Source organism: Streptomyces sp. NBC_00104, from assembly GCF_045160825.1.
GTDB lineage: Bacteria > Actinomycetota > Actinomycetes > Streptomycetales > Streptomycetaceae > Streptomyces.
In genome coordinates, this window is sequence record NZ_CP108215.1 from 3852137 (window position 1) to 4313509 (window position 461373).

The 461373-nt window shown below is 70.7% G+C and carries 375 protein-coding genes, 7 tRNA genes and 6 pseudogenes (1 of these 388 running past the window's edge); 194 read left to right on the forward strand and 194 right to left on the reverse strand.

The annotated features are described in order from the left end of the window. Positions 1–123: 123 nt before the first annotated feature. The 5 genes from OG272_RS16945 to proB form a co-directional block, all read right to left on the reverse strand. On the reverse strand, positions 124–1194 hold the full coding sequence (locus tag OG272_RS16945; RefSeq protein ID WP_327729729.1) for a hypothetical protein: 1071 nt from the start codon (positions 1192–1194) through the stop codon (positions 124–126). A gap of 122 nt (positions 1195–1316) precedes the next feature. Further along, positions 1317–1913, reverse strand: coding sequence for a hypothetical protein (locus tag OG272_RS16950; protein WP_327729728.1), 597 nt, complete (start codon positions 1911–1913; stop codon positions 1317–1319). Positions 1914–2035: 122 nt separating this feature from the next. Continuing rightward, positions 2036–3322, reverse strand: coding sequence for a glutamate-5-semialdehyde dehydrogenase (locus OG272_RS16955; RefSeq protein ID WP_326582826.1), 1287 nt, complete (start codon positions 3320–3322; stop codon positions 2036–2038). Between the two features lie 85 nt (positions 3323–3407). Continuing rightward, entirely contained in the window at positions 3408–3875 is a 468-nt protein-coding gene (locus OG272_RS16960) for a hypothetical protein (protein WP_326585828.1), read from the reverse strand. Between the two features lie 160 nt (positions 3876–4035). Beyond that, positions 4036–5163 (reverse strand): glutamate 5-kinase, encoded by a 1128-nt coding sequence (gene proB, locus OG272_RS16965; protein ID WP_326582825.1) that lies wholly within the window; start codon positions 5161–5163, stop codon positions 4036–4038. A gap of 323 nt (positions 5164–5486) precedes the next feature. Here proB and OG272_RS16970 point away from each other — a divergent pair, with 323 nt between their 5' ends. Further along, positions 5487–7547, forward strand: coding sequence for a hypothetical protein (locus tag OG272_RS16970; RefSeq protein ID WP_327729727.1), 2061 nt, complete (start codon positions 5487–5489; stop codon positions 7545–7547). 195 nt (positions 7548–7742) lie between these two features. On the opposite strand, the gene obgE is transcribed toward OG272_RS16970, so the two are convergent. The 8 genes from obgE to OG272_RS17010 all read right to left on the reverse strand — a co-directional run bounded on the left by obgE (position 7743) and on the right by OG272_RS17010 (position 19523). Continuing rightward, positions 7743–9179, reverse strand: coding sequence for a GTPase ObgE (gene obgE, locus OG272_RS16975; RefSeq protein ID WP_326582823.1), 1437 nt, complete (start codon positions 9177–9179; stop codon positions 7743–7745). 167 nt (positions 9180–9346) lie between these two features. Continuing rightward, positions 9347–9601 (reverse strand): 50S ribosomal protein L27, encoded by a 255-nt coding sequence (gene rpmA / locus OG272_RS16980; protein ID WP_020115438.1) that lies wholly within the window; start codon positions 9599–9601, stop codon positions 9347–9349. A gap of 14 nt (positions 9602–9615) precedes the next feature. Further along, on the reverse strand, positions 9616–9936 hold the full coding sequence (rplU, locus tag OG272_RS16985; protein WP_200303235.1) for a 50S ribosomal protein L21: 321 nt from the start codon (positions 9934–9936) through the stop codon (positions 9616–9618). Positions 9937–10131: 195 nt separating this feature from the next. Continuing rightward, positions 10132–11433: a phospholipase D-like domain-containing protein gene (locus OG272_RS16990; protein WP_328223063.1), complete on the reverse strand. Its 1302-nt coding sequence runs from the start codon at positions 11431–11433 to the stop codon at positions 10132–10134. Between the two features lie 242 nt (positions 11434–11675). After that, the gene (locus tag OG272_RS16995; RefSeq protein WP_405893933.1) at positions 11676–15821 is read right to left on the reverse strand and encodes a ribonuclease E/G; all 4146 of its coding nucleotides are present in this window, start codon (positions 15819–15821) and stop codon (positions 11676–11678) included. A 246-nt stretch (positions 15822–16067) separates the two neighbouring features. Further along, a complete protein-coding gene (locus OG272_RS17000) occupies positions 16068–16937 on the reverse strand; it encodes a TIGR03936 family radical SAM-associated protein (RefSeq protein ID WP_328223067.1) in 870 nt (289 codons plus the stop codon). A 48-nt stretch (positions 16938–16985) separates the two neighbouring features. After that, positions 16986–18269, reverse strand: coding sequence for a hypothetical protein (locus tag OG272_RS17005; protein WP_327729723.1), 1284 nt, complete (start codon positions 18267–18269; stop codon positions 16986–16988). Between the two features lie 117 nt (positions 18270–18386). Further along, positions 18387–19523 carry a glycosyltransferase gene (locus OG272_RS17010; protein WP_405893935.1) on the reverse strand — a complete coding sequence of 379 codons (1137 nt, stop codon included), beginning with the start codon at positions 19521–19523 and terminating at the stop codon, positions 18387–18389. Between the two features lie 266 nt (positions 19524–19789). Between OG272_RS17010 and OG272_RS17015 the strand changes: the two genes are divergently transcribed. Next, positions 19790–21310, forward strand: coding sequence for a collagen-like protein (locus OG272_RS17015; RefSeq protein ID WP_405893937.1), 1521 nt, complete (start codon positions 19790–19792; stop codon positions 21308–21310). A gap of 271 nt (positions 21311–21581) precedes the next feature. Here the strand turns inward: OG272_RS17015 and OG272_RS17020 are convergent. From OG272_RS17020 to OG272_RS17090, 15 genes and pseudogenes are all read right to left on the reverse strand, one after another. Continuing rightward, a pseudogene (locus tag OG272_RS17020) lies at positions 21582–21839 on the reverse strand (hypothetical protein); the annotation flags it as partial. Between the two features lie 48 nt (positions 21840–21887). After that, complete coding sequence (locus OG272_RS17025) at positions 21888–22331, reverse strand: RICIN domain-containing protein (protein ID WP_327729720.1); 444 nt, start codon at positions 22329–22331, stop codon at positions 21888–21890. Positions 22332–23448: 1117 nt separating this feature from the next. Continuing rightward, positions 23449–24039, reverse strand: coding sequence for an SMI1/KNR4 family protein (locus tag OG272_RS17030; RefSeq protein ID WP_327729719.1), 591 nt, complete (start codon positions 24037–24039; stop codon positions 23449–23451). Between the two features lie 118 nt (positions 24040–24157). After that, the gene (locus OG272_RS17035) at positions 24158–24979 is read right to left on the reverse strand and encodes a S1 RNA-binding domain-containing protein (protein ID WP_405893940.1); all 822 of its coding nucleotides are present in this window, start codon (positions 24977–24979) and stop codon (positions 24158–24160) included. A gap of 219 nt (positions 24980–25198) precedes the next feature. After that, positions 25199–27151, reverse strand: coding sequence for a TIGR03960 family B12-binding radical SAM protein (locus OG272_RS17040; protein ID WP_405893941.1), 1953 nt, complete (start codon positions 27149–27151; stop codon positions 25199–25201). 208 nt (positions 27152–27359) lie between these two features. Next, complete coding sequence (locus OG272_RS17045; RefSeq protein WP_327729716.1) at positions 27360–28889, reverse strand: CYTH and CHAD domain-containing protein; 1530 nt, start codon at positions 28887–28889, stop codon at positions 27360–27362. A gap of 67 nt (positions 28890–28956) precedes the next feature. Beyond that, entirely contained in the window at positions 28957–30153 is a 1197-nt protein-coding gene (gene rodA / locus OG272_RS17050; protein ID WP_326582812.1) for a rod shape-determining protein RodA, read from the reverse strand. Next, entirely contained in the window at positions 30150–32474 is a 2325-nt protein-coding gene (gene mrdA / locus OG272_RS17055; RefSeq protein WP_405893943.1) for a penicillin-binding protein 2, read from the reverse strand. Before mrdA ends, rodA begins: the two co-directional genes overlap by 4 nt. A 182-nt stretch (positions 32475–32656) precedes the next feature. Then, on the reverse strand, positions 32657–33328 hold the full coding sequence (mreD, locus tag OG272_RS17060; protein WP_327729714.1) for a rod shape-determining protein MreD: 672 nt from the start codon (positions 33326–33328) through the stop codon (positions 32657–32659). A 29-nt stretch (positions 33329–33357) separates the two neighbouring features. Beyond that, complete coding sequence (gene mreC / locus OG272_RS17065) at positions 33358–34311, reverse strand: rod shape-determining protein MreC (RefSeq protein WP_326582809.1); 954 nt, start codon at positions 34309–34311, stop codon at positions 33358–33360. 174 nt (positions 34312–34485) lie between these two features. Further along, positions 34486–35505 carry a rod shape-determining protein gene (locus OG272_RS17070; protein ID WP_004931372.1) on the reverse strand — a complete coding sequence of 340 codons (1020 nt, stop codon included), beginning with the start codon at positions 35503–35505 and terminating at the stop codon, positions 34486–34488. Between the two features lie 371 nt (positions 35506–35876). Then, the gene (ndk, locus tag OG272_RS17075) at positions 35877–36290 is read right to left on the reverse strand and encodes a nucleoside-diphosphate kinase (protein ID WP_319064820.1); all 414 of its coding nucleotides are present in this window, start codon (positions 36288–36290) and stop codon (positions 35877–35879) included. Between the two features lie 133 nt (positions 36291–36423). Continuing rightward, positions 36424–36783 (reverse strand): DUF4233 domain-containing protein, encoded by a 360-nt coding sequence (locus OG272_RS17080; RefSeq protein ID WP_327729712.1) that lies wholly within the window; start codon positions 36781–36783, stop codon positions 36424–36426. A 10-nt stretch (positions 36784–36793) separates the two neighbouring features. Further along, positions 36794–38311 carry a folylpolyglutamate synthase/dihydrofolate synthase family protein gene (locus OG272_RS17085; protein WP_327729711.1) on the reverse strand — a complete coding sequence of 506 codons (1518 nt, stop codon included), beginning with the start codon at positions 38309–38311 and terminating at the stop codon, positions 36794–36796. Positions 38312–38517: 206 nt separating this feature from the next. Further along, a complete protein-coding gene (locus OG272_RS17090; protein WP_327729710.1) occupies positions 38518–41148 on the reverse strand; it encodes a valine--tRNA ligase in 2631 nt (876 codons plus the stop codon). Between the two features lie 137 nt (positions 41149–41285). Here OG272_RS17090 and OG272_RS17095 point away from each other — a divergent pair, with 137 nt between their 5' ends. Further along, positions 41286–42236 (forward strand): hypothetical protein, encoded by a 951-nt coding sequence (locus OG272_RS17095; protein WP_327729709.1) that lies wholly within the window; start codon positions 41286–41288, stop codon positions 42234–42236. Positions 42237–42401: 165 nt separating this feature from the next. Here the strand turns inward: OG272_RS17095 and clpX are convergent, their stop codons facing one another. The 5 genes from clpX to OG272_RS17120 all read right to left on the reverse strand — a co-directional run bounded on the left by clpX (position 42402) and on the right by OG272_RS17120 (position 47394). Beyond that, complete coding sequence (gene clpX, locus OG272_RS17100) at positions 42402–43688, reverse strand: ATP-dependent Clp protease ATP-binding subunit ClpX (RefSeq protein ID WP_005479362.1); 1287 nt, start codon at positions 43686–43688, stop codon at positions 42402–42404. Between the two features lie 203 nt (positions 43689–43891). Further along, on the reverse strand, positions 43892–44572 hold the full coding sequence (locus tag OG272_RS17105) for an ATP-dependent Clp protease proteolytic subunit (protein ID WP_326582804.1): 681 nt from the start codon (positions 44570–44572) through the stop codon (positions 43892–43894). 142 nt (positions 44573–44714) lie between these two features. After that, complete coding sequence (locus OG272_RS17110) at positions 44715–45323, reverse strand: ATP-dependent Clp protease proteolytic subunit (protein WP_189709844.1); 609 nt, start codon at positions 45321–45323, stop codon at positions 44715–44717. A 404-nt stretch (positions 45324–45727) separates the two neighbouring features. Beyond that, on the reverse strand, positions 45728–47119 hold the full coding sequence (gene tig, locus OG272_RS17115) for a trigger factor (RefSeq protein WP_326582803.1): 1392 nt from the start codon (positions 47117–47119) through the stop codon (positions 45728–45730). 198 nt (positions 47120–47317) lie between these two features. Beyond that, positions 47318–47394, reverse strand: a tRNA-Pro gene (locus tag OG272_RS17120). A gap of 177 nt (positions 47395–47571) precedes the next feature. Here OG272_RS17120 and OG272_RS17125 point away from each other — a divergent pair. Then, positions 47572–47645 (forward strand) — tRNA-Gly (locus tag OG272_RS17125). Positions 47646–47746: 101 nt separating this feature from the next. Here the strand turns inward: OG272_RS17125 and OG272_RS17130 are convergent. After that, entirely contained in the window at positions 47747–47941 is a 195-nt protein-coding gene (locus tag OG272_RS17130; RefSeq protein ID WP_033526477.1) for a hypothetical protein, read from the reverse strand. Between the two features lie 579 nt (positions 47942–48520). Between OG272_RS17130 and OG272_RS17135 the strand changes: the two genes are divergently transcribed. After that, positions 48521–49723, forward strand: coding sequence for an acyltransferase family protein (locus tag OG272_RS17135; RefSeq protein ID WP_326582802.1), 1203 nt, complete (start codon positions 48521–48523; stop codon positions 49721–49723). 18 nt (positions 49724–49741) lie between these two features. Here the strand turns inward: OG272_RS17135 and OG272_RS17140 are convergent, their stop codons facing one another. Both OG272_RS17140 and OG272_RS17145 read right to left on the reverse strand, forming a co-directional pair. After that, on the reverse strand, positions 49742–50227 hold the full coding sequence (locus tag OG272_RS17140; protein ID WP_405893945.1) for an HD domain-containing protein: 486 nt from the start codon (positions 50225–50227) through the stop codon (positions 49742–49744). Between the two features lie 196 nt (positions 50228–50423). Further along, positions 50424–51596, reverse strand: coding sequence for a PP2C family protein-serine/threonine phosphatase (locus OG272_RS17145; RefSeq protein ID WP_326582800.1), 1173 nt, complete (start codon positions 51594–51596; stop codon positions 50424–50426). A gap of 224 nt (positions 51597–51820) precedes the next feature. On the opposite strand from OG272_RS17145, the gene OG272_RS17150 reads away from it, so the two are divergent. Then, complete coding sequence (locus tag OG272_RS17150) at positions 51821–53068, forward strand: GNAT family N-acetyltransferase (protein WP_327729707.1); 1248 nt, start codon at positions 51821–51823, stop codon at positions 53066–53068. A 16-nt stretch (positions 53069–53084) separates the two neighbouring features. Here OG272_RS17150 and OG272_RS17155 read toward each other — a convergent pair whose 3' ends face one another. Together OG272_RS17155 and OG272_RS17160 are read right to left on the reverse strand one after the other, a co-directional pair. Beyond that, a complete protein-coding gene (locus OG272_RS17155) occupies positions 53085–53957 on the reverse strand; it encodes an Fpg/Nei family DNA glycosylase (RefSeq protein WP_405893947.1) in 873 nt (290 codons plus the stop codon). 197 nt (positions 53958–54154) lie between these two features. Continuing rightward, positions 54155–54640: a ribose-5-phosphate isomerase gene (locus OG272_RS17160; RefSeq protein ID WP_326582797.1), complete on the reverse strand. Its 486-nt coding sequence runs from the start codon at positions 54638–54640 to the stop codon at positions 54155–54157. A gap of 275 nt (positions 54641–54915) precedes the next feature. On the opposite strand from OG272_RS17160, the gene OG272_RS17165 reads away from it, so the two are divergent. Beyond that, the gene (locus OG272_RS17165) at positions 54916–56373 is read left to right on the forward strand and encodes an amino acid permease (protein ID WP_405893949.1); all 1458 of its coding nucleotides are present in this window, start codon (positions 54916–54918) and stop codon (positions 56371–56373) included. 88 nt (positions 56374–56461) lie between these two features. On the opposite strand, the gene OG272_RS17170 is transcribed toward OG272_RS17165, so the two are convergent. Then, entirely contained in the window at positions 56462–56740 is a 279-nt protein-coding gene (locus OG272_RS17170; protein ID WP_328223076.1) for a hypothetical protein, read from the reverse strand. A 1093-nt stretch (positions 56741–57833) separates the two neighbouring features. Then, on the reverse strand, positions 57834–58418 hold the full coding sequence (locus OG272_RS17175) for a biotin transporter BioY (RefSeq protein ID WP_327729703.1): 585 nt from the start codon (positions 58416–58418) through the stop codon (positions 57834–57836). A 307-nt stretch (positions 58419–58725) separates the two neighbouring features. Here OG272_RS17175 and OG272_RS17180 point away from each other — a divergent pair, with 307 nt between their 5' ends. The 9 genes from OG272_RS17180 to OG272_RS17220 all read left to right on the forward strand — a co-directional run bounded on the left by OG272_RS17180 (position 58726) and on the right by OG272_RS17220 (position 67747). Continuing rightward, positions 58726–58812, forward strand: a complete 87-nt coding sequence (locus OG272_RS17180; protein ID WP_405896029.1) for a putative leader peptide — start codon at positions 58726–58728, stop codon at positions 58810–58812. A gap of 67 nt (positions 58813–58879) precedes the next feature. After that, positions 58880–60121, forward strand: a complete 1242-nt coding sequence (locus tag OG272_RS17185; RefSeq protein WP_327729702.1) for an ROK family protein — start codon at positions 58880–58882, stop codon at positions 60119–60121. 320 nt (positions 60122–60441) lie between these two features. Next, on the forward strand, positions 60442–61506 hold the full coding sequence (locus OG272_RS17190; RefSeq protein WP_327729701.1) for an ABC transporter substrate-binding protein: 1065 nt from the start codon (positions 60442–60444) through the stop codon (positions 61504–61506). Continuing rightward, positions 61503–62426: an ABC transporter permease gene (locus tag OG272_RS17195; RefSeq protein WP_405893952.1), complete on the forward strand. Its 924-nt coding sequence runs from the start codon at positions 61503–61505 to the stop codon at positions 62424–62426. Before OG272_RS17190 ends, OG272_RS17195 begins: the two co-directional genes overlap by 4 nt. Beyond that, the gene (locus tag OG272_RS17200; protein ID WP_327729699.1) at positions 62402–63157 is read left to right on the forward strand and encodes an ABC transporter ATP-binding protein; all 756 of its coding nucleotides are present in this window, start codon (positions 62402–62404) and stop codon (positions 63155–63157) included. Before OG272_RS17195 ends, OG272_RS17200 begins: the two co-directional genes overlap by 25 nt. A gap of 101 nt (positions 63158–63258) precedes the next feature. Next, a complete protein-coding gene (locus tag OG272_RS17205) occupies positions 63259–64605 on the forward strand; it encodes an LLM class flavin-dependent oxidoreductase (RefSeq protein ID WP_327729698.1) in 1347 nt (448 codons plus the stop codon). Positions 64606–64682: 77 nt separating this feature from the next. After that, on the forward strand, positions 64683–65615 hold the full coding sequence (locus OG272_RS17210) for a TauD/TfdA family dioxygenase (RefSeq protein ID WP_327729697.1): 933 nt from the start codon (positions 64683–64685) through the stop codon (positions 65613–65615). Between the two features lie 138 nt (positions 65616–65753). Continuing rightward, positions 65754–67139 (forward strand): amino acid permease, encoded by a 1386-nt coding sequence (locus OG272_RS17215; RefSeq protein WP_326582787.1) that lies wholly within the window; start codon positions 65754–65756, stop codon positions 67137–67139. Between the two features lie 392 nt (positions 67140–67531). Next, positions 67532–67747: a hypothetical protein gene (locus tag OG272_RS17220; protein WP_327729696.1), complete on the forward strand. Its 216-nt coding sequence runs from the start codon at positions 67532–67534 to the stop codon at positions 67745–67747. Between the two features lie 10 nt (positions 67748–67757). On the opposite strand, the gene OG272_RS17225 is transcribed toward OG272_RS17220, so the two are convergent. Next, the gene (locus OG272_RS17225) at positions 67758–68411 is read right to left on the reverse strand and encodes a DsbA family protein (RefSeq protein WP_326582785.1); all 654 of its coding nucleotides are present in this window, start codon (positions 68409–68411) and stop codon (positions 67758–67760) included. Positions 68412–68560: 149 nt separating this feature from the next. On the opposite strand from OG272_RS17225, the gene pepN (OG272_RS17230) reads away from it, so the two are divergent. Further along, the gene (pepN, locus tag OG272_RS17230; protein ID WP_327729695.1) at positions 68561–71158 is read left to right on the forward strand and encodes an aminopeptidase N; all 2598 of its coding nucleotides are present in this window, start codon (positions 68561–68563) and stop codon (positions 71156–71158) included. A gap of 282 nt (positions 71159–71440) precedes the next feature. After that, entirely contained in the window at positions 71441–72511 is a 1071-nt protein-coding gene (locus tag OG272_RS17235) for a hypothetical protein (protein ID WP_405893954.1), read from the forward strand. A gap of 98 nt (positions 72512–72609) precedes the next feature. Here the strand turns inward: OG272_RS17235 and OG272_RS17240 are convergent, their stop codons facing one another. The 3 genes from OG272_RS17240 to OG272_RS17250 all read right to left on the reverse strand — a co-directional run bounded on the left by OG272_RS17240 (position 72610) and on the right by OG272_RS17250 (position 76498). Next, complete coding sequence (locus tag OG272_RS17240; protein ID WP_405893956.1) at positions 72610–73788, reverse strand: serine hydrolase domain-containing protein; 1179 nt, start codon at positions 73786–73788, stop codon at positions 72610–72612. Positions 73789–73901: 113 nt separating this feature from the next. Then, entirely contained in the window at positions 73902–75683 is a 1782-nt protein-coding gene (locus OG272_RS17245; protein ID WP_405893958.1) for a TIGR03767 family metallophosphoesterase, read from the reverse strand. Between the two features lie 353 nt (positions 75684–76036). After that, positions 76037–76498, reverse strand: coding sequence for an NUDIX hydrolase (locus tag OG272_RS17250; RefSeq protein WP_326582781.1), 462 nt, complete (start codon positions 76496–76498; stop codon positions 76037–76039). 231 nt (positions 76499–76729) lie between these two features. Between OG272_RS17250 and OG272_RS17255 the strand changes: the two genes are divergently transcribed. Then, entirely contained in the window at positions 76730–80044 is a 3315-nt protein-coding gene (locus OG272_RS17255; protein WP_405893960.1) for a S8 family serine peptidase, read from the forward strand. Between the two features lie 152 nt (positions 80045–80196). Here OG272_RS17255 and OG272_RS17260 read toward each other — a convergent pair whose 3' ends face one another. Further along, the gene (locus OG272_RS17260) at positions 80197–81231 is read right to left on the reverse strand and encodes a hypothetical protein (RefSeq protein WP_405893962.1); all 1035 of its coding nucleotides are present in this window, start codon (positions 81229–81231) and stop codon (positions 80197–80199) included. Between the two features lie 24 nt (positions 81232–81255). Between OG272_RS17260 and OG272_RS17265 the strand changes: the two genes are divergently transcribed. Further along, positions 81256–81798, forward strand: coding sequence for a hypothetical protein (locus tag OG272_RS17265; protein ID WP_405893964.1), 543 nt, complete (start codon positions 81256–81258; stop codon positions 81796–81798). On the opposite strand, the gene OG272_RS17270 is transcribed toward OG272_RS17265, so the two are convergent. Next, positions 81731–82261 carry an RNA polymerase sigma factor gene (locus OG272_RS17270; protein ID WP_405893965.1) on the reverse strand — a complete coding sequence of 177 codons (531 nt, stop codon included), beginning with the start codon at positions 82259–82261 and terminating at the stop codon, positions 81731–81733. The genes OG272_RS17265 and OG272_RS17270 overlap by 68 nt on opposite strands. Positions 82262–82617: 356 nt before the next feature. Here OG272_RS17270 and OG272_RS17275 point away from each other — a divergent pair, with 356 nt between their 5' ends. Continuing rightward, a complete protein-coding gene (locus OG272_RS17275; RefSeq protein WP_326582777.1) occupies positions 82618–83634 on the forward strand; it encodes an aspartate-semialdehyde dehydrogenase in 1017 nt (338 codons plus the stop codon). Between the two features lie 58 nt (positions 83635–83692). Here the strand turns inward: OG272_RS17275 and OG272_RS17280 are convergent, their stop codons facing one another. Both OG272_RS17280 and OG272_RS17285 read right to left on the reverse strand, forming a co-directional pair. After that, positions 83693–84040, reverse strand: a complete 348-nt coding sequence (locus tag OG272_RS17280; RefSeq protein ID WP_327750246.1) for a type II toxin-antitoxin system PemK/MazF family toxin — start codon at positions 84038–84040, stop codon at positions 83693–83695. After that, on the reverse strand, positions 84027–84257 hold the full coding sequence (locus tag OG272_RS17285; protein ID WP_326582775.1) for a ribbon-helix-helix protein, CopG family: 231 nt from the start codon (positions 84255–84257) through the stop codon (positions 84027–84029). The genes OG272_RS17280 and OG272_RS17285 overlap by 14 nt, the downstream gene beginning before the upstream one ends. Positions 84258–84357: 100 nt before the next feature. Between OG272_RS17285 and pepN (OG272_RS17290) the strand changes: the two genes are divergently transcribed. Further along, on the forward strand, positions 84358–86973 hold the full coding sequence (pepN, locus tag OG272_RS17290; protein WP_326582774.1) for an aminopeptidase N: 2616 nt from the start codon (positions 84358–84360) through the stop codon (positions 86971–86973). A 167-nt stretch (positions 86974–87140) separates the two neighbouring features. Here pepN (OG272_RS17290) and OG272_RS17295 read toward each other — a convergent pair whose 3' ends face one another. Beyond that, positions 87141–88085, reverse strand: coding sequence for an EamA family transporter (locus OG272_RS17295; RefSeq protein ID WP_327729689.1), 945 nt, complete (start codon positions 88083–88085; stop codon positions 87141–87143). A gap of 160 nt (positions 88086–88245) precedes the next feature. Here OG272_RS17295 and OG272_RS17300 point away from each other — a divergent pair, with 160 nt between their 5' ends. Beyond that, positions 88246–88764, forward strand: coding sequence for a MarR family transcriptional regulator (locus OG272_RS17300; RefSeq protein ID WP_327729688.1), 519 nt, complete (start codon positions 88246–88248; stop codon positions 88762–88764). A gap of 115 nt (positions 88765–88879) precedes the next feature. Here the strand turns inward: OG272_RS17300 and OG272_RS17305 are convergent, their stop codons facing one another. Then, the gene (locus tag OG272_RS17305; RefSeq protein ID WP_405893968.1) at positions 88880–90571 is read right to left on the reverse strand and encodes an FAD-dependent monooxygenase; all 1692 of its coding nucleotides are present in this window, start codon (positions 90569–90571) and stop codon (positions 88880–88882) included. 109 nt (positions 90572–90680) lie between these two features. On the opposite strand from OG272_RS17305, the gene OG272_RS17310 reads away from it, so the two are divergent. Continuing rightward, entirely contained in the window at positions 90681–91280 is a 600-nt protein-coding gene (locus OG272_RS17310; protein ID WP_405893969.1) for a TetR family transcriptional regulator, read from the forward strand. Positions 91281–91399: 119 nt separating this feature from the next. On the opposite strand, the gene OG272_RS17315 is transcribed toward OG272_RS17310, so the two are convergent. From OG272_RS17315 to OG272_RS17325, 3 genes are all read right to left on the reverse strand, one after another. Then, complete coding sequence (locus tag OG272_RS17315) at positions 91400–91651, reverse strand: hypothetical protein (RefSeq protein WP_326585825.1); 252 nt, start codon at positions 91649–91651, stop codon at positions 91400–91402. Positions 91652–91852: 201 nt separating this feature from the next. Further along, positions 91853–93967, reverse strand: a complete 2115-nt coding sequence (gene malQ / locus OG272_RS17320) for a 4-alpha-glucanotransferase (RefSeq protein ID WP_326582769.1) — start codon at positions 93965–93967, stop codon at positions 91853–91855. Then, positions 93968–94204, reverse strand: a complete 237-nt coding sequence (locus tag OG272_RS17325; protein WP_326582768.1) for a hypothetical protein — start codon at positions 94202–94204, stop codon at positions 93968–93970. 208 nt (positions 94205–94412) lie between these two features. Here OG272_RS17325 and OG272_RS17330 point away from each other — a divergent pair, with 208 nt between their 5' ends. Genes OG272_RS17330 through OG272_RS17340 form a run of 3 tightly spaced genes read left to right on the forward strand, consistent with a single transcriptional unit; the run spans position 94413 to position 97011 of the window. Continuing rightward, positions 94413–94946 carry a PadR family transcriptional regulator gene (locus tag OG272_RS17330; protein ID WP_326582767.1) on the forward strand — a complete coding sequence of 178 codons (534 nt, stop codon included), beginning with the start codon at positions 94413–94415 and terminating at the stop codon, positions 94944–94946. After that, positions 94943–95656 (forward strand): ABC transporter ATP-binding protein, encoded by a 714-nt coding sequence (locus tag OG272_RS17335; RefSeq protein WP_326582766.1) that lies wholly within the window; start codon positions 94943–94945, stop codon positions 95654–95656. The genes OG272_RS17330 and OG272_RS17335 overlap by 4 nt, the downstream gene beginning before the upstream one ends. Then, positions 95653–97011 carry an ABC transporter permease gene (locus tag OG272_RS17340; protein ID WP_405893972.1) on the forward strand — a complete coding sequence of 453 codons (1359 nt, stop codon included), beginning with the start codon at positions 95653–95655 and terminating at the stop codon, positions 97009–97011. The genes OG272_RS17335 and OG272_RS17340 overlap by 4 nt, the downstream gene beginning before the upstream one ends. A gap of 134 nt (positions 97012–97145) precedes the next feature. On the opposite strand, the gene OG272_RS17345 is transcribed toward OG272_RS17340, so the two are convergent. After that, entirely contained in the window at positions 97146–98249 is a 1104-nt protein-coding gene (locus tag OG272_RS17345; RefSeq protein ID WP_326582764.1) for a mechanosensitive ion channel family protein, read from the reverse strand. A 315-nt stretch (positions 98250–98564) separates the two neighbouring features. Here OG272_RS17345 and OG272_RS17350 point away from each other — a divergent pair, with 315 nt between their 5' ends. The 15 genes from OG272_RS17350 to OG272_RS17420 all read left to right on the forward strand — a co-directional run bounded on the left by OG272_RS17350 (position 98565) and on the right by OG272_RS17420 (position 118909). Continuing rightward, positions 98565–99101, forward strand: a complete 537-nt coding sequence (locus OG272_RS17350; protein ID WP_037703166.1) for an HNH endonuclease — start codon at positions 98565–98567, stop codon at positions 99099–99101. A 199-nt stretch (positions 99102–99300) separates the two neighbouring features. Next, a complete protein-coding gene (locus OG272_RS17355) occupies positions 99301–100137 on the forward strand; it encodes a hypothetical protein (RefSeq protein WP_327729685.1) in 837 nt (278 codons plus the stop codon). Between the two features lie 155 nt (positions 100138–100292). Continuing rightward, positions 100293–101531 carry an ROK family transcriptional regulator gene (locus OG272_RS17360; protein WP_326582762.1) on the forward strand — a complete coding sequence of 413 codons (1239 nt, stop codon included), beginning with the start codon at positions 100293–100295 and terminating at the stop codon, positions 101529–101531. Positions 101532–101691: 160 nt separating this feature from the next. Then, positions 101692–103029 (forward strand): ABC transporter substrate-binding protein, encoded by a 1338-nt coding sequence (locus OG272_RS17365; RefSeq protein ID WP_327729683.1) that lies wholly within the window; start codon positions 101692–101694, stop codon positions 103027–103029. 25 nt (positions 103030–103054) lie between these two features. Further along, positions 103055–104026, forward strand: a complete 972-nt coding sequence (locus tag OG272_RS17370; protein WP_327729682.1) for a sugar ABC transporter permease — start codon at positions 103055–103057, stop codon at positions 104024–104026. Continuing rightward, positions 104026–104925, forward strand: a complete 900-nt coding sequence (locus OG272_RS17375; RefSeq protein ID WP_326582759.1) for a carbohydrate ABC transporter permease — start codon at positions 104026–104028, stop codon at positions 104923–104925. The genes OG272_RS17370 and OG272_RS17375 overlap by 1 nt, the downstream gene beginning before the upstream one ends. Positions 104926–104932: 7 nt before the next feature. Beyond that, on the forward strand, positions 104933–106198 hold the full coding sequence (locus tag OG272_RS17380) for a 6-phospho-beta-glucosidase (protein ID WP_326582758.1): 1266 nt from the start codon (positions 104933–104935) through the stop codon (positions 106196–106198). Positions 106199–106302: 104 nt separating this feature from the next. Next, a complete protein-coding gene (locus OG272_RS17385) occupies positions 106303–107259 on the forward strand; it encodes a BadF/BadG/BcrA/BcrD ATPase family protein (protein WP_327732255.1) in 957 nt (318 codons plus the stop codon). Positions 107260–107549: 290 nt separating this feature from the next. Then, the gene (locus OG272_RS17390) at positions 107550–109034 is read left to right on the forward strand and encodes a hypothetical protein (RefSeq protein ID WP_327729681.1); all 1485 of its coding nucleotides are present in this window, start codon (positions 107550–107552) and stop codon (positions 109032–109034) included. Between the two features lie 35 nt (positions 109035–109069). Beyond that, entirely contained in the window at positions 109070–110101 is a 1032-nt protein-coding gene (locus tag OG272_RS17395) for a glutamate ABC transporter substrate-binding protein (protein WP_405893974.1), read from the forward strand. Between the two features lie 66 nt (positions 110102–110167). Next, a complete protein-coding gene (locus OG272_RS17400) occupies positions 110168–111493 on the forward strand; it encodes a hypothetical protein (protein WP_328223098.1) in 1326 nt (441 codons plus the stop codon). Next, on the forward strand, positions 111490–114108 hold the full coding sequence (locus tag OG272_RS17405; RefSeq protein WP_405893976.1) for a tetratricopeptide repeat protein: 2619 nt from the start codon (positions 111490–111492) through the stop codon (positions 114106–114108). Before OG272_RS17400 ends, OG272_RS17405 begins: the two co-directional genes overlap by 4 nt. Then, positions 114109–115428: a protein phosphatase 2C domain-containing protein gene (locus OG272_RS17410; protein ID WP_328507179.1), complete on the forward strand. Its 1320-nt coding sequence runs from the start codon at positions 114109–114111 to the stop codon at positions 115426–115428. A 142-nt stretch (positions 115429–115570) separates the two neighbouring features. After that, positions 115571–116917: a vWA domain-containing protein gene (locus OG272_RS17415; RefSeq protein WP_405893978.1), complete on the forward strand. Its 1347-nt coding sequence runs from the start codon at positions 115571–115573 to the stop codon at positions 116915–116917. Between the two features lie 141 nt (positions 116918–117058). Further along, positions 117059–118909: an FHA domain-containing protein gene (locus OG272_RS17420; RefSeq protein ID WP_405893979.1), complete on the forward strand. Its 1851-nt coding sequence runs from the start codon at positions 117059–117061 to the stop codon at positions 118907–118909. A gap of 194 nt (positions 118910–119103) precedes the next feature. Here OG272_RS17420 and OG272_RS17425 read toward each other — a convergent pair whose 3' ends face one another. Further along, positions 119104–120087 (reverse strand): methyltransferase domain-containing protein, encoded by a 984-nt coding sequence (locus OG272_RS17425; RefSeq protein WP_327729675.1) that lies wholly within the window; start codon positions 120085–120087, stop codon positions 119104–119106. A 185-nt stretch (positions 120088–120272) separates the two neighbouring features. Here OG272_RS17425 and OG272_RS17430 point away from each other — a divergent pair, with 185 nt between their 5' ends. Further along, complete coding sequence (locus OG272_RS17430; protein WP_326582749.1) at positions 120273–120686, forward strand: globin; 414 nt, start codon at positions 120273–120275, stop codon at positions 120684–120686. A 145-nt stretch (positions 120687–120831) separates the two neighbouring features. On the opposite strand, the gene OG272_RS17435 is transcribed toward OG272_RS17430, so the two are convergent. The 7 genes from OG272_RS17435 to OG272_RS17465 all read right to left on the reverse strand — a co-directional run bounded on the left by OG272_RS17435 (position 120832) and on the right by OG272_RS17465 (position 130042). After that, positions 120832–121524, reverse strand: a complete 693-nt coding sequence (locus OG272_RS17435; protein ID WP_326582748.1) for a hypothetical protein — start codon at positions 121522–121524, stop codon at positions 120832–120834. After that, the gene (locus OG272_RS17440) at positions 121521–121931 is read right to left on the reverse strand and encodes a thioesterase family protein (RefSeq protein WP_326582747.1); all 411 of its coding nucleotides are present in this window, start codon (positions 121929–121931) and stop codon (positions 121521–121523) included. Before OG272_RS17440 ends, OG272_RS17435 begins: the two co-directional genes overlap by 4 nt. A gap of 2 nt (positions 121932–121933) precedes the next feature. Further along, the gene (gene ettA, locus OG272_RS17445; RefSeq protein WP_326582746.1) at positions 121934–123598 is read right to left on the reverse strand and encodes an energy-dependent translational throttle protein EttA; all 1665 of its coding nucleotides are present in this window, start codon (positions 123596–123598) and stop codon (positions 121934–121936) included. Positions 123599–123851: 253 nt separating this feature from the next. Continuing rightward, positions 123852–125267, reverse strand: a complete 1416-nt coding sequence (locus OG272_RS17450; protein ID WP_405896030.1) for a TQXA domain-containing protein — start codon at positions 125265–125267, stop codon at positions 123852–123854. 293 nt (positions 125268–125560) lie between these two features. After that, the gene (locus tag OG272_RS17455; protein ID WP_326582745.1) at positions 125561–126040 is read right to left on the reverse strand and encodes a single-stranded DNA-binding protein; all 480 of its coding nucleotides are present in this window, start codon (positions 126038–126040) and stop codon (positions 125561–125563) included. Between the two features lie 238 nt (positions 126041–126278). Beyond that, positions 126279–128366, reverse strand: coding sequence for a GTPase (locus OG272_RS17460; protein ID WP_405893981.1), 2088 nt, complete (start codon positions 128364–128366; stop codon positions 126279–126281). Between the two features lie 5 nt (positions 128367–128371). Further along, positions 128372–130042, reverse strand: a complete 1671-nt coding sequence (locus tag OG272_RS17465) for a dynamin family protein (protein WP_326582743.1) — start codon at positions 130040–130042, stop codon at positions 128372–128374. 271 nt (positions 130043–130313) lie between these two features. On the opposite strand from OG272_RS17465, the gene OG272_RS17470 reads away from it, so the two are divergent. The 4 genes from OG272_RS17470 to OG272_RS17485 all read left to right on the forward strand — a co-directional run bounded on the left by OG272_RS17470 (position 130314) and on the right by OG272_RS17485 (position 134926). Then, positions 130314–130386 (forward strand) — tRNA-Arg (locus tag OG272_RS17470). A 213-nt stretch (positions 130387–130599) separates the two neighbouring features. Then, entirely contained in the window at positions 130600–132519 is a 1920-nt protein-coding gene (locus tag OG272_RS17475; RefSeq protein ID WP_327729673.1) for a DEDDh family exonuclease, read from the forward strand. A gap of 149 nt (positions 132520–132668) precedes the next feature. Further along, positions 132669–132902: a hypothetical protein gene (locus OG272_RS17480; protein ID WP_405893983.1), complete on the forward strand. Its 234-nt coding sequence runs from the start codon at positions 132669–132671 to the stop codon at positions 132900–132902. Between the two features lie 512 nt (positions 132903–133414). Then, positions 133415–134926 carry an RICIN domain-containing protein gene (locus OG272_RS17485; RefSeq protein WP_405893984.1) on the forward strand — a complete coding sequence of 504 codons (1512 nt, stop codon included), beginning with the start codon at positions 133415–133417 and terminating at the stop codon, positions 134924–134926. Positions 134927–135195: 269 nt separating this feature from the next. On the opposite strand, the gene OG272_RS17490 is transcribed toward OG272_RS17485, so the two are convergent. Then, on the reverse strand, positions 135196–135663 hold the full coding sequence (locus OG272_RS17490; RefSeq protein WP_405893985.1) for a DUF2087 domain-containing protein: 468 nt from the start codon (positions 135661–135663) through the stop codon (positions 135196–135198). Between the two features lie 247 nt (positions 135664–135910). On the opposite strand from OG272_RS17490, the gene OG272_RS17495 reads away from it, so the two are divergent. Further along, a complete protein-coding gene (locus OG272_RS17495; RefSeq protein ID WP_326582737.1) occupies positions 135911–136198 on the forward strand; it encodes a chaplin in 288 nt (95 codons plus the stop codon). Positions 136199–136373: 175 nt separating this feature from the next. Here OG272_RS17495 and OG272_RS17500 read toward each other — a convergent pair whose 3' ends face one another. From OG272_RS17500 to OG272_RS17535, 8 genes are all read right to left on the reverse strand, one after another. Further along, the gene (locus OG272_RS17500; protein WP_327729670.1) at positions 136374–137240 is read right to left on the reverse strand and encodes a tyrosinase family protein; all 867 of its coding nucleotides are present in this window, start codon (positions 137238–137240) and stop codon (positions 136374–136376) included. Next, positions 137224–137682, reverse strand: a complete 459-nt coding sequence (locus tag OG272_RS17505) for a tyrosinase cofactor (RefSeq protein WP_405893986.1) — start codon at positions 137680–137682, stop codon at positions 137224–137226. Before OG272_RS17505 ends, OG272_RS17500 begins: the two co-directional genes overlap by 17 nt. Before the next feature lie 91 nt (positions 137683–137773). Continuing rightward, positions 137774–138280, reverse strand: a complete 507-nt coding sequence (locus OG272_RS17510; RefSeq protein ID WP_326582735.1) for a hypothetical protein — start codon at positions 138278–138280, stop codon at positions 137774–137776. A 242-nt stretch (positions 138281–138522) separates the two neighbouring features. Next, a complete protein-coding gene (locus OG272_RS17515) occupies positions 138523–139128 on the reverse strand; it encodes a vitamin K epoxide reductase family protein (protein ID WP_327729669.1) in 606 nt (201 codons plus the stop codon). Further along, positions 139128–139625, reverse strand: a complete 498-nt coding sequence (locus tag OG272_RS17520) for a DUF5949 family protein (protein ID WP_327729668.1) — start codon at positions 139623–139625, stop codon at positions 139128–139130. The genes OG272_RS17515 and OG272_RS17520 overlap by 1 nt, the downstream gene beginning before the upstream one ends. Positions 139626–139820: 195 nt before the next feature. Next, a complete protein-coding gene (locus OG272_RS17525; RefSeq protein WP_326582732.1) occupies positions 139821–140111 on the reverse strand; it encodes a hypothetical protein in 291 nt (96 codons plus the stop codon). Between the two features lie 210 nt (positions 140112–140321). Next, positions 140322–141125 carry a hypothetical protein gene (locus OG272_RS17530; RefSeq protein ID WP_328223107.1) on the reverse strand — a complete coding sequence of 268 codons (804 nt, stop codon included), beginning with the start codon at positions 141123–141125 and terminating at the stop codon, positions 140322–140324. Between the two features lie 180 nt (positions 141126–141305). Continuing rightward, positions 141306–141545, reverse strand: coding sequence for a chaplin (locus tag OG272_RS17535; protein WP_326582730.1), 240 nt, complete (start codon positions 141543–141545; stop codon positions 141306–141308). A 297-nt stretch (positions 141546–141842) separates the two neighbouring features. On the opposite strand from OG272_RS17535, the gene OG272_RS17540 reads away from it, so the two are divergent. From OG272_RS17540 to OG272_RS17580, 9 genes are read left to right on the forward strand one after another with little or no spacing between them, the layout of a single operon-like run. After that, on the forward strand, positions 141843–142988 hold the full coding sequence (locus OG272_RS17540; protein ID WP_327729666.1) for a DUF3344 domain-containing protein: 1146 nt from the start codon (positions 141843–141845) through the stop codon (positions 142986–142988). 39 nt (positions 142989–143027) lie between these two features. Then, on the forward strand, positions 143028–144200 hold the full coding sequence (locus tag OG272_RS17545) for a glycosyltransferase (protein WP_405893989.1): 1173 nt from the start codon (positions 143028–143030) through the stop codon (positions 144198–144200). Continuing rightward, positions 144197–145651 (forward strand): exopolysaccharide biosynthesis polyprenyl glycosylphosphotransferase, encoded by a 1455-nt coding sequence (locus OG272_RS17550; RefSeq protein WP_405893990.1) that lies wholly within the window; start codon positions 144197–144199, stop codon positions 145649–145651. The genes OG272_RS17545 and OG272_RS17550 overlap by 4 nt, the downstream gene beginning before the upstream one ends. 11 nt (positions 145652–145662) lie before the next feature. Beyond that, complete coding sequence (locus OG272_RS17555) at positions 145663–146991, forward strand: O-antigen ligase family protein (RefSeq protein WP_327732252.1); 1329 nt, start codon at positions 145663–145665, stop codon at positions 146989–146991. Beyond that, the gene (murJ, locus tag OG272_RS17560) at positions 146988–148781 is read left to right on the forward strand and encodes a murein biosynthesis integral membrane protein MurJ (protein ID WP_405893991.1); all 1794 of its coding nucleotides are present in this window, start codon (positions 146988–146990) and stop codon (positions 148779–148781) included. The genes OG272_RS17555 and murJ overlap by 4 nt, the downstream gene beginning before the upstream one ends. Positions 148782–148827: 46 nt before the next feature. After that, positions 148828–149520, forward strand: coding sequence for a polysaccharide deacetylase family protein (locus OG272_RS17565; protein ID WP_326585820.1), 693 nt, complete (start codon positions 148828–148830; stop codon positions 149518–149520). A gap of 7 nt (positions 149521–149527) precedes the next feature. Continuing rightward, the gene (locus OG272_RS17570) at positions 149528–150676 is read left to right on the forward strand and encodes a glycosyltransferase (protein WP_327729662.1); all 1149 of its coding nucleotides are present in this window, start codon (positions 149528–149530) and stop codon (positions 150674–150676) included. A gap of 20 nt (positions 150677–150696) precedes the next feature. Next, positions 150697–151341 (forward strand): lipopolysaccharide biosynthesis protein, encoded by a 645-nt coding sequence (locus tag OG272_RS17575; protein ID WP_405893993.1) that lies wholly within the window; start codon positions 150697–150699, stop codon positions 151339–151341. Next, the gene (locus tag OG272_RS17580; RefSeq protein WP_405893995.1) at positions 151338–152549 is read left to right on the forward strand and encodes a GNAT family N-acetyltransferase; all 1212 of its coding nucleotides are present in this window, start codon (positions 151338–151340) and stop codon (positions 152547–152549) included. The genes OG272_RS17575 and OG272_RS17580 overlap by 4 nt, the downstream gene beginning before the upstream one ends. 22 nt (positions 152550–152571) lie before the next feature. Here OG272_RS17580 and OG272_RS17585 read toward each other — a convergent pair whose 3' ends face one another. Next, positions 152572–154032 (reverse strand): glycoside hydrolase family 26 protein, encoded by a 1461-nt coding sequence (locus OG272_RS17585; protein ID WP_405893996.1) that lies wholly within the window; start codon positions 154030–154032, stop codon positions 152572–152574. Positions 154033–154211: 179 nt separating this feature from the next. Here OG272_RS17585 and OG272_RS17590 point away from each other — a divergent pair, with 179 nt between their 5' ends. Together OG272_RS17590 and OG272_RS17595 are read left to right on the forward strand one after the other, a co-directional pair. Continuing rightward, complete coding sequence (locus tag OG272_RS17590; protein ID WP_327732251.1) at positions 154212–155477, forward strand: ATP-grasp domain-containing protein; 1266 nt, start codon at positions 154212–154214, stop codon at positions 155475–155477. Further along, on the forward strand, positions 155477–156736 hold the full coding sequence (locus OG272_RS17595) for an NAD(P)-binding domain-containing protein (RefSeq protein ID WP_327729658.1): 1260 nt from the start codon (positions 155477–155479) through the stop codon (positions 156734–156736). Before OG272_RS17590 ends, OG272_RS17595 begins: the two co-directional genes overlap by 1 nt. A 48-nt stretch (positions 156737–156784) precedes the next feature. On the opposite strand, the gene OG272_RS17600 is transcribed toward OG272_RS17595, so the two are convergent. The 3 genes from OG272_RS17600 to OG272_RS17610 all read right to left on the reverse strand — a co-directional run bounded on the left by OG272_RS17600 (position 156785) and on the right by OG272_RS17610 (position 158762). Further along, positions 156785–157735 (reverse strand): chaplin family protein, encoded by a 951-nt coding sequence (locus OG272_RS17600; RefSeq protein WP_405893997.1) that lies wholly within the window; start codon positions 157733–157735, stop codon positions 156785–156787. 111 nt (positions 157736–157846) lie between these two features. Then, positions 157847–158104, reverse strand: a complete 258-nt coding sequence (locus tag OG272_RS17605) for a chaplin (protein ID WP_326582719.1) — start codon at positions 158102–158104, stop codon at positions 157847–157849. Positions 158105–158354: 250 nt separating this feature from the next. Next, positions 158355–158762, reverse strand: coding sequence for a rodlin (locus OG272_RS17610; RefSeq protein WP_328223111.1), 408 nt, complete (start codon positions 158760–158762; stop codon positions 158355–158357). A gap of 253 nt (positions 158763–159015) precedes the next feature. Between OG272_RS17610 and OG272_RS17615 the strand changes: the two genes are divergently transcribed. Together OG272_RS17615 and OG272_RS17620 are read left to right on the forward strand one after the other, a co-directional pair. Next, a complete protein-coding gene (locus tag OG272_RS17615; protein WP_326582717.1) occupies positions 159016–159435 on the forward strand; it encodes a rodlin in 420 nt (139 codons plus the stop codon). Positions 159436–159613: 178 nt separating this feature from the next. Next, a complete protein-coding gene (locus tag OG272_RS17620; RefSeq protein WP_328223112.1) occupies positions 159614–160015 on the forward strand; it encodes a rodlin in 402 nt (133 codons plus the stop codon). Between the two features lie 90 nt (positions 160016–160105). On the opposite strand, the gene OG272_RS17625 is transcribed toward OG272_RS17620, so the two are convergent. The 9 genes from OG272_RS17625 to iolC form a co-directional block, all read right to left on the reverse strand. Further along, entirely contained in the window at positions 160106–162031 is a 1926-nt protein-coding gene (locus OG272_RS17625) for an AMP-dependent synthetase/ligase (RefSeq protein WP_327729654.1), read from the reverse strand. Positions 162032–162152: 121 nt separating this feature from the next. Beyond that, positions 162153–163736, reverse strand: a complete 1584-nt coding sequence (locus OG272_RS17630) for a von Willebrand factor type A domain-containing protein (RefSeq protein WP_405893999.1) — start codon at positions 163734–163736, stop codon at positions 162153–162155. 199 nt (positions 163737–163935) lie between these two features. Continuing rightward, entirely contained in the window at positions 163936–164832 is an 897-nt protein-coding gene (locus OG272_RS17635) for an ABC transporter permease (protein ID WP_327729652.1), read from the reverse strand. Next, positions 164829–167486 (reverse strand): alpha/beta fold hydrolase, encoded by a 2658-nt coding sequence (locus OG272_RS17640; RefSeq protein WP_327729651.1) that lies wholly within the window; start codon positions 167484–167486, stop codon positions 164829–164831. Before OG272_RS17640 ends, OG272_RS17635 begins: the two co-directional genes overlap by 4 nt. A 532-nt stretch (positions 167487–168018) precedes the next feature. Further along, positions 168019–169521 carry a CoA-acylating methylmalonate-semialdehyde dehydrogenase gene (gene mmsA / locus OG272_RS17645; RefSeq protein WP_326582711.1) on the reverse strand — a complete coding sequence of 501 codons (1503 nt, stop codon included), beginning with the start codon at positions 169519–169521 and terminating at the stop codon, positions 168019–168021. 16 nt (positions 169522–169537) lie between these two features. After that, the gene (gene iolD / locus OG272_RS17650) at positions 169538–171421 is read right to left on the reverse strand and encodes a 3D-(3,5/4)-trihydroxycyclohexane-1,2-dione acylhydrolase (decyclizing) (protein WP_327729650.1); all 1884 of its coding nucleotides are present in this window, start codon (positions 171419–171421) and stop codon (positions 169538–169540) included. Then, on the reverse strand, positions 171418–172266 hold the full coding sequence (gene iolB / locus OG272_RS17655; protein ID WP_327729649.1) for a 5-deoxy-glucuronate isomerase: 849 nt from the start codon (positions 172264–172266) through the stop codon (positions 171418–171420). Before iolB ends, iolD begins: the two co-directional genes overlap by 4 nt. Positions 172267–172273: 7 nt before the next feature. Beyond that, the gene (locus tag OG272_RS17660) at positions 172274–173158 is read right to left on the reverse strand and encodes a deoxyribose-phosphate aldolase (RefSeq protein WP_326582708.1); all 885 of its coding nucleotides are present in this window, start codon (positions 173156–173158) and stop codon (positions 172274–172276) included. Continuing rightward, positions 173155–174105, reverse strand: coding sequence for a 5-dehydro-2-deoxygluconokinase (gene iolC, locus OG272_RS17665; RefSeq protein WP_327729648.1), 951 nt, complete (start codon positions 174103–174105; stop codon positions 173155–173157). Before iolC ends, OG272_RS17660 begins: the two co-directional genes overlap by 4 nt. Before the next feature lie 124 nt (positions 174106–174229). Between iolC and OG272_RS17670 the strand changes: the two genes are divergently transcribed. The 3 genes from OG272_RS17670 to OG272_RS17680 all read left to right on the forward strand — a co-directional run bounded on the left by OG272_RS17670 (position 174230) and on the right by OG272_RS17680 (position 176374). Next, entirely contained in the window at positions 174230–175147 is a 918-nt protein-coding gene (locus OG272_RS17670) for a sugar phosphate isomerase/epimerase family protein (RefSeq protein WP_405894000.1), read from the forward strand. A gap of 334 nt (positions 175148–175481) precedes the next feature. Beyond that, positions 175482–175682: a MarR family transcriptional regulator gene (locus OG272_RS17675; protein ID WP_326582705.1), complete on the forward strand. Its 201-nt coding sequence runs from the start codon at positions 175482–175484 to the stop codon at positions 175680–175682. A gap of 74 nt (positions 175683–175756) precedes the next feature. Continuing rightward, positions 175757–176374 carry a GNAT family N-acetyltransferase gene (locus tag OG272_RS17680; protein WP_405894001.1) on the forward strand — a complete coding sequence of 206 codons (618 nt, stop codon included), beginning with the start codon at positions 175757–175759 and terminating at the stop codon, positions 176372–176374. Here the strand turns inward: OG272_RS17680 and OG272_RS17685 are convergent. Then, positions 176355–177398 carry a zinc-dependent alcohol dehydrogenase family protein gene (locus OG272_RS17685; RefSeq protein ID WP_405894002.1) on the reverse strand — a complete coding sequence of 348 codons (1044 nt, stop codon included), beginning with the start codon at positions 177396–177398 and terminating at the stop codon, positions 176355–176357. The two genes, OG272_RS17680 and OG272_RS17685, sit on opposite strands and share 20 nt — an antisense overlap. 54 nt (positions 177399–177452) lie before the next feature. After that, a complete protein-coding gene (locus tag OG272_RS17690; RefSeq protein WP_405894003.1) occupies positions 177453–179738 on the reverse strand; it encodes an MMPL family transporter in 2286 nt (761 codons plus the stop codon). Between the two features lie 173 nt (positions 179739–179911). On the opposite strand from OG272_RS17690, the gene OG272_RS17695 reads away from it, so the two are divergent. The 3 genes from OG272_RS17695 to OG272_RS17705 all read left to right on the forward strand — a co-directional run bounded on the left by OG272_RS17695 (position 179912) and on the right by OG272_RS17705 (position 183375). Beyond that, positions 179912–180595, forward strand: coding sequence for a TetR/AcrR family transcriptional regulator (locus tag OG272_RS17695; protein ID WP_405894004.1), 684 nt, complete (start codon positions 179912–179914; stop codon positions 180593–180595). Positions 180596–180793: 198 nt separating this feature from the next. Further along, positions 180794–181033 carry a heavy-metal-associated domain-containing protein gene (locus OG272_RS17700; RefSeq protein ID WP_326582700.1) on the forward strand — a complete coding sequence of 80 codons (240 nt, stop codon included), beginning with the start codon at positions 180794–180796 and terminating at the stop codon, positions 181031–181033. Between the two features lie 35 nt (positions 181034–181068). Then, complete coding sequence (locus OG272_RS17705) at positions 181069–183375, forward strand: heavy metal translocating P-type ATPase (RefSeq protein WP_405894006.1); 2307 nt, start codon at positions 181069–181071, stop codon at positions 183373–183375. A gap of 776 nt (positions 183376–184151) precedes the next feature. Here the strand turns inward: OG272_RS17705 and OG272_RS17710 are convergent. Continuing rightward, positions 184152–185441: a citrate synthase gene (locus OG272_RS17710; protein ID WP_326582698.1), complete on the reverse strand. Its 1290-nt coding sequence runs from the start codon at positions 185439–185441 to the stop codon at positions 184152–184154. Positions 185442–185738: 297 nt separating this feature from the next. Beyond that, positions 185739–188003, reverse strand: coding sequence for an ATP-dependent RecD-like DNA helicase (locus OG272_RS17715; RefSeq protein ID WP_405894007.1), 2265 nt, complete (start codon positions 188001–188003; stop codon positions 185739–185741). Positions 188004–188190: 187 nt separating this feature from the next. Here OG272_RS17715 and OG272_RS17720 point away from each other — a divergent pair, with 187 nt between their 5' ends. Beyond that, positions 188191–191217 carry an MGH1-like glycoside hydrolase domain-containing protein gene (locus OG272_RS17720; protein ID WP_327729640.1) on the forward strand — a complete coding sequence of 1009 codons (3027 nt, stop codon included), beginning with the start codon at positions 188191–188193 and terminating at the stop codon, positions 191215–191217. Positions 191218–191469: 252 nt separating this feature from the next. Here the strand turns inward: OG272_RS17720 and OG272_RS17725 are convergent, their stop codons facing one another. Next, positions 191470–191664 carry a DUF397 domain-containing protein gene (locus tag OG272_RS17725; RefSeq protein ID WP_327729639.1) on the reverse strand — a complete coding sequence of 65 codons (195 nt, stop codon included), beginning with the start codon at positions 191662–191664 and terminating at the stop codon, positions 191470–191472. A gap of 8 nt (positions 191665–191672) precedes the next feature. Beyond that, entirely contained in the window at positions 191673–192524 is an 852-nt protein-coding gene (locus OG272_RS17730; RefSeq protein ID WP_405894008.1) for a helix-turn-helix domain-containing protein, read from the reverse strand. 204 nt (positions 192525–192728) lie between these two features. Between OG272_RS17730 and OG272_RS17735 the strand changes: the two genes are divergently transcribed. After that, positions 192729–193133, forward strand: a complete 405-nt coding sequence (locus OG272_RS17735) for an ATP-binding protein (RefSeq protein ID WP_327729637.1) — start codon at positions 192729–192731, stop codon at positions 193131–193133. A 34-nt stretch (positions 193134–193167) separates the two neighbouring features. On the opposite strand, the gene OG272_RS17740 is transcribed toward OG272_RS17735, so the two are convergent. Further along, positions 193168–193731: a dihydrofolate reductase family protein gene (locus tag OG272_RS17740; protein WP_327729636.1), complete on the reverse strand. Its 564-nt coding sequence runs from the start codon at positions 193729–193731 to the stop codon at positions 193168–193170. 205 nt (positions 193732–193936) lie between these two features. Here OG272_RS17740 and OG272_RS17745 point away from each other — a divergent pair, with 205 nt between their 5' ends. The 7 genes from OG272_RS17745 (at position 193937) to OG272_RS17775 (ending at position 200824) form a co-directional block, all read left to right on the forward strand. Next, positions 193937–194989: a LacI family DNA-binding transcriptional regulator gene (locus OG272_RS17745; RefSeq protein ID WP_405894010.1), complete on the forward strand. Its 1053-nt coding sequence runs from the start codon at positions 193937–193939 to the stop codon at positions 194987–194989. Further along, positions 194986–196521, forward strand: a complete 1536-nt coding sequence (locus tag OG272_RS17750; protein WP_405894012.1) for a sugar ABC transporter ATP-binding protein — start codon at positions 194986–194988, stop codon at positions 196519–196521. The genes OG272_RS17745 and OG272_RS17750 overlap by 4 nt, the downstream gene beginning before the upstream one ends. Next, positions 196511–198472, forward strand: a complete 1962-nt coding sequence (locus tag OG272_RS17755) for a substrate-binding domain-containing protein (RefSeq protein WP_405894013.1) — start codon at positions 196511–196513, stop codon at positions 198470–198472. The genes OG272_RS17750 and OG272_RS17755 overlap by 11 nt, the downstream gene beginning before the upstream one ends. A 13-nt stretch (positions 198473–198485) precedes the next feature. Beyond that, entirely contained in the window at positions 198486–199385 is a 900-nt protein-coding gene (locus OG272_RS17760; protein ID WP_328507161.1) for a ribokinase, read from the forward strand. After that, entirely contained in the window at positions 199382–199771 is a 390-nt protein-coding gene (gene rbsD, locus OG272_RS17765; protein ID WP_327729631.1) for a D-ribose pyranase, read from the forward strand. Before OG272_RS17760 ends, rbsD begins: the two co-directional genes overlap by 4 nt. Positions 199772–200147: 376 nt before the next feature. Then, positions 200148–200480 (forward strand): hypothetical protein, encoded by a 333-nt coding sequence (locus OG272_RS17770; protein WP_326582685.1) that lies wholly within the window; start codon positions 200148–200150, stop codon positions 200478–200480. A 32-nt stretch (positions 200481–200512) separates the two neighbouring features. Then, positions 200513–200824, forward strand: coding sequence for a pore-forming ESAT-6 family protein (locus OG272_RS17775; protein WP_045557645.1), 312 nt, complete (start codon positions 200513–200515; stop codon positions 200822–200824). 58 nt (positions 200825–200882) lie between these two features. Here OG272_RS17775 and OG272_RS17780 read toward each other — a convergent pair whose 3' ends face one another. Beyond that, positions 200883–201158, reverse strand: coding sequence for a hypothetical protein (locus OG272_RS17780; RefSeq protein ID WP_326582684.1), 276 nt, complete (start codon positions 201156–201158; stop codon positions 200883–200885). A gap of 56 nt (positions 201159–201214) precedes the next feature. Between OG272_RS17780 and eccD the strand changes: the two genes are divergently transcribed. The 7 genes from eccD to OG272_RS17815 all read left to right on the forward strand — a co-directional run bounded on the left by eccD (position 201215) and on the right by OG272_RS17815 (position 214381). Beyond that, positions 201215–202603 carry a type VII secretion integral membrane protein EccD gene (eccD, locus tag OG272_RS17785; RefSeq protein ID WP_327729630.1) on the forward strand — a complete coding sequence of 463 codons (1389 nt, stop codon included), beginning with the start codon at positions 201215–201217 and terminating at the stop codon, positions 202601–202603. 934 nt (positions 202604–203537) lie between these two features. After that, a complete protein-coding gene (locus tag OG272_RS17790) occupies positions 203538–204476 on the forward strand; it encodes a type VII secretion protein (protein WP_328223123.1) in 939 nt (312 codons plus the stop codon). Between the two features lie 91 nt (positions 204477–204567). After that, the gene (gene eccCa, locus OG272_RS17795; RefSeq protein ID WP_405894017.1) at positions 204568–208593 is read left to right on the forward strand and encodes a type VII secretion protein EccCa; all 4026 of its coding nucleotides are present in this window, start codon (positions 204568–204570) and stop codon (positions 208591–208593) included. 46 nt (positions 208594–208639) lie between these two features. Continuing rightward, entirely contained in the window at positions 208640–210124 is a 1485-nt protein-coding gene (locus OG272_RS17800; protein WP_405894019.1) for a DUF6177 family protein, read from the forward strand. Positions 210125–210252: 128 nt separating this feature from the next. After that, positions 210253–211461, forward strand: a complete 1209-nt coding sequence (locus tag OG272_RS17805; RefSeq protein WP_326582679.1) for an extracellular solute-binding protein — start codon at positions 210253–210255, stop codon at positions 211459–211461. Between the two features lie 30 nt (positions 211462–211491). Continuing rightward, a complete protein-coding gene (locus OG272_RS17810) occupies positions 211492–213264 on the forward strand; it encodes an iron ABC transporter permease (RefSeq protein ID WP_326582678.1) in 1773 nt (590 codons plus the stop codon). Then, positions 213257–214381 carry an ABC transporter ATP-binding protein gene (locus tag OG272_RS17815; RefSeq protein WP_326582677.1) on the forward strand — a complete coding sequence of 375 codons (1125 nt, stop codon included), beginning with the start codon at positions 213257–213259 and terminating at the stop codon, positions 214379–214381. Before OG272_RS17810 ends, OG272_RS17815 begins: the two co-directional genes overlap by 8 nt. Positions 214382–214728: 347 nt before the next feature. On the opposite strand, the gene OG272_RS17820 is transcribed toward OG272_RS17815, so the two are convergent. Both OG272_RS17820 and OG272_RS17825 read right to left on the reverse strand, forming a co-directional pair. Continuing rightward, the gene (locus tag OG272_RS17820; RefSeq protein WP_326582676.1) at positions 214729–215679 is read right to left on the reverse strand and encodes a hypothetical protein; all 951 of its coding nucleotides are present in this window, start codon (positions 215677–215679) and stop codon (positions 214729–214731) included. A gap of 182 nt (positions 215680–215861) precedes the next feature. Then, entirely contained in the window at positions 215862–216338 is a 477-nt protein-coding gene (locus OG272_RS17825; protein ID WP_328223126.1) for an ATP-binding protein, read from the reverse strand. A 156-nt stretch (positions 216339–216494) separates the two neighbouring features. On the opposite strand from OG272_RS17825, the gene OG272_RS17830 reads away from it, so the two are divergent. From OG272_RS17830 to OG272_RS17840, 3 genes are read left to right on the forward strand one after another with little or no spacing between them, the layout of a single operon-like run. Beyond that, positions 216495–217349 carry a Scr1 family TA system antitoxin-like transcriptional regulator gene (locus tag OG272_RS17830; protein ID WP_405894022.1) on the forward strand — a complete coding sequence of 285 codons (855 nt, stop codon included), beginning with the start codon at positions 216495–216497 and terminating at the stop codon, positions 217347–217349. Further along, positions 217346–217534, forward strand: a complete 189-nt coding sequence (locus tag OG272_RS17835; RefSeq protein ID WP_327729623.1) for a DUF397 domain-containing protein — start codon at positions 217346–217348, stop codon at positions 217532–217534. Before OG272_RS17830 ends, OG272_RS17835 begins: the two co-directional genes overlap by 4 nt. Positions 217535–217541: 7 nt before the next feature. Then, positions 217542–218537, forward strand: coding sequence for a helix-turn-helix domain-containing protein (locus OG272_RS17840; protein WP_328223128.1), 996 nt, complete (start codon positions 217542–217544; stop codon positions 218535–218537). A gap of 63 nt (positions 218538–218600) precedes the next feature. Here OG272_RS17840 and OG272_RS17845 read toward each other — a convergent pair. Further along, positions 218601–218919, reverse strand: a pseudogene (locus tag OG272_RS17845) (hypothetical protein). Between the two features lie 66 nt (positions 218920–218985). On the opposite strand from OG272_RS17845, the gene OG272_RS17850 reads away from it, so the two are divergent. Next, positions 218986–221115, forward strand: a complete 2130-nt coding sequence (locus OG272_RS17850; RefSeq protein ID WP_405894024.1) for a DUF4157 domain-containing protein — start codon at positions 218986–218988, stop codon at positions 221113–221115. A 52-nt stretch (positions 221116–221167) separates the two neighbouring features. Here OG272_RS17850 and OG272_RS17855 read toward each other — a convergent pair whose 3' ends face one another. Genes OG272_RS17855 through OG272_RS17865 form a run of 3 tightly spaced genes read right to left on the reverse strand, consistent with a single transcriptional unit; the run spans position 221168 to position 224300 of the window. After that, complete coding sequence (locus OG272_RS17855; protein ID WP_326585818.1) at positions 221168–221965, reverse strand: sugar phosphate isomerase/epimerase family protein; 798 nt, start codon at positions 221963–221965, stop codon at positions 221168–221170. A 32-nt stretch (positions 221966–221997) separates the two neighbouring features. Next, positions 221998–223152 (reverse strand): dihydrodipicolinate synthase family protein, encoded by a 1155-nt coding sequence (locus tag OG272_RS17860; RefSeq protein ID WP_328223129.1) that lies wholly within the window; start codon positions 223150–223152, stop codon positions 221998–222000. Beyond that, positions 223149–224300, reverse strand: coding sequence for a Gfo/Idh/MocA family oxidoreductase (locus OG272_RS17865; protein WP_326582669.1), 1152 nt, complete (start codon positions 224298–224300; stop codon positions 223149–223151). Before OG272_RS17865 ends, OG272_RS17860 begins: the two co-directional genes overlap by 4 nt. Positions 224301–224535: 235 nt before the next feature. Here OG272_RS17865 and OG272_RS17870 point away from each other — a divergent pair, with 235 nt between their 5' ends. The 11 genes from OG272_RS17870 (at position 224536) to OG272_RS17920 (ending at position 238239) form a co-directional block, all read left to right on the forward strand. Further along, positions 224536–225579 (forward strand): LacI family DNA-binding transcriptional regulator, encoded by a 1044-nt coding sequence (locus OG272_RS17870; protein ID WP_326582668.1) that lies wholly within the window; start codon positions 224536–224538, stop codon positions 225577–225579. Between the two features lie 338 nt (positions 225580–225917). Further along, positions 225918–226121, forward strand: a complete 204-nt coding sequence (locus OG272_RS17875; protein ID WP_405894027.1) for a CsbD family protein — start codon at positions 225918–225920, stop codon at positions 226119–226121. Between the two features lie 264 nt (positions 226122–226385). Next, positions 226386–227384 (forward strand): iron-containing redox enzyme family protein, encoded by a 999-nt coding sequence (locus tag OG272_RS17880; protein WP_328223131.1) that lies wholly within the window; start codon positions 226386–226388, stop codon positions 227382–227384. A 350-nt stretch (positions 227385–227734) separates the two neighbouring features. Then, entirely contained in the window at positions 227735–228529 is a 795-nt protein-coding gene (locus OG272_RS17885; protein ID WP_405894029.1) for a methyltransferase, read from the forward strand. Next, a complete protein-coding gene (locus OG272_RS17890; protein ID WP_405894031.1) occupies positions 228510–228782 on the forward strand; it encodes a CDGSH iron-sulfur domain-containing protein in 273 nt (90 codons plus the stop codon). The genes OG272_RS17885 and OG272_RS17890 overlap by 20 nt, the downstream gene beginning before the upstream one ends. Positions 228783–228863: 81 nt before the next feature. After that, positions 228864–230402, forward strand: coding sequence for an FAD-dependent oxidoreductase (locus OG272_RS17895; RefSeq protein ID WP_405894032.1), 1539 nt, complete (start codon positions 228864–228866; stop codon positions 230400–230402). Positions 230403–230575: 173 nt separating this feature from the next. After that, positions 230576–231382, forward strand: coding sequence for a sugar phosphate isomerase/epimerase family protein (locus tag OG272_RS17900; protein WP_327729616.1), 807 nt, complete (start codon positions 230576–230578; stop codon positions 231380–231382). Positions 231383–231594: 212 nt separating this feature from the next. After that, positions 231595–232521: an MHYT domain-containing protein gene (locus OG272_RS17905; RefSeq protein ID WP_327729615.1), complete on the forward strand. Its 927-nt coding sequence runs from the start codon at positions 231595–231597 to the stop codon at positions 232519–232521. Between the two features lie 455 nt (positions 232522–232976). After that, complete coding sequence (locus tag OG272_RS17910; RefSeq protein WP_327729614.1) at positions 232977–234779, forward strand: glycoside hydrolase family 3 protein; 1803 nt, start codon at positions 232977–232979, stop codon at positions 234777–234779. Between the two features lie 204 nt (positions 234780–234983). Further along, complete coding sequence (locus OG272_RS17915; protein ID WP_405894035.1) at positions 234984–235715, forward strand: hypothetical protein; 732 nt, start codon at positions 234984–234986, stop codon at positions 235713–235715. Between the two features lie 94 nt (positions 235716–235809). Next, on the forward strand, positions 235810–238239 hold the full coding sequence (locus tag OG272_RS17920) for a protein kinase domain-containing protein (RefSeq protein WP_405894037.1): 2430 nt from the start codon (positions 235810–235812) through the stop codon (positions 238237–238239). Positions 238240–238302: 63 nt separating this feature from the next. Here the strand turns inward: OG272_RS17920 and OG272_RS17925 are convergent, their stop codons facing one another. The 17 genes from OG272_RS17925 to OG272_RS18005 all read right to left on the reverse strand — a co-directional run bounded on the left by OG272_RS17925 (position 238303) and on the right by OG272_RS18005 (position 258185). Beyond that, positions 238303–239733, reverse strand: a complete 1431-nt coding sequence (locus tag OG272_RS17925) for a S28 family serine protease (RefSeq protein ID WP_326582649.1) — start codon at positions 239731–239733, stop codon at positions 238303–238305. 141 nt (positions 239734–239874) lie between these two features. Further along, positions 239875–240240, reverse strand: coding sequence for a hypothetical protein (locus OG272_RS17930; protein ID WP_327729612.1), 366 nt, complete (start codon positions 240238–240240; stop codon positions 239875–239877). A 121-nt stretch (positions 240241–240361) separates the two neighbouring features. Next, a complete protein-coding gene (locus OG272_RS17935; protein WP_328223134.1) occupies positions 240362–244111 on the reverse strand; it encodes an ABC transporter ATP-binding protein in 3750 nt (1249 codons plus the stop codon). 133 nt (positions 244112–244244) lie between these two features. Then, positions 244245–244466 (reverse strand): helix-turn-helix transcriptional regulator, encoded by a 222-nt coding sequence (locus OG272_RS17940; RefSeq protein ID WP_326582643.1) that lies wholly within the window; start codon positions 244464–244466, stop codon positions 244245–244247. Next, complete coding sequence (locus OG272_RS17945; RefSeq protein ID WP_326582642.1) at positions 244466–244951, reverse strand: DUF2975 domain-containing protein; 486 nt, start codon at positions 244949–244951, stop codon at positions 244466–244468. Before OG272_RS17945 ends, OG272_RS17940 begins: the two co-directional genes overlap by 1 nt. A gap of 108 nt (positions 244952–245059) precedes the next feature. After that, the gene (locus tag OG272_RS17950; protein ID WP_326582641.1) at positions 245060–246286 is read right to left on the reverse strand and encodes an MFS transporter; all 1227 of its coding nucleotides are present in this window, start codon (positions 246284–246286) and stop codon (positions 245060–245062) included. Then, a complete protein-coding gene (locus tag OG272_RS17955; RefSeq protein ID WP_328223135.1) occupies positions 246283–247626 on the reverse strand; it encodes a hydrolase in 1344 nt (447 codons plus the stop codon). Before OG272_RS17955 ends, OG272_RS17950 begins: the two co-directional genes overlap by 4 nt. Then, a complete protein-coding gene (locus OG272_RS17960; RefSeq protein ID WP_326582639.1) occupies positions 247623–248876 on the reverse strand; it encodes an ATP-grasp domain-containing protein in 1254 nt (417 codons plus the stop codon). Before OG272_RS17960 ends, OG272_RS17955 begins: the two co-directional genes overlap by 4 nt. Positions 248877–248917: 41 nt before the next feature. Continuing rightward, positions 248918–250120 carry a transketolase family protein gene (locus OG272_RS17965; protein WP_405894038.1) on the reverse strand — a complete coding sequence of 401 codons (1203 nt, stop codon included), beginning with the start codon at positions 250118–250120 and terminating at the stop codon, positions 248918–248920. Then, on the reverse strand, positions 250117–250950 hold the full coding sequence (locus tag OG272_RS17970) for a thiamine pyrophosphate-dependent enzyme (protein ID WP_326582637.1): 834 nt from the start codon (positions 250948–250950) through the stop codon (positions 250117–250119). The genes OG272_RS17965 and OG272_RS17970 overlap by 4 nt, the downstream gene beginning before the upstream one ends. Continuing rightward, entirely contained in the window at positions 250947–253301 is a 2355-nt protein-coding gene (locus tag OG272_RS17975; protein ID WP_405894039.1) for a M20/M25/M40 family metallo-hydrolase, read from the reverse strand. Before OG272_RS17975 ends, OG272_RS17970 begins: the two co-directional genes overlap by 4 nt. Continuing rightward, positions 253298–254380, reverse strand: coding sequence for an N-acetyl-gamma-glutamyl-phosphate reductase (gene argC, locus OG272_RS17980; RefSeq protein WP_328507145.1), 1083 nt, complete (start codon positions 254378–254380; stop codon positions 253298–253300). Before argC ends, OG272_RS17975 begins: the two co-directional genes overlap by 4 nt. After that, complete coding sequence (locus tag OG272_RS17985; RefSeq protein ID WP_326582634.1) at positions 254373–255692, reverse strand: DegT/DnrJ/EryC1/StrS family aminotransferase; 1320 nt, start codon at positions 255690–255692, stop codon at positions 254373–254375. The genes argC and OG272_RS17985 overlap by 8 nt, the downstream gene beginning before the upstream one ends. After that, on the reverse strand, positions 255689–256345 hold the full coding sequence (locus tag OG272_RS17990) for a degT/DnrJ/EryC1/StrS aminotransferase (RefSeq protein ID WP_405894040.1): 657 nt from the start codon (positions 256343–256345) through the stop codon (positions 255689–255691). The genes OG272_RS17985 and OG272_RS17990 overlap by 4 nt, the downstream gene beginning before the upstream one ends. A 243-nt stretch (positions 256346–256588) precedes the next feature. Continuing rightward, on the reverse strand, positions 256589–257464 hold the full coding sequence (locus tag OG272_RS17995) for a RimK family alpha-L-glutamate ligase (RefSeq protein WP_326582632.1): 876 nt from the start codon (positions 257462–257464) through the stop codon (positions 256589–256591). Then, entirely contained in the window at positions 257461–257649 is a 189-nt protein-coding gene (locus tag OG272_RS18000) for a lysine biosynthesis protein LysW (protein WP_326582631.1), read from the reverse strand. Before OG272_RS18000 ends, OG272_RS17995 begins: the two co-directional genes overlap by 4 nt. 335 nt (positions 257650–257984) lie before the next feature. After that, the gene (locus OG272_RS18005) at positions 257985–258185 is read right to left on the reverse strand and encodes a hypothetical protein (RefSeq protein WP_327750245.1); all 201 of its coding nucleotides are present in this window, start codon (positions 258183–258185) and stop codon (positions 257985–257987) included. Between the two features lie 50 nt (positions 258186–258235). Here OG272_RS18005 and OG272_RS18010 point away from each other — a divergent pair, with 50 nt between their 5' ends. Beyond that, entirely contained in the window at positions 258236–259288 is a 1053-nt protein-coding gene (locus OG272_RS18010; RefSeq protein ID WP_405894041.1) for a LuxR C-terminal-related transcriptional regulator, read from the forward strand. Positions 259289–259338: 50 nt separating this feature from the next. On the opposite strand, the gene OG272_RS18015 is transcribed toward OG272_RS18010, so the two are convergent. From OG272_RS18015 to OG272_RS18025, 3 genes are all read right to left on the reverse strand, one after another. Further along, positions 259339–260385: an esterase-like activity of phytase family protein gene (locus OG272_RS18015; RefSeq protein ID WP_405894042.1), complete on the reverse strand. Its 1047-nt coding sequence runs from the start codon at positions 260383–260385 to the stop codon at positions 259339–259341. 60 nt (positions 260386–260445) lie between these two features. Further along, on the reverse strand, positions 260446–261351 hold the full coding sequence (locus OG272_RS18020; RefSeq protein WP_327729600.1) for a serine hydrolase: 906 nt from the start codon (positions 261349–261351) through the stop codon (positions 260446–260448). A 429-nt stretch (positions 261352–261780) separates the two neighbouring features. Beyond that, positions 261781–262911, reverse strand: coding sequence for a transposase (locus tag OG272_RS18025; protein ID WP_327732211.1), 1131 nt, complete (start codon positions 262909–262911; stop codon positions 261781–261783). Positions 262912–262961: 50 nt separating this feature from the next. Here OG272_RS18025 and tnpA point away from each other — a divergent pair, with 50 nt between their 5' ends. Further along, positions 262962–263390: an IS200/IS605 family transposase gene (gene tnpA / locus OG272_RS18030; protein ID WP_405894043.1), complete on the forward strand. Its 429-nt coding sequence runs from the start codon at positions 262962–262964 to the stop codon at positions 263388–263390. A gap of 468 nt (positions 263391–263858) precedes the next feature. Continuing rightward, a complete protein-coding gene (locus OG272_RS18035) occupies positions 263859–264224 on the forward strand; it encodes a DUF4180 domain-containing protein (RefSeq protein WP_326582624.1) in 366 nt (121 codons plus the stop codon). Here the strand turns inward: OG272_RS18035 and OG272_RS18040 are convergent. Next, a complete protein-coding gene (locus tag OG272_RS18040; RefSeq protein WP_327732249.1) occupies positions 264170–265528 on the reverse strand; it encodes a phosphatase PAP2 family protein in 1359 nt (452 codons plus the stop codon). The two genes, OG272_RS18035 and OG272_RS18040, sit on opposite strands and share 55 nt — an antisense overlap. Before the next feature lie 1017 nt (positions 265529–266545). Here OG272_RS18040 and OG272_RS18045 point away from each other — a divergent pair. The 3 genes from OG272_RS18045 (at position 266546) to OG272_RS18055 (ending at position 271534) form a co-directional block, all read left to right on the forward strand. Then, positions 266546–267349, forward strand: coding sequence for an endonuclease (locus OG272_RS18045; RefSeq protein WP_326582623.1), 804 nt, complete (start codon positions 266546–266548; stop codon positions 267347–267349). A gap of 187 nt (positions 267350–267536) precedes the next feature. After that, on the forward strand, positions 267537–269858 hold the full coding sequence (locus OG272_RS18050; RefSeq protein ID WP_405894044.1) for an ArnT family glycosyltransferase: 2322 nt from the start codon (positions 267537–267539) through the stop codon (positions 269856–269858). A gap of 185 nt (positions 269859–270043) precedes the next feature. Next, on the forward strand, positions 270044–271534 hold the full coding sequence (locus OG272_RS18055; protein WP_405894046.1) for an FG-GAP-like repeat-containing protein: 1491 nt from the start codon (positions 270044–270046) through the stop codon (positions 271532–271534). A gap of 107 nt (positions 271535–271641) precedes the next feature. Here the strand turns inward: OG272_RS18055 and OG272_RS18060 are convergent, their stop codons facing one another. From OG272_RS18060 to OG272_RS18070, 3 genes are all read right to left on the reverse strand, one after another. Continuing rightward, the gene (locus OG272_RS18060; RefSeq protein WP_326582620.1) at positions 271642–273576 is read right to left on the reverse strand and encodes a hypothetical protein; all 1935 of its coding nucleotides are present in this window, start codon (positions 273574–273576) and stop codon (positions 271642–271644) included. Between the two features lie 74 nt (positions 273577–273650). After that, positions 273651–274802, reverse strand: coding sequence for a tryptophan 7-halogenase (locus OG272_RS18065; protein WP_405894047.1), 1152 nt, complete (start codon positions 274800–274802; stop codon positions 273651–273653). Positions 274803–274932: 130 nt separating this feature from the next. Further along, positions 274933–277980: a LodA/GoxA family CTQ-dependent oxidase gene (locus OG272_RS18070; protein WP_328223145.1), complete on the reverse strand. Its 3048-nt coding sequence runs from the start codon at positions 277978–277980 to the stop codon at positions 274933–274935. Positions 277981–278369: 389 nt separating this feature from the next. On the opposite strand from OG272_RS18070, the gene OG272_RS18075 reads away from it, so the two are divergent. Continuing rightward, positions 278370–279251, forward strand: coding sequence for a YncE family protein (locus tag OG272_RS18075; RefSeq protein ID WP_328223146.1), 882 nt, complete (start codon positions 278370–278372; stop codon positions 279249–279251). 41 nt (positions 279252–279292) lie between these two features. Here OG272_RS18075 and OG272_RS18080 read toward each other — a convergent pair whose 3' ends face one another. Together OG272_RS18080 and speB are read right to left on the reverse strand one after the other, a co-directional pair. After that, positions 279293–280984 carry a thiamine pyrophosphate-binding protein gene (locus tag OG272_RS18080; protein WP_328223147.1) on the reverse strand — a complete coding sequence of 564 codons (1692 nt, stop codon included), beginning with the start codon at positions 280982–280984 and terminating at the stop codon, positions 279293–279295. Next, positions 280981–281991: an agmatinase gene (speB, locus tag OG272_RS18085; RefSeq protein ID WP_328223148.1), complete on the reverse strand. Its 1011-nt coding sequence runs from the start codon at positions 281989–281991 to the stop codon at positions 280981–280983. The genes OG272_RS18080 and speB overlap by 4 nt, the downstream gene beginning before the upstream one ends. A gap of 196 nt (positions 281992–282187) precedes the next feature. Between speB and OG272_RS18090 the strand changes: the two genes are divergently transcribed. From OG272_RS18090 to OG272_RS18100, 3 genes are all read left to right on the forward strand, one after another. Further along, positions 282188–283771 (forward strand): helix-turn-helix domain-containing protein, encoded by a 1584-nt coding sequence (locus OG272_RS18090; protein ID WP_405894049.1) that lies wholly within the window; start codon positions 282188–282190, stop codon positions 283769–283771. A gap of 20 nt (positions 283772–283791) precedes the next feature. Further along, positions 283792–284340 (forward strand): AAA family ATPase, encoded by a 549-nt coding sequence (locus tag OG272_RS18095; protein WP_328223150.1) that lies wholly within the window; start codon positions 283792–283794, stop codon positions 284338–284340. A 61-nt stretch (positions 284341–284401) separates the two neighbouring features. Next, a complete protein-coding gene (locus OG272_RS18100) occupies positions 284402–285196 on the forward strand; it encodes a phosphatase (RefSeq protein WP_326582612.1) in 795 nt (264 codons plus the stop codon). 190 nt (positions 285197–285386) lie between these two features. On the opposite strand, the gene OG272_RS18105 is transcribed toward OG272_RS18100, so the two are convergent. The 3 genes from OG272_RS18105 to OG272_RS18115 all read right to left on the reverse strand — a co-directional run bounded on the left by OG272_RS18105 (position 285387) and on the right by OG272_RS18115 (position 288391). Further along, a complete protein-coding gene (locus OG272_RS18105; protein ID WP_327729589.1) occupies positions 285387–286265 on the reverse strand; it encodes an acyl-CoA thioesterase II in 879 nt (292 codons plus the stop codon). A gap of 48 nt (positions 286266–286313) precedes the next feature. Further along, complete coding sequence (locus tag OG272_RS18110; protein WP_326582610.1) at positions 286314–287471, reverse strand: acyl-CoA dehydrogenase family protein; 1158 nt, start codon at positions 287469–287471, stop codon at positions 286314–286316. A gap of 323 nt (positions 287472–287794) precedes the next feature. Further along, complete coding sequence (locus OG272_RS18115; protein WP_327729588.1) at positions 287795–288391, reverse strand: TetR/AcrR family transcriptional regulator; 597 nt, start codon at positions 288389–288391, stop codon at positions 287795–287797. Positions 288392–288497: 106 nt separating this feature from the next. Here OG272_RS18115 and OG272_RS18120 point away from each other — a divergent pair, with 106 nt between their 5' ends. From OG272_RS18120 to OG272_RS18165, 10 genes are all read left to right on the forward strand, one after another. Continuing rightward, positions 288498–290114 (forward strand): carboxyl transferase domain-containing protein, encoded by a 1617-nt coding sequence (locus OG272_RS18120; protein WP_328223151.1) that lies wholly within the window; start codon positions 288498–288500, stop codon positions 290112–290114. A gap of 22 nt (positions 290115–290136) precedes the next feature. Then, entirely contained in the window at positions 290137–292080 is a 1944-nt protein-coding gene (locus OG272_RS18125; RefSeq protein ID WP_405896031.1) for an acetyl/propionyl/methylcrotonyl-CoA carboxylase subunit alpha, read from the forward strand. Continuing rightward, positions 292077–293042 (forward strand): hydroxymethylglutaryl-CoA lyase, encoded by a 966-nt coding sequence (locus OG272_RS18130; RefSeq protein WP_328223152.1) that lies wholly within the window; start codon positions 292077–292079, stop codon positions 293040–293042. Before OG272_RS18125 ends, OG272_RS18130 begins: the two co-directional genes overlap by 4 nt. Continuing rightward, complete coding sequence (locus OG272_RS18135) at positions 293039–294199, forward strand: acyl-CoA dehydrogenase family protein (RefSeq protein WP_327729586.1); 1161 nt, start codon at positions 293039–293041, stop codon at positions 294197–294199. Before OG272_RS18130 ends, OG272_RS18135 begins: the two co-directional genes overlap by 4 nt. A 444-nt stretch (positions 294200–294643) precedes the next feature. Then, the gene (locus OG272_RS18140) at positions 294644–295696 is read left to right on the forward strand and encodes an ABC transporter substrate-binding protein (RefSeq protein ID WP_326582605.1); all 1053 of its coding nucleotides are present in this window, start codon (positions 294644–294646) and stop codon (positions 295694–295696) included. Between the two features lie 117 nt (positions 295697–295813). Then, entirely contained in the window at positions 295814–296671 is an 858-nt protein-coding gene (locus OG272_RS18145) for a siderophore-interacting protein (protein WP_405894050.1), read from the forward strand. Between the two features lie 188 nt (positions 296672–296859). Continuing rightward, entirely contained in the window at positions 296860–298305 is a 1446-nt protein-coding gene (desA, locus tag OG272_RS18150; RefSeq protein ID WP_328507130.1) for a lysine decarboxylase DesA, read from the forward strand. Then, complete coding sequence (locus OG272_RS18155; protein WP_327729584.1) at positions 298259–299590, forward strand: lysine N(6)-hydroxylase/L-ornithine N(5)-oxygenase family protein; 1332 nt, start codon at positions 298259–298261, stop codon at positions 299588–299590. Before desA ends, OG272_RS18155 begins: the two co-directional genes overlap by 47 nt. Continuing rightward, positions 299587–300150, forward strand: coding sequence for a GNAT family N-acetyltransferase (locus OG272_RS18160; protein WP_328223155.1), 564 nt, complete (start codon positions 299587–299589; stop codon positions 300148–300150). Before OG272_RS18155 ends, OG272_RS18160 begins: the two co-directional genes overlap by 4 nt. Continuing rightward, the gene (locus OG272_RS18165) at positions 300147–301919 is read left to right on the forward strand and encodes an IucA/IucC family siderophore biosynthesis protein (protein WP_328223157.1); all 1773 of its coding nucleotides are present in this window, start codon (positions 300147–300149) and stop codon (positions 301917–301919) included. The genes OG272_RS18160 and OG272_RS18165 overlap by 4 nt, the downstream gene beginning before the upstream one ends. A 327-nt stretch (positions 301920–302246) precedes the next feature. Here the strand turns inward: OG272_RS18165 and OG272_RS18170 are convergent, their stop codons facing one another. Next, complete coding sequence (locus OG272_RS18170; RefSeq protein WP_326582599.1) at positions 302247–303848, reverse strand: beta-N-acetylhexosaminidase; 1602 nt, start codon at positions 303846–303848, stop codon at positions 302247–302249. Positions 303849–303952: 104 nt separating this feature from the next. Here OG272_RS18170 and OG272_RS18175 point away from each other — a divergent pair, with 104 nt between their 5' ends. Next, positions 303953–304828, forward strand: coding sequence for a DUF4429 domain-containing protein (locus tag OG272_RS18175; RefSeq protein ID WP_405894051.1), 876 nt, complete (start codon positions 303953–303955; stop codon positions 304826–304828). Positions 304829–304878: 50 nt separating this feature from the next. On the opposite strand, the pseudogene OG272_RS18180 reads toward OG272_RS18175, so the two are convergent. Then, positions 304879–305078: pseudogene (locus OG272_RS18180) on the reverse strand (phosphoesterase); the annotation flags it as partial. Between the two features lie 171 nt (positions 305079–305249). Here OG272_RS18180 and OG272_RS18185 point away from each other — a divergent pair. Both OG272_RS18185 and glmS read left to right on the forward strand, forming a co-directional pair. Then, the gene (locus tag OG272_RS18185; protein ID WP_326582597.1) at positions 305250–305507 is read left to right on the forward strand and encodes a hypothetical protein; all 258 of its coding nucleotides are present in this window, start codon (positions 305250–305252) and stop codon (positions 305505–305507) included. Between the two features lie 27 nt (positions 305508–305534). Continuing rightward, a complete protein-coding gene (glmS, locus tag OG272_RS18190) occupies positions 305535–307352 on the forward strand; it encodes a glutamine--fructose-6-phosphate transaminase (isomerizing) (RefSeq protein ID WP_326582596.1) in 1818 nt (605 codons plus the stop codon). 278 nt (positions 307353–307630) lie between these two features. Here glmS and OG272_RS18195 read toward each other — a convergent pair whose 3' ends face one another. Continuing rightward, complete coding sequence (locus OG272_RS18195) at positions 307631–308161, reverse strand: universal stress protein (RefSeq protein ID WP_326582595.1); 531 nt, start codon at positions 308159–308161, stop codon at positions 307631–307633. A 432-nt stretch (positions 308162–308593) separates the two neighbouring features. Here OG272_RS18195 and OG272_RS18200 point away from each other — a divergent pair, with 432 nt between their 5' ends. From OG272_RS18200 to OG272_RS18215, 4 genes are all read left to right on the forward strand, one after another. Next, positions 308594–308953 carry a hypothetical protein gene (locus tag OG272_RS18200; protein ID WP_405894052.1) on the forward strand — a complete coding sequence of 120 codons (360 nt, stop codon included), beginning with the start codon at positions 308594–308596 and terminating at the stop codon, positions 308951–308953. Positions 308954–309331: 378 nt separating this feature from the next. Further along, positions 309332–310558, forward strand: coding sequence for a helix-turn-helix domain-containing protein (locus tag OG272_RS18205; protein ID WP_326582594.1), 1227 nt, complete (start codon positions 309332–309334; stop codon positions 310556–310558). 92 nt (positions 310559–310650) lie between these two features. Next, the gene (orn, locus tag OG272_RS18210; protein ID WP_326582593.1) at positions 310651–311253 is read left to right on the forward strand and encodes an oligoribonuclease; all 603 of its coding nucleotides are present in this window, start codon (positions 310651–310653) and stop codon (positions 311251–311253) included. Positions 311254–311380: 127 nt separating this feature from the next. Further along, a tRNA-His gene (locus tag OG272_RS18215) sits at positions 311381–311453 on the forward strand. Between the two features lie 51 nt (positions 311454–311504). Here the strand turns inward: OG272_RS18215 and OG272_RS18220 are convergent. Then, positions 311505–311765, reverse strand: a complete 261-nt coding sequence (locus OG272_RS18220) for a hypothetical protein (RefSeq protein ID WP_326582591.1) — start codon at positions 311763–311765, stop codon at positions 311505–311507. Between the two features lie 115 nt (positions 311766–311880). Here OG272_RS18220 and OG272_RS18225 point away from each other — a divergent pair, with 115 nt between their 5' ends. After that, positions 311881–313659: a tetratricopeptide repeat-containing protein gene (locus OG272_RS18225; protein ID WP_326582590.1), complete on the forward strand. Its 1779-nt coding sequence runs from the start codon at positions 311881–311883 to the stop codon at positions 313657–313659. A gap of 31 nt (positions 313660–313690) precedes the next feature. On the opposite strand, the gene OG272_RS18230 is transcribed toward OG272_RS18225, so the two are convergent. Both OG272_RS18230 and OG272_RS18235 read right to left on the reverse strand, forming a co-directional pair. Next, complete coding sequence (locus tag OG272_RS18230) at positions 313691–314548, reverse strand: serine/threonine protein kinase (RefSeq protein ID WP_327729577.1); 858 nt, start codon at positions 314546–314548, stop codon at positions 313691–313693. 328 nt (positions 314549–314876) lie between these two features. Then, complete coding sequence (locus tag OG272_RS18235; protein WP_327729576.1) at positions 314877–315113, reverse strand: hypothetical protein; 237 nt, start codon at positions 315111–315113, stop codon at positions 314877–314879. 264 nt (positions 315114–315377) lie between these two features. Here OG272_RS18235 and OG272_RS18240 point away from each other — a divergent pair, with 264 nt between their 5' ends. Beyond that, positions 315378–315650, forward strand: coding sequence for a GntR family transcriptional regulator (locus OG272_RS18240; RefSeq protein ID WP_327729575.1), 273 nt, complete (start codon positions 315378–315380; stop codon positions 315648–315650). Positions 315651–315787: 137 nt separating this feature from the next. Beyond that, positions 315788–316108: pseudogene (locus OG272_RS18245) on the forward strand (metallophosphoesterase); the annotation flags it as partial. A gap of 58 nt (positions 316109–316166) precedes the next feature. Here OG272_RS18245 and OG272_RS18250 read toward each other — a convergent pair. Further along, positions 316167–317222 carry a LacI family DNA-binding transcriptional regulator gene (locus OG272_RS18250; protein WP_326585813.1) on the reverse strand — a complete coding sequence of 352 codons (1056 nt, stop codon included), beginning with the start codon at positions 317220–317222 and terminating at the stop codon, positions 316167–316169. A gap of 585 nt (positions 317223–317807) precedes the next feature. On the opposite strand from OG272_RS18250, the gene OG272_RS18255 reads away from it, so the two are divergent. The 4 genes from OG272_RS18255 to OG272_RS18270 all read left to right on the forward strand — a co-directional run bounded on the left by OG272_RS18255 (position 317808) and on the right by OG272_RS18270 (position 322739). Continuing rightward, on the forward strand, positions 317808–319172 hold the full coding sequence (locus tag OG272_RS18255) for an extracellular solute-binding protein (protein ID WP_327729574.1): 1365 nt from the start codon (positions 317808–317810) through the stop codon (positions 319170–319172). Positions 319173–319178: 6 nt separating this feature from the next. Beyond that, complete coding sequence (locus OG272_RS18260; RefSeq protein ID WP_327729573.1) at positions 319179–320189, forward strand: sugar ABC transporter permease; 1011 nt, start codon at positions 319179–319181, stop codon at positions 320187–320189. A gap of 10 nt (positions 320190–320199) precedes the next feature. Next, the gene (locus OG272_RS18265) at positions 320200–321117 is read left to right on the forward strand and encodes a carbohydrate ABC transporter permease (protein WP_327729572.1); all 918 of its coding nucleotides are present in this window, start codon (positions 320200–320202) and stop codon (positions 321115–321117) included. 188 nt (positions 321118–321305) lie between these two features. After that, positions 321306–322739: a GH1 family beta-glucosidase gene (locus tag OG272_RS18270; protein WP_327729571.1), complete on the forward strand. Its 1434-nt coding sequence runs from the start codon at positions 321306–321308 to the stop codon at positions 322737–322739. A gap of 110 nt (positions 322740–322849) precedes the next feature. Here the strand turns inward: OG272_RS18270 and OG272_RS18275 are convergent, their stop codons facing one another. Continuing rightward, entirely contained in the window at positions 322850–323335 is a 486-nt protein-coding gene (locus tag OG272_RS18275) for a GNAT family N-acetyltransferase (protein ID WP_405894056.1), read from the reverse strand. Between the two features lie 170 nt (positions 323336–323505). On the opposite strand from OG272_RS18275, the gene OG272_RS18280 reads away from it, so the two are divergent. Continuing rightward, positions 323506–323949 carry an NUDIX domain-containing protein gene (locus OG272_RS18280; RefSeq protein ID WP_405894058.1) on the forward strand — a complete coding sequence of 148 codons (444 nt, stop codon included), beginning with the start codon at positions 323506–323508 and terminating at the stop codon, positions 323947–323949. A gap of 86 nt (positions 323950–324035) precedes the next feature. Here the strand turns inward: OG272_RS18280 and OG272_RS18285 are convergent, their stop codons facing one another. From OG272_RS18285 to OG272_RS18315, 7 genes are all read right to left on the reverse strand, one after another. Then, the gene (locus tag OG272_RS18285) at positions 324036–326060 is read right to left on the reverse strand and encodes a beta-galactosidase (RefSeq protein WP_405894060.1); all 2025 of its coding nucleotides are present in this window, start codon (positions 326058–326060) and stop codon (positions 324036–324038) included. Next, complete coding sequence (locus OG272_RS18290) at positions 326057–326230, reverse strand: hypothetical protein (protein ID WP_326585994.1); 174 nt, start codon at positions 326228–326230, stop codon at positions 326057–326059. The genes OG272_RS18285 and OG272_RS18290 overlap by 4 nt, the downstream gene beginning before the upstream one ends. A gap of 52 nt (positions 326231–326282) precedes the next feature. Continuing rightward, complete coding sequence (locus OG272_RS18295; protein WP_327729566.1) at positions 326283–327188, reverse strand: carbohydrate ABC transporter permease; 906 nt, start codon at positions 327186–327188, stop codon at positions 326283–326285. Beyond that, entirely contained in the window at positions 327185–328174 is a 990-nt protein-coding gene (locus OG272_RS18300; RefSeq protein WP_326582572.1) for a sugar ABC transporter permease, read from the reverse strand. The genes OG272_RS18295 and OG272_RS18300 overlap by 4 nt, the downstream gene beginning before the upstream one ends. Positions 328175–328226: 52 nt before the next feature. Next, positions 328227–329537 (reverse strand): extracellular solute-binding protein, encoded by a 1311-nt coding sequence (locus tag OG272_RS18305; RefSeq protein ID WP_327729565.1) that lies wholly within the window; start codon positions 329535–329537, stop codon positions 328227–328229. A 282-nt stretch (positions 329538–329819) separates the two neighbouring features. Beyond that, the gene (locus OG272_RS18310) at positions 329820–331229 is read right to left on the reverse strand and encodes a HAMP domain-containing sensor histidine kinase (RefSeq protein ID WP_327729564.1); all 1410 of its coding nucleotides are present in this window, start codon (positions 331227–331229) and stop codon (positions 329820–329822) included. Beyond that, positions 331226–331930, reverse strand: coding sequence for a response regulator transcription factor (locus OG272_RS18315; RefSeq protein WP_326582569.1), 705 nt, complete (start codon positions 331928–331930; stop codon positions 331226–331228). Before OG272_RS18315 ends, OG272_RS18310 begins: the two co-directional genes overlap by 4 nt. 98 nt (positions 331931–332028) lie before the next feature. Here OG272_RS18315 and OG272_RS18320 point away from each other — a divergent pair, with 98 nt between their 5' ends. Next, entirely contained in the window at positions 332029–332592 is a 564-nt protein-coding gene (locus tag OG272_RS18320) for a hypothetical protein (RefSeq protein WP_405894063.1), read from the forward strand. A 20-nt stretch (positions 332593–332612) separates the two neighbouring features. Here OG272_RS18320 and OG272_RS18325 read toward each other — a convergent pair whose 3' ends face one another. Both OG272_RS18325 and OG272_RS18330 read right to left on the reverse strand, forming a co-directional pair. Then, a complete protein-coding gene (locus tag OG272_RS18325) occupies positions 332613–333485 on the reverse strand; it encodes a fused MFS/spermidine synthase (protein WP_328223166.1) in 873 nt (290 codons plus the stop codon). A gap of 183 nt (positions 333486–333668) precedes the next feature. After that, positions 333669–334043, reverse strand: a complete 375-nt coding sequence (locus OG272_RS18330; protein WP_326582566.1) for a hypothetical protein — start codon at positions 334041–334043, stop codon at positions 333669–333671. Positions 334044–334301: 258 nt separating this feature from the next. On the opposite strand from OG272_RS18330, the gene OG272_RS18335 reads away from it, so the two are divergent. After that, positions 334302–335813, forward strand: a complete 1512-nt coding sequence (locus OG272_RS18335) for a hypothetical protein (RefSeq protein WP_328507116.1) — start codon at positions 334302–334304, stop codon at positions 335811–335813. Between the two features lie 151 nt (positions 335814–335964). On the opposite strand, the gene OG272_RS18340 is transcribed toward OG272_RS18335, so the two are convergent. Further along, positions 335965–336561, reverse strand: coding sequence for a histidine phosphatase family protein (locus OG272_RS18340; protein ID WP_326582564.1), 597 nt, complete (start codon positions 336559–336561; stop codon positions 335965–335967). Positions 336562–336749: 188 nt separating this feature from the next. On the opposite strand from OG272_RS18340, the gene OG272_RS18345 reads away from it, so the two are divergent. The 9 genes and pseudogenes from OG272_RS18345 to OG272_RS18385 all read left to right on the forward strand — a co-directional run bounded on the left by OG272_RS18345 (position 336750) and on the right by OG272_RS18385 (position 345698). After that, positions 336750–337778, forward strand: coding sequence for a phosphatase PAP2 family protein (locus tag OG272_RS18345; RefSeq protein WP_326582563.1), 1029 nt, complete (start codon positions 336750–336752; stop codon positions 337776–337778). Next, the gene (locus OG272_RS18350; RefSeq protein ID WP_405896032.1) at positions 337729–338892 is read left to right on the forward strand and encodes a hypothetical protein; all 1164 of its coding nucleotides are present in this window, start codon (positions 337729–337731) and stop codon (positions 338890–338892) included. Before OG272_RS18345 ends, OG272_RS18350 begins: the two co-directional genes overlap by 50 nt. After that, complete coding sequence (locus OG272_RS18355) at positions 338883–340496, forward strand: hypothetical protein (protein ID WP_326582562.1); 1614 nt, start codon at positions 338883–338885, stop codon at positions 340494–340496. The genes OG272_RS18350 and OG272_RS18355 overlap by 10 nt, the downstream gene beginning before the upstream one ends. Next, on the forward strand, positions 340493–341836 hold the full coding sequence (locus OG272_RS18360) for an AAA family ATPase (RefSeq protein ID WP_405894067.1): 1344 nt from the start codon (positions 340493–340495) through the stop codon (positions 341834–341836). The genes OG272_RS18355 and OG272_RS18360 overlap by 4 nt, the downstream gene beginning before the upstream one ends. 101 nt (positions 341837–341937) lie before the next feature. Then, positions 341938–342402: pseudogene (locus OG272_RS18365) on the forward strand (hypothetical protein); the annotation flags it as partial. Between the two features lie 333 nt (positions 342403–342735). Beyond that, complete coding sequence (locus OG272_RS18370; RefSeq protein ID WP_326582559.1) at positions 342736–343164, forward strand: VOC family protein; 429 nt, start codon at positions 342736–342738, stop codon at positions 343162–343164. 666 nt (positions 343165–343830) lie between these two features. Continuing rightward, positions 343831–344193 (forward strand): hypothetical protein, encoded by a 363-nt coding sequence (locus OG272_RS18375; RefSeq protein WP_327729560.1) that lies wholly within the window; start codon positions 343831–343833, stop codon positions 344191–344193. A 724-nt stretch (positions 344194–344917) separates the two neighbouring features. Further along, complete coding sequence (locus tag OG272_RS18380; protein WP_327729559.1) at positions 344918–345634, forward strand: bifunctional DNA primase/polymerase; 717 nt, start codon at positions 344918–344920, stop codon at positions 345632–345634. Then, positions 345625–345698, forward strand: a tRNA-Lys gene (locus OG272_RS18385). Before OG272_RS18380 ends, OG272_RS18385 begins: the two co-directional genes overlap by 10 nt. 156 nt (positions 345699–345854) lie before the next feature. On the opposite strand, the gene OG272_RS18390 is transcribed toward OG272_RS18385, so the two are convergent. Then, on the reverse strand, positions 345855–347279 hold the full coding sequence (locus OG272_RS18390) for a M6 family metalloprotease domain-containing protein (protein ID WP_326582556.1): 1425 nt from the start codon (positions 347277–347279) through the stop codon (positions 345855–345857). Positions 347280–347688: 409 nt separating this feature from the next. On the opposite strand from OG272_RS18390, the gene OG272_RS18395 reads away from it, so the two are divergent. Continuing rightward, positions 347689–349560 (forward strand): EAL domain-containing protein, encoded by a 1872-nt coding sequence (locus tag OG272_RS18395; protein WP_326582555.1) that lies wholly within the window; start codon positions 347689–347691, stop codon positions 349558–349560. Here OG272_RS18395 and OG272_RS18400 read toward each other — a convergent pair. From OG272_RS18400 to OG272_RS18410, 3 genes are all read right to left on the reverse strand, one after another. Continuing rightward, a complete protein-coding gene (locus OG272_RS18400; protein ID WP_326582554.1) occupies positions 349551–350657 on the reverse strand; it encodes an LLM class flavin-dependent oxidoreductase in 1107 nt (368 codons plus the stop codon). The genes OG272_RS18395 and OG272_RS18400 overlap by 10 nt on opposite strands. A 242-nt stretch (positions 350658–350899) precedes the next feature. Next, a complete protein-coding gene (locus OG272_RS18405) occupies positions 350900–351634 on the reverse strand; it encodes a decarboxylase (RefSeq protein WP_326582553.1) in 735 nt (244 codons plus the stop codon). Continuing rightward, positions 351631–352440 (reverse strand): decarboxylase, encoded by an 810-nt coding sequence (locus OG272_RS18410; protein ID WP_326585810.1) that lies wholly within the window; start codon positions 352438–352440, stop codon positions 351631–351633. Before OG272_RS18410 ends, OG272_RS18405 begins: the two co-directional genes overlap by 4 nt. A gap of 231 nt (positions 352441–352671) precedes the next feature. Between OG272_RS18410 and OG272_RS18415 the strand changes: the two genes are divergently transcribed. Both OG272_RS18415 and OG272_RS18420 read left to right on the forward strand, forming a co-directional pair. Next, the gene (locus tag OG272_RS18415) at positions 352672–353631 is read left to right on the forward strand and encodes a D-2-hydroxyacid dehydrogenase (RefSeq protein WP_326582552.1); all 960 of its coding nucleotides are present in this window, start codon (positions 352672–352674) and stop codon (positions 353629–353631) included. A 77-nt stretch (positions 353632–353708) separates the two neighbouring features. Continuing rightward, the gene (locus tag OG272_RS18420; protein WP_405896033.1) at positions 353709–355133 is read left to right on the forward strand and encodes an amidase; all 1425 of its coding nucleotides are present in this window, start codon (positions 353709–353711) and stop codon (positions 355131–355133) included. 186 nt (positions 355134–355319) lie between these two features. On the opposite strand, the gene OG272_RS18425 is transcribed toward OG272_RS18420, so the two are convergent. From OG272_RS18425 to OG272_RS18435, 3 genes are all read right to left on the reverse strand, one after another. Then, complete coding sequence (locus tag OG272_RS18425) at positions 355320–355841, reverse strand: hypothetical protein (protein ID WP_327729555.1); 522 nt, start codon at positions 355839–355841, stop codon at positions 355320–355322. Beyond that, positions 355831–356178, reverse strand: coding sequence for a hypothetical protein (locus OG272_RS18430; protein WP_405894070.1), 348 nt, complete (start codon positions 356176–356178; stop codon positions 355831–355833). The genes OG272_RS18425 and OG272_RS18430 overlap by 11 nt, the downstream gene beginning before the upstream one ends. 110 nt (positions 356179–356288) lie before the next feature. Continuing rightward, positions 356289–356843, reverse strand: coding sequence for a hypothetical protein (locus tag OG272_RS18435; RefSeq protein WP_326582549.1), 555 nt, complete (start codon positions 356841–356843; stop codon positions 356289–356291). Positions 356844–357210: 367 nt separating this feature from the next. Here OG272_RS18435 and OG272_RS18440 point away from each other — a divergent pair, with 367 nt between their 5' ends. From OG272_RS18440 to OG272_RS18450, 3 genes are read left to right on the forward strand one after another with little or no spacing between them, the layout of a single operon-like run. Further along, positions 357211–358254, forward strand: a complete 1044-nt coding sequence (locus OG272_RS18440; RefSeq protein WP_327729553.1) for an ATP-binding protein — start codon at positions 357211–357213, stop codon at positions 358252–358254. Further along, positions 358251–359372, forward strand: a complete 1122-nt coding sequence (locus OG272_RS18445; RefSeq protein WP_326582547.1) for a hypothetical protein — start codon at positions 358251–358253, stop codon at positions 359370–359372. Before OG272_RS18440 ends, OG272_RS18445 begins: the two co-directional genes overlap by 4 nt. Then, positions 359348–360022 (forward strand): response regulator, encoded by a 675-nt coding sequence (locus OG272_RS18450; protein ID WP_326582546.1) that lies wholly within the window; start codon positions 359348–359350, stop codon positions 360020–360022. Before OG272_RS18445 ends, OG272_RS18450 begins: the two co-directional genes overlap by 25 nt. Before the next feature lie 92 nt (positions 360023–360114). On the opposite strand, the gene OG272_RS18455 is transcribed toward OG272_RS18450, so the two are convergent. Then, complete coding sequence (locus tag OG272_RS18455) at positions 360115–360609, reverse strand: DUF3830 family protein (protein WP_326582545.1); 495 nt, start codon at positions 360607–360609, stop codon at positions 360115–360117. A 131-nt stretch (positions 360610–360740) separates the two neighbouring features. On the opposite strand from OG272_RS18455, the gene ehuB reads away from it, so the two are divergent. From ehuB to OG272_RS18485, 6 genes are all read left to right on the forward strand, one after another. Continuing rightward, the gene (ehuB, locus tag OG272_RS18460; RefSeq protein ID WP_405894071.1) at positions 360741–361664 is read left to right on the forward strand and encodes an ectoine/hydroxyectoine ABC transporter substrate-binding protein EhuB; all 924 of its coding nucleotides are present in this window, start codon (positions 360741–360743) and stop codon (positions 361662–361664) included. Next, entirely contained in the window at positions 361661–362374 is a 714-nt protein-coding gene (ehuC, locus tag OG272_RS18465) for an ectoine/hydroxyectoine ABC transporter permease subunit EhuC (protein WP_327729552.1), read from the forward strand. Before ehuB ends, ehuC begins: the two co-directional genes overlap by 4 nt. Then, the gene (gene ehuD / locus OG272_RS18470) at positions 362374–363024 is read left to right on the forward strand and encodes an ectoine/hydroxyectoine ABC transporter permease subunit EhuD (RefSeq protein ID WP_327729551.1); all 651 of its coding nucleotides are present in this window, start codon (positions 362374–362376) and stop codon (positions 363022–363024) included. The genes ehuC and ehuD overlap by 1 nt, the downstream gene beginning before the upstream one ends. A 10-nt stretch (positions 363025–363034) precedes the next feature. Then, on the forward strand, positions 363035–363829 hold the full coding sequence (gene ehuA, locus OG272_RS18475) for an ectoine/hydroxyectoine ABC transporter ATP-binding protein EhuA (protein ID WP_326585808.1): 795 nt from the start codon (positions 363035–363037) through the stop codon (positions 363827–363829). A gap of 214 nt (positions 363830–364043) precedes the next feature. Beyond that, on the forward strand, positions 364044–364802 hold the full coding sequence (locus OG272_RS18480) for an IclR family transcriptional regulator C-terminal domain-containing protein (RefSeq protein WP_326582541.1): 759 nt from the start codon (positions 364044–364046) through the stop codon (positions 364800–364802). 114 nt (positions 364803–364916) lie between these two features. Further along, a tRNA-Lys gene (locus tag OG272_RS18485) sits at positions 364917–364990 on the forward strand. A 122-nt stretch (positions 364991–365112) separates the two neighbouring features. Here the strand turns inward: OG272_RS18485 and OG272_RS18490 are convergent. The 7 genes from OG272_RS18490 to OG272_RS18520 form a co-directional block, all read right to left on the reverse strand. Continuing rightward, complete coding sequence (locus tag OG272_RS18490; protein WP_328223174.1) at positions 365113–365766, reverse strand: response regulator transcription factor; 654 nt, start codon at positions 365764–365766, stop codon at positions 365113–365115. Then, on the reverse strand, positions 365751–366992 hold the full coding sequence (locus tag OG272_RS18495) for a sensor domain-containing protein (RefSeq protein WP_405894074.1): 1242 nt from the start codon (positions 366990–366992) through the stop codon (positions 365751–365753). Before OG272_RS18495 ends, OG272_RS18490 begins: the two co-directional genes overlap by 16 nt. Before the next feature lie 71 nt (positions 366993–367063). Then, positions 367064–368710, reverse strand: coding sequence for a long-chain-fatty-acid--CoA ligase (locus OG272_RS18500; protein ID WP_405894075.1), 1647 nt, complete (start codon positions 368708–368710; stop codon positions 367064–367066). 40 nt (positions 368711–368750) lie between these two features. Further along, the gene (locus OG272_RS18505) at positions 368751–369218 is read right to left on the reverse strand and encodes a DUF3592 domain-containing protein (protein ID WP_326582537.1); all 468 of its coding nucleotides are present in this window, start codon (positions 369216–369218) and stop codon (positions 368751–368753) included. A 118-nt stretch (positions 369219–369336) separates the two neighbouring features. After that, positions 369337–369954 carry a lytic polysaccharide monooxygenase gene (locus OG272_RS18510; RefSeq protein ID WP_327729548.1) on the reverse strand — a complete coding sequence of 206 codons (618 nt, stop codon included), beginning with the start codon at positions 369952–369954 and terminating at the stop codon, positions 369337–369339. Between the two features lie 95 nt (positions 369955–370049). After that, positions 370050–371195: an SPFH domain-containing protein gene (locus OG272_RS18515; protein ID WP_327729547.1), complete on the reverse strand. Its 1146-nt coding sequence runs from the start codon at positions 371193–371195 to the stop codon at positions 370050–370052. Between the two features lie 117 nt (positions 371196–371312). Continuing rightward, positions 371313–373082 (reverse strand): peptidoglycan-binding protein, encoded by a 1770-nt coding sequence (locus tag OG272_RS18520; RefSeq protein WP_405894077.1) that lies wholly within the window; start codon positions 373080–373082, stop codon positions 371313–371315. A gap of 875 nt (positions 373083–373957) precedes the next feature. On the opposite strand from OG272_RS18520, the gene OG272_RS18525 reads away from it, so the two are divergent. From OG272_RS18525 to OG272_RS18555, 7 genes are all read left to right on the forward strand, one after another. After that, on the forward strand, positions 373958–374398 hold the full coding sequence (locus tag OG272_RS18525) for a hypothetical protein (RefSeq protein WP_326582533.1): 441 nt from the start codon (positions 373958–373960) through the stop codon (positions 374396–374398). Positions 374399–374400: 2 nt separating this feature from the next. Then, positions 374401–375036, forward strand: a complete 636-nt coding sequence (locus OG272_RS18530) for a hypothetical protein (protein WP_326582532.1) — start codon at positions 374401–374403, stop codon at positions 375034–375036. 68 nt (positions 375037–375104) lie between these two features. Further along, positions 375105–375740, forward strand: a complete 636-nt coding sequence (locus tag OG272_RS18535; RefSeq protein ID WP_327729545.1) for a hypothetical protein — start codon at positions 375105–375107, stop codon at positions 375738–375740. A gap of 69 nt (positions 375741–375809) precedes the next feature. Further along, positions 375810–376253, forward strand: a complete 444-nt coding sequence (locus tag OG272_RS18540; RefSeq protein WP_327729544.1) for a hypothetical protein — start codon at positions 375810–375812, stop codon at positions 376251–376253. Positions 376254–376316: 63 nt separating this feature from the next. Next, a tRNA-Lys gene (locus tag OG272_RS18545) sits at positions 376317–376393 on the forward strand. Positions 376394–376863: 470 nt separating this feature from the next. Then, positions 376864–378861, forward strand: coding sequence for a glycosyltransferase family 2 protein (locus tag OG272_RS18550; protein ID WP_405894079.1), 1998 nt, complete (start codon positions 376864–376866; stop codon positions 378859–378861). After that, positions 378858–380795 carry a kelch motif-containing protein gene (locus OG272_RS18555; protein ID WP_327729543.1) on the forward strand — a complete coding sequence of 646 codons (1938 nt, stop codon included), beginning with the start codon at positions 378858–378860 and terminating at the stop codon, positions 380793–380795. The genes OG272_RS18550 and OG272_RS18555 overlap by 4 nt, the downstream gene beginning before the upstream one ends. A 362-nt stretch (positions 380796–381157) precedes the next feature. Here the strand turns inward: OG272_RS18555 and OG272_RS18560 are convergent, their stop codons facing one another. From OG272_RS18560 to OG272_RS18620, 13 genes are all read right to left on the reverse strand, one after another. Beyond that, positions 381158–381793, reverse strand: a complete 636-nt coding sequence (locus tag OG272_RS18560; RefSeq protein ID WP_327729542.1) for a LysE family translocator — start codon at positions 381791–381793, stop codon at positions 381158–381160. 2 nt (positions 381794–381795) lie between these two features. Further along, positions 381796–382725, reverse strand: coding sequence for a homoserine O-succinyltransferase (locus OG272_RS18565; protein ID WP_327729541.1), 930 nt, complete (start codon positions 382723–382725; stop codon positions 381796–381798). Beyond that, a complete protein-coding gene (locus OG272_RS18570; RefSeq protein WP_405894082.1) occupies positions 382722–384632 on the reverse strand; it encodes an FAD/NAD(P)-binding protein in 1911 nt (636 codons plus the stop codon). The genes OG272_RS18565 and OG272_RS18570 overlap by 4 nt, the downstream gene beginning before the upstream one ends. Further along, entirely contained in the window at positions 384629–385636 is a 1008-nt protein-coding gene (gene sbnB, locus OG272_RS18575) for a 2,3-diaminopropionate biosynthesis protein SbnB (RefSeq protein WP_405894084.1), read from the reverse strand. The genes OG272_RS18570 and sbnB overlap by 4 nt, the downstream gene beginning before the upstream one ends. 62 nt (positions 385637–385698) lie before the next feature. Next, on the reverse strand, positions 385699–386646 hold the full coding sequence (gene sbnA / locus OG272_RS18580; protein ID WP_405894085.1) for a 2,3-diaminopropionate biosynthesis protein SbnA: 948 nt from the start codon (positions 386644–386646) through the stop codon (positions 385699–385701). Between the two features lie 749 nt (positions 386647–387395). Beyond that, a complete protein-coding gene (locus tag OG272_RS18585) occupies positions 387396–388418 on the reverse strand; it encodes a glycoside hydrolase family 6 protein (RefSeq protein WP_405894086.1) in 1023 nt (340 codons plus the stop codon). A 774-nt stretch (positions 388419–389192) separates the two neighbouring features. Further along, positions 389193–389897: a class F sortase gene (locus OG272_RS18590; protein WP_405894087.1), complete on the reverse strand. Its 705-nt coding sequence runs from the start codon at positions 389895–389897 to the stop codon at positions 389193–389195. Between the two features lie 9 nt (positions 389898–389906). Further along, positions 389907–390605 carry a hypothetical protein gene (locus OG272_RS18595; RefSeq protein WP_326582520.1) on the reverse strand — a complete coding sequence of 233 codons (699 nt, stop codon included), beginning with the start codon at positions 390603–390605 and terminating at the stop codon, positions 389907–389909. Positions 390606–390753: 148 nt separating this feature from the next. Beyond that, positions 390754–391533, reverse strand: coding sequence for an HAD-IIA family hydrolase (locus OG272_RS18600; protein WP_326582519.1), 780 nt, complete (start codon positions 391531–391533; stop codon positions 390754–390756). Between the two features lie 170 nt (positions 391534–391703). Beyond that, positions 391704–392591 carry a cell wall protein gene (locus OG272_RS18605; protein WP_405894088.1) on the reverse strand — a complete coding sequence of 296 codons (888 nt, stop codon included), beginning with the start codon at positions 392589–392591 and terminating at the stop codon, positions 391704–391706. Between the two features lie 341 nt (positions 392592–392932). Continuing rightward, positions 392933–394279, reverse strand: a complete 1347-nt coding sequence (locus tag OG272_RS18610) for a PQQ-binding-like beta-propeller repeat protein (protein WP_405894089.1) — start codon at positions 394277–394279, stop codon at positions 392933–392935. Continuing rightward, positions 394276–394827, reverse strand: coding sequence for a SigE family RNA polymerase sigma factor (locus tag OG272_RS18615; protein WP_326582516.1), 552 nt, complete (start codon positions 394825–394827; stop codon positions 394276–394278). The genes OG272_RS18610 and OG272_RS18615 overlap by 4 nt, the downstream gene beginning before the upstream one ends. A 294-nt stretch (positions 394828–395121) precedes the next feature. Next, positions 395122–396321, reverse strand: a complete 1200-nt coding sequence (locus OG272_RS18620; RefSeq protein ID WP_327729535.1) for an ROK family transcriptional regulator — start codon at positions 396319–396321, stop codon at positions 395122–395124. A 56-nt stretch (positions 396322–396377) separates the two neighbouring features. On the opposite strand from OG272_RS18620, the gene OG272_RS18625 reads away from it, so the two are divergent. Further along, entirely contained in the window at positions 396378–397475 is a 1098-nt protein-coding gene (locus OG272_RS18625; protein WP_405894091.1) for a Gfo/Idh/MocA family oxidoreductase, read from the forward strand. Beyond that, the gene (locus tag OG272_RS18630; protein ID WP_327729533.1) at positions 397472–397981 is read left to right on the forward strand and encodes a heme-degrading domain-containing protein; all 510 of its coding nucleotides are present in this window, start codon (positions 397472–397474) and stop codon (positions 397979–397981) included. Before OG272_RS18625 ends, OG272_RS18630 begins: the two co-directional genes overlap by 4 nt. 334 nt (positions 397982–398315) lie before the next feature. On the opposite strand, the gene OG272_RS18635 is transcribed toward OG272_RS18630, so the two are convergent. From OG272_RS18635 to OG272_RS18645, 3 genes are all read right to left on the reverse strand, one after another. Then, positions 398316–399173 carry a fumarylacetoacetate hydrolase family protein gene (locus tag OG272_RS18635; RefSeq protein WP_326582513.1) on the reverse strand — a complete coding sequence of 286 codons (858 nt, stop codon included), beginning with the start codon at positions 399171–399173 and terminating at the stop codon, positions 398316–398318. 139 nt (positions 399174–399312) lie between these two features. After that, the gene (locus OG272_RS18640) at positions 399313–400092 is read right to left on the reverse strand and encodes a YidC/Oxa1 family membrane protein insertase (RefSeq protein WP_405894093.1); all 780 of its coding nucleotides are present in this window, start codon (positions 400090–400092) and stop codon (positions 399313–399315) included. A gap of 179 nt (positions 400093–400271) precedes the next feature. Beyond that, entirely contained in the window at positions 400272–400580 is a 309-nt protein-coding gene (locus OG272_RS18645) for a DUF6412 domain-containing protein (RefSeq protein ID WP_405894094.1), read from the reverse strand. 311 nt (positions 400581–400891) lie between these two features. On the opposite strand from OG272_RS18645, the gene OG272_RS18650 reads away from it, so the two are divergent. From OG272_RS18650 to OG272_RS18670, 5 genes are all read left to right on the forward strand, one after another. Beyond that, positions 400892–402448: a beta-1,6-galactanase gene (locus OG272_RS18650; RefSeq protein WP_326582510.1), complete on the forward strand. Its 1557-nt coding sequence runs from the start codon at positions 400892–400894 to the stop codon at positions 402446–402448. Positions 402449–402703: 255 nt separating this feature from the next. After that, positions 402704–403714, forward strand: coding sequence for a hypothetical protein (locus tag OG272_RS18655; protein WP_405894095.1), 1011 nt, complete (start codon positions 402704–402706; stop codon positions 403712–403714). 604 nt (positions 403715–404318) lie between these two features. Further along, positions 404319–404717 (forward strand): very short patch repair endonuclease, encoded by a 399-nt coding sequence (locus tag OG272_RS18660; protein ID WP_405896034.1) that lies wholly within the window; start codon positions 404319–404321, stop codon positions 404715–404717. Next, positions 404717–405688, forward strand: coding sequence for a DNA cytosine methyltransferase (locus OG272_RS18665; RefSeq protein WP_405894096.1), 972 nt, complete (start codon positions 404717–404719; stop codon positions 405686–405688). Before OG272_RS18660 ends, OG272_RS18665 begins: the two co-directional genes overlap by 1 nt. 138 nt (positions 405689–405826) lie before the next feature. Continuing rightward, the gene (locus OG272_RS18670; RefSeq protein ID WP_405894097.1) at positions 405827–407008 is read left to right on the forward strand and encodes a DNA cytosine methyltransferase; all 1182 of its coding nucleotides are present in this window, start codon (positions 405827–405829) and stop codon (positions 407006–407008) included. Positions 407009–407361: 353 nt separating this feature from the next. Here the strand turns inward: OG272_RS18670 and OG272_RS18675 are convergent, their stop codons facing one another. Genes OG272_RS18675 through OG272_RS18685 form a run of 3 tightly spaced genes read right to left on the reverse strand, consistent with a single transcriptional unit; the run spans position 407362 to position 411322 of the window. Further along, the gene (locus OG272_RS18675; RefSeq protein ID WP_405894098.1) at positions 407362–408267 is read right to left on the reverse strand and encodes a DUF6339 family protein; all 906 of its coding nucleotides are present in this window, start codon (positions 408265–408267) and stop codon (positions 407362–407364) included. Next, positions 408264–409238: a hypothetical protein gene (locus OG272_RS18680; RefSeq protein WP_405894099.1), complete on the reverse strand. Its 975-nt coding sequence runs from the start codon at positions 409236–409238 to the stop codon at positions 408264–408266. The genes OG272_RS18675 and OG272_RS18680 overlap by 4 nt, the downstream gene beginning before the upstream one ends. Beyond that, the gene (locus OG272_RS18685) at positions 409235–411322 is read right to left on the reverse strand and encodes a helix-turn-helix domain-containing protein (RefSeq protein ID WP_405894100.1); all 2088 of its coding nucleotides are present in this window, start codon (positions 411320–411322) and stop codon (positions 409235–409237) included. The genes OG272_RS18680 and OG272_RS18685 overlap by 4 nt, the downstream gene beginning before the upstream one ends. A gap of 320 nt (positions 411323–411642) precedes the next feature. Between OG272_RS18685 and OG272_RS18690 the strand changes: the two genes are divergently transcribed. The 5 genes from OG272_RS18690 (at position 411643) to drmB (ending at position 423980) form a co-directional block, all read left to right on the forward strand. Then, a complete protein-coding gene (locus OG272_RS18690; RefSeq protein ID WP_405894101.1) occupies positions 411643–412029 on the forward strand; it encodes a hypothetical protein in 387 nt (128 codons plus the stop codon). Positions 412030–412156: 127 nt separating this feature from the next. Further along, positions 412157–416956, forward strand: coding sequence for a DEAD/DEAH box helicase (locus OG272_RS18695; RefSeq protein ID WP_405894102.1), 4800 nt, complete (start codon positions 412157–412159; stop codon positions 416954–416956). Next, the gene (locus tag OG272_RS18700; protein WP_405894103.1) at positions 416953–418863 is read left to right on the forward strand and encodes a UvrD-helicase domain-containing protein; all 1911 of its coding nucleotides are present in this window, start codon (positions 416953–416955) and stop codon (positions 418861–418863) included. Before OG272_RS18695 ends, OG272_RS18700 begins: the two co-directional genes overlap by 4 nt. A gap of 2 nt (positions 418864–418865) precedes the next feature. Then, positions 418866–422120 carry a helicase-related protein gene (locus OG272_RS18705; protein WP_405894104.1) on the forward strand — a complete coding sequence of 1085 codons (3255 nt, stop codon included), beginning with the start codon at positions 418866–418868 and terminating at the stop codon, positions 422118–422120. A 3-nt stretch (positions 422121–422123) separates the two neighbouring features. Next, positions 422124–423980, forward strand: coding sequence for a DrmB family protein (gene drmB, locus OG272_RS18710; RefSeq protein WP_405894106.1), 1857 nt, complete (start codon positions 422124–422126; stop codon positions 423978–423980). Between the two features lie 87 nt (positions 423981–424067). Here drmB and OG272_RS18715 read toward each other — a convergent pair. Beyond that, positions 424068–424511 (reverse strand): annotated as a pseudogene (locus OG272_RS18715) (ATP-binding protein); the annotation flags it as partial. A 225-nt stretch (positions 424512–424736) separates the two neighbouring features. On the opposite strand from OG272_RS18715, the gene OG272_RS18720 reads away from it, so the two are divergent. After that, entirely contained in the window at positions 424737–425585 is an 849-nt protein-coding gene (locus OG272_RS18720) for a helix-turn-helix domain-containing protein (protein ID WP_405894107.1), read from the forward strand. Further along, positions 425582–425794, forward strand: a complete 213-nt coding sequence (locus tag OG272_RS18725; protein WP_405894108.1) for a DUF397 domain-containing protein — start codon at positions 425582–425584, stop codon at positions 425792–425794. The genes OG272_RS18720 and OG272_RS18725 overlap by 4 nt, the downstream gene beginning before the upstream one ends. Positions 425795–425901: 107 nt before the next feature. Here OG272_RS18725 and OG272_RS18730 read toward each other — a convergent pair whose 3' ends face one another. Further along, positions 425902–426885, reverse strand: a complete 984-nt coding sequence (locus tag OG272_RS18730) for an HNH endonuclease (protein WP_405894110.1) — start codon at positions 426883–426885, stop codon at positions 425902–425904. 459 nt (positions 426886–427344) lie between these two features. Between OG272_RS18730 and OG272_RS18735 the strand changes: the two genes are divergently transcribed. Then, positions 427345–429984: a valine--tRNA ligase gene (locus OG272_RS18735; protein ID WP_405894112.1), complete on the forward strand. Its 2640-nt coding sequence runs from the start codon at positions 427345–427347 to the stop codon at positions 429982–429984. Between the two features lie 63 nt (positions 429985–430047). Here the strand turns inward: OG272_RS18735 and OG272_RS18740 are convergent, their stop codons facing one another. The 5 genes from OG272_RS18740 to OG272_RS18760 all read right to left on the reverse strand — a co-directional run bounded on the left by OG272_RS18740 (position 430048) and on the right by OG272_RS18760 (position 435142). After that, complete coding sequence (locus OG272_RS18740; protein ID WP_405894114.1) at positions 430048–430971, reverse strand: glycosyltransferase family 2 protein; 924 nt, start codon at positions 430969–430971, stop codon at positions 430048–430050. A 20-nt stretch (positions 430972–430991) separates the two neighbouring features. Continuing rightward, positions 430992–431666, reverse strand: coding sequence for a class I SAM-dependent methyltransferase (locus OG272_RS18745; RefSeq protein WP_405894116.1), 675 nt, complete (start codon positions 431664–431666; stop codon positions 430992–430994). Between the two features lie 42 nt (positions 431667–431708). After that, positions 431709–433067 carry a hypothetical protein gene (locus OG272_RS18750; RefSeq protein ID WP_405894118.1) on the reverse strand — a complete coding sequence of 453 codons (1359 nt, stop codon included), beginning with the start codon at positions 433065–433067 and terminating at the stop codon, positions 431709–431711. A gap of 279 nt (positions 433068–433346) precedes the next feature. After that, positions 433347–433910 (reverse strand): flavoprotein, encoded by a 564-nt coding sequence (locus OG272_RS18755; RefSeq protein ID WP_405894120.1) that lies wholly within the window; start codon positions 433908–433910, stop codon positions 433347–433349. Continuing rightward, entirely contained in the window at positions 433907–435142 is a 1236-nt protein-coding gene (locus tag OG272_RS18760) for a helix-turn-helix domain-containing protein (protein WP_405894122.1), read from the reverse strand. The genes OG272_RS18755 and OG272_RS18760 overlap by 4 nt, the downstream gene beginning before the upstream one ends. Before the next feature lie 106 nt (positions 435143–435248). Here OG272_RS18760 and OG272_RS18765 point away from each other — a divergent pair, with 106 nt between their 5' ends. Beyond that, positions 435249–435695: a WD40 repeat domain-containing protein gene (locus tag OG272_RS18765; RefSeq protein ID WP_405896035.1), complete on the forward strand. Its 447-nt coding sequence runs from the start codon at positions 435249–435251 to the stop codon at positions 435693–435695. Between the two features lie 991 nt (positions 435696–436686). On the opposite strand, the gene OG272_RS18770 is transcribed toward OG272_RS18765, so the two are convergent. From OG272_RS18770 to OG272_RS18780, 3 genes are all read right to left on the reverse strand, one after another. Then, positions 436687–437919: a winged helix DNA-binding domain-containing protein gene (locus tag OG272_RS18770; RefSeq protein ID WP_405894123.1), complete on the reverse strand. Its 1233-nt coding sequence runs from the start codon at positions 437917–437919 to the stop codon at positions 436687–436689. 234 nt (positions 437920–438153) lie between these two features. Beyond that, positions 438154–439713: a hypothetical protein gene (locus OG272_RS18775; protein WP_405894125.1), complete on the reverse strand. Its 1560-nt coding sequence runs from the start codon at positions 439711–439713 to the stop codon at positions 438154–438156. 260 nt (positions 439714–439973) lie between these two features. Beyond that, positions 439974–440861, reverse strand: coding sequence for an alpha/beta fold hydrolase (locus OG272_RS18780; RefSeq protein ID WP_405894127.1), 888 nt, complete (start codon positions 440859–440861; stop codon positions 439974–439976). An 839-nt stretch (positions 440862–441700) separates the two neighbouring features. Between OG272_RS18780 and OG272_RS18785 the strand changes: the two genes are divergently transcribed. The 10 genes from OG272_RS18785 (at position 441701) to thpD (ending at position 451758) form a co-directional block, all read left to right on the forward strand. Further along, positions 441701–442546, forward strand: a complete 846-nt coding sequence (locus tag OG272_RS18785) for a helix-turn-helix transcriptional regulator (RefSeq protein WP_405894129.1) — start codon at positions 441701–441703, stop codon at positions 442544–442546. Between the two features lie 288 nt (positions 442547–442834). Next, positions 442835–443164, forward strand: coding sequence for a hypothetical protein (locus OG272_RS18790; protein WP_405894130.1), 330 nt, complete (start codon positions 442835–442837; stop codon positions 443162–443164). A 214-nt stretch (positions 443165–443378) separates the two neighbouring features. Beyond that, positions 443379–445031: a diaminopimelate decarboxylase gene (locus OG272_RS18795; RefSeq protein ID WP_405894132.1), complete on the forward strand. Its 1653-nt coding sequence runs from the start codon at positions 443379–443381 to the stop codon at positions 445029–445031. After that, positions 445028–446203 (forward strand): holo-ACP synthase, encoded by a 1176-nt coding sequence (locus tag OG272_RS18800; RefSeq protein ID WP_405894134.1) that lies wholly within the window; start codon positions 445028–445030, stop codon positions 446201–446203. The genes OG272_RS18795 and OG272_RS18800 overlap by 4 nt, the downstream gene beginning before the upstream one ends. Then, entirely contained in the window at positions 446203–447888 is a 1686-nt protein-coding gene (locus OG272_RS18805) for a class I adenylate-forming enzyme family protein (RefSeq protein ID WP_405894136.1), read from the forward strand. Before OG272_RS18800 ends, OG272_RS18805 begins: the two co-directional genes overlap by 1 nt. Before the next feature lie 200 nt (positions 447889–448088). Beyond that, entirely contained in the window at positions 448089–448364 is a 276-nt protein-coding gene (locus tag OG272_RS18810) for a phosphopantetheine-binding protein (protein WP_405894138.1), read from the forward strand. Further along, on the forward strand, positions 448361–449674 hold the full coding sequence (gene ectB, locus OG272_RS18815; RefSeq protein ID WP_405894139.1) for a diaminobutyrate--2-oxoglutarate transaminase: 1314 nt from the start codon (positions 448361–448363) through the stop codon (positions 449672–449674). The genes OG272_RS18810 and ectB overlap by 4 nt, the downstream gene beginning before the upstream one ends. Positions 449675–449780: 106 nt before the next feature. Then, the gene (locus OG272_RS18820) at positions 449781–450218 is read left to right on the forward strand and encodes an ectoine synthase (protein WP_405894140.1); all 438 of its coding nucleotides are present in this window, start codon (positions 449781–449783) and stop codon (positions 450216–450218) included. Next, entirely contained in the window at positions 450215–450862 is a 648-nt protein-coding gene (ectA, locus tag OG272_RS18825; protein WP_405894141.1) for a diaminobutyrate acetyltransferase, read from the forward strand. Before OG272_RS18820 ends, ectA begins: the two co-directional genes overlap by 4 nt. After that, complete coding sequence (gene thpD, locus OG272_RS18830) at positions 450859–451758, forward strand: ectoine hydroxylase (RefSeq protein ID WP_405894142.1); 900 nt, start codon at positions 450859–450861, stop codon at positions 451756–451758. Before ectA ends, thpD begins: the two co-directional genes overlap by 4 nt. Before the next feature lie 136 nt (positions 451759–451894). On the opposite strand, the gene OG272_RS18835 is transcribed toward thpD, so the two are convergent. Further along, on the reverse strand, positions 451895–452884 hold the full coding sequence (locus OG272_RS18835; protein ID WP_405894143.1) for a GlxA family transcriptional regulator: 990 nt from the start codon (positions 452882–452884) through the stop codon (positions 451895–451897). A 70-nt stretch (positions 452885–452954) separates the two neighbouring features. On the opposite strand from OG272_RS18835, the gene OG272_RS18840 reads away from it, so the two are divergent. Next, complete coding sequence (locus tag OG272_RS18840; protein WP_405894144.1) at positions 452955–454412, forward strand: MFS transporter; 1458 nt, start codon at positions 452955–452957, stop codon at positions 454410–454412. Positions 454413–454450: 38 nt separating this feature from the next. After that, complete coding sequence (locus OG272_RS18845) at positions 454451–454753, forward strand: hypothetical protein (RefSeq protein WP_405894145.1); 303 nt, start codon at positions 454451–454453, stop codon at positions 454751–454753. Positions 454754–454951: 198 nt separating this feature from the next. Here OG272_RS18845 and OG272_RS18850 read toward each other — a convergent pair whose 3' ends face one another. After that, entirely contained in the window at positions 454952–455923 is a 972-nt protein-coding gene (locus OG272_RS18850) for a helix-turn-helix domain-containing protein (RefSeq protein WP_328223188.1), read from the reverse strand. 161 nt (positions 455924–456084) lie between these two features. On the opposite strand from OG272_RS18850, the gene OG272_RS18855 reads away from it, so the two are divergent. Together OG272_RS18855 and OG272_RS18860 are read left to right on the forward strand one after the other, a co-directional pair. Continuing rightward, positions 456085–456588, forward strand: a complete 504-nt coding sequence (locus tag OG272_RS18855; protein WP_328223189.1) for a protease — start codon at positions 456085–456087, stop codon at positions 456586–456588. 37 nt (positions 456589–456625) lie between these two features. After that, complete coding sequence (locus OG272_RS18860; protein ID WP_328223190.1) at positions 456626–457126, forward strand: levansucrase; 501 nt, start codon at positions 456626–456628, stop codon at positions 457124–457126. 41 nt (positions 457127–457167) lie between these two features. Here OG272_RS18860 and OG272_RS18865 read toward each other — a convergent pair whose 3' ends face one another. From OG272_RS18865 to OG272_RS18875, 3 genes are all read right to left on the reverse strand, one after another. After that, positions 457168–457626 (reverse strand): hypothetical protein, encoded by a 459-nt coding sequence (locus OG272_RS18865; protein ID WP_405894147.1) that lies wholly within the window; start codon positions 457624–457626, stop codon positions 457168–457170. 189 nt (positions 457627–457815) lie between these two features. Further along, the gene (locus OG272_RS18870) at positions 457816–459270 is read right to left on the reverse strand and encodes an MFS transporter (RefSeq protein WP_327729500.1); all 1455 of its coding nucleotides are present in this window, start codon (positions 459268–459270) and stop codon (positions 457816–457818) included. Positions 459271–459419: 149 nt separating this feature from the next. After that, positions 459420–460745: a DUF445 domain-containing protein gene (locus tag OG272_RS18875; RefSeq protein ID WP_405894149.1), complete on the reverse strand. Its 1326-nt coding sequence runs from the start codon at positions 460743–460745 to the stop codon at positions 459420–459422. A 338-nt stretch (positions 460746–461083) separates the two neighbouring features. Between OG272_RS18875 and OG272_RS18880 the strand changes: the two genes are divergently transcribed. Then, a protein-coding gene (locus OG272_RS18880) for an SGNH/GDSL hydrolase family protein (protein ID WP_327729498.1) crosses the window boundary here: on the forward strand, positions 461084–461373 show its 5' end (the start). The gene runs 1036 nt beyond the window's last position; 290 of the gene's 1326 nt are visible here — the first part of the coding sequence; it begins with the start codon at positions 461084–461086; its stop codon lies beyond the right edge, outside the window.

Sequence of the window (461373 nt, forward strand, 5' to 3'; positions counted from 1 at the left end):
CCGCATGCGCGGCGGCGAGTGACCGGCGGCGACATCGACGTGGGTCATCACCATGGCCAGGGCAGCTCCACAGGGCAGTGGTGCGGTGTATCACCGGCCCAGGGGCCCGACACCGCGCCTCCCTCACACCTTCGGCTGCGCACTCTCCGCGAGGGAGCCGCACAGGGCCGTGGCGGCGCCGGTGCCGTACGGGTCGGTGCCGGCGGACGGGCCGCCCGCCTTGGCGGTCTGGCCGGCGAGCAGCGGGCGCAGATGGTTGGTGGCGTCGTCGGCGCAGGCCAGCGGCCCGGCCTGGACGTAGGAGACGACGACCTCGACCTGGTGGGTGCGCAGGTCGTCCTGGTCGAAGCGGAAGTGCAGTTCGCGCCGGACGGTGAACAGCGAGGCCTCGGCGTCGGCCCTGTCACCCGGCGGTCGCAGCGCGTACACGAGGGTGTGGGCGGCGACGACCTCCAGGGTGCCGGAGTCGAACTCGGCGGCCTGGAGGGTGCCCTGGACGCGGATCTTGCGGTCGGCGAGTTCCGCGCGGGACGGGTCGAAGCGGACCAGCCAGCCGGTGGGGGCGTGCCGCCCGTCCGCCGCCGGATGATCGAAACTCTGCTGGAACTGGTCGAGCTGCTCCGAGTCGAGCAGCCGGCGCACGGGCTGGACGGTGGTGCCGCCGAGCACCTCCGGGTCGAGCGCGGAGGCGACCAGGTACTCCTTGGCGATGGTCAGCGCGGAGACGACCTGGCTGTCGGTGAAGTGCTCGGTGCGCCGGGTGGCCGGCATCGTGATGCCCTCGGCGCCGATCCGGAACTGGGCGGCCGGACTGTGCGCGTACAGCGTCTCCGGCTCCTCGGCGCCGGGCACCGCGGACTGCGGGGACAGCGGGATCACCGTCATCCGGAGCGGTTCGGTGGGCTTCGCGGCCGGGCTGTCGTACGGATGGCGGACGCCCATGTAGATCGCGGTGCCGAAGGCGAGGGCGATCAGCAGGACGAGGACCAGGGCCTGCCGGGAGAAGCCGCGGCGCGTGGGCGGGCGGCGGCGCACGGCCGGGGCGTGGTCGGAGAGGCGCTCCTGGGCGGAGAATTCCTGGAGACGGGCAGCGCGGACGAACGATTCGTCGAAGACGACGGATCGGTATTCGTCCTCTCCACCGCCGGGGGCGCCCTCGGGAGTCCCCTCAGGTGGGTTTCCTGGCCCGCCCATACAATGAGAGTAGGTCTCCCAGGGCCTCGGTAAACGCGGCGGTACACGACAAGTTCTGACAGGTCCTCACCAGGTTCGCGAAGAGCTGTCGAACCGCCCGCCGGGGGCCGCGCGCGGCCGTTTCAGGGGGTGCGGGGGTCCGCCGACACCGCCGGCTGGGAGTAGTCCGCGGAGGCGGAGGGGCCCGTCCGGGTGCCCTGTTCGACGCCGCTGGTGGTCGGCGGGAGCGGGAGTTCGTCGCGGCCGGAGGAGGCACCCCGGTAGACCGCGGTGAAGGCCAGCGCGACCATGCCGATGCCCATCACGAGGGCGAGGATCCAGGCGACGGGCCGGTGCCAGCGGGTCTGCTTGCCGTACGGCCTGCCGTAGGCCCCGTCGGCGCCGTAGCGGCCCTCCAGGATCTCGGTGTCGTCCAGGTCGTCATCGCGACCGCGGCCGAAATCGAGACCGTCCGTGCCGAAGCCGTCGTCGTAACGGTCGTCGTCGCCGCGTGCGCCTCTGGAATGCGCCCGGCGGGCTTCGGCCTCCTGGGCCGCGGCACGGGCCTCCGCCGCTGCGAGCAGACGTTCGATCGCGGTCGGCTCGTGGACCACGGCCGCCCGTACGAAGTCCTCGTCGAAGACCACGGAGGCGAACTCTTCGTCCATACCCCCGCGGTCGCGGTCGTCGTCGGGCTCCCAGCCGTCAGGGAACGGCGTGCCCCCCACGTCCTCCGGCACGGATCCAGAGTAGACCGGGGTGGTCAATTTGGGCAGACGGTAAGGAAATTCATCCGTTGTGCCAGCTGGTCGCCGGCCTGTTCGCGGGAACGGGCCGGCGCCCCACCGAAAGACCCGCCCGGTCAGCGGCGGATGTGTCCGTCGCCCGTGACGATGTACTTCGTGCTGGTCAGCTCGGGCAGGCCCATCGGGCCCCGGGCGTGCAGCTTCTGGGTGGAGATGCCGATCTCGGCGCCGAAACCGAACTGACCGCCGTCGGTGAAGCGGGTCGAGGCGTTGACGGCGACCGTCGTGGAGTCGACCAGCTGGGTGAAGCGGCGGGCGGCCTGCTGGGAGGTCGTCACGATCGCCTCGGTGTGGCCGGAGCTCCAGAGCCGGATGTGCTCCACGGCCCGGTCGAGCGAGTCCACGACGGCCGCGGCGATGTCGTACGACAGGTACTCGGTCTCCCAGTCCTCCGTGGTGGCCTCCACGACCGTGGCCCGGCTCTCCTTGGCGAACGCGAGGACACGCTCGTCGGCGTGGACCGTGACCCCGGCGTCGGCGAGCGCGTCGAGGGCGCGGGGCAGGAACTCGGGGGCGATGTCCTGGTGGACGAGGAGGGTCTCGGCGGCGTTGCAGACGCTGACGCGGTGGGCCTTGGAGTTGATCAGGATCTCGACCGCCGTGTCGAGGTCGGCGTTGGCGTCGACGTAGACGTGACAGTTGCCCGTGCCGGTCTCGATCACCGGGACGATGGACTCCTCGACGACCGTGCGGATCAGGGAGGCGCCGCCGCGCGGGATGAGCACGTCGACCAGGCCCCGGGCGCGCATCAGCTCGCGTACGGACTCGCGGCCCTCGCCGGGGACGAGCTGGATGGAGTCGGCGGGCAGGCCCGCGCCGCCGACGGCGTCCCGCAGGACCCGTACGAGGGCGGTGTTGGACTCGTGGGCGGAGGACGAGCCGCGCAGCAGGACCGCGTTGCCGGACTTCAGGCAGAGGGCGGCGGCGTCCACGGTCACGTTCGGGCGGGCCTCGTAGATGATGCCGACGACGCCGAGCGGGACGCGGACCTGGCGCAGGTCGATGCCGTTCGGGAGGGTGGAGCCGCGCACGACCTCGCCGACCGGGTCGGGCAGCGCGGCCACGTCGCGGACGTCGGCGGCGATCGCGCGGACCCGCTCCGGGGTCAGCGTCAGCCGGTCGACGATCGACTCGCTGGTGCCGGCCTCACGGGCCCGCTCGATGTCCTTGGCGTTGGCCTCGACGATTTCGCTCGTACGGACTTCCAGCGCGTCGGCGATGGCGAGCAGCGCGTCGTCCTTGTCGGCGCGCGGGAGCGGCGCGAGGTCGGCTGCGGCGGCCTTGGCACGGTAGGCGGCCCGAGCGACCGGCGTCATGGAGTCGTACGGCGAGAGCGAGGTCATGGAGAAAGGGTAGTGCGCCCGGTGGCGGCGTTCACCGGCTGTTCCACAGCGCGAGACACACCCCGCGGGGCTCCCGGCGGGACGGTCAGAAGGGGTGGACTCCCACAGGCGTGGCCGGGGGCGGCCCGAATCCCTCGGCGAGGCGCAGGTGGTACGTCTGGCGGTCGATGACCTCCAGGCCGACGATCTCCCAGGGCGGCAGCCCGGCCGTCCGGCGGTGCTCGCCCCACAGGCGCAGGGCGACGGCGGCGGCGTCGTGGAGGTCGCGGGCCTCTTCCCAGTAGCGGATCTCGGCGTGGTCGTGGGCATAGCGGCTGGTCAGCAGAAAGGGGTGGTCGTGGGCGAGCTGTTCGAGGCCGCGCCGCACCTCCTTGAGGGGGGCCTCGGGGCCGGAGACGCTCAGCGTGACGTGCCACAGCCGGGGCAGGTCCTGTGGCTTCTCGGCGCTGTCGCTCTCGTACGTGTCCGAGGCGGCGACGCTGGTGAGCGTCCGCTCCTCGCCGGCCGCACGGGAGGTACCACCACCACGGGACGCCGCGGCCCCGGGGCGCACTCGTCTCACGACGGCCTCCTTCGCAACGATTCGTGCTTCGCAATAGGTCGTGCGGAATCTCCCTGGGACAAAGTTGAGCAGGCTCAGGGGCTTCGCGTGGCGGTTTTACGGAACGTGCACCGCCGGGGCCCGTGCTCCGGCCCCTCCATGGGGCCGCTGGTCAGGGGTGCAGGAGGACGAGGTCGTCCCTGTGTACGACCTCTCGTTCGTACGCGGGACCCAGCTCGCGCGCCAGTTCCCGGGTCGAGCGGCCGAGCAGCTGGGGGATCTCCTTGGCGTCGAAGTTCACCAGCCCGCGCGCGACCGCACGCCCCGCGCCGTCGCGCAGTTCCACGGGGTCGCCGGCGGTGAAGTCGCCCTCGACGGCCGCGATGCCGGCCGGCAGCAACGACTTGCGGCGCTCTACGACCGCACGCACGGCCCCGTCGTCGAGGGTGAGGGCGCCCTGCGGGGTGGAGGCGTGCTGGAGCCACAGCAGCCGGTCGGCGGTCCGCTTGCCGGTGGGGTGGAAGTACGTGCCCGTGTCACGGCCGCCGAGCGCGTCCGCCGCGTGGACGGCGCTGGTCAGGACCACGGGGATGCCCGCTCCGGTGGCGATCGCGGCCGCCTCGACCTTGGTGACCATGCCCCCGGTGCCGACGCCCGCCTTGCCGGCGCTGCCGATCTCCACGTGCGCGAGGTCCGCGGGGCCCCGTACCTCCGCTATCCGCGACGTGCCGGGTTTGCTGGGGTCGCCGTCATACACGCCGTCCACGTCCGAGAGCAGGATCAGCAGATCCGCCCGTACGAGGTGGGCGACGAGGGCGGCGAGGCGGTCGTTGTCGCCGAAGCGGATCTCGTCCGTGGCTACGGTGTCGTTCTCGTTGACGACCGGCAGCGCGCCCATCGCGAGGAGCTTGTCGAGGGTGCGGGAGGCGTTGCGGTGGTGGGCGCGGCGGCTCATGTCGTCGGAGGTGAGGAGCACCTGGCCGACCCGGATGCCGTGGCGGGCGCAGGAGGCCGTGTAGCGGGCCACCAGCAGGCCCTGGCCGACGCTGGCGGCCGCCTGCTGCCGGGCGAGGTCCTTGGGACGGCGGCGCAGGCCCAGCGGCGCGAGCCCGGCGGCGATGGCGCCGGACGAGACCAGCACGACCTCCCGCTCGCCCCCGCTGCGGGCCTTGGCGAGGACGTCCACCAGGGCGTCCACCCGGTCCGCGTCGAGGCCGCCGGACGCCGTCGTCAGCGACGAGGAGCCCACCTTGACGACGATCCGGTGCGCTTCCGCCACGCCCTGTCTTGCCGCTGACACGCCTATCCCCAATGCTCCGAACAGCCCGGTGTGTGCACTCCGCAATCTACGGGAGCGGGCGGACGGGACGCGTGCTCATTTCGAGGGGCGGACGGCGCCGGATCCGGGGCGGACGACCGCGGTCCGCCTCCGAGCCCTTTATGAAGAGATGGTGAGACACCTCTCAAGGTTCCATGCGTTATGTCCGACTACCGGTGATTGTTCCCGCCGGAGATTGCTCCCCGGCCGCCCTAGGTCATACGGTCAGGGATCGGCCGTCCTCAGGCCACCCCCCTGACTCACTTCCCCCTCCGTCCGTCGCACCCTCCGCAGGAGCCCAGCCCGTGCCCTCCGCAGGCCTCGCACCACGCCGCATCGCGCAGCTGTCAGCGCTGTTCGCGATGTTCGCGCTCTTCACGGCCCAGATCGTCTCCGCACTGCTGCCGAACATCCCCGTGTTCGTCGCCGCCAGTGCGGCGGGTCTCCTCCTGGACACCTATCTGCAGTACCGGGATCCCGGACTCCTCGCACTGCTGGGCAAGGTCCGCTTCGACGCGCTGGTACGCCAGCTGCTGCGCGACATGCTGATCCTGGTGGGGCTGCTGCGCATCGACGGCATCGACCCGCTGCGCGAGCAGGCCCCGCTCCTGGTCGGCCTCATCGTCTTCTACGCGGTGCACTTCGCCTGCCAGGCCGTCTCGGTACTGGTCCGCCGCACCCGGACGCTGCCGATCGTCACCCGCAACATCGACGCCTCCGAGCTGCGCCTGACCGCCGCCCCGCCGCGCATCCTGGCCCGCCGCCAGGCCCACCGGCTGCTGACCTTCTCCCTGCCGATCACGGCCGGCCTGGTCCTCACCGCGGCCACACAGGACGCCACCTGGGGCGGCGCCGGCCTCGGCATCGGTCTGACCCTCCTCGTCGCGGGCACCGCGTACCTCTCGACCTGGCTGCTGCCGAAGAAGCGCGCCAAGAGCGAGCAGCAGGTCATGGAGTGGCTGGACAGGTGGCTCGCCCGGTACCGGCCGACCACCGCGATGTACTTCTCCGGCGGTACGACGTCGGCGTACCAGGCGAACATGTGGCTCTCCACGCTCTCCCAGCTGGAGAAGCCGCTGATCGTGCTGCGTGAGCGCTTCATGGTGCAGAAGATCGACGCGACGGACGTGCCGGTCATCTGCTTCCCGAAGGTCTCGACGATGTTCTCCCTGGAGAACTCGACGCTGAAGATGATGCTGCACCCGGCCAACGCCGCGAAGACCTCCCAGGTGCTGCGCATCCCCACCGTCAAGCACGCCTTCATCAACCACGGCGAGAGCGACAAGCTGTCCTCCTGCAACCCGTACGCGAAGGCGTACGACGAGGTGTGGGTCGCCGGTCCCGCCGCGCGCGAGCGGTACGCCCTCGCCGAGGTCGGTGTCGAGGACAAGGACATCGTCGAGGTCGGCCGCCCGCAGCTGGCACCGATCCGCCCGTACGCGGGCCCGCCGACCGGCACGTACACGACCGTCCTCTACGCCCCCACCTGGGAGGGCTGGGACGGCAACCCCGGCAACACGTCCGTGGTCCTGGCCGGGGAGAACATCGTCCGGGGGCTCCTCGCCGACGACAAGGTCCGGCTGCTCTACAAGCCGCACCCGATGACCGGCTCGGTCGACCCGCGCGCGGGGGCCGCGAACGAGCGCATCAAGGCGATGATCCGGGAGGCCAACACGAAGCGCTCGGGCGCGCGTCCCGGTGCGGAAGCGGCGGCCGAACTCGCTCGCCGTACGGCCGCGTTGGACCAGCTGACCTCGACGTCCTTCCGTGCCAGCGCGGACGAGATGGAGCGGATGCTGCTGCAGAGCACGCCCAGCGGGGACCGTGAGGCGGCGATCTCCGAGGCGACGCTGGCCTGGGAGAAGGCGTACTGGGCGTCGTTCCCGGAGTGGGAGCACCGGATCATCACCGAGGCGCGGCCCGCGATCTTCGCCTGCTTCAACGCGTCCGACCTGCTGATCAGCGATGTCTCGTCGGTGGTCTCCGACTGGCTGTCCAGCGAGAAGCCGTACTCGGTGGCCAACACGTCCGGGCTGCCGGAGGCGGCGTTCCGGGCGGCCTTCCCGACGGTCTCCGCGGGTGTCGTCCTGACCCCCAAGGCGGGCGGTGTCCCGGCCCTGCTCGATGCGGTCCGCAACCCCGAGAAGGACGTCTTCGTGAAGGCTCGCGCCGACCTCAAGGAGCAGCTCCTCGGGCCGTCCGACCCGCCCTCCCTCGTCCGCTTCGACCGCGCGGTGAAGGCGCTCTGCGCCAAGGCCGACGACCGCCGCGTCCGTATGGAGTCCCGTCTCGCCACCGAGATCCCCTCGCCCCGGGACGCGGGGGACGAGCTCACGGACGGCGAACCGAGCGAGGCGCTCGCCTAGCGACAGGCGCTCGCCCAGCGACAGACGAAGGGCCCCGGAGGTGAGCACCTCCGGGGCCCTTCTTGTCTTCTGGTCCTGTCTTCCGGTCCTGCTCTTCCGGCCACCTCGTAGTGCCGAGTCGCGCGGCCCACCCCCGCCGAGCGCCTACGGCGGGGCGTCCGGGAAACCCCGGGCGCCCGAGGAACCCGGTGCCCCTTAGAACGGCTCGAAGTCTTCGTACTCCTGCTGGAGCTCGTCGCGCTCCGCCTGGCGGTCGCGGCGGCGCTGGACGGCGGGGCGGGGCTCTTCGAAGCGGTGGTCCTCGCCGCGGCGGCCGAGCATCTCCGCGCCGGCCATGACGGTCGGCTCCCAGTCGAAGACGACCGCGTTGTCCTCGGGCCCGATGGCGACGCCGTCGCCGGAGCGGGCGCCCGCCTTCATCAGCTCGTCCTCGACGCCCAGGCGGTTGAGGCGGTCGGCGAGATAACCCACCGCCTCGTCGTTGCTGAAGTCGGTCTGGCGTACCCAGCGCTCCGGCTTCTCGCCCCGCACGCGGAAGAGTCCGTCCTCCTCCTGCACGACCGTGAAGCCCGCGTCGTCGACGGCCTTGGGCCGGATGACGATCCGGGTCGCCTCCTCCTTCGGCTTGGCGGCCCGCGCCTGGCCGACGAGGTCGGCGAGCGCGAAGGACAGCTCCTTCAGCCCGGTGTGGGCGACGGCGGACACCTCGAAGACCCGGTAACCACGGGCCTCCAGGTCCGGCCGCACCATCTCGGCGAGATCCTTGCCGTCGGGCACGTCGATCTTGTTGAGGACGACGATCCGGGGCCGCTTGTCGAGCCCGCCGTACTGCGCCAGCTCCTCCTCGATGATGTCGAGGTCGGAGACGGGGTCGCGGTCCGACTCCAGCGTCGCCGTGTCGAGGACGTGGACGAGGACGCTGCAGCGCTCGACGTGGCGGAGGAATTCGAGGCCCAGGCCCTTGCCCTGGCTGGCACCCGGGATCAGGCCCGGCACGTCGGCGATCGTGTAGACCGTGTCGCCGGCCGTCACCACGCCCAGGTTCGGGACGAGGGTCGTGAACGGGTAGTCCGCGATCTTCGGCTTGGCGGCGGACAGGACCGAGATCAGCGAGGACTTGCCCGCGCTGGGGTAGCCGACGAGCGCCACATCGGCGACCGTCTTGAGCTCCAGGACGATGTCGCCCATGCCCCCGGGCACGCCGAGCAGCGCGAAGCCGGGCGCCTTGCGGCGGGCGGAGGCGAGGGCCGCGTTGCCGAGACCGCCCCGGCCGCCCTGTGCGGCGACGAAGGACGTGCCGTGGCCGACGAGGTCGGCGAGGACGTTGCCGTGCTTGTCGAGCACGACCGTGCCGTCCGGGACCGGCAGGACCAGGTCCTGGCCGTCCTTGCCGGAGCGGTTGCCGCCCTCGCCCGGCTTGCCGTTGGTGGCCTTGCGGTGCGGGGAGTGGTGGTAGTCGAGGAGAGTCGTCACGGACTGGTCGACGGTCAGGATGACGTCGCCGCCCCGGCCGCCGTTGCCGCCGTCGGGGCCGCCGAGCGGCTTGAACTTCTCCCGGTGGACGGAGGCACAGCCGTGGCCTCCGTTACCCGCGGCGACATGCAGCTCGACGCGGTCCACGAAGGTGGTCATGGTGGGTGCCTCCAGATACGCGCTATGCGTGGTGTTCGGAAATGTCTTACCTGTAACACGTCAAAGGCGGACCCACTTCCCGTACGGAAACCGTACGGGAAGTGAGGTCCGCCTCGACGAATCGCTCTACGGAAGCCTTGGTCGAAAGACCGGGCGAGTCAGAAGACTCAGGCGGCCGGAACGATGTTGACGACCTTGCGACCACGGCTGGTGCCGAACTCGACCGCACCGGCGTTCAGCGCGAACAGCGTGTCGTCCTTGCCGCGACCGACACCCGAGCCCGGGTGGAAGTGCGTGCCGCGCTGGCGGACCAGGATCTCACCGGCGTTGACGACCTGACCGCCGAAGCGCTTCACGCCGAGCCGCTGAGCGTTGGAGTCGCGACCGTTCCGGGTGGACGATGCGCCCTTCTTGTGTGCCATGTCTCCTCAGTCCCTTACTTCGCAGCCGCGGGGATCTCAGTGACCTTGATCGCCGTGTACTGCTGGCGGTGGCCCTGACGACGGCGGTAGCCGGTCTTGTTCTTGTAGCGAAGGATGTCGATCTTCACACCCTTGTGGTGGTCCACGACCTCGGCCTGGACCTTGATGCCGGCCAGCACCCACGGGTCGCTGGTCACAGCGTCGCCGTCGACGACGAGCAGGGTCGAGAGCTCGACCGTGTCGCCAACATTGGCAGTGGAAATCTTGTCAACCTCAACGATGTCGCCGACAGCAACCTTGTGCTGGCGACCACCGCTGCGCACGATGGCGTACAAGCGGATCTCACTCTCTCGCTCGGGAACGGCACCCCCGCAGTCCAGCCGCCCGACATGCGAACGGCCTCTCCCACGGCGCCCGGCGCGCGGAAGGAATGAGGTTTACGGGGATGTGACGCATCGCTACCTACGGACACGCCGACGGTCAAGGTTACGGGGCCATGCCCGAAGGGGTCAAACCGAGCCCCTCCCGCGTCATGGGGTCGGCTTCTCGCCGTCCGCCGGCAGCGGCTTCACGCCCTCGCACAGGTCCGTGGTGTCGGCCTTGCCCGGGTGGGCGACGGCGATGACCTTGTTGAAGTGGGTTCGGTACATGTCGTGCACGGCGTCGTCGTCGACCTTGACGATCGACTCGTCGTTCTCGCGCAGCGCGGGCCCGGTGTAGTTGCCCGACCCGGTGAAGCTGATCTTGTTGCGTACCCCGTCGTACTGGCCGTCCACGAGGATGTACTTGGTGTGGATGATGTACGGCGTGGTCAGCTTCTGACCGGGGTTGAGCGGGTCCCTGTCGTCGTTGTAGCACCGCACCGTCGGCCCGCCGGACGTGTGCATCATCTCCCACGTCCCCTTGGTCCCGCCGCTGCTCTTGGCGCTGTCGGACTCGGCGTACACGATGCTGACGTCGCAGCCGGCCTTCTTCAGCGCGACCAGCTTCTCGGCGATCGCCATCCGTGTGATCTTGAAGATCGCCACCCGTACCCATGTCCGCCGCGTGACCCCGGCGGTGTCCTTGTAGGAGCACTGCACGTTGTTGAGCACCGAGTACACGCTGTCGGTGGCCCGGCTGCTCCCCGCCCGGGGGAAGAAGTACGCCTTGTAGAGACCGTTGCTGACGGTCCGGTACTCCCAGCTCGCCCAGTCCTGGGCGACCTGGGTGTCGAAGTAGTCCGCGTACGCGTCGTACATCGTCGGGTTGTTCGGCAGCAGCAGCGCGTCGTTGAAGAACTTGGTGTGCGCGGAGGGCGTCGAGTTCGACGTCGTCTGCACGACCACGTTCGTGGCGCCCTCGACCGCCGAGAACAGCCAGAACTTGTTGTGCATGATCGACTGCCCGTACTTCGGATCACCGAGGCAGGACCTGTCGACGGGACAGGTCACCACGTACGAGCCCTTCGTACGGTCGGTGCCGAGCGCGGCGGCGAGAGTGCCGTGGGCGGTGTTGGTCGGACGGTCGCTGACGCTCGACTCGTCCAGCAGGACCTGGACGTGCACGCCCCGTTCCTCGGCGGCGACGAGCGCGTTGACGACGGACGCCTCCCAGACGTGGTAGACGGCGACCTTGATGGTGGAGCCGGGCAGCGCGGCGGCCGTCAGCTCGATGAGCCGCGTGCGTATCGCCAGTTGCTCGCTCTCCTCGCCCAACGGGTCGTTGAAGAGAGGGCCTTCGGTCCAGTTCGGGGTGGCCTGCGCGGTCCCCGCGAACATCACCGCCTGCACACCGGCCGCCGCCAGCACGGTGGCCGCCGCCACCGCCCCACGCACGCGCACACGCGCCATGCGATCCCCTCCCCGTTCCCGCCCCGATCCAGATACCTACGACTACGTGAGTGTTACAGGCGCCTGAAAGTGCTCCAAGTGGGGGGTGGTGTTCACGATGTGACAGAGATGACCAAACCTCTCCAAAGCTCTCCAGCTCGTGTGAAGTTACTCTCCCCGAACACGCCGGTGCCCCCACCCGGTGGTGAAACCACCCGGCAGGGGCACCAGTTGGAGCGGACCGCGCGTCAGCCCCGTGGGGCTCAGCTCTCGTCGGCCGAAGCGGTGACCGTGGCCGACGACTGCTCGGCGGCCACCGTGGACTTCTTCGCGGCCGTCTTCTTCGTCGCCGCCTTCTTGGCCGTGACCTTCTTCGCGACCGTCTTCTTGGCGGCCGCCGTCTTCTTCGTGGCGGCCTTCTTCGCCGTGGCCTTCTTGGCCGTCTTGCGCGCCGCCGTCTTCTTGGCGGGCGCCTCGGCCTCGGTCTCCTCGGCGACCGAAGCGGACTCCTCGACCGGAGCCTCGGCCACGTCCACGGCGGAAGCCGACGGGACCACGACCACGGCCGCCTCCGCGGACGCGGTGGGCGCCGTCGCCTTGCGCACGGCACGCCGACGCGGACGGGCCGGAGCGGCGCTCTCGGCGACGACCGCCTCGGGCTGCGCGGCCCGCTCGGCCACGGGCTCGGCAACCGGCTCCACGACCGTCTCGACCACGGGCTCCGCGACCGGCTCGGTCACCGTCACCACGGCCTCGTCAGCCGCCGTCCCGGCCGGCGCGCCCGCCGGGGCGGACACCTTCCGGGTCGCACGGCGACGCGTACGGCCCTGGGGCGCGGCGTCCTCGGCGCTCGGCGCGGCGGCCGGCATCTCGACGACCGGATCCTCCACCGCGACGGGCTCCGCCTCGGCGGCCTCCCGCGACTTCGGGGCACGGTCCTCGGAGACGGTGGTGGCCACGGCCTCGCGGGACTTCGGCGCACCCGAGGGCGCGGACGCCCGCCGGGTCGCACGACGGCGCGAACGGCCACGTCCGACTGCCGCCTCGGCCTCGGCGACGCTGCTGTACAACTCCTCGTCCGGCTCGTACTCGGGCGCGGGCAGCGCCACGGGCTCGGCGACCTCGGCGGCCACCTCGGCCTCGACCAGCTCGGCCGACTCCACCGGCTCGGCGACCTCGGTCACGAGCTCGTGGTCGTGCTCGGCACCGCCACGCCCGCGCTTACGGCGTTTGCCGCCACCGCCCGCGGCGGTCGGCTGGTCCATGTGCACGATCACGCCGCGCCCGTTGCAGTGGACACAGGTCTCGGAGAAGGACTCCAGCAGGCCCTGGCCGACCCGCTTCCGGGTCATCTGCACCAGGCCCAGCGAGGTGACCTCGGCGACCTGGTGCTTCGTACGGTCGCGGCCCAGGCACTCCAGGAGGCGCCGCAGCACCAGGTCCCGGTTGGACTCCAGGACCATGTCGATGAAGTCGATGACGACGATGCCGCCGAGGTCGCGCAGCCGCAGCTGGCGCACGATCTCCTCGGCCGCCTCCAGGTTGTTCCTGGTGACCGTCTCCTCCAGGTTGCCGCCCTGGCCGGTGAACTTTCCGGTGTTGACGTCGACCACGATCATGGCCTCGGTCTTGTCGATCACCAGCGAACCACCGCTGGGCAGCCACACCTTGCGGTCCAGCGCCTTCATCAGCTGCTCGTCGATGCGGTACGTCGCGAAGACGTCGACCTCGGAGGTCCACTTCTGCAGGCGGTCCGCCAGGTCGGGCGCGACGTGCGCGACGTATCCGTGGATGGTCTCCCACGCGTCCTCGCCGCTGACGATGACCTTGGTGAAGTCCTCGTTGAAGATGTCGCGGACGACGCGGACGGTCATGTCCGGCTCGCCGTACAGCAGCGAAGGCGCACTAGAGCTGCCGCCGTTCTTGGCCTTCTTCTGGATGTCCCCCCACTGCGCCTGCAGTCGCTCGACGTCACGGCGCAGCTCGTCCTCGCTCGCGCCCTCGGCGGCGGTGCGCACGATGACGCCCGCGTCCTCGGGGACGATCTTCTTGAGGATGGTCTTCAGGCGCGCCCGCTCGGTGTCGGGCAGCTTGCGGCTGATACCGGTCATCGACCCCTCGGGGACGTAGACCAGGTAGCGGCCCGGCAGCGAGACCTGGCTGGTCAGACGCGCGCCCTTGTGCCCGATCGGGTCCTTGGTGACCTGGACGAGCACGGACTGCCCGGACTTCAGGGCCGACTCGATACGGCGCGGCCCGTGGGCCATGCCGAGCGCCTCGAAGTTGACCTCACCGGCGTAGAGGACCGCGTTGCGCCCCTTGCCGATGTCGATGAAGGCGGCCTCCATCGACGGCAGCACGTTCTGCACCTTGCCGAGGTAGACGTTGCCGACGTACGAGGTCGACTGCTCCTTGTTGACGTAGTGCTCGACGAGCACGTTGTCTTCCAGGACGCCGATCTGGGTGCGCTCGCCGCTCTGGCGGACGACCATGACGCGCTCGACGGCCTCGCGGCGGGCGAGGAACTCGGCCTCGGTGATGATCGGGACGCGACGGCGCCCCTGCTCACGGCCTTCCCGGCGGCGCTGCTTCTTGGCCTCCAGACGGGTCGAGCCCTTGATGGACTGCACCTCGTCGGACGGCTCGGTGTCCTTGGCGCGCCGCTCGCGCGGCTCACGGACCTTGACGACCGTGCGCTCGGGGTCGTCGGAGGCGGCCGGGGCCTCGGTCTCGGGGCCGGAGTCTCCGGCGCGACGACGACGGCGACGGCGACGACGGCTGCTGCTGGAGCCCGAACCGGAGTCCTCGCGGTCGTCGGCCTCGTCCTCGGCGTCCTCGTCCGCCTGCTCGGCGGTGTCCTCGGTGTCCTGAGCGGCCCGCTCGGCGGTGAGGTCGTCACCCTCGGCGGCGTCGTCGGCGTCGGCCGACTCGCCCCGGCGACGGCGGCGGCCACCCCGGCGACGGCGACGCCGCGACCCGGTGGACTCCTCCTCGCCGAACTCGTCACCCTCGGTGTCCTCGGTGCCCTCCTCGGGCTCCTCGGGCTCCTCCGGCTCGTCGGTCACCACGGCGGCGGCCACGGGCTGCTCCGTCTCGGCGGGCTCACCCCGACGACGACGGCGACGCCGCGACCCGCCGGTGTTCTCCTCCTCGGCGGACCCGACGAAGTCGGGGGTCTCGGGGGTCACGACCTCCTCGACCTCCTCGACCTCCTCGGTCTCGGCCACCGCATCGGCGGCGGCCTGCGCGGCCCGCTCCGGCGTCTGGAACATCGGCTCGGTGAACACCGGCGCCTGGAACACGGCCACGGCGGGCCGCGACGGCCGCGACGGCGCGTCCTCCGCGACCGGCGCGGCAGGCGCCGAGAACCCGACGGCGGCCTTGCGCGTGGCCCGGCGACGGGTCCGACGGGGTCCGGCGTCCTCCGCCTCGGCCTCGTCCCCGGCAGCCGCGGTCGCCTGAGCGGCCTCGGCGGACGTGGCCTCGGCGTCGGCGTCGGGTGCCTGAACGGCCGGCGCCGCCACGGTCTCGGCGACGACGGACTCGGCCGCGCGCTCCTCGGCGGCCTCGCCCTCGGGCGCGCCGGCGGGCGCGGCCGCCCGGCGCGTGGCACGACGACGCGTCCGACGCGGTGCGGCCTCCTCGGCCGCCTCCTCGACGGGCGCGGTCTCCTGGACCGCGGCGGGCGCGGTCTCCACGACCTCCGCCGGAGCCTCCACGACCTCGGCGGCCTCCGCCTCACCGGCGGGGGCGGCGGCCCTGCGCGTGGCACGGCGACGCGTACGCCCGGCGGGCGCGGCCTCCTCGACAGCGGCGGGCGCTGCGGCGACGGCGGTGGACTCGGCGGCGGCCTCGGGCGCGGCCACGGCGGAACTCTCGGCGGCGACATCCTCGGCGGCCTTGGGCGCACCGGTAGGAGCGGACGCCCTACGGGTCGCGCGACGGCGTGTACGAGCGGCGGGCGCCGGCTCCTCGACGGCGGCGGGCACTTCGGCGGCGACGGCGGGGGGCTCGGCGACCGGTGCCACGGTCTCCACGACCTCGACGGCTTCCGCGTCCTTGGGCGCACCGGCGGGCGCGGAGGCCCGGCGGGTCGCGCGACGGCGCGTACGCCCGGCGGGTGCGGCATCCTCGACGGCAGTGGAGGTCTCAGCCTCTTCGGCAGCCGGTGCGACCTCACCGATCACACCGGTCTCGACGGCCTCGTCCGGCTCGGCGGCCGCGAGGTCCTCGAACTCGGCGGCCGGTATGGCCGGCGCGGTGGTCTCCGCGGCCTCTTCGGAGGCGGCGGACGGCGGTCCCGCGGGGCGGGACGCGGCACGGCGACGACGGCGCGGCGGCAGGGTGTCGCTCGGCGTGTTGTGTTCGGAGCCCTGCGCGGGCTCTGCGGATTCGATCGATTCGGGCATGCGGGCGTTTCTCCCGTCAGGCTCCCGGGCGCCGCACCCGGTCCGGCGTGGCCGGTGACGTCCGCGGCTCGCGTCGTACGCGACTGCCGCCGTCCGGGGCGCGGGCGCCACACGGGAGCTCTCTGTGTCCTGTCTCGCCGGTTCCGTACGCCATGTGTGCGTACGGCCTGGCGAAAGTCTTGTGGTCGGTGCGCTGCCCGACCCAGGTGGCTCCCGGATCAAAGGGCTGCGCTACGACGTCCGTCCCTACGCGGGGCCTACCGGCGCCGACGCCTTCGCGGCGGTAGCGGGTTCGGCCGTTGAGAGGGCCGGCGCTGCCTCGCGGTCGGGCGCGAGCGGGTCGGTCACCGTGCCGGTCGCTGCATCGAAAAGCCCCTGCGCCAGCCTGGTCACCGCTGCGGGGACCGGCGGCGCCAGGTCGGCCACGGCGCGGAGACCGGACAGGACGTCGTCGGGTCGAACGGCAGGCGTCACGTGCCGAACAACCAGCCGCAGTATCGCACAGGGCTGGTCCGTCGGCCCAGCAAGGGGCGCGGCGCCAGCCGCTCCGGTGGAGCCGACGCTTGCGGCGGGCTGTGGACCGGGCGTCTCAGAACCGTCAGGTCCGTGGCTTGCGTCACGTCCGTCACGGCTGTCGAGGTCGACGACGGCGGCCCGGGCGTCGAAGGTCCGCAGACCGTTCTTGGTCCTGCGCTGGACCTCGACGAGGTCCGCCGCCTTGAAGGCCTCGACCGCGCGCGCGGCGTCCGCGGGGTCCACGCCGTCCAGGCGCAGCTCCCACACGGAGGCCGTGAGCCGGTCGGCGAGCCCGGAGGTCCGGGCCTCGACCGCGTCGACGATGTCGAGCCCGGTGGGCAGCGACTCGTCGAGCAGGATCCTGAGCTTCTCCGGGTCGCGCGCGTCGGTGAGCGCGATCTCCAGGTATTCCGCCTCACTGCCCGTGCCGGTGGGTGCGGCATTGGCGTACGACACCTTCGGATGCGGCGTGAACCCCGCCGAGTACGCCATCGGCACCTCGGCACGGCGCAGCGCACGCTCGAAGGCGCGCTGGAAGTCACGGTGGCTGGTGAACCGGAGGCGGCCGCGCTTGGTGTAGCGCAGTCGGATGCGCTGCACCGCGGGTGCGGGCGGCGGGCCTTCGGGCTGTCGCTTGCCCAGTGTCGTTCAGTCCTTCGTGAGTGCGGTCTTACTACTACCAAGAGTACGTGTCTCGGCGGCCCTCGGTTCCCGACCGTGGACGGACGGCGGCCGCGTCGGCTGCCCGAAGAGCGCCGACCGCACGCCGGCACGGGCCTGGCGGACGGACTCGCGGGCGGTGGCCAGGGCCTGCCGAGTGGTACGGCCCACAGCGCGCCCGGCCGCCGCGACCGGCTTCCACACGGCATCGCGTACGAAGTGGCCGGCGGGTGTGAGGACGGTCCGGTACACCCACCGGGTCGGCTCGACGAAGATCCACCGGAAGAGGTTCGCCAGAAAGCGCCCGACGACGAGCGAGATCCGCCCGGCCACGCGCCACGCGTGTCCGAGGGCGTCCCGGATCTCCCGTCCGACGACGACGAGGAGCCGTCCGACCGGGGTGAGCACCCACCGCCACACGGCGATCGCGGGCAGGACGAGCAGCACACGCAGTGTCCAGTACACGCCGAGCCAGAGCCCGGCGAAGATCATCCGTACGAGCCGTACGACACCTCGGGCCACCCATGCGACGGCGTGTCCCACGGGCGTCAGCGCATACCGGTACAGCCACACGACCGGGACGACGAGGAGGTGGCGCACCAGCCAGGCCACGGCCGTGAACAGCGCGACCGCGACGGCGGCGATCCCGACCCCGACACCCCTGGCCAGCCAGGCGACGCCCCGCCCGAGCGGCGCCAACGTCCACCGGTACAGCCACCCGAGCCCGGCCCAGACGCCTCGGGCGACCCAGACGACTCCGGCCCAGAGCCCGGTGGCCACCCAGACGACTCCGCCCCAGATCCCGGCGGCCACCCACGCGATCGCATGCCCCACGGGCGTCAGCGCATACCGGTACACCCACACCACCGGCACGACGAGCAGTCGGTACCCGAGCCACCCGAGCCCCAGGGCGACGGGCACGACGACGTACCGCCACAGCGCCACCCACGGCCACACGAAGACGGCCCTGCCGACCCACAGCAACGCCCGCCCCACGGGCCGCAGCACGGCATCCGTCAGGAACCGCCCGACCACCACGAGCACGTCCCACGCCATCCGCACCGGCACGACGAGCACAAGCACGACGATCCGCACGGGAATCCGGATCACGACGGCGAGACACCCCTCAGGCGTCTGCTGCCCCTCATGCGTCTGCTGCCGCACGGGGGCCTGTTGCCGCACGGGCGTCTGCTGCCGCCCCGCCGTCTGCCCCGCCGTCGGCTCGGCAGACGGCTCGACAGGCTGCCGGGCAGTCCTCTTCTCCAGGTCCATGACGACGTAGACGCCTCAGCAGCCTGTCCGGATCCAGCCACACGTCTGCACATTCCCGCCCCGTTGAATTCCCGTAGATTCCCGCTCCGTTCGTCCTTGTGTCCCGGCCTCCGGCCCCTACCTCTTGCGTCCCGAAGTCCGCGCGGACCTGGCCGGCTTGCCGGTCCGGGCGGCCTTGGGGCGGCGCACCACGGCGGACAGGTTCGGTCCTGCGGCGTGCGGGGCGGAGAACTCCCGGTTGATCTCGACCTGGCGGCGGACGCGCTCGGGCAGGTCCCGCATGGCCAGCAGCCTGTCGCACGCCCCCAGGGCCGCGGCGTGGTCACCCACCCAGTGCGCGGTGATGGAGAACTCGAACAGCAGGCCCCACCGATAGACCCAGGGCCTGGTGAAGAGCAGGTCGTCCGGCGCGGGCCGGTCGACGACGTCCACGAGGAGGGCGTGCGCGGTGTGAAAGCGGCGTCGGAGACGGAGACGGGAGGCCAACTCGTAGCAGGCTTCGAGCCTGGTGGGACGCGACTCCCAGGCCCGGGAGAAGGTGTCCATGGCTCCCGGCCAGTCCTCCTCCTTCTCCGCTCTGAGGATCCCCGCTTCGAGGAGCGAGCAGTAGACCTCCTCACCCCAGCCGCCCATCGCCGCACGTCGCTCGTACAGGGCGATCGCCTCGCGCGCGTGGCCCAGGTCGCGTTCGGTGTTGGCCAGGTAGAAGACGGTGCGGGGGTTGGTGGGGTCGCGTTCGAGTTCCCGCCTGAGCAGACGTGCGTCGCGCTCGAACTTGTCGCCGCGGCAGCCGCCGTCGGCGTGGTCCTCGATGACGATCGCGTCCAGGTTCTCCTGGACGTCGGATCCGTCGGTGCACGGGTACTCGTGGGTGACGCCTTCGTAGCGCCAGAGCCGGTCCCCCCGCATCAGGTGCTTGAAGCGGTGCTGGGTGCCCGGGGCGTCATAGCGCAGCATGTACGAGGTGGCCGTCAGCCGGGGCAGCGGCGCGTCCTGGCGCAGTACGTGGTCGGCGTCGACGGTGAGCAGGAAGTCGGCCTTTCCCCGGGCGTGTTGGATGTTCCGCGTCCGGTTGTGCCCGAAGTCGACCCAGGTCTCCTCGTGCAGCTCGCCCGGGATGCCGTCCAGCGCCTTGCGGATCAGGTCCTGCGTCCCGTCCGTCGAGCCGGTGTCGGAGATGACCCAGGTGTCGATCAGAGGCCGGACGGAGGCGAGACAGCGCTCGATGACCCGCGCCTCGTTCTTGACGATCATGCAGAGACAGATGGTCTGCGGCTTCACGGCCTCACCGGTCCCGGGGGTTGGAACGCTGCCCGAGCGGCCGCGTGACATACCCCCTCATATCTCACAAATGGCCGCCGACGGCGCTGAATTAGCCCACCCGTGACCCCTGGTTAGGCCGACTTGATGATCTACCTCCCCGTCCGGGCCAGCGCGCTGGTCGGCTCGGCGAACAGGGGTGAGGCTCACGATCGAGTGCGGGGAAAAACCCCAAACCGGTTGAAACAAGGAGCATATAGATGAGTCCTGAGCGCAGGACGATCTCGCTGATAGGCCCGCTGGCCCGACACAGGATCGCCAAGGTCAGCACGTTTGCCTCACTCGCGCTGGTAGTGACAGCCGGACTGGCCGGCCCCGCCGCCGCGGCAACGCGAAGCGTGTCCGAGCACGCCACCACGACGAGGGCCGGGGGCGACGGCTGCCCTCCCTCCGCGGAGCACGACCAGCAGCAGCACGACGGGCAGGCCCACAACGAGCAGGCCGGACAGCAGCAGGGCGAGCAGGCCGCACAGCAGCAGGCCGGACAGCAGCAGAGCGAGCAGCAGGCCGGGCAGGAGCAGGGCCAGTACGACGGATCGTCGTCCTACTGGTACGACGAGGAGGACCACAACCGCACCGCGACCCTCGGTGACAACGGCGGCCACTGCGAGGAAGGTCCGAGCGGTCCGACCGGCCCGCCGGGAGAGACCGGCGCCACGGGCGCGACGGGTGACACCGGCCCCCGGGGTGACACCGGTCCCCAGGGCGACATCGGACCTCAGGGCGACACCGGCGAGGTCGGCCCCACAGGCCCGGCCGGGCCCACCGGAGCGGACGGTCCAGTCGGACCTACCGGACCCGCAGGAGCGGACGGAGACACGGGGGCCACCGGAGCCACTGGTTCGACCGGCGCCACGGGCCCCGCCGGCCCCTGCTCCGACATCGACGCGGTGCAGGATTCGAAGAAGCTCGAGTTCCGGGTCGTACTGACCGACGGACGGGTCTTCGCGGGCATCCGCGACCTGCGGGGCGCGGTCGCCCACCCGTTCCTGTGGACCGACCTCACCACCCACCCCAACTTCCCCGCTGGTGGCCGTGATTCACAGGACCGGCCCGTTGGCTTCGCCTGCGGCGTCTCCGTCAACACCCCCGCCAACAGCCATGGCTACACGCACAAGGAAACGGGCAAGGAGCACGGCCAGAACACGGGCCAGAACCAGAGCCAGAGCCAGGGCACGAGCCAGAGCCCGACCCAGGACGCCGGCCAGAGCCACAGCCAAGGCACGAGCCAGAGCACCGGCCAGAGCCAGAACCAGAACCAGAACACGGCCCAGAGCCAAGGCCAAGGCCAGAGCCAGAACCAGAGCCAGGACACCGCCAAGGACTACGCCCAGGATTCAGGCGAGGGCTACTCCAAGGACACCGGCCAGGAGCAGGGCTCGGCCACGGGCCAGGCCCACGCCACGAGCACCGGCACGGACCACGCCACGAACGCGGGCACGGGCACGGGCACGGGCACGGGCCACGGTGAGGGCAAGGGTCAGTACAAGGGCGAGCACGCGAGTGCCGACAAGGGCCTCGTCAAGTTCAACGTCGTCACCACCGTGGGCCAGATCTGGGAGACCACCTGCGTGGCGGTCGACACGGAGCCTCGCGCCACCCTGAACTGCGACGACGCCCAGGGCAACCCGCGGCCCTGGCTCAGGGTCGATCTCCAGCCCTCGGACAACATCACCAACGGCGGCGCAGCCGTCACACCCCGCGTGACCAACCGGCGGTAGCACGCGAGAAGGGGTGTCCGGATACCGGCCGACCGGCCTCCGGACACCCCTCCGACCATGCGCCTCACGGTTTGTGCCCCTCACGGCCACGACCGTTCCACGCTCATGACCGTGGACGGTCAGTGGCCGTGCTGCCCACTGCCCACCGACTGCTTCACCGACAACGGCAGCAGCTTCTTGCCGGGCGTATACGGCTCTACGGGATTGAGGAAGCAGCGTAGAAACCGACGCTTGCGCATTCCGTGATGAACTACCTCAGATGGCGGCGGGGTCATCGCTTGACGCGGTTGCGGATAGCGAGGACGGCGAAGCCCAGGAGGACGGGTTCGGTCAGGCGGGAGGTCATCTCGATGTGGGTGCCGGCGGTGGTCAGGTCCTGGCCGGAGGAGCGGAACACCACCGAGTTGAGCGTGACGTTCAGGGCCTTCTCGAAGCGCTCGCCGGTGAACCGGTTGCCGGTGGGGTTCTTCGGATCGTCCTAGTCGATCTCGAAGGTGACCTTGCCTCCGCCAGCGGGGACGGTGCCTTTCGGGCGGTGCCCGGGTCGGCCACCGACCCGGGCACCCGGTTCACTCCTCTACTCCATGAACTGGAAGGTCCACGCCTGACGCTGGTTGCTGACGTCGAGGGGCCTCAGGGCGATGCGAGGCGGGAAGATCCGCAGCAGGCTGAGATCCAGGGCCAACTCCGTGCCGCTGACGGGGCCTCCAGGAACGACGACGTGGAAGGTGTGCGGCTGCGCGCTCTGGTAGAGCGCCCACTCGCGGGGCTCGGGGAATCCAACGACCGGCTTGTTCTGCTCCGGGTCACCGTCGAAGGACAGGTACGTCCCGCTGCGGAGATTGCGGATCGTGCAGTTGCCGTTGCTGAGTTCTTCCAGCTGCCATTCCTGCTCACCGGGGTTGCCGGTGGGCGGCAGCAGCACAACGGGCGTCTTGGGCTCCGACGACCCACCCTCCATCGTGAGCAGTTGCTCACCGGGACGGGTGATCATGTAGGCGCCGTTCGGTACGGGTGCCAAGGCCGACTCCACTTCTGACGTGCGGTGCCCGCGAGGGGCCCCGCCGATCTTCTGGGCCGACGCATCCCTTCCCTGCCGACGCCCAATGGAGGTCGGAAAAGCTCTGTGTCACCCATCAGGAGTACAGCGGATTCATCCCGGTGTTCGACTAGCTCATCGAAGGGGCCTCCGGCGCCATCTTGGCGTATCCGGTGACAGTTGCCCTGCCGATCCCATGCGGGTGACAAGTAGCGTGCCGATCTGGTGACGACTGCGCCGCCTCACCAGCGCGAAAGCGCAGGATGACGGCTGCTGCTGGTGACAGCTACCGTGCGTCGGCACATCGATCTTTCGTGATGGTCCGGCGACGGAGTCGGTGGGCCAAGCCACGGCGCGACTGCTGCTCTCACGGCGTGATGTGGTCCCCCCAGCCGAACGTAGCCACGTACGCGCGCCGCACGGCGTTCCAACCACGCCAAGCGCGCAGATGCACAACCAACAGCGCCATGGAGTACCAGGCACCGAAACAGCCCGCGACTATCCCTGCCCGTCCGAGGCTTCCAAGGGTGGCGACGACAACCACCGCAAGGGCGGTCACCATCAAGCCGATGTGAGCTCCCCGCACATCTACCCTCATCGCACGGCGCACCGACCGGCGGTCCGCAGGTACATCCCGCGCGGGACGACGCCCCGCAGCCGCACCATCACCCTCGACGTCATCACCGCCCGTCACGGGCGCCTCCGCAGGGCTCCAGTCACCGGCACCGTCTCAGACCCACTCCACCTCGGACCGAACCCGCGCAGAGCCCACAGGAGGCGGCAGCGGCGTCCTAGGCGCTTCCCGCGAGGACCGCTGCCACACCCCGCGAGCACCCAGCCCGCGCAGCACAGCGGCAGCCTCCTCCTCCGTCACGTCCGCCAACGCATCCGTGATGCGTCGCAACGCCTCACCACTCACCCCGGAGACCGTCTCAGCTGGTCGGAGCCGGCTGCTTCACCGACAACGGCAGCAGCTTCTTGCCCGTGGGGCCGATCTGGATGTGGGTGTCCATCTGGGGGCACACCCCGGATACAACTCCGAGCGCAGCAGCCGCAGAGGAGACTCAAGTTTTTAAGAACAGGTCAGCAGTTGAGCGTTCTACTCGGAGCTCCACCAACCGCTTCCAGCGTGCCAGTCCTTCACCCAGTGCGCGAAGCCGTGTTCCGACTGCCCAGCGAGAGAACCGGTGTAAGGCGTGGCGCAGCCGTCACAGAGCCGCCACACGCGCCCACGCTGCGGCCCGGCCACCTCCAACGTCCAATACTCACCTACTCCGTCGGCCCCCAGCAGCACTGAACCGTCCTGGTACGTCCGGTGCAACAGGGACGAGTGGAGCGCGTGATCGTAGTAGTCGTACTCCCACTGCCACTCCTCCTCCAGGGGGAAGGGCCGGCCGGGCAAGCGTTCGGCGGTGCCGTCGAACGGCTCCGGACTCATCCAGCAGTCCGCCTCCCAGGACACCCAGCTGATCGGCTTCTCTCCCAGGGGCAACAAACCACCCCCCTCGGGCGGACCTTCGTTCGTCCCGTTCGCGATCTCGGCCACAAAGGTGCGATACGGCTCCGGCAACACCACGCCGTGCCTGCTCTCCCAGGCCCCGAGCGCTTCCCAGCCCAGAGGACGACGGCGACACTCCGCCGGAAAGGCTTCACGCAGCAGGCCCATCACACCCGAGATCGCGTCATCCATGCGCCAACAGTTACCACCAGGCACCGACACTCCGCCCTGGCCGTCCGGCGGGCAACTGGTCAGCTGGTAGCAGCCGTCTTCTTCACCGACAGCGGCAACAGTTTCTACCCGCTCTCGCTCAGTTGTGGCCATGTGTCGACAGGGTCAGCCTGCGTCGCGCTCGATCGATGTCCGTGACGATGACCGAGAGCTCGTCGCCGATCTGCACGATGCCTTCCGGAGCGCTCACGGGCTCCACACCAAGCTCGGACAGCGGGACCAGACCCTCGACCCCGTCCGCGACCTCAACGAAGACGCCGAACGGGACCAGCTTCGTCACCCGCCCACGCAGTGTCCGGCCGACAGCGATGCCCTCGGCGAACACCGCGAAAGGATCTGGTTGCAGCGCTCGCAGGGACAGCCGCGCCTCCCCGTTCCACGTGTCGAACTGCAAGAACTCGCACGACACGCGTTGTCCGACCTCGACGACCTCGGACGCCGCCTCGAAGCGCCGCCAGGACAGCTCTGGATACGTGATGAAGCCGACGCCGGGAAAAACCGGATGGTCAGGGCCCTCGTCCAGAGCCACGAACACGCCGAACCGCTCGATCGCCGCCACCACGCCGGTCAAAATCGCACCACGCCGAAGCCGCCGGAGAAACATCCACAGCTCCGCGTGCTCAGTCGCCGCCGTCGAAAGCCGAACCCGACCCCGGTCCAGATCCACGGCAATCACCTCAGCGGTGATTCGTTGCCCGTCCATCGCGCCTTCGGCCTGGCGTCGACGCCACGAGAAGTCCAGCGTCTCCACCACCACGCCGAGCGGGCGCGCCGAGAAGCCGTCCAGCATCACCGACACCTCGGACCGAGCGGCCGCCACGACCGTCCCCGAGCACAGATCACCGACCCGGAGCCCTGCCAGAAACCTCATGACAACCTGATCGGTCGTCGCCTCCCCCATGCCGCCCACGGTCTCACGAGAAGCCGCCGGACCCGTCAGACCCACTCCACCTCGGACTGGATACCCGGACGGCCTCCAAGCCCCGGCAGAGGCGTCCTCGGAAGGTTCGGCACAACCCGCCGCGCCTTCACAACCCCGAGAGAGCCGAGCGCTGCGGCTACCTCATCCTCCGTGGCATCCGCCACAGCCTCAGCGATCCGCCGCAGCGCCTCACTCACCTTAGTGACCGTGTCCGCTGGTCGCCGCATCCTTCTTGACCGTCAGCGGCAGCAGCTTCTTGCCGCTCTCGCTCAGTTGTGGCCATGTGTCGAACTGGGGGCACACACCGCAGTCGAAGCACGGGGTCCAGCGGCAGTCCTCGACCTCGGTCTCGTCGAGGGAGTCCTGCCAGTCCTCCCAGAGCCAGTCCTTGTCGAGGCCGGAGTCCAGGTGGTCCCAGGGAAGGACCTCCTCGTAGGTGCGCTCGCGAGTGGTGTACCAGTCGACGTCGACACCGACGGCGGGGAGGGTCTTGTCGGCGCAGGCCATCCAGCGGTCGTAGGAGAAGTGCTCGCGCCAGCCGTCGAAGCGGCCGCCGTCCTCGTAGACCGCGCGGATGACGGCGCCGATGCGGCGGTCGCCGCGCGACAGCAGGCCTTCGACGATGCCGGGCTTGCCGTCGTGGTAGCGGAAGCCGATGGAGCGGCCGTACTTCTTGTCGCCGCGGATCTTGTCGCGGAGCTTCTCCAGACGCGCGTCCGTCTCCTCGGCGGAGAGCTGCGGGGCCCACTGGAACGGCGTGTGCGGCTTGGGGACGAACCCGCCGATCGACACCGTGCAGCGGATGTCGTTCGAGCCGGAGACCTCGCGGCCCTTCTGGATGACGCGGGTCGCCATGTCGGCGATCTGGAGGACGTCCTCGTCGGTCTCGGTCGGCAGGCCGCACATGAAGTACAGCTTCACCTGGCGCCAGCCGTTGCCGTACGCGGTGGAGACGGTCCGGATCAGGTCCTCCTCCGAGACCATCTTGTTGATGACCTTGCGCATGCGCTCGGAGCCGCCCTCGGGCGCGAAGGTGAGGCCCGAGCGCCGGCCGTTCCTCGTCAGCTCGTTCGCGAGGTCGACGTTGAAGGCGTCCACGCGGGTCGAGGGGAGGGACAGGCCGACCTTGTCCTCCTCGTACCTGTCCGCCAGGCCCTTGGCGATGTCGCCGATCTCGCTGTGGTCGGCGGAGGAGAGCGAGAGGAGGCCCACCTCCTCGAAGCCCGTCGCCTTCAGCCCCTTCTCGACCATCTCGCCGATGCCCGTGATGGAGCGCTCGCGGACCGGGCGGGTGATCATGCCGGCCTGGCAGAAGCGGCAGCCGCGGGTACAGCCGCGGAAGATCTCCACCGACATCCGCTCGTGCACCGTCTCGGCGAGCGGGACCAGGGGCTGCTTGGGGTACGGCCACTCGTCCAGATCCATGACCGTGTGCTTGGACACGCGCCACGGGACACCCGACCTGTTCGGGACGACGCGGCCGATGCGGCCGTCCGCGAGGTACTCGACGTCGTAGAACGCCGGGATGTAGACGGAGCCGGTCCTCGCGAGGCGGAACAGGGCCTCCTCGCGGCCACCGGGCCGGCCCTCCGCCTTCCACGCGCGGATGATCTCGGTCATGTCGAGCACGGCCTGCTCGCCGTCGCCGATGATCGCCGCGTCGATGAAGTCGGCGATCGGCTCGGGGTTGAAGGCCGCGTGGCCGCCCGCCAGCACGATCGGGTCGTCGACCGTCCGGTCCTTGGACTCCAGGGGGATCCCGGCCAGGTCCAGGGCGGTCAGCATGTTCGTGTAGCCCAGCTCCGTGGAGAAGGACAGACCGAACACGTCGAACGCCTTCACCGGGCGGTGGCTGTCGACCGTGAACTGCGGGACGCCGTGCTCGCGCATCAGCTCCTCCAGGTCCGGCCACACGCTGTAGGTGCGCTCGGCGAGGACGCCCTCGCGCTCGTTGAGCACCTCGTAGAGGATCATGACGCCCTGGTTGGGCAGACCGACCTCGTACGCGTCCGGGTACATGAGCGCCCAGTGGACGTCACACGACTCCCAGGGCTTGACGGTGGAGTTGAGCTCACCGCCCACGTACTGGATCGGCTTCTGCACATGCGGCAGCAGGGCCTCGAGCTGTGGGAAGACCGACTCGACAGACATCGCGGGGGTTACCTTCGTGAGCTGACAGGGGTGACCATCTAGCGTAACGCCCCCGGAGACACCCCTCGTACGCCCTTTTACCGACAGCCCGCTTCACCGACAGCCCGACGGCCGCCCGGCCGTCTCAGGGCCGCCCGCTCCGCCCGCCCTGCCGTCAGAGGGGTCAGAGGGGTCAGAGGGGTCAGAGGGGTCAGAGGGGTCAGAGGGGTCAGAGGGGCATGTCGCCGCTGATCTTCGACCACACCTCCGGCAGTGCCCCCTCCGCCAGCTCCGCCCGCCGCTCCTCCCTGCCGTACAGCAGCCCGTACGTGAAGGCGCTCTCCCCCGGCGCCGCGTGGGCCTGGTGGGCGAGGTCGCGCAGGGCCTCGCGGGCCATCACGCTGTCCTGGTGGTCGCCGAGGAGGCTCTGCAGGGACTTCATGTCCTTGACGAGCGCCTTGGCCGGTTTACCGAGGAGGGGGCCCGCCGCCTCGGCCGCGTACCGGGTGCGCTTGGTCTTCTTGCGGGCCTCGTGCATGGCGAGGTCACGGTCGACGCCGGGCGGCTGCGCCAGGGCCTCCTCGACCAGGGCCGCCACCTTGCCGAAGTCCTTCCTGACCACCTTGGTGATCACCTTCTCGGGGTCGCCCCCGGCGGCCTCGAGCAGCGGCGGGTCCATGATCACGGCGTCGAGGGAGTCCAGCAGCTCCAGATACCGCTGCCCGTCCAGCGCCTCGATCAGCTCGGCCCGGGGCCCGGTACCGCCGTCCTTCTCCGTCCAGGTGCGCAGCCGCGCACGGACCGGGCCCATCACCAGGCTTTCGGGGAGGTCGTCCAGCGCCTCGGTGAGACGTTCCGACAGCACCTCCTGGTCACGGTCGACGCCCAGCTCTCCCGCCAGCCACTTCAGCTCCTCGCCGATCGGGTCCGTGACGGCCCGGTCCAGCACCTTCCCGAACGACTTGAAGGTGCTGCGCAGCCGACGTGTGGCGACCCGCATGCTGTGGACGGAGTCGAAGACGTCCCGGCGGACGGCGGGATCCATCTCGACGATCGCGTCCCGCTGGGCTCGGACGTAGACGAGGACATGGTCGCCGGGCGTGACGGGCTCGCCGGGCGCCTCGGCCCCACGGCGCTTCCTGTCCTTCTTCTTGCTCTTCCTGGGCGCCGTCTCCTGCAGGGCCCTGGCCATCTTCGACGGGGACTCCGACGGCCTGACGCCCGCTTTGCGCAGCTTCTTGTCGACCTTGTCGAGGAACCCCGGGTCGCCGTCGTCGGCGAGCTCCACCTCGATCTCGGACCACTGGGCGGTCCGGCCCTCCTCGGTGAGCCGCTCGGCGACCACGGCGTCCACGCTGACCTCGGCGAGGAGAGTGCCGTCCGCGTCGAGCAGCTCGCGGACGTCACGGGTGGAGAGGAGACGGACCAGCGGGACCAGCTCGGTCTCCCGGACCCGGGAACGCACCAGCCCCGCGAGCTCCGCGGGCAGCGTGTCGGACAGCGGGGCCCGGATCTCGTCCCGTACGCCCGAGGAGACCGGGAACTTCAGATGCCAGCCCGCGTCACTGCCTCCCGTGCGGCGACGCAGGGTGATGGACGCGGCGGCGAGGCGCTCGTCGAGGGTGTCGTAGTAGACGGCGTCCAGCTCCGCCACACCCTTGTCTATGACGGTCGCGACCCCGGCCACACCGATGAGGTCCGGCAGGCCGCTCTCGTCGGACTCGTACTTCCGCTCGATCTCGCGCTTGGTGTCCGCCATACAAGGAATCTAGTCCCACTTGGAGCAAAGGGGCAGACCATCGCGCCCCTGAAGGGGCGCGGCCCCCCTACGCCGACATGGGACGCTGCACCCGGATGGACTGCAGCAGCCCCACCGCCACCCACACCGCGAACATCGACGAGCCTCCGTACGACACGAACGGCAGGGGCAGTCCCGCCACCGGCATGATGCCGAGGGTCATTCCGATGTTCTCGAAGGACTGGAAGGCGAACCAGGCGATGATGCCGCCGGCGACGATCGTGCCGTACAGCTCGGTGGTCTCGCGGGCGATCCGGCAGGCCCGCCACAGGACGACACCGAGCAGCAGGATGATCAGTCCGGCGCCCACGAAGCCCAGCTCCTCCCCCGCCACCGTGAAGACGAAGTCGGTCTGCTGCTCGGGCACGAACTGGCCGGTGGTCTGCGAGCCCTTGAACAGCCCGGTGCCGAGCAGTCCGCCGGAGCCGATGGCGATACGGGCCTGGTTGGTGTTGTAACCGACGCCGGCCGGGTCGAGCTCGGGGTTGGCGAAGGCGGCGAAGCGGTTGATCTGGTACTCGTCGAGCACCCCCAGCTGCCAGACGGCGATCGCGCCCGTCGCGCCCGCGCCGATCAGGCCGAGGATCCACCGGTTCGATGCGCCGGAGGTGAGCAGGACACCCAGCACGATGACCACCATGACCATGACCGAGCCGAGGTCGGGCATGAGCAGGACGATCAGTATCGGGACGGCGGCGAGACCGAGGGCCTGGACGACCGTGCGGTGGTCGGGGTGGGCTTTGTCGCCCGCGTCCACCCGGGCCGCCAGCAGCATCGCCATGCCCAGGATGATCGTGATCTTCACGAACTCCGAGGGCTGGAGCGAGAAGCCACCGCCGATGACGATCCACGCGTGGGCGCCGTTGATCGTCGCGCCCAGCGGAGTAAGCACCAGCAGGATCAGCAGGACCGAGATGCCGTACAGGATCGGTACGGCCGTGCGCAGGGTGCGGTGGCCGAGCCAGACCGTGCCGATCATCAGGGCGAACCCGATGCCGGTGTTGAGCAGATGCCGGAAGAGGAAGTAGTACGGGTCGCCCTGGTTGAGCTCGGTGCGGTTGCGGGTCGCCGAGAAGACGAGGGCCGCGCCGATCAGGGAGAGCGCGATGGCCGAGAACAGTATCGGCCAGTCGAGCCGCCGGGTGAGCGAGTCACGGGCGAACAGCCGGGTCCAGCCGGTGCGTTCGGGCCCGTACCCGGAGACGGAGAAGCTGTTGCCGGTCATACGGTGGCCCTCCGCCCCTTGCCGCTCCCGCGCTGGTCTCCGCCGCTGCTTGTGCACCGCCGGCCGCGGTGGCTTCGTCGGCGTGCGGCCCGGTTGCCGCTGCCGCCGCGCGTACTGACGATCGCCGCCGGGACGTCGAAGGACACCGGCTGGGCGCCCGGCCCCGCGGCGATCGCCTGGGTGCCGTCCTCCGCGGCCTCCTTGTCCGTCTTCTTCGGCGGGTAGGAGTCCAGCTTCGGAGCGTCGATCGAGCCGTCGGACTCGATCTTCGGCAGGCCCTTCTGCGGGGTGGACAGCAGCGCCTTCTTCTTGTCGATCTCGCCGTCCTCGGAGACGCCGTAGAGCGCGTTGTAGAGCTTGCGCACGGCGGGCGCCGAGGCGCCGGAGCCCGTACCACCCTGGGAGATCGTCATGACGATCGAGTAGTCCTTGGTGTACGTGGTGAACCATGAGGTCGTCTGCTTGCCATAGACCTCGGCGGTACCGGTCTTGGCGTGCATCGGGATCTTGTCCTGCGGCCAGCCCTGGAAGCGCCAGGCGGCCGTACCCCGGGTCGCGACTCCCGCGAGGGCTTCGTCTATCTCGTCCCGGGTCTTCTTCGTCATCGGCAGCTTGCCGTGCGACTTGGGTGCGATCTCCTGCACGTTCTTGCCGTCGGGGCTGATGATGGCCTTGCCGACCGTGGGGTCGTAGAGGGTGCCGCCGTTGGAGATGGCCGCGTAGATGGTGGCCATCTGAATGGGGGTGACGAGGGTGTCACCCTGGCCGATGGAGTAGTTGACGGAGTCACCGGCGCGCAGGCGGTTGCCTTCGAGGCAGTTCTCGTAGGCGATCTGCTCGGCGTACGAGCCGCCCTTCTTGCCGTACTTGCACCAGGCGTCCTTGTTGGCCTTCCAGTAGTCCTGCTTCCACTGGCGGTCGGGGATGCGGCCGGTGACCTCGTTGGGCAGGTCGATGCCGGTCTCGGCGCCGAGGCCGAACTGGTGGGCGGTCTTGTAGAACCAGTCCTTGGCGCCCTTCTTGGGCTTGATGCCGCCGTCGCGCTTCCACTCCTCGTGGGAGAGGCGGTAGAAGACGGTGTCGCAGGAGACCTCCAGTGCCTTGCCGAGGCTGATCCCGCCATGGCTCTGGGACTCGAAGTTCTTGAAGACCTGGCCGCCGATCGAGTACGAACTGGAGCATTGGTAGGGGCCGTTGAAGGAGTAGCCCGCGTTCACCGCGGCGGCCGTCGGGATCACCTTGAAGACCGAACCGGGGGCCGACTGGCCCTGGATCGCGCGGTTCAGCAGCGGGTAGTTGGACTTCTTGCCGGTGAGCCGGGCGTAGTCCTTGGCGGAGATGCCGCCGACCCAGGCGTTCGGGTCGTAGTCCGGGTTCGAGGCCATGGCGACGACGCGGCCGGTCTTGGCCTCCATCACGACGACGGCGCCGGAGTCGGCCTTGTAGTTCGTCCCCGTGTTGCGGTCCATCTGCTTGCGGGCTTCCTTCATCGCCTCGTTGAGTTCGTACTCGGCGATGCGCTGCACGCGGGCGTCGATGCTGGTGACCAGGTTGGCGCCGGGCTCGGCGGGGTCGGCCTCGGCCTCACCGATGACGCGGCCGAGGTTGTCGACCTCGTAGCGGGTGACGCCGGCCTTGCCGCGCAGCTCCTTGTCGTACTGGCGCTCCAGGCCGGAGCGGCCGACCTGGTCGGAGCGCAGATACGGCGAGTCGGTGTCCTGGGCCTTGGTGATCTCCTCGTCGGTGACCGGCGAGAGGTAGCCGAGGACCTGGGCGGTGTTGGAGCCGCCGGGGCTCGCGTAACGGCGGACGGCCTGGGGCTCGGCGGTGATGCCGGGGAAGTCCTCGGAGCGCTCGCGGATCTGCAGGGCCTGCTTGGCGGTGGCCTCGTCGGTGATGGGGATCGGCTGGTAGGGCGAGCCGTTCCAGCAGGGCTGCGGCGTCTTGGAGTCGCAGAGCCGGACCTTGGCCATGACGTCCTGGGGCTTCATGTCCAGGACGCCGGCGAGCTTGGTGAGGACGGCCTTGCCGTCGTCGTCCATCTTCAGCAGGTCCGTGCGGGAGGCGGAGACGACCAGCCGGGTCTCGTTGTCGGCGATCGGCACTCCGCGCGCGTCCAGGATCGAGCCGCGCACGGCGGGCTGCACGACCTGCTGAACGTGGTTGCCGGAGGCCTCCTTGGCGTACGCGTCGCCCTCGCGGATCTGGAGGTACCAGAGGCGGCCGCCGAGGGTCCCGAGGAGGGAGAAGACGAGGATCTGGATGATGATGAGCCGGATCTGGACCCGTGGGGTCCGCCCGGTCTCCGGGATGTTGGTCACTGTCTCCCCCTCTCAGTGCGTGGACGGGTGGTGCGCGTGGTGCCGGTACATGGGGTACACCGCTCGGCCGTGATCGGTTCCCGTGCCCGGCCGAGGAGCCGGACGGGACGCCGGCCGAAGGGCTGGTCCTTGTCCCGGTCGGGCCCTCCGGCAAGCCATCCGACAGGCCCTCTGACGTGCCGTCACAGCCGCTTGACCCCCTTGATGCGTCCCGCCCGGGCCATCCGTGATCGCGCGGCCTTGATGCGGAGTCCGCCGCGCTGGTTGCCGATGCGCAGGCCGGTGCCGGAGGAGAGCCAGCCGGAGGAGACGTCGGCCGCCTTGGCGGCGCTGTTGCTCTCGGCGAGCGGGTCGTTGTCGGCGCGCCGGGCGAGCGCCATGACGCCGGGGACGACGAAGGGCGCGAGCAGCAGGTCGTACAGCACGGCGGTGAACAGCAGGCTGGGCAGGCCGACATGGCGGGCCGCGTCGTCGCCGACGAGGGCGCCGACAGCGGCGTAGAGGAGCGTCGAGCCGAGCGCGGCGACGACGACCACGGCCATCGGCCCGGTCGCCGACTTGAGCCGGCCGGTCTCGGGTTTGGCGAGCCCCGCGAGGTAGCCGATGACGCAGAGGACCAGGGCGTACCGTCCGGCCGCGTGGTCGGCGGGTGGCGCGAGGTCGGACAGCAGGCCGGCGCCGAAGCCGATGAGGGCGCCGCCGACATGGCCGTAGACCAGGGCGAGGCCGAGCACGGTGAGGAGCACCAGGTCCGGTACGGCGCCCGGGAGATGGAGTCTGGCGAGGACACTCACCTGGATCACCAGGGCGACGATCACCAGGGTGGTGGAGAGCAGCATCCGGTTGAAGCGCATGAAGGGTTCAGCTCCTACTGTCCTACGTCCTACTGCTCTTGCGGCTGTCCGTCGGTGCCTTCGCCGGGTTCGCCCGCGCCCGGTGTGACCGTCACCGTCACGGTCGGGGTGGGGGTGGCCTTCGGCTTGTCCGGCAGGACGGTGTCGCGCGGGTCCTTGCGGGGGGCCTGGACGACGACGCCGACGATGTCGAGCTGGGTGAAGGACACGAACGGCTTGACGTAGACCGTGCGGGTGAGGTCGCCGCCGGAGGGGTCGACGCGGGAGACGACACCGACCGGGACGCCGGGTACGAACGGCTTGTCGGCCTGCGAGCCGAAGGTGACGAGGCGGTCGCCCGCCTTCACCTTGGCCTTGCCGTTGAGGAGTTCGACGCGCAGCGGGCGGTCGCCCTGGCCGGAGGCGAAGCCGAGTTCGTCGGTGGCCTCCATGCGGGTGCCGACGGTGAAGTCGGGGTCGTTGGCGAGGAGCACGGTCGCGGTGTTCGGTCCGACGGTGGTGACGCGGCCGACGAGACCGTCGCCGTTGAGGACGGTCATGTCGCGGGTGATGCCGTCGTCGGTGCCGATGTCGATGGTGACGGTCCAGGAGAAGCCCTGGGCCGCTCCTATGGCGATGACCTCGGCGCCCTTGATGCCGTACTGGCCGTTCGCGGCGGTCTTCAGCATCTTGTCGAGCTGGCCGACCCTGCTGCGGTTGCGGTCGTCGCTGCCGAGGGACGCCTTCAGTTCGGCGTTCTCCTTCTCCAGCGCGGCGAGGCGGTCATGGCGGGAGCCGGAGTCACGGACGGCGCTTATGGCGTTGCCGATCGGGTCGACGGCGGTCGACACGCCGTCCTCGATCGGGCCGAAGACCGTGGCCGCGCCACGTCGGGCACCGTCGACCGGTGAGTCCTCCCCGCCGCGGATGTCCACCGTGATCAGCGCGAACGCGACGGCGACCAGCAGCACCAGGAGCAGCCGGCTCTCTCGTGTGTCCCTCACGTGCGGCGGCCGTGCCTTCCTCATAGGAATTCGACAGGAATGGGGGAATTCGGGTAGCCCCTGGAAATCCCGAGACGGGAACGACAGGGGCGCTTTGTGGGAGCTTATGCCTCGATATCAACGATCCGCCGCACGAGAGGAGAACGTCCCGTACGGCGGAATCGACGTGTTACGTCATCTGCGGGGCTGGGCGTCGAGCACCTGCTGCAACGCCTCGAACTCCTCGACGCACTTGCCGGAGCCGAGCGCCACGCTGTCCAGCGGGTCCTCGGCGATATGGATCGGCATTCCGGTCTCACGGCGCAGCCGCTCGTCGAGACCGCGGAGCAGGGCGCCGCCGCCGGTGAGGACGATGCCACGGTCCATGATGTCGCCGGAGAGCTCCGGCGGGCACTTGTCGAGGGTCGTCTTGACGGCATCGACGATGGCGTTGACGGGTTCCTCGATCGCCTTCCGCACTTCCGCGGCGGAGATGACGACGGTCTTGGGCAGCCCGGACACCAGGTCCCGGCCGCGGATCTCGGTGTGCTCGTCAGCGTCGAGGTCGTACGCCGAACCGATCGTGATCTTGATCTGTTCGGCCGTCCGCTCACCGAGAAGGAGCGAGTACTCCTTCTTGATGTGCTGGATGATCGCGTTGTCCAACTCGTCGCCCGCGACGCGGATGGACTGGGCGGTGACGATGCCGCCGAGGGAGATGACCGCGACCTCCGTGGTGCCGCCGCCGATGTCCACCACCATGTTGCCCGTGGCCTCGTGGACCGGCAGGCCGGAGCCGATGGCCGCGGCCATGGGCTCCTCGATGATGTGCACCTGCCGGGCGCCGGCCTGGGAGGATGCCTCGATGACGGCGCGACGCTCGACACCGGTGATGCCGGACGGCACGCAGACGACGACCCGAGGACGGGCGAGATACCGCCGCTTGTGGATCTTCAGGATGAAGTAGCGGAGCATCCGCTCGGTGATCTCGAAGTCGGCGATGACACCGTCCTTCAGCGGACGTACGGCAACGATGTTGCCCGGCGTCCGCCCGATCATCTTCTTCGCCTCCGCGCCGACCGCGAGAATTCCACCGGTGTTGGTGTTGATCGCGACGACGGACGGCTCGTTCAGTACGATCCCGCGACCCCTGACGTACACCAGCGTGTTGGCGGTCCCGAGGTCGACAGCCATGTCACGGCCGATGAACGACATTGAGTTCCCCATCAGGATTCGTCTGGCCTTCCCAAGTGGAGCGCTGACGGCTTTTGAGAGCTTTTCAGGCTTTTCGGGTCGGCGAAGTGGGTGCTGTGACGTGAAGGCTTACATCGTAGTCTCGCCCGCACGAACACTGCGCGAGGGTCTTCGCCATTGTGGGCATGCGATGCGCCGCCTCGCCTGTGGAGACGATCCATCAGGGGTGCGCGTTCCCCCGATCGCCGCGCATATGCCGTTGTACGGCCGGTTTTTCGGCGGGTTGGCTGGTCAGCCGGGGTGTAGGCCGTGTGGGTGGTGGCCGAGTGTTGCAGAAGTATGCAGGCGGCGGGAGCGAGCGGAATCACCGGCCCCCGCCGTCGCGAACGGTACTACGCGCGCCCGGGGAAGAAGATCTTCACCTCGCGTTCGGCGGACTCCTCGGAGTCCGACGCGTGAATCAGGTTCTCCCGCACGATCACACCGTAGTCACCACGGATGGAACCGGGCTGCGCGGCGATCGGGTCGGTCGGGCCGGCCAGCGCCCGCACTCCCTCGATGACGCGCTCGCCCTCGACGATCAGCGCGACGACCGGTCCGGAGGCCATGAACTCGACGAGCGGCTCGTAGAACGGCTTGCCCTTGTGCTCGCCGTAGTGCTGCTCCAGCGTGTCCTGGTCCAGGGTCCGCAGCTCCAGCGCGGTGATCTGCCAGCCGGCTTTCCGCTCGATACGGCTGATGATCTCGCCGGTCAGGCCACGCCGGACGGCGTCGGGCTTGAGCAGGACGAGGGTGCGCTGGCTCACGGTGGTGACTCCTTCATCACAAGGGTGCGGAGCTCAGAGGCTACAGGGCGAGTCCGACCGTGTGTTACGCAGCGTCAGGGTGGCCCGGCGGGGGCACGGCCTCGGGTGGGCAAGGGGCTCGCTGCCCGCTGTCTCAGGAGGCTCCGGCGCCGGCCTCGGCGGAAGCCTGGGCCGCGAACCGGGCCTTCGCCTCGTCGATCTTCCGCCCGTAGTGGACCGAGGCCCACCACAGGGTGGCGAAGACCGCGCCCATGAAGAACATGGTCGGGACGAAGAAGCCGGAGGCGATCAGACCGATCTGGAGCGCCCAGCCGAACTGGACGCCGCCGGGCCGGGTGACCAGACCGCACAGCACGACGCACAGGAACATGGCGATGCCGCTGACCGTCCAGACCGTCGACATGGCCAGGTCCGGGTCCTTCATGGCGACCAGCCCGGCGAAGCCGATGACGAAGAACTCGCCGATCAGGGTCGAAGCACAGAGGGTACGCATGTCGTGGAACTCAGCCCTTCCCCAGCAACAGCCGGGCTTCGCCTACGGTGATGACGGAACCGGTGACGAGGACGCCGCCGCCCGCGAACTCGCCCTCCTCCTCGGCGAGCGTGATGGCCGCCTCCAGGGCGTCGGGCAACCGTGGCTCGACCTGCACCCGTTCCTCGCCGAACACCTCGACCGCGATCCCGGCCAACTCGTCGGCGTCCATCGCCCGGTGGCTGGAGTTCTGCGTGATCACGACCTCGGCGAAGATCGGCTCGAACGCCTCCAGGACACCCCGTACGTTCTTGTCGCCGCTCGCCCCGACCACGCCGATCAGCCGGCTGAAGTCGAACGCCTCACCGACCGCCTCGGCCGTGGCCCGCGCGCCGGCCGGATTGTGGGCGGCGTCGAGCACGACGGTCGGGGACCGCCGTACGACCTCGAGCCGTCCCGGTGACGAGACCGCCGCGAAGGCCTTGCGGACCGTGTCCAGGTCGAGCGGTTCCGGGCGCTGCGCGCCGACGCCGAAGAACGCCTCGACCGCGGCGAGGGCGACGGCCGCGTTGTGCGCCTGGTACGGGCCGTGCAGCGGGAGGTAGACCTCGGGGTACTCGCCGCCGAGGCCGCGCAGGGTGAGCATCTGTCCGCCGACGGCGACCTGCCGGGAGACGACGCCGAACTCCAGGCCCTCGCGGGCCACCGTCGCGTCGACCTCCACGGCCTTCTTCAGCATCACCTGTGCCGCGTCCACCGGCTGCTGCGCCAGGATCACGGTCGCGTCCTGCTTGACGATCCCGGCCTTCTCGACGGCGATCTCGGCGGGCGTCTCGCCCAACCGGTCGGTGTGGTCGAGGTCGATGGGGGTGACGACGGCGACGTCCCCGTCGATGACGTTGGTGGCGTCCCAGGTGCCGCCCATGCCGACCTCGACGACGGCCACGTCCACGGGCGCGTCGGCGAAGGCGGCGTACGCCATGCCGGTCAGCACCTCGAAGAAGGAGAGCCGGTACTCCTGGGCCCCGTCCACCATCTCGATGTACGGCTTGATGTCCTCGTACGTCTCGATGAACCGCTCGGCGGAGATGGGGGCGCCGTCGAGGCTGATCCGCTCGGTGATCGACTGGACGTGCGGAGAGGTGTACCGGCCGGTGCGCAGTTCGAAGGCGCCGAGGAGGGCCTCGATCATGCGGGCGGTGGAGGTCTTGCCGTTGGTGCCGGTGATGTGGATCGAGGGGTACGACCGCTGCGGATCGCCCAGCACGTCCATCAGCGCGGCGATCCGCTTGACCGAGGGCTCCAGCTTGGTCTCGCCCCAGCGGCTCGCCAACTCCGTCTCGACGTCGCGCAGCGCCTTGTCGAGGGCCGGGTCGGCGGGCCGCGACGGTACGTCGTTCTCCGGCGCGCCGCCCTGGGCACGCAGGGTGCGGCTGCCGGCCTCGATCACCGCGAGGTCCGGGTCACGGTCCGTCTCGGCCGCGACGATCTCGTCGAAGGGGTCCACTGCGTCGGGCTGCTCACTGCTGTCGTACGGAGACTCACTCACGGGGTCAGTCTACGAGTAGGACTCCGCCGAGCCGGGCGGCGCCTCATGGCTCGGGGGCGCGTTGCACGGCGACCGCGGGTGGTGTGTGGCTGGTCGCGCAGTTCCCCGCGCCCCCGAAAGGGCTTCGCCCTTTTCCCCCGGCCGGCCGAAGGCCCCCGGTGCCCAAGAAGCACCGGGGGCCTTCACCCACATCCACGCCCGAAGGCTTACGCCTTCGGCAGCCGCTCCAGCTGAGCGGCGATCCGCGCGATGTCCTCGTCCGCCTTCGCGAGCCGCCCGCGGATCTTGTCCACCACCTGGTCCGGGGCCTTCGCGAGGAACGCCTCGTTGCCGAGCTTGGCCGTGGCCTGGGCCTTCTCCTTCTCGGCCGCCGCGAGGTCCTTCGCGAGGCGCTTGCGCTCGGCGACGACGTCGATGACGCCGGAGAGGTCGAGGGCGACCTCGGCGCCCGCCACCGGCAGGGTCGCGGTGGCCGAGAAGCCCTCGCCCTCGGGCTGCAGGCGCAGGAGCTGACGGATCGCGGCCTCGTGCGGGGCCAGCGCCGTACCGTCGAGCGTGAGGCGGGCCGGGACACGCTGGCCGGGCTGGAGGCCCTGGTCGGCGCGGAACCGGCGGACCTCGGTGACGACCCGCTGGACCAGCTCGATCTCGCGTTCGGCGGCGTCGTCGCGGAAGCCACTGTCCTTGGGCCAGTCGGCGATGACGAGGGACTCGCCGCCGGTCAGCGTCGTCCACAGGGTGTCCGTGACGAACGGGATGACCGGGTGGAGGAGGCGCAGTGTGACATCCAGGACCTCGCCCAGGACGCGCTGGCTGACCTGGGCCGCCTCGCCGCCCGCCTGGAACGTCGTCTTGGACAGCTCGACGTACCAGTCGAAGACCTCGTCCCACGCGAAGTGGAACAGGGCGTCGCTGAGCTTGGCGAACTGGAAGTCCTCGTAGTACGCGTCGACCTGCTCGACCGTCTCGCCCAGGCGGGCGAGGATCCAGCGGTCGGTCGCCGAGAGCTTGGACGCCTCCGGCAGCGGACCCTGAACGGTCGCGCCGTTCATCAGCGCGAAGCGCGTCGCGTTCCAGATCTTGTTGGCGAAGTTGCGGGAGGCCTGGACCCAGTCCTCGCCGATCGGGACGTCGGTGCCCGGGTTGGCGCCGCGCGCGAGGGTGAAACGGAGCGCGTCGGAGCCGTACTTGTCCATCCAGTCGAGCGGGTCGACGACGTTGCCGAAGGACTTCGACATCTTCTTGCCGCGCTCGTCGCGGACCAGACCGGTCAGCGCGATGGTCTTGAAGGGGACCTCGCCGTCCATCGCGTACAGGCCGAACATCATCATCCGGGCGACCCAGAAGAAGATGATGTCGTGGCCGGTGAGCAGGACGTCGGTCGAGTAGAACTTCCGCAGGTCCTCGGTCTGTTCGGGCCAGCCGAGCGTGGAGAACGGCCACAGGCCGGAGGAGAACCAGGTGTCGAGGACGTCGGTGTCCTGGGTCCAGCCCTCGGCCTCCGTGCCGGGCGGCTGGTCGTCGGGGCCGACGCAGACCGTCTCGCCGTTCGGGCCGTACCAGACCGGGATGCGGTGGCCCCACCACAGCTGGCGCGAGATGCACCAGTCGTACATGTTGTCGACCCAGTCGAAGTAGCGCTTCGACATGTCCTCGGGGTGGATCTTGACCCGGCCGTCACGGACCGCGTCACCAGCGGCCTTGGCCAGGGGCGCGACCTTGACCCACCACTGCATCGACAGACGCGGCTCGACCGTGGTCTTGCAGCGGGAGCAGTGGCCGACGGAGTGGGTGTACGGGCGCTTCTCGGCGACGATCCGGCCCTGCGAGCGCAGCGCGCCGACGACGGCGTCGCGGGCCTCGAAGCGGTCCTGGCCGAGGAACGGGCCGTGGACGGTGATGACACCGTGCTCGTCCATGATCGTCATGGACGGCAGGTCGTGGCGCTGGCCGATCGCGAAGTCGTTCGGGTCGTGCGCCGGGGTCACCTTGACCGCGCCCGTACCGAACTCCGGGTCGACGTGGGTGTCCGCGACGACCGGGATGCTGCGGTCGGTCAGCGGCAGCTTGATCAGCTTGCCGATGAGGTGCCGGTACCGCTCGTCGTCCGGGTGGACGGCGACGGCGGTGTCGCCGAGCATCGTCTCGGCACGGGTGGTGGCGACGACCACGGAGTCGTCCCCTTCGCCGTAGCGGATGGAGACCAGCTCGCCCGCGTCCTCCTGGTGCTCGACCTCGATGTCGGAGATCGCGGTCAGACACCGCGGACACCAGTTGATGATGCGCTCGGCGCGGTAGATCAGCTCGTCGTCGTAGAGCCGCTTGAAGATGGTCTGGACGGCCTTGGACAGGCCCTCGTCCATGGTGAACCGCTCGCGGTCCCAGTCGACGCCGTCACCGAGGCGGCGCATCTGGCCGAGGATCTTGCCGCCGTACTCCTGCTTCCACTGCCAGACGCGCTCGACGAACTCCTCGCGCCCCAAGTCGTGGCGGGACTTGCCCTCTTCGGCGAGCTGCTGCTCGACCTTGTTCTGGGTGGCGATGCCGGCGTGGTCCATGCCGGGGAGCCACAGGGACTCGTAACCCTGCATGCGCTTACGGCGCGTGAGGGCGTCCATGAGGGTGTGCTGGAAGGCGTGCCCGAGGTGCAGGCTGCCGGTGACGTTCGGCGGCGGGATGACGATGGTGTACGCGGGCTTGTCGCTCTTGGCGTCGGCCGCGAAGTAACCGCGCTCTACCCAGCGCTCGTACAGCGCCCCCTCTACATCGGCCGGCGCGTACTGGGTCGGCAGATCGGTGGCGGGCGCTGGAGGCTGCTGCTGAGCGTTCTCGGTCACCCGCTCAGTTTAGGGGTGTCACGGGGTGGTCCCGAAACCCGATTCTTCGGTAACGGTGTGACCCCCGATGCATGGGACCCATCGAGTTTGCGCCAGGATGTCAGGAACACATAAGCATCTGGAGGGGAACCCAGACCATGAGTCACAACCAGCCGGGCCCGTACGGCGGGCAGCCCCAGCAGCCCGGACCGTACGGCCAGCCGGGCCCCTACGGCCAGCAGCAGCCGCCGCAGGCCGCCCCCCAGCCCGGCTACGGCTACCCGCAGCAGGCCCCTCCGCAGCAGCCGGGCTACGGGTACCCCCAGCAGGCTCCCCAGGGCGTCCCGCCCCAGACCCCGCCCTACGGCCAGCCGCAGGCCCCGTACGGCCAGCAGCCCTACCCGACCGTGCCCCAGCCGCCCGTCTCCGGCGGGGGCGGCGGCAAGAAGGTCGGCATCATCCTCGGCGCGGTGGCCGTTGTGGCGGCGATCGCCGTGGGCGCGTACTTCGTCCTCGGCGGGGGCGGCGGCGCGGACATCGCGGACGACGGACCGCACAAGCTGACTACGCCGGCGACGGTGCTCGGCGACTACAAGAAGAACGAGAGCGGCGGCGGCGCCCTGTCCGACAGCGACGTGAAGGACGCCGAGAAGTGGGGAGTGACCGACCCCAAGGACGTCAGCGCCCAGTACATCTCCGGCAACGAGAACAACCCGTTGGCGCAGAAGCAGATTCACTTCAGCGGCGTCTACGGCGAGATCGAGGACCCCGAGAAGGTCGTCGACGCCATGCTCGACCACATGGAGTCCGAGTCCGGGAAGAGCGATGACGACGTGAAGGTCACCATGGTCGGTGACTCCAAGTCGTACGACTCCGCCGAGGGTGCCGTCCTCAAGTGCCAGGACGCCAAGATGGAGCCCACGGACGGCAGCACGGGCGACGGGCCGAGCGTGATGAACATTTCGTTCTGCGTGTGGGGCGACTACAGCACGGTGGGCATCGTGATGCCGATGGACCTCGCCAGCATCATGGCCGAGAAGCCGACCGACCAGTCCGCCGCCGCGGAGACCACCGCGAAGTTCCGCGAAGCGGTCCGCGTCAAGGCCTGACCTGCGCCAACTCCCGGTCTGCGCCGGTGAAGCACGACGGCTCGGCACCTCGATGTGAGGGGCCGAGCCGTCTTTTCGCAGTAGCCGCGTCCAGGCGCGAAAAAGGTGCCTGGCGCATCGCTGCGCCAGGCACCTTTCACGCACTGTGCGTGGAGAGGGCGGGAGTTACGCCGTCTTCTGCTCCCCCGGCCCCCGGCCGCGGGCGTCCCGCGGAATCAGGGTCGGGTTGACGTTGGAGCGGACCACGTCGGCGTTGATGACGACTCGGGCCACGTCCTTGCGGGACGGGACCTCGTACATGACCGACATCAGGACTTCCTCCATGATGGCGCGCAGGCCGCGCGCGCCGGTCTGGCGGAGGATGGCCTGGTCGGCGATGGCTTCCAGGGCCTCGCGCTCGAAGTCCAGCTCGACGCCGTCGAGTTCGAAGAGGCGCTGGTACTGCTTCACCAGTGCGTTGCGGGGCTCGATGAGGATCTGCAGCAGCGCCTCGCGGTCCAGGTTGTGGACCGAGGTGATGACCGGCAGACGGCCGATGAACTCCGGGATCATGCCGAACTTGACCAGGTCCTCCGGCATGACGGCCTCGAACTGGTCCTTGGATTCGAGTTCGCGCTTGGAGCGGATCGTGGCGCCGAAGCCGATGCCCTTGGCTCCCGCCCTCGACTCGATGATCTTCTCCAGGCCCGAGAAGGCGCCGCCCACGATGAACAGGACGTTCGTCGTGTCGATCTGGATGAACTCCTGGTGCGGGTGCTTGCGGCCGCCCTGGGGCGGGACCGACGCCGTGGTGCCTTCCAGGATCTTCAACAGGGCCTGCTGGACGCCCTCACCCGACACGTCGCGCGTGATCGAGGGGTTCTCGCTCTTTCGGGCCACCTTGTCGATCTCGTCGATGTAGATGATGCCCGTCTCGGCCTTCTTGACGTCGTAGTCGGCCGCCTGGATGAGCTTCAGCAGGATGTTCTCGACGTCCTCGCCGACGTAGCCCGCCTCCGTGAGCGCCGTCGCGTCCGCGATCGCGAACGGGACGTTCAGCATGCGCGCGAGGGTCTGGGCGAGGAGGGTCTTGCCGGAGCCCGTGGGACCCAGCAGGAGGATGTTGGACTTCGCCAACTCGATGGCGTCCTCGCGGCTTTGACCGCCGCCGTTCTCACCGGCCTGGACCCGCTTGTAGTGGTTGTACACCGCGACGGAGAGGGCTTTCTTGGCCGCCTCCTGGCCGACCACATAGCCCTCGAGGAACTCGTAGATCTCGCGGGGCTTCGGGAGTTCCTCCCAGCGGACCTCGCTCGTCTCGGCGAGCTCCTCCTCGATGATCTCGTTGCAGAGGTCGATGCACTCGTCGCAGATGTACACACCGGGCCCTGCGATGAGCTTCTTGACCTGCTTCTGGCTCTTGCCGCAGAACGAGCACTTGAGCAGATCGCCGCCGTCACCGATGCGTGCCACGGTGTGCTTCCCCTTCGCCATGGGAGACGCCTGGACGATTGAATCCAGCGGCTCCTGGTGCTGCCTTATGTCGACGGTACCTTGCCGGGCCCCTCGTTCGGGCCCCCCTTGGCACGGTTCGCTTTGACGTGCACCTTGTCGTGCACTGGGTCAAACGGTGCCAACCATGCCAAGGGGCGGCAGACACTACAGCCTTTCCGCCGTCAGCGGACGTCCGCGTTGTTCATCTTCCGCGTCGAGATGATCTGGTCGATCAGGCCGTAGGCCAGGGCGTCCTCGGCGGTGAGGATCTTGTCGCGCTCGATGTCCTCGCGGATCTTCTCGATCGGCGTGGTGGAGTGCTTGGCCAGCATGTCCTCCAGCTGCCCACGCATCCGGAGGATCTCGTTGGCGGCGATCTCCAGGTCGGAGACCTGACCGCGGCCCGTCTCGCTGTACGGCTGGTGGATCAGGACGCGGGCGTTCGGCAGCGCCATACGCTTGCCCGGCGTACCGGCGGCCAGCAGGATCGCGGCGGCGGAGGCCGCCTGGCCCATGCAGACCGTCTGGATGTCCGGCTTCACGAACTGCATCGTGTCGTAGATCGCCGTGAGCGCCGTGAAGGAGCCACCGGGGCTGTTGATATAGACCGAGATGTCCCGGTCGGGGTCCATCGACTCCAGGCACAGCAGCTGCGCCATGACGTCGTTGGCGGAGGCGTCGTCGATCTGCACGCCGAGGAAGATCACCCGCTCCTCGAACAGCTTGGCGTACGGGTCGTACTCACGGATGCCCTGCGAGGTGCGCTCGACGAAGCGGGGGATGACATAGCGGGACTCGGCGCGGGGGCCGGTGTACTCGGCCTCGGTGCGGGCGTAGATGCCGCTGCCGGGGAAGTCGTTCACGGTGTCTCCTGGAAAGAGGGCTGGGGCGGTGGGCTGGAGGGACTGGGAAGGACGCTGACGGCCCCGGGGAGGCTCAGGGACTCCCCCGGTGGGCTCCAGGGGCTCCGGGGAGCGCCTGTGGCCCTGCTGCCGTCTTCGGCTCTCAGGCCGCCCCGGTACCGCCGCCGCCCGGCATGCCGGCGGCCGTGGGGATGACGTCGTCGATGAGGCCGTACTCCTTGGCCTCGAAGGCGTCGAACCAGCGGTCGCGGTCCGAGTCGCGGGTCACCTGCTCGACGGTCTGACCCGTGTGCTGGGAGGTGAGCTCCGCCATGCGCTTCTTGGTGTGCAGCAGCCGCTCGGCGTGGATCTTGATGTCCGAGGCCGAGCCGGCCAGACCGGCGGACGGCTGGTGGATCAGGATCTCGGCGTTCGGCAGCGCGAAGCGCTTGCCGGGGGTGCCCGCGCTGAGCAGGAACTGGCCCATCGAGGCCGCGAGGCCCATGGCGATGGTCACCACGTCGTTCTTGATGAACTGCATCGTGTCGTAGATCGCCATGCCGGCCGTGATCGAGCCGCCGGGGCTGTTGATGTAGAGGTAGATGTCCTTGTCCGGGTCCGCGGCAAGGAGCAGCAGCTGTGCGGTGATCTTGTTGGCAATGTCGTCGTCGACCGGCTGGCCGAGGAAGATGATCCGCTCGCCAAGCAGCCGGTTGTAGACCTGGTCGCCGAGGCCACCGCCGATGGAAGGCTCGCCGGCGGCGTAGGGCATCAGATTCGTCACGTATCCACCTGCTCGTCTTACGACGGCGCCGGGCCGTCTTCACGTTTCCCTGCGGGGGGCCGAGCCGTTTCGCCTCCAGCCCAGCCCTCGTATTCATGGACCCTAACGCGGAGGCTCCGCCGGTGAATCCCGCAAAGGGAACTGTTCGCTGTCAGCGCATGTGCTCCGCCGGGCTGAGCAGGGGTGCCTTGTCGCCACCTGACCGCCCCAGGGGCGCGGGGAACCGCGCGACCGGCCACGGACGAGCCGCGGACGCGTCTGCCACGCCAGGTGCGTCGGCGGGTGCGGCCCGTGGGGGCTGGTCGCGCGGTTCCCCGCGGCCCTGAAAGACGCCAGGGCCCCCGGGGCACAGAGTGTCCCGGGGGCCCATCACGGTGTCACGAGCGGAGCGATCAGGCCTCGGGGGCCTTCTCCTCGGCCTCGGCGGCCTCGGCCGGGGTCTCCTCGGCGGAGCCCTCGGCGACCTCTTCCTCGTCGTCGTCCAGGTCGACGATCTCGCCGTTGGTGTCCTTCACCGTGGAGGACTCGACGACCAGGGCCAGGGCCTTGCCGCGGGCGACCTCGCCGACGAGGAGCTGGACCTGGTTGTTCTGGACGACGGCCTGGGCGAACTGGTCCGGGGACATGCCGGAGGAGGCCGCACGGCGCATGAGGTGCTCGGTGAGCTCCTCCTGGTTGACGTTCAGCTTCTCCTTGGAGACCAGCTCGTCGAGGACGAACTGGGTCTTGATGCCCTTGACGGCCGCTTCCTTGGTCTCGGCGTCGAACTCCTCGACCGTCTTGCCCTGGATCTCGAGGTACTTCTCGAGGTCGAGGCCCATCTGGCCGAGCTGGTGGTGCTCCAGGTTGTGCTTGCGGGTGTTGATCTCGTCCTCGAGCAGCTTCTCGGGGACGGGCACCTCGACGAGCTCCAGCAGCTTCTCCAGGACGCGCTCCTGGGCCTGCGTGGCCTGGTCGTACTGCTTCATGTTCTCCAGGCGCTTGCGGCTGTCCGCCCGCAGCTCCTCGATGTTGTCGAACTCCGAGGCGAGCTGGGCGAACTCGTCGTCCAGGGCCGGGAGTTCACGGGCGGCGACCTGGGAGACCTTGACGGTGACCTCGGCCTCCTTGCCGGCCGCCGAGCCGCCCTTGAGCTCGGAGGTGAAGGTGGCCTCGCCACCGGCCTCCAGGCCCTTCACGGCGTCGTCGATGCCGTCCAGCAGCTCACCGGAGCCGATGGTGTAGGAGACGCCCTCGGCGACGCCGTCCTCCAGGACCTCGCCGTCGACCTTGGCCTCCAGGTCGAGCGTCACGACGTCGCCGTCCTCGGCGGCGCGCTCCACCGGGGAGGTGGAGGCGAAGCGCTCGCGGAGCTGCTCGACCGCCTTCTCGATGTCCTCTTCGGTGACCTCGACGGCGTCGACCTCGACCTCGATGCCGGAGTAGTCCGGGATCTCGATGGCCGGGCGGACGTCGACCTCGGCGGTGAAGTTCAGCGTCTCGCCGTCCTTCAGCTCCGTGATGTCGACCTCGGGCTGGCCCAGGACGTTGAGCTCGGCCTCGTTGACCGCATCGGTGTAGAACTTCGGAAGCGCGTCGTTGACCGCCTCCTCCAGGACCGCACCGCGGCCGAACCGCTGGTCGATGACGCGGGCCGGGATCTTGCCCTTGCGGAAGCCCTTCACCGTGACCTGCTGGTTGATCTTCTTGTACGCCGCGTCGAGGCTGTCCTTGAGCTCCTCGAAGGGCACCTCGATGCTGAGCCGAACCCGGGTCGGGTTCAGGGTCTCCACGGCGCTCTTCACGGTTCGGTCTCCTTGGGGGCTGACTTCTTGGGGTTCTGCTGACGTCCCCCGCGGGTGCGGCGGGGCTTCAACGGATTCGCGGCCCTATGAGAGACATGCGAATGCAGACACACGGGCGCGCAGCTTGCATAGTAACCGCAGGCGGTACACGCCCCAAAAGGTGATCTCGCCGGTGGCGCGTGTGCCGTACCGGCGCGGTGGTCGGGGTGGCGGGATTTGAACCCACGGCCTTCCGCTCCCAAAGCGGACGCGCTACCAAGCTGCGCCACACCCCGTCTGGTGCGACACGTAGGCTACATGGCCGCAGGCCACACGGTTGCCGTATTCACCGAGTACGCGGGCGCGCGCGACGGCGGGTGCGGGGACGCGACCGGAAGGGGTGTGCGGCGGGGCGGTCCGACCCGCTACGATGCCTTCTGTGCCGCGGTCGCCCGACCTGCGGCGCGAGCTGTGCGGGCGTAGCTCAATGGTAGAGCCCTAGTCTTCCAAACTAGCTACGCGGGTTCGATTCCCGTCGCCCGCTCCAACGGCCTCCGGCCCGGTTTCGAGGGATTCCCCGAAACCGGGCCGGAGGCTTTTTTGGTGCCTCGACGGTCTGCCGCCTCACGCTACGCGTCCGGACGGTCACTAGAACTGGATCGAGTTGATCGTGTCCGCTATCGAGTTCAGGAAGCGTTGGATGTCGTCGGCCATGCCCGTCGAGGCGAGGAAGAAGCCGAAGAGGATGGCGACGACGGCCGGTCCGGCCTTGATCGTCCCTCCTCGCATCAGAACCACCAGGATGATCCCCAGCAAGAGCACCACTGACAGCGAAATGGCCACACAGATCACACCCTCGGTCGGTCCGCACTACCGGCCCGGGGCGCCAACCCCGCGCGCACCCCGCCAGAACCATCGTGCCACCAACCGGGCCGTCATATGCAGCAGGTGAGGCAACGTCGGCCACGGCACCACACGCGTGCCACCCCCGCCCCCGGTCAACGGGAGGGCGCCGGGAGTGAATTCGCGATGATCGTTTCCGTGCACACACAACCCGTCCGCAGTTAATTCGAATTGTTGCCACAGACACATCAATGCCCCTGGCCAGGCTGGTAATTAACCGGACATTTCACCAGAGTCGCCTGCGCATGTTATGCACCATTTAGTCGGGATGAATGCGGACAGACCGACGCATGTCATGTGCAGTGCGGTGTACGCACGGTGATGCTCTGGCCGATGAAGACTTCACCGAATCCTGGGTACCCGTAGGTGACACCTACTCCTCAATACAGGATTCACGTCAGTGGTTTTACGAAATCGCACAGACAACGCTAGGGTGCCTCAGATGTTCACCGCTGCCTCGTCCCCCCCTTGCGCAGCGAGTGCTCGGACCGCCCCCCGGAGTCCCCGGCAGGAGGGTCTGTGACGAACTCGCTGCGACCGCACGGCCGGCCCGGGGCGCCGCTCCCGCCGGCTCAGTCACCACAGTCGCCGGCCGACGGAGTGCCGAGTCCGCGCTCGCTGAAGTCCTCGTCCCCCCACCCGGCGCCGAGTGGCGCCTCCCCGGAAGCCAGACCGGCCAAACAACGTGACGCGTTCTTCGACAACGCCAAGTACCTCGCCATCGTGCTCGTCGCGATGGGGCACGCGTGGGAGCCGCTGACCGACCACAGCCGTGCCGCCGAGGCGCTGTACATGTTCGTGTACACGTTCCACATGCCGGCGTTCATCATCATCTCCGGCTACTTCTCCCGCAGTTTCGACATGCGCGCCGACCGGCTCCGGCGGCTGATCACCGGCATCGCGGTGCCGTACGTCCTCTTCGAGATCGCGTACTCCGTCTTCAAGCGGTACGGCAACGACGATCCCTCGCACCCGATCAGCCTGCTCGACCCCTGGTACCTCACCTGGTTCCTGATCGCGCTGTTCGTGTGGCGCCTGACGACGCCGCTGTGGAAGGTGGTGCGCTGGCCGATCCCGCTGGCGCTCGGCATCGCGGCGCTCGCCTCGGTCTCGCCCGACATCGGTGACGACCTGGACCTGCAACGCGTGTTGCAGTTCCTGCCGTTCTTCGTCGTCGGTCTCTTCATGAAGCCCGCGCACTTCCAGTTCATGCGGCGCCGTGAGGTGCGGATCCTGTCCGTGCCGGTGGCGGCGGGCGCGCTGGCGCTGGCGTACTGGGTGGGTCCGCACATGAATTCGGCCTGGTTCTACCACCGCGACAGCGCGCAGGAGCTGGGTGCGCCGTGGTGGGCCGGGGTCGTCATGACCTTCGCGCTCTTCGGCTGCTCCCTGGTGCTCACCACCTGCTTCTTCGCCTGGGTGCCCCGGCGGAAGATGTGGTTCACCGTCCTGGGCGCGGGCACCCTGTACGGCTACCTGCTGCACGGGTTCCTCGCGAAGGGCTCGCGCTTCTGGGACTGGTACGACACCCACACGTGGGTGTACCAGCCGCTCGGTGAGCTGGTCGTCACCGTCTTCGCGGCGGCCGTCATCACCGCGCTGTGCACCCCGCCGGTGCAGCGGATGTTCCGGTTCGCCATGGAGCCCAGGATGGAGTGGGCCTTCAAGCGGGACGCCACCGAGCTGGCCCGCGAGCGTGGGAAGGTCGGGGCCAAGGCGTAGGCCCGAGTCCCTCGTCCCTCAGCGGTTGTCCGTCACCTCCTCGGCCGCCGGTTCGTCCGGCAGGCCGAGGAGGTTTCGCATGTGGGCGTACTTCCGGGTCAGCCGGATGCGTGTGTGTTCGTCCAGAACGGCGAGGCGGGCGGGGTTCGCGTTGTGCGCGAGGTCCGACCGCTTGACCAGGAGGGCGCCCGGAGTGGCGAGGATGCGGGCGGCGTACGCCTCCGGGGGTTCGCCGGGCCGCTTGGTGAGGGCCAGCACGATGGCCTTCGTACGGGCGGTCAGCGGGGCCTCGGCGAGCCACTCCTCGGTGAGGGCGTCGTCCTCCACGGCGTCGTGCAGCCAGGCGGCGGCGATTTGCTCCTCGTCGCCGCCGCGGGTGGCTACGCCGTGGGCCACCGCCTGGAGGTGCTCGGTGTAGGGGTGGCCGGCCTTGTCGGTCTGGGTGGCGTGGGCGGTACGGGCGAGGGCCTCTACGTCGGAGAGGGAGAGGCGGGTTGGGGACATCGGGGCGGGACTCCTGTCGTGTGGTGGCTTGCTGGACCGGATCGTCGCCCCCGCCGCCACCCGTCCCGTCCTCAGGGGCTGCGCCCCCGGAACCCCGCCTGAGAGCTCGGGGGATGGGGCTCGTCGGCGGGTGCGGGTTCGTCGTGGTTGATCGCGCGGTTCCCCGCGCCCCTGAAAGACGGGGCGCGCCCCCGCGCTACTTGGTGGCCGTCGGGCCCTCTCGGCAGATCAGCAGCAGGGCTCGGTCGTCGTTGACGTCCTTGGCCACGGCCTCGATGAGGTGCCAGGCGGCGCCGTGGAAGCCGCCGGCGACATAGCGGTCGGCCTCGCCGGTGAGCCGGTCGATGCCCTCGACGATGTCCCGCTCGGAGGTTTCGACGAGGCCGTCGGTGAACAGCATCAGGACGTCGCCGGGACGCAGGGAGCCCTTGACCGGGTCGAACTGGGCACCGTCGTAGACGCCCAGGAGGGGACCCTCGGCGGCCTTCTCCTCCCAGCGGCCGGTGCCGGCGCTGAGCTGGAGGCCCGGCGGGTGGCCGGCGGAGAAGAGTTCGTAGTCGCCGGAGTCGAGGTCGAGGACGAGGTGGATGGAGGTCGCGAAGCCCTCGTCCCAGTCCTGGCGGAGGAGATAGCCGTTGGCCGCCGGAAGGAACGCGTGCGGGGGGAGGGACCCCAGCAGCCCGCCGAAGGCGCCGGACAGGAGCAGGGCTCGGGAGCCCGCGTCCATGCCCTTGCCCGAGACGTCGGTGAGGACGACTTCGAGGGTGCGGCCGCCGTTCGTACGGGCGGCCACGACGAAGTCGCCGGAGAAGGACTGACCGCCCGCCGGACGCAGCGCCATCTCGCGGTGCCAACCGGCGGGCAGTTGCGGCAACTTGCTCTGCACCCGGATGCGTTCACGCAGGTCGAAGAGCATGGTGCCGCCGCGCCGCCAGGGCACGCCGACGCGGCTGCGGAACTGGGCGATGAGGAGACCGAAGAAACCGCAGGCGGCGACGACCAGCACTATGCCGGGCGTCACCCGGGCCGGGCCCTCGGTGTAGGGCCCGAGCCTCACGGACTCCACGATCAGCGCGGTCGCGGCGGCCGCGTACAGGCCGAGGAGACTGGCGGGACGGAGCAGCAGGCCGCCCGCGACGATGGGGAGAACGAGGGCGGCGGGTGAGAACCACACCTCGTCGATCATCGTGAAGCAGGCGATCAGCGGGATCATCAGCAGCAGACCGGCGAGGGCGATCCAGTCGGAGCCGTCCCCGCGGAAGTAGTCGACGGCGGATTTGCGCACGCCGGTGCGGGCCCGGTGAACCAGCTTCTTCATCCGGGCCGTGAGCGTATCGGCCGCCGAGCGCCGCTCTCGTCCTGCTGCCATTGTTCGGGACCTTATCCATCGGACCAGCCCCTGTGCACAGGAGGTCCTACTTGTCCCCCTTCCGAGGGCCGGTTCACGACGAATCTCACACAGATCTCACACCGGAACGCGTCTTCGGCCCCCGTGCGCCCTCCGTGCGGCACCCGGGAAGGATCCCACGTCGAACGGCGACGCGCGGGGCAAATTCGCTCGCTCGCACCGGATTGCCCTGCTAGGCATGGCGTATGACGACTGAGCTGCGGGCGCTGCGCAAGGAAGACTGGAACGTCTGGTACGACACCCTCCTCCGCGCCTTCGGTGGCGCCCCCGAACCGGCGGAGGAGCGCGAGTTGTGGCAGGAGCTCACGGAGGTCGACCGCTCGATCGGCGCGTGGGACGGCGACCAATGCGTGGGTTCGGCCGGAGCGTTCGACTTCCGGCTCACGGTGCCCGGGGGCGCCGTCGTCCCGGCGGCGGGCGTCACCATGGTCGGTGTCGCGGCCACGCACCGGCGGCGCGGGGTACTGACGTCCATGATGCGACGGCAGTTGGACGACATCCGCTCCTGGGGCGAGTCGCTGGCGGTGCTCACCGCGTCCGAGCCGGTGATCTACGGCCGGTTCGGGTACGGCCTCGCCACGCACCGGCTGAGCGCCGACATCGACACCACCCGCGTACGGCTGTCCGTACCGCCCGGCGCGGATGACGTACGGCTGCGGTACGCGGACCCCGCCGAGGTGCTCGACGCGTGCGAGGCGGTGTATGCCCGCCGGGTGCCGGAGCGGCCGGGGATGCTGGCGCGGCGGCCGGGCTGGGAGCGTCTGGGCCTGCTCGACACGGACCGCCACCGGGACGGGGCGTCGCCCCTGCAGTGCGTGGTGGCCGAGCGGGCCGGCGACGGGGGCGGCTCCGAGGTGGTCGGGTACACGCGGTTCCGGATCAAGTCCGACTGGGGGCCGGGCGGGGCGGAGGGCGTCGTCCGGCTGAGCGCGCTGGAGGCGGTGGATCCCGCCGCGCACGCCGCGTTGTGGCGGTTTCTCTTCGACATCGACCTGACGGGGTCCATCGTGGCCCACCGGCTGCCCGTCGACGAGCCGGCGCTGCACCTGGTGTCGGACATCCGCCGGTGCGCGCTGGGGGTCAAGGACGACCTGTACCTACGGCTCGTGGACGTCGGCGCGGCGCTGCGGGAGCGGACCTATCAGGCGCCGCTGGACGTGGTGTTCGAGGTCGATGACCCCTTCTGCCCCTGGAACGAGGGGCGTTGGCGGCTCATCGGCGATCCCAAGGGCGCGACCTGCGAACGGACCGCCGACGCCGCCGATCTCTCCCTCTCCGTAAGGGAGTTGGGGTCGGCCTATCTGGGCGGGGTGAGCCTGTCCTCGCTGGCCGCGGCCGGGCGGGTGCGGGAGCTGCGGCAGGGGGCGCTGGCGGAGGCGTCCACGGGGTTCCTCGTGTCGGGGTCGGCGCCCTGGCTGCCGCACGGGTTCTAGGGCGCGGAGCCGGAGTTCAGCTCCGGGGTTCCGGTGCCGACGGCCGTGGTCGCGGGGTTCGGCTCTGTTGGCAGGCCGGGCACCAGAAGAGGTTGCGGGCGGCGAGATCGGCGGTGCGGATCTCGCCGCCACAGAGGTGGCAGGGCAGGTGCGCCCTGCGGTACACGTACACCTCGCCGCCGTGGTCGTCGACGCGGGGCGGGCGGCCCATGGCCTCCGGGGTGTGCTCCGGGCGGACGGTGTCGATGCGGTTGTGGCGTACGCCCTCGCGCATGAGGGCGACGAGGTCGGTCCAGATCGCGTCCCACTCCGCCGGGGTGATGTCCTTGCCCGCGCGGTACGGGTCGATGCCGTGCCGGAAGAGGACCTCCGCGCGGTAGACGTTGCCGACGCCCGCGATCACCTTCTGGTCCATGAGGAGCGCGGCGATCGTCGTACGGCTGCGGGAGACGCGGGCGTACGCGCGCGCCGGTTCGGCGTCGGGGCGGAGCGGGTCCGGGCCGAGGCGGGCGTGTACGGCCTGCTTCTCGGCGTCCGTGATCAGGGCGCAGGTCGTGGGGCCCCGGAGGTCCATGTACGACGTGTCGTTGCGCAGCCGCAGGCGGACGGTGTCCGTGGGCGGGGGTGCGGGGGCCGGGCCGAAGGTGACCTTGCCGAAGAGGCCCAGGTGGATGTGGACCCATTCCTCGGCTTCCTCGGCGTCCGTGTCGCCGAAGTGCAGGAAGAGGTGCTTGCCGTGGGCCTCGGCGGTGCCGAGCGGGGTGTCCGTGAGGAGGGCCGCCGCGTCGGCGAACTTGCCCTGGGGGCTCGTGACGTGGGCGTTCCGGCCGCCGCCGAAGTGGGACAGGCAGTCTTGGGCGAGGCGGTGGATGGTGTGCCCCTCCGGCACGGGTGCCTCCGGCGGTTCGGCGGGGTGGGTGGGGGGTGTTGGGGGCGCGTTTTCGGGTGCGGGTGGGTGGGGGTTGCTCGCGCAGTTCCCCGCGCCCCTGAAAAGCAGGGCTTCGCCCGTGCTTTTCAGGGGCGCGGGGCCGTGTCTTTCGGGGCGCGGGGAACTGCGCGGGCCATCACGTACAGCCCGCGGTCGCCCTACGGCTGGGGGTGGTGCGCCGGGATGGGCGGCAGGTCGCCGGTCGTCTCGTACGTCGCCAGCATGTCGATGCGGCGGATGTGGCGCTCGTCACCGGAGAACGGGGTGTTGAGGAAGGTCTCGACGAACTTGGTCGCGTCTTCCTCGGAGTGCATGCGGGCACCGACGGCGACGACGTTCGCGTTGTTGTGCTCGCGGCCCAGCGCGGCGGTCTCGGTGCTCCACGCGAGGGCGGCGCGCACGCCGGCCACCTTGTTCGCGGCGATCTGCTCGCCGTTGCCGGAGCCGCCGATGACGATGCCCAGGGACCCGGGGTCCGCGGCCGTGCGCTCCGCCGCGCGGAGGCAGAACGGCGGGTAGTCGTCCTGGGCGTCGTAGATGTGGGGCCCGCAGTCGACGGGCTCGTGGCCGGCGGCCTTCAGCCACTCGACGAGGTGGTTCTTGAGTTCGTATCCGGCGTGATCCGAGCCGAGGTAGACGCGCATGGCCCGATTGTGACACGCGTGTTTCGCCGCGGCACGACGGGGTGCGGGCTCATGAAACCGTGAGCTGAACCACAGAACCTCAAGTAAACCTCAAGTAACGATCTGGATTCAAAGGTTCAGGAATCCTTTCACCTCCGATTCACTGGACCGATCTTTACAGCGGCTCACGCGGACCCCAGCTGTCCACTCTCGTTTCCCGCTCTTACGAGAGTCGATCCGGCGGTCGCGGGGCAGACGCACGGAAGTCCCCACAACGGCGCAAAGGAAACTCCCCCATGACCTCGCAGCCGACTCTGCCGTCCCAGGCGGACCCCTCAGGCTCGTCCTCTCCCCCCTCCCCCGGTCTGCACGCCGGCCTCAAGAACCGTCATCTGTCGATGATCGCGATCGGCGGTGTGATCGGGGCCGGGCTGTTCGTCGGGTCGAGTTCCGGTATCAGGACCGCGGGTCCCGGCATCCTCCTGTCGTACGCGCTCGTCGGCACGATGGTGGTGCTGGTGATGCGGATGCTCGGTGAGATGTCCGCCGCCAATCCGACGTCGGGGTCGTTCTCGGCCCATGCCGACCGGGCGCTCGGGCGCTGGGCCGGGTTCTCGATCGGCTGGCTGTACTGGTTCTTCTGGGTCGTCGTGCTCGCGGTCGAGGCGACCGCGGGTGCGGTGATCCTGGAGGGCTGGATGCCGGCGGTGCCGCAGTGGGGGTGGGCACTGATCGTGATGGTCGTGCTGACCGCCACGAACCTGGTGTCGGTCGGCTCCTACGGCGAGTTCGAGTTCTGGTTCGCCGGGATCAAGGTCGTCGCGATCGCCGCGTTCATCGTGGTGGGCGGTCTCGCGGTGTTCGGGCTGCTGCCGGGGGCCGACACGGACAAGGCCGGGCTGGCCAACCTGACCGATCACGGCGGTTTCCTGCCCAACGGCGCGGGCGCGATCCTCATCGGCGTGCTGCTGGTCGTCTTCTCCTTCATGGGCAGCGAGATCGCCACGCTGGCCGCCGGTGAGACGGAGGACCCGCAGAGGGCGGTAACCAAGTCCACCAACAGCATCATCTGGCGGATCGGTGTCTTCTACCTCGGCTCGATCTTCGTGGTGGTGACGCTGCTGCCGTGGAACGACCCCTCGATCAAGGAGAAGGGCTCCTACGTCGCCGCCCTGGACTCCCTCGGCATCGCGCACGCCGGTCAGATCATGAACTTCATCGTGCTGACGTCGGTGCTGTCCTGTCTGAACTCCGGTCTGTACACCGCGTCACGGATGGCCTTCTCGCTGGGTGAGCGCGGGGACGCGCCGCGCTCGTTCGGCCGTACGAACGGCCGGGGTGTGCCGATGACCGCGATCCTCGCGTCGGTCGTCTTCGGCTTCGTCGCCGTCATCTTCAACTACTTCTTTCCCGAGGGTGTCTTCCTCTTCCTGGTCAACTCCTCCGGCGCGGTCGCCCTGTTCGTGTGGCTCGTCATCTGCTTCTCGCAGCTGCGCATGCGCCGGATCATCGAGCGGGAGACGCCGGAGAAGCTGGTCGTGAAGATGTGGCTCTACCCGTATCTGACGTGGGCCACCATCGGGCTGATCCTCTTCGTCCTCGGCTACATGCTCACCGACACCGAGCACGGCAACCGCGAGATCCTGCTGCTGTCGCTGCTGGTCGCGGCGGTCGTCGTCGGTATCGCGCTCGTCAAGGAGAAGATCGGCGGCCGGAAGGCCACCGGCGCCGAGGTGTCCGACAAGGTGCACTGAGCGCGGGGCGGTCGAGCCCGCCTCTGAAACGTCCGGGGTCCGGTGGCGGTTCGTACGCCGCCGGGCCCCGTTTCGTCGTCCAGGCGGCTCACAGGGGTGTGAGCTGCTGCCGTTGGAGTGCATTCAAAGGTGTACAGGTGCGCGCGAGTGAGTGTGGGTGGGCCCGTGTCGTGTCGCGTGGTCCGGCCATGGTGGCGGCTAGGAACGGTGTGAAGGTCTTCTCGACCTTCTCGTAGACGGGGAGGGCGCGGTCCTCGATGTCGGGGTGGCACCAGGTGGTGAGCTGGTAGGACTTACCGCCGGTGTCGAAGCCCAGGGAGCGGACGTGCCAGGGCAGTTCCTGGGCCGTGACGGTGTACTCCCACACGACGGCGGGCTCACCCCGGAACTCGGTCTCCTCCGGGCGGATCCGGTCGTATCCCGGCCCCTGGCTGGTGCTCTTCTCCTTCTTCTGCCACTGCTCCAGGAGGTCGCCGCGCAGGAGGGAGGTCGGGCGGGCGGGAGGTGCCGGCGACGGTGGGGGTGGGGGACGGGCCGGAGGGGGAGGCCGAGGTGGTCGCGGACAACGCCCTGTGGTTCTTGCCGTCGGGTGAGCCGTCCATCGTCGATACGACGACCGCGGCCACGGCGGCCGTCACGGCAACGGCGGCGGCCGCGACGAGGGCGATACGCGCTTGTTCCGCCGGGGGTCCGTGGGATCCATGGGATCCATGGAGTCGGTGGGATCCGTGGGGGTGGGGTCCGTGGGAATGGCGGGTGTGGCAGGGGTTTTGGGGCCCGTGGCGTCGGCGCGCTTCGCGCGCCTTGACGGCACGGGTGGGCCCGGTGATTCGCCGGGCGGTATGGGGGCCTGGGCCGGGTCAGCAGTTCGCTGCCGTGGAGGGGCTTCGGCGCGCCCTCCGAGGGGAGTTCGGGGGTGCTCGCGGGCGGGGTTTCGGAGGAGGCGTTGGAGGAGGCGTCGGGGGCGAGGTCGGAGGGCGGGCCCTGGGGGCGGCCCGAGACGCGCTCGGGGGCCATGTAGTCGGGCGAGCGGCGGTGACGGTGACGGCGGGCGCGGCGGAGGGAAGGACGACACGCCGGACGAGCTGCCCCAGACCGGTCCGGCCGACCGCGTCCTGCCGCTCGGCATGGCCGGCGCCGCGCTCATCTCGGCCGGTGCGGCGGGCCTGTGGTGGAACCACCGGCGGGCCCGGCAGGATTCCTGACCGGCCGAGCAGGAGAGGTGCTCGCGCGGACCGGGCCGGAGGCGGCCGCGATGTGTGTCGCGCAGGTCCACCATCAGGGCCCGGGCCGTCGACTGCGCGTTCGGCGGCGGGGATCGGGGTGAGGGGCCGCACGGCGTCGGAACGCGGAAGAGGCTCGCCGTGGTGCGGTCGGCGTACGACCCGGCGAGCCTCTTCGGAGGGTGTTACGGCGTCACGGGCTGAATGGCGCCCGCTCAGCGGGGCCGAGTCGAGGCGTCACCTGTTCAGCAGCTTCCACGCCGTCGGCATCAGCCCCATGGCCAGGGCGGCCTTGATGGCGTCGCCCAGCAGGAAGGGGGTGAGGCCGACCGCGACGGCGGTGGAGAAGGGGATGCCGGCCGTGACGGCGAGGTAGGGGACGCCGACGGCGTAGATGATCGCCTCGCCGACGAGCATCGTGCCCGCCATGCGCAGCGTGGAGCGGTCGCCGCCGCGGCGGGCCAGCGCGCCCACGGCGGCGACGGCCAGGATCATGCCGAGGATGTAGCCGAAGGAGACACCGACGCCGGAGGTACCGTTCGCGAACCACGGCACCCCGGCCAGGCCGGCCAGCGCGTACAGGGCGAGCGAGGCGGCACCGCGGCCCGCGCCGAGGGTGGTACCGACGAGCAGGGCGGCGAAGGTCTGGCCGGTGACCGGGACCGGGGAGCCCGGCACGGGTACGGCGATCTGGGCGGCCAGCCCGGTGAGCGCGGCGCCGCCGACCACGAGCGCGATGTCGCGGGCGCGGACGCTGGAGACGGGCAGCAGGTCGGCGAGGACCTCGCCGGGGCGGGCTGACGAGGCGGCGGCGGTGCTCATGTTCGGGCTCACTCCGGCGGGTGAAGTCGGCGGGGACACGGTGACGCTATCCCAGGGCCCTCGCGCCGGACACCGTCAGCGCTCGACAAAGGGGGGAGCGACGCCTTGGTGGGCTTCTCACAAAGGATGCTGGTTACACCCGGTACGGCGTGATGCCGGTCACTGAGGTGACGTGGCTTGGACCATGAAGGGGCGTCACATCGGATCTGTAGGGTTTCACCAATCGGGTCGGTGGGGTGGACAGGTGCCGTCTCGCCCGTCGGTCGCCGTCTGGGCAGCGGTGGGCCGTTTTGCTAGCTTCGAGCGCATGGTTGCTCAGGCCCGGTACTTCTCGTCGCGTCGCCACGTCGACCTGCGACGCGTGGGCACGGCCATCTGTCGCCGCTCCGGGTGAGGCGGCTCCGGCACGCCTCGCCTTCCGAGACGGCGCAGTGTCGGACCCGTTCCCGAGGATGATCGCCATGCCCCGTGCCGCGACGGCACCCACCCTTGTCACCCCTGCCTCCCCTTTCTCTCCCGTGCCGCGCGCCGCCGACAGCGACCGGCGGCGGACCAGCGCGAGCGTGGTCCTGCGGTCCGTGCTGGAGCACGGTCCCGTGGCACGCAGCATCATCGCCCGGGTGACCGGGCTGTCGCCGGCCTCGGTGACCGACTACTGCGCCCGGTTCGCGGGGGTCGGTCTCATCCGTGAGGCCGCACCGCCCCGGCGGGCCAAGGCGGCGGGGCGCCCGCACGTGCCCCTCGACCTGGACGACTCGCGGTTCGTGGTGGGCGGGGTGCATGTGGCCGTGCCGTACACGACCGTCGCGCTGCTCGATCTGCGCGGACGGGTGGTCGTGGAGCGGCGGTTGAAGCACGGCTCCACCGACCCCGCCCGGGTCCTGGCGCGGGCCGCCGACGAACTCCGGGCCCTGCTGGACGCGGCGCCGGGCTGCCGCGCCCTGGCCATCGGCTTCGCGGCCGGCGGCTGGGTGGACCGGGAGACCGGAACCGTCGTCGAGCATCCGCTGCTGGGCTGGCGCGAGGTGCCGGTGCGGGAGATGCTCGGTGCCCGGACCGGGCTGCCGGTCCATGTGGACGGGCACGCACGGGCGTTGGTGGGCGCCGAGCAGTTGTTCGGGCGGGCGCGTGGCAGCCGGAGCGTGCTGCACCTGTTCGTCGGCAACGTGGTCGACGCGGCGTTCGCGACCAACGACGAGGTGCACCACGGGCCCCGCTCCCAGGCCGGGGCGATCGCCCATCTGCCGTTGCCCGGCGGTACGGAGCCCTGCGCATGCGGTCGGATCGGCTGCCTCCAGGCCGAGTTGAGCGAGCGGACACTGTGCCGGCGGGCGCGGGCGGCCGGGGTCATCGACGGGGTGAACCCGATGCGGGTGCTGGACGCGGCGGCGGGCGGCGACGCGACGGCCGTACGGCTGCTGGTGGAACGGGCGCGGATGGTGGGGCGGGCGGCGGAGCTGCTGCTCGACGTGCTGAACCCGGAGACGGTGGTGGTCACCGAGATCGGGGTCATCGGCCGGGCGGACTGCCTCGCGGCGCTGCGCGCGGCCGTGGGGCCGGACCGGGCGGCGGCCGTGGGACCGACGAGCTTCCCCGACTCCGTGCTGGCCACGGCGGGCGGGGCGGTGGCTCTGGACGTGCTCTACCGGGATCCGCTGGGGGCCGTGGCGCGACTCGACCACGGCTCGGCCGAGGCCGGTTAATTCAGAAACTCCGAATGTTGACAGGCAATGCCGAAGACCGGGAACATCGTATTCATGCTGCTCACGAGTTGTCGCACCCTCTGTTGCTGACACGTTGACGTTCCGGAGTGCCTCTCGCACTCCGGCCGACGCGGCACTTCTTCCTGCGTGAGTTCTCCTTCCGCAGCTTTCTTGTGCTTCTCCCTCTTCCGCCGCCTCGGCCTCAGCCTCGGCCTCGGCCTCAGTTTCCGTCCGCTTCTGCGGATTTCCTCCGTGCGCGATTCCGTGCGCCTCGGCGCACGTTCCGTACTGTCCCGACGTTTCCCTCAGGGGGTCCTCCCATGCCTTCCTCCGCCGCGCCCGGCTTCGACCGGCGGCTCTTCCTCACCTCTCTCCTCGGCGTCACGGCCGCGGCGGCCGGACTGAGCGGCTGCGCCGACAGCAGCGCGGCGACCGCCCGGACGGCCGCGGACGCGCCGCTGCCCACCAAGGTGCCCTCGGGTACGAGCCTGAAGATCTCCTCGTTCCAGAATCAGCAGGAGTTGCAGCTGAGGCTCGCGAAACTCGACGATCTGCCTTTCAGAGTGAGTAGTTGGGCGAACATCGGTGCCGGTCCCGATGTCATCAACGCGTTCCGGTCGGGTTCACTGGACGTGGCCAACAACGCGGGAATCCCGCCGATCCAGGCGCATTACCAGGGATACGACGCGAAAATCGTCGCCATCAACGTCACCCGGAAGCCGAACTATCTCTTCGCCACCAAACCCGGCAGTGACATCACCTCGGTCAAGGATTTCCGGGGCAAGAAGCTCGCCTTCTCCCAGGGGCAGGCGCAGGGCGTCGTCCTCCTGCGGGCGTTGAAGAAGGCGGGGGTCGCGTACGACGACGCAAAGCTCGTCCCGCTGACCAGCAACCAGTTCCTGACGGCCCTGCAGTCGGGCCAGGTGGACGTGGCGCCGCTCGGCAACCAGCAGGCGCCCGCCTATCTGCAGCAGTACGGATCCAAGGGCGCCCGCACGATCACCACCGACGTGGTGGACCTGCTCAACCTGCTGTGGGCGCCGGCCTCCGTGCTGGGCGACTCCGCGAAGGCGGCCGCCGTGGCCGCGTACATCCCGTACTGGGCGAAGGGCGCGGTCTGGCAGTACGAGAACCCGGACATCTGGAACGAGGAGTTCTACGTGAAGACCCAGAATCTGACTCCCGCCCAGGCGGAGTCGATCACCGAACTCGCCAACAAGCCGCTCTTTCCGCCGAGTTGGGACGAGGCGATCAAGTGGGAGCAGGAGACCGCCGATCTGCTGGCGGAGGGCGGCTTCGTGAAGAAGTTCGACGTCGGCACGCTCTTCGACCGGCGGTTCGAGGGGATCGCGGCGAAGGCCGTGACCGCGGAGTACCGGAGGTGAGCGCCGTGACCACGGGCGCCTCGACGACCACCGGCGCCGCGTCCGTCGCCACCGCCACCGCCACCGCCACCGCCACCGCCACCGATCCAACCTCCGCCGCTGCTGCCGCCGCCGAGGAACAGGAGGCCTTTCAGGTCCGCAGGCGCCGGCGTCTCTCCCCCGGTAAGCGGCTGCCCGCCTCCCGGCTCGTCGGGCCGCTGCTGTTCCTCGCCCTGTGGGCGGTCGCCTCCGCCGCCGGGCAGCTCGATCCGGCGGCGGTCCCCGCGCCCTGGACGGTGCTGGAGACCGGTGTCCATCTGTGGACCGACGGGACGCTGACGACGGACATCGTGACGTCGTTGCAGCGGGCCGGATCAGGGTTCGCGATCGGTCTGACCGCCGGTGTCGCGCTCGCCCTGGCCTCCGGGCTCAGCCGGACCGGCGAGGCCCTGATCGACGGGACCGTGCAGCTCAACCGGGCGATCCCGACGCTGGGCCTGATCCCGCTGTTCATCCTCTGGCTGGGCATCGGCGAGACCTTCAAGATCGCGATCATCGCCATCGTCGTCTACATCCCGATCTACCTCAACACCCATGCGGCACTGGCCGGGATCGACAGCCGTTTCGTCGAACTCGCCGAGGTGCAGGGCCTGTCGAGGTTCCAGTTCGTCCGGCAGATCGTCATTCCCGGCGCGCTGCCCGGCTTCTTCGTGGGCCTGCGCCTCGGAGTGACCGGCTCCTGGCTGGGCCTGGTCGTCCTGGAGCAGATCAACGCCACCAACGGACTCGGCTACATGATGTTCCAGGCCCAGAACTACGGCCAGAGCGACGTCATCCTCGTCGGCCTGGTCGTCTACGGGATCTTCGGCCTGGTCTCCGACAGCGCGGTCCGTCTCATCGAACGGAGGGTGCTGTCATGGCGACGCACGCTGAGCAGCTGACGGCCACCACGACGACAGCGGCCCGGCCCGCCGTACAACTCCGGGAACTCACCCGGTCGTTCGACGGGCGCAAGGTCCTCGACGGTGTCGACCTGGACATCCCCGCCGGGCAGTTCGTCGCCCTGCTCGGGCACAGCGGCTCCGGCAAGAGCACACTGCTGCGGGCGGTCGCCGGGCTCGACCACGAGGTGGTGGGCAGCGGCCGGCTCACCGCGCCGGCCAGGGTGTCCGTCGTCTTCCAGGACTCCCGGCTGCTGCCCTGGCGCAGGGTCCTCGACAACGTGCTGCTGGGCGCGGAGGGCAGAGCGGCCGCCGACAAGGGCCGCGAGGCGCTCGCCGAGGTGGGCCTGAAGGGCCGTGAGCGCGCCTGGCCGAACGAGCTGTCCGGCGGCGAGGCGCAGCGCGCGGCGCTGGCCCGCTCCCTCGTCCGCGAGCCCGAACTGCTCCTCGCCGACGAGCCGTTCGGCGCCCTGGACGCGCTCACCCGGATCCGGATGCACGCCCTGCTCAGGCAGCTGTGGGAGCGCCACCGGCCCTCCGTCCTGCTCGTCACCCACGACGTCGACGAGGCGATCGTGCTCGCCGACCGGGTTCTCGTGCTCGAACAGGGCCGCATCGGCCTCGACCTGGCCATCGACCGCCCGCACCCGCGCTCGTACCGGGACCCCCTGCTGGGCGAGTACCGCGAACGGCTGCTCGCCGCGCTCGGTGTGACGGCGGACCACCAGTGACCACCAGTGGCCGCCACTGGCCTCCGGTGAACCGCCGACGCACTCCCGCAGGACCGACCCATGGCCTCCGCTGAACCGCCCATGACCCCCGAGGACCACCAGTGACATCGAGACAGCTTCACCTCAACGCGTTCCTGATGAACACCGGCCACCACGAAGCCTCGTGGCGGCTGCCGGAGTCCGACCCGTACGCGCACGTCGAGCTGGACCACTACGTGCGGCTGGCCCGGATCGCGGAGCGCGGCACGTTCGACTCGCTCTTCCTGGCCGACGGCCCGCAGCTGTGGGGCAGCGTGGGCCAGCGTCCGGCGGGCGCCCTGGAACCGCTCACCCTGCTGACCGCGCTGGCGACGGCCACCGAGCACATCGGCCTGATCGCCACCGCCTCCACGTCCTACAACTCCCCCTACAACCTGGCCCGCAAGTTCGCCTCGCTCGACATCCTCAGCGGCGGCCGGGCCGGCTGGAACATCGTCACCACCGCCGGCGCCGAGGCGGCCCGCAACTTCGGACTCGACGCCGAGCCCGCGCACGCCCAGCGGTACGCGCGGGCCGCCGAGTTCCTCGACGTGGCCCTGAAGCTCTGGGACAGCTGGGAGGACGACGCGATCGTCGCCGACAAGGCGTCCGGTGTCTGGGCCGACGACACGAAGATCCACCCGCCCCGGCACAAGGGGACGTACTTCAGCGTCGAGGGCCCCCTCAACGTCCCCCGCACGCCCCAGGGTTACCCGCTGCTGGTACAGGCGGGATCGAGCGAGGACGGCAAGGAGTTCGCCGCGCGGTACGCGGAGGCCGTGTTCACCGCGCAGCAGACCATCGAGGACGCGCGGGCCTTCTACGCCGACCTCAAGTCCCGTACGGCGGCGGCCGGCCGGGACCCCGAGCACATCAAGGTGCTGCCCGGCATCGTCCCCGTGCTCGGCTCGACGGAAGCCGAGGCGCGGGCGGCCGAGCGGGTCCTGGAGGACCACATCGTGTACACGCACGGGGTGGGCAACCTGGAGCGGCTGCTGCAACTGGCGCCCGGCAGCCTGGAGCTGGACGCCCCACTCCCCGCCGACCTTCCGCCCGAGAGCGCCATCGAGGGCGCCAAGAGCCGCTACACGCTCGTCGTCGAACTTGCCCGGCGCGACCGGCTCACCGTGCGGCAGCTGATCGGGCGGCTGGGCGGCGGGCGCGGGCACCTCACCTTCGCCGGTACGCCCGAGCAGGTCGCCGACGAGATCGAGACCTGGTTCACGCGCGGTGCCGCCGACGGCTTCAACATCATGCCCGCGGTCCTGCCGTCCGGGCTCGACGCCTTCGTCGACCACGTCGTCCCGATCCTGCGCGCCCGCGGTCTGCTCCGCACCGAGTACGGACCGCGCCGCACGCTGCGGGACCGCTACGGCCTCCCGCGCCCCGCCAACCAGCACGTCCGCACGTCCGCGCCCGCCCTCGTCTGATCCGCGAAGTCCCGGCCCCCGCAGTCCCGCCACCGCATTCCGGCTCCCGCAGTCCGGCCCCCGAAAGGAAGCACGCCATGACCATCGAGATCCAGAAGGTCACCGCCCACATCGGCGCCCGCGTCTCCGGCGTCGACATCTCCAAGCCCCTCGACGCGGAGACGGTCGCCGCGCTCCGTGAGGCCCTCAACGTCCACAAGGCGCTCGTCTTCGACGACGTGAACCTCGACGACGAGACCCACCAGGCCTTCGTCCGCCACTTCGGCGACATCACCACCGCCCACCCCACGGTGGACGCCGTCGCGGGTGCCGCGAACGTCCTGCCCGTGGACAGCGAGCGGGGGCGCGCCAACCACTGGCACACCGACGTCACGTTCGTCCTCAACCCACCACAGGCCACCACCCTGCGCAGCATCACGATCCCGCCGTACGGCGGCGAGACCCTGATCGCGAACGCTGCGGCGGCCTACCGGGACCTGCCCGAGCCGCTGCGTCGGCTGGCCGACGGCCTGTGGGCGGAGCACACCAACGACTACGACTACGCGGTGCCCGAGGAGGAGATCGACGCGGAGCGGGCCGAACAGCGCGCCCGGTTCACCTCGATCACGTACCGCACGGCCCATCCGGTCGTGCGCGTCCACCCCCTGACGGGTGAACGCGGGCTGTTCATCGGCGGGTTCGCGCAGCGGATCGTGGGCCTGTCGCTCGGCGAGTCCCGCAAGCTCCTCGACCTGCTCCAGTCGTACGTGACCCGGCCGGAGAACGTGCTGCGCCACCGCTGGTCGGAGAACCAGCTCGCCGTCTTCGACAACCGCATCACCCAGCACTACGCCATCGACAACTACGACGGCCTGCCGCGCCGACTGCACCGGGTGACCGTCGCCGGTGACGTGCCGGCGGGCATCGAGGGCGAGGAGAGCCGCTCGATCGAGGGGGACGCCTCGCACTACACGTCCGTGGCGTCGCAGCCCACGCCCGTGGCCGCGCAGCCCACGCCCGTGGCGGCCTGATCCCGCCACCTCCGTAGCCGCTCGGGCACCCTCGGTGCCGGACGCGTCCGGATAGCGGACAGCCCCTCCGTGCGCGCGGAGGGGCTGCCCAGACTGTGGGCGTTTTTGCCCGACTCACGCATTGGACGAACCGCGCCCATGCCCAGCACCGACGTCAAGGCCCCACAAGAGCCCGACGCCTCCCTGTCCCACGGTCTCAAGCAGCGCCACCTCTCGATGATCGCCCTCGGCGGGGTGATCGGCGCGGGCCTCTTCGTCGGGTCCGGCGCGGGCATCGCCGCGGCCGGTCCGTCGATCGTCGTCGCGTACGCCCTCTCCGGGCTCCTCGTCATGCTGGTGATGCGGATGCTCGGCGAGATGTCCGCCGCGTATCCCTCGTCGGGTTCCTTCTCGGCACACGCCGAACGCGCTCTCGGCCCGTGGGCGGGCTTCGCGGCCGGCTGGTCGTTCTGGGTGCTGCTCTGTACGGCCGTCGGCCTGGAGGGCATCGGCGCCGCGAAGATCGTGACGGGGTGGCTGCCCGGGACCCCCGAGTGGGCCTGGGTGGCGCTCTTCATGCTGGTGTTCCTCGGCACGAACCTCGCCGCCGTGAAGAACTTCGGCGAGTTCGAGTTCTGGTTCGCCGCGCTGAAGGTCGGCGCGATCACCCTGTTCCTGGTGCTGGGGGTCCTGGCCGTCGCCGGCGTCCTGCCCGGCACGGACTCGCCCGGCCTCGCCCATCTCACCGGTGAGGGCGGCCTCCTGCCCAACGGCACCGACGGCCTGGTCATCGGTCTCCTGGCCTCGATCTTCGCGTACGGCGGCCTGGAGACGGTGACGATCGCGGCGGCCGAGTCCGAGAACCCCGTCAAGGGCGTCGCCACGGCCGTCCGTACGGCGATGTGGCGCATCGCCCTCTTCTACGTCGGCTCCATGGCGGTCATCGTCACCCTCGTCCCGTGGGACGCGAAGGCCGTGGTCGAGAAGGGCCCGTACGTCGCCGCCCTCGACCGCCTCGGCATCCCCGGTGCCGGCCAACTGATGAACGTGGTCGTGCTGGTGGCCCTGCTCAGCGCGATGAACGCCAACATCTACGGTTCCTCCCGCATCGCCTACTCCCTGGTGGAGCGCGGGCAGGGTCCGAAGGTGATCGGCCGGGTCTCGGGCGGGGTCCCCCGGATCGCCGTCCTCGCCTCCAGCGTCTTCGGGTTCCTCTGCGTCCTGCTCAGCTACTGGCGCCCCGACGACGTCTTCCCCTGGCTCCTCAACATGATCGGCGCGGTCATCCTCGTCGTCTGGATCTTCATCGCCGTCTCCCAACTGCTCCTGCGCCGCCGTATCGAGCGCGAGGCCCCGGAGAAGCCGGTCGTCCGGATGTGGGCGTTCCCGTGGCTGACGTGGGTGGCGCTCGCGGGGATGGCCGCCGTCTTCGTCCTGATGGCCCGGGAGCCGGGCACGCGGACGCAGTTGTACTGGACGGGCGGGATGACGCTGTTCCTGGCGGCGATCGGATACGCCTGGCAGAGGGCGCGCGCCGCCCGCTGACACACACCTCGGATGCTTCAGGGCCCTCGCGCGGAGGACGGACGGTCGGTTCGCGCGAGGGCCCTTGCACATGCCTGAGCAGGCCCTACATTCTCCTGCCGTTGCCGCGCACTTGCAAGTATGTTGCAATAAGGGTCGGACAGGGGCACCGACACACCACCCCCGAGCCCCCACCGAGATGCCCTGCTCGTGATCGTCTTCTCAACCTTCACCGGGCAGGCCGAAGAAGGGAGAACCCCCGCGAGGGCGTGACTCGCGGGGGTTCTCGCCGTTCCGTTGCCGGAAAACGCCGCGGCGGGACGCATTCCGTGCTGACGTTTTCCGGGGCTTTCGCCCTATGCTCCCGTTTTCCGGCCGGATTCCCGATCCGGCCGAGGGGACCGGGAGGTCGTATGCCGAGCTACAAGCACTGCCCCCCTTGCGGGGGACGCAAGCCCTTGGCGTTCTACGAGGCCGACAAGGAGGTCCAGCACTACCTCAGGTCCCAGGGGAAGAACCCGGCCGGCTGGTGGCGCTGCGGCAACCACGGTGAGAAGGGCCGCTGCCTGTGGGTCCAGCCGTACGCGGTCCAGAGCGAGGGGCTGACCCTCCCCGAGTCCTTCCGGTGACCCGGGGCAGTCAGAGCAGGTTGCTGAAGTCCGGGCCCTTGGTGCGGGTGCGCTTGATCTCGTAGAAGCCGGGGACCGAGGCCACGAGGAGGGTGCCGTCCCAGAGTTTGGCGGCCTCCTCGCCCTGGGGGGCCGGGGTGACGACGGGGCCGAAGAAGGCGATCTGCTCACCGTCGGCGCCGGGGACGGCGATGACGGGGGTGCCGACGTCCTGGCCGACCTTGTCGATGCCCTCCTTGTGGGAGGCGCGCAGTTCGGCGTCGTACGGGGTGGAGTCCCAGTGGTCCATCAGGGACTCGGGCAGCCCGACCTCGGCCACCGCGGCGGCGACGACGTCCTTCTCGATGCCCAGGCCCTGGTTGTGGGCGCGCGTGCCGATCGCGGTGTAGAGGTCACCGAGGACCTCGGCGCCGTGCTCCTGCTGGGCGGCTATGACGATCCGCACCGGGCCCCAGGCCTTGGTCTCCAGCAGCTCGCGGTACTCCTCGGGCAGCTCGTCGATCTTGGGCTCGTTCAGCACGGCGAGGCTCATCACGTGCCAGCGGACCTCGATGTCCCGGACCTTCTCCACCTCAAGGACCCACCGCGAGGTCATCCAGGCCCAGGGGCACAGCGGGTCGAACCAGAAGTCGACAGGGGTCTTGCCGGAGGTCTGCTGGGACATGGTTCTCCTCGGACGGAAGTCGTTTCAGCTGGCAACACCGACGGCCCGGCGTCGCATTCCCACCTGCCCGCCGCCAGGTGCGCATGACAGGATCGGGCCTGTCCGCATACTGAACACCACCTGAACACCACCCTGAGGGAGTGCCGCCCGTGCCCGGTGAGAATCTGTCCCGCGACGAGGCCCGGGAGCGGGCCGCACTGCTGTCCGTCGATGGTTACGAGGTCTCCCTCGATCTGCGGTCCGCCGTCGGCGACTCAGGTGACCTCGGCGGCGAGCCGCGCACCTTCCGTTCGGTGACGACGATCCGCTTCCGCTGCGCCGACCCCGGCGCCGGCAGCTTCGCCGATCTGATCGCGCCGAGCGTGACGGCCGTCTCCCTCAACGGCAAGGACCTCGACCCGAGCGAGGTCTTCGACGGCTCCCGGATCGCCCTCGACGACCTGGCCGCCGAGAACGAGCTGGTGGTCGACGCCCAGTGCGCCTACTCCCGCACCGGCGAGGGCATGCACCGCTTCGTCGACCCCGAGGACGGCGAGGTCTACCTCTACACCCAGTACGAACCGGCCGACTCCCGCCGTGTCTTCGCGAACTTCGAGCAGCCGGACCTCAAGGCCCCCTTCCGCTTCGAGGTGCGCGCGCCCGAGGGGTGGGTCGTGTGGAGCAACGGGGCCGGCGAACAGGCGGACGGGGTGTGGCGGTTCGCGGAGACCAAGCCGATCTCGACGTACATCACGGCCTTCGCCGCGGGCCCGTACCACTACGTGACGGACACCTACGAGCGGACCTTCGAGGACGGTACGCGGCTGGAGATCCCCCTCGGCGCGATGTGCCGCAAGGGTCTCGCCCCCTACTTCGACTCCGACGACGTCTTCCTCATCACCAAGCAGGGCCTGGACTTCTTCCACGACCACTTCGACTACCCGTATCCCTTCGGGAAGTACGACCAGGCGTTCGTGCCCGAGTACAACCTCGGCGCGATGGAGAACCCGGGACTCGTCACCTTCCGCGAGGAGTTCATCTTCCGGGGCAAGGTCACACGGGCGTCGTACGAGCGGCGGGCCAACGTCATCCTGCACGAGATGGCGCACATGTGGTTCGGCGACCTGGTGACCATGGTGTGGTGGGACGACCTGTGGCTGAAGGAGTCCTTCGCCGACTTCATGGGCTCCTTCTCGATGGTCGAGGCGACCCGCTTCACCAACGGCTGGGTCACCTTCGCCAACAACCGCAAGTCCTGGGCGTACCGCGCCGACCAGCTGCCCTCCACCCACCCCGTCACGGCCGACATCCGTGACCTGGAGGACGCCAAGCTCAACTTCGACGGCATCACGTACGCCAAGGGCGCGTCCGTGCTGAAGCAGCTGGTGGCGTACGTGGGGCGCGAGGCCTTCCTGGAGGGCGCCCGGCGCTACTTCAAGCGGAACGCGTACGGCAACACGAAGCTGGGCGACCTGCTGTCGGTCCTGGAGGAGACCAGCGGGCGGGACATGGCGTCCTGGTCGCGGGCCTGGCTCCAGACGGCGGGGGTCAACTCCCTCACTCCGCAGGTGCTTCTCGACTCCGAGGGCCGGATCGACGAGCTGGCGGTGGTGCAGGAGGCCGCCGAATCGCATCCCGAACTGCGGCCGCACCGGGTCGCGATCGGCCTGTACCGACGTACGGACGGGGGCGCGTTGGAGCGGTACGCGCGCGCCGAGGTGGATGTCGAGGGGCCGCGTACGGTCGTGGGGGAGCTGGCCGGGGCCGAGGCGCCCGCGCTGGTGCTGGTCAACGACGACGACCTGACGTACTGCAAGATCCGGTTCGACGCGGAGTCGCTGGACACGCTGCGGGCCGGGCTCGGGGACATCTCCGACCCGCTGGCGCGGGCGCTGTGCTGGTCGGCGCTGTGGAACCTGACCCGGGACGCGCTGCTGCCGGCGCGGGACTTCGTCGACCTCGTGCTGCGGTTCGCCGGGCGGGAGTCCGACATCGGCGTGCTCCAGATGCTGCACGCGTGGGCCAACTCGGCGCTCACGCACTACGCGGCGCCCACGTGGCGGCGGACCGGGGGCCGGCTGCTGGCGGAGGGTGCGTTGCGGGAGCTGCGGGCGGCCGAGGCGGGCAGTCAGCATCAGCTGACGTGGGCCCGTTTCTTCGCCTCGGTGGCGTCGGGCGAGGGCGATCTGGCGGTGCTGCAGGGGCTGTTGGCCGGGACCGAGAAGGTCGACGGACTGGAGGTCGACCAGGAGCTGCGGTGGGCGTTCCTGGAGCCGCTGGCGACGCACGGGGTGGCCGACGAGGGCGCGCTGGCCGCCGAGTTGGCCCGTGACGATACCGCTTCCGGGAAGCGGCATCAGGTGCGGTGCCTGGCGGCGCGGCCGTCCGCGGCGGTCAAGGCGCAGGCGTGGGCGTCGGTCGTGGAGTCGGACACGCTCTCCAACGCGCTGGTCGAGGCGACGATCGCGGGGTTCGCCCGGCCGTCCCAGCGGGAGTTGGTGGCGCCGTACGCGGGCAAGTACTTCGAGGTGATCGAGCGGGTGTGGGCCGAGCGGTCCATCCAGATCGGGATGGATGTGGTGCGCGGGCTGTTCCCGTCGCTCCAGGACTCCCAGGGGACGTTGGACACGACGGACGCGTGGCTGGCCTCGCACGCGGGGGCGGCGCCGGCGTTGCGGAGGCTGGTGCTGGAGGCCCGGGACGATCTGGCTCGGGGGTTGCGGGGGCAGGCGTGCGACGCGGCGGCGGAGGCGGGAGCCGCGGGGTAACTGCCGCCGGGCCTTGGTGTGTTGCGCACCCGGCGGCTGCCGCTGAGCGAGGGCGGGCTTCGCTCACCGGCGCTTGCCGGGTGCCGCTGGGCCGGCCGGGGTGGGCTGCCGGGTTGAGGGTTACCGAATTCGGGTAATCGGACCCGTAACTTTTTCTGATCGCGTCCGGACCAGCGGGTATCGGCAGTCGAACGCACGTACTTTAGTGCGGTCTTGTCCCGATTTGTCGACGGGCGTGTAACAGCGGTTAATCCGCGGCCCCGGAGCGGGAACCTCCGGGGCATGACCCACAACACCCCGCTCTCCCCCCGCCCCCTCCGTCGCCTCTCGGACGTCACGCGCCGGGTGCTGACGGCCGCGCAGTTGCGCGCGCAGGGTGTCACCGCCGCCGAGACGAACGAGCAGTGCCGGCCCGGTGGTTCCTGGCAGCAGATCCTGCCGGGTGTGTTCCTGCTGCACCCGGGCCCGCCCACCTCCGAGGAGCGGCTGCACGCGGTGCTGTCGTACGCGGCCCGCTCCCCGTTCCGCGAGACGGCCACCGGGATGGCGGGGGCCGTCGGCGTACCCGCGCAGCCGAACGCCGACGAGCCCCGCCCGGCGCCCCGTTACCCGGACGTGGTGATCACGGGCCTGGCCGCCCTGACGCTGCACGGATTCTCGTCCGCTCCCCCGCTGCCCTCCCTCGACGCGATCGACATCCTGGTCCCGCGCCTGCGCCGGCTGCGGACCGTGGGATGCGCGCGGATCGTCCGCACCCCGGCCATGCCGACCCCGTCGTATGTGACCGGCCTGCCCGTCGCCCCCGTCCCGCGCGCGCTGGCCGACGCGGTCGCGGAACTCGCGGACGCGGCCGCCGTACGCCAGCTGTTCACGGAGGCGGTACGCGGCGGTCACACCGAACCCGCCGCCGTCGTAAGGGAGTTGACCGAGGCGCGGCTGCTGAACCGTCCGCATGTCGTCGACGCGGTGGAATCGCTGCTCGCCGAGGGCCGGGCGATCGCGGAGGACCAGCTGTACCGGATGGTCCGCGAGTACGCCCTGCCCGACCCGGTCTGGAACGTCGACCTCCGGCTGCCCGGCGGCCCTCACCTCGGCGGCCTCGACGCGTACTGGCCGGAGCAGGCCGTCGCGGTCGAGCTCGACGTCCGGGCCCCGCGTCAGGAGGACGACGCGCTGTGGTCCGAGTACGCCCGTAAGCGGCAGGTGTTGGAACGGCTCGGCATCACCGTCGTCCACCTCACCCCCGGGAAGCTGCGTGACTCCCTGGAGCAGCAGGCGGCCATCGTCCGTACCGCCCTGATGGCGTCGTGCGACCGCGATCCGGCCGCGTATGTCGTGGTACTTCCCCGGTAAGTCGTGGTGCTTCCCCGGTAAATCGGGTAACTCGGGGCACCAGGAGGGGAGAGGAAGGGCCGCCGTCCGCTTCGGCGGCCCTTCCTCATGCCGGTCGGCTACTTGTCGCAGAACTCCGCTTCCACGATCGCCTCGCTGTCGCCCGTCCAGTCACTGTTGAAGTTGAAGGCGAGGGCATGGTGGCCGTCGGAGGTGCTGACGGCTTCCGAGGTGGAGCCGTGGATGCCGCCGCCGTGACCCCAGACGGTGATGCCGCAGCTGAGTTCGCGTTCCATGAGGCCCAGTCCGTAGCCGGCGTTCGGGATGCCGTCCACCTTGATCGTGGTCTTCATCTCGGCGAGCTGCTTCGGTGGCAGGAGCTTGCCCTTGAGCAGTGCCGTATAGAAGCGGTTGAGGTCGCCCGAGTCGGAGATCATCTCGCCCGCCGAGTAGGCCAGGGACGGGTTCAGCTCCGTGACGTCGTACGTCGGGCCCGTCGCCGTCTCGGCCAGCTTGCCGTAGGCGCGGCTGCTCGGCTTCGGGACCTTCGGGTAGGTGCCGGGGACGAGGGTGGAACGCAGGCCGAGGGGCTCGATGACGCGTCGGCGGATCTCGTCGCCGTACGGGTTTCCCGTGGCCTTCTTGATCACCATGCCGGCCAGGACGTAGTTGGTGTTCGAGTAGTTCCAGTCGGTGCCGGGGGCGAAGTCCGGCTTGTGCTTCATGGCGACGGCCACCAGCTGCTCCGGGGACATCGTGTCGTAGCGGTGTGTGAAGAAGCCGTCCTTCAGGAAGTACGTGCGGCCGAACTCCTCGTCGGCCGTGTAGTTGGAGATTCCACTGGTGTGGTTGAGCAGTTGACGGAGCGTCACCTCGCCGCCGTCGTGGCCGTTGCCGCGCACCAGGCCGGGCAGCCACGTGTCCACCTTGTCGTCCAGCGACAGCCTTCCCTCCGCCTCCAGTTGGAGCAGGACCGTCGACACGAAGGTCTTCGTGATGCTGCCGACGCGGTAGCGGTCGTGGGCCGAACGCGGCTTGCCCGTCCTGATGTCGCCGATGCCGGAGGTGGCCTTCCAGACGCCGTGCTCGTCCCTGGCCTGGAGGGCCACGCCGGGGACGCCGTCCTCCACCGCCGCGTCCATGGCCTCCTGGGTCGCGCCGTGTTCGGTTCTGGAGGACGCCGGTACCGCCACCGCGGGCGCGGCCAGGGCCACCGTCGCGGCCACCGCGGTCGCCGCCATCAGAGCCGTACGTGCCGTGCGAGCCGCGCGTGCTGTGCGTGCGGTGCGTGCTGACATGTGGTCTCCCCCTTCGCACCGACATTCTCGGCGACCCCGAGAACGTCCGGTCGCGAGGGGGGACCCCCAGGTGGGCGGGCAGGTTGAGCAGGTGCACGCCGGTTGAGCGGATTTCAGCCCTTCCGGAGGACCAGCTCCGTGTTGCGGTCGCCGGCCGTGCCGGTGAGCGTGTCGCGGCGGCCCGGGGCGTTGTAGGAGAGCTCGCGGTAGAGGGCGGCGAGGCCGGTCTGCGAGAGGTCCGTGAAGTCGGTGGCGTGCGGGGCGGCCGATTCGATCAGGGTGGTGAAGACGGAGAGCGTGCCGTCCTTGTTGTCCACCAGCTCGATGACGCGGGCGAGTTGGGGGAAGTCGATGTGGGAGGCTGTGGAGATCTCCCAGAAGGAGCCGCCGTTCGCGGACCCGTGCGGGGTGACGCGGTTGCGGTGGCTGTGGCCGTTCACCCAGGCCAGCACGTTGCGGTGGCGGCCGAGCAGGGACAGCACCTCGTCGCCGCCGTGGCGGGCCTCGCCGGGGCGGGAGGGGTCCTTGCGCAGGTTCCGCATCGACGTGCTGGTGTGGTGGCTGAAGACGACGACGTACGAACCGTCCTTGGCCGCCTCCTTCACCGTACGGTCCAGCCACTTGAGCTGGGCCGTGCCGAGCGAGCCCTCGTAGTGGCCGCCGGGATCGGTGGAGTCGAGGCTGACGCCGATGACGTCGTCGGCGATGCGGAAGGCGTAGTACTGGGTGCGGGCGTCGAGGTTGGCCTGCGAGTAGCCGTGGCCGACCGGGCCGGGGCCCGTGTGGGCCGGGTCCAGGTGGGCCTTGAGGTACTCCTGCGGGGTGAACGGGGCGCGGTTCTCGTCCGGGGTGACCGAGCGCATCTTCTTCGCCTGGGCCTTGAGCACGGCCTTCCAGTCGGCGCCCCGGGGGTCGCCGCCGCTCTTGACGTTGTCCCAGAGGGCCTTGCCGACCTGCTCGTCGAGGGTCATCAGCTTCCTGCCGCCGACCGCGAAGTCGGCGAAGAAGGAGTCGCCGGGGGCGTAGCAACCGCCGGGCAGGGAGTCGTGGTTGCCGACCGTGGAGTACCAGGGGACGTTCAGGCCGGGGCTGTTGACCTCGCGGATCGCGGCGGCCAGGAAGCCGTTCAGGCGCGGGAAGCCGAGCTGCTTGTCGGCGTCGCGGAGGGGGGCGTCCGGCTGCCAGTAGAGCTTGAGTCCGGCGTTCTGGACGCCCTCGTAGCGGCGCGGGTCACCGGAGTTGGGGGTGACGCGGCCACCGCTCATCACCTTCAGGAACCAGTCCAGTTCCGTCTTGGAGTTGTTGTCGGTGTTGTCGCCGGTCGTCATGACGAAGTGCAGGGGGGAGCCGGTCACCGGGGCTCCGCGCAGCGCGTTCACCCGCTCGACGAGCGAGACCGCGCCGGCCACGGACAGGGCCTCCTGCGGCCGCCAGGCGCTGGCGGTCTGGGCGCGCAGGTACTCGTAGCGCAGCGGGTGCTGGACGTCCACCACGTGCAGGTCGGTGAACTGGACGAAGGACGCAAGCGCCGTCCGGCGCTTCTCACGGCCGGACTTGGGGGTCGCCAGGTCGCCGCGTACGACCCGCGCCCAGGCCGGGCCGGCGCCGAGGCGACGGTAGCCGGAGGCGCCCCGCGGGGCGGCGACCGAGGCGAGGGTGGTGCCTCGGGTGTACGGCGCGAGGGGTGCGGCCGGGGCCTCTCTGTTCGAGAGGTGCGCCAGGGGGACCTCGGTGGCCGCGGCGTCGCCGGCGGCGGAGGCGGCTGCGTGGGCTTCGGTCTCCGGCCGCAGGGCGAAGCCGACCCCCGCGGCGAGGCCGACCGCTCCGGTGGCGGCGAGGAAGGCCCGGCGGTCAGGGTTGGTGGCGGCGGCAGCGACTGAGCGTATGCGCGACATGGCGCGGTCTCCCCGAGTGCGAACGCGTCGGAAGTGGTCGCGGGCCGCTCCGCGGTGGTGGCCGGAGTGGGGGTTCCCGCTCGTACTTGATGCTTGGCAGCCGGGGTGGCCTGGACGTTAACGACGTCGCAACGGGCGACGCCGATCACCGTACGTGGATCTTCGGGGACGGTGCGCGTCCACCGGGGGTTCCCGAATGTGAGGGGGAGCGAAGGGAAGAGGTCACTCCTTGTTCATCTGGTGGGGTAGGGCACGTATTCGCCGTGGGGCTCCGGTGATGCGGTGTGTGCGGGTGCGTCGTGGTTGCTCGCGCCCCGCGGCGGTAGCCGCATATTCAGCACTGCCCCGCGCCCCTAAGGGTTCAGCGGCGGCGTCAAGTGGCCGTTCTCCGGGCGTTCCCGCCACAGCCGCAGGCCCAGGTCCACCAGGCCCACCCTCGTGAGGGCCGGGATCTCGTCCAAGGGATGCCAGGCGGCCATGTCCGTGGAGCCGTTCGTCTCGTGGCGGAGGTCCCCGCCGGTGACGCGGGCCTCGTAGACGATGCGCAGCGCCTGGTGGTCGGCGTGGGTGCCGAGGCGGCGGGGATAGGTGTGCCGGCCGGTGTCGATGCCGAGGAGGACGGTGGGTTCGACGGTGTAGCCGGTCTCCTCGGCGGCCTCGCGGACGACCGTGTCGTACGGGTCCTCGCCGTGGTCCATGCCGCCGCCGGGCAGGGTCCACTTCTTCTCGCCGTCCCGGGAGACCCAGCGGGCCAGCAGCATGTGGTCGTCCCGTACGCAGACGGCGTAGGCCGCCACCCTCAACTCCTCGCGCATGCACAGACGTTAGCCAAAATGTCCGCTCATGCGCGGTCATCGCACCCATGACGGGTGGCGGGTTTACGCCATGACACAATCCCGCCTCGGTCAACCCTCCCCAAACATGTGTCACTTCGGTAAGGCTGAGCGACCATCCGGCACCGCATAACGGACCGGACCGATCCGAACCCGCCGCTCGGATCATCAATGCTCGTTTTCACCTGAATTCCTTACCTACAAGGGATGTCGATGACCCTCACCCCCCAGCCCGACCCCCGGTCGGGTGCGAGACGCGTGGCGCGCATAGCCGTGGCCGCGGGACTGGTCGCCGCGCTCTCCGCGGCCGGACCGATACCCATGGCCTTCTCGGCGGACGACCCGTCGGCCACCGTCCCGGCGGACGGCGGCGTCAAGTCCGCCCACGACAAGCTCGGTTCGACCGACGCCGACCTGCTCGCCGAGGCCAAGGCCGACGGCGACAAGAACGTCACGATGATGATCGCCACCACGCCCGGCAGGACCGAACAGGTCGCCGAGCAGCTGGACGCGGTCAAGGGCGGCTCCGTGGGCCGTACCTACGACAAGCTCGGCTACGTCCGCGCCACGGTCCCGACCAAGAGCGCCGACTCGGCCATCTCGGCCGCCGCGAAGCTCTCCTCCGTGCAGGGCATCGACCTGCGCCAGGAGATCGTCCTCGACGACCCGTCACCGGTCGCGAAGACCGAGAAGGGCGCCGAGGCGCAGGGCACGGCGGCCAGGACGTACCCGGGGCCGAGCAAGAACACCCCCGCCGAGAACCCGTACAACCCGTCCTTCGAGACGGGCGCCGTCGACTTCGTGAAGCAGAACCCGAAGGCGGACGGCCGGGGCATCACCATCGGCGTCCTGGACTCCGGTGTCGACCTCGGGCACCCCGCGCTGCAGAAGACCACCACCGGCGAGCGCAAGATCGTCGACTGGGTGACGTCCACCGACCCGATCGTCGACGGTGACGGCAGCTGGCGTCCGATGACGAACTCGGTCGCCGGGCCGACCTTCACCTACGGCGGCCGGACCTGGACCGCGCCCGCGGGCTCGTACTCCGTCAACACCTTCCGCGAGTCCGTCACGGCGGCCGGTGACGCCGCCGGTGACGTGAACCGCGACGGCGACACCACCGACGCGTGGGGCGTGCTCTACGACGCGGCGGCCGGCACGGTCACCGTCGACGTGAACCAGAACTTCGACTTCACCGACGACAAGCCGATGAAGCCGTACAAGGACGGCTACCAGGTCGGCTACTTCGGCACCGACGACCCGTCGACCGAGGTCGCCGAGCGCCAGCCGTTCGTCGTCGAGTACCGCAAGGACGTCCCGATGGACCCCTTCGGGGGTGACTGGGTCGGCAAGAAGGCCGACTTCGTCAACATCGGTCTCATCTCCAGCGAGCACGGCACCCACGTCGCCGGCATCACCGCCGCGAACGGCCTGTTCGGCGGAAAGATGAACGGCGCCGCCCCCGGCGCGAAGATCGTCTCGTCCCGCGCCTGCGAGTTCGGCCCCGGCTGCACCAACGTGGCGCTCACCGAGGGCATGATCGACCTCGTCGTCAACCGCGGCGTCGACATCGTCAACATGTCCATCGGCGGCCTCCCGGCGCTGAACGACGGCAACAACGCGCGCGCCGAGCTCTACACGCGCCTCATCGACACCTACGGCGTCCAGCTGGTCATCTCGGCCGGCAACTCCGGCCCGGGCGCCAACACGATCGGCGACCCCGGCCTGGCCGACAAGGTGATCTCGGTCGGCGCGTCCATCTCCAAGGAGACCTGGGCGTCCAACTACGGCTCGCAGGTCGCCAAGGACTACCAGCTGTTCAACTTCTCCTCGCGCGGCCCGCGTGAGGACGGCGGCTTCACGCCGACCCTGGTGGCGCCGGGCGCCGCGGTGAACACCGCGCAGACCTGGCTGCCGGGCGTCATCGCCCCCGAGGCGGGCTACACGCTCCCGGCCGGCTACCAGATGCTCAACGGCACCTCGATGGCCTCCCCGCAGGCGGCCGGCGCCTCCGCGCTGCTGCTCAGCGCCGCGAAGCAGAAGGGCATCGACCTGACGCCCGCGAAGCTGCGCACCGCGCTGACCTCGACCGCCGACCACATCAGCGGCGTCCAGGCGTACGCCGAGGGCGCGGGCCTGATGAACATCGTCGACGCGTGGAAGTCGGTCAAGGCGGGCGCGACCGCGCACGAGTACTCGGTCAAGGCCCCCGTCGACACGGCGATCGACTTCGCGCTGAAGACACCGGGCTTCGGCACCGGCGTCTACGACCGTGAGGGCGGCCTCAAGGTCGGGCAGAAGAAGACGTACGACGTGACGATCACCCGTACGTCCGGCGCCGACAAGGCGATCCGCCACGAGCTGCACCTGGAGAACAACCGGGACGACACGTTCCGGATCGTCGGCGACGACGTGGTCTCCCTGCCGCTGAACAAGCCGGTCACCGTGAAGATCGCCGCCAAGGCGGAGAACTCGGGCATCAGCAGCGCGATCCTGGAGGTCGACGACCCGAAGACGGTCGGCATCGACCGTCAGGTGCTCAACACGGTGGTGGTCTCCACGCCGCTGAAGTACACCCACTCGGCGTCCGGCACGGTCCAGCGCAACTCCTTCAAGTCGTACTTCGTCACCGTCCCCGAGGGCGCGAAGACCCTTGAGGTCGCGATCAGCGGACTGAAGGACAAGAGCCAGACCCGCTTCATCGCCAACCACCCGTACGGCCTCGCGGTCGAGAGCACCAGCTCCCTGACCTGCTACAACAACTACCTCGACGGCAACGGCTGCAAGCCGGACGTGCGTTCGTACGCCAACCCGCAGCCCGGTGTCTGGGAGTTCGAGGTCGAGTCGCGCCGGACGTCACCGGTGCTCGACAACACCTTCAAGCTGAACTTCGCGGTCTACGGCGCGAGCTTCGACCCCGAGGTCGTCACGGTGCCCGAGGCCAAGGTCGGCACCCCGACCGCCGCCTCCTGGAAGGTGACCAACAGCCTCGCCCCCGTCGACGGCAAGCTGGCCGGTGGCCCGCTCGGCTCGGCCAAGACCGACCGGCCGACCATCGCGACCGGTGTCACCCAGACCTCCACGGTCGAGGTGCCCGCGGGCGCCGAGTCCCTGGACGTCGCCATCGGCAACACGGCGGACACGGGCGCCGACCTCGACCTGTACGTCTACGACGCCGCCCACAACGAGGTCGCGAGCTCCGCGGACGGCGACTCCGAGGAGACCGTCTCCATCCCGTCGCCGGCCGCCGGCACGTACACCATCGAGGTCGTCGGCTACGCGGTTCCGGCCGGGTCCACCGCGTACGACTACCGCGACGTGTTCTTCTCCTCCGCCCTGGGCGAGGTGAAGGTCGCGGCCACCCCGGTCAAGCTCGGCACGGGCGCGTCGACGACCGTCTCCGGTGACGTCGTCGCGGCCGCCGAGGCTCCGGCCGGCCGGGAGTTCTTCGGCCAGGTCCAGCTGGTGAACGCGCGCGGTACCGCCGCGGGCACCGGCAGCGTGCGGATCGAGAAGGTCACGCCGTAGGAGGAGTAGGAGGAGGAACACTGGTAGTGCGCCGGTACTCCTACCGGTAGTGCGTGAGTGAACCGAGGGGGCGGGTGTCCGGGAGGACGCCCGCCCCCTCGTCGCGTTCAGCGGGTCAGTCGCACGACAGCCCCTTCGTCGCGTTCAGCGGGTCAGTCGCACGACAGCCCCTTCGAGCCCGGCAGCGCCGCCTCGATCCAGGCCCGGTCGCGGGCGATGTCCGCCTCCTTCGTGGTCCAGATGTCCGGCCGGGCGTCGTCCCGCGGGATGCCGACGAGGACGTGGTCGCCCTTCTTCAGGCGGGGGTCGACGTCGTGGTCCATGGGGAAGACGATCCGGTCGGCGCCCTTGTCGGGCTTGAGCCAGCGGTCCACCTCGACCGTGATCCGGTCCTGCGGGGCACCGGTCACGGGTTCGACCTCGGTGACCGTGCCCTCGACGATGAGGCGGGCGCAGGCAACGTATCCCTCCTTGCTGAGCGAGGCGGAGTCGCCCCCCGCACCGCTCTCCGCCTGGTCGCCGTCCTCCTGGCTCCCGGACTTCTCGGAGACGCCCGAGTCGGACGCCGTCACGCCGCCGCCGGCTTGTACGACGACCCAGCCCACGCCGAGGACCACGGAGGCGGCCGCGGCGGCGGCGAGGGTGCCGAAGGTGATCTTCAGGGCGCGCCGGGCGCGGGACGGCCGCGGCGGCAGGGGCCTCACCGACGCGACGGGGGCCGGCGCGGGCCCGGACACCCGCCCGGGGTCCGTCTCGGCACCGGCCGCGTCCCCCGGCCGCGCGGCCACGGGTCGCCCCGGCGGCGCCCCGGCCACGGCGTCCTCACCCGCCACCGCCAACGCCTCACCGATCAGCCCCAGCTGCTCCCTCAACAGCTCGATGTCGACGACGGCCGCATCACGCGACGCCACGAACTCGGCATCCCGCAGAGCGTCCTCGGGCAACGGTTCGTCGAGAAGGGCGGCCATGAGCGCGTCCATGCCCGCGTAGGCGGGCCCGTCGTACGCGAGGTCGCCGTCCGCGGAGCCGGCGCCCCGGCCCCCGCCGTGGGCAGGGCCGTCGCGCTCGGCACCGTCGACGACCGAGCCGTCGCGCTCACCGTCCCGCCGCGCGAGGTCGCCGGCCGCGCTGTCTCCGCGCGCGGTGTCTCCGGACGCGGTGCCTCCGCGCGCGAGGTCGCCGGACACGGTGCCTCCGCGCGCGGCATCGCCGTGCTCGCCCTCCCCACGCTCGCCATCGCCATCGCCACGACCGCCGTCCCGGCGCGCATCGTCACGATCGCCATCGCCAGCCGCGCTGTCTCCGCGCGCGGTGTCTCCGGACGCGGTGCCTCCGCGCGCGAGGTCGCCGGACACGGTGCCTCCGCGCGCGGCATCGCCGTGCTCGCCCTCCCCACGCTCGCCATCGCCATCGCCATCGCCACGACCGCCGTCCCGGCGCGCATCGTCACGATCGCCATCGCCGTCCGCACGCGCGGCGCCGCGCCCCGCGTTCCCGCTTGCGAGGTCGCCGTGCTCGGTGTTGTCGCGCTCGGCGTCCCCGCGCTTCGCACCGCCGCGTGCTACATCGCCGCGTGCGACATCGCCGCCTGCGGCACCGTCCCGCTCGGCGTCCCCGTGCGCGGCGCCCGCCTGCGCGATGTCGTCGTACTCGGCGTCGCGTCGGCTTTCGTCCCGGGCGGCCATGTCACACCACCTCGTCCTCGTGCAGGCGGGTGCGCAAGGCGCGGACCGCCGAGTGGAGCCTGCTCTTGACCGTGCCCTCGGGGATGCCGAGCTCGTCGGCGATCCCGCGTACCGGCAGGTCGGCGTAGAAGCGCAGGACGAGGACCTGGCGCAGGGCGTCGGGCAGCTCGTCCAGGCCCCGGGCGACGGCGAGCGAGAGCACGCTGGACTCCTCGCCGGAGGGGTGCTCGTGCTGGCGCAGCGAGGCCAGGCGCTCGCCCAGGCGCTCCTGGCGGCGCTTGGCACGGTGCCAGTCCATCGCCAGGTTGGAGGCGACCACCGCCGCCCACGCGGACACGTCCCGCGGTGCCTCACGGCCGCTCGCGGCCCGCTCCAGCAGCCGCAGTCGGACCTGCTGTACCCCGTCCAGCAGGTCCGACTGCGGAACACCGCCGAGCGCGAGCACCGCCCGCACCCGCCGCTCCTGGGCCGCGTCCAGTGGGTCGTCCGGCTCCTGGACCCCCTCGACGTGGCGCGCCTTTCTGCGCAGCACAGCCACCCCTCCCCTCCCGCGTTTCCCCTACGACGCCGATGCGGGCCGAAACGTTCGGAACCGTCGCCCGACTTTCCCGGCGGAGCACAGAGGCGTACGTCACACCTTCGCGTGCGCCCGGGTGCCGTGGGCAGGGTCGAGGCAGCACAGCTTGCGGTACGGGACCGTCGTAGGGCGAATTTCTCCAGCTCAGCCGGGGTGACGGCCAAAGAAGCGGCTCCGGCGCCGGTGCCCGTCGCGTCCGATCGTGTGAGCGTCCTGGTCAAACGATTGGACAGGCGGGCCCGGCCTGACCGCATGATGGAAAGGCCTCGGCCATGCCGCAGACACACTCAAGCCACGTAGAAGGAGTCGCCGTGAGGGTCGGAATCGTCGGAGCCACCGGTCAGGTCGGCACGGTCATGCGCAAGATCCTCAAGGACCGCGACTTCCCGACGCGCGAGCTGCGCCTGTTCGCGTCCGCCCGCTCGGCCGGTTCGGTCGTCGACGGTGTGACGGTCGAGGACGCCGCGACGGCCGACTACTCGGGCCTCGACATCGTCCTGTTCTCCGCGGGTGGCGCGACCTCCCGGGCGCTGGCCGAGAAGGTGGCGTCCCAGGGCGCGGTCGTGATCGACAACTCCTCGGCGTGGCGCCGCGACCCCGAGGTACCGCTGGTCGTCTCCGAGGTGAACCCGCACGCGATCGCCGACCGCCCCAAGGGCATCATCGCGAACCCGAACTGCACGACGATGGCCGCGATGCCGGTGCTGCGTCCGCTGCACGACGAGGCGGGCCTCGAAGCGCTGGTCGTCGCCACCTACCAGGCGGTCTCCGGCTCCGGCCTCTCGGGCGTCGCCGAGCTGCACGGCCAGGTCCAGAAGGTCGTGGCGGACGCGGACAAGCTGACGCACGACGGCTCGGCGGTCGACTTCCCCGAGCCGAACGTCTACCAGCGGCCCATCGCCTTCAACGTCGTCCCGCTCGCCGGTTCGATCGTCGACGACGGTCTGCACGAGACGGACGAGGAGCAGAAGCTCCGCCACGAGTCCCGCAAGATCCTGGAGATCCCCGGCCTCAAGGTCTCCGGCACCTGTGTCCGTGTCCCGGTCTTCTCCGGCCACTCCCTCCAGGTCAACGCCCGCTTCGCGCGTCCGATCTCCGTGGAGCGCGCGACGGAGCTGCTGGGCGGCGCCCCCGGCGTGGCCCTCTCCGACATCCCGACCCCGCTGCAGGCCGCCGGCCAGGACCCGTCGTTCGTCGGCCGCATCCGCGCCGACGAGACGGTGGAGCACGGCCTCGCCCTCTTCATCTCCAACGACAACCTCCGCAAGGGCGCGGCGCTGAACGCCGTGCAGATCGCGGAGCTGGTGGCGGCTGAGCTGAACGAGTAGGCGGGCAGGACGCGAAAGAGGGGCGCCCACCGTGAACGGTGGGCGCCCCTCCGCGCGTTCACAGGGCCAGATGCCGCCGTAGGGCCACGTCGACCTCGGCCATTCGCTGGCGCGGGACCGAACCGATCGGCCTCACCAGCCTCTCCGGAGCGAGCGCGCGCACCTGCTCGCACTGCACCTTGGAGTCCTTCGGAAGGCCGCACTCCTGGGCGGGTAGCAGCACCTGGAACGGATAGACCCGAGAAGTGTTCGTCGTCAGAGGGACCAACGTGATCACGCCTCGCCCGGTCCGCGCCACGGCCGCGTTGGCACCGTCGTTGGAGACAATCACTGCCGGACGCGCCTTGTTGGCCTCACTGCCACGCGTCGGCTCGTAGTCGACCAGGTAGATGTCACCGCGCTTCATCAGCCAGCCCGTCACCCGAGAACCGGTCCCAGAACGCGGCGTCCTCGCTCCCGTCCCACTCGGCGAAGGCCTCGGCGTACTCCTGCTCCAGTTGCGCTTCACGCAGGAGTGCGATGGCGGCGTGTATCACGGCCGACCGGGAATCGGCATCCGTACGCGCGGCGTACTCGTCGACGAAGGTGACGTCCTCCTGAGGCAGGCTCACACTAATCTTCATACACCTGATGCTACCCGGGGTAGGCACACGTTAGCCACTCCAGACAGGGCCCCGCTCATGGAAGGATGTCCGAACCCACACATACCGAGGAGATGACCGCGTGCCTGGCACAAACCTGACCCGCGAAGAGGCTCAGCAGCGGGCGGCGCTGCTGAGCGTTGACTCGTACGAGATCGATCTCGACCTCTCCGGCGCGCAGGGTGGGGGTACATCCCGCTCGAGCGAGGCCGAGAGTGGGGGAGGCACCTACCGGTCCGTGACCACGGTGCGCTTCGATGTCGCCGAGAGCGGTGCGGCGTCCTTCATCGACCTGGTGGCTCCGACCGTCCACGAGGTGACCCTCAACGGCGACGCGCTGGACCCGGCGGAGGTCTTCGCGGACTCCCGGATCGCGCTGCCCGGTCTGCTGGAGGGCCGCAACATCCTGCGGGTCGTCGCCGACGCCGCGTACACCAACTCGGGTGAGGGCCTGCACCGGTTCGTCGACCCGGTCGACAACCAGGCCTATCTGTACACCCAGTTCGAGGTCCCGGACGCCCGCCGCGTCTTCGCGTCCTTCGAGCAGCCGGACCTGAAGGCCACCTTCCAGTTCACCGTGAAGGCCCCGACCGGCTGGACCGTCATCTCCAACTCGCCGACGCCGGAGCCCAAGGACGACGTCTGGGTCTTCGAGCCGACGCCCCGGATCTCCACGTACATCACGGCGCTCATCGTCGGCCCGTACCACTCCGTGCACAGCGTGTACGAGAAGGACGGGCAGAGCGTGCCGCTCGGCATCTACTGCCGGCCGTCCCTCGCCGAGCACCTGGACTCCGACGCGATCTTCGAGGTCACGCGGCAGGGCTTCGACTGGTTCCAGGAGAAGTTCGACTACGCGTACCCGTTCAAGAAGTACGACCAGCTGTTCGTGCCGGAGTTCAACGCGGGCGCGATGGAGAACGCGGGCGCGGTGACCATCCGCGACCAGTACGTCTTCCGCTCGAAGGTGACGGACGCCGCGTACGAGGTCCGCGCCGAGACCATCCTCCACGAGCTGGCCCACATGTGGTTCGGCGACCTGGTGACGATGGAGTGGTGGAACGACCTGTGGCTGAACGAGTCGTTCGCCACGTACACGTCGATCGCCTGCCAGGCGGACGCCCCCGGCTCGCGCTGGCCGCACTCCTGGACCACGTTCGCCAACTCCATGAAGACCTGGGCGTACCGGCAGGACCAGCTGCCGTCCACGCACCCGATCATGGCGGAGATCGGCGACCTGGACGACGTGCTCGTCAACTTCGACGGCATCACGTACGCGAAGGGTGCTTCCGTACTGAAGCAGCTCGTCGCGTACGTCGGCCAGGACGAGTTCTTCCAGGGCGTGCAGGCGTACTTCAAGGCGCACGCGTACGGCAACACGCGCCTGTCCGATCTGCTGGGCGCCCTGGAGGAGACCTCCGGCCGCGATCTGAAGTCCTGGTCGAAGGCGTGGCTGGAGACGGCCGGCATCAACGTCCTGCGCCCGGAGATCGAGACGGACGAGCACGGCGTCATCACCTCCTTCGCGATCCGTCAGGAGGCCCCGGCGCTGCCGACGGGCGCGAAGGGCGAGCCGACGCTCCGCCCGCACCGCATCGCGGTCGGCCTGTACGAACTGGACGACACCAGCGGCAAGCTGGTCCGCGACGAGCGGGTCGAGCTGGACGTCGACGGCGAACTGACCGCCGTACCGCAGCTGGTGGGTAAGCGCCGCCCGGCCGTGGTCCTCCTCAACGACGACGACCTGTCGTACGCCAAGGTCCGCCTGGACGAGCGGTCGCTGGCCTTCGTCACCGAGCACCTCGGTGACTTCGAGGCGTCCCTGCCCCGCGCGCTGTGCTGGGCCTCGGCCTGGGACATGACGCGCGACGCGGAGCTGGCGACCCGCGACTACCTGTCCCTCGTCCTGTCGGGCATCGGCAAGGAGTCCGACATCGGTGTCGTCCAGTCCCTGCACCGTCAGGTGAAGCTGGCGATCGAGCTGTACGCCGACCCGACGACCCGCGAGGCGCTGCTCACCCGCTGGACGGACGCCACGCTCGCGCACCTGCGGGCCGCGGAGGCCGCCTCCGACCACCAGCTGGCGTGGGCCCGCGCGTTCGCCGCGACCGCCCGTACGCCCGAGCAACTGGACCTGCTGGAAGCCCTGTTGGAGGGCACGCAGACGATCGAGGGGCTGGCCGTCGACACCGAGCTGCGCTGGTCCTTCGTCCAGCGGCTCGCCGCGGTGGGCCGCTACGACGAGGCGGAGATCGCCGGCGAGTACGAGCGGGACAAGACGGCCGCCGGCGAACGCCACGCCGCCACCGCCCGCGCCGCCCGCCCGACGCCCGAGGCCAAGGCCGAGGCCTGGTCCCAGGTCGTCGAGTCCGACAAGCTTCCCAACGCCCTCCAGGAAGCGGTCATCGCCGGCTTCGTCCAGACCGACCAGCGCGACCTCCTCGCCGCGTACACCGACAAGTACTTCGAGGTGGTGAAGGAGATCTGGGAGTCCCGCTCCCACGAGATCGCCCAGCAGATCGCCGTCGGCCTCTACCCGGCCGTCCAGGTCTCGACCGACACCCTGCACAGGACGGACACCTGGCTGACCGCCGCCGAGCCCAACGCGGCCCTCCGCCGCCTGGTCTCGGAGTCCCGCTCGGGCATCGAGCGGGCCCTTCGGGCCCAGGCCGCGGACGCGTCGGCGACCACGGCGTAGCGACCACGCAGTAGCGACCACGGGTCGTACTGCGGCGGGGGCGCCCGGTGACTTCACCGGGCGCCCCCGTCGTTGTCCGCGGCAGCCCTGATCATGCGCGGCACGCGGCGGACCCGCCCGGTGCCGCCCGCCCGGTGCCGCCCGCGCCGGCCGACCGGCGTCGGCCGCTAGACGGTCGGCGCCCGGTGCCGCACTCCCCCACGCGGCGCTCCCTGTGGCCCACTGATCGACGACGGCGTACGCGGCTGGAGCTGGCCCAGGACCGTCGCGCCGAAGGCGATGGTCATGCCGAGGAGTTGGAGGGGGGTGAGGGACTGGCCGAGCGCCGCCCAGCCGACCACGGCCGCGGTCAGGGGGGAGAGGGGGCCCAGGAACGTGACCTGGGTGGCGGAGAGGCGGCCGATGCCTCGGAACCAGAGCCAGTAGGAGACGGCGGTGTTGGCGAGGGCGAGGTAGAGGTAGCCGCCGATCGCGCGGGTGTCCAGGGCCGGGGGTGCGCCTTCGGCCAGGAGGGCGAGCGGGGCGATCAGGAGGCCGCCGGCGGTCAGTTGCCATCCGGCGAGGGCCAGCGGGCCGACACCGTCCGGGCGGCCCCAGCGCTTGGTGAGGACCGTGCCGGCGGACATGGAGGCGGTGGAGGCGAGCGCCGCGAGCAGACCGACCGCGTCCAGCGCGCCCGCCGCCTTCAGGACGACCAGGCTGACGCCGAGGGCCGCGGCGATTCCCGTGAGCAGCGTGCGTACGGTGGGCCGCTCCCCCAGCAAGGCGGTCGCCAGGCCCGCGACGAACAGCGGGCCGACCGAGCCGACGACCGCCGCCATACCGCCCGGCAACCGGTACGCGGAGAGGAAGAGCAGCGGGAAGAAGGCGCCGATGTTCAGCGCGCCCAGCACCGCGGCCTTCCCCCACCAGGCCCCGTGCGGCAGCCTGCGTGAGATCGCCAGGAGCAGCAACCCCGCAGGAAGCGCCCGCACCAGGCCCGTGAACAAGGGGCGGTCAGCCGGGAGGAACTCCGTCGTCACGGCGTAGGTGGTGCCCCAGGAGATGGGGGCGAGCGCGGTCAGGGCTATGACGGGGAGACGGTTCGCGGTGTGCGTGGTGTGCGCGGTCATGGGCGCGCCCTTCCCGGCGTGAGGGATCTTGGACCATGGAGACAGCTCGCTCGTGATGAGCTCACTCACGATCAGCTTGCTTGTCATTAGCTTAGCGCTAAGCAACTTTCCGTCAAGCAACTTTCTTGCGGCCGACCCGACGACATCCGATACTCGCCCCATGAACGCGCGCCCTGAGCCCGACCAGCCCCTCCGCGACCCCGTCGACGCGATCATCGACCAGTGGGCGGTCGCGCGGCCCGACCTCGACACCACCGCGATGGAGGTGTTCGGGCGGGTCTTCCGTCTCTCGCGGGCGCTCGGCGACCGGATGGAGAAGGCGTACACGCGGTTCGGGATCTCACGCGGAGAGTTCGACGTGCTCGCGACCCTGCGGCGCTCCGGCGAGCCGCACACGCTCTCGCCCCGCCAGCTCTCCGCGACCCTCATGCTCACCACCGGCGGCATGACCGGCCGCCTCGACAAACTCGAACGCGCGAGCCTCCTCCGCCGCTCCCCCGACCCGCACGACCGCCGCGCCCTGCAGGTCACCCTCACCGACGAGGGGCTGCGCCTGGTCGACGAGGCTCTCGTCGCGGGCCTCGCCGTCCAGACCGAGGCGCTCGCCCACCTGAACGACGAGCAGGCCGGCCAACTGGCCGACCTGCTGAGGTTGTTGGTGGTGGGGGCGGGGGCGTGACCGTGGCCCGGGGAGGTACACGAAGAGCCGCCCGAAGACCAGTCCGGAGATCGGCGCGAAGAGCTGTCCGAAGATCAGCCCGAAGAGCTGACCGAAGAGCTGACCGAGGAGTCGTCTAGGACGCGGCACCGGCGCCCAGCCACGCCGTCAGCGCGGCCTCGACCGTCGGGGCGTCCCCACCCTTCTCCCTCTTCTCCCCCTTCTCCCCCTTCTCCGCGCGCTCCGTTCCGTCCGTCGCCCAGGCCACGTAGCCGTCCGGGCGCACGAGGACGGTCGTGCGGCGGTCGCTCGCCCAGGTCTCCACGACGAGGCGGCCCTTACGGGACGGGGACCCGGTGTCGTACGAGGCCGCAGGGCCCTGCGGGGCGTTCCGCGGGGTGATGAGGACGAAGCGGCCGCCGCGCAGGGACTCGTAGAGGCGGCCGGTGGTGAGGGTGACGTCCGGGACGCGGGTGCCGACCAGGCGGTGGGCGCCGCGTGGTGCCGCGTACGTGTAGCCGATGCCGGTGATTTGGCCGATCGCGCGGGCGCGGGCCGGGGGGAGGTGGTTGACGAGGGTGGTGAGGGCGGCGCGGAGCGCCAGGGTCCAGGGGGACTTGGCCATGGCGAGGCGGACGATGCCGCCGCTGCTGCGGAGGACGGACCTGCCGACGGGGTGGCGTTCGGCCTCGTAGGTGTCGAGGAGAGCGGGGTCCGCGTGGCCGCCCAGGACGGCGGCGAGCTTCCAGCCGAGGTTCGCGGCGTCCTGGAGACCGGTGTTCATGCCCTGCCCGCCGGCCGGGGTGTGGACGTGGGCGGCGTCCCCGGCCAGGAAGACCCGGCCCACCCGGTACGCGGGGGCCTGGCGCTCGTCGCTGTGGAAGCGGGACATCCAGCGAGCCTCGCGCATGCCGTAGTCGCGGCCGAGCGCGAGCCGGGTGATCTCCCTGACCTCGTCGAGATCGAGCGGCTCGCTGTCGGGGACGTCACGACCGCGGTGCCAGCCGATGATCCGGTAGTAGCCGTCGCCGAAGGGGGCGATGAAGGCGAAGGCGTCACCGACGGCGTTCGCGGTCAGCACCTGGGCCGGCTTCTCGTCGAGCCGCACGTCCGCGAGGACCACGGAACGGATGACCGACCTCCCCGGGAACGGCAACCCGATCGCCTCGCGGACCGCACTGCGGTGCCCGTCCGTCCCGACGACGTACGCGGCGGTCAGCCGCTCCGTCCCCCCGTCCGCCGTCCGCACGCGGACCGTGACGACGCCCGGACCCGGGCCCTCACCCTGGCCTTGTTCTTGCCCCTGGCCTTGTTCTTGCCTCTGGCCCTGGTCGATCGCCGTCACCTCCGTCTCGTACCGGAACCGCACCCCGGCCTCCACCGCCCGCCGCTCCAGGACCTTCTCCACCTCGTACTGCGGGATCACCAGCAAGTGGTTGAAGCGGGAGGGGAGGGTGTCGAGGCGCACGGCGAGACGCCCGAAGAGGTTGAGGCGGTCGAGGGTCTGCCCCCTGCCCTCCAGGTCGTCGGCGAGGCCTCGGGCGTCGAGCTGCTCCAGGGTGCGTGCGTGCACGACGAAGGCCCGCGAGAGGTTGCTGATCCGGTGCCGGCGCTTCTCGACGAGCGTGACCGGGATGCCTGCGGCGGCGAGGTCGCCTGCCAGCAGCAGGCCGGTGGGACCCGCCCCCACGACGATGACGTCTTGGAAGTCCTGAGCGTCCTGAGCGCCCTGAAGGTCATGAGCGTCACGGGCGTGAGGGGTGGTGCCGCGCTTGCTCCGCTTGCCGTGCCTGCCGTTCTCGCCGTGCTCGCCGTTCTCGCCGTTCATGGCGGCCTCCTGCCAACACATGTTGGTCAACGTTTGTTGGCCAACGCCTGTTGTCAACGTAGAGACGCACCGCTGGACTGTCAACAAGTGTTGGCCTACGTTTGTTGGCATGACGGATACGGAACCCTCGCCTCCCGCGAAAGCGGCCCGCCGCTCCGACGCCACCCGGCACGCGATCCTGCTGGCCGCGCGCGAGCGGTTCGCGGCCGACGGCTACGACCGGGCCACCATCCGGGCGATCGCCAAGGACGCGCGGATCGATCCGTCGATGGTCATGCGGTACTACGGCTCGAAGGAGGCGCTGTACGCCGCGGCGCTCGACGTCGACCTGCGGCTGCCGGACCCGACCGCGTTCGACGTGCGGGACGTGGGCCGGGTGCTGGTGAACCACTTCCTCGGCCTCTGGGAGGAGAACGAGGTGCTCACGGCGATGCTCCGGGTCGGCGCCACCAACCAGGCGGGCGCCGAGCGGATGCAGAGCGTGTTCCGGGACCAGTTGCTGCCGCTCGCCCGGCAGGTGTGCCCCGACCCCGAGCAGGCCTCGACCCGGGCGGCGCTGTGTGCGTCACAGGTGCTGGGGATGGCTCTGGCGCGTTACATCCTGCGGTTCCCGCCGGCGGTCGCGCTGAGCCGCGAGGAGATCGTGGAGTGGCTGGGGCCGACGGTGCAGCGGTACCTCACGGCGCCGTACCCGACGCCGTACCCCTGAGCCGACGCACGGTCACAGCGGCGACGGCCGCCCCGGGACACGCCGAGGGCACCCCCGGCGCACAGCTGCGCGAAGGGTGCCCTCGATGGAAAGCGTCGAGAAAGGCGGAGCGGAGGCGGTCAGGCCTTCGCCTTGGCCTTCGGCTGACGGTCCGTCGACCCGTCCAGGACCATCACCAGACCGGCGATCACCGCGAACAGCGCGAGCGGCGCCACGACGAAGAGGCCGAGCGTCTCGAACACGCTGAGGCCCGGACCCGGGTCGTCGCCGTCGTCGGGCGTCACCGCGAGCGCGGGGGACGACATGAGCAGCATCATCAGCGTCGTACCGGCAGCCAGGGCGCCGGCGCGCAGGGCGTTCTTCTTGTCCACCTTCTTGTCCACGCGCTAAAGGTAACGAACGCGGGTGGGCTCCGCGCGGCCGGGGGCGCCTAACAGCTCGGGGGTGCGGAGTGCGTCGGCGGGTGCGGGTCGTTCGTGGCTGGTCGCGCAGTTCCCCGCGCCCTGAAAAGCAGGGGGCGCAGCCCATGCTCTTCAGGGGCGCGGGGGCCTGGTCCCCCCACCCCCGAGCTCTCACGCGCCCCTCAGCACCTCCACCAACGCGTACAGCCGAGGTGACGCCGCCAGGTCCTCCAGCGTCACCGGGCGCCCCGTCGCGTCGGCGATCGGCAGGCGCCAGTTCGGGTACTGGTCCCACGTGCCGGGGAGGTTCTGGGGGCGGCGGTCGCCGAGGGTGTCGGGGAGCCAGAGGCCGACCATGCGGGCGGGGGTGCGGAGCAGGAAGCGGTGGAGGGCCTGGATCCGGTCCTCCTCGGAGGTGGTGGAGATGCCTCCGCCGGCACCGTCCAGCAGGCCCAGCCTGGCCAGGAGGGCCAGCCATTCGCCCGCGTCGGCGGCGGCCTCGGCGCGCTCCTCGGCCAGCGAACGGGTGAGCAGGCCCAGACCGTGGCGGAGGTCGACGTGGTCGCAGGTCAGCCGGGAGGCGGTGGGCGGGAGGTCATGGGTGGTGGCGGTGGCGAGGCAGTTCGCGCGCCAGCGTTCGGGCGGGAGCGGGCGGCCCGTGCCCTCCCAGTCGCGTTCGAACCAGAGGACGGACGTGCCCAGGACACCGCGGGCGTCGAGGGCCTCGCGCACGCCGGGCTCGACCGTGCCCAGGTCCTCGCCGATCACCAGGGCGCCGGCCCGTGAGGCCTCCAGGACCAGGATCGCGAGCATGGCGTCGGCGTCGTAGCGGACGTAGGTGCCCTCGGTGGGGGCCTGGCCCTGCGGGACCCACCAGAGGCGGAACAGGCCCATGACGTGGTCGATGCGGAGGGCGCCCGCGTGGCGGAGGAGGGCGCGCAGGAGGCGGCGGTAGGGGGCGTAGCCGTTCTCGGCGAGGCGGTCCGGGCGCCAGGGGGGCAGGCCCCAGTCCTGGCCGCGGGAGTTGAAGGCGTCGGGGGGCGCGCCGATCGACATGCCGGCCGCGAAGTACTCCTGCTGGGCCCAGGCGTCGGCGCCGCCGGGGTGGACGCCGACGGCCAGATCGTGCACCAGGCCGATCGGCATGCCCGCGTCGCGCGCGGAGCGTTGCGCGGTGCCGAGCTGGGCGTCGGTCAGCCACGCCAGGCGGGTGTGGAAGTCGACCCGGTCCATCAACTCGCCCCGGGCGCGGGCCGTCTCGGCCGAGCGCGGGTCGCGCAGGCCCGTCGGCCAGCGCTGCCAGTCGGAGCCGTGGACCTCGGCGAGCGCGCACCAGGTGGCGTGGTCCTCCAGGGCCTCGCCCTCCTCGGCGAGGAAGTCCCAGTACGCGGCCCGCCGCCCGGGGCCGAGCGGTACGGCGCGAACCAGTTCCAGGGCCTCGCGTTTGAGGTCCCACACCGCGTCCCGGTCGATCAGCTCGCCCTTGGACAGGACGGAATCCCGCAGGCGCGCGGCCCGCTCCAGCAGCGCGCCGACGCGGTCGCGGTCGTCGGGGGACGAGGCGGCGGCGGAGAGGGCGTACGGGTACTCCGGTACGTCCTCCACGCGCAGGTGGACCGGGTCGGGATAGCGGCGGGAGGAGGGGCGGTACGGGGAGGGGTCGGTGGGCACGCCGGGGACGGCCGCGTGCAGCGGGTTGACCTGGACGAATCCGGCGCCGAGGGCGCGGCCGGCCCAGGCGGTGAGTTCGGCGAGGTCGCCGAGGTCGCCCATGCCCCAGCTGCGCTGCGAGAGGAGGGAGTAGAGCTGGACGAGGAGGCCGTACGTGCGGCCGGGCGGGACGGGCAGCCGGGCCGGGGCCACGACGAGGTGGGCCTCGGCGGTGCGGCCGTCGGGGGCCGTGGCGCGCAGGGCGTGCACGCCCGGGGGCAGCTTCTCGACGGTGGAGCGGAGTTCGCCCTGCTCGGTCTCGATGCGCAGCCGGGTGCCGTCCGGGAGGGCGGTCAGCGCGGCGGGGGGCTCGCCGTCGGTCCAGTGGACCACGGTCGGCGGCAACAGCCGTTCGCCCCGTTGCCGTTCACGTGCCGCGAGGGCGGCGCCCACGGCCTCGGGGGTGCTCGCGTCGACGTCCAGCGCGGCGAGCACGGCCACGACGGCGTCGTCCGAGGCCGCGACCGCACGGTCCGGGGAGGGGCTGTAGGAGGTGGCGACGCCGTGCAGGGCGGCGAGCCGGGCCAGTGGTCTCTCCGGTGACGGCTCACCGGAGTCGGCCGGGTGTGGTGGCATCTAGACCCCCGATGCGGCGCCGTGGGACGTGGGTTCGCTGGTGAGGGGGGCCGCGTCGGTGAGAGGCGGCTCGCTGGTGAGGGGTTCGGCGTCGGGGAGCGGGGGCTCGCTGGTCAGGGGGACGTCGGCGCAGGGGCCCTCGGAGCTGAAGACGCAGACATGGGGCTCATGGAGCTCGAAGGGCTGCGCCTCGCGTTTGGAGCGGGCCTGGGTCGGAAGGTGAGCCGGTGCGGCCACGGGGGCCTCCTTGTCGTCGTACGGCGATGGGATGCGGGTCCGGGGTACTCCAGCCCTACCCAGCGGGCGCCGCCGCAGACGTGGGTGGGCGGACATCGTGGTGTTGTTCACTTCGACGCCGGGCCGATTTCCCGATCATCACCGGTTTCCCGCTCACTGTTCCCCTCACTATTCACTCAGTACATATACTCAGTGCATACTGATCTCCATGAGCACCCGCCACATCCTGCTGGGGCTGCTCGCCGGTGGGCCGAGCCATGGCTACGACCTCAAGCGACGGCACGACGAACGCTTTCCGCAGGCCCGTCCGCTGGCCTACGGGCAGGTCTACACGACCCTGCAGCGGCTGGTCCGCGACGGACTCGCCCAGGTGGACGGCACCGAGGCGGACAGCGGCCCGGAGCGGACGATGTACCGCTCGACGGGCGAGGGGGCGCGCGAACTGGCCAAGTGGGCCGGGGAGATCACACCGCCCGCGCCGTTCGTGACGAACGAGATCTTCGCCAAGCTGGTCGTCTCGATCCTCGCCGACGGCGATCCGGCCGCCTACCTACGGGCGCAGCGCACCGCGCATATGACGCGGATGCGGGAGCTGACGGCCGTGAAGACCGCGCCGGGAGCCGATCTCTCGACCGTCCTCGCGGCGGACTACGCCCTCAATCATCTCGACGCCGATCTCCGCTGGATGAACACCACCGCGGCCCGGCTGACCACCCTGACCGCGGAGGTCGACACAGCATGAACGAGAAGAACGCCAGCCCCGTGCCGCTGCTCGCGGCCCGCGGTCTCGTCAAGGAGCACGGCAGGACGCGGGCGCTGCGCGGCGCCTCGCTGGAGCTGCGCGAGGGCGAGATCCTCGCCGTCACGGGGGCCAGCGGCAGCGGGAAGTCCACGTTGCTGCACTGTCTCGCGGGGATCGTGCGGCCGGACGAGGGCTCGGTGGCGTATGCCGGAAAGCGGCTCGACCAACTCCCCGAGAAGGAGCTGAGCGAGTTGCGCCGGACGGACTTCGGGGTCGTCTTCCAGTTCGGGCAGCTGATACCGGAGCTGACGGCCGTCGACAATGTCGCACTGCCGCTGCTGCTGGCCGGCACGGCCCGCACGGAGGCGCGGGAGCGGGCCGGTGAGTGGCTGGAGCGGTTCGGCGTGCGTGGGCAGGAGGAGCAGCGGCCCGGGGAGATGAGCGGCGGCCAGACGCAGCGGGTGTCGCTGGCGCGGGCGCTGGTGACCGCGCCGAAGGTGGTGTTCGCGGACGAGCCGACCGGGGCGCTGGACTCGCTGGCGAGCGAGCAGGTGATGGCGGCGCTGACGCACACGGCCCGGGAGTCCGGTACGGCGGTGCTGCTGATCACGCACGACGCGCAGACCGCGGCGTACGCGGACCGCGAGGTCACGCTGAAGGACGGGGTCGTGGCCTCCGAGGCCGACGCGGCGCTGGAGGTGTCCCGGTGAGCGCGCTGGCGAACGACGTGCGCCTCGCCCTGCTGCTGACCCGGGGCTCCGACCGGCGCGAGTGGTGGCGGGTGTCGCTGACGGCCCTCGGGGCGGCCCTGGCCACCGGCTTCGGCATGGCGGCGGCCGCACTGGCCTCGCTGGAGGGCCAGTACAGCGTGCGGTTCGGCAACGGTCTGCTGAATCACCCCGGCGAGCGCTCCGGGGTGATCCTCACCCTGCTGCTCCTGCTGGTCCCGGTGCTCGGGCTCCTCGGTCAGTGCACCCGTGTCGGTGCCGTGCACCGCGACCGGCGACTGGCCGGGCTGCGGCTGGCCGGGGCGTCGGCGCCCCAGGTACGCAGGATCGCGGCGCTGGAGACGGCAGCGGCCTGTCTGGTCGGCTCCCTGGTCGTCACGGTCTTCTTCGTGCTGCTTCTGCTGAGCGCGTGGACCCCGCCCGCGCTGGCCTGGGTCGGCATCGCCCTGGTGGCGTTGGGGGTACCGGCGCTGGGCGCGGTCGCGAGTGCGCTGGCGCTACGCCGGGTGGTGGCCTCTCCGCTGGGCTGGGTGCGCCGGGTGCGGCCGCAGTCGGGCCGTGGGCCCGGGTGGGTGTTCCTGGGCGCGGTGGCGCTGGTGGTGCTCGGGGCGCTGCTCTTCGTCGCCAACACCAACCGCGACATGCCTGACCGTTCGCCCAGTTACGCCCCGCTGACCGTCTCCGGCGCGCTGCTCGCGGTGGGCGCGGGCGCGGTGTGGCTCTCGGGCACGGCCTCGAAGCTCACCGGCCGGCTGGTCGCCGCGCGCGCCGAGACCCCGGCGGTACTGATCGCCGCCGAGCGGCTGCGCGACGACCCGTGGGCCTCGGCCCGCACCCACGCGGCCGTCCTCATGGGAACCGTCGTGGGCAGCGGGTTCATCGGCATACGGCAGGGACTGCTCACGGTGGTGAACAGCACCGACAACCTCGCCGAGAGGGCGTCCTTCTACGTCACCGGACTGAACCTGGTGGCCGCCGCGATCCTCGTCGGTTTCGCCATCACCCTCTTCGGGCTGGCCGTCGGCACCGCCGAGTCGCTCTTCACCCGCCGCCGGGGCCTGGCCGCGCAGGTCGCCGCCGGGGTGCCGTACGAGGTGCTGGGGCGTGCCCTGCTGCTGGAGACCGCGCTGCCGCTGGCGCCGTCGATGCTGGTGGCCGGGGTCGGGGGCACGACGATCGCCGGCTGGTACGCCCTGGCCGTGGGCGGCGTCTCGATCCTGCCGCTCGGGGCACTGCTCGTCCCCCTCGCGGTGTACGGGGCCTGTCTGCTGGCGGCAGCCACCTCGCTGCCGCTGCTGCGCCGATCGGTGCGTCCGACGGAACTGCGGTACGCGTAGGGCCTCAAGACCTGGCGTCCCAGGGGACACGGGGGTGCTCCTGGGCCGCCGGAAGGTGCGAGCGGAGCAGTGGGGGCGCCCGGATTTCTCCGGGCGCCCCCACTGCTCCGCACAACCGCGTACGCGCCCTCGCGCTACTTCGGCACCCCCGAAGGCGCGATCGGCGTAGCCCGCTCCGACTGCGGCGACGTCGTGGACGCGTAGGCCGACGGGGGTGACATGCCCGCCGTCGGGTCGGTGTCCGTGTCGTCGCCCGCGAGGGCCACGGCGCCGCCGACGATGCGGATGTCGGCGGCGTCGAAGGCCTTCTTGATGCGCCAGCGCAGCTCGCGCTCGACGGTGAGGGCCTTGCCGGGCATGGTCTTGGCGGTGACGCGGACGACCATCGAATCCAGGAGGACGTCGTCGAGGCCGAGGACCTCGATCGGGCCCCAGAGGAGCTCGTTCCAGGGCTCCTCCTTGCTCATCGCCTCGCCGACCTCCACGAGGGTGCGGCGGACCTTGTCGAGGTCCTCGTCGTAGCGGACGGTGACGTCGACGCCGGCCGTCGCCCAGCCCTGGGAGAGGTTGCCGATGCGCTTGACCTCGCCGTTGCGGACGTACCAGATCTCGCCGTTGTCGCCGCGCAGCTTGGTGACGCGCAGGCCGACCTCGATGACCTCGCCGGAGGCGACGCCCGCGTCGACGGTGTCGCCGACGCCGTACTGGTCCTCCAGGATCATGAAGACGCCGGAGAGGAAGTCCGTGACCAGGTTCCGGGCGCCGAAACCGATGGCGACGCCCGCGACACCGGCGGAGGCCAGCAGCGGGGCCAGGTTGATCTCGAAGGTGGCGAGGACCATCAGGGCGGCGGTGCCCAGGATGAGGAAGGACGCCACCGAGCGCAGCACCGAGCCGATGGCCTGGGAGCGCTGGCGGCGGCGCTCGACGTTGACGAGCAGACCGCCGAGGGTGCCGCCCTCGACGCCCGGGACGGAGCGGTTCATCCGGTCTATGAGCTTGGTGATCGCCCGCCGGACGAACACTCTCAGCACCGCCGCTATCACCACGATCAGCAGGACGCGGAGACCGATGGCCAGCCATGTGGACCAGTTCTCCTCCACCCAGCTGGCGGCGTTGGTCGCGCTCTCCTGGGCATCCTCCAGCGACGGCACGGCCGGTGTCGTCGACGTCTCCGAGGGGGACGGCGACGGCGCGGCGGCGGCCAGTAGGAGGGGCAGGGAAGAAACGGGCGACACGGCGGGTACCTCCAGGTGCGTTATCCGCCCTCCGGTACGGCGGTCAAGATCGATCGGATCACGGAAAGGTCACCGGACGGGCAGGGTCACCACACTAACGGGGCATTGTGTGGAGGTCGTCGCCATGTTCGAGGGAGACAAGGCGCTCACCAGGGAGTGAAGGGCGCACACCGTGGGGGATGAATCAGGGTGTGGTCGAAAACACTCCCAGCCCGTTACCGGGACATGGTGGCGCTTCCACCAGGCATGAGGGGAGACTGACTACGGATCGTCCACGGCGCGAGCCACGCGCCGCCGGCGTACAAGGAGGCATCCGTGCCGCACGTCCTGGTCCTCAACGCGTCGTACGAGCCGCTCGGCGTCGTACCGCTCCGCCGCGCGCTCGTCCTCGTCCTGGAGAACAAGGCCGTCTCCCTGGAAGAATCCGGCGCCTACCTGCACAGCGCGACCGTCACAGTCCCCGCACCCAGCGTGGTCCGGCTCAAGCGATTCGTCCGGGTCCCCTATCGGGGGCCCGTTCCTCTGACCCGTCGGGCGCTGTTCGCCCGCGACGGGGGCCGGTGCATGTACTGCGGTGGCGTCGCAACCAGCGTCGACCACGTCATCCCGCGCAGTCGCGGGGGCAAACACGTCTGGGACAACGTCGTCGCGTCGTGCCGCCGCTGCAACCATGTGAAGGCCGACCGCCATCTCGTCGAGATCGGCTGGCGCCTGCGCCACAAACCCGCCCCGCCCACCGGGCTGGCCTGGCGCATCATCGGCACCGGCCATAGGGACCCGCGTTGGCTGCCCTACCTGCAGCCGTTCGGCGCGGACGACGCGATGGCCCGGATCGACGGCATCTCCGCCTGACGGTCCGGGTTTTTGTATGGCCGGGTGCCCCCGTCACGGGGCACCCGGAACGCCCACATCCGGTTGACCTGCGCATTCGTTACCGTCTTCACAGGTGCCCCGCGTTCCCCCCACACACATGATCGCCTAGTGTCACCCCAACGGTGGGCCCTTGTTCTGGAGCGCCATGCCCAGGGGCCCGCTTCGAATGTGGGGACTCATGCGCAAGCTCGCCATAGGTGCCGTCATGTCCGGCGCCCTGGCTCTCACCGGTCTGGCCGCGCCCGCCGCGCTGGCCGACTCGCCCGAGCTGACCTTCGGTGCCGTCACGGTGAACAAGGGCAAGCCGATCGCGGTCGGCACCAAGGCCACGGTGACCGTTCCGGTCACGTACAGCTTCACCCGCCCGTCGGACTTCGCCATCGACTACGAGACGAACTTCCTGGGCATCGTCCTGTACCGCGGCAGGCTCGCGGACCCCGACAACGGGCTGGAGGCTCTCTCCAGGGCGCCCAAGTGCACCCCGACCACGACGACGGACACCACGGTGACCGAGTCGTGCACGACGGTACTCACCGTAGACCCGCGTGAGCAGCTGATGGGCGCCGCGGACGCCACCACCTGGAAGGCCGGCGCCTTCTACGGACACATCTCGGTGGACAACGACGACTCCGACGACCACATCAGCTTCGAGAACGGCTACGACCTGTGGGGCGGCCTCGGCACGGCCAAGCTGCAGCGGATCGCCAAGCTCACCGTCAACGCCACCCCTGAGCCGGTCGTCAAGGGCAAGACCCTGACCGTCAAGGGCAGCCTCACCCGTGCCGACTGGGCCAAGCGGAGCTACACCGCCTACAAGGGCCAGAAGGTCACCCTCCAGTTCAAGGCCAAGGGCGCCACCGCCTACACGGACGTGAAGACGGTGACCTCCGGCACGGGCGGAGCCCTGACCACCACGGTGAAGGCGTCGAAGGACGGCTCGTACCGGTACACGTTCGCCGGTACGTCCACCACCGCCGCGAAGACGTCCGCGGCGGACTACGTCGACGTGAAGTAGCGCCGCCTCCCGCGTCGCGGGCACCGCCCCCAGGTAACGACTCCGTTGCCCGGGGGCGGTTTTTGTTGGCCGGATATTGACGCTCATCTGGTCTAGTCCTATCGTCCTGGCATCCGACAGGAAACTTTCCTAACAGTTGGGCAGGTGGCGTACACATGGCAGGAACCCCGCGGGTGCTGCGCGCCATGAACGACCGCGCCGCGCTCGATCTGCTGCTCGAGCACGGACCGCTCTCCCGGACGCGGCTCGGCAAGCTGACCGGGCTGTCCAAGCCGACCGCCTCGCAGCTTCTGGCCCGCCTCGAAGCCGCCGGACTCGTGATCGCCACGGGCACCGGCACGGACGGGTCCGGCACCGGCGCGAGCGGCTCCGGAGCGGGCCGACCCGGCCCCAACGCCCAGCTCTACGCGGTCGATCCGACCGCCGCGTACGCCGCCGGCGTCGACGTCACCCCCGAACGGGTCCTGGCCGCCGTCGCCGACCTCACCGGCCGCACGGTCGGCGAGCACGCCGTCCCCACCCCCGGACGACGCCCCGCCGAACCCGTCGTACGGCAGGTCACCACCGCCCTCGACGGGGCGGTCAAGGCCGCCGGACTCGTCCGGTCCGACGTGCGCCGGGCGGTCATCGGCACCCCCGGCGCCTTCGATCCCAACACCGGGCGGCTGCGGTACGCCTCGCACCTGCCCGGCTGGCACTCCCCTGCCCTCCTCGACGAACTCGCCGCCGCGCTGCCGATGCCGGTGGAGTACGAGAACGACGTGAACCTCGCCGCGCTGGCCGAACAACGGCTGGGCGCGGCCAGGGGCCACGACGACTTCGTCCTCCTGTGGAACGAGGGCGGTCTCGGCGCCGCGGTCGTCCTGGGCGGACGGCTGCACCGGGGGTTCACCGGGGGTGCCGGGGAGGTCGGGTTCCTGCCCGTCCCCGGGGTGCCGCTGGTCCGCCAGGTGACCAAGGCGAACAGCGGGGGTTTCCAGGAACTCGCCGGTTCGCAGATCATTCCCCGGCTCGCCCGTGAGCTGGGGATCTCTCCGGTGCCGCAGGGGCCGTACGCCGAGGTCGCGGCGGCGCTCGTCGCCCAGGCCGCCGCCGCTGTCGACTCCGGGCCCCACCGACGACTCCTGGCCACCTACGCCACCGGGCTCGCCACGGGTATCGCCTCGCTCGTCGCCGTACTCGACCCCGAGCTGGTCGTCCTCAGCGGTACGGCGCTGACCGCCGGCGGTGAGCCGCTGCGGGCGCTCGTCGAGGCCGAGTTGGCGGAGCTGGCCGCGTCCAGGCCCCGGCTCGTTCTCGGTGACGTACGTGAACACCCTGTGTTGCGGGGGGCGTTGGAGAGTGCGCTCGCCGCGACCCGTGACGAAGTCTTCAACACGCTGACGCTCCGCTGAATTCGGCCGCTTCACAGGCCGCTTGAAAACTGTCGACCGTTCGTGGCTGGTCGCGCCCACGCGGCGGAGCCGCACATCGACACAGCCCCGCGCCCCTGAGGTTTTCCGGGCGCGCCCCTTCCTCTCTCAACACCCCATCCCTCCCTCAGGAGACCTCGCCATGCCCGGAATATCCAAGAAAGCGGCGATCGCGCTCGCCGTCACCGCCTCCCTCTCCCTCCTCACCACCGCCTGTACCGGTCAGGCCGACAGCGCCGCCTCCGACGACCCGGACGCCAGGACGACGATCACCTTCTGGCACGGCTGGAGCGCGCCCGGTGAGGTGAAGGCGATCCAGGCGAACGTGGACCGGTTCGAGAAGGAGCACCCGAACATCACGGTGAAGGTCGTCGGGAACATCAACGACGACAAGCTCAACCAGGCGCTGCGGGCGGGCGGTTCGAACGGGCCGGACGTGGTGTCGTCGTTCACGACCTCGAACATCGGCAAGTTCTGCTCGTCCGGGGCGTTCCTCGATCTGAAGCCCTTCATCGAGAAGTCGAAGCTCGACCTCGACAAGATCATCCCGAAGCCGATGCTGGACTACACGCAGTTCGAGGGCACCCGGTGCGCGCTGCCGCTGCTGGGTGACGCGTACGGGCTGTACTACAACAAGGACGCGTATCGGGAGGCGGGCATCAAGTCGCCGCCGAAGACGTGGTCGGAGTTCGCGAAGGTCGCGAAGAAGCTGACCAAGACCAAGGGCGACGGCTACGCGCAGCTCGGGTTCATGCCGAACTACCACGGCTACGAGACCGTCGTGGACCACTACATGTCGCAGTGGGACCACGCGTACTTCGACTCCGAGGGCAAGTCGAACATCTCCGAGGACCCGGCGTTCGCGGAGATGTTCACGTACCAGAAGAGCCTGGTGGACTCGCTCGGCGGCTTCGCGAAGCTGGAGAAGTACCGGAACACCTTCGGTGACGAGTGGGGGGCCAAGCACCCGTTCCAGACCGGCCAGGTGGCCATGCAGCTGGACGGCGAGTGGCGGCTCGGGATGGCGAAGGACGCCGGGACCGACTTCGAGATCGGCACCGCGCCGATGCCCGTGGCCGACGACGAGGTCGACGAGTACGGCAAGGGCTTCCTCTCCGGCACGATCATCGGTATCGCCCCGCAGAGCGAGAAGCAGAACGCGGCCTGGGAGCTGGTGAAGTACCTGACGACCGACACCGAGGCCGTCGTCTCCTTCGCCAACGCCATCCACAACGTGCCGTCCACGTTCGCCGCCCTGAAGTCGCCCGACCTGAAGGTGGACGAGGGCTTCCAGACCTTCCTGGACATCGCTCAGAACACGCACTCGAACACCCCGCCGGCCTCCATCAACGGCTCCACGTACCAGACGACGCTCCAGGACTTCGGCTACCAGTACGAGTCCGGCAAGGTGACGGATCTGCGGAAGGGCCTGGAGAAGACCGCGGCGCAGATCGACACCGACATCGCGCAGGCGAAGTAGCGGGACGGGAAACGGGATCCGTCCGATGTCCACGCACTCCCCGCGTGTGTCCCTCGTGTCCACGCACACGCTCCGTTCGAAGCGCCGCCGGTCGGCGCTTCGAACGGTGGCCTTCCTGTCACCCTGGCTGATCGGGTTCGGCGTCTTCTTCGCCTATCCGCTGGTGTCCACCGTGTACTTCTCGCTGATGAAGTACGACGGTTTCGGTACACCGGTCTTCCGCGGCCTGGGCAACTGGTCCTACGTCTTCGACGACTACCCGCTGTTCTGGCCGGCCCTGCGCAACACACTCTGGCTGGTGCTGGTGATGGTGGCCTGCCGGGTGCTGTTCGGGCTCGGCGTCGGCCTGCTGATCACCAAGATCAAGACCGGCGCGGGCGTCTTCCGCACCCTCTTCTACCTGCCCTACCTGGCCCCGCCGGTGGCCGCGACCCTCGCCTTCGTCTTCCTCCTCAACCCCGGGACCGGGCCGGTCAACTCCGTCCTCGACGGCCTCGGCCTGCCGACGCCCGGCTGGTTCACGGACCCCGCCTGGTCCAAGCCGGCGCTCACCGCGCTCGCGCTGTGGGGCGTGGGCGATCTGATGGTCATCTTCATGGCCGCGCTGCTCGACGTGCCGAAGGAGCAGTACGAGGCCGCCGAGCTGGACGGGGCGTCGGCCTGGCAGCGCTTCCGGTTCGTGACGCTGCCGAGCATCTCGCCGATCGTGATGTTCGCCGTGGTCACGGGAGTGATCCAGACCATGCAGTACTACACGCAGCCCCTGGTGGCCGGGAAGGTCGCCTCCGGCATCATCGGCGGCTCCGGCCAGCAGTTCGAGCCGGGCTACCCGGACAAGTCGACCCTGACGCTGCCCCAGCTCGTCTACAACCTCGGCTTCCAGCGCTTCGACTACGGCTCCGCCTGTGTGGTCGCCCTCGTGCTGTTCGCCCTGTCGATGGTGTTCACCGCGCTGCTGATGCGGCGCCGGGGCGGACTGATCGGAGCGGGTGACTGATGACCCAGGTACTCGATGTACGCGACCGGCCCGTGGCGTCGGTCGCCGCCCGGGACAGCGAGCGGACCGCCCGCCGCCGGGCCCTGCTGGAGTGGATCGCCGTCCACTCCCTGGGTGTGGCCGCCGCGCTCTTCTTCACCCTGCCCTTCGTGTTCGTCGTGCTGACCTCGCTGATGGGCGACCAGCAGGCGCTCACCCGCGATCTGGTCCCGGACACCTGGGAGTGGGGCAACTACCGGCAGGTCCTCGACACCCCCGGCTTCCTGACCTGGTGGAAGAACACCCTGATCTACGCCGGCCTCGGCACCGTCCTCACCGTGGTGTCGTCGATCCCGGTGGCGTACGCGCTGGCCAAGTTCCGCTTCCGGGGCCGCAATCTGGCGCTGATGCTGGTCATCTCGATGATGATGCTGCCGCCGCAGGTCGTCGTGATCCCGATGTACCTGTTCTGGGCCAAGCAGATGGACCTGTCCGGCTCACTGTGGCCGCTGATCATCCCGATGGCGTTCGGGGACGCGTTCTCCATCTTCCTGCTGCGGCAGTTCCTGACGACCATCCCCAACGAGTACCTGGACGCGGCCCGGGTCGACGGCTGCGGCGAACTGCGCACCCTGCTGCGGGTCGTCCTGCCGATGGCCAAGCCGGGCATCGCCGCCGTCGCCCTCTTCCAGTTCTTCTACGCCTGGAACGACTACTTCGGCCCGCAGATCTACGCCTCCGAGAACCCCGCGGCCTGGACACTGAGTTACGGCCTGGAGTCCTTCAAGGGCGCGCACCACACCGACTGGAACCTGACCATGGCCGCGACCGTCCTGGTCATGGCCCCCGTGATCCTCGTGTTCTTCTTCGCTCAGAAGGCGTTCGTCGAAGGCGTCACCCTGACCGGAGTAAAGGGTTGATACAGCTATGAAGCTCACCGTGGTCGGCGGAGGGTCGACCTACACACCCGAACTCGTCGACGGGTTCGCCCGGCTCAGGGACACGCTGCCGATCGAGGAGCTGGTGCTCGTCGATCCGGCCGCCGACCGGCTGGAGCTGGTCGGCGGCCTGGCCCGCCGTATCTTCGCCCGCCAAGGGCACCCCGGGCGGATCGTCACCACCGGCGACCTGGACCAGGGGGTCGAGGGCGCCGACGCCGTCCTCCTCCAGCTCCGCATCGGCGGCCAGGCCGCCCGCGAGCAGGACGAGACCTGGCCGCTGGAGTGCGGCTGCGTCGGCCAGGAGACGACCGGCGCGGGCGGCCTGGCCAAGGCGCTGCGCACGGTCCCGGTCGTCCTGGACATCGCCGAACGGGTCCGCCGTACCAATCCGGACGCCTGGATCATCGACTTCACCAACCCGGTGGGGATCGTGACCCGCGCCCTGCTCCGGGCCGGTCACAAGGCCGTCGGCCTCTGCAATGTGGCGATCGGCCTGCAACGGAAGTTCGCCGCGCACCTGGGTGTGCCCCCGTCCGAGGTCCACCTCGACCACGTGGGCCTCAACCACCTCACCTGGGAGACCGGGGTCCGCCTCGGCGGCCCCTCCGGCGAGGACGTCCTGCCGAAGCTGCTGGCCGACCACGGCGACACCATCGCCGCCGACCTGCGCCTGCCCCGCCCCGTCCTGGACCGCCTCGGTGTGGTCCCCTCCTACTACCTGCGCTACTACTACGCCCACGACGAGGTCGTACGCGAGCTGCGTACGAAACCGTCGCGGGCCGCCGAGGTGGCCGCGATGGAGCGGCAGTTGCTTCAGATGTACGCCGACCCGGCCCTCGACGAGAAGCCCGCGCTGCTCGCCAAGCGCGGCGGGGCCTTCTACTCGGAGGCGGCCGTCGACCTGGCCGCGTCGCTGCTGGGCGACGGGGGCAGCCCGTACCAGGTGGTGAACACCCTCAACCACGGCACGCTGCCGTTCCTGCCCGCCGACGCGGTGATCGAGGTGCAGGCGGCCGTCGGTGCGCAGGGCGCGGCACCGCTGCCGGTGCCGACCGTGGACCCGCTGTACGCGGGCCTGATGGCGCACGTGACCGCGTACGAGGACCTGGCTCTCGACGCGGCCCTGCGCGGCGGCCGGGACCGGGTGTTCCGGGCGCTGCTCTCCCATCCCCTGATCGGGCAGTACGAGTACGCCGAGGCCCTCACGGACCGGCTGATCGCGCACAACCGGGAGCACCTCGCGTGGGCGTGAGCGACGGCGTGGGCGTGAGCGACGGCGTGCGCGGGAGTTCGACCGCGGGCACCCACCCCGATCCGGGCGCGGGCGTGCGCGGGCGTGACGGCGGGCGCGGGAGCGTGCTCGCCGTCGACGCGGGCAACAGCAAGACCGACGTCGCCGTGATCGCGCCGGACGGGGAGGTGCTGGGCGCGGCGCGCGGCGGCGGGTTCCAGCCGCCGGCCGTGGGCGTGACGCCGGCCGTCGACGGCCTCGCGGAGGTCGTACGGCAGGCCTTCGCCGAGGCGGGGGTCGGCTCGGTGGACCATGTCTCGGCGTGTCTGGCCAACGCCGACTTCCCCGTGGAGGAGGAGGAACTGGCGGCGGCGTTGCGCACGCGCGGGTGGGGCACGACCGTCGAGGTCCGCAACGACACCTTCGCGATCCTGCGGGCGGGCGTGGCCGAACCCCGGGGCGTGGCCGTGGTGTGCGGCGCCGGCGTCAACTGTGTCGGCATGCGCCCCGACGGCCGCACCGCCCGTTTCCCGGCGCTGGGACGCATCTCCGGTGACTGGGGCGGCGGTTGGGGCCTCGCCGAGGAGGCGATGTGGCACGCGGCCCGCGCGGAGGACGGCCGGGGCGGTCCCACGGCCCTCGCCGACGCACTGCCCGCGCACTTCGGCCTGGACTCCGTGTACGCCCTGGTCGAGGCCCTGCATCTGGAGCACATCCCGGCCGTCCGCCGCCACGAACTCACCCCGGTCCTCTTCGCCACGGCGACCGCCGGCGACCCGGTGGCCCGCTCCCTGGTGGACCGCATGGCCGAGGAGGTGGTGGCCATGGCGACGGTGGCCCTGACCCGCCTGGACCTCCTCGGCGAGGAGACCCCCGTCCTGCTCGGCGGCGGTGTCCTCGCCGCCCGGCATCCCCTCCTCGACGCCCGGGTCCGCGAGTCATTGGCGGCCGCCGCGCCCAAGGCCGTCCCCCGGGTGGTCACGGCCGCCCCGGTGCTGGGCGCGGCGCTGCTCGGCCTCGACCACGTGGGCGCGCCCAGGAGCGCGCACGCGCGCGTGCGGGCGCATTACGAAGGAGCGTGACCCGGCTCCCCGCACCACCCTCCGCACCTCCCCCGCACCTCCCCCCCCGAACGCGTTCGAACCCCCAGGGAACCGAACCCGATCGGAGCGCGTATTCATGGGCAGGGGGTGGTGGGGGAAGCCTTGTGCTGCGCCGGAATGCGACGGGCACAGCACGTACGGACACGATCGGGGAACAAGATCGAGTCAAGGTCTGTGCGAGGTCAGTCCCGACGGCGATACTTGCGGCCGTGCACCTCTGTCCGCACGAGCGGGCGGAAGTGACGGACGGATGACCAGGGGGAGGTCAGGTGACATTCACGCCGGAGGGCAGCGCGGCACCGACGGCACCACCCGCGGGCCCGGGCCCCGTCGTGCCGCCGCAGGCCACACACACGCCGAGGCCCCCCGTCCCGCCCCCGGCCCCGGACGGCGGCCCGCCCCGCCGCACCGCGTTCGCGGAGGGCGTCGACCAAGTGCGCGCCGCCGCGACGACCGAGCCCGGCCGGCTGCGCATCATCGGTGCCGTCCTCGCCCTCCTGGTCGTCGCGTTCGGCTCCGTCACCGCCTGGCAGATGAACGACCGCTCGGCCGCCGCCGACGACGTACTCCACGGCAGCCAGCCGCTCAGCTCGGCCGCGGCCGAGATCTACAGTTCCCTGGCCGACGCCAACACGGCGGCCTCCAGCGGCTTTCTCGCGGGGGGCCAGGAGACGAAGGACTCGCGCGAGAGATACGAGGAGGAGATCGAGAACGCCGCCAGGAATCTCTCCGTCGCCGCCTCGGCCTCGGAGCCCGGCTCGGAGTCCGAGAAGCTCGTCTCGCAACTGAACGCCCTGCTGCCGGAGTACAAGGGCCTGGTGGAGCGCGCCCGCGCCAACAACCGGCTGGGCTACCCGCTGGGGGGCGCGTACCTGCGCTATGCGAACGACAAGATGCAGGACGACATGCTCCTGAAGGCGAAGAAGGTCTACGACAACGAGAACGCACGGCTGCGCGACGACTACGCGGACGCCACGTCGTATCCGTGGGCCGCGATCGGTCTCGGAGTCCTCGCCATCGGCGGCCTCGTCTGGGCCCAGCGCCGTAACTACCAGCGTACGAACCGGGTGTTGAACCACGGTCTCGTCGCGGCGACGGCCGCCTCGACCGTCGTCCTGCTGTGGCTGGCAGGCGGTCACACCGTCGCCCGCTCGGGGCTGAACGACTCCTACGAACACGGCGTGCGGTCACTGACCGTCCTGAACGACGCGCGCATCGCCTCCCTCACCGCCCGCGGCAACGAGAACCTGACGCTGATCAGCCGGGGAGCGCAGACCACCACGGTCGAGGTCGACGGCAAGCCCGAGGTCGTGGACGAGTTCGACAACGAGTTCAAGGTGGAGATGGCCGGGCTCAAGAAGCACCTGGCCGCCGCCGAGCGACTGGCCGACGACGCCAGCGGCGAGCAGCCCGTGAAGGCCGCCGGCGCCGGCATGGAGGCGTGGCTGGACCGGCACGAGAGCGCCCGCGACGCCGACGACAAGGGCGACTACCAGTGCGCTCTCGACCAGGTGATCGGTGGCGAGTCCCGACCCGACTGCGAGAACGGTGACAAGCCGACCGGCGAGTGCTTCGACGAGGTCGACAGGAACCTGGGCATCGCGAGCAGGTACGAGGCGAAGGAGTTCGAGCGGGCGGCCCAGGGCGGCCGCGACGCGATGCTCGGACTCCCCGTGGGTGCCGCGGTACTGGCGGTGCTGGGCGCGGCGGGCGCGGTGCTGGGCATCGGACGCAGGCTTTCGGAGTACCGGTGACGACGGCGGGAGGAGACACGGTGGAAGGGGTCGCGATGAATGCGGTACGACGCCTGCGGGCCGGTCTCAGGGGCTGGGGCGGCGTGGGCGCGATGGCGGTCCTCTGCGCCCTGACCGTGGTCTTCGCCCTGGTGCTGCCGGTGAGCGGGACACGCGGCGACGGCACCACGGGCGTCGGCGGCCAGGGCGTCGCCCACGGCATCCAGGCGCGGGCGGACGACTGCGACGACGCCACCTCCCAGGACCAGAGCCTGAGCCCCTCCGGGGACGAGTCCGGCACGACGATCACCGAGATCGAGAACCGTGGCTATCTCAGGATCGGCATCGACCAGAACAGCTACCGCTGGGGGTATCGCGACCCGAACAACACGGCCGCGGACGCCGAGTTGGAGGGCTTCGACATCGACCTCGCGCATCGCATCGCCGAGGAGATCCTGGGCGACCGGACGAAGGTCCGCTTCCGGGCGGTTCCCACGAACCAGCGCGTCAAGGCGATCCAGTCCAAGCAGGTCGACATGGTGGTCCGCACCATGACGATCAACTGTGACCGCATGAAGGACGTCGCCTTCTCCCAGCCGTACTTCAAGACGGGCCAGCAGTTGCTGGCGCCCAAGTCCTCGACGATCGAGGGCTACGACAAGACGCTGGCGAAGAAGAAGATCTGCACAGCGGCCACTTCCACCGCGTGGAAGAGGCTGACGGCCGACAAGGACAAGGGTGCCCTCGTGTCGTCCGCCGTCATCTATCCGCCCGTCCCCAACCAACTCGACTGCCTGGTGAGGCTCCAGCTCGGCGAGGTCGACGCCGTGATCACCGACGGCGCCCTCGCCGCGAGCCAGGCGGCCCAGGACCCGACCGTCGATCTGAAGGGCGAGCCGTTCACCACCGAGTACTACGGCGTGGCGATGAACCTCAAGGCGGACGATCTGGTACGCCGGGTGAACCAGGTGCTGGTGGACTATCTCAAGGACGGCTGGCAGGACTCGTACACCAAGTGGCTGTCCGCGACGCTCGGCGATGACTCGGCGAGCTCCCGGCCGCCGGCCGACCAGCGGTACAGGGACTGAGACACGGGAATCGACGTACAGGGCCGCAGTCAACTGACGGACACCGACAGCAGCGAGAGGTGATCGATGGGCGTGGCGGGATCCACCGGGCCGGTGATGGACCGGGACGAGGTGGACCGTGCGCTCGCGCGGCTCGGCGCGGAGCACGAGGCCATCGAGACCTCGCTGCTCGCCCTTCAGGACCACGCGGGCCGCAGGCTGCTCGAAGGCGCCGAACTGACCGGCGTCACCAAGGAGCGCTGGACCTCCGCGGAGGCGTCGATCACGCTGCTGTGGGCGTACTTCGACGCGTACTCGGACGCGCTGCGCTCCGCCCGGGAGATCCGTTCCCGGCGCCGCTGGTCCAGCCGTGAGGACCTGGTGGAGCTGACCGAACTGCTGCGCGGCGAGGCCGTCACGGTCGCCGGCTCCGCGACGGCGATGGCGAACGCGCCGACGCTGCAGGGCGCGACCCGGCTCAGCGAACAGTTCTCGCTGAGCACGCTGGTGGACCGGATGAACGACCTGTACGCGTCCTCGCTGGACATGGTCGTGGCCGCCGACGCGGTGTGGTCCGCGCTGCCCGCCCGGATCGATCTCCTGGCCGCCGAGCTCCAGCGCACCCGCCAGCTCGCGCACTCCGTCGGCGTACGCCCCGGCGAGCACCCGGCCGGCGACGACCTGGAGCGGATCACCCGCACCCTGACCCGGCTCCGTGAGCAGGTCATCTCCGATCCGCTGGCCTTCTGGGTCCCCGCGCCGGGCAGTTCGGCGCCCGGCGGCGGCCGCCCGGACACCACGACGTACGACCGCGAGGCGCGGGCCCTGGAGGACGTGCGGCGGGAGATCGACGCCGTGTTGACGGTCCGGCAGGACGCCGAGGCCCGCCTGATGAAGCTGCGCGACGTGCTCAGCCGCGCGGACCGTACGCTCGCCGAGGCGCGCAGCGCGCGCGGCGAGGTGCTGGCGAAGATCGCCGCGACCGAGGTGCCCGTGGTGAGCGGCCCGCCGACGGTGCTGCAGGAACAGCTGGCGATGGCGGCCGAGTACCGCAGACACGCGCAGTGGCACCGGCTGTCCCCGCTCCTGGAGTCCCTGGAGCAGAAGGCGGACGACGAACTGCTGCGCGCCCGCGAGTCGTTGACGGCGGTCACCGCGCCGCTGGCGGTCCGCGCGGAGCTGCGCGGCCGGCTCGACGCGTACAAGGCGAAGGTCGCCCGGCACGGCTTCGCGGAGGACTCGCTGCTGGTCGAGCGGTACGACGCGGCGCGCCGCATGCTGTGGAGCGCCCCCTGCGACCTGCGCGTAGCCGAGATGGCGGTGCTGCGCTATCAGCATGCGGCCGCCGAACTGCTGGGCCAGTCGGTACCGGCCCCGCGTGCGCCCCAGGACCGGAGGGAGGAGGGATCGTGAGTCAGACGGAGGAGAGCCCGGCGGGCGAAGAGGCTCCGCAGCAGTCGTGTCAGCGTCCCGGCTGCTCGGGATCGTACGAGGACGTGGGCGGCGGCGAGCTGTACTGCGACGAGTGCGGTCTGGCGCCGGTCGTCTCGGCGAGCGGCATGGTCAACTCCCCGCCCACCGGCATCACCGGCGGCGGCCGGGGCTCGCGCGGCTCCGGTTCCAGCAGTTCGCGCTCCTCGCGGACGTCCGCGCGCTCCTCGCAGTCCCGGCGCTCGGTCTCCGGACGGCTCATCGGTGCCCTGTCGGGCAGGACGACGGGCCGCTCGGTGTCGGTGCGCAGCTCCGGCAAGACCGCCGGCTCCTCGGGGCGGGCCCGGCTCGGCGTCGGCCTCGTCCAGGTCCCGGACGTGCCGCGTCCCGACCCGCGCTCGATGGTGCTGGAGACCGCCGAGGTACCCGAGCGCAAGCGGTTCTGCTCGCGCTCCGACTGCGGGGCGCCGGTCGGGCGGGCGCGCGGTGAGCGGCCGGGGCGCACGGAGGGCTTCTGCACCAAGTGCGGCCACCCGTACTCGTTCGTGCCGAAGCTGCACTCGGGCGACATCGTGCGCGGCCAGTACGAGGTCGTGGGCTGTCTCGCGCACGGCGGTCTGGGCTGGATCTACCTGGCCATAGACCGGGCGGTCTCGGACCGCTGGGTCGTGCTGAAGGGCCTGCTCGACACCGGCGACCAGGACGCGATGGCCGCCGCGATCTCCGAGCGCCGCTTCCTCGCCGAGATCGAGCACTCCAACATCGTCCGCATCTACAACTTCGTCGAGCACCTCGACCAGCGCACCGGCTCGCTGGACGGGTACATCGTCATGGAGTACGTCGGCGGGAAGTCCCTCAAGGAGATCGCCAACGACCGCCGCACGCCGGACGGGCGCCGCGACCCGCTGCCGGTCGAGCAAGCCTGCGCGTACGGCATCGAGGCCCTGGAGGCGCTGGGCCACCTGCACAGCCGCAACCTGCTGTACTGCGACTTCAAGGTCGACAACGCGATCCAGACCGAGGACCAGCTCAAGCTGATCGACATGGGCGCGGTGCGCAGGATGGACGACGACGAGTCGGCCATCTACGGCACGGTCGGCTACCAGGCGCCCGAAGTCGCCGACGTGGGCCCGTCGGTGGCCTCCGACCTGTACACGGTCGCCCGGACGCTCGCGGTCCTCACCTTCGACTTCCAGGGCTACACGAACGTCTTCGTGGACTCCCTGCCCGACCCCGACAACATCGAGGTCTTCCGGCAGTACGAGTCCTTCTACCGTCTGCTGGTCCGTGCCACCGACCCCGACCCGGCCCGCCGGTTCGCCTCCGCGCAGGAGATGTCGGAGCAGCTGACGGGTGTGCTGCGAGAGGTCGTCTCCCTCCAGACGGGCCGGGCCCGCCCCGCCATGTCGACGATCTTCGGCCCCGAGGTGAAGGTCACGGACACGGAGTTGTTCGCGAAGCTGGACGGGGAGGTGTCCCGGCTGGGGACGCGCCGCGACAGGCCGACGGCCAGGAACGATGGTTCGGCTGCCGGTACGGCCGCTCTGCCGGCCGGCGGCGCCGCCGTCCCCGTCCGACTCACCCGGCAACTCGACACCGCCGCCGCGGCCCTCGCGCTGCCCGTCCCGCGGGTGGACCCCGGGGACCCGAACGCCGGGTTCCTGGCGGGGCTCATCGCCTCCGCGCCCACCGAGCTGATCACGGCGCTGCACGCGGCGCCCAGCGGCTCGCTGGAGCTGCGGCTGCGGGAGCTGCGGGCCCGGCTGGAGATGGGCGAGTTCACCATCGCCCTGGCCACCCTGGACGCCCTGGAGCGGGACCACCCCGACGACTGGCGGGTGGTCTGGTACCGGGGCGTGGCCGCGCTGGCCACCGGCGACCACGAGAACGCCGCTCTGTCCTTCGACGCGATCTACGACGCCTTCCCGGGCGAGCCCGCCCCCAAGCTGGCCCTCGGCCTGTGCGCCGAGGTGCTCGGGCAGCTGGACAACGCCGCCGAGTACTACCGCCTGGTGTGGACGACCGACCCCAGCTTCGTCAGCAGCGCGTTCGGGCTCGCCCGGGTGCGGCTGACCGCCGGGGACCGGCAGAACGCCGTCCACACCCTGGAGTCCGTACCGGAGGCGTCCATCCACTACACCGCCGCCCGGGTCGCCGCCGTACGGGCGCGGCTCAGACACCGCACGGAGGCGACGCTCGGGTCCGGAGCCGTGTCTCCCGGGGCCGTGCTTCCCTGGGCCGTGTCTCCCGGGGCCGCGCCGTCCGGGAAGGCGCCGGACGCGCCGTTCCTGGACGACCTGACGGCGGCCGCCGGGCAGGTGGAGGCGCTCGGCGGGTACGGTCTGGACGCGGTGCGCCGCGAGCAGTTGTCCACAGAGGTCCTTGGCTGCGCCCTGGACTGGGTACTCTCCGGGGGCCAGGGTGCCGCGCCCCCGGCCGGCGGGCGGGTGCTGCTCGGCAGCGCGCTGGACGAGCGCGGCCTCCGCTTCGGACTGGAGCGGTCGTACCGCACACTGGCCCGGCTCGCCCCTGGCGGCGAGGAGAGGATCGACCTGGTGGAACGAGCCAACCGTTACCGCCCCCGGACGTGGGTGTAGTTGATGTCGCAGATGCCCCAGCCGACCGCGCTGACGAAGTGCCCGATCTGCGAGTGGCCCCTCGCTTCGGACGACCGCTTCTGCGGTGCGTGCGGCCATGACCTCTCGGCGGTCTCCGCGCCGCCGGAGGACCAGCCGACCGTCACGTTGAACGGGACGGCGGGCGACGTGCCCGACGAGTCCGCGTCCGTGGACTGGCCCGTCGCCTCCGAGCCCAGCTCCGACACGCCCCCGCCGGTGGTCCGTCCCACCGACATCCCGGGCACCGACTCCGGCGGCGGCGAACTGCCCGGCCCGGGGCGGGGCGTACGGTTCGACCGGCCCCGCGAGCCCGACGAGTACCCGCTGGCCGCTCCCCAGCCGCCGGACCCGCGCACCACCGACCTGGCCACACCGCCGGCCGGCACGAAGGTGTGCGTGGCCTGCCGCGCGGGCCATGTCGACCGGGACGGCTACTGCGAGAACTGCGGGCACGCCCAGCCGCGCGAACGCGACCACATGGAACAGGAGTTGGACGCGGTCGCCGCGGTCAGCGACCGGGGCCTGCGCCACCACCGCAACGAGGACGCGTTCACGATCTCCTCGACCGCGCTGCCCGACGGCTCCCCCGCGGTCGTGGCGATCGTCTGCGACGGCGTGTCCTCCGCGACCCGGCCCGACGACGCCTCGCTCGCCGCGGCCCGCGCCGCGGGCGAGACGCTCCTGGAGTCCCTGCCGCGCGGCACCCACCCGCAGCAGGCGATGCACGACGCGATCATCGCCGCCGCGGGCGCCGTCAACGCCCTGGCGGAGGAGCCGGAGACGGCCCAGGAGCACGCCCCGCACCAGAACGCGCCGGCGTGCACCATCGTCGGCTCCGTCGTCACCCCGAGCCTGCTCGTCGTCGGCTGGGTCGGCGACAGCCGCGCCTACTGGGTCCCCGTCGACCGGAGCGCACCCCCGGCCCGGCTCACCGAGGACGACTCGTGGGCGGCGCAGATGGTGTCCGCGGGGCTGATGAGCGAGGCCGAGGCGTACGCCGACGAGCGCGCCCACGCGATCACCGGCTGGCTCGGCGCGGACGCGTACGAACTGGAGCCGCACACCGCTTCCTTCAAACCGGACCGGCCGGGTGTAGTGGTGGTGTGCACCGACGGACTGTGGAACTACGCGGAGGCCGCCGAGGAGATGGCCGAGGCCGTGCCCCTGGACGCGGCCGTGCGACCGCTCCACTGCGCCCAGGTTCTGACCGGCCACGCGCTCGACGGAGGTGGCCACGACAACGTAACAGTGGCCGTCCTGCCGTTCCCGGCCCCTCCACAGGGGGCAGGATCGGCCTGAGGGTGCTCGCGGGCGGGGTGTTCGCGGGCGCCTCGGCGGCCGGACGGGAAAGGCCGACGGGCCGGAGGGGACCGGTCCGGGTACAGGCACGCACAGTCATCACCCCACGTGCTGTGGGGCCGCTAGGGGGATCAGAGTAGGCATGGCCAATTTTTCGAAGTCGAACGTGCCGCAGTTCTCGGTCGAGGTGTACCAGAACGAGTACCTGCCCGACGGCGGCCGCGAGGTCAACGCCATCGTGACGGTCAGCGCGACCGGCGGTGGCACCATCGGCACCGCGGTCGCCGCGCCACACCTCTACTCGCCCGGCCAGGGCCCGTCCGCCGCCGTGGCGCTCATGGTCGACTGCTCGGGGTCGATGGACTATCCGCCGACCAAGATGCGCAACGCCCGGGACGCCACGGCCGCCGCGATCGACACCCTGCGCGACGGCGTCCACTTCGCGGTGATCGACGGCACCCATGTGGCCCGGGAGGTCTACCCCGGCGGCGGCCGGCTCGCGGTCGCCGACTCCGCCACCCGTGAGCAGGCCAAACAGGCGCTGCGCAGGCTCAGCGCGGGCGGCGGCACCGCCATCGGCACCTGGCTGAAGCTCGCGGACCGGCTGCTCGCCTCCGCCGACGTGGCCATCCGCCACGGCATCCTGCTCACCGACGGCCGCAACGAGCACGAGTCGCCGGAGGACCTGAAGGCCGCGCTGGACGCCTGTGCCGGACGGTTCACCTGTGACGCGCGTGGAGTGGGCACGGACTGGGAGGTGAAGGAGGTCACGGGGATCGCCTCCGCGCTGCTCGGCACCGCCGACATCGTCGCCGACCCGGCCGCCCTGTCCGCCGACTTCACACAGATGATGGAGGCGGCCATGGGCAAGGAGGTCGCGGACGTCGCCCTGCGGCTGTGGACCCCGGTCGGCACCCGGGTCAAGTTCGTCAAGCAAGTGGCGCCCACGGTCGAGGAGTTGACCGACCGTCGCACCGAGGCCGGCCCGCGCGCCGGGGACTATCCGACCGGCTCGTGGGGGGACGAGTCCCGTGACTACCACGTGTGCGTCGAGGTCCCGGCCGCGTCCCTGGGCCAGGAGATGCTGGCCGCCCGGGTCTCCCTCGTCATCCCGCAGCCCGACGGCACCGCGCAGAACCTCGGCGCCCAGGGCCTGGTGAAGGCGGTGTGGACCGACGACATGGTCGCGTCCACGTCGATCAACCCCCAGGTCGCGCACTACACGGGTCAGGCCGAACTGGCACAAGTCATCCAGCAAGGGCTGGATGCCCGTAAATCCGGCGATTTCGACGGCGCAACGGCCAAGCTGGGACGGGCCGTTCAGCTCGCCAGCGCGTCCGGGAACGCGGATACTGCGAAACTGCTTGCGAAGGTGGTGGACGTGGTCGACGCGGCGACAGGTACTGTGCGACTGAAGGCGAAGGTCACGGAGGCCGACGAGATGACTCTCGAAACACGGTCGACAAAGACTGTTCGTGTAAAGAAGTAGGAAGAAGCAACCGGTAACACCGCTGCACATGAGCCTGGCTCGGGTCCCCCACCGGGGGATCCGGACAGTACCGGCCACACCGGCCCGTCGCGGCCACAGGAACCGGCCGAAGGGCCGGAAAGGAGAGGGGGAAGCGCCGACATGCCGACCTGCCCGAACGGACACCAGTCGGGTTCCGACGACTGGTGCGAGGTCTGCGGTCACCGTATGGCCGGTGCCGTACCCCCGCCGCCACCACCGCCGCCCCCGGGCGCCGGTTACGGATACCCGCCGCCCGGCTCACCTCCCCCGCCTCCGGGCGCGGGCGGTCCCGGAGGACCCGGGGGTCCCGGGGGTCCCGGGGGTCCCGGGGGTCCCGGTGGACGCCCGCACCTGACCGCCGAGCCGGAGCTCTGCCCGCAGTGCCGCACGCCCCGCGAGGGCGGCGCGCCCTTCTGCGAGGAGTGCCGGTGGAACTTCCTGACCAACACGGCGACGACGTACACGCCGGCCGCGCCGCGGCCTTCGGCGCCCGGGGCGGGCTCGGGCCCGGGTGGTCCCGGTCCCGGCGGCCCCGGTCCCGGCGGCGCTGGTCCCGGCCCTGGAGGCCCTGGCCCTAATTCCGGTCCTGGTCCTGGTCCCGGCGCCGGTGGAAACCCGGCGCTCCGGTTCCAGCAGCCGCCTCCGCCGTCCTACGGCGCCGGTGACGGATACGACTACCAGAGCTCCCGCCCCTCACAGGTGAACCGTCCCGCCGAGCCGCTCTCACCGTTCGGCGGGGAGCCGTCGGGTCGGGGCGGGCCTGGGGGTCCGGGCGGAAACGGTGGGTTCGGCGGACCTGGTGGCCCTGGTGGCTCCGGGAGTCCTGGTGGCCCCGGCGGTCATGGCGGGCAGGGTCCCGGCGGGCCCGGCCGCGCAGGTGGGCCCGGCGGCCCCGGTGGCCCGACGGGGCCGGGGGGTTCCTCCGGGTTCGGTGGCGGGCCTTCGGGTCAGCCCGGTCAGCCCGGTCCGGGGCAGCCCGGCCAGCCCGGTCCGTCCGCGTTCGGCGGGGATCCTTCGCGACCTGGACCTTCGGCCTTCGGCGGTGACCCTTCACGACCTGGGCCCTCGGGCTTCGGTGGCGATCCTTCACGACCCGGGCCCTCGGGCTTCGGCGGCGACCCTTCACGACCGGTTCCGCCGCCGCCCGGGCCTACGCCGGGTGGGCCCGGCGGTCCCGGTTTCCCCGGTGGTCCCGGTTCCGGCGGACCTGGTGGTCCCGGTGGTCAGGGCCCCGGCGGTCAAGGCCCCGGCGGCCAGGGTCCCGGCGGGGCGCCGCAGGCGTTCCAGCAGGCGGGGTCTTCGGCACCGCCTGCCTTCCCGCAGGAGACCCGGCGCCCGCAGCACGGGGGCCCTGGCGGCCCCGGCCCCGGTGGTCAGGGTCCTGGCGGCGGTCCGCCCTTCGGTGGTGACGACGACTGGGTGATCTCCCCGCCGTCGTCGACCGGTCCCGGCGGATCCGGTGGCCCGGGCGGCCCCAGCGGTGCGGGTGCTCGCCCCGGCGGCTACGGCTACCCGCAGCCCGGTGCCACCCAGGCCCCGCCCGGCCCCGCGTACCCGCAGGCGCCGACGACCTGGAGCGCGACCATCGGCCCGGACCGCGACTACTTCATGGCGATGATGCAGCGCTCGGGCCCCGAGGCCGCTGGCCTGAACCTGCCCGCGTACTCCCCCGAGCAGCGGCGTGCCCTCACCGGCAACCAGATCACCATCGGGCGCCGCCGCCACTCCACCGGCGACACCCCCGACATCGATCTCTCGGTGCCGCCGGAGGACCCGGGCGTCTCCCACCAGCACGCGGTGCTGGTGCAGCAGCCCGACGGCAGCTGGGCGGTCGTCGACCAGAACTCCACGAACGGAACCACGGTCAACCATTCCGAGGAGCCCATCCAGCCCTTCGTCCCGATCCCCCTCCAGGACGGGGACCGGGTGCACGTGGGCGCGTGGACGACGATCACGATCCGCCGGGGCTGACCTTCCCGCAACAGCGAGACGACCAGGGCCGACCGAGCGACTTCGGTCGGCCCTGATCCACGGCCCTGATCCAATGGCCCGGTCGCACCGGTCCTCCGACCACCCTGGTGCGCTCCGATCACTCCGGTGCGCCCCGATCACACCCCCGGCCGCTCCGATCACTCCGGCCGCTCCGGCCGCTCCGGGTCGCGTCCTCAGCTCGGGAGGGGCCAGGCGTACGGCCCCTCCGGGTCGTCCAGCCAGGCCCAGGCGTGGTCGCCGCGGACCGTGATGCCGTAGCGCTCGCGGGTCGGCATGCCCTCGCGCTGCCACAGGGCGAGCGCCTCGTGCGGGTCCAGGCTGCCCGCCGTGAGGGCCAGCAGGAACCGGAAGAGCTCGTGGTCACGGGCCCGGTGCGGCAGCCCGCCCAGGTGCGGACGCATCGCTTCCGGCTCACTCCCCCCGCGCAGCGGCACGAAGTACGCCGACGTGTGCAGGAAGCCCCCCTCGGCGTGCTCGGCGTCCTCGACCCGCAGCCGCACCAGCCCCGTGGCCAACGGCGTCAGGATGCGCGCGCCAGGCGTGCACTGGGCGAGCCAGGCGCGGGGGATCGAGTGCAGCGTGCAGGTCGCGATGATCCGGTCGTACGGCGCCCGCTCCGGCACCCCTCGCGCCCCGTCCCCGGTGACGACGGCCGGGTGGTACCCGGCGGCGTCCAGATGCCTGCGTGCCGCCTCCGTGATGTCGGCGTCCAGATCGACGGTCGTGACCAGGTCGTCCCCCAGCCGGTGCGCGAGCAGGGCGGCGTTGTAACCGGTGCCGGCGCCGATCTCCAGCACCCGGTCCCCGTCCTCCACCTCCAGCTCGGCCAACATCTTCGCCATCAGCGACGGCTGGCTGCTGGAGGAGATCAGCACCCCGTCGCGCACCCGCGTGGCGAGCGGTGTGTCCGCGTACGCGCCCCGCACCCAGCGGTCACGCCGCCGGGGGTCGCGCTCCTCGCCCCACAGCCGCTCGAAGCCGCCCGGGACGCCGACGTAGTAGTACGGCACGAAGAGGTGCCGGGGAACGCTCTCGAACGCCTTCCGCCAATCCGGGTCGGTGTCCCACGCCCCGCTCGCCTCGATCTCGCGCACCAGCGCCGAGCGGGCCTCGGCGGCGAGGCGTTCCAGGTCGTGATCCACAGCGTGCGTGCCCATACCTCCACTGTGCGGCCGGACGCCTCCAGAGGCGAGCACCACGGCACACCCGTCCGGAATCCACCCGTCCGCGCCCTTCGTCCGGCACACGGAAGGCGTCCGGCCCCGGCCCGGTCTCCGGCCGCCCCTCGGACGCCTCTTGGATGGTCCTAAGCCTCAAGTCCTCCGCCGCCGCGTCTGAGACCATGGGGAACGTGAATGAGATTCGGCGCGGCACCCTTCAGGAGCAGACCTTCTACGAGCAGGTCGGTGGCGAGGAGACCTTCCGGCGCCTCGTACGCCGTTTCTACGAGGGTGTCGCCGAGGATCCGATCCTGCGGCCCATGTACCCCGAGGAGGACCTGGGCCCGGCCGAGGACCGTCTCACGCTGTTCCTGATCCAGTACTGGGGCGGCCCCACGACGTACAGCGAGAACCGGGGCCACCCCCGGCTCCGCATGCGCCACGCCCCCTTCACGGTCGACCGTGCCGCCCACGACGCCTGGCTGAAGCACATGCGCGACGCCGTCGACGAGCTCGGCCTCTCCGAGGAACACGAGCACACGCTGTGGAACTACCTGACGTACGCGGCGGCCTCGATGGTGAACGCCCCGGGCTGAGCGGCCGCGGGACCCGACAGCACGACCGGGCAATGACCTTCGGAAGCACCCGGACGTTTCGACGGGCTCCCACACCGACGCCATGTGACCCACATCACGGCATCACATGCCTGGCATCAGGTGCTTGGGGAACCAGGAGGCGTGCTCAGCGGACGCTGACTCCCAACGTCCCCAGTCCGGCCCTGCGTACGGCGATCGACCCGTAGGGCGTACGCAGTCTGAGCCACGCGCCCGACGAGAACAGTCCCGGCGACGCCTCCTCGGGCGCCCCGCCCGCGCGGGCGGGGCGGAGGAAGCCGAGCGACTGGGCCGCGTGCACGGCCCGCACCGGCAGATGGGTGTCCCCGACCGCCCGGGACCAGATCTCCCGCCCGATCCGGTCGAGCTCGGCCCGCGTGCGCTGCTCGGGCACCAGCTCCTCGGTACGGGAGCGGAATTCGCGCACCGCCGCGGAGACCATCGCCCGCAGCGCGTCCGGCGCGGGCAGCCCCGCCTCCGGCCGCCAGCCGCCGCGTGGGGGAAGCACCCCGGCCCACGGCGGCCCGGTCACCGCCCCCGGCACGCCCGCCGTACCCGCCGGCTCGTCGATGGACTCCAGGAGTTCACCGGCCGACACGGTCACGTCGAGCATGACGTCGAGCCCGCTCTCGTACGGCTTGGCGAGGCGCACGGCCCGGATCGCCAGGACCTCGAAGGACGGTGGCCGACCGAAGACGGCCAGGGCGGTGCCGGCCGCCTGGAGGCGCACCGCCGCTCCCCGGTCGTAGTGGAGCAGCCTGGAGAGGAAGGCCGCGAGATCCGCCGCCTCCCCCTCGTCTGCGAGGTGGAGCACCGTCATGCGGCGACGGCCTCCTCCTCGTCGTCTCTGTATCCCTCCAGGAACTCGCGTTCCTCGGCGGTGATCCGGCGGGGCCGCTGGGTCGCGAAGTCGAACGGCACTATCACCGTCGAGGCCCGGACGTAGACCTGCTCGGGGTCCTTGACCTCATAGGCGATCGTGAACGACGCCGCCCTTATCTCCGTGACCCACAGCTCGATGTCCACCGGCTTGTGCCGGTGCACCAACTGCCGCTTGTAGTCGATCTCATGGCGCGCCACCACGGACCCCTGCTTGAAGTCCTTCTCCGGGCGGAACAGGAAGTCGATACGGGCTTCCTCCAGGTAGCGGAGGAAGACCACGTTGTTGACGTGGCCGTACGCGTCCATGTCCGCCCAGCGCAGTGGGCAGCGGTAGATGTGCCGCAAGATCAGCCTCGAGTCAGCTTCTTGTAGGTGGCGCGGTGCGGACGGGCGGCGTCCGCGCCGAGTCGCTCGACCTTGTTCTTCTCGTACGACTCGAAGTTGCCCTCGAACCAGAACCACTTGGACTCACCCTCGTAGGCGAGGATGTGCGTGGCCACCCGGTCCAGGAACCAGCGGTCGTGGGAGACGACCACGGCGCAGCCGGGGAACTCCAGGAGCGCGTTCTCCAGCGACGACAGGGTCTCGACGTCGAGGTCGTTGGTCGGCTCGTCCAGGAGCAGCAGGTTGCCGCCCAGCTTGAGGGTGAGCGCCAGGTTGAGGCGGTTGCGCTCACCGCCGGAGAGCACCCCGGCCGGCTTCTGCTGGTCCGGGCCCTTGAAGCCGAACGCGGACACGTAGGCGCGGGAGGGCATCTCGACCTGGCCGACGTTGATGTAGTCCAGTTCGTCGGAGACGACGGCCCACAGCGTCTTCTTCGGGTCGATGTTCTCGCGGCTCTGGTCGACGTAGGAGATCTTGACGGTGTCGCCGACCTTGATCGAACCGGAGTCGGGCTCCTCCAGCCCCTGGATCATCTTGAAGAGGGTCGTCTTGCCGGCGCCGTTCGGGCCGATGATGCCCACGATGCCGTTGCGCGGCAGGGTGAAGGAGAGGTCGTCGATCAGGACCTTCTCGCCGAAGGCCTTGCTGAGGTTGTTGACCTCGACGACCACGCTGCCCAGGCGCGGGCCCGGCGGGATCTGGATCTCCTCGAAGTCCAGCTTCCGCATCTTGTCGGCCTCGGCGGCCATCTCTTCGTAGCGGGCGAGACGGGCCTTGGACTTGGCCTGGCGGCCCTTGGCGTTGGAGCGGACCCACTCCAGCTCTTCCTTGAGCCGCTTGGCGCGCTTGGCGTCCTTCTGGCCCTCGACCTTGAGACGGGTCTGCTTGGTCTCCAGGTACGTGGAGTAGTTGCCCTCGTAGCCGATCGCGCGGCCGCGGTCGAGCTCCAGGATCCAGCCCGCGACGTTGTCGAGGAAGTACCGGTCGTGGGTGACGGCGACGACGGTGCCGGGGTACTTCGCGAGGTGCTGCTCCAGCCACTGCACGGACTCGGCGTCCAGGTGGTTGGTGGGCTCGTCGAGCAGCAGCAGGTCGGGGGCTTCGAGCAGCAGCTTGCACAGCGCGACGCGGCGGCGCTCACCACCGGACAGGTTGGTGACGGGCCAGTCGCCGGGCGGGCAGCCCAGGGCGTCCATGGCCTGCTCCAGCTGGGTGTCCAGGTCCCACGCGTTCGCGTGGTCCAGGTCCTCCTGGAGCTTGCCCATCTCGTCGAGGAGCGCGTCCGAGTAGTCGGTCGCCATGAGCTCGGCGACCTCGTTGAAGCGCCTGAGCTTGCCCATGATCTCGGCGGCGCCGTCCTGCACGTTCTGCAGGACCGTCTTGGACTCGTCCAGCGGCGGCTCCTGCAGGAGCATGCCGACGGTGTAGCCGGGCGACAGGAACGCGTCACCGTTGGAGGGCTGCTCGAGGCCCGCCATGATCTTGAGAACGGTGGACTTACCGGCACCGTTCGGGCCGACCACACCGATCTTCGCGCCGGGCAGGAAGCTCAGCGTGACGTCGTCAAGGATCACCTTGTCGCCGTGCGCCTTGCGTGTCTTGCGCATCGTGTAGATGTACTCAGCCAAGAGAAACCGTCCGGCAACTTGAAATCTGGCAGTGGGCAGTACCACCCATCTTGCCGCACGGCCAGCCCTCGACGGAAACCGGATGGTGAACCCCCTGCACGAGCGGCACGGCCCCGGCGCCTTGGGAGGCGTACCGGGGCCGCTTCGCACGCGTGTGTCACCGCGCGGTCACTCACTGTCGAGTTCTCAAGGAGCGCTTTCGCCTACGGATTCCTTGTCTTCGTTGTCTTCGTTGTCTTCGTTGTCTTCCTCGTCACGCGTTCCGCTTGCGGAGGAGGATCATCACCGCGCCGCCGATCACGACCAGGCCGATGGCGATGCCCCCGATCACCGGGGTGGCACCGGAGCTGCCGGTCTCGGCGAGGTCGGTGCCGGAGTCGGTGACCGCGTTGCCGCCCACCGTCGCCGGGCTCGGCTCGCTCAGCGTCTGGACCGAGTCCCCGCCCGCACCGGCCGCGGTCTCCGTCCGGCAGTCGAGCACGCCCCGGAACTGCTTCGCGAAGCCGTTCGGCCCCTCGATCGTGAAGTCGTACGCCTGGTCCTCCTGGAGCGGGATCGTCATCGTGCGGGTCTCGCCCGCGTCGATGGTGTAGGTGATCCCCATCAGCTCGAAGGTGAAGGGCTTGTCGCCCTGGTTGGCGGCCGTGATGTCCAGGCCGCCCTCGGCGCAGTTCTTCTCGGCGGACAGTGCGGGTATCGCGCCCTTCTCGGCCCAGTGCGCGGTCGCCGTCGCGGAGACCGTGGACTCGCTGGAGCCCGCGAGGATCTGGGTCTGGCTGCGGGTCTCGGAGGCGAAGGCACGGCCCACCGGCACGGTCGTCGACGCCTGCACGGTCAGCTCGGCCGTGCCGTCCGCGGTGTCCTCGGGCACGTCGAAGTACAGCTCGCTGCCGTCACCGGCCGAGGTCACGGCCTCACCGTCCGCGTCGACGACCTTCACGCCGTCCGCCGTCACGTCCGAGGGCGGGGTCACGGTCACGCCGTCCGCGTTGGTGTGCACCGTGACGGGCCCGACCCGCTCGCCCGCACGGCCGGAGACCGCCGGCGGGTCGAGGGTCAGGGAGGCGGCGGGCTCCGTGAGGTCCCGCGCGCTCTTCTGCAGGTAGTCCGCGAGCTTCTCCGCCTCCGGGTCCAGGGCCGTCACCTCGGCCCCGTCCGAGTACCGCCAGATCGCCACCTGGGTACCGGTCGCCGCGTCCTGTTCGGTGAGACCCTTGGCACCGGCCTTCCCGGCGAGTGCCGCGAGGTCGTTCACCTGCGGGTAGGAGTTCTGCAGGATCCAGCGGATCCTGCCCGCGTCCTTGTTGGCACCCAGCGAGGTTCCGCTCCAGGGGGTCTCCTGGTACTCGGCGTCCTTCTGCGTCGGGTTCTGGACGTCGACGCAGTAGGTCTGCAGGGTGCCGCCGCCGTCGACGAACATCTCGAACAGCCCGGCGGGGAGCTGCTGTTCCTGGCCGTCGTCGGTTCGGAGCACGGCCGTTCCGTACGTCTTGAGGCCGCCTATGGTCGCGGTCGCCCCGCCCGAGCTCTGCGCCTTCTCGTCGGCGGCGGCCGGGCCCGCGGTGACGATCGCACCCGCGGCGACGAGTCCGGACGCGAGTGACACGGCGGCGAGGCGGGTCGCCCCTCGCCTGCGCGCGGCCCACCCGGACCACCCGGACAACGACACCGAGAACGACGCCGAGAACGAAGAAACCACAGAATTTCCCTTCGAGCAGGACCCGTTGACGTGGGGGGTTGGGGTCCCACCAGCAGAATCAGAAGCCCCGTGGGCCATGCCCGGCATCCTAGGCAAGCGGCGCACCGCACTTCCCAGCCGTATCGTCGGACAACCGATCCGAATCGGAATCGTTATCGCTCGCACAGCCTGCGAACAGCACATATCGACAAGTCGATCAGGCGCACGCACGGACTCTTCACAACGCATTCGCCGATAAGCCACGACCGCGGCTCGGTCTGATGTCACGTCACTCCGACCGGCTCCGGCCGGAGTTCGGTCGCGGCGTCGAGCCGGTCTCCCGGCGGCGGTGTCTCCCAGTTCGGCTCCGGTGGGGACGGGGACTGAGCCGCCACCGGCATCTCGCCCCGGGGCGTCCGCCGGAACGCCGATGTGCCCCGCGACAGATCGTGGCCGATCGCGACCGCGTCGACGTCCGCCGAGACCCGGCTCTGCCCGTCCCGTTGTTCGGTACGCACCTTCAACCGCCCCTGCACCACGACCGGATCACCCAGCGCCACGGACGACGCCACGTTCGCGGCGAGCGTGCGCCTCGCCCACACCGTGAAGAAGTTGGTGTGCCCGTCCGTCCACTCGTTCTTCTCCCGGTCCCAGTACCGCGAGGTCACCGCCAGCCGGAACCGGGCCGACGAACCCGTCGACAACTCCCGGCAGACCGGCTGGGTCGCCACGTTCCCCACCACGCACACCATCGTCTCGTTCATCTCGCGAACCCCTTCCGCACGCCGGCACCGGGCGCCGGTGCCGACCGGACACGCGTACGGGCCCGTCCCGTACGGCTGCTGCGTCTGTCGTGCGGCGGTGCTGTGATCGCCGCGTGTTCAGACTGCCGCCGTCGGGCCGAGCCCGCTGAGCCCTGTGTGCTACTCGCCAGTTGTGGAAAACGCCGTCACCCGACGGGGTGAACCGGCCCTACGGAACCAGCCCTACGGGAACGGCCTCTCACCTCACCGGCGCCGCCCCCATCACCCGCCCGTACTGCTCCCGCACCTCCTGATACCGCAGCAGTTCGGCGGCCACCGGATCCAGCACCCGCGCCCGGCCGCACCCCGCGGCGGCTTCCCTCAGCCGCCGTTCCGCCTCGGAGCCGTATCGCCGCGCCGGACCGCGTGCCGCCAGTCCGCAGCCCCACTCGACGGCCGGGCCGCCGACGATGCCGATCACCATCAGCAGCACCGGCACCCCGAGATTCGGTGCCATGAAGCCGATGATCTGCCCCAACAGCCACAGCCCTCCCACGACTTGGAGGAGGGTCATGGACGCCTGCGCGAGCACCGCGGCCGGCCACCACCCCGGCCGCGGCGGCCGCCCCGTCGGCGCCCCGACCCGCATCGCCAGCTCGTCCAGCGCCTCGGGCAGCCCCTGCGCCCCGCGTACGGCCGCCTCGCGCACCGCCTGGGCCCAGGGCGCGGGCAACCCCGTCGCGGCGCGCTCCGACAACGTACGTACGGCCTGCTCGACGCGCTGTCGGGCAGTGGCCTCCTCGTCCACGGGCGCCGTCAGGGCGAGCCGTCCCGTCGGGGGTTCGCTCCGGTCCTGGTACCACCGCCACAGCCGTAGCCAGGGCGTACCGCACGCGCGGCCCGCGTTGCGCAGCCAGACGCGCTCGGCGGCCTCGCCCGCCGCGGTCGCGCCGACGGCGTCCGCGAGCCGCGCGGCGAACTCGTCCCGGGCCCGTTCGCTGAGCCCCGCCCGTCGCTGATGCGCGTACACCGGCCACAGCCGCGCGGCCGCCGCGTCCAGATCGGCGCGGACCCGGCGGGCAGGCGCGCCCCGCTCGGCCACGAACTGCTCCAGCGCGTCGCGCAGTTCTTCCACCCCGTCCCCGGTGAGCGCGGACAGCGCGAGCACGGCGGCGCCCGGTTCGCCGTGCTCCCCCAGCGCGATCCCGTCCTCGTCGAGCAGCCGCCGCAGATCGTCGAGCACCTGGTGGGCGGCCTCCCCGGGGAGCCGGTCCACCTGGTTGAGGACGACGAACATGACCTCCGCGTGACCGGCCAGGGGCCGCAGATAGCGCTCGTGGAGCATCGCGTCGGCGTACTTCTCCGGGTCGACGACCCAGATGACCGCGTCCACCAGTGCCAGGATCCGGTCGACCTGCTCCCGGTGCTGCACCGCAGCCGAATCGTGGTCGGGCAGATCCACCAGGACGAGGCCGCGCAGCTGGGCCTCCGCCTCCGGGCTCTGCAGGGGCCGCCGCCGCAGCCGTCCCGGGATGCCCAGCCGGTCGATGAGGCTCGCCGCGCCGTCGCTCCAACTGCACGCGATGGGCGCGGCCGTGGTGGGCCGGCGTACGCCCGTCTCCGAGATCGTCACCCCCGCGAGCGCGTTGAACAGCATCGACTTGCCGCTGCCGGTGGCGCCCGCGATCGCGACGACCGTGTGCTGCCCCGACAGCCTGCGTCGCGCCGCCGCCTCGTCCAGCACCCGTCCCGCCTCCGCCAGCGTCGCGCTCTCCAACCGCGTACGGGACAGTCCCACCAGCTCCCGCAGCGCGTCGAGCCGCGACCTCAGGTGCCCGTCGTACGCGAGCGGGACGACCGCCTGCGCCACCGGAGTCCGGTTCTCCACGGCCGGAACCCGCTCGACGGCACTCGTCTCGGTGGCCCGCCGGGCGATGAGCCCGTCGTCCCAGGGGTCGCCGGACTCCGTACGACCGGACGCGTCGCCGGACGTGCCCCCCGCACCGGGCGCGCCGCCGCCGGAACGGTCGGGCACGCGCGCGTGGACGTGGTTCTCGCCCCTCGGACGCTCGTCGCGGCTCGTTGGGCCGACGGTCCTGTCCCGCCCCTCGCTCTCTTCGGGCTCTTCGGTCTTCTCGGTCCGCTTGTCCTCGGCGCTCTCGGACGGACCTCCGTCCGGCTTCCCCGGGCGCGTTTCCCCGAAAGCGCCGGAAGCACCCCTCCCCAGGTGGCCGCCCCCACCAACGTCACCCTTCTTCCTGTCGACGTTCTTCTCGCCTTTCGTGTCCTCACCCTTCTCGGGAACGTCGTCTCCGGTCTGATCCGTGTGGTCAGTGACGGCGGTCACCACGGTCACCTCTCCTTCTGCAGTACGGACAGGGCGGCGATGAGTTCGGCCTGTGGTCCGGGGTGTACGTCGAGTGCGTCGAGCGGGGCGAGGTGGCGGTCGCGCTCGGCGTCGAGGGCCCGGTCGAGGTACTCGGTGAGCAGCCGTCCGCCGCGGTCGCGGAGCCGTAGCGCGCCGTGCGCCCCGATCCGTTCGGCGAGCCCCTCCCCCGCGGACCGGGCCCGTCGGCCGCCCAGCAGGGCTGTGGCGCCCAGGGCGGCCACCACCTCCACGTCCGGCGCGACGCTTCGGTCGAGGTCGCGCACCTCTTCCTCGGCGTACTCCTCGAGGACGCGCCGCCAGCGTCGTACGGTCATCCCGATCCGGTGCTCGACGCCCTCCCGCGTCGCGTCACGTTCCGTCAGTCCGGCGGCCACCGCGGCCGGTTCGCGGCCCCAGGCCTCGCCGATCCGCTCGTCGGCGGCGGTGACGGCGCACAGCACCAGGGTGCCGAGGCTTTCGACGAGGGCGTCGAGCAGTTCGCCGGGGGTGCAGTCGAGCGGATAGCTGCGCCACCGCTTGAGGGCGTCGCCCGCGAGCACGGCCCCCGACTGCAGGCGCCCCTTCACGCGCGCGTGCTCGCTGTCGTACGCGGTGTCGACGGCGGCGGTGAGCCGGAGGGCGGCGGAGTACTGCTGGGCCGCCGCGCTCGCCAGCTCGGGCATCCGGGACCTCAGCGAGTCGAGAACCCCGTGCGCGGTGCGCGCCATGGCCTGGTGCCGGGCTCCCTGGTCGGTCGCCTGCTGGACGAGCCAGGTCCGCAGCGGTGCGACGGCGGTGCCCGGCAGCAGCCCGCCGCCCCAGGCGGACTCGGGCAGTTCGGGCACGGTGAACCGGGGTACGTCGCCGAGCCCGGCCTTGGTCAGCAGCGCCGCGTACTGCCGGGAGACCTCGGAGACCACCTGGTGGGGCACCCGGTCGAGCACGGTGACCAGGGTCGCCCGGTGCTCCTTCGCGGACCGCAGCAGATGCCAGGGCACGGCGTCGGCGTAGCGGGATGCCGTGGTGACCATCACCCAGATGTCGGCGGCGCAGATGAGTTCGGCGGCGAGTACGCGGTTGTCGGCGTCCAGGGAGTCGACGTCGGGCGCGTCGAGGAGGGCGAGACCGGGCGGGAGGCTGTCGGCGGTCTCGACGCGCAGGACGCGCTCGCCGTCCTTGCCGCCGTCCCTGTTCGGTGGAAACGCGTCGTCGCCCGGATCCTGACCGGGCTCCCGCTGAGGCCGCCACGCGCGGGTGAGGTGGGGCAGCACGCGCATACCGCTGAACCAGTGGTGGTCCTCGGGATGGCAGATCAGTACGGGCGTACGGGTCGTCGGCCGCAGCACACCGGCCTCGCTGACCTTCCGCCCCACCAGGGAGTTGACGAGAGTGGACTTGCCGGCGCCGGTCGACCCCCCGACAACGGCGAGCAACGGCGCTTCGGGTTGTCGCAACCGGGGCACCAAGTAGTCGTCGAGTTGTGCGAGCAGTTCGTCGCGGTTGGCACGCGCGCGCGGGGCCCCTGCCAGGGGCAGCGGAAAGCGCGCGGCGGCGACACGGTCGCGCAGGGCGGAGAGCGCGTCTAGCAACTGAGGCCGTACGTCCAAGGTCACCACATGCGAAGAATGCCCAATTTTGTGGACTTTCTGAAGCATATGACTACGTCTGCGCGCCGACAGAACAGATGGGACGGAGGGGGCGAGAGGGGCGCAGGCATAACGAGTGCACAACACCCGGGGTCCGAGGCGCCAAAAGAGGTGCACGATTCGTACCTGCCTGCGATTATCAGGACCGCTTCACTGAACCTCCACATTGAGCCACGGAGGCGAAGCAACAGGGACAAGGACTGGGGAGCCCTATCCTTGTCCCCGGCAACGTCACGGATCAGCCCACACCCGGGCACCACGACAGAGGCCACCACACCCGGCCCCCGTAGCTCAGTGGATAGAGCAGGCGCCTTCTAAGCGCTTGGCCGCAGGTTCGAGTCCTGCCGGGGGCGCTCTGCACACGCATCGTTTCCGCCCTCCCTCCGGGAGGGCGTTTTTGCTGGTCAGAGACATGACAAGAGGCCCGTCACCGCGGCGCCGCAAGGCCGGACCGGCTCCCTGGTCCCTGGTCCCTCTACGGCCGGCAGGGCGGTACGTCATTCCAGGGCAGGGTAAAACGGCATACAGGTTGAATGAGAGCCGCATATCGGATCATCCTTGGCGCCATGAGTCTCGCCTCCGCCTCCTTCGGCCTGCCCGCCACGGGCGACTACGCCCGCGACTGGGCCCTGGTCGATGTGGAGACCTCCGGGCTCATGCCCCGGAGGGACCGGGTGCTGTCCGTCGCGGTGGTGACGATCGGGCCGGACGGCGAGCAGACCGGGGAGTTCTCCACTCTGCTCGACCCGGGATGCGACCCGGGACCGGTGGAGGTGCACGGGCTGACCGTCGAGCGGCTGCGGGGTGCCCCTACCTTCGACCAGGTCGCCGGGCGGATCGGAGCGATGCTCCAGGACCGCGTCCTGGTCGCCCACAACGCCCAGTTCGACTACGACTTCCTGGCCTACGAGTTCGCCCGTGCCCGGATGTGGCTTCCGGTGTCCCAGCGGCTCTGCACCTTGGCTTTAAATCGTCAGGTAGACCCGCCGACGGACGACATGAAACTGGGCACGCTGGCCGCCCACTACGGGGTACCGCAGCAGCGCGCGCACGACGCGCTGGACGACACCCGGGTGCTTGCCGGGATCCTGCGGGCTTCGCTGCGCGAGGCGGCGCGGCTCGATCTGCCCTTGCCGCTGGTCAGCTGCCCACCGCGGGCGGAATCGCAGTTCACGCCGAAGCCGCCCAAGACACCGTGCGCCTACCGCAATCCGGGGCGCATGGCTCCCGGCGGGCCGCTGCTGCAGGGGATGAAGATCGCGATAACCGGTGAGACCGCGCACGCGCGGGCGGAGCTGGTCGGGCGGGCTGTCGCCGCAGGACTGAACATGATGACCTCCGTGAGTCGGCACACCAGCGTGCTCGTCACCAACGAGCCGGCGTCCCGATCCGCGAAGGCCCGACGCGCAGCCGCCGAGGGCGTGCCGGTCATCGACGAGCACACCTTTCTGCGACTGCTGGCCGACGTGCGGCCCGGGACGGTGCATGAGGCGACAACGGCTTCCGCCGTGATCGCGCCGGTGGAAGAGCCGGCAGTGGCAGCAGCTCAGGCCGCCGAACCCGAATCCACCACAGCGCCTGCCCCGAACGTACCTGTCCTGCCGCCGTCCTCCCCCGGCGCGACCGTCCCCGCTCCGCGCCAACCGGGCGACTCGGCCGGCACCTTGGCGGCCGGCACCTCGGCCAAGCCGCTGACGAACCGCCGGGTGCTGGTGCTCGGCGGTGCTCATGCCGATGCTGCCGCGGCTCGTACCCGCGTCGTCGAGCTGGGCGGATCCGCAGCGGTCAACCTGTCCGCCAGTGTCACCGACGTCGTGCTTCTCGCTGCCGGTGAGAAGGACCGCCGTATGAGCCGTATCACCGCCCTCGAACTCCCCCTGCACGACGCGGATTGGCTCACTTCCCCGACCGCCACCGACCCTGCCTCGGCGGCTGTCCGGCCGAAGGAGCCGCACGTGATGCCGAGGGGCGGCGTCATCGACCTGCCCATCCCGAACGGCAGACCCGCGCCCGAGTGGTACGTCACCGCCAGTTGGGCTCCGCAGGCCGACTGCGAGATCGACGTCGTCGCCTTCATCCTCGACGAGGACGAACAGGTCACCTTCGACGAGGACTTCATCTTCTACGGCGCCCCGGAGAGCCCTGCCGGGACGGTGCGGCTGCTGACCGGCGGCCCGGCGGAACAGACCATCGCCCTCGACCTGGCATCCCTGCCACCCGCGACGCGCAAAATCGTCGTCGCCGCGGCCATCGACGGCGCGACCACCTTCGGGACGGTCGGCGCGATCCAGATCGGGGCGGCTCCCGGCAACAGCGGATCGCCCCTCACCCGGGCCACCCTGGACGCCGCGACAACCGAACGCACCATGCTCCTCGCGGAGATCTACCGCAGGGGCCCGGTCTGGCGCCTGCGCGCCGTAGGCCAGGGCTACGACCACGGCCTCGACGCCCTCGCACGCGGTTACGGGGTCGACATCGCCGGCTGAACGACGGTGCCGGAGGCGGAGATCTGCCGCATCCCCTGGATCGGGAACGGCGACGCGGCGTGGGCGAGGCTCCCTGCGGCAGGCGTTCCCAGGCGATCCCTGAACTGACCATCGACCGGGAGTAGTTCACCCGGGAGGATTCGCAGACGGTGGCATACGGCCCGCTGCCCAGGGTGACCAGCAGCGGCAGGTCGCCGAGGTTGCCGCTGTCGGTGCTGGAGGTACTGGAGGTACTGGAGGTACTGGAGGTGCCGGTGTACGGGATGGCGTCCGGCGGCGCTGTCGCGCTGTGGGCGACCTCGTCCCGAGCGCTGCAGTTCGTGGTGTTGTCGGGGAAGACCCAGTTGGTCAGCTCGTCGGAGATGGTGGCGCCGCCCCCGTGAGGAGCCCCTCGTCGCGACAGCCCGGAAGCCTCCATGGCGTGTTCACCTCTCCTGGCCGCTGCCGGCAGCCGATGACGTCCGGGCACCACCGTCCAAACAAAACCAACCAGTAACGAACTCCGGCGACTTGCAGGGGTTGTTCTACTCGCCGATCTTCCGGCTGGTCAACGGGTCCGCGTAAAAGTTTCATGTGACTGGTCGTCAACTGTGCGGCGCATCACCCCACCCGCCCGACCGGATCAGTCAAAAAGAAACAGAAACCAACGCCGATGTCTTGACAGGGCTTCTGCCGACAGTTGTCATTAACCCGCCATACAGCGGACATGTACGTCTCCCTGTCAGCCGGTCACGGACCCGGCCCCGCCGTACCAGGCCCCCCGCCGCACCACGATCCCCTCGTACGCGGCCCCCTCCCCGCCCCCTCCCTCCCCGCTGCGGCCTCGCAAGCGGCACCGCCGTGCCTGCCTCCGAACAGACGCGGAGCCGGGACCTCGAAGAAGAGGTGAAGAAGCATGTCCCCAGGAACGTCTTCCGACCGGAGCAGCACCCGCGGACGCAGACCACGGCGCACGACCGCCGTCCTGCTCCTGACCCTGCTGGCGGCTGTCGCCGCGCTCCTGATACCCGCCTCGGCCGCCCAGGCCGCCACCACCGTGACCTTCACGACCGGCGCGGCACGGACCGACACCAGCGGCAACACCCTGCAACTCCACGGCATGGGCATCATCAAGGTCGGTGACACCTGGTACGGCTTCGGCGAGAACAAGACGGGCGTGACCTCGTCCAACACGTCCTTCCAGGCCATCGCCTGCTACAGCTCGACCGACCTGGCGAACTGGACGTACCGGGGCGACGCGCTGTCCCTGCAGGGCAGCGGTGACCTCGGCCCGTCCCGGGTGGTCGAGCGGCCGAAGGTGATCTACAACGCCACCACCCAGAAGTACGTGATGTACGTGCACATCGACAGCCTCACCTACTCCGAGGCCAAGGTCGGTGTCGCCACCAGCAGCACGCCCTGCGGCCCCTACGACTATCGGGGCAGCTCCCGCCCGCTGGGCCAACTGAGCCGTGACATCGGCCTGTTCCAGGACACCGACGGCACCGCCTACCTGCTGTCGGAGGACCGCAACAACGGCCTGCGCGTCAACCTGCTCTCCAGCGACTACCTCACCCCGGTGAGCACGGTCGCCATCCTGGGCAGCGGCGGCAGCGCCAACAGCTTCGAGTCACCCGCGATGATCAAAGCCAACGGGATCTACTACCTGCTGGCCTCGCATCTGACCGGCTGGAGTCTGAACGACAACGTCTACTCCACCGCCACCTCCGTCAGCGGCACCTGGTCGGCGATGAGGAACTTCGCCGCCCCGGGCACCAAGACCTACGGCAGCCAGACCGCCAACATCATCACGGTGGCCGGCACCTCCGGTACGACGTACATCTACGCCGGTGACCGCTGGAACGCCTCCGACCTCGGCGCGTCCCAGCTCATCTGGCTGCCCCTGACCATCAGGGGCACGACGGTGAACCTCGGCCAGTACCCGACCTGGTCACTGGATGTCCAGGCAGGCACCTGGACGCCGAACAGCGGCGTGCCGGGTGCGGGGGCCCACACCCTGACGAACTCGGGCAGTTCCCTGCGGCTCGGCGTCACCGGCGCCTCCACCGCCACCGACGCCAAGATCATCCAGGCGACAGCCACGAGCGGGACGGACCAGCAGTGGACCGTCACCAAGGTCGCGGACAACATCTACACGCTGAAGAACGTCAAGAGCGGGCTGTGCCTGGACGTGCCCAGCAAGTCGACCGCCGAGAACCGCCAGCTCATCCAGTGGACCTGCAACGGCGGCACCAACCAGCAGTTCTTCTTCGACCTGGTCGGCAGTTACACCGGCAGTGTCTACATGCTGGTGGCCGTGCACAGCGGGCTGAACCTCGGGGTGCTGAACAACGCGACGACGACCGGAGCGGCGGTCGTCCAGCTCACGGGCACGGGTGCGGCAAGCCAGAAGTGGACCGTCGGGTGACGCCCTCGCGGTGAGGTGAGTGCCGGCCCGCTGCCACTGCCCGTGGCAGCGGGCCGCACCCTGGGCATCGTCGAGGCTCCAGCTCCAGGGTCATGGCAATGCTCACCGTTACGCCCCGGCGGACCCGGCGGCCAACCCCGGTGCGGTTCCCGCGAAGGCGCTGGTGACGGCCGGTTCACGTCGTTCTCGGCCGTGACCCGCGAGGTCGCCGCCAGTTCGGCGAGAGGACACGAACCAGAACCTCGAACCGTATCCCTCGACCCCGGGCCCTACGCCGCAGATCGGCCCTCAGGTACCCAGTAGAACCCGAACTGCCGCCGTAGATGCCCCAGATCCACCAGGTACCGGCGCAGCGTCACATGGTCCAGCGGTGCGCCCTCGCACCAGGCGCGCAGCTTCTCGTCGACGGCCCGTTCGGGGTACTCGACGCCCGGCTCGAACGTCCGCTCGGCGACGTACCGCAGCACGACCAGCTTCCGCTGCCACCGGGCGGGCAGCCGGACGAGACGCCCGTCGCGCACGAAGGTCCGGAGCACGGGATCGGATTGCTCGGTCCCGTCGGCCTGCCCCGTGCCGTCGACCTGCCCCGTGCCATCGGTCTGCCCCGTGCCATCGGTCTGCCCCGTGCCATCGGTCCGTTCCGTGCCATCGGTCCGTTCCGTCTCGGAGTCCCGCTCGGCCTGTTGGGCCCGTTCGGTCCGAGGGCTCGCGTCCCGTACTTCGGCCCGCTTCTCCACGCCGTTCACTCCTCTGCCCCGCTGTGCGACTGACCGTCCCCGTCGTCCGGAGGCTAGCCGTCGGTCTCCCGTGAGCGAACCGATTTTCCGTCCGGCGCGGGGGCGTCCGGGTGCGGCCCGCCCCCACACCCCTGTTCGGAAAGGGTGATCCGCCGATGAACGCCGTGACCCTCGGTGCGCGGGAGCGTTGAAGGGGCGTGCGGCCACGCAGAGGCGGTCGTGCTCACCGATCAAGAAGGAGAACGTGATGTCTCGCATCGCGAAGGCAGCCGTCGTCACGCTCGGCACGTCCGCTGTCGTGCTCAGCGGCGCCGGCCTGGCCGCGGCGGACGCCGGCGCCGAGGGCAAGGCCGTCGGTTCCCCGGGTGTCCTGTCGGGCAACGTCGTCCAGGCCCCCGTCCACGTGCCGGTCAACCTGTGCGGGAACACGATCGACGTCGTCGGCCTGCTGAACCCGGCCTTCGGCAACGTCTGCGTCAACAAGAGCCACGACGACCACAAGGGCAACCCCGGCCCGTCCGGCTACGGCCACTGACGGGGCCGACACCCCGAGCGGCACCACAGCGACAAGAAGCCCCCGACGGTGTCCCACCGTCGGGGGCTTCGCGCCGCTCCCGGACAACCGCTCCCGGAAGCCCCTGCCTGTCACGCGTACCGGCCATACGTACCGATCACGCGTACCGGCCGCACGTACCGATCACGCCCACCGGTCACGCGTACCGATACACGCTCCCGATCTCCTCCATCGCGCCCGGAGTCACGTTCCAGGGCGGCATCCGCTCGTCCCGCGCGACGATCCGTCCCCGCTGGGAGTCACCCCTCCCCGGCGGCTTGGCCGGCAGGTAGCGCGCGCCCCGGTGGCGCCGTTGCCAGCGCGTCCACTGGAGGTCGACGAAGGCGTGGTGCAGCCAGAAGACGGGGTCGTTGACGGAGGCACCCCCGACCATGTGCCCGCCGACCCACCGGTGCACGCGGTTGTGGGTGAGCCACGAGCCGTTGCCGGTCCCCTGACCCCACCCTTCGAGCCGGTTGCGGAAGCCCCCGCGGGTGACCGAGTTCCAGGGCGCCTTGTCGTAGACCGGATCGGCGAGGGCCGCCTCCAGGTCACGGGCGGTGGGCAGGGCGACGGGGTTGCGGGGATAGCCGAAGTCCCGGGTGAGGTACTCGACGTCCGTGAGCCCCTCCGTGATGGTCCACCCGCCGGTGCCGTACGCGAAGGGGCCGGTCATCACCCGGTGGTCGGAACGCCGCCCGTTGCCGCCGAGCAGGTCCGCCGTCCAGGGCACCGACGTCGTCGTACGGTCCCGGGTCCAGTCCCAATACGGCACGGTCACCGAGTCGTCGATCCGGCGCAGCGCCTTCTCCAGCTCCAGCACGAACCGGCGGTGCCAGGGCAGGAAGGAGGGCGTCATGTGGGCCGTACGCAGACCGCCGTCGCCGTCGGAGACGTAGTGGTCGATGTGCATCCGCACGAACTCGTCGTACTCGCCGCGCTGTTTGAGCTCAAGCAGCGCGCCGACGAACCGCCGCCGCTCCGCGCGCGTGAGCGTGCTGACGTCCTTACGGGTGTAGGCCATGGCCGACCGCCCCCTCCGCCACGTCCCGTACGCGCAGGCGCTGGGTGACTCCGAGTTCGTCGACGGCGGCGCGGGTCGCCTCCAGCGCCGTCGGGTACGAACGGTAGTGGTCGATCATGCTCAGGTACGTGCCGTCCGCTCGGCGCATGAGGTGCAGCGGGCGCCCGTCGACGGTGACGTCCCACGCGCCGGGGCCGGGCGTCCGGGCGCCCAGGTAGGCCGCCCGGCCCGCGTCGGCCGGGACGCCCTGGATACGACGGCCCCGGTACGTCTCGTCGAAGTCGGCCTCCTCGGGTCGCTCCAACCGGCGGGGCCACGCGGCGGCGACGACGGGGGCCACGGCCAGGGCGACGGCCGACACGCCCAGGGCACGCAGCGCGTTGCGGCGCGTTCTGCTCCGGCCGCCGTCGGGGTCCACCGTCACTCTGCTGACGACCAACACTCTCTCCTCGTCGTGTTCAGTAGCGGTGACCCCCGGACGGCCGGGCCCGGGCTCGTACGGCCCGGGCCTCGCTCTCCGTGTCGCCGCGGGCTCAGACGAGCCCGAGGTTCGCGGTCGGCGCCGTCCGCAGCAGCGGGGTGAGGACGGCCGCCTGGGGGTCCTTGAGGCTGGGCAGGCCCAGCGCGTCGGGGTTGGGCGCGGTCAGCGGGGTGTCGAGGTTCAGCCCGGGGGTCAGGGTGCGCAGGTCGGCGGCGGGGGCGTCGACGCCGACCCGTTCGAAGCCCTCCCCCACGACCCGGGGCAGCGGGGCCTCGGCCCGCATCCCCGGCAGCGCGGCGCCGAGCGGCACCTGCGGCAGGGTGCTCGCGGGCAGCAGCCGGCCCTCGACATACGTCGGCCCCTGGGGGGCACCCGGCCTGAGCAGCGGCAGTTCCCCGCCCAGCCTGGGCATCTTCACGTTCAGGGAGTGCTCCACCCCTTCGAACGGTACGGGGACGGGGACCGTCTCGGCCGCGACGGCGGGGGCGGCGGAGGCGCCCATCGCGGCCGCCACACCGGTGACGACGGCGGCAAGGGTTCCTCGTGTGGTCGGCTTCATCTCGGTACGGTCCCTTTCAGGAATGGGCGGATCCAGGATCGGCGATCGTGGGGATCGACCGAAGCGACGGATGCGGAAACGGCGGTGCGCGAGCCGTGATCCGGGGCTCGGTGTCCGTACCGGGTGAACGATCCGGAGATCTCCCTCAGCACAAGATTCACCCGAGTGCCGCAGTGGTCCGAGAGGCCCATGGACCCATTACCTGATTGGCCCATTACCCCATTGACTCGTTGACTCATTGGTCAGCTTGTCCAGAAGTCCCACCAACGGGTCAGGATGAGCATTCCGATCACTCCGAGGTGCACCACCGGAAGCACCCACGTGAATTCGCCGAGAAAGCCGCTCAGCCAGGCCGGCGCGGGCAGGAAACCGTTGCGGATGTCGAACGAGGTCAGGTACCAGAAGAGGACGATCGTGGCGATCCACGCCAGGCAGCACCACAGACAGAGCGAATTGATCCGGTACAGCGACTCGAACTGCAGCCAGGTCACGAAACCGACCCCGAACAGCGCCCCCGCCTCGAAGGTCAGCCAGTACCAGCGCGGAAAGGCCGCCCCGGCCAGCAGGCTCATGCCGACGCAGACGACGATGCCGTAGGCCACCAGGCCGAGCATCGGGTTGGGGAACCCGAAGGCGGACGCCTGGTCGCTCTTCATGATGTTGCCGCAGGAGACCACCGGGTTGAGGCTGCACCCGGGGGTGAAGTTCGGGTCCTCCAGCAGCTTGAACTTGTCGAGCGTGATGACCCAGGAGGCGAGCAGCCCGGCCGCGCCGGTGATCAGCAGCAGGATCGCGAAGGCACGGCTGCCGCCCGCCGTACCCGCCGCGCGTCCTGCCGGGGCGGCCATCAGCCGCGCAGGCTACGGGCCGGCAGGAGGACGTGCGCCGCGCTGGTCAGCGTCTCGGTGTCGCCCGCGAAGGCGGCGAGGGCCTCGGGCTCGACAGGCATGCCGGGCTGGGCCTCGGGCCAGGGGCGGGTCGCGAAGAGCAGGTAGGCGAAGCCGCGTCGGCCGACGGCGGCGAGCCACTCCGGCGGTGCCGGACACTGGGCGTTGAGCTGCGGCATGGTGACGACGGCCTGGCCCGCCTCGACGAGCAGGGTGACCGGCAGGCTGGGGTTCGCGGAGCCGTCGACGACCTTCTCGCCGATCGACAGACCGAGACCCGTCAGCAGATCCGTCACGGCGGCCGAGGAGCCCTCCGGGCCGCTGCGGCCGTCGCCCAGGGTGTAGGCGAGCAGATAGGGCATGTCCCCGTCGGGGGCTTCACCGCTCCACGCCATGACGACGAGCGTGCCGAGGTCGGCGGGGTGGAAAGGGCGGGTTTCAGCGGAAGTTGAAGTCACCGCGGAACACTATCCAGGCCCGCCAAACGACTCTGTCGCCTTTTCACCCGACCAGGCGACACACGACGGCCGACCACACGAACGAGGGACACCCCTCGAACAACGTGGAATTCACGCTTTGGAGGGACGGCAGAACGAACGGGGCCGGTTCCGCGGCTTCGCGGAACCGGCCCCGTGAGACCGCGAAAGGGACCGTCAGCCCTGGAGGGGCAGACCACCGAGGAGCTTGCTGGGGCCGCCGGCGGCGTTGAGGGCCTTGGTCGCGCCGCTCACCGTGTGGAGCACGGAGCCCTTGCTCTCCGTGTCGAGCGCGTTCGACTGCTGCTGCAGTGGCTGCGGCGCGATGGGCCCCTTGAAGAGCGTGTTCACCGCGCCGTTGAGACTGGTGGGCGTGACGTCCGCGGCCTCGTAGGCAAAGGCCGGCGCGGCGGCACCGGCGATGGCGATGGACCCTGCGACGACGGCGGCGGCCTTCAGCGACTTCATCGTGTTCCTCTCCTCGGATACTGGAAGCACTGCGCCATGTCCAACGAGCCCTCGCGCCGACGGAAACCCCTACCGGACAGGTCATATCTGACACCGAACGACAGGTCATACGAAACAGCCGTCGGACCGACCCGGACGGCGGTCGGCCCGACGGCTGACGGTGAGGAGGGCTCGCCCGAGGCGGCTCCCCTCAGACGGCTCCCCCGGGTCTCACCGCACGGGCGGGGCGACCGGCGGCCGCATGGGCAGGTCGGCCGCGGGAGGCGTCACGGGCAGGTCGGCCGGCGGCCGCACGGGGAGCAGGTCGGTCGGGACGGGCAGGCCGCTGCCCAACAGGGTGGCCGCGACCAGCTTGACCAGGCCGGTCACCACACCGGTGACGGCGGGCGGCACCTGGGCGAGGTCGCTGGAGGTGACCGCCTTGAGCAGGGCGTCGACCGCCGTCTGCAGCGCGGTGAGCGCGTCGGTCACCGGGTCCGCCGCGACCCTGCCGACCGGCTGCGCGATGCCTCGATCGTAGGCCGGCAGCGTGACGGGCAGCTGTGGAGCGGCCGGCCGGGCCGGGGCCGCCGGGACCGTGGGTGTGGTCGCGGCGGGCGGGGTCGCGGGTACGGCGGGCGCGGCCGGGTTGGCCGGCCGGACGGGCGGGGTCACCGGCGCGGCCGGGTTGGCCGGCCGGGCGGGCAGGGTCACCGGCGCCGTCGCCTTCGCCTTGGCGATGGCGACCTTCACGGCCTTGCCCAGCTCGGCCGCCCGGTCGGCGGAGAGCCGGCCGTTGTCCGCCTCGAGTACGGCGTCGAGCAGTTCGGTCACCGGTTTCAGTACGCCGCCGAGTTCACCGAACCCCTTGAGCTGAGCCTGGAGCTCGTCCGCGCCGGGGACGGGGGCCGCCGACCGGGCGCGGTCAGGCGTCGACTCGACGTCGACCGCCAGGGCCGCCGGAGCGGTGACGCCGAGCAGGAGCGCGGCGCAGAGCGCGGAGGCCGCGAGACGCCGTGCGGGCAGAACACGCATGGATGTTCCTTTCCATCGGTGTGAGGGATCGTGCTTTCACCGTGAAATCGGTGATCGCCGCGTGCAACCGATGGGCACCATTCGGCGCAACACGAACCGGCCGCCCTCCCCCCGGGGGGGAGGACGGCCGGTTCGTGGTTAACGCGCGAACGTCAGGCCGGGGACGTCAGTCCTCGAACGTCAGTCGTTGAAGCACTTGTTGCCGAACGCGGGGTTCAGCAGACCGATGATGTTGACGGTGTTCCCGCACACGTTGACCGGCACGTGGACCGGAGCCTGCACGACGTTGCCCGACAGCACGCCCGGGGAGTGGGCGGCGAAGCCCTTCGCCTCGCTGTCGGCGGTGGCGACGCCGGCGGTGCCCGCCACGGCCGCGGCAGCAACGGAGGTCAGGGCCAGGCCCTTCGCGATACGCGACATGGAGAGGTGCTCCTTGGAGTTGATGCAAAATCACTCGGGCGGGGATGCCCGGCGCTGAATCAACGCGCGGCACGCACCGGGGGTTGTGCCTCCAAAGGAGTGATCTCGCAAACCGCCTGCTTCACCATTCCGACACAGTTGGCATGTTCCGCAGATAAATACTCATAGCGGGCTAGAGTTGCGCACCTCCCCAGGCCGTATCGGCCTTTATCAGATCCGCAGATTTTCGGCACCTCGACGGTCCGCGGCATTTCCCCGACAAGCACCCGAACGAGCTCTCGAAAGGGCACCGCCGGCATGCGAATTCATCCGGGTCCTCTGCTGCGCCGCGCGATGGTGGGCTGCTGCGCCCTCGCCGCCCTCTGGGGGCCCGGCGCTCCCGCGACGGCCGCGCCACCCTCGCCCTCGCCCTCGCCCGAGGCCGAACACCTGGCCTTCACCCAGCGCTACCGGGCGGTGCAGCACGGCGGGATCGTCCGCGCGGCCAACTCGTCCATCACCTGCCGTACGACGGTGACAGCCACCCCATCCACGGCGCCCCGGTCCACAACGGCCCGACCCGCGGCGCCGTCGTGCGCCGACGCGCGTGCGGGGCACACCGCCTCGAACGACCAGTTCGACATGTTCTACATCGACGTCGACCGGGACCCGAACACCTACAACTCCAGCCGGGGCGAGGTCCGGCTGCCGCCGGGCGCGCGGGTGACGTACGCGCGGCTGTACTGGGGCGGGAATCTGCGGGTGGGTGAGCAGAAGCCGCCGAAGGACAACGGACGGGTGCTGATCGCGGAGCCCGGCGGCGCGTACAAGGAGGTGCTCGCGGACTCGGTGGTGGGGCACCGGGTGACGGGGGGCGCGGACGCGTTCCAGGCCTCGGCGGACGTCACGGAATTGGTGCGGTCGAGCGGCTCGGGGCTCTACACGGTGGCGCAGGTCAATGTGGCCATGGGCCGTTCGGCGGCGGGCGCGTGGGGCGGCTGGACGCTGATGGCGGCCTACGAGAACCCGGCTGAGCCGCTGCGGAACCTGGCGATGTGGGACGGCTTCGACACGCTGACGACGGGCGGGGAGCAGCGGGTCCTGATGAGCGGTCTGGCGCTGCCCGAACGCGCGCGCGGGACGGTGGGCCTGGTCGCCTACAACGGGGATCGCGGGAGCGAAGGCGATTCGCTCACCGTGTCGACCGGGCAGGGTCCGGCCGTCGCGCTCGGGGACGCGGCCAACCCACGCGACGACATTCTGAATTCGACGATCAGCGAGCCAGGGACGGTCGTCGCGGGGCGTACGCCGGCGTACTCCAACACGCTCGGCTACGACTCGGATGTTCTCGAACTGGGTGACGAAATCCGGCGTGGCGGTGACCAGTTGGCCTTCCGGCTCGTTTCGCAGCGGGACGCGGCCTGGGTCGGGGCACTCTTCGTCGCCGTCGACGCCAAGCCGTGACGCGCGCCGCCCGGCGCCGCCCTTGAGCGAGGAACCCGCATGCAACTGTCACCATCCGACCCTCCGTCGCGGGTCCTGCATCTCACCCAGCCGGTCGACGGCGGCGTCGCCCGTGTCGTGACGGACCTGGTGCGGGCCCAGCTCGCCGAAGGCCTACACGCCACGGTGGCCTGCCCCGACGGCCCGCTCGCCCCGGAGCTGCGCTCGCTCGGCGCGGACGTACGGCACTGGGCGGCCACCCGGTCGCCGGGGCCCGCGCTCGTGTCCGAGGTGCGCCGGCTCCGGCGGATCCTCGACGACGTACGGCCCGACCTGGTGCACGCGCACAGCGCGAAGGCCGGGCTGGCGGGCCGGCTCGCCGTACGGGGGCGCGTGCCGACCGTGTTCCAGCCGCACGCCTGGTCGTTCGAGGCGGTGGGCGGCGCCATGGCGGCGCTGGCGCTCGGGTGGGAGCGAACGGGGGCGCGTTGGGCCTCGCGGGTGGTCTGCGTCAGTGAGGCCGAGCGGGTCACCGGGGAGCGGGCCGGGGTGCGGGCGCGGTGGACGGTGATCCCGAACGGGGTCGACGCCGGGCGCTTCCACCCCGCCGCCGTCGACGCCGTACGCGCCGGGATTCCGCTGCTCGCCGGGGTCGATCCGGCCGCACCCCTGGTGGTGTGCGTGGGGCGGCTGTGCCGGCAGAAGGGGCAGGACGTGCTCCTCGCGGCGTGGGACGCGGTGTCGCGGCGGGTGCCGGGGGCGCGTCTGGTGCTGGTCGGGGACGGGCCGGAGGGCGAGCGTCTGCGGGCCCTGGCGCCCGCGGATGTGCTGTTCGCCGGGGCGGTCACGGACGCGGTGCCCTGGTACCAGGCCGCCGATCTGGTCGTCCTGCCGTCGCGGTGGGAGGGCATGGCACTGGCGCCGCTGGAGGCCATGGCGTGCGGGCGGCCGGTCGTGCTCACCGACGTGGACGGGGCCCGCGAGAGCCTGCCGCCCGGTCAGGAGCCGGTGCCCGTCGAGGACCCCGCCACGCTCGCCGGGGCCGTCGCCCGTCTGCTGCTCGATCCGCTGCTGCGCGAGTCGCTCGGCCACCAGGGTCGCCATCACGTACTGACCACGCACGACGTACGGCACACGAATGAGGCCGTCGCGGACGTGTACCGCGAACTGCTCGGCGGTGCGGACGGCCGGCGCGGGAAAGCCACCGAGTGCAGGGAGTCCATCCACACGTGACTGCGGAACGTACGGAAAGTACCGTCCCCTCCTCCGGTGGCCGGCCACGCGACTACGGCGGCGCGGCCGTCTCGGTGGCCCCGCCGCGCGAGGCCGTCGGCGGCCTGGCCCGTCCGGCCGGGCGGCGGCCCGTCGCCCGGCCTCCCTCGGGGCTGCCCCTGCTCGCCGTGGACGGCGGCGCGGCCCTGCTCGCGGTCCTGGCGCTCACCGGCGACACGGCTCCGGGGAGGCCGCTGATGGCCGCCGCCCTGGCCCTGGCCGTGGCGTGGCTGAACGCCCGGGCGCGCCTGTACCGGCCGCCCGCCGTGCCCGCCGTGCTCGACGAACTGCCCGCCGTGTGGGGGCGGATCGTGCTCGGCTGGTGCGTGCTCGGCGCCGGTGTGGCCGCGCACTCCCCCGACCACGCGCTCGCCGCCCACGAGCTGGCCCTCGGCTGCGCCCTGCAGTCGGCGGTGGCCTGTGTCGGCCGGGGCACGGTGCACTGGCACCGGCGCCGGGCGCTCGTCCGGCGCCCCGGCGCGGCCCTGGTGGTGGGCCCGGCGGCGACCGCGCAGCGCGTGGCCGCCGCGTTCCTGCGCCACCCGGGGTGCGGCGTCCGGCCCGTCGGTGTCGTCGCCGACCAGGCCGGCGGGACCGAGGGTCTGCCCGTGCTGACCACCGCCGAGGAGGTGCGGCGGGCGGCCGTCCAGAACGGCGTCCAGGCCGTGCTCGTCGTCGGCTCCCGCACCGAACGCGCCCCGTTGTTGGGCACGTTGGAGGCCGACGGCTGCGCCCTGTGGGAGGTGGACGCCGAGTCCCCCTCGTACGACCGGGAGGGCTCGACCGAGCTGCTCGCCGGGTTCGCCTGCCGACGGCTCGAATTGACGAACCGCCATGAAGCCTCCGGAAAGCGGATGTTGGACGTGGTCGTGTCCGGGGCGCTGTTGCTGATGGTGAGCCCGCTGCTGCTGATGTGCGCGGTGGTGCTGCGGCTGAGCGACGGGCCCGGGGTGGTGTTCCGGCAGGAGCGGATCGGCCGGGACGGGCTGCCGTTCACGCTGCTGAAGTTCCGTACCCACCGCCCGGCCGACGCGCACGAGGCGGCGACCCGGTGGAGCGTGGCGAACGAGCGGGAGATGGGCTGGTTCTGCCGCTTCCTGCGGCGCAGCTCGCTGGACGAGCTGCTCCAGCTGTGGAACGTGCTGCGCGGTGACATGAGCCTGGTCGGCCCGCGCCCCGAACGGCCCTACTTCGTGGCCAAGTTCGGGCAGACCTACCCGGGTTACGCGGCCCGGCACCGGATGCGGACCGGCATCACCGGGCTGGCCCAGGTCACCGGGTTGCGCGGGGACACCTCCATCGAGGACCGGGCCCGCTTCGACAACGCGTACATCGACAACTGGTCGCTGTGGCAGGACTTCTGCATCCTGGTCCGCACGGCTACCGCGCTCGTCCGTCCGACGGGGAGCTGACCTTGACGTCACTGCGCGCTGCGGCGCCCGTCCTGCCCGTGGTCGCCGTGGTCGCCGCGCTCGCCCTGCCGGTCACGCAGGGCGCCGAGGGCGGCGCGACCCCGGCCGACGCCGTCTCCGGGCTGCTGGTGCTGTGGTGCGCCGGGCTTCTCCTGCGGGACCGGCGGCGTCCCCTGACCCGTACGGCGGCGGTGGTCATCGGACTGCCGGTGTGCGGGCTCGCCGTCGCTGCGGTCGGGGCGGGCGATCCCGGGGCCGGGATCGCCGGGCTCGGCCGGTACCTCCAGATCTTCGTGCTGGTGCCGACGGCGGTACTGCTCTGCGTCCGGAGCCGGTCCGACTTCCGGGTGGTGGCCTGGTCGTTCGTGGGGCTCGCGCTGTGGCAGGGCGCCGTCGGGGTGCATCAGTACGCCACCGGGACCGGTGCCAGTTACGCCGGTGAGGACATCCGGGCCGTGGGGACCTTCGGGGCCGGCGATGTCATGGGGATGGCGACCGTCGTGTCGTTCGGGCTGGTGTGCGCGGTCGGTCTCGCGCTGGCCCCCGGGACGGCGGAGCAGCGGGCCTGGGCGCTGGTCTGTTCGGTGCTGCTGACGCTGCCGCTCGCGGTGTCGTTCAGCCGGGGCGCGTGGATCGCGACGGCCGTGGCGTGCGGGCTCCAGGTGGTGCTGGCCGGACTGCGGCGGGCGGTGGTGGTCTTCGTGGCCGTCGTCGCGCTGGGCGTCGTCCTCGTCGGCGGCCTCGGGATCGGGTCCGCGATGCTCCAGGACCGGATCAGCAGCATCACCCGGGTCGCCGACGCGCCTGACCAGTCGGTCACCGACCGGTACACCATGTGGGCCGCGGCCGTCGGCATGTGGCGCGAACAGCCGCTGACCGGCGTCGGGTTGAAGGGCTTCCCCGAACACCGCGACGGGCACGCCTCGCTGGCGCTCTCCGCCGGCAGCGACATCGGCGGGGCCGGAACGACGTACCAGAAGCAGGCGCTTCTCTCGCCGCACAACATGTACCTGCTGGTCCTGAGCGAGCAGGGGCTGATCGGTGTCCTCACGCTCGGGGGGAGCTGGCTGGCGCTGGGGGTGTGCGGGGCGCGGGGGCTGGTGCGGTCCCGGCGCGAACGCGGTCCCGGCGGGCTGGACTGCGGGCTCGTCGCCTGCGGTCTGGTCTCGTGGGTGCTGGTGGACTTCGTGTACGCGGACATCGGCGGGCCGACGACCGTGCTGACGGCCGTGTGCTTCGGGCTGGTGGCGTGGTGGGCGCTGGCGGACCGGACCGCCACGGGGGCCGCGCCGGTCGAGGCCGCCGTGGCCCGCGTACCGGAAGGGGCAGGAGCCCGATGACGTCGACGCCTCGGACACCTCCTCAGCCGCCGCCCCACGTGCCGCCCGGCCCGGCCGCGGGCGACCCGGCGGGGCCCGTCCCCGGCCCGGTCGAGCCGACCGTGCCCGGCGCGCGGGCCGCCGACCTCTCGGAGGCCGCCCCGCCCACCGGCCGGTTCCTCGCGAAGGCCACGCTGGTCACGGCGGCCCTCACGGCGGCGGCCGCGCTGCTCGGGCTCGGCCGGGACCAGGCGTTGTCGTACCTGTTCGGGGCCGGCAGTGAGACGGACGCGTTCCTGGTGGCCTGGACGGTGCCGGAGTTCGCGGCGACGCTGCTGATCGAGGACGGCATGGCGTTCGTGCTGGTGCCGGCGTTCAGCGTGGCCGTGGCCCGCCGGGCGCGGGGCGGCGTGGGCGACCCGGTCCGCTCCCTGGTCGCCTCGACGCTGCCCCGGCTGACGCTGGCCTTCGTGGCGGCGGCCATGCTGCTGATCCTCGGCGCGCCCTACCTCGTCGAGGCGCTCGCCCCCGGTCTCCCGAACCCGCGGCTGGCCGTCGACTGCGCCCGGCTGACCGGCACCTGCGCCCTCACCTTCGGCCTCGCCGGCTACTGCAGCGCGGCCCTGCGCGCCCACCGCCGGTTCGTGGCCCCGGCGGCGATCTACGTGGCCTACAACGTCGGGATCATCACGGCGATGTTCGTGCTGGGCGGGCGCTGGGGGGTGCGGGCGGCGGCCGTGGGCGTCGCGGTGGGCGGCGTCCTGATGATTCTCACTCAACTGCCGTCCCTGCTGCGACAGTTGCGCCGGAAGAGGGAGGCACCCGAGGCACCCGAGGCACCCGAGACGCCCGGAGCCCCCGCGGTCCTCCTCGCCTCTCCCACCGACCCCGCCGCCGCCCCGGCGGCCCTCGCGGCTCCCACCGACTCCCCCGCCGAGGCCGCCCGTCCCGTCGAGCTCACCCTCATCACCACCGTGCTGCTCTTCGCGCTCTGCCGTCAGTCGCAGGTCCTCATCGAGCGCTTCCTCGGCTCGACGCTGCCCGCCGGCGCCATCTCGCATCTCAACTACGCGCAGAAGGTGGCCCAGATCCCGATGACGTTCTCGCTGATGCTGTGCACCGTCACCCTCCCGGTGGTGGCGCAGGCGATGGCGGAGGGCGACACCGAGCGGGCCCGCAGCCGGGTGGAGAAGGACCTCGCGCTGGTGTCGTGCATCGTGCTGCTCGGCGCCGCGGCGATCTTCGCGTGCGGGCCGCAGATGATCGAACTGCTCTTCCAGCGCGGGGCGTTCACCGCGCAGGACACCGCCGCCACCGCCGCCGTGATGCGGGTGTACGCCCTCGGACTGCTCGGCCACGCCCTGGTGAGCGCGCTCGTACGGTCGTACTTCTCGGCCGGTCGCCCCACCTGGTACCCGCTGGCCGCGATGGCCGCCGGGATCGTCGCGACCTCGTGGATCGGCGCGGCCACGGTCGGCTCCTGGGGCGTCCTCGGCATCGCCGCCGCCAACGCCATCGGCATCACCGTCACCGCCCTGCTCCTGCTGTACGGGATGGGCGACCGGGCGGTGCCGATCCGCACCCGGCAGGTGGTGACCGAGATGAGCCGGCCGGTACGGGCGGCGGTGGCCGCGGGCGTGGTGGGGATGTACTGCGCCGACCGGATCGACTCGCCCGTCCTCGGCCTCGCCGTCGGTGGCGCGGTCGTCGCCTTCGTCTTCGTCCTGCTGGCCTCGGCCATGGGCGCCTCCGGCGTCACCCCCGCACTCCGTTCCGTCACACGAAGGCTGCCGCATGCCCGTTTCCGCTGACCCCAGAACGCCCCGGCCCACCACCGGCACCCCTCTCTGGGTGGCCATGTACCACGCGGTGGGCGACTGCTCCGACGACCCGTACCGCATCACCGTCTCGCCCGACCGCCTCGACGCGCAGCTCGGCTGGCTGCGGCGCCGGGGGCTGCGCGGGGTCGGCATGGCCGAGCTGCTCGCCGCCCGCGCCCGGGGCGAGGGCGGGGACCTGGTGGGGCTGACCTTCGACGACGGGTACGTCGACTTCGTCGACACCGCGCTGCCGCTGCTGCGGGCGCACGGCTGCGGGGCCACGCTCTTCGTGCTGCCGGGACGGCTCGGCGGCGAGAACGCCTGGGATCCGCTGGGCCCGCGCAGGCCGCTCCTCGACCAGCGGGGCATCCGGGTGGCCGCCGGGACCGAGGGCATCGAGGTCGGCTCGCACGGGCTGACCCATGTCGATCTCACCCAGGCGGACGACGAGACCCTGCGCGCCGAGACCGCCGACAGCAGAGCACTGCTCTCGGAGTTGACCGGTGCTCCGGTCCAGGGCTTCTGCTACCCGTACGGGACCCTCGACCAGCGCGCCGTCGACGCCGTACGGGACGCCGGGTACGCCTATGCCTGCGCCATCGACCCCGGCCCGCTGAACGGCCCGTACGCGCTGCCCCGGGTGCACATCGGCGAGGAGGACACCGCCCTGCGGCTGCTGCTGAAGCGGAAGCTGCACCGGCTGCGCCGTCGTCCCGTCGAGGGGGTCTGAGGCCGACATGAAGGCGCTGCACATCATCACCGGCCTCGGTGTCGGCGGCGCGGAGCAGCAACTGCGGCTGCTGCTGCGCCACCTGCCGGTCGCCTGCGACGTGGTGACGCTCACCAACCCGGGACCCGTCGCCGACGGTCTCGTCTCGGACGGAATCCAGGTCACCCATCTCGGCATGGGCGGCAACCGCGACCTCGCCGCGCTTCCCCGGCTGGTGCGGCTGATCCGCAAGGGCGGCTACGACCTCGTCCACACCCATCTCTACCGGGCCTGCGTCTACGGCCGGATCGCGGCCCGGCTGGCGGGAGTCAGGGCCGTCGTCGCCACCGAGCACTCCCTCGGCGACTCGCAGATGGAGGGGCGCCGGCTGTCCCCCGGGGTGCGCGCCCTCTACCTCGCCAGCGAGCGCCTCGGCCGCTCCACGGTCGCCGTCTCACCGACCGTCGCCGACCGGCTGAAGCGCTGGGGCGTGCCCGGCCCGCGTATCGAGGTCGTCCCCAACGGTATCGACCTCGCCGGTTTCCGCTTCGACCCGGATCTGCGTGAGCTGACCCGGCGACGGCTCGGGCTGCCGGAGGACGCGTACGTCGTCGGGGGCGTCGGCCGGCTCGCGGCGAGCAAGCGGTTCGACGTGCTGATCCGTGGGCTGGCTCAACTGCCGGACGAGTGCTGGCTGTTGATCGTCGGCGGCGGACCCGAGGAGAGCGTGCTGCGGCGGGCTGCCCAGCGGGCCGGGGTCGCCGACCGGGTGCTGCTCACCGGGGAACGTTCGGCCGCGGGTGCCCCCGGCACCGATCTGCCCTCCCTCATGAACGCCATGGACGTGCTCGCCTCACCCAGCGCCGAGGAGGCCTTCGGGCTCGCGGTGGTCGAGGCGATGGCGTCCGGACTGCCCGTGCTCTATGTCTCCTGCCCGGCGATCGAGGACCTGCCACCGGACGCGACCGCCGGCGCCCGCCGCGTCCAAGGCAGCGCGGAGTCGTTCGTACGCGCCCTGCTGGACGTCCGCGCCCAGGGCCCGCGCTCCCGTGCCGTTCCCGCCGCCGCCCACCACTACTGCATCACCCGCAGCGCCGCCCAGCTCATGGACGTGTACGCGGCCGCCGTCTCCAGCACGCCCTCGCCAACCCCGTCCCTGGGAGTGAGTTCCGCATGACCGACCGTACGTCTGAACGTATGACCGACAGCCCGATCCGTGGGCACGCCGCCCCCGCCCGCGCCAGGTCCCTGCCCCCCTGGTCCCTGCTCGCCACCGGTGTGCTGCTCGGCGGGGCGGCCGGGGGCGCGTACGGCGTGGTGAAGCCGCCCGTCTACACCGCCACCAGCTATGTCGTCGCCGTGCCCACGGAGGGGTCGGACCCCCAGTCGGCGCTCGGCTTCGCGCAGGCGTACGGGCGGGTGGCCACGCAGGTCGCGGTGCTCGGGGACGCCCAGGTATGGGCGGGAGTGCCGGTCGGCACGCTGAAGAAGAGCGTGCGGACGGAGACCTCACCGGACGCGCCGATGGTCGCCGTGTCGGCCACCTCCTCTCGGCCGGACCTCGCCGCCGACATGGCCAACGCCGTCTCGCGGGCGCTGACCCGGCACGCGAACGACTCCGAGGGGTCGACGCGCGTGGAGCTGCGGCAGTTCGCCCGCGCGCCCAGGCCGACCGAGGCGTCCTCGGCCTCGTCGACGGTGACCGGTCTGGTGGGCGCGGCGGCCGGCGGTCTGCTCGGCGGGCTGGCCCTGCTGGTCCGGCCCCGGCGCACCCCGGAGAACCCGCCCTCGGCCTCCGTGCCGGGCCCCGCTCTCGCCGCAGACGCCCACGGACAGCTGTGACCAGCACGCTGACCACAGGGACGAGCATCACCCTGCGCGCCGAACTCTGCTCCGACGAGGGCGAGTTCGGCGAGCTTGCCGAGGCCTGGGACCGTCTGTACCGGCGGTGCGGCGCGGCCACCCCGTTCCAGAGCCACGCCTGGCTGCACTCCTGGTGGCTGTCGTACGGCACGCCCGGCAGGCTCCGACTGGTCCTGGTCCGTGACGGTGGCGAGCTGCGGGCGGTCGCCCCGCTGATGCTCGTACGGCGTCCGCTGCCCGCCCTCGTCCCGCTCGGCTGCCCGATCTCCGACTTCGCGGACGTGCTCGTCGACGACGAGTACGCCGAGCAGGCGTCGGCCGCGCTCGCCGAGGGACTGTCGGCCGCCGCCCGGACGGCACTGATCGACTTCCGCGAGGTACGGCCGGGAGCCGCCGTCGAACGGATCTTCGACCGCTGGCGGGGTCCACGCCGCAAGGTGACCGACTCGGTCTGTCTGGAACTGCCCGCCCAGCCCATGGACGAGCTGCTCAAGCGGCTGCCCAGCTCCCGGGCCCAGCGGGTGCGCGCCAAGCTCCGCAAGCTCGGCGACCTCGGCATCGAGCCGCGTGCCGTGCGCGCCGACGAGGTGGACTCCGCACTGCGGACCATGCTGGACCTGCACCGGCTCCAGTGGCAGGACCGCAAGGTGACCACCGAGCACATGCGGCCCCGCTTCTCCGAGCATCTGGCCCGCTCGGTCGGGCCGATGGTGCGCTCGGGGGACGCCGTGGTGACCGAGTTCCGGCTGGGCGGCGACGTCCTGGCCGTCGACGTCACCCTGATGTCGAGCCGGCTGGCGGGCGGTTACCTCTACGGCGCCCATCCGCGCCTGCGCGAACGCAAGGCGGACGTCGCCACCATGCTGCTCAACGCCTGCGCGGGGCAGGTCGGCTCCGGCGCCCACCAGGTGCTGAGCCTGCTGCGGGGCGCCGAGCCCTACAAGCTGCGCTGGCGCCCGGACACCGTCGTCAACCAGCGGCTGCTGCTCGCCCGGCGGCGCACCTCCCCGCTCCTGTCCGCGGTCGCCTGCGACGCGGCGGCCCGCCGCCAGGGCAAGGAACTGGTCCGTCGGTGGCGGGCGCGGAAGAACCCCGAGGGAAACCGGGACCGAGGGGAACGAGGGGAACGAGGGGAACGAGGCGAACCCCCGGAGCGGAAGGAACGCGGTGGCGGCGGCGGGCGATGAGCGGCCCGCCGCCGGCTCCGGGTCACCGGTAGCGCGCCCACCAGTCCGTGCGGATGCAGAGCTTCCCGCCGATCCAGTACTCCACCCAGTCGCCCAGATCCAGCGGCGAGCAGTTCGGCGGACGTACGGGCGTGGTGGGCGTCGGCTTCGGCGTGGGGGTCGGCTTCGGCGTCGGGGTGGGAGTGGGCTTCGGGGTCGCGGTCGCGGTCGCGGCGCCACGGCCGAAGAGGATCGACCGGTAGACCTCCGACGCCTTCGGGTTGCTCGCACACTGCCAGACGCCGTGCGGGCAGTAGTCCGTGAGCGTGTTGTAGAGCGGCTTGTGCTCGTCCATCCAGGCGAGCATGCGCCGCATGTACTCCGGGTTGTCGCCGTTGCGGAAAAGTCCCCATTCCGCATAGGAGATGGGCTTCTTGTGCGCCTTCGCGAAATCGACGTGTGCCTGCAGGCCGTACGGCTCCTTCACCTGCTCGTCGAAGGTGATTCCGCGCGGCTGGTCGTAGGAGTCCATACCGATGATGTCGACCGTGTCGTCCCCCGGGTAACACCGCGTCCAGGGAATGGCGTCCCGGCCCCGGTTCGGGGTCCAGTCGAACGTGAATTTCTGGCCCGGCACCGCGCGCATCGTGGTGACGATCCTGTTCCAGTACTTCTTCCAGTTCTCCGGGTCGGGTCCGCAGCGATGGGTGTACGTGATGCCGTTCATCTCCCAGCCGAGCACGATCACGGTGTCCGGAATCTTCAACTCGACCAGCCGCTCGGCGAGTCGGCGGTAGTGGTGGTCGAACTGGCCGACGGCGGCGCGGCGCAGCAGCGCGCGGACCTCCCAGTCGGAGACGCCCTCCTCGTTGCGCTCCATCATGGGCACGTTGAGGACGAACATCCGGTCGTCCTCGTCCCGCCGCCAGTCCGCCCAGGAGTCCAGGAAGCCGGGCAGACCCTCGATGTTGGACCAGCGGTCGCCCGGCAGGTAGGTGTGCGCCACCCGCAGGTCGGAGCCGCCCAGCCACTCGCCCAGCTCGGTGATCCGGGCGACGCCGCGGGGCCCGTAGTGCAGATAGGCACCGAACGCCGGCGGCTGCTCGGGAGGCTTCGGGGTCTCGGAGGGAGTGGCAGGAACGGGCGAGGTGGCCGGCACGGGCGAGGTGCCCGGCGGTGCGACGGATGCGCTCGGTGCGACGGACGCGACCGGTTTGCCCGGTGCGACGGGTGCCGTCGGTGCGGCGGGGACGGGCGTCTTCCGGGCGACCGGCGCCGGGGGCACGACGGCGGGCGCCGCCGGAACCGTGGGCGTGGCCGGAGCCGCCGGAACGACCGGGACGGCCGGAGCCGGTGGGTCGGTCACCCGGACCACCGCCCCCGCGCCCACGGCGTACACCGGGACCGACGCGAGGGCGAACGACGCGACCACGCCGGCCGCGACGAGCGCCAGCCGTCTGTCGCGGGGCCGCCTGTGCCGGGACCGCCGCTGTTGTGGAGCCATGTCCGCTCCCCTCTCCGCTTTCTTCACTTCACTGCTTTCCGCCGCCGATTTCCACCTACTGACAATCAGTCATACGAATACGAATTCCGCCAACTGGGGCTCCGGCCTTCGGGTGCCCGAATCGCCCGCACGGGTGACCCGACGTCAAAGGAATGTGCGAGGACCCCGACGAAATGAACGTGTCGCCGCTCGACACCCGCGTTCCGGCCGTCCTGCTGCGGACGGACCTCAATCCCTTCCACCACGGAACCCTGGGAGCCGTACGCTCCTTGGGCCGCGCCGGGGTGGAGGTGCACCTGGTCGCCGACTGCGCGGCGAGCCCCGTCCGCGGCTCACGGTTCATCCGCGCGCCCCACGCCCCGCCCCGCCCCGGCGCCTCCCCCGACGAGTTCGCCGCCGTGCTGCGCCGGGTGGCGGCCCGGGTCGGCCGTCCGGCCGTCCTGGTCCCCCTGGACGACGCGAGCGCGGTGGCCGTCGGCCGGTTGCGCGAGGAGCTCACGGACGACTACCTGCTCCCGGCCGGGCCCCCCGCCCTCGCCGAACAGGTCGCAGACAAGGCCGAACTCGCCACGCTGTGCGGGCGCCTGGGCCTCCCGCACCCGGCGACGACGGTCCCCGACAGCCCGGCGGAGGCGGCGGCCGCCACCCGGGAGCTGGGCCTGCCGGTGGTGGCCAAGTGGAGCCGCCCGTGGCTGCTGCCCCCCGACGCGGGGCTGCGCAGCACGGTGATGGTGCGCTCGGCCGGGGAGGCGTCGGCCCTGCACCGCCGTTCGGAGCAGGCCGGCAGCCGGCTGCTCCTCCAGGCGTTCCTGCCGTCCGGGCTCGACCGCGACTGGTTCTTCCACGGGTACGTCGACCACGCCGGTGTCGTGCGCGGCGGCGGCCCCGGCCGCAAGCTGAGGGCCTGGCCGCCCGGCGCGGGCCTGACCACCGTCGGCCGCTGGACCCCGAACCCGCAGGTCCAGGCCCTGGCCGAGCGGCTGACCGACGCGCTCGGCTACCGGGGCGTGTTCGACCTGGACTTCCGCCGCGAGGGCCGGACCGGCACCTACCACCTGCTCGACTTCAACCCGCGCCCCGGCGCCCAGTTCCGGCTCTTCACGGACACCGCCGGCATCGACGTCGTCCGCGCCCTGCACCTGGACCTGACCGGCCGCCGGGTCCCGGACGGGGCACCGGTGCCGGGCCGGACGTTCGTCGTGGAGAACTACGCGCCGCTCACCGCGCTGCGCCCCCGGCCGCTCCCGCACGCGCCGTCCCGCCCGGGCGCGCGCGAGCTGGCCTGGTACGCGCGGGACGACCGCGCCCCCGGACTCGCGCTGTGGTCGCTGTGGCCCCGCCACGCGCTCGGCAGGCTGCTGGCACCCCGCGCGCCCCTTCCCGTGCAGCACGACGACGCCCCAGGCGAGAACCGCGCCGAGAACGAGAAAGCGAGCAGCCCCTGATGTACGACCTGCTGGTGGTGGGCGCCGGCCCGTACGGCCTGTCCATCGCGTCCCATGCCGCGGCCGCCGGGCTCAGCCTGCGTGTCCTCGGCCGCCCCATGGCGTCCTGGCGCGACCACATGCCGCCCGGCATGTTCCTCAAGTCCGAGCCGTGGGCCTCCAACCTCTCCGACCCCGAGGGGCGCTGGCGCCTGGACGTGTACTGCGCCCAGCAGGGCGTGGAGGCCCGCCACGGTCTGCCGATCCCGGTCGGCACGTTCGCCTCGTACGGCCTGTGGTTCGCCCGCAACGCCCTCCCGCCCGTCGACGAACGGCTGGTGACACACCTTCGGCGCCGCTGCGGAGGCTTCGAGGCGGTCCTGAACGACGGCGAGGTGGTCCGCGCCCGTACGGTGGCCCTCGCCGTCGGAGTGGCCCCTTTCGTCGAAGTACCGTCCGTGCTGCGCGAGTTGCCCCCCGCCCGGGTCACCCACAGCAGCCACCACAGCGACCTCGGCCGCTTCCGGGGCATGGACGTCACGGTGATCGGCGGCGGCCAGGCGGCCCTGGAGACGGCCGCGCTCCTCGCCGAACAGGGCACCCGGGTCCGGGTGCTGGCCCGCTCCCGCAGCCTCCGCTGGAACGACGTGCCGCCCCCTCTGACGCGCTCCCTGTGGGACTCGGCCCGCTCCCCGCACAGCGGCCTGGGGTGCGGCTGGCGCAACTGGTTCTACGCGGAGCGGCCCGGCTGGTACCGCCGTCTGCCGGAGGCGAGACGGGTGCGGATGGCGGCCGAGGCGCTGGGCCCCGCGGGCGCCTGGTGGGTACGCGACCGCGTCGAGCCCGCCGTCGAGGTACGGCTCGGCCAGGAGGTCGCGGCGGCGTACGAGGCGGGCGGCGCCGTGCGTCTGGAGACGGTGGGCCGCGGTGGCGAGCTGGCCTCGCTGGACACCGAACACGTCATCGCGGCCACGGGATTCCGGGCCTCCTGCGAGCGGCTGGACCTGCTGGCCCGTGACGTACGCGCGGGCCTCGTCCCCCTCGCCGACGGCTCGCCCTCGGTCGGGCGGGACTTCGAGTCCTCGGTCCCCGGCCTGTTCCTCGCGGGCCTCGCCACCGCCGCGGGCTTCGGCCCCGCGATGCGCTTCGTGCACGGCGCGTCGTTCACGGCGCCCGCCCTCGTACGAGGGGTACGGCGGCGGCTGCGCTCGGGGGTGCCCGGCGGGCGGATCCCCGTGCCGCAGGCGCGGGCCGACCTGGCCTCCACCGCCGGGCCGTGACGGGCTCGGGGGCCGGCGGCGCACAGCGCCGCCGGCCCCCGGAGCGGCTCAACGACCGGACGCGGCCCGGCCCCGTCGGTACAGGATCCCCCCACCCGCGATCAGCGCGAAGCTGGCGGCCCCGGCGGCGATCAGAGCCTCACGGTCACTGCCGGTCTCGGGCAGGGTGGGCGGCCGGTCCGTCGGGGGCCGGTCGGTGGGCGGCTGGTCCGTGGGCGGCTTGTCGGTGGGCGGCTGGTTCGTCGGGGGCTGGTTCGTCGGGGGCTTGTCCGTCGGGGGCTTGTCCGTCGGGGGCTTGTCCGTGGGCGGCTTGTCCGTCGGAGGCTTGTCCGTCGGAGGCTTGTGCGGTGGCTTGGTCGGCGGGGTGTCGCCATAGCCGCCTTCGGTGTCCTCGTCGGTGTTCGGGTGATCGCCGTAGCCGCTCGGGGAGTCGCCGTAGCCGCTCTGTGCGCCATCGTGCCCGCTCGGAGAGTCGCCGTAGCCGCTCGGAGAGTCGTCGTGGTTCCCGTAGCCGCCGTCGTCCCAGTGCTGCGGGTACTGCGGGTACTGCGGGTACTCGTCGTACCCGGTGGCCGCGCCGTGCGCGTCGGGCTCCGTGTACTCCTCGTACGCCGTCTCCCAGGAGCCGTCGGGCTCCGTCGCGGCCTGGTTCTCGGGCCCTGTCGTCGGGGCCGCGGAGTACTGGGGCTCCGCCACCGGGGTGGTGTGGCGCTTCGGGGCTTCCTGGGAGTTCTGGGCACTCTTCGGGGCGTGGTCGCCGACGTTGCCGCACGCGTTGCCGATGGACGGATTGCCTGCGGCGACGACGTCGACGGTGTTGCCGCAGACGTTCACCGGAACGGTGACCGGCACTTCGACGGTGTTGCCCGACGCGACGCCGGGCGAGTTCGAGGCGGCCCCGTGCGCGCCCGTGTCCGCGAGCACCGGCGTGCCGTAGAGGGACAGCAGGCCCGTCGTCGCGGCGACCACGACCATTCTCTTGCGCAGGGTCTGTCGCATCTCGTTTTTCTTCCTGCTCGAAGACGTGGGAAAAGCCGGCCTTGGCGCCGTTGAGGACGCTCCAAGGCCGGCTGGGGCACAGCCGAGCGGCTGGTGCGGTGCGCTACGACGTCAGTGGTTGACGCACACGTTGCCGACTGCCGGGTTGAGCAGCCCGATGATGTTGATGGAGTTACCGCACGCGTTGATCGGGATGTGGACCGGAACCTGCACCACGTTGCCCGAGAGGAAACCCGGGGAACCGATGGCGGCGGCGTGGGCGTCCGCGTCGGCGACGGCCGGGGTGGCCAGACCCACGGCCATGATCACGCCGGCGACGACAGCAGCGCTCTTCTTGAGCTTCACGTCATTTCCCTTCTCTGCGGTCATGCCTCAATTGACGGCCGAAACCGAGCGAGCACAGCATGAACGGCTCGCATCATGACCTGCAGCCTGCGAACGAGGAATAGACACGGGAAGAAACAAAGGAACACGGAGCGTCGGGTAATTCACCCGATCGCCCGGAGAAATGACCGAACAGCGGAATTGACGACCACCCGAACGGCCCCAGCCGAAGGCGGACGAAGGGCTCGGGTCGAGCGCACCGCGCGAACGGCCCGAGCCGCTTCTCGCTGTCGGATCAGTTCCTGCCGCCGGCGTTGCCGTTGTCCGAGAGGATCGGGATGTCGGACAGGATGTGCGACAGCGGCTCGTCACCCTTGGCCTGGGTGGAGTTCTCGGTGCACTGCTGGTTCTGCGGCGCGGACAGGATCGGGATGTCCTGGGCGGCGAGCCCGGCGGCCCCGATGCCGCCGACGTTGAGCTTGGCGGGCAGGCCGATGCAGGGCTTGTTGAGCGAACCCTGGACCAGCGAGAGCTGCGGGCTCATGTCGCCCTTGGTCACGGAGTTGCCGAACGCCTGGTGGGCACCGTTGCCGCTGAAGGACGTGGTCCCACCGTCGTCGGCGAGCGCCTGAGGGGCGGTGGCGGCCCCCAGGCCGGTGATGGAAGCGGCGACCGCGACCGCGGCCATTGCCTTCTTGAGCATTTCGCATTCCTTTCCTGGCGGACCCGCGGGTCCATGCTCTGGCAGCAACGGCGGCATGCCCGTCCCGGTTTCGGCACATCACCCGATCGGCCCGCGCGCACCGGCGAACTCCAAGTGAGCGACAACACTCCGCACGCCCCGCTCTCACTCCGCCGCATGGGCCGACGGAGTGAATCAGAGCAACCGGGGAGTCGGGGGGAAGTTGTCCATGGCGCTCCGGTGGAAACGGGGTCTTTCCAGAAGGGAATCGCAAGTGATCAAGAAGATTATGGCCGCAGCGTCGATCGCCGCCTCCGTCGTCGGAGCCTCGGCCGCCGCCGCGCCCCAGGCGCTCGCCGACGACGGCGGCACCACGACCTTCAGCGGGAACGACGCCCAGCAGGTGTACGGGAATTCGACCACGTACGGCAACATGAGCCCGCAGATGGCGCTGATCCAGGGCTCGTTCAACAAGCCCTGCATCGGCCTGCCCGCCAAGCTCAACCTCGGCGGCATCGGGGCCGCCGGGATCGCTCTTCAGGACATCCCGGTCCTGTCCGCGCCGCAGAACCAGCAGTGCACCGAGAACTCCACCCAGGCCAAGGGTGACGAGCCGCTGTCGCACATCCTGTCCGACATCCCGATCCTCTCGGACAACGGCAACGTCGGCGGCAACGGCACGAAGAAGCACTGACGCCACCACCGTGGGCGGGAGGCCGTCGGCACTCCCTCGGCGACCCACTCGCATCACCCAAGTACCGCGATAAGCCGCCTATTGCGCCAATAGGCGCAATCACCGCAACCGTTGGCCGGACGTTCTGTTGATCAGGGCGCAACTCCGCAACGGAGTCCGCTTTCCGAAGGGATCGAACATGAAGAAGCTGTGGGCTACCGCGGCTGTTGCCGCTTCCATTGCCGGCCTGGGGGCCGCCACCGCGCCCCAGGCGCTCGCCGACGACGGCGGGACCACGTCCTTCAGCGGCAACGGTGCCCACCAGGCGTTCGGCAACTCCGTGACCAAGGGCGACATGAGCCCGCAGCTCTCGCTGGTCCAGGGTTCGCTCAACAAGCCCTGCATCGGCCTGCCGGCGAAGCTCAACGTCGGCGGCATCGGGGCCGCCGGGGTCGCCCTTCAGGACATCCCGGTCCTGTCCGCGCCGCAGAACCAGCAGTGCACCGAGAACTCCACCCAGGCCAAGGGTGACGAGCCGCTGTCGCACATCCTGTCCGACATCCCGATCCTCTCGGACAACGGCAACTTCGGCGGCAAGTAGTACCGACGCCACCACCGGACACACGGAAGCGGGTCGCCGAGTTCATCGGCGGCCCGTTCTCGTGTGTCCGGACGGGTGTCGGCCCGCGCCTCACTTCTTGGCGTACAGCGACTCGATCGCCGCCGCGTACGCCGCCGTGACCGCGTGGCGTTTGATCTTCATGGAGGGGGTGAGCAGGCCGTTCTCCTCGGTGAACTCGCCTTCCACCAGCTTGAATTCGCGGATGGACTCGGCGCGGGAGACGGCCTGGTTGGCGTAGTCGACGGCCTGCTGGACGTCGGCGCGCATCCGGGGGTCGCCGACGATCTCGGAGAGCGGGGTGTCCGGGGACATGCCGCGGACGTGCAGCCAGTGGGTGACGTCCTCGGGATCGAGGGTGATGAGGGCGGCGACGAAGGGGCGGTTGTCGCCGACGACGATGCACTGGCCGACCGGGGGGCGGCTGCGCAGTCGGTCCTCCAGGACGGCCGGGGAAACGTTCTTGCCGCCAGAGGTGATGAGGACGTCCTTCTTGCGGCCGGTGATGGTGAGGTAGCCGTCGTCGTCGAGCGCGCCGAGGTCGCCGGTGGCGAACCAGTCGTCGGTGAGGGCGGCGTCGGTGGCGACCGGGTTGTTCCAGTAGGCGCCGAAGACGATGCCGCCCTTGATGAGCACCTCGCCGTCGTCGGCGATGCGGATCGCGGTGCCGGGGACGGGCTGGCCGACCGTGCCGGGGCGGGGCTTGAGAGGCGGGACGATGGTGGCGGCCGCGGTGGTCTCGGTGAGGCCGTAGCCCTCGTAGACGATGATGCCGGCGGCGTAGAAGAAGAGGTTGAGGTCGCGGTCGAGCGGGGAGCCGCCGCTGATGGCGTAGCGCATACGGCCGCCGAGTTCGCCGCGGATGCGGCGGTAGACCAGCAGGTCGTACAGGGCCCAGGCGGCGTACAGGCCGGGGGTCGGGCCGGGGCCCTTGTCCAGGAACTTGTCGAGGTAGGCGCGGGCGAAGCGGACGCCGAGGCGGTGTGCGCGGTCGAAGGAGGCGCCGCGGCCGATGCGTTCGGCGGTGGCGCGGCCGGTGGCGTGGATCCGCTCGAAGAGGTACGGGACGCCGACCAGGAAGGTGGGACGGAACTTCTTGAGCGCGGGCCGCAGTTCGGCGGGCTTGATGCTCGGGCAGTGGCCGATCTCGATGCGGGCCATCAGACAGGCGATCTGGATCGTACGGCCGAGGATGTGGGCGAGCGGGAGGAAGAGGAGGGTCGAGGCGACCTGGCCGGTGACCTCCTGGAAGACGGGGTGGAGGAGTTCGACGGTGTTGGCGGCCTCCGCGTGGAGGTTGGCGTGGGTGAGGACGCAGCCCTTGGGGCGGCCGGTGGTGCCGGAGGTGTAGCAGATGGTCGCGGCCGTGTCGGGGGTGAGGGCGGCGCGGCGCTTGGTGACCTCGTCGTCGGGGATGCCCCGGCCCAGGTCGGCGAGGTGGGCGAGCGCGCCTTCGTCGAGCTGCCAGACGTGCGGGGGCTGGGAGTGGCGGGCGGTGGCGGTGGCGACGGCCTCCGCGTTCTCGGGGGTCTCCACGACCACGAAGCGGGAGCCGGAGTCGCGGACGATCCACTCGATCTGTTCGGGCGAGGACGTGGCGTAGATGGGGACGGACTGGCCGCCTGCCGCCCAGACGGCGAAGTCGAGGACCGTCCACTCGTAGCGGGTGCGGGACATCACCGCGACCCGGCCGCCCGGTTCGAGGCCGGCGGCGATCAACCCCCGGGCGACGGCGGTGACTTCGCGGGCGAAGGCGGCGGCGGTGACCGGGTGGTAGGTGCCGTGGCGGTCGGCACGGCGCAGGACGACGGCGTCGGGGGCCTCGGTCGCGTTGACGAAGGGGAGGTCGCCGATACTGCCGCTCGTCGGGCGGGGCGCGAGGGCGGGTGTGCGTGCCTCGCGGACGACGCCCTGCGCGTCCCTGACGACCTCGATCTTGACGCGGTCGGTCAGGCCGCCGCGCTGTTTCGCCTGGTTCAAGTCCTTGCGTACGCCCATCACGGCTCCCCGAGGCCCACGACCGCTTCATTACCGACGAGTCAACTTACCGGTGCGTAAGGAATTTTCAATGGTTTCGGACGACCCCGGGGATGGGGCGGGGGGCCGGTCGCCGGGCGCGCTAGTTCAGCATGCCGTCCGCCGTTTCGATCGCCTCGGCCAGGCCGTAGAGGTCCTTGTCCTCGCGGTCCCTCGCCAAGTCATCTGCGTGGTAGCCGAGTTGGCGCAGGGTGGGGCGGGCCGGGAGGTCCGTCCAGCGGCTGTCCTCCTGGCGGAGCGCGTCGGCGAAGTAGGCGGCCACGGCGGCGACCTGGAGGCCGTACGGTGAGGCGGACCACAGGTCGGGATGCAGGGCCGATGCCTCCAGGCCGACCGCTTCCTCGTGCGGGGTGCGGGTGTCGGGGTCGAGCCAGCGGACGGTGGCGGTGGCGAGGTGACCGCCTTCGGTGCCCTCCTCGGTGCGGACGACGTAGAGGGCGGTGACGGTGTGGCCGGGGCCGACCTCGCCGCCGTCGACGCGGTCGTCGCGGAAGTCCTCGTCGGCGACCTGCCGGTTGTCGTAGCCGATCAGGCGGAACTCCTCGACCGTCGCCGGGTCGAAGGAGACCTGGGCCTTGGCGTCGCGGGCGGTGAGGTCGACGTGGCGCGGGAGTTCCTCGCAGAAGACCTTCTCGGCCTCCTCCTCGGTGGAGACGTAGGTGGTGTGGCCGTCGCCCTCGTCGGCGAGTTGTTCCATGAGGGAGTCGCCGTAGTCGCTGCCGACACCGACACCGAAGAGGGTGATGCCGTGCTCGCGGCGTTCGCCGGAGATGCGTTCGAGGATGGTCTCGGCGTCGGTGGCGCCGGTGTTGGCGAGGGCGTCGGAGAGGAGCACGACGCGGTTGGTCGCGCCCTTGCGCAGGCCTTCGACGGCGGTCTCGTAGCCGGTCTCGACGCCCGCCGCGAGGTTGGTGGAGTCGGTGGGCTCCAGGCTGTCGACGGCGTCACGGATCTCGCCGCGGTGGTCGTCGAGGCGGGTCATCGGCAGGACGGTCTCGGCCTCGTCGCTGAAGGTGACGATGGCGACGGAGTCGTCGTCGCGCAGCCGGTTCGTCATCGTGCGCAGGGCGTCCTGGGCAAGGTCGAGGCGGCCCGGTTCGGACATGGAGCCGGAGACGTCGATGACGAAGGTCAGGGCGGCGGGCGGGCGTTTGCTGTCGCCCTCGGCGGCGCGGGTGGCGAGGCCGACGCGGACGAGGGACCAGTTCTCGTCGCTGGTGCGCGCGCCGTCGACGGTGACCGAGAAACCGTCGCCGTCGGGGCGTTCGTAGTCCTGGCGGAAGCTGTTGACGAACTCCTCCGGGCGGACCGTCGCGGGGTCGGGGAGGCTGCCGTCGCCCAGGGTGCGGCGGGTGTAACCGTAGGAGGCGGTGTCGACGTCGAGGGCGAAGGTGGAGAGGTAATCGGGGGACGGGGCGATGTCGCGGGACTCGTCGTCCGGTTGCTCGCCGCGCTGTTCGCCGGTGCCGGTGCCCTCCGGCGCGGGGGCCGGGAAACCGTCGTCGGGACGGCTGTCGGCCTTCCCCCGGTCCTGCGACGAGGAGGTGCCGTCGCCGCTCGCGCTGCATCCGGTGAGGAGCAGGGCGCCGGCCGTACCCAGGGCGAGGAGCGCGGTGCCCAACCGTCGCCGTGCCGTCGGCATCGGCCTCGCCGTCGGCGTCGGCATCGGCCTCGTCGTCGGATTGCTCCTGCGATACGTGTGCATCCGGGCCCCCTAGCCACGTCATCTGCCGCTCCTTGTGCGGGCGACTGTTGTGACTGTGACGGCGAAGGGGGCCCGGATGTGCGACACGGGGTGTTGCGGATGCGTCTCGAAGCGGCCACGGCGGGGGCCCGTCGAGACCGGTGGGTGATCCTCCGTTGACCTAGGAGACGACGTCCTTGCGGCCGAAACCCCGGAAGGCCAGGGCGAACAGCACCAGCGCGTACGTTATGGAAATCGAGACGCCCTGGATCATGTCGGTGTACTCGGGCTGCGGGCGGACGACGTCCAGCCAGGCGTACTGCCAGTGCGTGGGCAGGAAGTCGCGCCAGTCGCCGAGGGCGGTCACCTCGTCGAGGACGCTGCCGACGATGGTGAGGCCGACGGCGCCGCCGACCGCGCCGAGCGGGGCGTCGGTCTTCGTGGAGAGCCAGAACGCCAGGGCGGCGGTGACCAGTTGGGACACGAAGATGTACGCCACGGTGATCACCAGGGCCTGGGCGGCGGCGCCCGGCGCGATCTCACCGCCGGTCGGCAGCTCCAGCGGGCCCCAGCCGTACGCCACCGAGCCGACGGCGAGCGCGACGACCGGCAGCAGCACCAGCGCGGCCAGGCTGAGGGTGAGGCCGACGACGAGTTTGGACCACAGCAGCCGGGCGCGCGGCACCGGCGCGGCGAGCAGGTAGCGCAGGGAGGACCAGCTGGCCTCCGAGGCGACCGTGTCGCCGCAGAACAGCGCCACGGGGATGACCAGCAGGAAGCCCGCGGCGGCGAAGAGGTTCACCGCGGCGAAGTTCGCGCCGGACGCGGTGGCCGTGTCCATCAGGTTCATCCGGGTGTTGCCCTCGCCGGGCGTGCCGCCGACCTGGAAGGCGATCAGCAGCACGATCGGCAGGGCGAGCAGGATGCCGCCCATGACCATCGTGCGCCGGCGCTTCAGCTGCCGGACCAGCTCGACCCGCAGGGGCAGGGTGCGGCCCGCGCGGTAGCCGTCGGCGACCTCGACGGGTTGCTTGGGCCCGGGTTCTGCGTGCTCGGCACGCTCGGCCAGCGTGCTCATGCGGACTCTCCGATCAGGGTGAGGAAGGCGTCTTCGAGGCGGCGGTGCGGGCCGACCGACGACACGGGTACTTCCAGCCGTACGAGTTCGGCGACCAGGCGCTGGGCGCTGCCGTCGGCGTCGAGGCGGACCACCAGGCCGTCGTCGGTGCGGACGGCCGAGTCGACCCCCGGGAGCGCGGTGATCTTCTCGACGACCGGCTCGTCCACGGGCTCGGACGTGCCGACCAGCAGGGTGTCGCCCGAGCCGACGATCTCGCTCACGGGGCCCGCCTGGACGAGCTTGCCGTGGTCCATGACGACCAGGTGCGTACAGGTCTGCTCGACCTCCGCCAGCAGGTGGCTGGAGACGATGACCGTGCGGCCCGCCGCCGCGTACCGGATCATGACCTCGCGCATCTCGCGGATCTGCGGCGGGTCGAGTCCGTTCGTCGGCTCGTCGAGTATCAGCAGGTCGGGCAGGCCGAGCATGGCCTGGGCGATGGCCAGGCGCTGGCGCATGCCCTGGGAGTAGGTGCGGACCGCGCGGGCCAGGGCGTCGCCGAGGCCGGCGATCTCCAGCGCCTCGTCCATGTGGGCGTCCTCGGCCGGGCGGCCGGTGGCCGCCCAGTACAGCTCCAGGTTCTCGCGGCCGGACAGGTGCGGGAGGAAGCCCGCGCCCTCGACGAAGGCGCCGACCCGGGAGAGCACCGGGGCGCCCGGCACGATCGCGTGGCCGAAGACGCGGATCTGGCCGCCGTCCGGCTGGATCAGGCCCATCAGCATGCGCAGGGTCGTCGTCTTGCCCGCGCCGTTCGGCCCGAGCAGGCCGAGAACCTGGCCCTTCTCGACGCGGAGGGAGAGGTCGCGGACGCTGTAGCGGTCGCCGTTCTTGTACTTCTTGCTCAGGTCGGTGATCTGGAGCGGGACCTCGGCGAGCGCCGGGTCGGGGGCCGGGGTGACGATCCGGCGGCGTCCGGTGACGAGGAGGACGGCCGCGATCACGGCGCCGGCGATCGGCAGGTACCAGACCCAGGCGGGCAGCACGTCCGTGCGGTCGGCCCGGCCGAGCGGCGTGGGCACCTCCAGGTCGCCCTTGAGGGAGACGGTGTACGTCGCCGGGGTCGCCGGGGAGGCGTAGCCGAGGTCGGTGGAGGCGAGGACCAGGCGCAGGCGGTGGCCGTCGTCGAGTTCGTGGTCGATGGCCGGGAGGGTGAGCTTCACGTCCTTGCCCGACCTGGCGCCCTCGACCCGGAGGGGCTCGACCAGCTGGGAGGGCAGGACCTGGGAACGGCCGTCCGGGCCCACGTCGTACACCTTGGCGAAGAGGACGGCGTCCTCGCTGGTCGACTTCACGTGGACCGTGGCCGTGGGCGAGCCGGTGATCTGGAGGTCGTCCGTGACGGGCTTCGACTGGAACGCGGCGAACTGGCCGGGGAAGTCGAGGGAGATGCTGAGGCCGAGCGAGGACAGCTGGGCGAGACCGCCGCCGGCGCCGAGGCCGGGCAGGGCCGACACGGCGGGCGGGTTGGCGCCGGCCGGGTTCTCGAAGCTCTGCTCGCGTCCCGCGAGGGCGATCGAGGTGGGGTCGCCCTCCAGGCCCGGGTAGGTGTCGTCGGTCGTACCGCTCAGGCGGGGCTCGCCGTCGCCGGAGCCGGTGCCGAGGGTGCGGGTGACGCGGAACGCCGAGCCGGTGTCCGCGCTCTTGTCGTCCTTCAGATAGCGGTCGAACCAGCCGTTCACCCGGGACTGGACACGGGAGGTCTCCATGTCGCCGCCGTCGTGGCCGCCGGAGATCCAGTCGACCTCCACCGGCGCGCCGTTCGCCTTGATCGCCTTGGCGGCGGCGTCGGCCTGGCCGAGCGGGAAGAGCGAGTCGGTCTGGCCCTGCATCAGCAGCGTGGGCACCTTGATGCGGTCGCCGACGGCCTCGGGGCTGCGCTCGTCCAGGAGCTTCACGGCCTCCGCGTCGGGCTGCCCCGACTCGGCGACCCGCTGGTACATCTCGCAGAGCCGCGTCTCGAACTTCTCGCAGCCGCCGCCCGTGTTGACGAACAGGCCGGCCCACAGCTTCTTGAAGACACCGTTCGGGAAGAGGGCGTCCGACAGGTTCCAGTACGTGATCGCGGGCGCGATCGCGTCGACCCGGTCGTCGTACCCGGCGGCCAGCAGCGAGATCGCCCCGCCGTACGAGGCGCCGGCGACGCCCAGACGCGGGTCGCCCTTCTTGTCGAGCTCGACCTCGGGCCGCTTCGCGAGCCAGTCGATGAGTTGGGTGACGTCGGCGACCTCGCCCTTCGGGTCGTTGAGCCCGATCTTGCCGGTGGACTCGCCGAAGCCGCGCGCCGACCAGGTCAGCACCGCGTAGCCGTCGCGGGCGAGGTCCTCGGCCTGCCGCCGGACGTCGTTCTTGCTGCCGCCGAAGCCGTGCCCGAGCATGACGGCCGGACGGCGGCCGTCTCCTGGGGAGGTGAAGTACGAGGTGTCGATGCGTACGCCCTCGGCCGTGTCCATGACCTGGTCGGTGCGGGTCACCGGCGCCGCTTCGTCCGAGGCGGTGGCCGTCCAGGTGCCCGCGCCGGCGAGCACGACGACGGCGGCCGCGGCGGCGATGGTCCGCCGCGGCCTCCGCCGCAGCGCCCCGCGCAGTCGCGGTCCGGTCAGTCGAAGATCCATGCGTCAACGGTACGGGGCCCTGCCGGTGCCTCACGGCACCCTCAGGGGGGAAGAGTGGGGCATCCCACGGTCGTACGGGAGGAATTCGGCATACAGCGGTCGCGGTATACGGGGGTGGGTGACGGACTCGACAGCAACCTGATAAGTGGGGGCGGTCCGGGTCCTTTCTCGCCCCCGCCGCCCCTACCCGTCCCTCCCCCACTCTCGGCTTCGCTCGAACGGGAAGTGCTCCCATCCAGGGGCTGTGCCCCTTCGGCCCCCTGGGGTGCCCTGTGGGCGCCCCAATAGCTCGGGGGGCGGATTTGTGGGCGGGTGCGGGTTCGTCGTGGTTGCTCGCGCAGTTCCCCGCGCCCCTGAAAGCAGCTGCCCGCGCCCTCCGAAGAGGCGGCTCCCCCGCACCCTCCGTAAAGGCGGCTCCCCCGCCCTCCGAAGAGGCGGGCTCCCCACCCGCCCTCCGAAATGGCGGCTCCCCCGCCCACGGAACAGCTCTCCCCGCGCCCTTTGCGGGGCGCGGGGAGAGTGAGGTCGGGACTCAGTGGTTGCGTGGGAAGCCCAGGTCGACGGCGGAGGGGCCGTCGGCCGGGTCGGGCCAGCGGGTGGTGACGACCTTGCCCCGGGTGTAGAAGTGGGTGCCGTCGTTGCCGTAGATGTGGTGGTCGCCGAAGAGGGAGTCCTTCCAGCCGCCGAAGCTGTGGTAGCCGACGGGGACCGGGATCGGGACGTTGACGCCGACCATGCCGGCCTCGACCTCCATCTGGAAGCGCCGGGCGGCGCCGCCGTCGCGGGTGAAGATCGCGGTGCCGTTGCCGAACGGGGAGGCGTTGATGAGGGCGATGCCCTCGTCGTAGGTGTCGACACGCAGCACGGTCAGCACCGGGCCGAAGATCTCGTCCTGGTACGCCTTCGCGGACGTGGGCACCTTGTCCAGCAGCGAGATGCCGATCCAGTGGCCGTCCTCGTAGCCCTCGACCGTGAAGCCGGTGCCGTCCAGGACGACTTCGGCGCCTTCCGCCGCCGCGCCGGTGACGTACGAGGCCACCTTGTCGCGGTGTACGGCCGTGATCAGCGGGCCCATCTCGGAGGTCGGGTCGTTGCCGGGGCCGATCTTGATCTTCTCGGCGCGCTCGCGGATCTTCTCCACCAGCTCGTCGCCGATCGCGCCCACCGCCACCACGGCCGAGATCGCCATGCAGCGCTCGCCGGCCGAGCCGTACGCCGCCGAGACCGCCGCGTCCGCCGCCGCGTCCAGGTCCGCGTCCGGGAGGACCAGCATGTGGTTCTTGGCGCCGCCGAGGGCCTGGACGCGCTTGTGGTTCGCGGAGGCCGTGGTGTGGATGTAGCGGGCGATCGGGGTCGAGCCGACGAAGGAGATCGCCTTGACGTCCGGGTGCTCCAGGAGGCGGTCGACGGCCACCTTGTCGCCGTGGACGACGTTGAAGACGCCGTCGGGGAGGCCGGCCTCGGAGAGGAGTTCGGCGATCTTGATGGAGGCCGACGGGTCCTTCTCGGACGGCTTCAGCACGAACGTGTTGCCCGTCGCGATGGCCATCGGGAACATCCACATCGGGACCATCGCCGGGAAGTTGAACGGCGTGATGCCGGCGACGACACCGAGCGGCTGGCGGATCGAGGCGACGTCCACGCGGCTGGCGACCTGCGTCGACAGCTCGCCCTTCAGCTGGACGTTGATGCCGCAGGCCAGGTCGACGATCTCCAGGCCGCGCGCGACCTCGCCGAGCGCGTCCGAGTGCACCTTGCCGTGCTCGGCGGTGATCAGCTCCGCGATCGCGTCGCGGTTGGCGTCCAGCAGCGCCCGGAAGCGGAACAGGATCTCCGTGCGCTTGGCCAGCGAGGACTGGCCCCAGGTGGCGAAGGCCTCCTTGGCGGTGCGTACCGCCGCGTCGACCTCGTCGACGGTCGCGAAGGCGACCTTGGTGGTGACCGCGCCGGTCGCCGGGTCCGTGACCGGCCCGAACGTACCCGACGCGCCTTCGACGGTCTTGCCGCCGATCCAGTGGTTGACGATCTTCGTCATGCCGAGAAACTCCTTCTCACAGATGGCGGCGTCGGGTTGAGACGTGCCGGTCGTACTCCTCGCGTGCCTTGACCGCCGACGCGCGGGTCGCGGTCTCGGCCACAGGTACATCCCACCAGGCCTGCGCGGGGGGCGGGCCCGACACTGTGTCTGCCGTTTGGGTCTCGACGTAGACACATGTGGGAGTGTCGGCCGCCCGCGCCTCGGCGAGGGCGGCGCGCAGGTCACGGATGGTCTTGGCGCGCAGCACGCGCATACCGAGACTGGCCGCGTTGGCGGCGAGATCCACGGGCAGCGGGGCTCCCGTGAACGTGCCGTCGTCGGGGTTGCGGTGCCGGTAGGCGGTACCGAACCGCTCACCGCCGACCGACTCCGAGAGACCGCCGATGGAGGCGTACCCGTGGTTCTGCACGAGCAGCACCTTGATCGGGACGTTCTCCTGCACGGCCGTGACGATCTCGGTCGGCATCATCAGATACGTGCCGTCGCCGACCAGCGCCCACACCGGGCGCCCGGGAGCGGCCATCCGGACGCCGATCGCGGCCGGGATCTCGTATCCCATGCAGGAGTAGCCGTACTCCAGGTGGTACTGGTCCCGGGACCGCGTGCGCCACAGTTTGTGCAGGTCACCGGGGAGGGAGCCGGCCGCGTTGATGAGGATGTCGGACTCGTCGACGATCTCGTCGAGAAGGCCGAGGACCTGGGCCTGGGTGGGCCGGGTGTCCGGTTCGTCGGCCTCGTAGCAGGCGTCGACGCGGTGCTCCCAGCGCTGCTTGTCCTCCGTGTACTCGGCGACGTACGCGTCGGCGACCCGGTGTCCGTGCAGTTCGAGCGCCTGGGTCAGCTCCTCCAGCCCGACGCGCGCGTCGGCGATCAGCGGCAGCCCGGAGAGCTTGTGGCCGTCGTAGGGCGCGATGTTGAGATTGAGGAAGCGGACACCGTCGGCGGCGAAGAGGGTGCCGGAGGCGGTGGTGAAGTCCGTGTACCGGGTGCCGACACCGATCACCAGGTCGGCGGTGCGGGCGAGTTCGTTCGCGGTCGCGGTGCCGGTGTGGCCGATGCCGCCCACGTCCTGCCGGTGGTCGTGGCGCAGCGAGCCCTTGCCGGCCTGCGTGGACGCCACGGGAATGCCGGTGGCGTCGGCGAGTTCGGCGAGCGCCTCCTCGGCGCGGGCGTGGTGGACACCGCCGCCGGCGACGATCAGGGGGCGCCCGGCTTCGCGGATCGCCCGTACGGCGGCGGACAGTTCGGAGCCGTCGGCCGCGGGACGGCGTACGGTCCAGATCCGCTCGGCGAAGAACTCCTCCGGCCAGTCGTACGCCTCCGCCTGCACGTCCTGCGGGAGGGCGAGGGTGACCGCGCCCGTCTCGACGGGGTCGGTGAGCACGCGCATCGCCTGGAGCGCGGCCGGGATCAGGGCCTCGGGGCGGGTGATCCGGTCGAAGTACTTCGACACCGGGCGCAGGCAGTCGTTGACGCTGATGTCGCCCGCGTACGGCACTTCGAGCTGCTGGAGGACCGGGTCGGCCGCCCGCGTGGCGAAGATGTCGCCGGGGAGGAGCAGCACCGGGAGGTGGTTGATGGTGGCGAGGGCGGCGCCGGTGACGAGGTTGGTGGCGCCGGGGCCGATCGACGTCGTCACGGCGTGCGTGGAGAGGCGGCCCGACTGCCGGGCGTAGCCGACGGCCGCGTGGACCATCGACTGCTCGTTGCGGCCCTGGAGGTACGGCATGTCGTCGGCGTACTCGATCAGCGCCTGGCCGAGGCCGGCGACGTTGCCGTGGCCGAAGATGCCCCAGGTGGCGCCGATCAGCCGCTGCCGCTCGCCGTCGCGTTCGGTGTACTGGGCGGCGAGGAAGCGGACCAAGGCCTGGGCGACCGTAAGCCGGGTCGTGCTCATCGGTACCCCTCCGTGTGATCGGGGTGGAAGCAGATCCGCCACTGCCGCTCGGAGCCCGGGCCGGCCATCACGTTCAGGTAGTACATGTTGTGGCCGGGCTGCGCGATGGACGGGCCGTGCCAGCCGTCGGGAACGAGCACCGCGTCACCGGAACGGACCTCGGCGAGCACCTCGGAGCCGCCCTCGCGGGAGGGGGAGACGCGTTGGTAGCCGAAGCCGTGGGGACCGTCGATCTCGAAGTAGTAGATCTCCTCGAGTTCGGTCTCCTCCCCGGGCCGGTTCTCGTCGTGCTTGTGCGGCGGGTACGAGGACCAGTTGCCGCCGGGGGTGATGACCTCGACGGTGATCAGCTTGTCGCACTCGAAGGCGTCGGCGGAGGCGAAGTTGCGCACCTGGCGGGCGCAGTTGCCACTGCCCCGGTCTTCCACGGGGACCTCCGGCGCGGGGCCGTAGCGGGCGGGGAGTAGTCGCTCGCACTTCGCTCCTGCCAAAGCGAAGCGGCCTCCCGCGCCGGAGGCGATCTGTACCCGGGCGTCACGGGGCGCGTACACGAAGTCGGAGACTCCGGCGAACACGCTCTCCCTGCCCAGGATCTGAAACTCTGCGTCCGCTGCGGCGCCCGATTCACCGGATTCGCCCGATACCCGCACCGTACAACCGCCGTTGAGGGACAGCATGATCCACTCGCTGTCCCCGGTCGTGAACGTGTGCGTGCCGCCCGGCTCCAGCTCCACGATCCGCAGACTGCTGTGGGTCCAGCCGGCCCGCTTCGGGTCGATGTCGACGGCGTACCGCGCGTTCGCTGTGGCGCCCTTGGGTACGTACAGCTCGGTCTTGTGTGTCATGCGGCCCTCACAACAGTCCTACGGCGGTGTCCACGGCGGCGGTCACGTCGTCGTCCGCCGGGTAGAGCAGCGAGCGGCCGACCACCAGGCCCTGCACGGTGGGGAGTTGCAGCGCGCCCCGCCACTTCTCGTACGCGCCCTCCTGGTCCTCGCCGACATCGCCGCCGAGCAGGACGGCGGGCAGCGTCGAGGTCTCCATCACGCGGGCCATGTCGTCGGGGTTCTCGGTGACGGGGACCTTCAGCCAGGTGTACGCCGAACTGCCGCCGAGCCCGGCCGCTATGGCGATCGACCTGGTGACCGCGTCGGCGCTCAGGTCGTTCCTGACCTTGCCGGTGGCGGGGTCGCGGCGGCTGATGAACGGCTCGACGAACACGGGGAGCCGGCGCTCGGCCATGGCGTCCACGGCACGGGCGGTGGACTCCAGGGTGGTGAGGGAGCCCGGGTCGTCGTAGTCGACGCGCAGCAGGAGCTTGCCGGCGTCGAAGCCGAGGCGCCGCATGTCCTCGGGGCGGTGGCCGGTGAAGCGGTCGTCCAGTTCGAAGCTGGCGCCCGCGAGACCGCCCCGGTTCATCGAGCCCATGACGACCTTGCCGTCGAGGGCGCCGAGGAGGAGCAGGTCGTCGAGGATGTCGGCGGTCGCGAGGACACCGTCCACACCGGGGCGGGACAGTGCCAGGCACAGTCGTTCGAGGAGGTCGGCGCGGTTCGCCATGGCGAGCTTGCGGTCGCCGACGGAGAGGGCGCCACGCGCCGGGTGGTCGGCGGCGACGATCATCAGCCGGCCGGAGTCGCCGATCAGGGGGCGCCGGGTGCGGCGGGCGGCGGCCTCGGCGATGGCCTCCGGGTGGTGGACCCGGGTGCGGACGAGGGCGGAGACGTCGACGTTCACCGGACCGCTCCCGCCGCGACCGCTGTCTCGATCTCGTCCGCCGTGGGCATGGCGGACGAGCACTCCAGGCGGGAGGCGACGATGGCGCCGGCCGCGTTGGCGTGCCGCATGATCTTTTCCAGCGCCCAGCCTTCGAGCAGGCCGTGGCACAGGGACCCCCCGAAGGCGTCTCCCGCACCGAGCCCGTTGAGGACGTTCACCGGCAGGGGCGGCACCTCGGCCGTCGTACCGTCACGGTGCACCGCCAGCACCCCCTTCGGCCCCTGCTTCACCACCGCCAGCTCGACCCCCGCCTCCACCAGCGCGGCGGCGGCCGCGTGCGGCTCGCGGATCCCCGTGGCGACCTCGACCTCGTCCAGGTTGCCGACGGCGACGGTCGTGTGCCGCAGGGCCTCCTCGTAGAACGGGCGGGCCTCGGCCGGGTCGGACCAGAACATGGGGCGCCAGTCGAGGTCGAAGACCGTCGTACCGGCCTTGGCCCGGTGGGCGAGGGCCGCGAGCGTCGCCGTACGGCTGGGCTCCTCGCTCAGGCCCGTGCCGGTCACCCAGAAGATCCTGGCCCCGGCGATGGCGTCGAGGTCCAGCTCGTGGGCGTCGATCTCCAGGTCCGGGGCCTTGGGGCGGCGGTAGAAGTACAGCGGGAAGTCGTCCGGCGGGAAGACCTCGCAGAAGGTGACGGGGGTCGGCAGGCCCGGGACCGGGGTGACCCAGCGGTCGTCCACGCCGAAGTCGCGCAGCGCCTGGTGGAGGTACTCGCCGAAGGGGTCCTCGCCCGTGCGGGTGATGACGGCCGTGGAGCGGCCGAGGCGGGACGCGGCCACCGCGACGTTCGTCGCCGATCCGCCGAGGAACTTCCCGAAGGACGTCACCTGCGGCAGCGGGACCCCCGTCTGCAACGGGTAGAGGTCCACACCGATCCGCCCCATGGTGATGAGGTCGTACGCCATCGAGTTCCCTTCACGCGCCGGTTCGGTCAAGGTCTAGTCCCGTCGGAGCGACCCTGTCAATACTTTGTCCAGACATTCGGACTACCTATTGACACCTTCCGCTTCGGGACTGAAGCTGACTCCCATGACGTCGTTGTCACCTCAGTCCTCACTCTCGCGCATCCGAGTCGGCTCGGCGCCCGACTCCTGGGGCGTCTGGTTCCCCGACGACCCCCAGCAGGTCCCCTGGCAGCGCTTCCTCGACGAGGTCGCCGCTTCCGGCTACGAGTGGATCGAGCTGGGCCCGTACGGCTATCTGCCGACCGACCCGGCGATCCTCGCCGAGGAGACGGCGAAACGCGGCCTGAAAGTGTCGGCCGGCACGGTCTTCACCGGGCTGCACCACGGTCCGGACGTCTGGGAGAAGACCTGGGCGCACGTGGCCGACAACGCGGTCCTGGCGCAGGCCATGGGCGCCAGGCACCTCGTCGTCATCCCGTCCTTCTGGCGGGACGACAAGACGGGCAAGGTGCTGGAGCCCAGCGAGCTGACCGTCGAACAGTGGCGGCACCTCACCCAGCTGACCGAGCGCCTCGGGCGGGAGGTGCGGGAGAAGTACGGCCTCCAGATCGTCGTCCACCCGCACGCCGACACCCACATCGACAGCGAGGAGAACGTCGTCCGCTTCCTGGACGGCACCGACTCCTCGGTGGTGTCGCTGTGCCTCGACACCGGGCACTACGCCTACTGCGGCGGCGACAGCGTCAAGCTGATCGAGACGTACGGCGAGCGCATCGGGTATCTGCACCTCAAGCAGGTCGACCCCGAGATCCTGGCCGACGTCCGCGCCAACGAGATCCCGTTCGGGCCGGCCGTGGCCAAGGGCGTGATGTGCGAGCCGCCGAAGGGTGTGCCCGAGCTGGGGCCGGTGCTGGCCGCTGCCGCGAAGCTCGACATCGATTTGTTCGCGATCGTCGAGCAGGACATGTATCCCTGCGCGCCGGACACTCCGCTGCCGATCGCCCAGCGCACTCGGGCGTTCTTGAGGTCTTGCGGGGCGTGAGCGCTCCGCTGAGAGCCGGGCGCTGAGAAGCGCCGGGGAACTGCGGGTCGTCGGCAGACCGCGGGTGATTCGTGGCTGGTCGCGCAGTTCCCCGCGCCCCTCAGGGGCGCGGCACTTGAGCGGTGCTTGATTTCATCACCTCTGTCACAAAAGTCACCTTCCTGTCACGTATGTCACGTGTATGCGGGTCTTTCGTCACACGTGACCCACAGGGCTTCCCGATGGTCACCGAGCGTCGTTGACCGGACACAGGTTTGTGATCGCCAGCGCAGTGCCCGGCTCCCCCGACGGTCTTCCCGGCCGCCGCCGTGGTGCGCGCGGGGAGGTGCCACCCATGACCGACCGACCCCTCTGGTCGTACAAGGACATCGCGGCGCACATCCGTGTGCAGCCCGACACCGTCCGCTCGTACCGCAAACACGGGCTGCTGCCGCAGCCCGACCACGTGGAGGGCGGCAAGCCCTACTGGTACGCCGACACCGTCCGCGCCTGGGTCGCCTCCAGACCGGGCAACCGGGGGCGCAAGGTCGACTGATCCGCTCCGCTCCGCGCCACGCTCATGCGTTTATTCGTTTGTCCCCGGATCCTTCCGCCGTCCAGGATCCGGGGATGAGTTTTTCGGACAAACCCGTACTCACCGGCGAGAGGGCCGTGCTGCGGCCGTTCACCGAGGCCGACGCGTCCGTGATGGCGCGGATCCTGGCCGACCCGGAGGTCGTACGGCTCACCGGCAGTCCGACCGAGGAGTTCGGGCTGGAGCGGCTGCGTTCCTGGTACGGCAGCCGCAACGACCAAACCGATCGCCTCGACCTCGGCATCGTGGACCGGGCGAGCGGTGAGCTGGTGGGTGAGACAGTCCTGAACGAGTGGGACGAGGCCAACCGCAGCTGCTGCTTCCGGATCCTGATCGGGCCCGGCGGGCAGAACCGGGGGCTGGGCACGGAGGCCGTGCGGCTGACGGTCGGCCATGCCTTCGAGCGGCTCGGACTGCATCGCGTGTCGTTGTACGTCTTCACCCACAACCCCCGGGCCCGGCGCGCCTACGAGAAGGTCGGGTTCGTGGCCGAGGGAGTCGAGCGGCAGACCCTGTGGCAGGGCGGCGAGTGGATCGACGCCGTACGGATGTCGGTGCTCGCGCCGGAGTGGGCCGCCCATCGCGGGAGGCCCGACAGCGGGCGGGGCGGCCGGGACGAGCAGGGTGGGCGGGTCAGCTCCACGGCTCGATGACCGTCACTCCGCTGCCGGGTGCCGTGCCCATCGCCGCGAGCGCGGCGGGGGCCGCGTCCAGGGGGATCGTCGACGTCACCAGGAGGTCCGGTCGCAGGCCGCCCGCCCGGACCAGCTCCAGCATCCCGGGGTAGGCGTGGGCGGCCATGCCGTGGCTGCCCAGGAGTTCGAGTTCGAGGGCGATCGCGCGGGCCATGGGGACGGGGGTGGTGCCCGTCGGGGACGGGAGCAGGCCCACCTGGATGTGGCGGCCCCGGCGGCGGAGGCCGTTGACGGAGGCCGCGCAGGTGACCGGGGAGCCGAGGGCGTCGAGGGAGAGGTGGGCGCCGCCGCCGGTGAGGTCGCGTATCGCCGCGGCCGTGTCCGCCCCGGCCGACGCGTCCACGCATTCCGCCGCACCGAACGTGCGGGCCAGGTCCAGGGCCTGCGGGGAGACGTCGACGGCGATCACCCGCGCGCCGGAGGCCGCCGCGATCATCACGGCGGAGAGACCGACGCCGCCGCAGCCGTGGACCGCGACCCACTCCCCCGCCGCGACACGGCCCTGCGCGACGACCGCGCGGAACGCCGTGGCGAAGCGGCAGCCGAGCGAGGCCGCCGTGCCGTACGACAGTTCGTCCGGCAGCGCCACCAGGTTCACGTCGGCGTGGTCCAGGGCGACGTACTGGGCGAACGAGCCCCAGCGGGTGAAGCCCGGCTGGGTCTGGCGCTCGCACACCTGCTGGTCGCCCGCCGCGCAGGAGGCGCAGCCGCCACAGGCGCACACGAACGGGACGGTGACGCGGTCGCCCGGGTGCCAGCCGGTCACGGCCGCGCCGGTCTCCTCGACGACTCCGGCGAGTTCGTGGCCGGGGACGTGCGGGAGGGTGATGTCCGGGTCGTGGCCCTGCCAGCCGTGCCAGTCGCTGCGGCACAGACCGGTTGCTTCGACCCGGACGACGACTCCATGGGGGGTGGGGGTGGGAGCCGCGACGTCCTTCACCGAGGCCGGCTCCCCGAATCGCTCGAACACCACCGCGCGCATGTGTCTTCGCCCTCGCTCTCACCGACCGGTCGGAAGTCCCGTCCGGAGTGAACGCTAGCCAGAGATCTCGACCTTGTCTCCGTCGCTCTCCTTGTCCATGGCTCCCGTGGCTCCCGTGTCGTCAGCGGTGTCAGCGGTGTTTGTCGCCTCCGCGGTCTTCGCCGTCGGCGTCGACTCCCCCTCGCTCAGCCCGAAGCGCTCGTGCAACCTCCTCAGGGGTGCCGGTGCCCACCAGGTGGCGCGGCCCGTCAGGCGCATGACGGCCGGCACCAGGAGGCTGCGGACGACCATGGCGTCCATGAGAACGGCCAGGGCTATGCCGAGGCCGAGCATCTTGGTGTTGGTGACTCGGGAGGTGCCTATGGCGATCATGACGACGGCGAGGATGACGGCGGCTGCGGTGATGAGGCCGCCGGTGCGTTGGAGGCCGAAGCGGATGGAGGCCGTGTGGTCGCCGGTGTGGTCGTACTCCTCCTTGATGCGGGAGAGCAGGAAGACGCCGTAGTCCATGGAGAGGCCGAAGGCCACGCAGAACATCAGGACCGGGAGGGTGGTCTCTATGGAACCCGGGCTGGTGAAGGCGAGGAGTCCGGAGAGGTGGCCGTCCTGGAAGACCCAGACCAGCGCGCCGAACATCGCGGTCAGGCTGAGGGCGTTCAGGAGGACCGCCTGGAGGGGGATCAGCACGCTGCCGGTGAGGAGGAAGACCAGGATGAGGGTGACTATCGCTATGAAGGCGAGGGCCCAGGGGAGGCCGTCCCCGATCGCCGCCTTCGTGTCGACCAGGACCGCCGCCGTGCCCGTCACCGAGGTCTCGAAGGGCGCGTCCGTCGCCCGGATGTCGTCCACCAGGCGTTGCGCGCCCTCGTCGACCGCCTCTCCCTTCGGCTGCACGGTGAAGTAGGCCCAGTCGCCCTTCACCAGGGGGCCCTCCACCCGGAGCACGTCCGGCAGGTCGGCGATCCGCTCCTTGTAGGCGGCGTACTCGGTCTTCGTCGCCCTTCCTTCCGCCAGCACCTCCAGACCGCCGCCGGGGGTGCCCGGGAAGCCTTCGCGCAGGTGCTGTTGGACGACGTGCGACTCGGCGGTCGAGGGGAGCTGGCGGTCGTCGGCCGTGCCGAACTTCACGCCCAGGAAGGGGAGGCCGAGGAGGACCAGGCCGGCTGTCGTGGCGATGGCGAAGTAGGGGGCGCGGCGCATGACGAGGGCTGCCGTGCGGCCCCAGGCCGCGCCTTCCTCCACGGCCGGGGAGTCGGGCCGGGGCCCGGTGGCCTTGCGGCGCCTGAACAGCTTGCGCAGGTCCAGGGCGTTGACGCGGTCGCCCAGGAGGACCAGGGCCGCGGGAAGGAGGACCAGGGCCGCCGCCGCGGCCAGGAGGACCACCGCGATGCCCGCGTAGGCGAAGGACTTCAGGAAGTACTGCGGGAAGACCATCATGGCGGCCAGGGAGACGGCGACCGTGAGGGCGGAGAAGAGGACCGTGCGGCCGGCTGTGCGGAGGGTGGTGGCGACGGCCGTCAGGGAGTCGGCGCCCGTGGCCAGTTCCTCGCGGAAGCGGCGCACGATGAACAGGGCGTAGTCGATCGCGAGGCCCAGGCCCATGGCCGTGGTGAGGTTCAGGGCGAACACCGAGACGTCGGTGACCTCGGTGAGGCCGCGCAGGATCGCGTTGGTGCCGAGGATCGCGACGATGCCCACGCCCAGCGGCAGCAGGGCGGCGACCGCGCTGCCGAAGACCATGACGAGCAGGACGAGGGTCACCGGCAGGGCGATCATCTCGGCCCGCAGCAGGTCCTCCTGGATGATCGTCTGCATCTCGTGGCGCACGGCGAGGATGCCGCCGACCTTGACCTCGACCGGGCCGTGCGTGCCGCGGAGCTCGGGCGCGATGCGGTCCAGGGTCTTGTTCACGGCCGTTTCGTCGCCGGTGAGGCGGGCCGCTATCAGTGCCTCGTGGCCGTCCTCCGCGCGCAGGGTCGGGGCGCCGGTCTGCCAGTAGGAGCCGACACCCGTGACGCCCTTCTCGGCGGTGAGCCGCTCGGTCAGCTTCGTCGCCTCTGCGGCGACGGCCGGATCGTCGACCGAGGCCTTCCCCGCGTCGACCAGCAGCAGCAGGTTCGGCTGGGAGCCGGGGAACTCGCGCTCCAGGGCCTTCGTCGCGTAGGTGGACTGGGCGGCCGGGTCCTCCCAGCCGCCGCTGCCGAGACGGTCGGCGACATCGCTGCCCGCCACGACCGCGAGGGCGGTGAGCACCAGGGCGACGAGCAGGGAGAGCCGGGGGCGGGCGGTCACGAACCGGGTCCAGCCTCCCACTCGGGGTGGCCGGTTGACTTCGGTCATGGTGCGGTGTCCCCTTCACTCTGATCGGTCACTCTGATCCGTGCTGTACGCAGCCGGGCAGCACGGAGCGCCGAGCCATACACTGGCAAACACGAGAGGTCGCTCGCGTTTCACCAGAATGCGAGCGCCGACTCGTGTTTGTCAATCACGTCCGGAAAGCTGGGGATAACCGCGTGCCCACCCACCAGGAGAAGGAACAGGCCCAGGAGAGAGAGCAGCCGCGCCGCCGCCAGGCCCGCGGCGAGCGCCGTATCGCCCAACTCCTCGAGGCCGCGGCCTCCGTGTTCTCCTCGACCGGGTACACCGCCGCCAGCACCAACGCCATCGCCCGCGAGGCGGGGGTCTCGCCGGGCACGCTGTACCAGTTCTTCCCGAACAAGGAAGCGATCGCGATCGAGCTGGGCGAGCGGCTCATGCGGGAGATGCGGGAGGCCTACGGGGAGGCGCTCGCCCCGGTCGACCCGGCCACCCCGCTGGAGGAGGCGGTCGCGGCCGCCGTCGACCGTTTCATCGACTTCAACTGCCGACACCCGGTGTTCTTCACACTGATGCACGGCCCCGACGTCCCCGGCCAGATCGCCGAACAGCACGACGCACTGCACGCGACCCTGGTCACACGGGTCGAGGCGCTGCTCGCACCCCTCCTCGACGCATCAGCCGTCGACATCACGCGCACCGCTCACGTCTGCGTGGCCATGTACAAGGCGGGACTGGAGCTGGTGCTCGGCCGCGAGGGAGCCGACCGCGACGCGTACGTCCAGGAGCTGAAGAACGTCCTGCTCCGCTATCTGGAACCGCTGGTGGGCGACCGTCTCGCCGCCGGCCCCTCGCACACCTTCCGGACCCCGGCCCCCTGACCGGGCCGGCCCGGCCCGGCCCAGTCCGGGCCTGCAGGGAATCCACCACGCCCCTCCACAGGAATCCGCCGCACCCCTGACGCCCCCGGCACCCCACCACCCCGCCCGGACCCCTCTTGGATTCATACCCCTAGGGGGTATAAGGTGGACGTCTTGAAGGGTTACCCGAACCCCCACGCCCCGATGAGGAGCAACGACATGACCACCGAGACCGACACCCAGGGTTCCGTCACCGCCGTCTACAAGGTGAGCGGCATGAGCTGCGGGCACTGCGAAGGCGCCGTTTCGGGCGAGATCACCGAGATCGCCGGTGTCTCCTCCGTGAAGGCCGTCGCCTCCACCGGCGAGGTCACCGTGGTCTCCGCCGCCCCGCTCGACGAGGAGGCCGTGCGCGCCGCCGTCGACGAGGCGGGCTTCGAGCTGGTCGGCAGGGCCTGAGGTCCGGCACGGATACGGACGTCACGGGCACGGACATGACGAGCACCATCGCGGCAGGCCCCATGAGCGAGCCCGTCCATGAGGTCGAGCTGACCATCGGCGGGATGACCTGCGCCTCCTGCGCGGCCCGTGTCGAGAAGAAGCTCAACCGCCTGGACGGGGTCACCGCCTCGGTGAACTACGCGACGGAGAAGGCGAAGGTCACCTACCCCGCGGGGCTGGAGGTCGCCGAGCTGATCGCCACCGTGGTGAAGACGGGCTACACGGCCGAGGAGCCACCACCCCCGGCTCCCCCGGAGGCCGCGACGGAACCGGCGGCGGAGGACGAGGCCGACCCCGAGCTCGCCGCCCTGCGGCAGCGGCTCACCGTCTCGGCGCTGCTCGCGGCACCCGTGATCCTCATGTCCATGGTCCCCGCCCTGCAGTTCGACAACTGGCAGTGGCTCTCGCTGACGCTCGCCGCGCCGGTCGCCGTGTGGGGCGGGCTGCCCTTCCACCGGGCCGCGTTCACCAACCTCCGGCACGGCGCGGCCACGATGGACACGCTGGTCTCGGTCGGCACGCTCGCCGCCTTCGGCTGGTCCCTGTGGGCCCTCTTCCGGGGGCACGCGGGCATGCCGGGCATGCGGCACGGCTTCGAGTTCACCGTCTCCCGGACGGCCGGCGCGTCGACGATCTATCTCGAGGTGGCCGCCGGGGTCGTCGCGTTCATCCTGCTCGGCCGCTATCTGGAGGCGCGCTCCAAGCGTCGCGCGGGCGCCGCCCTCAAGGCGTTGCTGAAGCTGGGCGCCAAGGACGTCTCGGTGCTCCGCCACGGGCGGGAGGTGCGGGTCCCGGTGGGGCGGCTCGCCGTCGGGGACCGTTTCGTCGTACGGCCCGGGGAGAAGTTCGCCTCCGACGGGACCGTCGTCGAGGGGTCCTCCGCCGTCGACGCGTCCATGCTGACCGGCGAGTCCGTGCCGGTGGACGTGACCGTCGGGGACGCCGTCACGGGCGCGACCGTGAACGCCGGGGGCCGCCTGGTCGTCGAGGCGACCCGGATCGGCGCGGACACGCAGCTGGCCCGGATGGCACGGCTGGTGGAGGACGCGCAGAACGGCAAGGCGGAGGCGCAGCGGCTCGCCGACCGGATCTCGGCGGTGTTCGTCCCCGTCGTCATCCTGGTCGCGGTCGCCACGTTCGGCGTCTGGCTCGGCCTCACGGAGGACACCACCGCCGCCTTCACGGCGGCCGTGGCGGTGCTGATCATCGCCTGCCCGTGCGCACTCGGCCTCGCCACCCCGACCGCCCTGATGGTCGGCACCGGCCGTGGCGCCCAGCTCGGCATCCTCATCAAGGGCCCCGAGGTCCTGGAGTCCACGCGCCGCGTCGACACGGTCGTCCTGGACAAGACCGGCACGGTCACCACCGGCCGGATGACCCTCCAGACGGTCCACGTCGCCGAGGCCCCCCTCGGAGACGTCACCGATGCCACCCAGGTCACCCAGGTCACCCAGGTCACCGAGGAGGAAGTCCTGCGACTCGCGGGCGCCGTCGAACACGCCTCCGAACATCCGGTGGGCCGGGCGATCGCCGCGGGCGCCGAGGACCGCGTCGGCGCGCTGCCGCCCGTCGAGCGTTTCGAGAACCTCCCCGGAAGGGGCGTACGCGGCCTCGTGGAGGGCTACGAGGTCCAGGCGGGCCGGGTCCTCGACGGGCCGCTCCCCGGGCCTCTGAAGGCCGCCAAGGAAGCCGCCGAGGACGAGGGCCGCACGGCGGTCGTGGTCGTCCGCGACGGTGTGGCACTCGGTGTCGTCACGGTCGCCGACGCGGTCAAGGAGACCAGCGCCGAGGCCGTACGGCGGCTGCGGGCACTCGGGCTCACACCGATGCTGCTGACCGGCGACAACGAGCGGGTGGCCCGGTCCGTGGCCGCGGCGGTCGGGATCTCCCCCGAGCACGTGATCGCCGAGGTGTTGCCGCAGGACAAGGTCGACGTCGTCCGCCGGCTCCAGGGCGAGGGCCGTACCGTCGCGATGGTCGGCGACGGGGTCAACGACGCGGCCGCGCTGGCCACGGCCGACCTGGGGCTCGCCCTGGGCACGGGGACGGACGCGGCGATCGAGGCGGGTGACCTGACGCTGGTGCGTGGGGACCTGCGGGTGGCCGCCGACGCCATCCGGCTGTCGCGGCGGACCCTGTCCACGATCAAGGGCAATCTGGCCTGGGCCTTCGGATACAACCTGGCGGCACTGCCGCTGGCCGCCGCCGGACTGCTCAACCCGATGATCGCGGGGGCGGCTATGGCCTTTTCGTCCGTTTTTGTGGTAACGAACAGCTTGCGACTCAGGACATTTTCGTGACCGCCGGGCAAAAGTCCCTCTAGAGTCCGGAAGCAGGCTCACATAAGCTCTTCACAAGGCTCGCGCATCATCCTTACGCTGGGGCCTCGATCACCGAATCGCGTCTCTTGCGCATCTTCAGGACATAGGGCAAGAGACGCGGATCACAGTGGTGTGAACGTAACCACCGAAGGGGTTCGTGAGTCTAAGTTGGCGATGTCAGAAGCGTCTTGGGGGGCGTGACTGACATCTGGGGATGTCTTGGGGGACGTTCCCGGAACTGCGTTGCCGGGGCACGTGCACCGGGGAGCTTTGAGCGGCCCTCCCGTACGTACGCGTCCCGGCAGACCGCACATAGGTAGGACGAGCTCTGCTCGTTCAGCTCAGCGATTCAGGCGCTGGCCCACCAGACGCCCGGCCGGATCCCGTGGGGGGAATCCGCACCGGGACATGGGAAGGCGCCCTGCTCGCCGGCCCGTGGGGGGACCAGCGTTGCAGGGCGCCTTCTCCCATTTTTTTGGGGCTCGGTTCGCCTCCGGGGCGCCAAAGCCTGTGTCGGGACGGCGATCGTGCTCGGCCCTCCTTCGTCGGGCACTGCGCGCGTTCGCCGTCCCGACACAGGCGCGCCCCTTCGGCTCACTCGCCGTAGGGCGCCCTCTTCTGCAGCGGGGCCAGCAGTGGGCCCCAGCTTCTGCGAGGGCCAAGCAGCTGACCTCAGTGGGGCAAAGCAAGGGGCACAGCAGTGGGCCCGTACGGACGGCTCTCCGGACGGGCCCCTTTTGCTACGCGTACTCGGCTCAGCGAGCCTCGACCGGGACGAAGTCGCGCTCGACGACGCCCGTGTAGATCTGGCGCGGGCGGCCGATGCGGGAGCCCGGCTCCTTGATCATCTCGTGCCACTGGGCGATCCAGCCCGGGAGGCGGCCGAGGGCGAAGAGGACCGTGAACATCTCGGTCGGGAAGCCCATGGCGCGGTAGATCAGACCCGTGTAGAAGTCCACGTTCGGGTAGAGGTTGCGCGAGACGAAGTAGTCGTCGGAGAGCGCGTGCTCCTCCAGCTTCAGCGCGATGTCCAGCAGCTCGTCGGACTTGCCGAGGGCCGAGAGGACGTCGTGCGCGGCAGCCTTGATGATCTTGGCGCGCGGGTCGAAGGACTTGTACACCCGGTGGCCGAAGCCCATCAGGCGGACGCCGTCCTCCTTGTTCTTCACCTTGCGGATGAAGGAGTCGACGTCGCCGCCGTTCTGCTTGATGCCCTCCAGCATCTCCAGGACGGACTGGTTGGCGCCGCCGTGCAGCGGGCCCCAGAGCGCGGAGATGCCGGCGGAGATCGAGGCGAACATGTTCGCCTGCGACGAGCCGACCAGGCGGACCGTGGAGGTCGAACAGTTCTGCTCGTGGTCCGCGTGCAGGATCAGCAGCTTGTCGAGCGCGGAGACGACGACCGGGTCGAGGTCGTACTCCTGGGCCGGGACCGAGAAGGTCATGCGCAGGAAGTTCTCGACGTAACCGAGGTCGTTGCGCGGGTAGACGAACGGGTGACCGATCGACTTCTTGTACGCGTACGCCGCGATGGTGGGCAGCTTGGCGAGCAGGCGGATCGTGGAGAGGTTCCGCTGCCGCTCGTCGAACGGGTTGTGGCTGTCCTGGTAGAACGTCGACAGGGCGCTGACCACGGAGGACAGCATCGCCATCGGGTGGGCGTCCCGGGGGAAGCCCCGGTAGAAGTTCTTCACGTCCTCGTGCAGCAGGGTGTGCTGCGTGATCTCGCCCTGGAAGGTGGCGAGCTCGTCGACGGTCGGAAGCTCGCCGTTGATGAGCAGGTACGCCACCTCAAGGAAGGTGGAGCGCTCGGCCAGCTGCTCGATCGGGTAGCCGCGGTACCGAAGGATGCCCTGCTCGCCGTCGAGATAGGTGACGGCGGATTTATAGGCAGCGGTGTTGCCGTAACCGCTGTCCAGGGTGACCAGACCGGTCTGGGCCCGGAGCTTCCCGATGTCGAAGCCCTTGTCGCCGACGGTGCTGTCGATCACCGGGTAGGTGTACTCGCCGTCGCCGTACCGCAGTACTACAGAGTTGTCGCTCACGTCATCCCTCACCGACGTAGTGCCTCATCCTTGAGGTGCCCTGACTGTCTCTACCATCCCCCAATTGGCTCAGGAGAGTGCACTCGGGGTCGACCATCGGGCCCATCGGCGGCACTGAGTGCCGCCAACTTGCTCATCCTGCCCCCTCCGTCCGCCATCTGGAAGGGCTGTGTGACCTTTACGACTCGTTTGATCGATCAAATTTCACTCACGGGGCGACAGGCCTTCACGAGAGGTACGCAAGCGGTCCTCACCCCAGCCCTCACCACGGTCTCACCGCAGTCCTCGTCCCGCTCCTCACAGCGGCCGCGGGGCGAGCCGGTAGTCGAGGGCCGTGCACCGTCGGCCCGCGGAGACCGTACGGACCGCCTGGCCTATCGCCTTGCGGGAGCCGACGAGGACGACCAGCTTCTTCGCCCTGGTCACCGCCGTATACAAAAGGTTGCGCTGAAGCATCATCCAGGCTCCGGTGGTGACCGGGATGACCACGGCCGGGTACTCGCTGCCCTGGGACCGGTGGATCGTCACCGCGTAGGCGTGCGCCAGCTCGTCCAGTTCGTCGAACTCGTACGCCACCTCCTCGTCCTCGTCCGTCAGGACCGTCAGCCGCTGGTCGACCGGGTCGAGTGCGGTGACGACGCCGACGGTGCCGTTGAAGACGCCGTTCTCCCCCTTCTCGTAGTTGTTGCGAATCTGGGTGACCTTGTCGCCGACGCGGAAGACCCGGCCGCCGAACCGCTTCTCGGTCAGGTCGGGGCGGGCGGGGGTGATCGCCTGCTGGAGCAGTCCGTTGAGGTTGCCCGCGCCGGCCGGGCCCCGGTGCATGGGCGCCAGCACCTGGACGTCCCGGCGCGGGTCGAGCCCGAACTTGGCCGGAATACGACGGGCCGCCACATCCACCGTGAGCCGCCCGGCCTCCTCCGTGTCGTCCTCGACGAAGAGGAAGAAGTCCTTCATGCCGTCGGTGACCGGGTGGTGCCCGGAGTTGATCCGGTGCGCGTTGGTCACCACGCCGGACTGCTGGGCCTGGCGGAAGACCTTGGTGAGCCGGACCGCCGGAATCGGGCTGCCGTCGGCCAGCAGGTCCCGCAGGACCTCGCCCGCGCCGACGCTGGGGAGCTGGTCGACGTCCCCGACGAAGAGGATGTGCGCCCCCGGAGGCACCGCCTTCACCAGCTTGTTGGCCAGCAGGAGGTCCAGCATGGAGGCCTCGTCGACGACCACCAGGTCGGCGTCCAGGGGACGGTCCTTGTCGTAGGCCGCGTCGCCGCCGGGCTTCAGCTCCAGCAGGCGGTGGACGGTGGAGGCGTCGGCGCCGGTCAGCTCGGCGAGGCGCTTGGCGGCACGGCCGGTGGGGGCGGCCAGCACGACCTTCGCCTTCTTGGCGCGGGCCAGCTCCACGATCGAGCGGACCGTGAAGGACTTGCCGCAGCCGGGACCGCCGGTGAGGACGGCCACCTTCTTCGTCAGCGCGAGGCGCACGGCCGCCTCCTGCTCGGGGGCCAGCTCCGTGCCCGTACGCCCCCTCAGCCAGGCCAGTGCCTTGTCCCAGGCCACGTCGTGGAAGCCGGGCATGCGGTCCTCGGCCGTACGCAGGAGGCGCAACAGCTGTGCGGAGAGGGAGAGTTCGGCGCGGTGGAAGGGGACCAGGTAGATCGCGGTGACCGGGTCGTCGTGCTCGCCGTTCTGGCCGGGGACCTTCTCCCGTACGACGCCGGGTTCACCGGAGTCCTCGTCCGGCAGGGCGAGTTCGGCCAGGCACTCGATGACCAGGCCCGTGTCGACCTGGAGGAGCTTGACCGCGTCGGCGATCAGCCGCTCCTCCGGCAGGTAGCAGTTGCCCTGGTCGGTGGCCTGTGAAAGGGCGTACTGCAGGCCCGCCTTGACGCGCTCCGGGCTGTCGTGGGGGATGCCGACGGACTGGGCGATCTTGTCGGCGGTGAGGAAGCCGATGCCCCAGACGTCGGAGGCGAGGCGGTACGGCTGGTTCTTCACGACCCCGATCGACGCGTCGCCGTACTTCTTGTAGATGCGCACCGCGATGGACGTCGACACCTCCACCGTCTGGAGGAAGAGCATGACCTCCTTGATCGCCTTCTGCTCCTCCCAGGCGTCGGCGATCTTCTTGGTGCGCTTGGGGCCGAGGCCGGGGACCTCGATGAGGCGCCCCGGCTCCTCCTCGATGATCTGGAGGGTGTCCAGGCCGAAGTGCTGGGTGATGCGGTCGGCGAAGATCGGGCCGATGCCCTTGACCAGACCGGAGCCGAGGTAGCGGCGGATGCCCTGGACGGTGGCCGGGAGGACGGTCGTGTAGTTCTCGACGGTGAACTGCTTCCCGTACTGCGGGTGCGAGCCCCAACGGCCCTCCAGGCGCAGGGACTCGCCGACCTGGGCGCCCAGCAGGGCACCGACGACGGCGAGGAGGTCGCCACCGCCTCGGCCGGTGTCCACGCGCGCGACCGTGTAGCCGTTGTCCTCGTTGGCGTACGTGATGCGTTCGAGTACGCCTTCGAGTACGGCGAGCCGCTGTTCGCCCGGGGGGTTCCCCGCCTGTTGAGCCATGATCCGACGGTACCGGTGAGGTCCGACAGCGCGGATCCACCGACCTTATGAAGCACTTAAAACCATCCGTGTCCGACCTGTTGACTTTCCCGCGCGCTCGTCACTACCGTCTCGCAGAATTTCGAACAACGTTCGCAATTTCGAACATTCCGAACCATCGCATGAGCGCCCAATGGAGGACACCTCTATGCGTCAACGCCCCAGACGCAGCCGCCGCGCCCTGGCCGCCCTGTGCGGCTCGGTGTTGTCCATCAGCCTGTTGTCCGCCGGACCGGGTGCGACGTCCGCCCAGGCCGCCGACGACCCCAACGCCGCCGCGCTGGACAAGGACGCGATCCTCGCCGCCAACCAGCTCGACGAGCGCCAGTGGTACAAGGACAACATCCCGTTCCTGGACACCCCCGACAACGACATCGACGAGGTCTACTACTACCGGTGGAGCACCTTCAAGCGCGCGCTCCGCTACACGGTGCCGGGCACGGGGTACGTGTCGACCGAGTACGACGTGCCGATCGGGTACGCCGGGAACCCGTACACGGCGCTTCCGGACGCCACCGGCTACCACCTGCTCGACGGCCGCTGGCTGCGCAACCGGGACTACGCCGGTGACTACCTGGACTTCTGGCTGCGCGGGGCGGGCAACTCGGGCGCGCGAAACTTCAGCGAGTGGATCACCAGCGCCGCGTACCAGCGCTATCTCGTCACCGGTGACGCCGCGCAGATCAAGTCCGCGCTCCCCCACCTCATCGCGCTGTACAAGCGGTGGGACTCGAACTTCACCACCGACATCACGGTGAACGGCAGTCAGTCCACCAGCGACCTGTACCACCAGACCCCGCTGTCCGACGCCACGGAGTACACCGAGACGTCGATGAAGAGCAGCAACTGGTTCAGCGGCGGCCGCGGCTACCGGCCGACCATCAACGCGTACATGTTCAGCGCCGCCCAGGCGATCAGCAAGATCGCCACGATGAACGGTGACACGGCGACCGCGAACGACTACGACGCCAAGGCCGCGCAGCTCAAGGCCGCCGTGCAGAACTCGCTGTGGGACCCGCAGCGCGACTTCTTCATGCAGGTCTACAACACGGACAGCACCAACGGCACGCTGAAGCAGACCCGGACCACCTGGCGCGAGGCGATGGGCTTCGCCCCCTGGGCGTTCAACCTCCCGGACGCGCAGTACTCGTCGGCGTGGAAGTACCTCACCGACGCCAAGCGGTTCAAGGCGCCGTTCGGGCCCACGACGCTGGAGCGGGTGCACGACTTCGAGGCCGAGCAGGCCGACATCGTCCACGCGAACACCCACAACTCCTCGACGGCCTCCAACGGCAAGTACGTCGGGCAGATCGACTTCGACGACAGCGCGGTCACCTTCACCGTGGACGCACCCGGCAACGGCACGTACCCGGTGACGGTCCACTACGCCAACGCCACCTCCGGTACGTCGACGCACAAGGTCATCGTGAACGGTGACACGGCCAACCCCGTCACCGTGAGCTACGCCGCCGGGGGCAGCTGGGGGCAGTTCTCGGAGTCGAAGTCCGTCACGGTCCAGGTCCCGATGAAGGCCGGGGCCAACACGCTGAAGTTCACCAAGGGCACGGGCTTCGCCGAGATCGACCGGATCACCGCGAACCCCTACTTCAACTACGAGGCGATCCCCGCTGAGCAGAAGCGCGACGACGCCAACTGCTGTCACTGGAACGGCCCGAGCTGGCCGTACCAGACGAGCCAGATCCTGACGGGCCTGGCCAACCTGCTCCAGGACTACCCCGCGCAGAACTTCGTCACCAAGGCCGACTACCAGACGATGCTGGCCCAGTTCGCCGACCTCCAGCACAAGGACGGCAAGCCGTACGTCGCCGAGGCCGCCAACGGCGACACCGGCGAGTGGATCTACGACGGGTTCAACTTCAGCGAGCACTACAACCACTCCAGCTTCAACGACCTGGTGCTGAACGGTCTGCTGGGCATCAAGCCGCAGGCCAACAACACACTGGTGCTGAAGCCGCTGGTCCCGTCCGGCTGGGACTGGTTCGCGGTGGAGAGCCTGCCGTACCACGGACACACCTACTCGATCCGCTGGGACCGGGACGGCTCGCACTACGGCAAGGGCAGCGGGCTGCAGATCTTCCAAGACGGCCAGCGCATCCACCAGTCCTCGACGCTCGCCACCAGCACGACCGTAAACGTGGCCGCCCCGGTCACCCCCGCGCAGCCGACGCGCCTGATGAACGTCGCCGCCAACCCGCTGACCGCCGAGCAGGACTGGCTGGGCCGCACCGTCACCCAGCCGTTCCCGAAGGCCTTCGCCTCCTACACCAACACCGTCTCCAACGGCCCGCACTGCCACAGCGGCCAGACCTGCAAGCCCACGACCTTCGACGCCCCGCTGCGGGCGACGGACGGTTGGATCCGTTACGACAAGATCCCCGACAACCGGTGGACCAACTCAGGCTCGCCGAACTCCACCGATCATCTGGGCGTCGACTTCGGGGCGCCTCGCAAGATCAACGAGGTGAAGTTCTACACGTACGACGACGGGGCGGACATCCGGGTACCGGCGGGCTACACCGTCCAGTACCTCAAGGACGGGGCGTGGGTGAACGTGCCGAGCCAGGCGAAGAGCCCGGCGACGCCGGTCGCCAACAACGCCAACGAGGTGACCTTCCCGACGATCACCACGTCCCAGTTCCGGGTGGTCTTCACACCGCAGGCGGGCAAGTTCGTCGGCGTCACCGAGCTGGAGTCCTGGTACCCGGAGACACCGCGGGTGAAGATCGTCAACAAGAACAGCAACCTGGAGCTCGGGATCGCCGGTTCCTCGATCGCCGCCGGTGGCGCCGTCCAGCAGCAGAGCGCCAGTGGCAGCGCCAACCACTGGTGGAAGATCGTTCCGGCCGAGAACGGCTACTACAAGATCTTCAACACCAACAGCGGACAGGTCCTCGGCATCAAGGACGCGTCCAAGACCGCCGGCGCCACGGCGTTGCAGTGGGGGGACACCCTCACGGCCGACCATCTGTGGTCGATCGTCGACGCCGGTGGCGGCTACGCAAAACTCGTCAACAAGAACAGCGGGCTGGTGCTGGGGATCGACGGGATGTCCCCGTCGTCCGGGGCGCCGGCGCTGCAGTGGGACGACAACGGGACCGCCGATCATCTGTGGAGCATCACGGCGGAGGACGGGTCCACGCCGTTCACGTCCTGAGGCGTGACGCCGTGAGCGTCCGAGCTTGTGAGTCCCAGAGCTGACCACCGAGGTCCGCCGAGGCCCCCCGGGGGGGGTGCGGCGGGCCTCGGCGTTTTCCGGTCGTGTCCCGGGAGCGGTCGTCGCCGGACTGCCGGGCCTGGCGGGAGACCTTGGTGAGGCGGACGGCGGGGGACGGGGCCGCCGTCGGCGAGCAGATCGCGGAGCCTCGCCGGAGCCGACGCTCGGCAGCTGGTCCAGCAGCGGCGGACGTCAGCGGCGAGGGTGCGCTTTCAGGGCTTCGAGGAAGGGGGCGAAGGCGGAGACAGGGAAAGTGAGGGTGCGGGTGGTGGGGGTCTTGGAGTCGCGGACGGCTATGTGGGTGGGGGTGGTCGCTATTTCCACGCAGTTGTCGCCGTCGCCGTCGCCGGAATAGGACGACTTTCGCCAGTTGCTGGGGACAGTCATGAAGTACCTCACAGCTCCTTCGCCAGACGCCCGATGAATTCGCGCGACTGCTCGGGGTCGAGCGCCCTCGCTCTCACTTGTCGGAAGCGAGCGCGATAGGTGGCCAGTTGATCCTCCGCATCAATGTAGAGCGCACCCGTGGGGCCGTCTCGGATCACCGTATCCAGTCTGGTCACGGTGCCGCCCACGTAGGTCATCGAGCTGCTGGCCCAGGAGAAGCCCTCCATGTCGAAGGGGACAACCCGCACACCGATGTGCTCCGCCTCGGAGACTTCCAGGAGGTGGGTGAGCTGCCCTCGTGCGGCGGCCCGGGTGCCGACCATGATGCGGAGCGCCGCTTCATGGATCACGGCGTCGAGGCGGATCGGCGAGGTTCCTTCGAGGACAACACGACGCGCCATGCGATGGCGCACGCGCAACTCCAGTGCCTCTTCAGTCAGTTCGGGGACTCGTGTGGCGTGTACGGCACGGGCGTAGGCCTCGGTCTGCAGCAGACCCGGCACGTACAGGATCTCCAGGCAGGACTGGAACCGAGAGTGATGGTCCAGCTCGGCCAGGTCCAGGAACGGCGCGGGGAGCAGCCCCCGGTACTCCTCCCACCACCCACGTGTCCGCTCCGTGGCCATCTTGACCAGAGCATCGACGAACTCGACGTCCGTGCAGGCGTAGTGGCTCGCGAGGCGCCGGAGCCGTTGCTCACTGACGCCCGTGAGTCCGGATTCGATGTGGCTCATCTGGACACGGCTCACGCCAAGCAGCGCCGCCGCCTCGGTCGCGTTGAGTCCGGCCGCGTCACGGAGTCTGCGCAGCTCCGTCGCCAGGCGCATCTGACGTGCGGTTGGCTCGCGCCTCAGAACCACTACTCACTCCTTGGTCCAACACTTTCGCCGGCAGCCTCGTTCGGGGTCAGATTACGCGACCAGCTTGCTAGGGATGAATTGTTAGGCCTACCTTCAGTGATGCACCGCACACGCTACGGAAGCGCACCGCCCCGTCCTGCCATGACGGCGTCGGCAATGCCACCGTGCTCGAAATCCCCCTCATCCCCACGGAGTCGATGACCCATGCCCGAAACCTGGGATTACACCCTTCAGATCCCCAACGACCTCAGGGCCGTGACCATCTGCCGTCGCACCCTGCGGCTGATCCTCACCATGCACGGCCTCATCGGGCTGGCGGACACGGCGGAGTTGCTCGCGGCGGAGCTGGTCTCCAATGCCGTACGGCACACGAAGGGGCCCGCCGCCCTCCGGGTGCGGCGGTCGGCGGAGGGCACGGTGTGGATCGGGGCGTGGGACGCCGATCCCGAACCGCCGCGACCGCCGCAGCAGTTGGAGGAGGTGGGGGAGCAGGAGGACGGGCGGGGGCTGGGACTCGTCGTGGCCTGCACGAAGTACTGGGGGTGGATGCCGTCGGCCAGGTTCGGCGAGCGGGGCAAGTACGTGTGGTGCGAGCTGGCGGCCGCGTAGAACGAAGGTCCGAGTACCTCGGCGGACGAGTCGGCTAACGCACCACGCGGTGGCGGAGGTAGACGATTCGAGAGCTGAAGGTGCGGGTCTCGACGAGTTCGAGATCCACCCGGCGCTCGTGCCGGGGGAAGAACGGAATGCCACCGCCGACCAGCACCGGGTAGACCACGGCCCGGTACTCGTCGATCAGACCCGCCGCGGCCGCCTCGGCGGCGAGAGTCGCGCCGCCGATCGCGATGTCGCCCTCCCCCGGCTCGGCCCGCAGCCGCTCGATCTCCTCGACCAGGCCACCGGAGGCCAGGCGGGCATTGCCCTGCACCGCCGACAGCGTGGTGGAGAACACCACCTTGGGGAGCGGCTTCCAGAGCGCGGTCCACTCGCGATCCGCGTCGTCGAGCGTCGGGTCCTGGTCGGCGGTCTCCCAGTACAGCATCGTCTCGTACAGCCGTCGTCCCATCACATGGACGCCGACCTCTCGGATCTCGTCGATCCAGAAGCGGAAGACCTCCGCGTCGGGGGCCGACCAGTCGAAGGTGCCGTCCGGCCCGACGATGTAGCCGTCGAGTGAGACGTTCATCGAATAGGTCACGCTGCGCATCAGCAGTCCTCCTCGTCAACGGGTCCGCCACTATGACCGCCGAACGCCGCAGGACTCATCGCGGCTCGCGGGATCCCTGGGCCGAGTCCCCTCACGAGACTCGGTCACGATTGGATTTCAGCCACTGCCGCACCCTTGCCACACAGCTGTGTAATCGATTCCAATCCTCCTCGTGTAATCGATTCCACGAGGAGGTGGAGCGGCGATGGCCGGCATCAAGGACGTCGCGGCCGAGGCGGGGGTGTCCGTCGCCACGGTGTCGCGGGTGCTGAATGACCATCCGTCGGTCAGTGCGGACGCCCGCGCGCGCGTGCTGGCCGCCGTCGAGACGCTGGGGTACCGGCCGAACGCCGTCGCCCGGTCGCTGCGTACGGACCAGACCCGCACCCTCGGGCTGGTGATCAGCGACGTGATGAACCCTTACTTCACGGAGCTGGCCCGGTCCGTGGAGGAGGAGGCGCGGGCGCTCGGGTACAGCGTGATCATCGGGAACGCCGACGAGCGGCCGGATCTGCAGGACCACCACGTACGGACCCTGCTGGACCGGCGGATCGACGGGCTCCTCGTCTCCCCCACCGACGGCGGCTCCCCGCTGATGCTGGACGCCGCGCGGGCCGGGACGCCGATGGTGTTCGTGGACCGGTGGATCCCGGGGGTCGACGTGCCGGTGGTGCGGTCGGACGGGCGGGGCGCCGTCCGGGATCTCGTCGCGCATCTGTACGGGCTCGGGCACCGTCGGCTCGCGATCATCGCGGGGCCGGCGGCGACCACGACCGGGCGGGAGCGTGTCGAGGCCTTCCGGGAGGCCCTGGGCGAGCACGGGCTGCCGCTGCCGGACGGCTATATCGGGCAGGGCGACTTCCAGGCCGAGAGCGGGCGGCGGGTCACCGAGGGGTTCCTCGACCTGCCCGAGCCGCCCGAGGTCGTGTTCGCGGCCGACAACCTGATGGCGCTCGGGGCGCTGGACGCCATCCGCGCGCGGGGGATGCGCGTTCCGGAGGACGTCGGGCTGGCCGCCTTCGACGACATCCCGTGGTTCGTGCACACCGATCCGCCGATCACGGCGGTCGCCCAGCCGACGGGCGAGCTGGGGCGGGCCGCCGTACGCGCCCTGGTCGATCGCATCGAGGGGCGGCCCCCGCGGTCCGTCACCCTCCCCGCCCGTCTCGTCGTACGCCTCTCGTGCGGCGAGTCCCCCGTCGACTCCCCCGTCGACTCCCCTGTCGAGTCCCCCGTAACGAACAGGAGCGCGTCGTGAGCGACCCGGACGAGTTGCTGCGCATCGAAGGCATCAGGAAGACCTTCCCCGGTGTGGTCGCGCTGGACGGCGTCGACTTCGATCTGCGCCGGGGCGAGGTGCACGTCCTGCTCGGTGAGAACGGCGCGGGCAAGAGCACCCTCATCAAGATGCTCTCCGGCGCCTACACGCCCGACGCCGGGCGGATCCTGGCCGGTGGCGAGGAGGTGCGCATCCATGGTGCGCAGGACTCCGAGCGGCTCGGGATCGCCACCATCTACCAGGAGTTCAATCTCGTACCGGATCTGACGGTCGCCGAGAACATCTTCCTGGGGCGGCAGCCGCGCCGCTTCGGGATGATCGACCGCAAGCGGATGGAGGCCGAGGCCGCCGAGCTGCTGGAGCGGGTGGGCGTGAACGTGTCTCCACGCGCGCGCGTGCGTGAACTCGGCATCGCGCGGCTCCAGATGGTCGAGATCGCGAAGGCGTTGAGTCTCGACGCCCGCGTGCTGATCATGGACGAGCCGACCGCCGTGCTGACGACCGAGGAGGTCGAGAAGCTCTTCTCGATCGTGCGCCGGCTGCGTGAGGACGGGGTCGGGATCGTCTTCATCACGCATCACCTGGAGGAGATCGCCGCGCTGGGCGACCGGGTGACCGTCATTCGCGACGGGAAGAGCGTCGGACAGGTGCCCGCGAGCACGCCCCGGGACGAGCTCGTCCGGCTCATGGTCGGGCGGTCGATCGAGCAGCAGTACCCGCGGCAGCAGGGCGAGGCCGACGCCGGGGAGGCGTTGCTCGTCGTCGAGGGGCTCACCCGGGACGGGGTGTTCCATGACGTGAGCTTCGAGGTGCGGGCCGGTGAGGTCGTCGGTGTCGCGGGGCTCGTGGGGGCCGGACGTACGGAGGTCGTGCGCGCGGTGTTCGGCGCCGATCCGTACGACAAGGGGGCCGTGAAGGTCGCCGGGGCCCCGGTTCGCCGGGACGACGTCAACGCGGCGATGACGGCCGGGATCGGGCTCGTCCCCGAGGACCGCAAGGGCCAGGGGCTGGTGCTCGACGCGTCCGTCGAGGAGAACCTGGGTCTGGTGACCCTGCGGGGCGCGACCAGGGGCGGGTTCGTCGACCTCAAGGGGCAGCGGGAGAGCGCGGCCCGGGTCGCCGAGCGGCTCGGGGTCCGGATGGCCGGGCTGCACCAGCACGTACGCACCCTCTCCGGTGGCAACCAGCAGAAGGTCGTCATCGGCAAGTGGCTGCTCGCGGACACCAAGGTGCTGATCCTCGACGAGCCGACGCGCGGGATCGACGTCGGCGCGAAGGTCGAGATCTACAAGCTGATCAACGAGCTGACGGCCGCCGGTGCCGCCGTTCTGATGATCTCCAGTGACCTGCCCGAGGTGCTCGGTATGAGCGACCGGGTGCTGGTCATGGCCCAGGGGCGGATCGCGGGCGAACTGGCCGCCGCCGAGGCCACCCAGGACGCCGTGATGGCGCTCGCGGTCTCCCATCCCACCAACCTCACCAGTGACAAGGAGGCCCCCCGTGGCCGCTGACACGCTCAAGAGCACGACGGGCGCGAGTGGCGCCTCGGGAGCCTCGGGGCTTCGCCGTCTGCTGCTCGACAACGGCGCGCTGACCGCGCTCATCGTCCTCGTCGTCGCGATGTCGGTGCTGTCCGGCGACTTCCTGACGGCCGACAACCTGCTCAACATCGGCGTCCAGGCCGCCGTCACCGCGATCCTCGCGTTCGGTGTGACCTTCGTGATCGTCTCGGCGGGCATCGACCTGTCGGTCGGTTCGGTGGCGGCGCTGTCGGCCACCGTCCTCGCCTGGAGCGCCACCTCGGAGGGCGTACCGGTCTGGATAGCCGTGATCCTCGCGATCGTCACCGGCGTCGCGTGCGGTCTCGTCAACGGCTTCCTCATCTCGTACGGGAAGCTGCCGCCGTTCATCGCCACGCTCGCCATGCTGTCGGTGGGGCGCGGTCTGTCGCTGGTGATCTCGCAGGGCAGCCCGATCGCGTTCCCGGAGTCGGTGTCGCACCTCGGTGACAACCTGGGCGGCTGGCTGCCGGTGCCGGTCCTGGTGATGCTGGTCCTCGGCGGTGTGACGGCCGTGATCCTGGGGCGTACGTACATCGGGCGTGCCATGTACGCGATCGGCGGCAACGAGGAGGCGGCCCGGCTGTCCGGGCTGCGGGTGAAGCGGCAGAAGCTCGCGATCTACGCGCTGTCCGGTCTGTTCGCCGCCGCCGCGGGCATCGTGCTCGCCTCCCGGCTCTCCTCCGCGCAGCCGCAGGCCGCGCAGGGCTACGAGCTGGACGCGATCGCGGCGGTCGTCATCGGCGGCGCCTCGCTGGCCGGCGGTACGGGCAAGGCGTCGGGGACGCTGATCGGCGCGCTGATCCTGGCGGTGCTGCGGAACGGGCTGAACCTGCTGTCCGTCTCCGCCTTCTGGCAGCAGGTCGTCATCGGTGTCGTGATCGCGCTGGCGGTGCTGCTCGACACCGTGCGGCGGAAGGCGGGGGCGACTCCGGTTCCGGCGGGTGCCGGTGGTTCCGGGGACCGGAAGAAGCAGGCGGTGACGTATGTGCTCGCCGCTGTCGTCGCGGCGGCCGTCGTGGGTGCGACCTCCTTCCTGCACAGCGGGTCGTCGGCGGCGAAGAGCGAGAAGATCGGGCTGTCGCTGTCGACGCTCAACAACCCCTTCTTCGTGCAGATCCGGGCCGGTGCGCAGGACGAGGCGAAGAAGCTGGGGGTGGACCTGTCCGTCACCGACGCGCAGAACGACGCCTCGCAGCAGGCCAACCAGCTGCAGAACTTCACCAGCGAGGGCCTCGGCACGATCATCGTCAACCCGGTGGACTCCGACGCGGTGACCCCGGCGGCGAAGGCCGTCAACAAGGCGGACATCCCGCTGGTGGCCGTCGACCGCGCGGTCAACGGCGCGGACACGGCCGCGCTCGTCGCCTCCGACAACGTCAGCGGCGGTGAGCTGGCCGCCAAGTCGCTCGCCGAGAAGCTGGGCGGCAAGGGCGAGATCGTCATCCTCCAGGGCCAGGCGGGCACCTCCGCCAGCCGGGAGCGCGGCGCCGGCTTCGCCGAGGGGCTGAAGGCCTACCCGGGCATCAAGGTGCTGGCCAAGCAGCCCGCCGACTGGGACCGCACCAAGGGCCTCGACGTGATGACGAACCTCCTCCAGGCCAACTCCGGCGTCGACGGCGTCTTCGCGGAGAACGACGAGATGGCGCTCGGCGCGATCAAGGCGCTCGGCTCCCAGGCCGGCAGGTCCGTCCAGGTCATCGGCTTCGACGGCACCGCCGACGGGCTGAAGGCCGTCGAGGCGGGCACGCTGTACGCGTCGGTCGCGCAGCAGCCCGCCGAACTCGGCAGGATCGCGGTGCGCAACGCGGTGAAGGCCGCCGAGGGCGAGAAGGTCGAGAAGTCGGTGATGGTGCCGGTGAAGGTGGTCACGTCCCAGAACGTGGCCGAGTTCAGCGGCTGACGAAGGAGCACGCATGTACGACTACGACCTCCTGGTCGTGGGTTCGGCCAACGCCGACCTGGTGATCGGTGTCGAGCGGCGGCCGGGGGCCGGCGAGACCGTGCTCGGCTCCGACCTGGCCGTGCATCCGGGCGGCAAGGGTGCCAACCAGGCGGTGGCGGCGGCCCGGCTCGGGGCGCGTACGGCGCTGCTGGCCCGGGTCGGTGACGACGGCAACGGGCGGCTGCTGCTCGACTCGCAGCGCGCGGCCGGGGTCGACACGGCGGGGGTGCTGGTCGGCGGGGCGCCCACCGGGGTCGCGCTGATCACGGTGGACCCGTCGGGCGACAACAGCATCGTGGTGTCGCCGGGCGCCAACGGGAAGCTGACCCCCGAGGACGTACGGGCGGCGGAAGGTCTGCTGCGGGCGTCCCGGGTGGTCTCGGCCCAGCTGGAGATCCCCTTGGAGACGGTGGTGGAGGTCGTACGGCGGCTGCCGGAGGGCGTCCGCTTCGTGCTGAACCCGTCGCCGCCGCGGGAGTTGCCCACCGAGGTGCTGGCCGCCTGTGATCCGCTGATCGTCAACGAGCACGAGGCGCAGGTCATCGTCGGGGGTGAGCTTGCGGGCTCGCCGGAGGACTGGGCGCGGGCGCTGCTGGCGCTCGGGCCGCGTTCGGTGGTCGTCACGCTGGGAGCGGAGGGCGCGCTGGTCGCGAACGCCGAGGGCAGTGCGCGGGTGCCCGCCGTGAAGGTGGACGCCGTGGACACCACGGGGGCCGGGGACGCGTTCACCGCGGCGCTGGCGTGGAAACTGGGCACGGGCTCGGAGCCGGCCGCGGCCGCCGCGTACGCGGCCCGGGTGGGGGCCGCCGCCGTCACCCGGGCCGGGGCGCAGGTGTCGTTCCCGACCGCCGAGGAGGTCGCCGCACTGTGAAGCGGGCCGGGATACTCAACCGTCATCTGGCGGGCGCCATAGCCGAGTTGGGGCACGGGCACGGGGTGCTGGTGTGCGACGCGGGGATGCCGGTGCCCCAGGGGCCGCGGGTGGTCGACCTGGCGTTCCGGGCCGGGGTGCCGTCCTTCGCGGAGGTGCTGGACGGGCTGCTCGACGAGATCGTGGTCGAGGGGGCGACCGCCGCGTACGAGGTGCGCGAGGCGAACCTGGGGGCGACGACACTGCTGGAGGACCGCTTCCCCGAGCTGGAGCTGGTCTCCCACGAGAGGCTGAAGGACCTGTCGGCGGACGCGCGGCTGGTCGTACGGACCGGGGAGGCGCGGCCGTACGCGAATGTGCTGTTGCGGTGCGGGGTGTTCTTCTGAGCAGTTGAATCGTCCCCTCCCTGAAGGGAACACGTTTCGAGGGGCCCGGTCCAGTGGACCGGGCCCCTCGGCTTTCCCCTCCGTGTCAGAACCCCCGCGATCCCCCCGGATCCCCCTCCGAGAAGCCCTGATGCCACGTACGACCCGCGATGCAGCGGAAGGGTTGCACGGTGTCCGAGAATTTCTTTGGTATGCCAATGCCGGGTCAGGGGGACACGACTGGCGTGGAGGCGGAATCACGGGAGCCGCGCCACAAGGCTGTTCGAATTATGTCCCGATGATGTCACTTCGCAGGCAAGTGCGTTGCGGGTGCAACGCGTTGTGGGAGAGCATGTTCGGGACGTAGGTGAACCGGACACACGGGGGTGGACACGACGTGAAGTTCGACATGGGGTCGACGACCCTGGCGGAACTCGGCAAGAGCACGCTCGGTTCGAGCGACGACCTCGGGACGCTGATCCAGCTGCTGATCAGCGCGGCGGAACCGCTGGAGGGCAAGTTCAACGGCGCCGGCAAGCTGGCGTTCGACTCGTTCAAGAACCGCGCGGACGAGATCACCGCCGACCTGAACGGCTCGCTCGCCGCGATCCTGGGCGGCCAGTCGGGCATGGACAACGCGTTCGGCACCGGTGACGTGGAGTCCCAGGACAACGCCAACCAGAACATGGGCCTGGCCAACTTCGACGCGGCCCGCTTCGGCGCCCGATAACCAGGATCGACAGGATCAAGGGGGAAGTCTCCATGGCTCAGAACCAGGACCGCCGTTCGTACGACACCGGGGCCTCGGGCGAGGTGCAGACCGCGCTCGGCACGATCGTGGGGCAGTTGGAGCGGGTCCTCGGCGACCGCGACGCCGCCGTCAAGGCCGCGATGACCGAGTTCCAGGCCGACGGGGTCTCGGACGACTACCACGGCAAGGAAGAACGCTGGAAGAAGGCCGCGGACGAGGTCCGCGAGATCATCCGCCTGGTGCGCACCACGCTGGAACAGAACGACGGCACCGCGCAGTCCACGCTGGCCAAGGCCCGCGCGGCGGTCGACCAGATCGGCTGACGGAACGGATCGGCTGACAGAGAAGTGATCGAGGTCCCGTAGCCGTGGCAGCGCAGGATTACGACAGCCAGTTGCTGGAGTCGGTGTCGGTGCGGCGTCGACGGCTGCGGGACGCCCTGTTGTTCGGGGCGCAGCGGCAGCGGCGCTCGGTGGACGAACGCATCGGGAAGATCTTCGCCGGGATCGTCATCGCGGCGGTGTTGTGCGCGGGATGTGTGGGGTGGTCTTTCGTGTCGAACCGCATCATCGGAAAGAGCCCGTACGGAGGTTCTGTGCAGCCGTCGGTCACGCCGTCCGGCACTCCGTCCGGCACTCCGTCCGCCTCGGTTTCCACAGCGGTTTCCACAGCCCCGACCAGCTCTTCTACCCGGTGATAGGTTCGATCGCGTGATGTCTACGGGGACGTTGGGGCAGGCCACGGGCGGTGCGCGTACGGCGCTCAGCCGGGTCACGCTGGTGGGTGAGCGGCGCCGGGTCGATCTCGTGCTGCCGTCGCGGGAACCGGTCGGGCTGCTGCTGCCGGAGATCATGCGGCTGCTCGACGACCAGGTCGGCGGGCGGCCCGAGTTGCGGCATCTGGTCACCGCGGACGGTTCCGCGCTGGCGCACGACAGCACGCTGGAGTCGTCCGGGGTTCCGGACGGCGCCGTACTGCGGCTCGTCCGGGCCGAGGACGCGCCGTCGGCGCCCGTGGTGCACGACGTCACGGACGAGGCGGCCGAGGATCTCGACACCCGGGGCCGTCGCTGGCGGCCCGCCACGCGCCGGGTCACCGCCGGGTTCGCCACGGTGGGCTGGGCCCTGGCCGCCGGGATGTTCGCACGGGCCGTGTACGAGCCCGGGGTCGTCGCCGGCGCGCTGCTCGGCGTCGCGCTGGTGGCCGCGCTCGCGGGTGCGCTGCTGGGGCGGGCCGAGAAGCGGGGGCTGGCGACGACACTGATCGCGACGGCCGGTGCGCTGGGGCTGCTCGGCGCTGCGACGTTGGCGGAAGCACAGCAGTGGTCCGGGACGCCGCGGGTCGCGGCCATGGCCACGGCCGGGGTCGTCCTGCTCGTCCTCCTCGGGCTGTTCACCCCGCTCGGGCGCGGTGGGCTGGTCGGGGCGGGGGCGCTGGCCGGGGCCTCGGTGTGCTGGCTGGGTGTCGCCGCGGCCGTGTCGGGTGCGGTGTCGTCGTCGGTGACGGAGCAGGCCGAGGTGGGGGCCGTTCTCGCGGTGGTCTCCGTGGTCGTGCTCGGGCTGCTGCCCAGGCTGGCGCTGATGGCGTCGGGGCTCTCCGGCCTCGACGACCGGCGTTCCGGGGGCGCCTCCGTGAGCCGCTTCCAGGTGTCGGCGGCGCTCACCGCCACGCACCGCGGGCTGGCCCTGGCGACGGTCACCATGGCCGTCTCGGCCACCGCGGCCGGGGTGTTCGCGCTGCGCGCGCCCACCAAGTGGACCGTGCTGCTGGCCGTCGTCACCATGGTCGTCCTCGCGCTGCGCGCGCGGGCGTTCCCGCTGGTCGTCGAGGTCGTAGTGCTGTTCGGCGCGGCGGCCGTGCTCGCCGTGCGGCTGGTCTCGGCGTGGCTGGAGCACTCCGGCGAGGCGGCCGGTCCGCTCGCCGTCCTCGTCCTGCTCGCCGTCCTTCCGCTGCTGGTGCTCGCCGTGCAGCCCGCCGAGCACGTACGTGTACGGCTCCGGCGCTTCGGCGACACCCTCGAATCCATCGGCGTCATCACTCTGTTCCCGCTGCTCATCGGGGTGTTCGGCGTGTACGGACGACTGCTCGACACGTTCGCCTAGGAGTTGGGGGCCGCACATGGCGCAGGCAGGGGACTGGCAGCGGGATGTGCTGCGTGAGCTGGGCCGACAGGATCGGGCCGACGGGGGCGACGCTGCCGCACCCGGGTCCGAGGAGGTGCCCGCCCGGCGGGCCGAGCCGACGCTGAGGCTGGTGCGGTCGGCGCCGCCGGGGTCCGCGCAGGGGGGCGGGGGCGACCGGTCCGCCCGACCGGCACCGGCACCGGCACCGGCACACGGCACGCCTGCCGGGCAGCCGCCCGCGCAGCCGGCGTTCGTCGCGCAGCCGCCGGTTCGCGTGGTCGCGGACCCGCCGGTGCGGGAGATGCCCGTCGTGCGACAGCCGGTCCAGCGGACACCCGGCGCACCACCACCGGGACAGCCGGCGCACGTCGCGCAGGCGCCGGGACAGCCGGGGCACGTCGCACCACCGCCGGGACAGCCGGGGCACATCCCGCAGGCGCCGGGACAGCCGGGGCACGTCGCACCACCGCCGGGACAGCCGGGGCACATCCCGCAGGCGCCGGGCCAGCCGGGGCACGTCGCGCAGGCGCCGGGCCAGCCAGCGCACGTCGCACCACCGCCGGGACAGCCGGGGCACATCGCGCAGCCGCCGGTTCGGCCGGGGCCCGTTGCACAGCCGCCGGTTCAGCTGGGGCCCACCGCACAACCGCCGGGACAGCCGGGGCACATCGCGCAGCCGCCGGTTCAGCCCGGTGCGCACCCGCCGGTCGTGCCGCCCGTCGTACGGCCGTCCGCGTCGCACACCCCCGCCGTGGATCCCCGCACGGGGCTCCCCCGGGCCGCCGCGCAGCCGCCCGGTGCGCCCGGTGCGCCGGGTGCGCCCGGTGACGCGGATCGGGCGGGGCAGCCCGGCGGATACCCCCCGCCGGGGCCCGGGGAATCCCCGGCCGCCCCCGTCCCCCGTGGCTCCCGTGTGCCCCAGACCCCCGTGCCGGCCCCCGACTCGGTGCCCACGATCGATCCTCGGCTCGCCCATGCGCTCGGGCGGCCGCAGCACGGGGAGTCGGTGGCCCGGCGGACGGGGCGGTCGATCCGGAAGCTGACCTCTTCGGCCGCGCAGGACGTGGCGGAGGAGACCCGGATCGCGCGGGAGTTGCAGCAGCCGGTGACGACAGGGCGGGTGATCGCCGTGACGTCGATCCGGGGCGGGGTCGGGAAGTCGACGATGGCCGCGCTGCTGGGGCGGACGTTCAACCACTACCGGCACGACCCGGTGCTGACGATGGAGGCGGACGCGGCGCTGGGCACCCTGCCGGTGCGGATGGGGGCCGACTCGGTGCGCTGGGCGGCGGGCGACCTGGCGCAGATCCTCAACCCGGCGATGCAGCTCACCGATGTCACCGGGTACCTGGTGCCGGTGTCGGACGGCGGCTGGCTGCTGCCCGGGAGCCAGGGCCGGGTCGGGGCCCCGCTGGACATCCGTACGTACCGCACGGTGACCCTCGCGCTGCGGCGGTACTTCGCGGTGACGGTGGTGGACTGCGAGACGCTGCCCGGCGAGGTGGCCCGTACGGCGATGGACACGGCCCACGCGCGCGTGGTCGTCGCGCCCATGACCGCCGAGGGGGTCAACGGCACCCGCCAGGTCCTGGACTGGCTCGGTCAGCTGCCGCACTCCGCGCTCTCCTCGACCGTCGTCGCGCTGACCGCGGGCTCCCCCGACGTCACGCTGGACCTCAGGACGGCCGTCGCCCACCTCAAGGAGTCCGGCGTCCACGTCGTCCCCGTCCCCTACGACCGCCACCTCGCCCAGGGCGGCCCCATCCGCACGGCTCTGCTGGGCCAGGAGACCCGTGAAGCGGCGATCACGCTGGCGGCGGAAGCGATGACCCGGGCGGTGAGGATGCGATGACCGGCCATCGGGGACCCGCGACGACCACGGCAGGCACGGCAGCCACGGCAGGCACGGCAGGCACGCGAGCGACACAAGAAGGGGTCCGTCCGTGACCCAGCAGTTGATCCATCGGCCCGCGCGGAGCACCCGGCCGCTCGGGACCGCCGGGGCCCGGACGATCGAACCGCCGCCGAACCTCCCGGAGGGCAAGGCGGGGACGGCCGCGACGGCGTTGCTGCCAATGGCCGGTGTCATGGGCTCGGTCGTGATGATGACCGTGATCCGGAACAGCCAGTTCGCGGCACTCGGCGCGATCGTGCTGGTCTTCGCGCTGCTCGGCGCGGTCGCCCTCTTCCTCTCCCAGCGCGGCAAGGCCCAGCGCACCCGGCGTACGCAGCGCGAGCGGTATCTGGAGTATCTGGAGGAACTGCGCGAGGAGTTCGGCGCCGACGAGCGGCAGCGGCGGCAGCTCGCGCGGGTGCTCGATCCGCCCCCGGAGGCGCTCTACGACCTCGTGCGCGACCCGGCCCGGCTCTGGGAGCGGCGGCGGCAGGACCCGGACTTCCTGCGGGTGCGGGTCGGTACCGGTGACGTACCCGTGGCGGATCTGGCCATCGGGCAGAACCAGGGCGGGGTGCTGACCCCGCCGGACCCGTTCATGCTGAACGAGGCGCGGGCGCTGCTGGCCCGCTACTCCGTCGCCAACGACTGCCCGATCACGGTGCCGTTGGACCGCGCGGGCAACGTCAGCGTGGTCGGCGACCGGGAGGGGGTGCTGCGGGTGGCCCGCGCGCTCCTCGTCCAGGTCGCCGTCTCGCACGCGCCCGACGACGTGGCCGTGGCGCTCGGGGTGCCGGGCGAGCGGCTGGCGGACTGGGAGTGGGCCAAGTGGCTGCCCCATGTGCTGGACTCGCAGGAGCACGACGGTCCGGTGGCGGCCCGCCGGATCGCGCCGAGCCTGCCGCAGCTGGCCCGGCACTTCCGGCACGAGCTGGGCCGGCGTGCCTCGTACGCGGCGGAGGTGCGCCGGGGGCTCGCCGACCGCAAGGCGCTGGGGCTGGCGTCCCGCATGCTCGTGGTGAGCGACGAGTACGGGGAGACGGCCGCCGAACTGCCGCGTCCCGACACGGCGGTCGGGCTGCCGGACATGGGCGTCACCGTGCTGCATCTGCTGGCGGAGCAGGTGCACGAGCCCGACCAGGTGTCGGTGCGGATCACCGTGCGGGGCGACCAGGTCGTCGTGGAGGACCTTCGTGACCCGCAGGCGCATCTCGATACGGCCGGAGCACCCCGCACGGCCGCGCACGGCACCTCCGACCACGTCACCGCCGCCGGTGCCGAAGGGCTCGCCCGGCTGCTCGCGCCGCTGCGGCTGTCCGCCGAGTCGGCCGCCGAGGGCACCCCGGTCACCGGGCCCGTCGACTTCCCGGGCCTCCTCGGCATCGACGACCCGGCCGTCCTGAACCTGGTGGATCTCTGGGCGCCGCGCGCCGAGCGGGAGTTCCTGCGCGTGCCCATCGGTCTGACCGACCGTCATGAGCCCGTCCTGCTCGACCTCAAGGAGTCCTCGGAGCTGGGCATGGGCCCGCACGGGCTGTGCGTCGGCGCGACCGGCTCGGGCAAGAGCGAGCTGCTGCGCACCCTGGTGCTGGCGCTCGCCGCCACCCACTCCCCCGAGGACCTGGCCCTCGTCCTGGTCGACTACAAGGGCGGCGCGACCTTCGCCCCGTTCACCGAACTCCCGCACGTGGCCGGTGTGATCACCAACCTGGAGAACCAGGCGGGGCTCGTCGAGCGCGTGCACTCCAGCCTCGCGGGCGAGGTCAAGCGGCGGCAGCAGGTGCTGAAGGACGCGGGGAACGTGGCCGACATCGGGCACTACGCCGCGCTGCGCGCGACCCGGCGACCGGACCTCGAACCGCTCCCCCACCTCTTCGTCGTGATCGACGAGTTCGGTGAACTCCTCACCGCCAAGCCGGACTTCATCGACCTGTTCCTGTCCATCGGCCGCATCGGCCGTTCCATCGGCGTGCATCTGCTCCTCTCCAGCCAGCGCATCGAGGGCGGCAAGCTCAAGGGGCTGGACACCTATCTCTCGTACCGGCTGGGGCTGCGCACCTTCTCCGCCGACGAGTCGCGGACCGTCCTCGACACGACCGACGCCTTTCACCTTCCGCCGCTGCCGGGCTTCGGTTACCTGAAGGTGGACACCTCGACGTACGAGCGGTTCAAGGCGGGGTACGTGTCGGGCGCGTACCGGGGGCCCGCACTGGTCGCACAGGAGGACGACACGCCGCCGGCCTGGACGTATCCGACGTACAACACGCTCGACAGCGGGCCCGCGAACGAGGTCGCCGACGAGCCCAGGGCGACCAAGCGGGAGACCGGGCCGACCGTGATGTCGGTGATGGTGGACCAACTCGCCTCCGCCGCACGGCCGGTGCGGCGGATCTGGCTGCCGCCGCTGCCCGACGCGATCACGCTGGACGCGGCGGCCGGGCCCGTGCAGGTGGACGAGCGAGGGCTTCAACTGGCGGTCGGGAAAGGCCCCTTGCGGGTGCCGCTGGGCGTGCTGGACGATCCGGCGAAGCAGTGGCAGGGGCACTGGGTGCTCGATCTGACGGTCGCCGGCGGTCACGCGGCGGTGATCGGCGGCCCGCAGTCCGGCAAGACGACACTGCTGCGGACCCTCGCGCTGTCCCTCGCCACCACCCACACACCCGCCGAAGTCGCCATCTACGGGCTCGACCTGGTCGGTGGCGGACTGTCCGCCCTCTCCGGTCTGCCCCATGTCGGCGGTATCGCCGGGCGGGCCGACCGGGAGCGGGCGGCGCGGACGGTCGCCGAGGTGCGGACGATGCTGATCGAGCGGGAGGAGCTGTTCCGCGAGCACGGGATCGACTCCGTCGACCAGCTGCGGCACCTGCGCGGGCAGGGCGGGCTGCGCGAGCTGGGGTCCACCGACGTCGTGCTGCTCATCGACGGGTTCGGGGCGCTGCGTGACGAGTTCGCCGAGCTGGACGACACGGTCGTGGACCTGCTCAAGCGCGGTGGCGGGTACGGCATCCATGTCGTCGGGGGCATGCTGCGCTGGAACGACGTGCGGATCGCCACGCAGTCGATGTTCGGGACGCGGGTGGAGCTGCGGCTCAACGACCCGAGCGATTCGAGCGTCGACCGCAAGCTCTCCGAGACGCTGTCGCCCGACACTCCGGGGCGCGTCCTGACCGACGGCAAGCTGTTCGCGCAGGCGGCCCTCCCCCGCCTCGACGGACGGCCGTCGAGGGATGACCTCGGTCCGGCGCTGGAGGACGCGGCCCGTACGATCCGCTCCACCTGGCATGGTGAACTGGCCGCGCCCGTACGGGTGTTGCCGACCCGGCTGGCGTCCGACCGGCTGCCGTCGGTCGTCGCCGAACCGAACCGGGTGCCGATCGGTGTGGACCAGGACGCCCTCGCGCCCGCTCTGCTGGACCTGTTCGGCTCGGACCAGCATCTGCTGATCCTGGGCGACAACGAGTGCGGCAAGACAAACCTGCTGAAGCTGGTCGCGGCACAGCTCGTGGAGCGGTACTCGGACGAGGAGCTGGTCTTCGGGGTCTTCGACCCCAGGCGCGGGCTGCGGGGTGTGATCCCGGAGCCGTACCGGGGCGGGTACGCGCACAACGCGAAGCTCGCGGCGGGGCTGTCGACGGGTATCGCGAGCGAGCTGGAGAAGCGGATGCCGGAGAGCGCCGACCCGGACGCCCTGACCGACGAGCCCGCGTTCAAGGGGCCACGCATCGTGATCCTGGTCGACGACTACGACATCCTCACCACCGCCGGGCAGCAGCCGCTGTCGCCGTTCCTGCCCTATGTGTCGTCGGCCCAGGACATCGGGCTGCACTTCGTGATCACGCGGCGGGTGGCGGGCGCCTCCCGGGCGATGTACGAGCCGCTGCTGCAGACCCTCCGCGAGACCGGTACGGCCGCGCTGCTCATGACCGGTGAGCGGAGCGAGGGCCAGCTCTTCCCCGGCCTGTACGCCTCGGCGCAGCCGGCGGGGCGGGGCACGCTGGTCCGCCGGGGCCGGGCCCACCAGCTGATCCAGACCGCCGTGGCAACCGACGGCGCCCCCGAAGGACTCTCGCCGTGACCCCCGAAGGACCCCACTCGGGACCGAACCCCCAAGGACTGTCTCTGTGACCAAGGACGTCATCGCCCTCACCCCGAAGATGCCCGACGTCTGGGCCCTCATGGCGAGTCTGTACGCCGGCGGCTCCGACCTGGACCTGTCGGCGGCGGCCGACGGCGCGGTCGTACAGCTGCACGGGCCCGGCGGGCGTCCGCTGGTGTCCGTGGAGTCGCCGGTGCTGGTGCGGGTGCCGGGTGAGGCGGAGCGGCTGCTCGGGGTCCACGACATGGAAACCCCCTTCTGGTGGACGGAGGCGCGGGCCTCCACCGCCGTCCCGGAGGCGGAGAAACTCGCGGGGGTGGTGTGCGGGCGGCTCAACGCGCTGCTGGGCGGCTCGACCTGGCCCCCCGGGGCGGCGAGCACCAAGGCCGTGGACGTGTCCGCCGTGCCGTCGGCGGGGTCGGGGCAGCCCGCCGTGGACGTCGTGACCGAGCACGCGGCCGTCGTCCTCGTCGACCGGCCGGTGGTGGCCCTGACCAGCTGGCTCGCGGAGATCATGCGCACGGCCGTGGCGTCCCGGCGGTCCCTGCAGATCGTCACGCCGCCCGGCGTACGCCTGACCACCGCCGCCCGTACGACGCTCGCCCGCGTCCCCAACCGCTGGGTCGTCCAGGACCCGGAGTGCGGCTACTACGACGGGCTGTCGGGGGCGGTGCTGCGCTGGCGGGACGGGGCGTTCTCGCCCGCGTTCGCCGAGGACGGGACGGCGGCCGTGGCCGCCGCGTTCACGCGCCCGGTGGGCAGCCCGACGAACGGACCGGCGAACGGACCGGTGGGCAGCCCTGCGAGCAGCCCGGCGGACGAGGCGCCCGGACGGCAGCTGATCGTCGCCCTGCGCACGGTGCACAGGGCCGACGAGCGGCTGCTGCTGGGCGGCGCGCTGGAGGCGGCCTGGAAGGCGCTGACGGGGACGGCACCAGCGGGCTGGGGCACGGCCGAGCCGGTCAACCTCCCCTGGTCGCCACGGCAGGTGACCGACCTGGCCCGGGAGCGGGCGCCCGAGCCGTCGCAGCTGATCGTGGTCGGCACCCCCGAGCGGCCGGCCATGGCGACGGTCCGGGTGACACGGACGACGAAGGGCGTGGAGGAGGACGTCGTCCTGACGGTCGGGTACGCGGCCGGCGAGGAGCCGCCGCTGGACCGGATCGAGCCGCTGGCCGACACGCTGGTCCGGGAGCACGGGCTGCGGACCATGCTGACCTCGGTGCGCGTGGCGCGGGCCGACCTGACGACCGCGCCCCGTCTGGAGGGGCCGCCGCTGCCCGTGGCCTTCACGCTCGGCCCGGACGACGTGCACACCATCGGGCTGGACCACGCGCGCCGGCCACCGGTCGAGGTCCGGGCGAAGCACCTCGGCCCGACGGCCCGTCCGGCGCTGCACTACCCCCTCGGGGACGGCTCGGACGCGGAGGCGTGGGGGCGGTTGCAGCAGCTCACGGCCCATCTCAAGGGCGATCATTCCCAGCCATCCGCCCCTGCTCAACGCGGGTGACTCGCGTCACTAACTCAACGACCAATACGAGCAGTACGAGCTCTGACGGGTGAGGGATTTACCGGCCTGACCTGGGTCTCTAACCTCCCGGCAACAGCTGCCAGAAGGCACGCGCCAGGAGGAGAACCATGGCCAGATCCAGCCACAGCGGCACCGGGCACACCGTCGGCCCCGTCATCGGAGCGGCGTCCGTGTACCGGCGTCCCGTCCGGCGACCCCTCGCGGCGGCGTTCGCCGCGACCCTCGCGCTCGGCACCCTGGCCGCCTGCGGCGGCGACACCGAGGACGCGCCGAAGGTGGCGGAGAACAAGATCTCGGCGGGCCAGGTGCCGGACTACTACCCGGCGGACTACGCGGACCTGATCGAGGCGGCGGAGAAGGAGGGCGGCAAGCTCACCGTCTACTCGAACCTCGGCGACGAGAACATGGCGCCGATCGTCCGGGACTTCAAGAAGAAGTACGACTTCATCAAGACGGTCTCCGTCAACGAGCTGGACAGCGACGAGCTGTTCCAGAAGACCCTGTCCGAGAACGCGGCCGGCTCCTCCCCGGCGGACGTGCTGATCTCCAGCGCGGCGACCGCGTGGGCGGACTTCTCGGCCCGCAAGGACACGGTCCTGGAGTACAAGTCGCCGGAGCTGGAGGAGCTGGGCGAGAGCGCGGAGCTGCTGCCGAGCGTGTACTCGATGTCGCAGGACCCGATGACGATCGCGTACAACACGTCGCTGATGGAGACCCCGCCGACCACGCTGACGGACTTCGCGAAGATCGTCACGTCGGACGAGGACAAGTTCAAGAACAAGGTGACGGTCCGCGACCCGGAGGGCTCGTTCGGCTTCACCGTCACGCGGGCGCTCACCGAGGGCAACCCGGAGGCGTGGGACGACCTGGAGAAGATCCTTCCGCTGACCCGCCCGGAGACCTCCTCCGGCACCCAGCTGGAGAAGATCGTCGCCGGTGAGTACACGGCCGGCTTCCTGATCAGCGCCTCCCCCGCCTACCCGGTCGTCGAGGACAGCGCGGGCCTGGTGAAGATCGTCTTCCCGAAGGACGGCACGGTCGTCCTGCCGCGCGGTCTCGGTATCGCCGCCGAGGCGCCGCACCCGGCGACCTCGAAGCTCTTCCTGGACTTCGCCCTCTCCGACGAGGGCCAGCGCGCGGTCGCCGAGGGCGGTCTGGCCTCGTACCGCGAGGGCGTGAAGGGCGAGGGCCTGCACACCTACCAGGAGGTCGTCGACGCGGTCGGCGAGGAGAACATCATCCACGTCAAGTACGAGCAGGTCGCGAAGGACGACGCCGCCGCCTGGCAGGAGCGCTTCGACGGACTCCGCAAGTAGGCAGCCCCGGGACGATCGGAGTCAGAACAGATGTCAACCCTCACCCAGCCGCCGCGCACTCCCGCCGGCGAGTCGCCCACGGAGACGTTCAGGCCGCCGCGCTACCGCCGACCCCTCGGCATCGGACGGGACACGGTCGTCCAGTACGCGGTCCTGGCGTTCCTCGCCGTCCTGGTGCTGGCCCCGATCGTCCCGACCCTCTACCAGAGCATCCGCAACCGCCCGCTCTACGAGGCGGGCGGCGCCTTCACCCTCAGCGGCTACACCGACCTCTTCACCAAGGCCGGGTTCGGTGAAGTCGCCCTGAACACCCTGCTGTTCGCCTCGCTGACGACGATCCTCAGCCTGGCCATCGCCATCCCGATGGCGATCGTGGTGGTCCGCACGAAGCTGCCGGGCGGCCGGCTGGTCGCCCTGGCGATGCAGTGGCCGTTCTTCATCTCCTCGCTGATCCTGGGCTTCGGCTGGATCATCATGTACGGCCCGGCCGGGTTCGTCAGCGTCAAGGTGCAGCAGGTCTTCGGCGGGGTGCCGTGGAACCTGTACTCGATCCCCGGCATGGCGCTCACGGAGGCCGTGGCGCTCGCCCCGATCGCGTACGTCTTCTGCGCCAACGCGCTCCGCCAGTCGGACGCTTCGCTGGAGTCGGCCGCCCAGGTCTGCGGCGCGGGCCCCTTCCGGATCCTCGCCCAGGTGATCGTCCCGCTGCTGCGCCCCCCGATCGTCTACTCCGCGATCCTCGTCTTCTCCGTCTCCATCGAGACGCTGAGCGTGCCGCTGCTGTACGGCCAGCCGGTCAGCATCGACGTCTTCTCGACCTTCCTCTACCACAACGGACTTCAGTCGGTGGATCCCGACTACACGATGCTGGGCGCCGCCTCCACGGTGATCCTCGTGGTCACGCTGAGCCTGGTCGCCGTACAGGCGAAGCTGCTGAAGGACGCGGCCCGGTTCGTGTCCGTGCGCGGCAAGGTGACCCGGCCGCGCAAGCTCGACCTGGGCTGGCTGAAGTGGGTGAGCATCGCGTGCATCTGGTTCTACGTGATCGTCGGCGCCCTGATCCCGATCGCGGGGCTGGTGATGCGGTCCTTCACCCTCGTCTTCACGCCGCTCCAGTCGCCGTTCAGGACGGTCACGACGAAGAACTACGAGCTCGTCTTCGACTCCGACAACTACGTGCAGTCGCTGTGGAACAGCCTCATCGTGGCCGGGGTCGGCTCGGTGGTGGTCAGTGTCCTCGCCGTGTTCGCGGTGATGGTCGCCCGCCGCTCCACGTTCAGGTGGGGCCGGGCGGTCGAGTACCTCGCCCTCATCCCCCAGTCCCTGCCCGGCATCATCATCGGTATCGGCTTCTTCTGGGCCTTCGCGCTCGCCCCGTTCGGGATGGGCTCGGTCCTCCAGGGCACGATCTACGCCGTCATCATCGCCTTCGGCATGCGGGCCCTGCCCAGCGCGTTCGGCTCGGTCGCCCCGGCGATCATGCAGATCGGCGGTGAGCTGGACAACGCGGCCCGGGTCTCCGGCGCCGACTGGCTGATGACCTTCTTCCGTGTCCTGCGGGCGCTGATCACGCCGGCGTTCGCCGGAGCCCTGGTGCTCACCTTCGTGATCATGCTCAAGGAGTACTCCCCGGCCGTCTTCCTCAGCTCGGCCGACAACAACATCCTCGGCACCACCATGCTCAGTCTCTGGACGCAGGGCAGGGCCGGATCCGTCGCCGCGCTGGCCACCCTCCAGATCGGCATCACCGCGGTCTTCGTCGCACTCGCGGGACTGCTCATGAAGGGAAAGCACCATGCCTGAGGTGACCGTCAAGAACCTCGCCAAGACGTTCGGCGACAACTCCGTCCTGCGCGATGTCACCTTCACCATCAGGGACGGCGAGTTCTTCACCCTGCTCGGCGCGAGCGGCTGCGGCAAGTCGACGACGCTGAACTGCATCGCGGGGCTGGAGCAGCCCACGGAGGGCTCGATCGCGGTCGGCGGGAAGCCGTTCGTGGATGCCGGGGCGGGGATCTTCCTCCCGCCCGAGGAGCGCAACCTCGGCATGGTCTTCCAGTCGTACGCGCTGTGGCCGCACATGACCATCGCGAAGAACCTGGCCCTCCCCCTCAACATCCGCAAGGTGCCGAAGGACAGACAGAAGACCCTGATCCACGAAGCCCTGGACAAGGTGGGCCTGGCCGCGCTGAGCGGCCGCTACCCCCACCAGCTCTCCGGCGGCCAGCAGCAACGCGTCGCGCTGGCACGGGCGTTGGTCTACTCGCCGACGGTCCTGCTGCTCGACGAGCCGCTCTCCAACCTGGACGCCAAGCTGCGTGAGCAGGCCCGTGCCTGGCTCAAGCGGCTCCAGGAGGAGCTGGGCATCACGACCGTCTACGTCACCCACGACCAGGACGAGGCGCTGGCGCTCAGCGACCGGATCGCCGTGATGGAGGGCGGCAACATGATCCAGATCGGCACGCCGCACGAGATCTACGAGCGGCCCGCCGCGCCCGCCGTCGCCGCGTTCGTCGGCCGCTGCAACTTCCTCACCGGCAAGGTGGTCAGCCTGGACGGCACCCGGCACACCGTGCTCCTCGACGCCAGCGGGGAGATCGTACGGGTCGACAGCGACCAGCGGGTCCCGACCGGCGACTCCGTCACCGTGGCCGTCCGCCCCGAGCGCCTGGAGGTCGTGGCCTCGGCCGAGACACCGGCCGGCGTGAACCGGCTCGACACCCAGGTCATCACCAGCTCCTACGTCGGCTCCCGCTACGAGTACGACGTCCGCCTCGGCGGCCAGGTGGTGCAGGTGCTGAGCGCCAACGGGGGGTTGGCGGGGGAGGTGGCGCTGGTCTTCGACCCGGGGCACGCGCTCCTCTACGCCGACAAGGTCGAACTGCCGCAGGACCAGCGGGACTTGCTGACGGTCCCGTAGCGACGGGACGCCCTACGCGCTCACATTCCGGCGTCGGCTCCCCGCATCCGGTCCGCCAGGTGCGGGAGTTCGCCGGGAGTGCCACACAGCAGTACGCGGAGCCGGAATCCGTCCGGGTACACGCGCCGCCCTCCTCCTCGTCCCGCAGGACGGCGGCGATGCCGGCGAACACCTCCAGCGGAACGGCGAGCACCCACGAGCGGCGCCACAGGGCCTCCCGGTATCGCGGATCTCGACATCCCCGCGCCACCAAGAGGCCCTGCGGTCATGCGCCGCACCGGTGGAGACGGCACCTCACCACTCATGGTCCGGACACGGGCCCGGGTGAGACGCGCGCGGGCCCGCGCTCACAGCTCGGGCTTCGGACTGCTGTTACTGGGGTCCAGGAACAGTTTCCAGAGGGCGGTGATGAGGACCGCCCACTCCGACGCCTGGTTGTCGCCCCTCTGCTGCGCTATCCCCAGGAGGTCACTGTTGCTTGATTCGAACTCCGGGTTGTTGACGGGGTCGTCGTTGCTGTCGGGGCCCGGGGTCGCCGGCCCTTCGGCGGGCTGGTCGGCCAGTTCCTCGGCGGTGGGCGTCTCCTCCGTGACCCGCAGATCGGCGGCGCCCGCCGTGGGGTTGGGGCAGGTGATGGCCCCGCCGCTCTCCCGGCACACGGGGGCGGGCACGGGCATGGTCACGTCCGATGCGTTGGGGCCCTCCAGGTACTGATAGAGGTGGAAATCCGTGTAGTGGTTGGGGGTGTAGAAGATGAAGCCGTTGACGTTGTCCCGGACGATCCGCTCGTCACCGCGGTTCGTGCCCCGGGTCGGCCGGATGTCGATGTCGTACTCAAGGAGCTGCGGCTCCTGCGTCCCGGGTATGTTCCGGATGAACTCGGTGAGATCCCCGGAGGCGGCGTCGAGGAAGAAGCCTCCGCGCATGATGAAGCCGACCCGGTTCGTCGTCGCGCTCGTGGGGTCGTTGGGGTCGGTCATGTCGATCCGGTCGGTCCGCCTGCCGAAGGGGAAGCCCCGGCTCATCCAGTAGGCGATCGCGGTATCCAGTTTCTCCGTCGGGAACTGGAAGGTCTTACCGTCGTCGACGGCCGCGCTCGCCTGCTGCCCCTGGGACGCGGCAAACCATGTTCCGCCGCCCAGCAGCGTCGCCACGGCGAGGAAGATCGCCAGGAACTTCCCACTGAGCCATCGGGAACGGCGTTTGTGCTTACGGGCGTTCCCCGGGATGCCGTCCGTAAGGTCGTCCTGATATCCCCTTGGCCCGTCGGGGGCCGATGCCGTTCTTTCCGAAGTCATACGTGAGTCCCCTTCTCGCACTCGGCTGAAGCCGCTGCCCGGATTCAGCGCCGCGTGGGGAGTCTCACCCGCCCTCACAGGCCCCGCACAGAGTCAAATATCCCAACCCGCCGGTAGAGATCGACAGGATTCCTGTCTGTTGAGTCCGGCAGGGACAGGCATCACACCCCCCTCCACCCCGTTCATCTCGGGATGCGCTTGACCATGGAGAGCCAGCGAGGCAGATCGATTTCGGCCAGTACGGTCTTGCCGGGCGGGTTCCGGTGCCGCACCTCCCAGCGGTCGACCATGGCCTCCACGAGGGTGAGGCCGCGCCCGTACTCGTCGAGCGGCCGGGCGGGGCCCACCTCACCAGGGCCCGGCAGCAGGCGTTCGGCGCGGGTGTCGGTGACCTCGATGCGGAGGGAGCCGGTGGGCAGGGAGAGGCGGAGTTCGAAGTCCCGGCCCGGGACGCGGCCGTGGGTCACCGCGTTCGCGACCAGCTCCGCCACGACCACCTCGGCACGCTCGGACGCCTCCGAGCCGTACCGGATGCCCCAGGTGTGCAGCTGGTTCAGGGCCAGATGTCTCGCCAGGCGGGCGCCCAGCGGGGTCGAGCTGAAGCGTTGCGTGAACATCGGTGCCGTGAAGGCGTGTTGCACGGCGGACGGTGCGGTCATGCCGCCAGCGTGGCCCGAGGGAAGGCCGGTTCACCAGCTCCGCGCCGCGTACGCCACGCGAGCGTACATGGTTACTCGCTGGACGGTACTGGTGACGTACCGTCACCATGGCGTGGAACGGTGTGGTTCGGCGGGCGGGTGCGCGGGAGGTGGCCCATGGTGGCCGACAGCGGCAGCATGGCGGCGACGGGGATGGGTGGCGGGGAGCCGGAGGCCTCCGACAGTCTGCGGACGTTCGGGGCGATGGTCCAGGCGTTGCGGGAGCACGCGGGGCTGGGCCGCGAGGAGTTGGCCGACGTCATCGGTTACTCCAAGCACATGGTGGCGTCGGTGGAGTTGGGGAGGCGGATGCCGGATGCGGCGTTCGTGGAGGGGGTGGATCGGGCGCTGGGGAGCACCGGGGCGCTGGTGCGTGCGGCTCAGCATCTGGGGAGGCAGCCGGGGTTGGCGGCTTGGTTCAGGAAGTGGGCCAGGCTGGAGACTTCGGCGATCACGCTCTATACCTACGAGTGCCGTTTGGTACCGGGGCTGTTGCAGACGGAGGCGTACGCACGGACTCTGTTCAACGATCGGCTGCCTTTGCTGGACGACCAGCAGATCGAGGAGCAGTGGGCGGCTCGGGCCGAGCGGCAACGCCTGCTTCGAGAGCGGCCGAACACCGCGTTCAGCTTCATTCTGGAAGAGCAGTTGTTCCTGCGGCGCACGGGCGGCGTGGACGTCACACGTGAACTCCTCGATCACGTACTGGAGATCGCCGAACAGCGAAACGTGGAGATCCAGATCATGCCTCTCGTCCGGGAGTCGCACGCCGGGCTGGCCGGTCCCATCCGACTGTTGGAGACACCCGAGAACCGCTGGTTCGCGTACTGCGAAGGTCAACGTGGCGGGATGTTTGTCGCCGAGACAAAAGAGATCAGCGTCCTCCAAAGCCGATATGCCAGGATGCGGTCACAGGCTCTCACCATTCCGGACTCTGCGAGCCTGTTGCGGCGGATGCGAGGGGACCTATGAGCACCAGCGAACTGTCCTGGTACAAGAGCAGTCACAGCAGCGGTGACGGCGACGACTGCGTCGAAGTAGCCGTAGCCCTCCCCCACACCATCCACATCCGCGACTCCAAGAACACCACCGGCCCTCAGCTCACCCTCTCCCCCACCGCCTGGGCCGAGTTCGTCCCGTACGCCGCTCAGGACTGACCCCGACGTGATCGGAACGGTGTTCCAGAGCGACGACGTGCCTGTGGAGCACCGGTTCGACTTCTGGCGGGAGTTGATGCACCGGGCGATCGCGCCCAGTCACATGAGCAGCGAGTTCGCCGACGACTTCTGGGCGCGGCAGCGGCTGATGGAGCTGGGTCCGGTGCTGGTGTGGCCGACGGCGCATCTGGTGACCGGGTTCCGGCGTACCGAGAAGCTGGTGCGGCAGTCCGACCCGGAGATGTATCACCTGTCGCTGGTGCTCGGCGGCGGGCTGGGGTTCGAGCATGTGGGGCGGGCCGAGGCGTACGGCCCGAGCGACCTGTGGTTGAGCGACACGTCACGGCCGTACGAGGTACACGCACCGGTCGGCCTGGGCCGTCAGGTGGTCTGGGGGGTGGGCCTGGACTTCCCCAAGGCGCTGCTGCCGCTGCCGCCGGCCCGCATCCGGCACTTGCTGGGCCGACGGCTGGCGGCGCGGGAAGGGGTGGGCGCCCTGCTGACCGGGTTCCTCACCGGCCTGGAGCAGCAGGCCGACACCCTCCGGCCGTCCGACGCGCCCAGGCTGGGCACCGTCCTGATCGACCTGCTGTCCGCCTGGCTCGCCCAGGTGCTGGAGGCGGAGGACGCGCTGCCGCCGGAGACCCGGCAGCGGGCCCTGACGACCCGGATACGGGCGTTCATCCGGCAGAACCTGCACGACCCGGAGCTGACACCGCCCGTGATAGCCGCTGCGCATCACATCTCGCTGAGCTATCTGCACCGGTTGTTCCAGGAGGACACCCCCGGCGAGACGGTCGCGGCCTGGATCCGGGACCAGCGTCTCACCGGCGCCCGCCGCGACCTGGCGGACGCCAATCTCGCCGCTACCCCCATCCATACCATCGCCGCCCGTTGGGGCCTGGTCCGCGCCTCCGACTTCACGCGCGCGTTCCGGAGCGCGTACGGGGTGTCACCCCTGGAGTACCGCGCGCGGGCGGGGTCCGCGCGGGAGACGGGATAGGAGTTGTCGACCGTTCCTAAAGACGAAGACGGGCTCGCACCGCACGCTCAGACCGGCGCGGCGCTATGCCTCGCACTCCACGGCTGGCGTAGGTGGCCCGGCGTATCCGCGCCCTGGTGCCGACAGGCGCCTGACCAGGGAAAGCCGGCGGGGCAGGTCGATCTCGGCCAGGACGGTCTTGCCGGGTGGGTCGCGGTCCAGGACCTGTTGGCGGTCGGCGAGGTCGTCGACGAGGGGCAGGCCCAGGCCCGAGTCGTCCAGCGGACCCGCCCGGCGTACGGCGAACCTCCGAGCCGTGCGGGATGCCCCAGGTGTGCAGCTGGTTCAGGGCCAGGTGTCTCGCCAGGCGGGCGCCCAACCTGCCCTCTTCGCTGCCCTCCAGGTCCTTTCGCGGGCGCGGTCCGGACGGTACTGGTGAGAAGTTGTGTCCACGATGGAGGGGAGCCCGGTGCGCGCGCAGGACCAGAGGAGCGGCAAGGCCCGTACGGCGGGCTCCGCGCGGCGTACGGACGGGCCACCGGGACCCGCCGCCGCACTGCTGGCGCTCCAGCGTCTGGCGGGCAACGCCGCGGTGGCCCGAGCCGTCGAGGAGCAGCGGCACACGCACGACGCCCACTGCGGCCACGGCCCCGCGGTACAGCGCTCGACCGTGCACGAGGTCCTGCGGTCGGGGGGCCGGCCGCTGGAGACCCCTCTGCGCACGGAGATGGAGGCGCGCCTCGGCGCCGGCTTCGGCGACGTCCGGGTGCACACCGACGCGGTCGCCCAGCGCTCGGCGGCGGAGATCGGCGCCCGCGCCTACACGTCCGGCAACCATGTGGTGATCGGGGCGGGCGGGGCGGACAGGCACACCCTCGCGCACGAGCTGACTCATGTGATCCAGCAGCGGCGCGGCCCGGTCGCGGGCACCGACACGGGGGACGGAACACGGTTGTCCGACCCGTCCGACCGTTTCGAGCAGGAGGCCGAGGCCACGGCCCGGCGGGTGATGAGCGGCCCGCCGCGCGGCGGAGCCGTCGAGACGCCCGCCGACGGTGGCGGGCAGGCTTCGGGACAGCCCACGGTGCAGCGGGTGCTGACGCTGGGTGCGAAGGCCAGGGAGAGCGACGGCGAGCAGGACGCCGAGGCCGCCTACAACAAGATCCTCACCGGTGTGCAGGGCACCCCGCTGCTCGATGCCTGGGAGAACCGGGAGAACAGGCCCGCCATCATCCAGGTGCTCGAGGAATGGATAACCGCGCCGAAGCAGACCAACCCGCCGGCGACCGGCGCCGCCCGTCCCGAGGGCTCCAAGGACGCCCTGTGGCGCCACTACAAGACGCCCGAGGAAGCCGCGTCCGCCGTGCTGCACCGGGTCAAGGCGCTTCCCGTGGCCGACGTCGAGAAGCAGATCGCGGAATCGGTCGTGCTGGACGAGAAGATCCGCGAGAAACTCGCGGAGTACATCAACACCCACCTCTCCCCGTGGCTCGCGGACCGGCGCAAGGAGAGCACGGAACTGGCCAGGCAGCTCGACTCCTCGACGGAGCAACTGGCCGCCTTGGGGCGCCTGTACCTCCCCTTCGTCGAGTACGGCGAGAAGACGCTCGCCGGCATCCTCTCCGACCCCCAGCCCCAGAAGTTCGCCACGCTCATCAGCGCCATCCACGACGTCGCCGAGATCCTCTACAAGATCGAGGGGATGGAGCAACACGTCGAGGTGACGCAGGAGGAGTTCAAGGGGTACGTCCTCAAGGGCGACGAGAATCCCTCCTCCGAGGTGAACCTGCCCGGCTGGACCGGCGACGGCGTCGGCACGGGGGCCGGCCCAGAGCTCGACCGGCAGCCGGTCGACCAGACCTTCCGCGGCGACAAGGCCACCCCCAACCAGAAGAACCCGCAGGTCAACACTGCGGGTCGGCTCGGTTACCCGGTCTCGCTCGGCCCCTCGCGCACCACCGGCAAGCTCATGAAGCTGGCCCATGTCACCGGCGCGGACCCGCAGATGAAGGAGAGCATCGCCTACGCGCTGATGGCGCTGTGGTACACGGACTACCGCCGGGACCTCACCGACATCCACCGGTACCACTTCGTCATGGATATGGCAGCCAACTTCGGTGTCCCGTACAACCCCTACCGGGCGCCCCACAACCCGGCGACCGGCGGCGACTACGCAGACACGATCCGGCAGGCCCTGGCCCGCTACCGTACGAACCAGGAGACGGAGGCGGCCAGGTACTGGAAGAACGAAAGCGAACGCGCGTTCAAGAGCCTGGATCAGGCCGGCTCGACCTCCGCCGCGGCCGTCAACACCCTGCCCCAGACGGCCGCGCCGACCACGGCGGCGCCGGCGTGGGCGGGGAACCCGCACGCGCTGGCCATCATGGCCAGACTCCACGGGCAGTCGCCCCTCGCGTTCGATCAGGAGTCCGGCAGGGCCGACCTCGCGGCGAAGCTGGGGCTCACGACGGAACAGGTGGAGGCGGGCCTGGCCGTCCTGGAGGCGAAAACCCCGAAGCCCCTCGTGCAGATCAACCGGCAGGGGCTCGTCCTGACCTCCCTGGGCAAGGCGATGGCCAAGAAGTACTTCAGAAATTAGTGGCGCGGGCGGCGAGCCGGGCATCACTCCCTCCTGGCTCGCCGCCCGGGCACTACGCCGCGTGCTCCACGAAACGCTGGGCCGTCCGGGCCAGCAGCTCCCGCCCGTCGCCCGCCCACAACTCGTCGTTGAACAGCTCGACCTCGATGGGACCGGTGTAGCCGGCCGCCTCGACGTAGCCCTTCCACTCCCTCATGTCGATCGCGCCGTCGCCGATCTGGCCCCGGCCGGTCAGGACACCCTGGGGCAACGGGGTGATCCAGTCGGCGAGTTGGAAGGTGTGGATGCGGCCGGAGGCGCCCGCGCGGGCGATCGCCGCCGGGGCCGTGTCGTCCCACCAGATGTGGTAGGTGTCCACGGTCACGCCCACCTGGTCCGCCGGGAAGCGTTCCGCGATGTCCAGCGCCTGGGAGAGCGTCGACACCACGCAGCGGTCCGAGGCGAACATGGGGTGGAGGGGCTCGATGGCGAGCCGGACGCCGTTCGATGCCGCGTACGGGCCCAGTTCGGCGAGCGCGTCCGCGATGCGTTCCCGTGCGCCGTGCAGGTCCTTCGAACCCGCCGGGAGGCCGCCCGAGACCAGGACCAGCGTGTCCGTGCCCAGGGTCGCCGCTTCGTCGATCGCCTTGCGGTTGTCGGCCAGTGCCGCCGCCCGCTCGGCCGGGTCGATGGCCGTGAAGAAGCCGCCCCGGCACAGGGTCGTGACCGTCAGGCCCGCGTCGCGGACCAGCTTGGCCGTGGCGTCCAGGCCGTGCGCCGCCACCGGCTCGCGCCACAGGCCCACGCCCGTGATGCCCAACTCCACGCAGCCTGCGACCAGTTCGGGCATCGACAGCTGCTTGACCGTCATCTGGTTGATGCTGAAGCGCTCAAGTCCTGTGCTCACTGGGCCACTCCGTACAGCGACAGCAGGTTCTTCATGCGGGTCTCCGCCAGCGCCGGGTCCGGGAACAGGCCCAGGCCGTCGGCCAGTTCGTAGGCGCGCGCGAAGTGCGGGAGGGAGCGGGCCGACTGGAGGCCGCCGACCATCGTGAAGTGCGACTGGTGGCCGGCCAGCCAGGCCAGGAACACCACGCCCGTCTTGTAGAAGCGGGTGGGCGTCTGGAAGAGGTGGCGGGACAGCTCGACGGTCGGGTCCAGGAGTTCCCGGAAGCCCTTCACGTCACCCGTGTCCAACACCCGTACCGCTTCCGCCGCCAGCGGGCCCAGCGGGTCGAAGATGCCGAGCAGGGCGTGGCTGAAGCCCTTCTCGTCGCCCGCGATCAGCTCGGGGTAGTTGAAGTCGTCGCCGGTGTAGCAGCGGACGCCCTGCGGGAGGCGGCGGCGGATGTCGATCTCGCGCTGGGCGTCCAGCAGGGAGACCTTGATCCCGTCGACCTTGTCGGGGTGGGCGGCGATGACGGCGAGGAAGGTGTCCGTGGCGGCGTCGAGGTCCGACGAGCCCCAGTAGCCGTCCAGCGCCGGGTCGAACATGGGGCCGAGCCAGTGCAGGACGACCGGCTCGGTGGCCTGGCGGAGCAGGTGGCCGTAGATCTCCAGGTAGTCCTCGGGGCTCGTCGCGGCTGCGGCCAGCGCGCGCGAGGCCATCAGGATCGCCTGGGCGCCCGACTCCTCGACGAGCGCCAGCTGCTCCTCGTACGCCTTGCGGATCTCCACCAAGGAGGCGGGGCCCGTGAGCTGGTCGGTGCCCACGCCGCAGGCGATACGGCCGCCGACCGACTTCGCCTCGGCCGCGCTGCGGCGGATCAGTTCCGCCGCGCCCGCCCAGTCGAGGCCCATGCCGCGCTGCGCGGTGTCCATCGCCTCGGCGACACCCAGGCCGTGCGACCAGAGGTGGCGGCGGAAGGCGAGGGTGGCGTCCCAGTCGACGGCGGCCGGGGAATCCGGGGACACGTCCGCGTACGGGTCGGCGACGACGTGCGCCGCCGAGAAGACCGTACGGGAGGTGAAGGGGGCGCCGGTGGAGAGGGCGAGCGGTTCGGTGCGGGGGGTGTAGGGCTTCAACAGCCCGTCCGCGCCGGGAAGTCGGATCGTCACAGCGAGATCTCCGGTACGTCGAGACGGACGCCCTCGGCCGAGGACTTCAGGCCCAGTTCGGCGAGCTGGACGCCGCGGGCGCCGGCCAGCAGGTCCCAGTGGTAGGGCGCGTCGGCGTAGACGTGCCGGAAGAACAGCTCCCACTGCGCCTTGAAGCCGTTGTCGAACTCGGCGTTGTCCGGCACCTCCTGCCACTGGTCGCGGAAGGAGTAGGTGGCGGGGATGTCGGGGTTCCACACCGGCTTGGGGGTGGCGGAGCGGTGCTGGACACGGCAGTTGCGCAGGCCTGCCACCGCCGAGCCCTCCGTGCCGTCGACCTGGAACTCCACCAGTTCGTCGCGGTTGACGCGGACCGCCCAGGAGGAGTTGATCTGGGCGATCGCGCCGCCGTCCAGCTCGAAGATGCCGTAGGCGGCGTCGTCGGCCGTGGCGTCGTACGGCTTGTCCTGCTCGTCCCAGCGCTGCGGGATGTGGGTGGCGGTGAGGGCCTGGACGGACTTCACGCGGCCGAACAGCTCGTGGAGCACGTACTCCCAGTGCGGGAACATGTCGACGACGATGCCGCCGCCGTCCTCCGCGCGGTAGTTCCAGGAGGGGCGCTGGGCCTCCTGCCAGTCTCCCTCGAAGACCCAGTAGCCGAACTCGCCCCGGATGGAGAGGATGCGGCCGAAGAAGCCGCCGTCGATGAGGCGCTTGAGCTTCAGCAGGCCCGGGAGGAACAGCTTGTCCTGGACGACACCGTGCTTGATGCCTGCGGCGTTGGCCAGTCTGGCCAGCTCCAGGGCGCCGTCCAGGCCCGTCGCGGTCGGCTTCTCCGTGTAGATGTGCTTGCCGGCGGCGATCGCCTTCTTGATCGCCTCCTCGCGGGCCGAGGTGACCTGGGCGTCGAAGTAGATCTCCACGGTCGGGTCGGCGAGGACCTCGTCCACGTCCGTGGCCCAGTGCTCCAGGCCGTGCTGCTCGGCGAGCGCCTTCAGCGCGTGCTCGCGGCGGCCGACGAGGATCGGTTCGGGCCACAGCACGGTGCCGTCGCCGAGGTCGAGGCCGCCCTGCTCGCGAATGGCGAGGATCGAGCGGACCAGGTGCTGGCGGTAGCCCATGCGTCCCGTCACGCCGTTCATGGCGATCCGTACGGTTTTGCGTGTCACGGCCGGTCCTTTCGTTGGTGTGCGTTCGTTTGTGCGTACGCGTCCGGCGCCGCGTACGCCCGACGAAAGGGTGAGCGTCACAGCAAGCGCTTTCTATCCAATGAGAAGCTAGCCTCTGAGCAGCGGTCTGGACAAGACCGCGAGGGGGTCGAGTTGTTCGAGGGGGCGAACGGCGATCGCGGCCGTATGGTTCCCCGACAGCCCGAACAAGACGCGCACCGGAGGACAACCAAAAATGACTGTGACCCTGGCGGACGTGGCGGCCCGTGCGCAGGTGTCGCCGGCGACCGTATCCCGGGTACTCAACGGCAACTATCCGGTGGCCGCGTCCACGCGTGAGCGGGTGCTGAAGGCCGTGGACGAGCTGGAGTACGTCCTCAACGGTCCCGCGAGCGCGCTCGCCGCCGCCACCTCCGACCTGGTCGGCATCCTCGTGAACGACATCGCCGACCCCTTCTTCGGGATCATGGCCGCGGCCATCCAGTCCGAGATCGGCGGGCCGGGCGGACGCGCGGGCGGGGAGCGGCTGGGCGTGGTGTGCAACACGGGCGGCTCCCCGGAGCGCGAGCTGACGTATCTCACGCTGTTGCAGCGGCAGCGGGCCGCCGCCGTCGTGCTGACCGGTGGGGCCATCGAGGATCCGGCACATCTCGCCGCCGTCGGCAACAAGCTGCGGAAGCTGGCGGAGGCCGGGACGCGGGTGGTGCTGTGCGGACGGCCGCCGACGCCGGAGGCCATCGCGATCACCTTCGACAACCGGGGCGGCGGTCAGCTGCTCACCGAGCATCTGATCGGGCTGGGCCATCGGCGGCTCGGATACATCGCCGGGCCGGAGGAGCGGACCACCACCCGGCACCGGCTGGAGGGGCACCGGGCGGCGCTGGCCGCGGCCGGGATCGAGGACGATCCCCGGTGGACGGTGTACGGGCGCTATGACCGGCTCTCCGGGTACGAGGCGACGCTGGAGCTGCTGCGACGGGATCCGTCGCTGACCGCCGTGGTCGCCGCCAACGACACGGTGGCGCTGGGGGCTTGTGCGGCGCTCCGGGACTCCGGGCTGCGGATTCCGGACGACGTCTCCGTGGCCGGTTTCGATGACCTGCCCTTCAGTATCGACGCGGTGCCCGCGTTGACGACGGTACGGCTGCCGCTGACGGAGGCGGGGGCCCGGGCCGGGCGGATCGCCATGGGGCGGGAGGAGCCGCCGCCGGGCGGGATCGCCACGGTGCGGGGGGAGTTGATGGTGCGGGGGTCAAGCGGGGCGCCTCGGGAGTCCTGAGCGCACGATCCGGCGTCCGGCAGGCGCCATCCGCCGCCCGGCTCGCGGTGACGCGCGCGCGGGGCGAGTGCCACGGCTGAGGCCAGGACGACCATCGGGGTCAGCAGCCGGGCCATGGTGAGGACCACGAAGAGGAGCGAGTAGAGGTAGGACTGGAAGGACTCCATGCCTCAGCGGACTTCTTCGGGGCGTTCGCGGTTCCGGCGCGGGGAGATCCGGGCGGCCCCACAACCTGGGAACCTCACGGAGTGTGACTCTTCGGTTCGCGACAGTCATCGGTGCGTCTTACGTTGGGCGGGAGAGCCATCGCCTCACCCCCCATCGTCAAGGAGGAAACCATGGCCGCCAAGGGCAAGAGCAAGGGCAGTATGGACAAGATCACCGGCAAGGCCAAGGAGATGACCGGGAAGGTCACCGGCAACCGCGAGCAGCAGACCGAGGGCAAGATGCAGCAGGCGCGCGGCGAGGCCAAGAAGACGAAGGGCCAGGCGCAGGAGCGCATTCAGGAGACGCAGCGCTCGGCGAAGCGCGACCGTATGTAAGTACGGACGCGGGTACGGCCGGCGGCCTGTGGTCCGCGGCCCACGGCCCGTGGATGGGGGCTCCCTTGCGCAGGGAGCCCCCTTCGTCATGAGCGCCGCGAGCAAATGCGCGCGCACGCCCAGCGCGCGGATGCGACCACGCGCCGCGAGCAGCTGCGCGCACGCCCGGTGAACGGATGCGCCCACGCGCCGCGAGCAGGGCGTACAGGCGGCGCGAGCAGGGCTTACAGGTGAGTACGCGCGCATCACGGGTACCCGGCGCGCATGGAGACCCGGGTGGCAGGTCCGGCGCTGCCGGAGAGCAGGGGCCCGGTTTCGGCTGCGGTCATGGAGTGTCTGCGGGGGACGGGACCGCCGCCCGACAGCCGCGAGATCGCCGGGGCCGACCCCTTCGGCGACGATCTCCAGCTCGCCCTCTACCTCTGCTACGAACTGCACTACCGGGGGTTCGCCGACGTCGACCCCGACCTCGAATGGGACCCGGAGCTGCTGCGCTGCCGGGCGGCCCTGGAGTGGCCGTTCCTCGAAAGCCTGCGCGATCGAGCGACCCTGCACGTGACCGCCCGGGAGGCGCTCGACGAGCTGCTCGTGGAACCGGCGGGCGGCGAGGGGGGCGGGGTCGGTGACTTCCTGCAGGACGAGGGCGAGCTGTGGCAGGTGCGTGAGTACGCGGCGCAGCGGTCGCTGTACCACCTGAAGGAGGCCGACCCGCACGCCTGGGTGCTGCCCCGGCTGTGGGGGCGGGCGAAGGCGGGGATGGCCGCGGTGGAGTTCGACGAGTTCGGCGGGGGCCGGGCCGAGCGGGTGCACGCGCGCCTGTTCGCCGACCTCATGACCGACCTGGGTCTCGACCCGGCGTACGGCCGCTACGTGGACGCCGCCGGTGCCGAGGCGCTCGCCCTGGTGAACCTGATGTCCCTCTTCGGGCTGCACCGGGCCCTGCGCGGCGCCCTGGTCGGACACTTCGCCACGGTCGAGATCACCTCCTCCCCCGGCTCCCGGCGGCTCGCCCGCGCCATGCGCCGGACCGGGGCCGGTGCCGCCGCCGAGCACTTCTACGACGAACACGTCGAGGCCGACGCCGTCCACGAGCAGATCGTCCGGCGGGAGGTCGTCGCCGGGCTGCTGGAGGAGGAACCCCAGCTGGACCCCGACGTGGCCTTCGGCGTCGACGCCACCAACCACCTGGAGGACGCCCTCGCCGACCGCCTTCTCGGCGCGTGGCGGGCGGGCCGGTCGTCGCTCCGGACGCCGGTCCGATGACGCGCGGACGACCGGACCGGATGGCCGGACAGGCAGGGGGTCACCGCCGGACGGCCGGACGACCACCAGGTGACCGGGCATCCGGACGGCCACCAGGTGACCGGGCATCCGGACGGCCACCGGAGGACAGGAGCAGGACGGGACGACCACCGGACGACCACCGGACGACCACCGGCCAACAGGACGACCACCGCAGGACCGAACGACCACTGGAGGACCGGAGGACTGGAGGACCGGAGGACTGGAGGACCGGAGGACCAAGTGACCGGACGGCCGACCGACCGGACGACCGTGATCGGACGACCGTGACCGGTCGACCGGCCCACTGAGCGACCTGGAGGCCTCTCCCCGTGATCCCGCTCTCGCTGCCTCTGTCGCTGCCCGGCGTCTACGCCCCGCAGGACGACACCGATCTCCTGGTCCACGCCCTGGGGCGCGAAGCCCTCGCCCCGCGAGCCCGGGTGCTGGACGTCGGTACGGGGACGGGAGCCGTCGCGCTGGCCGCGGCGCGGCGGGGCGCGCTGGTCACGGCGGTCGACATCTCCTGGCGGGCCGTGCTCAACGCCAAGGTCAACGCCGTACTGGCGCGGCAGCCGATGACGGTCGTCCGGGGAGACCTGTTGGCCCCCGTGTCGGGGCGGTCCTTCGACCTCATCCTGTCCAATCCGCCGTACGTGCCGGGCCCGCCACCGGCGCGGAGACGGGGGCCGGGTCCCGGGCCGGGAGCGGCGCCGAGGCCCGACGGGTACCGGCCCGCCCGAGGGGCCGCCCGGGCATGGGACGGCGGGTGGGACGGCCGGCTCGTGCTGGACCGTATCTGCCGGGACTCGCCGTCACTGTTGCTGCCCGGTGGGGTGCTGCTGCTGGTCCACTCGGCCCTGAGCGACGCGGCGCGGACGCTGGCGCAGTTGCGGACGGCGGGGCTGCGGGCCGACGTCGTCGACCACCGGCGGGTCGCGTTCGGGCCCGTCCTGCGGTCGCGGAGCGACTGGCTGCGCGGTCGCGGGCTGCTGGGGACCGAGGGGGACCGCGCGGGCGGCACCCGCACCCACACCCGCTGCGGCACCGGCACCGGGGACAGCGTCACCGGTGCCGGCGACGAGAAGGAAGAGCTGGTGATCATCCGTGCCGAACGTCCCCGCTGAACGCCGCCGCGTCACCCTGCAACGCCCCGGCCCGCTGCTCGTCGAGGGGCCGGTCGAGGTCACGTTGGAGGACGGGACGACCGTGTCGTCGGACCGCTTCTGCGTGGCCCTGTGCACCTGTCGTCACAGCCGGATCTACCCGTGGTGCGACACCAGCCACCGGCGACGGGCCGGTGCCGACGAACGACGGCGGGCAGGCGAACGACGGCGGGCAGGCGACGCCCCCCGCCGCGCCCAGCCGCCGCCCACCTGATGGGACCCCCGCGCCCAGCCGCCGCCCACCTGAAGGGACCCCCGCACCCAGCCGCCACCCACCTGAAGGGACCCCGAAGCCATGCAGCCCACACAGCACGCGCAGCCGACGCAGCGGTCGTACTGGATGGAGAGCGCGCCACAGGAGAGCGAGCACCCGGCGCCGGACGGGGATCTGATCGTCGACGTGGCGGTGGTGGGGGCCGGGATCGCGGGGATCACCACCGCGTGGGAGCTGGCGCGGCGGGGGCGGCGCGTGGCGCTGCTGGAGGCGGACCGGGTCGCGGCGGGGGTCACGGGGCATACGACGGCCAAGGTGACGGCGTCGCACACGCTGATCTACGACCGGCTGCGGCGGACCCGGGGCACCGAGGCCGCCGCGCTGTACGCCCGGTCCCAGAGCGAGGCGGTCCGGCACGCCGCCGCGCTGGTGGAGGAGCTGGACATCGCGTGCGACTGGGAGGACGCGGCGGCCTACACGTACGCCGAGGACGAGGGGCGCGTCGAGGAGCTGCGGGCCGAGGCGGAGGCGGCGCGGGAGGCCGGGCTGCCCGCCGGGTTCGTGACGGAGACGGGGCTGCCGTTCCCCGTCGCGGGGGCGGTGCGGGTGGAGGAGCAGGCGCAGTTCCATCCCCGTAAGTACCTGCTGGCGCTGGTGGAGGATCTGGTGCGGCAGGGCGCGTCGGTCCATGAGCGGACCCGGGTGGTGCGGCTCAGGGAGGGCACGCCGTGCCGGCTGACGACCGAGGCGGGGTTCACGGTGACCGCCAAGGACGTCGTGGTCGCCACGCACTACCCCGTCTTCGACCGGGCGCTGCTCTTCACCCGGCTCTCCCCGCGCCGCGAACTCGTCCTCGCCGCGCCGATCCCGGTCGGCGCCGACCCGCACGGCATGTACCTCACGCAGGAGCAGCGCACCCGTTCGGTGCGGACCGCCCCGTACGGGGACGGGCGGCGGCTGCTGATCGTCACCGGGGAGCACTTCACGCCGGGCACCGCCGACGTCGACGAACGGTTCGGGCTGCTCGCGGACTGGGCCGTCGAGCGCTTCGGACCGCTCGACTTCACCCACCGCTGGGCGACGCAGGACAACGATTCCACCGACTCCGTGCCGCTCGTCGGCCCCTTCCACGCGGGCAGCCGGCACACCTGGGTGGCGACCGGGTTCGGCGGCTGGGGCATGAGCGGCGGCATCATGGCCGGGCGGCTGCTGGCCAAGCAGATCACCGGGCACAAGGTGCCGTGGAGCGATCTGTACGACCCGCGCCGGGTGCTCAGCGCGGTGCGTGAGGCGCCGAGCTTCCTCAGGCACCAGGCCCAGGTCGCCCGCCACTTCGTCGGCGACCGGATCGGCCCGGCCGCCGGGGACGCCTCCCTCGAGGCCATCGCCCCCGGGGACGGTGCGGTCGTCCGGGTCGGCGGCCACCACTGCGCGGTCCACCGGGACGAGGACGGCTCGCTGCACGCCGTCTCCGCCCGCTGCACCCATCTGGGCTGCCTGGTCGCCTTCAACCGCGCCGAACGCGCCTGGGAGTGCCCCTGCCACGGCTCCCGCTTCGACACCGAGGGCCGGATCGTCCAAGGACCCGCGACGAAGCCGTTGGAGCGGCGGGACATCTGAACCGGACTTCTACCCGCCCGAACGGACGACTGCCTCACCGCCGGGCCCGGCGGGCCCGGACCGGCGCCTGGAAACGGGGGAAGCGCCCCGGCAGCCCTTACCGACAGCCGACCCGCGCCCCACACCCCGGCGGGGTGCCGCACCTCCCCGGCCGACGTGTACGGTCCGAAGGCATGAAACTCGCGTTCTCCACCCTCGGTGTCCCCGGCCTCCCCATCGCCGACGTCGTACGGCTCGCCGTCACGCACGGCTATCACGGCGTCGAGTTGCGCGCCCATCCCGAGGAGCCGGTGCATCCGGGGATCGGGGCCGGGGAACGGGCCGAGGTGGCCGCCGAGTTCAAGGCGGCGGGCGTGGAGATCCTGGGGCTCGCGGGCTATGCGCGAGTCGCCGCGCCGGGCGAGGACGGCCCCGTCCTGGACGAGATCCGCGAACTCCTCGACCTGGCCCGGGACCTGGGCGCCCCCTTCGTCCGCGTCTTCCCCGGCGCCGACCTGGCCGGCGGCCAGAGCCCGGACGAGGCCGACGCCGTCGCGGCACGGCGGCTCGGCACGGCGGCGGAGGACGCGGCCGACCGGGGCGTACGGGTCCTGCTGGAGACCCACGACTCGCACCGCACCGGCGCCGACGCGATCCGCGTGCTCGGCCCGGTCGGCCACGGCAGCGTCGGCGCCCTCTGGGACGTGATGCACACCTGGCTCGGCGGCGAACAGCCCTCCGAGTCCTACGCCGCCCTCTCCCCCTTCCTCGGCTACGTCCAGGTCAAGGACATCGCCTCCCCCGACGACACCACCCCGGTCGCGCTCGGCGCGGGCGTCCTCCCGCTCGGCGAGTGCGTCGAGCTCCTCTCCCGCAAGGACTGGGACGGGTGGATCTGCTGGGAGTACGAGAAGCGGTGGTACGAGGCGGCCGCGCCGCTGCCCGAACTGCTGGCGGCGGGCCGGGAGCACCTCGGACGGCTCCTCAACGACGCGGCGTAAAGCGATGGCCTGAGCTTGAATCATCAAGCTCAGGCCGTTTTCGCCCAGACCTTGCCCGCGAATCGCCATCGCGTCACCCAAAGCCGATCCACCGCCGAACAAGTACCGACAGTAACTCTTGGAAAACGGAGCGCTGCGGCACGTCCTTACCGCAGACTTACCTCCCGCAGCCGGCCATGGGCAACTGGCCACGCATCGGGGGGAATTGGCATATGCAAGGCACGGTCGACGGTTTCAGCTACGGCGCGGTCACCCCGGTGGCCGCCTATGTCATGGCCTGCTTAGGCGCGGCGCTCGGACTGCGCTGCGTCGTCAGGTCGGTCTACAACGAACAGTCCTGGAAGCCCGGCTGGCTGGCCCTCGGGGCCACGTCGATCGGCTGCGGCATCTGGACGATGCACTTCATCGCGATGATCGGCTTCCGGGTCAAGGAGAGCGAGATCCACTACGACGTCGGGCTGACGGTGCTCAGCCTGGTGGTGGCCGTCGCGGTCGTCGGCGTCGGGGTCTTCGCCGTGGGCTATCGCGGCGTCAGCACGTCCACGCTGTGCTCGGCGGGGTGCGTGACCGGGCTCGGGGTGGCCGCCATGCACTACCTGGGCATGGCGGCCATCCAGTTGAACGGCTACATCCAGTACGACATCGCCGTCGTCGCCCTGTCCGTCGGCATCGCCATCGCCGCCGCGACCGCCGCGCTCTGGGCGGCCGTGTCGATCCGGGGCTTCCTCACCAGCCTGGGGGCCAGCCTGGTGATGGGGGTCGCCGTGTCCGGCATGCACTACACCGGCATGGCCGCGGTGGGGGTACACCTGCACGGCACGGTCCCCGGCACGCTCACCGGCGAGTCGCCCACGTCGATCCTCCTGCCCATGCTCATGGGGCCCGTCCTCTTCCTCCTTCTCGCGGGCGTGGTCGTGATGTTCGACCCGATGCTCGTGCTGGGCGAGGGCGACTGGGAACGGTCCACCTCGCGCGGGCGAAACCGTGAGCCCAAGGCCCCGCACCAGCCTCGGCAAGCCGACCGCCCCGACGTGCCGCTGCAACACCCGGACGACACCCCCGGCTCCCTCTTCGAGCCTCCGACCCGCCGGTCCCCCCAGCAGCCGCAGAGCACGGGGCGCCGCGTTCAACAGTGGTGAGGGGATCGAAGCACGCGAGGTGCGTGAGTGCGGGCGGATGGGGGCTGGTCACGCAGTTCCCCACTCACCCCCACTCACCCGCGGTTACGCGGCTCCGGCAGGAGGCGGGGCTCCAGGCGTTCCTCCACCGCCGCATCACCGCCCCCACCAGTACCAACTTCCTGGAATCGGCCGATCCGGGGAACCCGAACCCGCCCCTCCCCGTCCAACCGCCATGCTGTCGGACGAGTCTCCGCAGTGCGGTGTCGGCCTCGCTGCTGGCTGCGATCGCTGACCAACCCTCTCCGCCGCCTGCGGCCGGCAGCACGCCGTCACCGGCGCGCCCCCTCCGACAGCGCCGGTGACGGCCCCTCGGGCGTGGCGTCGCCGTGCGTTCCCTTGACCGGAAGAAACTTCCTGGATATTCGTGACACCTTGGAAGTTTCCTTCAGCGGATCCCTCCGGAAGGAGCGCACGTGCCCTCCAGACGTACCGTTCTCGCCACCACGGCGGGCGTCACCGCGGCCCTGGCCCTCGGTACCGACGCACAGGCCGGCAGCACCCCCCACAACAAGCGACTCCGCGGCCTCATCTCGCGCATGACCCTGGAAGAGAAGGTCGGCCAGCTCTTCGTGATGCGGGTCTACGGGCACTCGGCGACCGCGCCCGACCAGGCCGACATCGATGCCAACCTCCAGGAGCTCGGCGTCCGGACGGCCGCCGAGCTGCTGGCGAAGTACCGGGTCGGCGGGATCATCTACTTCTCCTGGGCGCACAACACCCGCGACCCGCACCAGATCGCCGGTCTCTCGAACGGCATTCAGCGCGCGTCCCTCTCCCTTCCGCGCGGACTGCCCGTCCTCGTCTCCACCGACCAGGAGCACGGCATCGTGGCCAGGGTCGGCAGGCCCGCCACGCTCCTGCCGGGCGCGATGGCCCTCGGCGCGGGCGGCTCCAGGGCCGACGCCCGCGAGGCCGGGCGCATCGGCGGCGCCGAGCTGCGGGCGATCGGCATCCGGCAGGACTACGCGCCGGTCGCCGACGTGAACGTCAACCCGGCCAACCCGGTCATCGGCGTACGGTCCTTCGGGGCCGACCCGCAGGCCGTCTCGGGGCTCGTCGCCGCGCAGGTGAAGGGGTATCAGGGGGCCGGGGTCGCGGCCACCGCCAAGCACTTCCCGGGACACGGGGACACGGCCGTCGACAGCCACTACGGCTTCCCGGTCATCGAGCACACGCGGGAACAGTGGACCGCCCTCGACGCCCCGCCGTTCCGGGCCGCGATCCGGGCCGGCATCGACTCGATCATGACCGCGCACATCATGGTCCCCGCGCTGGACCCGTCCGGCGACCCGGCCACCCTCTCCCGCCCGATCCTCACCGGCATCCTGCGGCAGCAGCTCGGCTACGACGGGGTCGTCGTCACCGACTCGCTCGGCATGCAGGGCGTACGGGAGAAGTACGGCGACGACCAGGTTCCCGTGCTGGCGCTGAAGGCCGGGGTCGACCAGCTCCTCAACCCGCCGTCCATCGACGTGGCGTGGAACGCCGTCCTCGCCGCCGTACGCGCCGGCGAGCTGACCGAGGCCCGCCTCGACGAGTCGATTCTCCGCATCCTGCGGCTCAAGGCGAAGCTCGGGCTGTTCGAGCGGCCGTACGTGAGCGACGCGGGCGTCGACCGGGTGGTGGGGACCGCGCGGCATCTAGACGCCGCCGACCGGATCGCCGAGCGGACCACGACACTCCTGGTCAACGAGGGCTCACTGCTGCCGCTGTCCCGTCGTACGCACCGGAACGTGCTGGTGGTCGGCGCCGATCCGGCGTCCCCGTCGGGCACCACGGGACCGCCGACGACCGTCCTCGCCGCCGAACTCGCCTCCCTCGGCTTCACGACGAGCAGCCTGTCGACCGGTACGGCACCCACGCAGGCCGTCATCGACCGGGCCGTCGCCGCCGCGCAGGGCAAGGACGCGGTGATCGTGGCGACGTACAACGTGACGGCGACCAGCACCCAGCGGACCCTGGTCGCACGGCTCCTCGCCACCGGGGTCCCGGTGGTCGCGGTCGCGGTCCGGAACCCGTACGACGTGGCCCAACTGACCGACGTCAAGGGCTACTTGGCGTCGTATTCCTGGACGGACGTCGAGGTGCGGGCGGCGGCGCGGGTGCTGGCCGGGCGGGTGACACCGCGCGGGAAGCTGCCGGTGCCGGTGCAGCGGGCCGACGACCCGGCGCGAGTCCTGTACCCGATCGGGCACGGGCTGACGTACGGACCCTGACCTGCGGACCCTGATGTGCGGACCTTGACGTGCGGACCCTGACGTGCGGACCCTGACGTGCGGACCCTGATGTACGGACCCTGACGTACGGGGCCTACGCCGCACTCCTCGCGCACCACCCCCAAGTGACGCAAAGCGCACGGTTCGTCTGGCGTGACCCTCTCCACAGGGTCACGCTGGACGGGGGTTCATCGGGGGGTGGCCATGCGAGGGTTGCGTCGCGTGCGAGGAGTGCGTCGCGTGCGAAGCGTGCGTACAGGGGTGGTCGTGGCTGCCGTCGTCCTGGCCGTCGCCGCGCTCCCGGGGTGTCAGTCCTGGTCTGGCGGGGTGGGTCAGGAACCCGAGGAACAGACGACCACGACCACTATCTCGCCGATCCGGCCGTCCGGGTACGGGACGGTGTTCCTCGGGATCGACGAGTGCAGTTCGTTCGGGACGACCAGCTTCACCGAGGTGCCCTGCGCCAGCGAGCGGGCCGCCGCCCGCGTCGTGGCGCGACACGACGGCCGGGTGGGGCAGGGGCCGCTCTGCCCGCCGACCACCGACTTCGTCCTCCACATCAGCGAGTCCCGGCCCTCCTCCGGCGGGTCCGGTGGGTCCGGCGAATCCAGCGGGTCCGGTGGGTCCGGTGGGTCCTCCGAGGACGAGGACGGCGACGGTTCCGTGCCGCAGGGCTACGCCTGTATGCGGGGGCTCCAGCCGCCGCACCCGGGCGACCCCGGCGGCGGGGGCGGTCCCCGCACCATCGTCGGCGACTGCGTCTACAGCGCCGGGCGGGGCGAGGTCCGCGAGACCGCCTGCGACGGCGCGGGCAAGCACGATCCGGAGTACGAGGTGACCACGGCCGTCGACACGAAGCCGCAGTGCCCGGCGACGACCGATCTGTATGTGCGCCTGGGCGGGGACCGGCCGGTGGGGTGCGCGGTGCCGGTGTGAGCAGGCGTGAGGCCTGAGTCGAACACCTCTCCGTACGCCGTCGTGGCGGATCGATATCATCCGCTACGGCCCGTACGACGACGGTGGGGGAACGATGGCCCAGGATCCGCAGGGTGCTCCTGGTGAGGAGATGCTGCCGGAGATTCCCGGTTACCGCATCGACTCGCTCCTCGGCTCCGGCGGGATGGGGCACGTCTATCTCGGTACGTCACCCTCGGGCCGCCAGGTCGCCGTCAAGGTGATCCGCGGCAACCTCGTCCACCAGCACGACTTCCGGCGCCGTTTCCGTCGTGAGGTGACCGCCGCCCGGCAGGTCAGCGGGGCCTTCACCGCGCCGGTCGTGGACGCCGACCCGGACGCCGACCCGCCCTGGATGGCGACCCTCTACGTGCCGGGGCAGCCACTCGACGAACGTGTCAGGAAGGGGCCGGCCCTCACCGACGAGGAGCTGTACCGGCTCGCCACGGGGCTCGCGGAGGCGTTGCGCGACATCCACCGCGTCGCGATCGTGCACCGCGACCTCAAGCCGGGCAACGTCCTGCTCGCCGACGACGGTCCCCGCGTCATCGACTTCGGCATCGTGCGCGCGGCCGACGGCAACGGGTTCACCGCTCCCGGCCTCACGGGCACCGGCGTCACGGTGGGCACCCCGCCCTTCATGTCGCCCGAGCAGATACGCGCGCAGAAGGACGTCGGGCCGCGCAGCGACATCTTCTCGCTGGGCTCGGTGCTGACGTACGCGGCGAGCGGCCATGTCCCCTTCGACGCCACGGACGTGTACACGATGGTGTACCAACTCGTCCACGAGCCGCCGAAGCTGGACGGTCTGCCGGACTGGCTGCGGCCGGTCGTCGAGCGCTGCCTCGCCAAGGAGCCGGAGGAACGGCCGGACGCGGGCGAGTTGCTGACGATGCTGGGCGAGGCGTATCCGGGCGCCTTGGACAAACCGGTCACGAAGGAATCATCGGCCACCACGAATCCATCAGCCAGCACGGATCCGCCGGCCGCACCGGAAGCCACGCCGCCACCCGTGTCACCCTCGGCCGAAGGCGAGGCCCCCCGAGTCACGGACGCGGACACGGCCTCGCCCGCCGGAGCACCGGACCCGGCCTCCACCGCCACCGACATGGGCGCCGTGACCACGGACACGGGCGCCGTCCCCGCTCCCCCGCCCCGGCGCGGGCGCCGTCGCCGGGTCCTGGCCGTGGCGGCGGCGGTCATGGCGGTGACCGGGCTGACGGGCGGGCTGGTGTACGGGCTCCGCGACGGCGGCGAGGGCACGGACCCGGCGGGCGGCCGCAGCCCCCGCCCCACCAGCAGCGCCGGCTCCGGCGCCGTCACCCAGCCCGAGGGCTCCGCCGCGTACCTCGGCTCGCAGTCGGGCTCCGGCGGCTTCTCGTTCGCGTACCACGACAGCCCGGAGCGCCGTCCCGAAGGCTGGCGTCCCTGGCAGCGCAACCTCCAGAACAGCGATTGCGTGTACGCCGAGTCGTCCCTCGTGTGCATCGGCGACCGTACGGTCCGCCTCGACGCGGCGACCGGGAAGGAGCTGTGGCGGAACGACGAGGCGTCGTACTACGGCAGCAACATGCCGGTCGTCGTCGGCGACACCGTGGTCGTCAACATCGGCGACCGCGTCATGGGGCTCGCGCTCTCCGACGGCTCGGTCAAGTGGCGCTACGCGACGGCGACGCTCACCGAGAACCTCATGGGCGACGGCGAGCGGGTGTACGTGGTCGACGAGGGCGGGGTGGTGCACTCCGTCGACGCCCGCACGGGCCGCAAGAGCTGGCTGGAGGGAGCGCGTACCTCCAGCCTGGGCGGTACGGGGAACCAGCCGGCGCTGCGCGTCGCGGGTGACCGGCTCTATGTGTTCGCCAGCCTCGACCAGTTCGCGCTCGGCGACGACCACGTCACCGTCTTCGACAAGGACAGCGGCCGGATCCTCGACGACTTCGCGCTGGCCACGACCTGTACGTCCGGCACCGAGGCGGTGCTGGAGGAGGACGGCGAAGCGCAGCTGTACTGCGCCTGGATGGACAAGAAGCAGGCGCCGATGAGCGACGCCGTCCTGCGCCAGGAACTCGTGAAGGGCGCCAAGGGCATCCGCACCGAGGCCGGCGCCATCCTCGGCGGCGGCCAGAGCGGGGCACCCGAGTTGTCGGTCACCCCGGGCCGGGTGCTGTTCATCGCGCCCACGGCGGCGGGCGGCGAGCTGGTGGCCGTCGACGCGGTCGGGCGGAAGGAGCTGTGGCGCACCGAGTTGCCCGGCCGGGGGCCGTCCGACGCGCCCCCGATCCAGGCCGGTGACCGCGTCTACGCCGTCAACACCCGGGGCGTCGCCGTCTTCGACGCCCGCACCGGCAAGCCGCTGTACCGGCACAGCCTGCCGTACCTGGACGACGACAGCGGAATGGACGTGGGCCTGCACACCGAGCCGCTGGTGGCCGGCGGCGTCATCTACGCTCCGTCGACGAAGGTGGGCTGGGTGAGCCTGGACACCGAGGCCGAGGAGCAGAAGTAGGCCCTGGTACCGCCGCCGAAGGGCGGCGGTACCGGGGCTCAACTCACCTACGCATCAAGCAGGTTACGGCCGGAGCGCCGGCTCCCGCTCGACGTCACGCTTGTCGAGCTTGGAGTCGAACTTCGCCAGCGGCTTGGCCTTGCTCGGGTCCGCCTGCACGGCGGCCGGGGCGACGCCCGCCCACTTCAGGATCCGGGCCGTGGCCAGGTCCTTCTGCGCCTCGACGAGACCGGCGACGTTGGCGCCGTGGTTGGCGCCGGGGGCCGTGAAGACGTACGAGTCGCGGGTCTTCTTGCCCAGGTGGAACGGCTCGGCGCCCCACGGGTCGTTCTGCCCGTAGACGAAGAGCATCTGCTTGGCGTTGTTCCGGACCCAGGTGTCGACGTCGCGCATCGCGTACGGCTGGAACTTCATCTTGATGTCACGCGGGACGAAGTTCCGGGGCGGCTGGTAGCCGTAGCGGATGTACTTCTTCTCGATGTGCGGGAACTTGATCGTGGGCGCGCCCAGCTGCGTACCGGCCTGGTAGAAGTACGGCGTGTACGGCTCCAGGCCCTGGTCGGTGTAGAAGGAGAAGCCGGAGATCGTGTCGATGGACGTCCAGATCTCGTCGTCCGTCGCGGCCTTGGCGTCCTTCGGGATGACGTCGCTGTCGCAGTCGGCGAGCAGGCTGTACTGCCAGAAGCCCCACACGTAGTCGAGGACGACGGCCTCGTACGCCTTGTCCAGGCTGCCGACGGTGTTGAAGGTGAAGCCCTCGGCGGCGGCGACCTCCGCGTACTTCTTCTCCAGCGGCTCCCGGCGCACCAGCGCCTCGCGCTGCACGGCGTTCAGCCGGTCGCGGCACTCCTTGGTGCCGACCTTGGCGAAGAACCGGTCGTAGGCCGAGTCCTCCTTGTTGACGACGTCGTTGGGGGCGACGTACGCGACGACGCCGTCCATGTCCTTCGGGTAGAAGCGCTCGAAGTAGGTGGCGGTCATGCCGCCCTTCGAACCGCCGGTGGAGATCCACTTCTTGCCGTAGATCTTCTTCAGCGCCTTGAAGATGCGGTGCTGGTCGCTGGCCGCCTGCCAGATGTCGAGCTTGGACCAGTCGGCCGGGTCGGGGCGGGACGGGTTGAAGTAGCGGTACTCCATGGAGACCTGGTTGCCGTCCACGATCTGGGTGGGCTCGCGGCGGCCGGGGTTCGTGGAGACGTTGTAGCCGCCGGTGTAGAAGACCGTCGGACGGGCCGTGTCCTTGTGCAGCACGGTGATCCGCTGCTGGAACGTGCCCTTCTTCGGGTTCCTGTGGTCCACCGGCTGGGTGAAGTTGAGGACGAAGAACCGGTAGCCCGGGTACGCCTTCTCCTCGACCAGGCTCACGCCCCGTACCCCGAGCAGTCGGTCCTTGATGTCAGCGGTGTCCGACCCCGCGGCGGTGGCCGCGCCCGCCGTGCTCAACGTGCCAATGAGCACCACGAGCGACAGCACCCATCTGAGTGCTTTGCGCATGCGTTTCTCCCCTAATGCAGCAGCTGTGCGCCGGAAGCTATCGGAGCGACCGCCGGGGCACCAGGGAAGAAAGGGGCCAACTGGACTGCTTTCAGCCGCAGATGGGAGCGATAGGGAAAACCCTGTGCGAGGGGGGAGGGGTCAGCGGAGGATCCAGCCCGAGTCGTACGTCCGCGAGCCGACCCGCGCCTTGATCCACACACCGCGCTTGCCCGCGTGCACGGTCACGGGTCCGGTGGGGCGTTTCTTGTTCTTCGCCCACTGCCCGGCCCAGGGGCGAATCTGGACGGACGCCCTGCGGACCTTGTTCGTCCCGGCCTTCTCGGGCACGAGCACGGCACACACGTACCGGCTGCCCTTCCGGTAGACCTTGATGGTCCCCGCGTCGAACGTCAGCGTCCGCACCTTGCGCCCGCCGCACCCCGGGGCGGCCGCCTCGGCGTTCCCCGTCGGCCCGGCCAGCGTCAGCAGCCCGGCGGCCGTCAGCACGGCCAGTCCGAGCGCCATCGGCCGACGTATCCCACGCCTGCTCACTGCTGCCCCTCCCGCCACACGCCCGTACTGATGTACGGACGCACAACCCCCCTCGAACGGTTGCGCGCTCAGAGCGACACGCTACGAGGGACCCCTACGGCTTCAGCACCGGCTCGCCCACGAAGGTGCGCCACAGCTGCGCGTACTGTCCGTCGCGGGCCAGCAGTTCATCGTGGGTGCCGTCCTCCGCGACGCGGCCGTGGGCCATGACGACGACGCGGTCGGCGCGGGCCGCCGTGGTGAGGCGGTGGGCGACGACGAGGGTCGTACGGCGGCCGGTGAGACGGTCGGTGGCCTGGTTGACCTGGGCCTCGGTGGCCAGGTCCAGGGCCGCCGTCGCCTCGTCGAGGAGCAGGATGTCGGGGTTCACCAGCTCCGCGCGGGCCAGGGCGATCAGCTGGCGCTGGCCGGCGGAGAGGTTGCGGCCCCGTTCGGCGACCTCGTGGAGGTAGCCGCCGTCGAGCGTGGCGACCATGTCGTGGGCGCCGACGGCCCGGGCCGCGGCCTCCACCTCGGCGTCCGTGGCGTCGGGGCGGCCGTAGGCGATGGCGTCCCGGATCGTGCCCTGGAAGAGGTACGCCTCCTGCGGGACGACGCCCAGCCGGTGACGGTACGAGGTCATGTCGAGGTCACGCAGATCGGTGCCGTCGACGGTGACCCGGCCGCCGGTGGGGTCGTAGAAGCGGGCGACGAGCTTGACGAGCGTCGACTTGCCGGCGCCGGTCTCGCCGACGAAGGCGACGGTCTGGCCCGCGGGAATCGACAGCGCCACACTGCTGAGGGCCGCTTCGGCGCCGTCGGAGGAGGCGCCGTCGGAGGAGTGGTACGCGAAGTCCACGTCCTCGAAGGTGATGTCGCCGCGCAGGGACAGCACCTCCAGGGGTTCGGGGGCCGCCTTCGTCGACGTCGGCTCCTGGAGGAGTTCCTGGATACGGCCCAGGGAGACGGTGGCCTGCTGGTAGCCGTCGAAGACCTGGGAGAGCTGCTGGACGGGGGCGAAGAAGAGGTCGATGTAGAGGAGGTACGCCACCAGCGCGCCGGTGGTGAGAGTGCCCGCGTCGACCCGGTGGGCGCCGACGATCAGGACGGCCGCCGCCGCCGCCGAGGACAGGAACTGCACGAACGGGAAGTAGAGCGAGATCAGCCACTGGCCGTGGACCCGGGCCCGGCGGTAGCTGTCGCTGCCGGCCGCGAACCGCTCGCCGCCGTCGCGCTCGCGCCGGAACGCCTGCACGATCCGCAGCCCGGCCACCGACTCCTGCAGGTCCGCGTTGACCACGGACACCCGCTCACGGGCCAGTTCGTACGCCTTCACGCTCGCCCGGCGGAAGAAGACCGTGCAGACGATCAGCGGCGGGAGCGTGGCGAAGACGACGAGGGCGAGCTGGACGTCGAGCACGAGCAGGGCGCCCATGATGCCGAAGAAGGTGACGACGGAGACGAAGGCCGTGACCAGGCCGGTCTGGAGGAAGGTCGAGAGGGCGTCGACGTCCGTCGTCATCCTCGTCATGATCCGGCCCGTCAACTCCCGCTCGTAGTAGTCGAGTCCGAGGCGCTGGAGCTGGGCGAAGATCTTCAGGCGGAGGGAGTACAGGACGCGTTCGCCGGTCCGGCCGGTCATGCGCATCTCGCCGATCTGCGCCGCCCACTGGGCGACGACCGCGAGCAGCCCCAGCAGGGACGCGGCCCAGACCGCGCCGAGGGCCGCCTGCGAGACGCCGTCGTCGATGCCGTGCCGGATCAGCACGGGCAGCAGCAGGCCCATGCCCGCGTCGACGGCGACGAGGGCCAGGCTGAGGGTGAGGGGCAGCCCGAAGCCGCGCAGCAGCCGCTTCAGGCCGTACGACTTCTCCGGGGCGACCGCGCGGGCCTCGTCGATGCCGGGGGTGTCGGTCGCCGGGGGCAGCGCCTCGACCTGGGCGAGGAGCTCGGGGGTGGCGGGGGTGCCGGCGAAGGCGGTGTCCCGGGGCTCCCGGTCGCCGGTCCACAGCCGGGGCGTGATGCCGCGCTCGGCGTCGAACTCGGCGTCCAGCTCGTCCCGTATCGAGTCGCGTCCGCAGGAGTCCTCGGGGGCGTGCGCCGGCCGGACGTGCCCGGGTGAGACGCCGCCCAGCTCGTCGGGGTCGGTGAGGAGGCGGCGGTAGAGGGCGGAGCGGCGCTCCAGCTCCTCGTGGGTACCGATGTCGGCGAGGCGGCCCTCGTCGAGGACGGCGATGCGGTCGGCGAGGTTGAGGGTGGAGCGGCGGTGGGCGATGAGGAGGGTGGTGCGGCCCTCCATGACGTGCGTCAGCGCCTCGTGGATCTCGTGCTCCACGCGGGCGTCCACGGCCGAGGTCGCGTCGTCGAGGACGAGGAGGCGCGGGTCGGTGAGGATCGCGCGGGCGAGGGCGACGCGCTGGCGCTGGCCGCCGGAGAGGGTGAGGCCGTGTTCGCCGACCTTGGTGGCGTAGCCGTCGGGCAGCTCGGCGATGAACCGGTCCGCCTGGGCGGCCCGGGCGGCGGTCTCGATCTGCTCGTCGGTCGCGTCCGGGCGGCCGTACGCGATGTTGGCGCGGACCGTGTCGGAGAAGAGGAAGGAGTCCTCGGGGACCAGGCCGATCGCGGCGCGCAGCGAGTCGAGGGTCAGCTCGCGGACGTCGTGGCCGCCGATGAGGACGGCGCCGCGGGTCACGTCGTAGAAGCGCGGGAGGAGGAGGGAGACGGTCGACTTGCCGGAGCCGGAGGAGCCGACGACGGCGAGGGTCTCGCCGGGGCGGATCTCGAAGCTGAGGCCGTCGAGAACGGGGCGCTCGGAGGCGTAGCCGAAGGACACGTCGTCGAACTCGACGGTCGCGGGCGCGTCGGCGGGGAGGATCTTGGTCCCGTCCTCAAGCGTGGGCTCGGTGTCGATCAGCTCCAGGACGCGCTCGGTGCCGGCCCGGGCCTGCTGGCCGACGGTGAGCACCAGGGCGAGCATGCGGACCGGGCCGACCAGCTGGGCGAGGTACGTGGAGAACGCGACGAACGTACCGAGGGTGATGTGGCCCCGGACGGCCAGCCAGCCGCCGAGCGCCAGCATCGCGACCTGCCCGAGGGCGGGGACGGCCTGCAGGGCGGGGGTGTACCTGGAGTTGAACCGGATCGTGCGCAGCCGCCCCGCGAAGAGCCGGCGGCCCACTTCGCGCAGCTTCCCGGTCTCCTGTTCCTCCTGCCCGAACCCCTTCACCACGCGTACGCCGCTGACGGCGCCGTCGACCACGCCGGCGACGGCGGCGGCCTGGGCCTGGGCGTACCAGGTGGCGGGGTGCAGCTTGGTGCGGCTGCGCTGGGCGATCCACCACAGGGCGGGGGCGACGGCGATCGCGACCAGGGTGAGCGGCAGGGACAGCGACGCCATGATCACGAGAGAGATCAGGAACAGCAGGATGTTGCCGATGGTCATCGGCAGCATGAAGAGCAGACCCTGGATCAGCTGGAGGTCGCTGGTGGCGCGGCCGACGACCTGCCCGGTCGACAGCTCGTCCTGCCGCCGCCCGTCGAGGCCGGTGATCGTCCCGTACATCTCCGTACGCAGGTCGTGCTGGACGTCGAGGGCGAGGCGGCCGCCGTAGTAGCGGCGGATGTAGGTGGAGACGTACACGAGGAGGGCGGCGCCGATCAGGGCCGCCGCCCAAGGGGCCATGTCCCTGGTCCTGTCCCCGATCACGTCATCGATGATCACCTTGGTGATCAGGGGGACCAGCGCCATCACCGCCATACCGGCCAGGGACGACCCGAGGGCGAGGATCACGTCCTTGGGGTACCGCCAGGCATATCCGGCCAGTCTGCGCGCCCAACCTCGGTCGCCCCCCTGTTGCGCTACCACGCCGGTGCCCTCCGTTCGTCCTGGTCTCCGCAAGACACCAACACGGAGGGCCACGGATTTCATCCCGCCGCAACAATCCGGGGCACGGCGTCCCCCTCGTCGAGAAGCCGCGTCACGCCCGCGCCGGGGCGCGTCATCCGCCCGCGGCGTCCTCGGCCTCCCAGCGCAGCAGGTCGCCCGGCTGGCACTGGAGCACCTCGCAGAGCGCGGCGAGCGTCGCGAAGCGCACCGCCTTGGCGCGGCCGTTCTTGAGTACCGCCAGGTTGGCGGGCGTGATCCCGACCCGTTCCGCGAGTTCCCCCACGGACATCTTCCGCTTGGCCAGCATCACGTCGATGTCGACGGCGATCGGCATCAGATCACCTCGTCCAGCTCGGCCCGCAGCCGCGCCGCCTCGACGTCGCGCGTGACGGCCTGGGCGAGCAGCATCCGCAGCACGAGCACGATGAGCGCGACCCCCAGGATGGCCAGGCCGATCCCGCCCATGATGACGGTGACGCCCGGGTCGTCCCGCTGGCCCGGGGCGTTGAGGGCCGTGACCGCGAACCACACCAGGGCAGCCGCCACGATCGCGCCGATCACACCGTCGACGTACCGGAAGGCGGCGTGGGAGAACACGGTTCCGCGTCGCACCATGGTCACCAGCCGCCATACGCAGACCAGGGCGACCTGGGCCGACGCCATGCCCAGGATCGTGATCAGGCGCAGCGGGGTCAGCGGGAGCGACCCGTCCTCCGGGTCGGTGGCCAACGCCCACACCATCAACGCCTGCACGCACACGGTGCCGGCGAGCACCACCGCGAGCACGGCACGCAGCGCACGCACTGTCAGCTTTCCCATGGCCCACCCTTCCATCGAGTTGCGATGGAAATCTATCGAAACTCGATAGGCTGCACAAGGGGTGGGAGGGAGCGGGCAGGGTGGGCGGCGGTTTCGCCCGCGGTGGCCCTACGCCGGGGCCTCCGCCCGTTCCTCGGCGGCGACCCCACGTTCCTCCGCCGGGTTCTCGTCCCGGCTGAACAGGCACACGAAGGCGCACGCGGCCGCGATCGCCGCCGCGACGTACCAGTTGGCGCCCGGTGCGTCCCAGGAGAGGGACAGGTCGAACAGGACACCCGCCAGCAGCGAACCGATCATGTTGCCGGCGCTGCGGAAGAAGTGCATCGCGCCCATGGCCTTGGCGAGGCGGTCGGCGGGGACCTTGCGGGCGACCCAGATGTCGAAGGAGGGGACGAAGAGGATCTCGCCGAGGACGACGGTGAGGCAGCCGACGACCACCCAGGGCGCCGTGCGGCCCGCGCCGAACGCCGTGAACGCCACGACCATGCCCGCCAGCCCCAGCGCCATCACCGCACCCGGACGCAGGTGCTTGATCAGGAACTTGAACAGGGGGTACTGGAGGACCAGCACGGTCAGGCCGGTGATCCAGAAGGGGGCGGAGGGCGCCCACCCCGACGCGTACTCCTCCATGTGCAGCGGGATGCCGACCATGAAGCCGATGGAGAGGAACCAGAAGACGGCGGAGAGGAGGAAGTAGCGGGTGGCGCCGCGGACCTCGATGCCCTTGAAGACCGCCGTACTGAACAGCGGGGCCCGTTCCGCCGGCCGGTCCGGCGTCTGCCCGAAGCCGTCCCTCGGGATGAACGCCGACGCCGCCAGGCAGAAGCCGATGAAGATCGCGAAGACGACGGAGAACAGGGTGCGCAGGTCCACGTCGGCGAGGAGGCCACCGGCCAGCGCGCCGCCGAAGAGGCCCACCTGGGCGGACATCTGGAACGTGGAGAAGGCCTTCGGGCGCTCGTCGTCGGGGTACGAGACGAGGACGTTCTTCAGGCCCGGGAAGGCCGTGCCCGAGCCGAGGCCGATGAAGAGGGCCAGCACGCTGTACACGACGACACCGCTGCCGAAGCCCATCAGGCCCAGCGCGACCGCCTCCGTCGCGGTGCCCGCGAACACCGCGCCCCGGATGCCGATCCGGGCGGCGACCCCCTCGTAGAAGAAGGTGGCGGCGAGCCGGCCGACGTACGTCATGCACATCACGACGCCGGCCCAGAAGCCGCTGTCGGTGCCGCCGAGGGAGGCGACGAGGACGGGGAACCAGATGAAGTTCCCGATGTGGGCGAGGAAGATACCGGCGTTGACGCCGATCAGCGCCCGCCTGCGTTCGATGGTCACGCGGCCATTCCCTTCGGGTCGGTCACAGCATGGGGTGCGCGCAGGGCGGCTATCGCACGGGCGAGCGCCGGGCGGTCGAGGTCCGTGCCCCGGACGACCGTCCTGACGGGCAGTGCCGACAGGGCGCGGTCGGGGGCGGACGCGTGCAGGAGGTTGTACGTGGCGGGGGCGCCGACGCTCAGCGGGTGCGCCCCGGTCGTCCGGCCGCTCAGCTCGTCGAAGTAGCGGCGGCCGCCGACCGTGGCCTGGTGGCGCAGCATCCCGTCCAGTGCGGGGTCGTCGCCGCGCAGCAGGTCCAGCTCGCTGAGCAGCGAGTAGCCGTGGTAGGCACCGGTGTTGCCGGAGTCGGTGCCGACCAGGAGGTCGCCGCGGCGCAGCGCGGCCAGGGCGTTGCGGCGCATGTCGGCGAGGGCGGCCGTCCGGGTCTCCTGGACGCCGTACTCGATGCCGTACGGCTTCTCGATGCCCCGGACGAAGTCGAGGTTGCGGACGTCCTGGGTCTCGGCGAAGCCCTCGCGGCCGTACTCGGCGAGGAACTCCTCCCCCGTCATGATCATCGGCCGGAGCCCGGCGAGGGTCGACACGAACCGCGCCCCCTCGAACTCCTTCCAGTCGACCTCGTCGAGGGTGCGGTCGCGCACGGTGTGGGCGAAGAGGCGGAAGCCGCACTCGTACGCCCAGCGGGTCTCCTGGAGGGTGTTGCAGTCGATGACCGCCGTGACGCCGCGCTCGGCCGCCATCCGGGCGGTGAAGCGCAGCACCCGCTCGGACAGGCGGGAGAACCGGACCGGGCTGCCCGGCTGTTCCGTGCCGTCGGTGAACATCACCTTCAGGAAGGTGCCGCCGCGTTCGGCGTTGGCGCGCAGGGCGTGGTCGAGGTCGGACTCGACGGCCAGCATGTACACCGGGGCCGGGAACTCGACGCCGTGGCCGGTGCGGCCCGCCGCGTCGGTCGTCGCCGTCACCGCGTAACCGCAGTGCGTGATCTCCGGGTATGGCCACGGGGAGGCCTCCCGGCCGGCCGCCCAGGCGTCGGCGGACAGCGGGAAACCGAACATGTCCACGACGTGGGTGACCCCGTGGTACAGGTACTGGAGGGCCACGATCCGGGGGTCCTCGACCGTGTCGTCCCAGTTCGCGGGGAGCGAGACATGGGCGTGGGTCTCGGTGTATCCGGGCCAGAGCTCGTGTTCGCCGCCCCGCCGGGGGCCGGTCCTCTCGATACGGGTGAAGACCCCGTCCCCGGTCGTGACGTCGAAGACCGCCTCGGGGTCGAGGGCCGGGACGGCCACCCCGTTCAGGGTGACCGTCCCCTCCTGGCCGCGTACGGCCTGGCTCATCGGGCCACCTCGACCTTCAGGCGCAGGTCGATGGCGTCCAGGGCCTCCTCGTTGCGCTTGTTGACCTCGTCGCGGTCGGCGCCGGTGAAGATGATGTGGCCGATCCAGTCGAAGTTGCTCTTGGAAAGACGGCTGACCTCGACGCCGGGCTTCTTGTACGCGAGGGCGCTGTGGAAGCCGGGCAGGTCCTTCAGACCGTCGAAGCCGATGGACTCGACCGTGCCGGCGACCGGGGAGCCGAACCAGTGGCCGCCCGCGATGGTCTCGCCGGGGAAGGGCAGTTCGGGGCGCTCGCCGAGGGCCTGGCGAATGACCTCCAGGTAGGCGTCGACGCCGGAGCTGATCTGCATCAGGCTCGGCACGATGCCGCCGATGAGCCGGCCGTTGACCTCGCACAGCACCGGGCCGTCCGGGCCGAGCAGGAACTCGGTGTGGATGAAGCCGAAGTCGACGCCCAGCTCGTTCAGGACCTTCGTGGTCATCTCGAACAGCTCGTCCTGGAGCGGGTGTCCGGTGAAGTACGTGGCACCCATCTCGATGAAGTGGGGGAAGCCGCTCAGCGGGCGGTCGGTCAGCCCGAGGTTGACGACCTCGCCCTCGCCGAGCACGCACGACTCCACCGAGATCAGCTCACCGGTGACGAACTCCTCGATCAGGATGTCCGGGATACGGACGACGCCGCGCCCGTAGTCGACGACCTCCGCCAGCTCGGCGAGGTAGGCGTCGAGGTCGTCCTCGTCCTTGAGGTGCAGGACGTGCAGGCTGGCGGTGCCGTCGGACGGCTTCACCACACACGGGAAGCCGATCTCGCGGACGGCCGCCTCGACCTTCGTCGGGTCGGAGACGTGTGCGAAGCGCGGCTGCCGGATGCCCTTGCCGTCCAGCGTGAGGCGGGTGAGGTGCTTGTGGCGGGCGTTGCGGGCGCCGTCGACGCTCATCCCGGGCAGGCCGAGCGCCTCGGCGACGGCGGCGGTGTGGACCGTGTGGTACTCGCTGTACGTGGTCACCCCGTGGACCGGGCGCTCGGCGTGGAGCTCGCGGGCCAGGGCCGTCAACTCCTCGATGGAGAAGGCCTTCTCGCTCTTGATGACCTGGCAGTTGGGGTGCGCGTAGGCGGCCTCGGTGAGCGGGGAGACGGCGAGGTAGAAGTCGGGGTCGACCGAGACGAGGGTGACGTCGTGGCCGAGGTCGAGGGCGTTGGCGATGCCGGCCATGCCGTTCGGGTTGCATTCGATCATGAGGATGTGCACGGGGACTCCTTGGACAGGCGTGGATTGGCTTGTGGGTGCGATCAGTTCGTGGGGCGGCCGGCGGAGGCCGTCGACGTCGTCGACGCGCGGTCCAGCGCTTCCAGTACGGCGGGCAGGTCCAGGCCCAGCGCGGCCATGACCTCCTCGTGGTCGCCGCCCTGCGAGGGCCAGCTCCGGTCGGCGCTCACCGACGTGACCCGGCAGGACGGCAGCAGCAGGGCCAGCGCTTCGGCGACCCCGCCCTGGCCCCGGTGCTCCTCGACCACCACGAACCGCGCGTGGTGGCGGGCGAGTTCGGCCGCGGCTTCGGTCAGGTGCTCGTGGTCCAGGTAGACGAGGTGCGCGTGGGCGGTGCCGGGCACGGCCCGCCGGGCGGCGAGGGCGAGGCGGGTGCCCTCCTCGCCGACGGAGACGAGGCACACGTCCTCGGGCCCGGCCCTGAACTCCCAGTTGACGAGGGGCAGTTCGTCAGCAAGCGCCGGGAGGGACTCGTAGGTGGCGTTGCGTCCCGTACGGATGTAGTGCGGGCGCCCGGAGCGGACCGCCTCCCGTACGACCGCGCGCATCTCGGTGTCGCCGTACGGGGCCGCGATGGTCACGCCAGGCACGCTGCGCAGGATCGCCAGGTCCTCCAGGCAGTGGTGGGTGGTCCCGAACCAGGCGCCGGAAACACCGGCGTACGGCGCGACGACCGTGACGCCGGCGGCCAGGTAGCCGAGGGTCAGCTTCAGGCTCTCGGCGGCGCGGAGGGCGGCGAACGGGGCGAAGGTGCTGACGAACGGCTTGTGGCCGCCGGCCGCAAGACCCGCAGCCATGTCCACCATGGCCCCCTCGGCGATCCCGAGGTTGAGGAAACGCTCCGGGTGGGCGGCCTGGAAGGGGTGTCCCTTGCCGCCCAGATCCGCCTCCAGGCAGACGATCGTGTCGTCGGAGGCGGCGAGCCGGGTCAGCTCGTCCCGGTAGGCGTCACGGCCGGAGAGGGTCACCGGCCGCTGGTCGGTGAGGGGCGCGGGCCCTGCGGGGGCCAAGGGCCGCTCGTCGGCGGAGACGACAGGCCCCCCGTCGGCGGAAACGACGGTCCGCTCGTCGGCGGAGGCGACAGGACGCGTCCCGGCGCGAAGACCGGGCCGGGCGCCCGCCGTGCCCTGTGGCCGCTCGCCCGCGAGGGCCCCGGCCGCGTCGCCCGACGCTGTCTCGGGCACTCCCGCCGGCAGAACCCCGGCCCGCTCGTCGGTCAGGCTCATCGGATCGCTCGCTTCCACTTGGCGGCGCGCGCCTGGTCGATGGTCACGTAGTGGCAGCCGGGCTTGCCCTCGACGGCTCGGACGCCCTTGCCCTTGACGGTGTCGGCGACGACGGCCAGGGGCTTGCGGGCGGCCGAACGGTCCTCGGCCAGCAGGTCGGTGAGGGCCCGCAGGTCGTGGCCGTCCGCCTCCGTCACGTCGAACCCGAACGCGGCGAACCGCTCCGCGAGCCGGGGCAGCGGGGAGATGTCGGCGACCATGCCGTCGTTCTGGCCGCCGTTGCGGTCGACGACGAGCACGAAGTTGCCCAGTTGCTGCGCGGCGGCGACCTGGCAGGTCTCCCAGACCAGGCCCTCCTGCAGTTCGCCGTCCCCGGCGACCGCGATGCCGAGCCCGTGCCGCCCCCGCAGCCGCTGCGACAGCGCCCACCCGGCGGCGTACGGGACGCCGTGGCCGAGGCTGCCGGTGGGAAAGCGGACGCCGGGCACCTTGGGGCCGGGATGGCCGGTGTAGGGGTGGCCGGCGAGGCCGTACAGCGGGGCCGGGTTCTCCGGCAGGACCCCGCTGACGTGCAGGGCCGCGTAGAGACCGGCGGCCGCGTGGCCCTTGCTGAGGACGACCTCCGTGCCGTCGTCGGCGGAGGCGCGGTGCAGCGCGGCGATCAGGATGTCGAGGACGGAGAGGCTGCCGCCGAGGTGGCAGCCGCGCGGGCTCGCCGCCATGTCGACCACCAGCCGGCGGGCCCGGACGGCACGTTCGGTGAGCGTGGCCACCAGGTCGACCGGGTCACCGTCCCCGACCCGGGGTTCTTCGAGTACGGCCGTGGTCATCGCCGGCTCCCCTCGGGCAGGTCGGACAGGGCGAACCACCGGTGGACCGCGTCGGCGAGCAGGGTGCGGGCGGTGCGGTACTCCATGGGGTCGATGCGCTCCTCGTCGGTGTGGTCGAGCGCGGAGTCGCCGGGCCCGTACGCCACCATCGGCACGTCGTGCCAGGTGGTGGCCAGCGTGTTCATGTCGGACGTGCCCTTCTTCACCACGAAGCGGGGGCGGATCCCGGCCTGGGCGAAGGCCCGGGTAAAGACCTTGACCAGGGCACTGGACCGGCCTCCGGCGTGCCCGGGGGTGGCCCGCAGCACCTCGACGCGTACGTCGTCGCCGGCGTGGCCCAGCGCGGCGGCCCTGAGCGCCTCCACGTCGGCCTTGGGCGGCACCCGGAAGTTGAGGATGCCGGTGGCGGTGCCGCGCTCCCGCCCGTTCTCCACCCGGACGTCGATGACCGCGCTGAGCGCGTCCGGCGCCTGGGCGAGCACCGACGCCCGGATGCGGCCGAGGACGTCGATCAGGTGGTCCGGCGCGGACACGGCGTCCATCCCCGCGGAGTGGCCGCTGGCCACGGAGGCGGTCACCCGGAGCTTGAACAGCCCGAAGTAGCCGAGGGTCAGGGTCCCCGAACCGCTGGGCTCGCCGATGACGACGGCGTCGGCCGGGTACCGGTCGCGGACGTGGAAGGCGCCCTTGGAGGAGGAGATCTCCTCCTCGACCGCGCCGACCACGCACAGCTGGGCGTCCTCGGGGATGTCCGCGTGGGCGAGCACCTCCAGGAAGTTCGCCAGACAGCCCTTGGCGTCGACGCTCCCCCGCGCCCACAGCTCACCGTCGCGCCACTCGGCCGGCCAGTGGTGCGGGACCGTGTCGAGGTGACCGAGGAGCAGGAGCCGCCGGGGCCCGCCGCCGCGTGTGGCGACGAGGTTGCCCGCCTCGTCCACATGGGCGTCGATGCCGCGCTCCCGGCACCACTCGGCCAGATACGCGGCGAGTTCGGCCTCGTCCCGCGAGACCGACGGCACGCACGCGATCCGGGTGAGCAGCCCGAGGTCGGCCGCCGGCTCCTTCGTACGCCAGAACCGGGTCCAGCCGGACGGCTCGCTCATCGTGTGCGGGCCGGTGATGGCGACGTCCGCGCCGCTGTCCTTCATGGCGATCTCGGCGGCCCGTACCTTCTGCCGCATCCTGCCGCCCGCGTACTTCGCGCCCTCGCCCGGATAGGCGTCGTACAGCGTCGAACCGGGGACGGCCGGGTCGGTCAGCAACCCGGCGGTGCCGGTGACCAGCCGCAGATGGTCGGCGCCGAGCGCGCCGGTCAGCACGGCGGCGAGCACGTCGGCGTCCACGTTCAGCGGCGCCCCGCCGGCCGGGTCGGCGACCGGCGGCGACAGGCAGACGACGTCGTACGCCTCCAGCAGCGCGGTCAGCCCGTCGACGTCGACGTCCGTCGGCACGCCGGCCCGGTGATCACGCACCACCAGGGTGCGTCCCTCGCCGGACACCGCCTTGAGCGGCCGGTTGGCCCTGCCGGTGACGAGCCCGCCGCGCGCCGCGACCGACGTGAACACCCGCAGCCCCAGCGCCCGCAGCTCCCGCTCCACGGCGGGCAGGGTCACCCGCTCGTAGGCGTCGACGAGATGCGTCATCTCCTCCGGCGGGCAGTACCGCACGGAGTCCCCGTTGGCCAGCCGCAGGTGCGGCATCGGCCGCCCGATCGCCTCGTAGTGCCGCTCGATCCCGGTCGCCCCACCCGCGACGAGCAGGACGCGGGCGCCACGGGCCACCAGGTCCGCGAGCTCCTTGTGGATACCCCCGCGATCGAGGGTGGCACTGCCGGCCTTGACGACGTAGAGGGGCCGGACGGACCGGACGACGGGGCGGGAGGAGACGGACACGGGCGAATCCTGCGGGGCCGAGGTGGTGGGCGGGGTCGTGGTGGTGGGCGGGGTCGTGGTGGTGGGCGGGGTCGTGGTGGTGGGCGGGGTCGTGGTGGTGGGCGGGGCCGAGGTGGTGGGCGGGGTCGTGGTGATGGGCGGGGTCGTGGTGATGGCGATGGCCGGGGCCGAAGCCGTGCCCGGGGCGGTGGCCGAGGCCGGGGCGGTGGCCGAGGCGATGCCCGAAACCGGGGCGGTGGCCGAGGGGTTGGCCAAGGCTGTGGCGTTGCCCGTGGCGGTGGCCCCGGGCTGAGCCGAGGCCTCGCCGGCCGTCTGCTTCTCGATCGTCTGCTTCTCGATCGTCTGCTTCCTGACCGTGTGCTTCTCCGCCGTGCCCTCGCCGGTCGTGTTCCGCGTGCCGAGAGGCGACGCGCCGCTGCGCGCGCCCCCCGTCACCGGCCGGTCCAGCCGCGTCGTCATGGCGACACCGCCGTCGTCGGCAGGCCGGCCGTCTCCTCGAAACCGCTGATGAGGTTCATCGCCTGGACGGCCTGTCCGGCCGCGCCCTTGATGAGGTTGTCGAGGGCGGCGACGGCGACGACCTGGCCGCCCTGGACCGCGATGGCGACCTCGGCGACGTTCGAGCCGACGACCGCCTTGAGCATCGGGAAGTCCTGCGGAGCCTTCGGCGCCGGGCGGACCCGGACGAACGGCTTGCCCACATACGCCTTGGCGTAGGCCCGCTTGACGTCCAACGAGGTGACGCCGTCACGGAGTTCGGCGTACGCGGTGACCAGGATGCCCCGGGCCACGTCCAGGCTGTGCGTGGAGAACCGGAGGTCCACGGCCGCGCCGGTGAAGTCGGCGATGGCCTGCCGGACCTCGGGCGCGTGCCGGTGCCCGTACAGCTTGTGCACCCGGAAGTTGCCGGTGCGTTCGGCGGGCGGCTCGTTGCTGCCCCGTCCGCCGCCCGTGGACCCGGTCTTGGCGTCGACGACGACCCGGTCGGTGGCCAGCGGCGCGGCCCCGGCGAAGAGCGGGTAGAGCGCGTAGATCGTCGTGACGGCCATGCAGCCGGGCAGGTTCACGAACCGCCCGTCCGGTACCTCGGCGCTCAACTCCGGTACGTAGTAAGCGAAGTCCTCCAGCGGCGGGTGCTCGGCGGTCTTCGGGTAGTGCGTGCGCACCTCGTCCTCGGCCCGCAGCCGGAAGTCGCCGCCCAGGTTCAGCACCCGCTTGGCGTGCGCCGAGATCAGCGGCAGCCGCTCGGGCAGCGCCCCGGTGGGCAGACAGCCGAAGGCGACGTCGACGGGGTCGATCTCCGCCAGCTCGGCCAGCGGCCGGAACTTCAGCCCGCCCGCCTTCGGGTGGTTGCGCAGCCACGGGTGCACCGCGCCGATGGCGGCACCGGCGGCCCGCTCGGCGGACAGGAAGGCGAGTTCGACGTGCGGATGCTCCAGGAGGAGCCGGATGACCTCGCCGCCGGTGTATCCGCTGGCGCCGACGACGGCGACGCGGATCCTCTCGCCGGAAGGATTCGAAAGACCGATGTCAGCCAAGGCGGGCCGCCTTCTCGTACGGCCGCACGTAGTCGCGCTCCTCGACGAGCTTGCGGATGGCGTCCGGGCGGCGGGCGACCTTGCGGAAGGCGTCGGCGTAGCGCAGGATCCGCTCGTACTCGACCGGGGAGCGCAGCTCGCGGCAGAGGACGAGGGTGGAGTCGAGCATGCCGAGGGTGACGGGGAAGTCCTGCGGCCGGTGGTCGCGCACGGCGCCCGGGTTGAGGCTGAACGGATAGCCGTTCCCGAACCCGTCCCGGTGCTGGAAGGGCAGATGGCAGGGGATGGGCGTGTTCTGCCACTCCCGCGCCGGCACGCCCTCCGCGACCAGCAGCTCGTGCGCGGCCTCCTTGACGGCGTACACGGGCAGGTCATCGAGGCCGACGGCCTCGGGGTGCAGGGTGATCCGGTACATGTTGTACGCGTGGACGTGCCCGTCCGGCACGTGCGGCGGCGTGAACAGCCCGGTCTCGTGGAGGGCCTCGCCGAGCAGCGCGGCGTTACGGGCCCGGATCTCGTCGTAGTACGGCAGCCGCTTGAGCTGGCTGCTCCCGAAGGCGGCGGCGACCCAGGACATCCCGTAGTCGATGCCGTGCTCGGAGAGATAGGCGACGGCCCGCTCGTACGACTCCTCCTCGGCGAAGAAGGCGATGCCCCCCTCCCCGCCCAGCGGGAAGTTCTTGTCGGCCATCAGGCTCTGCCCGGCCGCGTCGCCGAAGGATCCGGCGACCCGGTCGCCGATCTTCGCGGAGTGGGCGTGGGAGGCGTCCTCGACGAGGGCGATGCCGTGCCGGTCGGCGAGGGCGCGCAGGGCGGGAACGTCGGCGGGCAGACCGTGGACGTGCACGGGCATGAGCGCCCGGGTCCGCTCGGTGATCGCGGCAGCGGCGGCGGCCGGGTCCATGCAGTAGGTGACCGGGTCGACGTCGACGAAGACCGGGATGGCGTGGGCCGCGACGACCGCCTGTGCGGTGGCGATGAACGTGAACGCCGGCACGATGACCTCGTCGCCCGGCCGGACCCCGGCGCCCACGAGCGCCATGTGCAGACTGGAGGTACCGCTGGCCGTGGGCAGCGCGTACCCGGCGCCCACGTACGCCCGGTAGGCCTCGGCGAAGTCGGCGACGACCTTCTCGGGTGCCTGCCGCTGGGCGAGCATCAGGTTGAACACGTCTTCCTTGGTGATGACGGGGAAGAGCGTGCGGCGGAGCGCCTTGGGGATGATCTCGCCGCCGCCCAGGGCGGCGAGTTCGTCGTCGAGGTCCGCCGGATTCGGCAGCGGCAGCGGCGAGTTCGGGAAGTCGGTGATCATGACTGGGTCGCTCCGGAGGTCGCGGCGGGCCGGTGCTGTGCCGCCTGGGTCTGTGCCGCCTGGGTCAGGGCCATCCGCACACAGGCGGCGACCAGCGGGCTGAGCCGGTAGTTGAACTGCACGCCGGGTACGAGGTCGGCGTCCGCCTCCTCCTGCGTCCACATCGTGCGCAGGTCGTAGGCGCCGAAGATCTTCAGCCGCTCGGCGCGGGCCCACAGGCGCGGGTCGTCGGTGAGCACGGCGGCGGCCGGGCCGAAGCCGAGGCCCGACAGGTCCACGACCAGCGCCGGCGCGGTGGCCCCCGCGACCAGCTCGCCGAGCCGGTCGGCGTTGGCCGGGTCCAGCGCGATGTAGTCGTAGGCCACCGGCCCGTCGTACGACGTCACGGTCACGCCCAGCCAGGCCAGGAACGCGGCGGTCTCCGCGTCCGGCTCCGCCAGCGCGACGCTGTCCCCGTGGCCGATCCCCTGACCGGCCAGCGCGGCGTGTATCGCCCCGGTACGGCTGTTGAGCAGGACGGCTTTGCTCCGCCTCGTCTTCTTCGTCAGCAGTCGTTCCAGACCGGGCAGCTCCCGGTCACTCTTCTCGATGCTCATCACCACGCCCGACGTGAGGACGCGGGTGAGCACGGTGGCTGTGTCGAACAGTTCCATAGGAGGTCGGGCCTCTTTCCGTGGAGAGGGGAGGTGGTTCCTCGGGCCGGTTGTCCGGCCGCGGGTGGGTGGGGGCTCGTCGGTCAGTTCCCCGCGCCCTGGAAGGGCCGCAGGCCCTTTCGAGGGGCGCGGGGAACTGCGCGAGCAACCACGACGAACCCGCAGACGGGGGTCGAAGGGGCGCAGCCCCTGGGGAAGGGACGGGTAGGGGCGGCGGGGGCGAGAAGAAGGGGCGCCCATCGGCTAGGCGGCGGCCGGCACACCCAACTGCTCAGCCACATACGCCGCGTAAAGCCCCGCCACGTCCACCCCGTGCATCGCGGAGGACTTGGCGAACTCCGGATTGGCGTTCACCTCGAGAACCAGCAGCTCCCCGGCGACCCGGTCCTCCACGAGGTCCACCCCGTAGAACCCGGGCCCCAGCACATCCACCACCTGCTGGCACAGTTTGTCGATCTCGGCGGTCACCTCGACCCGCTGCACACGGGCCCCCAGATGCGTGTTCGTCCGCCAGTCCTCCGACACCCGCTGAATCGCCACCACGGGCGTCCGCCCCACCACCACGACCCGCAGATCGTGCCCCGGCTTGTCGACGTACGCCTGCACGACGACGGGGAACAGCTTCCCGGTCGCGTCCGCGGACTCCCGTCCCCCGGCCCACGCCTCGACACACTCCGCGTTGGCCATCTTGGTGACCCCCCGCCCCCACGACCCGCTCACCGGCTTGACGACGGCCGGCATTCCCAACTCGTCGACAGCTGACCGCACTTGGTCGTAGCTGAAGGCATGCCGGGTGACCGGATGCGGGATGCCGTGGCGTGCGAACAGCAGCGACTGGAGCCCCTTGTCGTTGCACGCCTCGATGACGGAGGACCGGTTGAGGGTGGTCACCCCGGCGTACTCCAGCCGCCGGGAGACGCTGACGGCGTCCCGGTGGGACAGGTTGCGGATCACGGCGAGCGCGGGCGGGCCGCCGGTGCGGCCCGCCACGACCTCGGCCAGATCCTCCATCAGCAACGGCCGGGCCGTCAGCCCCTCGGCCCGCAGCGCCCCGAGGAGCAGCTTCTCCTCGGGCCGCAGCATCGTCACCGAGAGCAGGACCTGCTCGGCGGTCGTCACTCGCCCCAGTCCTCTTCCACCTCGGGGGCGAGGTCCAGCCGCGCCCCGGCGGCGGACTTCTCGACCACCTCGTGCTCCTGGCCGCAGGCCGTGCACTCGGTGATCTCCCCCTTTTCCCAGTCGTCCTGGACCTCGAATTCGGTGTCGCACACCAAGCACTTCGGTGCGGCGATGGCGGTGGTCATTTCCTCGGACTCCCTCGTTGATTCAATACGAAACAGACATGCCGGAACTCATGAACCGGCAGGCGGAATTCACCGGACGTCGAATGGACATCGAAGGGACATCGATCCGGCCGGACGGCTCCCCCCTCAACCGCCTTCTTTGCGAACCCACACACTCCCGCCCGCCGCCTGACGACCCGTCACCCCCGATCGTCCGGGCGAGTGCCGCAGAAGCGCCGCGCGCACGCCACATGAGCGCTGCGTACGCGTCGGGTGAGCACTGTGCGATCGCCGCGCGGGCCTTACGTGCGATTTACGTCGGCTTTACGCGCGTTGATTCGGGCCGGTGTCCCGGCTCAGGGCCAGCCGGGGTCGCCCGGGGCGTTGGACGCCTGGGCGTTGGCGACCGTGGTGCGGTCGGCCGTCTCGGCGGCGGCAGAAAGGGTCAGCACCGCGGCGGCGACAAAAGCGAGCGCCCCGGCCAGTCTGCGCATGTAGTTCATTTCCCGTACCCCCCAGAAGAATTCTCGGACTTGCGGCTCTTCGCCGCTGTCCACACGAAGAGCATGCCGTGGACCGCCGGTTGCCGGAAGCGATTGAAGGGGTCATGATCGTGCACTGCAGGATTCTGAAGGGGGCGGGCATGTGCGGTGAGTCGGACATACGCGAGGGCATCGAGGCCCGAGCGGAGGTTTGCGTCGCGGGCATCGAGTTCTATCGCACCGCGCTGCTGGCGGGAAGGGCCGCGCGCGCGGACGCGCCCGGATGTGTGAGCGCGTTCGGGCTGGTGGCCCCCGCGGTGGACGACCCGGAGGCGATGGTGCCGATCCCGCCGTCGGTGGCGACCGCGGCGCTGGCGCACCCGATGGAGCGGCTGATCCTGGAGCAGCAGCAGGCCCTGGCCGCGGTACGGACGTCCATGTCCCAGGCGGAGAGCGTCTACCGCACCGCCCGCCGCAAGGAGAGCGAGTCCTCCCAGCGCCTCACGCCCGCGCCGGCGATCACCGCCGCGCTGGACGAGGCGATCCAGGGCACGAAGACCGAGCTGCTGACCGCGCACCCGGGCGGCCGGCGCCCCGAAGAGGTCCTGGTCAAGGCCCTGCCGCGCACCTTGGAGGCGCACCGCAAGGGCGTCAAGCAGCGCACGCTCTACCAGCACACCGTCCGCGCCCACGGCCCGACCCTCGACTACATCAAGCAGGTCACCGAGCTGGGCGTCGAGGTGCGTACGGTCGACGAGGTCTTCGACCGGATGATCATCTGTGACCGGGCCGTCGCGTTCATCCCCGACATGGGCAAGGAGCACGGCACCCACGCCCTCAGGGTCACCGACCCCGGCGTCGTGCACTTCCTGGTCTCCGCCTTCGAGTACGCCTGGGAGCGGGCGAAGCCGGTCGTCTACGAGCACGACCAGCAACGCCCCCCGCTCCTCACCGACGAGACCCGGCTGCACGTACTGCGTCTCATGGTCGACGGCTACACGGACGCCGCCATCGCCAGCCGGCTGGGCATCAGCCCCCGTACCGTCGCCAGCCACCTCAAGAAGGTCGGCGACCTGCTCGGCAGCAACAGCCGTGCCCAGCTCGCCTATCTCACGGCGAAGAGCGGCCTGTTGGAGGACGGGGCGTCGGCCGACTGCGACTGCGAACGACGGGACTGAGCCTCGGCGGAGACCGTCGCGGCGGCTTCCGCACCGCGCTCGTCGGCGGCTCAGGCCACCCGGACCCGAAGGGAGTAGAACCGGGTCGTCTGTACGGCGTTCTGGTTGTCGTCGCTGACCAGCAGGACGTTCAGCCGGCCCCCGGGCCGCCGCTGTCCGGTGACGGTCATCCCCTCGATGTTGTCGAGCAGCGGGTTGGGCTGGGGCTGCTCGGCGGTGGCGCCGAGGGAGGGGCAGTCGACGAGGTCGGCGAGGAGCGTCTTGCTCACGAGCCGTACGCCGTCGCCGTCCCGGCCGGTGAGGACGTCGACGCCGCCGGTGTCCGTCGCGTGGCGGGTGTCGGCGGCGTAGAGGCGGACCGTGTTGCCGATCCCGGCGGTGAAGCCCCGCTCCAGTACGAGCAGCCGTCCGCCCGGGAGGCCCGCCACCTCGACGACGCCGAGTCCGGTGTCGGCGCGGTAGCCGTACTGGGCGGAGAGCCGGAAGTCCCATGCCCCGGCGTGCCGTTGCCAGGTCTGGAAGCGGACGGTCCCGGCCGTGTCGCCGGAGAGGGAGCTCTCCATCGAGGCGAGCAGGGTGCGTCCGCCGGGCAGGAGGGTGAGCCCCTCGAAGGTCTGGTTGGCGACGGACCGCCCGGCCGGGGCGACCTTCAGCGCGTCGGGCACGGGAAGTCCGCCGAGGAGCCGCCCCGCACGGTCGTACCGGCGTACGGTCGGCTCGGTCTCGGAGCTGACGAGCCGGGTGCCGTCCCGGTCGACGGCCAGACCCTCCGAGTCGAGCGCGGCGCCGGTCTCCGTGGCGAGCGGGACGACGCCCCGCGGCCGGAGCGTGCGGCGGTCCAGCGTGAAGAGCGAGGACCGGTCGGAGACGGCGAGGAGCGAGCCGTCGCGGTCGACGGCGAGGCCGGAGAGGTTCCCGACGAAGGTGCCGTCGTACGTGGTCTTGTCGAGGGCGTCGGAGTACGCCTCGATCGACACGGACGACGAACAGGCGTGGCTCGGCGGCGAGTCGGCGTGGACCGGCCCGGCGGCGGCGAAGGTGGTGGTGGCCGCCGCCAGGCCGGCGGTGAGGGTCGCGACGACGCTTCTGAGAGGCATGGCGTCACGGTAGGACGACGCCGGTGATACGCGGATGGCCTCGCCGTGAACGTCCGGATATCAGCCGCTGCCGACCCCGGCCTCCGGTACCGGCACGGTCGCCTCCTGGGGCCGGTCGGTGGGCTCGTACCGCTGCACGCCGGACGCATCCGAGGCGCTCTTCGGGACGGGCACGAGATCCTTGTGGATGACCTTGGCGACGCCCTGGATGGTGTTGACCCCGTACTGCATGTCGGGGTTGCCGTGGGTGAGGACGGTGATCGTGTAGTCGCGTCCGCCGCCGGTGAACGTGCCGACGCTGTGCACCCGCCAACCGTGCGTGGCGCGGGACAGCCACCCGTTCTTGACGTGCACCTTCACGGTGGAGGGCGCCCCGGCGGGCGTTCCCCAGCGCTGTCCGGCGACGACCTTGTTCATGAGCTTGAGGACGTAGGCGCGGGCGTTGTCGCTCAGGACGCCGTTCTTCGCGGTGAGCAGCGCGAGCAGCCGCTGCTCGTCCCGGACGGTGATCTGGGTGAGGCCCCAGTAGTTGTTCGCGCCCGGCTTGGTCTGGGTCATCTTGGCGGCGGTGAGAAACGCCTTGATCTTCGTGAGGCCGAGCTGCCTCCACAGGGTGCTGGTGGAGGCGTTGTCCGACTTGGTGATCATGGCGGTGGCGAGCTTGGTCTCGCGGTCGGTGAGATACCGGTTCTTCTTCTTCGCGTCGTACAGCAGCGCGGCGAGCACCGTCACCTTCACGACGCTGGCCGAGTCGAAGGCGGTCTCGCCCCGCAGCGTGCAGGTGGTGCCGGTGACCCGGTCGTACAGCCCGACCGCCACCGTCCCCTTCCGCTTCGCCAGCGCCGTCGTGATGTCCTTCTGCAGCTTCTCGGCCAGCCCTGCCTGCTTCGACGTACAGCCGACCTGCGGTGTCGGCGCCGCGACCGCGGCCGGCGCGAACGCCATGGCCGCCGACGACACGACCATCCCCGCCCCGATCCCCGCAGCGACCACTCGCGTCCGTCTGGACCTGCGCGACACCCGGGATACCCCCGATATCCGGTGAGTCATCGAATCCTTCCCATCCCCTTGAGCGACTGGAACCCGCCAACGGCGCGTTCCCTCAGTCGACTAGCGAAGGCGAACGATAGTTGTACACGCGTTCCCTTCTTCGCCGGGTGGGGTAAGGAGGACGCGAAAGCCCGACGCGCCCCGGTGGGGGGAAGAGGAGTGCCGGATTGGCGGACAAGCAGCCCAGCCCCGCGTATGTGTGCGGCCGGCTCTACGCGACGCTGTACGCGCTGCGGGCCATCGGCGAGCGGGACAAGTCGGTCAACTTGACCCGGTCCTGAAGGGCCGGGCTTGGAGGTAGTGCCCAGCTGGCGGCTGGGTGGGCTCCTCCGTCCTGCCACCCCTTTACGGGGTGGCTGGGACGCGTGACTCACGCCCCGCGTTCCACACCACGGCGCCACGTTGGGCGATGTTGTGGGAAGCGTTCCGGTCCGCGTGGGCAACGACCCCGCAGTTCCGGCAGATGAAGAGGGCCTGGTCGACCCGGTTCTTCTTGTCGACGTGCCCGCACTCGCAGCATGTCTGCGAGGTGTGGGCAGGGTCGACGTGAACCACGGGCACGCCTGCTCGGCGTGCCTTGTACGCGATGAACTCTCCGAGCTGGGCGAAGGCCCAGGAGTGGAGCGCGACCCGTTGGGGCTTGCGGAGCCGTACCCTCTGCCGGATGCCGCCCAAATCTTCCAGGGCGATTCCGGCCGAGGTGCGTTCAGCCTCGGTCACGATTCGTTTCGCGATGATGTGGTTGGTGTTGGAGACATGGCGCTGCTCGCGCCGGTTGCGCTTCTTCAGCAGCCGCTTGGCGGACTTGGTGCCCTTGCGCTGGAGCTTGCCGCGTAGATCGCCGTGGCGTTTGCGGTGGTGGTTCAGGTCGCGCCCGGCGGCCTGGTAGCCGGTGGACGTAGTGGCGATGTTGACGATGCCGAGGTCGACGCCGATGAACCCGTCGGGCTCGTACTGCTTCTCCTCGGGGACCTCGCAGGTAGCGATCAGGTAGAACACGCCGTCGCGTTCCACCAGATCCGATTCGCCCTGCCGGTGCTCACGCAGCATCTTGAGGCCGTCGGCGGAACAGACGAACCGCACACCCCGGATGCGTCCGGCAGTGGTCCAGATAGACACCGTCTGCGCGTCGTACTGCCAGCTCAGGCACCGGTCGTCGTACGGCTGGGCTGCCTCGGGCCGAAAGGCGACGGGCTTGGACTCGGCCTTCCTGCGCCGCTTCGAGCCCGGTCTGCCGAGGTTCCCAGCCTTGATGTTGGCCTTGAGTGTCGTGTAGGCGTCGCGGACCTTCTTGATGGTGTGCTGGGCTGCTTGCGCTCCCAACCCCCGCGACTTCAACTCCGCGTAGGTGTGCTTACGCAGCTCGTACTCACGCGGCACGCCCTGCTCGAACGCCACCGCCGACACCCAGTTCGCGGCCTCGTTGACCGTGCGCAGGGCCGCGAGAAGCGCGGTGGCCTGCCCGGCCTCCGGCATCAGCTTTACCTGCACAACGAGTTTCACAGGCGTGATCGTATCGTTGATCTATGTCACCACGCTGGGAGTCAAACCCCAATATTCGTAGGGGTAGAACAGTCGTCTACACCCTTCACGCGCACTTGGTCTTCACACCAAAGTATCGGCGCGGCCCGTTCACCGATGAGATCCTTCGGCGCTGCGAGGAGGTCATGCGTGACGTGTGCGCGGACTTCGACACCGAGCTGGTGGAGTTCAACGGGGAGAGGGACCACGTCCACCTGCTGGTGCACTACCCGCCCAAAGTCGCCCTGTCCCGGCTGGTCGGCTCTCTCAATGGCGTCTCTGCCCGGCGGCTCCGCCAGGAGTTCCCAGCCCATATCCGTAAGTACCTGTGGGGTGACCACTTCTGGTCGCCTTCGTACTTCGCCGCCTCGTGCGGCGGAGCACCGTTGGAGATCATCAAGGAGTACATCGAGAACCAGAAGCGCCCTGGCTGAGGTCAACAGTGCAGACCCGTGGGCACCTGCAAGTCAGAGCGATCCAGAGAAGCGCTTCCTCCCGGACGTGAACGCCCGGGGTTCCGCGCTAGATCAAGCTGAAGACCGCCAAGAACCTGGACAAGGCCAAGCAGCACCCCGGTCCGCACCTGCGGGACCACCTCGCGCAGGCGGGCCGGCACCTGCTCGCCGCCCGAGAACGCGGCCCCAAGTACGGGACCGCCGCCACCGAACTGTTCCTCGCGATAGCGGAGTTCAGCCCCCTCGACGGCAAACTCCCGAACTACCTGCACGGAAGCCTGCAGGACGACTTCCACTCGGGTTTCCGCCATCAGTACGGCGAGTACGTCATCGCCTACGGCGACCTGGTGCGGTGACTCCGCACCGCGCGCCCCACCCTCCGGCCGGGCCACGCCCGTTCCCCCACCCCCGGCACCGGGCCGGAGTCCGGCGGTAGCCTCGGCCTCCATGACCACCACCCTGGAGACGATCCACGACGTGCCCGTCCTGATGTGCGCTCCCGAGGGCGAGCCGATCGCCCGCGAGAGCGACGCCCTGGATCTCATCGGCAACGCCGGGTACCAGGGCGCCGCCTGGGTCGCCGTCCCCGTCGAACGCTTCGACGAGGCGTTCTTCCACCTGCCCACCCGCGTCGCCGGCGACATCATCCAGAAGTTCGTCCAGTACCGCGTCGGCCTCGCCGTCATCGGCGACATATCCCGCCACACGACCGCCAGTTCCGCCCTGCGCGACTTCGTCCGCGAATGCAACCGCAACCGTCAGACGTGGTTCCTGGCCGATGTCGACGAGCTGCGGGAGCGGCTCAAGGGCTGAGGGATTCCCGCCAGTTCGGGTTGCCGTCCCGCCGACTGTGCCGGCTGCCGTGCCGGTGCGACCTTCGGCGCCCACCGCTGGTCGACCCGCACGTAGCCGTACACCACCGAGGCCATCACCAGAAGGAGAAGCGGTCCGGCCACCCAAGGGTGCCGGGCCATCTCCAAGGGCAGGTAGCGATAGGCCAGCAGGAGCCCGACGAACACCGTCGCGCCGTAGGCGACCAGCCGCATCCCCGACCGGTCCCAGCCGCGGTCGTACGTGCGCAGAGCCGCCTCGATGGTGAGCGTGAAGACCACACCCGCGATGAGATCCACACCGTAGTGGTAACCGAATCCCAGCGTCGCGCCGAGCGTGGCGATCAGCCAGAACGTGCCCGCAAAGCGCAGAAGGCGCGGGCCGCCGCGGGAGTGGATGAAGATCGCGGTGGCCCACGCCGTGTGCAGACTGGGCATGCAGTTGCGCGGGGTTATCTCGTCGTACGACATCGGGTGCGGGGCGCTGATCGGGGGCGGGACGTCGGGCCACAGGTGGGCCACCGCCCACTGTCCGCCGCCGGTGCCGAAGGCGCCCTGGCCGTAGGCGAAGACCGGGCCGACCACCGGGAAGACCATGTAGATGCTCGGTCCGAGGAGGCCGATCACCAGGAAGGTGCGCACCAGGTGGTGGCGCGGGAAGCGGCGTTCGGCCGCCACGTGACGCAGCTGGTAGAGCGTGACGACGACCGCGGCCACCGCGAGCTGTATGTAGACCCAGTCGAGCAGATGCGTGCCGATCGGACCCGTGGCCCTGACCATCCGGCCCACCAGCCACGACGGGTCGCCCAGGGCGTGGTCGGCGGTCGCCAGATACGGGTCGAGCACCGTCGGGCGGGTCTTGGACGTGATCAGCAGCCAGGCGTCGCCGGTCTTGCGGCCGGCCACCAGCAGCAGGCCCAGCCCGACGCCCTTCAGCAGCAGGGCCCGTTCACGGCCGGTGCGCCGGGTGACGGCGACGACCGCACAGCCCAGAATCACCCACAGCGCGCCGTTGCCGAACATCATCCTGGCGTCGACGATCCACCGCACGACGAAGAAGACGACGTCGATGCCGATCGCCACCCCGGCCGCGATGAACCGTTGCCGCCAGGTGAGCACCACCATCGTCAACGCCATACTGGCGTAGAGCAACGGCCCCGATTTGGGGGCGAATATCACCTCTCGCGCCTGGTTGGTGACCGGCCCCGGCAGGCCGTATCCCCGGGCGATCGCCTCCAGCGCGACGAGGAATCCGATGGCCACGGCACTCACCGCGACCCACAGGATCACCCGTGGTCGACGCCAGGCGGTGGACGCGAGGGTGCTTCTTATGCGCGGGAGCGCCCGCGCGACTATGGGTATCAATTATCTGGCCGATGTGTTCTTCAGCTGGCTGGGTCTCTTCTTGGCGGGCAGCATGGCTTTCCGGTGAGTGGCGCGGGCGGGTGGACCGGATCACGGCGAGAGTGATCGCTCCATGGAAGACGGACGACCCCTCGTCGGGGTTGCCTGGTGCCGAACAAGTCTGCTGTCGAACAAGTGGGGCACACACCTTCCGTTCTTGTCATCGGTTACGACGTCCATGCGGTACCCGGCCCGGACGGGGAGACACCGCGCGCGGGCTCTCGACGCGGAGTCGGCCCGGCTCGACGCACCCGGCATCGACACGGCATCGACACGGCATCGGCGCCGGTCGTGCATGCCGGGTCGTGCATGACGGGTGGCATGCCGGGTCGTGCATGCCGGGTCGTGCATGACGAGGCCGCCGGGCCCACCGTCGTCGCGTCCCCGACCGAGCGCCCCTGGGGCGTGGTGGTCGTCGGCGGTGGGATCCATGAGTCGGAGCAGCCGCTTCCGCTCTTCGAGCAGGTCGCGCACCTGATCCGCCCGCACGCACCCCGGCCGCCCTCGCATTCAACACCAGCCTCGGAGACGGCTTCGAGGCGGCTGGGCGCCGGCTGTGAGCTCCGGCGGACCGGTCGGCGCACCGATCGGTCCGCGACCGGTCCGCGACCGGTCCGCGACCGGTCCGCGACCGGTCCGCGACCGGCGCGGCACGGGCCCAGCACGCCTGATTCCCCACGTCAATTGGGGTCTCCCCTCTCATCGGGGCACTCGGAAGGGCGTGGGGGCACGAGGGTTGCCCCGTTAGCCATAACGTCACCGAATCGCCTTCCCGTCGTAACACATGGACTGACCCGTCCATGCCAATCTCTCGGTTACCCACACAGTCAACCCGCGTAGAACGAGGCTCCCCGAAGCAACTCCTCGCGCTGCGCGGCCCTCTGGGAAGGGACACCCCTCATGCCCGCTGCGCGCATACGCAGTTGGAAGTCGGTCGCGCTCGCGACGTCGGCCGTGCTCGTCGGTATCGTCCTTCCGGCGGCCACCGCCACCCCGGCCTCGGCGACGACGACCGCCTACGACAGCACGTACTACAAGAACGCGATCGGCAAGACCGGTACGAGCCTCAAGTCCTCCCTGCACACGATCATCAGCCCCCAGACGAAGCTGTCGTACTCGGCTGTCTGGGAGGCCCTGAAGGTCACCGACCAGGACCCGAACAACAGCAGCAACGTGAAGCTGCTGTACAGCGGCATCTCGCGCAGCAAGACCCTCAACGGCGGCAACTCCGGCAACTGGAACCGCGAGCACGTGTGGGCCCAGTCGCACGGCGACTTCGGCACCTCCGCCGGCCCCGGCACCGACCTGCACCACCTCCGCCCGGAGGACGTGACGGTCAACGCCATCCGCGGCAACCTCGACTTCGACAACGGCGGCAGCAGCTTCACCAACAGCGGCGGCAGCCTCTACGACTCGAACTCCTTCGAGCCCCGCGACGCGGTCAAGGGCGATGTGGCCCGCATGATCCTGTACATGGCCGTCCGCTACGAGGGTGACGACGGCTGGCCCAACCTGGAGCCCAACGACTCCGTCAACAACGGCGGCACCCGCTACCACGGACGCCTCTCCGTACTGAAGGCCTGGAACGACGAGGACCCGCCGGACTCCTTCGAGGAGCGCCGCAACCAGGTCATCTACGACACCTACCAGAAGAACCGCAACCCGTTCATCGACCACCCGGAGTGGGTCGAGGCGATCTGGTAGACGCCTGATCCCCGACGAACGCGCACAACACGCATAACGCACACAACGCACAAGGCGAACTCCCGGTCCGGCGGCCGGGAGTTCGCCGTTCTCGCGGGCCCGCCCTCTACTTCCCCCGGTGCGCATTCACAGGCCGCTGCCAGGCATGCCACAGTGCACGCTCATTCCGTCGCCGCACGGTGCGGTGGTGACATCTGCCACCGACCCACGCCCCCACGCCCCCGACAGCGCCGAGCCGAACCCCGCCTCGCCGGGACCGGCCGCCGAGTCCCCGCCGCCCGCCGCCCCCGTACGGCCACCGGAGAACGCACCGCGCTGGTCGCTCCCGGCGCTGATCGGAATCATGATCCTGGCGGGGGTGCTGTACTCCTGGAACCTGTCCTCCTCCGGTCTGAACAGCTTCTACAGCGCGGCCGTGCTCAGCGGCACGCAGAGCTGGAAGGCCTGGTTCTTCGGCTCGTTGGACGCGGGGAACTTCCTCACCGTCGACAAGCCGCCCTTCGTGCTGATGGTGATGGGGCTGTCCTGCCGGATCCTCGGCTTCGGCACCTGGCAGATGATGGCCCCGCTGATCGCCTCCGCGCTCGGCACCCTCTGGATCCTGCACTCCTCGGTGAAGCGGGTCTGGGGCCACGGGGCCGCGGCCGTCGCCGCGCTCGTGCTCGCCCTCACCCCCATCACGGTCGCCATCAACCGCGACAACAACCCCGACACCCTCCTCGTCTTCCTGATGGTGGCGGGCGCGGCCCTCGCACTGCGCGCCGTGCACAACGGCAGGCTGCTTCCGCTGCTCGGCTCGGCCGCCTGCTTCGGCCTCGCCTTCAACACCAAGATGCTCCAGGGCTACATCGCCCTGCCCGCCGTGTTCGCCGTCTACCTGTACGCGGCGAACACGGGCCTGGTGAAGCGGATCGTGAACCTGTCGCTCGCGGGCGTGGCCCTCGCCGTCTCCAGCTTCTGGTGGGCGGCGGCCGTCTCCCTCGTACCCGCCGACGAGCGGCCGTACATCGGCGGCTCCACCGACGGCACGGCCTGGAACCTGATCATGGGCTACAACGGCCTGGGCCGGATCCTCGGCGGCGAGGGCAACGGCGGAGGCGGGGGCGGCGGAGGCGGCGGCTTCTCCGGCACCGCGGGCCTCGGCCGGATGTTCAACGACGTCCTCGGCGGCCAGATCTCCTGGCTGCTGCCCTTCGCTGCCATCGCGCTCATCGGCGGCCTGGTGCTGTGCGGACGCGCCCCGCGTACGGACCTGACGCGCGCCGCGCTGGTGATGTGGGGCGGCTGGACGGCCCTGCACTACCTGACCTTCAGCCTCGCCGAGGGCACGATGCACCCGTACTACACGACCGCGCTCGCCCCCGGCATCGCGGCCCTCTGCGGAGGCGGCGGCCTGATGCTGCTGCGCGCCTTCCGCACGGACAAGCGGTGGCTGTGGGTGCTGCCGGCCGCGTTCGCGGTGACGGGTGGGTGGGCGGTCGTCCTGTTGCGCCGGGCCACCGACTGGAACACCTGGCTGTGGCCGGCGATCGCGGTGGTCATGGTGGCCGGGGTCGTGGGCCTGGTCGTCTTCCGTTCCGGCGGCTCCGGCAACCGTGTACGGCTGCTGGCCGCCTCCCTCACCGCGGCGGTCGTCGCCTCGGTCGCGGGCCCCGCCGCGTACGCCGCCACCGAGCTCTCCGCCACGGGCGGCGGCATGGGCGGCACCAACCCGACCGCCGGGCCGACGACGGGGAGCGGGACGGGCGGCTTCGGTGGTGGGGGCAACCGCGCGGGCGGCGGCGGTCCCGGTGGCGGTGGATTCCCGGGCGGCGGCCAGAACGGCCAGGCGAACGGCCAGGCCGGCGGTCAGGCCAACGGGCAGCAGCCGGGCGGCGGTCAGACGGGTACGCCCCCGAGCGGGGCGCCCGGCGGCACCCAGCAGGACGGCACCCAGCAGGACGGCACCCAGCAGGACGGGCAGTCCGGCGGAACCGGCACCGGCACGCCCCCGAACGGCACCGGCGACCAGCAGTCCGGCGGCGGCCAGGCCCCGCAGGGCGGCACGGGCGGCGGGCCCGGCGGTGGCATGGGCGGCGGAGGAGGCGGTATGGGCGGCGGCGCCGACACCGAGCTGGTCTCCTACCTGAAGAAGAACCAGGACGGCGCCACGTGGCTGCTCGCGGTGTCGAGTTCGCAGAGCGCGGCCCAGCTCATCCTCAGCAGCGGCGAGCCCGTCATCTCCATGTGGGGCTGGTCCGGCAGCGACCAGGCCATGACCCTCGCCAAGCTCAAGGAGCTGGTGAAGAACGGCGAGCTGCACTACATCCAGCTCGGCGGCGGCATGGGGGGCGGCCGCGGCGGCAACTCCACCCTCAGCTCCGAGGTGACCGCCTGGGTGCAGGAGAACGGCACGGCGGTGGACGCGAGCGAGTACGGCGCAAGCGCGACGTCGGACTCGGGCGCGACGTCCGGTGAGAACAGCCAGTCGGCGAGTGTCTACCGCCTGGACCCGTCGGACGTGACGTAGCCACAGGCCCGACGCACCTCGCAGGAGAGCCCCTGGACGGACCCGCGTCCAGGGGCTCTCCGCCAGTTACCGATCCCTGACATTCGCACGTACAACCGATGAACCCTGAGTCGAGTCGGACTACACGGACGCGACGCTTCCGTCCGCCGGAACCGCCGGACCCCACCGACTCGAAAGGCACGTGCATGTCACGAGCAGGAGCACGACGCAGCACCCGCACGGCACGAGTGAGCGCCCCGTTGGCAGCGGTGGTGCTGCTGGCCGGCGGCCTGACCGCCCTGTCGCTCGGCCCGGCCTCGGCGGCCCCCGCGGCGGTGGGCGCGGCGGACGACTTCAACGGGGACGGGTACGCCGACCTGGTCGTCGGCGCACCGAACGCCACGGTGTCCAGTAAGGCCAAGGCGGGCTATGTGGCCGTCATGTACGGCTCGAACAGCGGGCTCTCCACGACGAAGAAGAAGCTCGTCAGCCGTTCGACGAGCGGCGTGCCCGGCTCCGCCACCGCGAACCAGCGCTTCGGCTCGACGTTCACCAAGGGCGACCTGGACCGGGACGGCTACGGCGACCTGGTGATCGCGGGCGGCACGGCGGGCTCCGTGATCCTCTGGGGGTCGGCCTCCGGGCTGACCGGCGGTACGAGCATCGCCGGGTTCGGGGCGGCCCCGCAGGCGGGCGACTTCGACGGCGACGGCAAGACCGACCTCGCGCTCTTCTCCGCCCAGGACGTCGGCGGCGACGACCCCGAGGGTGCCCCGGCGGCCCTGTGGAAGGGCCCGATCTCCCGCGCCGGCCAGCCCAACGCCGTACTCCCCCTCCTCGACAAGTCCCTGTGGTGGGGCTGGAACGAGGACGACGCGTCCTGCGAGACCGGCGGCGGCTGCGAGAACGGCCCGTCCTCCATCACCGGCCCGGTCGTCTCCGGCCAGGTCGGGGACGTCAACGGCGACGGCCGGGACGACCTGGTCCAATGGCACTACACGGGCGACGGCACCTGGGGCAACCGCCTTCTCCTGGGCGGCGCTTCGGGCTTCACCCGCGGCTTCGCACCCGGCGACGACACCAGCCGCGACCCGGCCGGCACCGGCATCGGCGACGTGAACGGTGACGGCTACGACGACGTGGTCGTGGGCGCGGAGGGCTGGTCCGACCAGGTCCGCGTGGCCTACGGCTCCGCCACCGGCCCGTCCGAGGCGAACGTCCAGACCTTCGACCAGGGCCTGGCCGGCTTCCCCGGCGCGCAGGAGGACGGTGACCTGGTCGGCTCGGCGGTCTCCGTCGCCGACGTCACCGGTGACGGTTACGCCGACCTCGCCCTCGGCATCGCGTACGAGGACATCACGGACATCACCAACGCGGGTTCGGTCGCCCTCGTCCCCGGCAGCGCCTCCGGCATCACGGGCGCCGGCACCCAGGTCTTCCACCAGAACACCGCCGGGGTCCCCGGAGTCGCCGAGGCGGACGACAAGTTCGGTGCCACCACGGCCCTCCTGGACGTCAACGGCAACGGCCACCCCGACCTCGCCGTCGGCGCTCCCGCCGAGAACAGCGACAACGGAGCCGTCTGGGTCCTCCGCGGCACGGCCACCGGCCTGACCACCACATCGGCCCTCGCCTTCGGCCCCGGCGACGTGGCGGGCCCGGCCACGGACGCGATGTTCGGCGCGGCCCTGCGCTGAGCGCCGGGCGACCCACGCGACCGGAGCAGGGGTTCCGATCCGCCGGGTCGGCGTGACCGCGAGGAGGCGGTCACGCCGAACCCCCGCCGGGTCCGGCCGGGCGGGCCTCACTCGGGGAACAGTGCCGTCTCCGCCGCCGTACTGCTGAATCCGTTGGTCGTCGTGATGCGCAGCCGGACGTCGTCCCCGGGCCGGAACTGACCGCGGTCGAGCTGGACCGTGGGCTCCTTGAGTCCGACGCCCAGGGTCTGCCAGGTGCGGCCGCCGTCCGCGCTGACCTGTGCGGAGTAGGAGAGGTCGGGCTCAGGGTCCCGGTCGAACTCCAGGTCCATGCCGAACATGCCGTCCTCGGCACTCGCGTACCGAGCGGCTCGCAGCGTGGGCGGGCCGCCGCCCGGCCGGAAGGTGTCCACCACCTGGCCGTCCACGACCAGTTCCACGGCCTCCGGAGCGGGGCCGACGGGCGCCACCGCGTCGATCAGGCCGGTCCGGTCGGCGCCCGGCTCCGGTTCCGAGCTCAGTTTGACCGGCACCTGGATCTCCTGCGGCGGGGTCCCACCGGACTGCAGGATCCGCAGCAGGGCTGTCGGGGGCTGTCCGCCCTCCGCCGTCTCCGGCGGCGGGGCCTGCCCGGCCGGCGGGCTCGGTGGCACGGCCGGCCGCTCCACCGGGTTGACGAACCGGATGCTGCCCTCGACGCGGGTCAGGTTCACCGTCCCGACGACACTGACGAGTTGCCCGGGCGCACCACCGTCCGGGCCGGGGCCCGCCACCGCCGCCCGCGTGCCGGGGCCGGTCGACGTCACCCTGCTCACGGTCCGCGTGGGGCGGCGGTCGTCGGGCCGCCCGCGGCTGCCACCGAGCCCCGCCATGACCGCGGCGGTCAGCGGCGGCGTGGGCGCGACCGTCGGGGTCGGCTCGGCGACGGGGCCGGTGCCCGACACGAGGGCGTCCTCGGCGAGCAGACGGCGCCGTACACCCTCATAGGTGTAGGAACTGATCCACTGGAATGTGCAGTACGTCATCACGTCGTGCCACTGCTCTCCCGGAAGTGCCGTCATCGGCAGGCCGAGGGCCGCGTCACCGACGTCGAAGCCGACGAACCCGTGGGTCTCGTCGCCGAGCTGGCCGTTCTTGATGGGGTAGTTCAGCAGGTCGTCGTGGCTCTCCCCGCAGAAGCCGGGGTGTCTGCGGCCCAGTGTGTGGGCCAGTTCGTGGGCGCCGTACCAGTCGCCGTACACACCGTCGAAGTCCCAGCCGTAGGGGAAGGCGCCGGTGGGTCCCGACGCCACGGTGGTGGGGTCGGGCAGCGTCGGTATGCCCGAGGCCGCCCCGCGCATGAAGAAGCCGCTGTCGGCGACCAGGCCGTAGTAGTGCGTGCGCTGGTCCCCGCCGGCGCTCATGTCGAGCGACCGGAGCGCGGCGAGCTGGGCGTTGACGTCCTCGGCGTCGAATTCCGGCGGGACGACCGCGTCGACGACCGCGCGCGAGCTGATGACCTCGGCCACCGGATAGGCGCGCCCCAGCCAGGAGACCAGCGCCAGGTAGTCCTTCTCCCGTGGGGCGCGCATGTCGGCCGGGCTGCCGAAGGGGTAGCGCACACCCAGGACGCGCAGGCGCAGCGGCGGCCCGGTCTTGAACCAGACCGTGGGTCCGGCGGGACCGGTGAGCGGCAGCGGGGTCCCGCTGACGGCGTCGACGACGTTCACCGCCGTGACGCTGAGCGGGCCTTCGGCCGTGAGCCAGCTGGGCAGCAGGAAGTTGAGGCTGAGTCCGGCGTCCCCGCGGCACGTGGCGAGGTCGTGGGGCTGGGCCGGATCGAGGGTGATCGCGTTGACCGAGGTGATCGTGCCGGCCGGTTCCGCCGGGGAGCGGCGGACGGCGATGGCGCCCCGCACGGAGACCGCCGGGCCGGAGGTACCCCTGAGGTACAACCGGACGACGGTGGTCTTTCCCGCGATCAGGGTCACCGAGTGGTTGAGGTCCTGTACGGCTTGGGTGATTTCCGCCGCGTCCAGAACGCACTGTGACTGAGATGCCATGGCCGAACCCCCAGAGCGGGTGGTTTGTTCCCCCGGAACAGGTGATTTTCCCCCATTTGCTCCCTATGCCCACTTTAGTCGTGGGGCCCCTGTCCCGCGCGTCGGCGGACGGCCCCCCGCCGTTGCCAGAACGGCAGTTCCGGCCAGCGGGTCTCCGCCGTGTACGCCTCCGCCCGATGGCGTACGTAGGCGGTGGCGACGCCGTCGAGGAAGTCCGTGTACGAGGCCAGGACCGGGCGGGGCGGTGCGCCCGCGAGGCACAGGGCCGTGGCGAGGCCGGCGCGGGCTCCGCCGTGCAGCGCGGTGAGGATGCCCTGGGAGGAGAGCGGGTCGAAGGCCAGCGCCGCGTCACCGGCGGCGATCCAGCCCCGGCCGCCGTACGGCGTGAGGCGCAGGCCGTGGGCTGCGCTCCAGCGCGGGACCGGCGGATCGGCGAGGTCCCGGGACGTGAGGCGGGCGCCGATGTACCGGGTGCGCAGGGCCGCGCGCAGGAACCCGTCGGGGGTGCGCAGCCGGGGGTCGGCGAGGTCGGGGTCCGTCAGGTGGGCGACGATCCGGCCCACGGGAGTGAGCGTCGTGTACCACCACCCACCGGGGACCGCTTCGACGACGGTCCTGGCCTCCCGGTCCGACTCCCCCGCCGTGGACGGACGGTGACGCGGCATCAGCACATGGGCGGCCACGAGCCGGTCCTCGCGCCGACGGACCGCTCGACGCCGGGCGAGGGCGGCGCGCCGTCCCGTCGCGTCGACGGCCCAGGAGCAGCGCAGTTCCCGTGTGCTGTCCCCCTGGCGCACGAGCAGGCGCAGGCCGGGGCCGTCGTCCACGGCGTCCACGGCCCGCCCATGGAGCGGCTCGGCGCCCGCCGCGTGGGCCGCCTCCCGCAGGAACGTGTCGAAGCGGAGGCGGTCCAGCTGCCATCCGGCTCCGTACGGGTCCTGCACCGGGCCGCGCTCGTGCAGCGCGGGCGAGCCCCAGGAGACGGACATCCCGGTGGAGCGCAGGTGGGGCGGGGCGGTGCCGTCGGGCCACAGGTTCAGGTCGCGCAGCAGTGGGGCGGCGGCCGACGGCAGGCTTTCGCCGATCTTGTGGGCTCCCGCCCCGGACGCGGGTGGGTCGTCCACGATCGCCACGCGCCGGCCGGCCCGGGCGAGCACGAGGGCGGCCACCGCGCCGGCCGGTCCCCCGCCGGCGACGACCGCGTCGTACACCTCATGACGCGTCACCACTGACCGCCGGGGCCGGCGGTCGCGTGCCGGGTCAGGTGCCGGGTCGTGTGCCGGGTCACGTGGCGGGTCAGGTGCCGGGTCACGTGCCGGGTCAGGTGGCAGGTCAGGTGGCAGGTCACGTGCCGGGTCATCGGTTGCCCGGGAAGCGGGCGACCTTGGCGATGTAGCCCGCCGACAGCTCCTCGTCGGGTTCCTCGGCGAGGGCGACGGCGGTCGCCAGGACGGCTTCCCGCAGCCGCTCGTCGGCGGCGAGCGGCACATGCAGGCTCAGCAGGTTGCGGCCGCGCGGCGGGGCCGGCTCGGCGGGGAAGGAGACCTCGGACTCGACGAGCATCTCGGCGGGCAGCAGGGGGTCGTCGGTGGCGCCCGGACGGCGTTCGACCAGGCCGAGCCGGCCGAAGTCCTTCACCATGGCGTTGATGGTGGCCTTGTAGGGCTTGGGCAGCCAGCGGTCCCAGGGGGCCCTCCGTGCGAACGCCGCGAGCCGTTCCTCGCGCGGGCGCGTGGTGTCGACGGCGATCAGGTAGTCCTCCTCGGCGAGGACGTGGTTGGGCACGCGGGCGGGCCAGAACGTCGGCAGGTACGGGTCGTACCGGCTTTCGTACCCGGAGCGGCAGCTCGCGGTGTCCGTCTGCCAGGGCACGGCCATCCACCGGGTCAGGTGGCCGGGGCCCTGGGCGTACAGCGGCCCGTCGTACGCCAGGGCGGTCTGCGGGGTGAGCACCCTGCCGTACATGCGGTCGGGGCCCGGCGGGAGGTGGCGGATGCGGAACGGCGCGCTGTACAGCGTGGTGTGGCGCATCGGCCAGGTGATCTCGCAGCCGGGGTGGAAGGCGTCGGCGAGGCAGAAGGACAGGGCCGCGCGGTCCAGGGCGGCGGGCCGGTCGGCGAGCGGCAGCCGGTCGAGGGGCTTGGGCGTGGCGGCGGCACCGGGGGCAAGGTCGGGGACGAACTCGCCGCGGGTCCAGCGTGCCAACAGCCGTGTCTGGAGCGGGGAGAGAGCCAGGTACTGGCGGGCGGAGACGGCGGGCAGGCTCATCGCGTCGCCGTAGACGGGCGGCCAGGGTATCGGTGACGTGCCGTCCCGGTCGGGGTCCCGCATGGCCTTCGAGATCTGCCGGCGCAGTTCCTCGTGGCGTGCGCCGGGATCGGCGAGGGCGGCCAGCAGGTCGGGGTCGAGGAAGTGTTCGCGTCCGCCGTGTCCGAACAGGGTGGCCAGGCCCTGGTTGACCCATTGCAGATCGCACAGGCGGCGCAGGATGGGCAGGATGTCGTGGGTGAAGGAGACCTTCTTCGGTTCGGGGAGCGTTCCGGCCGTGACGAACGCGTCGCGGAGGAGGTCGTACAGCGTGCGCACGGACTTCAGCTCGGGCGCGTAGTTGGGCGGGCCGACCACCACCCAGGCCGGTTCGACCGGCAGTACGCGGCCGTCGACCCGGACCTCGGCGGTGACCGGGCCGTCGGAGATGTCGTCGTACCAGCCGTCGTTGTTGGCGAAGTCCTCGGCCTCCTTGAAGTCGACGGACTCGGCGACGCCCCGGCCGCCGAGGAAGATCAGCCGCCCGGCCCCGTCGGTGCGCAGCTCGCCGAGGTAGACCGGGATGCGGAGGAACCTCCCGGTGTCGAAGCGCAGTTCGGGACCGCCGGCCCGGTCGCGGCCGCGTACGGAGCGGCTGCCGGGGTCGATGACCAGCCTGCCGCGGTCCGGGCCGGCGACCAGGGGATTACGGAGCTGGCTCTCCTCCGCCCGGGCGGCCTCGGGGATGTCCAGGGCCAGCTGGAACTGGTACCAGGCGGCCTTCTTGTTGGCGACGTGCACGGTCCAGCGCACCTCGGCGTTGTCCGCGGTGAGTTCGGCCACCGGTTCCCCTGCCGCGTTGTAGCCGTAGATCCGGAACCGGGCCGCCTGCCGCTTCAGGGCGCCGGTCGCGTCCTTGTACGAGCCGGTGGGCAGCGGGGGTTCGTCCTCGGTCTCGGGGGCGAGGACGAACCCGTCGGCGCTGTCGCCGACCCGGGCGACGCCGATCGCGGGGTGGATGGCGGCCCGCACGACCCGGGTGTCGCGCCCCGGAGGCTCGGTGGACGGGGGCCGGGCGGGGCCGGGTTCGGCGGCCGGGATGCCGCCCGCGTCACGGCGCCGGTCGGCCGACGCCTTGTAGACCGTCCTGCGGGCTTCGGCGATGCTGCCGACGGGTCGGTGCTCGGCGAGGCTGTGCCAGGGGTTGAACGCCAGGTTGGCGCCGTACGCCGACTGCCCTCGGCCACGGACGTCCTGCCGGTTGAGGGTGAGCCGGGCGACGGGGACCGGGGCGCTCACGGTCTCGTCCCAGCGCACGGTCGCCCGGTCGAGCGGCATGGCCTCGGCGTCCGTGCGGAACTGCACGAGCAGGTCGAAGGCCGCGTCACCGGCGGCGAGCCGGTGCGCGAGGTCGGTCCCCAGATAGCCGGGGTTCTCCTCGGGCGGGGTGGCCGCCGGGTCGGCGGGAGCGCAACCGGCGGGCACCAGCTTGTACTTGACGAACCGCTCGGTGCTCTCGGCGCTCTCGGCGCTCTCGGTACCGAAGGCGTACGGCAGCACTCCCCAGTAGGTGGCCGTCAGCACGCTGTCCTCGGTCTTCGCCATGTCGTCGAGGATCCGCCGGGTCACCGGGTGGTCGCGCAGGTAGGACTCGTAGTCGTGGTGGACCACGCCGGCCCGGGTGAACTCGCACATGTCCCGAGCCGTGTCGACGAAGAACACGTCGTGGTTCTGCATCAGCAGGTCCTGGGTGTCGGCGTCGCGCTCGCCGTCGAGCAGCTTGGCTCCGGGCACGCCGAAGAGCTTGACGCCGACGCCGAGAGTGGTGAGCAGGTCCGGGCGGCTGGGCACGGTGTCGCTGGAGAAACGCACCCAGGCGGTCAGCCCCTCGGGCCGCTGCCGGGCGAACTCCAGGAATCCGACGCGCAGTTCGTCCGGGAGGTCGGCGCGGACGGTGAGAGTGCCGCGGGCGGTGCCGTGCGGCTTGAGGAAGACCGGCCGTTCCACGGGATCCTGCCCTCGGGCGATGCGGTCGCCCTGGGACCGGTCGACGAACATGTCCTTCAACGCGGCCCCGGGATCCGACGAGCAGTCCGGCACGGACTGGTCGTCGTTCTCGGAGGGCCCGGAGGACGAGGAAGCGGAAATGACGGCCATGGCTCGATCTCCCGCGATGTGGCGCTGCACCGGGATGCGCACCGGGACGCACAGGGCTCGTGGAGCGATGTACAGGCGCGCACCGTCCGTACAGCTCTCCATGCTGACAAACAAGCGTGCGCCGCGCGACCGAAGGGCGGGCCGGAGCCATGCACGCGGCGGGGGGCGAGGGGCGGTCATGCGTCGGCGCCCGGGGCGAGTGCCGTCGAGTCGCACGTCACCTGGAACTCCACCAGACTGGACCGTAGGCCCGCGCCGCCGAACACCGCCGAACGCGGACGAACGCGGACGCCGCGCCGGCCCGTGCGACGCCGTCGTCCTCGTGACCGCGCGATGCGCGACCGGCGCCCCAACCGTCCACTCGTGCAACGGATTCGGGAGGTGCCTTCATGGCCACCGAACACGACAGCCGGGACCGTCTGGCAGCCGAACGCGCCGATATGCCGCTGGTACGTCTCCTGGAGGCGGCCCGCGAGCGAGGCCGGGAGGTGGCCCGGCCTCCGAGCACGACCACGCCACCCGCCCCGCGCGCGGTCACGACGATCCGGGTCGGGGAGAGCCCGCACAGTGTGGCGGTGAGCCCCGACGGGACCCGTCTCCACGTGACCGACTTCAGGGCGGACTCCGTGGTGGTCGTCGACCTCTCCCGCGAGGAGGTCGTGGACACGATCACGGTCGACGAGGGTCCGTACGGTGTGGCGGCGAGCCCGGACGGCACCCGTCTGCACGTCACGGTCCCCAACGCCCGCCTCCTGCTGAAGATCGAGCTCCCGGACGACGTCTCCGGCAGCCATTTCGGCCAGGCGCCGTACGGGGTGGCCGCCTGTGCGGACGGACAGCGCGTCTGTCTGGCGCTGGCGCTGGAGGACCGGGTGTGGGTCACCGACCAGTTCGCCATGGGCGACTTCGCGACCGTACCCGACCTCGACTTCCCGGTCGGCGTGGCGGTGAGCCCCGACCAGAAGTACCTCTACGTGACCCACTACTTCTCCGGCAAGGTGTCCGTCGTCGACCTCGACCGCACCGCGGTGGTCTCGACGATCCCCGTCGCCACCGGCCCGTACGGGGTGGCGGTGACCCACGACGGGGCCCGCCTGTACGTGGCCCACTTCCCGTACGACACCGTCTCGGTGATCGACATCGCGCGGGGCGAGGTGGTCGACACCATCCCCGTCGCTGACGGCCCGCGCGGTGTCGCGGTGAGCCCCGACGGATCCCGCCTCTACGTCACCAACTTCTTCGCCGGCACCGTGTCGGTGATCAGCTTGTAGCCGGCACGGTGCCGTGCGGGTGACGCCGCGAGACCGGGCGGTCAGTCCCGCGCGTGCGTCGGCGCGAACATCCGCAGCACCGCCGGGAGTACGACCACCGAAGGGCCGGGCGTGGCAAGGGACTTGGCCAGATCGTCCGCGAGGGTCTCGGGGCTCGTCCGCAGCCCCGGTACGCCGAACGACTCGGCCAGCGCCACATAGTCCGGCCGGGTCAGCTCCGTGCCCGTCGCCTCGCCGAACGCGTCCGTCATGTACTCACGCAGGATGCCGTACCCGCCGTCGTCGACGATCAGCCAGGTGACGTCGAGGTCGTACTGCCGGGCCGTGGCCAGCTCGGCGATCGAGTAGAGCGCGCCGCCGTCGCCGGAGACGGCGAGGACCGGGTGGGTCGGGTCGGCCACCGCCGCGCCGAGGGCCGCGGGGAAGGCGTAGCCGAGGCCGCCGGAACCCTGCGCGGAGTGCATGGTGTTCGCGCCCCGGGGATCGAACGCCGACCAGGCCCAGTACGCCAGGATCGTCATGTCCCAGAAGGAGGGCGCGCGGGGCGGGAGGGCCCGCCGGATGGACGCCAACAGGTTCTGTTCCAGGGTGAGTTGCTGCGCGTCGATGCGCTCGCGGACCTTCCCGAGAACGCCCCGCACCCGCTCCGGCGCGGACTCGTCCTCCCTCGTCTCCTCGATCGTCTCCAGCAGCGCCGTCAAGGCCAGGCGCGCGTCCGCGTGGATGCCCAGCGCCGGGTGGTTCGACTCCAGCTTCCCCAGGTCCGCCTCGATCTGGATCACCCGGCCCCGGGGCCTGAACGTGTGGTAGTTCGAGGACAGTTCACCCAGCCCCGAACCGACCACCAACAACACGTCCGCGTCCTCCAGGAAGTCCGTCGTGTGCCGGTCCTCCAGCCAGGACTGGAGCGACAGCGGATGCGTCCACGGGAAGGCGCCCTTGCCCCCGAACGTCGTCACGACCGGCGCCGACAGCCGCTCCGCCAGCTGCCGCAGCTTGCCGGACGCGTCCGCCCGTACGACCCCGCCGCCCGCGATGATCGCCGGGCGGGCCGCGGACGCCAGCAGGTGGGCGGCCAGCGCGGTCAGTTCGGGGCGCGGGGGCAGCTCCTCGGGGAAGGCGTCGCCGCCCGTCACCACGGGGATCGAGGTCTCGGCGAGCAGCACGTCCTGGGGGATCTCCACCCACACCGGGCCGTGCGGGGCGGTCAGCGCGGACTGCCAGGCGGCGGCGACGGCGGAGGGGATCTGGGACTGCGTACGGACGGTGTGGACGGACTTGACGACGCCCCTGAACGAGGCCGACTGGTCGGGGAGTTCGTGGAGGTAGCCGTGGCGTCCGCCGCCCAGGCCGGCGGTCGGGACCTGGCTGCTGATCGCCAGCACCGGGGCCGAGGCCGCCGCCGCCTCCTGCAGCGCGGCCAGTGACGTCAGCGCGCCGGGGCCCGTCGACAGGAGCAGCGGGGCCGCCTCGCCGGTGATGCGGCCGTACGCGTCCGCCGCGAACCCGGCGTTGTTCTCCACCCGCAGGCCGATGTACCGCAGGTCGGAGCGGCGCAGCGCGTCGAACATGCCGAGCGCGTGCTGGCCGGGCAGCCCGAAGACCGTCGTCGCGCCGAGCCCGGCCAGCGTCTCCACGACCAGGTCTCCGCCGTTGCGGCCGGGGGGAGGGTTCAGCGCGGCCTCCGTCTGGGCGGCCGTCGGGCGGAGTACCAGGTCGTGGTCGTGGGTCACTGCGCTGCCTTCTCCTGCTCTTCCCGCTTCGCCCGCGCGATCTGGCGGGACATGATCGTGGTGAGTTCGTACGCCGTGTGCGAGGCGGCCACCGCGGTGATCTCGGCGTGATCGTACGCGGGCGCCACCTCGACGACGTCGGCGGAGACCAGGTTGCAGGAGGCCAGGCCGCGCAGGATCTCCAGCAGTTCCCGCGAGGTCATGCCGCCGGCCTCCGGCGTGCCCGTGCCCGGCGCGTGGGCCGGGTCGAGGCAGTCGATGTCGATGGAGATGTAGAGGGGGCGGTCGCCGATGCGCTGGCGCAGCTGGTCGGCGATCTCGTCCACACCGCGCCGCATCACGTCCGCCGACGTGACGATCCCGAAGCCCATCTTCTCGTCGTCGGTGAGGTCCTGCTTGCCGTACAGCGGGCCCCGGGTGCCCACGTGCGACAGGGCCTCGGTGTCGAGGATGCCCTCCTCGACCGCCCGCCGGAACGGGGTGCCGTGCGTGTACTCGGCGCCGAAGTACGTGTCCCAGGTGTCGAGATGCGCGTCGAAGTGGAGCAGGGCCACCGGCCCGTGTTTCTTGGCGACCGACCGCAGCAGCGGGAGCGCGATGGTGTGGTCGCCGCCGAGGGTCATCAGGCGGGCCCCCGTGCCCAGCAGCTCGTCCGCCGCCGCCTCGACCGTCTCCACCGCCTCGTCGATGTTGAACGGGTTGGCCGCGATGTCACCGGCGTCCGCGACCTGCGCGAGGGCGAAGGGGGAGGCGTCCTGGGCCGGGTTGTAGGGGCGCAGCAGCCGGGACGCCTCGCGGATCGCGTTGCCGCCGAAGCGGGCGCCCGGCCGGTACGAGACACCCGAGTCGAACGGCACACCCACGACGGCGACGTCCGCGCGGCCCACCTCGTCGAGGCGGGGCAGCCGGGCGTAGGTCGCGGGACCGGCGTAGCGCGGAATGCGGGAGGAGTCGACGGGACCTCGGGGCGAGTCGACGGGGCCGCGGGGTGTGTCGTTGCTGCTCATGGGAACTGCCTACTTCCTGCATGTACTTCGTCGCACCTGCATAGATATGAACCAATATGTACTACTGGAGATGACTCTACTTTCGCGCGCACCGGGTGACGGGTGACGGGTGACGGGTGACGGGTGACGGGCACTGACACTAGGTGGCCGGAAAGCGACTGCGAAGTGTACGTTTCATCCATTCGAGCCGCGTCGGATGGAAGGAACGCACACCATGCCGGACCCGTCCGCGCCACCCGCCCCCGCCGTCCCTCCCACCCCGCCCGTACTCCTTACAGCCCTGCTGGCCCGCGAGGACCTGGGCCTGCGGCAGATCGCCGGGCCGGTGGACGCGGGAACGGCCGTCCACTGGGCGCACACCTCGGAGATGTCGGACCCGTATCCGTACCTGCTCGGCGGCGAGCTGCTGCTGACGGCCGGCGTCCACATCCCGGAGGCGGCCGGCTCGGGCACCTACTTCGACGACTACGTCTCCCGCATCATCGCGGCGGGCGGCGCGGCCCTCGGCTTCGGCGTCGCCCCCGTCCACGACAGCGTCCCGAGGGCCCTGGTCGCCGCCTGCGACACCTACGGCCTGCCTCTGGTCGAGGTCCCGCCCCGGACGACCTTCTCGGGCGTCGCCCGCGCGGTCTGGCAGCTCATGGCGCGCGCCCGCCACGCCGAACTCCGCCGCGTCACGGAGGCCCAGCAGAGCCTCGCGGCGGCCGCGTCCCGCCCGGACCCGGTACGAGCGGTCCTGCGGCAACTGGCCCAGCGGGTGTCCGGCCGGGCGGTGCTGTACGGCCCGGACGGGACGGAACTGGCGGCGTTCGGACGAGGACCGACACCGGGTGCCCTGGCCGGCCTGGCAGCGGTGGTGCGCCCCGACAGGGGCCCGGGGAACCGCGCGACCAGCCCCGACGAACCCGCACCCGCCAACGCACCACAACCCCCCACCCCCTCCCCGCACCCGTCCACCCCCACCTCCGCCACGGACACGGTCGACGGCACCCACCTCACCGCCTACGCCCTGGGCGCCGACCACGGTTTCACCCTCGGCATCGCCACCCCCCACCGCGACCCCGGCGACCACACGATCGCCTCCGTCGCCGCCGTCCTCCTCTCCCTCCTCACCGGCGAACAACAGAGCGGCACGGGCGCGGCCCGCGCGTCCGCCCTCGTACGGCTGCTCCTGGGCGCCCCGCCCGAGGAGGTGGCCCCTCTCCTGGGCGGAGCCACCCGTTGGCTCGTCGTACACGCCCGTCCCACCGAGGACGGCCCTCCCGACGCCCTCGCCGCCGCCGCGCTCGGCGCCGCCCTGGGCTCCGCGCTGGTCGACGCCCACGGCGACGTCGTACGCGTCCTCGTCCCCGCCGACCGCGAGGTCACCGCGCAGCCCGGCTGGACATGCGGGGTGAGCGCGCCGGCCGGGCCGGACGGGTGGGCGCCCGCCGACGCGCAGGCCGCCCGGGCGCTGGCCCGGGCGAGGGCGACCCGTACGGCGTTGGTCCGGCACGGCTCCCGCACGGCCCTCGCCGATCTGGTCCCGCGGGCCGACGCGACCGCCCACGCCCACGCCCTCCTGGCCCCTCTCACCACCGCCCCCGGCGCCGCCGCCCTCACCGAGACCCTGCGCACCTGGCTTTCGCTGCACGGCAGTTGGGACCGTACGGCCGTCGCGCTGACCGTCCACCGCAACACGGTCCGCCAACGCATCGGCCGGTGCGCGGCGTTGCTGGGCGCGGACCTCGACGACCCGGACGTACGGATGGAGTTGTGGTTCGCGCTGCGGGACGGATGAGCCGCCATAGCCTGGGCGGCATGCGCAGATACGTACTCACCGGCACGCCCGGGGCGGGCAAGACGACCCTCCTGCGGGGCCTGGCCGAGCTCGGTCACGAGGTCGTCGAGGAGGCCGCCACCGATGTCATCGCGCGGGCGCAGGCGCGCGGCGAGGACGAGCCGTGGACCCGGGAGTCGTTCATCGACGAGATCGTCGAGCTGCAGAGACAACGGCAGTTGGCGGCCCCGGGCACGAACTCCGTGCGGTTCTTCGACCGTTCGCCGCTGTGCACCCTCGCGCTCGCCACCTACCAGGGGCGCCCGCCGTCCGCGGCGCTCACCGCCGAGATCGAGCGGATCACCACGCACGGCGTCTACGAACGGCAGGTGTTCTTCGTCCGTAACCTGGGGTTCTGCGAGCCCACGGCCGCACGCCGCATCAGTTTCCAGCAGTCGCTGGAGTTCGAGCGGATCCACGAGGAGACGTACCGCGCGTTCGGCCATGAACTCGTCGACGTCCCCGCCGTCGGCCTCGCCCGGCGGATCGCCGCGATCGACACGTTCGTCTCCGCGCGCCGAACGGAGTGACGCAGGTCGCAGCGGGCGGGACGCCCGCGACTCCCACAGTCGTCTGCCTCACAATGGACCCATGCCGATACCCGGGACCCCCAGCCGCGCCGAGCTCGTCGAACACCTCGTACGGACGCGTATCGCGGGCGACGTCGCCACGCCGCGCGAGAACAACCTCTCCCACTACCGCGAACTGGCCAACGGCAACCGCCACTACTGGCTCGGTCTGGAGCTCGGGGACCGCTGGACCGACGAGCAGGACGTGCTGGCCGTGATGGCGGAGCGCGTCGGCGTGAACGACGACCCCGGGTACCGCTACGGCCAGGACACCATCGACCCGGACCTGACGGTCGACGCGCTGGAGCGCATGGCGGCCCGGCTGCGCAAGGCGGCGGAGGGCGCGCAGCGCGTGCTGTTCGCCACCGGCCACCCCGGCGGGCTGCTCCAGGTGCACCACGAGACGGCGCGGGCGCTGCGCGCGGCCGGCTGCGAGATCGTCGTCATCCCGGACGGTCTGCAGACGGAGGAGGGGTACGTCATGCAGTTCGCGGACGTGGCCGTCCTCGAACACGGCGCCACGCTCTGGCACACCCACTCCCCCGAGCCGATGCGCGCCATCCTCCGGGGCCTGGAGGGCGCCGGCCGCCCGCTGCCCGACCTGGTCGTCGCCGACCACGGCTGGGCGGGCTGCGCCGGCCAGCTCGGCGTCGACTCCGTCGGCTACGCGGACTCCAACGACCCCGCCCTCTTCCTCGGCGAGTCCGAGGGCACCCTCCAGGCCGTGGTCCCGCTCGACGACCACGTGGTCAGCCCGCGCTACTACGACCCGATGGCGGCATACCTGCTGGAGCAGGCCGGGCTCAAGGACGGCTAGGACCCCGGAAGTCACCGGCTCCGAAAATCACAGGCCCCCGGAAGCCACCGGACTCCGAAAGCCACAGGCCCCCGGAAGCAACAGGTGTCCGAAAGTCACAGGGCCCCGGAAGCCACAGGCCTCCGCGAGTCACAGGACTCCGCGAGTCACAGGACTCCGGAAGCCACAGGCCCCCGGGAGCCACCGGAGGTCAGGGCGTCTTCGGCCTCGGTACACGGACGACACCCTCCTGGATCACGGAGATCGCGAGCCGTCCCTCCTGCGTGTAGATCCGGCCCTGGCCGAGGCCGCGGCCGGCCGCCGCGGACGGCGACTCCTGGTCGTACAGGAGCCATTCGTCGGCGCGGAACGGCCGGTGGAACCACATCGCGTGGTCCAACGAGGCCCCGACGACGTCGCCGACGGCCCAGCCGCCGCGCCCGTGCGCGAGCAGGATGGAGTCGAGGAGCGTCATGTCGGAGACGTAGGTGGCGAGGACGACGTGCAGGAGCGGGTCGTCGTCGAGCTTGCCGTTGGCCCGGAACCAGACCTGGGAGCGCGGTTCGCGGGGCTCGCCGTAGCGGCCGTACGGCGGGTCGTCGACGTAGCGCAGGTCGACGGCGGCCCGCGCCTCCAGCATCTTCTCCACGACGCCCGGGTCGAGGCCGTACGCCGGCAGTCGCTGCTCGGCGGTGGGAAGGGACTCCGGGTCGGGCGCGGCGGGCATCGGGGCCTGGTGGTCGAGGCCCTCCTCGTACCGCTGGAAGGACGCGGAGAGGGCGAAGATCGGCTGGCCGTGCTGGACGGCGACGACGCGGCGCGCGGTGAAGGAGCGGCCGTCGTTCATGCGCTCCACGGTGTACACGATGGGCGCGCCGGCGTCGCCGATGCGCAGGAAGTACGCGTGGAGGGAGTGGGGCAGCCGGTCCGCGGGGACCGTCCGCCCGGCGGCGACGAGCGCCTGGGCCGCGACCTGCCCGCCGAAGACCCGGGGGACGATGGCGGGACGGGACTGGCCGCGGAAGATGTTCTCCTCGATCTGCTCCAGGTCGAGCAGATCGAGGAGAGACTCAAGTGGTGCCTGACTCATGAGGTCAGTTGTACTGCACAGTAATTTCCGGGGCCTTACGGACCCGTGTCACAGGCCCATGTCCTTGGCGATGATCGACTTCATGATCTCGCTGGTGCCGCCGTAGATGCGGTTGACGCGGTTGTCCGCGTACAGGCGGGCGATCGGGTACTCGTTCATGAAGCCGTAGCCGCCGTGCAGTTGGAGGCAGCGGTCGATGACGCGGTGCGCGACCTCGGTGCAGAACAGCTTGGCGCTGGCGGCCTCGGCGGGCGTCAGCTCACCGGCGTCGAGGGCTTCGAGCGCGCGGTCGGCGACGGCCTCGGCCGCGTCGACCTCGGCCTGGCAGGCGGCCAGCTCGAACTTGGTGTTCTGGAACGACGCGACGGGCTTGCCGAAGACGGTGCGGTCCTGGACGTACTCCTTGGCGAACCGGACGGCGGCCTTGGCCTGCGCGTACGCCCCGAAGGCGATGCCCCAGCGCTCGGAGGCGAGGTTGTGGCCGAGGTAGGAGAAGCCCTTGTTCTCCTCGCCGAGCAGGTCCTCGACCGGGACCTTGACGTCGACGAAGGCCAGCTCTGCGGTGTCCGAGGTGCGCAGGCCCAGCTTGTCGAGCTTGCGGCCTATCGAGTAGCCCTCGGACTTGGTGTCCACGGCGAAGAGGGAGATGCCGTGGCGGCGGTCCTCGGCGCTGGGGGCGTCGGTGCGGGCGCAGACGATCACACGGTCGGCGTGCACGCCACCGGTGATGAAGGTCTTGGAGCCGTTGAGGACGTAGTGCGTGCCGTCCTCGCTGAGCTTGGCGGTGGTCTTCATGCCCGCGAGGTCGGACCCGGTGCCCGGCTCGGTCATGGCGAGGGCCCACATCTCCTCGGCGGAGACGAACTTGGGCAGGAACCGCTTCTTCTGCTCGTCGGTGGCGAGCATCTTGATGTACGGCAGGCCGAGCAGCACGTGCACGCCGGAGCCGCCGAACTGCACGCCCGCGCGGGCGGTCTCCTCGTACATCACGGCTTCGAACTTGTACGAGTCGATGCCGGCGCCGCCGTGCTCCTCGTCCACCCGGATCCCGAAGACACCCAGCTCGGCGAGCTTGTAGTAGAAGTCGCGCGGCGCCTGGCCGGCGGCGAACCACTCGTCGTACACGGGCACGACCTCGGCCTCGATGAAGGCACGCAGGGTCTCCCGGAACGCCTCGTGATCCTCGTTGAACACCGTACGGCGCACCGCCGGCCCCTCTCTGCGCCTAAGCCGGCGCCGCTCTCGCGGATGTGGTTGCTCGCCGTCGGGGTTCCTCAACCGATGGTTGCGGCCCCGTCGATACGGCTAAGCGCTCGCTCAGGCAACCGTACCGGCGAGTAGGCGAGCGCGTCCAGATGGTCAGCCCCGTAACGCTCGTCACGCTTTTGGCGCACATCCGAGACCGCCGGCCCGGACCCATGCCGCCAGGGGCACCGGGAACCGCGCGACCAGCCCCACGCGACCCGCCGCCCGCGACCGCCGCCACCCCCACCCCGAACCCGGCTCACCAGACAGCCGGAACCGGGCAGTCAGCCGGAGGCTGCCGCCCCGAACGCCCCCCGGGCCATCCGGTGCAGCAGCTCCGACATGGCCGCCCGTCCCGGCAGCGATCCCGGCCGCCCCAGATGCGGCGTCGAGTTGAGCAGCCCGAAGACCGAGTGCACGGCGGACCGGGCGGCGGGCTCGGCGAGCCCCGGGTGCGCCTCGCGCAGTACCCGCACCCACAGTTCGACGTACTGCCGCTGAAGCTGGCGGACCAGCTTGCGGTCGCTGTCGCGGAGGCGGTCCAGCTCGCGGTCGTGCAGGGTGATGAGGGGGCGGTCGTCCAGGGCGAAGTCGATGTGCCCCTCGATCAGCGAGTCGAGGAGCGCCTCGGCATCACCCCCGTCGGCCTCCGCCACCCTCCGCTTCGCCCCCGTCAGCAACTGCCCGCTGATGCCCACCAACAGCTCCGCGAGCATCGCGTCCTTGCCCGCGAAGTGCCGGTACAGGCCCGGCCCACTGATACCGACGGCCGCCCCTATCTCGTCGACGCCGACACCGTGGAAGCCGCGCTCGGCGAAGAGGCGGGCGGCTTCCTTGAGGATCTGCTCGCGGCGGGTGGGTGCGTCGGTTCTCGTGGCCATGGAGCCAATTCTAGACAGGGAGGTTAGCGGTCGTTAACCTGGTGGAAACGCGTTAACGCTCATTAACAGGTGACCACAGGTGACCACTGGGTGAGGGGACCGCACGATGGACCAGGCACCGGAGCTGACGACCGCGGCAGATCCCGCGGCGGAGGCGTATCGGGCCAACGAGGCCGCGCACCGCGCACTGGGCGAGGAGCTGCGCGCCAGGCTGGCCGCGGCGAGGCTCGGCGGCGGCGAGAAGGCACGCGCCCGGCACACCGCGCGCGGCAAGCTGCTGCCGCGCGACCGGGTGGACACCCTCCTCGACCCCGGCTCGCCCTTCCTGGAGCTGGCGCCGCTGGCCGCCGACGGCATGTACGAGGGGCAGGCACCGGCCGCCGGTGTCATCGCGGGCATCGGCCGGGTCAGCGGCCGCGAGTGCGTCGTCGTCGCCAACGACGCCACCGTCAAGGGCGGCACGTACTACCCGATGACGGTGAAGAAGCATCTGCGGGCCCAGGAGGTGGCCCTGGAGAACCGCCTCCCCTGTCTCTACCTCGTCGACTCCGGCGGCGCCTTCCTGCCCATGCAGGACGAGGTCTTCCCCGACCGCGAGCACTTCGGCCGCATCTTCTACAACCAGGCGCGGATGTCGGGGGCGGGCATCCCGCAGATCGCGGCGGTCCTCGGATCGTGCACGGCGGGCGGCGCGTACGTCCCCGCCATGAGCGACGAGGCCGTCATCGTCCGGGGCCAGGGGACGATCTTCCTCGGCGGCCCCCCGCTGGTGAAGGCCGCCACCGGCGAGGTCGTCACCGCCGAGGAGCTGGGCGGCGGCGAGGTCCACTCCCGGATCTCCGGCGTCACCGACCACCTCGCGGAGAGCGACGCCCACGCCCTGCGCATCGTGCGGACCATCGTCTCCACCCTCCCCTCCCGGGGCCCGCTCCCCTGGTCGGTCGAGCCGGCCGTCGAGCCCAAGGTCGACCCGTACACGCTCTACGGCGCCGTGCCGGTCGACTCCCGCACCCCGTACGACGTCCGTGAGGTCATCGCGCGCGTGGTCGACGGTTCGCGGTTCGCCGAGTTCAAGTCCGAGTTCGGGCAGACCCTGGTCACCGGCTTCGCCCGGATCCACGGGCACCCGGTCGGGATCGTCGCCAACAACGGCATCCTCTTCTCCGAGTCCGCCCAGAAGGGCGCCCACTTCATCGAGCTGTGCGACCAGCGCGGCATCCCGCTCGTCTTCCTGCAGAACATCTCCGGCTTCATGGTCGGCCGGGACTACGAGGCCGGTGGCATCGCCAAGCACGGCGCCAAGATGGTGACGGCCGTGGCCTGCACCCGCGTCCCCAAGCTGACGGTCGTGATCGGCGGCTCGTACGGCGCGGGCAACTACTCGATGTGCGGGCGGGCGTATTCACCGCGCTTCCTGTGGATGTGGCCCAACGCCAAGATCTCCGTGATGGGCGGCGAACAGGCCGCGTCCGTCCTGGCGACCGTGAAGCGGGACCAGTTGGAGGCGCGCGGCGAGGACTGGCCGGCGGCGGACGAGGAGTCCTTCAAGGACCCGATCCGCGCCCAGTACGAACGCCAGGGCAACGCCTACTACGCCACCGCCCGCCTCTGGGACGACGGCGTGATCGACCCGCTGGAGACCCGCCAGGTCCTGGGCCTCGCCCTGACCGCCTGCGCCAACGCGCCGCTGGGTGACCCCCAGTTCGGCGTCTTCCGGATGTGAGGGGGAACCGATGAAGCCGACCATGTTCGACACGGTGCTGGTGGCCAACCGGGGCGAGATCGCCGTCCGCGTCATCCGTACCCTCCGCGCCCTCGGCGTCCGCTCCGTCGCCGTCTTCTCCGACGCGGACGCCGACGCCCGGCACGTCCGGGAGGCCGACACGGCGGTACGGATCGGTCCGCCGTCGGCGTCGATGAGCTATCTGTCGGTGGAGCGGCTGCTGGAGGCCGCCGCCCGCACCGGCGCCCAGGCCGTGCACCCCGGGTACGGCTTCCTCGCCGAGAACGCCGGGTTCGCGCGGGCGTGCGCCGACGCGGGCCTCGTCTTCATCGGCCCGCCCGCCGACGCCATCTCCCTCATGGGCGACAAGATCCGCGCCAAGGAGACCGTACGGGCGGCCGGGGTGCCGGTGGTGCCCGGTTCGAGCGGCAGCGGGCTCACGGACGCCCAACTCGCCGACGCCGCACGGGAGATCGGTATGCCGGTGCTGCTGAAGCCCAGCGCGGGCGGCGGCGGCAAGGGCATGCGGCTGGTCCGGGAGGCCGAACTGCTGGCGGACGAGATCGCCGCCGCCCGCCGCGAGGCCCGCGCCTCCTTCGGCGACGACACCCTCCTCGTCGAGCGGTGGATCGACCGCCCCCGGCACATCGAGATCCAGGTCCTGGCCGACGGCCACGGCGGTGTCGTCCACCTCGGCGAGCGCGAGTGCTCCCTCCAGCGCCGCCACCAGAAGATCATCGAGGAGGCGCCCAGCGTCCTGCTCGACGAGGCCACCCGGGCCGCGATGGGCGAGGCGGCCGTCCAGGCGGCCCGTTCCTGCGGCTACTCCGGCGCGGGCACGGTCGAGTTCATCGTCCCCGGCGGCGCCCCCTCCTCGTACTACTTCATGGAGATGAACACCCGCCTGCAGGTCGAGCACCCGGTGACCGAGCTGGTCACGGGCGTGGATCTGGTGGAGTGGCAGCTCCGGGTCGCGGCGGGCGAGCGGCTGGCCTTCGGCCAGGAGGACGTGACGCTGACGGGGCACGCGATCGAGGCCCGGGTCTGCGCCGAGGACCCGTCCCGGGGCTTCCTCCCCTCCGGCGGCACGATCCTGCGCCTGCGCGAGCCGGACGGCGACGGCGTCCGTACGGACTCGGGCCTGACCGGGGGCACGGAGGTCGGGTCCCTGTACGACCCGATGCTCTCCAAGGTCATCGCCCACGGCCCCGACCGGCCCACCGCCCTGCGCCGGCTCCGCGCGGCGCTCGCGGGGACGGTCACCCTGGGCGTCCAGACGAACGCCGGGTTCCTTCGGCGGCTGCTGGCCCATCCGGCGGTCGTGGCGGGCGAGTTGGACACGGGGCTGGTGGAGCGGGAGGTCGAGGGGCTGGTCACCACGGAGGTCCCGGAGGCGGTGTACGAGGCGGCGGCGGCCGTACGACTCGACGCGCTGAGGCCGCGCGGGGACGGCTGGACCGACCCCTTCTCGGTCCCGGACGGCTGGCGCCTCGGCGGGGCGTCCCGGCCACCCGCCTTCGACCTGCGGGCGCCGGGACTCGACCCCGTTGCCCACCACCCGCGGGGCACCCACACGGTCACGGACGACCAGGTGTCCGTGACCCTGGACGGAGTCCGCCACACCTTCCACCGCGCCGCCGACTGGATCGGCCGCGACGGCGACGCCTGGCACGTGCGCGACCACGACCCCGTCGCCGCCGCGCTCACCGGCGCCGACCGCGCGGGCGCGGACTCGCTGACGGCGCCGATGCCCGGGACGGTCACCGTGGTGAAGGTGGCCGTGGGGGACGAGGTGGCCGCCGGTCAGAGCCTGCTGGTGGTGGAGGCGATGAAGATGGAGCACGTGGTCTCCGCGCCGCACGCCGGGACGGTCACCGAGCTGGACGTCACGCCGGGCACGACCGTCGCCATGGACCAGGTGCTGGCCGTGGTCGCGCCCCACCCGACCGAGGAGGCCGCCGGATGAGCAGCACGGACCTGGGCCTGCCGATGACCGTCCCCGCCCCGGACCTGCCCGCGCGCGTCCGCATCCACGAGGTGGGCGCGCGGGACGGCCTGCAGAACGAGAAGAGCACGGTCCCGACGGAGGTGAAGGCGGAGTTCATCCACCGTCTGGCCGGCGCGGGACTGACGACGATCGAGGCCACCAGCTTCGTACACCCCAAGTGGGTGCCCCAACTGGCGGACGCGGAGCAGCTGTTCCCGCGGGTGCGCGACCTGTCGGCCGACCTTCCCGTCCTGGTGCCGAACGAACGCGGCCTGGACCGCGCCCTCGCCCTCGGCGCCCGCCGGGTCGCCGTGTTCGCCAGCGCCACGGAATCCTTCGCCAAGGCCAACCTCAACCGGACGGTCGACGAGGCGCTGGCCATGTTCGCCCCGGTGGTGGCCCGGGCGAAGACCGAGGGCGGCCATGTCCGCGGCTATCTCTCCATGTGCTTCGGCGACCCCTGGGAGGGCCCCGTCCCGATCCCCCAGGTCGTCCGGGTCTGCCGGGCCCTGCTCGACCTGGGCTGCGACGAACTGAGCCTCGGCGACACGATCGGCGTGGCGACGCCGGGCCATGTCCAGGCCCTGCTCACCGCCCTGACCGAGGCGGACGTACCCACATCGGCCCTCGGGGTGCACTTCCACGACACCTACGGCCAGGCCCTCGCCAACACCCTCGCGGCGCTGCGGCACGGCGTCACCACGGTCGACGCGTCGGCCGGCGGCCTCGGCGGCTGCCCGTACGCGAAGTCCGCCACCGGAAACCTCGCCACCGAAGACCTCGTGTGGATGCTGCGCGGCCTCGGCATCGACACGGGCGTAGACCTCGGCCGCCTCGTCGCCACCAGCGCGTGGATGGCCGGACACCTGGGCCGACCCAGCCCGTCCCGCACCGTACGAGCCCTGTCCCACGAGGACCCAAGGAGCACTGACGTCTCATGAACCACCGCCTCTCCCCCGAGCTGGAAGAACTCCGCCGTACGGTCGAGGAGTTCGCGCACGAGGTCGTCGCCCCCAAGATCGGCGACTTCTACGAGCGGCACGAGTTCCCCTACGAGATCGTGCGCGAGATGGGCCGCATGGGGCTGTTCGGGCTGCCGTTCCCCGAGGAGTACGGCGGCATGGGCGGCGACTACCTGGCGCTGGGCATCGCGCTGGAGGAGCTGGCCCGGGTCGACTCGTCCGTGGCGATCACCCTCGAAGCCGGGGTCTCCCTGGGCGCGATGCCGATCCATCTCTTCGGCACGCGGGCCCAGAAGGAGGAGTGGCTGCCGCGCCTCTGCTCCGGTGAGGTGCTGGGCGCGTTCGGCCTCACCGAGCCCGACGGCGGCTCGGACGCGGGAGCGACCCGGACGACGGCCCGCCTGGACGAGTCGACGAACGAGTGGGTCATCAACGGCAGCAAGTGCTTCATCACCAACTCGGGGACGGACATCACGGGGCTGGTCACGGTCACGGCGGTCACCGGCCGCACCCCGGACGGCAAGCCCCTCATCTCCTCGATCATCGTCCCGTCCGGCACCCTGGGCTTCACCGTGGCCGCCCCCTACTCCAAGGTCGGCTGGAACGCCTCCGACACCCGTGAACTGTCCTTCACGGACGTGCGGGTCCCGGCGGAGAACCTCCTCGGCGAACTCGGCCGCGGCTACGCCCAGTTCCTGCGCATCCTCGACGAGGGCCGTATCGCCATCTCGGCGCTCGCCACGGGTCTCGCGCAGGGCTGTGTGGACGAGTCGGTGAAGTACGCGAAGGAACGGCACGCCTTCGGCCGGCCGATCGGCGCCAACCAGGCCATCCAGTTCAAGATCGCCGACATGGAGATGAAGGCCCACACGGCCCGCCTCGCCTGGCGCGACGCGGCCTACCGCCTCGTCGCCGGTGAACCCTTCAAGAAGGAGGCGGCCCTGGCGAAGCTCCACTCCTCCACCATCGCCGTCGACAACGCCCGTGACGCCACCCAGATCCACGGCGGCTACGGCTTCATGAACGAGTACCCCGTCGCCCGTATGTGGCGCGACTCCAAGATCCTGGAGATCGGCGAGGGCACCAGCGAGGTGCAACGCATGCTGATCGCCCGGGAACTGGGCCTGACGGGCTGACGGGCTGACGCGGCCCGACGCGGAGTGACATGAACAACGTTTGGCCGGTGTCCCAGGGCGATCCACCCCTGGGGCGCCGGCCGAGTCTTTCCGGCCACCGGCGCGTGAGGTGTTCGGTGGCGGGCGGCCTGCGGCCCGGCCCTCGGACGCTCCAAGGCCACGCAACGAGCCCTCGGGGCGGGGAAGTTGGGGTTCACGGGGCAGGTCGCGGCCGTTCGCGACGGACCTTCCCTTTCGCGAGGGGAACGGCCGATTCAGACACCCTCACCCTCCAGTACACCCCGCCCGCCTTCGATTCACAGGCAACTCAAAGATTAGGGCAGGCGTCGACCTGGGCATTCCACTACCTGGAACCACCCCCTGGACAAGTAATGAGGTTAGGCTAACCTACCTTCGAACTCACCCTCGGGCGACGCCTCGCCCCGTTCGAAAGTAGCCATACACATGTCCAACGCCAGAGCCGCTCACCTCACCCGCCGTGGCATCCTCGCCGCCGGTGGCGCACTCGGTCTCGGTGCCGTGCTCGCCGCCTGTGGAGACGAGGACGCGACGAGCAGCAGCACTGGCTCCGGCAAGGAGACGGCTGCCGCCAAGTCCGGCCCCTGGTCGTTCAAGGACGACCGCGGCGTGACCGCCAAGACCGACAAGGTCCCGGCGAACATCGTCGCGTTCGTGGGTGTCGCCGCCGCGCTGTACGACTACGGCATCGACGTCAAGGGCGTCTTCGGGCCGACCAGGACGACCGACGGCAAGGCCGACGTCCAGGCCGGCGACCTCGACATCAGCAAGCTCACCATCCTCGGCAACGTCTGGGACGAGTTCAACGTCGAGAAGTACGCCGCCCTCGCCCCCGACGTCCTCATCACCACGCTGTTCGACGACGCCGGCACCCTCTGGTACGTGCCCGAGACCTCCAAGGACAAGATCGCCAAGCTCGCCCCGAGCGTCGGCATCTCCGCGTACGACCGTCAGATGACCGAGCCCCTGCAGCGCATGCTGGAGCTGGCCAAGTCCCTGGGCGCCGACGTGCGGTCGGAGAAGACCACCGCGGCCAAGAAGCGGTTCGAGGACGCCGCCGCCCGGCTGCGCGCGGCCACCAAGGCCAAGCCCGACATCAAGGTGCTCGCCGGCTCCGCCAGCCAGGACATCTTCTACGTCTCCGGCTCGAACCTCTCCATCGACCTGGAGTACTTCAAGGCCCTCGGCGTGAACTTCGTCGAGCCGAGCGCCGCCGCGCTGAAGGCCAGCGGGGGCTGGTTCGAGAACCTCAGCTGGGAGAACGTCGACAAGTACGACGCGGACGTCATCATCATGGACAACCGCACGTCGGCGATCCAGCCGGACGCCATCGAAGAGGCGACATGGAAGAAGCTGCCGGCGGTGAAGGCCGGTCAGGTGATCGGGCGCAACCCCGAGCCGATCCTGTCCTACGACAAGTGCGCGCCGCTCCTGGAGGAGCTGGCCGAGGCCATCGAGAACGCGAAGAAGGTCAGCTGACCCGCGCAGTTCGGCCGCGGGTCGTATGTGGCTGGTCGCGCGGTTCCCCGCGCCCCTGACTTCGCCGAGCTCGCCCCTCCCGCACACGTCCCCCGCCCCTGATCCAGGAGCCACCTCATGACGACGGCCGTAGCCGCCACGTTCCGTTTCTTTGCCCTTCAGGTCGTACGGACGCGGCGGCTGGGGCCGTCTCTCGTGCGTGTCTCGTTCGCGGGGGACGACCTCAGGTTCTTCCGGTCCGACGGCAGGGACCAGTCGCTGTCGCTGTTCCTGCCGCAGCCGGGGCAGGACGTCCCCGCCGTGCCCTATGAGCTGGGTGACGGCTGGTGGCAGGCGTGGCGGGAACTGCCGGACGACGTGCGGGCGGTGATGCGCTCGTACACCCTGCGGGGGCTGCGCTCCGACCCGCACGGCGACACCGTCGAGATCGACATCGACTTCGTGCTGCACGGCGTGGAGCCGGGGGCCGCCGTGCCCGCCGGGCCCGCGTCGCGGTGGGCGTCGGCGGTGCGGGCCGGTGACCGGGTCGTGCTGCTCGGGCCCGCGATCGCCGACAACCGGGCGATCCGCTTCCGGCCGCCGGCCGATGCCGACCTGGTGCTGATCTGGGGTGACGAGACGGCACTGCCCGCCGCCTCGGCGATCCTGGAGTCGCTGCCCGCCGGGACGCGGGCCCGGGTCTGGCTGGAGGTCCACCATGCGGCGGACATCCAGGACTTGGCCACCGAGGCCGACGCCGAGATCACCTGGCTGGTGCGGACGGAAGGGGCGCCGACCGCCCTGGACTCGATCCGCGAAGCCCAACTGCCGCCCGGCGGGCTGCCGTACGCCTGGATCGCCGGTGAGTCCGGCCGGGTGAAGGAGCTGCGCCGTCATCTCGTGCGGGATCGCGGGCTCGACCGGCGGCGGGTGACCTTTGTCGGGTACTGGCGTGAGGGTCTGACGGAGGAGCAGCTACGGGAGCGCGGCGAGTAGCCCAGGCCCACCCGAGCCACCCGAGCCACCAGAGCCACCAGAGCCACCGAAGTGACCACGGTCACGACTGAGCCTGGGTTTCACTCAAGTTAATTAGGTTAGGCTTACCTAAGTAGGACGACGTGATTCCGCTCTCCCCCACTCACCTCTCCGTCCCGCCCGGACCGCCCCGCTCGGAGGACCTCCCCATGCGCTCGCACCTGCTCAATGACACGACCGCGGAGCGGTACCGCCGCACCGTGACCGAAGGCGTGGAGCGGGTGGCGGCCAAACTCGCCACCACCGACCGACCGTTCACCGGTGTCACCGTCGACGCCCTCTCCCCCGGCATCGAGAACATCGACCTCGACAAGCCGCTGCACGACACGGCCGCCGTCCTCGACGAGTTGGAGGACGTCTACCTCCGCGACGCGATCTACTTCCACCACCCGCGCTACCTCGCGCACCTCAACTGCCCGGTGGTCATCCCGGCCGTGCTCGGCGAGGCGGTGCTCTCCGCCGTCAACTCCTCCCTGGACACCTGGGACCAGTCGGCCGGCGGCACCCTGATCGAGCGCAAACTGATCGACTGGACCAACGAGCGCATCGGGTTCGGTCCCTCCGCCGACGGCGTGTTCACCTCCGGCGGCTCGCAGTCCAACCTCCAGGCCCTGCTCCTCGCCCGTGAGGAGGCCAAGACCGACGACCTCGCCAAACTGCGGATCTTCGCCTCCGAGGTCAGCCACTTCAGCGTGAAGAAGTCGGCGAAACTGCTGGGCCTCGCCCAGGACGCCGTCGTCTCCGTCCCGGTGGACGGCAACAAGCGCATGCAGACGATGGCCCTCGCCCGTGAGCTGGAGCGCTGCAAGAACGACGGCCTCGTCCCCATGGCCGTCGTCGCCACCTCCGGCACCACCGACTTCGGCTCCATAGACCCGCTGCCCGAGATAGCCGAGCTCTGCGCCCAGTACGGCACGTGGATGCACGTCGACGCCGCCTACGGCTGCGGCCTGCTCGTCTCGCGCAAGCGCCGCGACCTCCTGAACGGCATCGAGCGCGCCGACTCCGTCACCGTGGACTACCACAAGTCCTTCTTCCAGCCGGTGAGTTCGTCCGCCGTGCTCGTCCGGGACGCGTCCACTCTGGGTCACGCCACCTACCACGCGGAGTACCTCAACCCGCGCCGTATGGTCACCGAGCGCATCCCCAACCAGGTCGACAAGTCCCTCCAGACCACCCGCCGCTTCGACGCGCTCAAGCTGTGGATGACGCTGCGCACGATGGGCGCCGACGGCATCGGCGAGCTCTTCGACGAGGTCTGCGACCTGGCTCAGGAGGGCTGGAAACTGCTCGCCGCGGACCCGCGCTACGACGTGGTCGTGGAGCCCCAGCTGTCCACGCTGGTCTACCGCTACATCCCCGAGGCCGTGACCGACCCGGCCGAGATCGACCGCGCCAACCTGTACGCCCGCAAGGCCCTGTTCGCCTCCGGCGACGCCGTGGTCGCGGGCACCAAGGTCGGCGGTCGCCACTACCTGAAGTTCACCCTGCTCAACCCCGAGACCACGGCCGAGGACATCGCCGCCGTACTCGATCTGATCGCCGGCCATGCCGAGCAGTACCTGGGAGAATCCCTTGACCGCGTCGCTTCCTGAACCCGCTGAATCCGCCGTGAAAACCCACGACTTCATCGGCATCGGACTGGGACCCTTCAACCTCGGCCTGGCCTGCCTCACCGAGCCCATCGCCGAACTCGACGGGATCTTCCTGGACTCGAAGCCGAACTTCGAGTGGCACTCGGGGATGTTCCTCGACGGCGCCCACCTCCAGACCCCGTTCATGTCGGACCTGGTCACCCTCGCCGACCCGACCTCCCCGTACTCCTTCCTGAACTACCTGAAGGACTCGGGCCGTCTGTACTCGTTCTACATCCGCGAGAACTTCTACCCCCTGCGGGTCGAGTACGACGACTACTGCCGCTGGGCCGCGAACCGGCTGAGCAACGTCCGCTTCAGCACGACGGTGACGGAGGTGACGTACGACGAAGGGGCCGGGCTCTACGCCGTGAGGACGGCCGACGGCGACGTCCTCCACGCCCGGCACCTCGTCCTCGGCACCGGCACCGTCCCGTACATCCCCGAGGCCTGCCAGGGCCTGGGCGGCGACCTCTTCCACAACGCGGAGTACATGCACCGCAAGGCGGAGCTCCAGGCGAAGAAGTCGATCACGATCGTCGGCAGCGGCCAGAGCGCCGCGGAGATCTACTACGAGCTCCTCTCCGAGATCGACGTCCACGGCTACCAGCTCAACTGGGTCACCCGCTCCCCGCGGTTCTTCCCCCTCGAATACACCAAGCTGACGCTGGAGATGACGTCCCCGGACTACATCGACTACTTCCGCGCGCTGCCCGAGGAGACCCGCTACCGGCTGGAGAAGCAGCAGAAGGGCCTGTTCAAGGGCATCAACGGGGACCTGATCGACTCGATCTTCGACCTGCTGTACCAGAAGAACGTCACCAGCGGCGGCCGCCCGGTCCCGACCCGGCTGCTCACCAACTCGTCCCTCAACAGCGCCACCTACGAGGACGGGCGGTACACCCTCGGCCTGCGCCAGGACGAGCAGGGCAAGGACTACGAGATCGAGACCGAGGGCCTGGTCCTGGCCACCGGCTACCACTACCAGCCGCCGGCCTTCCTCGCCGGGATCAACGACCGGCTCCGCTTCGACGGCCACGGCCGCTTCGACGTGGCCCGCAACTACGCCGTCGACACCACCGGCCGCGGCGTCTTCCTGCAGAACGCGGGCGTCCACACGCACAGCGTCACCTCGCCCGACCTGGGCATGGGCCCGTACCGGAACTCGTACATCATCCGGGAGCTGCTCGGCACGGAGTACTACCCGGTCGAGAAGACCATCGCGTTCCAGGAGTTCGCCGTATGACCGGCATCGACGGTGTGCACTTCACCTTCCGTCCCCTCGACCCGCTGAAGGACGCCGAACTGCTGCACCGCTGGGTCACGCACCCCAAGGCGGCGTACTGGATGATGCAGGACGCCAGGCTGGAGGACGTCGAGCGGGCGTACATGGAGATCGCGGCCGACCCGCACCACCACGCCCTGCTGGGGCTGCTCGACGGCGAGCCCGTCTTCCTCATGGAGAAGTACGACCCCGCCCACCGTGAACTCGTCGGCCTGTACGAACCCGAGCCCGGAGACGTCGGCATGCACTTCCTGGTGCCGCCGACGGACACCCCGGTGCACGGCTTCACCAGGTCCGTGATCACCGCCGTGATGGCGCACCTCTTCGAGGACCCGGCCACCCACCGGGTCGTCGTCGAGCCGGACGTGTCCAACAAGGCCGTCCACGCCCTCAACGAAGTCGTCGGTTTCGTCCCCGACCGCGAGATCGACAAGCCGGAGAAGCGCGCGCTGCTGAGCTTCTGCACGCGCGAGCAGTTCGTTCACAGCCAGAGCCTGGCTGCCCGAGGAGTAGCCGTATGACCCTGTCCGACGCCGTAGCGCATCTGTCCCCCCACCGCTGGGCACGGGCCAATCGCCTGCTCATCCGCAAAGCCCTCGCCGAGTTCGCCCACGAGCGGCTCATCACGCCGGAGGCCACCGCCGACGGCCGCTTCGAGGTCCGCAGCGACGACGGCTCGACCCGCTACGGGTTCACCGCCGTCCGGCGCGCCCTCGACCACTGGCAGGTCGACGCCGACTCGATCACCCGTCAACGAGACGGCGTCGACCTCCCTCTGGCCGCCCTGGACTTCTTCATCGAGCTGAAGAAGTCCCTCGGCCTGAGCGACGAGATCCTCCCGGTCTACCTGGAGGAGATCTCCTCCACCCTCGCCGGCACCTGCTACAAGCTCACCAAGCCGCAGACGCCGGTCGCCGAGCTGGTGGACGGCGGCTTCCAGGCCATCGAGACCGGGATGACCGAGGGCCACCCCTGTTTCGTCGCCAACAACGGCCGCCTCGGCTTCGGCGTCCACGAGTACCTGTCGTACGCCCCCGAGACGGCGAGCCCGGTGAAGCTGGTCTGGCTGGCCGCGCACCGCTCACGGGCGGCGTTCACGGCGGGCGTGGGCATCGAGTACGAGGCGTTCCTGCGGGACGAGTTGGGCGCGGAGACAATCGCCCGCTTCCACTCCGTCCTCACGGACCTGGAGCTGGACCCGGCCGACTACCTCTTCATCCCGGTCCACCCCTGGCAGTGGTGGAACAAGCTCACCGTCACCTTCGCCGCCGAGGTCGCCCAGCGGAACCTGGTGTGCCTGGGCGAGGGCGACGACGAGTACCTCGCCCAGCAGTCGATCCGGACGTTCTTCAACAGCTCCAGCCCCGAGAAGCACTATGTGAAGACGGCCCTGTCCGTCCTCAACATGGGCTTCATGCGCGGCCTCTCGGCGGCGTACATGGAGGCGACCCCCGCCATCAACGACTGGCTGGCGGGGCTCATCGACGGCGACCCGGTCCTGAAGTCGACCGGCCTGTCGATCATCCGCGAGCGCGCCGCCGTCGGCTACCGGCACCTGGAGTACGAGGCCGCCACCGACAAGTTCTCCGCGTACCGCAAGATGCTGGCCGCGCTGTGGCGCGAGAGCCCGGTGGCCTCGCTCCAGGACGGCGAGTCGCTGGCGACGATGGCCTCCCTGGTCCACGTCGACCACGAGGGCAACGGCTTCGCCGCCGCGCTGATCGCACGCTCGGGCCTCACCCCGACGGAGTGGCTGCGCCGCTACCTGAAGGCGTACTTCACCCCGCTCCTCCACAGCTTCTACGCGTACGACCTGGTCTTCATGCCGCACGGCGAGAACGTCATCCTCGTCCTGAAGGACGGTGTCGTCGAGCGGGCGATCTACAAGGACATCGCCGAGGAGATCGCGGTCATGGACCCGCAGGCGGTGCTGCCGCCGGCGGTCGAACGGCTGCGCGTCGAGGTCCCCGAGGACAAGAAGCTCCTGTCCCTCTTCACGGACGTCTTCGACTGCTTCTTCCGCTTCCTGGCCGCGAACCTCGCCGAGGAAGGCGTCCTGGACGAGGAGGAGTTCTGGGGCACGGTCGCCGAGAACGTCCGCGACTACCAGCGCTCGATGCCCGAACTCGCCGACAAGTTCGCCCAGTACGACATGTTCGCCCCCGAGTTCGCGCTGTCCTGCCTCAACCGCCTCCAGCTGCGCAACAACAAGCAGATGGTCGACCTCGCGGACCCGGCGGGCGCGCTCCAGCTCGTCGGCACCCTGAAGAACCCCATCGCGGGCGTGTAGCCCCTGGCACGGCCCCCAAAAACAGGCGGGCACCTCGGAGTACGGTCCTCCGAGGTGCCCGCCGTGTCATGTGTGCGACGGCGGGCGGTTCGGCTGCGGGCGAGTGGGGGCTGATCGCGCAGTTCCCCGCGCCCCTGAAGACCAGGCCCCCGCGGGCCTGACAGACCACGGGCCTGGGGTCCTGAAGGCGACGGGCCGGCGGGCCTGAAGGCGACGGGCCGGCGGGCCGACAAGCACGGGGCGCGGCCCCTGCTTTTCAGGGGCGCGGGGAACTGCGCGAGAAGCCCCACCCGCCCGCACCCGCCGACGCACCCGTACCCCCGACCTCTACCGCGCCGCAGGCCAGGGCACCCCCGGCGCCCGGAAGTACCCGACCCCGAGCGCCTCCCACCGAGGCCCCTGCGCGGCGAGCCGCACCCGGTAGCCCTCCCAGTCACGCGTCGACGCCGGAGACCAACCCAGCTCAGCCACACCCGGCAGCCTCGGAAACGCCATGTACTCAACATCGTCCGAGGTCCCGATCGTCTCGGTCCACAGCGGCGCCTCGACACCACGGATCGCGGAGGCCGGCGCGCCCGCCAGATACTCCCCCGGATCCCAGTCGTACGCCCGCCGCACATCCACGTACCCGGCCCAGTCGAGCCCCAGCGGCGTGTCCTTGTCGTACTTCATGTCGAGGTAGATCCGGTCGGCCGGCGACAGAATGATCCCCGTCCCGTTCCGCGCGGCGGCAACGACCTGCTCCTTCTCCTCCGCGCCCGTGCTGTCCAGCCCCCAGTACTGCGCGAGAGCGCCCCGCGCCGGAGTGGCCCCGGTCAGCTGATGCCAGCCGATCACGGTCTTCCCGTACTTCTCGACCACCGGCTGCACCCGGTCCATGAACGTCGCGTAGTCCTCGTGGCTGGTGGAGTTCGCCTCGTCACCGCCGATGTGGAGATAGCGCCCCGGCGTGAGCGCGGCCACCTCCCGTACGACGTCGTCCACGAAGTCGTACGTCACGTCCTTGTCGACGCAGAGGGAGCTGAAGCCCACCTCGGTGCCGGTGTAGAGCGGGGGCGCGACACCGTCGCAGTTGAGCTCGGCGTAGGAGGCGAGGGCCGCGTTGGTGTGGCCGGGCATGTCGATCTCGGGGACGACCTCCAGGTGGCGCGAGGCCGCGTACCGGACGATCTCCTGGTAGTCGGCCTTGGTGTAGTGGCCGCCGGGGCCGCCGCCGACCTCGGTGGAGCCGCCGTACGGGGCGAGGCGCGGCCAGGAGTCGACGGCGATGCGCCAGCCCTGGTCGTCGGAGAGGTGCAGGTGCAGCTTGTTGAACTTGTACAGCGCCAACTGGTCGATGAAGCGCTTGACCTGGTCCACGCCGAAGAAGTGCCGGGAGACGTCCAGCATCGCGCCGCGCCAGCCGTAGCGCGGGGTGTCCCTGATCGTGCCGCCCGCGACCGGCCAGGGGCCCGGCTGCACGGTGTCCTTCTCGACGGCGGTGGGCAGGAGTTGACGCAGGGTCTGGACGGCGTGGAAGAGCCCGGCGGGCGCGCGGGCGGTGAGGGTGACGCCGGAGCGTCCGCTCTCCAGCCGGTAGCCCTCCTGGCCGAGACCCGTCTCCCCGGAGGCCAGCCGCAGGCGGATTCCGGCCTCTTGGCGTTCGGTGACGGGCAGCCGGTAGCCGGTCGAGGGCCGCAGGATCCCCGCGAGGTACTCCCCGATCCGGCGGCCCTCCGGACCACCGTCCACGACGATGTGCGTACCGCTCGTCAGCCGGTACGGCGATCCGTCGGCCCGGACCGAGGCGGGGGCCGGTATCACCTGCCCGAGCGGGATCACGGTGGCTTCGGCGTTCTCGGACACGGGTGCGGCTCCTGCGGCGAAGATCCCGGCCGCCACCAGCAGCAGCGAACCGAGAAAACGGGTCGATCCGTGGCGCGGTCTCACAACGAGCTCCCTCCACCCATCGAACGGTGCGCTCCCACCATCACCCCTCCACCCCCTTCAGGTCTAGACCACCCGTCGCCCCGGCCGGTGGAACAATCCTCCCCATGGCGGAAATCCTCCAGCGGGACGGCACATGGACCTTCGACGGCGACACCCTGCGGCTGACCCCGGGCCGCGACAAGGGCGTGAGCCTGCTCCGCAAGACCCTGGGTGAACTCACCGTCCCGCTGGGCGCGTTGGCGGGCGTCTCCTTCGAGCAGGGCAAGAAGTCGGGGCGACTGCGCCTCCGGCTGCGCGACGGCTCCGACCCCCTCCTCCAGGCGACCGGCGGCCGGCTCACCGACGCCAACGACCCCTACCAACTGAGCGTCGACTCCGACCGGTACGGCGTCGCCGAGTACCTCGTGGACGAGATCCGGGGCGCGCTGCTCCTGGACGAGGTGCCCATCGACGCGGTGGACACCTACCTGCTCGCCGGGCCCGCCGTGCCGCTCTCCGTCTCCGCCGGGGACGGCACCGCGAGCTTCGACGGCGACCACGTACGCCTGGAGTGGAACTGGAAGACGGAGGACGCCAAGGCCGCGTCCGGTGCGCGGACGCTGTCGCTGGCGGACATAGCGGGCGTCGAGTGGTACCCCTCGGTCGGCCTGGAGAACGGCAGCCTCCGCTTCACCGTGCGGAACGCGCCGACCAAGGCGCCGCCCAAGTACGACCCCAACTCCGTCGAGTTGTGGGGCTTCAAGAAGGACCCGCTGATGGCCCTGGTCGCGGCGGCCGTACAGGCCCGCCTCCCGCACCCGTCGGCCCCGGCGCCGCACCAGCCGACGCTACCCCCGGCGCGGCCGGACCGACCGGCCCCCGAGGAGGACCACGACGCCCTGCTGCGCCGCCTCCGCGAGCTGGGCGACCTCCACAGGTCGGGCGTCCTCACGGACGAGGAGTTCACCCTGGCCAAGCAGGCGGTCCTCAAGCGGATGTGAGGAACCGCCCGCCCGATGCCGCAGGGGAGGTGCGCCCCGCGTTCCGGGCGCACCGGGGCGGCCGAGGTGGCGGCCTGGGCCGTGGCCGGGACGAACGCGCCGCCCGCGACGGCGCCGAGCGTGACCGCGCCGCCTCTGATCATCGAGCCCGGGAGAACCGGGAGAACGTGGAGCGCAGGTGCTCGTGCTGCTCGGCCATGCTCATGCGCTCGGCCGGCCGCTCGGGTACGCCCATGCGAGGAATGTCCATGGCGTCCGAAACTCGTCGCCTCAGGCGACGGAATACGGGACGCCGCATGGACGGCGCACGAACAGCCACTCATAACACATTCAACGTTCCCCCAAGGGTCAGTAACAGCCCCCTGCCCGATATCGGGCAGAATTCTTGCGAAACCCGCTTCCGTCCCCCAGGATCTACCGAGTGCACGACGAACTTGTCGATCATTTGACGCGATCCTCGCCCCTCAGCCGGGGCGAGGCGCTGCGTGTGATCCAGGACGTGCTCGCCTTCTTCGACGAGACGACGGAGGGCTACGTCCGTCGCCGCCACCGCGAGCTCCAGGCCCAGGGCCTGGTCAACGCGACGATCTTCGAACGGATCGAGGCGGACCTGAAGTACCGGGCGGTCGCGCCGCCGGAGCTCACGCTCAGGCAGCTGCGCCGCATCGTCTACGGCTGATCATCCACGGCTAGGGGATACGTATATATGTGCGGGATTGTCGGTTACATCGGCAAGCGCGATGTGGCGCCGCTGCTCCTTGAGGGCCTGCAGCGCCTGGAGTACCGGGGCTACGACTCGGCGGGCATAGTCGTCACCTCGCCCAAGACGGCCGGTCTGAAGATGGTCAAGGCCAAGGGCCGGGTCCGCGACCTGGAGGCCAAGGTCCCCGCGCGCTTCAAGGGCACCACCGGCATCGCCCACACCCGCTGGGCCACCCACGGCGCCCCGTCCGACGTCAACGCCCACCCGCACATGTCGGCCGACAACAAGGTCGCCGTCGTCCACAACGGCATCATCGACAACGCCTCCGACCTGCGCAGGAAGCTCGAAGCGGACGGCGTCGAGTTCCTCTCCGAGACCGACACCGAGGTCCTCACCCACCTCATCGCCCGCTCCCAGGCCACCACCCTGGAGGAGAAGGTCCGCCAGGCGGTACGGATCGTCGAGGGCACCTACGGCATCGCCGTCATGCACGCCGACTTCAACGACCGCATCGTCGTCGCCCGCAATGGCTCCCCCGTCGTCCTCGGCATCGGCGAGAAGGAGATGTTCGTCGCCTCGGACATCGCCGCGCTCGTGGCCCACACGCGCCAGATAGTGACGCTGGACGACGGCGAGATGGCGACGCTGAAGGCCGACGACTTCCGGACCTACACCACGGAAGGCACCCGCACCACGGCGGAGCCCACCACGGTGGAGTGGGAGGCGGCCTCGTACGACATGGGCGGCCACGACACGTACATGCACAAGGAGATCCACGAGCAGGCCGACGCCGTGGACCGCGTGCTGCGCGGCCGCATCGACGACCGCTTCTCCACCGTGCACCTCGGCGGCCTCAACCTGGACGCCCGCGAGGCGCGCCAGATCCGCCGCGTCAAGATCCTCGGCTGCGGCACCTCGTACCACGCCGGCATGATCGGCGCCCAGATGATCGAGGAGCTGGCCCGTATCCCCGCGGACGCCGAGCCGGCGTCGGAGTTCCGCTACCGCAACGCGGTCGTCGACCCCGACACCCTCTACATCGCCGTCTCCCAGTCCGGCGAGACGTACGACGTACTCGCGGCCGTCCAGGAGCTGAAGCGCAAGGGCGCCCGCGTCCTCGGCGTCGTGAACGTCGTCGGCTCGGCGATCGCCCGCGAGGCGGACGGCGGCATCTACGTCCACGCCGGCCCCGAGGTCTGCGTCGTCTCCACCAAGTGCTTCACCAACACGACGGTGGCCTTCGCGCTGCTGGCCCTGCACCTGGGCCGCACCCGGGACCTCTCGGTCCGCGACGGCAAGCGCATCATCGCGGGCCTGCGCAAGCTCCCCGCCCAGATCTCCGAGATGCTGGAGCAGGAGGAGGAGATCAAGAAGCTGGCCGAGCAGTACGCCGAGGCCCGCTCGATGCTCTTCATCGGCCGTGTCCGGGGCTACCCGGTGGCCCGTGAGGCCTCCCTGAAGCTCAAGGAGGTCTCCTACATCCACGCCGAGGCCTACCCCGCCTCCGAGCTCAAGCACGGCCCGCTGGCCCTGATCGAGCCCGCCCTCCCGACGGTCGCCATCGTCCCCGACGACGACCTCCTGGAGAAGAACCGCGCCGCCCTGGAGGAGATCAAGGCCCGCAGCGGCAAGATCCTCGCCGTCGCCCACCGGGAGCAGGAGAAGGCCGACCAGACGATCGTCGTCCCCAAGAACGAGGACGAACTGGACCCGATCCTCATGGGCATCCCCCTCCAACTCCTCGCCTACCACACGGCGTTGGCCCTGGGCCGCGACATCGACAAGCCGCGCAACCTGGCCAAGTCGGTCACGGTCGAGTAGGCAGGCAAGGGCAGGGAACGCGGCTGCGCGCGGGTGGGCGCGACCAGCCCCCACCCGGCCGCAGCGGCCGAACAAGAGGACGGACCCCCCGTGATGCCACCCATCACGGGGGGTCCGTTCATGACGCGCCGGGGCCGCCCAACGCCCCGACGCCGCTGCCAACTACCCGTGGCCGTCACACCACTCCGTCCGGCATCACGCGGGTTATGCCCTTCACAAGGGCACAAACACCTGTACGCGCCAGTAGACTTACGCGTTTCCGGAAGCGACGCGGAACGTCACGGAATGACGATGACCGGCCGCTGCGCCCGCTTGGCGAGCCGCCCGGCGACGGACCCGAAGATCCGCCCCACGATCCCGTGCGTGGACCCGACGACGATCGCGTCGGCCTCGTACTCCCGCCCCACCTCTTCGAGTTCGTGGCAGATGTCGCCGCCGCGCTCGACGAGGATCCAGGGCACTTCGGCCAGATAGTCGGCGCAGGCGAGCTCCAGCCCGAGGACCTCGGTGCGGTGATCGGGAACGTCGACGAAGACGGGTGGCTCGCAGCCGGCCCACACGGTCGTGGGCAGTCGATTGGCGACGTGCACGATGATCAGGCCCGAGCCGGAGCGGCGGGCCATACCGACGGCGTACGCGAGGGCGCGCTCACTGGACGTCGAACCGTCGAAGCCGACGACGACGCCGTGCTTGAAGGCGGGATCGCAGGACGGGCGTGCCTCTTCCGCCGCAAGGGGCTCGGCCGCCGTGTGATCGGCGACGGGCCGCCGCTTGCGGTCCGCGGAGTCGAAGAATTCGTGACCGGCCATGGGTGTCTCGGCGTTTGGATCCTCGTGTGGGACGTGGATGGGACGTCAGTGTGCGGCGGAGCCGTGTCCGGGAATCGTCTTCCCGACCCCATACCCCCAAGGGTACGACCGCACGCCTCCTCCGCCCAGATCCCGCACCGGCTGCGCGGGGTTCCAGGGAGCATGCACGAGCACCGGCCCGTAACGCAATGGTTGCTGCCACGTACAGCCGGTTTCCACAGGAACACGGACACGGCGGCACAGGTGTGCGCGTCGCCCCAGCGGGCAGCCGTGCCGCTGGGCGCGCTCATGGCCGCGCGTCCGTCCGCCGTGACTCCGGTGAGCGAAACCCACCCCACGGCAACCCGATCAGGCAGCGCCAGTGACCGACAGCTCGAACACGCGTTGAACCCCGGTAAGCCGCACCCCAGGGAGCCAAGGAGGGAGCCCGCCGTGTCCGTACCCCGCACCGCGCCCCAGCCCGTCCCCGAGGCCGACGAGATCCCCCCTCACCCCACCGACACCGCCACGGACGTGGTCCGCTGGGCGGCGTTCAGCTGCGTCCTCGTCCCGGTCGTGCTCGTCTGGTACGGCACCTCACTCGCCGGCGCGACGGGCGCGGCCCTCGGCCTCGCGGCGGTCACCGGCGTCTGCCGCGTCCTCCTGCGCCAGTCCGAACGCGGCGCGGCCCGCGCGGCGGCCGCCCGTTCGATGGCCGAAGATCGCACCCCCGGGCGCGGCCGGCGTGGACGCTCCGCCTCAGGGGCGCACAGGGGCGGACGGAACTCCGGCCCGAGTACGCCGGTCGACTGACCGGTTTCCGCGCACACCCCCGTATCTTTTCAGCCAACTTCGGTTACCTGCACGTCCCTTGGTCGAACACCCCTCCACCCCCCGTTCGACCTGCACTGAAAGGGGTCCAAGGGCCACGCGCACCCTACGTGGACCGGCCACGGGGACGAGGCGCACTTCCCTGCACGGCCCACGAGTGCAACGCTTCGTGATCGAATGCTTCACGCCAAGTTGCCATGTCGACAATGTGCCGGGTGGCGAACTGGTCACGCCGGCACCGCGCGACACAGTAGATTCGATCATGACTGTCTTACGGCGGGGGACTCGTGCAGGACCAAGGGGAAACGTGCAGGAGCGACACAACCGAGGAGCCGCGACCACCGAGGGGGGCTTAGCAGTATGAGCCACGACTCCACCGCCGCGCCGGAAGCCGCGGCCCGGAAGCTGTCCGGGCGACGCCGCAAGGAGATCGTCGCGGTGCTGCTGTTCAGCGGCGGTCCCATCTTCGAGAGTTCCATACCGCTGTCGGTGTTCGGGATCGACCGCCAGGACGCCGGCGTACCGCGGTACCGCCTACTGGTGTGCGCGGGCGAGGACGGCCCGCTGCGGACCACAGGGGGCCTGGAACTCACCGCACCGAACGGCCTTGAGGCGATCTCGCGGGCGGGCACGGTGGTCGTGCCCGCATGGCGTTCGATCACCTCACCGCCGCCGGAGGAGGCGCTCGACGCTCTGCGCCGAGCGCACGAAGAGGGTGCCCGCATCGTCGGGCTGTGCACCGGCGCCTTCGTGCTGGCCGCCGCCGGCCTGCTGGACGGCAGGCCCGCGACGACACACTGGATGTACGCGCCGACGCTGGCCAAGCGCTATCCGTCCGTCCACGTCGATCCACGTGAGCTCTTCGTGGACGACGGCGACGTACTGACCTCGGCCGGCACCGCGGCCGGGATCGATCTGTGTCTGCACATCGTGCGGACCGACCACGGGAACGAGGCGGCCGGCGCACTGGCCCGTCGACTCGTCGTCCCACCCCGTCGATCGGGCGGCCAGGAGCGCTATCTCGATCGGTCTTTACCAGAGGAGATCGGCGCCGACCCGCTCGCCGAGGTCGTCGCCTGGGCGCTGGAGCACCTCCACGAGCAGTTCGACGTGGAGACACTCGCGGCGCGGGCGTACATGAGCCGTCGTACGTTCGACCGCCGGTTCCGTTCGCTCACCGGGAGCGCTCCCCTGCAGTGGCTGATCACCCAGCGCGTGCTGCAGGCGCAGCGTCTGCTGGAGACGTCGGACTACTCGGTGGACGAGGTCGCGGGGCGTTGCGGCTTCCGTTCGCCGGTGGCGCTGCGCGGGCACTTCCGGCGGCAGCTGGGCTCGTCCCCGGCGGCGTACCGGGCGGCGTACCGGGCCCGGCGTCCGCAGGGCGACAAGCCCGGCGACCACCACGACGGCCCGCACGGCGTCCCGGGGCCGTCCCCGATGTCGCCGGAGCACGCCCCGGTGCCGCTCCAGGCCCGCCGCACGGCCGCGGCGAGCGCCCTGGCGCCGTCGGCGTCCCTCTCCACGGAGGGCGCCAAGCCGGAGCTGTACGCGACGGGCCGTCTGCCGGGCCAGCGCAGCGCGCCGTAGCACTCCACGGCTCGTAGCGGCCCGGTCCTGCACCTGATCATCCCGGTGCAGGGCCGGGCCGTACGGCTGTCACGGGCCGTAAGGTGAGACACATGAACGATCGCATGGTGTGGATCGACTGCGAGATGACCGGCCTCTCGCTGTCCGACGACGCGCTCATCGAAGTGGCCGCCCTCGTCACCGACTCCGAGCTGAACGTGCTCGGCGAGGGGGTCGACATCGTCGTCCGCCCGCCGGACTCGACGCTGGAGACGATGCTGGAGGTGGTGCGCGAGATGCACACCGCGTCCGGCCTGCTCGACGCCCTGGCCGGCGGCACGACGCTCGCCGACGCCGAGGCGCAGGTCCTGGCGTACGTACGAGAGCACGTGAAGGAACCGCGCAAGGCCCCCCTCTGCGGCAACTCGGTGGGCACGGACCGAGGCTTCCTCCTCCGTGACATGCCGGCGCTGGAGAGCTACCTCCACTACCGCATCGTGGACGTCTCCTCGGTCAAGGAGCTGGCCCGCCGCTGGTACCCGCGGGCGTACTTCAACAGCCCGGAGAAGAACGGCAACCACCGGGCCCTCGCCGACATCCGCGAATCCATCGCCGAGCTCCGCTACTACCGCGAGGCGATCTTCGTCCCGCAGCCCGGCCCCGACTCGGAGACGGCCCGCGCCATCGCCGCGAAGCACGTCCTGCCCGCGCTGTAGCCCGTCACCGGGGCCCCGGCCGGGCCCCGAAAGCCCCCCACCGAAACGCGTGCGCGGGCACCCCTGAAGACCCTGTACACTTTTTCTCGGCCGGTCGGTGAAACCTTCGGATGAACCGCCGGTCATGGTGGGTGTAGCTCAGCTGGTAGAGCACCTGGTTGTGGTCCAGGATGCCGCGGGTTCGAGTCCCGTCACTCACCCTGGTGAATCGGCCCCGGTCCGCGAAAGCGGACCGGGGCCGATTCGGTTCGTCAGGTCTGCCGCCGATGGCCGCGCCAAGCCGCGAACAGGCCCGTGCCGACAGAAGTGACAGCGGCGAACGCTTCGGGCCCGGCCAAGAGGAACACCGCCGTGACCACCGTGAGCAAGCCCACCAGGGCGATGAAATCGAGTGCGCGTTCCGCGAGCGCCCCACGAGCCGTCGCACGCGCTCCCTGCTCGGTCGAACGCTTCGTGGCATGTGATTTATCGGTCATGCCGCCAGTGAAGCCGGGCCGAGTGGGAATGCTCATGCCGTCGAACGGTCCCGCAGCATCCCGGACGTGACCGGACGTCCCCGAACGTCCTCGGACGGCCGGGGGCTCTCCTGCGCCGGATGGTGGGCACGGGTGTCGGAGAGGGGACGGCGTGGACGTGCAGCAGGGGCTCGCGGAGTTGGCCGCGGACTTGAAGACCCTTCAGATCCGGCACGGGAACCCCGCTCTGCGCGAGATCGAACGGCATGCCCCCGCAGAGCGCCCGCTCCCGCCGTCGACCGTCAGCGAGGTACTCAACGGCAAGCGCCTGCCGCGACTCGACCTGCTGCTCGCGCTCGTGCAGACGTTGCTGGGCTTCACCGACAGAGGACACGAACCGGTTGCGCCGCGTGACCCTCGGCTCGAGTTCTGGCGTGATCGCTGGAGCGCCCTTCAACTCCTTCAGAGCTCGACCAGGCAGACCACCGCCTCAGCCGAGGGGGAGCGACCGTCAGAGGTGGCGCGACCACCCGCGCCCGATCGACCGGCCGACGCGTCCGCGTTCGACGAGCCGCCGCGAACGGTCCGTATCTTCGTGGCGATGCCCGGCACCTCGATGGGCGACGAGGCCCGCTGGACGAACATCCCGGAGATCCGGCGCGAGCTTCTGGATCCCGTGGCCGCCCTTGTCGGCGAGGCGATGGAGTGCGAGACACAACTGGTCATCGAGAAGGAGAAGACGTCCATGGGGACGATCCACCTCTCGATGTTCCGGGAGGCCGTGGACGCCGACGTCTACATAGCCGACCTGAGCGGCGCCAATCCCAATGTCTACCTCGAACTCGGCGTCCGCTGGGCGCTGCGCGACGCGGTGACCGTACTGATCGCCCAGGACGTCCGCGAGGTCCTGTTCAACGCCTCGGCGAGCCGGGTGATCAGCTACGGCCCCATGCCGGACGAGCTCAAGGAGGCCCAGCGGCAGATCACTCAGGCCGTCGTCGGGGGACTGCGTCGGCCGGAACACGTGGACAGCCCGGTGCGCGAGGGCTCCGACTACGTCACCGTGCCGCGCTCCCAGTACGAGGGGCTGGCCACGGAGATCGCGGGCCTGCGCTCACAGCAGGGCGAGGACCTCATCGACGCCGCGCTCGCCCTGGGCGGCGACGACCCGACCCGCGCCATCGAGTTGCTGCACGACGCCGTGGACCGCAACCCGTCGAGCCTGCGCGGGCACTTCGAGCTGGGTGTGGCGCTCCGCCGTGAGAACCGCCACGCCGAGGCGGAGGCCGCACTGCGGATCTGTGTCCGGCTGCGGACCGACCACGCCCCGAGCTGGCGTGAGCTGGGCACCACGCGCAGCAAGCGCGGGGCGCTCCAGTCGGCCGCGGACGCCTTCGCCCGCGCGGTCGAACTCGACGACTCCGACGCGGAGACGTGGGCCACTCTCGGCGGCCTGCACCGGCGTCTGGCCCGCCGGGACCTTCCCGAGCGGTTCGACACCACGGAGTTGGAGAGGGCCCTCAGCAGCTACCGCCGGGCCAGCGAGCTGAGCGGCAACGACACCTATCCGCGGCTCAACGAGGCCCGGGTGGAACTGCTGCTCCACGGAGTCCGCGGCACCGACCCCACCCCCGTCTTCGGCCGCTTCCGCCGCCTGGAGCACTTGGCGCGCTTCGCCGCGGAGGACGCGGTGGGGACCGACCCATGGCCCGTCTTCGACCTCGCGGACACCCTGCTGCTGACAGGCCGCGAGGAGGAGGGTCTCGCGGAGCTACGGAAGGCGGTCGGCCTGGTACGGCCGCACGAGATGGAGTCGGTACTGTCGTCCGTGGTGGCGCCCCTCCAGGACTTCCTGAACTGCCCCCAACTGCTCGCTCCGGCCACGGTGAACGCCGTGAGCGCGGCGGTCGCCGAGTGCCTGCGGCATCTGCCCCGGCGGGACCAGGACTGACGGCAGGCCCACCGGCCCACGCATCGCGGGATCAGGAAGCGGGCGCCGCGCCCCGCCAGGCCTCCGCGAACCCCTGTACGCGCGCGAAGCGTTCGGCCGGGTCGGGGCGCGTGGCCCGCTCCAGTACGGCCAGTTGGGCCGCCGTGCCACGCCAGGCGCGCTCCTCGTCACCCGCGTCGAGGAGGAGGCGGGCGATGCGGCCGAGGACGTACACGGTCGTACGGATATCGATGACGGCGCCGCGTTCGAACTCCTCCGGGGCCATGAGACGGGTGGAGCCCGGCAGCCGCTCGGCGTCCAGCACGAAGGGGCCGGGCCGGTACTCGTCGAGGTCGACCAAGTGCGTCTGGTGCGCCGTGAAGTCGTACAGCAGGGCTCCGTCGTAGAGATCCACGGCGACGTGCCCAGCGGCCTCCACGGCGAGATGAGCGTCGAGTACGCGGTCGATGGCCGCCTCGACCCGAGCGACGGGCAGGGCCCGGAAGCGGGCCATCGGGCTGCCCGGGGTCGTACGGTCGCGCCGGCCGCGCTCGGCGGGGTCGTACAGCACCTCACCGTCCCGCCAGGGCATGACCACGGCCGCCGCCCCGGCCCGTAACGCGATCCGGTGCACCTGCGGGACGATCACCGGGTGCCGCACGGCCCGGTGAAAGTCCCACGCCCGCTCCAACGACCGCCGCCCCACCGCTTCGACGGCCGTCTTCACGAACCACCGCTCAGCACGGTCGGGCAACCGCACCCCGTACGCCACACACCCCGAGTCCTGCTTCTCGAACACCCGGAAGACCTCACCGATCCGGGCCAGACACTCCGCCACCGGGCCGTCGATCCGCTCCAGGCCCAACAGCGGGTGGTGGTCCGGGCTTTGCCCTGCACCAAGGTTCTCCATGGAGGCCAGGCTGCCAGCAGCACGCCCCAGCCGCGGCGGGGCGTGCTGCCACACGTGCCCGGACGTCGGGCCCGCCGCTACAACCTCTCCCCTCTCGACCGCGCGTTGCTCCTGGCAACGCCTTCACTCAGGGCTTCGGACCGAGTCACCGGCTTGAGCCGTTCCTGTCGGGCGTCCCACTCCTGCCCGCCACCGACTGGCCGCAGTTGCACGTACGGACCGACGAACCCCATCACCCTGCCGATCCGTCCGGTCCCCGCGTCCCGAACAACGTCGCCGACGCTCACCGGCAGCGGGCCGGGACGGCGGGGAGGTTCGCAGGTGCTCATCACGCCACCGCCTTCGCGCCGATCACGTGATCATCGAGATCGACACCGAAGTCCGCCGCGAGCACCACCAGGGCGACCCTCCGCCGAGACTGCCGGGCCTGCTCCCGCTCGGACTCGACGACGTACGGGCGGACCATGGCGGTGGCGCCGCCGTCGAGCGGGCCGTGAAGCCCGTACGGGGACCGCTGGGCCAGGAGTCGTCGCGGGGCCGTGGGCAACGCGTGCGGTCGAGGCACCGTAAGTGATCCGGCAGGCCGGGAAACGGCCCGTCGCCTGCCGGTGCCGGGGGCGACAACGCCCAGGGCCCATCGCAGGAACGCGTGGATAATGCTCACTGTCGTCAGCTCCTTCGAAGCTGGTGGCCATGCCCCGGGAGGTCGCACAACCTCGCCGGGGTCTTTCCATGTCGAGAGATTACGCCACTTGTAAGGTGTTGTCAGGTGATGTCACATGGCTTCACGTATCGATAGGCATCGTCGCAGGTCAAATAGGGTCGATATATGACTGTCGACCTTGAAGGACCTGAGCCGCTGTACGAACAGATCGCCGTCATACTCAGCGCGCGCATCGCGGACGGCACGTACCCTCCCCGCCGCCGGGTCCCGTCCGAGGCGGCCATCTGCGACGAGTTCAGCGTCTCGCGCCCGACCGCACGATCCGCTCTTCAGCTCCTGAGTCAGCGCGGCCTCATCGTCACTGTGCGCGGGAAGGGGTCGTTCGTCATGGAGCAGACGAACCCGGGCGCAACCGGAGACAGCGACTCCACCGACTGAAACTCGGCGCTACGCGCGGGGCGAAAGATCACACCACTCGGCTGTCTTCACCCCACTGTGGTGACCATGCCTAACCGAGTAGCCGTCCTGTCCGATATTCACGGAGTCCTGCCGGCCCTGGAGGCAGTGCTCGCTGAACTCACATGCCGTTCGTCCGCATCGCCCACGGCCGACTCGTGATCAACCCCGGCAGCGTCGGCATGCCCTACGGACGAGCCGGAGCACACTGGGCCCTCCTGGGCCCAGGCGTCGAACTCCGCACCACGCACTTCGACGTCCAAGCCGCGGCCACCCAGCTCAGCCAGGAATCGTCCTACCCCGACATCACCGAATGGGCCGACTACTTCCTGCACGCACGCGCGACCGACGCCGACGCCCTCGCAGCCTTCGCCCCACGCGACGGACGCGACGGACGCGACGGACGCGACGGACGCGACGGACGCGACCACAGGCCATGACCCGCCGCCACTTTCCCAGCGCACGCACGTGCGGCCCCGGGGAGCAGCAGCCGCCCCCTCAGGAAGAAGCCCGCGCCACCAGTTCCGTGGGCAGCATCACCTGGCGTCGCTCCAGCCCCCGGGACACCGCCGGGCGGCGGTCCGCGATCTCGTCGAGGAGGAGGTCGATCATGGCGCGGCCCATTTCCACTATGGGCTGGCGGACGCTCGTCATCGGGGGATCCATGTGGCGGGCGATCGCCGAGTCGTCGTAGCCGACGAGGGCCACGTCGTCAGGTATGCGGCGGCCGGCCTCGCGGAGGACCTGGCGGGCGCCGGCGGCCATCACGTCGGACTCGGCGAAGACCGCGTCGAGGTCGGGGCAGCGGGACAGCAGCTCCGCCATGGCCCGTCGGCCGCCCTCCTCCGTGAAGTCGCCGGGGACGATCAGACGCTCGTCGACCTCGCGGCCGGCGTCCTCCAGGGCCTCGCGGTAGCCGACGACGCGGCGCTGGGCGCCGTAGACGTCCAGGCGGCCGGTGATGGTGGCGATCCGGGTGCGGCCTCGTTCGAGCAGGTGCTCCACCGCCGAGCGGCCGCCGCCGTAGTTGTCGGAGTCGACGGAGGGGAGGGTTTCCAGCTCTGAACGGGGGCCGCTGATGACCGCCGGGATTTCCAGTTGTGACAGCAAATCGGGGAGCGGGTCGTCCGCGTGGACCGAGACCAGGAGGACGCCGTCGACGCGGTGCGCGGCCAGGTACTGGGCCAGGCGGCGGCGCTCCCGGTCGCTGCCCGCGAAGATCAGCAGGAGCTGCATCTCCGTGTCGGACAGCTGGGCCCCCACGCCCTTGAGGATGTCGGAGAAGTAGGGCTCCGCGAAGAAGCGGGTCTCCGGCTCGGGCACGACCATCGCGATCGCGTCCGTACGGTTCGCCGCGAGCGCGCGGGCCGCCGTGTTCGGGACGTAGCCGAGCTCCGCGACCGCCGCCTCGACCGCCGCGCGGGTCGCGTCACTGACCCGGGGCGAGCCGTTGATCACCCGGGACACCGTCCCCCGGCCCACACCGGCCCGAGCGGCGACCTCTTCCAACGTCGGCCGCCCACCGCTCCGGCCCCGTGCTCCGTGGCCTGTCACCATGGTCGCCTCCCGTTCACACCGCGCTGGCGTGGAATCTAACAGTCCTGATCCTCGTACGACGTCCAGGAAGTGGTCATTCGGGTTTCGGCGCCGCCCCGGGACGACGTCGGCGGACCGGGCCCGCCACCGGCGACGGCGTCCCGCCCGGCACGACCGGCACCCCCGGTCGCACACGACCGGTTACACGAGTCCAACGGTGTCGGCGACCGGGAGGCCGGGCCCGGCGGCACCGGTACGGCCCGGACCCCGCCGCCGCCGACGCCTCGAACCCGGCCCCTTCCCGCCGATCTCCGACGACCTCTGAAGCCCCACCCGCCCCACGTCGGCGATTTCCGGGCATGCCCGGCCGCCGATCCCGGGGTTTGTTAACAGCCCGATAACCGAAGACATCTCTCCGCGCTCGCTCCCTTGACACCCCCGCACGAACCGACGACTCTTCAACACATCACTCGTGGGAGCGCTCCCACAGTACCTGGCACTTACACATCCCGCACGTTCCCCGCCCGAGCCGCAGCATGAACAATTGGGCCCAACAACGCAGTTGGCCGGGGGGTCGGCACGTCAGGGCATCAGGAGGACGCAATGCGAGCACGTACCCTCCCGCACTCCCGGCTCCGGTCGGGTGGGGGCACCCGTATCGCCCGCAGGACGCGCAGGACGGTGGCCATAGCGGCCGTCGCGGCGCTGGGCGCCGGGCTGCTGGCCGGCTGTGCCGACGACGGCAAGGACGAGGACGGTTCGTCGTCGGACGGCGGCGGCGGTGGCAAGACCAAGATCACCCTGGGACTCTTCGGAAGCTTCGGCTTCGAGGAGGCCGGCCTCTACGCCGAGTACGAGAAGCTGAACCCGAAGATCGACATCGACCAGACGGTGATCGAGCGGAACGAGAACTACTACCCGCCGCTGGTCAACCACCTCACGACCAACAGCGGTCTGCAGGACATCCAGGGCATCGAGGTCGGCAACATAGCCGAGGTGGTGAACAACTACTCCGACAAGTTCGTCGACCTGTCGAAGTACGGCAAGGAGAGCGACTACCTGCCCTGGAAGTGGCAGCAGGGGACCTCGAAGGACGGCTCGACGATCGGGCTCGGCACCGACGTCGGTCCGATGGCCATCTGCTACCGCAAGGACCTGTTCGAGGCGGCCGGCCTGCCCACCGACCGCGAGGAGGTCGGCAAGCTGTGGACGGGCGACTGGGCGAAGCTCGTCGAGGCCGGCAAGGACTACAAGGCGAAGGCCCCCAAGGGCACCACCTTCATGGACTCGCCCGGCGGCCTGTTCAACGCCATCATCGGCAGTGAGAACGAGCGGTTCTACGACGCCTCCGGCAAGGTCATCTACAAGACGAACCCGGCCGTCAAGAAGGCGTTCGACCTGACGGCCGAGGCGGCCGAGGACGGTCTGGTCGGCAACCAGACGCAGTTCCAGCCGGCCTGGGAGACGACGATCTCCAACAGCAAGTTCGCCGCGATGGCCTGCCCGCCGTGGATGCTCGGCTACATCGAGAGCAAGTCGAAGCCGGAGAGCGCCGGCAAGTGGGACGTGGCCGCGCCCCCGAAGGCCGCCAACTGGGGCGGATCCTTCCTCGCCGTGCCGAAGTCGGGCAAGAACGCCGAGGAGGCCGCGAAGCTGGCCGCCTGGCTGACCGCGCCCGAGCAGCAGGCGAAGCTCTTCGCCAAGCGCGGCAGCTTCCCGACCGCGCAGGCCGCGTACGACCTGCCGGAGGTGAAGGACGCGAAGAACAAGATGACCGGTGACGCCCCGATCGGCCAGATCTACGCGCCGCTGGCCGCGGAGCTCCCGGTGCAGGTGGTCGGCCCGAAGGACCAGATCATCCAGCAGGGCCTGACCGACAACGGCGTCATCCTCGTGACCCAGGGCAAGTCGCCCAAGGAGGCCTGGGAGAACGCGGTCAAGACCATCGACAACAACCTGGAGAAGTGACCGGTCATGGCCACCCGGCACGACACCGCCGCCGCGCCCCCCGTCAAGGAGGGGGGCGCGGCCCCGGCCCGTCCGCCCGTCGAGTCCCCTGAGACGATCAGGAAGCGGGCCCGGCTGTCCCGCCGCTGGCAGCGCGACGTGCGCTGGAGCCCGTACGCCTTCGTCTCGCCGTTCTTCCTGCTCTTCGTCGCGTTCGGCATGTTCCCGCTGATCTACACGGCGTGGGCCTCGCTGCACACGGTGGAGCTGACCGCGCCCACCGACATGGAGTGGGCGGGGCTGCGCAACTACACCCGGATCTTCGACGACGAGTTCTACTGGAACGCGGCGAAGAACACCTTCACCATCGGGATCATCTCGACCGTCCCGCAGTTGATGATGGCGCTGGGCATCGCGCACCTCCTCAACTACAAGCTGCGCGCCTCGACCTTCTACCGGGTCGTGATGCTCGCGCCGTACGCCACGTCGATCGTCGCGGCGTCCCTCGTCTTCGTGCTGCTCTTCGGCCGTGACTACGGCATGATCAACTGGTTCCTGGGTCTGTTCGGCGTCGACAACATCGACTGGCAGAACGACAAGTGGTACGCGCAGTTCGCCGTCTCGTCCATCGTCGTCTGGCGCTGGACCGGCTACAACGCGTTGATCTACCTGGCCGCGATGCAGGCGATCCCGCAGGACCTGTACGAGTCGGCGGCCCTCGACGGCGCCAGCCGCTGGAAGCAGTTCCTCCATGTGACGCTGCCGTCGCTGCGCCCGACGATCCTGTTCACCATCGTCGTGTCGACCATCGGCGCCTCGCAGCTCTTCGCCGAGCCGCTGATGTTCGACGCCAACAAGGGCGCCTCCGGCGGACCCCAGCACCAGTTCCAGACGCTCGGCCTGTACATGTACGAGCAGGGCTGGGTGAACCAGCACCTGGGCCGTGCCTCCGCCATCGCCTGGACGATGTTCCTGATCCTCATCGTGGTCGGAATCATCAACTACGTCATCTCGCGCCGGCTGCGCGCCAGTAGTTAGGAGACCGGCCGTGACGACGACACTCACCAAACCCCCGGCCGACGCGGTACCCGAGCCGCCGAAGAACGGGAAGCGCAAGCGCGGACTGAAGGCGGCGCGCGCGGGCGGGCAGCACCACGCCGGGCCCATCGCTTACGTCATCCTCGCCGTGTTCACCCTCGTCTCGCTGTTCCCGCTGTTCTGGACAGCGGTCGCGGCATCGCGTGACAACGCGCGGCTGGCGGAGACCCCGCCGCCGTTCTGGTTCGGCGCGAACCTCTTCGACAAGCTCGAAGTGGCCTGGAGCGACGCCAATCTGGGCGAGGCGTTCCTCAACACGACGATCGTGGCGGGCGTTTCCTCGCTGACCATCGTCTTCCTGTCCACGATCGCCGGCTTCGCCTTCGCCAAGCTGCGCTTCAGGGGCCGGGGCGCCCTGATGCTGATCGTGATCGGCACGATGATGGTGCCGCCGCAGCTCCAGGTGATCCCGCTGTACATGATGGTCGCCAAGCTCGACTGGACCGACCAGCTCCAGGCGGTGATCCTGCCCTCGCTGGTCAGCGCGTTCGGCGTGTTCTTCATGCGGCAGTACCTGATCCAGGCGCTGCCCGACGAGATCATCGAGGCGGCCCGCGTCGACGGCGCGAGCAGCTGGCGGGTGATCTGGCACGTGGTGTTCCCGGCCGCGCGGCCCGCGATGGCCGTCCTGGGCATGCTGATGTTCGTCCAGACCTGGAACGACTTCCTGTGGCCGTTCCTCGTCCTGACCCAGCTGGGCAACCCGACCGTGCAGGTCGCGGTGGCCGGTCTGGGCCGCGGCTACACCCCCGACCAGGCCCTGATCATGGCGGGCGCGCTGCTCAGCACGCTTCCGCTGCTGCTGGTCTTCGCGATCTTCGGCAAGCAGATCGTGGGGGGCATCATGCAGGGCGCGGTGAAGGGCTGAGGCCCGGGTTCGCTCCCGTACGTCTTCTCACCGGGGGTCGGGTCACCGCCGCCTCGACCCCCTTCCCTCTCTCCCCCCTGTCTGTCCGCCCTTCTCCTTTGTCGGTCCGCCCTTCTCCTTTTCTGCGCCTGTTCCTCTCCCCCCACCCACCTCCGTCGGTCTGAACGACCACCTATGGGAGCGCTTCCATGCCTGAGCCCACAACGCCGGTGACCTTTCCTCCCGCCTTCCTCTGGGGCGCGGCCACCTCCGCCTACCAGATCGAGGGAGCCGTGCGGGAGGACGGCCGTACGCCCTCCATCTGGGACACCTTCAGCCATACCCCGGGCAAGACCGCCGGTGGCGAGACCGGTGACATCGCTGTCGACCACTACCACCGCTACCGCGACGACGTGGCGCTGATGGCGGACCTGGGCCTCAACTCGTACCGCTTCTCCATCTCCTGGTCGCGGGTGCAGCCGACGGGCCGGGGCCCGGCGATCCAGCGCGGCCTGGACTTCTACCGCCGCCTGGTCGACGAGCTGCTGGAGAAGGGCATCAAGCCGGCCGTCACCCTCTACCACTGGGACCTGCCGCAGGAGTTGGAGGACGCGGGCGGCTGGCCCGAGCGCGACATCGTCCACCGCTTCGCCGAGTACGCGCGGATCGTGGGCGAGGCGCTGGGCGACCGCGTCGAGCAGTGGATCACCCTGAACGAGCCGTGGTGCAGCGCGTTCCTCGGCTACGGCTCCGGGGTGCACGCGCCGGGCCGCACGGACCCGGTGGCGTCGCTGCGCGCGGCCCACCACCTGAACGTGGCGCACGGCCTGGGCGTCGCGGCGCTCCGCTCGGCGATGCCCGCCCGCAACTCGATCGCGGTGAGCCTCAACTCGTCGGTGGTACGGCCGATCACGAACTCCCCCGAGGACGTGGCCGCGGCCAGGAAGATCGACGACCTCGCGAACGGTGTCTTCCACGGGCCGATGCTGCAGGGGGCGTACCCGGAGACCCTGTTCGCCGCCACCGCGTCGCTGACGGACTGGTCGTTCGTGCAGGACGGTGACGTGGCGACGGCCAACCAGCCGTTGGACGCGCTGGGGTTGAACTACTACACGCCGACGCTGGTGGGCGCGGCGGACGCGGACGCGAGCGGTCCGCGGGCGGACGGCCACGGGGCGAGCAGCCACTCGCCGTGGCCGGGCGCGGACGACGTGCTGTTCCACCAGACTCCGGGCGAGCGTACGGAGATGGGCTGGACGATCGACCCGACGGGTCTGCACGAGCTGATCATGCGGTACTCGCGGGAGGCTCCCGGGCTGCCGATGTACGTCACCGAGAACGGGGCGGCGTACGACGACAAGATGGACGCGGACGGCCGCGTCCACGACCCGGAGCGCATCGCCTACCTGCACGGCCACCTGCGCGCGGTCCGCCGCGCGATCGCCGAGGGGGCGGACGTCCGCGGCTACTACCTGTGGTCCCTGCTGGACAACTTCGAGTGGGCGTACGGGTACGGGAAGCGGTTCGGCGCCGTGTACGTCGACTACGCCACCCTCACGCGTACGCCGAAGTCGAGCGCGTACTGGTACGGGCAGGCGGCCAAGACGGGGGCGCTGCCGCCGCTGGTGACGACCTCGGCGTAGGGGACGTCGGGGCGTAGAGCCGGGGGCTGGGGAGCCCCCTGGGGAACGGGGGGAACGGGGGTCCGGGGCGCGGCGCGATTAGGGGAGCGCCGCGCCCCGGGCGGCTGTCGTCAGAGCTGTCGGTAGTAGTGCACCGCCGGGAACGGGACGCAGCCGAGGCTCTCGTACAGGGCGCGGGCGGGGGCGTGGAAGGCGTCGCCGCCGGTGCCGATCTCGACGAGCCGCATGCCACGCCCGCGCAGGTCGGCGAAGGCGTGTTCGCACAGGGCGGTGCCCGTACGGTCGCCGCGGTGATCCTTGTCCACGGCGAGCAGCGTGATTTCGCCGTGCCGGCGGGTGAGGTCGGCCTGCCAGGCGACGTAGCCGACGATGACGCCGCTTTCGGTCTCGGCGACCGCGACGTACCTGTGCCGGGCGGGGTCGTGCAGCGTGGGGAGCTGTTGGCGGTAGTCGTCGCGCCAGTCGGCGTGCAGGATGGCGAGGACGAGTCCGTCCAGCGGTGTTCCGAGAGAGTCCTCGAAGAAGGGCCGGAACGTGTCGATGGTGAGCTGGGTCAGTCGTGCCAGGTCGTCCTGGACGCATGCGCGGATGAGCATGGAGTGGGCCTCTCGGTGACTGAGGGAGGAAATATCCGGAGCCGGACACCTCTGGCCCGCCGATCACGCGAGATGTGTCGGTGGGCCGATCCTCAGTGGCGAGTACGCCCGGAAGCGAAGCACTCCATACGCGGCATGCTAGCTGTCCACCGAACGTAAGGACACGACTTATGACCCTGCTGGCCGCCGCCGTCATCGTCCACGACCACGCCGCGGGGCGGGTCGTCCTCCTCCAGCGGGGCGAGAACGCCAAGTTCGCCCAGGGGAGGTGGGACCTGCCCGTCGGGAAGGGCGAGCCGGGAGAGCCCGTCACCGAGACGGCCGTGCGCGAGCTGTACGAGGAGACCGGCCTGACCGTGAAACCGGAGGCGCTGGAGGTCGTGCACCTCATCCACGTGGCCCGGGGCGTCGAGGCGCCGGACGGCTACCTCACCGTCGTCTTCGCCGTCCACGAGTGGACCGGCGAGCTGGAGAACCGGGAACCGCACAAGCACGCCCAGGTCCGCTGGGCCGACACAGGTTCCCTTCCCGAGGACTTCGTCGAGGGCAACGCCGGTGCGCTCCGCGGCTACCTCGCCGACGGTCCCCGGCTGTCCCTCTACGGCTGGGCCTGAGCGCGGGAGGCCGGGGGGTGGGAGTCCTCTCCGGTGGGCGGCAACCGGGGTTGCCGCCCACCGGAGAGAAGCCGGTGCGACCGGCGTCAGCGGGGTTCCCGCACCACCAGCACGTCCCCGGCCGCCACCGTCACCGAGCCGCTGCCGACGCCGACGACAACGCCCTTGCCCGTCAGCAGCTCGGACGCGTCGGCCGCGACCTCGATCTCGGCCGCCGTCTCCCCGTGGTTGATCAGGAAGAGGTAGTCCGCGTCCGGACCCCGGCGCAGGACCGCCTCCACCCCCTCGGGTGTCGTACGGACCGACTCCACGCCCGCGTCCGCGCGGACGCGGTCCAGGAGGGACGCCAGGGTCGACGGGTCCGGGCGGGTGGCCACGTACCAGGCCGTGCCGGAGCCGTACGCGTGGCGGGTCACCGCCGGGACGCCGGTCAGGGGGCCGGAGGCGTACGTCGCGATCGGCTCGGCGCCCGCCAGGGCGACGCGTTCCGACCAGACCTCGGCCGTGGCGCCCTCGCCCAGGCCGCTCAGCCCGACCGTCTCCCCCGCCAGCAACGGGAACAGCTCGTCCGTGCGCACGCCCAGCGCCTCGCGGAACGCGCCCGGGTAACCGCCCAGCCGGACATGGCAGTTCTCGTCCACCGCCCCGCTGTGGAAGCCGACGGCCAGCGTGCCGCCGCCCGACGCGAAGCCCGTCAGGTTCTTCGCGCCCTCGTCGTCCACCAGGTACAGGCTCGGCGCCAGCACCAGCTTGTACGCGGAGAGATCCGCGTCCGGGCGTACGAAGTCCACGGCCACCCCGGCCCGCCACAACGGCTCGTACCAGGCGCGGACCAGGTCCTGGAAGCGGAGTTCGCCGCTCGGCTGGGACGGGAGTTCCACCGCCCACCAGGCGCTCCAGTCCCAGACGATCGCCACCTCGGCGACGCCCGCGCTGCCCCGCACCTCGGCCAACGACCGCAGATCCGCGCCCAGTCGGACCACGTCCCGCCAGATCTGGCTGTCCGTGCCCGCGTGCGGGAGCATCGCCGAGTGCCATTGCTCGGCGCCCGCCTTGGCGGCCCGCCACTGGAAGTACGCGATGCCGTCGGCGCCCCGGGCCACGTGGGACAGGGCGTTGCGGCGCAGTTCGCCCGCCGTCTTGGCCCGGTTGACCGGCTGCCAGTTGACCGCGCCGGTGGAGTGTTCCATCAGGAGCCAGGGGCCGCCCGCCAGCGAGCGCACCAGGTCGCCGCTGAGCGCGATGTCGATCTGGGACTCGGGGTCCGTCGACTGGAGGTAGTGGTCGTTCGAGACGATGTCCAACTCCGGCGCCCAGCGCCAGTAGTCCAGCTTGTCGAAGTTGTACATCACCATGAAGTTGGTGGTGGCGGGGGTGGTGGGGTCCGCCTCCAGCAGCACCTCCCGCTCCGCCTTGCACAGCGACAGCAGCGCGTCGCTGCAGAAGCGGCGCCAGTCCAGCTGGTGGGTCGGGTTGGGGACCGCGCCCGTCGGGCGGGGCGGGATGATCTCGTCCCAGTCGTAGTACCACTGGCTCCAGAACGTCGTGCCCCAGGCGTGGTTCAGCGCCGCCAGGTCGTCGTACTTGGCCCGCAGCCAGTCGCGGAACGCCGCCGCGCTGGTGTCGCAGTAGCACTCACCGTTGTGGCAGCCGTACTCGTTGTGGACGTGCCACATGACGACGGCCGGGTGGTCGGCGTACCGCTCGCCCAGGACGCGGGCGATCCGCAGGGCCGCCTCGCGGTAGGCGGGGCTCGACGGGCAGAAGGTCTGGCGGCTGCCGTACGAGAGGGTGCGGCCGTCCTTGTCGACCGGCAGGGCGTCCGGGTGCTCGACGAAGAACCAGGCCGGCGGAGCCGCCGTGGGGGTCGCCAGGTCGGCGGCTATCCCGTTCTCGTGGAGGAGGGCCAGGATGCGGTCCAGGCGGGAGAAGTCGTACTCGCCCTCGCGCGGTTCCAGCAGCGCCCACGCGAAGATGTTGACGCTGACCATGGTGACGCCCGCCTCACGCATGAGGCGTACGTCCTCGGCCCAGACCTCCTCGGGCCACTGCTCGGGGTTGTAGTCACCGCCGTAGGCGATGCCGGGGACCTTCAGTTCGCGCGCGGTCATCGGGCAACTCCTGTCAGGCTGTCGGCGATGCCCGCGCGGGACAGGCGGTACGGGGTCGCGTCGAGGGCGTAGGCGCCGCTGGGGCTCCAGGACTGCCGGCCCTCCTCGTGGACCCGGGCCGTACCGATGTCCACGGGCACGGAGACCACGTGGGTGAAGGGGTGGTGCACGAAGGCTTCTCTTTCAAAAAGTGGGCCGCCGAACGGGCCGCCGAACGGCCTGTCAGCCCTTGTTGGCGCCCAGGGTCAGGCCGCTGACGAACTGCCGCTGGAGCGCGAAGTAGACGATCAGGGTGGGGATGGCGGTGAGCAGGGCGCCGGCGGCGACCAGGTTGGGGTCGGTGAAGTACTGGCCGGAGAGGTTGTTCAGGGCCGAGGTGATGGGCATGTTCTCGCCGGTGGAGATGAGGACGAGGGCCCAGAAGAAGTCGTTGTAGATCCAGATGGAGAGCAGGGTCGCCAGGGCTGCCATGGCCGGGCGGCACAGCGGCAGCACGATCTGCCAGTACAGGCGCCACACCGACGCGCCGTCGACGAGGGCGGCCTCGGTCAGCTCGTGCGGCAGGGAGCGCATGTAGTTGCTGAGCACGAAGGCGCAGAACCCGGACTGGAAGGCCACGTGGATGAGGACCAGGCCGAGGGCGGAGTCGTACAGCTTGCCGGACACGGTGATGCCGGGGATGTCGATGAGCAGGTACAGGCGGTACAGCGGGGTGATGATGACCTGCTGCGGGAGCAGGTTGCCGGCCGTGAAGACCAGGAGCAGGAAGATGTTGACGCGGAAGTCGAAGCGGCTGACGTAGAAGGCGACCATCGACGACAGGAACAGCGTGAGCAGCACCGCCGGGACGGCGATGATCAGGGTGTTCACGAAGTAGTGCGTCATGTCCGACTGGGTGAACGCGTTCGTGAAGTTGTCCAGGCTCAGCTTGTCGGGCCACGAGACGTAGCCCTTCTCGCTGGTCTCGCCGTACGGGCGCATGGCGGCGTACAGGGCCCACAGCAGGGGCGCCAGCCACGCCAGTGCCGCACCCGCGAGGAAGACGTGCAGCAGGATCCGGGCGGGGCGGACGGGCGTGCGCTCCTTGGGAGCGGCGGTCGCGGCGGTGGTGTCGACGATGGTGCTCACGCTTGCCGCTCCTTCCGGAAGGTCGCGATCAGATACGGGATGATCACGGCGAGGGAGATCACCAGGAGGACGACGGCGATCGCCGATCCGTATCCGATGCGGCTGGACTCTCCGATGATGTTGTTGGTGACGAGGATGGAGAGCAGTTCCGTGCCCTCGGCGCCCTTGTTGAAGACGAAGACGAGGTCGAAGGCGCGCAGGGCCTCGATGATGGTGACGACCAGGACGACGGTGTTCGTCGGGCGCAGGGTCGGGAAGATGACGTTCTTGAACGTCTGCCACTCGTTGGCGCCGTCGAGGGCGGAGGCCTCCCGCAGGGAGGGGTCGACGCCCTTCAGACCGGCCAGGTAGAGGATCATCATGTAGCCGGCGTGCCGCCAGGACGCGGCGATGAGGATGGCCCAGAGGTTGAGGTCCGGGTCGCCGATCCAGTCGATGTAGTGGCCCGGCTCGTTGGCGCCGATCAGGCTGTTGATCAGGCCCGTGTCGGGGTTGTAGATCAGCTGCCAGACGAAGCCGATGACCGCGAGCGACATCACGACGGGCAGGAAGAACGCCGTCTGGTAGACGCGGCTGAACCTGATCTGCTTGTCCAGCTGCACGGCCAGGAACAGGCCGAGCGGCGTGGGGATCAGGATGAGCGCCACGAACCAGATGATGTTGTGCTGGACGGCGGGCCAGAACTGCGGGTTGTTGGTGAACAGTTCCTTGAAGTTCTCCAGCCCGACCCACTTGATCGAGTCGAAGCCGATGCCGTCCCAGGTGGTGAAGGCCAGCGCGATCGAGGCCAGCGCCGTCACCCACACGAGAGCCACGTGCAGGATCGTCGGCAGACCCGCCATCAGGCCCAGCGTGAGCCTGTCCCGGCGGGTGAGGAGCCGCCGGTGCCCCTGGGGCACCTTCGCGGCTTGTGCGGTCTTGGTGACAGGGCCGGAGCCCGGAGGCGGCGTGGCCGCCTCCGGGCTCTCGGTGGGGGTGGTCGTCATGTCAGGAGGTCATCCAGTCGTGAGGACGGTCGATCGTCAGGATGCTCGGTCGTCAGGACGCGAAGATCGTCTTCTTCTGGCGCTCGATGGACGAGAGCAGGCTGTCGACGCCCTTGGGGTCGCGGATGAACTTCTGCAGCGCCGGCTGCATCACCGTGGAGGTGAAGTCCGGGCGGCTGTCGCGGTCCATGAACTGGGTGAGGCTCTTGGCGCCGGAGATCATCTCGTACGCCTTCTTCTGCAGCGGCGAGTACGAGGAGGTGTCGGCCTTGGTGGAGGCCGCCACCACGTTCGGGTCGGCCTTCAGGTAGATCTGCTCGGCCTCGGGGGTGCCGAGGAACTCCAGCAGCTTGGCCGCGCCCGCCTTGTTCTTCGGGGCCTTGCTGAGCATGAAGCCGTCGGTGGGGGCCTCGACGGTGTCCTGGCCGTACGCCGGGTCGATCTCCGGGAAGGCGAAGAAGTCCAGGTCGTCCAGGTCGTCCTTGTTCGTGAACTGCTGGCCCACGAAGGTGCCCAGCAGGTACATGCCGGCCTTCTTCGACGCCAGGGTCTGCGCGGCGTCCTGCCAGGTACGGCCGACGGCGCCCTCCTGGTGGTACGGCAGCAGCTCGGCCCACAGGTCGAAGACCTTGCGCACCTTGGCGTCCGTCCAGGACGCCTTGCCCGCCATCAGCTCGACGTGGAAGTCGTAGCCGTTGGTGCGGAAGTTGAGCTGGTCGAAGGTGCCCATCGCCGGCCAGGCGTCCTTGTCGCCGAAGGCGATCGGGACGAGCTTGTCCTTCTCCATCTGCTTGCAGAGGGCGATCAGCTGGTCCCACGTGGTGGGAACCTCGTAGCCCTTCTCCTGGAAGACGCTCTTGCGGTAGAAGAGCGCCCAGGGGTACGTGTACAGCGGCACGAAGTAGAACTTGCCGTCCGCGCCCTTGCTGAGCTTCTTCATCGCCTCGGGGAAGTTGCCCCCGATCTTGTCCCACACGTCGTCGATCGGGCTGGCGAGGCCCTTCGCCGCGAAGAACTGCATGCGGTAGCCCGCGAACCAGTGGAACACGTCGTCCGGCGTGCCCTGCAGGTAGGTGTTGATCTGCTCCTGGAACGTGTTGTGGTCCTTGGTGTTCACGTCGACCGTGATCCCGGACTGCTTCTTGAAGGCCGCGTAGATCTCGGCGAACGCCTTCTTCGGCACCGCGTCCGACGCGTTGGAGCCGAGGGTGACGGTCTTCGAGTCGGCGGCCGTGCCGCCGCTGCCGCCACAGGCGCTGAGCAGGGGGACTCCAGCGCCGAGTGCCGCGGCCCCGCCTATGCCGCGCAGCAGGGTGCGACGGCTCGGGCCGGGGACGGAGAGACCGGAAGGTGTGAGATGCATGTACGGCTCCCTGGGGGACAAGTCGTTCGGTCTCTATGGCCCTCGCCGGCGACTGATCGAAAACAATCAGAAACCAACTCGACCGAACATCGTGGCCGCAATAACAGCTCTATGTCATGTCATACGTCAAGACTTCTTGTCCCCCTTTGTTGAAACGTAATCCCTGGTTGTCGAAACGTGACCGTCACACACGTGAGCCACGTCACATGGACATGCTCACGCATACGGGACACAGCGACCGCACAAGCCCTCTCGCGACCGAGCGCGTGACGGTGCGCGCGCCTACGGGGAGGCGGAGAGCGCCTTGGTGTGTTTGCGCCGGCGTACGGAAACGCCCCGGTGCCCCTTCCGCCCTGACGCCCTCCCGTCCCTCGCGTCACGACCGTTCAACTGGATCCAGATCCGCACCTCGGTGCCGCCCAGCACCGACGACCCCAGGCGCACATCGCCGCCGGTCGACTCGGCGAGTCGACGCACGATGTCGAGGCCCAGACCGGTCGAGCCGTCGCTGCCGGAGCCGCGGCCCCGAGCCATGGCCGCCTCGGGGTCGGCGATGCCGGGGCCGGCGTCGGAGACGAGAACGATCACCGCGTCCTCGCCGTTGTGAACGTCGACAGCGAACGCGGTGCCCTCCGCCGTGTGCCGGAAGACATTGCCGAGGAGGGCGTCCAGGGCAGCGGCGAGGTCGGCCCGGGCGACGGGTATGCGGACCGGGCGCTCGACTCCGGCCACCCGCCACTTGCGGCCCTCGTCCTCCGCGAGCGCCGACCAGAACGCCATCCGCTCCCGGACCACCTCGGCCGCGTCGCACCCGGCGCCGGGCCCCGCCACCGCGGTCTGCGGCTTGGCCTCCCGCGCCGTACGGATGATCGTGTCGACCTCCCGCTCCAGCTGCTCGACCGCCGCCCGCGTCTGCTCGGCGGCCGGCCCGTCGCCGAGCGAGGCCGCGTTCAGCCGCAGCACGGTCAGCGGTGTCCGCAGGCGGTGCGACAGGTCTGCCGCCAACTCCCTCTCGTTCGCCAGCAGCTGGACCACCTGGTCGGCCATCGCGTTGAACGCCACCGCCGCCAGCCGCAGCTCCTTGGGCCCCTTCTCCGGTACCCGCGCGCCCAGTTGCCCCTCCCCCAGTTCGTGCGCGCTCTCGACCAGCCGCCGCGCGGGCCGGACCATACGCACCCCGAGCCGGTCGGCCACCGCGACCGAGCCAACGATCAGCAGGGCGCCCACCCCGGCGAGCACCGCCCACGCCGTGGCGACCCCGTTGCTCACCTCCGACTCGGGCACATACACCTCGACGACCGCTATCTCGCCGGAGCTGAGCGCGGTCGGCTGGAGCAGCGTGGACCCGCCCGGCACCTCGGTGGTGGAGGCCCGGCCCAGCTTCCGCACGGTCACGATGTCCTCGTCCAAGGCCCGCTGCCGGCCCAGGTCGAGCGCGGCGGACCCCGTACCGTCCGCCGGTATGTGGACCGCCATCCCGTCGTCCGACCCGGCCGAGGCGACGACCCGCTCCAACTGCTCCCGGTCGGTGGTGATGGAGAGCGCCGGGGCGATCGCCGCCGCCTCCCGCTCGGCGCCCGAGAAGGCCCGGTCCCGCGCCATCTCCTTGACGACCAGCCCGAGCGGCACCGCGAACGCCACCACGACCATCGCCGTCACCGCCAGACACACCTTGACCAGTGCCCACCTCATGGCCGCGCCCCCGCCCCGGGTGGCTCCAGCTTCACGCCGACCCCCCGCAACGTGTGCAGATAGCGCGGCTTCGCCGCCGTCTCCCCCAACTTCCGCCGCAGCCACGACAGATGCACGTCGATGGTCTGGTCGTCCCCGTACGACTGCTGCCACACCTCGGCCAGCAGCTCCTTGCGCGGGACGACGACGCCGGGCCGTCCGGCGAGGAAGGCGAGCAGGTCGAACTCGCGCCGGGTGAGGTCGAGTCGTACGCCGTCCAGCTCGGCCTGGCGGCGCAGCGGATCGATCGCGAGGCCGCCGACGCGGATGACCGTGGACGGCGGTGCCTCCCCGGCGAAGGCGCGGGAGCGGCGCAGTACGGCCGCCATCCGGGCGGACAGGTGCTCGACCGAGAACGGCTTGGTCAGGTAGTCGTCCGCGCCCGCGTTCAACAGGCGGACGATCTCCGTCTCGTCGTCCCGCGCGGTCGCGATGATCACCGGGACGTCCGTGATGCCGCGCAGCATCTTCAGTGCCTCCGAGCCGTCGAGGTCGGGCAGCCCGAGGTCGAGGATGACCACGTCGAAGCGGACATGCGCGACCTCACGCAGCGCCTCCAGGGCCGTACCGACGCTGCGCACGGTGTGTCCGGCGTCCGTCAGATGCCTGATCAGCGCCGAGCGTACGAACTGGTCGTCCTCGACCACGAGCACACGTGCCATGCGCCGCACCGTACGCCAAACGGGACGGGCCGGTCGGGGCCTGTGGACAACTCACGCGGCCGCGACACCTCCGGGGCCCGTGGGGCAGTATGGCCACGATGCGCAGAGGACTTCTCCCCGTACTGGCCTGGCTGCTCGCCACGGGCGCGGCGGTCACGCTGACGTGGTGGGGTGTGCACACGGTGATGACCGGCACCGCGTACGACCCGCCCCGCGCCCTCCCCATCACGGCCGCCGACGCACAGGCCCAGGGTGCCCCCGCGCCGATCACCGCGACGGCCCTCCCGGAGCCGACGCGGAGCACGAAGGCACCGGAGACGGACGACAGCGGCGAGCCGTCCAAGTCCCCTTCGCGTTCCCGGCAGCCGTCGAGGTCCGCCAAGCCCAGCCCCGGTCCGAGCACGGGCACGGGCACGGGCACGGGCACGCCGCGCGACTCGGGTGAGATCAAGGGATACGACACCGAGGGCGGCCGGGTGGTCCTCTCGCTCGGCGCGGATGACGCGACCCTCGTGTCGGCGACACCCGGCTCGGGCTGGTCGATGCAGGTGTGGAAGACGGAGACGTGGATCCGCGTCGACTTCGCCGCCGGTGCGGACCGGGTGTCGGTGTTCTGCACCTGGCACGACAGCGCGCCCCGGGTTGACGTCCAGAACTTCTGAACCTCCGGGGACCGGTGGCCTCAGCGGAACGCCGACGGCGGCGGGGCCGGCGAGGCCACCGCCGCCGCGTCCCTCACCGGCACCGCGCCGCCCGTGAAGTCGATGAGCGCGTGGCCGTGTTCGACGCGGCCGGGGTGCGGGTCGGAGGCGGCGCGGCGGGTCAGTTCGGCGACGGGGAGCGGCCGGTCGGAGGCGACGAGGACCGCGTTGCCGAATCGTCTGCCCCGCAGCACGGTGGGGTCGGCGACCAGCGCCAGTTCCGGGAAGACGACGGCCGCGGTGGCGATCTGGCCGCGCAGATGGGCCAGCGGCGGGCCGTCGGCGAGGTTGGCGGCGTAGCACCCGCCGGGCTTCACCACCCGCCGTACCTCCGTGAGGAATTCCGTCGACGTCAGGTGCGCCGGGGTGCGCGCCGCGCTGAACACGTCCGCGATCACCAGGTCCGCCCATCCGTCCGGCACCTTCGCGAGCCCCTCGCGCGCGTCCGTCGACCGCACCCGTATCCGCGCGTTCGGGTCCAACGGAAGCTCCCGCCGGACCAGTTGGACGAGGGCCGCGTCACGCTCGACGACCTGCTGGGTGGAGCGGGGCCGCGTGGCGGCGACATAGCGGGCGAGGGTGAAGGCGCCCCCGCCGAGGTGCACGGCGTGCACGGGCCGCCCGGCCGGGGCGACGAGATCGATCACATGGCCGAGCCGCCGCTGGTACTCGAAGGAGAGGTACGCCGGATCGTCGAGATCGACATGCGACTGCGGCGCCCCGTCGACCAGCAACGTCCACGCCCGGGACCGGTCCCGATCCGGAAGCAGCTCGGCGAGCCCCCCGTCGACCTCCTCGACAACGGCGTCGGCCCCTTGCCCGCGCCGCCCCTGCCCCTTCTTCGCCCTGCCCATTGACCCATTATCGGCCCGGACGAAGAGGGGCGCGCCGCGCGGGGCACGACCCCGGCGGGCCGCGGGCCCGTCTTCGAGGGGCGCGGGGCCGTGGCATATGCGGCTCCGCCGCGAGGGCGTGATCGGCCACGACGAACCCGCGGCCGCCGACGAACAGAACCCCCTACGACGACCGGGCCACACTCACCGACAGTTGTCCGCGGCCTCGATCAACCGCGCCGCCTCGCCCAGCGCCGCCCGCAACACCGTCGGATCGGTCGCGAGGTCCGCCTCCCCCGGCGGAAGCAACCAGTCCGAACCGTCCGCGGGAACCAGCACGGCCCCCCGGCCGTCGCTGTGCGTGCACGTGCTCCCCGGCACGTCCCACGCGTCCGCCGTACCGGGCGGCACCAGGAACCCGAGGGTGTCGCAGGTGTCGTCGTGCAGGACGGGCCCGACCGTCATGACGGGCCCCACCGCGTCGAGAGCCCCCCGGCGGAGGATGTCGACCGCCTCCAGCCCCTGCCGCGCGGGCACGGTCACCAAGTCGCACTCGGAACGGGGTTCGAGGTTCTTCATCGGGGCCTCCCACGCCTACCAGCCCCCTGCCCAACGCGCCAGTCCGTCAACGGCTACGGCGAAACTGCGCCGCAAAGGATGGCAGTTCATGGCAGATCCAGGATGAGATATCCGGTTTGTAGCCAAACCTCGCGTGGGGGCACCGACGGGGCCGGTACGTTCTTGCCCCGCCGGACACAGCGGAACCAACCGTGCAGCACGCACACAAGTCCTCCTGAATCCGGCATGGTTCGACGGTTCGCGAGAGAGGGCCCGGCCATGACGTCGTCATCGGTGACCTCGTCCCAGTTCCCCCGTCCACAGCGGCCGAACCTCGCCCTCAGGCAGCTGCGCGGGCAGCGTTCGCCGGGCGAGTTCGCCGCGGCGGTACGGCGGGCCGCGCGTGAGATCGGCGAGCGGGTGAGCTGTGACGCGCGCTACGTCGGACGGGTCGAGGCGGGCGAGATCCGCTGCCCCAACTACGCGTACGAACGGGTGTTCCTGCATATGTTCCCTGGCCGGACGCTGACCGACCTGGGGTTCGCGCCCCGCGCGGAGGTACGCGGTCGGGGGGCGCGCCCCGCCGACGAGGCGCCCTCCCCTCGCAACGAGAGCCGCTCTCACCCCTCACCCGGAGTGAGGGGTGAGACGGAAGAGGCGTATGAGCCGTATGACACGCAAGAGACGTACGACATGCAGGACCCGCGGGGCGACACGGTCCATGTGCACGGCCGGCGGGGCACGCAGGAGACGTACCAGAACCACGAGGAGAGCGACGTGCAACGTCGCGCGTTCATGACCGGAGGCACCGCCGCGATGGCGGCCGCCTCGCTCGGCCCCTTCGCCCCGGGCGGCGCGGCCTCGGCCGCGGGCCGTCCCGTGCACCGGGCGGGTACGGGGGAGGCGGGGGCCCTCGAAGCGGCCGTACGCAAGATCCGGCTGCTCGACGACCGGCACGGGGCGGACGGGCTGTACCGCAGGGCCTCGGCGCCGCTGCGGGCGGCCTACGCGCTGCTCGACGCCGGCACCACCCGGCAGACCACCGCCGACCGGCTGTACTCGGGGGCGGGGGAACTGGCCATCTCCGTGGGCTGGCTGGCCCATGACTCGGGACGGTTCGACGACGCCCGCTCGCACTACGCGGAGGCCCTGGCCACGGCCCGGATGTCGGGGGACCCGGGACTGGAGGCGCACGCGTTCTGCAACACGGCGTTCCTCGCGCGGGACGCGGGCCGGCCGCGTGAGGCGGTACGGGCGGCGCAGGCCGCGCAGCGGGTCGCCCGGCCGCTGGGGTCACCACGGCTGATGTCCCTGCTGGCGCTGCGGGAGGCGGGCGGCTGGGCGGGGCTCGCCGACCGCACTGGGTGCGAACAGGCGCTGGCCCGGGCGCACGCCCTGTTCGGGCGGGGGACCTCCGAGGCCGACCCGGAGTGGATGAGCTTCTACGGGGAGGCCGAGCTGGAGGGCCTGGAGGCGCAGTGCTGGTCCACGCTGGGCGACTGGCCCCGGGCGGCCCGGCACGCGCGCCGGGCCGCCGGCCTCCAGAACCCGCACTTCACACGCAACATCGCGCTCTACACCGCCGAGCTCGCCGACGACCTCGCGCGCGGGGGGCGGCCCGACGAGGCCGCCGCGGCCGGGATGCGGGTCCTCGACCTCCTCGACGAGGTCCAGTCCTCCCGCGTCCAGCAGATGCTCGCGGGCACGGCTCGCGTGCTGCTGCCGCACCGCCGGGCCGCGGGGGTGTCGGCGTTCCTGGAACGGCACGCGGGGGCCGCGCGGACCGCGTAGTTCGAAGGGCACCCGGGGTTGCCGCCGGGCGAAGGTCGGTCTCGCTCACCGGCGCCTGTCGGGTGCCGCCGCCCCTCCCCCGGCGCCCCCATCGCCCCCGGCGCCCCCGGCGGCACGACTGCCCGCAGCCATGCCGGGCGGCCGATGATGATCAGCCCGCCAGGTGCCCCGTGTCGTTCCAGGACTCGATCGCGGGGTCGCCGTAGGCCCAGCCCAGCACCGACAGGGACGTCGGGTTGAGACGGATACGGGCGGCGAAGCCGAGGTCGAGGCCCAGCCAGCGCGCGGCTATGGAGCGCAGGATGTGGCCGTGGGCGAAGACGAGCACGTCGCGTTCGGCGGAACGCGCCCACGCCACCACCTCGTCCGCGCGCGCGGAGAGCTGCCGCAGGGTCTCCCCCTCGGGGACACCGTCGCGCCACATGAGCCAGCCGGGGCGGAAGTCCTGGATCTCGGCGGGAGTCAGTCCCTCGTACGCCCCGTAGTCCACCTCCATGAGCGTGTCCCACTCGGTGGCCCGCTCGCCGAAGCCGGCCAGTTCGCACGTCTCACGCGCGCGGGAGAGGGGACTCGTCCGGACGTCGACACCGGGCAGCCCGTCCAGGGGTGCCCGGTGGAGGCGCTCCCCGAGGAGCTTGGCACCGCGTCGGCCCTCGTCGAGGAGGGGGATGTCCGTCCTGCCGGTGTGCTTCCCGAGCAGGGACCATTCCGTCTGTCCGTGCCGGGCCAGCAGGATGCGCGGTGCCATGAGCGACCTTTCCAGGGGCCTTCTGGGAGAAGGAAGAATTCGGAGGCGAACCGTTCCATCATCGCTCACGCTGTCGGGGGGCAACCCGAGAGGCGATCCCAGCGTCTTGGACATCGTCTTGCACTTGGGCCACAGCAGCACCACACACAGGTGAACATCGCCGCACGCAGATGGGGGAGGACGTTCGGATGCCGCAGATCGAGGCGACCGAGGCACCGGTTACCAGAACGACCGGCGCACCGGTTACCGAGGCGGCGCCCACCCGGCCCCGCTGGTGGACCGAGCTGCCGCTGATCCTGCTGGTGTACGGGGCGTACTCGGCCGGCCGGCTGCTCGCCCGCGGCGACACCTCCCACGCCGTCGACCACGGCCTGGCGCTCCTGCGGATCGAGAAGGCCCTGTGGCTCAACGCCGAGCATCCGCTGAACCGTCTGTTCACCCGTGAGCCCTGGATCGGGATCCCCGCCGACTTCTGGTACGCGTCGCTGCACTACCTGGTCACGCCCGCGCTCCTGGTGTGGCTCTTCCGGTCCCGCACGGTGCGCTACCGCGCCGCCCGCACCTGGCTGCTGACCTCCACCTTCATCGGCCTCATCGGCTTCACCCTGCTCCCGACCTGCCCGCCCAGGCTGCTCGACCCGACCCACGGTTTCGTCGACACCATGGCCCACTACAGCTCGTGGGGCTGGTGGGGCGGCGAGGCCAGCGCGCCCCGCGGCCTGGGCGGGATGACGAACCAGTACGCGGCGATGCCGAGCCTGCACGTCGGCTGGGCCCTGTGGTGCGGTGTGATCCTCTGGCGCTTCGGCGGCGGCTCGCGTCTCGTGCGGACCGCGGCCGTCGCGTACCCGCTGATCACCACGATCGTGGTGATGGGCACCGCGAACCACTACTTCCTCGACGCCGTGGCGGGCGCCGCCGTGATGGGGGCGGGCCTGCTGCTGACACCGCTGGTGCTGCGGACCGCGGACCGGTGCCGGGCCTCCCTCGGCCTCGGGACGGCGGCGGAGGGCCGGTTCGGCGGCGGCGACCGACGGCGCGCGGAGGAGCCGGTCGCTCCTGCCACGGTCGCCTCTCGTGCCTCGGTTTCCCCGATTGTCAGTGGAGGGTGCCAGACTTCCCCGGGTGAGCGAATTCCACGGCAGCGGATCACCGGACCCGAGCCGGGTGCCGCCCCCTCGGAGGCAGGGGACGGCGCTGCGGCAGCGGCTCGCTGAGCTACGCGGCCCCGAGGTCCCACCCAAGGCGCTGGACGCGCGCGCCCTCGCCGCGCTCGCGGCCAACCCGGGCTGTGAGCGCCGCGCGCTGCTGGACGGCGCGGGCGTGAACAAGGCGGTCCTGGCGGACGCGCTCGGCTCGCCCTCCGCCTTCGGCCAGTCCCAGTTCGCCTTCATGCGGGGCAACGCCTTCGAGGCCCGCGTCAAGGCCGACGGCGGCGCGGAGTTGCTGCGGCTGGTGCACGAGAGACTGGACCCCGGCGCCGAGCCGCCCACCTCGGCCTCGGTCCCCGACCTCACCGCCGTGGGCCCCGAGGGCCGCGCCGCCCGTACGGCACTGGCGTTGCGCGACGCCACGGACGCCGGCGGCTGGGCGCTGCTCGACCACCCCATGCTCGCGCTCGACGTCGCGGGCTCCCCCGCCTTCCTGGAGCCGGACGCGGTGGTGGTCCACCCGGACGGCACCTGGTCGGTCGTCGAGATCAAGTCCTTCCCGATGCTGGACGGTTCGGCGGACCCGGCGAAGGTGGGCGCGGCGGCCCGCCAGTCCGCGGTGTACGTGCTGGCGCTGGAGGAGGTCGCCGCCCGGCTCGGCGGCGACGCCCGCGCGGGCGCCCCCGCCCCGGAGGTCCGCCACCGGGTGCTGCTGGTCTGCCCCAGGGACTTCACCAACCTCCCGACGGCCGCCGCGGTGGACGTCCGCAAGCAACGGGCGGTCACCCGCCGCCAGTTGGCGCGACTGACCCGTATCGAGGAGATCGCGGACGCCCTCCCCGAGGGCACCTGCTTCGCCCCGGAGCTGCCGCAGGAGCAGCTGACGACCGCCGTGGAGACGCTGTCCGCCAGCTACGCCCCCGAGTGCCTCGCCGCCTGCGAGCTGGCCTTCCACTGCCGGAGCCGCTCCCGCACGGAGGGCGCGGTGACGTCCCTGGGCCGCGCCACCCGCGCCGAACTGGGCGGCCTCACGACGGTCGACGACGTCCTGGCGGCGGCCCACGGCCACGCCGGCGACCCGGACGATCCCGCCGTGGCCGCGCTGCGCAGAGCGGCGGAGCTGCGGGCCGAAGCACTGGGCACCGCGGGCGCGCCCCGGGAGGATGCCGCGTGTCGCTGATCGCCACCCTCGCGCGCCTCGAAGCCGTCAGCACGGGCCGCGCCCAGCCCGCCGCCACCGTCCTGCACCGGCATCTGTCGGACCGCCCCCTCGTCCTCGTGCCGCTCACCACCGCCGGTGAGGCCGGGGCCCCGCTCGGCGCGCTCGTCGGCACCGACCGGGACGCGCCCCGGCTGCTGGTGGTGCCGCAGCCCCGTGACCGTGACCTGCGGTTCGCGTTCCTCGCCGAGCTGGCGGACATCGTGCTGCCGTACGTGGACTCCTACGCCGACGTCGTGGAGGCGGCCGAGCGCGGCGAGACCGACCCGGAAACCGGCAAGCGCGTCAAGGTCGAGGTCGAACTGTGCGCGGACGCACCCCAGTTGATCCTGCCGAGCCGGACGGGCATCGACCTCGTACGGCTTCTCGGGCGCTCCATGCGGTTCCGGCGCACCGCCGAGCAGGACCCGGAGGCACCCCATCCGGCGCCGCCGCGTGTGCCGTTGCTCGGGCGGTGGCTCACGCACTTCGGGGAGCGGGCGCGGGTGCCGGGCTCCTCACTGCTGCTCGCGCTCACCGACCTGTTGTCGCGGCACTACGCGACCGGCCAGTCGGGCGTGGAGGACCAGCACCTGGGGTCGCTGCTCGCCTGGATCGACCCCCCGGAGGGGGAATCGGGCGAGGTGGCGGCGCGGCGGGCCGAGTTGGCGCGGGACGCCGAGGGCCAGTTGCTGTGCCCGCCCGCCGGGCCCGCGACCGATCCGGCGTTCGACAACAAGCTGCTGGCCCCGGCCATCGAGCGGTACGACCGGGCGCGGCTCGCCCTGGCCGCCGCCGAGGACGGACTGGAGGCCGACGACCGGCTGGGGGCGCTGACCGCCGCCGAGCGGGAGATCCGCGCCCTCGTCGAGAGCCGCACCCGGCCCACCTGGGACGCCGTCTGGCACGGCCTCGACCTGCTGCGCGCCCTGCCGGAGGGCGCCCACGCGGCCGACCGGTGGACCCGCGACCGCTGGTCCTTCACCGGCCACCGGGACCGGATCGTCGCCGGGGAGCCCCCGCAGCCCCGCCTCGACGACGCGGTCACCGCCGCGAACAAGCTGGCCGCGCGCGAGCGTGAACAGGCCCGTCTCGACGCCCAGGAGGCCCTGGACGACCCGCTCGTCATGGCCGGGCGGCGGCTGGCCGGGGAGGCGTTCGCCGGGGAGGTCACGGACGTCGTCATGGCGTACAGCGAGAGCAAGCGGCCCAGCCCACGGCCGCTGGTCACCGTACGGACCGAGGACCGGCCGCATCTCGGGGAGCGCGCGAAGGTGTACCGCTCGCTGGGCGGGAAGCCGCAGACGGCGGAGTTCGTGGGGTACGAGGAGGACGGGACCGGCGGGCACGACGGCGGGCTCCTCGTGCTGCGGATCACGGACAGGATGGGGCGGGGCAAGGAGCCGGAGGCGGGGTCGGTCCCCGAGAAGGGGGACCTGCTCTGCTTCACCCTGTTCGAGCACGACCAGCGGGGCGGGGCGAAGCTGCCGGACCCGGAGGAGACACCGTGGACGCACGGCGGGCCGCCGGGTGAACCCGACGCCGTACCGCTGCCGGACCCGGTGACCGAGGAGGACGTCCTATGAGCCCCGCCGAGGCCGTGCTCGACCCCGGGGCGGCGGCCGGCCGCGCCACCGACGCGATCCTGCGCGACACGCTGCACGGCGACGCGCGGGGCGTCGTCGTCGACTCGCCGCCCGGCGCCGGGAAGTCGACGCTCGTCGTCCGCGCCGCGCTCGAACTGGCCTCCGCCGGACGCCCGTTGATGGTTATCGCGCAGACGAACGCACAGGTCGACGACCTGGTGATCCGGCTCGCGGAGAAGGAGCCGGACCTCCCGGTCGGCCGGCTGCACAGCAGCGACAGCGACCCGTACGACAAGGCGCTGGACGACCTGTCGAACGTACGCAAGTCGACGAAGGCGGCCGATCTGGCCGGGCTGGACGTCGTGATCTCCACGGCCGCGAAGTGGGCGCACGTCAAGGGGGTCGAGCCGTGGCGGCACGCGATCGTCGACGAGGCGTACCAGATGCGGTCGGACGCGTTGCTGGCCGTGGCGGGGCTCTTCGAGCGGGCGCTGTTCGTGGGTGACCCCGGGCAGCTGGACCCGTTCGCGATCGTGGGCAGCGAGCAGTGGGCGGGGCTGTCGTACGATCCGTCGGCCTCGGCGGTGACGACCCTGCTGGCCCACAACCCCGAGCTGCCGCAGCACCGGCTGCCGGTGTCGTGGCGGCTCCCGGCGTCGGCGGCGCCCCTGGTCTCCGACGCGTTCTATCCCTTCACCCCCTTCCGCAGCGGTACGGGGCACGGCGACCGGCGGCTCGGGTTCGCGGTGCCGTCGGACGGATCGGGGCCCGACCGGGTCATCGACGAGGCGGCCGAGTCGGGGTGGGGGCTGCTGGAGCTGCCCGCCCGGCACACGCCACGGACCGATCCCGAGGCGGTCCGGGCCGTCGCGCGGGTCGTGCGGCGGCTGCTCGACCGGGGCGGGGCGGCGACCTCGGAGCGGTCCGAGGAGCCCGTGCCGCTGACCGCCGACCGGATCGCCGTCGGTACGGCCCATCGCGACCAGGCCGCGGGGGTGCGCTCCGCGCTGGCCGAGCTGGGTGTCGCGGACGTGGTCGTGGACACGGCGAATCGGCTGCAGGGACGGGAGTACGACGTCACCGTCGTCCTGCACCCGCTGTCGGGGCGCCCCGACGCGACGGCGTTCCACCTGGAGACCGGGCGCCTGTGCGTCCTCGCCTCCCGGCACCGGCACGCGTGCATCGTCGTCTGCCGTGCGGGCGTGACCGATCTCCTCGACGACCACCCGTCGACCGAGCCGGTCCAACTGGGCGTGACCGTGAAGTTCCCGGACGGCTGGGAGGCAATGATGACCACAATGGATCATCTGTCCCACCACCGGGTGTCGTGGCGGCCGTAGCGTGGAGCGGCCCCTCCCGCGCCAGGCAGGGAGCCGCTGCTCACATCACTCGGGCGTGCGTGAGTACCGTTACAGGGCAGCCTTCGATGTGTGGGTATCCAGACGTGACGGAGGCCGGCTTCCAGGTGCTCTTTGAGGCACAGTGGATCCACCGCCCGGCAAGTGCGCCCGCCCTGGCGCCGGATCTTTCCTGGGACGTGGCGGGCGATCCGGACATGCTGCGGGCCTGGGCGCTCGCCTGGGACGACAGGGGCGGCAACGCGGAACTCTTCCGACCCGAACTACTCGACGACCCAGCTACCTTCGTGCTCGCTGGACAGTCCGCCGACGGCCGAGTGGTCGCCGGAGCGGTGGCGAGCCCCAGTGACCAGGTGGTCGGAATCTCCAACGTCTTCGCGCTGGACGGCGGCCCTGACGCGGCCTGCCCGGTCGTACTGGACGCCGTGAACAGGCTGTTCCCCACCCTGCCGGTGGTCGGCTACGAGCAGGGCGAGGACCTGGCGGCCGCCGTCCGCCATGGCTTCGAGCCGGTCGGTCCGCTGCGGGTCTGGCTGCACGGCCAGTAGACAGACCGGCTCCAGGGCCGGCCGAGCCCCCTGTCTCTTGACCTGACCCGGAAACAGCCACCTTCGGTGAGAACTCTGGACGCAGCCATCTCACCGTCCTGACACAGGCCAGCTCAGGACGCATCAGCGTCGTCATGATCGACGAGACACACGTCCGGCATCGCCAACACGACCTTTGAAGCACCCCGACAGCCCCGGCGGAAACCCCACTCCTACCTGTCACACCCCAGGTCAGCAGCCCGCCTTCTGCAAGATCTAGTGAGAAGGGACATCGACCCGTACGGCGATGAACCCGGGATCTCGGTGAACAGCACGCCCCAATATGGTGGACCGATGGCATCGATCAAGAAGTTCCAAGTCACCTTCGACTGCGCAGAGCCTGAGCGCCTCGCTCGTTTCTGGTGCGAGGTGCTCGGGTACGTCGTACCGCCGCCACCGGAGGGGTTTGCCACTTGGGACGATTTCAAGCGCTCGCAGCCACCTGAGCAGCGGGATTCATGGTTCGCCTGCAGTGATCCCTCAGGTGTGGGCCCGCGACTGTACTTCCAGCGCGTCCCCGAAGGCAAAGTCGTCAAGAATCGGCTGCATCTTGACGTGCGGGTCGGCACCGGACTCGTGGGTGAGGAGCGCCTCGCCGCGCTTGAGGCCGAGTGCGCACGACTGGTCCCGCTCGGCGCGGTACACGTGCGAACGCTGTATGACGGCAATGATTCGTGCATCCCGATGCAGGACATTGAGGGCAACGAGTTCTGTATCGACTGAGGGGCCGCGAACCTGTCCTCGTTCTGTCCCCATGGGCCGAGACGAAGAACCGCCCCCGACCGGTGAGGGCGCCGTGGCACAGATCGCCGGATCAGGCGCTCGGGACGGGCGAGCCGTCCGGCCCGTTCGACGGACTACGACAAGTGACCTGTTCCCATCGCTGCCGTCAGAAGGCCTGTCGCCACGGCAGTCAATCAGCTGACCAGGGACCCCATCATCTGAGAATTTCGACTTCCCCACGTCTCAACAGATCTGGTCGTCGCAGGTCACAGAACCGATCCGCCGCCCTGGCGCGGCAGGCTGAGGCTCTGGACGGTGCGACATGGCTGGGCGGCGAACCACGCAGCATTGGTCGAGCTGGCGGAGCATCGGGGGCCTGGCGACCTTAGGGCGGGGACCGTGCGCGATGCTCGGGCGCGTGTGGTCGGGGGAGGTGCCCCTGGGTGGGTGCCGGGCGGCGCGTGGTCCGGGGAGGTGCCCCTGGGTGGGTGAGAGCGGGGCGGCGCCCTCGGGCGCCCGGTGTGTGGGGGTGGTGTTTGGGGCGGCGTGTGGGGCGCTGGGTGGAGTCGATGCCTACTTGCGCTGTCACGAGACAATGGACGGTGGCCCTCCTCCCGGGACGCCCCGGGAACCGGCCACCGAACCGTCGCACGAGGAGGAGAAGACATGGCGGAGCCCACGTCGCATCGGAACGAACCGCGGCTACGCCCCGCGCCCCTGCTCTTCGAGCCGGCGGAGGCGGCCGGCGATCCCGAGCACTTCTTCGATCTGGAGTCGATCGACGATCCGCGGGCGTTGCTGTCGCGGGCGACGGAGTTGGCGCAGGCGTTTCGGGCGGCGGCGGACCGGGCCGTGGAGTTCCAGGCGATCGCGGCGGCACAGCTGGCCGATCCTCGGCGGTTCGATCGGCTGACCTCGGCGGATATCGCGGAACGGGCGGAGTGGACCGAGGACTACGCCAAGAAGATGGTCGAGTACGGGCGGGAGCTGGCGCGGGGGCGGGATGTCAGCGGGCCGGAGTCCATCTGAGCGGGCGCTGCGCGGCCGGGGGCGCCAGGCGCTCCGCTGCGTGGCTGGGGGGGTGGGTTTCGCTCACCGGCGTCGGCCGGGGGTGCCCGGCACCCCGGAGCCGTGGCCGACCGGGGGCGGGTTTCGCTCACCGGCGCCGGCCGGGTGCCGCCCGCGCCCACCCGTGCCGCCCCAGCGGCACGACTGCCCGCAGCCGGGCAGCCTGACCGTAGCCGGGCGGGGAGGCCGTGCGGTGCCCGGCGGCGTGGGGGCCCGTAGCTGGGCAGGCCTGACCGTGGCCGGGCGGGGAGGTGCCGTGCGGTGCCGGCGGCACGGGTGCCCGCAGCCGGGCGGGGAGGCAGCGCGGTGTCCGGCGGCGCGGGTGCCCGCAGCCGGGCAGCCTGACCGTAGCCGGGCGGGGAGGCTGTGCGGTGTCCGGCCGCGGACGGCGAGGCGCTGTGGCGCATCGGCGGCGAGCGGGGCGGGACCACGGGTCGGCGCAACGGCTGCCGGCTGCTGGGCGGGGAGCTGCGCAGGGCCCGGCGGTGTGGCTACGCGCCGACGGGCACGGGCTGCGCAGCGCCAGGCGGCACGGTTTTCGGGCGCCGTGCATGGCTGTGCGGGCGGGTCGCGAAACACCGTCTGGCATATGCCGGGTGGGCAAGATACCCCACTTGCCCATCTCGCGTATCAGTTTCCGGTAACCGCCCGGGGTCGGGTGGTCGCGGGCGGTAGACCTAGGTGTATGAGCAGTGGAGTCGGGACGGGCAGGTACCCGCGGGACGGGGTCGATGTCGCGGGGGTCACGGTGGAGGGGGCGACTTGGCTGGCCTCGGCAGGAACGTATCCGCGAAGCACGATGGCGCTGTGGGAGGAGCGGCCGGCCGCACCGGTGGTGCTGCCGTGCGGAACCGTGTTCGACGTCGTCAGCGTGCCGGCGTTCTTCGGGCGGCGGATGCTCGACCGGTTATGGGACGAGGGCCCCGGCTCCGGCCCGGTCGCCGTGTACCGAGGCCGCATCCTCCTGTTCGCCTCCCCGGGTACCGCCCACCGCCTGCCCACCCTCCTGGAGTGGGAGGAGTGGAGTTCCCCCGGCCGCACCGGCGACGTCCCACCCCTCCTCTGCCACGGCACCGGCGACGCCGTCACCGTTCCGGCCGTCCTCGCCCCGGACGGCCTCGGGAACACCGGCGACACCGGTGTCGGTGGCAGTGACGGCGGCAGAGCCGGCGACGGCTTCGGCGGCCCCGGCGCCGCGCTCGGCCGCCCCGGCGTCACCCTGCCCGGCTCCCGCTGGCTCGTCGCCCCGGACACCCTGCGACCTTGGCTTCCCGGGCCGGAGGTACTGCTCTGGGCAGCCGTCCGGGCGGGCCGGACGAGTGCCTCCGCGACCGTGCGCGTATCGATTTTTCCTCCCGCCGATCAGGGTGCTAAGGTCTACGACGTCAGCAGGCGCCGCTAGCTCAGTTGGTTAGAGCAGCTGACTCTTAATCAGCGGGTCCGGGGTTCGAGTCCCTGGCGGCGCACGACACGAAAGAAGCCCCTCGCGGAAGCGAGGGGCTTCTTTCGCATGCCGGTACGCCGGTACGCCGGTACGCCGGTACCCCGAGGCCCCAAGGCCCCGGCAGCCCCGTCGGCACACCACGCGCCCCGTCACCACGCCCCCGTCACCACCCACCCCCTCACCGCCCCGTCGTGATCCGCACCGTCCAGGCTCCGGACGCCGTGCGGCCCCGCACCTCCACCCGCACGCCCTCCCCCGGCACCGTGAAGCTCTCACCCACGCCCACCGGAGCGTCCGCGAGGGGCGGATAGACGGACTCCTCCCAGCAGGCCTCGGTGCGCGGATGGGAGTCGAGGACCTCGATCGGGCCACTGCCGGACTCGGCGCCGCCGCGGATGCGGTAGACGAGGACGCCCTGCGTGCAGACGGAAGCGTCGTTGCCGACCGCGCCCCGCGCCTCGATACCGAGCGCACTGTCGGGACCGGTCCGGACGACCGCCAGCTTCGTGCCCCGACCGGCCCCGAACACCCGCACCCCCGGACCGGCCGCCACCCCGCCCCCGCCGCCCCCGCCGGCACCGTCACCAGCCCCGACCCCGGCCCCAGCCCCGACCCCGGCCGCCTCAACGACACCTCCCCCACCGCCCGCGTACCCGACCGCACCGCCCTCGTCCTCACCCGTCTCCCCCTCGTACGCCCCCTTAGGCCCCGCCCCCACCGCCTCCAGCGTCAACCACGTGCTCCCCGTCCCCCGTACGCACGCCACCTGGCGCGGTTCCAGCCAGCCCAGCTTCCACTTGTGCCAGGCGAACAGGTCCGGGGCCAGAGCGAACTGGCTGCCCATGAGGTCCCAGTCGCCGACGTGGGTGTCCCAGTCGCCCTTGCCGTCGGAGGGGCGGTGGTAGAGGTCGGGGAGGTCGAAGACGTGGCCGGTCTCATGGGCGAGGACGAGACGGTCCGGCGGGTGCCGCTCGAACACGGTGACGACCCGGCGGAGATCCGTACCGTCGACCTCCAACGGGTGTTCGAGGTTGACCACCTTCGTCGCGTCCGAGTCGACGCCGGGCGCGTGCGGATCGGCGACGAAGTACACGATGTCGTAGCGGGAGAAGTCGACGTGCGGGTCGGCCGTGGCGAGCGCGTCCCTGAGATAGGCCGACCGGTGCGTCGCGTTCCAGTCACGTCGTATGGCGTACGCCGTCGACGGCCGCGGCATCTCCAGCCACGCGCGGCGCGGATGGGGGCGCAGGGCGAACTTGCCGTACGACGCGCGTTCGAAGAACTCACTGGTGGCCGGAAAATGATCCGCGGTCAGCTCGGCCGGTGTGGTGAGAGGGGCCGCGTCCGGGAATGACAAGAATACGAGTACGGCGTCGAGGTCGCGGGTGGGGCGTGGATACGCGGAGTTCCAGGTGTCGAGGCCCTCCGAATGGTGCGCCTGCGTGCGCCGCAGCGTGCACGGCTCCGACAGGGGAACGGCGGAGGGTGCCGCGATCAGAGAGGTCGCGGCGAGCGCGGTGAGGGAGGTGAGCATGGCCGCTGCACTGCGCAGACCGGGCGCCCGGTCGCCGAGGAGTTCCTTCCAGGGAAGCGGACGCTGCACGGAGACCTCCGGATGCGGATCTTGGGGACACCGCGTCCAGATTTTCGGAATTAGTAGTACTTTGCCCTGTTTGTATCCACCAGAAGGGTGAGGAACGGGCGAGAGAGGGCCGGACGGCCTCCGGAAGCCGACACCCCCGGGACACGGCCCGTCGACACCCCGGACCTCACAGAACGTCACAAGCGGTCGACGGAGCGGGGAAGCTGTTCAGGTCGGGGCAGAAACGATCTGTCAGATCAGGTCGTTGTTCAGGGAGACTGGAGAGTGGCTAGAAGGCCCTGGGGTCAGCCTCTATGATCGGCACACTTTCCTGCACGGACACGGCTTGAGCGCCCCTACGTAGTTGGTTCGGCCGCTCCGACGAGACACGAAGATCCGTACGAAAACGAGTGCACTGCGGGAGCGAACGGTGAGCGGAACGTCCCAAGGGCCGGCGCCCGCGGCAGACCTCGTCCGGCCGGCCATCACAGAGCGTCACGCGAATGCGTCAGTTCAGTCGTCCGAGTCGCCGGGGGACAGTCCCACGACGCCCGCCGCCTTCTCCGTCGCGCCGCTCGCCATGGCCGTCGTCGACCGGGACGGGCTGGTCGTCACCGCCAACGGGGCGATGGGGACGCTGCTCGGGACGGGTTCCGAGCCACTGGCCGGGCGGGTCGCCGCCGACCTGGTGGACCTCACCTCGGACACCCGCACCTGGCACGCGTACCGCGAGGTGCTGCGCGGCCGGCAGTCCCGGCTGCGCTGTACGCGCCGACTCAAACAGCCGGACGGGACCTGGCTGTGGGTGCAGGTGTCGGTGGCGCCGCTGCCCGAGGAGGAGCGGGCGGTCCTGCTCTCGGTCGCCGACATCAGCGCCAACCGCCAGCTTCAGGCCAGGCTCCGCCACCTGCAGATGCACGACCCGGTCACCCGGCTCCCCAACCGCACCCTCTTCTTCGAACAGCTCTCCTCCGCCCTCGAACGGGAGTCCTACGACGAGGCCGGCACCGGCCGGATCGGCCTGGTCTATCTGGACCTGGACGGGTTCAAGGCGGTCAACGACACCCTCGGTCACCGCGTCGGCGACCGGCTCCTCACGGCCGTGGCCGAACGACTCACCCGATGCGCCGACGAGGCCGCCCTCCTGCGCACGGCCGGGACGGCGGCCGGGGCGCCGCTGGTGGCCAGGCTCGGCGGCGACGAGTTCGCGCTGCTCGTGGAGGACTCGACCGGCACGGAGCAGCTCGCCGACCTGGCCGACTCGGTTCTCAAGGCGCTGCAGGCGCCCTTCGACCTGGCCGGTCAGCGACTGTCCGTCTCCGCCTCGATCGGGGTCGTCGAGCGGCAGTCTGCGAGCACGACGGCGACCGGGCTGATGCAGGCCGCCGACACGACGCTGTACTGGGCCAAGGCCGACGGCAAGGCCCGCTGGACGCTGTTCGACCCGGAGCGCAACGCCCACCGGATGACCCGTCAGGCCCTGTCGTCCACGCTGCGGGCGGCCGTCGGGCGGGGCGAGTTCGTCCTGGAGTACCAGCCGCTGGTGGGCATGGCGGAGGGCGAGGTGCGCGGGGTGGAGGCGCTGGTGCGCTGGCATCACCCGCAGTTCGGCCTGTTGACGCCGAATCGGTTCATCTCACTGGCCGAGGAGGACGGCTCGATCGTCCAGCTCGGACGATGGATTCTGGCCACCGCCTGTCGGCAGGCCCGCCGCTGGCAGATCGACCACCCCGAACGGGCGCCGATCTTCGTCAGCGTGAACGTGGCGGTCCGGCAGGTGTGGGACTCCGACCTGGTCGCCGACGTGGCCGAGATCCTCGCGGAGACCGGCCTCGCCCCGCAGCTGCTCCAGCTGGAGCTCACCGAGTCCGCCCTCATGGGCTCCGCCGGGCGCCCGCTCCAGGCCCTCAAGGCCCTCAGCGACATGGGCGTACGCATCGCCATCGACGACTTCGGCACGGGCTACTCCAACCTCGCGTACCTCAGCCGGCTGCCGGTGTCGGTGCTGAAGCTGGACGGGGCGTTCGTACGGGGGTTCCAGTACGAGAGCGAGGAGGAGAGCGGGGCCGCCGGGGACGACGGGCAGCCCAACCCCGCCGACGAGATCATCGTCGAGGCCCTCGTCCAGCTCGCCCACCGGCTCGGGCTGACCGTCACGGCGGAGGGCGTGGAGACCGACGCGCAGGCCTCCCGGCTGCGCCGGCTCGGCTGCGACACCGGGCAGGGGTGGCTGTACTCCCGCGCGGTGTCGCCGGAACGGATCGCGGAACTGCTGGGGGCGGCGGCCTGCCCTCAGGCCTGAGAAGCGCCCCCGGCTCCCGGCAGGTCGTAGGCGTCCGCGATCAGCTCGTACGAGCGCAGGCGCAGCTCGGGGCTGTGGGCGTGGGAGGTGAGCATCAGTTCGTCGGCGCCCGTGCGCTTCTGGAGGTCGTCCAGGCGGGTGCGGACCTCGTCGACGGTGCCGTGGACGACGTCCGCGTTCCAGGAGTCGATGAAGTCCTGTTCGACCACGCTGAATTCGTACGCCTCCGCCTCCTCCGGCGTCGGGACGAGGCCGGGGCGGCCGGTGCGCAGGCGGACCATGTTGAGCGCGGCGGCCCGGACCTGGCGGCGGGCTTCCTTCTCCTCGTCCGCGGCGAGGGCGGAGACGCCGATCAGCGCGTACGGGGCGTCCAGGACCGGCGAGGGGCGGAACGACTCGCGGTACAGGTCGAGCGCCGGGATCGTGTTCCGTGCGGAGAAGTGGTGGGCGAAGGCGAAGGGGAGGCCGAGGGAGCCGGCCAGACGGGCGCTGAAGCCGGAGGAGCCGAGCAGCCAGACCGGGGGGCGGTGCGGGGACTGGACGCCGCCCGGTGAGGTGCTCTGGATCGGGCCCGGGACCGCGTGGATACGGCGGTAGGGGTGGCCGTCGGGGAAGTCGTCGTCCAGGAAGCGGGTCAGCTCCGCGAGCTGCTCCGGGAAGTCGTCGGCGCCCTCGTTGAGGCGGGCGGAGCGGCGGAGGGCGGCGGCGGTGGCGCCGTCCGTGCCGGGGGCGCGGCCGAGGCCGAGGTCGACGCGGCCGGGGGCCATGGCTTCGAGGGTGCCGAACTGCTCCGCGATGACCAGGGGGGCGTGGTTGGGGAGCATCACGCCGCCTGAGCCGAGGCGGATGCGGGTGGTGTGGGCGGCGAGGTGGGCGAGGATCACCGCCGGGGAGGACGAGGCGACGCCGGGCATGGAGTGGTGTTCGGCCACCCAGTAGCGGTGATAGCCGCGGTCTTCCGTCTGGCGGGCGAGGGTGACGCTGGTGCGGAGGGCGTCTGTGGCGGTGCGGCCCGCGCCGACTGTGACCAGGTCGAGGACGGAGAGGGGGACCGGGGCGGTGCCCTTGGCTTCGCCTCGTATCTCGGCTGTGGTCACGGTGGGGCCTCCTGCGGGCGTGCGGCGGTGGGTACGGTTCCGTGTAACAGGAGGGTGGCTCCGGTTATTCCCGCCAGTCATTCCCGCCCCCGCCGCCCCGTCCCGTCCCGTCCCGTCCTCCAGGGGCTGCGCCCCTTCGACCCCCGGGGGGCGGGTTGGTTCGTTGTCGGCTGCGGGAGCGTCGTGGCTGGTCGCGCAGTTCCCCGCGCCCCTAAGGGGCGCGGGGTGTGCGGCCTTTTCGGCTAGCGCACCTGGACGATCGGCTCGCGCGTGAACAGTGCTCCCAGCTCCGGGGCGTTCACCCTCCTGTCCGCCAGCCTCAGGGCCTCCCAGACCGTGACCTGGTTGGCGGTGAGGACCGGTTTGCCGAGTTCCTTCTCCAGGGTGGGGATGTGGGAGGCGGTATGGAGGGCGGTGTCCGGGAGGAGGAGGGCCTCGGCCTCGGGGTGGTCGGCCGCGCGGGCCAGGGCGAGGGTTTCGTCGAGGCCCCAGGTGCCCACCTCCGCCGCCGTGATGATGCCGGCGCCCCGCACGGAGAGGACCTCGATCCCGGCCGCCGCCAGGAAGTCGACGAACATCTGGGCGATGTCGTCCGGGTAGGTCGCCGCCACGGCCACCCTGGTGGCGCCCACCTCCCGGGCCGCGTGGGCGAAGGCGAAGGAGGTGGAGGAGGCGGGCAGGCCCGCGGTGCGGGCGAGGGTGCGGATCTGGTCGTGGGCCCCTTCGTAGCCGTAGACGAAACTGCCGCTGGTGCAGGCCCAGACGACGGCCTCCGCGCCGGAGAGGCGGAGGGCCTCGCAGCCGGCGGCCAGCCGTTCGGCGGCGCCCATCTCGCGCAGGGCGTCCACCCGGTGCGCGTCCTCGCCGATGTCGGTGTGCACCACGTCCACCCGGATGTCACTGCCGAGCAGTTGCTCTATACGCGGATAGTCGTCCTCGGCGGAGTGGCCCGGGTAGAGGAAACCGAGTGCGGTCATGCCCAACCTTCCTGTTCTTCCGGCAGTACCGGCGGTGGCGGAACAGGTCCCGCACCGAATGTCTGCCTGGCCGACTCGTCGAGCAGAGCCTGGTACGGACCCACCGCCCGGGTACCCAGATGACGCAGCGCCGCCCATATCGTCACCTGGTTGGCCGAGAGAACGGGCATCCGCAGTTCCGCTTCCAACTGGGGGATGACGTCGTACGTGGGAAGGTTGGTGCAGGAGATGAAGAGGGCGTCCGGCGCCGCCCCCCGGACAGCCTGGCGGGCCATGGCGACCACATCGTGGTACGGGACCTTCCAGATGTGCCGGACCAGGCCGAGCGAGGACCGGCCGGTGACCAGGATGCCCGCCTCGGCGAGGTACTCCTCCAGGGACTGGGTGACCGAGACGGTGTACGGGGTGACCAGGGCGATACGGCGGGCGTTCAGCTCGGCCAGGGCGGCGAGCATCGCGCCGGAGGTGGTGACCGCGTGCGCGGCGCCCGCGCGGGTCATCGCCTCGCCCATCGCGCGCTCCCCGGCCACCCCGCCGACGAAGCTGCCGCTGGTGCAGGCGTAGGCCACGACCTCGGGCGCGACCTCGTTCAGGGCCCGGACCGCCTCGTGGAGCGTCTCGTGCTCGGAGACCAGGCGGGCCAGGTCGAGGCTCACCTCGACCGGGACGTACGGGGTCCGGGTGAGATGCAGGGAGACGTCGTCCGGGACCCAGCGCCACAGCTCGCGGTCGAGGGCGAAGTCGAACGGGGCGATGACACCGACGCCGCGCTGGGGACGGGGTCCACCGAGGAAGGAGACGTTCATGACAGCCACCGGCCTCACGGAGAGAGATGTGCGGACGACAGACCGTGCGCAAGTCCGTGTTGACGAAGGTAGGTTCGGGTGCGAGCGTGGTCAATCAGTGCATGTCACACGCATCTCGTGGGGCCGGTAGAACCGCTTCCGTTTGTGATTGGTCTCTTGCGGTCGGTCTCGTGGTCGGTCTCTTGTGGTCTGTCTTTTGTGGTCTGTCTTTGTGATTGGTGTCTTACGCCTATGACCTCGTCGCAGCGCCCGCACCTCCTCGTGCTCGACACCGAGCCACGTCCCCGCCTCGGGCGGCTCACCGGACGGGCCACGGTCGAGTACGCCGACGCCTCGACGCTGGCCGCGCGGCTGCCGTACGCCGATGTGCTGCTGGTGTGGGACTTCACCTCGCGCGCGGTGCGGGACGCCTGGCCGGGCCACGGGCCCCGGCCGCGCTGGGTGCACACGGCCAGTGCGGGTGTCGACCATCTGCTGGGCCCCGGACTCGCCGCCGACGAGGACACCGTGGTGACGAACGCGCGCGGGGTGTTCGAGGCGCCGATCGCCGAGTACGTCGCCGCGCTCGTGCTCGCCATGGCCAAGGATCTGCCGCGCAGCTGGGAGCTGCAGGGGCGGCGGGAGTGGCGGCACCGGGAGGCGCTGCGGGTGGCGGGCGGCCGGGCCTGTGTGGTGGGGTCCGGGCCGATCGGCCGGGCGATCGCGCGCCACCTCAAGGCCCTCGGCCTCCATACGGCCCTGGTCGGCCGGACCGCGCGGGCCGGTGTCCACGGCCCCGAGGAGCTCGACCGGCTGCTGGCCCGCGCCGACTGGGTGATCGCGGCCGCGCCGCTGACGGAGGCCACGTCCGGCATGTTCGACGCCCGGCGGTTCGGGGTCATGCAGCCGTCCGCGCGGTTCGTCAACGTGGGGCGTGGGCAGCTCGTGGTGGAGGACGCGCTCGTCGAGGCGCTGCGGAAGCGGTGGATCGCGGGGGCGGCGCTGGATGTCTTCGAGCGCGAGCCGCTGGGCCCGGACGATCCGCTGTGGGAGGTGCCCGGACTGATCGTCTCTCCCCACATGAGCGGGGACACGGTGGGGTGGCGGGACGAACTCGGCTCCCAGTTCGTGGAGTTGTTCGAGCTGTGGGAGGCGGGAAAGCCGCTGCCCAACGTGGTCGACAAGCAGCGCGGGTACGTGCCCGGGCACTGAACTCCCCTGGAAGGGGCCGCATGCCTGAACTGCCGGAACTGCCGGAGCCGACGCACCCGACGAACCTGATGAACGCGATGAACGCGACGAACGCGACGAACGCGACGAACGCGACGCACCTGACGTCGCTGTCCGCAGTACGCCTGGTCGAGGGGTACCGCAAGGGCGAGTTCAGCCCGGTGGACGTCGCGCGCGAGGCCCTCGAACGGGCCGAGCGGGTACAGCCTGCCGTGAACGCGTTCGTGCGTATCGACGCCGGGACGGCCCTCGCGCAGGCGCGGGAGTCGGAGGGGCGCTGGCGGCGCGGGGAGCCGGCCGGGGCGGTGGACGGGGTGCCGGTCACGGTGAAGGACATCCTGCTGATGCGGGGCGGGCCGACCCTGAAGGGCTCCAAGACCATCTCGGCCGAGGGGAGTTGGGACGAGGACGCGCCTTCCGTGGCCCGGCTGCGGGAGCAGGGCGCCGTCTTCCTGGGGAAGACCACGACGCCCGAGTTCGGCTGGAAGGGCGTCACCGACTCGCCGCTGAGCGGGGTGACACGGAATCCGTACGACCTCTCGCGTACGGCCGGGGGCTCCAGCGGGGGCGCCGCGGCGGCCGTCGCGCTCGGGGCCGGGCCGCTGGCGCTGGGCACGGACGGGGGTGGCAGCGTGCGTATCCCGGCCGCCTTCTGCGGGGTGTTCGGGCTGAAGCCGACGTACGGGCGGGTGCCGCTGTATCCCGCGAGCGCCTTCGGGACGCTGGCCCATGTGGGGCCGCTGACGCGGGACGCGGCGGACGCCGCGCTGATGCTGGACGTCGTCGCCGGGCCCGACGCGCGGGACTGGTCGGGGCTCGGGCCCACGCCCGGGTCGTTCGTGGACGCGCTCGCCGGTGGGGTGCGGGGGCTGCGGATCGCGTACTCGCCGTCGCTGGGCGGACAGGTCGCCGTACAGCCGGGCGTCGCCCTCGCGGTGCGGCGGGCCGTGGAGGGGCTCGCCGGACTCGGGGCGTACGTCAGCGAGGCCGACCCCGACTTCTCCGATCCCGTCGAGGCGTTCCACACGCTGTGGTTCAGCGGGGCGGCCCGGGTGACGCAGCGGCTCGGGCCGCGTCAGGCGGAGGTGCTGGACCCCGGGTTGCGGGAGATCCGGGAGCTCGGGGTGCGGCTCTCCGCGCTCGACTATCTGGCCGCGGTGGATGTGCGGATGGATCTCGGGCGGCGGATGGGCGCGTTCCATGAGCGGTACGACGTTCTGGTCACGCCCGCGTTGCCGGTGACGGCCTTCGAGGCGGGGGTCGAGGTGCCGCGTGGCTCCGGGCATCGGCGCTGGACCGGCTGGACGCCGTTCACGTATCCCTTCAACCTGACGCAGCAGCCGGCGGCGAGTGTTCCCGTGGGCCTGGACGGGGACGGGCTGCCGGTGGGGCTTCAGGTGGTCGCGGCCCGGCACCGGGACGACCTGGTGCTGCGGGTGGCGCATGCGTTGTACGAGGCGGGGGTGGCTCCGGCCCGCATGTGATCGGGTCGGGCTGCCCCGCGGGCGGGTTCTCCTCGCGTCGTAAGCAGTTGTTGTCTTTCCGATCTTGAGGGATACGCGTCGAACGGTAGTAGTGCCGATCGGGTGGTCGCGGGGCGCTCGGCGCATGCGCTGAGGGAAACGCGTCCGCCCCGCACCGGTCAGTGGGGGACGGACGCGTTCGGCGGGTCAGTCGCAGACAAGGCCCCATGAATTGTTGGGACGCCAGGTCCTCTCACCGGAGCCTGCGCCCTTCCAACTGAAAGTCGCCACCACGCCGAAACTCTGCCGTGGCCAGTTACACGGGTTGACGGAGCTGGTGCCGGCAAAGTCCTCGGTGCCATGCCAGCCGTCGCCGTCCTTCGCGGTGCGCAGCGTCACCCAGCCGCTGTCAATGCTGAAGCGCTGAAGCTTCACGTTGGTGACCTTGACCTGGTAGCTGCCGCCACCGGCGACGTCGGTGATCTTCGCCCGCGCTCGGTAGGTGTCGGCGGTCTCGTCCCACCAGACGGCGGCGCAGCGCTTGACTTGGGTGCCATAGCACTCCCATGCGCTTTCCGCGGATGCCGACGACGGGGTGAAGACGATCGACGCGCCAAGCGCCCCGGCGACCAACGTGCCGGTGGTGCCGAACCGGCCCACACGCCTGAGCCTCATGAAAACCCCTTCTGATGTGCCAGTGGAAGATCTCTGGTTCTTCTTACGTGCCATCGGGCTTGGACACCTGGACGCTCATCGTCCACCGCACAGTGTCCGGCGCCTCGATCGAGACTTGCCCCTCGCGTTTCGTGGAGAGGTTGAGTTCGTGTGCGTAGTAGCTGACCTCACCGCTCTTACAGTCGGTCGAGAAGGTCGCTACGGTTTCGACGACGACGTCGACCATCGGCGATCCGGAATCAGCCACGCAATCGAGCGCAATCAATGTGACGCCCTTTGGCAGCGGAACTGGGCTGAATACGTCACTGCCACGCGTCGCCCCTTGGGACAAGACCTCAGTGAACCCCATCTCCAGTTCGGGCGCGGACAGCGCCGGTGGCGCCTTGGACACCGTGGGCGATGGGGTACCTGTTTGGGAACCCCGGGTTTCCCCGCCCCCGGTGCAGGCCGCGACCGCGGAGACGAAGGCTGCGGCCGCCAAAAGCGCCACAGTCCGCCGCATCAGGAGTTGGTCTCCCAGTACCGGAATCCCTGCCTCTTGTTCGCCAGCTCCACGGTCGCGGTCTTCCGTTGCGACTTGCTGCAGTCAGGGAGCGTGAGGTACTTCTCCACCTTGGCGGTGTGCCCCTTCACCCCGTACTGCACGTTGCCGTACTTGCCCCTCCTGATCTCGCGCTCGTAGGAGTGGCTGGCAGTCCACGTAGCCTTGACTTGGACGCCCGTGCTGACCTCCGCCTTCGCTTCGGCGACAGCGGCCTTGACACTCACCCCGAGCGTGCCGGTGATCGACGTACCCATCTCCCCTGCTTTGATCTTCGTGAGGGTCATCTTTCCGCCGGGCCCGTCCGAGTAGACAGGGCCCCTGCCGAAGAACTTGGACTTGTAGCCGTAGACGTTCTTCACCCATACCCTGTCGCACCTGCCAAGCGTCCCCGCGTCCCCCGAGCCGGCTGCCGCCGCCGTGGACGGCGCGGCGAGAACACCGCCGAGGAGGCCGGCCAGAAGAGCCCCGGCGGCCGCGGTCGACTTCGCGCGCCCTCTTCCGATTCTGGTCAATTCAGCTCCACCTTCCGTTTTTTGGAACGGACTGCCCGAATTCCCCCTTCGGGCGGCCCGGATCGAAGATTACGGGGCGGGCCGCAGAAGGGCATGTCACGCAAACACGTGACAACACCGGTGCGCTGACCGCGTGTTGATCTAAGTTGGGAAGGATCCAGGTGGGGAGGCGGGCCTCATCGGCATACGGGGGAAACACTGTGAAGAATGTGGTCGGATTCCTTGCTTTTCGTGGTGGAGACGTGAATTCCTTTGTGGAGGAGGCGTGCTGACGCAGGGGCCCGCCCAACTTCAGCTTCTGCGTAGGTCCGCACGTCTGTCCGCTGTCCTGAGATCAGTCAGTGCCGTCGGAGCGACTCTGGTCGCCGTGGTCGGCTTCGCACCGCCCGCCCGCTCGGTCTGGGTGGCCGTCGCGGTCGTCGGACTGCTTGTGTGGAGCGGTCTGTTCACCGTTCTGACGCTCAGGCCGGAACCTCGTCCCTGGCTCTACGCCGGTGATGTCGCCGTCGTTCTCGTGCTCTGCCTGGCGCAGGGCAGCCTTGTCCCAGCCGAGGTCCTGGGAGCGAGTGCGGGCTCCGGATGGATCGACATGGTCGCCCGCACCGGCGTCTTCATCGCACAGTTCATGCTGCGGCAACCCCTGGCGATAGGCGCCGCGATCGCCATCGCGGCGGCTCACGCGATGGGCGCCGGCGTACGAGACGCCTCCGTCGTCCTGGTGCTCCAGGGGCTGCTCGCCGCCGCTGTCGTGGTCCTGCTGCGACATGGAGCGCGCAGGGCGGACCTCGCGCTGTCCGAGGAGGCGTCGGCGCGCGCGTCGGCGCGGGCCCGGTCCGCCGCCCGCACCGACGAACTCGACCAGCAGCGGCTGTTGCACGACACCGTGCTCGCCACGCTCACCATGGTGGGCACCGGCAGCATCACCCGTGACTCTGCCGCGCTGCCGGAACGGGCCGCGGCCGACCTGGCCATCATTGCGGACCTGCGGGCGCATCCCGGCGTGGCACGTGATGTGGCGCGGGCTCCCGCACCGCTGGATGTCGCGCTGCGCACCGTCGTACTGACGCACCGCGTCGGCCTCCCGCCACTGGAAATCGAGTTCGACGTGCCGCCGCTGGACCTGCCCCACGAGGTCGTGGAAGCCGTCTCGCTAGGGGTCGCCGAGGCCCTGGCCAACGTGGCCCGGCACGCGAACACCCGTGCTGCCCGGGTCACGGCCAGGCGCGTCGGGGAGGGCGTCGCCGTCGAAGTCTGCGACAGCGGACGCGGGTTCGACCCTGCGGCTGTTCCCTCCCACCGGCGCGGCCTGCGGGAATCGGTCCACGGCCGGATGCGTGCTGTGGGCGGCAGCGCCCGGGCGGCATCGTCCCCCGGCGCCGGCACCCAGGTCGTGCTGAGGTGGGAACCGTGACCGCCGACGTCGTCGAGGGTGTGGTCGCCACCCGCTTTGCCAAGGTTGTCGATATCGGGCTGGTGGCGATCGTCGGCGTCTGGCACCTGGGTCTGGACACCCTGCGGGTGCTCAGGGGCTGGCCGGAGTACGAGCCGCAGGCCGCCGCCGCGGGCGCCTGGCTGGCCCTCACGGTCATCCAGACGGCCGGTTCCGTCCTGCTGCTGCGTTCCGCGCTCAGCGGGCACACCGCGCGGATGCTTGCGGGGGCGGCGCTGGTCGCCGGCATCGTCGCCGCCGCCGCGTACCCGCCGGGCGGCGCGATCAGCGACGTGAGCTGGGCGTGGAACACCGTGGGCTGGTTCGGCATGCTGCTTCTGATGCAGCGTCCGCTGTGGGAGCTGATCACCCTGCTCGGCGCCAACACCGCTGTCACGGTGGGCTTCCTGGCAGCCGACGGCGCGCTCGACCACGTCACCGTCTCCCGTCTGCTGGCCGCGGTTTACGTCACCGCCGGTATCCAGTTGACCTTCACGTACCTGGTACGGCAGCTCAACGACGGTGCGAGGGAAGCCACCGAGATCGCTGCGGGGCAGGCGGAGCACCTCGCCCGTGCCACCGCCGACGAGGCCGTGCACGCCGAGCGCCGGCGCCGCTACGAGTACCTGCGCATCAGAGTGGAACCGCTGCTGCGTGGTCTGGCGGAACGTCAACTGGACCCGGGGGACCCCGTCGTACGCCAGCGCGCCGCCGTGGAGGCGGCACGCCTGCGGAGGCTGTTCGTGGAGACGGACGACACCCCGCACCCGCTCCTGCACGAACTGCGGGCCTGTGCCGATGTCGCCGAGCGGCGCGGCGTACGCGTGGCCCTGCTGAGCTACGGCGACCTGCCCGAGCTGCCGGCATCCGTCCGCCGAGAACTGGCGGACGGGGCCCTGCTGGTCCTGGCCGCCGCCGCCACCCGAGCGCGGGTGACCGTGGTGACGTCGCCCGAGGAGGTTGTGGTGAGCGTGGTGGCCGACGCCCCGCCGGAAACGCTCGTGGAACCGCCGGGCCCTCTCACCGTATCCTCCACATACGACCAGGAGGAGGACCAGTTGTGGTGGGAAACCCGATGGCCCGTACGACCGGCCCCCTGACCGTCGCCATCATCGACGATCACCCTGTCGTCATCGAAGGCATCCAGACCTGGCTGTCCGAGGAACCGCGGATCTCGGTGGGGTACACCGGCGAGACCTCGGATGTGGAGCCCGGCGTCGCGGATGTCCTCATTCTCGATCTGAATCTGCACGGCAGACTCGTGATCGGCGATATCGCCACGCTGGCCGCGGCGGGTCAACGGGTCATCGCCTTCTCGCAGTTCACCGAGCAGCGGGTGGTGCTCGAATCGCTGGAGGCCGGCGCATGCGAGTTCGTCGCGAAGAACGAGGGGCGGGCGCACCTGGTGAACACGGTGTTGGCGGCGGCGGGCGACAGGCCGTACGTCACGCCGACGGCTGCGGGCGTCCTCGTCGGTGATCGCGGCGCGAACAGGCCCAAGCTGTCCTCGCAGGAACGTACCGCGCTGCTGTGGTGGTTCCAGTCCATGTCGAAGGCTTCGGTCGCCCGGCGCATGGGTGTATCGGTTCACACTGTCGACGTCTACATCCGTCGGGCGCGAGTCAAGTACGCGCAGGTCGGCAGGTCCGCACCGACGAAGGCGGACATGCTGGCCCGGGCGATCGAGGACGGCTTGGTGAAGCCCGACGACATCACGGGCTACGGGTCAGCGGCGGTCGGCGTGGGTTGACCACGTAAGAACAGCAGGTCCTTCTGAATAGCGCGCCTGTCGCCCAACGGGCACCCGCCCCCGAGCAGTCGTGTCTCGCACAACCCACGAAGTCACGCCCGGCAGAACCGCAGGGTCTCCCCCGACGCCCCCGTCCGCCAGAGGTCGTTGCACGCCTCCGCCATCTCGTCCAGGCCCTCGACCACCTGGCCCCATACGATCCCCGGCACCCACCCCACGTCGCCGTTCAGCAGCAGGTTGTTGCGTTCGTAGAAGAGGGCCAGGTCGACGAGGGTCGTACCGGGGCGGACCTCGGCGTCGTAGCCGTACGCGTTCGTGGCCAGTTCCGTGCCGGCGAAGGAGAAGTAGCAGAGGTCGCCGGGGATGGGGGTGACCGTGGGGTTTTCGAGGGGTGGCTCGTGGGGGGCGAAGGGCGGGAAGAGGGCGTAGATCTCGTTGCGGGCGTATTTGGCGTGGTAGACGTCGCCGGCCAGGGGCAGGGCGTCCCAGACGGCGGCGCAGGTGAGCGGCGCGCGGTCGTCGAGGAGTTTCGCCCGGCACACGACCTGGCGCTTGAGCAGGGAGATCTCTAGGTAGCGGTCGGTCATGTCTTCCATGGTGCAGCCGGGGTCAAGGGCGCCTCCTGGGTCCGGCCGGTTCCGGCCGCGTGTGTGCAGGGGGCGTGAAGGCCACGGCAGTGGCGTGAATACATCGCATCGGGTCGGGTAGCCGCGCGGCCATGGCTCCAGCAACAGAGACCTCCGGGAGAACCGGGAAGACACGCGACCCCAGCCGCCGGGCCCTGCTCGTCGGCGCCTCCGCGCTCGCCACGGCGGGCGCGCTGGGCGCCGCCGGGTGCAGCCGGGTGGCCACCGCCTCCGGCACGGAGGGGGGTGAGCTGCTGGACCGGCTGCGGGCGCAGGGCGTCGTACGGCTCGGTATCGCGGGAGAGATCCCCTTCGGCTACATCGACACGGACGGCGAACTGACCGGCGAGGGGCCCGAAGTGGCCAGGGTCGTCTTCAAACGGCTGGGCGTGGGGCGGGTGCAGCCCGTTCCCACCGAGTTCGGCTCGCTCATACCCGGGCTGAACTCCCAGCAGTTCGATGTCGTCTCCGCCGGGATGTACATCAACCCCGAGCGCTGTGCGGAGGTCATCTTCTCCGAGCCCGACCACGAGATGCTGGACGCGTTCGTGGTGAAGAAAGGCAACCCGAAGGGTCTGAACGACTACGCGGACGTGATCCGCGCCAAGGCCCGGTTCGCCACGGGCTCGGGGTACGCGCAGATCGCGCACGCCGTCGAGGCCGGGTACGCGGAGAGCGACATCGTCATCGTGCCCGACCAGGTGGCCGGGCTGAACGCCGTGGAGGCGGGGCGGGTCGACGTGTTCGCGGGGACGTCGCTGACCACCCGCGAGGTGGTCAAGAAGTCCCGCACGACGGAGGCGACCAAGCCGTTCGCCGCGCTCGTCGACGGCCAGCCGCGGGTGGACGGGGCGGGCTTCGCGTTCCGGCCGGCCGAGACGCGGCTGCGGGACGCCTTCAACGTCGAGCTGCGGAAGATGAAGGAGAGCGGCGAACTGCTGCGCGTCCTGCGGCCCTTCGGCTTCACCAAGGTCGAGATGACCGACCTGACCACGAAGGAGCTCTGTCGGGCATGACACAGGGACTCTGGGAACTCGTCCTGCGCGGCGTCTGGGTCACCCTCCAACTGCTGGTCCTCGGCGCGCTGCTGGCCACGGTCGTCTCCTTCGTGGTGGGGGTCGCGCGCACCCACCGGCGGTGGATCGTCCGCTTCGTCGCGGGCCTGTACACCGAGGTGTTCCGCGGCACCTCCGCGCTGATCATGATCTTCTGGGTGTACTTCGTGCTGCCGCTGGCCTTCGGCTGGCAGCTGGTCCCGATGTGGGCGGGCGTCCTCGCCCTCGGGCTGACGTACGGGGCGTACGGGGCCGAGATCGTGCGCGGTGCCCTGACCGCCGTGGATCCGGCGCAGCGCGAGGGCGGTATCGCGCTGAGCTTCACCCCGTGGCAGCGGATGCGGCTGATCCTGCTGCCGCAGGCGGTCCCGGAGATGATCCCGCCCTTCGCCAACCTGGTGGTCGAACTGCTCAAGGGCACGGCGCTGGTGTCGATCATCGGCATGGGTGACCTGGCGTTCAGCGGCAGCCTGGTACGGCTGGCGCTGCAGGAGAGCGTGGAGATCTACACCTATCTCCTGCTCATCTACTTCGTGATCGCCTTCCTGCTCACCCGGGGCATGCGGCTGCTGGAGCGGCGGCTGAAGGCCGGGATCGGCAAGGCCCCGGTGAAGGCGACCGTGGCGCCCGTGCGGGTCGCCGAGGGCGCGAGCGCCGGAGGTGGTGCGTGATGAACTGGGACTGGAACGCGGTCGTCGACTTCCTGCCGCACTTCCGGAAGGGCCTGCTGGTCACCCTGCAGGCGCTGGCCCTGGGTTCGGTCGTCTCCTTCGCACTCGGACTGGTGTGGGCGCTGCTCGTGCGGACGCCGACCCGCTGGGTGAGCTGGCCGGTGGGGGTCGCCACGGAGTTCGTCCGGAACACCCCCCTGCTCGTCCAGCTGTTCTTCCTCTTCTATGTGCTGCCGGCCTGGGGGCTGACCTTCTCGGCGCTGACCACGGGCGTCTTCGCGATCGGGCTGCACTACTCGACGTACACGATGCAGGTCTACCGCGCCGGCATCGAGGCGGTGCCCGTGGGCCAGTGGGAGGCGGCCACCGCGTTGAACCTGCCGGTGCGGCGCACCTGGACGGTGGTGATCCTGCCGCAGGCGGTCCGCCGGGTGGTGCCCGCGCTGGGCAACTACGTGATCTCGATGCTCAAGGACACACCGATCCTGATGGTGATCACGGTCCCGGAGATGCTGAGCGAGGCACGGCTCTACGCCCAGGAGACCTTCCGTTTCACCGAGCCCCTGACCGTCATCGGGGTGGCCTTCATCCTCGTCTCCTATCTGGCCTCCCTCCTTCTGCGAACCCTGGAGCGACGTCTTGTCCGCTGACACCCCGCTGATGAAGCAACCCGACGCCGAGTCCGGTTCCGGCGCGCCCGTGGACCGTCCCGTGGACAGCGCCGAGCTGATCCGCTTCGAGAACGTGACCAAACGATTCGGCAGCAACACCGTCCTGGACCGGCTCGACTTCTCGGTCGACGCCGGCAAGCACGTCACGCTGATCGGCCCGTCCGGCTCCGGCAAGACGACGATCCTGCGGCTGCTGATGACCCTGGCCAAGCCCGACGAGGGGAAGATCACCGTCGGCGGGCAGCAGCTGTTCCCGGCGAGCGACAAGCAGTGCCGTGAGGTCCGCAAGAACATCGGGATGGTGTTCCAGCAGTTCAACCTCTTCCCGAACATGAAGGTGCTGCGGAACATCACCGAGGCGCCCGTCACCGTCCTCGGGCTCTCCAAGGACGAGGCCGAGGCGCGCGCCCGCGAGCTGCTCGACATGGTGGGGCTCGCCGACAAGTGCGACGCCTACCCGTCCCAGCTCTCCGGCGGGCAGCAGCAGCGGGTGGCCATCGCCCGGGCGCTGGCGATGCGCCCGCAGGTGCTGCTCCTCGACGAGGTGACGTCCGCGCTCGACCCCGAGCTGGTCGCGGGCGTGCTCGACCTGCTCAGGGACATCGCCCGCACCACCGACATCACGATGCTCTGCGTGACCCACGAGATGAACTTCGCCCGGGACATCTCGGACCAAGTTCTGATGTTCGATTCTGGCCAGGTGATCGAGTCGGGCAGCCCCGAGAAGATCTTCGGCGATCCTTCGCACGAACGCACGCGCGAGTTCCTCGGTGCGGTCATCTGACTACGCCGGGTGAACGGCTGAACGCGTGGGAACATCCGAGGTCCATCCGCCGGGCCATGCCTTTGGCATATGCCAGAGTGCTGGTCCGGCAGTTGGGAGGCCCGGAGGCACGGGGATTTTCTCGCGAACAACCCCTCCACCTACGACGCTTGGGCCGTATCGTGGGACACGGCAAGCTGTCCGAAAAACGGCCCGAGAAGCGCAGGGGGAAACCGTGGCGCTCAAGCACGAGCCGACCGCGCCGTACCACTCGGCCCAGGACGCACTGCGCGTCCTGGAGACGGTGGCGCGGCACGCAGGTGGCGTCACCGACGCCGAGATCGCCCGTCGCACCGGCGTCGACAGTGAGCGGTTGACCGCGCTCCTGCGGATGCTGCGTCGCGAGGGGTATGTGGAGCAGACCACCGACGGCGCCTACGTCACCGGTGTCGCACTCGCCCGGCTGGGCTCCGCCCAGGGTCATGAGCAGGCCCTGCGCGAGCAGCTTCAGCACACCCTCGACCGGCTGCGCGACTCGGTGGGCGCCGCCGTCTACGTCACCCGTTACCTGGACGGCGAGATCCAGGTCACCGGCTGGGCCGACAGCCCGGCCACACCCGCGGTCCACGAGTGGGTGGACTTCCGTTCCTCCGCCCACGCCACCGCGTTCGGCAAGGGCCTGCTGGGCCAGCTCGACCTCAACGGCCGGCGGGACCACCTCTCGCGACACCGCCCGGCCCGGCTCACGGCCCGCACGATCACCAACGAGAAGGTGCTGCTGAGCAAACTCGACGCCCAGACACCCACGGTCCCCGTCCTCGACCTCCAGGAGTACGCGCCGGGCACGGTCTGCGCGGCCGTCCCCCTCACCGCGGGCTCCGCCGTCGGCTGCCTCGCACTGTCCCTTCCGCTGGAGCACGCCCACCGGTTGCGCGCGGCGGCGAACACGTTGAATCGGGGAGCGGCGCCTGTGCTGCTCTCCCTGGCGATCTAGACACCGGGCGTCCCACGGAGATCCAGCTCACGTTTAAGCGGTCGAAGGCACCCCCGCGGACCAGGTAGTATTTTCTCTGTCGCCAGCCGCGAAAGCGGAAGAGCGACAGAGTCTGCGCCGCTAGCTCAGTTGGTTAGAGCAGCTGACTCTTAATCAGCGGGTCCGGGGTTCGAGTCCCTGGCGGCGCACGATGACGATGGCGAGGCATGTTCGCAAACAACGCGAACATGCCTCGCCATCGTCGTTCTTGCGCGGCTCCGCCGCGCGTTGTGGGGGCTCCGCCACCCACACCCCCGCCGCCGTGTGGACCTCAGCCCCGCAGGTAAGCCAGCACGGCCAGCACCCGGCGATGCGTGTCCTGCGCCGGTGGCAGGTCCAGCTTTCCCAGGATGTTGCCGATGTGCTTGCCGACGGCGGCCTCGGTGACGACCAGCGCGCGGGCGATCGCCCCGTTCGACTTCCCCTCGGCGACCAGCGCGAGCACCTCGCGCTCGCGCGGGGTGAGCGCCGCCAGTGGATCACGCCGGCGCCGCAGCAGCTGCCGTACGACCTCGGGGTCGACGACCGTGCCCCCGGCCGCGACCCGCTCCACCGCCTGAGCGAACTGTTCGACCTGGCCGATGCGGTCCTTGAGGAGATAGCCGACGCCGGTGCCGTCGCCTGTGTCCAACAGTTCGGCGGCGTAGGCCCGTTGGACGTACTGGCTGAGGACGAGGACCGGCAGCGAAGGGTTCGCGGCGCGTAGGTCGAGGGCCGCGCGCAGCCCCTCGTCGGTGAGGCCGGGCGGCATGCGTACGTCGGTGACGACGAGGTCGGGGGCGCAGGACTCCACGGCCGAGGTCAGCGACTCCGCGTCGCCGACCGCCGCGACGACCTCGTGCCCGAACCGGGTCAGGACGCCCACGAGCCCTTCCCGCAGCAGCACGCTGTCCTCGGCGAGCACGATCTTCAGCGCTGCGGGCACGGGATCTCCAGGGACAGGACGGTCGGGCCGCCGGCCGGGCTGTGGACGGACAGTGTCCCATCGAGCACTGCGAGCCGGTCGGCGAGTCCGGTGAGGCCCGTGCCCCGCGCGGGGTCGGCGCCGCCCGTCCCGTCGTCCCGCACCTCCACCCGCAGCCGCCCGCCCGTGTACCGCCCGCCGACCCAGGCCCGCTCCGCCCCGCTGTGCCTGCCGATGTTGGCGAGCGCCTCCCGGACCGCGAAGTACGCGGCGGACTCCACGGACTCGGCGAACCGCGGGAGGTCGACGTCCAGTTCCACGGGTACGGCGGACCGGTCGGCCGCGTCGGCGAGGGCGTCCGGCAGGCCGTAGTCGGCGAGGACCTGGGGATGGACGCCGTGGATCAACTCCCGCAGTTCGCCCAGGACCCGGTCGGCCTCCCGGTGGGCGGCGGCGAGCCGCTCGGCCAGTTCGGGCGGGGCGTCGAGCCGGGCCAGGCCCAGGGTCATGCTCAGGGCCACGAGGCGTTGCTGTGCTCCGTCGTGCAGATCGCGTTCGATCCGCCGCCGCTCCGCCTCGAAGGCCGCCACCAGCCGGGCCCGCGACCGTGTCACCTCGGCGAGCCGCCGCTCCGCCTCCGCCTCGTTCGGCGCGAGCAGCAGCCGGGCCAGGGCGGCACGGGCGCGCGCGTACAGGACGAGCGGCGTGAGCAGCGCGAGGAGGACGGCGCCACCGAGGGCCGTGCACAGCAGGGCCTGGTCGTAGGAGTCGATCAGCCAGAGCTTGGCGATCCGCGCGTCACCGCTGGCAGCGCTCGTCATCGCCAGCTGCGCGGGCGCCCCGATCAACGCGCCCGGCATGCCCAACGCCCCGAACAGCACGGCCGCGTCCAGCGGCCACAGCACGAACCCGAGGAGCCCCGTGTACGCCAACTCCCGCCAGGTCGCCCGCTCGGTCAGCCGCAGCCGGGCCCAGGCGGCGAGACCAGGCTCGGCCGGGGTGACGTGCGGGTCGGGCAGCGCCGGGCCCGGGGCGGCGAGGAGCAGCCGCCGGCGTTCCAGGGCGCCGACGGGTCCGCCGGAGAGAACGGCCAGGGCGAGCAGCGGCAGGCCCACGAGGAGGGGGGTGAGCACGAGGCCGACGGTGCCCAGGACCAGGAGCACGACCATCAGGACCACGCCGACCAGCACACCGCTCAGCAGGTACGCCACCGTGCGCGGCACATCCCGTACGACCGTTCGAATCATGGGGTCACGGTAGGCCGGGGTCGCGGGCGACGGCCATATGCGCAGGGGGTGTTCCGGGGGTGGGGCCGGCCCTACCCCGTCAGGAGTTCCTCCCGCCCCCGCGCCCGGTACTCCGCCACCAGCCGCGCCTGATCCACCGCGGAGAACTTGCGGTAGGCCCATTTCCCCGGTGGGCGCCACCAGACCGGGTCCGGGCAGCGGAAGCCCTCGCGGCGGAGGGCGGCGCGCTGGATCTTGTTGGTGGCGGTGACGGGCATGGAGGGGACGACGCGCACGAATCGGGGGGTCATCTTCGTGCCCAGGTCGGGCTGGGACACGAGGAATTCGGCGAAGCCGTCCGGGTCGAAGGCGCCCGCGATCGTCGCCATGACCTGGTCCCCGGCGACCGGGTCGGGGACCGCGTAGACGGCGACGGCCTCGGCGCCCTCGTAGCGGGCGAGGATGTTCTCGATGACGGCGGCGGCGAGGTTCTCGCTGTCGACGCGGAGGCGGTCGTCGGTGCGGCCGGCGAAGTAGAGGAAGCCGCCGGGGTCCCGGTAGAAGAGGTCGCCGGTCCAGTACCAGCCGTCGCGGCGGCGGGCGGCGTCCGCCTCCGGGTTGCGCCAGTACCCCTCGAAGGGGTTGGGGCCTCGGTTCACCAACTCCCCTATCGCCTCGGTGCCGTTGAGCAGACGGCCGTCGTCGGTGAGGAGGGCCGGCGGGCACTCCTTCCGGGTCTGCGGGTCGACCACCGCGAGGTCGTCGCCGGGTGCCGCCCGCCCGATCGCGCCCGGCGGCGCCCCGGGCGTCCGCTGGATCGCCGCCCCGCCCTCGGACGACCCGTACCCCTCCACGAGCCGTACCCCGAACCGTTCCTCGAACGCCGCCGCGTCCACCGCCCCCGCCTCCGTGCCGAAGCCCATGCGCAGCGGGTTGTCGCGGTCGTCGGGGCGGGGCTCGGTGGCGAGGAGGTACTGCACGGCCCGGCCGACGTAGGTGAAGTACGTGGCCCCGTACGCCCGTACGTCGTCCAGGAACCCAGAGGCCGAGAACCGGCGCCGCAGCGCGATGCCGGCGCCGGACACCAGGGCCGGGGCCCAGTCGGCGATGACCGCGTTGCCGTGGAACATCGGCATGCAGATGTAGTGCACGTCGTCCGGCCGCACCCCGAAGCGGTCCACCAGCGCCCGGCCGGCCGCCGCGAGCCGCCCCTGGGAGCAGATCGCGGCCTTGGGGGCGCCGGTGGAGCCGGAGGTGAAGTAGAGGAGGAGGCGGTGGGCGGGGGTGGCCCGGGTCGGGTCGGGCACGGCGTCGGCGTACGGCGCGAGGAGGTCGGCGTAGGCCTGAGTGTCCGTCACCAGCACTCGTACGCCGGGCAGTTCGAGGTGATCGAGGAGCGGCAGACGGTCCCGTTCCGTGATCAGCACCCGGCATTCGGTGTGCAGGATGTCGCGGGCCAGTTCGGGACCCCGCCTGGTGGGGTTGATACCGGCGACGGCGGCGCCCGCGAGGGCCGCCGCGCTCAACCACAGGGGGAATTCCGGGGTGTTGTCGAGGAGGACGCCGATATGCGGTTCGGCGGCCGGTGGCAGGAGGTCGGCGAGCAGTGCCGCGCGGGCGGCGGCTCCGGCGGCGACCTCGTGGTGGGTCAGGACCTGCTCCTCGAACCACAGCCCGGGCCGGTGGTCGTCCCACCGGTCGGCGAGGAGCTGTGCGACCGTGCGCCTCATGGACTCCATGTGGGCGCACGGTAACTGACAGGTCGTCAGTTGAGGAGGGTCACGGCGTCGGGAACGAGGGGTCCGTGGAGAAGTTGTGGTAGGTGACCATGAAGAACACGCAGAACGCGAAGACCACCCCGAGGAAGGCCAGGAGGCCGAAGCCGGCCGCCGCCTGCTTGACCCGGCCGGGCTCGTGGGCCGTGGCGACCACGTTCGGGCCGTCGGTGTAGTGGACGGTGACGAAGTCGCCCTCGACCGTCGTCATCGGGCCGTCCTCCTCCTCGAAGCGGATGGCGCGGCCGTCATGGGTCGTGAACTCGTACACGTGGTGGATCGTCGTGCGCACGCTGCCGTGGTCGCCCATGCCCTTGCTGACCGTCGTGAACGCCTTGAGGCAGCGCCCCTCGGCCGTCAGGCCGCTGTTCCAGGCGCTCCTGATGTGGAGCCAACGGCTCAGCACCCGGTACGCCATGAAGGCGATGAAGGTCATCATGACCACGGGGATGATGTAGAAGAAGGCGTCCATGGTGTTCCCCCGGTTTTCGGCCGCCGCCCTGGTCGGCGGCGTGTGGGGAACGTACCCGCCTGGGGGCCCCGCGCAGCTCAAGTGATGCTCAGAACTCGCGGGGCCGGTGGGGCGACGCTCAGAAGGTGACGTCCGAGCAGGCGTAGAACGCGTTGGTGGTGTCGGCGATCGTCCAGACCGCGAGGATCACATGGTGGCCGCTCAGCCCGGACGGCAGACGACCGGTGTGGGAGAGCGTGGACGGCGGGCGCTGGCCGTTGTACGGGACGGTGAAGAACGGGGTCAGGTTGAGGTCGGAGCGGGCCAGGGCGTGGTTCTGGTTCCAGCCCGCCCTGGTGACGTAGTACTTGAAGTCGGTGGTGGCGTGCATGGCGGTGAACTGCCAGCGGAACGTGTAGTTCTGACCGCCCGTCACCCTGGTGGTGGGCCAGGCGCCGCCGCCCGGCCGGGCGGACGCGTCGAGCTGGTTGAACCTGCTGTTGCCGCCGGAGCAGAGTTGGCCGTCAGCCGGCCCTGAGCCCGGGAAGCCCTTCGGCCCCTCCACGCTCTGCGGCTCCCACTGGATGTCGCCGCAGTTGGTGACGGTGCCGTTCTGACAGAGCTTCTGCCTGCTGACGGGGAGGTCGGTGTAGCCGTGGCCGGTGGCGCCGCCACTGGAGAGCACGAGCGCTCCGGTGGTGGCGAAGCCGACCGCGGCCGCGTACCACTTGGTCCTGCTACGCGTGAGATTGCGCATGCTGCCGCTCCCTGGAGTACGTGGGGTGTTTCCAGGTCTAGACCAAGTCCCAGATTATGAGCGGGTGTTGAACATGTCCATACCAATTCCAGGGTTCACGGCGACACTTCGCGCCGCCCTGTATAGAACGCCACCGTCAGGTCCTTCACCAGCGCCTTGCGCTCGTAGTCGTCGAGTTCGACCAGGCCGCGCAGGGTCAGCCGGGTCACCGTGTCCTCGACCGAGTCGACGACGGAGGTGAGCACGGTGTCGCGGTGCTGGGCGTCGAGCGCCGCGATCCGGCGGCGCTGCATCACGGCGGCCACCTCGGGCGCGTACTCGATCCGGGTCGGCTGGACCGAGAACACCTCCATCCCGGCCGGTGCCGTGTCCGCCACGACCAGCCGGGTCAGCGCCTCGCCCACCGCCTCCGTGTTCCGCAGCGTCGCGTCCCTGACCAGCGCGCCCGGCGGCACATCGGCCGGCATCCGCGAGAGCACCCGGGAGATCGCCGCCTCCACGCACTCGCGCAGATACCGCTCGTGGTCCTCGATCCCGAGCAACGCCCGCGCGGTGTCCCTGACCCGCCACGCCACGAGGACGACGACCCGCAGCGCCATCCCGTTCGCGTCGACGGCCGCCATCGGCTCGCTCCGCCAGTGCCGCAGCCGGACGTCGACCCGGCGGCGCAGCACGAGCGGGTTCACCCAGAGCAGGCCGGTACGGCGGACGGTCCCCCGGTACCGCCCGAACAGTCCGAGCACCCAGGCCCGTCCGGTCCGCCCCCGCGCCAGCCCGCCGAACCCGAACAGGGTCAGCGCCCCGGCACCGGCGTACGCGGCCCACTGCGCCGGTCCGAGTCCGGCGCCCGCGTACGTGCCCGGCAGTCCCAGCGCCCGCACCGCGAGGCCCGGCAAAACCCCGGCCCACCACGAGGTGAGGACACATCCGGCCACCCCGCACGCCCCTCCCAGCACTCCCATCACCCCGGGCACCACCCGCGCCGGCCGCTCGACCAGCTCGGGGTCGACCTCGACGGCGGGGCGCGGCTTCACGGACGCGGGCCCCTGCCGCACGCGCGGCTGCTCGCCGGTGCCGCGCCGACGGCCCACGACGGCGGGGGTGACCGGTACGGCCACCGGGGCGGGGTCGTCCCGGAACAGCAGATGGACGGGGATCTCGGTGGTCGTCTCGTTCTGGATGAGCCGGGCGGGCCGCGCGGCCCCTTCGGGCTCCGGTGTGTGTGAGGTGGTCGTACTCATACGTGCCTCCGTGCCTCCGTGCCTCCGCGCAGGAAGAAGCGTGGTGAGAGCGTTCGAGTGGGTGGTGGGTCTGGGTCCTGGAGGGCGGGTGCGGGTCCTGGAGGGCGGGTGCGGGCGTCAGGAGAACAGTCGCCGCCAGGTCTCCGGGCCCGGATAGCCGTCCGCCGCGCCGCCGCGCCACCCCTGGGCCCGCTGGAACAGCTCCACGTTCCGCCGGTCCGACTCGCCCCAGCACGGCCCCGGACCCGAGGTGTAGTACTTGCCGAACCCCTTCCTGACCAGTTGCTGCCCCAGCCGGGTGACGAACGCGTTGTCCGCGCCCGGCCGGAACATGCCCCGCCCCGGATAGCCGGGGACACCGTGCGAGGCGGGCGTCCCTGAGGCCCCGGATGACGCGGGTCCGCCGGGCGAGGCGGGTCCGCCAGGCAAGGCGGGTCTCCCCGGAGGGGCGGGCTTACCGGGCCCGCCCGGGAAGGTCGGCTTCCGGGGCGAGGCGGGCTTCCCCGAGGCTCCGGACAGGCCGGGGGTGCCGGGCGTCCTCGGCGCGCCGGGCGCACCTGGGGCGACGTGCGCTCCCAGGGTGACGTGCGCTCCCAGGGTGACGGGTGTGCCCAGGGTGACGGGTGTGCCCAGGGTGACGGGTGTGCCCAGGGTGACGGGTGTATCGGACCCGCCCGACGGGCCCCCCGCTCCGGCCTTCCCCGGTGGACGATGCACCGTCGGCGGCTTGGGCGCCGCGGGCTTCCCCTGCGGGCCCACGTTCCCGGCCGGCGGGATGTTCCTGCCTCTCCCGGTGACCAGATACATCCAGGTCAGCGGGCCCGGAATCCCGTCGGCGTGACGGCCCGACCAGCCCTGCGCCCGCTGGAAGGCCCGGGTGGCCCTGCGGTCGGAGTCCGACCAGGTCAGCCCCGGTACGCCGGTGTAGAAGCGGGCCCCGCCGCGCTGCACCAGCATCTGTCCCAGCCGGGCGACGTACTTGTTCCGCGCGCCGGGCCCGAAGGCCTCGGAGCCCGGGAAGCGGTCGGCGCCCGACGGCCCGGCGGACCCCTTCGCGCCGGTGCTCTCCGGTGGGGCAGCGGGGGCCTCCGAGCCACCGGCGGCGTCCGTCTCGCCGTCCGGCCGACCCTCGCCGTCGGCGATCAGCCCCTTGTAGCGGTACGGCACATAGCGGGTCGCGTTGTCCCAGTACCCGTACGGGGTGGCCTGCCTGCGGGCGTACGGGCGGGTCGACTCGTAGGCGATGTAGTGGGTCTCCGCGTAGTCCGTCCAGCCGCCGAAAATGACGACGTGCGAGCCCTTTTTCGGGTCCTTCGGATTATGGAAGAGCAACATGTCACCGGGCTCCAGCCGGTCCTTCGAAATCCGCTGCGCGAACTTGTCGAGGCTGCCCGTCCATTCGTTTCCGGGGAGGTTCCAGGCCATCGAGACGAACCCCGAGCAGTCCTGCCGATAACCGTCGGACCAGTACTCGCGCATGCTGTACGGCACCTCCGCGGCGACCCAGGCCTCGGCCCGTCCGATGATCTCGGCGCGGGTAGTCGGCGGCGTCCGCACCTCATTCGGCAGCTTCTCCCCGTCCACCGGCCGGCCGCCGGGACCGTGCAGCGGAGCCTTCTTCCCCTGAGGGGTATCTGGCTCCCCACCTGCGGGAACACCGCCGGGGTGCGTCGGTCCGTGGGCCGCTGCGACCGTCGGCACGGCATACCCCGCGCCGAGCGCGGCACCGGCGGCGGCCAGGACGAGGGCGTTCCTGGCGGTTCTGACCGCCGGGTGACTCGGATGGGCGTACCGGGCCGAGTGCGGCATGACCCGCCGCCAGTGGACACAACCGGGGCATTCGCATTCGCCCCCCGGATCGATCTCCTCGAATACCGGAGTCCCCATGCGATTCCCCTCGCGAACCGACCGAAGAATTCCACGCTTCTGCACGCCCGTCAGTTTCTCAACTGTCTCCCCATGTCGCATGCTGACGGTCCAAATGATGTACCCGGCCCTGCCCGGCCCTGCCCGGCCCCACCCGGCCCCACCCGGCCCCACCCGGCCCCACCCGGCCCCGAGAGCCTCCCCTCGCCGGGCCGGCGGGGTTCGGCACCTCGCGAACACCTGCTCCCCTCCTCGTGGCGACCCATCAAGAACGGGCAACGTCCGTTCGGTGGTGCGTAGTTACCGAGCGGTTTACTAATTTCGGTAAGTGACTCGCCGGTAGAGTTTCGTTCATAGATTCCGTTCACGCTCGATCTTGACGGCCGGTCCCACCGGCTGCATGATCAGCGCTGAACCAGAGCCGCGTAACCACGAAGAAGTCTCCCCACGGGTCTTGACCAGTCCCGCACGACTTCTTCACATGAAAAAGCGGGGCACGGGGGTTTCGGGCAGGCACACCAAAGAGTGCCGCCCTCCCTCGATGTCGCGCTTCTTCCGCCGTCGCCTTCTGTGCGTTCACGGAACCATCTCCAAAGACCCCCGCATTCTTTGGGAGCCGTTCATCACCCCCCACCCACGCCTGCCTCCTTCGCGTACTCTCCTTTCCTTTTCGTGACCCCTTTCCTCGCCTCCTGCCACTTTTCCGCAGGCGCGAAAGGGGCGCTCACGCCTGCCCGAAAACAGCATTGTCTCGGCACTCGGAAAAGCCTCCCGATAAAGGTTCTTGAAGTCTTGACTTCACCTCGGGGCAGCTCCATATTGATTCCCGACCACCCCCCACCTCGACATTCGGTCCTCCCCGGAGGACCGTTTTCGGGGACACCAAGGAGACATCAATGGCGATCGCACTCCAGTTCAGGCGCAAGGCGGTCCTGGCCGCTCTTGTGATCACAGCGGCGGCGGCCACCACGGTCACGCTGCCCGGCACGGCCGAAGCCCAGTCGGGCTCCCGTATCTGCGGGAACTACTGGGAGGCCCGGGCCAACGGAAAGACGGTCGGGATCATGGCCAAGGTCCTCGAGGTGCCCAAGGTCGACTTCGGCATCTGCCTCCGCGTCATCGACAAGACGAACAGCATCAACGGCCGGAGCCTGCCGGGCTACAACGGCAAGGTGACATGGAACCCGCGCCAGCCCATACGGTCCTGGACCTGCGAGGACGCCGGCGACCTGTTCAACGACAAGTACGGGAACGACCCCTGCCTCAACATGAACCGGGTGGACCTCATCGGCCAGGTGGCCAACCGCACGCCCGCCGAGTGGTCGCAGGTCTACTGACCATGCGCGGCAAGGTGTGGTGGCATCGCGTTCTGATGTGCGGAGCCCTCGTCCTCGCGACGGTGGCGACGACCGAGGGCACGGCCAGCGCGGCCACCCAGTGCTTCAGCCAGAGCCATTCCGACGGCGCCCGGATCGTCCCCGGCACCGGCGGCGGACAGGTCACCCGCTCCATCACCCGGCAGCGGGCGGCCAACACCTGGGACGACTGGGTGTGGCGCGGCACGGAATTCCAGTGCCCCCGGGGTCGAACCTGCGAATACTCGTGGGACAGGTCAAAGACGACCACCACGGGCTGGGCGATCGGCGGCGGCACCAATCTGGGAAACACCAGTTCACCGTCCGGGAAGTGGTACAACTTCCTGATTCCGCTGATCGTGGGCTATCAGAGGACCACGCAGATCAACACCACTTTCACGTGGACCGTGCATCTCAACGGCGGTGACGTGGCACAGCCCATTCAGGTCGCGGTGCGCCGCTGGACCCAAGGCGATTTCTCGGGCGGCTGGGTCAGGACGAACCGCGGCTGCCAGGGCGGAACCGTCTATGAATGGGACGGGAATCTCAGGTTCGGCAACTGGACCCGGAACGTCTTCGAGAAGGAAAAGGTCGGCTACGCCGTCAACGGCCGTATGTGACGCCGGCACCTCTCTCGACACGTTCAAAAGACTTGCGGCGAAATCATCCTCCAGGAAAGGACACGATTATGCCCGGTAAAGCGATGTGGCATCGGATGCTGATGTGCGGGGCTCTCGCCATCGCCACGGTGGCCACGACCGAGGGCACGGCCAGTGCGGCCACCCAGTGCTTCAGCCAGAGCTATTCCGACGGCGCGCAGATCGTCCCCGGCACGGGCGGCGGACAGGTCACCCGCTCGATCACCCGGCAGCGGGCCGGCAACACGTGGGACGACTGGGTCTGGCGGGGCACCGAGTTCCAGTGCCCCCGGAACCGGACCTGCGACTACGCGTGGTCCAAGTCGAAGACGACGAACACCGGTTGGGCGGTCGGCGGCGGCACCGATCTCGGTAACGCCAGCTCGCCCTCCAAGAAGTGGTACAACGTCGTGCTCCCGCTGGTCGGCGGCTACCAGAGGACCACCGAGATCAACACCAACTTCACCTGGACCGTGCACCTCAACGGCGGTGACGTGGCACAGCCCATCCAGGTCGCGGTGCGCCGCTGGACCCAGGGCGACTTCTCCGGCGGCTGGGTCAGGACGAACCGCGGCTGCCAGGGCGGAACCAACTACGAGTGGAACGGAAACGTCAGGTTCGGCAACTGGACCCGCAACGTCTTCGAGAAGGAAAAGGTCGGCTACGCCGTCAACGGCCGTATGTGACAAGGCAGTTCACTCTCCGTCCGGCAGTTCACTCTTCGTCCGGCAGTTCACTCTTCAAAGGAGGCACCCGTGAAGCTCAAGCGCATGAAGCGACGCACGGCGACGCTGGCGGCCGCCGGCATGGCGGCCGGGGCACTGTTCGCGATAGCGGTCCCCGGTACGGCCGAGGCCCAGTCGGGCTCCCGTATCTGCGGGAACTACTGGAAGGGCTACTACAACAACGGCCAGCAGGAAGTCACCTGGTCCCGGGTGATCGAGGTCCCGAAGAGCGACGGCATCGCCTGCCAGCGCGCCATCGACCGGACCGACAAGGTCGGGAACCCGCCCAGCGAGCTCACCCGGCTCGGGGTGAAGTGGGGCGCCCGGCAGCGGCTGCAGAACGTGACCTGTGAGTGGTACTCCCAGGACGTACTGAACTCCAAGTACGGGGACGACGTCTGCCTGAGCATGCAGCGGGCGGACAACACGATCCAGGTCAACGGCCGCACGATCAGCCAGTTCTGGCTGAAGTAGCCGCTCGGCGGGGGTGCTCCCCGGTCAGGAGCACCCCCACCCCTCCGCTAGACTTTTCCTCGCGCGCCGCTAGCTCAGTTGGTTAGAGCAGCTGACTCTTAATCAGCGGGTCCGGGGTTCGAGTCCCTGGCGGCGCACCACCCGGAGAGGCCCCTCGCGAGAGTGATACGCGAGGGGCCTCTCCGTATGTGCGCGTCACGCCGCGCACTCCCCCCTCGCTCCCCTCCCACTCCTCACAGATCCTCCACCGATGCACCAATAACCGCGTATGACCGGTAAACACCGCGTTTCGCATCTTGCGATCAAGATGAGCACCATAGAACCCTGGGCCGTAAGAGACTGCGGATACACGGCAGTTGAGGGGCCTTGGGCGGTTTACGCCCTGGGGATGGGGATCTTGGGCCCCCACCTAAGCACACCATGCACGTATCCATGGAACAAAGATGCCAAGGGGGCATCAATGCAACCGGATGGCCGTCGTCCCGTGTCTCCATGGTGTAGATCACATGGTGACGATGGCTCACTGATGCGTCCGTAACGGTCGAGGGGGACCGAATCGGACGGAATACCGACGAACACACACTCGACGTGTGTGCGGGGGGAATGACTCATGACGTCGACGCCGACGGGCGCCCGGCACAACCACGACCCGTCCGAGACGACCCGACCCAAGGTGCCGTCGCACCGGACCGGAGCATTTCGCAAGCTCAAGAAGACACTTCCGAGATACGACTACGAGCACTACAGCCGACTCGCGGGGCCGCTCACGCAGCCCGACCCGACCAAGCCCTACAAGGTGCAGTACCGCTCGCTGATCTCCCAGGAGCCGCACCGCCTGAGGGTCGCCCTGATGCTGGCCGCCGCGCCGCTGCTCTCCCTGGTCCTGCTCGGCTGGCTGCTGCAGCAGGAGCACTGGACCAAGCGCGACTACGTCGAGTACGCGTTCCTGCCCGCCCTCGACCTGGTCATGCTGGTCTCGATCGGCCTGATCGAGTTCTTCCGCTGCATGAACGTGCTGTCGAACGCGCATGCCACCCTGGTCGCCCGCGACCCGATCCCGGTGGTGCCCGAGACCGGCACCAGAGTCGCCTTCCTCACCTCCTTCGTGCCCGGCAAGGAACCGCTGGAGATGGTGACGAAGACCCTGGAGGCCGCGGTCAGGCTCCGCCACCGCGGGCTTCTGCACGTGTGGCTGCTCGACGAGGGCGACGACGCGGACGTGAAGGCGGTCTGCGCGCGCCTGGGCGTGCACCACTTCTCCCGCAAGGGGATCGCGAAGTGGAACCAGCCGAAGGGCCCGCACCGCGCCAAGACCAAGCACGGCAACTACAACGCCTGGCTGGACGCGCACGGTGACGACTACGACTTCTTCGCCTCGGTCGACACCGACCACATCCCGCTCCCCAACTACCTGGAGCGGATGCTCGGTTTCTTCCGCGACCCGAACATCGGCTTCGTCATCGGCCCCCAGGTGTACGGCAACTACGACAACTTCGTCACCAAGGCCGCCGAGTCCCAGCAGTTCCTGTTCCACGCGCTGATCCAGCGCGCCGGCAACAAGTACGGCTCCCCCATGTTCGTCGGCACCTCCAACGCCGTACGGATCAAGGCGCTCAAGCAGATCGGCGGGCTGTACGACTCGATCACCGAGGACATGGCCACCGGCTTCGAGATCCACCGCCACAGGAACCCGGCGACGGGCAAGAAGTGGCGCTCGGTGTACACACCGGACGTGCTCGCGGTGGGTGAGGGGCCCAGCGCCTGGACGGACTTCTTCACCCAGCAGATGCGCTGGTCGCGCGGGACGTACGAGACGATCCTCAAGCAGTACTGGAAGGGCTGGTACTCGCTGCCGCCGAGCAAGCTCTTCAACTACACGATGATGATCATCTTCTACCCGATGTCCGCCCTCAACTGGATTCTCGCGGCGCTGAGTTGTGCGCTGTTCCTGGGCCTGGGCGCCTCGGGTGTGAACATCGATCCGACCGTGTGGCTGATGCTCTACGGCAACGCCTCGGCGCTCCAGATAGGCCTGTACGTCTGGAACCGCCGGCACAACGTCTCCCCGCACGAGCCGGAGGGCTCCGGCGGTGTGGCCGGCATGGTGATGTCCGCGCTGTCCGCGCCGCTCTACGCCAAGGCGCTGATCGACTCGGCCCTGCGCCGCAAGAGCAAGTTCGTGGTCACGCCCAAGGGGGACTCGGCGAGCCCTGACAGGTGGTTCGGCACCTTCCGGTACCACTGGTACTTCATCGTCATCTTCGGGGCCTCGATCACCGCCGGGTTCGTCCTCGGCAACGCGCACCCCGCGATGATCATCTGGGCCACCTTCGCCATGATGATCACCGCCCTCCCCATCTTCGTCTGGCGCTACATGCTGCGGCAGGACAGGAAGAAGGCCGCCGCCGCGGCCGAACTGCAAGGGTCCATGGTGGCACCGCCCGAGGCGGCTCCCGCGCCCTTCGCGCCACCCCACGCACCGCACGCCCCACACGCGCCGCACGCTCCCCAGCACAAGCCGAGCTGGGCGGCGTCCGGGTCGGGCGGCGGGGGTAGCGACCAGACCATGCAGATCGCCCTGGGCGGACTGGGGGGACGTAAGGAATGAAGGACCGTGCAGGCCGCCGCCGCGCCCGTCGCCTCGCGATCGGCGGGGCGGTGGTCCTCGCGCTCGCCGGGATGAACGGGCCGTGGGTGTACCGCTTCAGCACCGAGAAGTACCACGACTACAAGATCAACAGACCCGAGTACAAGGCCGACAACGGGCACTGGAAGGTCGTGGAGTTCCCGGAGGAGTACCGGCAGAACACGATCCACGCCGCACTCCTGCACACCGGCAAGATCCTGCTGATCGCGGGTTCCGGCAACGACGCCGACAACTTCGACGCGAAGAAGTTCGACACCCGCGTCTGGGACCCGGTCAAGCAGACGATCAAGCGCGTGCCGACCCCGGCCGACCTGTTCTGCACCGGGCACACCCAGCTGTCCAACGGCAATCTGCTCATCGCGGGCGGCACCAAGCGCTACGAGAAGCTGAAGGGTGACGTCACCAAGGCCGGCGGCCTGATGATCATCCACAACGAGAACCCCGACAAGGGGATGCGGATCAAGGCGGGGACCAGGTTCGTCGGCAAGGCGAACGGCAAGACGTTCGTCCTCAAGGACACCGTCGACATCGAGAAGGCCGTCAAGACCTTCGACCCGGACACCGGGAAGTTCACCGGCAACAAGCCGGGGATCGCCCGCGCCTATGTCGAGGCCGAGCGGCGCGGCAAGAAGTACGAGACGGGGACGGAGGACAACTACAAGGTCGCGGGCCTGAAGGGCGAGGACGCGCGGAACACGTACGGCATCGCGCAGAAGCTCGCCCTCGACAAGAAGGACTTCCAAGGGATCAAGGACGCCTACGAGTTCGACCCGGTCGCCGAGAAGTACATCAAGGTCGACCCGATGAACGAGGCGCGCTGGTACCCGACGCTGACCACCCTCACCGACGGTACGGTCCTCAGCCTGTCCGGGCTCGACGAGATCGGTCAGCTGGTCCCGGGCAAGAACGAGATCTACGACCCCGAGACCAGGAAGTGGACGTACACCAAGGGCGTCCAGCAGTTCCCGACGTACCCGGCGATCTCCCTGATGCAGAACGGCAAGCTGTTCTACTCGGGCGCGAACGCGGGGTACGGGCCGGACGACATCGGGCGTGTCCCCGGTGTCTGGGACCTGAAGACCAACAAGTTCACCAGGATTCCCGGGATGAGCGACGGCAAGCTGCTCGAAACCGCCGGGACGGTGCTGTTGCCTCCGGCGCAGGACGAGAAGTACATGGTCATCGGGGGTGGCGGGGTCGGTGAGTCGGAGCGGTCCAGCAAGAAGACCCGGCTGATCGATCTGCTGGCCGACGAGCCGAGGTTCGTGGACGGGCCGGAACTGGCCAGGGGCACACGCTATCCGCAGGCCTCGATCCTGCCCGACGACACGGTCCTCATCTCCGGCGGCTCCGAGGACTATCGCGGGCGCGGCGACTCCAACATCCTTCAGGCGCGGCTGTACGACGCGAAGACCGGGACGATGCGGCGGGTGGCCGACCCGCTGGTGGGCCGGAACTACCACTCCGGGTCGATCCTCTTGCCGGACGGGCGGGTCGTCTTCTTCGGGTCGGACTCCCTGTACTCCGACAAGGCCAACACCAAGCCGGGGGAGTTCGAGCAGCGGATCGAGATCTACACGCCGCCGTATCTCTTCCAGGACGCGCGGCCGACGTTGTCGGGCGGGCCGAAGACGGTCGCGCGGGGCGGGAAGGCGACGTTCGGGACGCGGCACGGGTCGTCGGTCAGGTCGGCGCGGCTGATCCGGCCGAGTGCGTCGACGCATGTGACGGATGTGGACCAGAAGTCGATCGAGGTGGACTTCGAGGTCACCGGGGACGAGATCACGGTGACCGTGCCGAAGAACCGGAATCTGGTGCAGTCGGGCTGGTACATGCTGTTCGTGACGGACGACGCCGGGACGCCCAGTGAGGCGCGGTGGGTGAAGGTCCCGTAGGGGGTAAGAGCTGCTTGCCAAGGAGTGCGTGCGAGGTCGGATGAGCTCGATCGTGTGATGGTCGGTTTCCGGCTCGCGGTGTCCTGGGCCGTTCGGGTTGGCGTGATCGTGCGACCTGGGACGCCGAGTACGGCGTCAGCGTGCGGGCCCCTGTTCCACCGGTGTGATGGTTCAGGGCCTCCCCCACGCCTCTGGCTGTACCTCAACGATGTGAGGGCTGCTGGGCTCGGTGTGGGTGCCGGGCACCCGGGGTGGCGGGCGACAGGAGCGTTCCGGCCGACGGTGGCTTCGGGGCCCCCGGCGGCCGGACCGCCCCGATCCGCGGTGGGTCCCGCGTCCCCGGCGGCCCCCGGTCCCGCCGTTCAGCTCTGGACCGCCATCGCGATGCCGAAGGCGATCATGACCGTGCCCGCGGTGGCGTCGACGGAGCGGCGGACCGAGCGGCGCCTCATCCAGGTGCGCAGGCCGTGGGCGCCGAGGCTGATCAGGCCGTACCAGATCACCGCCTCCACCGCGTTGACCGCGGCCAGGGCGGTGCCCATGAGCGCGGGGGACACACCGGCGGGGATGAACTGCGGGATCGTGGCGCCGTAGAAGACACCGACCTTGGGGTTGGCCAGGTTGTTGAGCATGCCGCGGCCGAAGGAGCGCCACAGCGAGGCGGCCTCCGGTTCGAGGTCGGCGTCGCCCTCCTTGGCCGCGCCGATGGCCCGGGCCGAGCGCCACAGCCCGATGCCGAGCCAGACCATGTACGCGGCGCCGACGATCCGGAACACGGTGTACGCCGTCTCGGAGGCGGCCAGCAGCGCTCCGACGCCCACCGCGATCGCCGCGCCCCACATGACGGCGCCGACGCCCACCCCCACGCCGGTGATGAACCCGTGGAGCCGGCCGCGCGCGACGGTGTTGCGGATGACCAGCGCGGTGTCCACGCCCGGCATGACCACCAGCAGGGCGGACACCAGAGCGAATGAGACCAGTGCCTGGAGGACTGACACGTTCACACTCCTGACTTCTCGGCCGCGATGGCGGCCAGGGGGATTCCGTCGCGCGTGAGGCCGCGCAGCCAGTTGCGGTAGAGGATCCGCCCGGGTTCCCGCCAGTTCTCCACCGGGGCGGCGGACGGGTCGTCGTCCGGGAAGTAGTTGACCGGGAGGGCTATGTCCTCTCCCTTGGTCCGGTCGCGGCGGAACTGCCGCAGCAGGGTGTCGGGGTCGTACTCCGGGTGCCCGGAGACGTACAGCTCCCGCCCGTCCCGGCCGACCGCGATGTGCACCCCGGACTCGGGCGACTCGACCAGGATCCGCAGCTCCTCGGTCTTCTCGAAGTCGGCGCGGAGGTTTTCGGTGTGGCGCGACTGCGGCACCGCGACGACCGGCTCGAAGTCCGCCAGGAGCGGGGAGGAGGGGTCGGTGAGCCGGTGCGGGAAGTTCCCGAACAGCTTGGCGGGCAGCTCGTACTTGGGGATGCCGTACCGGTGGTACAGCGCGGCCTGGGCGCCCCAGCAGACGTACTGCGCGGAGGTGACGTTCTCCTGCGCCCAGTCCATGATTCCGCGCAGCTCGTCCCAGTACGTCACCTGCTCGAAGGGGAGCAGCTCGACGGCGGCGCCGGTCACGATCAGCGCGTCGAAACGGCGGTCGGCGACCTCCTCGTGCGTCAGGTAGTGCTCCTTCAGGTACGCCTCGGGTGTGCTCTTGGAGACGTGGTCCCGGGGCCGCAGGAAGGTGACGCGTACGGGGAGTCCGGCGCCGGACAGCAGACGCAGCAGCTGGGTCTCGGTGACCGGCTTGTCCGGCATCAGGTTGAGGATCGCGAGTTCGACGGCCGGGGTCGTGGTGCCGGCCGCGCGGGGTTCGACGGCGACCGTGATGCCTTCCTCGGCGAGCTGGTCGACGGCGTCGATCCGGGTGTGGACGATGAGGGTCACTGCGCAGGACTCCTGGGGGTCTCGGGCTCGGTCACGGCGGCGAGTTCGGCCAGTACGGCGGTGGCGCACCGGTCGGCGTCCGCCAGCGCGCGGTTGCGGCCTCCGGGGGAGGGCACGTAGTGGTTGTAGAAGGTGGCCCCCTCGCAGAGCGGGCCGAGGACGCGGACCTTCCGGTCGGGCAGGCCGTCGGCGGTGACGGGATGCTGGTCCGCCGTGATGTCGACGCCGCGGCTGCTGCGGGCGCCGGGGCGGTGCCGGCGGATACGCCCGCTCGCCACGAGGTCCGCCAGCAGCGGGCTGCCGGTCGCCTCCACGTCGGGCTGTCCCGAGGTGGCGTACGCCAGCCAGTCGGCCGGTGCGCTGTGGGCGGTGCCGAGGCGGGTGGAGGAGATCCGCCACGCCGCCTGGTCCCACTCGACGCGCGGCGCGGGCCCGAAGGGAACGCTGACGATTCCGGCGTCCAGCAGGGCGAGGAGCTCGTCGTGGCGGTCGAGCTGGGGGCCGGTCACCGAGCGGTTGAGGGTGGCGGTGAAGGAGCCGTAGAACTCGTCGTGGGAGTTCTCGTCCAGGCCGCCGAAGTCGACGGCGTACCGGACGACGTCGCGCAGGTCGCGCAGGACTTCGAGGCCGGCCTTGGTGGGGCTGCCCTCCAGGCCGAGCCGTGCCTCCACCAGGTCCGACCGCAGCCGCTCCTCGTACCACTTCCGGTAGGCGTCGGCGGAATCGAACTCGGCGCTGTCCGGGAAGAGCAGTTCCTGCGGGTCGAAGTGCCCGAACCGCTCGGCGTGTTCCACGTCCAGGGCGCCCAGCTCGGCGTCCAGGCTTCCCTCGTCCGCCGCCGTGCGGAGCCTCGCCGTCAGGGTGTGCTCGGCGTCGGTTCCCCGGGCGAGGGCGGCGCCGCGGCGGTGGAAGGCGATCCGCATCTCGGTGCGGATCAGGGGGAGCAGGTCGCCGTGCAGGTCGAGGGCGCGGTCGTCCCGGGCGGAGCGGAGGCGGTCGAGGGCCTGAGGTGTGAGCACCACCGGCTCGTACGGGCCGCCGGTGCGGTTGGTGGCGGGCCTGGCCCGGAAGGGGATGCCGGTCCGGGAGAACAGCAGGATGCGCGGTTCCCGTCCGCTGGGCAGGTAGCGCAGGCCGTCGTCGATCGCCTCGTACCGGCCGCCCCGGCCGAGGGTGAGCGAGGCGAGGACGTCCATGGCCGACAGGCCGGTGCCGCCGAGGGCCACGGTCTGGCCGGCGGTGACGTCCGCGAAGGCCGCGGCGGGCGGGTAGATCTCGTGGATGCGACGGGCCGCTCCGGGCGCCCGCGGGTCGGGGGCGGCGGGCGGGGTGTGGCCGGTGGTGAGGAAGACCGTGTCCACCCGCAGGGTCTCGCCGGTGTCCAGGGTGATCTGCCGTGAGTCGTCCGGACCGTCGGTCAGGCTGGTCGCCGCGGCGCGGTGGAGCCGTATCTCCACGTTCTCGGGGACCCGGTCGAGGAGGCGGCGCAGGAACCAGTCGAGGTACTCGCCGAGCACCCGCCGAGGCAGGTAGTCGTCCGGCCGCACCGGGCGGCCTTCGGCGCCGAGCGCGTAGCCGTCCTCGGCCACCTTCAGGCCCCGGGCGGTCACCCATTCATAGAGGTTGGGGCCCTGGTCGCCGACGGCCGCGCCCACCGTCGCCTCTTCGGGGAAGAGGCTCACCTGCGCGCAGACGGTGTTGAGCAGCAGGTGGTCGGGCTGGTCCACGGCGTGGATGCCGACGCCGGTGCCGTCCGGGTCCACCACCTCGATCACGAGCCGGCGGCCCGCCCAGTCGGGCCGCGCGGCGAGGGTGACGAGGCGTTCGAGGACGCCGATGCCCCGGGAGCCCAGGCCGATGATCCCGACGGTGCCGGCGGCCCGCGTCCGCTGGAGAGAGGTCGTCACCACCGCTCGGTCTCCCCGAAGAAGTCGGCGATGGCGGTGACGCGGCCCGACTCGGCGGCGACGCGGTGCACTTCGAGGCCCACGGCGAGGTCCAGAACGCCCAGGCCGAAGGGGGAGAAGACGACCGGCTTGTCCGTGCCGACCGTGACCTCCGCGTTGATCACCTCGGCGAGGGTGCCGGTGATGAAGTCCCGGTTGCCGTACTTCTGTTCGGCCAGGTGGGGGGAGGTGTCGGCCTTCAGGCAGTGGTCGACGTCGTCCAGCACGTTGTAGGAGCCGACGATGAGCTCGGGGCCGATGTCCCGCAGGGAGATGTTGAGGACGATCTGCCCGGGGGCGAAGGCGCCGGGTTCGAGGACGTACGGCTCTCCGGCCGTGGTCGCGAAGACGACCAGGTCGGCGCCGGAGACGGCCTCCTGGAGGGTGTCGGCGTAGGACGCCGGGTACTCCAGCCGCTCGGTGGCGTGGGCGGCCAGGGCCGTGCCGTACTCCCGGCTCAGGTCGTGCACCGCGACGTGCTCGAACGCCCACTGCTCGGCGTGGAAGAACTCCAGGATGTTGCGGGCGATGATGCCCGCGCCCACGACGGCGAGCCTGCCGCCCCGGCGCTCCCCGGTGAGGACGTTCGCCGCGAGGACGGCCGACGCGGCGGTGCGGGCGGCGCTGATCTGCGAGGCCTCCAGGAGCGCGAACGGGTAGCCGGTCTCGGCGTCGTTCAGGACGAGCGTGGCCGAGGCGCGGGGGATGCCGCGCTGGATGTTGGCCGGGAAGCTCGCGATCCACTTGATGCCGGCGACCTCGCGCTCGCCGTCGAGGTAGGCGGGCAGGGCGATGATGCGGTCCGCCGGCTTCTCGGGGAAGCGGAGGAAGTAGCTGTCCGGGTTCACGGAACGTCCGGCGTGGTGGGCGAGGTACGTGTCCCGCACGACCCGGACGATGTCCCGGCGGCTGTCCCGGACGATGTCCTGGACGGTACGGCCGCCGACAACATCAAATTCGAACATGGTGACTCCTTCAACTCCTGTACGGGATGCGCGGTGGGGCGGGGACGGCAAGGACGTCCGGGTCAGTCGTCGGCGGCGCCGAAGCGCTCGCCGACCCAGTCGTCGTCGTAGATCGTGTCGAGGTAGCGCTCGCCGAGGTCCGGGCTGATGGCGACCACGGACGCGCCCTCGGGGATGTCGTGGCGTCTGGCCGCGACCGCGGCGAGCACCGAGCCGGTGGAGCCGCCGGCGAGGATCCCCCGCCGGGTCGCGAGCTGCCGGCACATGCGCACCGCCTCGGACTCCGGCACCATGACGACCTCGTCGACGAGCCCGTCACGGAAGATCTCCGGGCGCCGGCTCGTGCCCAGGCCGGGGATGTGCCGGCGGGCGGGGGCAGAGCCGAAGGTGACCGAGCCGACCGCGTCGACCGCGACGATGCGGGTCCCGGGCGAGTACTCGCGGAAGTACTCGGCGCAGCCCATGAGGGTGCCGGTGGTGCCGGCGCCGACGAAGAGGATGTCGACCTGCTGCTCCTTGAGCAGGGCCGGGGCGGTGCGCCGGTAGTGGGCACGCGGATTGGCCTCGTTGGCGTACTGGTTGGGCCACACCAGGCCGGGGTCCTCGCGCAGCCGGGCGTGGATGTGGTCGATACGGGACTGGAGAAAGCCGCCGTTGGCGTCCCGGTGGTCGACGATGACGACCTCGGCGCCGTACGCCCGCATCAGACGGACGCTCATGGCCGCGGTGTTGGGGTCCGCGACACAGGTGAACCGGTAGCCGCGGGCCGCGCAGACCGAGCTCAGCGCGATGCCGAGGTTGCCGGAGGACGACTCGATGACCCGGCCGCCGGGCTGGAGCACGCCACGGCGCTCCAGGTCCTCCAACAGGCCCACGGCCGCCTTCAGTTTGATGGACCCCGCGGGATTGAGGCCCTCGATCTTGAGCGTGAGGTCGACGCCGGGGACGAAACCGCCCAGGTCGAGGAATAGGTCGTCGAGGACCAGGTCGTACGCATTGCGGAAGATCATCGATCACCTTCGGAAACGAGTTGAACGTGACGGAGGTGGTACGAGTGGCGCGGTGTCGGCGGCGGCATCGGCGACGACACGCGCAAGAAAGACAGGGGCATGCCAAAGGGGGCATGCCAAAGGTGCGGGCATGGCCGTTTCAGGACATGCCACGGACGAGATCCGGAATACGCCGAAAGGGTTTCCTCACCCTGTCCGGCCGAATTCAGGAGAATGCGGCCTCAGCCGTGGAAAGCGCCCGGCGCGCCGACGAGTTGCCCGGCACGACAGCGCAGGAGGCGCGCCCGACAGCCCCCGGGTGGACACGGAACGGTCCGGGCGTCGACGGAAGGGCCTTCCCGGATGCGGTGGGTCGCCGGCTTCGAGCGGCGCGTCGCGTGGACTGCGCCGTGGCGGTGACGAGACCGCTCCTCGCGGTGTGAATACAGCCGACTCCGGTCACGGAGACGGAAGTTGGCCCGGCCGGACGGCGGGGCGTCGGCAAGCGGTAAGTGGTCGTCCGTCTGCTCGCGGACCGAAACCCCCGATGGCCCGGAACGACTTTCCCTCGATGCGGCGACCGCACGCGTGACGTACACGCCTTTCCCCTTCCCCCGTTGATGGCAACCGTGTTGCCCGTGCGTCACGAACGGCCGACGTGGCGGCAGTCCGTGATCTTGAGGAAACTTTAGCCCACGATCCGTGACCGGTCTATGACAATGGGATTAAGGGCTCGCGTAGATAGGGCTATGCCCAAGTGCGTCTGACGGTCAGTCGGACGCTTTGGCCAATTCCAGCGCGTATTCCGGCCACCACTCCCCGGCCTTCGGTCCGCCCTTGCACTCCCCGTCCGATTCCCCCGGCCGCTTCACCCACAGATACGCGTCCACCAGGGAATCCCCGGTCTTCGTCGTCGGCGTCTCCCCCAGTGCCCGCCCCGGCGGGTTGCACCACCGTTCGTCCTCGTCGCCCTCGGTCCAGGGGCCGTTGCCGTTGCGGCTGGTGTCGATGACGAACGGCTTGTCGCCGATCTTCGAGGAGAGCTGCTTGCCGTACGCGACGGAGTCCTCGGTGGTGTAGAAGTTCGAGACGTTGACGGCGAAGCCGTCCGCCTGTTCGACGCCTGCCCACTTGAGGGGGTCGTAGATCTGCTCGGGGTCTCCCCAGCCGGCGTTGCCCGCGTCCAGGTACACCTTCGTGTTCTTCAGCGCGCCGAGCGTCTCGATCGCGCCCTTGAGCAGGTCGTACCGCTCCTCGTGGAACTCCTCCGGGGTGCAGCCGTCCACCACGTGGAGCACCGCGTCGGGTTCCAGGACGATCGTGGCCGGGCGGTCTCCGACCCCCTTGGCCACGCCGTCGATCCACGCCCGGTACGCGTCGCCGTCGGCCGCGCCACCGCCGGAGTACTGGCCGCAGTCGCGGTGCGGGATGTTGTAGAGGACGAGGACGGCGTCCCGGTCGGCCTTCTCCGCGGCCTCGGTGAAGCCCCTGGCCTCCTGCTCCGGGTTCTCCGGGCCGATCCACTCGCCGGTCGGCTGCTCGGCGATCCTGCGGATCAGTTGGGCGTCCTTGTCCTTGCCCGCCTTCTCGTAGGCGGCGACCTGTGCCGCCGCGTTCCCCTCCGGGTTGACCCAGAACGGGTCCGTGCCGCTCGGCTGTTGGGTGATGCCGGAACCGGCGGACCGGTCTTCCTCACCATCACCGCCGTCTCCCCCGAAACAGCCGGCGAGCAATAACGCCACCCCTCCCACCGCCACGGACGCCCGAACCCCGGCCCCCCTACTGCCGTACATCCAACTCCCCCTTGGGTGCACCGTGTCGTAAGCCCCAATCCTGACATAAGTCCCGCCTCGCCCACGAGGTCGTTGCCTCCTTGGCCGAGAAGCTGCTACGGCGGCTCCGCGAACGGGGTCGAGGAGCCCTCCGTGACGCCTCCCCGGGGCGCCTCTCGGCCCCGAAGCCGCGCCGGGAGCTTCCCTCGCCGCCTTCAGCAGGGTCGATGACATGGAGTCACGCCCTGTCGACTTGGCGTCAAACAGCCTCTAGCCGGTAGCTCCCGCACGCCCTAGAGTCGCTGACGAACGGCCCCGGCCCCCCGGCCTCTCGCGCCCTGCCGTGCACGTCCGCGCACTTCCGTGCACTTCGCGCTCCAAGACCTCCCGCGTCGGCGCCGGGTTACTCCCGCAGCCCGAGCACCCGCGGTAGAGGACCGGCCCGGTCGGCGGCCCCGGGGGGAGCGGGTCGCCGACCGGGCCAGGTACGTCCTCCGTCCGGACACCGAAGGCCGGGCGCTCGGGGACCTGTTCGGGGCGGGGCCCGGTTCGAGGCGGAGGCCCTGTTCGAGGCGGGGGCCCTGTTCGAGGCGGGGGCCCTGTTCGGGGCGGGACCCCGTTCCGCTCGGGACCCCGCTCGGCGCGGGGGCTCGTTCCGCTCAGGGCCCGCTCGGCTCAGGGGGCCCGTCCCGCTCAAGGCCCCGTCCCGCTCAAGGCCCCGTTCCGCTCGGGAACCCGCTCGGCTCGGGGGCTCGTTCCGCTCAGGGCCCGCTCGGCTCAGGGGGCCCGTCCCGCTCAAGGCCCCGTTCCGCTCAGGTACGCGGAGACCACGACGTTCGCCGTGTAGGTGCGGCTCGTCTTGTCGAAGGTGCCGCCGCAGGTGACGAGGCGGAGTTCGGCGCGTCCCGACTGCCGTACGCCGTAGGCCTGTTGGGGGTCGAACTCGTCACGCCCGATGACCTGCACGTCGTCCACGGTGAACTCGGCGATCCGGCCGTCGCTGCGGGCCACCCGGATCTTCTCGCCGACACCCAGCGCGCTCAGCTTGTAGAAGACGGCGGGCCGGGTCTCGGTGTCGACGTGCCCGACGAACAGCGCGGCACCCGTCGCCCCGGGCCGCGCACCGCCCGCGTACCAGCCGACGACGCCCGGCTGACCGTACGAGGGTGGTTCGATGGCCCCGTCCCGGTCGAGGCCGCGTGCCACGACCGGCGCCTGCACCCCCATCGAGGGGATGTCCAGCCGCTGTGGCCGGGCGCCCCTCAACGGCGCGGCGGCGGGCGGCAGTTCGGCCTGAGCCGGCCGCCCGACCGCCGCCACGTCTCCGGTGGTCGGCGCGGAGATGCCGTGCCGTACGTCGGTGACCTCGCGTCCCCACAGCCACAGGCCGAGCAGCAGCACGGCCCAGGCGACACCGGCGACGACCCGCCCGGTTCCGCTCCCGGACCTGGTCGCGGCCCCGGTTCCGCCGCCGTCGTCGAAGTAGTCCCGTCCGGACACGGCGACCCCTTACTCCGTGCCGCGCCGGCGGCCCCGGCGCGCGCCCCGTACCACGACCGCCGCCGCCGCGACCCCGGCGAGGACCAGGCCGACCACCGCGTGGCGGGCGCCGGGGCCCGTGTGCCGGGCGTCGTCCATGGAGTTGGCCGGGTCGGCCGAGTCCCGCGCGTCCGCCGGGTCGGCCGCCGCCAGCCCGGCCGCCGCTCCGCCGCCGCCCGCGCGCACGGGGGCGACCGGGGAAGCGGGGGACGAGGGCTGCCGGGAGGCGGGGGGTTTGGCCGCCGGGGACTTGGCCGCCGGGGGCTCGGTGGCCGGGCGCTCGGTGGCCGGGGGCGTGGTGCCCGTGGGCTTCCCGTCGCCGACCTTGATCGTCCCCGTGACCTTGTCCTCCCTGCCGTCGCAGGTGATCCGTACGCCGTAGGTGCCGGGGTCGAGCGAGGACCGTACCCGGGTCTCCCCGGCGAGCGTGCCGAGGCTCTTGCCGGTGAGCTGGGTGAGCTGCGCGTCCGCGACGAACGCCGCCGAGGCGGCCGTCCCGGTCTTCCCGCCGCAGCCCTTGGCCCGCACCTGGATGTCGCTGCCGGGCGCCGGTGAGGCCGGCACCACCGTGACGTCCCCCGAGTCGGCCGTGTGGGCCGGGGGCGCCGGCACGGTCAGCGCGGCCGCGGCCACCGCCCCGGCACAGAGTGTGACTCGCAATGAGCCCATGGTGAACCTCCAGTCACCTGAGACTCCCCCGCCGGACGCCGGGGCGCATCCGGGGAGGGGCCGCGACTGCTCCGTACGGGTGTCCGGAGGTTTATCGCGGAGTGCGGGGCGGCCCTGGGGCCCGGCGGGTTCAGATGCGGTCGCGGGTTCAGATGCGGTCGACGAGGTCCGCGATCGAGTTCACGACCTTCGACGGGCGGTAGGGGAACTTCTCGATCTGCGCGGGGGTCGTCAGACCGGTGAGGACGAGGAAGGTCTCCATCCCGGCCTCGATGCCCGCGAGGACGTCGGTGTCCATGCGGTCGCCGATCATCGCACTGGTCTCGGAGTGCGCGCCGATCGTGTTCAGACCGGTGCGCATCATCAGCGGGTTCGGCTTTCCGGCGAAGTACGGCTTCTGCCCGGTCGCCTTGGTGATCAGCGCGGCCACCGCCCCGGTCGCGGGCAGCGGGCCCTCGGTGGAGGGGCCGGTCTCGTCCGGGTTGGTGGCGATGAACCGGGCGCCGTCGTTGATCAGCCGGACCGCCTTCGTCATGGCCTCGAAGGAGTACGTGCGGGTCTCGCCGAGGACGACGTAGTCGGGCTGGTGGTCGGTGAGGACGTACCCGATGTCGTGCAGCGCGGTCGTCAGGCCCGCCTCGCCGATGACGTACGCCGTGCCGCCGGGCCGCTGGTCGTCCAGGAACTGGGCGGTCGCCAGGGCGGAGGTCCAGATGTTCTCCACGGGCACGTCCAGGCCCATGCGGGCGAGGCGGGCATGCAGGTCACGCGCCGTGTAGATCGAGTTGTTGGTGAGCACCAGGAAGGGGCGCCCGGACTCGCGGAGCCTTTTTATGAAGGCATCGGCGCCGGGGATCGGCACGCCCTCGTGGATGAGCACCCCGTCCATGTCGGTGAGCCACGACTCGATGGGCTTGCGCTCTGCCATGTGCGATCTCCTGCCGTACGTCCGGGTTCGCCCCAACCCTAGTGAGACGTGGCTGAAAAAAGGAGGTCGATCTTGGCCGCTGAGACCGCCCGCTCGTCAGGTCGGCGGGGGTGTGGACGTGGGGCACGGGGAGGGGGCGGAGCAGGGCCGGTGCCGTCGGGTCAATCGGGTCACCGGGCTCGCCTGCGGACCGTCACCGTCAGCAGCCCTCCGGCGGACAGGAGCAGGAGGCCGGTCACGTACGGCAGCGCCTGGCGCACACCCGACGCGGCCAGCTCGTCCGGGTACGTCCGCCGCTCGCCGCGCACGGCACCTCCGCGCTCCTTCGCCGCACCGCCGCCGCCGTCCTGCCCGCCCTCTTCCTTTTCCTCGTCCTCGCGCTCCTGCTCGCGGTCCTGCTCGTCCTCGTGCTCGTCCCCCTCCTCCCCGTCGGTGATCCGGAAGCGGTAGTCGTTCGACTCCCCCACCCACTCGCCGTCGTCGCCGCGCCGCTCGACCACGGCCGCGTTCGCCACGACCTCGTTCGGTACGGCCGCGTCGGAGGTGAGGGAGAGGCGGACCTTGACGGTGAGGGTGCGGCCGGGCGGCACGGTGAAGCCGGTTCCGCCGCCGTCCCCGTCCCCGCCGAGGACGCCGACCAGCTCGTCCGCGTCGGTCCGTTCGAAGGTCACCGGCCGGGAGGTGGTGCCCCGGGCGTCGTCGTAGAACTCCAGCTGTGGCTGCGTCGGCTTCAGCGTGCGCGCGGCGTCGACCAGCACGACCACCGGGTGGATGTTCCCGCAGGCCCGGGAGGTGGTGTTGGTGAGCTCCAGCGCCCAGGTGTGGAAGCCGCCGCCGGCGACGTAGGCGGCGGGGCCGCCGCGGATACGGGTCCGGATGGGGAAGGCCCCGCTGCCGGCACCGGCGCCGGCACAGGCGGGCCGCCGCGCGTCCGCCGCGGCCCCCGCTGCCGCGAGCGGGGGTACGGGGGCCGGGGCACTGCCGAGCGCCGCCGCGGGACCACTGACGAGGGCGGCTGCGGTGGCGAGGGGAAGGGTCAGGCACGTACACAGTCGCATGAACACATGACCATGCCATCTACCTACGAGGGGGAGCGCCGCCACGCCCCGGTGCCTCGGGATCGGGGTGGAAGTCCGCTCGATCAGCGGAGCGAGGGACGCCTACTGCCAGAGAGGACCGGGCGGTCGGACCGGTCCGACCTGGACACCGGGCCGGGCCGGACCGGGCCGGCAAGGACACCGGACCACGGTCGGCAGGGACACCGGACCACGGTCAGCCGGGACACCGGACCACGATCGGCCGGGACGCGGGACCTCCGGAACACGGCCGGGCCGGCCGGGACACCGGACCAGGGCGTCGGCCGGGGCGGAGGTACCGCCCCGGCCTGTGGTTCTTCGGGTCAGTCGCCGATCCGCGGCAGCAGGGAGACGGTCTTGCTGCCGTACCCGACGACCAGCACGTCCTCGTAGAGCAGGACTTGGGGCTCGTCCCAGTGGTTGGGCCCCGGCTTCGGCCTCTCGGCGTCGGCATGAGAGCGCCAGACCTGTTCACCCGTGCGCAGATCGAGGCCGGACAGATCGCCGGTCGGGCTGAAGAAGTACACGACCCCCCGCCTCTCCGACACCACGGGAGACGCGATGCCCGGCACCGGTTCCCCATCGCCCATCTCGACGCCCACCGGGCCGGTCCACAGGGTCTTTCCGGTGGTCAGCGAGTAGGCCGAGGCCTTGCCTTCCTGGGACACGGAGATCAGACGGTCACCGATGACGTCCAAGGTGGTCAGTTTCCCCTTGACCCGGTAGGAGTACGAAGTCCGCTCCCCGGAGCTGCTGACGAGGGTCAACGGCAAGGTCTTTCCGTCCGCGTCCATCACTCCGGACAGGACCATCCGGCCCCCCGAAGTCCCCATGAGCTCCTGCGCGCCGGGGACCGTCGTGACCTTCTCGGCACTTCCGGTGGCGGGATCGAGGCGGAAGACCTCGGTGTCGCCCGGGTCCTCGGCGTCCCGCATGCACAGGAGATAGGGCACACCGCTCAGCACCGTCCGCTGGCACACGATGCCCTTGTCCCAGGTGTGGCGCCACTTCGTCTTCCCGGTCAGCGGATCGAGGGCCGACACCGTGCGGGGCGACGGGGTTTTCGCCAGCACCGCGCCGTCGATGAGCATCGCGGCCCGGTCGCCCTGCGGCATCTCGACCTTCCACAGCAGCTTGCCGGTGTCGGCGTCCACCGCCATCAGATCGGTACCGCCCGCGTAGTCCCCGTTGGGCAGGTTCTCCGCGGTGTGATTGCGGTAGGCGTAGACGACGCCATCGCGCACGGCGAACGGCTTGGACATCGCGTCGCCTTCGCGATTGACCTTGACGGTCCACAGCCGCTCGCCGGTGTTGGCGTCGATCTTCGCGGCGTCGTACTTGGACCCGGCGCAGTACAGCGCGGAACCGTCCACCAGGCAGCCCCGCTCGGTGGCGCCCGGGGCGTCGCTCTGCCACGGCTTCCAGCCCTCCGGGGACGCCGCCGGCCGCACCGGCCGGTCCTGGTCGACCGCACCGCCGCCCCCGAAGCCGAGCACCGCCCCCACGGTGATCGCGGCAGCGGTCACCGCCGTCCCCGCGACCTGCGAGAAGCGGCGCCGGCTTCGCCGCCGCACCACCTTCTCGGCCAGGTCCCCGGGCGCCCTCACCCGGTCCAGGGCGACCGCGTTCAGCGTCTCCCGGACCTTCTCCTCCACCTGCTCCGTCGTCATCCCCGGACCCCCTTCGGCGTGTAGCTGAGCGGCTGGACCTGTTCCATGCGCCCTTCGGGCCCGAGCTCCGGTACGAGGGCCCGGAGCTTGGCGAGCGACCGGTACGCGGTGCTGCGCACCGTGCCGACCGGGCACCCCAGCAGCGACGCGACCTCGGCCTCCGGCAGGTCCTCGAAGTAGCGCAGCACGACCACGGCCCGCTGCCGCTTCGTCAGGCGACCGAGCGCCGCCCACAGCGCGATCCGCAGCTCGGAGTCCGAGCCGGCGTCGGCGTCCGTGCCGGACTCGGGCAGTACCGGCACCGTCGTCTCGGCGCGATGTCTGCGCAGCCGCCAGCGGTTGACCTGCTGGCGGTACAGGACCTGGCGGACATACGCCTCGGGCTGCTCGATGCTCGTCCACCGCCCGTACGCCTTCATCAGCGCGATCTGCAGCAGATCCTCCGCGGCGTGCCGGTCTCCGCCGGTGAGCAGCACCGCGAGCCGCAGCAGCGCGGTGGAGCGCATCGCTACGAAGTCCCGGAACTCTTCGTGACTCGAGGCCTTCATCGACCCTCCCCCTTCTTGGCAACCGTCACGACGCGATGAGCTGCCCGCTGCTATCCCTCAACGGCCGAGATTGTCCGATCGCACCGAGGCGGTGAGGCGCGGCGGGCGGAGACCTACGAGAAAGCCGCCACCGATGAGGCACGGCGGGCGGAGGACCGGTTCGGCACAGCAGGGCGGAGGCTCAGTGCGTACGGCGCAGTCGCGGGATCAGCGACATCCAGGCGCGGCCCGATCACGTCTCGGACGCGCCTGAGACGCGCCTCTGAGCCGCCTCTGAGCCGCATCAGAGGCCCTTCACCCGTCCGCCCGCCCGAACAGCGGTGCGAGCAGCAGCTGGGCCGCCCCCTCCGCGACCCCCGACGCCCCGCCCTCGACCACCCGCACCGGCACGGCCGGGTCCTCCCCCTGAAGTCGGGCCCACTCGTCGAGCACGATCCCCACCCCCCGCACGAACACGTCGGGCCGGGCCTCGATGGTGCGCCCGCCCAGCAGGACGAGCTCGATGTCGAGGAGCCCCACCAGGTTCGCGGCGCCCGTACCGAGCACCCGCGCCGCCTCGTCCACGTCTCCCCGCGCCATCGCCGCGAGGCACAGCGCCTCGACGCACCCCCGGTTCCCGCACTCGCACAACGGCCCGTCCAGCTGGACGACCTGATGCCCGAACTCACCGGCCCGGGTCCGGGCCCCCCGGTGCACCACCCCGTCGATCACGAGCCCGGCCCCCAGCCCCGTACCGAGGTGGAGGTAGGCGAAGGAGCCGTGCGCCCCCGCGATCGCCGCGAGCCCCAGGGCCGCCGCGTTGGTGTCCTTGTCCACCACCACCGGCATCCCGAGCCGCCGCGCCAGCGCCGCCCGCAGCGGAAACCCGTCCCACTCCGGGAACCCGGTGACCCGGTGCAGGATGCCGTGCAGATGGTCGAGGGGGCCGGGGAGGGCGACACCGACGCCGAGTACGGGGAGGAGGGGGGAGCCGTAGGACTCGTGCGTGGGGTCGTCCGGCATCGCGGTGCGGCTCTCGCTCGCCGCGGCCAGCAGCGCCTCCACCTCACGCGCGGCGCCCTCGACCACGGCGTCCGCACCGGCCCCCAGGTTCAGCGGCCCCCGCCGCTCCGCGACCACCGTGCCGGTCAGATCGCAGAGCACGGCCGTCAGCTCGTCGCGGTCGAGGTGGAGGCCGACCGCGTGCCCGGCGTCGGGCACGAGCCGCAGCACGGTGCGCGGCTTGCCGCCGGTGGACGCCCGGTACCCCGCCTCCGTCACCAGCCCGTCCGCGCGCAGCCGAGCGGTGATCTTGCTGACGGCCTGCGGGGTGAGCCCCGTCCGCTCGGCCAGCTCGAGCCTGCTTATCCCGGCCACCCCGGCGGTACGCAGCAGGTCCAGCACCAGCGCTCCGTTGTGGCTGCGCAGGGCGAGCAGATTCACGCCGGCCACTCCTGCGGTACGCCCGCTCCCGCTCCCGTTGCCGCTCCCGTTGCCGTTCCCGTTGCCGTTCACACCCCCATTGTCCCTCTCGCTTGCACTTTGGCAACAGCGTTGCTTAAGTGGGTGGTATGACAGGCACCAGCACAGGCACCAGCGCAGACAGGCCCCTCCGCGTCGCCCTCGTCGGCTACGGCCTCGCCGGCTCCGTCTTCCACGCCCCGCTGATCGCCGCGACGGAGGGTCTGACCCTCGACACGGTCGTCACCTCGAACCCGGAGCGGCGGGCGCAGGCCCGCGCCGAGTTCCCGGACGTACGGTTCGCGGTCACGACGGACGAGCTGTGGGCCCGGGCGGACGAGCTGGACCTGGTCGTCGTCGCCTCCCCGAACAAGACGCACGTCCCCGTAGCCACCGCCGCCCTGGAGGCGGGCCTCGCGGTGGTCGTCGACAAGCCCATCGCCGGTACGGCGGCCGAGGCGCGCGAGCTGGCCGCCCTCGCGGACTCCCGGGGCCTGCTCCTCTCCGTCTTCCAGAACCGCCGCTGGGACAACGACTTCCTGACGCTGCGGGGGCTCCTCGCCGCCGGCGAGCTGGGCGAGGTCCGCCGCTTCGAGTCCCGCTTCGAACGCTGGCGCCCCCAACTCAAGGGCGGCTGGCGCGAGTCCGGCGACCCCGCAGAGATCGGAGGTCTCCTCTACGACCTGGGCAGCCACGTCGTCGACCAGGCCCTCACCCTCTTCGGCCCCGCCACCCTCGTGTACGCGGAGTCCGACCTCCGCCGCCCCGGCGCCGAGACGGACGACGACACGTTCATCGCCGTCACCCACGCGAGCGGCGTCCGCTCCCACTTCCACGTCTCCGCCGTCACCCCCCAACTCGGCCCGCGCTTCCGGGTGCTGGGCTCCGAGGCGGGTTACGTCAAGTACGGCCTCGACCCCCAGGAAGCGGCCCTGCGCGACGGCGAGCGCCCCGCCCCCGGCGCCGACTGGGGCCAGGAGCCCGAGGAACTCTGGGGCCGTATCGGCGCCGGCGACTCCCCCCTGACCGACGGCGGCCGCCCCGTCCCGACCGTCCCCGGCGACTACCCCGCGTACTACGCCGCCGTGGCCGCCGCCCTGCGCGGCACCGGCGAGAACCCGGTCACGGCACACGAGGCCGCCGCCGCGCTGGACGTACTGGAAGCGGCGCGCAGGTCGGCGGCCGAGGGCGCGGCGGTGAAGCTGTGACGACCGACGCCTCCCCCTCCCCCGCCCACGCCGCAGCCCCCGCCGACCCGAGCATCGACGAACTCGAAGCCCAGGAACGCCGTCTGGTGCTCCCCCGGTTCACGTACGAGGACGCGTGGGCCCTGGGCTCCCTCCTGGTGGACCTGGCCCGCGAGCGGAACGCCCCCGTCGCCATCGACATCCGCCGCGGCGCCCAGCAGCTCTTCCACGCCGCCCTCCCCGGCTCGACCCCGGACAACGACGCCTGGATCGACCGCAAACGCCGGGTGGTGGAGCGCTACGCCCACTCCTCCTACCTCGTCGGCGCCCGCTTCCGGGCCAAGGGCACGACCTTCGAGGCCTCCTCCCGCCTGGACCCCGACCACTACGCGGCCCACGGCGGCGCCTTCCCACTGACGGTGGAGGGCACGGGAGTGATCGGCACGGTGACAGTCTCGGGCCTCCCCCAACTGGAGGACCACACGATGGTGGTGAAGGCACTGGAACACTTCAAGGGAACCTTGTAACCCCCGGGCTCCCACAGGGGCACGGGGGCCGCGCGCCTTTTTCAACGGCGCGAGGAACTGCGCACCTTTAGGGGCGCGAGGAACTGCGCATCGTTTCAGGGGCGCGGGGAACTGCGCACCTTTAGGGGCGCGAGGAACTGCGCATCGTTTCAGGGGCGCGGGGAACTGCGCATCTTTAGGGGCGCGAGGAACTGCGCATCGTTTCAGGGGCGCGGGGAACTGCGCATCTTTAGGGGCGCGGGGAACTGCGCGAGCAACCACACACAACCCGCGGCCGCCAACGAACCGCACCCCCCGCCCCCACCGCTCAGGCACCCCGCACCAAGCGGAGCGCCTACGCGTTGTTGAACTCCTGCCGCTGCCTCCCCAACCCCTCGATCTCCAGCTCCACCACATCCCCGGCCCGAAGGAACGGCTTCGGCTCAGGCTCCCCCAGAGCCACCCCCGCCGGCGTCCCCGTATTGATGACATCCCCGGGATAAAGCGTCATGAACTGGCTGACGTACCGCACGACTTCACTCACCGCGAAGATCTGCTCCCCGGTCGTCCCGTCCTGCTTCAACTCCCCGTTGACCCACAGCCGAAGCCCCAGCTTCTGCGGATCCGGCACCTCGTCCGCGGTCACCAGCCACGGCCCCAGCGGATTGAACGTCTCGCAGTTCTTGCCCTTGTCCCACGTGCCGCCCCGCTCCAGCTGGAACTCCCGCTCGGACACGTCGTGCGACACGGCGTACCCGGCGACATGCGCGAGCGCCGCCTCACGCGACTCGACGTACCGGGCCGTACGCCCGATGACGACCGCGAGTTCGACCTCCCAGTCGGTCTTGGTCGACCCGCGCGGCACCAGCACGGTGTCGTGGGGCCCGACCACCGTGTCCGCCGCCTTGAAGAAGATCACCGGCTCGGCGGGCGGCTCGGCCCCGGTCTCGCGCGCGTGGTCGTGGTAGTTGAGCCCGATGCAGACGATCTTGCCGATCCGGGCGAGCGGCGGACCGACCCGCAGCCCCGCCGCGTCCAGGACGGGCAGTGCACCGCTCTCGGCCGCCGCCCGGACCCGCCCGAGCGCCGCGTCGTCCGCGAGCAGCGCGCCGTCGATGTCCGGCACGACCTCCGACAGGTCCCGCAGAACTCCCTCGGCGTCGAGCAGCGCGGGCCGCTCCGCTCCCGCCGTACCGACTCGCAGCAGCTTCATGGTCGCCCTCTCCCTCGATCGTCCACCGCCCGACCGATGGGTGCAGCCATCGGAGGACTGGTCGATCCTCCAAGGTCACGGTCCACTCCGCAATACCCGGTTCACGGAGTGGACCGGCCGTGCCGCCGCCCCGGTCGAGCTACCGCGCGGTAGCCGCCGCCGACGTGCCGGCGGCTGCCCCGGCCGACGGCAGGGGATAGAGCGCCGCCCGCTCCACCGCACTCCACGTCGTACTGGTCACCACGTACAGCGCGGCCGCGAGCGGCACCACCGCCACGCTGACCAGTGTGAAGAAGGACATGAACGGCATGAACCTGCTGACGGCCCCCATGCTCGCCGCCATCCCGGGCAGCTGCTCGTCCGACACGGCCGGCATCCCGGCCGTACCCGCCGCCATCATCCGCTTCGTACGCCGGAAGTTGAACGCCGCGACCCCCGTGACGATCACGAACAGCCCCACGTAGACGAGCCCCTGCGGCCCGAACACACCGCCGTCGCCCAGCGCGTCGTGCCAGCGGTCGCCGAGCGGGGCGGCGAAGAGCTGGTGGGTGAGGAGGGCGTTGGCCTCGCCGCCGATCGTCCGGTTGGAGAACAGGTGGTAGAGGAGGAAGAAGGCCGGCAGCTGGCAGAGGCTGGGCAGGCAGCCGGACAGCGGCGACACCTTCTCCTTCGTGTGCAGCTCCAGCATGGCCTTCTGCAGCTTCTCCGGGTTCTTCGCGTGCTTCTTCCGCAGCTCGGCGATCTGCGGCTGCAGGGCGATCCGCGCCCGCTGCCCCCGCGCCGCCGCCCGGGACAGGGGGTGCACGAGCAGTCGTACGAGCGCCGTGAACAGGACGATCGCGAAGGCCGTCGCGGAGGCGTGGAACAGCGGCTGGAGCAGATCGGCGAGGTGCGCGACAAGGTCGGCGAAAACGGACATGGGTGGGAGCCCTCCAGGGGGTCTCGTCGTGCCAGGGAAGGGTCATCCGGTGACGTCGTACGTCGAGTACGTCGAGTACGTCGAGTACGCCGACGTCGTGCGGTGACCGGGGAATGGCGCGACGGCCCGCGGAAAGGGCACGCACGTGCAGTCAGGTGAGTGGCTGGGGTGGGCGTGCCCTACGCGGTGGCCGTCAGGAGGGCACGTCCGGGCGCCCGGGGCCGCGTACGGCCACGGGCGTCGGGATCACGTTGGGGCAGGAACGCCGTACGGCGCTCACGGTCCCGTATGGCCGTCCGTACGCGCGTCCGGGGTACGACGGGCGCGCAGCGCGAGGCGATCAGCGCGCAGGCGGCGAACGCGGAACCGGCCGCGGCGGTCGCGGCGAAGGCGACGGCCGCGGAGAGCGTGCCGGTGTCGAGGACGGCGACCTCGAAGAAGAGCAGCAGAAGCATCGCGGCGGGACGCGGACCGACCCAGCTACGCATCACGGCTTCCCCCCTCTCTCCGATCGGCCACAGCCTGCCCGGGCTCGCCCCGGGCACACTCGGCCCACTCGCACACATGCTCTCATCTGAGCCGCGCCGAGCGCAGCATCCCCCAGCGACAACGCCCCGCGCCCTTCCATCTCCCCTTCTCATAACCCTTGAAAGAAATCGAAGAAAGCGCTGTCACACCTCTCGACAACCCCACTGTTCACCCCTGACTCTTCCGGTGTCCCTCTTGAGCAGTTTGGTAGGTGGCGGCTCCCCCATCCCCACCTTCTCTCCCCTCGGCACCCGCATCCCCCGGAGCTGACATGGCTGCATCCCCCGATCACGAACACGACCAGGCGAGACCGACCGCGGAAGCGGACAGCGCGACGGCCGACCGCCCCTCCGCCTTCGGCCGCAGAGCCCTCCTGGCGGCGGCCGGCGGCGCGGTCGTGGGCACCGCCCTCGGCACGGGCACCGCCCACGCGGACGCGACCCTCGCCATCAACCCCGCGACGAAGTACGGCACCTGGGAGGGCTGGGGCACCTCGCTCGCCTGGTGGGCCAACGTCTTCGGCGCCCGGGACGACTTCGCCGACCTGTGGTTCACCACCAAGACGACGACGTACAACGGCACGGCCCTGCCCGGCCTGGGCATGAACATCGCCCGCTACAACCTCGGCGCGTGCAGCTGGAACACGGTGGAGGGCTCGACCATGGTCGAGTCGGCGAACATCCCCGCGTTCAAGCAGATCGAGGGCTTCTGGCAGGACTGGAACAACGAGAACCCGACCTCCTCGGCCTGGGACTGGACGGCGGACCCGAACCAGCGCGCGGCCCTGACGAAGGCGGTGGCCCGAGGCGCGACCACCGAGCTCTTCGCCAACTCCCCGATGTGGTGGATGTGCCTGAACCACAACCCCTCGGGCGCGGCGGGCGGCGGCAACAACCTCCAGTCCTGGAACTACCGCCAGCACGCCTCCCACCTGGCGGCCGTGGCCCTCTACGCCAAGAACAACTGGGGCGTGAACTTCGCGACGGTCGACCCCTTCAACGAGCCGGCGTCGTCATGGTGGACGGCGACCGGCACCCAGGAGGGCTGCCACATGGACCCGGCGGTCCAGGCCGCCGTACTCCCGTACATGCGCAGCGAGCTGGACGCGCGCGGCCTGACGTCGGTCCGTATCTCGGCCTCGGACGAGACGAACTACGACACGGCCCGCTCGACGTGGAACTCCTTCGGTTCCTCCACGAAGGCCCTGGTCAGCCAGGTGAACGTACACGGCTACCAGGGCGCGGGGGGCCGCCGCGACCTCCTCTACACGGACGTGGTCACCACCTCCGGCAAGAAGCTCTGGAACTCGGAGACGGGCGACAGCGACGGCACGGGCTGGACCCTCGCCCGCAACCTCTGTTACGACTTCCGCTGGCTGCACCCCACGGCCTGGGTCTACTGGCAGGTGATGGACCCGACGGCGGGCTGGGCGATGATCGCGTACGACGCGAACACCCTCCAGCCGACGACCGTCCAGACCAAGTACTACGTGATGGCCCAGTTCAGCCGCCACATCCGCCCGGGCATGACGATCCTGGACGCGGGTTCGAGCTACTCGGCGGCGGCGTACGACGCGGCGGCGAAGCGCCTGGTGATCGTGGCGATCAACACCTCGACGTCCGCCCAGACCCTGACCTTCGACCTCTCGCGCTTCACCACCGTGACGGGCGGCACGAACGGCCTGGTCCCCCGCTGGAACACCCACACCTCGGGCGGCACCGACCGCTACCGCGCGTACTCGGACACCCGCCTGAGCGGCAAGTCGGTGGCGGTGCCGTTCGCGGCGGGGGCGGTGCAGACGCTGCAGATCGACGGGGTGACGATCTAGAGAACCGACGCGCGGTGACGATCTAGAAGAACCGGCGCGCGGACTGGAACCCACCGGCGCGCGGGCCGGAAGCCGTCGGCCACCGACCACCGGCGACCGGCCGCCGGCCCGCGTGCCTGGCTCCACCCCCGGGAGAGAGCCGAAGGCAGAGGTGGGGAGGTGGGAGGGAGCGCGCCCCTGGCCCGCTCCCTCCCACCTCCGCCCGTGTCTCACCTCCATCCCCCTCCATCCCCCATCGGCAGTACCGTGTCGTCCATGCGCCCCGACACGCCTGCCGAGAACGTCGACCACAACGCCGAAGCGGCACGCCTGGAGCGGACCGCCGACCTCTACCCGGAGGACGCCGAGCACCTGCTCCTGCAGGCCGCGGCCCACCTGGAACTGGCCGGCGACCGCCCCACCGCGACTGCCCTCTACGACCGCCTGCTGTCGTCGTCCGCCCCTCTCGACAACCCCCACCTGGTACGAGCGCTGAAGGCCTCCAACCTCTGGGAGTACGGCCACGAGGCCGAGGCCCGCGCGATCATCGACGGAGTCCGCGCAGCCGCTCCCCGCGACCCGGCCCCGTGGGTGATCGTCGCCGAGGCCCTGGAGGCCCACGACGAACTGGAAGCGGCCCAGGACACCTTCACCGCGGCCGTCACCCTCCTCCTGACCGACGTCCCGGAGCCCCCCTACGCCACCCGCGCCCTCCTCTTCGGCCGCCACCGGGTCCGCCGCATGCTGGGCGCGATCCACGACGAGTGGGACGCCGTGGCGGACACCCAACACTCCTCCTCCGTCTCCCTGGACGAGCTCCACGACCCGAAGCGTGTCTGGTCCCTGGGCTCGGACAACCCGGCGGAACTCCAGGCCGAAATCTCCCGCCTCCGCGCGGAGTTGGGCGCGTACCGCGAAGCCCTGTCCCGCCCGTTCCCGGTAGCGGTCCTCCACTGGCCGACGGCCGAGCTGGGCGAACTGGTCACGGCATACCCGGGCTTGACGTCCGAATACCCGTCCCACGAGGAACACCTCGCGACGATAGAGGCGTCACTCCGCGAGCTGTCGTCCTCCGGCACCCCGAACCTGGGCATCGTCACGGGCACGGTCCCGTCCTACGAGGCCTTCGCCGCATCGGAGGGCGCATCCCCGGACGACGCGACACTGCTGCCGCAGTACGCGACGACGTTGGCGGCGCGGGGGTTGGCTGTGGCTTGGCCGCCGCAGAGGGGGAGCGCTTGCTGGTGCGGGTCGGGCCAGGCGTACGAGGGCTGCCACGGCGCGTAACGGCGTACACGAGCCGGGACTGAACCGGACCCCTCGCCCCCGCAAGCCGCCATGCAAAATCGGCGTGCTTGCGAACCGAGAACGCGCCCCGAACCCCGCCCCACAGCCCAGCCAACCTCACCCCACCCCACCCGGGCCACCCACCGTTCCGGGCCGCTCGCTCGCTTCTCCCCCGTGCTGGAGCGGCCCGGGTCAAGGGTGGCCCGCAGGGCCATCGCCGAAGGCGACGCAAAGCGCCCTTGAGGCGGGCTGCGGAAGCAGGACACTGCAAAGAAGCGAGTGGTCCAACGGCAACCTCGGCAGCGCCGCTCCCCATCCACACTGCCGCCTCGATCACCTAGACCCTGTGCGGTTGGCCACGCCGCTGTGATGGAATCGAACTGCAGCCGCAGTCCAACGACTCGATCGATCCATGCCGGCTCCGGTGGCGTTCGACCTCTCCTTGTCACCTCGCGCAGGCGACAAGGACAGCAGCCCCGGTACGGCTCTCCCATCGACTCGGGCAGGGGGAACTCGGACTGCAATCGACCGGACCGAGCCACGATCGTGAGGCACAGCCGCCTTGAGCACGATGAAGCCGTTGTCGGCCGCCGTCTCGGCACGTATGAGCAGGCAAGCCAGCAAGGACACGGCCGCCGAGCTGGCGGTTCGTCGTCTGCTCCACGCTGCCGGGTTGCGCTACCGCGTGGAGTTCCCGGTGCCGGGAATGGCCCGGCGCCGGATCGACGTGGCCTTCACATCGGTCAAGGTGGCAGTCCTGATCGACGGGTGTTTCTGGCACGGCTGCCCCCAACACGCGACGCAGCCGAAGTCGAACGCAGAGTGGTGGCGCCAGAAGCTGGACCGCAACATGGCGCGTGACGCGGAGACCACCGAGCACCTCGTGGCCGCCGGGTGGGAGGTCCTGCGGTTCTGGGAGCATGAATCGGCGGAGGATGTGGCCCTGCGCGTCGCAGCGGCGGTGACGCGACGGAGGGCCCAACGGGGACGGGGGACGAATTGATGAGCGGGCTGACCTTTGTGGACGTGTGCTCCGGGGCCGGTGGGCTGGCCCTGGGACTGGAGCGGGCCGGCTTCGAGCCGATGCTGCTCCTGGACGAGGACGCTGATGCCTGCCGAACCCTACGGGCCAACCGACCGCACTGGAACGTACTTCAAGGGGACCTTCTGGATCTCGACCCGAGCGAGCACCCGGAGAGTTACGACGTGGACCTGCTGTCCGCGGGACTACCGCGGGTGAAGTCCAACGCCACGGCCGCCCGGGCCGAGTCGGGCGAGGAGGAGCGGCTACTGAAGGCCGCCGTCTACCTCGCCCATGGGGTCAGGCCTCGGGCCATGCTCGTCGAGAATGTGCCCGCCCTCGCGGACTCGGACAGGTTCCACGACTTCCACGAGTTCGCCCGTGCCGAACTGGAGCATCTCGGTTACGAGTTCGGCTGGTTCGTCCTCAACGCCGCCGACTTCGGAGTGCCGCAGGACCGCAAGCAGGGGGTGCTGGTGGCGCTCAAGAAGCGGTGGTTCTCGGCCTTTCGGTCGCCGTCCCCGACCGTGACGGATCATGTGTCGGCCGGCGAAGCCCTGGCGCCCTCCATGCGGTCGCGTGGCTGGAAGGATGCCGACCGCTGGGCGGCCCAGGCGGCCACCGTGGCTCCGACACTGGTCGGCGGGTCGAAAAACCGCGGTGGGGCCGACCTGGGCCCGGCCGGAACCAAGCGGAAGTGGGAGAAGCTGGGAGTAAACGCTCACTCGCTGGGCGACGAGATCCCCGGACGGGACTTCGCGTGGGCGCCGGAACTCGGCAAGGACGCCATGGTGCGGCTCACGGTGGACCAGACAGCCCTGCTCCAGAGCTTCCCGAAGGATTGGGAAATCACCGGAAAGAAGACGGCCCGCTACCGGCAGATCGGCCACGCCTCCCCGCCGCCGGTGGGCGAGGCACTGGGCCTGGCCATCGCCCACGCGCTCCGTTCCTGACCGAAGACTTCCCTGGTCAGGGCAGAAATAGCGAGCTCTCGAACGGCCGCTTGATACGGACGGTACACACCACCCGGCCGGCTACACTTCCTTCTCATGACCCGAGCACCTCACCCGAGCACAAACCAGGATCCACCTGTGATCGTCGATCTCTTCGCGGGACCGGGCGGCCTGGACATCGCGGCCGAGGTGCTCGGAAAACCTGCAATCGGTGTGGAGTGGGAGAAATCAACCCGCGCGACCCGGCACGCCGCCGGTCTCCGCACCACCGAGGTGGGCGACGTGGCGAAGCTGAACCCGCTCGACCCCGAGTTGTGCTCGGCCCGCGTCCTCACCGGAGGTCCGCCCTGCCAGACCTACTCAGTGGCGGGTAACCGGGAGGGACACAAAGCCCTCGACGAGGTGACGGACCTGGCCCAGCTCGTGGGAGACAGCACGACTGTCGGGAAGTTGGAAAAGGCTTGGGCGGAGGTGGAGCGGAGAGCCGTCGAACTGGAATGGGCCGACGAGCGCACCGGGCTCGTTCTCCAACCCCTTCGGTGGATCGTCGAGAAGAAGCTCAAGTCCGATCCCTACGACGTGGTGGTACTGGAGCAGGTCCCCACCGTCCTCCCCGTGTGGAAGAAGTACCGCGAGATCCTTCGCGAGCTCGGGTACGACGCGGAGTGCGAGATTCTGCACACCGAGGAGTACGGGGTGCCACAGACACGGCGCCGCGCGGTGCTGATCGCTCGTTACCAGGGGGACGGCAGAGGCCGAAGTGTCGAGTTCCCGCCGGTGACGCATCAGCGCTATCGCAAGGGGGCGAAGCGCCACTCCGCAGCGCAGAAACCCACGGCCCCGATCCCCGCCCTCCGGCAGAGCCCGCTCTTCGGCGCCCTGGCCTCCCCGTCAGTGAAGCCATGGGTCTCCATGGGCGACGCGCTCAAGGACTCGCGCTCCACAGACTTCGTAGTCCGCTCCAACTACGGGTCGGGGGGTGACCCCAAGAAGCGGGGACTCCGCGCCTCCGACGCGCCAGCGGCCACCGTCACCGGCAAGGTGCGCCGCAACACGGTGCACGACCTCAAGGGCTTCGACGCGAACGGTGAGCCTGAACTGGGTCCGGAACAGGACCGTTTCACGTTCCGCGAGGCCGGACTGCTGCAGACCTTTCCGGCCGAGTACCCCTGGCGAGGCACCGACGTCGCGCAGCAGATCGGCAACGCGATCCCGCCGCTCCTGGCCGTGCACGTCCTGTGTATGGCACTGGAACTGGACGAGAGCCGCAAGGAACGAGCCATCAAGGCGCTGAAGTCCTGGCGCCCTCCCCACCAGTAGGACGAAGGGCTCGCATCAGTCCTCCTCCGGGCCCTCTCGCCGCGTCCACCCGCAGGGAGACCGTTCCGCGCAAGCGCGGGTACGGGAACACCTTCATAACAGCGACTCCCCTTCGCCGGTGCGGAGTTGGATGACGAGACCGCTCAGGCTCGTCCTGACAGCGTGTGTCGTGGGATCGGTCACGCCGCGGAACGTCGCGGTGCGTGCCTCGTCCAAGCGCAGCGCTCCGTCCACCATTTGGCAGTTGTCCACTCCGACAAGTTCGGCCCACGCGATGGTGGGATGCGGGCCGAAGCGCACATCGAACTGCCGCCCACCGCCCACAAACGCGCCACCTCTGTCCTGCGATGCTTCTAAGCGTGCGCCGCCCCGGACCGAGCCCGGTCACGCAACGGCGCCTCTGCGGCGAATCGCTCGAACATCCGCGACAGAGCCTCGCAGGAGGAACGCCGAGCGGTGCCGTCGTCCGGCCCTCCGGGAAGCCGGTCCCACGGAACAGCCGGGGCCGATTCCGCATCGTCGATCCAGTCGGTGAGTGCGTGGTGGTCGGGCGCCTCGTCCGGAGCGATCACCTCGTACATGAGCGTGCTGCCAGCCGTATTGACTGCCGTACAGAGCGCGTTGACCCGATCCCCGAGTCGTGTGGCTCCCTCGTCGGCGAGCCCTTTGAGAACCCGCACCAGGGCCAGTGCGGTGGGCTTGTGATCGATGACAGCGAGCCGGAGCGCCGTGTTGGTCATGTCCTGGTTGCGGCAGGCGATCTCCGCGGGCGTGTAATCGGGCCCGTCACGGAACAACTCGGCGGCCCACCACAGTCGGGCGAAAGCTTGGCTGTAGTGAGGACCTACGAATCTAGCGCTGTTGACCCTCCTGGGCGCGCTGTCGCTGGACTCCCCGGACGGCATGTGCCGCCACAAAACGAAGTCCGGCGCCACGGCCAGGGCCAGGAAGTTCCACAGACCGGGGTTCGCCGCCTCGGCTCGGGTCATCCGCAGGGTCGCGTGCAGCCGAGGCGCCAGCCAGGCATCGGCGTCGGTCCGCGCCGCCTCGAACCTGTGCATCGCCTCCTCGACGATCTCCCGCACCGGGGCGGCGCTCCACCGGACGGAGTCACCCTCGATCGGCGTGCTCGCCCGGAGGATCGCCACCTGCGGCAGGCCGTCCTGTCCCGCGCGTACCCCATGGGTGAGGAAAGCCGTGGCGAGGTGACCGGGGAGCAGCGCGAGCCGTTCGGGGGGCTCGATGCGGTGTCGGCTCATCGGCTCACTTCCTGGGCACGGGTTACGGCACGGATGGCCGCCGTCAGATTCTTGGGCACCTGGCCGCGGCTTCCGGCTGCGAACTGAATCCGCGACTGAACCTCTGCCCATCCTCGGCCGTCACCTCGACGACTGTGGGCCTCGCCCAAGGCCTCGGAGAGGGGCAGCCCGGGAAACACCTCGGGAAGCATGGAGCGCAGCACTGACTCCCGCCATCCACCAGGGAAGCGCGGGGTGCCGTCCTCATCGAATTCGAGGTCGCTCAGCGCGGAGTGGAACATCGTCGCCCAGACCTCTCCCGCGATCTGCGCGGCCACCAGTCCCGCGGTTGCCTTCTCCAATGGGCCACGAGCACCGGACAGCAGCTCGGGAAGACCCTCGAAGGACGTGTTGAGCAGAACGGCCGGCACGTCTCCGGTGGTGTCGATCAACCAAGGCGCATCCATGAACGGCCGCAGCCGCTCCTGCGGACCGTCTCGGAAATCTTCCTCCAGGATCTCCAGATCGCGTTGTCTCGTGGGAGTACGGGCAAGGAGGTCCACGATCCAGGGCGTATCCGTGGTACCGAGGACACGCCCGTCGACTCCACCGTGACTGCCGACGACACTCACGTCCAGGACGGCGCGCGCCACGTGAGTGGAGCGGCGCACTCGGACCTCGCCTCGCCAGTGGGTGTCGTCACGACGGCGTTCCAGGCGACTCACCCTGCGGGTGTTGGTGGCTCCCTCGGACAGTACGGCGACGCACGTGACTCCGGACCAAGGGCCGTCGGCCAATTCGTCCATGGGAAGGGAGACTTCGAGATCGAGTACGCCTTCGGTCCAGTCGTCCCGCTCGATCTGATGAAGGGCGACGACCTGATCGCGTTGGGAGATCAGCGAGAGCTGCAGCGGCTTCCCGTCTATGCTCGCCCCTCGGACGGTGACCTCGATCTTCCCCACCAAGGTCGGGTACGCGTACACGGTGCTCACGCCGAAGCCTCCCGTGCCTGTTGGATGTCCACGATCACACCGGCCATGGCGGCGGCCACCGGGTGGCTGCCGACAGCCGTGACGCCACCGAAGCGCGCCGACCGTACGTCCGGATCGACGAGCAGCCTGCCGTCGACGATCTCGCAGTTCTCCTTCGCGGACAGCTCCGCCCACTCCAATGAAGGACGCCCCCCTGATCGCACATCGAACTTGACCACCGGCAGTAGCTGCCAGCGGTCGTCGCGCTGCGGGACGGACAGCGTCACGTCCAAGGTCCAGGCCCCGTCTCTGTCCACCTTGCCGACGACCCGGTCCACGAGCGGGTGTCCGTGGCCACGACGACCACTCACCGCGGCGGGCGCATCAAGGCGCAGCAGCTTCCGGAGGACCTCGGGTCCGGTCGAACCATGACCGGCAGTCCGGCGACCGATCACGCCCCGCAGCGCAGAGTCCATGGCCGCGTTGAACTCGGTCAGTCGTCGAGGCGCGTTGGCATAGGCGGCGGTAAGTTCCTCCGTCGCTCCCCATCTGTCGTGCTCCGGAGGCTCGGCGGCTCGTAGGAACGCCTCGGCGGCATGCGTCGCCGCGCCGTCGTCGCCGGTGGCGAAACCGGCGAGCAGGACAGCCTGGAAGGGGTCCACTCCCGGACGCAGGCCGCGCGGACGCCGGGCCGTGACAGTCATCCGGGTGCCGCGCATGCAGGTGATACGGCTGTGCTCCTCGTCCATGTCGGCGGCAGGAGTGACCAGGAGCACGGCACGGTGGCTGTGTCCTTCAGCCCTACGCCCGGCGGCCCGCAGCGGCGGGACGACAAGGGCGACCTCCACGGCGGCGACCTGTCCGGTGGCCGTGAGCTCGTCGACCGTCTCGCCGTCGATGTACGCCCGGAGCGCGTGGGTCAGCGCCGGGTGCCGATCGAGCGGATCAACCCGCCGCTCCGGAACCACGAATTCACCATTGCGAAGAGCGCGGACTGATGCTTCCAGCATGGCCGACGTCGAACGACCGGAGGTCATGGCGGCCCAGAAATTGTCGGCCAGCGCCCGACTGAGGGCCCCGTGCAGGTCCTCCAGGGTGTCGTTGTTGCCGGCCGCGTCGTGAGCGCCGACGACGAGGAAGGAAGTTCCCGGATCGTCGCTGTCCCGATCGAGTCGCAGATCGGCGACCACACGCTCGTCCGCCCACCAGGAGCGGGAGACGCCTTCGTGCTCTTTCTCCGTGTCCGGCTCACCGAGCCAGGCAGGTCCGGCGTAGGCGATTCCGTCGACCTCCCGCCAAGGAAGGTCGAGACGTCCGACCACCCGGCGGGCTGTCCGCCCCTCATGCGTCTCGGACAGGGTGCTGTTGATCAGCACCAGACCCAGCCGACTCGCTGCCCACAGGGTGGCCTTCCCCAGCCCGTACGAACCACCGGCCCGGTCGTTGCTTTTGTGACTGTCGAGCTGCCGGCGGACCACAGCGGCGTACCGGCCGTCCCCGTATTCGGGTCCAGTCAGACCCGAGGCGTTGTAGTCATCCACCCGGAGAAGCAGAAGAGAGGAATCCTCGCGCAACGCCCGAAGCCCCTCGGCGAGGACCCGGCCGACCTTCTGCCGGGACCGTGCCGCCGCTGTGTAGTGGGGCTCCAGCTCGTCCCACTTCAGCGCGGAGAGGAAGGAGTGCAGGTGTTCACCGGTCAGCTCATGCAGGGTGAAGCGCACCCGCACCGGACGTCGCGGGTCCAGCCGCTCGTCCAGGGAGTTCTGCGTGACCTCCCGGGCCAGTACAGCCAGGTTCGCATCGAAGGCGAAGGCGGCCGCGTTGCCGTACTCCCGACCGCCGTCGTGGTGGGCGATCCGGTGATACCAGCCGATCGGTCGGGCCGATCCGGCGTCGGCGTCCCTGGTGACAAGGGTGGCGACGTCTGTTTCCAGGATCTCGGCGATCCTGACCATCATCTCCGCCCGCGGCCGTGCCCTGCCGGTGACCCACGCCGACACCGCCGCGCGCGTCAGGTCCAGCTGCTGAGCGAACTCGGCCTGCGACATCCCGCTGCGGCGCAACTGGCGCCCAAGCCAGACGCCGAAGTCCTCGGTGTCCTCCATTGCCCCCACTTCCCCATCGGTTCCAGGCAGCGCCACGGTAGCACCCTGTTTGACGTTGTCGTCACTGTCAAATTTCAATAGACATGTGCGATCGATTCGAGCGCCAGCGGGGTGGATTGAATTTTCTTCTGATCTTCAGATCGGCAGACAAGCCGCATGCTACGGTCCTCCTAGGCAACTCCCTACCTGGCCAAGGCCGTTGAGGATGCGCTTGCTCCGGGGGACGGAGAGCTCTGTCCTCAGACCAGTTGCACAGCTTTCTTTGCATGCGTCATCCAGTCATGGGCGCTCGTTGGCGCGCCCACAGGGAGGGGACCCACATGAACGACGATGAGGCCTGGATGGCTTGGTTCATCAAGGAGTACGACAACACGGAGGATCCTGATCTCCGCGCCGAACTTCTGATGTGCCACGGTATCCACCCCCAGGTTCTGGCGTCGGAGCGGCGGCGTCTCGCCCGCCGCACGCAGAGCCAGCCCACGGAGCAGACGACCACCCCCTTCGTCCCGCCCGTGCCCCGCACGTCCCGTGCCACCCGCCGCCCCACCACCCCTCGGCGCGCCGGTAGCCCCCGCACCTACCAGGTCAAGGTCACTCGCACCAAGAGGATCCGCACGGCCAAGGGAACCGCGACCGTTGTGACCGTGACGACAACGACCTTCACCACGGTCACGACCGTCACCACGGTCACCACCATCAACAGCTGATCCCCCTCCGCTTTTCTCGTAAGCTGTCCTGATTTGCTTCACCGGGGGTGCCGGCGTCATGCATCGGCACCCCCGTTATCCCCCCGCGTGTCCTCGGTTCGTTTCTCTCATTCGAGACAGGTGCCTCATGGCCGACCGGCAGCTCGCCGACCCTACGCTCCCGCCCGTGATCGACACCGTGATCCGACAGTCCTCAACCGTCCTGAAGACGTATCAGGTCGACCCGGGGCTGGTACAGGAGCATGCCAACGGCGAGCGTCGTATCACCCAGGGCGGTTACGGCGAACGGCAGTTGCTCGAACTCGTCCAGAACGCGGCGGACGAGATCGCGGCATCGCCCGGCGGCAAGCTGCACGTCGTCCTGACCGAAACCCACCTCTACTGCGCGAACGAAGGCACTCCGGTCACGCCCGAGGGTGCCGAGACGATCCTGCGCATGAGCGTCTCGCGCAAGCGCGGCGGGCAGATCGGCCGCTTCGGCGTCGGCGTCAAGTCCGTGCTCTCCGTGAGCGACTCGCCCCAGTTCTTCAGCGGGAACGGTGCCTTCGGTTTCGGCTTCGACCGGGACTGGTCCGCAGCCGAGATCGCCAAGGCCATCGGCCGGCAGGGCGACCTCGAACTGGAAACCCCGGTACTCCGCATGGCCCGGCCCCTCGATGTCGAACAGGAGCGTGCCGACGACAACGTACTGGACAAGCTCTTGCGCTGGGCCACCACCGTCGTCCGCCTGCCCCTGATACGCGGTGCCGCCGAGCGTCTCGGACGGGACATCAGCGGGTACAGGAGTCGCAGTGGGCGGGAAACCGAAGCTTTCCCTGCCCACTTCCAGTTGTTCTCCTCCCACGTCGGCCAGGTGCTCCTGCACGACGAGCGCACCATGCCCCCCGCGCGCAGGGAGATCTCGGTCGAACCCAAGGGCATCCACCGCACGCTCAAGGAGGTGGCACGCGGCGCCAAGCAGACCACCGAGCAGTGGAAGGTGTTCTCAGTCGCCCATTCCCCCACCGACGCGGTCTCGGACAGCGCCGGCGAGCTGCACAACCGGCCGGTGCTCGAGATCTCTTGGGCGGTCCCCGAATACACCGTCCGCAACGGGCTGTACACCACGCCCGTCGGCAGGGGGTCGTTCTGGGCGTTCTTCCCGACGAAGTACGTGGTGTCGCTGACCGGCATCCTGAACGCCCCGTGGAAGACAAACGAGGATCGCCAGCACCTTCTCGACGGCAGCCCCTTCAATTGGGAACTGCTGCAGGTCGCGGCCCGGTTGGTGGTCGATACCCTGCCCCAGCTTGTGCCCGCCGAGGACCCCGCAGCCTACCTTCCCCTGCTGCCGGGCCGCACCAAGGAGAAGGCCAACTGGGCTGACGAATATTTTCTCCGGCAGTTCTGGGAGATGGCTGCCCAGCGTCCCTCCCTGCCTGACCAGAACGGGGAACTTCAGGTTCCTCGCGACCTGTTGATCACGCCGTCGAATCTTGACAAGGAATGGGTCCGGATCTGGTCGGAGTACAGCGGCCGCCCCACCAACTGGGTGCACGCATCCGTCGACGCCTCCGACACCGCCCTCCGCCGCGGCAAGATGATGCACATCCTGGATGCGGCCGGGAAGGTGCCAGAGAACGTCAAGGACTGGCTCGAGGCGCTCGTCGCTGACGGCACAGCGGAGGCCTCGTGCCACGCCATTGAGATCCTGTCGCTGATGGTGCTCAAGGATCAGGCCGGAGGCTTGCGTGGGGACTCCCCGCTCACCGCCGAAGCCCGCAAGGCCCGGATCGTGCTGACCGAGGAGCACGGCGTCGTCGCCCCCGTAGCCGGTGAGATCTTCCACCGAACCTCCGCCGACACGCTCCGCGACGACATGGTCTACGTCCACCCGTCGATCTCCGAGCGCCCCGAAATGGCCCGGCATCTGCACAACATCGGCATCAGGGTCGCCGATGCGCAGGGACGGTTCGAGGGTGTCCTCGACCAGGGATTCGACAACTACGACAACAACGCATGGTCGAACTTCTGGATCCTGCTGCGCAGCGCCGGCGGCAGCGCGAACGTCGACCGCATTCGCGCCAAGGTGCCCAGGCCGCTGAAGACGCTGCGCGTCCGTACCATGGACGGTCGTTACAGGCTGATGCGCGACTGCCTCCTGCCCGGACCAGTGGTGCCCCGCGACGGAAGCCGTGACAAGGCCGTCGCCGTCGACCTGGACTTCCACGAGAGTGACAAACCGGTCTTTCGCGACCTCGGGCTGTTCGACCGCCCCACCGGCGGATACCGGCCCCACGAGGAGACGTGGTTCGAGGAATTCCGGCAGGTCATTCACGACCATCACCTCCGCAGTCTGCCGAGCACCGCCCCCCGCCCCAGCATCTCCCGCCTCACCGTCGAGGGCGCTGCGACGTTGGGACCGCTGCACCTTCTGCCCGCCCTGTCCGAGGAGGGCCGCGCTGCCTTCGTGGCGGCTCTGCCGGCATCCGACATCTCGCAGCACTGGCAGATGCAGTACGGAACCACCGCCAGCACCCGCAAGGCGGTCATGTCCCCGCTGCGCTGGATGATCTCCAAGCATGGCCTCGTGAAGACCTCCTTGGGACTGACCCGTGTGTCCGAGGCCGTCGGTCCCCAACTCAAGGCATTCCGTGCCGTGCTCCCTGTTGCCGAGATAGCGGAGGAGACGGCGCGAAGGCTCAAAATGCCCACGACCACCGACGAGGTGCCCACCAAGCGCTGGGGCAAGCTGTTGGACCTGGTGCTCCAGAGCGAGGACGACGCGTTCATCGGTCGCGCGTACGCCCTGCTGCACAGGGTCGGCTTTGAGTTTCCCGAAGACGTGCCCACCCGCTGCCGGGTGGGACCTTCCTGGGAATCACGCCCCGACAACGAGATCGCCGTCGCGATGAGCGCGGTGGAGTTCAAGGAACTCGTCCGTGAGCGACTCCCCGCGCTCCTGGTCACCGACAAGGCGGACGTGGCCACGGCGAAGGAGATGATCGAGGAATGGGGCATGCTCAAGGTCTCCGACGTCGTCAGCAGGGAGATCGAGCCCGTCAAGACCGGGCGGGCCGTGTCCCTGTTCGAGGAGTTCACGACGGTCAAGGCGCGCCTCGGTCAGGCAGGCAGCAGCTACAAGATCCAGCGCTGCTCCGAGCTCGAGCAGGTGGTGCGCACGCCCATGGGCAGCAAGCGGAAGCCGCTCAAGTTCGCGAGGAAGGGCCAGACCCTTTTCGTACTGGACTCCCTCGACCGGCTGCAGGTGCTGCAGGCCGCCGACGAGGAGTTCAAGTGGGGCTTCGGCGCGGCCGGCTGCAGCCAGGCTCTCGCCCTCCAGGACAGGCAGGAGCACGACCAGGCGCTGCTGGGGCGGCTGCGCGCTGTGCGGGAAAGCGAGAGCGTCATCGACAAGATCGCTCTGCTGATCGGTGAGGAGGCCCTGCGTGGCGAACTTCCGCCCGGGCTCATGGAGAGCGAGATCCAGGAGCACGGCGCCGAACCGAGTCCCCGACGCATAGCGGAGATGGCCTTCAACGCCCACGGCGAGGCGATCCTTCGGGTCCACTCCCGGGATCTCGCTCTGGACTTCCCCACCCGCGCACCCAGCTCCTTCACCGGGAACACGAAGGCCTTGCGCTTTGTCACCGACCTCGGGTTCCCGGACTCCTTCGCGGGCGCTCAGGTGCCCTCGCTGGAGCCCCGCCTCGAGGTCGACGGCCCGTCCGAGTTCCCTTCCCTGCACCCCTACCAGGAGGAACTCGCGCAGGCGCTGCTCGCTCTGCTGGAGAACTCGATGCCCCAGCGCGGCATGCTCAGCCTGCCGACCGGATCCGGCAAGACACGAGTCACGGCGGAGGGAGTGATCCGGTGGATCCGTGATCGGGAGGATCTGCCCGGTCCGGTCCTGTGGATCGCCCAGACCGAAGAGCTGTGCGAGCAGGCGGTACAGAGCTGGAAATTCGTCTGGTCGAAGGTGGGTCCCGAGCTTCCCCTGGTCATCAGCCGGCTCTGGGCCTCGAACGAGGCGACCCCCGTCGACGGACGTCCGCACCTGGTCGTCGCCACCGACGCCAAACTGGACAGCTGCCTGGAGAAGGAGGACTACGCCTGGCTGAGGGAGGCTGCCGAACTCGTCATCATCGACGAGGCGCACACCGCGATGTCCCCACGCTACACACGGCTGCTCGAACAACTCGACCTCACGCACCGCCGGACCAGTCGTCACCTGGTCGGACTCACCGCGACCCCGTACCGGAACAACGAGGAACTGACCCGGCTGCTGGTGCAGCGGTTCGGCAACCGCCTCGACACCGGCGTCTTCGACGGCGATCTGTCCGTCGCCATCAAGGGGTTGCAGCAGATCGGTGTCCTGGCCCAGGTCAAGCACCGAGAACTGGTGGGCGCCGACATCGCGCTGACGGCGGACGAGCGTGCCCAGTCCGAGAAATTCTCCACCTTGCCCAAGGGCGCCGAGCAGCGGCTGGCCGAGGACCACGGACGCAGCCAGCGCATCGTCGACGAGATCGCCGCCATGCCCTCCGACTGGCCTGTGCTTGTGTTCGCCACCTCCGTGGCCCACGCGAAGCTACTGGCCGCCAAGCTCGGTGACCGGGACATCAAGGCCGCCGCGATCGACTCGACCACGCCCCCCAATGAACGTCGTAAGCAGATCGACGACTTTCGCAAGGGCAGGATCCAGGTCCTGACCAATTACGGCGTGCTCACCCAAGGCTTCGACGCTCCGGCCACCCGCGTCGTGGTCGTGGCCCGCCCGACGTACAGCCCGAACATCTACCAGCAGATGATCGGACGCGGTCTGCGCGGCCCGAAGAACGGTGGCAAGGAGAGCTGCCTGATCCTGAACGTGCGGGACAACATCACGAACTTCGGTGAGGAACTCGCCTTCACCGAGTTCGAGTACCTGTGGAACGAGGGCCAGTGACCGTCACCCCGCTCACCGAGCATCGGCTCACCGCCGCGCAGCAGGCCGTGGTGGACCAGCCCTGGGACGCCCGGGTGCTGGTCACGGCCGGAGCCGGCGCCGGCAAGACGCACACCCTTGTGCGGCGGCTCGACGTGTTGGTGGAGCGCGAGGGACTGGAGGCCGGCGAGATCCTGGTGCTCAGCTTTTCCCGTGCCGCCGTGCGCGAACTCACCGAGCGGATCGAGCGGCATGCCGCCGCCGCGCAGCGGATTCGCGTGCAGACCTTCGACGCCTGGGCCGCAGCCCTGCTCAACCGCGCCTACCCGGACACGGACTGGGGCACGTACACCTTCGACGAGCGCATCGAGGCCGCCACCGACGCGATCGACAAGGGGGCGGTCGAGGGCGGCGAGTACCTGCCGGCCCATGTGGTGATCGATGAGGTTCAGGACCTCGTGGGTGTCCGTCGGGAGATGGTCGAGGCACTGCTCGACCGATTCCAGGAGAACAGCGGCTTCACCGTCGTGGGTGATTCGGCTCAGGCCGTGTACGGATTCCAGGTGTCCGATCCGGATCAGCGGGCCGAGGAGACCGACCGCTTCCTGGCCTGGGTGCGTGCCACCTTCGGTGAGGATCTGGTGGAGCTCCACCTGGGCGACAACTTCCGGGCCCGCAGCGAGGCCGCCCGGATGGCCCTGCCCTACGGTGCCCAGTTGCAGCGGCTGCCCCGCGATCGGGCCGAGGCCGCCGCCGAGGCCGAGCGTATCCACGGCGACCTGCGTGCTCTGCTGCTCTCGGCACCGAACTTCGGCAGCCTGGAGGACGAGTTCGTGCGGGCAGCGCTGCGCGACTATCCCGACACCACCACCATCCTGTGCCGCGACAACGGCCAGGCATTGACGTTGTCCGGCATGTTGGCCGACGCCGATGTCCCCCACACACTGCAGCGGTCGGCGCGCGAGCGCTCGGCCCCTGTGTGGATCGCCGAACTCCTCGCCTCGACCGGCGCGTCCACTCTGAGCCGGGAGCGCTTCGAAGAGCTGCTGGTCGACCTGCGGGTCCCTGACGGCAGCACACCGGAGGCGTTGTGGCGGTCGGTGCGCAAGGTAGCGCGGGGCAGCGGTCGCGGCACCCTCGATGTCGTCGGGCTGCACCGGGCGCTCGCCGAGGGCCGGCTGCCCGACGAGCTCACCGCGGCGCAGCCGTCCTCGCTCGTGATCTCGACCGTGCACCGTGCCAAGGGCCTGGAGTTCGACCGGGTCCTGATCGTCGAACCACGCGTGCTGAAGGAGCCGGCCCAAGTCCGGAAGAAGAAGTACGACTACGACCCGGCGGCGGAAGCCCGGCTGCTGTATGTGGCCATGACCCGGGCCCGGGATGATCTGTACGTCCTGGACGCCCCCAACTCGTGGCTCCTCCGCAAGGACAAGAGGATCGACCGTTGGTACCTGGGCGGTCGCAGCACCTGGGCCCGCAACGGCATCGAGCTGATCGGCTCGGACGTGTCCCACGAGCAGCCTCCGGGCACGGAGGGAATTGACCAGGATGCTGCGGAGGTGTCTCGGTACCTCACGACCGACGTCACCGCCGGTGCCGAGGCGGAGCTCGTACTGCTGCACGGCATCCCCGTCGCCGCCGACCAGTCCCCGCCGTACGCGGTGGTGGTCGGCGGGCGACGAATCGCGGTGGTGTCGGAGCGCTTCCGCACCGACCTGCACCGAATGCTGCGCCGCACCGCGCACTCGGGGGTCGATCGCTGGCCGCCGCTGATCACCGGTCTGCGAGTCGAATGCGTGGAAAGCGTGGCGGGCAGTCCTGCGGCGACCGAGGCGGCCGGACTGGGTACGCACGGCGCGTGGGTCGCACCCCGGTTGTGTGGTCTGGGGCGTTTCCACTGGAACGCGGACGAACCGGAAGGGGACTGAGGATGAGCGGGTCGACTCACCAGGCGCATTACGAGGTACGCGACTCGCTCCTCGACGCCCTGCGGCAGGACCTTCTCGGTCCCGTGGGTGGTGAGGACGAGGTTCTCACCGACGATGCGCCGATCACCATGTACCCGGTCGGTGTGCTCTTCCCACGCTCGCGGCCGGACCGGTCCGGTGTCCTGCCCCAGAGTGGCCTGGCCGAGCCGGGTGAGCTGGAGTCCGAGCGGGACGGGCTCGACGCGGTGTCGCTCGGCACCCGTCGGGACGTCGAGGAAGGACCCGGCGATCTGGGCGTCTCGCTGGCCAACGTCCGGATGCCGTCGTCCATCGGTCTGACATTCGCCGTGGACCCGACCGTGTCCGCGCGGATTCGGTTGACCGTACACACTGCCGTCTACAATCCCGAGGACGCCGAGGGGAATCCGGTGTCCGCGAAGCGGACCGAGGCACGAAGCACGAAGGCCCAGCGGGAGCATTGGCGTCGTTCCGCCCTGCGGATCGAGCCCGTCGACGTGGACGTCACACAGCCCGGCCTGCTCGACCCCTTCGATCTCCATCCCGGGCTGGAGCTGCGTGTGTTGGTCCGCCCCCGGTCCGAGTCGGACGGGACGGTGATCGTGACGGCCACGGTCGTCAACAGCCTGGAGGTCGGCCAGTTCGACCTCCGGGACGCGCACTGCTTCTACCAACCGGAGCTGATCGTCACCGCTGAGGACGGCAGCAGCCCGGTGTTCGTGGCACGGCCGACAGCACTGGACGCGGTCGACTCGGAACACGCGCTGAGCCGCCTCCTGTACCGCCATGCGCCGAGCTTCGCCACCGGCCATGGCTGCGCGGCGCATTGGGACTGGCCGCTACCTCCGGTGGGATCCGTATCGATGGATCCTCCGACCGTCACCACCCTGCGAACCGAGTTCGTCCCCTCCCACGAGGTGCTGCTGACAGACTCCAACCCGGAGATCGACGACAAGGCACTGACCATGTACCGGCTGGGAACCGACCCGGCCCACGAAGCCGTATCGGCCCTTCGCGCCTTGCTGAGCGGATACGAGCGGTGGATCGAGACCCAGGAGGGTCAGGCCCGCCTGCTGCAAGGCACGGAGTACGGCGAAATCGCGGTCGATCAGGTCCAGCTTTGCAAACGAGCACTGCGCCGAATGCATGAAGGCGTGGATCTGCTGGAGGACCCCGATCGGCCGGAGATTCTGCACGCGTTCCAGCTGGCGAACCTCGCGATGGCCGACCAGCGGGCACGTACCGCGTGGATCAAGGGCGGCAGGTCAGGCGAGCCGGACAGCCAGGCCGGGCGGTGGCGGCCCTTCCAGATCGCCTTCATCCTGCTCTGCCTGGCCGGGATCGTCGCTCCGGACCACGAAGACCGAAAGGTCTCCGACCTGCTGTGGTTCCCCACTGGTGGTGGCAAGACGGAGGCGTACCTCGGCCTGATCGCCTTCACCACCTTCCTGAGGCGCCTGCGTGACGGGGAGGCCGGGGCCGGCGTCACGGTGCTCATGCGCTACACGCTCCGACTGCTCACCCTCCAACAGTTCGAGCGCGCCGCGGCGCTCATCTGCGCGATGGAACTCCTACGGGCAGCCGATCCGGGACGTCTGGGGCGCGAGGAGATCTCCATCGGCATGTGGGTGGGTCGTTCGGCGACCCCCAACACGCTGGCTGTCGCCGCGAGCAAGCTGGCCGATCTCGCGCGCAACGAGAGTTTCCAGTTGGAGACTGAGAACCCGGTCCAATTGCGCAACTGCCCTTGGTGCGGCGAATCGTTGCGGGCGGCGGACTACTCGGTCGATGTAAGCGCTGTACGCATGACCGTCGACTGCCCGTCCGGCACGTGCGACTTCCACTGGCAGGGACTGCCGGTACACCTCATCGACGAAGCCGTCTACGCCCATCGTCCGACCTTGGTCATCGCAACGGTCGACAAGTTCGCTTCGATGCCGTGGCGACCCGCGTCGTCGGCCCTGTTCAACCGGGACGTGGACGGAGTGCGACCGCCCGAGCTCATCGTCCAGGATGAGCTCCATCTGATCTCGGGCCCGCTCGGCACGCTGACCGGCCTGTACGAGGCGGCCGTGGACGCCTTGGCGGATCGCCCCAAGGTCATCGCCTCGACCGCGACCATCCGACGCGCCGACGAGCAGGGCGCCCGACTGTTCGCCCGTTCGGTGGAGCAGTTTCCGCCCTCGGGCCTCGACTCCCGAGATTCCTGGTTCGCCGTGGAGACGCCACGGGAGCGGAAGGCTGCCCGCCGCTACGTCGGCCTGCTGACCTCCAGCACCAGCCAGGCCACGCTGCTGATCCGGGTGTACGCGTCGCTGCTCCATCGGGCGCACACCCATGACGCGCCGCCTGAGGTGAAGGACGCGTATTGGACCCTTGTCGGCTACTTCAACAGCCTGCGATTGCTCTCGGCGGCGGAGCTCCAAGTCCTCGACGACGTCCAGGAGCGCCTGGGACACCTCGCGGTGCGGGACGGGGTCAAGGCACGTCGCGCCGACGCCCTCACGGAGTTGAGCAGCCGGGCGAATTCCAGCGACATCTCCCGCCGACTCAAGGCCGTGGAACGACAGCTCCCGATGCCGGACGTACTGGACGTGCTGCTCGCCACCAACATGATCTCCGTGGGAGTCGATGTGGACCGACTGGGGCTGATGGCAGTGATGGGTCAGCCGCAGACCACTGCCGAGTACATCCAGGCGACGAGCCGGGTCGGCCGGCAACACCCCGGCTTCGTGGCGGTCATGCTCAACTCCACTCGCTCCCGGGACCGTTCACACTACGAGGACTTCCAAAGCTTTCACTCCGCCCTGTACCGCGAGGTGGAGTCCACCAGCGTGACCCCCTTCTCCGCCCGGGCCCGCGACCGGGGACTGCACGCCGTGGTGGTGGCTCTGGCTCGGCTGATGCTGCCGGCCGCACGCGACAACGACGCGGCAGCGCGCGTGGAGGACTTCGTGATCGACCTCCGCGAGAAGGTCGGTACCGTCCTGCTCGAACGGGTGAGGGCAGTCGAGCCGGCCGAACTCGAGGCCACCACCGCGGCCTTTGACGAATTCGTCGAATGGTGGCAGGCCGAGGCGCTGGAAAGCCCGAACCTCGTGTACGAGGCTCCGCGTGGCTCCCGCGTGCCCGCCCTGTTGGCCAACTACGACGACGAGTCAGTCGATGCCTCGCCGTGGAAGACACTGTGGAGTCTGCGCGACGTCGACGCCTCGTCCACCTTCTTCGAGGAGCGCTGAACCATGAGCCCCGCCCCGCCCCGCACCCGTCGCCGCGGCCTCCCGTCGGCACCGGCACGTACCGCCCGCAAGCTCGGAGAGATCCGCCGGGCCCAGCTCATCACGACGTACGGCGTTGGAGCCATGATCGCGGTGGAGAACGAGTCCTTCCTCGTCCGCGGCATCGACTCGTGGGACATCTCCGAGGCTCCCATCATCTCGGAGCCTCGTCTGGCCTGGCAGTTGGGCGTCTCCGGCTTCCGGATGCCACCGGCTCCCGATCCCGACAAGGCCCGGGACGGCGTACGGGCAGTGCGCTTCCCGGAAATGTACTCCTGCCCCCACTGCCATCAACTGCAGCCCTTCCGCAAGTTCAACTCGCCCGTCGGTCGGGCCGAGTGCTCGACCTGTCAGGAAAACCTGGTCCCGTCCCGCTTCGTGATCGCGTGCACGCACGGCCATCTGGAGGACTTCCCCTACTGGAAGTGGGTCCATCGGGGCAACCGGACGACGTCCGGGGCCTGCGGGGGGCAACTGACGTTCCGGGCCGACGGCTCGACCGCATCGCTGCGTGCCGTGTTGATCGGTTGCAGTTGTGGGGTGGAGGAGGTGTCCATGGAGGGGTCGTTCCGACGGCAGGCCCTCAAAGACCTCGGCATCCGGTGCGCCGGCCGTCGCCCCTGGCTCAAGGACGCTCCCGCCGAGAGTTGCCAGGAGCCACCGCGCACCCTCCAGCGCGGTTCCTCCTCGGTGTGGTTCCCGGTCATGTACTCGGCTCTTTCCATCCCCCCATGGAGCCAGGGCATCGCCAAGATCGTCGCGCCGTACTACGAAATCTTCAAGCATGAGGATGCCGCGTCCATAAAGGCGTACGTGCGCATGCAGAAACTGCTGCGTCACCACCCGGAGTACACCGGGAACGACGTGGTGGCCGAGGTGGAGCGGAGGCGCACGGCCGAGGCCGCCGCGACGGAGCCGGCCGATGGTACGGAGATCGCCAAGCGCGCACGCAACTACCGACAGGAGATCTACGAGGGCGAGTACCAGAGCCTGTCCACGCCGCACCCCGAGGTCGCGGACCAGGAGCAAGAGTTCGTCTGCGAGCCCCCCACAACCCCGATCGGCGCTCTGCTCTCGTCCCATGGCCTGGCTCAGGTAATGCTGGTCAAACGGCTGCGCGAGGTGCGGGCACTGCAGTCGTTCCGGCGCGTGGAGGAACCGAGTCCGGCGGACTCCCCACTGCGCGAGGCCGTGATCTCGCTGGACCGGCCGAGTTGGCTGCCGGCTTTCGAAGTGAGCGGTGAAGGGGTCTTCGTTCGTCTCGACCCTGAGCGGCTGCGAGTCTGGGAGCAGGAACCGGGGCAAGTCGCTCGCGCCGCCCGGATCCGGGAAAATCACGAGAGGCTGCTGTCAGCACGTATTGGCGACTCGGACAAGCCGGTTCCGCCCTCACCTGTCACGCCCCGTTTTCTCCTTCTGCATGCCCTGGCACACATACTGATCAACGAATGGAGTCTGGACGGCGGTTACCCGGCAGCTTCCCTTCGCGAGCGGATCTACGGCGAGCAAGACATGGCAGGCGTACTCGTCTACACGGCCACCAGCGACTCCGCCGGCAGCCTGGGCGGTGTCGTCGCCCAGGGTGAACCGAACCGTCTCGAAGCCTCGCTCCGGGCTGCCCTGCACAGAGCGAGCTGGTGCTCGAACGACCCCCTTTGCATGGAGTCCGAGTCGAGCGGCGCGGACAGCCTGAACGTGGCCGCCTGCCATGCCTGTCTGCTGCTCCCCGAGACGAGCTGCGAGAACAACAACATCCTGCTCGACCGGGCAGCCCTCGTCGGGACACCGGACGGTCAAGTACCAGGCTTCTTCACTCGCTGACGCCCTGACCGGCACGTGCGCCGGCCACCGGATCGGCTCAGATCACTGGCGTGCACGAATCTGCGCCTCATAGTGACTCTGATAGTCAAGCAGGGCCTCAGCTCGCATGACACCAGGCGCCGCGACATGGCCGTGCGACGACGTGAGCTTCGTCGACAGCTCGCACCACGTCACCTTCCGGTCAGCGAGGAGTTGAACGCCCCAACGATCTGCGGTGAAGGTGATGAGCTCCATACCTCGCCCTGACTCAGAGCTGACGTCCTCATTGAGAAGCGTGGGCAGAGCGCGCGTGTCGGGGTCATGGACCTCGATCCGAAGACGCGTGCCCTTCATCGAGATTGCGAGGGTGGTGGGGGTGCCGGGACCGACGTGAGTGATCACGTTGGAGACGAGCTCGCTGACGCAGAGTTGGGCGGCGTCGATGACTTCGTCCAAGCCCCAGAGTCCAAGGTGGATCCGCAGTACACGCCGCAGGTCTGCCACTTTCTCGGGCTCCGCCAGAAAGTGAAGGTCCCACGGCTTTCGTGACATACATGCTTCCCGGATCACGAAGACCCCTCTCGTCGCATGCCGTCTCCCCTGACCCCACATGATCAGCGGAGCGTTGCACGCACTCACAGCGAGTTGCGTCTCGGGAAGGATGGACTGAGCGCATCCCTTCATGCAATGTGCACAGCGGGATTCCCACTTCTGAGTGATTGGCAAGCCAGCCCCTTGGCGCAAGACTGAACGCCCGCTATCCGAAAGAAGGTTGAAGTGGCCGGTTCTCCGACGGCGCGCCGTCGCCGTCTCTCGATCGAGTTGAAGAAGCTCCGCGAGAAGAGCGCGCTCACCTGCGCCCAGGTCGGCGCAGCACTGGACTGGAGCGGCTCCAAGGTCAACCGGATGGAGACGGGTAGCGGTCGGGTCCAACCGTCCGACATCGACGCGCTGTGTCGGTTCTACGGCACGAGCGACGAACTGCGCGAGTTCCTCAAATCACTGGCGCGACAGGCCAGGACACGCGGCTGGTGGCAGACTCACAGCGCAGGAGTTCCGGAGTGGTTCAGCATCTACATCGGCTTGGAGCAGGACGCCTCCACACTCCGTCAGTACCAGTGCGAACTACTACCCGGTCTCATGCAGATCGAGGCATACGCCCAAGAACTTCACACCACGGGTGCATACATGTCGCCCCAGGACATCGACAGAGCCGTACGTGTACGCATGGAGCGGCAGGCCATGCTGACTCACCCGAACGCCCCCGACGCCTGGTTCATCGTGAACGAAGGTGCTGTGCGCAACGTCATCGGGGATCGGGCACTGATGCGACAACAGCTCGAACGTGTCCTGGAGTCTGCCGAATTGCCGACCGTGACCGTGCAGGTGCTTCCCTTCGACTCGGGCACTTGCCCAGCCACGGGATCATTCACCATGCTCGGCTTCCCCGCCCCGGAAGACCCGGACCTAGTGTATCGGGATGGCATCACCGATGCTGTCTACCTGGAAGGCGAGCATCATGTTCGGGAGTACACAAGGGCATTCGACGGCTTGCGGGCCGCGGCCTTGAGCCCTCGACGTTCCGCCCAGTTGATCGAGTCTGTTCTGAAGGAATTCGCCAGGTGAGCATTGCAGAGTCCGGTGTCAACGGCCGTCTGGCGTGGTTCACGTCGTCGTACAGCAACGGCGCGGGAGGGGAATGCGTCCAGTGTGCGCTGGCCGTCAGCGGCGCCCGGGTGCGGGACTCGAAGCAACCGGGAGGTCCTGTGGTCGCCGTTGGAATCGGAGCTTGGCTCTCCTTCGTCGATGCCATGAAGCAGGACACCAACGGTTGACGCGACGCCACAACGACCCGGCAAGCCTCCTCAAATGCGACCGTCGGCGTCGTGTTCGAGGGTGCCCAGGACGGCGCGTGCGGCATATGGCTCCGCGACGCCTCCAGTCACCAAGTGGCGACAGTTGCCGCGTAGTGCTCCGACAGAGCACGCCGGTCGATCAGCTCCGGGGTCGGTATTCGTATGGGGGTGCCGTCCAATTCGCTGTAGCCGGCGTAGCCGCCGAGGCTCGGAGCAACCTGGACGATGAAGTCATCGGATCTGATCGCCAAGAGTCCGCTGTCGAAGAGGCGATGAATGTCCGAGCGAAAGAGGAGGCCTTGCTCAACTCTGTGCTGCTCCGTGATCGCGAAGGAACGGAGATGCGCGGCCTCGAGAACTTCTGCAGGGGCCGGCCCCGTGACCGCACAGATCATCCCGTATCTGCGGACCAGCGCCCGGCGGAACGCGTCCTGCCCGCGTCGCACTGCAACCGTTGTGCGCCAGCGCCCGCCGGGCAGCTCGAACGGACGAGACCATGCGTCGACAGATGCCGGTCTCCTGCGGGGAAGTCGTATGCCCCTGGAGGCGACGGCCGCAAGGATCCCGGAATAATCCATGGCTTTGATCGACTGTTGGTCGGACCTGCTCAAGCTGAGCTCGGAGAGCAAGGCCCTTTCGAGGCAACCCTCGAGCGCCTGCCAGGTTCCTCCGTAGTGGGCCCTGTAGGACGTCACCTTTATCGTTTCTGCGGAGGGGCGGTCGAATGCCATTCCGCACGGACTGCACCTGAATCGGGGACGCATTGAGGTCCGCTCCTTGAAGCCGGTGCTCCCGCAGCCAGGACACCTGCTCCGGAGTTTCTCTCGGTTCGGAAGGATCTCCAACTGCTCGACATAGCCGATGCCGAGAGCTTCTCGACTGCTTCGAATCACGACAAGATCGCCCAGTGCGACACGCCGATGGTTGCCCACCGTCGAGTCGTAGCTGTAGGACTCCTCAACGACGTCCTCGTAACCGGCGTTACCTTGGAACTGCCGTTCCTCGCCTGCGATCAGGAACGACCAAGCTCTGCCGACCGCTTCCCCCGTGCTGATCATTGTCTCGTCCATGACACGATCTTAGGAGTCCACACTGACAGCGGGCTCGGGGACCCGCGCGCCCGGTACGGCCAGTTGGGCGAGCCGGCATCCACTCCTCCAGGAGACTCGGCGACACCTTGGTGGGGCGTTCGGTATCCGGGTATGCCGTGCGAGCCGCGAGGTCGCCGCCAACGGCACGGTTGCCTGCGAGCGAGCGTGCATGGACGGGGAACGGCCGACGATGCGGCCCTCCGCGGAGCCGTCAGGGCGTCCGTATCGAAGGCGCGCCAACCGCGGCTGAAAGTCCGCTGCCCGCCCGTCGCCCTGCAGTGCGCAGGCGCACGCGCGTCGACGGGGTAAGCTGACCACGGCCGCACGGGAGCGTTCTTGGTCACACTTGATTGCCTTCGTGCGGCCACTTTCATGTCCTGACCCAGGCCCGCTCCCCAAGGGAAAGTCAGGCGAGGGCGAAGACGCCCGGCCCCTAGAATGGCCGTCGTGACCGATAACTCTCAGCGCCCCGACAGCGGGCCGAACAGCTCCCCCGAACTGCCGACTCAGTACGCGCCGGCCGAGGTAGAGGGGATGCTGTACGAGCGCTGGGTAGATCGGGGTCACTTCGAGGCCGACGCGAAGAGCGACAGGCCCGCGTACACCATCGTCATCCCGCCGCCGAACGTCACGGGCTCCCTGCACCTGGGCCACGCCTTCGAGCACACGTTGATCGACGCCCTGACCCGTCGCAAGCGGATGCAGGGCTACGAGACGCTGTGGCAGCCGGGCATGGACCACGCCGGAATCGCCACGCAGAACGTGGTCGAGCGGGAGCTCGCCAAGGAGGGCAAGTCCCGCCACGATCTCGGACGCGAGGCCTTCGTCGACCGTGTCTGGCAGTGGAAGGCGGAGTCCGGCGGTCAGATCGCCGGTCAGATGCGTCGTCTCGGCAACGGTGTCGCCTGGAGCCGGGACCGCTTCACCATGGACGAGGGCCTCTCCAGGGCCGTTCAGACCGTCTTCAAGAAGATGTTCGACGACGGCCTGATCTACCGGGCCGAGCGCATCATCAACTGGTGCCCGCGTTGTCTGACTGCGATTTCGGACATCGAGGTCGACTACCAGGACGACGACGGCGAGCTCGTCTCCATCAAGTACGGCGAGGGCGAGGACACTCTCGTCGTCGCGACGACCCGCGCCGAGACGATGCTCGGTGACACCGCTGTCGCGGTCCACCCCGACGATGAGCGGTACGCGTCCCTCATCGGCAAGCAGATCAAGCTGCCCTTGACTGATCGGACCATCCCGGTCGTCGCGGACACACACGTCGACCCCGAGTTCGGCACCGGCGCCGTCAAGGTGACTCCCGCCCACGACCCGAACGACTTCGCCATCGGCCAGCGGCACGGTCTGGAGTCGTTGACCGTCATGGACGAGCGCGGTGTCATCACCGTGCACGGTCCGTTCGAGGGCCTCGACCGTTTCGAGGCTCGTTCCACGATCGTCGCCGCTCTGCGCGCCGAGGGCCGCATCGTCGCCGAGAAGCGCCCGTACGTTCACTCGGTCGGGCACTGCTCGCGCTGCAAGACAACGCTGGAACCGCGCCTGTCCATGCAGTGGTGGGTCAAGGTCGAGACGCTTGCCGAGGCTGCCGGTGACGCGGTCCGCGACGGACGTGTGAACATCCACCCCGCCGACATGTCCCAGCGGTACTTCGACTGGGTCGACAACCTCAACGACTGGTGTATCTCACGTCAGTTGTGGTGGGGCCACCGCATCCCGGTCTGGCACGGCCCGAACGGTGAGACGGTCTGTGTCGGCCCCGACGAGCAGCCGCCGACGGGCGAGGGCTGGACCCAGGACACTGACGTCCTTGACACCTGGTTCTCCTCCGGCCTCTGGCCCTTCTCCACCCTCGGGTGGCCTGAACAGACCCCGGACTTGGAGAAGTTCTATCCGAACTCCGTTCTCGTCACCGGCTACGACCTCATGTTCTTCTGGGTCGCCCGCATGATGATGTTCGGCCTGTACGCCATGGACGGCGAAGTCCCGTTCCGCACCATCGCGTTCCACGGCATGGTCCGCGACGAGTTCGGCAAGAAGATGTCGAAGTCCTTCGGCAACACCGTGAACCCCCTGGACTGGATGGACAAGTACGGCTCGGACGCCGTCCGCTTCACCCTGGCCAGGGGCGCCAACCCCGGTACCGACGTGCCGATCGGCGAGGACTGGGTGCAGGCGTCCCGGAACTTCGCCAACAAGATTTGGAACGCCACGCGCTTCGCTCTCATGAACGGCGCCACAATCGAGGGTGACCTCCCGCCCGTCGAAAAGCTCTCGGCCACGGACCGATGGATCCTGTCCCGGCTCAACGCGACCGTCGCCGAGGCGGACGCGTACTACGACGACTACCAGTTCGCGAAGCTCGCCGACTCCCTCTACCACTTCGCCTGGGACGAGGTCTTCGACTGGTACGTCGAGCTGTCCAAGACCACCTTCTTCGAGGGCGGCGAGCAGGCGAAGGTCTCCAGCCGCGTGCTGGGCGAGGTCCTCGACGTCACCCTGCGCCTCCTCCACCCGATCGTCCCGTTCGTCACCGAGAGCCTGTGGACGACGTTGACCGGCCGCGAATCCATCGTGATCGCCGACTGGCCGACGGACAGCGGATTCCGCGACCCGGCAGCCGAGGCCGAGATCGAGAACCTCCAGCAGGTGATCACGGAGGTCCGCCGCTTCCGCTCCGACCAGGGTCTGCAGCCGGGTCAGAAGGTCCCGGCCCGTCTGGACCTGTCGGGCACGCAGCTCGCTGCCCACGAGGCCGCCATCCGCCAGCTGCTCCGTCTCCAGCCGGAAGGCGACGACTTCAACGCAACCGCGACGCTCCCCATCGCCCGCGCCACGGTCGCACTCGACCTCTCCGGCACGATCGACGTCGAGGCCGAACGCAAGCGCCTCGCCAAGGACCTCGCCGCGGCCGAGAAGGAGAAGGCCCAGGCACAGGCCAAGCTCGGCAACGAGGCGTTCCTGGCCAAAGCCCCGGACAACGTGGTCGACAAGATCCGCGCCCGCCTCGCCAAGGCGGAGGAGGACATCGTCCGTCTCCAGACCCAGATCGACAATCTGCCATCTGCCTAGCGGCCAGGCCAGTGAAGAAGCCCCGGACCGTGGTCCGGGGCTTCTTGCTTGAGTGTGCGGCGGTTACGGAATTCCCAGGCACTCGAACGGACTCGCCAAGGTGAACTCTCTCTGGCGAGCGACCGTCAGGGCCTGCTCGATGTCGTGCGTGGCCATGCGAATCAGGTCGTCGAGTCGAGAGGGCTTCGACGCGAGGACGTCTCGGGCAATGTCTTCTGCACTGCCGTCGCGCTGGAAGTGGTGCTGGAACAGGTCGAGGTTCTTCTTGACCACGAGGAGGGTCATGTCGAACTCGGAGATCGCGGCGTTGGACACGCGCCGGCCACGCGAGTGCACCCGGTACTCATGGAGCGGGCCGGAGATGCACACGATGGCGTTATGGGCTCCGTTGCGGAAACGCCCGGCGAGTAGGTTCACGGCGAACGCCCAGTCCCCCCACTTCAGTACCTGCGGGTCGTACATGCCGCCGCGGATCGCGTCGTCACGGCGGTAGACGATCGAAGTGGGCACGTGGTGCTTGCGCAGCACCAGCTCCTCCCGGCACGGATACGAGGAGATGGTGAGGCCCTCGAATTCGCCGATCATGCGGGACATCGTGTGGACGAAGGCCACGTGGTCGTGTGTCCGGAGCATCTCAACCGCGCGGTCCGGATAGCTGCCGTCTGCGAGGAGTTCCGGAGCGGTGGCGAGGCGGTCGTCGGCATCGAGCTGCATGACGTACTCGAAGCCTGCGGCTTCGACACCAGCGTTTCTGGCTGCGTGGTGCCCGCTGCGACCGAGGCGGATTACCCGTACCTCCGGTCGATCGCCGCATGCTGCGATCGCGCTGAGCGTGCTCTCATCGTCCGATCCGTCATCCACGATCAGGGCCTCGTACGGGAACACGTGCGGTTGCCCGATGAGGGAATCCACGGCCTCGATAAGGTAATCGCCCGAGTTGAAGCAAGGGATGACGAAACTGATCCCTGCTGGCGTGGTCGACTTCACGATGATCTCCCTGTTCCTGATCAGGCCGACGTGTTTGCCGCAATGACGGTGGCGCGGACCGCTTCGAAACAGTTGGCCCCGGTTCGGCTGTCTGTTTCGGCGTGCTCATCCCAGAGCAGCGTGACGTCCCACCGGTGGTAGACACGCTCGATGAGGCGCTGGAAAGACTCGGGCGAGTAGCCTGCTTCACCCTCGATTTGCCGGAGCCGACCCTCTGCGGATCTGCGAGTGATCGATGTGAAGACCTCAAGGTAGTGATAGTTCTTTGACCGTGCGTTGGCGACCGCGCTCTCCAGCACGGACTCGACGTCGGGTTCTGCGAGGTAATGCAGTACGTCCTTGGCGACGACTATCCCGAAGTCCCGGTCGATGGCGTACTCCTCAACGAGCGACTCCCGTACGTCGATTCGCTGGGCCAAGTCCCCTTGCCCGTCCAGGCGCCGCAGGAGCACGCTGCTGGGGACCTGGTCGACAGCAACCACTCTGAACCCCGCCCGAGCCATGGCAACGGTGTGGTTCCCTGCGCCGTAACCGATGTCTAAAGCCGTCCGCGGAGTCCCTTCCCCGACCGAGTCCAGGAGCAGGTTGAACCGCTCCGATGTCGGGGCCTGGAGGTTCTCCGCCGTGTTCCTCTCTCGCTGGATTGCGTCCACGTAGAAGGCATGTACGGACGCCTTCGATACAAGGTCAGCCATTGAACTCCTCCTCAGTGCCTGTGAGATGGGCACTGCGAGCCACTAGAACGGGACCTCGATCAAGCGGCCCGGAGTGTGGACCGCTGAGGCGAGCGCCTCGGTCACCTTCATGGGGAGGAGGTGGCTGGCCAGGGAGCTCCGCTCCTCCGTGCCGTTCAGCCAGTGCTCCATGAGCTGACGGTTGCTGTCGCTGTGGAACAGCCCGTCGAACGACTCCTCCGACACGTACTGCTCGTCGGGAAGGAGGGTGGCGTTGGCGCGCGTGGTCACACGGGCGAAGGCGTCGATCCCGTCTGCGCTGACACCACGAGGGATGTCGTAGCAGTGGACGTGCGTGGAGAACAGCGTCGCCATCTGGGCCTCCATGTCGACGCTCGAAGTGCGGCCGTTCACGTTGTAAAGGTCCGGAGGGAGCTCGTCCCAGTTCCGGATGGAAGGGGTGGTCTGCTCGAAGGACAGCGTGCCGAGCGAGACCGTCCTGCCCGACGCGATGTCGACGAGACGGAACGTGGAGGTTACGTCGGTCTCGCCGAACCGGAAGCCGTCGTCGGCGTCATCTGCCCAGAGCGGATCACAGTCCTGGAACCTCCTCGTGATCGGCCGGGACATCCGCTGGTGCTGGTCGATGGGGAACGCGCCGAAGCCGCTGAGCTCCAGTTTGAACTGGCGCTCAGGGAACAGGGCAGAGTTGAGCGAGAGGATCTGCGTCGCGAGATCGACGTAGTGGTACGCGCCGTGCATCATCATTCCGTAGCCGTACTTGTACGGGTGATCGTCGCGGCTCTCGAACTCGCGCTGGAGATTCCACACTCCGCCGGCCGCCCGAAGATGGAAGGAAGTCACGGGAGCTTCCCATCTCTCAATCCTCTCCTTGAGCGAAGCGATCACCTTCTGGTTGTAAATCTGGTGGTAGCGACTCAAGGTCATGACCGAGTGTTTCACCGGCGAGTCACTGGAGACTCCGATGAGCTCCTCCATGGTCTTGGTGATGCACGACGGCTTGAAACGACCGTCGACCATGGAGGCCAACACGGGTTTCTCAACGAGCGAGTTGATGTGGTTCTCCACACAGAACCGAAGATATGCCTCGTGCGCCCGTACTTCCGTGGCGATGTATACCTTCGCCGGGGCGCCTGGTACACAGAGGCGTCGTACTGCGGCTGCAATGACTACCTGCGGCGTCTCCTGCACTCGAGCCTCGGAGTCCGGAAGGTAGACGATTCCTCGCGGCTTCAGGTCAACGGCGCGAACACGCTGCTCGATTGCCGACCTCTGGGACTCCAGGTCGATGATGGAATAGGAGTCGATATGGCCCAACCGGACAGCGTTCTGGATGCAAGGAAGGTATTTGTTGGCGACTATCGCATCGAAACCGACCACAATGAGATGATGTGCAGCCATCACAGGACTAACCTTTCCTAGGATTCCCAGCGTGCATTTCTGGTTGTTCGTCTTTTGAGCGCACTTCACCACAAGCCCGTTCTGCGTGGTACGCGAGCGATGGAGGAAAAGGCGCCCGCGACTTGCCGAAATTCAGCTGCGGTCCGGCCAGTTCGATGCCAGTCCATGCTGCTCACACGCCATCGGCATGACAGCAATGTTGGGTGGGTGACAAAAAAACGACCCGGACAGTCTGTCCGGGTCCTTGTGTCGCTGCAGCTCAACTAGGTTGACGGGTCGTCATTCCATCGCTCGGTCGGCTGCGTCGAGCACAGCAGACCACGGCAACGGACGTTCGACAGGCGCTTCCCGCGGCTCGTACAGTGGCCAGACGTCGGGCCCGTAGACGAGATGGACATCGGCGTCTCGCAGTGCCGTAATGTGACGCTTCCATGCGGGATGGCGGGCGTGAGCCGCGTTGACCCGGGGGAACACCACAACAGGCAAGCCAAGAGTGCCGATGGCTTCTCCGACCTGCGTCAGTGCTTGGTTGTCGGCGATACCGGTCGCGAGCTTGGCCACCGTATTGGCGCTGGCAGGGGCGACCACGTAACAGTCCACCTTCGGATGCGGACTGGCATCACCGGGCAAGCGTGCTTCGTACCGGACGGCCAGGCCGGTCAGCTCCTCCAAACGGTCGATCTCACCGCTCGTACGGAGCCACTGAGCTGCAGTCGGCGTGAGCGCCACAGCCACCCGCCACCCTCGGGAGAGAGCGGGCTCGACGAGCCCAGTCCGCAAGGACTCGACACCTCCAGCACTGGAACCCACAACTCCCAGAGTCCAGCCCCTGCTTGTGCTCACTGCACCGCCCTACAACGTTGAGCCATTACGAACAACTCCGACGACCGAGCACCGCCCGTGACCGGAGATTGTTTGATCAGGTCCCGCAGCGTGTCACGGACACGAGGATTGTTCCGCACGAGTTGCGGGGACACGGACTCGGCTGCGCGCAGTTCAGCGAACGAGTCGTCCAGTCGCCCGGCCAGAGACAGCGCTCGGGCGAAGTCGATGCGATGCGAAACCCCTCGCTCGGCTGCCATGTGGTCCACATCGACCTCGCCGTGTTCCACGACGTACGAAACGTTGTCGAGATCCAGTTCGGCCGAAAGCCGATGCAGCATGACGTTCGTGGGGCCAAAGCATGTGTGCCAATGGTTACCGTCCGAGCCAAGTCGTTCGGCCAACTCCTCGGCACGGCCCAACAGACTCATGGCTGTCGAGCGGTCCTGATGCCGGGCTGCGGCGATCGCCGCCCGAAGGTGGATCATGCCCAGCAAGCTCACTGCAGCGGGATCGCTCTGCTCGATCCGGGCAGACAGCCATCTCGACGCGGCGACCGCCAATTCCAGCGCATCGTCATACCTGCCATTGGCCAGTAGGGCATGAGTACCCGATCGTGCAGCGGAGGCCAATACCAGCGCATCCTCCGACTCATCGGCAGCCCTCATGGCTCTCTCCGCAGCCAGCCACGACATGTCGGACTCTCCCACCTTGGCAAGTGTCGTAGCTGCAAGATGGTGAATACGTGCTGAGACTGCCCAGGAATCCATGCGCTCTGCGGCGGAACGCACAGCACGATCCTCCAGCCCCTGGGCGATCTGAAGGAGTCCAGGAAGCGCAGCGATCACCCTGCCGAGCCGACCCGCCTGGTAGTCGTCCCATGCCGTTTCGACAGTCGGAGCCACTGGACCGGGGCTCGGGAGCTGGTTCTCCGCCTCAGGCCCGAAGAGCAACCGCGACAGGCGGCGCGGGCTCATCAGGGCGTCCCGGACAGCCGGTACGTCGTCCTGTTGTCTCTCGTCCTCCATCAGGACAGGTTTCCCGAGCAACTCGCCAAGCGGCACTCGGAGCACACGGGCCAGTTCGGCAAGCATGTCGATACGGGGAGGCTTTCGCCGACCCGACTCCGCTTTCGCCAACCAGTCCGTGCTGCGCCCCACCAGGCCGGCCAACACCTGCTGTGTGTAGCCGCGTCGCCTCCGGTGGAAGGCGATCCGCTCACCGATGGTCAGGTGATCTCCGAGCCCACGCATGCACGGCCTCCCTAGACGTAAGGGCCTCGCCCACGATAGCTGTGCCCGCGATAGTGATGATCAGCCTGGAAGTCCTCACTACTGACCGTGAATGCGTGATGCCGTCATGGCGGGGACACGGGGAGTCCCCCCGGCGGACAACGGTGATCAAATCTTCGGCGTCGGCGAAGGCCCGCTTGGCCAGGGTGGTGCGCCGCCCTGCCGGCTGTGGGCCATCGCCGAATGCCGACAGCTCACAGCGCTGCGTGGCCACGAGAACTACGCCAACGATGTCACTTGGTCCCCGGACGAAGAGCGCGTCGCCCCCCGGCGACTGGACCGTGGCCGTCTGGGACACCGCGACGGGCCGCCGCATCGAGGTGCTCAAGGGGGACGAGGGTCATGTTCACGCGTCGCGTGTTCACCGGACGGCCGACTCATCGCCATCGGGTCCGACGACCGCCCCGTACGCGTCTGGGCGTCCGACACCCTTGAGGAGATCGCCATCATCGGAGTGCACCAGGACATAGGTGATCTCCGTCGCCTGGTCCCCGGGACGGCACACGCCTGCTGACCGGGTCCTCGGACGGCAGCGCTCGCGTATGGCCCGCCGAGCCCGATTTCGTCCGTCTGGAAGCGGCAGCCCGTGGCCGGGTCTCCGCGTCCTCAGCGACGACGAACGGAGCCACCACATGCTGCCTTCGGACCCCTGATCACAGCTGCGGCTCGACCGTCCTATCGTCGGTATGCAGCAAGTACTCGTCGGCTCCAGGGCGTCGCGGCCATGCGACGACTCTTGCTGCGGCTCAGGACCCCGACCAGTCGGTCAAGTCCACCCGCCGCCAGCAGTGCGGATCCGTCTTGTCCTTCTTCCAACGTTCCTTCTCCGTGAGCAGGGCTGGGAGGGCGGCCTCGATGGCTGTCAGGGGGCCCGAGAGGCGTACATCGGCGGCCAGGGGGCCGGGGGTTCCGGTGGGGACAGGTACAGGCGGAGGGTGTCGGGGGTCATGGGGAGGAAGCCGATGAGGGAGAGGGGGAAGGGGCTTCGTCCGGTGAGGGTGGGCAGGTGAGGGTGGTCAGGAAGGTGGTCTGGCGGTAGGTGGGGGATTCCTTGGTGGTGGCGTCTTCCGCCGGGTCCAGGTGGATGAGGAGCATGCCCATCGTTTTCGCGAGGCGGCTTGAGGAATACAGGGCGGTGCCTCGGTGGGCGGCTCGGAGGAGGGCGAGGATGTGGTGGGAAGTCGTGGGCTCGTTGTCGGCGTCGGTGAGGGGGATCTCGTAGACGTAGAGGTCCGGGGGGTGTGGCCTTGCGGCGGCCCGTCGCGAGGCGGAGGGCCGGGCGGCTTTTTGGGGGCGGGCAGGACCCCTCGTAGGTACTGCTTCGGGCCCAGGGGGATGTGGAGGTGGTGGAGGAGTACGCGGACGGCGGATGCCTGCTCCTGCACGGTTGCCTGTCTGTCCGCTTGCTCTCTGTCCGCGGTGTCCTGGTTCTGAGTGATGCGCTTGTCCCGCATGCCGTTACGTTAGGCCTCCACCCGTGTTCCTACGAGGCGTCCGCCGCGTGGTCAGGCGCCGGGCAGCACGCGGGTCTCCGCCGTGGCTGGGAGGGGCTTGGCCCACCAGTGGTCGTAGCGGCGGTAGGGGGCCGGGTCGCGGGTGGTGAGGAAGGTCGTCAGGCCTGCCGCCTCTGAGGCCAGGGCGGTCCAGGTCTCCTCGGGGAGGGGGTGGAAGGCCGTCGCCTCGATCGCCCCGGGTCCGTCGTCCGGGCCGCCGGGCTCGTTCCGCCCCCCATCCGGTTTGCTCTCCGCCGGGGGCACCAGGCGCCATATGCCCGCCACGTACCCGTCCACCAGCAGCGTCGGCAGTACGTCGCCGTTCATGCGGGTCACGTACTTGCGGTACTCGGCGGGGAGGACGCGGCTGCGGTCGGCGTAGGCGAGGAGTGTGCTGTCCCACATGGCCATCAGGCGGGGTGGGGCGGGGGTGTCCGCTGGGGGGCGAGGGGCGTCGGGGAGGTCGTAGAGCGCCTCCTTGCCTTCCGATGGCTGGAGTACGTCGAGTTCGCCCTCGTCCACGAGTGACCGCAGCTCCGTCCTCACCCGTGGGCGGTGGACCAGTGCGAACTGGGCCATGTCCGCGACCGTCGCCGGGCCGAAGCCGGCCAAGTAGCGGCGGATCAGGGTTTTCAGGCCCTCGGCGGCGGCTTCCGGGTCGGTGAGGGACGGGGGTGTGGTAGCGGTGACGTACGACTGGCGGGTGGTGAAGGACCAGGGGGCTCCGGTCGGTTGGTGCCAGAGGGGGGCGTACTGGCGCAGGAGGCGGTGGGCGCTGGTGTCCAAGGGCCTGCCTACCTGGGCCTCCAGCCAGGTCTTCAGTTCGGCGGCCGTGCGGGGGTGGCCCTCGGCGTGCTTCAGGAGCGGTGGGAGGAGGGCGTCCGCGTCGGCGGCGGTCAGGCCGGAGGCCTTGAAGCGGGGGTCGCCCAGGCGGGAGCCGCGGAGGGTGGGCTCCATGGCCTCGCGGAAGGGGGCGTAGTCGTCGGCGTGGACGGTGTGGAGGGTGATCCGCATCAGGGTTGATCTGACCAGGCGGTGGTCGGTGAGCGCCGCGTCCAGGGCTGTGGGGTCGAAGGGGGCGAGGCGGTTCCACAGGGCGATGTACGGGGAGGCCGGCTGCTGGGCCTGGAGGGCCACGACGCGGCGTACCGCCTCGGTCACTTCCAACGGCTCGCGGGTGAGGAGGAGTTGGCGGGCGAGTGTGGCGCGGTTGAGTGCGCGGGCGGTGAGCTTCTTGGTCCCCATGGCGCGATTCTCTCCCGCCGAGGGCGCCCTGGGAGCAAGGGTTCGGGTCGGGTGGTTCCAGCGGCTTCAGCGGCTCAGTGGGTGCAATGGGTGCAGCGGCTCAGTGGGTCCAGTGGGTTGGGGCGCCGCGGTGGGGATGGCCGCGTCATCAGTCGGACGAAAGGCGCAGGCCCTGCCCCACTCGGAGGTGGGGCAGGGCCTGCGGTCCAACAGGGCGCGGTCTACCGCGATCTACTACGTCTTCGCCTCGCCCTTCGTCAGCAGCCACTCCTCGTGCAGGGCGCCGAGGGGGATCTTCGTCTGGAAGATCGGGGTGCCGAAGATGGAGAGTTGGAGGTTGAGGGTGCCGGTGAGGTCGATGCCTCCGTACAGGGCCCACGAGCCGGAGACGGAGCCGGTGCCGTCGGCCGAGCCCTCGGCCGTCGCGTCGGCCTCGGCGCGGAGGTACGGGGCGACGTCGGCGGTGACGCCGACCGTGCCGTAGAGGCCGACCGTCGCCTCGGCGCCCATCGCGGCCTTGACGTCGCCGACGGCGGTGACCGTCGTCTTCAGGGGCTCGCCGGTCATGTGGGACTCGCTGACGCCCTGCCAGCCCTTGGCCCAGGTGAAGTTGCCGCCGACGCGGAAGTCGCCCTTGAGGTCCTGCTCGACGTCGACCGTGACGCGGCCGTCGGCGTCGACCTGGAAGTAGCAGACGAGGTCCAGGTTGACGACGATCGGGACCGGGCCGACCTGGATCACGGGGTCGGCGTGCAGTTCGGCGAAGGGGATACGGATCGGCTTGCCGTCGGTCGAGCCGGCCGCGCGGCCCTTCAGCGACCACTGGGAGGCCCAGTCGCCGGTGAGGCCCAGGAACGCGCCGCCGGGCGAGGAGCCCGTGCCGGACCCGGAACCGTCGTACGAGAAGGCGACCTCGGGGGCGAGTTGGACGAAGCCCTCGACCGACGCGGCCGCCGAGGCGGGGGCGCCGGGTGCGGTCTCCACGGCGGCGCCCACGTCGATGCGCAGGCTGCCCAGCGGGAGCTTCGCGCCCTCGGGGCCGAAGGTGAGGTCGCCGGTCTTCGCCCAGGAGACCTTCACGCCCTGGACGAGCGGGTCGACCTCCAGGGTGGACGGGTCGACGGGGACCGTGCCGTCCGCCTCACTCTCGCCCAGGACGGAGTTGAGCTTGGCGGGCTCCGTCTCGACCGTCGTGGCGCCGTCCGCCGCGGTCTCGACGATGTCTGTCACCTCGGCCAGGACACCGTCGGGGGCGCCGGGCGCGGGGGCGCTGGCTATGACGTCGCCTACGGCCACGGCGGCCTTCGGCTTGGCGGCCTCGCCCTCGGTACCGGCCTCGCCCTCGGTGCCGGCGTCGGTGCCGGTGCCGGCGTCGGTGCCCTGGGACGTGTCCGAGTCCGCGCCGGAGCCCGCGTCCTCGTCCGGGTCCGGGGAAGCGGAGGCCGTCTTCGACGGGGTCGCCGTCGGCTCGGGCTTCGCATCGGACGGCGGTGTCGAGATGACCGCCCGGCCGCTCTTCCTGTCGTACGAGGCGACCTTGAGCGGGGACTTCTCGGCCTTGCCCTGGTCGGCCGCGTTCGCGTCGGCCACGGCGGTGGGGGTGGCGTCGCCCGTCGGGGCGGACACGACGGCGAGTTGCTCCTCGGCCGCCCCGGGCCCGGAGGTCTCGGCCGTCGTGGCGGCCGCCTTGTCGGCGGTGGAGGGGGAGTCGGTGGAGCAGCCGGTGGCGAGCAGGGTCGCGACGGTGATCGCCGAGAGTGCCGAAACCAGGGCATGTCTTCTGAGCTTGTACACGCGTGAGTCCTCGGGAGCGGTGACAGGGGGGTGCGCTTCAGGAGGGGTGAGAGGAAGGGGAAATGACGGAAAGCGGGTGCGAGTCGAGAGATGACACCTGGCGGTGGGGGGTGGGCCGTGGCGGCACAACCGTCCTGAGGACGGTGCGCACACGGCGGTTACCCCCCAGTAGCCATGCATGAGCATGCCAGGCTTACGAGGGGGTCGTGGACCACTTCCCCCACACCTCGGCGGTGACGTGGATCACATTCCCATGCGACTCAATTGCCGTTCGTCGCAAGGGAGTTGAAGAAGCCGGTCATCGCCGCGTGCAGGCGGTGGGGCTGGTCCGTGTGTACGTCGTGGCCCGCGTCCTCGATGACGGCGAGGTCGGTCCTGGTGCCCGGGGCCCGGGACGCCGGCATCCCGGCGGCGTCGGCTGCCGTCATGGTGCCCCGGGCTCCGCGTACGACCAGGGCGGGGCAGGTGGTGGCGGCCCACTCGGGGTGGTACGACGTCTCGGCCAACTCCCCGACGGCGGCCAGCATCGTGGCGCGGTCCGCCCGGGGGTGCCAGCCGTCGGGGCGGTGTTCGAGGTTGCGGGACCAACTCGCGTGACCGAAGAAGTCGGAGGCCCGGGAAGGGGAGTCGAAGGGGGTGGGCCAGCTGTCCATCCAGGCGGCGATGTGGGCGGGGAGGGCGGGATCCGGGGCGCCCGGGCCCGCCTCGATCAGGATCAGGGAGTCGAGGAGTTCCGGGTGGGCGGCCGCGGCGAGGAAGGCCGTGTGGCCGCCGAGGGACTGGCCCACGAGGGTCAGGGGGGCCTGTCCCGGGAGAGCCAGGCCCAGTTCACGGATCACCGTCACCGCGTCCCGTACACAGGCCGCCCGGCTCATGTCCGCCGGGCGACGGGTGCTCGCGCCGTGACCCCGGCCGTCGTACGTCACCACGCGGTGGCCGTCCGCCAGGAGCGACGGCAGGAGGTCGTCCCACTCCCCCATGTGGCCGGCGAGGCCGTGCAGGAGGAGGAGAGTGCGGTCGTGCACGCGGGGCAGGTTGCGGTCGTGCGCGTGGGGCGGGGTGTGGTCGTGCGCGTGGGGCGGGGTGTGGTCGCGGTGGGCGAGGCGGACGCCGTCCGGGGTGGTGAGGTGGGCGGTGGTGGAGGCCATCGGCCGATGGTCTCAACGGGTGCGGGGTGCGGGGAAGACAGCCCGGGGTGAGAGGGAGGCAGCCCGGCGTGTGGGAGCGACAGACCGGGGTGCGGGGGCGACAGCCCGGCCCTGATGGGGGCGGCGGCCCTGCTGCCCGGGTGGGGGCGGCGGCCCGGGGCATGAGGGAGGCAATCCGGGGTGCGGGGGCGACAGCCCGGCCCTGATGGGGGCGGCGGCCCTGCTGCCCGGGTGGGGGCGGCGGCCCGGGGCACGAGGGAGGCAATCCGGGGTGCGGGGGAGGCAGCCCGGTGTGCGGGGAGGCAACCCGGGCTGTGCGGGGGCTGCCGCCCGGCCCGGGTGGGGATTACGGGCCGAGCGTTTCAGTTGAGCGTTTCAGCCGATCGCGAGCTCCCGGGGGGCGGCGGTCCGGCCCGGCCCGGCCCCGGGGCCATCAGCCGAACACGTCGGCCGGCCCGGAGGGCGGGGAGGAACGTGGCCCGACCCCGGTTACCCAGGGTTCCGTCCACAAAACGCGCGCGTGGTGTGCACATCCCCTGAAGGCGGGCTGGAGGCGGGCGTGGTGGGCGCCACTCGGGGTAGCGGAGCAGCAACGCATGATCACGAGAGGGGGCCCGGGTCGGCGTCGGCGTCACCACGGGTTCCTGGTGTGAGCGTGCGAAGGGGACCCGTACTGGAGATGGATGAGACGCATGCTCGATGTCTTTGGGATTGATGCCCGCACTGAATCCGTGTACCGGGGGATGCTGGCCCACCCCGAATCCGGGGTCACGGGGCTGAGTGACGTATTAGGCCTCTCCCGGGAAGAAATACGAACCGCTCTCGACAGACTCAGCGAAATGGCGCTCATACGACCGTCCGCCGAGGACCCGCAGCGTATGCACGCACTCAACCCCCAGCTGGGCATGGAAATGCTGATAGCCCGGCAGCAGGCCGAACTCGCCGTTCAGCAGCAGCGGGTGGAGGAGGGCAGGGCGGCGGCCGCCCGCATCCTCTCCGAATTCGCCCTCGAGGATTCCGCGACCGTGAAGGGGGACGCGGAGCACGTCGAGGGGCTCGACAATATCCGGGATCATCTGGCCGCGATGAACAACGAGGTCGAGGACGAGTTCCTCACCTTCGCGCCCGGCGGCGCCCAGACCGAGGCCAACATGCGGAACTCCCGGCCGCTGAACCGGCGCCTGCTGGACCGCGGGGTACGCATGCGGACCGTCTACCTCGACAGCATCCGCAACGACACGGCCACGCTGGCGCACGCGGAGTGGCTCACCTCGCACGGGGCGCAGGTACGGACGGCGCCTTCACTGCCCAACCGGATGATCATCTGGGACCGGCGGGTCGCGCTCATCGCCGCGAACAGCGACGACACGGCGGCGGGGGTCACGATCCATCGGGCGCAGGGCACCGTGGCCGCCCTGGCCGCCCTGTTCGAGAACGTGTGGCAGACGGCCGAACCGTTCGGGGTGGAGAGCCACCCGCGGGAGCCCGACGGGTTGAATGCCCAACAGCGGGAGGCACTGCGCCTGTTGGCGCTGGGGCACACGGACGAGATGGTCGCCAAACGGCTCGGGGTCTCGGCGCGCACGGCCCGCCGTATCGCCACCACCCTGATGGAGCACTTCGGCTCGCGCAGCCGGTTCCAGGCCGGGGTGCGGGCCGCCCAGCAGGGGTTCATCCAGGGCTGACAGGGCCGAGAGGGCCGAGAGGGAGCAAGACGGCCAACGGGGCAGGCGGGCGGACGAGCGGGAGGACGGGCGGGAGGACGGGCGGACGGGCGGACGGGGGCGGCATGGTCAACACGGCCAACGGGCCGACGGGGCCGACAGGGGCAACGGGGCCAACAGGGTCAACGGGACCCGAGGCCAACAGGGCTGATCACACGTGTCAGCGAGGCGAGGCCGGTCCCGGCCATGGCCCGAACCGTCCAGCGACCGTCGGCAGGGCATATGCGGCGGGCGGCCCAAGCTAGGGGGATGTATCTCATTCACCTTGCCCTGGAGCCCGGCCGTCGAGGCGGCAGCGGCAGCCCTCTGCCCGCGGACACCGGAGCGGCGATCGCCGCATGCGCCGGTGACGCCGACGCGCTCGAACACGTCACCGTGCACCGGGACGACCCCGCGCTACCGGTGGTGGGGTTCTTCCTGCGCGCTGCCTGTATCGAAGAGGCCGAGGCGGCGGCGGTACGGCTGTGGCGGCGGGCGGTCGCGGGCCGGCCCGACCTGCGGACCTGGCACGTGAAGTGTTCCGAGTCGCCCCTTTTCGTGCCGGACGTCGGCTGGCCCGTCCGCCCCAGGACTGAATAGGCCACGGCCAGTTTGGGCCATCGGGTTCCACTTCCCTCGGCATCTCCGAGCCGCAAAACTCTTGTTTGTCAGCAGCACCCCACCACCCTCACAGGAATGGGCATGGAATTCATGGCATTCGTGGCATCCAAGGGGACGGTTCGGAACTCTCAGGACGACTCCGGCTGGCAGTGACGGCACAACCGGGGGCCGGAAAACCCAGGAAGGGAATTTCGTGAGTGCACAGGGCGTCCAGATCCAGGGAAATACTTTCGAAGGCCTGGCCGAAGAATTCGGCACGCCGTTGTTCGTCTACGACGGGGACGTACTGGAGGGGACCTTTCGCGAGCTGCGCGGTCTGCTTCCCGAGTCCGTCGACATCTTCTTCTCGCTCAAGGCCAACCCGAACATCAGCGTGTGCGCCTTCCTCGGTGCGCGGGGTGCGGGCGCCGAGGTCTCCTCGTACGCCGAACTGGTCACCGCGCTCCGGGCCGGCGTCGCACCGCAGGACGTCATCTTCCTGGGACCGGGCAAGGACCTGCGGGAACTGACGGCCTGCGTCGAGGCGGGGATTCACGCGGTGGTGTGTGAATCGCTCGAAGAGATACGGCAGTTGGACCGGCTGGCGGCGCTCCAGCCCGCGACGGCCGAGCGCGGGAGCGGCCGCTACGGCTACGGCTACGGCTACGGGGACGGGGACGGGGACGGGGACGGCAGGGTCCCCGTGGTTCTCCGGGTGAATCCCGCCTTCAGCGCCAAGGGGTCCGGGCTCGCCATGGGCGGCAAGCCCCGGCAGTTCGGCATCGACGAAGAGGAACTGCGGGGCGCCAAGGCCGAGTTGGCGGAGCTGCGGAACATCCGGGTTCGGGGCGTGCATGCCTACATGGGCACCCGGTTCCTCCACCACGAGGACGTGGTCCGCAACACCCGTGAGGTCCTGGCCGCCGCCGAGGATCTGGCTGGGCGGCTCGGTTTCCCGCTGGAGACCGTGGACTTCGGCGGCGGTCTGGGAGTCGCCTACTTCGACAACGAGGAGGACCTGGACCTGGCCGCCCTCGGCGAGGGCATGCGCGCCGTGATCGCGCCCTTCGCCGCGCGCAACCCGAGGTGCCGGCTCATCATCGAGCTGGGCCGCTTCCTCACGGCGACGGCCGGTACGTATGTCGTACGCGCCCGGTATGTGAAGGAGTCCAGGGGTGAGACGTTCGTCGTCGCGGACGGCGGCACGAACCACCACATGGCGGCGGTCGGCGTCGGCAGTTTCGTCAAGCGCAACTTCCCCGTCGTCCACCTGAGTCGACCGAACGGGCCGACCTCGCCGACCTCGCCGTCCCCTCCGACCTCGCCGTCAGGGCCGTCAGGGCCGTCAGGGCCGTCAGGGCCGTCAGGGCCGTCAGGGCCGCCAGGGCCGCCAGGGCCGCCAGGGCCGCCAGGGCCGCCTGTGCGCCGGTACACCCTCACCGGCCCGCTCTGCACGCCGAACGACGTGGTCGCCAAGAAGGTCGAACTGCCCGAGGTGCGGCCGGGGGACCTGTTGGGGGTGGAGCGCTCGGGGGCGTACGGGCCGACCGCGTCACCCGGGCTCTTCCTGAGCCACGGCTACCCGGCCGAGATCCTCGTCCACCGCGGCCGGGCCCATCTGGTCAGGGAGCGGGACACCACCGAGGATCTGCTCTCCAAGCAGCGGCTCGTCGACTTCGCGTCCGACGCGGACCCCGAATCCGGCGCAGGCTTCGCATCCGACGCGGACCCCGAATCCGGCTCCGGCTCAAGCCCCGGCTCAACCTCCGGCTCCGGCTCAACCTCCGGCTCCGGCTTCGGCTCCGGCTCAATCCCCAGCTCCGGACCCGGCTCCCGACCCGGCTCCGACGTCGACGGCATGCCTTGAGTCTCCGGATCGGCGTCGACGTGCTCGACCGCGACGAACTCCGCGCGCTGCTCGGCCGACCGTGGTTCCTGCGGTTCGGTTACGCCCCCGAGGAGACGGCTCTCGCCGACGCGATGGGCGCCGAGCGCCGGCTGGAGTTCCTGGCCGGACGGTTCGCCGCCAAGGAGGCCGTGCTCAAGGTGCTGGGCACCGGGATGCTCCAGGGTGTCGCGCCCCACGAGATCTGGGTGGACCGGGACACCGACGGGGCTCCCGTCGTCCGCTTCCGGGGCCGCGCGGCGCGGTTGTCGCCGCCGGACATCGCCCTGTCCATCACCCACAAGCAGAACGTCGTCGCGGCGGTCGCGATCGCCCTTCCCGGCGGCACGTCCGAGTGCACCGACAGCCCCACCTGCAGCCCCATCTGCCGCCCCACCTACAGGCACACCGATATGCCGACCGGCATGCCCATCGACCTGCCCACCGACAGCCCCGCTGACAGAAAGGAGTTCGCCATCATGTCGACCGCGGCGGACAGCGACGAGGACCACCGCAGCACGGAGCGGCACGCGGAAGAGCACACCATGGCCTTCCTGCGCGTACGGATCGGTCAGGAGGAGGCCCACTACGGCGGTGGTCTGGTCGACGGCGCCCGGGTCCTGCGGCTCTTCGGGGATCTGGTCACCGAGATCACCGTACGGACGGACAGCGACGAGGGGCTGCTCTCCGAGTACTCCGACGTCCGGTTCACCGCGCCCGTGAACCCCGGGGACTACATCGAGGCGAGCGGTCGGCTCGTGCGCAGCACCAGGTTGCGCCGGATCGTGGAGTTGCGGGCCCACAAGGTGATCGCCGCCCGGCCCGGCGCCGGTGACAGCGCGGCCGAGGTGCTCGACGAACCCCAGCTCGTCTGCGCGGCCACGGCCACGACGGTGGTGCCGATCGGGAAGGCCGCGAGGAACAGGGGGGCGGCGGCCGGTACCAACGGGGGCGCTGCGCCTGCCGGGGCGGCTGGGACCCCCAGGTCGGCTGAGACCGCCGGGACCGGCAGCGTGGGCAGGGCCACCTCACCCGCCCGGCCGGCGGCCACCACCACACCCACACCCAGCACCACGCCTACGCCCGCCACCGCCACCGCCACCGCCACCGCCACCGCCACCGCCACCGCCACCGCCGCGACGAGGGAGCACTGATGTCCGTAGCGTCCCCGCAGCTCCCGGTCCCCTCGGAGCGCCCCGCACCCCCGTCCGCCTCCCCGTCCCCCTCAGCACCCCCCATCCCCCACCTCCTCCATCACCTCCTCGACCAGGCCGCCGAGCGCGACCCCCGGGCCCCCGCCCTGAGCACACGCGGCGGTGGCGTCCTCTCCTACGGCGAGCTGGCCGACGCCAGTGTGCGGCTGGCCGGGCGGCTTCGGCGGGAGGGGGTGGGCCGAGGTGACCGCCTGGTCATGAAGGCGGCGGACGGGCTCGGTGTGGCGATGCTGGTGTATGCCGCGTCCCGGATCGGGGCGGTGTTCAGCGTGCTGCACGAGCAGGTGCGGGGCGGCCCGTTGGAACACGTGCTCGGTGACTGCGAGCCCCGCGCCCTGGTCTCCGACGACCCCGAGGCCCTCCGTACCGCGGACGGGGCCGGCGTCACCGCCGTACGGATCGAGGACCTCGTACGAACGGCTCTCGACCCTCGCGCCGAGACCCAGCCCCCGCCCCCACCCCCGCCCGGGGCACCCCGCACCGACCCTCTCCCCCACAGCGGCACCACTCCCCCCGACCCCATCCCCGCCCCCACTCCCGGCCCCCTCACCGTCGACCCGGTCAGCCTCATCTACACCTCGGGGACCACGGCCCTGCCCAAGGCGGTGGTGAGTACGCACCAGCAGGTGTTGTTCGCGGCGTCCGCCATCCAGGCCTGCCTCGGCTACCGCGCCGACGACGTCGTGTACTGCCCGCTGCCGCTCTCCTTCGACTACGGCCTCTACCAGCTCTATCTGTCCGCGCTGAGCGGAGCGCGGCTGCATCTCGGCACGGTCGCGGAGGCCGGGCCGCCGCTGCTGCGGAGTCTGGAGGAGAGCGGGGCGACAGTGCTGCCGGGGGTGCCGTCCGTGGCCGACCGGCTGGCCTGGCTGCTGCGGCGCGGCACCGGTGAACCGGACCCGCTGCGGGGGCTGCGGCTGCTCACCAACACCGGGGCGGCGCTGTCGGACACCACCATGGCCGCACTGCGCGACGCGCTGCCGGGGCTGCGGATCCAGGTGATGTACGGCCTCACCGAGTGCAAGCGCACCGCGATCATGCCGCCCGACGGTGATCTCACCCGGCCCGGCTCCTGCGGTCTGCCGCTGCCCGGCACCGAGGTCTTCGTCGTCGGGGACGACGGTGAGCGGCTGCCGGCCGGTGAGGTGGGGCAGTTCGTGGTCCGGGGACCGCATGTGATGGCCGGCTACTGGCGGCGCCCCGACCTGACCGCCGAGCGCTTCCCACGCGCCGAAGGGCTCTTCCCCGAGCTGCGCACCGGCGACTACGGCCGACAGGACGAGGACGGCTACCTCTACTTCGCCGGGCGCCGCGACGACCTCTACAAGGAACGCGGCTTCCGGCTCAGCGCCACCGAGGTCGAGGCCGCGGCATCCCGGGTCGAAGGCGTCGTGTCCGCCGCCGTACTGCCTCCCGACGGGCAGCGGTCCGCGGTGCTCGCCGTGGTCGGGGACCTGTCGGCGGAGCAGGTGCGCGAGCGCATGCGCGACCTGATCGAGCCCTTCAAGATCCCCCGTCGCTGCGTACGCCTCGACGCGCTGCCGGTGAACGGCAACGGAAAGGTCGACCGGAAGCGACTGGCCGCCCTGATCTCCTCCCCCGACCTGCTCGCACCGGCCCACTGACCGTCGTCGATGACCTACCTCGCTCATCCTCGAACGACCTGCCCCGCCCGTCCTCGAACGACCTACCTCGCCCGTCCTCGAACGACCTTCCCCGCCCGTCCTCGAACGACCTTCCCCGCCCGTCCTCGAACGACCTTCCCCGCCCGTCCTCGAACGACCTTCCCCGCTCATCGAACCCACCCCACCGATAAGGACATGTGATGGATCGTCAGAATGTCGTCACCGCGCTCGAAAACGCCCTCACCCACGTCCTCGAACGGCCCGTCACCGGTCTCCACGGCGACATCCGGCTCTTCGACGACCTGCACCTGGACTCCACGACGATGCTCGAGATGCTGATGGCGCTGGAGGACTCGATAGGCCTGGCCGTCGACCCGGAGGAACTGGACGCGGACGACTTCGTCTCGGTGGACACCTTCACCGACTTCGTCCTCGCCTCGGGCGTCACGGCCGATCCCGAGCGGGCCGCCGTATGACCATCGCCCCGCCCGACCTGAGCGTCTTCGAGACCCTGGAGTCGGAGGTCCGGAGCTACTGCCGGGGCTGGCCCACCGTCTTCGACCGGGCCCGGGGCAGCCGGCTGTACGACGAGGACGGTCATGTCTACCTGGACTTCTTCGCGGGCGCCGGTTCGCTCAACTACGGGCACAACAACCCCGTACTCAAGCGGGCGTTGCTCGACCACCTGGAGCGGGACGGCGTCACGCAGGGCCTCGACATGGCCACCACCGCCAAGCGGACGTTCCTGGAGACGTTCCAGAACCTCGTGCTCCGGCCGCGCGACCTGCCGTACAAGGTCATGTTCCCGGGGCCGACCGGCACGAACGCGGTGGAGGCCGCGCTGAAGCTGGCGCGGAAGGTCAAGGGCCGGGAGTCGGTCGTGTCCTTCACGAACGCCTTCCACGGCATGTCGCTCGGTTCGCTCGCCGTCACCGGCAACGCCTTCAAGCGGGCCGGGGCCGGAGTGCCCCTCGTGCACGCCGTTCCGCTGCCGTACGACGGTTACCTCGACCGTTCCGACCGTTCCAACCGCTCCGACCGCTCCGACCGCTCCGACCGCTCCGACGAGCTCGCCGAATTCCTCTGGCTGGAGCGGCTGTTGGAGGACCGGGGCTCGGGGCTGGACACGCCCGCCGCGGTGATCGTGGAGACCGTGCAGGGCGAGGGCGGTGTCCATGTCGCCCGCCCGGAGTGGCTGCGGGCGCTGGCCGCGCTGTGCGAGCGGCGGGACATGCTGCTCATCGTCGACGACATCCAGATGGGCTGCGGGCGTACGGGCGCGTTCTTCTCCTTCGAGGAGGCGGGCATCGTCCCGGACATCGTGACCGTGTCGAAGTCGATCAGCGGGTACGGGCTGCCGATGTCCCTGACCCTGTTAAAGCCAGAGCTGGACGTCTGGGCGCCGGGCGAGCACAACGGCACGTTCCGCGGCAACAACCCCGCGTTCGTCACCTCGGCCGCCGCGCTCGCCGCGTACTGGGCCGACGACCAGACGGAGAAGCAGACCCTCGTCCGCGGCGAGCAGGTCGAACAGGCGCTGCTCGCCCTCGTCGACGAGCACCGGGACGCCGTCCACCGGGGCCGCGGCCTGGTCTGGGGCGTCGAGTTCACCGACCGGGGGCGGGCCTCGGCCGTGTGCCGCCGCGCCTTCGAACTCGGCCTGCTCCTGGAGACGTCGGGCCCCGAGGACGAGGTCGTCAAGCTGCTGCCGCCGCTGACCGTCACCCCCGACGAACTGGACGAGGGCCTGCGCGTCCTGGCCCGAGCCGTCCGCGAGACCGCCTGACCACCGCGCACAGACCGCCCGACCGGAGCACGAGACCGGAGCACCAGACCGACTAGCCGACTGACCGGCTGACCGGCTGACCGACCACCGAAAGGCTGAACTCACCGTGATCGTCCGATCGTTCAAGGACATCGAGAACACCGACCGTCATGTGAAGGCGAAGTCGGGCACCTGGGAGAGCAAGCGCATCGTGCTCGCCAAGGAGCGGGTCGGCTTCTCCCTGCACGAGACCACCGTCTACGCCGGCACCGAGACCACCATGTGGTACGCCCACCACATCGAGGCCGTGCTCTGCGTGGCGGGCGAGTCCGAGCTCACCAACGAGGAGACCGGCGAGAGGCACTGGATCACGCCGGGCACGATGTACCTCCTCGACGGCCATGAGCGGCACACCCTGCGACCGAAGACCGACTCCCGTTACGTCTGCGTGTTCAACCCGCCGGTGACCGGCGCCGAGGACCACGACGCGTCCGGCGCGTACCCCCTGCTGACCGGGGTGACCGAGCCGAGCGAGCTGACCGGTGAGGGGGCGGGCCGACCGTGACCACCTCGACCGCCCCGCAGCCCACGGCCCAGGACACGGCCCAGCCCACCGCCCAGGACACGGCCGCCGAACCGGCCCGCAGGGCCGTCTTCCGCGAGCCGCGCCCCGAAGACGGCTTCGCCGTCTGGGAGTTGGTGAAGAACACCCCCGGCCTGGACACCAACAGCCCCTATTCCTACGTCCTGTGGTTCCGGGACTTCGCCGACTGCTCGCTGCTCGCCACCGTGAACGGTGAGATCGTCGGCTTCCTCACCGGCTACCGGCGCCCCGACGAGCCCGAGACGTACTTCGTCTGGCAGACGGCCGTCAGCCCCCGGCACGGCATCCCGTTTCTCGGTGTACGGCTCTTCGAGGCCGCGGCCGAGCGGCAGCGCGAGCGGGGCGCCCGGTACGTCGAGGCCACCGTCTCCGCCGACAACAAGGCCATCCTCATGGTCCTCAAGCAGTACGCCCGCAAGCGGTCGGCCGAGGTCGCCGAGCGCGTGCTGTTCCCGGCCGCGTGGCTCAGCGACGGCCACCACGACGAGGTCCTGCACCGCATCGGCCCCCTCAGCGGCCCGAGCACCGGCACGGACGCAGCCCCGAACACCGGCACGAGCACGAGCACAGGCACAGGCACCCACCCCGAGAAGGAGAAGGCATGACCACCGCCGCCACCCGCATCGACAGCTACCCGACCCGCGTCACCGGCGAGGCCGTCGCCCAGCCGCGCCTCGACCCGACCGTGTGGGGAACCCAGGAAGGGCCGCTGAGCCGGCGGGAGCTGGAGCGCTACGAGGCCGACGGCTACCACGTCTTCGACGACCTGCTGAGCGAGCAGGAGGTCCAGCTCTACCGCGCGGAACTCCAGCGGCTGAGCGAGGACCCGGCGGTGCTGGCGGGCGGCCGCGTGGTGCTGGAACCGGACTCCGACCGCCTCCGCTCGGTCTTCGAGGTGGAGAAGGTCAGCGAGGTCTTCGCCGATCTGCTCGCCTCCCCGCGGCTGACGGACGTGGCCCGGCAGGTACTGGGCTCGGAGGTGTACGTCCACCAGAGCCGGGTCAACTACAAGCCCGGCTTCGGCGGCGCCCAGTTCGACTGGCACTCGGACTTCGAGACCTGGCACGCCGAGGACGGCATGCCCAAGCCGCGCGCGTTCAGCGTGTCCATCGCGCTGAGCGAGAACTACGAGTTCAACGGCCCGCTCATGGTCATGCCGGGGACACACCGGACGTTCGTCCCGTCGGTCGGCGAGACGCCCCCGGACTTCCACAAGGAGTCGCTGCGGGTGCACCGCATCACCGTGGGCTCCCCCGGCCCGGAGCACCTGACGCGGATGGCCCAGGAGCACGGGATCAGGCAGATCGCCGGGCCAGCCGGCTCCGCGGTGATGTTCGACTCGAACCTGATGCACGGCTCGAACGGCAACATCACCCCGTTCGCGCGCTCCAACATCTTCATCGTCTACAACAGCGTGGAGAACGCCCTGGAGGAGCCGTACGCGGCCGCCGCGCCCCGGCCGCAGCACCTGGGCAACCGGGAGCTCCCCCGGGGGATGTGACCGGCGAGGTCCGGCCGTAGGGCCTGTGGCCGTGGCCGTGGCCGTGGCCGTACGGCGTACCGCTTGGGGCGGCTCCTCGAAGGGGCCGCCCCACTCGGCGTCAGGCATGGCGCGTATGCCACGCATGCCACGCATGTCACGCACCGCGGAACGTCGTGCGGTACGCGCTCGGGGACGTGCCCAGCGCCTCCTGGAAGTGCCGGCGCAGGTTGGCCGCCGTACCGAGGCCCGTGCGCGCGGCGATCTGGTCGACCGGCAGGTCCGACTCCTCCAGCAACTCCCGTGCCCGCTCGACGCGTTGCTGGGCGAGCCAGTTCATCGGGGTCGTCCCGACCTCGTCGCGGAACCGCCGGTTGAAGTTGCGCACGCTCATCGCCTCCCGGGCCGCCAACTGCCCCAGGGTGACGGGCTCGTGCAGGTGCCGCAGCGCCCATTCCCGGGCGGCGGAGGTGGCGGGCGCCGCGAGGGCGGGCACGGGGCGGCGTACGTACTGGACCTGGCCGCCCTCGCGGTGCGGGGGCACGACCGTGCGGCGGGCCACGTCGCCCGCGACGGCCGTGCCGTGGTCGCGGCGGATCATGTGCAGGCACAGGTCGATGCCGGAGGCGCAGCCGGCCGAGGTCAGGACGTCTCCGCCGTCGGTGTAGAGCACGTCGGGATCCAGCTCGACCCGGGGGAACAGCCGGGCGAACAGGTCCGTGTACCGCCAGTGGGTGGTGGCGGTGTGCCCGTCGAGCAGCCCGGCGGAGGCGAGGACGAAGGCGCCGGTGCAGATGGAGGCCATGCGGGTGCCGGGGCGGATCCGGGCGAGGGCGTCCGCGAGCGAAGCGGTGAGGTCAGGGGTGTCCTGGACGTAGTCCTCGTGGGACGACAGGACGATGACGGTGTCCGCCTCGGCCAAGACTTCCGGGCCATAAGGGACGTTGACGGTGAAGTCGCCGTCCGTGCGGGTGACACCGGCCCGCAGCCCGCAGGTGACGACCTCGTACAGCGGCTCCCCCTCCGCCGTCGCCCCCTCTCTGGCCTGGCCGAACAACTGGTGCACGATTCCCAGTTCGATGGGCAGGAGCAACTGGCGGGCGAGTACGGCGACGCGGTGGCGTCCAGGGTGGGCGAAGACAGGCATGGCCATATTCTTGCGCATGCGGTCCGTCTGGCCACTCGTGGGGACGGGACGCGGTCACCAGGCTGGAGACATGGCTGAGTTGACGACCCGAACGAGCCGGACGACCCGGACCACCCGAACGAGCCGTACGAGCCCACGGACCCCGACGACCCCGACAAGCCCGACGACGCACACCGAGCACGAGGACCGCGCCGACGCCCCCGGCCCAGGACCAAGCCCAGCCCCCGGCCCCGGCCCCGGCCCCGGCCCCGGCCCTCGCCCCGATCCTCCCGCCGGCCCCCGTTTCCACCGCGCCTGGGCGGTGGCCGTCGCCGCCGGCGCGGCCATCGTCACCGCCGGGGCCTTCACCACCGTCCCCGGGCTGCTGGTGACCCCGCTGCACGAGAGCTACGCCTGGGACCGGGGCCAGATCGCCCTCGCCGCCTCGGTGAACATGGTGCTGTTCGGCCTCACGGCCCCCTTCGCCGCCGCGTTGATGGACCGTGTCGGCATCCGGCGCGTGGTCGTCGGCGCCCTGCTGCTCGTCACGGCGGGTGCGCTGCTCACCAGCGTGATGGCCCGGCCCTGGCAACTGACCGCGTACTGGGGCGTGTTGATCGGTCTCGGCAGCGGATGCCTCACCATGACGTTCGCGGCGAGCATCACGAGCAGCTGGTTCGAGCGGCGGCGCGGACTGGTCACCGGTGTGCTCAGCTCCTCCAGCCATCTGGGCCAGTTGCTCTTCCTGCCGCTGCTCGCCTGGGGCGTCGACCGGCACGGCTGGCGCCCGCCGGTGGTGACGCTGGCGTTCGTCGCCCTCGCGGTGGCCGCCCTCGTCCTCCTGCTGATGCGCGACCACCCGGCGGACGTGGGCACGAAGCCGTACGGGGCGACGGAGTTCGTGCCGAAGCCGCCGCCGGCGTCCGGGGCGGCGCGGCGCGCCCTGAAGGTGCTGTTCGACGCCGCGCGCACCGGGCCGTTCTGGGTCCTGGCCGGGATGTTCGTCATCTGCGGCGCCTCCACCAACGGGATCATGTGGAGCAACTGGGCGCCGGCCGCCCACGACCACGGCATGCGCGCCACCGCCGCCGCGTCGCTGCTCTCGCTGATCGGCGTGTTCTCCGCGCTGGGCGCGGTCTTCTCCGGCTGGCTCACCGACCGCTTCGACCCGAGCCGTCTGCTGTCCGCGTACTTCGCGGTCCGCGCGCTCACCCTGCTGGCGCTGCCGATGGTGTTCTCGTCCGCGGTCACCCCCACCATGGTCGCCTTCGTCGTGGTCTACGGCCTCGTCGACGTCGCCACCGTCCCGCCCGTGATCGCCCTCAGCGACCGCGTCTACGGCGAGGACGGGCCCATCGTCTTCGGCTGGGTCAACTCCGCGCACCAACTCGGCGCGGGCGCCTCCGCGTTCCTCGGCGCCACGGCCCGCGACCTCTTCGGCGCGTACGACGTCGTCTGGACCACCCTCAGCGCGGTCTGCGTGGTCGCGTCCCTGCTGGCCGTGGCCGTCCGGGGGCCTCGGGGCGGACTGCGGGTGACCGCGCAGTAACCTCGGCCGGGAGACGTCGACGCAGGAGGCAGACAGGCATGGCGAAGGTTCCCACGGCGGCGGTGGCCGCGAGCGGGCTCATCGGCGGGTACGGGGTGGCCCGGTGGACGAAGAAGCGGCCGCTCGGTGGGGCGGTGCTGACCGTCGCCGGGGCCGCGGCGGCTCAGCAGTGGCAGAAGGCGGCCGGGGCCAAGGCGGCGGGGGCGCTGACCGCCGGCTATGTGGCCGCGTTCGCCGGGTCGCATCCACTGGCGAAGAAGGTGGGCGCCTGGCCTGCGGTGTTCGGGGTGGCCGGGGTGGTCGCGCTGGCCTCTTGGGTGGTGGCTGACCGGAAGGGGTAGGGGGCCCGCCGGTCGGCGGGAGCCGGAAGGAGCCGAAGGAAGCCGGAGGGAATCGGAGAGAGCCGGAGGGAATCGGGCGGAGTCGGGGCATGCGGGCAGACGCGGGTCGTGCGGGGTTGCTCGCGCCCACGCGGCGGAGACGCGGCGGAGACGCGGCGCACACGCGGCGGAGACGCACGAGGTCGCAGCCCCGCGCCCCTAAAGGTGGCTCTGCGGCACTCGCTCCCCCCTGAAAGCCCGGCGATACGCGTACGGGCTCGTCCCCACCACCCGCTTGAAGCGGTCCCGGAACGCCGTCGGGGAGCCGAAGCCCGCCTGGGTCGCGATGCGGTCGACCGTGTGGTCGGTGGACTCCAGGAGGTACTGGGCGCGGCGGACCCTCGCCCGATGCAGCCACTGCAAGGGCGTCGTGCCCGTCTGTTCGCGGAAGCGGCGGTTCAACGTGCGGGTGCTGGTGCCGGCGTGGAGGGCGATGTCGTCCAGGGTCAGATCCCGCTCCACGTTCTCCTCCAGCCAGCGCAGCAGGGGCTCCATGGTGGCGCCGGCGGGGGCCGGTGGCCGGTCCTGGACGATGAACTGGGCCTGGCCGCCCTCCCGTTCGAGAGGCATGACGCACATCCGGGCGGTGAACGCGGCGACCGCCGAGCCGTGGTCCTTGCGGATCATGTGCAGGCACATGTCCATGGCCGCGGCGGCGCCCGCCGAGGTCAGGAACTGGCCGTTGTCGACGTAGAGGACGTTCGGGTCGACGGTGACCGCCGGGTGGCGGGCCGCCAGGTCGGGGGCCGCGATCCAGTGCGTGGTGGCGCGCAGGCCGTCCAGCAGGCCCGTCGCCGCGAAGATGAACGCGCCCACACAGATCGAGGCGATCCGCGTCCCGCTCGCCGCCGCCGCGTGCAGCGCCCGCGTCACGCCCGGCGGCAACGGCACGGTCGGGTCGGCCGTCCCCGGCAGGATGATCGTGTCGGCCTCGGCCAGCGCCTCCAGCCCGTACGGCGCCCGCACGCTGAACGGCCCCGCCTTCACCTCTCCGCCCCCCGCCGCCGAGCAGACCCGCACCCGGTACGCCTCCCGCCCGTCCGGCAGCCGCGCCCAGCCGAAGGTGTCGATGGGGGCCGACAGGTCGAAGGGGATCACGTCGTCGAGCGCCAGTACGGCCACGGTGTGCATGGCGAGAGCGTAGGCATGCACCGGGTTTCCGCCAAGCGCTCACCCCTACCCCCCTGTCCCTCCCCCTGCGTCCCCAGCCCGATCGACCGCTGGCGAGAATCCGTTGAGTCATGGCAATCCCGCCACTACTCCGCGCCCTGCCCACCCCATAACGTCCCCTCGTGACCAAGTTCCTCCTCTCCCTCCACGTCCTCGCCGCGATCATCGCCGTCGGACCCATCACCGTCGCGGCCAGCATGTTCCCGCCGAGCGCCCGCCAAGCGCTGGCCGAACCCGAGGACGAGCGGGCGGTGTCGGCCCTGCGGCTGCTGCACCGGATCTGCCGGGTGTACGGCGGTGTGGGCGTCGCCGTGCCCGTACTCGGGTTCGCCACGGCGATGAGCATGGGGGTGCTGAAGGACGCCTGGCTGATCGTGTCGATGCTGTTGACCGCTCTCGCGGCCATGGTCCTGCTGGCGCTCGTGCTGCCGCGGCAGGAGGAGATCCTGGAGGACGTCGCCCGAGGGGACGGGGCCGGGGCCGGGAGCGCCGGCGGGACCGGGACGGCCGTCGGCGCCGGGGCCGCCACCGCCCGACTCGCCATGTTCACCGGCGTGTTCAACCTGCTTTGGGCGACGGTCACGGTCCTGATGATCGTGCGGCCCGGATCGACCACGGGCGCCTGACTTCCCAGCGACGCTCGCGTGGGTGCATGATCCGGCCATGTACGCACAGCAGTCGCCCTCGCAGGCCTACCTCGCCTCCGTGGCCGCCCGTCTCGCCGCCGACGAATGCCGCACCTGGTGGGAGGAGTGGGCCGGAGTGCCCGTGCTCATCGGGCGCCGGGCCGACTTCAAATGGAGCTGGATGGGGACGAAGCTGCACCTGTTCACGGTGGCGGCGGCGGTCCAGGAGATAACCATCCCGACCATCGAGACCTTCACCGACCAGGTGCTGACGTACGCGAAGAAGACGAAGGGCGGTCTGCCGGCCGGGATCCAGAACGGCATCGGCGCGTTCCCCGTCCTGGTCAGCGACCGGGTGGACCCGGCGGCCGTACGGTGGGCCGAGGCCCAGCAGCGCAACAAGTGGGCCTGCATGGCCCGGCCCGTCGTCGTCGACAGCACCCAGCAGTACGTCGGCACGTACCGCGGCACCCCGGTCGTCGGCCTCGCCTACTCCTCGTACTTCGAGGAGAAGGCCCGGCGGTACTTCTACGGCTGAGCGGCGGCCACCGCCGAACCTGGGACCGGCTTGGGACCGGCTCAGGACCGGCTGTGGATCAGCCACTTCTCGTCCACCGGCTCCGCCCGGAACCGCCGCGCCACCGAGCCCGCGATCAGCCCCCACGCGCCCAGCACCAGCGTGAAGAAGGCCCAGGACAGCGGCCAGACGGCGGCGTCCGGGGGCTCGGTGTGGGCGTGGAAGGACACGTACATCAGGGCGGACGGCGGGACGGCGGCCAGGAGCAGCGGCCAGGCCAGGGCGTCCCGGTGGCCGAAGTAGGCCGCGAGGAGCAGCAGGACGAGGGCGAACACGACGACCCCCGTGACGGTCACGGGGGTCGTCTCCGTGAGGGCGCCCTCCAGTTCGGGGCGGTTGCGCAGGTCCCACGGGAGGCAGAGGCGGTACGCGGCCGCGGCGAGCGCGGCGCCGAGCAGGCGGGTCAGCCAGCGTTCCGGCCAGGGGCGCGTGCGCAGGGGGCGGAGCAGCTTCTCGGTCATGCGTACGAGGGTTCCTGGGTGGGCGCCGGCCCGACAGAGTACGGATACTCAGTCCGACCTACTCACCCGCACCCAGGGGGCGGAACGCACCCCGGGGGCAGCGCCCCGAAGGGGCGCGGGGAACTGCGCGACCAGCCACGACGGCGCCGCAGACGACCAACCGCCCATCCCGGCGCCCGCAGCGGAGCATCACGCCTTCGCCGACAGCGGTTCGGCGATGTCCTCCAGGGAGCGCCGCTCCGCGCGTACCGCGAGGAAGGCCGCCACCAGGCCCGCCGCGCACATCAGGCCCGCGCCGATCTGGAAGGCGAGGACGGTGTCGGCGACGACGCCGGACTCCGTCAGCTCGGCGAAGATCAGCGGGCCGCTGATCCCGCCGGCGGCGGTACCGATGGCGTAGAAGAAGGCGATGGCCATGGCCCGGGTCTCCATGGGGAAGACCTCGGAGACCGTGAGATAGGCGCTGGACGCTCCGGCCGAGGCGAAGAACAGCACCACGCACCAGCAGGCCGTCAGGGTCACCTCGTCGAGCGCCCCCCGGTCGAACAGCCATGCCGTGCCGAAGAGCAGGACGCCGGACAGCAGATACGTCGACGAGATCATGATCCGGCGGCCGACCGTGTCGAACAGCTTGCCGAGCAGGAGCGGGCCGAGCAGGTTGCCGGCGGCGATGACGGCGAAGTAGTAGCCGGTGTCGGAGGTCGGGACGTCGTAGAACGTGGTGAGGATCGCGCCGAAGCCGAAGGTGATCGCGTTGTAGAGGAACGCCTGCCCGATGAAGAGGGAGAAGCCGAGGACGGCACGGCGGCGGTACCGGGAGAAGACCGTGCGGGCGATCGTGCCGAAGCCGACGCTCTCGCGCTGATGGATCGTCATCTCCTGGGCGGCGGGCGGCAGCGGACGGCCCGTCTCCTCCTCGACCTGCGCCTCCACGTCCGCCACCAGCCGTTCGGCCTCCTGTTCCCTGCCGTGGATGAGGAGCCATCGGGGGCTCTCGGGGACGTTCCGGCGGACCAGCAGGATGACCAGGCCCAGCACCACACCGAGGGCGAAGGTCAGCCGCCAGCCGACGTTCGCCGGGAAGAGGTCGGTGTTCAGGGCGACGATCGCCAGCAGCGAACCGCCGATCGCGCCGAGCCAGAAGCTGCCGTTGATGACGATGTCGACCCGGCCCCGGTACTTGGACGGGATCAGCTCGTCGATCGCGGAGTTGATGGCCGCGTACTCGCCGCCGATGCCGAAGCCGGTGAGGAAGCGGAAGAGGAAGAACCACCAGGTGGAGAAGGAGACGGCCGTCAGCGCGGTCGCCGCCAGATAGACCACCAGCGTCACCATGAACAGCTTCTTGCGGCCGAACCGGTCGGTCATCCGGCCGAAGAAGAGGGCGCCCGCGCAGGCGCCCGCCACGTACAGGGCGGCCGCTATGCCCGTGACCTGCCCGGATGTGATGGGCAGTCCGCTGCCCTCCTCGGACAGTCGGCCCGCGATGTTGCCCACGACGGTCACTTCCAGACCGTCGAGGATCCACACGGTGCCGAGTCCGATCACGATCGTCCAGTGCCAGCGCGACCAGGGAAGACGGTCCAGTCGCGCCGGTACGGCGGTGGTGATCACACCCGGTGACTTCGGGGCTGTGACGGTCATGGGCTGGGGCTCCCTCCACTCCGAGCGAACCCGGCCCGAGTGCCCGCACGAGCAGGGATCACGCCCACCGCCCACCGCTCACCCGGCCACCCGGCCACCCGGCCACCCGCCCGTCGTACGCCCCAACTGCCGGAGTGGCGGCGGACGTCCTACGCCCCCAACGCCCGCGAGACCGTGTAGATCAGCAGGCCCGCCAGGGAACCCACCACCGTGCCGTTGATCCGGATGAACTGCAGGTCGCGGCCGATGTTGGCCTCGATCTTCTTCGTGGTGTGCTCGGCGTCCCAGCTCGCGACGGTCTCGGTGATGAGGGAGGTGATCTCCGCGCGGTAGGTCGTCACCACGTGCACGGCCGCGCCCTCGACCCACTTGTCCACCTTGGCCTGCGCGCTCGGCTCGGTGGCCATCCGGCTCCCCAGCGACAGCAGGGACGCGCGGACCCGCAGCCGCAGTTCGCTGCGCTCGTCCTCGGCGGCGGACACGATCATCGACCGTACGGCCGTCCAGGCGGAGGCGATGAGGTCCTGGACCTCGCCCCGGCCGAGCACCTCGTTCTTCAGCCGCTCCACCCGCGCCCGGGTGTCCGTGTCGGACTGGAGGTCGGTGGCGAAGTCGGTGAGGAAGCGGTCGAGGGCACCGCGCGCCGGGTGGGTGGGCGAGTCGCGCATCTCGGTGGCGAAGCGCAGCAGTTCCTTGTAGACCCGCTCGCCGACCTTCCGGTCCACGAACCGGGGGGTCCAGCCGGGGGCGCCGCCCTCGACGGCGTCCATCACCTGCGCGTCGTGCAGGACCAGCCAGTCGTGGGCGCGGGTGCAGATCAGGTCGACGATCCGCCGGTGGCCGCCGTCGTTGACGACCTTCTCCAGCATCTTGCCGATGCCGGGCGCGATCTCCTGGGCGCCCGCCCGCCGGGTGATCGCCTCCCCGACCACGGCCTGCACGTCCGAGTCGCGAAGGACCGTCAGCGCGCCCCGGAGCGCGGTCGCCAGCTCGGCCGTCACCCGGTCGGCGTGCTGCGGCTCGGCGAGCCACGCGCCGAGCCGGCTGCCGATGCCGACGGCCCGCAGCCGCTGCCGTACGACGTCCTGCGAGAGGAAGTTCTCGCCGACGAACTCACCGAGCGAGACGCCCAGTTGATCCTTCTTGGTGGGGATGATCGCGGTGTGCGGGATGGGCAGCCCGAGCGGATGCCGGAACAGCGCGGTCACGGCGAACCAGTCCGCCAACGCGCCCACCATGCCCGCCTCGGCGGCCGCCGCGACATAGCCGGCCCAGGCGCCCGCGCCCTCGTGCGAGGCCCACTTGGCCAGCACGTACACCACCGCGACGAAGAGCAGCAGCCCGGCCGCGATGAGCTTCATCTGCCGCACGCCCCGCTGCTTCTCCTCGTCGGCGGCGCTGAAGGCGGTCATGGTGCGGTGCGACACCCGCGGCTCGGCGCTCACTGCCGCGTCCTCCGCTTTCGTACGGTCCATTCACTCCACCCGTTCCTGTCCCCCGCACCCATTGTCCGGTTCTTCCGCTCTTCGGCTCTTCGAACTCGTCCGCTCTTCGACTTTTCGGCTCTTCGAACTCGTCGGTTCGTCAGCTCTTCGGCTCCTCGAACCCGTCGGATCGTCAGCTCCTCGAACTGTTGGTGACGTACTCCATAGATCTACTGAGACCTACTCCTGGAACGGAACAGGAGTTCCCCGCGTCTGTCCGGGCGGGGGAACCGATGGGGGTTCTCGCAAGCAGCCCCCATCCCATGCCGCATCATGGGGTGATCACATCGGAGCCTCGGGGCTCCACAGCCCGAGGAGTAACACACCGCATGACCAGGCATCACGGTTATGCACTTCTGGCGGCCATGTCCGCCCTGATCGTGGCGATCTCGGCCGCGATATACGTCGGCGTCGGCATCGACGACAGCACCCACCGGCAGGAGACCTTCGCCCGCGCGCCCCACAACAGCGCCGCCCCCGCCTCCACCGGCGTCTGGGTCGGCGCCTGGGCCGCCTCGCCGAACGGGTCGGAGCCGGGCACCGAGAGAGACGGCCTCGCCGGCCGCTCGGTGCGCAACGTGGTGCACACGACCGCCGCCGGTACGAGTGCCCGCGTCAC

What these genes read in the sequence shown, in the direction of transcription:
- OG272_RS18750 (WP_405894118.1), bottom strand. Translation starts at nt 433,067, where the DNA reads ATGGCTGCACATCATCTCATTGTGGTCGGTTTCGATGCGATAGTCGCC.
- OG272_RS18115 (WP_327729588.1), bottom strand. Translation starts at nt 288,391, where the DNA reads ATGGCCACGAGAACCGACGCACCCACCCGCCGCGAGCAGATCCTCAAG.
- OG272_RS18420 (WP_405896033.1), top strand. Translation starts at nt 353,709, where the DNA reads ATGAACGCGACGAACGCGACGAACGCGACGAACGCGACGCACCTGACG.
- OG272_RS17640 (WP_327729651.1), bottom strand. Translation starts at nt 167,486, where the DNA reads ATGGATCTTCGACTGACCGGACCGCGACTGCGCGGGGCGCTGCGGCGG.
- OG272_RS18875 (WP_405894149.1), bottom strand. Translation starts at nt 460,745, where the DNA reads ATGGACCGTACGAAAGCGGAGGACGCGGCAGTGAGCGCCGAGCCGCGG.
- OG272_RS18770 (WP_405894123.1), bottom strand. Translation starts at nt 437,919, where the DNA reads ATGGGGACCAAGAAGCTCACCGCCCGCGCACTCAACCGCGCCACACTC.
- OG272_RS18260 (WP_327729573.1), top strand. Translation starts at nt 319,179, where the DNA reads ATGGCCACCCGGCACGACACCGCCGCCGCGCCCCCCGTCAAGGAGGGG.
- OG272_RS17940 (WP_326582643.1), bottom strand. Translation starts at nt 244,466, where the DNA reads ATGCCGATCGCCGTCGACATCGACGTGATGCTGGCCAAGCGGAAGATG.
- OG272_RS18610 (WP_405894089.1), bottom strand. Translation starts at nt 394,279, where the DNA reads ATGACGACGGAGCAGGTGGAGGAGAAGGTCCGGGAGACGCTGAACGCG.
- OG272_RS18600 (WP_326582519.1), bottom strand. Translation starts at nt 391,533, where the DNA reads ATGGCAGAGCGCAAGCCCATCGAGTCGTGGCTCACCGACATGGACGGG.
- OG272_RS17705 (WP_405894006.1), top strand. Translation starts at nt 181,069, where the DNA reads ATGACGAGCACCATCGCGGCAGGCCCCATGAGCGAGCCCGTCCATGAG.
- OG272_RS18285 (WP_405894060.1), bottom strand. Translation starts at nt 326,060, where the DNA reads ATGACCGCGCGCGAACTGAAGGTCCCCGGCATCGCCTACGGCGGTGAC.
- OG272_RS17835 (WP_327729623.1), top strand. Translation starts at nt 217,346, where the DNA reads ATGAGCACCAGCGAACTGTCCTGGTACAAGAGCAGTCACAGCAGCGGT.
- OG272_RS17690 (WP_405894003.1), bottom strand. Translation starts at nt 179,738, where the DNA reads ATGACCGAAGTCAACCGGCCACCCCGAGTGGGAGGCTGGACCCGGTTC.
- OG272_RS17855 (WP_326585818.1), bottom strand. Translation starts at nt 221,965, where the DNA reads ATGACGGTCAAGCAGCTGTCGATGCCCGAACTGGTCGCAGGCTGCGTG.
- OG272_RS17435 (WP_326582748.1), bottom strand. Translation starts at nt 121,524, where the DNA reads ATGACGGTGCTCCACCTCGCAGACGAGGGGGAGGCGGCGGATCTCGCG.
- OG272_RS18455 (WP_326582545.1), bottom strand. Translation starts at nt 360,609, where the DNA reads ATGACCGACCGCTACCTAGAGATCTCCCTGCTCAAGCGCCAGGTCGTG.
- OG272_RS18120 (WP_328223151.1), top strand. Translation starts at nt 288,498, where the DNA reads ATGGACCAGGCACCGGAGCTGACGACCGCGGCAGATCCCGCGGCGGAG.
- OG272_RS18270 (WP_327729571.1), top strand. Translation starts at nt 321,306, where the DNA reads ATGCCTGAGCCCACAACGCCGGTGACCTTTCCTCCCGCCTTCCTCTGG.
- OG272_RS17375 (WP_326582759.1), top strand. Translation starts at nt 104,026, where the DNA reads ATGACCCAGGTACTCGATGTACGCGACCGGCCCGTGGCGTCGGTCGCC.
- OG272_RS18695 (WP_405894102.1), top strand. Translation starts at nt 412,157, where the DNA reads ATGGCCGACCGGCAGCTCGCCGACCCTACGCTCCCGCCCGTGATCGAC.
- OG272_RS17810 (WP_326582678.1), top strand. Translation starts at nt 211,492, where the DNA reads ATGTCAACCCTCACCCAGCCGCCGCGCACTCCCGCCGGCGAGTCGCCC.
- OG272_RS17875 (WP_405894027.1), top strand. Translation starts at nt 225,918, where the DNA reads ATGGCCGCCAAGGGCAAGAGCAAGGGCAGTATGGACAAGATCACCGGC.
- OG272_RS17330 (WP_326582767.1), top strand. Translation starts at nt 94,413, where the DNA reads ATGAGCACCCGCCACATCCTGCTGGGGCTGCTCGCCGGTGGGCCGAGC.
- speB (WP_328223148.1), bottom strand. Translation starts at nt 281,991, where the DNA reads ATGAGCAGCAACGACACACCCCGCGGCCCCGTCGACTCGCCCCGAGGT.
- OG272_RS18835 (WP_405894143.1), bottom strand. Translation starts at nt 452,884, where the DNA reads ATGCCTGTCTTCGCCCACCCTGGACGCCACCGCGTCGCCGTACTCGCC.
- OG272_RS18415 (WP_326582552.1), top strand. Translation starts at nt 352,672, where the DNA reads ATGACCTCGTCGCAGCGCCCGCACCTCCTCGTGCTCGACACCGAGCCA.
- OG272_RS17485 (WP_405893984.1), top strand. Translation starts at nt 133,415, where the DNA reads ATGTCCCCAGGAACGTCTTCCGACCGGAGCAGCACCCGCGGACGCAGA.
- OG272_RS18070 (WP_328223145.1), bottom strand. Translation starts at nt 277,980, where the DNA reads ATGGCCGTCATTTCCGCTTCCTCGTCCTCCGGGCCCTCCGAGAACGAC.
- OG272_RS17545 (WP_405893989.1), top strand. Translation starts at nt 143,028, where the DNA reads ATGCAACTGTCACCATCCGACCCTCCGTCGCGGGTCCTGCATCTCACC.
- rodA (WP_326582812.1), bottom strand. Translation starts at nt 30,153, where the DNA reads ATGACCGGCAACAGCTTCTCCGTCTCCGGGTACGGGCCCGAACGCACC.
- OG272_RS16945 (WP_327729729.1), bottom strand. Translation starts at nt 1,194, where the DNA reads ATGGGCGGGCCAGGAAACCCACCTGAGGGGACTCCCGAGGGCGCCCCC.
- OG272_RS18045 (WP_326582623.1), top strand. Translation starts at nt 266,546, where the DNA reads ATGCCCGCTGCGCGCATACGCAGTTGGAAGTCGGTCGCGCTCGCGACG.
- OG272_RS17370 (WP_327729682.1), top strand. Translation starts at nt 103,055, where the DNA reads ATGTCCACGCACTCCCCGCGTGTGTCCCTCGTGTCCACGCACACGCTC.
- OG272_RS18135 (WP_327729586.1), top strand. Translation starts at nt 293,039, where the DNA reads ATGAACCACCGCCTCTCCCCCGAGCTGGAAGAACTCCGCCGTACGGTC.
- OG272_RS17530 (WP_328223107.1), bottom strand. Translation starts at nt 141,125, where the DNA reads ATGCGTGTTCTGCCCGCACGGCGTCTCGCGGCCTCCGCGCTCTGCGCC.
- OG272_RS17745 (WP_405894010.1), top strand. Translation starts at nt 193,937, where the DNA reads ATGGCCGGCATCAAGGACGTCGCGGCCGAGGCGGGGGTGTCCGTCGCC.
- OG272_RS17010 (WP_405893935.1), bottom strand. Translation starts at nt 19,523, where the DNA reads ATGATCGTCAAGAACGAGGCGCGGGTCATCGAGCGCTGTCTCGCCTCC.
- OG272_RS18405 (WP_326582553.1), bottom strand. Translation starts at nt 351,634, where the DNA reads ATGACCGCACTCGGTTTCCTCTACCCGGGCCACTCCGCCGAGGACGAC.
- OG272_RS17300 (WP_327729688.1), top strand. Translation starts at nt 88,246, where the DNA reads ATGAACGCGCGCCCTGAGCCCGACCAGCCCCTCCGCGACCCCGTCGAC.
- OG272_RS18840 (WP_405894144.1), top strand. Translation starts at nt 452,955, where the DNA reads ATGGCTGAGTTGACGACCCGAACGAGCCGGACGACCCGGACCACCCGA.
- OG272_RS17455 (WP_326582745.1), bottom strand. Translation starts at nt 126,040, where the DNA reads ATGAACGAGACGATGGTGTGCGTGGTGGGGAACGTGGCGACCCAGCCG.
- OG272_RS17095 (WP_327729709.1), top strand. Translation starts at nt 41,286, where the DNA reads ATGAGTCACAACCAGCCGGGCCCGTACGGCGGGCAGCCCCAGCAGCCC.
- OG272_RS17575 (WP_405893993.1), top strand. Translation starts at nt 150,697, where the DNA reads ATGACCGACAGCCCGATCCGTGGGCACGCCGCCCCCGCCCGCGCCAGG.
- OG272_RS17685 (WP_405894002.1), bottom strand. Translation starts at nt 177,398, where the DNA reads ATGCGCGCGGTGGTGTTCGAGCGATTCGGGGAGCCGGCCTCGGTGAAG.
- OG272_RS17495 (WP_326582737.1), top strand. Translation starts at nt 135,911, where the DNA reads ATGTCTCGCATCGCGAAGGCAGCCGTCGTCACGCTCGGCACGTCCGCT.
- OG272_RS17280 (WP_327750246.1), bottom strand. Translation starts at nt 84,040, where the DNA reads ATGAAGCGCGGTGACATCTACCTGGTCGACTACGAGCCGACGCGTGGC.
- OG272_RS18335 (WP_328507116.1), top strand. Translation starts at nt 334,302, where the DNA reads ATGACGTCGTCATCGGTGACCTCGTCCCAGTTCCCCCGTCCACAGCGG.
- OG272_RS18195 (WP_326582595.1), bottom strand. Translation starts at nt 308,161, where the DNA reads ATGGCCGGTCACGAATTCTTCGACTCCGCGGACCGCAAGCGGCGGCCC.
- OG272_RS17430 (WP_326582749.1), top strand. Translation starts at nt 120,273, where the DNA reads ATGGGGAACGTGAATGAGATTCGGCGCGGCACCCTTCAGGAGCAGACC.
- OG272_RS18130 (WP_328223152.1), top strand. Translation starts at nt 292,077, where the DNA reads ATGAGCAGCACGGACCTGGGCCTGCCGATGACCGTCCCCGCCCCGGAC.
- ehuC (WP_327729552.1), top strand. Translation starts at nt 361,661, where the DNA reads ATGACACAGGGACTCTGGGAACTCGTCCTGCGCGGCGTCTGGGTCACC.
- glmS (WP_326582596.1), top strand. Translation starts at nt 305,535, where the DNA reads ATGTGCGGGATTGTCGGTTACATCGGCAAGCGCGATGTGGCGCCGCTG.
- OG272_RS17425 (WP_327729675.1), bottom strand. Translation starts at nt 120,087, where the DNA reads ATGGGCACGCACGCTGTGGATCACGACCTGGAACGCCTCGCCGCCGAG.
- OG272_RS17565 (WP_326585820.1), top strand. Translation starts at nt 148,828, where the DNA reads ATGTACCACGCGGTGGGCGACTGCTCCGACGACCCGTACCGCATCACC.
- OG272_RS17715 (WP_405894007.1), bottom strand. Translation starts at nt 188,003, where the DNA reads ATGGCTCAACAGGCGGGGAACCCCCCGGGCGAACAGCGGCTCGCCGTA.
- OG272_RS18410 (WP_326585810.1), bottom strand. Translation starts at nt 352,440, where the DNA reads ATGAACGTCTCCTTCCTCGGTGGACCCCGTCCCCAGCGCGGCGTCGGT.
- OG272_RS17820 (WP_326582676.1), bottom strand. Translation starts at nt 215,679, where the DNA reads ATGACTTCGGAAAGAACGGCATCGGCCCCCGACGGGCCAAGGGGATAT.
- OG272_RS18240 (WP_327729575.1), top strand. Translation starts at nt 315,378, where the DNA reads ATGACTGTCGACCTTGAAGGACCTGAGCCGCTGTACGAACAGATCGCC.
- sbnB (WP_405894084.1), bottom strand. Translation starts at nt 385,636, where the DNA reads ATGTTCGAATTTGATGTTGTCGGCGGCCGTACCGTCCAGGACATCGTC.
- OG272_RS17420 (WP_405893979.1), top strand. Translation starts at nt 117,059, where the DNA reads ATGCCGACCTGCCCGAACGGACACCAGTCGGGTTCCGACGACTGGTGC.
- OG272_RS17295 (WP_327729689.1), bottom strand. Translation starts at nt 88,085, where the DNA reads ATGACCGCGCACACCACGCACACCGCGAACCGTCTCCCCGTCATAGCC.
- OG272_RS17900 (WP_327729616.1), top strand. Translation starts at nt 230,576, where the DNA reads ATGAAACTCGCGTTCTCCACCCTCGGTGTCCCCGGCCTCCCCATCGCC.
- orn (WP_326582593.1), top strand. Translation starts at nt 310,651, where the DNA reads ATGAACGATCGCATGGTGTGGATCGACTGCGAGATGACCGGCCTCTCG.
- OG272_RS18310 (WP_327729564.1), bottom strand. Translation starts at nt 331,229, where the DNA reads ATGAGGTGGGCACTGGTCAAGGTGTGTCTGGCGGTGACGGCGATGGTC.
- OG272_RS18850 (WP_328223188.1), bottom strand. Translation starts at nt 455,923, where the DNA reads ATGCACACCGTGGCCGTACTGGCGCTCGACGACGTGATCCCCTTCGAC.
- OG272_RS17965 (WP_405894038.1), bottom strand. Translation starts at nt 250,120, where the DNA reads ATGAGCCTGACCGACGAGCGGGCCGGGGTTCTGCCGGCGGGAGTGCCC.
- OG272_RS18805 (WP_405894136.1), top strand. Translation starts at nt 446,203, where the DNA reads ATGTCCGTAGCGTCCCCGCAGCTCCCGGTCCCCTCGGAGCGCCCCGCA.
- OG272_RS18035 (WP_326582624.1), top strand. Translation starts at nt 263,859, where the DNA reads ATGACCACCACCCTGGAGACGATCCACGACGTGCCCGTCCTGATGTGC.
- OG272_RS18660 (WP_405896034.1), top strand. Translation starts at nt 404,319, where the DNA reads ATGAGCAGGCAAGCCAGCAAGGACACGGCCGCCGAGCTGGCGGTTCGT.
- OG272_RS18020 (WP_327729600.1), bottom strand. Translation starts at nt 261,351, where the DNA reads ATGGTCGTGTCGTCGGCGGCCATGGCGTTCGCGCCGGCCGCGGTCGCG.
- OG272_RS18205 (WP_326582594.1), top strand. Translation starts at nt 309,332, where the DNA reads ATGAGCCACGACTCCACCGCCGCGCCGGAAGCCGCGGCCCGGAAGCTG.
- iolD (WP_327729650.1), bottom strand. Translation starts at nt 171,421, where the DNA reads ATGAGCACGACCCGGCTTACGGTCGCCCAGGCCTTGGTCCGCTTCCTC.
- ectB (WP_405894139.1), top strand. Translation starts at nt 448,361, where the DNA reads ATGACCATCGCCCCGCCCGACCTGAGCGTCTTCGAGACCCTGGAGTCG.
- OG272_RS17285 (WP_326582775.1), bottom strand. Translation starts at nt 84,257, where the DNA reads ATGAAGATTAGTGTGAGCCTGCCTCAGGAGGACGTCACCTTCGTCGAC.
- OG272_RS18230 (WP_327729577.1), bottom strand. Translation starts at nt 314,548, where the DNA reads ATGGAGAACCTTGGTGCAGGGCAAAGCCCGGACCACCACCCGCTGTTG.
- OG272_RS18525 (WP_326582533.1), top strand. Translation starts at nt 373,958, where the DNA reads ATGGCGATCGCACTCCAGTTCAGGCGCAAGGCGGTCCTGGCCGCTCTT.
- OG272_RS17740 (WP_327729636.1), bottom strand. Translation starts at nt 193,731, where the DNA reads ATGCGCAGCGTGACCTATTCGATGAACGTCTCACTCGACGGCTACATC.
- OG272_RS16955 (WP_326582826.1), bottom strand. Translation starts at nt 3,322, where the DNA reads ATGACCTCGCTCTCGCCGTACGACTCCATGACGCCGGTCGCTCGGGCC.
- OG272_RS18675 (WP_405894098.1), bottom strand. Translation starts at nt 408,267, where the DNA reads ATGAGCCGACACCGCATCGAGCCCCCCGAACGGCTCGCGCTGCTCCCC.
- OG272_RS17110 (WP_189709844.1), bottom strand. Translation starts at nt 45,323, where the DNA reads ATGCCCTACGCCGCCGGCGAGCCTTCCATCGGCGGTGGCCTCGGCGAC.
- OG272_RS17920 (WP_405894037.1), top strand. Translation starts at nt 235,810, where the DNA reads ATGGCCCAGGATCCGCAGGGTGCTCCTGGTGAGGAGATGCTGCCGGAG.
- OG272_RS18690 (WP_405894101.1), top strand. Translation starts at nt 411,643, where the DNA reads ATGAACGACGATGAGGCCTGGATGGCTTGGTTCATCAAGGAGTACGAC.
- OG272_RS17880 (WP_328223131.1), top strand. Translation starts at nt 226,386, where the DNA reads ATGGAGACCCGGGTGGCAGGTCCGGCGCTGCCGGAGAGCAGGGGCCCG.
- obgE (WP_326582823.1), bottom strand. Translation starts at nt 9,179, where the DNA reads ATGACCACCTTCGTGGACCGCGTCGAGCTGCATGTCGCCGCGGGTAAC.
- OG272_RS18010 (WP_405894041.1), top strand. Translation starts at nt 258,236, where the DNA reads ATGATCGTGCACTGCAGGATTCTGAAGGGGGCGGGCATGTGCGGTGAG.
- OG272_RS17415 (WP_405893978.1), top strand. Translation starts at nt 115,571, where the DNA reads ATGGCCAATTTTTCGAAGTCGAACGTGCCGCAGTTCTCGGTCGAGGTG.
- OG272_RS17670 (WP_405894000.1), top strand. Translation starts at nt 174,230, where the DNA reads ATGACGTCGTTGTCACCTCAGTCCTCACTCTCGCGCATCCGAGTCGGC.
- OG272_RS18845 (WP_405894145.1), top strand. Translation starts at nt 454,451, where the DNA reads ATGGCGAAGGTTCCCACGGCGGCGGTGGCCGCGAGCGGGCTCATCGGC.
- OG272_RS17240 (WP_405893956.1), bottom strand. Translation starts at nt 73,788, where the DNA reads ATGTCAGCACGCACCGCACGCACAGCACGCGCGGCTCGCACGGCACGT.
- OG272_RS18360 (WP_405894067.1), top strand. Translation starts at nt 340,493, where the DNA reads ATGAGCCCCGCCGAGGCCGTGCTCGACCCCGGGGCGGCGGCCGGCCGC.
- OG272_RS17905 (WP_327729615.1), top strand. Translation starts at nt 231,595, where the DNA reads ATGCAAGGCACGGTCGACGGTTTCAGCTACGGCGCGGTCACCCCGGTG.
- OG272_RS17625 (WP_327729654.1), bottom strand. Translation starts at nt 162,031, where the DNA reads ATGGGCGTACGCAAGGACTTGAACCAGGCGAAACAGCGCGGCGGCCTG.
- OG272_RS18300 (WP_326582572.1), bottom strand. Translation starts at nt 328,174, where the DNA reads ATGACGACCACCCCCACCGAGAGCCCGGAGGCGGCCACGCCGCCTCCG.
- OG272_RS18055 (WP_405894046.1), top strand. Translation starts at nt 270,044, where the DNA reads ATGTCACGAGCAGGAGCACGACGCAGCACCCGCACGGCACGAGTGAGC.
- OG272_RS18605 (WP_405894088.1), bottom strand. Translation starts at nt 392,591, where the DNA reads ATGCGACTGTGTACGTGCCTGACCCTTCCCCTCGCCACCGCAGCCGCC.
- OG272_RS17680 (WP_405894001.1), top strand. Translation starts at nt 175,757, where the DNA reads ATGAGTTTTTCGGACAAACCCGTACTCACCGGCGAGAGGGCCGTGCTG.
- OG272_RS17600 (WP_405893997.1), bottom strand. Translation starts at nt 157,735, where the DNA reads ATGCGACAGACCCTGCGCAAGAGAATGGTCGTGGTCGCCGCGACGACG.
- sbnA (WP_405894085.1), bottom strand. Translation starts at nt 386,646, where the DNA reads ATGATCTTCCGCAATGCGTACGACCTGGTCCTCGACGACCTATTCCTC.
- OG272_RS18060 (WP_326582620.1), bottom strand. Translation starts at nt 273,576, where the DNA reads ATGGCATCTCAGTCACAGTGCGTTCTGGACGCGGCGGAAATCACCCAA.
- OG272_RS18000 (WP_326582631.1), bottom strand. Translation starts at nt 257,649, where the DNA reads ATGACCACCGCCATCGCCGCACCGAAGTGCTTGGTGTGCGACACCGAA.
- OG272_RS17355 (WP_327729685.1), top strand. Translation starts at nt 99,301, where the DNA reads ATGCGCAAGCTCGCCATAGGTGCCGTCATGTCCGGCGCCCTGGCTCTC.
- OG272_RS18665 (WP_405894096.1), top strand. Translation starts at nt 404,717, where the DNA reads ATGAGCGGGCTGACCTTTGTGGACGTGTGCTCCGGGGCCGGTGGGCTG.
- OG272_RS17080 (WP_327729712.1), bottom strand. Translation starts at nt 36,783, where the DNA reads ATGCGTACCCTCTGTGCTTCGACCCTGATCGGCGAGTTCTTCGTCATC.
- OG272_RS17975 (WP_405894039.1), bottom strand. Translation starts at nt 253,301, where the DNA reads ATGACGACGCGGCTGGACCGGCCGGTGACGGGGGGCGCGCGCAGCGGC.
- OG272_RS18255 (WP_327729574.1), top strand. Translation starts at nt 317,808, where the DNA reads ATGCGAGCACGTACCCTCCCGCACTCCCGGCTCCGGTCGGGTGGGGGC.
- OG272_RS17215 (WP_326582787.1), top strand. Translation starts at nt 65,754, where the DNA reads ATGCCCAGCACCGACGTCAAGGCCCCACAAGAGCCCGACGCCTCCCTG.
- OG272_RS17595 (WP_327729658.1), top strand. Translation starts at nt 155,477, where the DNA reads ATGTACGACCTGCTGGTGGTGGGCGCCGGCCCGTACGGCCTGTCCATC.
- OG272_RS18585 (WP_405894086.1), bottom strand. Translation starts at nt 388,418, where the DNA reads ATGTACGGCAGTAGGGGGGCCGGGGTTCGGGCGTCCGTGGCGGTGGGA.
- OG272_RS17720 (WP_327729640.1), top strand. Translation starts at nt 188,191, where the DNA reads ATGCGTCAACGCCCCAGACGCAGCCGCCGCGCCCTGGCCGCCCTGTGC.
- OG272_RS18515 (WP_327729547.1), bottom strand. Translation starts at nt 371,195, where the DNA reads ATGAGTACGACCACCTCACACACACCGGAGCCCGAAGGGGCCGCGCGG.
- OG272_RS17915 (WP_405894035.1), top strand. Translation starts at nt 234,984, where the DNA reads ATGCGAGGGTTGCGTCGCGTGCGAGGAGTGCGTCGCGTGCGAAGCGTG.
- OG272_RS18165 (WP_328223157.1), top strand. Translation starts at nt 300,147, where the DNA reads ATGACCCTGTCCGACGCCGTAGCGCATCTGTCCCCCCACCGCTGGGCA.
- OG272_RS18505 (WP_326582537.1), bottom strand. Translation starts at nt 369,218, where the DNA reads ATGGACGCCTTCTTCTACATCATCCCCGTGGTCATGATGACCTTCATC.
- OG272_RS17985 (WP_326582634.1), bottom strand. Translation starts at nt 255,692, where the DNA reads ATGATCACCGACTTCCCGAACTCGCCGCTGCCGCTGCCGAATCCGGCG.
- OG272_RS18330 (WP_326582566.1), bottom strand. Translation starts at nt 334,043, where the DNA reads ATGAAGAACCTCGAACCCCGTTCCGAGTGCGACTTGGTGACCGTGCCC.
- OG272_RS18320 (WP_405894063.1), top strand. Translation starts at nt 332,029, where the DNA reads ATGCGCAGAGGACTTCTCCCCGTACTGGCCTGGCTGCTCGCCACGGGC.
- OG272_RS18325 (WP_328223166.1), bottom strand. Translation starts at nt 333,485, where the DNA reads ATGGGCAGGGCGAAGAAGGGGCAGGGGCGGCGCGGGCAAGGGGCCGAC.
- mreD (WP_327729714.1), bottom strand. Translation starts at nt 33,328, where the DNA reads ATGCGCTTCAACCGGATGCTGCTCTCCACCACCCTGGTGATCGTCGCC.
- OG272_RS17310 (WP_405893969.1), top strand. Translation starts at nt 90,681, where the DNA reads ATGACGGATACGGAACCCTCGCCTCCCGCGAAAGCGGCCCGCCGCTCC.
- OG272_RS18015 (WP_405894042.1), bottom strand. Translation starts at nt 260,385, where the DNA reads ATGCCTCTCAGAAGCGTCGTCGCGACCCTCACCGCCGGCCTGGCGGCG.
- OG272_RS18375 (WP_327729560.1), top strand. Translation starts at nt 343,831, where the DNA reads ATGGCGGAGCCCACGTCGCATCGGAACGAACCGCGGCTACGCCCCGCG.
- OG272_RS17805 (WP_326582679.1), top strand. Translation starts at nt 210,253, where the DNA reads ATGGCCAGATCCAGCCACAGCGGCACCGGGCACACCGTCGGCCCCGTC.
- OG272_RS17165 (WP_405893949.1), top strand. Translation starts at nt 54,916, where the DNA reads ATGACCTCGCAGCCGACTCTGCCGTCCCAGGCGGACCCCTCAGGCTCG.
- OG272_RS16995 (WP_405893933.1), bottom strand. Translation starts at nt 15,821, where the DNA reads ATGCCCGAATCGATCGAATCCGCAGAGCCCGCGCAGGGCTCCGAACAC.
- OG272_RS17465 (WP_326582743.1), bottom strand. Translation starts at nt 130,042, where the DNA reads ATGCTTCAGAAAGTCCACAAAATTGGGCATTCTTCGCATGTGGTGACC.
- OG272_RS17335 (WP_326582766.1), top strand. Translation starts at nt 94,943, where the DNA reads ATGAACGAGAAGAACGCCAGCCCCGTGCCGCTGCTCGCGGCCCGCGGT.
- OG272_RS18635 (WP_326582513.1), bottom strand. Translation starts at nt 399,173, where the DNA reads ATGAAGCTGCTGCGAGTCGGTACGGCGGGAGCGGAGCGGCCCGCGCTG.
- OG272_RS17925 (WP_326582649.1), bottom strand. Translation starts at nt 239,733, where the DNA reads ATGCGCAAAGCACTCAGATGGGTGCTGTCGCTCGTGGTGCTCATTGGC.
- OG272_RS18450 (WP_326582546.1), top strand. Translation starts at nt 359,348, where the DNA reads ATGGCCCGTACGACCGGCCCCCTGACCGTCGCCATCATCGACGATCAC.
- OG272_RS18865 (WP_405894147.1), bottom strand. Translation starts at nt 457,626, where the DNA reads ATGACCGAGAAGCTGCTCCGCCCCCTGCGCACGCGCCCCTGGCCGGAA.
- OG272_RS17500 (WP_327729670.1), bottom strand. Translation starts at nt 137,240, where the DNA reads ATGGCCTACACCCGTAAGGACGTCAGCACGCTCACGCGCGCGGAGCGG.
- OG272_RS18685 (WP_405894100.1), bottom strand. Translation starts at nt 411,322, where the DNA reads ATGGAGGACACCGAGGACTTCGGCGTCTGGCTTGGGCGCCAGTTGCGC.
- OG272_RS18155 (WP_327729584.1), top strand. Translation starts at nt 298,259, where the DNA reads ATGCCGAGCAGTACCTGGGAGAATCCCTTGACCGCGTCGCTTCCTGAA.
- drmB (WP_405894106.1), top strand. Translation starts at nt 422,124, where the DNA reads ATGAGCCCCGCCCCGCCCCGCACCCGTCGCCGCGGCCTCCCGTCGGCA.
- OG272_RS17400 (WP_328223098.1), top strand. Translation starts at nt 110,168, where the DNA reads ATGGGCGTGGCGGGATCCACCGGGCCGGTGATGGACCGGGACGAGGTG.
- OG272_RS17535 (WP_326582730.1), bottom strand. Translation starts at nt 141,545, where the DNA reads ATGTCGCGTATCGCGAAGGGCCTGGCCCTGACCTCCGTTGCTGCCGCG.
- OG272_RS18345 (WP_326582563.1), top strand. Translation starts at nt 336,750, where the DNA reads ATGCCGCAGATCGAGGCGACCGAGGCACCGGTTACCAGAACGACCGGC.
- OG272_RS17305 (WP_405893968.1), bottom strand. Translation starts at nt 90,571, where the DNA reads ATGAACGGCGAGAACGGCGAGCACGGCGAGAACGGCAGGCACGGCAAG.
- OG272_RS17245 (WP_405893958.1), bottom strand. Translation starts at nt 75,683, where the DNA reads ATGTCGCGCATACGCTCAGTCGCTGCCGCCGCCACCAACCCTGACCGC.
- OG272_RS17990 (WP_405894040.1), bottom strand. Translation starts at nt 256,345, where the DNA reads ATGGAACTGTTCGACACAGCCACCGTGCTCACCCGCGTCCTCACGTCG.
- murJ (WP_405893991.1), top strand. Translation starts at nt 146,988, where the DNA reads ATGACGTCGACGCCTCGGACACCTCCTCAGCCGCCGCCCCACGTGCCG.
- OG272_RS18625 (WP_405894091.1), top strand. Translation starts at nt 396,378, where the DNA reads ATGACAGGCACCAGCACAGGCACCAGCGCAGACAGGCCCCTCCGCGTC.
- OG272_RS18095 (WP_328223150.1), top strand. Translation starts at nt 283,792, where the DNA reads ATGCGCAGATACGTACTCACCGGCACGCCCGGGGCGGGCAAGACGACC.
- OG272_RS17700 (WP_326582700.1), top strand. Translation starts at nt 180,794, where the DNA reads ATGACCACCGAGACCGACACCCAGGGTTCCGTCACCGCCGTCTACAAG.
- OG272_RS17005 (WP_327729723.1), bottom strand. Translation starts at nt 18,269, where the DNA reads ATGGACCTGGAGAAGAGGACTGCCCGGCAGCCTGTCGAGCCGTCTGCC.
- OG272_RS17160 (WP_326582797.1), bottom strand. Translation starts at nt 54,640, where the DNA reads ATGCGCGTCTACCTCGGCTCGGATCACGCCGGATACGAACTCAAGAAC.
- OG272_RS17220 (WP_327729696.1), top strand. Translation starts at nt 67,532, where the DNA reads ATGCCGAGCTACAAGCACTGCCCCCCTTGCGGGGGACGCAAGCCCTTG.
- thpD (WP_405894142.1), top strand. Translation starts at nt 450,859, where the DNA reads ATGACCACCGCCGCCACCCGCATCGACAGCTACCCGACCCGCGTCACC.
- OG272_RS17895 (WP_405894032.1), top strand. Translation starts at nt 228,864, where the DNA reads ATGCAGCCCACACAGCACGCGCAGCCGACGCAGCGGTCGTACTGGATG.
- desA (WP_328507130.1), top strand. Translation starts at nt 296,860, where the DNA reads ATGCGCTCGCACCTGCTCAATGACACGACCGCGGAGCGGTACCGCCGC.
- OG272_RS18090 (WP_405894049.1), top strand. Translation starts at nt 282,188, where the DNA reads ATGGAAGGAACGCACACCATGCCGGACCCGTCCGCGCCACCCGCCCCC.
- OG272_RS18655 (WP_405894095.1), top strand. Translation starts at nt 402,704, where the DNA reads ATGCGCCCCGACACGCCTGCCGAGAACGTCGACCACAACGCCGAAGCG.
- OG272_RS17825 (WP_328223126.1), bottom strand. Translation starts at nt 216,338, where the DNA reads ATGACCGCACCGTCCGCCGTGCAACACGCCTTCACGGCACCGATGTTC.
- OG272_RS18100 (WP_326582612.1), top strand. Translation starts at nt 284,402, where the DNA reads ATGCCGATACCCGGGACCCCCAGCCGCGCCGAGCTCGTCGAACACCTC.
- OG272_RS18220 (WP_326582591.1), bottom strand. Translation starts at nt 311,765, where the DNA reads ATGAGCATTCCCACTCGGCCCGGCTTCACTGGCGGCATGACCGATAAA.
- OG272_RS18555 (WP_327729543.1), top strand. Translation starts at nt 378,858, where the DNA reads ATGAAGGACCGTGCAGGCCGCCGCCGCGCCCGTCGCCTCGCGATCGGC.
- OG272_RS17475 (WP_327729673.1), top strand. Translation starts at nt 130,600, where the DNA reads ATGAGTCTCGCCTCCGCCTCCTTCGGCCTGCCCGCCACGGGCGACTAC.
- OG272_RS18810 (WP_405894138.1), top strand. Translation starts at nt 448,089, where the DNA reads ATGGATCGTCAGAATGTCGTCACCGCGCTCGAAAACGCCCTCACCCAC.
- OG272_RS17180 (WP_405896029.1), top strand. Translation starts at nt 58,726, where the DNA reads ATGGTTGCTCAGGCCCGGTACTTCTCGTCGCGTCGCCACGTCGACCTG.
- OG272_RS18140 (WP_326582605.1), top strand. Translation starts at nt 294,644, where the DNA reads ATGTCCAACGCCAGAGCCGCTCACCTCACCCGCCGTGGCATCCTCGCC.
- OG272_RS17380 (WP_326582758.1), top strand. Translation starts at nt 104,933, where the DNA reads ATGAAGCTCACCGTGGTCGGCGGAGGGTCGACCTACACACCCGAACTC.
- OG272_RS17200 (WP_327729699.1), top strand. Translation starts at nt 62,402, where the DNA reads ATGGCGACGCACGCTGAGCAGCTGACGGCCACCACGACGACAGCGGCC.
- OG272_RS18495 (WP_405894074.1), bottom strand. Translation starts at nt 366,992, where the DNA reads ATGATTCGAACGGTCGTACGGGATGTGCCGCGCACGGTGGCGTACCTG.
- OG272_RS17510 (WP_326582735.1), bottom strand. Translation starts at nt 138,280, where the DNA reads ATGAAGCCGACCACACGAGGAACCCTTGCCGCCGTCGTCACCGGTGTG.
- OG272_RS17870 (WP_326582668.1), top strand. Translation starts at nt 224,536, where the DNA reads ATGACTGTGACCCTGGCGGACGTGGCGGCCCGTGCGCAGGTGTCGCCG.
- OG272_RS17620 (WP_328223112.1), top strand. Translation starts at nt 159,614, where the DNA reads ATGAAGAAGCTGTGGGCTACCGCGGCTGTTGCCGCTTCCATTGCCGGC.
- OG272_RS18160 (WP_328223155.1), top strand. Translation starts at nt 299,587, where the DNA reads ATGACCGGCATCGACGGTGTGCACTTCACCTTCCGTCCCCTCGACCCG.
- ehuB (WP_405894071.1), top strand. Translation starts at nt 360,741, where the DNA reads ATGGCTCCAGCAACAGAGACCTCCGGGAGAACCGGGAAGACACGCGAC.
- OG272_RS18650 (WP_326582510.1), top strand. Translation starts at nt 400,892, where the DNA reads ATGGCTGCATCCCCCGATCACGAACACGACCAGGCGAGACCGACCGCG.
- OG272_RS17190 (WP_327729701.1), top strand. Translation starts at nt 60,442, where the DNA reads ATGCCTTCCTCCGCCGCGCCCGGCTTCGACCGGCGGCTCTTCCTCACC.
- OG272_RS17585 (WP_405893996.1), bottom strand. Translation starts at nt 154,032, where the DNA reads ATGGCTCCACAACAGCGGCGGTCCCGGCACAGGCGGCCCCGCGACAGA.
- OG272_RS17250 (WP_326582781.1), bottom strand. Translation starts at nt 76,498, where the DNA reads ATGCGCGAGGAGTTGAGGGTGGCGGCCTACGCCGTCTGCGTACGGGAC.
- OG272_RS16990 (WP_328223063.1), bottom strand. Translation starts at nt 11,433, where the DNA reads ATGGCGCGTGTGCGCGTGCGTGGGGCGGTGGCGGCGGCCACCGTGCTG.
- OG272_RS18535 (WP_327729545.1), top strand. Translation starts at nt 375,105, where the DNA reads ATGCCCGGTAAAGCGATGTGGCATCGGATGCTGATGTGCGGGGCTCTC.
- eccD (WP_327729630.1), top strand. Translation starts at nt 201,215, where the DNA reads ATGTCTACGGGGACGTTGGGGCAGGCCACGGGCGGTGCGCGTACGGCG.
- OG272_RS17175 (WP_327729703.1), bottom strand. Translation starts at nt 58,418, where the DNA reads ATGAGCACCGCCGCCGCCTCGTCAGCCCGCCCCGGCGAGGTCCTCGCC.
- OG272_RS17570 (WP_327729662.1), top strand. Translation starts at nt 149,528, where the DNA reads ATGAAGGCGCTGCACATCATCACCGGCCTCGGTGTCGGCGGCGCGGAG.
- tnpA (WP_405894043.1), top strand. Translation starts at nt 262,962, where the DNA reads ATGTCACCACGCTGGGAGTCAAACCCCAATATTCGTAGGGGTAGAACA.
- OG272_RS18425 (WP_327729555.1), bottom strand. Translation starts at nt 355,841, where the DNA reads ATGGCACGTAAGAAGAACCAGAGATCTTCCACTGGCACATCAGAAGGG.
- OG272_RS18175 (WP_405894051.1), top strand. Translation starts at nt 303,953, where the DNA reads ATGGCGGAAATCCTCCAGCGGGACGGCACATGGACCTTCGACGGCGAC.
- OG272_RS18550 (WP_405894079.1), top strand. Translation starts at nt 376,864, where the DNA reads ATGACGTCGACGCCGACGGGCGCCCGGCACAACCACGACCCGTCCGAG.
- OG272_RS18025 (WP_327732211.1), bottom strand. Translation starts at nt 262,911, where the DNA reads ATGCCGGAGGCCGGGCAGGCCACCGCGCTTCTCGCGGCCCTGCGCACG.
- OG272_RS17610 (WP_328223111.1), bottom strand. Translation starts at nt 158,762, where the DNA reads ATGCTCAAGAAGGCAATGGCCGCGGTCGCGGTCGCCGCTTCCATCACC.
- OG272_RS17040 (WP_405893941.1), bottom strand. Translation starts at nt 27,151, where the DNA reads ATGTCTGTCGAGTCGGTCTTCCCACAGCTCGAGGCCCTGCTGCCGCAT.
- OG272_RS17630 (WP_405893999.1), bottom strand. Translation starts at nt 163,736, where the DNA reads ATGCCGACGCCGACGGCGAGGCCGATGCCGACGGCACGGCGACGGTTG.
- iolB (WP_327729649.1), bottom strand. Translation starts at nt 172,266, where the DNA reads ATGACACACAAGACCGAGCTGTACGTACCCAAGGGCGCCACAGCGAAC.
- OG272_RS18280 (WP_405894058.1), top strand. Translation starts at nt 323,506, where the DNA reads ATGACCCTGCTGGCCGCCGCCGTCATCGTCCACGACCACGCCGCGGGG.
- OG272_RS18380 (WP_327729559.1), top strand. Translation starts at nt 344,918, where the DNA reads ATGAGCAGTGGAGTCGGGACGGGCAGGTACCCGCGGGACGGGGTCGAT.
- OG272_RS18305 (WP_327729565.1), bottom strand. Translation starts at nt 329,537, where the DNA reads ATGCATCTCACACCTTCCGGTCTCTCCGTCCCCGGCCCGAGCCGTCGC.
- OG272_RS18760 (WP_405894122.1), bottom strand. Translation starts at nt 435,142, where the DNA reads ATGCGTGGGCTCGGAGATCACCTGACCATCGGTGAGCGGATCGCCTTC.
- OG272_RS17735 (WP_327729637.1), top strand. Translation starts at nt 192,729, where the DNA reads ATGCCCGAAACCTGGGATTACACCCTTCAGATCCCCAACGACCTCAGG.
- OG272_RS17725 (WP_327729639.1), bottom strand. Translation starts at nt 191,664, where the DNA reads ATGACTGTCCCCAGCAACTGGCGAAAGTCGTCCTATTCCGGCGACGGC.
- OG272_RS18105 (WP_327729589.1), bottom strand. Translation starts at nt 286,265, where the DNA reads ATGAGTCAGGCACCACTTGAGTCTCTCCTCGATCTGCTCGACCTGGAG.
- OG272_RS18520 (WP_405894077.1), bottom strand. Translation starts at nt 373,082, where the DNA reads ATGGGGACTCCGGTATTCGAGGAGATCGATCCGGGGGGCGAATGCGAA.
- OG272_RS18765 (WP_405896035.1), top strand. Translation starts at nt 435,249, where the DNA reads ATGGCGGGGACACGGGGAGTCCCCCCGGCGGACAACGGTGATCAAATC.
- OG272_RS18145 (WP_405894050.1), top strand. Translation starts at nt 295,814, where the DNA reads ATGACGACGGCCGTAGCCGCCACGTTCCGTTTCTTTGCCCTTCAGGTC.
- OG272_RS18615 (WP_326582516.1), bottom strand. Translation starts at nt 394,827, where the DNA reads ATGAAGGCCTCGAGTCACGAAGAGTTCCGGGACTTCGTAGCGATGCGC.
- OG272_RS18735 (WP_405894112.1), top strand. Translation starts at nt 427,345, where the DNA reads ATGGCCGTCGTGACCGATAACTCTCAGCGCCCCGACAGCGGGCCGAAC.
- OG272_RS18870 (WP_327729500.1), bottom strand. Translation starts at nt 459,270, where the DNA reads ATGACCGTCACAGCCCCGAAGTCACCGGGTGTGATCACCACCGCCGTA.
- OG272_RS18790 (WP_405894130.1), top strand. Translation starts at nt 442,835, where the DNA reads ATGTATCTCATTCACCTTGCCCTGGAGCCCGGCCGTCGAGGCGGCAGC.
- OG272_RS18510 (WP_327729548.1), bottom strand. Translation starts at nt 369,954, where the DNA reads ATGCGCAATCTCACGCGTAGCAGGACCAAGTGGTACGCGGCCGCGGTC.
- OG272_RS17675 (WP_326582705.1), top strand. Translation starts at nt 175,482, where the DNA reads ATGACCGACCGACCCCTCTGGTCGTACAAGGACATCGCGGCGCACATC.
- OG272_RS17760 (WP_328507161.1), top strand. Translation starts at nt 198,486, where the DNA reads ATGTACGACTACGACCTCCTGGTCGTGGGTTCGGCCAACGCCGACCTG.
- OG272_RS17945 (WP_326582642.1), bottom strand. Translation starts at nt 244,951, where the DNA reads ATGGGAAAGCTGACAGTGCGTGCGCTGCGTGCCGTGCTCGCGGTGGTG.
- OG272_RS17030 (WP_327729719.1), bottom strand. Translation starts at nt 24,039, where the DNA reads ATGGATGACGCGATCTCGGGTGTGATGGGCCTGCTGCGTGAAGCCTTT.
- OG272_RS17145 (WP_326582800.1), bottom strand. Translation starts at nt 51,596, where the DNA reads ATGGCAGCAGGACGAGAGCGGCGCTCGGCGGCCGATACGCTCACGGCC.
- OG272_RS18595 (WP_326582520.1), bottom strand. Translation starts at nt 390,605, where the DNA reads ATGGGCTCATTGCGAGTCACACTCTGTGCCGGGGCGGTGGCCGCGGCC.
- OG272_RS17140 (WP_405893945.1), bottom strand. Translation starts at nt 50,227, where the DNA reads ATGTCCCCAACCCGCCTCTCCCTCTCCGACGTAGAGGCCCTCGCCCGT.
- OG272_RS17775 (WP_045557645.1), top strand. Translation starts at nt 200,513, where the DNA reads ATGGCTCAGAACCAGGACCGCCGTTCGTACGACACCGGGGCCTCGGGC.
- mmsA (WP_326582711.1), bottom strand. Translation starts at nt 169,521, where the DNA reads ATGACGAAGATCGTCAACCACTGGATCGGCGGCAAGACCGTCGAAGGC.
- OG272_RS18370 (WP_326582559.1), top strand. Translation starts at nt 342,736, where the DNA reads ATGGCATCGATCAAGAAGTTCCAAGTCACCTTCGACTGCGCAGAGCCT.
- OG272_RS18640 (WP_405894093.1), bottom strand. Translation starts at nt 400,092, where the DNA reads ATGTCCGTTTTCGCCGACCTTGTCGCGCACCTCGCCGATCTGCTCCAG.
- iolC (WP_327729648.1), bottom strand. Translation starts at nt 174,105, where the DNA reads ATGGCGTACGACCTCATCACCATGGGGCGGATCGGTGTGGACCTCTAC.
- OG272_RS17015 (WP_405893937.1), top strand. Translation starts at nt 19,790, where the DNA reads ATGAGTCCTGAGCGCAGGACGATCTCGCTGATAGGCCCGCTGGCCCGA.
- OG272_RS17635 (WP_327729652.1), bottom strand. Translation starts at nt 164,832, where the DNA reads ATGAGCACGCTGGCCGAGCGTGCCGAGCACGCAGAACCCGGGCCCAAG.
- OG272_RS18530 (WP_326582532.1), top strand. Translation starts at nt 374,401, where the DNA reads ATGCGCGGCAAGGTGTGGTGGCATCGCGTTCTGATGTGCGGAGCCCTC.
- OG272_RS18645 (WP_405894094.1), bottom strand. Translation starts at nt 400,580, where the DNA reads ATGCGTAGCTGGGTCGGTCCGCGTCCCGCCGCGATGCTTCTGCTGCTC.
- OG272_RS17035 (WP_405893940.1), bottom strand. Translation starts at nt 24,979, where the DNA reads ATGGGGGAGGCGACGACCGATCAGGTTGTCATGAGGTTTCTGGCAGGG.
- OG272_RS17360 (WP_326582762.1), top strand. Translation starts at nt 100,293, where the DNA reads ATGGCAGGAACCCCGCGGGTGCTGCGCGCCATGAACGACCGCGCCGCG.
- OG272_RS18705 (WP_405894104.1), top strand. Translation starts at nt 418,866, where the DNA reads ATGAGCGGGTCGACTCACCAGGCGCATTACGAGGTACGCGACTCGCTC.
- OG272_RS18275 (WP_405894056.1), bottom strand. Translation starts at nt 323,335, where the DNA reads ATGCTCATCCGCGCATGCGTCCAGGACGACCTGGCACGACTGACCCAG.
- OG272_RS17045 (WP_327729716.1), bottom strand. Translation starts at nt 28,889, where the DNA reads ATGGCGGACACCAAGCGCGAGATCGAGCGGAAGTACGAGTCCGACGAG.
- OG272_RS18315 (WP_326582569.1), bottom strand. Translation starts at nt 331,930, where the DNA reads ATGGCACGTGTGCTCGTGGTCGAGGACGACCAGTTCGTACGCTCGGCG.
- OG272_RS17070 (WP_004931372.1), bottom strand. Translation starts at nt 35,505, where the DNA reads ATGTCGTTCATCGGCCGTGACATGGCTGTCGACCTCGGGACCGCCAAC.
- OG272_RS18500 (WP_405894075.1), bottom strand. Translation starts at nt 368,710, where the DNA reads ATGGAGTCCATGAGGCGCACGGTCGCACAGCTCCTCGCCGACCGGTGG.
- OG272_RS18730 (WP_405894110.1), bottom strand. Translation starts at nt 426,885, where the DNA reads ATGGACGAGACAATGATCAGCACGGGGGAAGCGGTCGGCAGAGCTTGG.
- OG272_RS17955 (WP_328223135.1), bottom strand. Translation starts at nt 247,626, where the DNA reads ATGAGCCAGGCCGTACGCGGCCAGGAGGGGACGGTCACCCTGAACGGG.
- OG272_RS17150 (WP_327729707.1), top strand. Translation starts at nt 51,821, where the DNA reads ATGACGACTGAGCTGCGGGCGCTGCGCAAGGAAGACTGGAACGTCTGG.
- OG272_RS17235 (WP_405893954.1), top strand. Translation starts at nt 71,441, where the DNA reads ATGACCCACAACACCCCGCTCTCCCCCCGCCCCCTCCGTCGCCTCTCG.
- OG272_RS18780 (WP_405894127.1), bottom strand. Translation starts at nt 440,861, where the DNA reads ATGGCCTCCACCACCGCCCACCTCACCACCCCGGACGGCGTCCGCCTC.
- OG272_RS18860 (WP_328223190.1), top strand. Translation starts at nt 456,626, where the DNA reads ATGTACGCACAGCAGTCGCCCTCGCAGGCCTACCTCGCCTCCGTGGCC.
- OG272_RS17605 (WP_326582719.1), bottom strand. Translation starts at nt 158,104, where the DNA reads ATGACCGCAGAGAAGGGAAATGACGTGAAGCTCAAGAAGAGCGCTGCT.
- OG272_RS18785 (WP_405894129.1), top strand. Translation starts at nt 441,701, where the DNA reads ATGGCGCTCATACGACCGTCCGCCGAGGACCCGCAGCGTATGCACGCA.
- OG272_RS17515 (WP_327729669.1), bottom strand. Translation starts at nt 139,128, where the DNA reads ATGGCCGCCCCGGCAGGACGCGCGGCGGGTACGGCGGGCGGCAGCCGT.
- OG272_RS17970 (WP_326582637.1), bottom strand. Translation starts at nt 250,950, where the DNA reads ATGACCACGGCCGTACTCGAAGAACCCCGGGTCGGGGACGGTGACCCG.
- OG272_RS17830 (WP_405894022.1), top strand. Translation starts at nt 216,495, where the DNA reads ATGGTGGCCGACAGCGGCAGCATGGCGGCGACGGGGATGGGTGGCGGG.
- OG272_RS17365 (WP_327729683.1), top strand. Translation starts at nt 101,692, where the DNA reads ATGCCCGGAATATCCAAGAAAGCGGCGATCGCGCTCGCCGTCACCGCC.
- OG272_RS18745 (WP_405894116.1), bottom strand. Translation starts at nt 431,666, where the DNA reads ATGGCTGACCTTGTATCGAAGGCGTCCGTACATGCCTTCTACGTGGAC.
- OG272_RS17225 (WP_326582785.1), bottom strand. Translation starts at nt 68,411, where the DNA reads ATGTCCCAGCAGACCTCCGGCAAGACCCCTGTCGACTTCTGGTTCGAC.
- ehuD (WP_327729551.1), top strand. Translation starts at nt 362,374, where the DNA reads ATGAACTGGGACTGGAACGCGGTCGTCGACTTCCTGCCGCACTTCCGG.
- OG272_RS18125 (WP_405896031.1), top strand. Translation starts at nt 290,137, where the DNA reads ATGTTCGACACGGTGCTGGTGGCCAACCGGGGCGAGATCGCCGTCCGC.
- OG272_RS17540 (WP_327729666.1), top strand. Translation starts at nt 141,843, where the DNA reads ATGCGAATTCATCCGGGTCCTCTGCTGCGCCGCGCGATGGTGGGCTGC.
- OG272_RS17185 (WP_327729702.1), top strand. Translation starts at nt 58,880, where the DNA reads ATGCCCCGTGCCGCGACGGCACCCACCCTTGTCACCCCTGCCTCCCCT.
- OG272_RS17930 (WP_327729612.1), bottom strand. Translation starts at nt 240,240, where the DNA reads ATGGCGCTCGGACTGGCCGTGCTGACGGCCGCCGGGCTGCTGACGCTG.
- malQ (WP_326582769.1), bottom strand. Translation starts at nt 93,967, where the DNA reads ATGCCACCACACCCGGCCGACTCCGGTGAGCCGTCACCGGAGAGACCA.
- OG272_RS17815 (WP_326582677.1), top strand. Translation starts at nt 213,257, where the DNA reads ATGCCTGAGGTGACCGTCAAGAACCTCGCCAAGACGTTCGGCGACAAC.
- OG272_RS17210 (WP_327729697.1), top strand. Translation starts at nt 64,683, where the DNA reads ATGACCATCGAGATCCAGAAGGTCACCGCCCACATCGGCGCCCGCGTC.
- OG272_RS18075 (WP_328223146.1), top strand. Translation starts at nt 278,370, where the DNA reads ATGGCCACCGAACACGACAGCCGGGACCGTCTGGCAGCCGAACGCGCC.
- OG272_RS17395 (WP_405893974.1), top strand. Translation starts at nt 109,070, where the DNA reads ATGAATGCGGTACGACGCCTGCGGGCCGGTCTCAGGGGCTGGGGCGGC.
- ehuA (WP_326585808.1), top strand. Translation starts at nt 363,035, where the DNA reads ATGAAGCAACCCGACGCCGAGTCCGGTTCCGGCGCGCCCGTGGACCGT.
- OG272_RS17525 (WP_326582732.1), bottom strand. Translation starts at nt 140,111, where the DNA reads ATGAAGTCGCTGAAGGCCGCCGCCGTCGTCGCAGGGTCCATCGCCATC.
- OG272_RS17255 (WP_405893960.1), top strand. Translation starts at nt 76,730, where the DNA reads ATGACCCTCACCCCCCAGCCCGACCCCCGGTCGGGTGCGAGACGCGTG.
- OG272_RS18340 (WP_326582564.1), bottom strand. Translation starts at nt 336,561, where the DNA reads ATGGCACCGCGCATCCTGCTGGCCCGGCACGGACAGACGGAATGGTCC.
- rpmA (WP_020115438.1), bottom strand. Translation starts at nt 9,601, where the DNA reads ATGGCACACAAGAAGGGCGCATCGTCCACCCGGAACGGTCGCGACTCC.